At 39.2% G+C, this 461,373-nt stretch carries 419 protein-coding genes, 10 tRNA genes, 3 rRNA genes, 7 pseudogenes and 2 riboswitches (2 of these 441 running past the window's edge); of the genes and pseudogenes, 295 read left to right on the forward strand and 144 right to left on the reverse strand.

The window, feature by feature from the left end:
• Both QNH17_RS02555 and QNH17_RS02560 read left to right on the forward strand, forming a co-directional pair.
• A protein-coding gene (locus QNH17_RS02555; RefSeq protein WP_283877258.1) for an aldose epimerase family protein crosses the window boundary here: on the forward strand, nucleotides 1–868 show its 3' portion. It extends 191 nt beyond the left edge of the window; 868 of the gene's 1,059 nt are visible here — the last part of the coding sequence; the start codon falls outside the window, past its left edge; its stop codon occupies nucleotides 866–868.
• A 3-nt stretch (nucleotides 869–871) separates the two neighbouring features.
• Nucleotides 872–1,861 (forward strand): LacI family DNA-binding transcriptional regulator, encoded by a 990-nt coding sequence (locus tag QNH17_RS02560; protein ID WP_283877259.1) that lies wholly within the window; start codon nucleotides 872–874, stop codon nucleotides 1,859–1,861.
• Between the two features lie 85 nt (nucleotides 1,862–1,946).
• Here QNH17_RS02560 and QNH17_RS02565 read toward each other — a convergent pair whose 3' ends face one another.
• Together QNH17_RS02565 and QNH17_RS02570 are read right to left on the reverse strand one after the other, a co-directional pair.
• Nucleotides 1,947–3,230, reverse strand: a complete 1,284-nt coding sequence (locus tag QNH17_RS02565) for a prolyl oligopeptidase family serine peptidase (protein WP_481858607.1) — start codon at nucleotides 3,228–3,230, stop codon at nucleotides 1,947–1,949.
• Nucleotides 3,231–3,315: 85 nt separating this feature from the next.
• Nucleotides 3,316–5,670: a glycoside hydrolase family 3 C-terminal domain-containing protein gene (locus tag QNH17_RS02570; protein WP_283877261.1), complete on the reverse strand. Its 2,355-nt coding sequence runs from the start codon at nucleotides 5,668–5,670 to the stop codon at nucleotides 3,316–3,318.
• 391 nt (nucleotides 5,671–6,061) lie between these two features.
• Here QNH17_RS02570 and QNH17_RS02575 point away from each other — a divergent pair, with 391 nt between their 5' ends.
• The 21 genes from QNH17_RS02575 (at nucleotide 6,062) to QNH17_RS02675 (ending at nucleotide 38,310) form a co-directional block, all read left to right on the forward strand.
• Complete coding sequence (locus QNH17_RS02575; RefSeq protein WP_283877262.1) at nucleotides 6,062–8,458, forward strand: beta-glucosidase; 2,397 nt, start codon at nucleotides 6,062–6,064, stop codon at nucleotides 8,456–8,458.
• Nucleotides 8,459–8,629: 171 nt separating this feature from the next.
• Nucleotides 8,630–9,622, forward strand: coding sequence for a sugar-binding protein (locus QNH17_RS02580; RefSeq protein WP_283877263.1), 993 nt, complete (start codon nucleotides 8,630–8,632; stop codon nucleotides 9,620–9,622).
• Nucleotides 9,622–11,103 (forward strand): sensor histidine kinase, encoded by a 1,482-nt coding sequence (locus QNH17_RS02585; RefSeq protein ID WP_283879412.1) that lies wholly within the window; start codon nucleotides 9,622–9,624, stop codon nucleotides 11,101–11,103. Before QNH17_RS02580 ends, QNH17_RS02585 begins: the two co-directional genes overlap by 1 nt.
• Nucleotides 11,078–12,667, forward strand: a complete 1,590-nt coding sequence (locus tag QNH17_RS02590) for a response regulator (protein ID WP_283877264.1) — start codon at nucleotides 11,078–11,080, stop codon at nucleotides 12,665–12,667. Before QNH17_RS02585 ends, QNH17_RS02590 begins: the two co-directional genes overlap by 26 nt.
• Before the next feature lie 239 nt (nucleotides 12,668–12,906).
• Nucleotides 12,907–13,965: a galactose/glucose ABC transporter substrate-binding protein MglB gene (mglB, locus tag QNH17_RS02595; protein ID WP_283877265.1), complete on the forward strand. Its 1,059-nt coding sequence runs from the start codon at nucleotides 12,907–12,909 to the stop codon at nucleotides 13,963–13,965.
• 447 nt (nucleotides 13,966–14,412) lie between these two features.
• Nucleotides 14,413–15,918, forward strand: coding sequence for a galactose/methyl galactoside ABC transporter ATP-binding protein MglA (mglA, locus tag QNH17_RS02600; protein WP_283877266.1), 1,506 nt, complete (start codon nucleotides 14,413–14,415; stop codon nucleotides 15,916–15,918).
• A gap of 12 nt (nucleotides 15,919–15,930) precedes the next feature.
• Nucleotides 15,931–16,953: a galactose/methyl galactoside ABC transporter permease MglC gene (gene mglC, locus QNH17_RS02605; protein WP_283877267.1), complete on the forward strand. Its 1,023-nt coding sequence runs from the start codon at nucleotides 15,931–15,933 to the stop codon at nucleotides 16,951–16,953.
• Nucleotides 16,954–17,281: 328 nt separating this feature from the next.
• On the forward strand, nucleotides 17,282–18,517 hold the full coding sequence (locus tag QNH17_RS02610) for a Zn-dependent hydrolase (RefSeq protein WP_283877268.1): 1,236 nt from the start codon (nucleotides 17,282–17,284) through the stop codon (nucleotides 18,515–18,517).
• A 159-nt stretch (nucleotides 18,518–18,676) separates the two neighbouring features.
• Entirely contained in the window at nucleotides 18,677–20,140 is a 1,464-nt protein-coding gene (locus QNH17_RS02615) for a PstS family phosphate ABC transporter substrate-binding protein (protein WP_283877269.1), read from the forward strand.
• Between the two features lie 454 nt (nucleotides 20,141–20,594).
• Complete coding sequence (locus QNH17_RS02620; RefSeq protein WP_283877270.1) at nucleotides 20,595–22,028, forward strand: GntP family permease; 1,434 nt, start codon at nucleotides 20,595–20,597, stop codon at nucleotides 22,026–22,028.
• Nucleotides 22,029–22,085: 57 nt separating this feature from the next.
• Nucleotides 22,086–22,871 carry a 3-hydroxybutyrate dehydrogenase gene (locus QNH17_RS02625; RefSeq protein ID WP_283877271.1) on the forward strand — a complete coding sequence of 262 codons (786 nt, stop codon included), beginning with the start codon at nucleotides 22,086–22,088 and terminating at the stop codon, nucleotides 22,869–22,871.
• Nucleotides 22,872–22,997: 126 nt separating this feature from the next.
• Nucleotides 22,998–24,419, forward strand: coding sequence for a sigma-54 interaction domain-containing protein (locus QNH17_RS02630; RefSeq protein WP_283877272.1), 1,422 nt, complete (start codon nucleotides 22,998–23,000; stop codon nucleotides 24,417–24,419).
• Nucleotides 24,420–24,550: 131 nt separating this feature from the next.
• Nucleotides 24,551–26,167 carry an ATP-binding protein gene (locus tag QNH17_RS02635; protein WP_283877273.1) on the forward strand — a complete coding sequence of 539 codons (1,617 nt, stop codon included), beginning with the start codon at nucleotides 24,551–24,553 and terminating at the stop codon, nucleotides 26,165–26,167.
• A 198-nt stretch (nucleotides 26,168–26,365) separates the two neighbouring features.
• The gene (locus QNH17_RS02640; RefSeq protein WP_283877274.1) at nucleotides 26,366–28,114 is read left to right on the forward strand and encodes an ABC transporter ATP-binding protein; all 1,749 of its coding nucleotides are present in this window, start codon (nucleotides 26,366–26,368) and stop codon (nucleotides 28,112–28,114) included.
• Between the two features lie 23 nt (nucleotides 28,115–28,137).
• Nucleotides 28,138–28,812, forward strand: coding sequence for a response regulator transcription factor (locus QNH17_RS02645; RefSeq protein WP_283877275.1), 675 nt, complete (start codon nucleotides 28,138–28,140; stop codon nucleotides 28,810–28,812).
• Nucleotides 28,809–29,846, forward strand: a complete 1,038-nt coding sequence (locus tag QNH17_RS02650; RefSeq protein ID WP_283877276.1) for a sensor histidine kinase — start codon at nucleotides 28,809–28,811, stop codon at nucleotides 29,844–29,846. The genes QNH17_RS02645 and QNH17_RS02650 overlap by 4 nt, the downstream gene beginning before the upstream one ends.
• Nucleotides 29,847–29,996: 150 nt before the next feature.
• Complete coding sequence (locus QNH17_RS02655; RefSeq protein ID WP_283877277.1) at nucleotides 29,997–32,189, forward strand: alpha-galactosidase; 2,193 nt, start codon at nucleotides 29,997–29,999, stop codon at nucleotides 32,187–32,189.
• 141 nt (nucleotides 32,190–32,330) lie between these two features.
• Nucleotides 32,331–33,821, forward strand: a complete 1,491-nt coding sequence (gene glpK / locus QNH17_RS02660) for a glycerol kinase GlpK (RefSeq protein WP_283877278.1) — start codon at nucleotides 32,331–32,333, stop codon at nucleotides 33,819–33,821.
• Between the two features lie 104 nt (nucleotides 33,822–33,925).
• Nucleotides 33,926–35,614 carry a glycerol-3-phosphate dehydrogenase/oxidase gene (locus tag QNH17_RS02665; RefSeq protein ID WP_481858564.1) on the forward strand — a complete coding sequence of 563 codons (1,689 nt, stop codon included), beginning with the start codon at nucleotides 33,926–33,928 and terminating at the stop codon, nucleotides 35,612–35,614.
• Between the two features lie 233 nt (nucleotides 35,615–35,847).
• Nucleotides 35,848–37,230, forward strand: a complete 1,383-nt coding sequence (locus QNH17_RS02670; RefSeq protein ID WP_283877279.1) for an L-cystine transporter — start codon at nucleotides 35,848–35,850, stop codon at nucleotides 37,228–37,230.
• A 234-nt stretch (nucleotides 37,231–37,464) separates the two neighbouring features.
• On the forward strand, nucleotides 37,465–38,310 hold the full coding sequence (locus QNH17_RS02675; RefSeq protein WP_283877280.1) for a VOC family protein: 846 nt from the start codon (nucleotides 37,465–37,467) through the stop codon (nucleotides 38,308–38,310).
• Nucleotides 38,311–38,381: 71 nt separating this feature from the next.
• On the opposite strand, the gene QNH17_RS02680 is transcribed toward QNH17_RS02675, so the two are convergent.
• Together QNH17_RS02680 and QNH17_RS02685 are read right to left on the reverse strand one after the other, a co-directional pair.
• Nucleotides 38,382–38,540, reverse strand: a complete 159-nt coding sequence (locus QNH17_RS02680; protein ID WP_144555839.1) for a DUF3934 family protein — start codon at nucleotides 38,538–38,540, stop codon at nucleotides 38,382–38,384.
• A 101-nt stretch (nucleotides 38,541–38,641) separates the two neighbouring features.
• Nucleotides 38,642–38,875 carry a hypothetical protein gene (locus QNH17_RS02685; RefSeq protein WP_283877281.1) on the reverse strand — a complete coding sequence of 78 codons (234 nt, stop codon included), beginning with the start codon at nucleotides 38,873–38,875 and terminating at the stop codon, nucleotides 38,642–38,644.
• A 193-nt stretch (nucleotides 38,876–39,068) separates the two neighbouring features.
• On the opposite strand from QNH17_RS02685, the gene QNH17_RS02690 reads away from it, so the two are divergent.
• The 10 genes from QNH17_RS02690 (at nucleotide 39,069) to ebgA (ending at nucleotide 52,838) form a co-directional block, all read left to right on the forward strand.
• Nucleotides 39,069–39,602, forward strand: coding sequence for a DinB family protein (locus QNH17_RS02690; protein ID WP_283877282.1), 534 nt, complete (start codon nucleotides 39,069–39,071; stop codon nucleotides 39,600–39,602).
• Nucleotides 39,603–39,641: 39 nt separating this feature from the next.
• Nucleotides 39,642–40,397, forward strand: a complete 756-nt coding sequence (locus tag QNH17_RS02695; protein ID WP_283877283.1) for an NRDE family protein — start codon at nucleotides 39,642–39,644, stop codon at nucleotides 40,395–40,397.
• A gap of 402 nt (nucleotides 40,398–40,799) precedes the next feature.
• Complete coding sequence (locus QNH17_RS02700) at nucleotides 40,800–42,542, forward strand: sensor histidine kinase (RefSeq protein ID WP_283877284.1); 1,743 nt, start codon at nucleotides 40,800–40,802, stop codon at nucleotides 42,540–42,542.
• Nucleotides 42,539–43,333 carry a response regulator transcription factor gene (locus QNH17_RS02705; protein ID WP_481858565.1) on the forward strand — a complete coding sequence of 265 codons (795 nt, stop codon included), beginning with the start codon at nucleotides 42,539–42,541 and terminating at the stop codon, nucleotides 43,331–43,333. Before QNH17_RS02700 ends, QNH17_RS02705 begins: the two co-directional genes overlap by 4 nt.
• Nucleotides 43,334–43,478: 145 nt before the next feature.
• Nucleotides 43,479–44,732, forward strand: coding sequence for an ABC transporter substrate-binding protein (locus QNH17_RS02710; protein ID WP_283879415.1), 1,254 nt, complete (start codon nucleotides 43,479–43,481; stop codon nucleotides 44,730–44,732).
• 24 nt (nucleotides 44,733–44,756) lie between these two features.
• Nucleotides 44,757–45,704 (forward strand): carbohydrate ABC transporter permease, encoded by a 948-nt coding sequence (locus QNH17_RS02715; protein WP_481858566.1) that lies wholly within the window; start codon nucleotides 44,757–44,759, stop codon nucleotides 45,702–45,704.
• Nucleotides 45,705–45,740: 36 nt separating this feature from the next.
• Nucleotides 45,741–46,571: a carbohydrate ABC transporter permease gene (locus tag QNH17_RS02720; RefSeq protein ID WP_283877285.1), complete on the forward strand. Its 831-nt coding sequence runs from the start codon at nucleotides 45,741–45,743 to the stop codon at nucleotides 46,569–46,571.
• A 112-nt stretch (nucleotides 46,572–46,683) separates the two neighbouring features.
• Nucleotides 46,684–47,982, forward strand: a complete 1,299-nt coding sequence (locus QNH17_RS02725) for an MFS transporter (protein ID WP_283877286.1) — start codon at nucleotides 46,684–46,686, stop codon at nucleotides 47,980–47,982.
• A gap of 15 nt (nucleotides 47,983–47,997) precedes the next feature.
• Nucleotides 47,998–49,719 carry an amylo-alpha-1,6-glucosidase gene (locus QNH17_RS02730; RefSeq protein ID WP_283877287.1) on the forward strand — a complete coding sequence of 574 codons (1,722 nt, stop codon included), beginning with the start codon at nucleotides 47,998–48,000 and terminating at the stop codon, nucleotides 49,717–49,719.
• Nucleotides 49,720–49,784: 65 nt separating this feature from the next.
• On the forward strand, nucleotides 49,785–52,838 hold the full coding sequence (gene ebgA, locus QNH17_RS02735) for a beta-galactosidase subunit alpha (protein ID WP_283877288.1): 3,054 nt from the start codon (nucleotides 49,785–49,787) through the stop codon (nucleotides 52,836–52,838).
• Nucleotides 52,839–52,935: 97 nt separating this feature from the next.
• Here the strand turns inward: ebgA and QNH17_RS02740 are convergent, their stop codons facing one another.
• From QNH17_RS02740 to QNH17_RS02755, 4 genes are all read right to left on the reverse strand, one after another.
• Nucleotides 52,936–53,727: a metal-dependent hydrolase gene (locus tag QNH17_RS02740; RefSeq protein WP_283877289.1), complete on the reverse strand. Its 792-nt coding sequence runs from the start codon at nucleotides 53,725–53,727 to the stop codon at nucleotides 52,936–52,938.
• An 86-nt stretch (nucleotides 53,728–53,813) separates the two neighbouring features.
• The gene (locus tag QNH17_RS02745) at nucleotides 53,814–54,959 is read right to left on the reverse strand and encodes a glycosyltransferase family 4 protein (RefSeq protein ID WP_283877290.1); all 1,146 of its coding nucleotides are present in this window, start codon (nucleotides 54,957–54,959) and stop codon (nucleotides 53,814–53,816) included.
• Nucleotides 54,960–54,982: 23 nt separating this feature from the next.
• On the reverse strand, nucleotides 54,983–55,510 hold the full coding sequence (locus tag QNH17_RS02750) for a phosphatase PAP2 family protein (RefSeq protein ID WP_283877291.1): 528 nt from the start codon (nucleotides 55,508–55,510) through the stop codon (nucleotides 54,983–54,985).
• Nucleotides 55,511–55,528: 18 nt separating this feature from the next.
• Complete coding sequence (locus tag QNH17_RS02755) at nucleotides 55,529–55,789, reverse strand: hypothetical protein (RefSeq protein WP_283877292.1); 261 nt, start codon at nucleotides 55,787–55,789, stop codon at nucleotides 55,529–55,531.
• A 445-nt stretch (nucleotides 55,790–56,234) separates the two neighbouring features.
• On the opposite strand from QNH17_RS02755, the gene QNH17_RS02760 reads away from it, so the two are divergent.
• From QNH17_RS02760 to QNH17_RS02780, 5 genes are all read left to right on the forward strand, one after another.
• On the forward strand, nucleotides 56,235–57,410 hold the full coding sequence (locus QNH17_RS02760) for an ABC transporter substrate-binding protein (protein ID WP_283877293.1): 1,176 nt from the start codon (nucleotides 56,235–56,237) through the stop codon (nucleotides 57,408–57,410).
• A gap of 243 nt (nucleotides 57,411–57,653) precedes the next feature.
• The gene (locus tag QNH17_RS02765) at nucleotides 57,654–58,556 is read left to right on the forward strand and encodes an acyl-ACP desaturase (protein ID WP_283877294.1); all 903 of its coding nucleotides are present in this window, start codon (nucleotides 57,654–57,656) and stop codon (nucleotides 58,554–58,556) included.
• A 189-nt stretch (nucleotides 58,557–58,745) separates the two neighbouring features.
• A riboswitch (purine riboswitch) is annotated at nucleotides 58,746–58,846 on the forward strand.
• Between the two features lie 59 nt (nucleotides 58,847–58,905).
• Entirely contained in the window at nucleotides 58,906–59,904 is a 999-nt protein-coding gene (gene add / locus QNH17_RS02770; protein ID WP_283877295.1) for an adenosine deaminase, read from the forward strand.
• A gap of 159 nt (nucleotides 59,905–60,063) precedes the next feature.
• Nucleotides 60,064–60,738: a response regulator transcription factor gene (locus tag QNH17_RS02775; RefSeq protein ID WP_283877296.1), complete on the forward strand. Its 675-nt coding sequence runs from the start codon at nucleotides 60,064–60,066 to the stop codon at nucleotides 60,736–60,738.
• Entirely contained in the window at nucleotides 60,728–62,134 is a 1,407-nt protein-coding gene (locus QNH17_RS02780) for a sensor histidine kinase (RefSeq protein ID WP_283877297.1), read from the forward strand. The genes QNH17_RS02775 and QNH17_RS02780 overlap by 11 nt, the downstream gene beginning before the upstream one ends.
• Nucleotides 62,135–62,204: 70 nt before the next feature.
• Here QNH17_RS02780 and QNH17_RS02785 read toward each other — a convergent pair whose 3' ends face one another.
• Both QNH17_RS02785 and QNH17_RS02790 read right to left on the reverse strand, forming a co-directional pair.
• The gene (locus QNH17_RS02785; RefSeq protein WP_283877298.1) at nucleotides 62,205–63,017 is read right to left on the reverse strand and encodes a Cof-type HAD-IIB family hydrolase; all 813 of its coding nucleotides are present in this window, start codon (nucleotides 63,015–63,017) and stop codon (nucleotides 62,205–62,207) included.
• 195 nt (nucleotides 63,018–63,212) lie between these two features.
• Nucleotides 63,213–64,178 carry a LacI family DNA-binding transcriptional regulator gene (locus tag QNH17_RS02790; protein WP_283877299.1) on the reverse strand — a complete coding sequence of 322 codons (966 nt, stop codon included), beginning with the start codon at nucleotides 64,176–64,178 and terminating at the stop codon, nucleotides 63,213–63,215.
• Between the two features lie 515 nt (nucleotides 64,179–64,693).
• On the opposite strand from QNH17_RS02790, the gene QNH17_RS02795 reads away from it, so the two are divergent.
• From QNH17_RS02795 to QNH17_RS02855, 13 genes are all read left to right on the forward strand, one after another.
• Nucleotides 64,694–66,231, forward strand: a 16S ribosomal RNA gene (locus QNH17_RS02795).
• Between the two features lie 156 nt (nucleotides 66,232–66,387).
• Nucleotides 66,388–69,322: ribosomal RNA gene (locus QNH17_RS02800) — 23S ribosomal RNA — on the forward strand.
• A 57-nt stretch (nucleotides 69,323–69,379) separates the two neighbouring features.
• Nucleotides 69,380–69,496: ribosomal RNA gene (gene rrf, locus QNH17_RS02805) — 5S ribosomal RNA — on the forward strand.
• Together the 16S, 23S and 5S rRNA genes with 10 tRNA genes alongside form the textbook arrangement of a ribosomal RNA operon.
• A 39-nt stretch (nucleotides 69,497–69,535) precedes the next feature.
• Nucleotides 69,536–69,610 (forward strand) — tRNA-Glu (locus QNH17_RS02810).
• A gap of 39 nt (nucleotides 69,611–69,649) precedes the next feature.
• A tRNA-Val gene (locus QNH17_RS02815) sits at nucleotides 69,650–69,725 on the forward strand.
• 18 nt (nucleotides 69,726–69,743) lie between these two features.
• Nucleotides 69,744–69,820: transfer RNA gene (locus tag QNH17_RS02820), tRNA-Met, on the forward strand.
• A gap of 21 nt (nucleotides 69,821–69,841) precedes the next feature.
• Nucleotides 69,842–69,934: transfer RNA gene (locus QNH17_RS02825), tRNA-Ser, on the forward strand.
• A 21-nt stretch (nucleotides 69,935–69,955) separates the two neighbouring features.
• Nucleotides 69,956–70,029: transfer RNA gene (locus QNH17_RS02830), tRNA-Met, on the forward strand.
• 3 nt (nucleotides 70,030–70,032) lie between these two features.
• A tRNA-Asp gene (locus QNH17_RS02835) sits at nucleotides 70,033–70,109 on the forward strand.
• A 45-nt stretch (nucleotides 70,110–70,154) separates the two neighbouring features.
• A tRNA-His gene (locus QNH17_RS02840) sits at nucleotides 70,155–70,230 on the forward strand.
• 15 nt (nucleotides 70,231–70,245) lie between these two features.
• A tRNA-Gln gene (locus QNH17_RS02845) sits at nucleotides 70,246–70,320 on the forward strand.
• 20 nt (nucleotides 70,321–70,340) lie between these two features.
• Nucleotides 70,341–70,414, forward strand: a tRNA-Gly gene (locus tag QNH17_RS02850).
• 4 nt (nucleotides 70,415–70,418) lie between these two features.
• A tRNA-Ile gene (locus QNH17_RS02855) sits at nucleotides 70,419–70,492 on the forward strand.
• 56 nt (nucleotides 70,493–70,548) lie between these two features.
• Here QNH17_RS02855 and sleB read toward each other — a convergent pair.
• The 4 genes from sleB to QNH17_RS02875 form a co-directional block, all read right to left on the reverse strand.
• Nucleotides 70,549–71,268 (reverse strand): spore cortex-lytic enzyme, encoded by a 720-nt coding sequence (gene sleB / locus QNH17_RS02860; RefSeq protein WP_283877300.1) that lies wholly within the window; start codon nucleotides 71,266–71,268, stop codon nucleotides 70,549–70,551.
• A gap of 107 nt (nucleotides 71,269–71,375) precedes the next feature.
• Nucleotides 71,376–71,651 (reverse strand): M20/M25/M40 family metallo-hydrolase, encoded by a 276-nt coding sequence (locus QNH17_RS02865; RefSeq protein WP_349632560.1) that lies wholly within the window; start codon nucleotides 71,649–71,651, stop codon nucleotides 71,376–71,378.
• A gap of 71 nt (nucleotides 71,652–71,722) precedes the next feature.
• A complete protein-coding gene (locus QNH17_RS02870; protein WP_283877302.1) occupies nucleotides 71,723–72,838 on the reverse strand; it encodes a M20/M25/M40 family metallo-hydrolase in 1,116 nt (371 codons plus the stop codon).
• A gap of 129 nt (nucleotides 72,839–72,967) precedes the next feature.
• A complete protein-coding gene (locus tag QNH17_RS02875) occupies nucleotides 72,968–74,413 on the reverse strand; it encodes a DEAD/DEAH box helicase (protein WP_283877303.1) in 1,446 nt (481 codons plus the stop codon).
• Nucleotides 74,414–74,730: 317 nt separating this feature from the next.
• Between QNH17_RS02875 and desA the strand changes: the two genes are divergently transcribed.
• Both desA and QNH17_RS02885 read left to right on the forward strand, forming a co-directional pair.
• Nucleotides 74,731–75,765: a Delta(5) desaturase DesA gene (gene desA, locus QNH17_RS02880; RefSeq protein ID WP_283877304.1), complete on the forward strand. Its 1,035-nt coding sequence runs from the start codon at nucleotides 74,731–74,733 to the stop codon at nucleotides 75,763–75,765.
• A gap of 90 nt (nucleotides 75,766–75,855) precedes the next feature.
• On the forward strand, nucleotides 75,856–76,377 hold the full coding sequence (locus QNH17_RS02885) for a response regulator (protein ID WP_283877305.1): 522 nt from the start codon (nucleotides 75,856–75,858) through the stop codon (nucleotides 76,375–76,377).
• 53 nt (nucleotides 76,378–76,430) lie between these two features.
• Here the strand turns inward: QNH17_RS02885 and QNH17_RS02890 are convergent, their stop codons facing one another.
• The 6 genes from QNH17_RS02890 to QNH17_RS02915 form a co-directional block, all read right to left on the reverse strand.
• Nucleotides 76,431–78,104, reverse strand: a complete 1,674-nt coding sequence (locus QNH17_RS02890; RefSeq protein ID WP_283877306.1) for a ribonuclease J — start codon at nucleotides 78,102–78,104, stop codon at nucleotides 76,431–76,433.
• Between the two features lie 156 nt (nucleotides 78,105–78,260).
• Complete coding sequence (dapA, locus tag QNH17_RS02895; RefSeq protein ID WP_283877307.1) at nucleotides 78,261–79,148, reverse strand: 4-hydroxy-tetrahydrodipicolinate synthase; 888 nt, start codon at nucleotides 79,146–79,148, stop codon at nucleotides 78,261–78,263.
• Nucleotides 79,149–79,275: 127 nt separating this feature from the next.
• A riboswitch (Lysine riboswitch) is annotated at nucleotides 79,276–79,456 on the reverse strand.
• 95 nt (nucleotides 79,457–79,551) lie between these two features.
• On the reverse strand, nucleotides 79,552–79,737 hold the full coding sequence (locus tag QNH17_RS02900; protein WP_260871787.1) for a hypothetical protein: 186 nt from the start codon (nucleotides 79,735–79,737) through the stop codon (nucleotides 79,552–79,554).
• A 93-nt stretch (nucleotides 79,738–79,830) separates the two neighbouring features.
• Nucleotides 79,831–81,045, reverse strand: coding sequence for an MFS transporter (locus tag QNH17_RS02905; RefSeq protein ID WP_283877308.1), 1,215 nt, complete (start codon nucleotides 81,043–81,045; stop codon nucleotides 79,831–79,833).
• A gap of 13 nt (nucleotides 81,046–81,058) precedes the next feature.
• Nucleotides 81,059–81,478, reverse strand: coding sequence for a MarR family winged helix-turn-helix transcriptional regulator (locus QNH17_RS02910; protein WP_283879417.1), 420 nt, complete (start codon nucleotides 81,476–81,478; stop codon nucleotides 81,059–81,061).
• A 368-nt stretch (nucleotides 81,479–81,846) separates the two neighbouring features.
• Nucleotides 81,847–82,602: an SAM-dependent methyltransferase gene (locus QNH17_RS02915; RefSeq protein WP_283877309.1), complete on the reverse strand. Its 756-nt coding sequence runs from the start codon at nucleotides 82,600–82,602 to the stop codon at nucleotides 81,847–81,849.
• A 223-nt stretch (nucleotides 82,603–82,825) separates the two neighbouring features.
• On the opposite strand from QNH17_RS02915, the gene QNH17_RS02920 reads away from it, so the two are divergent.
• The 9 genes from QNH17_RS02920 to QNH17_RS02960 all read left to right on the forward strand — a co-directional run bounded on the left by QNH17_RS02920 (nucleotide 82,826) and on the right by QNH17_RS02960 (nucleotide 90,996).
• Nucleotides 82,826–83,791, forward strand: coding sequence for a quinone oxidoreductase family protein (locus QNH17_RS02920; protein ID WP_283877310.1), 966 nt, complete (start codon nucleotides 82,826–82,828; stop codon nucleotides 83,789–83,791).
• A gap of 211 nt (nucleotides 83,792–84,002) precedes the next feature.
• The gene (locus QNH17_RS02925) at nucleotides 84,003–84,770 is read left to right on the forward strand and encodes a sugar phosphate isomerase/epimerase family protein (RefSeq protein ID WP_283877311.1); all 768 of its coding nucleotides are present in this window, start codon (nucleotides 84,003–84,005) and stop codon (nucleotides 84,768–84,770) included.
• Nucleotides 84,758–85,717, forward strand: coding sequence for a sugar kinase (locus tag QNH17_RS02930; protein ID WP_283877312.1), 960 nt, complete (start codon nucleotides 84,758–84,760; stop codon nucleotides 85,715–85,717). The genes QNH17_RS02925 and QNH17_RS02930 overlap by 13 nt, the downstream gene beginning before the upstream one ends.
• Before the next feature lies 1 nt (nucleotide 85,718).
• Complete coding sequence (locus tag QNH17_RS02935) at nucleotides 85,719–87,002, forward strand: MFS transporter (protein ID WP_283877313.1); 1,284 nt, start codon at nucleotides 85,719–85,721, stop codon at nucleotides 87,000–87,002.
• 231 nt (nucleotides 87,003–87,233) lie between these two features.
• Complete coding sequence (locus tag QNH17_RS02940) at nucleotides 87,234–88,211, forward strand: LacI family DNA-binding transcriptional regulator (protein ID WP_283877314.1); 978 nt, start codon at nucleotides 87,234–87,236, stop codon at nucleotides 88,209–88,211.
• Between the two features lie 147 nt (nucleotides 88,212–88,358).
• Nucleotides 88,359–89,000: a 3-hexulose-6-phosphate synthase gene (gene hxlA, locus QNH17_RS02945; RefSeq protein ID WP_283877315.1), complete on the forward strand. Its 642-nt coding sequence runs from the start codon at nucleotides 88,359–88,361 to the stop codon at nucleotides 88,998–89,000.
• Nucleotides 88,994–89,542 carry a 6-phospho-3-hexuloisomerase gene (gene hxlB, locus QNH17_RS02950; RefSeq protein WP_283877316.1) on the forward strand — a complete coding sequence of 183 codons (549 nt, stop codon included), beginning with the start codon at nucleotides 88,994–88,996 and terminating at the stop codon, nucleotides 89,540–89,542. Before hxlA ends, hxlB begins: the two co-directional genes overlap by 7 nt.
• Before the next feature lie 149 nt (nucleotides 89,543–89,691).
• The gene (locus QNH17_RS02955; protein ID WP_283877317.1) at nucleotides 89,692–90,591 is read left to right on the forward strand and encodes a GNAT family N-acetyltransferase; all 900 of its coding nucleotides are present in this window, start codon (nucleotides 89,692–89,694) and stop codon (nucleotides 90,589–90,591) included.
• 66 nt (nucleotides 90,592–90,657) lie between these two features.
• Nucleotides 90,658–90,996, forward strand: coding sequence for a zinc ribbon domain-containing protein YjdM (locus QNH17_RS02960; RefSeq protein ID WP_283877318.1), 339 nt, complete (start codon nucleotides 90,658–90,660; stop codon nucleotides 90,994–90,996).
• 40 nt (nucleotides 90,997–91,036) lie between these two features.
• Here QNH17_RS02960 and ilvA read toward each other — a convergent pair whose 3' ends face one another.
• The 3 genes from ilvA to QNH17_RS02975 form a co-directional block, all read right to left on the reverse strand.
• Nucleotides 91,037–92,209: a threonine ammonia-lyase gene (gene ilvA, locus QNH17_RS02965; protein ID WP_283879418.1), complete on the reverse strand. Its 1,173-nt coding sequence runs from the start codon at nucleotides 92,207–92,209 to the stop codon at nucleotides 91,037–91,039.
• 181 nt (nucleotides 92,210–92,390) lie between these two features.
• The gene (locus QNH17_RS02970) at nucleotides 92,391–94,424 is read right to left on the reverse strand and encodes a Na+/H+ antiporter (RefSeq protein WP_283877319.1); all 2,034 of its coding nucleotides are present in this window, start codon (nucleotides 94,422–94,424) and stop codon (nucleotides 92,391–92,393) included.
• Between the two features lie 458 nt (nucleotides 94,425–94,882).
• Nucleotides 94,883–95,965 (reverse strand): branched-chain amino acid aminotransferase, encoded by a 1,083-nt coding sequence (locus QNH17_RS02975; protein WP_283877320.1) that lies wholly within the window; start codon nucleotides 95,963–95,965, stop codon nucleotides 94,883–94,885.
• Between the two features lie 746 nt (nucleotides 95,966–96,711).
• Here QNH17_RS02975 and QNH17_RS02980 point away from each other — a divergent pair.
• Entirely contained in the window at nucleotides 96,712–97,146 is a 435-nt protein-coding gene (locus QNH17_RS02980; protein WP_283877321.1) for an SRPBCC family protein, read from the forward strand.
• Between the two features lie 40 nt (nucleotides 97,147–97,186).
• Here QNH17_RS02980 and QNH17_RS02985 read toward each other — a convergent pair whose 3' ends face one another.
• Both QNH17_RS02985 and QNH17_RS02990 read right to left on the reverse strand, forming a co-directional pair.
• A complete protein-coding gene (locus QNH17_RS02985) occupies nucleotides 97,187–97,354 on the reverse strand; it encodes a hypothetical protein (protein ID WP_155928503.1) in 168 nt (55 codons plus the stop codon).
• A 75-nt stretch (nucleotides 97,355–97,429) separates the two neighbouring features.
• Complete coding sequence (locus QNH17_RS02990; RefSeq protein WP_283877322.1) at nucleotides 97,430–98,212, reverse strand: GNAT family N-acetyltransferase; 783 nt, start codon at nucleotides 98,210–98,212, stop codon at nucleotides 97,430–97,432.
• A 246-nt stretch (nucleotides 98,213–98,458) separates the two neighbouring features.
• On the opposite strand from QNH17_RS02990, the gene QNH17_RS02995 reads away from it, so the two are divergent.
• Together QNH17_RS02995 and QNH17_RS03000 are read left to right on the forward strand one after the other, a co-directional pair.
• On the forward strand, nucleotides 98,459–99,421 hold the full coding sequence (locus QNH17_RS02995) for an alpha/beta hydrolase (RefSeq protein ID WP_283877323.1): 963 nt from the start codon (nucleotides 98,459–98,461) through the stop codon (nucleotides 99,419–99,421).
• 298 nt (nucleotides 99,422–99,719) lie between these two features.
• Nucleotides 99,720–100,592, forward strand: coding sequence for an alpha/beta hydrolase (locus QNH17_RS03000; protein ID WP_283877324.1), 873 nt, complete (start codon nucleotides 99,720–99,722; stop codon nucleotides 100,590–100,592).
• A 71-nt stretch (nucleotides 100,593–100,663) separates the two neighbouring features.
• Here the strand turns inward: QNH17_RS03000 and QNH17_RS03005 are convergent, their stop codons facing one another.
• Nucleotides 100,664–102,373 carry a PucR family transcriptional regulator gene (locus QNH17_RS03005; RefSeq protein WP_283877325.1) on the reverse strand — a complete coding sequence of 570 codons (1,710 nt, stop codon included), beginning with the start codon at nucleotides 102,371–102,373 and terminating at the stop codon, nucleotides 100,664–100,666.
• 270 nt (nucleotides 102,374–102,643) lie between these two features.
• Between QNH17_RS03005 and QNH17_RS03010 the strand changes: the two genes are divergently transcribed.
• From QNH17_RS03010 to QNH17_RS03055, 10 genes are all read left to right on the forward strand, one after another.
• Complete coding sequence (locus QNH17_RS03010; RefSeq protein ID WP_283877326.1) at nucleotides 102,644–103,537, forward strand: oxamate carbamoyltransferase subunit AllH family protein; 894 nt, start codon at nucleotides 102,644–102,646, stop codon at nucleotides 103,535–103,537.
• Complete coding sequence (fdrA, locus tag QNH17_RS03015; RefSeq protein ID WP_283877327.1) at nucleotides 103,534–105,078, forward strand: acyl-CoA synthetase FdrA; 1,545 nt, start codon at nucleotides 103,534–103,536, stop codon at nucleotides 105,076–105,078. Before QNH17_RS03010 ends, fdrA begins: the two co-directional genes overlap by 4 nt.
• Nucleotides 105,079–105,081: 3 nt before the next feature.
• A complete protein-coding gene (locus QNH17_RS03020; RefSeq protein WP_283877328.1) occupies nucleotides 105,082–106,509 on the forward strand; it encodes a YlbE family protein in 1,428 nt (475 codons plus the stop codon).
• Between the two features lie 99 nt (nucleotides 106,510–106,608).
• Entirely contained in the window at nucleotides 106,609–107,799 is a 1,191-nt protein-coding gene (locus QNH17_RS03025; protein WP_283877329.1) for an ankyrin repeat domain-containing protein, read from the forward strand.
• Nucleotides 107,799–108,749 (forward strand): carbamate kinase, encoded by a 951-nt coding sequence (gene arcC, locus QNH17_RS03030; protein ID WP_283877330.1) that lies wholly within the window; start codon nucleotides 107,799–107,801, stop codon nucleotides 108,747–108,749. The genes QNH17_RS03025 and arcC overlap by 1 nt, the downstream gene beginning before the upstream one ends.
• Nucleotides 108,750–108,782: 33 nt before the next feature.
• Complete coding sequence (locus QNH17_RS03035) at nucleotides 108,783–110,234, forward strand: cytosine permease (RefSeq protein ID WP_283877331.1); 1,452 nt, start codon at nucleotides 108,783–108,785, stop codon at nucleotides 110,232–110,234.
• A gap of 81 nt (nucleotides 110,235–110,315) precedes the next feature.
• Complete coding sequence (locus tag QNH17_RS03040; protein ID WP_283879419.1) at nucleotides 110,316–110,768, forward strand: nucleoside deaminase; 453 nt, start codon at nucleotides 110,316–110,318, stop codon at nucleotides 110,766–110,768.
• 77 nt (nucleotides 110,769–110,845) lie between these two features.
• A complete protein-coding gene (locus QNH17_RS03045; RefSeq protein WP_283877332.1) occupies nucleotides 110,846–112,315 on the forward strand; it encodes an amidohydrolase family protein in 1,470 nt (489 codons plus the stop codon).
• Nucleotides 112,316–112,441: 126 nt separating this feature from the next.
• A complete protein-coding gene (locus QNH17_RS03050) occupies nucleotides 112,442–114,007 on the forward strand; it encodes a glutathione ABC transporter substrate-binding protein (RefSeq protein ID WP_283877333.1) in 1,566 nt (521 codons plus the stop codon).
• Between the two features lie 79 nt (nucleotides 114,008–114,086).
• Nucleotides 114,087–115,310, forward strand: a complete 1,224-nt coding sequence (locus QNH17_RS03055) for an amidohydrolase (protein ID WP_283877334.1) — start codon at nucleotides 114,087–114,089, stop codon at nucleotides 115,308–115,310.
• A 27-nt stretch (nucleotides 115,311–115,337) separates the two neighbouring features.
• Here QNH17_RS03055 and QNH17_RS03060 read toward each other — a convergent pair whose 3' ends face one another.
• The 8 genes from QNH17_RS03060 to QNH17_RS03095 form a co-directional block, all read right to left on the reverse strand.
• Entirely contained in the window at nucleotides 115,338–116,810 is a 1,473-nt protein-coding gene (locus QNH17_RS03060) for an NCS1 family nucleobase:cation symporter-1 (RefSeq protein WP_283877335.1), read from the reverse strand.
• Between the two features lie 23 nt (nucleotides 116,811–116,833).
• Entirely contained in the window at nucleotides 116,834–118,141 is a 1,308-nt protein-coding gene (locus tag QNH17_RS03065) for an SLC5/6 family protein (protein WP_283877336.1), read from the reverse strand.
• Complete coding sequence (locus QNH17_RS03070) at nucleotides 118,138–118,830, reverse strand: response regulator transcription factor (RefSeq protein ID WP_144554990.1); 693 nt, start codon at nucleotides 118,828–118,830, stop codon at nucleotides 118,138–118,140. The genes QNH17_RS03065 and QNH17_RS03070 overlap by 4 nt, the downstream gene beginning before the upstream one ends.
• An 11-nt stretch (nucleotides 118,831–118,841) precedes the next feature.
• Nucleotides 118,842–119,582 carry a sensor histidine kinase gene (locus QNH17_RS03075; RefSeq protein WP_283877337.1) on the reverse strand — a complete coding sequence of 247 codons (741 nt, stop codon included), beginning with the start codon at nucleotides 119,580–119,582 and terminating at the stop codon, nucleotides 118,842–118,844.
• 91 nt (nucleotides 119,583–119,673) lie between these two features.
• Entirely contained in the window at nucleotides 119,674–120,669 is a 996-nt protein-coding gene (locus QNH17_RS03080; protein ID WP_283877338.1) for an ABC transporter ATP-binding protein, read from the reverse strand.
• Nucleotides 120,669–121,691 (reverse strand): ABC transporter ATP-binding protein, encoded by a 1,023-nt coding sequence (locus QNH17_RS03085; RefSeq protein WP_283877339.1) that lies wholly within the window; start codon nucleotides 121,689–121,691, stop codon nucleotides 120,669–120,671. Before QNH17_RS03085 ends, QNH17_RS03080 begins: the two co-directional genes overlap by 1 nt.
• 13 nt (nucleotides 121,692–121,704) lie before the next feature.
• Nucleotides 121,705–122,625 (reverse strand): nickel ABC transporter permease, encoded by a 921-nt coding sequence (gene nikB, locus QNH17_RS03090; RefSeq protein WP_144554993.1) that lies wholly within the window; start codon nucleotides 122,623–122,625, stop codon nucleotides 121,705–121,707.
• A gap of 22 nt (nucleotides 122,626–122,647) precedes the next feature.
• Nucleotides 122,648–123,502 (reverse strand): ABC transporter permease, encoded by an 855-nt coding sequence (locus QNH17_RS03095; RefSeq protein ID WP_283879420.1) that lies wholly within the window; start codon nucleotides 123,500–123,502, stop codon nucleotides 122,648–122,650.
• 341 nt (nucleotides 123,503–123,843) lie between these two features.
• On the opposite strand from QNH17_RS03095, the gene QNH17_RS03100 reads away from it, so the two are divergent.
• The 3 genes from QNH17_RS03100 (at nucleotide 123,844) to QNH17_RS03110 (ending at nucleotide 127,988) form a co-directional block, all read left to right on the forward strand.
• On the forward strand, nucleotides 123,844–125,421 hold the full coding sequence (locus QNH17_RS03100) for a glutathione ABC transporter substrate-binding protein (protein ID WP_283877341.1): 1,578 nt from the start codon (nucleotides 123,844–123,846) through the stop codon (nucleotides 125,419–125,421).
• Between the two features lie 86 nt (nucleotides 125,422–125,507).
• The gene (locus QNH17_RS03105) at nucleotides 125,508–126,746 is read left to right on the forward strand and encodes an amidohydrolase family protein (protein WP_283877342.1); all 1,239 of its coding nucleotides are present in this window, start codon (nucleotides 125,508–125,510) and stop codon (nucleotides 126,744–126,746) included.
• Nucleotides 126,747–126,767: 21 nt separating this feature from the next.
• Nucleotides 126,768–127,988, forward strand: a complete 1,221-nt coding sequence (locus tag QNH17_RS03110; protein ID WP_283877343.1) for an amidohydrolase — start codon at nucleotides 126,768–126,770, stop codon at nucleotides 127,986–127,988.
• 193 nt (nucleotides 127,989–128,181) lie between these two features.
• On the opposite strand, the gene QNH17_RS03115 is transcribed toward QNH17_RS03110, so the two are convergent.
• The 3 genes from QNH17_RS03115 to rpiB all read right to left on the reverse strand — a co-directional run bounded on the left by QNH17_RS03115 (nucleotide 128,182) and on the right by rpiB (nucleotide 130,665).
• On the reverse strand, nucleotides 128,182–129,030 hold the full coding sequence (locus tag QNH17_RS03115; protein ID WP_283877344.1) for a DUF2935 domain-containing protein: 849 nt from the start codon (nucleotides 129,028–129,030) through the stop codon (nucleotides 128,182–128,184).
• Between the two features lie 150 nt (nucleotides 129,031–129,180).
• Nucleotides 129,181–130,143 carry a class II fructose-bisphosphatase gene (glpX, locus tag QNH17_RS03120; protein WP_283877345.1) on the reverse strand — a complete coding sequence of 321 codons (963 nt, stop codon included), beginning with the start codon at nucleotides 130,141–130,143 and terminating at the stop codon, nucleotides 129,181–129,183.
• A gap of 57 nt (nucleotides 130,144–130,200) precedes the next feature.
• Entirely contained in the window at nucleotides 130,201–130,665 is a 465-nt protein-coding gene (rpiB, locus tag QNH17_RS03125) for a ribose 5-phosphate isomerase B (protein ID WP_283877346.1), read from the reverse strand.
• Nucleotides 130,666–131,050: 385 nt separating this feature from the next.
• On the opposite strand from rpiB, the gene QNH17_RS03130 reads away from it, so the two are divergent.
• The 12 genes from QNH17_RS03130 to fabF all read left to right on the forward strand — a co-directional run bounded on the left by QNH17_RS03130 (nucleotide 131,051) and on the right by fabF (nucleotide 143,554).
• Nucleotides 131,051–131,878: a sugar phosphate isomerase/epimerase family protein gene (locus tag QNH17_RS03130; RefSeq protein WP_283877347.1), complete on the forward strand. Its 828-nt coding sequence runs from the start codon at nucleotides 131,051–131,053 to the stop codon at nucleotides 131,876–131,878.
• Nucleotides 131,878–132,783, forward strand: a complete 906-nt coding sequence (locus QNH17_RS03135) for a sugar phosphate isomerase/epimerase family protein (protein ID WP_283877348.1) — start codon at nucleotides 131,878–131,880, stop codon at nucleotides 132,781–132,783. The genes QNH17_RS03130 and QNH17_RS03135 overlap by 1 nt, the downstream gene beginning before the upstream one ends.
• 143 nt (nucleotides 132,784–132,926) lie before the next feature.
• Entirely contained in the window at nucleotides 132,927–134,246 is a 1,320-nt protein-coding gene (locus QNH17_RS03140) for an MFS transporter (RefSeq protein ID WP_283877349.1), read from the forward strand.
• 211 nt (nucleotides 134,247–134,457) lie between these two features.
• Complete coding sequence (locus QNH17_RS03145; RefSeq protein WP_283877350.1) at nucleotides 134,458–135,489, forward strand: dihydroxyacetone kinase subunit DhaK; 1,032 nt, start codon at nucleotides 134,458–134,460, stop codon at nucleotides 135,487–135,489.
• On the forward strand, nucleotides 135,479–136,147 hold the full coding sequence (dhaL, locus tag QNH17_RS03150; protein ID WP_283877351.1) for a dihydroxyacetone kinase subunit DhaL: 669 nt from the start codon (nucleotides 135,479–135,481) through the stop codon (nucleotides 136,145–136,147). The genes QNH17_RS03145 and dhaL overlap by 11 nt, the downstream gene beginning before the upstream one ends.
• 125 nt (nucleotides 136,148–136,272) lie before the next feature.
• Nucleotides 136,273–137,196: a dihydrodipicolinate synthase family protein gene (locus QNH17_RS03155; RefSeq protein WP_283877352.1), complete on the forward strand. Its 924-nt coding sequence runs from the start codon at nucleotides 136,273–136,275 to the stop codon at nucleotides 137,194–137,196.
• Nucleotides 137,197–137,271: 75 nt separating this feature from the next.
• Entirely contained in the window at nucleotides 137,272–138,084 is an 813-nt protein-coding gene (locus QNH17_RS03160) for a class I fructose-bisphosphate aldolase (protein WP_283877353.1), read from the forward strand.
• Nucleotides 138,085–138,171: 87 nt separating this feature from the next.
• Nucleotides 138,172–139,071, forward strand: coding sequence for a sugar phosphate isomerase/epimerase family protein (locus tag QNH17_RS03165; RefSeq protein ID WP_283877354.1), 900 nt, complete (start codon nucleotides 138,172–138,174; stop codon nucleotides 139,069–139,071).
• 36 nt (nucleotides 139,072–139,107) lie between these two features.
• The gene (locus QNH17_RS03170) at nucleotides 139,108–139,899 is read left to right on the forward strand and encodes a triose-phosphate isomerase (protein ID WP_283877355.1); all 792 of its coding nucleotides are present in this window, start codon (nucleotides 139,108–139,110) and stop codon (nucleotides 139,897–139,899) included.
• Nucleotides 139,900–140,220: 321 nt separating this feature from the next.
• Complete coding sequence (locus QNH17_RS03175) at nucleotides 140,221–141,006, forward strand: DeoR/GlpR family DNA-binding transcription regulator (protein WP_283877356.1); 786 nt, start codon at nucleotides 140,221–140,223, stop codon at nucleotides 141,004–141,006.
• Nucleotides 141,007–141,084: 78 nt separating this feature from the next.
• Nucleotides 141,085–141,468: a hypothetical protein gene (locus QNH17_RS03180; RefSeq protein WP_283877357.1), complete on the forward strand. Its 384-nt coding sequence runs from the start codon at nucleotides 141,085–141,087 to the stop codon at nucleotides 141,466–141,468.
• A gap of 844 nt (nucleotides 141,469–142,312) precedes the next feature.
• Entirely contained in the window at nucleotides 142,313–143,554 is a 1,242-nt protein-coding gene (gene fabF, locus QNH17_RS03190; RefSeq protein WP_283877359.1) for a beta-ketoacyl-ACP synthase II, read from the forward strand.
• A 53-nt stretch (nucleotides 143,555–143,607) separates the two neighbouring features.
• Here the strand turns inward: fabF and QNH17_RS03195 are convergent, their stop codons facing one another.
• The 4 genes from QNH17_RS03195 to rlmN all read right to left on the reverse strand — a co-directional run bounded on the left by QNH17_RS03195 (nucleotide 143,608) and on the right by rlmN (nucleotide 146,881).
• A complete protein-coding gene (locus tag QNH17_RS03195) occupies nucleotides 143,608–144,000 on the reverse strand; it encodes a DUF2207 domain-containing protein (RefSeq protein ID WP_283877360.1) in 393 nt (130 codons plus the stop codon).
• 150 nt (nucleotides 144,001–144,150) lie between these two features.
• Nucleotides 144,151–144,774: a nitroreductase family protein gene (locus QNH17_RS03200; RefSeq protein ID WP_283877361.1), complete on the reverse strand. Its 624-nt coding sequence runs from the start codon at nucleotides 144,772–144,774 to the stop codon at nucleotides 144,151–144,153.
• A 302-nt stretch (nucleotides 144,775–145,076) separates the two neighbouring features.
• Complete coding sequence (locus QNH17_RS03205; RefSeq protein ID WP_283877362.1) at nucleotides 145,077–145,451, reverse strand: hypothetical protein; 375 nt, start codon at nucleotides 145,449–145,451, stop codon at nucleotides 145,077–145,079.
• A 371-nt stretch (nucleotides 145,452–145,822) separates the two neighbouring features.
• Nucleotides 145,823–146,881 (reverse strand): dual-specificity RNA methyltransferase RlmN, encoded by a 1,059-nt coding sequence (rlmN, locus tag QNH17_RS03210; RefSeq protein ID WP_283877363.1) that lies wholly within the window; start codon nucleotides 146,879–146,881, stop codon nucleotides 145,823–145,825.
• 210 nt (nucleotides 146,882–147,091) lie between these two features.
• Between rlmN and QNH17_RS03215 the strand changes: the two genes are divergently transcribed.
• The 6 genes from QNH17_RS03215 (at nucleotide 147,092) to QNH17_RS03240 (ending at nucleotide 152,693) form a co-directional block, all read left to right on the forward strand.
• Nucleotides 147,092–147,520, forward strand: a complete 429-nt coding sequence (locus QNH17_RS03215; protein WP_283877364.1) for an ASCH domain-containing protein — start codon at nucleotides 147,092–147,094, stop codon at nucleotides 147,518–147,520.
• 193 nt (nucleotides 147,521–147,713) lie between these two features.
• On the forward strand, nucleotides 147,714–148,565 hold the full coding sequence (locus QNH17_RS03220) for a TIM barrel protein (RefSeq protein ID WP_283877365.1): 852 nt from the start codon (nucleotides 147,714–147,716) through the stop codon (nucleotides 148,563–148,565).
• A complete protein-coding gene (locus QNH17_RS03225; protein ID WP_283877366.1) occupies nucleotides 148,558–149,901 on the forward strand; it encodes an amino acid permease in 1,344 nt (447 codons plus the stop codon). The genes QNH17_RS03220 and QNH17_RS03225 overlap by 8 nt, the downstream gene beginning before the upstream one ends.
• A 123-nt stretch (nucleotides 149,902–150,024) precedes the next feature.
• Nucleotides 150,025–151,038: an SIS domain-containing protein gene (locus QNH17_RS03230; protein ID WP_283877367.1), complete on the forward strand. Its 1,014-nt coding sequence runs from the start codon at nucleotides 150,025–150,027 to the stop codon at nucleotides 151,036–151,038.
• A 76-nt stretch (nucleotides 151,039–151,114) separates the two neighbouring features.
• On the forward strand, nucleotides 151,115–151,897 hold the full coding sequence (gene frlD / locus QNH17_RS03235) for a fructoselysine 6-kinase (protein ID WP_283877368.1): 783 nt from the start codon (nucleotides 151,115–151,117) through the stop codon (nucleotides 151,895–151,897).
• Between the two features lie 67 nt (nucleotides 151,898–151,964).
• A complete protein-coding gene (locus QNH17_RS03240) occupies nucleotides 151,965–152,693 on the forward strand; it encodes a GntR family transcriptional regulator (RefSeq protein ID WP_283877369.1) in 729 nt (242 codons plus the stop codon).
• Between the two features lie 193 nt (nucleotides 152,694–152,886).
• On the opposite strand, the gene QNH17_RS03245 is transcribed toward QNH17_RS03240, so the two are convergent.
• Nucleotides 152,887–153,432, reverse strand: a complete 546-nt coding sequence (locus QNH17_RS03245) for a helix-turn-helix domain-containing protein (RefSeq protein WP_283877370.1) — start codon at nucleotides 153,430–153,432, stop codon at nucleotides 152,887–152,889.
• 159 nt (nucleotides 153,433–153,591) lie between these two features.
• Here QNH17_RS03245 and QNH17_RS03250 point away from each other — a divergent pair, with 159 nt between their 5' ends.
• Nucleotides 153,592–154,953, forward strand: coding sequence for a D-serine ammonia-lyase (locus QNH17_RS03250; RefSeq protein ID WP_283877371.1), 1,362 nt, complete (start codon nucleotides 153,592–153,594; stop codon nucleotides 154,951–154,953).
• 32 nt (nucleotides 154,954–154,985) lie between these two features.
• On the opposite strand, the gene QNH17_RS03255 is transcribed toward QNH17_RS03250, so the two are convergent.
• Nucleotides 154,986–155,834, reverse strand: coding sequence for a MerR family transcriptional regulator (locus QNH17_RS03255; protein ID WP_283877372.1), 849 nt, complete (start codon nucleotides 155,832–155,834; stop codon nucleotides 154,986–154,988).
• Nucleotides 155,835–155,962: 128 nt separating this feature from the next.
• Between QNH17_RS03255 and QNH17_RS03260 the strand changes: the two genes are divergently transcribed.
• The 5 genes from QNH17_RS03260 to QNH17_RS03280 all read left to right on the forward strand — a co-directional run bounded on the left by QNH17_RS03260 (nucleotide 155,963) and on the right by QNH17_RS03280 (nucleotide 162,343).
• On the forward strand, nucleotides 155,963–157,351 hold the full coding sequence (locus tag QNH17_RS03260; RefSeq protein ID WP_283877373.1) for an APC family permease: 1,389 nt from the start codon (nucleotides 155,963–155,965) through the stop codon (nucleotides 157,349–157,351).
• A gap of 29 nt (nucleotides 157,352–157,380) precedes the next feature.
• Nucleotides 157,381–158,856 (forward strand): aldehyde dehydrogenase family protein, encoded by a 1,476-nt coding sequence (locus QNH17_RS03265; RefSeq protein ID WP_283877374.1) that lies wholly within the window; start codon nucleotides 157,381–157,383, stop codon nucleotides 158,854–158,856.
• Between the two features lie 50 nt (nucleotides 158,857–158,906).
• Nucleotides 158,907–160,091: an iron-containing alcohol dehydrogenase gene (locus QNH17_RS03270; protein WP_283877375.1), complete on the forward strand. Its 1,185-nt coding sequence runs from the start codon at nucleotides 158,907–158,909 to the stop codon at nucleotides 160,089–160,091.
• A gap of 114 nt (nucleotides 160,092–160,205) precedes the next feature.
• Nucleotides 160,206–161,195 carry an agmatinase gene (gene speB, locus QNH17_RS03275; protein WP_283877376.1) on the forward strand — a complete coding sequence of 330 codons (990 nt, stop codon included), beginning with the start codon at nucleotides 160,206–160,208 and terminating at the stop codon, nucleotides 161,193–161,195.
• A 287-nt stretch (nucleotides 161,196–161,482) separates the two neighbouring features.
• Nucleotides 161,483–162,343, forward strand: coding sequence for an alpha/beta hydrolase (locus QNH17_RS03280; RefSeq protein ID WP_283877378.1), 861 nt, complete (start codon nucleotides 161,483–161,485; stop codon nucleotides 162,341–162,343).
• 231 nt (nucleotides 162,344–162,574) lie between these two features.
• Here QNH17_RS03280 and QNH17_RS03285 read toward each other — a convergent pair whose 3' ends face one another.
• Nucleotides 162,575–162,973, reverse strand: coding sequence for a VOC family protein (locus QNH17_RS03285; protein ID WP_283877379.1), 399 nt, complete (start codon nucleotides 162,971–162,973; stop codon nucleotides 162,575–162,577).
• Nucleotides 162,974–163,193: 220 nt separating this feature from the next.
• Here QNH17_RS03285 and bioB point away from each other — a divergent pair, with 220 nt between their 5' ends.
• Entirely contained in the window at nucleotides 163,194–164,192 is a 999-nt protein-coding gene (gene bioB, locus QNH17_RS03290; protein ID WP_283877380.1) for a biotin synthase BioB, read from the forward strand.
• A gap of 69 nt (nucleotides 164,193–164,261) precedes the next feature.
• Here bioB and QNH17_RS03295 read toward each other — a convergent pair whose 3' ends face one another.
• Nucleotides 164,262–165,095 (reverse strand): RMD1 family protein, encoded by an 834-nt coding sequence (locus tag QNH17_RS03295; protein ID WP_283877381.1) that lies wholly within the window; start codon nucleotides 165,093–165,095, stop codon nucleotides 164,262–164,264.
• A gap of 188 nt (nucleotides 165,096–165,283) precedes the next feature.
• Between QNH17_RS03295 and QNH17_RS03300 the strand changes: the two genes are divergently transcribed.
• The gene (locus QNH17_RS03300; RefSeq protein ID WP_283877382.1) at nucleotides 165,284–165,850 is read left to right on the forward strand and encodes an LOG family protein; all 567 of its coding nucleotides are present in this window, start codon (nucleotides 165,284–165,286) and stop codon (nucleotides 165,848–165,850) included.
• A 47-nt stretch (nucleotides 165,851–165,897) separates the two neighbouring features.
• Here QNH17_RS03300 and QNH17_RS03305 read toward each other — a convergent pair whose 3' ends face one another.
• The gene (locus QNH17_RS03305) at nucleotides 165,898–167,346 is read right to left on the reverse strand and encodes a L,D-transpeptidase family protein (protein WP_283877383.1); all 1,449 of its coding nucleotides are present in this window, start codon (nucleotides 167,344–167,346) and stop codon (nucleotides 165,898–165,900) included.
• Nucleotides 167,347–167,703: 357 nt separating this feature from the next.
• Between QNH17_RS03305 and QNH17_RS03310 the strand changes: the two genes are divergently transcribed.
• Both QNH17_RS03310 and QNH17_RS03315 read left to right on the forward strand, forming a co-directional pair.
• Nucleotides 167,704–167,904, forward strand: coding sequence for a hypothetical protein (locus QNH17_RS03310; RefSeq protein ID WP_283877384.1), 201 nt, complete (start codon nucleotides 167,704–167,706; stop codon nucleotides 167,902–167,904).
• A gap of 455 nt (nucleotides 167,905–168,359) precedes the next feature.
• A complete protein-coding gene (locus QNH17_RS03315; protein WP_283877385.1) occupies nucleotides 168,360–169,289 on the forward strand; it encodes a fumarylacetoacetate hydrolase family protein in 930 nt (309 codons plus the stop codon).
• A gap of 102 nt (nucleotides 169,290–169,391) precedes the next feature.
• Here QNH17_RS03315 and nspC read toward each other — a convergent pair whose 3' ends face one another.
• The 3 genes from nspC to QNH17_RS03330 all read right to left on the reverse strand — a co-directional run bounded on the left by nspC (nucleotide 169,392) and on the right by QNH17_RS03330 (nucleotide 173,589).
• Entirely contained in the window at nucleotides 169,392–170,519 is a 1,128-nt protein-coding gene (gene nspC, locus QNH17_RS03320) for a carboxynorspermidine decarboxylase (RefSeq protein ID WP_283877386.1), read from the reverse strand.
• A 1-nt stretch (nucleotide 170,520) separates the two neighbouring features.
• Entirely contained in the window at nucleotides 170,521–171,759 is a 1,239-nt protein-coding gene (locus QNH17_RS03325; RefSeq protein WP_283877387.1) for a saccharopine dehydrogenase family protein, read from the reverse strand.
• A 561-nt stretch (nucleotides 171,760–172,320) separates the two neighbouring features.
• Complete coding sequence (locus QNH17_RS03330) at nucleotides 172,321–173,589, reverse strand: MerR family transcriptional regulator (protein WP_283877388.1); 1,269 nt, start codon at nucleotides 173,587–173,589, stop codon at nucleotides 172,321–172,323.
• Between the two features lie 141 nt (nucleotides 173,590–173,730).
• On the opposite strand from QNH17_RS03330, the gene QNH17_RS03335 reads away from it, so the two are divergent.
• The 11 genes from QNH17_RS03335 (at nucleotide 173,731) to QNH17_RS03385 (ending at nucleotide 184,427) form a co-directional block, all read left to right on the forward strand.
• Nucleotides 173,731–175,419 carry an amidohydrolase gene (locus QNH17_RS03335; RefSeq protein ID WP_349632562.1) on the forward strand — a complete coding sequence of 563 codons (1,689 nt, stop codon included), beginning with the start codon at nucleotides 173,731–173,733 and terminating at the stop codon, nucleotides 175,417–175,419.
• A 64-nt stretch (nucleotides 175,420–175,483) separates the two neighbouring features.
• Nucleotides 175,484–176,818, forward strand: a complete 1,335-nt coding sequence (locus QNH17_RS03340; RefSeq protein WP_283877389.1) for an APC family permease — start codon at nucleotides 175,484–175,486, stop codon at nucleotides 176,816–176,818.
• A gap of 189 nt (nucleotides 176,819–177,007) precedes the next feature.
• Nucleotides 177,008–177,679, forward strand: coding sequence for a GntR family transcriptional regulator (locus QNH17_RS03345; RefSeq protein WP_283877390.1), 672 nt, complete (start codon nucleotides 177,008–177,010; stop codon nucleotides 177,677–177,679).
• 52 nt (nucleotides 177,680–177,731) lie between these two features.
• Nucleotides 177,732–178,184: a PNPOx family protein gene (locus QNH17_RS03350; protein ID WP_283877391.1), complete on the forward strand. Its 453-nt coding sequence runs from the start codon at nucleotides 177,732–177,734 to the stop codon at nucleotides 178,182–178,184.
• A gap of 23 nt (nucleotides 178,185–178,207) precedes the next feature.
• Nucleotides 178,208–179,674, forward strand: coding sequence for a 4-hydroxyphenylacetate 3-hydroxylase family protein (locus tag QNH17_RS03355; RefSeq protein WP_283877392.1), 1,467 nt, complete (start codon nucleotides 178,208–178,210; stop codon nucleotides 179,672–179,674).
• A 26-nt stretch (nucleotides 179,675–179,700) separates the two neighbouring features.
• Nucleotides 179,701–180,375, forward strand: coding sequence for a DUF2848 family protein (locus QNH17_RS03360; protein WP_283877393.1), 675 nt, complete (start codon nucleotides 179,701–179,703; stop codon nucleotides 180,373–180,375).
• A complete protein-coding gene (locus QNH17_RS03365; protein ID WP_283877394.1) occupies nucleotides 180,376–180,741 on the forward strand; it encodes a cupin domain-containing protein in 366 nt (121 codons plus the stop codon).
• Nucleotides 180,742–180,855: 114 nt separating this feature from the next.
• Complete coding sequence (locus QNH17_RS03370) at nucleotides 180,856–181,221, forward strand: cupin domain-containing protein (RefSeq protein ID WP_283877395.1); 366 nt, start codon at nucleotides 180,856–180,858, stop codon at nucleotides 181,219–181,221.
• Nucleotides 181,222–181,344: 123 nt separating this feature from the next.
• Nucleotides 181,345–182,178 (forward strand): cytidyltransferase, encoded by an 834-nt coding sequence (locus QNH17_RS03375; protein WP_283877396.1) that lies wholly within the window; start codon nucleotides 181,345–181,347, stop codon nucleotides 182,176–182,178.
• 38 nt (nucleotides 182,179–182,216) lie between these two features.
• Nucleotides 182,217–183,551, forward strand: a complete 1,335-nt coding sequence (locus QNH17_RS03380; RefSeq protein WP_283877397.1) for an MFS transporter — start codon at nucleotides 182,217–182,219, stop codon at nucleotides 183,549–183,551.
• Nucleotides 183,552–183,632: 81 nt separating this feature from the next.
• Complete coding sequence (locus tag QNH17_RS03385; protein ID WP_283877398.1) at nucleotides 183,633–184,427, forward strand: carbon-nitrogen hydrolase family protein; 795 nt, start codon at nucleotides 183,633–183,635, stop codon at nucleotides 184,425–184,427.
• A gap of 154 nt (nucleotides 184,428–184,581) precedes the next feature.
• Here the strand turns inward: QNH17_RS03385 and QNH17_RS03390 are convergent.
• Both QNH17_RS03390 and QNH17_RS03395 read right to left on the reverse strand, forming a co-directional pair.
• A protein-coding gene (locus QNH17_RS03390; protein ID WP_283876058.1) for an IS3 family transposase occupies nucleotides 184,582–185,960 on the reverse strand; the annotation gives its coding sequence in 2 pieces (ribosomal slippage) (nucleotides 184,582–185,486 and nucleotides 185,486–185,960; 1,380 coding nt in all).
• 81 nt (nucleotides 185,961–186,041) lie between these two features.
• Nucleotides 186,042–187,028, reverse strand: a complete 987-nt coding sequence (locus tag QNH17_RS03395) for a glycoside hydrolase family 43 protein (RefSeq protein ID WP_283877399.1) — start codon at nucleotides 187,026–187,028, stop codon at nucleotides 186,042–186,044.
• 379 nt (nucleotides 187,029–187,407) lie between these two features.
• Between QNH17_RS03395 and xylA the strand changes: the two genes are divergently transcribed.
• The 5 genes from xylA (at nucleotide 187,408) to QNH17_RS03420 (ending at nucleotide 192,726) form a co-directional block, all read left to right on the forward strand.
• A complete protein-coding gene (gene xylA / locus QNH17_RS03400; RefSeq protein ID WP_283877400.1) occupies nucleotides 187,408–188,739 on the forward strand; it encodes a xylose isomerase in 1,332 nt (443 codons plus the stop codon).
• Nucleotides 188,740–188,903: 164 nt separating this feature from the next.
• Complete coding sequence (gene xylB / locus QNH17_RS03405; protein WP_283877401.1) at nucleotides 188,904–190,403, forward strand: xylulokinase; 1,500 nt, start codon at nucleotides 188,904–188,906, stop codon at nucleotides 190,401–190,403.
• A gap of 46 nt (nucleotides 190,404–190,449) precedes the next feature.
• The gene (locus QNH17_RS03410; protein WP_283877402.1) at nucleotides 190,450–191,103 is read left to right on the forward strand and encodes an SGNH/GDSL hydrolase family protein; all 654 of its coding nucleotides are present in this window, start codon (nucleotides 190,450–190,452) and stop codon (nucleotides 191,101–191,103) included.
• Between the two features lie 19 nt (nucleotides 191,104–191,122).
• Nucleotides 191,123–192,106: an aldo/keto reductase gene (locus QNH17_RS03415; RefSeq protein WP_283877403.1), complete on the forward strand. Its 984-nt coding sequence runs from the start codon at nucleotides 191,123–191,125 to the stop codon at nucleotides 192,104–192,106.
• 17 nt (nucleotides 192,107–192,123) lie between these two features.
• Nucleotides 192,124–192,726 carry a polysaccharide deacetylase family protein gene (locus QNH17_RS03420; protein ID WP_283877404.1) on the forward strand — a complete coding sequence of 201 codons (603 nt, stop codon included), beginning with the start codon at nucleotides 192,124–192,126 and terminating at the stop codon, nucleotides 192,724–192,726.
• A gap of 68 nt (nucleotides 192,727–192,794) precedes the next feature.
• On the opposite strand, the gene QNH17_RS03425 is transcribed toward QNH17_RS03420, so the two are convergent.
• Nucleotides 192,795–193,409 (reverse strand): YesL family protein, encoded by a 615-nt coding sequence (locus tag QNH17_RS03425; RefSeq protein ID WP_283877405.1) that lies wholly within the window; start codon nucleotides 193,407–193,409, stop codon nucleotides 192,795–192,797.
• 175 nt (nucleotides 193,410–193,584) lie between these two features.
• Between QNH17_RS03425 and QNH17_RS03430 the strand changes: the two genes are divergently transcribed.
• The 5 genes from QNH17_RS03430 to QNH17_RS03450 all read left to right on the forward strand — a co-directional run bounded on the left by QNH17_RS03430 (nucleotide 193,585) and on the right by QNH17_RS03450 (nucleotide 199,613).
• Entirely contained in the window at nucleotides 193,585–195,363 is a 1,779-nt protein-coding gene (locus tag QNH17_RS03430) for a sensor histidine kinase (RefSeq protein ID WP_283877406.1), read from the forward strand.
• Nucleotides 195,329–196,117, forward strand: a complete 789-nt coding sequence (locus QNH17_RS03435; RefSeq protein ID WP_481858567.1) for a response regulator transcription factor — start codon at nucleotides 195,329–195,331, stop codon at nucleotides 196,115–196,117. Before QNH17_RS03430 ends, QNH17_RS03435 begins: the two co-directional genes overlap by 35 nt.
• Before the next feature lie 136 nt (nucleotides 196,118–196,253).
• Nucleotides 196,254–197,543 carry an extracellular solute-binding protein gene (locus QNH17_RS03440; protein WP_283879423.1) on the forward strand — a complete coding sequence of 430 codons (1,290 nt, stop codon included), beginning with the start codon at nucleotides 196,254–196,256 and terminating at the stop codon, nucleotides 197,541–197,543.
• A 283-nt stretch (nucleotides 197,544–197,826) separates the two neighbouring features.
• Nucleotides 197,827–198,702, forward strand: a complete 876-nt coding sequence (locus QNH17_RS03445; RefSeq protein WP_283877407.1) for a carbohydrate ABC transporter permease — start codon at nucleotides 197,827–197,829, stop codon at nucleotides 198,700–198,702.
• Nucleotides 198,703–198,719: 17 nt separating this feature from the next.
• The gene (locus tag QNH17_RS03450) at nucleotides 198,720–199,613 is read left to right on the forward strand and encodes a carbohydrate ABC transporter permease (protein WP_026564810.1); all 894 of its coding nucleotides are present in this window, start codon (nucleotides 198,720–198,722) and stop codon (nucleotides 199,611–199,613) included.
• 276 nt (nucleotides 199,614–199,889) lie between these two features.
• Here the strand turns inward: QNH17_RS03450 and QNH17_RS03455 are convergent, their stop codons facing one another.
• Nucleotides 199,890–201,059: an endo-1,4-beta-xylanase gene (locus tag QNH17_RS03455; RefSeq protein WP_283877408.1), complete on the reverse strand. Its 1,170-nt coding sequence runs from the start codon at nucleotides 201,057–201,059 to the stop codon at nucleotides 199,890–199,892.
• A 452-nt stretch (nucleotides 201,060–201,511) separates the two neighbouring features.
• Here QNH17_RS03455 and QNH17_RS03460 point away from each other — a divergent pair, with 452 nt between their 5' ends.
• The 10 genes from QNH17_RS03460 (at nucleotide 201,512) to sdaAA (ending at nucleotide 214,041) form a co-directional block, all read left to right on the forward strand.
• Entirely contained in the window at nucleotides 201,512–201,784 is a 273-nt protein-coding gene (locus QNH17_RS03460) for a hypothetical protein (RefSeq protein WP_283877409.1), read from the forward strand.
• A gap of 33 nt (nucleotides 201,785–201,817) precedes the next feature.
• A complete protein-coding gene (locus QNH17_RS03465; RefSeq protein ID WP_283877410.1) occupies nucleotides 201,818–204,442 on the forward strand; it encodes a winged helix-turn-helix domain-containing protein in 2,625 nt (874 codons plus the stop codon).
• A 149-nt stretch (nucleotides 204,443–204,591) separates the two neighbouring features.
• Nucleotides 204,592–205,824, forward strand: a complete 1,233-nt coding sequence (locus QNH17_RS03470) for an NAD(P)/FAD-dependent oxidoreductase (protein ID WP_283877411.1) — start codon at nucleotides 204,592–204,594, stop codon at nucleotides 205,822–205,824.
• Between the two features lie 267 nt (nucleotides 205,825–206,091).
• Nucleotides 206,092–206,532, forward strand: coding sequence for a YaiI/YqxD family protein (locus QNH17_RS03475; protein WP_283877412.1), 441 nt, complete (start codon nucleotides 206,092–206,094; stop codon nucleotides 206,530–206,532).
• Nucleotides 206,533–206,846: 314 nt separating this feature from the next.
• Nucleotides 206,847–208,031 carry a sulfite reductase subunit alpha gene (locus QNH17_RS03480; protein ID WP_283877413.1) on the forward strand — a complete coding sequence of 395 codons (1,185 nt, stop codon included), beginning with the start codon at nucleotides 206,847–206,849 and terminating at the stop codon, nucleotides 208,029–208,031.
• A 433-nt stretch (nucleotides 208,032–208,464) separates the two neighbouring features.
• Nucleotides 208,465–209,655, forward strand: coding sequence for a glycine C-acetyltransferase (locus tag QNH17_RS03485; RefSeq protein WP_283877414.1), 1,191 nt, complete (start codon nucleotides 208,465–208,467; stop codon nucleotides 209,653–209,655).
• Nucleotides 209,656–209,735: 80 nt separating this feature from the next.
• Nucleotides 209,736–210,716 (forward strand): L-threonine 3-dehydrogenase, encoded by a 981-nt coding sequence (locus QNH17_RS03490; RefSeq protein ID WP_283877415.1) that lies wholly within the window; start codon nucleotides 209,736–209,738, stop codon nucleotides 210,714–210,716.
• A 192-nt stretch (nucleotides 210,717–210,908) separates the two neighbouring features.
• Nucleotides 210,909–212,303, forward strand: coding sequence for an amino acid permease (locus tag QNH17_RS03495; RefSeq protein ID WP_283877416.1), 1,395 nt, complete (start codon nucleotides 210,909–210,911; stop codon nucleotides 212,301–212,303).
• A gap of 123 nt (nucleotides 212,304–212,426) precedes the next feature.
• Entirely contained in the window at nucleotides 212,427–213,086 is a 660-nt protein-coding gene (sdaAB, locus tag QNH17_RS03500) for an L-serine ammonia-lyase, iron-sulfur-dependent subunit beta (RefSeq protein ID WP_283877417.1), read from the forward strand.
• Nucleotides 213,087–213,141: 55 nt separating this feature from the next.
• Nucleotides 213,142–214,041 (forward strand): L-serine ammonia-lyase, iron-sulfur-dependent, subunit alpha, encoded by a 900-nt coding sequence (gene sdaAA / locus QNH17_RS03505; protein ID WP_283877418.1) that lies wholly within the window; start codon nucleotides 213,142–213,144, stop codon nucleotides 214,039–214,041.
• 47 nt (nucleotides 214,042–214,088) lie between these two features.
• On the opposite strand, the gene QNH17_RS03510 is transcribed toward sdaAA, so the two are convergent.
• Complete coding sequence (locus QNH17_RS03510; RefSeq protein ID WP_283877419.1) at nucleotides 214,089–215,159, reverse strand: sulfite oxidase; 1,071 nt, start codon at nucleotides 215,157–215,159, stop codon at nucleotides 214,089–214,091.
• Nucleotides 215,160–215,353: 194 nt separating this feature from the next.
• On the opposite strand from QNH17_RS03510, the gene QNH17_RS03515 reads away from it, so the two are divergent.
• From QNH17_RS03515 to QNH17_RS03525, 3 genes are all read left to right on the forward strand, one after another.
• A complete protein-coding gene (locus QNH17_RS03515; protein WP_283877420.1) occupies nucleotides 215,354–215,689 on the forward strand; it encodes a YciI family protein in 336 nt (111 codons plus the stop codon).
• A 251-nt stretch (nucleotides 215,690–215,940) separates the two neighbouring features.
• Complete coding sequence (locus QNH17_RS03520) at nucleotides 215,941–218,016, forward strand: sigma-70 family RNA polymerase sigma factor (protein WP_283877421.1); 2,076 nt, start codon at nucleotides 215,941–215,943, stop codon at nucleotides 218,014–218,016.
• 262 nt (nucleotides 218,017–218,278) lie between these two features.
• Nucleotides 218,279–218,827, forward strand: a complete 549-nt coding sequence (locus QNH17_RS03525) for a hypothetical protein (protein ID WP_283877422.1) — start codon at nucleotides 218,279–218,281, stop codon at nucleotides 218,825–218,827.
• 96 nt (nucleotides 218,828–218,923) lie between these two features.
• Here the strand turns inward: QNH17_RS03525 and QNH17_RS03530 are convergent, their stop codons facing one another.
• Nucleotides 218,924–219,820 (reverse strand): PhzF family phenazine biosynthesis protein, encoded by an 897-nt coding sequence (locus QNH17_RS03530; protein ID WP_283877423.1) that lies wholly within the window; start codon nucleotides 219,818–219,820, stop codon nucleotides 218,924–218,926.
• 155 nt (nucleotides 219,821–219,975) lie between these two features.
• On the opposite strand from QNH17_RS03530, the gene QNH17_RS03535 reads away from it, so the two are divergent.
• Nucleotides 219,976–220,848, forward strand: a complete 873-nt coding sequence (locus QNH17_RS03535; protein WP_283877424.1) for a LysR family transcriptional regulator — start codon at nucleotides 219,976–219,978, stop codon at nucleotides 220,846–220,848.
• Between the two features lie 101 nt (nucleotides 220,849–220,949).
• Here QNH17_RS03535 and QNH17_RS03540 read toward each other — a convergent pair whose 3' ends face one another.
• On the reverse strand, nucleotides 220,950–221,756 hold the full coding sequence (locus tag QNH17_RS03540; protein WP_283877425.1) for a C40 family peptidase: 807 nt from the start codon (nucleotides 221,754–221,756) through the stop codon (nucleotides 220,950–220,952).
• 140 nt (nucleotides 221,757–221,896) lie between these two features.
• Between QNH17_RS03540 and QNH17_RS03545 the strand changes: the two are divergent.
• A pseudogene (locus QNH17_RS03545) lies at nucleotides 221,897–222,208 on the forward strand (HAD-IC family P-type ATPase); the annotation flags it as partial.
• A gap of 319 nt (nucleotides 222,209–222,527) precedes the next feature.
• Here QNH17_RS03545 and QNH17_RS03550 read toward each other — a convergent pair.
• On the reverse strand, nucleotides 222,528–223,814 hold the full coding sequence (locus QNH17_RS03550; protein WP_283877426.1) for an NCS2 family permease: 1,287 nt from the start codon (nucleotides 223,812–223,814) through the stop codon (nucleotides 222,528–222,530).
• Nucleotides 223,815–223,933: 119 nt separating this feature from the next.
• Here QNH17_RS03550 and QNH17_RS03555 point away from each other — a divergent pair, with 119 nt between their 5' ends.
• A complete protein-coding gene (locus tag QNH17_RS03555) occupies nucleotides 223,934–224,812 on the forward strand; it encodes a LysR family transcriptional regulator (RefSeq protein WP_283877427.1) in 879 nt (292 codons plus the stop codon).
• Nucleotides 224,813–224,947: 135 nt separating this feature from the next.
• Here the strand turns inward: QNH17_RS03555 and QNH17_RS03560 are convergent, their stop codons facing one another.
• On the reverse strand, nucleotides 224,948–225,580 hold the full coding sequence (locus tag QNH17_RS03560; RefSeq protein ID WP_283877428.1) for a histidine phosphatase family protein: 633 nt from the start codon (nucleotides 225,578–225,580) through the stop codon (nucleotides 224,948–224,950).
• 154 nt (nucleotides 225,581–225,734) lie between these two features.
• Between QNH17_RS03560 and QNH17_RS03565 the strand changes: the two genes are divergently transcribed.
• A complete protein-coding gene (locus QNH17_RS03565) occupies nucleotides 225,735–226,304 on the forward strand; it encodes an MOSC domain-containing protein (protein ID WP_481858608.1) in 570 nt (189 codons plus the stop codon).
• Nucleotides 226,305–226,399: 95 nt separating this feature from the next.
• Here the strand turns inward: QNH17_RS03565 and QNH17_RS29930 are convergent, their stop codons facing one another.
• Both QNH17_RS29930 and QNH17_RS03570 read right to left on the reverse strand, forming a co-directional pair.
• Nucleotides 226,400–226,543, reverse strand: a complete 144-nt coding sequence (locus QNH17_RS29930; protein ID WP_481858568.1) for a Fur-regulated basic protein FbpA — start codon at nucleotides 226,541–226,543, stop codon at nucleotides 226,400–226,402.
• A gap of 42 nt (nucleotides 226,544–226,585) precedes the next feature.
• Entirely contained in the window at nucleotides 226,586–227,002 is a 417-nt protein-coding gene (locus QNH17_RS03570) for an IDEAL domain-containing protein (RefSeq protein WP_283877430.1), read from the reverse strand.
• Between the two features lie 537 nt (nucleotides 227,003–227,539).
• Here QNH17_RS03570 and QNH17_RS29935 point away from each other — a divergent pair.
• A pseudogene (locus QNH17_RS29935) lies at nucleotides 227,540–227,665 on the forward strand (AAA-type ATPase lid domain-containing protein); the annotation flags it as partial.
• Nucleotides 227,666–227,698: 33 nt separating this feature from the next.
• Entirely contained in the window at nucleotides 227,699–227,860 is a 162-nt protein-coding gene (locus QNH17_RS29940; RefSeq protein ID WP_481858569.1) for a helix-turn-helix domain-containing protein, read from the forward strand.
• Nucleotides 227,861–228,087: 227 nt separating this feature from the next.
• Here the strand turns inward: QNH17_RS29940 and QNH17_RS03575 are convergent, their stop codons facing one another.
• Complete coding sequence (locus tag QNH17_RS03575) at nucleotides 228,088–228,543, reverse strand: CBS domain-containing protein (protein WP_283877431.1); 456 nt, start codon at nucleotides 228,541–228,543, stop codon at nucleotides 228,088–228,090.
• A 44-nt stretch (nucleotides 228,544–228,587) separates the two neighbouring features.
• The gene (locus tag QNH17_RS03580) at nucleotides 228,588–229,208 is read right to left on the reverse strand and encodes a TetR/AcrR family transcriptional regulator (RefSeq protein WP_283877432.1); all 621 of its coding nucleotides are present in this window, start codon (nucleotides 229,206–229,208) and stop codon (nucleotides 228,588–228,590) included.
• Between the two features lie 270 nt (nucleotides 229,209–229,478).
• Here QNH17_RS03580 and QNH17_RS03585 point away from each other — a divergent pair, with 270 nt between their 5' ends.
• The 3 genes from QNH17_RS03585 to QNH17_RS03595 all read left to right on the forward strand — a co-directional run bounded on the left by QNH17_RS03585 (nucleotide 229,479) and on the right by QNH17_RS03595 (nucleotide 232,475).
• The gene (locus QNH17_RS03585) at nucleotides 229,479–230,132 is read left to right on the forward strand and encodes an HlyD family secretion protein (RefSeq protein WP_283877433.1); all 654 of its coding nucleotides are present in this window, start codon (nucleotides 229,479–229,481) and stop codon (nucleotides 230,130–230,132) included.
• A 308-nt stretch (nucleotides 230,133–230,440) separates the two neighbouring features.
• Nucleotides 230,441–231,997 (forward strand): DHA2 family efflux MFS transporter permease subunit, encoded by a 1,557-nt coding sequence (locus tag QNH17_RS03590; protein WP_481858609.1) that lies wholly within the window; start codon nucleotides 230,441–230,443, stop codon nucleotides 231,995–231,997.
• 79 nt (nucleotides 231,998–232,076) lie between these two features.
• Nucleotides 232,077–232,475 carry a DoxX family protein gene (locus tag QNH17_RS03595; protein ID WP_283877435.1) on the forward strand — a complete coding sequence of 133 codons (399 nt, stop codon included), beginning with the start codon at nucleotides 232,077–232,079 and terminating at the stop codon, nucleotides 232,473–232,475.
• 208 nt (nucleotides 232,476–232,683) lie between these two features.
• Here the strand turns inward: QNH17_RS03595 and QNH17_RS03600 are convergent, their stop codons facing one another.
• Nucleotides 232,684–233,181: an acyl-CoA thioesterase gene (locus QNH17_RS03600; RefSeq protein ID WP_283877436.1), complete on the reverse strand. Its 498-nt coding sequence runs from the start codon at nucleotides 233,179–233,181 to the stop codon at nucleotides 232,684–232,686.
• Between the two features lie 301 nt (nucleotides 233,182–233,482).
• Nucleotides 233,483–234,730: an NADP-dependent malic enzyme gene (ystJ, locus tag QNH17_RS03605; RefSeq protein ID WP_283877437.1), complete on the reverse strand. Its 1,248-nt coding sequence runs from the start codon at nucleotides 234,728–234,730 to the stop codon at nucleotides 233,483–233,485.
• Nucleotides 234,731–235,192: 462 nt separating this feature from the next.
• Here ystJ and QNH17_RS03610 point away from each other — a divergent pair, with 462 nt between their 5' ends.
• Entirely contained in the window at nucleotides 235,193–235,948 is a 756-nt protein-coding gene (locus QNH17_RS03610) for an IclR family transcriptional regulator (protein ID WP_283877438.1), read from the forward strand.
• A gap of 74 nt (nucleotides 235,949–236,022) precedes the next feature.
• Here QNH17_RS03610 and accC read toward each other — a convergent pair whose 3' ends face one another.
• Genes accC through pxpB form a run of 4 tightly spaced genes read right to left on the reverse strand, consistent with a single transcriptional unit; the run spans nucleotide 236,023 to nucleotide 239,591 of the window.
• Nucleotides 236,023–237,378 carry an acetyl-CoA carboxylase biotin carboxylase subunit gene (gene accC / locus QNH17_RS03615; protein ID WP_283877439.1) on the reverse strand — a complete coding sequence of 452 codons (1,356 nt, stop codon included), beginning with the start codon at nucleotides 237,376–237,378 and terminating at the stop codon, nucleotides 236,023–236,025.
• A gap of 1 nt (nucleotide 237,379) precedes the next feature.
• The gene (gene accB / locus QNH17_RS03620; RefSeq protein ID WP_283877440.1) at nucleotides 237,380–237,850 is read right to left on the reverse strand and encodes an acetyl-CoA carboxylase biotin carboxyl carrier protein; all 471 of its coding nucleotides are present in this window, start codon (nucleotides 237,848–237,850) and stop codon (nucleotides 237,380–237,382) included.
• 14 nt (nucleotides 237,851–237,864) lie between these two features.
• On the reverse strand, nucleotides 237,865–238,860 hold the full coding sequence (locus QNH17_RS03625; RefSeq protein ID WP_283877441.1) for a 5-oxoprolinase subunit C family protein: 996 nt from the start codon (nucleotides 238,858–238,860) through the stop codon (nucleotides 237,865–237,867).
• A complete protein-coding gene (pxpB, locus tag QNH17_RS03630; protein ID WP_283877442.1) occupies nucleotides 238,857–239,591 on the reverse strand; it encodes a 5-oxoprolinase subunit PxpB in 735 nt (244 codons plus the stop codon). The genes QNH17_RS03625 and pxpB overlap by 4 nt, the downstream gene beginning before the upstream one ends.
• A gap of 275 nt (nucleotides 239,592–239,866) precedes the next feature.
• Here pxpB and QNH17_RS03635 point away from each other — a divergent pair, with 275 nt between their 5' ends.
• The 9 genes and pseudogenes from QNH17_RS03635 (at nucleotide 239,867) to QNH17_RS03675 (ending at nucleotide 251,155) form a co-directional block, all read left to right on the forward strand.
• The gene (locus QNH17_RS03635) at nucleotides 239,867–240,637 is read left to right on the forward strand and encodes a LamB/YcsF family protein (protein WP_283877443.1); all 771 of its coding nucleotides are present in this window, start codon (nucleotides 239,867–239,869) and stop codon (nucleotides 240,635–240,637) included.
• A 1-nt stretch (nucleotide 240,638) separates the two neighbouring features.
• A complete protein-coding gene (locus QNH17_RS03640; RefSeq protein WP_481858570.1) occupies nucleotides 240,639–241,877 on the forward strand; it encodes an NRAMP family divalent metal transporter in 1,239 nt (412 codons plus the stop codon).
• A gap of 26 nt (nucleotides 241,878–241,903) precedes the next feature.
• A complete protein-coding gene (locus QNH17_RS03645) occupies nucleotides 241,904–242,695 on the forward strand; it encodes a putative hydro-lyase (protein ID WP_283877444.1) in 792 nt (263 codons plus the stop codon).
• Between the two features lie 161 nt (nucleotides 242,696–242,856).
• The gene (locus QNH17_RS03650; protein WP_283877445.1) at nucleotides 242,857–243,747 is read left to right on the forward strand and encodes a DMT family transporter; all 891 of its coding nucleotides are present in this window, start codon (nucleotides 242,857–242,859) and stop codon (nucleotides 243,745–243,747) included.
• A 193-nt stretch (nucleotides 243,748–243,940) separates the two neighbouring features.
• A pseudogene (locus QNH17_RS03655) lies at nucleotides 243,941–244,072 on the forward strand (arsenate reductase); the annotation flags it as partial.
• 197 nt (nucleotides 244,073–244,269) lie between these two features.
• Nucleotides 244,270–244,746: a VanZ family protein gene (locus tag QNH17_RS03660; RefSeq protein WP_283879425.1), complete on the forward strand. Its 477-nt coding sequence runs from the start codon at nucleotides 244,270–244,272 to the stop codon at nucleotides 244,744–244,746.
• 606 nt (nucleotides 244,747–245,352) lie between these two features.
• Nucleotides 245,353–246,969 carry a lactate permease LctP family transporter gene (locus tag QNH17_RS03665; protein ID WP_283877446.1) on the forward strand — a complete coding sequence of 539 codons (1,617 nt, stop codon included), beginning with the start codon at nucleotides 245,353–245,355 and terminating at the stop codon, nucleotides 246,967–246,969.
• Between the two features lie 30 nt (nucleotides 246,970–246,999).
• Nucleotides 247,000–247,947, forward strand: a complete 948-nt coding sequence (locus tag QNH17_RS03670) for an L-lactate dehydrogenase (RefSeq protein ID WP_283877447.1) — start codon at nucleotides 247,000–247,002, stop codon at nucleotides 247,945–247,947.
• A gap of 385 nt (nucleotides 247,948–248,332) precedes the next feature.
• The gene (locus tag QNH17_RS03675; RefSeq protein WP_283877448.1) at nucleotides 248,333–251,155 is read left to right on the forward strand and encodes a DEAD/DEAH box helicase; all 2,823 of its coding nucleotides are present in this window, start codon (nucleotides 248,333–248,335) and stop codon (nucleotides 251,153–251,155) included.
• A 19-nt stretch (nucleotides 251,156–251,174) separates the two neighbouring features.
• Here QNH17_RS03675 and QNH17_RS03680 read toward each other — a convergent pair whose 3' ends face one another.
• The 5 genes from QNH17_RS03680 to QNH17_RS03695 all read right to left on the reverse strand — a co-directional run bounded on the left by QNH17_RS03680 (nucleotide 251,175) and on the right by QNH17_RS03695 (nucleotide 253,760).
• Nucleotides 251,175–251,573, reverse strand: coding sequence for a (deoxy)nucleoside triphosphate pyrophosphohydrolase (locus tag QNH17_RS03680; protein WP_283877449.1), 399 nt, complete (start codon nucleotides 251,571–251,573; stop codon nucleotides 251,175–251,177).
• 291 nt (nucleotides 251,574–251,864) lie between these two features.
• The gene (locus QNH17_RS29850; protein ID WP_349632563.1) at nucleotides 251,865–252,209 is read right to left on the reverse strand and encodes a dienelactone hydrolase family protein; all 345 of its coding nucleotides are present in this window, start codon (nucleotides 252,207–252,209) and stop codon (nucleotides 251,865–251,867) included.
• Nucleotides 252,175–252,462, reverse strand: coding sequence for a dienelactone hydrolase family protein (locus QNH17_RS29855; protein WP_349632564.1), 288 nt, complete (start codon nucleotides 252,460–252,462; stop codon nucleotides 252,175–252,177). Before QNH17_RS29855 ends, QNH17_RS29850 begins: the two co-directional genes overlap by 35 nt.
• Nucleotides 252,463–252,494: 32 nt before the next feature.
• Complete coding sequence (locus tag QNH17_RS03690; RefSeq protein WP_283877450.1) at nucleotides 252,495–252,953, reverse strand: 2-thiouracil desulfurase family protein; 459 nt, start codon at nucleotides 252,951–252,953, stop codon at nucleotides 252,495–252,497.
• A gap of 198 nt (nucleotides 252,954–253,151) precedes the next feature.
• Nucleotides 253,152–253,760, reverse strand: coding sequence for a TetR/AcrR family transcriptional regulator (locus QNH17_RS03695; protein WP_283877451.1), 609 nt, complete (start codon nucleotides 253,758–253,760; stop codon nucleotides 253,152–253,154).
• A gap of 197 nt (nucleotides 253,761–253,957) precedes the next feature.
• Here QNH17_RS03695 and QNH17_RS03700 point away from each other — a divergent pair, with 197 nt between their 5' ends.
• From QNH17_RS03700 to QNH17_RS03710, 3 genes are all read left to right on the forward strand, one after another.
• Nucleotides 253,958–254,695, forward strand: coding sequence for an SDR family NAD(P)-dependent oxidoreductase (locus QNH17_RS03700; RefSeq protein ID WP_283877452.1), 738 nt, complete (start codon nucleotides 253,958–253,960; stop codon nucleotides 254,693–254,695).
• Between the two features lie 131 nt (nucleotides 254,696–254,826).
• On the forward strand, nucleotides 254,827–255,612 hold the full coding sequence (locus tag QNH17_RS03705; RefSeq protein WP_283877453.1) for an SDR family oxidoreductase: 786 nt from the start codon (nucleotides 254,827–254,829) through the stop codon (nucleotides 255,610–255,612).
• Between the two features lie 313 nt (nucleotides 255,613–255,925).
• Nucleotides 255,926–256,372 (forward strand): carboxymuconolactone decarboxylase family protein, encoded by a 447-nt coding sequence (locus tag QNH17_RS03710; protein ID WP_283877454.1) that lies wholly within the window; start codon nucleotides 255,926–255,928, stop codon nucleotides 256,370–256,372.
• A gap of 212 nt (nucleotides 256,373–256,584) precedes the next feature.
• On the opposite strand, the gene QNH17_RS03715 is transcribed toward QNH17_RS03710, so the two are convergent.
• The gene (locus tag QNH17_RS03715) at nucleotides 256,585–257,088 is read right to left on the reverse strand and encodes an RrF2 family transcriptional regulator (protein WP_283877455.1); all 504 of its coding nucleotides are present in this window, start codon (nucleotides 257,086–257,088) and stop codon (nucleotides 256,585–256,587) included.
• Between the two features lie 263 nt (nucleotides 257,089–257,351).
• On the opposite strand from QNH17_RS03715, the gene QNH17_RS03720 reads away from it, so the two are divergent.
• The 7 genes from QNH17_RS03720 to QNH17_RS03750 all read left to right on the forward strand — a co-directional run bounded on the left by QNH17_RS03720 (nucleotide 257,352) and on the right by QNH17_RS03750 (nucleotide 264,362).
• Nucleotides 257,352–258,584, forward strand: a complete 1,233-nt coding sequence (locus tag QNH17_RS03720) for an aminopeptidase (RefSeq protein WP_283877456.1) — start codon at nucleotides 257,352–257,354, stop codon at nucleotides 258,582–258,584.
• A 153-nt stretch (nucleotides 258,585–258,737) separates the two neighbouring features.
• Nucleotides 258,738–258,944 (forward strand): hypothetical protein, encoded by a 207-nt coding sequence (locus QNH17_RS03725; protein WP_283877457.1) that lies wholly within the window; start codon nucleotides 258,738–258,740, stop codon nucleotides 258,942–258,944.
• A gap of 24 nt (nucleotides 258,945–258,968) precedes the next feature.
• Complete coding sequence (locus QNH17_RS03730) at nucleotides 258,969–260,465, forward strand: RNA-guided endonuclease InsQ/TnpB family protein (RefSeq protein ID WP_283877459.1); 1,497 nt, start codon at nucleotides 258,969–258,971, stop codon at nucleotides 260,463–260,465.
• Between the two features lie 182 nt (nucleotides 260,466–260,647).
• Nucleotides 260,648–261,853 carry a DUF4179 domain-containing protein gene (locus QNH17_RS03735; protein WP_283877460.1) on the forward strand — a complete coding sequence of 402 codons (1,206 nt, stop codon included), beginning with the start codon at nucleotides 260,648–260,650 and terminating at the stop codon, nucleotides 261,851–261,853.
• Nucleotides 261,843–262,847, forward strand: coding sequence for a DUF3231 family protein (locus QNH17_RS03740; RefSeq protein WP_283877461.1), 1,005 nt, complete (start codon nucleotides 261,843–261,845; stop codon nucleotides 262,845–262,847). The genes QNH17_RS03735 and QNH17_RS03740 overlap by 11 nt, the downstream gene beginning before the upstream one ends.
• Nucleotides 262,848–262,913: 66 nt before the next feature.
• Complete coding sequence (locus QNH17_RS03745; RefSeq protein ID WP_283877462.1) at nucleotides 262,914–263,477, forward strand: CBO0543 family protein; 564 nt, start codon at nucleotides 262,914–262,916, stop codon at nucleotides 263,475–263,477.
• Between the two features lie 231 nt (nucleotides 263,478–263,708).
• Nucleotides 263,709–264,362 carry a TerC family protein gene (locus tag QNH17_RS03750; RefSeq protein ID WP_283879426.1) on the forward strand — a complete coding sequence of 218 codons (654 nt, stop codon included), beginning with the start codon at nucleotides 263,709–263,711 and terminating at the stop codon, nucleotides 264,360–264,362.
• An 81-nt stretch (nucleotides 264,363–264,443) separates the two neighbouring features.
• Here the strand turns inward: QNH17_RS03750 and QNH17_RS03755 are convergent, their stop codons facing one another.
• Complete coding sequence (locus QNH17_RS03755) at nucleotides 264,444–265,451, reverse strand: DUF3231 family protein (protein ID WP_283877463.1); 1,008 nt, start codon at nucleotides 265,449–265,451, stop codon at nucleotides 264,444–264,446.
• A 193-nt stretch (nucleotides 265,452–265,644) separates the two neighbouring features.
• Between QNH17_RS03755 and QNH17_RS03760 the strand changes: the two genes are divergently transcribed.
• The 4 genes from QNH17_RS03760 to QNH17_RS03775 all read left to right on the forward strand — a co-directional run bounded on the left by QNH17_RS03760 (nucleotide 265,645) and on the right by QNH17_RS03775 (nucleotide 269,581).
• Nucleotides 265,645–266,190 carry an RNA polymerase sigma factor gene (locus QNH17_RS03760; protein ID WP_283877464.1) on the forward strand — a complete coding sequence of 182 codons (546 nt, stop codon included), beginning with the start codon at nucleotides 265,645–265,647 and terminating at the stop codon, nucleotides 266,188–266,190.
• Nucleotides 266,168–267,331: a DL-endopeptidase inhibitor IseA family protein gene (locus QNH17_RS03765; RefSeq protein WP_283877466.1), complete on the forward strand. Its 1,164-nt coding sequence runs from the start codon at nucleotides 266,168–266,170 to the stop codon at nucleotides 267,329–267,331. The genes QNH17_RS03760 and QNH17_RS03765 overlap by 23 nt, the downstream gene beginning before the upstream one ends.
• A gap of 172 nt (nucleotides 267,332–267,503) precedes the next feature.
• Nucleotides 267,504–268,748, forward strand: a complete 1,245-nt coding sequence (locus QNH17_RS03770) for an eIF2A family protein (protein WP_283877467.1) — start codon at nucleotides 267,504–267,506, stop codon at nucleotides 268,746–268,748.
• Nucleotides 268,749–268,828: 80 nt separating this feature from the next.
• The gene (locus QNH17_RS03775; protein ID WP_283877468.1) at nucleotides 268,829–269,581 is read left to right on the forward strand and encodes a GntR family transcriptional regulator; all 753 of its coding nucleotides are present in this window, start codon (nucleotides 268,829–268,831) and stop codon (nucleotides 269,579–269,581) included.
• 61 nt (nucleotides 269,582–269,642) lie between these two features.
• Here QNH17_RS03775 and QNH17_RS03780 read toward each other — a convergent pair whose 3' ends face one another.
• The 3 genes from QNH17_RS03780 to ttdA are packed head-to-tail and all read right to left on the reverse strand — an operon-like array spanning nucleotide 269,643 to nucleotide 272,024.
• Complete coding sequence (locus QNH17_RS03780; RefSeq protein WP_283877469.1) at nucleotides 269,643–270,446, reverse strand: fumarylacetoacetate hydrolase family protein; 804 nt, start codon at nucleotides 270,444–270,446, stop codon at nucleotides 269,643–269,645.
• 58 nt (nucleotides 270,447–270,504) lie between these two features.
• A complete protein-coding gene (gene ttdB, locus QNH17_RS03785; RefSeq protein ID WP_283877470.1) occupies nucleotides 270,505–271,116 on the reverse strand; it encodes a L(+)-tartrate dehydratase subunit beta in 612 nt (203 codons plus the stop codon).
• Nucleotides 271,113–272,024, reverse strand: coding sequence for a L(+)-tartrate dehydratase subunit alpha (gene ttdA / locus QNH17_RS03790; protein ID WP_283877471.1), 912 nt, complete (start codon nucleotides 272,022–272,024; stop codon nucleotides 271,113–271,115). The genes ttdB and ttdA overlap by 4 nt, the downstream gene beginning before the upstream one ends.
• Nucleotides 272,025–272,540: 516 nt before the next feature.
• Here ttdA and QNH17_RS03795 point away from each other — a divergent pair.
• From QNH17_RS03795 to QNH17_RS03815, 5 genes are all read left to right on the forward strand, one after another.
• Nucleotides 272,541–273,875 (forward strand): MFS transporter, encoded by a 1,335-nt coding sequence (locus QNH17_RS03795; RefSeq protein ID WP_283879427.1) that lies wholly within the window; start codon nucleotides 272,541–272,543, stop codon nucleotides 273,873–273,875.
• Between the two features lie 830 nt (nucleotides 273,876–274,705).
• Nucleotides 274,706–276,208: a malate:quinone oxidoreductase gene (locus QNH17_RS03800; protein WP_283879428.1), complete on the forward strand. Its 1,503-nt coding sequence runs from the start codon at nucleotides 274,706–274,708 to the stop codon at nucleotides 276,206–276,208.
• 151 nt (nucleotides 276,209–276,359) lie between these two features.
• Nucleotides 276,360–276,896 (forward strand): sigma-70 family RNA polymerase sigma factor, encoded by a 537-nt coding sequence (locus tag QNH17_RS03805; RefSeq protein ID WP_283877472.1) that lies wholly within the window; start codon nucleotides 276,360–276,362, stop codon nucleotides 276,894–276,896.
• Nucleotides 276,896–277,303: a PadR family transcriptional regulator gene (locus tag QNH17_RS03810; protein ID WP_283877473.1), complete on the forward strand. Its 408-nt coding sequence runs from the start codon at nucleotides 276,896–276,898 to the stop codon at nucleotides 277,301–277,303. Before QNH17_RS03805 ends, QNH17_RS03810 begins: the two co-directional genes overlap by 1 nt.
• A 7-nt stretch (nucleotides 277,304–277,310) precedes the next feature.
• Complete coding sequence (locus QNH17_RS03815; protein ID WP_283877474.1) at nucleotides 277,311–278,582, forward strand: FtsW/RodA/SpoVE family cell cycle protein; 1,272 nt, start codon at nucleotides 277,311–277,313, stop codon at nucleotides 278,580–278,582.
• A 59-nt stretch (nucleotides 278,583–278,641) separates the two neighbouring features.
• Here QNH17_RS03815 and QNH17_RS03820 read toward each other — a convergent pair whose 3' ends face one another.
• From QNH17_RS03820 to QNH17_RS03830, 3 genes are all read right to left on the reverse strand, one after another.
• Nucleotides 278,642–279,079 (reverse strand): YfmQ family protein, encoded by a 438-nt coding sequence (locus QNH17_RS03820; RefSeq protein WP_283877475.1) that lies wholly within the window; start codon nucleotides 279,077–279,079, stop codon nucleotides 278,642–278,644.
• A 165-nt stretch (nucleotides 279,080–279,244) separates the two neighbouring features.
• Nucleotides 279,245–280,615, reverse strand: a complete 1,371-nt coding sequence (locus QNH17_RS03825) for an MATE family efflux transporter (protein WP_283877476.1) — start codon at nucleotides 280,613–280,615, stop codon at nucleotides 279,245–279,247.
• A gap of 151 nt (nucleotides 280,616–280,766) precedes the next feature.
• On the reverse strand, nucleotides 280,767–281,096 hold the full coding sequence (locus QNH17_RS03830; protein ID WP_283877477.1) for a hypothetical protein: 330 nt from the start codon (nucleotides 281,094–281,096) through the stop codon (nucleotides 280,767–280,769).
• Nucleotides 281,097–281,296: 200 nt separating this feature from the next.
• Here QNH17_RS03830 and QNH17_RS03835 point away from each other — a divergent pair, with 200 nt between their 5' ends.
• The 3 genes from QNH17_RS03835 (at nucleotide 281,297) to QNH17_RS29945 (ending at nucleotide 282,451) form a co-directional block, all read left to right on the forward strand.
• On the forward strand, nucleotides 281,297–281,452 hold the full coding sequence (locus QNH17_RS03835; protein ID WP_283877478.1) for a hypothetical protein: 156 nt from the start codon (nucleotides 281,297–281,299) through the stop codon (nucleotides 281,450–281,452).
• A 139-nt stretch (nucleotides 281,453–281,591) separates the two neighbouring features.
• A complete protein-coding gene (locus tag QNH17_RS03840) occupies nucleotides 281,592–282,032 on the forward strand; it encodes a cell wall hydrolase (RefSeq protein WP_283877479.1) in 441 nt (146 codons plus the stop codon).
• Nucleotides 282,033–282,322: 290 nt separating this feature from the next.
• Nucleotides 282,323–282,451, forward strand: a complete 129-nt coding sequence (locus tag QNH17_RS29945) for a YjcZ family sporulation protein (RefSeq protein WP_481858610.1) — start codon at nucleotides 282,323–282,325, stop codon at nucleotides 282,449–282,451.
• A 125-nt stretch (nucleotides 282,452–282,576) separates the two neighbouring features.
• Here QNH17_RS29945 and QNH17_RS03850 read toward each other — a convergent pair whose 3' ends face one another.
• Nucleotides 282,577–283,206 carry a hypothetical protein gene (locus QNH17_RS03850; protein WP_283877481.1) on the reverse strand — a complete coding sequence of 210 codons (630 nt, stop codon included), beginning with the start codon at nucleotides 283,204–283,206 and terminating at the stop codon, nucleotides 282,577–282,579.
• 219 nt (nucleotides 283,207–283,425) lie between these two features.
• Here QNH17_RS03850 and QNH17_RS03855 point away from each other — a divergent pair, with 219 nt between their 5' ends.
• Together QNH17_RS03855 and QNH17_RS03860 are read left to right on the forward strand one after the other, a co-directional pair.
• Entirely contained in the window at nucleotides 283,426–284,409 is a 984-nt protein-coding gene (locus QNH17_RS03855) for a glycine-rich domain-containing protein (protein ID WP_283877482.1), read from the forward strand.
• Between the two features lie 119 nt (nucleotides 284,410–284,528).
• On the forward strand, nucleotides 284,529–285,083 hold the full coding sequence (locus QNH17_RS03860) for a DUF4865 family protein (RefSeq protein ID WP_283877483.1): 555 nt from the start codon (nucleotides 284,529–284,531) through the stop codon (nucleotides 285,081–285,083).
• Here the strand turns inward: QNH17_RS03860 and QNH17_RS03865 are convergent.
• Nucleotides 285,080–285,367: a hypothetical protein gene (locus QNH17_RS03865; protein WP_283877484.1), complete on the reverse strand. Its 288-nt coding sequence runs from the start codon at nucleotides 285,365–285,367 to the stop codon at nucleotides 285,080–285,082. The two genes, QNH17_RS03860 and QNH17_RS03865, sit on opposite strands and share 4 nt — an antisense overlap.
• A 241-nt stretch (nucleotides 285,368–285,608) precedes the next feature.
• On the opposite strand from QNH17_RS03865, the gene QNH17_RS03870 reads away from it, so the two are divergent.
• The 3 genes from QNH17_RS03870 (at nucleotide 285,609) to QNH17_RS03880 (ending at nucleotide 288,253) form a co-directional block, all read left to right on the forward strand.
• Nucleotides 285,609–286,244 carry a hypothetical protein gene (locus tag QNH17_RS03870; RefSeq protein ID WP_283877485.1) on the forward strand — a complete coding sequence of 212 codons (636 nt, stop codon included), beginning with the start codon at nucleotides 285,609–285,611 and terminating at the stop codon, nucleotides 286,242–286,244.
• 512 nt (nucleotides 286,245–286,756) lie between these two features.
• Nucleotides 286,757–287,134 (forward strand): Gp49 family protein, encoded by a 378-nt coding sequence (locus tag QNH17_RS03875; protein ID WP_283877486.1) that lies wholly within the window; start codon nucleotides 286,757–286,759, stop codon nucleotides 287,132–287,134.
• A gap of 291 nt (nucleotides 287,135–287,425) precedes the next feature.
• Nucleotides 287,426–288,253 carry a DUF2935 domain-containing protein gene (locus tag QNH17_RS03880; protein ID WP_283877487.1) on the forward strand — a complete coding sequence of 276 codons (828 nt, stop codon included), beginning with the start codon at nucleotides 287,426–287,428 and terminating at the stop codon, nucleotides 288,251–288,253.
• Nucleotides 288,254–288,280: 27 nt separating this feature from the next.
• On the opposite strand, the gene QNH17_RS03885 is transcribed toward QNH17_RS03880, so the two are convergent.
• From QNH17_RS03885 to QNH17_RS03895, 3 genes are all read right to left on the reverse strand, one after another.
• Nucleotides 288,281–289,198, reverse strand: coding sequence for a DMT family transporter (locus tag QNH17_RS03885; protein WP_283877488.1), 918 nt, complete (start codon nucleotides 289,196–289,198; stop codon nucleotides 288,281–288,283).
• A 203-nt stretch (nucleotides 289,199–289,401) separates the two neighbouring features.
• Nucleotides 289,402–290,124, reverse strand: a complete 723-nt coding sequence (locus QNH17_RS03890; RefSeq protein WP_481858611.1) for a GTP cyclohydrolase II — start codon at nucleotides 290,122–290,124, stop codon at nucleotides 289,402–289,404.
• A gap of 62 nt (nucleotides 290,125–290,186) precedes the next feature.
• Complete coding sequence (locus tag QNH17_RS03895) at nucleotides 290,187–291,287, reverse strand: FAD-dependent monooxygenase (protein WP_283877490.1); 1,101 nt, start codon at nucleotides 291,285–291,287, stop codon at nucleotides 290,187–290,189.
• A 198-nt stretch (nucleotides 291,288–291,485) separates the two neighbouring features.
• Between QNH17_RS03895 and QNH17_RS03900 the strand changes: the two genes are divergently transcribed.
• Nucleotides 291,486–291,800, forward strand: a complete 315-nt coding sequence (locus tag QNH17_RS03900; RefSeq protein ID WP_283877491.1) for a winged helix-turn-helix transcriptional regulator — start codon at nucleotides 291,486–291,488, stop codon at nucleotides 291,798–291,800.
• A gap of 77 nt (nucleotides 291,801–291,877) precedes the next feature.
• Here the strand turns inward: QNH17_RS03900 and QNH17_RS03905 are convergent, their stop codons facing one another.
• Nucleotides 291,878–292,030, reverse strand: coding sequence for a hypothetical protein (locus QNH17_RS03905; protein WP_283877492.1), 153 nt, complete (start codon nucleotides 292,028–292,030; stop codon nucleotides 291,878–291,880).
• 178 nt (nucleotides 292,031–292,208) lie between these two features.
• On the opposite strand from QNH17_RS03905, the gene QNH17_RS03910 reads away from it, so the two are divergent.
• The 7 genes from QNH17_RS03910 (at nucleotide 292,209) to QNH17_RS03940 (ending at nucleotide 295,918) form a co-directional block, all read left to right on the forward strand.
• On the forward strand, nucleotides 292,209–292,331 hold the full coding sequence (locus tag QNH17_RS03910; RefSeq protein ID WP_257148591.1) for a hypothetical protein: 123 nt from the start codon (nucleotides 292,209–292,211) through the stop codon (nucleotides 292,329–292,331).
• Nucleotides 292,332–292,479: 148 nt separating this feature from the next.
• Nucleotides 292,480–292,905: a DMT family transporter gene (locus tag QNH17_RS03915; protein WP_283877493.1), complete on the forward strand. Its 426-nt coding sequence runs from the start codon at nucleotides 292,480–292,482 to the stop codon at nucleotides 292,903–292,905.
• Between the two features lie 39 nt (nucleotides 292,906–292,944).
• A complete protein-coding gene (locus tag QNH17_RS03920) occupies nucleotides 292,945–293,646 on the forward strand; it encodes a Crp/Fnr family transcriptional regulator (protein WP_283877494.1) in 702 nt (233 codons plus the stop codon).
• A gap of 27 nt (nucleotides 293,647–293,673) precedes the next feature.
• Nucleotides 293,674–294,186, forward strand: coding sequence for a DMT family transporter (locus tag QNH17_RS03925; protein WP_283877495.1), 513 nt, complete (start codon nucleotides 293,674–293,676; stop codon nucleotides 294,184–294,186).
• 69 nt (nucleotides 294,187–294,255) lie between these two features.
• Nucleotides 294,256–294,390 carry a DUF3658 domain-containing protein gene (locus tag QNH17_RS03930; protein WP_283877496.1) on the forward strand — a complete coding sequence of 45 codons (135 nt, stop codon included), beginning with the start codon at nucleotides 294,256–294,258 and terminating at the stop codon, nucleotides 294,388–294,390.
• A gap of 494 nt (nucleotides 294,391–294,884) precedes the next feature.
• Nucleotides 294,885–295,085, forward strand: a complete 201-nt coding sequence (gene fbpA, locus QNH17_RS03935) for a Fur-regulated basic protein FbpA (protein WP_283877497.1) — start codon at nucleotides 294,885–294,887, stop codon at nucleotides 295,083–295,085.
• Nucleotides 295,086–295,219: 134 nt separating this feature from the next.
• Nucleotides 295,220–295,918 carry a hypothetical protein gene (locus tag QNH17_RS03940; protein ID WP_283877498.1) on the forward strand — a complete coding sequence of 233 codons (699 nt, stop codon included), beginning with the start codon at nucleotides 295,220–295,222 and terminating at the stop codon, nucleotides 295,916–295,918.
• Nucleotides 295,919–295,962: 44 nt separating this feature from the next.
• Here QNH17_RS03940 and QNH17_RS03945 read toward each other — a convergent pair whose 3' ends face one another.
• Together QNH17_RS03945 and QNH17_RS03950 are read right to left on the reverse strand one after the other, a co-directional pair.
• Nucleotides 295,963–297,162 carry a CynX/NimT family MFS transporter gene (locus QNH17_RS03945; protein ID WP_283877499.1) on the reverse strand — a complete coding sequence of 400 codons (1,200 nt, stop codon included), beginning with the start codon at nucleotides 297,160–297,162 and terminating at the stop codon, nucleotides 295,963–295,965.
• 144 nt (nucleotides 297,163–297,306) lie between these two features.
• Nucleotides 297,307–298,209, reverse strand: a complete 903-nt coding sequence (locus tag QNH17_RS03950) for a DMT family transporter (protein WP_283877500.1) — start codon at nucleotides 298,207–298,209, stop codon at nucleotides 297,307–297,309.
• A gap of 277 nt (nucleotides 298,210–298,486) precedes the next feature.
• Here QNH17_RS03950 and QNH17_RS03955 point away from each other — a divergent pair, with 277 nt between their 5' ends.
• The 9 genes from QNH17_RS03955 (at nucleotide 298,487) to QNH17_RS03995 (ending at nucleotide 307,032) form a co-directional block, all read left to right on the forward strand.
• Complete coding sequence (locus QNH17_RS03955) at nucleotides 298,487–298,981, forward strand: protease inhibitor I9 family protein (RefSeq protein WP_283877501.1); 495 nt, start codon at nucleotides 298,487–298,489, stop codon at nucleotides 298,979–298,981.
• 94 nt (nucleotides 298,982–299,075) lie between these two features.
• On the forward strand, nucleotides 299,076–300,617 hold the full coding sequence (locus tag QNH17_RS03960) for a spore germination protein (RefSeq protein WP_283877502.1): 1,542 nt from the start codon (nucleotides 299,076–299,078) through the stop codon (nucleotides 300,615–300,617).
• A gap of 7 nt (nucleotides 300,618–300,624) precedes the next feature.
• Nucleotides 300,625–301,734 (forward strand): GerAB/ArcD/ProY family transporter, encoded by a 1,110-nt coding sequence (locus tag QNH17_RS03965; RefSeq protein ID WP_283877503.1) that lies wholly within the window; start codon nucleotides 300,625–300,627, stop codon nucleotides 301,732–301,734.
• Entirely contained in the window at nucleotides 301,709–302,956 is a 1,248-nt protein-coding gene (locus QNH17_RS03970; RefSeq protein ID WP_283877504.1) for a Ger(x)C family spore germination protein, read from the forward strand. Before QNH17_RS03965 ends, QNH17_RS03970 begins: the two co-directional genes overlap by 26 nt.
• Nucleotides 302,957–303,112 carry a hypothetical protein gene (locus QNH17_RS03975; protein ID WP_283877505.1) on the forward strand — a complete coding sequence of 52 codons (156 nt, stop codon included), beginning with the start codon at nucleotides 302,957–302,959 and terminating at the stop codon, nucleotides 303,110–303,112. It begins immediately after the preceding gene.
• Nucleotides 303,113–303,340: 228 nt separating this feature from the next.
• Nucleotides 303,341–304,495, forward strand: a complete 1,155-nt coding sequence (locus tag QNH17_RS03980) for an ROK family protein (RefSeq protein WP_481858612.1) — start codon at nucleotides 303,341–303,343, stop codon at nucleotides 304,493–304,495.
• A gap of 31 nt (nucleotides 304,496–304,526) precedes the next feature.
• Nucleotides 304,527–305,498, forward strand: a complete 972-nt coding sequence (locus QNH17_RS03985; protein ID WP_283877507.1) for a 2-hydroxyacid dehydrogenase — start codon at nucleotides 304,527–304,529, stop codon at nucleotides 305,496–305,498.
• A gap of 300 nt (nucleotides 305,499–305,798) precedes the next feature.
• Nucleotides 305,799–306,506 carry a CAP domain-containing protein gene (locus tag QNH17_RS03990; protein WP_283877508.1) on the forward strand — a complete coding sequence of 236 codons (708 nt, stop codon included), beginning with the start codon at nucleotides 305,799–305,801 and terminating at the stop codon, nucleotides 306,504–306,506.
• A gap of 148 nt (nucleotides 306,507–306,654) precedes the next feature.
• Nucleotides 306,655–307,032 carry a VOC family protein gene (locus QNH17_RS03995; RefSeq protein WP_283877509.1) on the forward strand — a complete coding sequence of 126 codons (378 nt, stop codon included), beginning with the start codon at nucleotides 306,655–306,657 and terminating at the stop codon, nucleotides 307,030–307,032.
• Between the two features lie 425 nt (nucleotides 307,033–307,457).
• Here QNH17_RS03995 and QNH17_RS04000 read toward each other — a convergent pair whose 3' ends face one another.
• Nucleotides 307,458–307,937 carry a GyrI-like domain-containing protein gene (locus QNH17_RS04000; protein WP_283877510.1) on the reverse strand — a complete coding sequence of 160 codons (480 nt, stop codon included), beginning with the start codon at nucleotides 307,935–307,937 and terminating at the stop codon, nucleotides 307,458–307,460.
• Between the two features lie 243 nt (nucleotides 307,938–308,180).
• Here QNH17_RS04000 and QNH17_RS04005 point away from each other — a divergent pair, with 243 nt between their 5' ends.
• Together QNH17_RS04005 and QNH17_RS04010 are read left to right on the forward strand one after the other, a co-directional pair.
• The gene (locus QNH17_RS04005) at nucleotides 308,181–308,426 is read left to right on the forward strand and encodes a hypothetical protein (protein WP_283877511.1); all 246 of its coding nucleotides are present in this window, start codon (nucleotides 308,181–308,183) and stop codon (nucleotides 308,424–308,426) included.
• Between the two features lie 4 nt (nucleotides 308,427–308,430).
• Nucleotides 308,431–308,763: a DUF2085 domain-containing protein gene (locus QNH17_RS04010; protein ID WP_283877512.1), complete on the forward strand. Its 333-nt coding sequence runs from the start codon at nucleotides 308,431–308,433 to the stop codon at nucleotides 308,761–308,763.
• A 56-nt stretch (nucleotides 308,764–308,819) separates the two neighbouring features.
• Here QNH17_RS04010 and QNH17_RS04015 read toward each other — a convergent pair.
• Nucleotides 308,820–309,835: pseudogene (locus tag QNH17_RS04015) on the reverse strand (S66 family peptidase).
• 93 nt (nucleotides 309,836–309,928) lie between these two features.
• Here QNH17_RS04015 and QNH17_RS04020 point away from each other — a divergent pair.
• Nucleotides 309,929–310,156, forward strand: a pseudogene (locus QNH17_RS04020) (carbohydrate kinase family protein); the annotation flags it as partial.
• Between the two features lie 68 nt (nucleotides 310,157–310,224).
• Here the strand turns inward: QNH17_RS04020 and QNH17_RS04025 are convergent.
• Nucleotides 310,225–310,989, reverse strand: coding sequence for an IclR family transcriptional regulator (locus QNH17_RS04025; protein ID WP_283877513.1), 765 nt, complete (start codon nucleotides 310,987–310,989; stop codon nucleotides 310,225–310,227).
• Between the two features lie 161 nt (nucleotides 310,990–311,150).
• Between QNH17_RS04025 and QNH17_RS04030 the strand changes: the two genes are divergently transcribed.
• The 3 genes from QNH17_RS04030 (at nucleotide 311,151) to QNH17_RS04040 (ending at nucleotide 316,056) form a co-directional block, all read left to right on the forward strand.
• On the forward strand, nucleotides 311,151–311,798 hold the full coding sequence (locus QNH17_RS04030) for a bifunctional 4-hydroxy-2-oxoglutarate aldolase/2-dehydro-3-deoxy-phosphogluconate aldolase (protein WP_283877514.1): 648 nt from the start codon (nucleotides 311,151–311,153) through the stop codon (nucleotides 311,796–311,798).
• 87 nt (nucleotides 311,799–311,885) lie between these two features.
• Nucleotides 311,886–312,728 (forward strand): aldo/keto reductase, encoded by an 843-nt coding sequence (locus QNH17_RS04035; protein ID WP_283877515.1) that lies wholly within the window; start codon nucleotides 311,886–311,888, stop codon nucleotides 312,726–312,728.
• A gap of 136 nt (nucleotides 312,729–312,864) precedes the next feature.
• Nucleotides 312,865–316,056, forward strand: coding sequence for a DEAD/DEAH box helicase (locus QNH17_RS04040; RefSeq protein WP_283877516.1), 3,192 nt, complete (start codon nucleotides 312,865–312,867; stop codon nucleotides 316,054–316,056).
• 37 nt (nucleotides 316,057–316,093) lie between these two features.
• Here QNH17_RS04040 and QNH17_RS04045 read toward each other — a convergent pair whose 3' ends face one another.
• Nucleotides 316,094–316,375 carry a YggT family protein gene (locus tag QNH17_RS04045; RefSeq protein ID WP_144554413.1) on the reverse strand — a complete coding sequence of 94 codons (282 nt, stop codon included), beginning with the start codon at nucleotides 316,373–316,375 and terminating at the stop codon, nucleotides 316,094–316,096.
• Between the two features lie 106 nt (nucleotides 316,376–316,481).
• Nucleotides 316,482–317,054, reverse strand: coding sequence for an HAD-IA family hydrolase (locus QNH17_RS04050; protein ID WP_283877517.1), 573 nt, complete (start codon nucleotides 317,052–317,054; stop codon nucleotides 316,482–316,484).
• Nucleotides 317,055–317,206: 152 nt separating this feature from the next.
• Between QNH17_RS04050 and QNH17_RS04055 the strand changes: the two genes are divergently transcribed.
• The gene (locus QNH17_RS04055) at nucleotides 317,207–317,395 is read left to right on the forward strand and encodes a hypothetical protein (protein ID WP_144554411.1); all 189 of its coding nucleotides are present in this window, start codon (nucleotides 317,207–317,209) and stop codon (nucleotides 317,393–317,395) included.
• 183 nt (nucleotides 317,396–317,578) lie between these two features.
• On the opposite strand, the gene QNH17_RS04060 is transcribed toward QNH17_RS04055, so the two are convergent.
• Nucleotides 317,579–318,388, reverse strand: a complete 810-nt coding sequence (locus QNH17_RS04060) for an alpha/beta fold hydrolase (protein WP_283877518.1) — start codon at nucleotides 318,386–318,388, stop codon at nucleotides 317,579–317,581.
• A gap of 367 nt (nucleotides 318,389–318,755) precedes the next feature.
• Between QNH17_RS04060 and QNH17_RS04065 the strand changes: the two genes are divergently transcribed.
• From QNH17_RS04065 to QNH17_RS04105, 9 genes are all read left to right on the forward strand, one after another.
• A complete protein-coding gene (locus QNH17_RS04065; protein WP_283877520.1) occupies nucleotides 318,756–320,003 on the forward strand; it encodes a cation:dicarboxylate symporter family transporter in 1,248 nt (415 codons plus the stop codon).
• Nucleotides 320,004–320,200: 197 nt separating this feature from the next.
• Entirely contained in the window at nucleotides 320,201–321,214 is a 1,014-nt protein-coding gene (locus QNH17_RS04070) for a glutathione S-transferase family protein (protein WP_283877521.1), read from the forward strand.
• Nucleotides 321,215–321,244: 30 nt separating this feature from the next.
• Nucleotides 321,245–321,748 (forward strand): GNAT family N-acetyltransferase, encoded by a 504-nt coding sequence (locus QNH17_RS04075; protein WP_283877522.1) that lies wholly within the window; start codon nucleotides 321,245–321,247, stop codon nucleotides 321,746–321,748.
• Between the two features lie 288 nt (nucleotides 321,749–322,036).
• Nucleotides 322,037–322,207: a YezD family protein gene (locus QNH17_RS04080; RefSeq protein ID WP_283877523.1), complete on the forward strand. Its 171-nt coding sequence runs from the start codon at nucleotides 322,037–322,039 to the stop codon at nucleotides 322,205–322,207.
• Nucleotides 322,208–322,593: 386 nt separating this feature from the next.
• Nucleotides 322,594–323,664 carry a sulfate ABC transporter substrate-binding protein gene (locus QNH17_RS04085; RefSeq protein WP_283877524.1) on the forward strand — a complete coding sequence of 357 codons (1,071 nt, stop codon included), beginning with the start codon at nucleotides 322,594–322,596 and terminating at the stop codon, nucleotides 323,662–323,664.
• Between the two features lie 83 nt (nucleotides 323,665–323,747).
• Nucleotides 323,748–324,581 carry a sulfate ABC transporter permease subunit CysT gene (gene cysT, locus QNH17_RS04090; RefSeq protein WP_283877525.1) on the forward strand — a complete coding sequence of 278 codons (834 nt, stop codon included), beginning with the start codon at nucleotides 323,748–323,750 and terminating at the stop codon, nucleotides 324,579–324,581.
• A gap of 70 nt (nucleotides 324,582–324,651) precedes the next feature.
• Nucleotides 324,652–325,539 (forward strand): sulfate ABC transporter permease subunit CysW, encoded by an 888-nt coding sequence (cysW, locus tag QNH17_RS04095; protein ID WP_283877526.1) that lies wholly within the window; start codon nucleotides 324,652–324,654, stop codon nucleotides 325,537–325,539.
• Nucleotide 325,540: 1 nt separating this feature from the next.
• Complete coding sequence (locus QNH17_RS04100; protein ID WP_283877527.1) at nucleotides 325,541–326,611, forward strand: sulfate/molybdate ABC transporter ATP-binding protein; 1,071 nt, start codon at nucleotides 325,541–325,543, stop codon at nucleotides 326,609–326,611.
• 76 nt (nucleotides 326,612–326,687) lie between these two features.
• The gene (locus tag QNH17_RS04105) at nucleotides 326,688–327,173 is read left to right on the forward strand and encodes an HIT family protein (protein ID WP_283877529.1); all 486 of its coding nucleotides are present in this window, start codon (nucleotides 326,688–326,690) and stop codon (nucleotides 327,171–327,173) included.
• A 21-nt stretch (nucleotides 327,174–327,194) separates the two neighbouring features.
• On the opposite strand, the gene QNH17_RS04110 is transcribed toward QNH17_RS04105, so the two are convergent.
• From QNH17_RS04110 to QNH17_RS04135, 6 genes are all read right to left on the reverse strand, one after another.
• A complete protein-coding gene (locus QNH17_RS04110; protein ID WP_283877530.1) occupies nucleotides 327,195–327,503 on the reverse strand; it encodes a hypothetical protein in 309 nt (102 codons plus the stop codon).
• Nucleotides 327,504–327,825: 322 nt separating this feature from the next.
• Nucleotides 327,826–329,229 carry a decarboxylating NADP(+)-dependent phosphogluconate dehydrogenase gene (gene gnd / locus QNH17_RS04115; RefSeq protein WP_283877531.1) on the reverse strand — a complete coding sequence of 468 codons (1,404 nt, stop codon included), beginning with the start codon at nucleotides 329,227–329,229 and terminating at the stop codon, nucleotides 327,826–327,828.
• A gap of 67 nt (nucleotides 329,230–329,296) precedes the next feature.
• The gene (locus QNH17_RS04120) at nucleotides 329,297–330,643 is read right to left on the reverse strand and encodes a GntP family permease (protein WP_283877532.1); all 1,347 of its coding nucleotides are present in this window, start codon (nucleotides 330,641–330,643) and stop codon (nucleotides 329,297–329,299) included.
• Between the two features lie 17 nt (nucleotides 330,644–330,660).
• Complete coding sequence (gene gntK, locus QNH17_RS04125) at nucleotides 330,661–332,205, reverse strand: gluconokinase (protein WP_283877533.1); 1,545 nt, start codon at nucleotides 332,203–332,205, stop codon at nucleotides 330,661–330,663.
• Nucleotides 332,205–332,921 carry a GntR family transcriptional regulator gene (locus QNH17_RS04130; protein WP_481858571.1) on the reverse strand — a complete coding sequence of 239 codons (717 nt, stop codon included), beginning with the start codon at nucleotides 332,919–332,921 and terminating at the stop codon, nucleotides 332,205–332,207. The genes gntK and QNH17_RS04130 overlap by 1 nt, the downstream gene beginning before the upstream one ends.
• A gap of 304 nt (nucleotides 332,922–333,225) precedes the next feature.
• Nucleotides 333,226–334,074, reverse strand: coding sequence for a hypothetical protein (locus QNH17_RS04135; RefSeq protein ID WP_283877535.1), 849 nt, complete (start codon nucleotides 334,072–334,074; stop codon nucleotides 333,226–333,228).
• A 135-nt stretch (nucleotides 334,075–334,209) separates the two neighbouring features.
• Between QNH17_RS04135 and QNH17_RS04140 the strand changes: the two genes are divergently transcribed.
• Nucleotides 334,210–334,878, forward strand: a complete 669-nt coding sequence (locus QNH17_RS04140) for a hypothetical protein (protein WP_283877536.1) — start codon at nucleotides 334,210–334,212, stop codon at nucleotides 334,876–334,878.
• 23 nt (nucleotides 334,879–334,901) lie between these two features.
• On the opposite strand, the gene QNH17_RS04145 is transcribed toward QNH17_RS04140, so the two are convergent.
• Complete coding sequence (locus QNH17_RS04145) at nucleotides 334,902–335,243, reverse strand: YqzG/YhdC family protein (RefSeq protein ID WP_283877537.1); 342 nt, start codon at nucleotides 335,241–335,243, stop codon at nucleotides 334,902–334,904.
• 156 nt (nucleotides 335,244–335,399) lie between these two features.
• Here QNH17_RS04145 and QNH17_RS04150 point away from each other — a divergent pair.
• Nucleotides 335,400–335,876, forward strand: a pseudogene (locus tag QNH17_RS04150) (GNAT family N-acetyltransferase); the annotation flags it as partial.
• Between the two features lie 9 nt (nucleotides 335,877–335,885).
• Entirely contained in the window at nucleotides 335,886–336,458 is a 573-nt protein-coding gene (locus QNH17_RS04155) for a GNAT family N-acetyltransferase (RefSeq protein ID WP_283879429.1), read from the forward strand.
• 98 nt (nucleotides 336,459–336,556) lie between these two features.
• On the opposite strand, the gene QNH17_RS04160 is transcribed toward QNH17_RS04155, so the two are convergent.
• Complete coding sequence (locus tag QNH17_RS04160; RefSeq protein ID WP_283877538.1) at nucleotides 336,557–336,784, reverse strand: hypothetical protein; 228 nt, start codon at nucleotides 336,782–336,784, stop codon at nucleotides 336,557–336,559.
• A gap of 157 nt (nucleotides 336,785–336,941) precedes the next feature.
• On the opposite strand from QNH17_RS04160, the gene QNH17_RS04165 reads away from it, so the two are divergent.
• Nucleotides 336,942–337,397 (forward strand): DUF2269 family protein, encoded by a 456-nt coding sequence (locus QNH17_RS04165; protein WP_283877539.1) that lies wholly within the window; start codon nucleotides 336,942–336,944, stop codon nucleotides 337,395–337,397.
• A 194-nt stretch (nucleotides 337,398–337,591) separates the two neighbouring features.
• Nucleotides 337,592–338,584 carry an alpha/beta fold hydrolase gene (locus QNH17_RS04170; protein ID WP_283877540.1) on the forward strand — a complete coding sequence of 331 codons (993 nt, stop codon included), beginning with the start codon at nucleotides 337,592–337,594 and terminating at the stop codon, nucleotides 338,582–338,584.
• A gap of 51 nt (nucleotides 338,585–338,635) precedes the next feature.
• On the opposite strand, the gene QNH17_RS04175 is transcribed toward QNH17_RS04170, so the two are convergent.
• The gene (locus QNH17_RS04175) at nucleotides 338,636–339,412 is read right to left on the reverse strand and encodes an alpha/beta hydrolase (RefSeq protein ID WP_283877541.1); all 777 of its coding nucleotides are present in this window, start codon (nucleotides 339,410–339,412) and stop codon (nucleotides 338,636–338,638) included.
• A gap of 513 nt (nucleotides 339,413–339,925) precedes the next feature.
• Between QNH17_RS04175 and QNH17_RS04180 the strand changes: the two genes are divergently transcribed.
• A complete protein-coding gene (locus tag QNH17_RS04180; RefSeq protein ID WP_283877542.1) occupies nucleotides 339,926–341,170 on the forward strand; it encodes an MFS transporter in 1,245 nt (414 codons plus the stop codon).
• Nucleotides 341,171–341,205: 35 nt separating this feature from the next.
• On the opposite strand, the gene QNH17_RS04185 is transcribed toward QNH17_RS04180, so the two are convergent.
• Nucleotides 341,206–342,723, reverse strand: coding sequence for an ATP-binding protein (locus QNH17_RS04185; RefSeq protein ID WP_283877543.1), 1,518 nt, complete (start codon nucleotides 342,721–342,723; stop codon nucleotides 341,206–341,208).
• Nucleotides 342,724–343,219: 496 nt separating this feature from the next.
• Between QNH17_RS04185 and QNH17_RS04190 the strand changes: the two genes are divergently transcribed.
• Together QNH17_RS04190 and QNH17_RS04195 are read left to right on the forward strand one after the other, a co-directional pair.
• Entirely contained in the window at nucleotides 343,220–344,851 is a 1,632-nt protein-coding gene (locus QNH17_RS04190) for a M4 family metallopeptidase (RefSeq protein WP_283877544.1), read from the forward strand.
• 632 nt (nucleotides 344,852–345,483) lie between these two features.
• The gene (locus tag QNH17_RS04195) at nucleotides 345,484–345,705 is read left to right on the forward strand and encodes a hypothetical protein (RefSeq protein ID WP_283877545.1); all 222 of its coding nucleotides are present in this window, start codon (nucleotides 345,484–345,486) and stop codon (nucleotides 345,703–345,705) included.
• Nucleotides 345,706–345,776: 71 nt separating this feature from the next.
• On the opposite strand, the gene QNH17_RS04200 is transcribed toward QNH17_RS04195, so the two are convergent.
• The 4 genes from QNH17_RS04200 to QNH17_RS04215 all read right to left on the reverse strand — a co-directional run bounded on the left by QNH17_RS04200 (nucleotide 345,777) and on the right by QNH17_RS04215 (nucleotide 347,712).
• Nucleotides 345,777–346,286 carry a DoxX family protein gene (locus QNH17_RS04200; protein ID WP_283877546.1) on the reverse strand — a complete coding sequence of 170 codons (510 nt, stop codon included), beginning with the start codon at nucleotides 346,284–346,286 and terminating at the stop codon, nucleotides 345,777–345,779.
• 234 nt (nucleotides 346,287–346,520) lie between these two features.
• Nucleotides 346,521–346,910, reverse strand: coding sequence for an SRPBCC domain-containing protein (locus QNH17_RS04205; protein WP_283877547.1), 390 nt, complete (start codon nucleotides 346,908–346,910; stop codon nucleotides 346,521–346,523).
• 36 nt (nucleotides 346,911–346,946) lie between these two features.
• Entirely contained in the window at nucleotides 346,947–347,402 is a 456-nt protein-coding gene (locus QNH17_RS04210; protein ID WP_283877548.1) for an SRPBCC family protein, read from the reverse strand.
• A complete protein-coding gene (locus tag QNH17_RS04215; RefSeq protein WP_035446444.1) occupies nucleotides 347,386–347,712 on the reverse strand; it encodes an ArsR/SmtB family transcription factor in 327 nt (108 codons plus the stop codon). The genes QNH17_RS04210 and QNH17_RS04215 overlap by 17 nt, the downstream gene beginning before the upstream one ends.
• 191 nt (nucleotides 347,713–347,903) lie before the next feature.
• Here QNH17_RS04215 and QNH17_RS04220 point away from each other — a divergent pair, with 191 nt between their 5' ends.
• From QNH17_RS04220 to QNH17_RS04230, 3 genes are all read left to right on the forward strand, one after another.
• A complete protein-coding gene (locus tag QNH17_RS04220) occupies nucleotides 347,904–348,611 on the forward strand; it encodes an MBL fold metallo-hydrolase (RefSeq protein WP_283877550.1) in 708 nt (235 codons plus the stop codon).
• A gap of 12 nt (nucleotides 348,612–348,623) precedes the next feature.
• Entirely contained in the window at nucleotides 348,624–349,196 is a 573-nt protein-coding gene (locus tag QNH17_RS04225) for a TetR/AcrR family transcriptional regulator (protein ID WP_283877551.1), read from the forward strand.
• A gap of 221 nt (nucleotides 349,197–349,417) precedes the next feature.
• On the forward strand, nucleotides 349,418–350,023 hold the full coding sequence (locus QNH17_RS04230; protein WP_283877552.1) for an exonuclease domain-containing protein: 606 nt from the start codon (nucleotides 349,418–349,420) through the stop codon (nucleotides 350,021–350,023).
• 103 nt (nucleotides 350,024–350,126) lie between these two features.
• Here the strand turns inward: QNH17_RS04230 and QNH17_RS04235 are convergent, their stop codons facing one another.
• The gene (locus QNH17_RS04235; RefSeq protein WP_283877553.1) at nucleotides 350,127–350,552 is read right to left on the reverse strand and encodes a VOC family protein; all 426 of its coding nucleotides are present in this window, start codon (nucleotides 350,550–350,552) and stop codon (nucleotides 350,127–350,129) included.
• Nucleotides 350,553–350,752: 200 nt separating this feature from the next.
• Complete coding sequence (locus QNH17_RS04240; protein ID WP_283877554.1) at nucleotides 350,753–351,277, reverse strand: DinB family protein; 525 nt, start codon at nucleotides 351,275–351,277, stop codon at nucleotides 350,753–350,755.
• A 172-nt stretch (nucleotides 351,278–351,449) separates the two neighbouring features.
• On the opposite strand from QNH17_RS04240, the gene QNH17_RS04245 reads away from it, so the two are divergent.
• The 8 genes from QNH17_RS04245 (at nucleotide 351,450) to QNH17_RS04280 (ending at nucleotide 356,574) form a co-directional block, all read left to right on the forward strand.
• Nucleotides 351,450–351,677 (forward strand): hypothetical protein, encoded by a 228-nt coding sequence (locus tag QNH17_RS04245; protein ID WP_283877555.1) that lies wholly within the window; start codon nucleotides 351,450–351,452, stop codon nucleotides 351,675–351,677.
• 104 nt (nucleotides 351,678–351,781) lie between these two features.
• Nucleotides 351,782–352,270, forward strand: coding sequence for a hypothetical protein (locus QNH17_RS04250; RefSeq protein ID WP_283877556.1), 489 nt, complete (start codon nucleotides 351,782–351,784; stop codon nucleotides 352,268–352,270).
• 164 nt (nucleotides 352,271–352,434) lie between these two features.
• Nucleotides 352,435–352,881 (forward strand): nucleotide exchange factor GrpE, encoded by a 447-nt coding sequence (gene grpE / locus QNH17_RS04255; RefSeq protein ID WP_283877557.1) that lies wholly within the window; start codon nucleotides 352,435–352,437, stop codon nucleotides 352,879–352,881.
• A gap of 94 nt (nucleotides 352,882–352,975) precedes the next feature.
• Nucleotides 352,976–354,169 (forward strand): tetratricopeptide repeat protein, encoded by a 1,194-nt coding sequence (locus QNH17_RS04260; protein ID WP_283877558.1) that lies wholly within the window; start codon nucleotides 352,976–352,978, stop codon nucleotides 354,167–354,169.
• Between the two features lie 165 nt (nucleotides 354,170–354,334).
• Nucleotides 354,335–355,168: a BglG family transcription antiterminator LicT gene (gene licT, locus QNH17_RS04265; protein ID WP_283877559.1), complete on the forward strand. Its 834-nt coding sequence runs from the start codon at nucleotides 354,335–354,337 to the stop codon at nucleotides 355,166–355,168.
• Between the two features lie 30 nt (nucleotides 355,169–355,198).
• On the forward strand, nucleotides 355,199–355,339 hold the full coding sequence (locus tag QNH17_RS04270) for a hypothetical protein (RefSeq protein WP_283877560.1): 141 nt from the start codon (nucleotides 355,199–355,201) through the stop codon (nucleotides 355,337–355,339).
• A 321-nt stretch (nucleotides 355,340–355,660) separates the two neighbouring features.
• Nucleotides 355,661–356,047 carry a VOC family protein gene (locus QNH17_RS04275; protein WP_283877561.1) on the forward strand — a complete coding sequence of 129 codons (387 nt, stop codon included), beginning with the start codon at nucleotides 355,661–355,663 and terminating at the stop codon, nucleotides 356,045–356,047.
• Nucleotides 356,048–356,181: 134 nt separating this feature from the next.
• A complete protein-coding gene (locus QNH17_RS04280; protein WP_283877562.1) occupies nucleotides 356,182–356,574 on the forward strand; it encodes a globin domain-containing protein in 393 nt (130 codons plus the stop codon).
• Between the two features lie 45 nt (nucleotides 356,575–356,619).
• Here QNH17_RS04280 and QNH17_RS04285 read toward each other — a convergent pair whose 3' ends face one another.
• From QNH17_RS04285 to QNH17_RS04295, 3 genes are all read right to left on the reverse strand, one after another.
• Nucleotides 356,620–357,915 (reverse strand): ABC transporter substrate-binding protein, encoded by a 1,296-nt coding sequence (locus tag QNH17_RS04285; RefSeq protein WP_283877563.1) that lies wholly within the window; start codon nucleotides 357,913–357,915, stop codon nucleotides 356,620–356,622.
• A gap of 90 nt (nucleotides 357,916–358,005) precedes the next feature.
• Nucleotides 358,006–358,833, reverse strand: coding sequence for a carbohydrate ABC transporter permease (locus QNH17_RS04290; RefSeq protein ID WP_026568432.1), 828 nt, complete (start codon nucleotides 358,831–358,833; stop codon nucleotides 358,006–358,008).
• On the reverse strand, nucleotides 358,833–359,801 hold the full coding sequence (locus QNH17_RS04295; protein ID WP_283877564.1) for a carbohydrate ABC transporter permease: 969 nt from the start codon (nucleotides 359,799–359,801) through the stop codon (nucleotides 358,833–358,835). The genes QNH17_RS04290 and QNH17_RS04295 overlap by 1 nt, the downstream gene beginning before the upstream one ends.
• Nucleotides 359,802–360,012: 211 nt before the next feature.
• Between QNH17_RS04295 and QNH17_RS04300 the strand changes: the two genes are divergently transcribed.
• From QNH17_RS04300 to QNH17_RS04375, 16 genes are all read left to right on the forward strand, one after another.
• A complete protein-coding gene (locus QNH17_RS04300) occupies nucleotides 360,013–361,833 on the forward strand; it encodes a sensor histidine kinase (RefSeq protein WP_283877565.1) in 1,821 nt (606 codons plus the stop codon).
• Nucleotides 361,830–363,419, forward strand: a complete 1,590-nt coding sequence (locus QNH17_RS04305) for a response regulator transcription factor (protein WP_283877566.1) — start codon at nucleotides 361,830–361,832, stop codon at nucleotides 363,417–363,419. Before QNH17_RS04300 ends, QNH17_RS04305 begins: the two co-directional genes overlap by 4 nt.
• Before the next feature lie 353 nt (nucleotides 363,420–363,772).
• Complete coding sequence (locus tag QNH17_RS04310; protein WP_283877567.1) at nucleotides 363,773–364,747, forward strand: LacI family DNA-binding transcriptional regulator; 975 nt, start codon at nucleotides 363,773–363,775, stop codon at nucleotides 364,745–364,747.
• A 295-nt stretch (nucleotides 364,748–365,042) separates the two neighbouring features.
• Entirely contained in the window at nucleotides 365,043–365,999 is a 957-nt protein-coding gene (locus QNH17_RS04315; RefSeq protein WP_283877568.1) for an ABC transporter permease, read from the forward strand.
• A gap of 17 nt (nucleotides 366,000–366,016) precedes the next feature.
• Nucleotides 366,017–366,931, forward strand: a complete 915-nt coding sequence (locus tag QNH17_RS04320; protein ID WP_283877569.1) for a carbohydrate ABC transporter permease — start codon at nucleotides 366,017–366,019, stop codon at nucleotides 366,929–366,931.
• A 137-nt stretch (nucleotides 366,932–367,068) separates the two neighbouring features.
• Nucleotides 367,069–368,664, forward strand: coding sequence for an ABC transporter substrate-binding protein (locus tag QNH17_RS04325; protein ID WP_481858613.1), 1,596 nt, complete (start codon nucleotides 367,069–367,071; stop codon nucleotides 368,662–368,664).
• 66 nt (nucleotides 368,665–368,730) lie between these two features.
• The gene (locus tag QNH17_RS04330; protein WP_283877571.1) at nucleotides 368,731–369,711 is read left to right on the forward strand and encodes a PfkB family carbohydrate kinase; all 981 of its coding nucleotides are present in this window, start codon (nucleotides 368,731–368,733) and stop codon (nucleotides 369,709–369,711) included.
• Between the two features lie 3 nt (nucleotides 369,712–369,714).
• Complete coding sequence (locus QNH17_RS04335) at nucleotides 369,715–371,211, forward strand: glycoside hydrolase family 32 protein (protein WP_283877572.1); 1,497 nt, start codon at nucleotides 369,715–369,717, stop codon at nucleotides 371,209–371,211.
• A gap of 33 nt (nucleotides 371,212–371,244) precedes the next feature.
• Nucleotides 371,245–371,853, forward strand: coding sequence for a YesL family protein (locus QNH17_RS04340; protein ID WP_283877573.1), 609 nt, complete (start codon nucleotides 371,245–371,247; stop codon nucleotides 371,851–371,853).
• A gap of 126 nt (nucleotides 371,854–371,979) precedes the next feature.
• Nucleotides 371,980–377,346, forward strand: coding sequence for a GH32 C-terminal domain-containing protein (locus QNH17_RS04345; protein WP_283877574.1), 5,367 nt, complete (start codon nucleotides 371,980–371,982; stop codon nucleotides 377,344–377,346).
• Between the two features lie 200 nt (nucleotides 377,347–377,546).
• Nucleotides 377,547–379,943 (forward strand): GH32 C-terminal domain-containing protein, encoded by a 2,397-nt coding sequence (locus QNH17_RS04350; protein WP_283877575.1) that lies wholly within the window; start codon nucleotides 377,547–377,549, stop codon nucleotides 379,941–379,943.
• A 334-nt stretch (nucleotides 379,944–380,277) separates the two neighbouring features.
• The gene (locus tag QNH17_RS04355; RefSeq protein WP_283877576.1) at nucleotides 380,278–381,609 is read left to right on the forward strand and encodes a glycoside hydrolase family 68 protein; all 1,332 of its coding nucleotides are present in this window, start codon (nucleotides 380,278–380,280) and stop codon (nucleotides 381,607–381,609) included.
• A 26-nt stretch (nucleotides 381,610–381,635) separates the two neighbouring features.
• Nucleotides 381,636–382,976: a glycoside hydrolase family 68 protein gene (locus QNH17_RS04360; protein ID WP_283877577.1), complete on the forward strand. Its 1,341-nt coding sequence runs from the start codon at nucleotides 381,636–381,638 to the stop codon at nucleotides 382,974–382,976.
• A gap of 169 nt (nucleotides 382,977–383,145) precedes the next feature.
• Entirely contained in the window at nucleotides 383,146–384,492 is a 1,347-nt protein-coding gene (locus QNH17_RS04365) for a glycoside hydrolase family 68 protein (RefSeq protein ID WP_283877578.1), read from the forward strand.
• A 133-nt stretch (nucleotides 384,493–384,625) separates the two neighbouring features.
• Nucleotides 384,626–386,026 (forward strand): sucrose-specific PTS transporter subunit IIBC, encoded by a 1,401-nt coding sequence (locus tag QNH17_RS04370; RefSeq protein ID WP_283877579.1) that lies wholly within the window; start codon nucleotides 384,626–384,628, stop codon nucleotides 386,024–386,026.
• A gap of 48 nt (nucleotides 386,027–386,074) precedes the next feature.
• Nucleotides 386,075–386,935 carry a PRD domain-containing protein gene (locus QNH17_RS04375; RefSeq protein ID WP_283877580.1) on the forward strand — a complete coding sequence of 287 codons (861 nt, stop codon included), beginning with the start codon at nucleotides 386,075–386,077 and terminating at the stop codon, nucleotides 386,933–386,935.
• A gap of 78 nt (nucleotides 386,936–387,013) precedes the next feature.
• Here QNH17_RS04375 and QNH17_RS04380 read toward each other — a convergent pair whose 3' ends face one another.
• Nucleotides 387,014–391,438 carry a pullulanase X25 domain-containing protein gene (locus tag QNH17_RS04380; protein WP_283877581.1) on the reverse strand — a complete coding sequence of 1,475 codons (4,425 nt, stop codon included), beginning with the start codon at nucleotides 391,436–391,438 and terminating at the stop codon, nucleotides 387,014–387,016.
• Nucleotides 391,439–391,813: 375 nt separating this feature from the next.
• On the opposite strand from QNH17_RS04380, the gene QNH17_RS04385 reads away from it, so the two are divergent.
• Entirely contained in the window at nucleotides 391,814–392,881 is a 1,068-nt protein-coding gene (locus QNH17_RS04385) for a LacI family DNA-binding transcriptional regulator (protein WP_283877582.1), read from the forward strand.
• Between the two features lie 61 nt (nucleotides 392,882–392,942).
• Here QNH17_RS04385 and QNH17_RS04390 read toward each other — a convergent pair whose 3' ends face one another.
• Nucleotides 392,943–393,719, reverse strand: coding sequence for an AraC family transcriptional regulator (locus QNH17_RS04390; RefSeq protein WP_283877583.1), 777 nt, complete (start codon nucleotides 393,717–393,719; stop codon nucleotides 392,943–392,945).
• Nucleotides 393,720–393,854: 135 nt separating this feature from the next.
• Between QNH17_RS04390 and QNH17_RS04395 the strand changes: the two genes are divergently transcribed.
• From QNH17_RS04395 to QNH17_RS04430, 8 genes are all read left to right on the forward strand, one after another.
• On the forward strand, nucleotides 393,855–394,934 hold the full coding sequence (locus tag QNH17_RS04395; protein ID WP_283877584.1) for a Gfo/Idh/MocA family protein: 1,080 nt from the start codon (nucleotides 393,855–393,857) through the stop codon (nucleotides 394,932–394,934).
• 159 nt (nucleotides 394,935–395,093) lie between these two features.
• On the forward strand, nucleotides 395,094–395,822 hold the full coding sequence (locus tag QNH17_RS04400) for a ThuA domain-containing protein (RefSeq protein WP_283877585.1): 729 nt from the start codon (nucleotides 395,094–395,096) through the stop codon (nucleotides 395,820–395,822).
• A complete protein-coding gene (locus QNH17_RS04405) occupies nucleotides 395,822–396,859 on the forward strand; it encodes a Gfo/Idh/MocA family protein (RefSeq protein WP_283877586.1) in 1,038 nt (345 codons plus the stop codon). Before QNH17_RS04400 ends, QNH17_RS04405 begins: the two co-directional genes overlap by 1 nt.
• A 111-nt stretch (nucleotides 396,860–396,970) precedes the next feature.
• Entirely contained in the window at nucleotides 396,971–397,939 is a 969-nt protein-coding gene (locus tag QNH17_RS04410; protein WP_283877587.1) for a sugar phosphate isomerase/epimerase family protein, read from the forward strand.
• Nucleotides 397,939–398,712: a sugar phosphate isomerase/epimerase family protein gene (locus QNH17_RS04415; RefSeq protein ID WP_283877588.1), complete on the forward strand. Its 774-nt coding sequence runs from the start codon at nucleotides 397,939–397,941 to the stop codon at nucleotides 398,710–398,712. The genes QNH17_RS04410 and QNH17_RS04415 overlap by 1 nt, the downstream gene beginning before the upstream one ends.
• Nucleotides 398,713–398,746: 34 nt before the next feature.
• Nucleotides 398,747–400,417, forward strand: a complete 1,671-nt coding sequence (locus QNH17_RS04420) for a glycoside hydrolase family 13 protein (protein WP_283877589.1) — start codon at nucleotides 398,747–398,749, stop codon at nucleotides 400,415–400,417.
• Between the two features lie 270 nt (nucleotides 400,418–400,687).
• A complete protein-coding gene (locus tag QNH17_RS04425; protein WP_283877590.1) occupies nucleotides 400,688–401,515 on the forward strand; it encodes a glycerophosphodiester phosphodiesterase in 828 nt (275 codons plus the stop codon).
• 233 nt (nucleotides 401,516–401,748) lie between these two features.
• Nucleotides 401,749–403,983 carry a sensor domain-containing protein gene (locus tag QNH17_RS04430; RefSeq protein ID WP_283877591.1) on the forward strand — a complete coding sequence of 745 codons (2,235 nt, stop codon included), beginning with the start codon at nucleotides 401,749–401,751 and terminating at the stop codon, nucleotides 403,981–403,983.
• 33 nt (nucleotides 403,984–404,016) lie between these two features.
• On the opposite strand, the gene QNH17_RS04435 is transcribed toward QNH17_RS04430, so the two are convergent.
• The 3 genes from QNH17_RS04435 to QNH17_RS04445 form a co-directional block, all read right to left on the reverse strand.
• Complete coding sequence (locus QNH17_RS04435) at nucleotides 404,017–404,406, reverse strand: YuzC family spore coat inner layer protein (RefSeq protein ID WP_283877592.1); 390 nt, start codon at nucleotides 404,404–404,406, stop codon at nucleotides 404,017–404,019.
• Between the two features lie 123 nt (nucleotides 404,407–404,529).
• A complete protein-coding gene (liaG, locus tag QNH17_RS04440) occupies nucleotides 404,530–405,399 on the reverse strand; it encodes a LiaG family protein (RefSeq protein WP_283877593.1) in 870 nt (289 codons plus the stop codon).
• Nucleotides 405,400–405,553: 154 nt separating this feature from the next.
• A complete protein-coding gene (locus tag QNH17_RS04445) occupies nucleotides 405,554–406,516 on the reverse strand; it encodes a DMT family transporter (RefSeq protein WP_481858572.1) in 963 nt (320 codons plus the stop codon).
• A gap of 229 nt (nucleotides 406,517–406,745) precedes the next feature.
• Between QNH17_RS04445 and QNH17_RS04450 the strand changes: the two genes are divergently transcribed.
• Nucleotides 406,746–407,714, forward strand: coding sequence for a bile acid:sodium symporter family protein (locus QNH17_RS04450; RefSeq protein ID WP_283877595.1), 969 nt, complete (start codon nucleotides 406,746–406,748; stop codon nucleotides 407,712–407,714).
• Between the two features lie 53 nt (nucleotides 407,715–407,767).
• Here QNH17_RS04450 and ade read toward each other — a convergent pair whose 3' ends face one another.
• Together ade and QNH17_RS04460 are read right to left on the reverse strand one after the other, a co-directional pair.
• Nucleotides 407,768–409,507: an adenine deaminase gene (gene ade / locus QNH17_RS04455; protein WP_283877596.1), complete on the reverse strand. Its 1,740-nt coding sequence runs from the start codon at nucleotides 409,505–409,507 to the stop codon at nucleotides 407,768–407,770.
• Between the two features lie 23 nt (nucleotides 409,508–409,530).
• A complete protein-coding gene (locus QNH17_RS04460) occupies nucleotides 409,531–410,001 on the reverse strand; it encodes a nucleoside deaminase (protein WP_283877597.1) in 471 nt (156 codons plus the stop codon).
• A 616-nt stretch (nucleotides 410,002–410,617) separates the two neighbouring features.
• Here QNH17_RS04460 and QNH17_RS04465 point away from each other — a divergent pair.
• The 19 genes and pseudogenes from QNH17_RS04465 (at nucleotide 410,618) to QNH17_RS04555 (ending at nucleotide 425,261) form a co-directional block, all read left to right on the forward strand.
• Entirely contained in the window at nucleotides 410,618–411,676 is a 1,059-nt protein-coding gene (locus QNH17_RS04465; protein ID WP_283877598.1) for an XdhC family protein, read from the forward strand.
• On the forward strand, nucleotides 411,666–412,313 hold the full coding sequence (locus QNH17_RS04470; RefSeq protein ID WP_283877599.1) for an NTP transferase domain-containing protein: 648 nt from the start codon (nucleotides 411,666–411,668) through the stop codon (nucleotides 412,311–412,313). Before QNH17_RS04465 ends, QNH17_RS04470 begins: the two co-directional genes overlap by 11 nt.
• Nucleotides 412,306–412,815, forward strand: coding sequence for a 2-oxo-4-hydroxy-4-carboxy-5-ureidoimidazoline decarboxylase (gene uraD / locus QNH17_RS04475; RefSeq protein ID WP_283877600.1), 510 nt, complete (start codon nucleotides 412,306–412,308; stop codon nucleotides 412,813–412,815). Before QNH17_RS04470 ends, uraD begins: the two co-directional genes overlap by 8 nt.
• Before the next feature lie 13 nt (nucleotides 412,816–412,828).
• A complete protein-coding gene (gene pucL, locus QNH17_RS04480) occupies nucleotides 412,829–413,782 on the forward strand; it encodes a factor-independent urate hydroxylase (RefSeq protein WP_283877601.1) in 954 nt (317 codons plus the stop codon).
• Nucleotides 413,779–414,138, forward strand: coding sequence for a hydroxyisourate hydrolase (gene uraH / locus QNH17_RS04485; RefSeq protein WP_283877602.1), 360 nt, complete (start codon nucleotides 413,779–413,781; stop codon nucleotides 414,136–414,138). Before pucL ends, uraH begins: the two co-directional genes overlap by 4 nt.
• Nucleotides 414,139–414,151: 13 nt before the next feature.
• Nucleotides 414,152–415,510, forward strand: coding sequence for an allantoinase AllB (gene allB / locus QNH17_RS04490; RefSeq protein WP_283877603.1), 1,359 nt, complete (start codon nucleotides 414,152–414,154; stop codon nucleotides 415,508–415,510).
• A 17-nt stretch (nucleotides 415,511–415,527) separates the two neighbouring features.
• Nucleotides 415,528–416,787 (forward strand): ArgE/DapE family deacylase, encoded by a 1,260-nt coding sequence (locus QNH17_RS04495; RefSeq protein WP_283877604.1) that lies wholly within the window; start codon nucleotides 415,528–415,530, stop codon nucleotides 416,785–416,787.
• Nucleotides 416,784–417,086 carry an urease subunit gamma gene (locus QNH17_RS04500; protein ID WP_283877605.1) on the forward strand — a complete coding sequence of 101 codons (303 nt, stop codon included), beginning with the start codon at nucleotides 416,784–416,786 and terminating at the stop codon, nucleotides 417,084–417,086. The genes QNH17_RS04495 and QNH17_RS04500 overlap by 4 nt, the downstream gene beginning before the upstream one ends.
• Before the next feature lie 208 nt (nucleotides 417,087–417,294).
• The gene (locus QNH17_RS04505; RefSeq protein ID WP_283877606.1) at nucleotides 417,295–417,624 is read left to right on the forward strand and encodes an urease subunit beta; all 330 of its coding nucleotides are present in this window, start codon (nucleotides 417,295–417,297) and stop codon (nucleotides 417,622–417,624) included.
• Nucleotides 417,621–419,333 (forward strand): urease subunit alpha, encoded by a 1,713-nt coding sequence (gene ureC, locus QNH17_RS04510; protein ID WP_283877607.1) that lies wholly within the window; start codon nucleotides 417,621–417,623, stop codon nucleotides 419,331–419,333. Before QNH17_RS04505 ends, ureC begins: the two co-directional genes overlap by 4 nt.
• Before the next feature lie 10 nt (nucleotides 419,334–419,343).
• Nucleotides 419,344–419,790 (forward strand): urease accessory protein UreE, encoded by a 447-nt coding sequence (ureE, locus tag QNH17_RS04515; protein WP_283877608.1) that lies wholly within the window; start codon nucleotides 419,344–419,346, stop codon nucleotides 419,788–419,790.
• Nucleotides 419,783–420,469, forward strand: coding sequence for an urease accessory protein UreF (locus QNH17_RS04520; protein ID WP_283877609.1), 687 nt, complete (start codon nucleotides 419,783–419,785; stop codon nucleotides 420,467–420,469). Before ureE ends, QNH17_RS04520 begins: the two co-directional genes overlap by 8 nt.
• Nucleotides 420,470–420,492: 23 nt before the next feature.
• The gene (gene ureG, locus QNH17_RS04525; RefSeq protein ID WP_283877610.1) at nucleotides 420,493–421,104 is read left to right on the forward strand and encodes an urease accessory protein UreG; all 612 of its coding nucleotides are present in this window, start codon (nucleotides 420,493–420,495) and stop codon (nucleotides 421,102–421,104) included.
• Entirely contained in the window at nucleotides 421,105–421,923 is an 819-nt protein-coding gene (locus QNH17_RS04530) for an urease accessory protein UreD (protein WP_283877611.1), read from the forward strand.
• A 110-nt stretch (nucleotides 421,924–422,033) separates the two neighbouring features.
• A complete protein-coding gene (locus tag QNH17_RS04535) occupies nucleotides 422,034–422,489 on the forward strand; it encodes an SRPBCC domain-containing protein (protein ID WP_283877612.1) in 456 nt (151 codons plus the stop codon).
• 91 nt (nucleotides 422,490–422,580) lie between these two features.
• On the forward strand, nucleotides 422,581–423,516 hold the full coding sequence (locus QNH17_RS04540) for a dipeptidase (protein WP_283877613.1): 936 nt from the start codon (nucleotides 422,581–422,583) through the stop codon (nucleotides 423,514–423,516).
• A pseudogene (locus QNH17_RS04545) lies at nucleotides 423,513–424,540 on the forward strand (P1 family peptidase). Before QNH17_RS04540 ends, QNH17_RS04545 begins: the two are co-directional and overlap by 4 nt.
• A gap of 5 nt (nucleotides 424,541–424,545) precedes the next feature.
• On the forward strand, nucleotides 424,546–424,776 hold the full coding sequence (locus QNH17_RS04550; protein ID WP_283877614.1) for an excisionase family DNA-binding protein: 231 nt from the start codon (nucleotides 424,546–424,548) through the stop codon (nucleotides 424,774–424,776).
• Nucleotides 424,777–424,889: 113 nt separating this feature from the next.
• A complete protein-coding gene (locus QNH17_RS04555) occupies nucleotides 424,890–425,261 on the forward strand; it encodes a DUF488 domain-containing protein (protein WP_283877615.1) in 372 nt (123 codons plus the stop codon).
• An 845-nt stretch (nucleotides 425,262–426,106) separates the two neighbouring features.
• Here the strand turns inward: QNH17_RS04555 and QNH17_RS04560 are convergent.
• Nucleotides 426,107–426,928 (reverse strand): YitT family protein, encoded by an 822-nt coding sequence (locus QNH17_RS04560; protein ID WP_283877616.1) that lies wholly within the window; start codon nucleotides 426,926–426,928, stop codon nucleotides 426,107–426,109.
• Nucleotides 426,929–427,050: 122 nt separating this feature from the next.
• The gene (gene trhA, locus QNH17_RS04565; RefSeq protein ID WP_283877617.1) at nucleotides 427,051–427,698 is read right to left on the reverse strand and encodes a PAQR family membrane homeostasis protein TrhA; all 648 of its coding nucleotides are present in this window, start codon (nucleotides 427,696–427,698) and stop codon (nucleotides 427,051–427,053) included.
• Between the two features lie 131 nt (nucleotides 427,699–427,829).
• Between trhA and QNH17_RS04570 the strand changes: the two genes are divergently transcribed.
• Entirely contained in the window at nucleotides 427,830–428,420 is a 591-nt protein-coding gene (locus QNH17_RS04570) for a DUF1836 domain-containing protein (RefSeq protein WP_283877619.1), read from the forward strand.
• Here the strand turns inward: QNH17_RS04570 and QNH17_RS04575 are convergent.
• A complete protein-coding gene (locus tag QNH17_RS04575) occupies nucleotides 428,411–429,979 on the reverse strand; it encodes a glycosyl hydrolase family 28-related protein (RefSeq protein ID WP_283877620.1) in 1,569 nt (522 codons plus the stop codon). The two genes, QNH17_RS04570 and QNH17_RS04575, sit on opposite strands and share 10 nt — an antisense overlap.
• Before the next feature lie 248 nt (nucleotides 429,980–430,227).
• On the opposite strand from QNH17_RS04575, the gene QNH17_RS04580 reads away from it, so the two are divergent.
• From QNH17_RS04580 to QNH17_RS04590, 3 genes are all read left to right on the forward strand, one after another.
• Entirely contained in the window at nucleotides 430,228–430,710 is a 483-nt protein-coding gene (locus QNH17_RS04580) for a CBO0543 family protein (RefSeq protein ID WP_283877621.1), read from the forward strand.
• 765 nt (nucleotides 430,711–431,475) lie between these two features.
• Nucleotides 431,476–431,919, forward strand: a complete 444-nt coding sequence (locus QNH17_RS04585) for a hypothetical protein (RefSeq protein WP_283877622.1) — start codon at nucleotides 431,476–431,478, stop codon at nucleotides 431,917–431,919.
• 169 nt (nucleotides 431,920–432,088) lie between these two features.
• Nucleotides 432,089–433,048 (forward strand): DUF3231 family protein, encoded by a 960-nt coding sequence (locus tag QNH17_RS04590; RefSeq protein WP_283877623.1) that lies wholly within the window; start codon nucleotides 432,089–432,091, stop codon nucleotides 433,046–433,048.
• Nucleotides 433,049–433,380: 332 nt separating this feature from the next.
• Here QNH17_RS04590 and QNH17_RS04595 read toward each other — a convergent pair whose 3' ends face one another.
• Together QNH17_RS04595 and QNH17_RS04600 are read right to left on the reverse strand one after the other, a co-directional pair.
• Nucleotides 433,381–433,656 carry a hypothetical protein gene (locus tag QNH17_RS04595; protein WP_283877624.1) on the reverse strand — a complete coding sequence of 92 codons (276 nt, stop codon included), beginning with the start codon at nucleotides 433,654–433,656 and terminating at the stop codon, nucleotides 433,381–433,383.
• A gap of 108 nt (nucleotides 433,657–433,764) precedes the next feature.
• A complete protein-coding gene (locus tag QNH17_RS04600) occupies nucleotides 433,765–434,355 on the reverse strand; it encodes a molybdopterin-dependent oxidoreductase (protein ID WP_283877625.1) in 591 nt (196 codons plus the stop codon).
• 520 nt (nucleotides 434,356–434,875) lie between these two features.
• On the opposite strand from QNH17_RS04600, the gene QNH17_RS04605 reads away from it, so the two are divergent.
• The 3 genes from QNH17_RS04605 to QNH17_RS04615 all read left to right on the forward strand — a co-directional run bounded on the left by QNH17_RS04605 (nucleotide 434,876) and on the right by QNH17_RS04615 (nucleotide 436,393).
• Nucleotides 434,876–435,346, forward strand: coding sequence for a hypothetical protein (locus tag QNH17_RS04605; RefSeq protein WP_283877626.1), 471 nt, complete (start codon nucleotides 434,876–434,878; stop codon nucleotides 435,344–435,346).
• A gap of 123 nt (nucleotides 435,347–435,469) precedes the next feature.
• Complete coding sequence (locus QNH17_RS04610; protein WP_283877627.1) at nucleotides 435,470–435,784, forward strand: DUF3892 domain-containing protein; 315 nt, start codon at nucleotides 435,470–435,472, stop codon at nucleotides 435,782–435,784.
• A gap of 33 nt (nucleotides 435,785–435,817) precedes the next feature.
• Nucleotides 435,818–436,393 carry a GNAT family N-acetyltransferase gene (locus QNH17_RS04615; RefSeq protein WP_283877628.1) on the forward strand — a complete coding sequence of 192 codons (576 nt, stop codon included), beginning with the start codon at nucleotides 435,818–435,820 and terminating at the stop codon, nucleotides 436,391–436,393.
• Between the two features lie 46 nt (nucleotides 436,394–436,439).
• On the opposite strand, the gene leuD is transcribed toward QNH17_RS04615, so the two are convergent.
• The 17 genes from leuD to QNH17_RS04700 all read right to left on the reverse strand — a co-directional run bounded on the left by leuD (nucleotide 436,440) and on the right by QNH17_RS04700 (nucleotide 453,931).
• Nucleotides 436,440–437,024 carry a 3-isopropylmalate dehydratase small subunit gene (leuD, locus tag QNH17_RS04620; RefSeq protein ID WP_283877629.1) on the reverse strand — a complete coding sequence of 195 codons (585 nt, stop codon included), beginning with the start codon at nucleotides 437,022–437,024 and terminating at the stop codon, nucleotides 436,440–436,442.
• A gap of 3 nt (nucleotides 437,025–437,027) precedes the next feature.
• Complete coding sequence (gene leuC / locus QNH17_RS04625) at nucleotides 437,028–438,449, reverse strand: 3-isopropylmalate dehydratase large subunit (protein ID WP_283877630.1); 1,422 nt, start codon at nucleotides 438,447–438,449, stop codon at nucleotides 437,028–437,030.
• A gap of 88 nt (nucleotides 438,450–438,537) precedes the next feature.
• Nucleotides 438,538–439,644, reverse strand: coding sequence for a 3-isopropylmalate dehydrogenase (leuB, locus tag QNH17_RS04630; protein ID WP_283877631.1), 1,107 nt, complete (start codon nucleotides 439,642–439,644; stop codon nucleotides 438,538–438,540).
• Between the two features lie 35 nt (nucleotides 439,645–439,679).
• A complete protein-coding gene (locus QNH17_RS04635; protein ID WP_283877632.1) occupies nucleotides 439,680–441,221 on the reverse strand; it encodes a 2-isopropylmalate synthase in 1,542 nt (513 codons plus the stop codon).
• The gene (gene ilvC, locus QNH17_RS04640) at nucleotides 441,208–442,242 is read right to left on the reverse strand and encodes a ketol-acid reductoisomerase (protein WP_283877633.1); all 1,035 of its coding nucleotides are present in this window, start codon (nucleotides 442,240–442,242) and stop codon (nucleotides 441,208–441,210) included. Before ilvC ends, QNH17_RS04635 begins: the two co-directional genes overlap by 14 nt.
• Before the next feature lie 26 nt (nucleotides 442,243–442,268).
• Nucleotides 442,269–442,790, reverse strand: coding sequence for an acetolactate synthase small subunit (gene ilvN, locus QNH17_RS04645; RefSeq protein WP_283877634.1), 522 nt, complete (start codon nucleotides 442,788–442,790; stop codon nucleotides 442,269–442,271).
• On the reverse strand, nucleotides 442,787–444,514 hold the full coding sequence (gene ilvB / locus QNH17_RS04650) for a biosynthetic-type acetolactate synthase large subunit (RefSeq protein WP_283877635.1): 1,728 nt from the start codon (nucleotides 444,512–444,514) through the stop codon (nucleotides 442,787–442,789). The genes ilvN and ilvB overlap by 4 nt, the downstream gene beginning before the upstream one ends.
• 480 nt (nucleotides 444,515–444,994) lie before the next feature.
• Entirely contained in the window at nucleotides 444,995–446,665 is a 1,671-nt protein-coding gene (gene ilvD / locus QNH17_RS04655) for a dihydroxy-acid dehydratase (protein ID WP_283877636.1), read from the reverse strand.
• 11 nt (nucleotides 446,666–446,676) lie between these two features.
• Nucleotides 446,677–447,585, reverse strand: coding sequence for a branched-chain-amino-acid transaminase (gene ilvE / locus QNH17_RS04660; RefSeq protein WP_026564531.1), 909 nt, complete (start codon nucleotides 447,583–447,585; stop codon nucleotides 446,677–446,679).
• 411 nt (nucleotides 447,586–447,996) lie between these two features.
• On the reverse strand, nucleotides 447,997–448,728 hold the full coding sequence (locus tag QNH17_RS04665) for an exonuclease domain-containing protein (RefSeq protein ID WP_283877637.1): 732 nt from the start codon (nucleotides 448,726–448,728) through the stop codon (nucleotides 447,997–447,999).
• Nucleotide 448,729: 1 nt separating this feature from the next.
• A complete protein-coding gene (locus QNH17_RS04670; protein WP_283877638.1) occupies nucleotides 448,730–449,686 on the reverse strand; it encodes a DUF294 nucleotidyltransferase-like domain-containing protein in 957 nt (318 codons plus the stop codon).
• Nucleotides 449,687–449,756: 70 nt separating this feature from the next.
• On the reverse strand, nucleotides 449,757–451,016 hold the full coding sequence (locus tag QNH17_RS04675; RefSeq protein ID WP_283877639.1) for an ammonium transporter: 1,260 nt from the start codon (nucleotides 451,014–451,016) through the stop codon (nucleotides 449,757–449,759).
• Between the two features lie 216 nt (nucleotides 451,017–451,232).
• The gene (locus QNH17_RS04680; RefSeq protein ID WP_144552670.1) at nucleotides 451,233–451,559 is read right to left on the reverse strand and encodes a MerR family transcriptional regulator; all 327 of its coding nucleotides are present in this window, start codon (nucleotides 451,557–451,559) and stop codon (nucleotides 451,233–451,235) included.
• A 129-nt stretch (nucleotides 451,560–451,688) separates the two neighbouring features.
• Nucleotides 451,689–451,868: a hypothetical protein gene (locus QNH17_RS04685; protein WP_283877640.1), complete on the reverse strand. Its 180-nt coding sequence runs from the start codon at nucleotides 451,866–451,868 to the stop codon at nucleotides 451,689–451,691.
• 27 nt (nucleotides 451,869–451,895) lie between these two features.
• Entirely contained in the window at nucleotides 451,896–452,033 is a 138-nt protein-coding gene (locus QNH17_RS04690; protein WP_166256179.1) for a hypothetical protein, read from the reverse strand.
• A 187-nt stretch (nucleotides 452,034–452,220) separates the two neighbouring features.
• Nucleotides 452,221–452,592, reverse strand: coding sequence for a hypothetical protein (locus tag QNH17_RS04695; protein ID WP_283877642.1), 372 nt, complete (start codon nucleotides 452,590–452,592; stop codon nucleotides 452,221–452,223).
• A gap of 346 nt (nucleotides 452,593–452,938) precedes the next feature.
• Complete coding sequence (locus QNH17_RS04700; protein WP_283877643.1) at nucleotides 452,939–453,931, reverse strand: NADPH:quinone oxidoreductase family protein; 993 nt, start codon at nucleotides 453,929–453,931, stop codon at nucleotides 452,939–452,941.
• Nucleotides 453,932–454,218: 287 nt separating this feature from the next.
• Between QNH17_RS04700 and QNH17_RS04705 the strand changes: the two genes are divergently transcribed.
• From QNH17_RS04705 to QNH17_RS04715, 3 genes are all read left to right on the forward strand, one after another.
• Complete coding sequence (locus QNH17_RS04705) at nucleotides 454,219–455,049, forward strand: basic amino acid ABC transporter substrate-binding protein (RefSeq protein WP_283877644.1); 831 nt, start codon at nucleotides 454,219–454,221, stop codon at nucleotides 455,047–455,049.
• Nucleotides 455,050–455,151: 102 nt separating this feature from the next.
• The gene (locus tag QNH17_RS04710) at nucleotides 455,152–455,808 is read left to right on the forward strand and encodes an amino acid ABC transporter permease (protein WP_283877645.1); all 657 of its coding nucleotides are present in this window, start codon (nucleotides 455,152–455,154) and stop codon (nucleotides 455,806–455,808) included.
• A complete protein-coding gene (locus QNH17_RS04715) occupies nucleotides 455,805–456,527 on the forward strand; it encodes an amino acid ABC transporter ATP-binding protein (RefSeq protein ID WP_283877646.1) in 723 nt (240 codons plus the stop codon). The genes QNH17_RS04710 and QNH17_RS04715 overlap by 4 nt, the downstream gene beginning before the upstream one ends.
• A 75-nt stretch (nucleotides 456,528–456,602) precedes the next feature.
• On the opposite strand, the gene QNH17_RS04720 is transcribed toward QNH17_RS04715, so the two are convergent.
• On the reverse strand, nucleotides 456,603–457,109 hold the full coding sequence (locus tag QNH17_RS04720) for a hypothetical protein (protein WP_283877647.1): 507 nt from the start codon (nucleotides 457,107–457,109) through the stop codon (nucleotides 456,603–456,605).
• A gap of 155 nt (nucleotides 457,110–457,264) precedes the next feature.
• Here QNH17_RS04720 and QNH17_RS04725 point away from each other — a divergent pair, with 155 nt between their 5' ends.
• Both QNH17_RS04725 and QNH17_RS04730 read left to right on the forward strand, forming a co-directional pair.
• Nucleotides 457,265–458,935, forward strand: a complete 1,671-nt coding sequence (locus QNH17_RS04725; protein ID WP_283877648.1) for an acyl-CoA dehydrogenase family protein — start codon at nucleotides 457,265–457,267, stop codon at nucleotides 458,933–458,935.
• A 238-nt stretch (nucleotides 458,936–459,173) separates the two neighbouring features.
• Nucleotides 459,174–461,373 carry the 5' portion of a dynamin family protein gene (locus tag QNH17_RS04730; protein WP_283877649.1) on the forward strand. Its footprint extends 554 nt past the window's final position, so only the first 2,200 of its 2,754 coding nucleotides appear in the window; it begins with the start codon at nucleotides 459,174–459,176; the stop codon falls past the right edge of the window.

Below are 461,373 nucleotides of genomic sequence, written 5' to 3' on the forward strand. Positions count from 1 at the left end.
AGAATGGTCACCGTATTTCGGAGCAGTTTGTGGACGGGTAGCTGGAAGAATTGGTGGTGCAAGTTTCGAATTGGACGGTAAAGAATATCAGCTTGCAGACAATAACTACCCCAATCATCTGCACGGAGGCAAGAAGGGTTTTAACTCTGTGATTTGGAAAACTGAAATCATTGAGGAAGAAAATGCTGTCGGGTTGAAGTTTTTTTATCATAGTCCAGACGGAGAAGAAGGCTATCCAGGTAATCTAGACACCACTGTTACGTACATTCTAAACAATAAAAATGAAATCGATATTAGTTATAAAAGCGAAACGGATCAAAAAACGTTAGTCAACTTAACCAATCACTCGTATTTTAACTTAAGCGGAAATATAAAAAGAGATTGTTCGGAGCACATTCTTAAATTAGATAGTGATCGATTTTTAGAGTTGAGAGACGATCTTATTCCTACTGGTAAGTTGATTGATTCTAAAAATACTCCCTTTGATTTCAAACATGGCAGAAGGTTGAGTTCTGGGCTGAATTCATCTTATCCTCAAAACGTGCTTGTCGGGAAGGGTTACGACCACCCACTTGTTTTTAGACAAGAGGGAGAAAATACGATGATCCTAAGCGATGAAGAAAGCGGCCGCTCGCTCCTTGTTACGACCGATCAGCCATGCGTCGTCCTTTATACAGGGAATTTTCTAGAAGGCCCTTATTCAATTTCAGGTGTCAGAGCGGAGAATTATTTGGGTGTTTGCCTGGAAACCCAAGGATTTCCTGATGCAATTCACCATCCAGAGTTTCCTTCTGTCGTTTTAAATCCAGAGGAAGAATATCATTCTAGAACAGTGTATCGTTTTTTTGCTAATACATTAGGAGACTGATTCATGGCTACCATCAAAGATATTGCACAAATAGCAGGGGTATCGATTGCAACGGTATCCCGTGTTTTAAATTATGACACTACTCTTTCTGTCAGTGATGAAACGAAGAAAAGAATATTCGAAGTGGCAGAGGAACTATCATATAAAAAGAAACCAGCTCGCAAGCAGGAATCGGGTAAGATTGCTCTTTTACAATGGTATACGGAAAAAGAAGAGCTGGAAGATTTATATTACATGTCCATCCGGCTGGGGGTTGAAAACCAATGCCGGCAGCATGGGATTCAGGTGGATAAATATTTTCAAGGCAACTATGAGGATCTGAAGGATGACGATATTCAAGGGCTGATTGCGATTGGGAAATTTAGCAGGAAGCAAGTGAATGATCTCATTAAGATTACCAAAAATATTGTCTTTGTTGATACCTCACCAGATGAAGATCGGTTTGATTCGATTGTTATTGATTTTGAACGAGCTACAAAAAAAGTGCTCGATCATTTTATTCAAAAGGGTCATGAGAGGATCGGGTATATCGGAGGCAGAGAAGTGTTTAAGGATAAAACCTCTATGATTGAAGACCCAAGAGAGGTGACATTCAAGCGCTTTTTAGCAGAAAAAGGACTGCCCAATGAAGAATATATGTATGTAGGTAACTTTACTGCTGATGATGGTCATGCTTTGATGAAGAAGGCGATTCATGAACAGGGGGATCAATTACCGACGGCTTTCTTTGCAGGTAATGATTCACTTGCGGTTGGCGCATTAAGGGCGTTGTTGGAGGAAGGGATTTCCGTTCCTGATCGTGTAAACATCATAGGTGTCAATGATATCAGCATCTCTAAATACGTCTACCCATCCTTAAGCACAGTTAAGGTATATACCGAAATCATGGGTGAAACTGCCGTTGACACACTTTTGGAGAGAATAGCAGGCAGAAAAACAGCCAAGAAAATATTCATTGCAACAGAACTGGTTATAAGGAACAGCAGCTTCTAACCTAAGAAAATAATTAAAACAGAGCGATTTGTCCACCTATGGTGGACAAATCGCTCTGTTGTCTTTTTGTGGTGCCTGACACCATTTACTTATTTAGCGACTGGGCTGCTAACCATTCCATGATGGTCGTTGTTTTTCCGTTGATCATGTCTGTTGGGGCGTTATTATATACATAAATCCAAGACCAGTGTCCGTTGTATTCATATGGAGTGCCGTCTGCTTTGGTATATAAACCGGATGTATCTACTACCTTATCAAATAATGATAAATGAACATTTTTTGAACCAGCATCGACTAAGCGTTTATACGTAGGTTCAACATATTGAGAAGTGATAACTACTGGATCGGCTTTAGCGGCAATGAACCACATTGGGAGATCCTTCATTTTCTGAATTTCTGCATCTGATATTAACGTGTCTTTTAATGCTTCACATGTTGGGAATGCAGCGGCAAAGTAATTGGTATAATCCCTCGCCATCAGCATGGTCATATACCCACCGTTAGAGTCACCGCCAATGTAAATTCGACTGGAATCAATGTCTTTGTGATTAGCTACATAATCCTTAATCAAGGACATTAAAGCATCTTCATATTTGGAGGTTCCATCCCCTCTTCCGGTATAACCGTCCATCCAAAAAGTAGGTGTTTGAGGGGCCAAAACATAGGCACCGTCAAAGTAGGATTGAATATCCTTTGAAGCAAAGTTGGCTGCTTTATTGGCAGAGATTGCAATGGTTGGGTCGGATCCGCCTTCACCGGCGCCGTGCAGCCAGATAATTAATGGGTTTTTATGATTGTCCTTTGCTGGGGAATAGTCCGCATAGGTTAAACTAACATTGTCATAGGTTCCTTTCCCCGTTGAAAAATCATCTACCAGTTCTCTTGTATCCCCTGCAAATTGATCAACGACTAACCCTGAAATTGTTCCTGCACTTGTTTCGATATCTTTTTGCTGTGTGATGGTATATTTCATATCAACCCAATCATTAAAACCAGTAGTCGCCCAATCATAGTTAAGCGGGGAACCTAGGGATACATCCGGGCCGATTTTCATTTCTAAGACGACATATTTCCCTGTTTGTACAGCAGGATTGCCGTCTTTATCTGCTACGTATGCTTTCGTAATGGTTCGGTTCCCTTCCTCTAGGAACGGTGTTTTTAACCGTTTATCGCTTCTGGCCACATGGACGTTGAAGGTATCTGTTGTAACAGAGTCTTTTGGTATTGGCTTCCCAACATTGACAATTACTTTCGTGGTTGCAGCTCCCCAATCTTCAATCTCTGTCACGGTTTGATAGGATGTTGGCTGTGTATTGATTTCCTTAGCAAAAACGTTTGTATTAAGAGATAAAGTCATGGCTGCAGCCATTGTGGCCAAGATGGCCCTTTTTTTCATTTTTTTAAGCATCTTTCATTACCTCCACAATGATATTATTAAGGATGTTCATATTACTCTACTGATTGTATTTTGATAGAGTTTCTAATTGCACATCAGGTCCATTGTCATTTACTACTTCGGCAATGATATCTTTGTCCACTTTAAAATTCAGCGTCCCTCTGATATCGGAAGATGACGCTCCAATCTTGAATTGATAGGTACCTTTTTCAACAATCCAAGAGGAAGTAGACTCATCAAATGAAGCAATATCCTTTGGATCAATAAAGAAGTTAAACGTCTCTTTTTGACCTGGCTTCAGTTCACGGGTTTTTCCGAATGCTTTCAGTTCAATCGCTGGTTTTTCTAACTTGCCGTCAGGTGCACTTACATATAGTTGTGGTGCCTCTTTTCCAGCCAATGAACCGGAGTTTGTCACTTTAAACTGGACTTTGATTTTATTAGATAAGTTGTCTTTATTTAATTTAAAATCGCTATAATCAAACGTTGTATAGGAGAGTCCATAACCAAACTCGTAAGCTGGTTTGACATTAAAGGTAGAATAGTAGCGGTATCCTACATAAATATCTTCCTTATAATTTACTAAGTTCGGATTGCCATCAGAGCTTGGGAAGTTTGCATAACTTGGCGAATCCACTAATTTAACTGGGAAGGTTGCCGGAAGTTTACCTGATGGATTCGCTTTGCCAGAAAGAACATCTGTAAGGGCATTTCCAGCTTCCATTCCTGGCTGCCAAGATAATAAAATGGAGTCTACAGAATCTCTCCAGCTTACAGTGTTAAACGGAGCACCTACGTTTAAGACTACTACTACCTTTTTATTAACGGCGTGATAGGCATCAGAAACTTTTTTGATTAGTTCTGATTCTTTTTCAGAAGGTTCAAACGTTGTTGAATTTCCATCTGCCCCTTCTCCAGATCCTCTAGCAATCACAATCACACCAATATCTGAATTCTGTGCCATATATGCGGCATCTTTAGCGGTAAGATTTTCATTGATTTCAGCTCCGCTGGCGTTTGTGTTAACAGGTATATAGCCTCCATTTTTCAGTCCTTCCGGAAGTTGAACTGTATGGGTTGGAGTAACATAGGCACTTCCTGTTCCCATTAAGAACATTTTTGAAGCGGCATTATCTGTTGTACAAGCAGAAGCAGGGGTGCCAAATCCACAGCTTGGCATGGTGTAGGAGTTGCCAACAATACCGACTTTCTTCACCGTACCACTAAACGGAAGCGCTTTGTTTTCATTTTTTAATAAAACCATTCCTTCCGGCGCAGCTTCTCTTGAAAGCTTTGCATTAGTTGCTGCAAGGTCAGCGCTTACACTTTGTTTCGCATCATCAACGGTGCTTAATTTTTTGAATGTAGGTGACTTAACGACTAAATTAAGAATATTCTCGATGGCCGTATCAAGTTTCTCCTCTTGAAGTGTACCGTCTAAGATGGCTGCTTTTACCGCCGCTTTACCAACAGCATTCAAGCTTGGCATCGACAAGTCATTTCCTCCATTTAACATCGCTATACCATTTTGTTTAGAGCCGCCCCAGTCAGTCATAACCATGCCGTTAAAGCCCCAATCACTTCTTAATACATCATTTAACAACCAAGAGTTATGAGCAGAGAATGGTCCATTAATAGAATTATAGGAACTCATCACTGTCCATGGGTTCGCTTCTTTTACTACCCGCTCAAAACCAGCTAAATAAATTTCTCTTAGGGCGCGTTCAGAAATAACCTCATTGACTGATTGTCTATTGGTTTCCTGATTATTTGCTGCATAGTGCTTCATACTTACGCCAACACCCTGGTCCTGAACTCCTTTTGTAAACTCAGCTGCCATTTCACCGCTTAAGAGTGGATCTTCTGAGTAGTATTCGAAGTTTCTTCCGCCTCTAGGATCTCTATGAATATTTAGTGCGGGTCCTAAAATAACATCCACACCATAATCAAGAGTTTCTTTTCCCATCGCACTAGAAACCTGGTACATTAACTCCTTATTAAAACTTGCAGATAACGCGGAGGGAATAGGGAAACCGGTTGTCGACTTATTTGCTGTGGATCCAAACCGGAGCCCCGCTGGACCATCAGCAAAAGTAAGCTTTGGAATACCAAGCCTTGGGATAGCAAACGTTCCGCCGGCTGCACCTGTTACTGACGCTCCAGCTCCTCCAATCAAATCGACCTTTTCGTCTAGCGTCATCGCCTGAATAACTGCCGGAATGGAAGCTTGGTCAACTAATATCGGTGTTTGTTCCTGTGCAGCACCAGTTTGTACACCACTATTGTCTATGGCAACAACTGAGCCATTAACTTGCGATTGTGTCTGTTCCGCTGCTTGCACGCCTGAAATACCTGATGACAATAGTATTAAACTAAACATGGATGAACTTAGAACTTTGTAATAACTCTTCATACCTAACCACTCCTTTAATATATGAAAACCCTTTCATTTGAGAAGTTAACATGTAAAATATCATTCGATAAGTTAGAAGAGATAGCATTAAATTGTGATTTACTAGATTAATTTGTCATAGACTGAATATTCAATAAATTTATTGAAAATCAAGGGTAATTCTACATATTTGTTAGACATTTTCCGACAGGACTATAGATATAGGCACATAAAACGCGAAAGAGGGCCGTTCCAAAGCCTTTTTTTGCTAAAACAAAATAGTGAAGATAATCGCAATATAATCCAGAAAATTATCAATAGTCAGAAAGTTTATTTAAGTTAAACTAGCAAATGTAAGCGTTTTAATTTTATTTAAAAAGTTAAAACTATTTTGAGGAGGAATTAGCATTATATGTTAAAAAAACTTAGGAAACAGAAAAAGTCAAAATTACTAGCCTTTACTCTTACATCTTCATTACTTCTTTCAGGACTCACCTATGACATTGCATCCGCTCAAAGTCAAAATCCAACATCCGTAAAGCAAGCTCAAACTTCTACTGAACAAACCTCAACGCCAAACTTAACAGACGCGGCATCGATTGATAGAGTGATTCAAGCTATGACCCTTGATGAAAAGTCTAAATTTGTTGTCGGGGTAGGAATGCCAGGATTTGGAAGGCCTGCGTTTGATGATGTAGTTGGGGCAGTAGGCGGTACATATGGAATTCCTCGGTTAGGAATCCCTGAACTGCGTTTTGCCGATGGTCCGGCAGGTCTTAGAATCAGACCGACAAGATCAGGGGAAACCCAAACCTATTATGCAACAGCATTTCCAATCGCAACATCGCTGGCATCCACTTGGGATACAGCAACAGTAGAAGCCATTGGTAAAGCTCAGGGAAATGAAGTAAAAGAATATGGTGTTGATATGTTATTAGCACCTGCACTGAATATCCATCGGAATCCATTAAATGGCCGTAACTTCGAATACTATTCAGAGGATCCATTAATTGCAGGAAAAATGGCTGCGGCGATGGTAAATGGGGTTCAATCCAACGGTGTTGGGGCAACGATCAAGCACTTCGCAGCCAATAACCAAGAAACGAATAGAATGAGCGTTGATACGGTAGTTTCAGAGCGGGCATTACGAGAAATTTATTTAAAAGGTTTTGAAATCGCTGTCAAGGAATCCAATCCATGGTCAGTTATGAGTTCCTATAACAAAATAAACGGAACATACGCATCCCAAAGTGCAGACCTTTTAACAACTGTTTTACGTAAGGACTGGGGCTATAAGGGCTTTGTAATGACTGACTGGTTTGGCGGGAATGATCCTGTTGAACAAATGAAAGCACAAAATGACATGATTATGCCGGGTGCGGCAAACCATTCAACTTTAATTAAAACGGCTGTTGAAAATGGAAGTTTAGACGAAAAGGTACTAGACCGAAATATCAAGAACATTCTGAATATCCTTATCCAAACACCTGAGTTTAAAAAGTACCAAAACACAGACAAGCCTGATTTAGCTGCGCACGCACAAACAGCTCGCAAAGCTGCCGCTGAAGGAATGGTTCTTTTAAAGAATGACAAGATGCCATTACCAATCAGCAAGGATCAAAAGATCGCGCTATTTGGTAATACTCAAATCGAAACCGTTAAAGGTGGAACAGGAAGTGGAGATGTGAATGCGGCTTACACCACTTCGATTGTAGATGGCTTAAAGAGTGTTGGATACCAGTTAAATCAAACTGAATTAGATAATTATAAAACATATATCGAAAATCTGCGCTCCCAAGACCAATATAAAATTAAACCAAGTCCATGGGGAGAAGATTTTGGTAAGTCAATCCCCGCTATTCCTGAGAAGCCTCTAGCAGATTCCGAAATTGGAGATGCCGCTACAAAATCCGATATTGGTGTCATTGTCATTGGCCGAAATTCTGGTGAAGGTGCAGACCGTAAGGATGTAAAAGGGGATTACCAATTAAGCGATGCGGAAAATGACATGATTTCGAAAGTATCGGCAGAATACCATAAGCAAGGAAAAAAAGTAGCGGTTATTTTAAATATTGGCGGACCGATTGAGGTAGCCAGCTGGCGGGATAAGGTAGATTCTATCTTACTAGCATGGCAGCCTGGTCAAGAAGCAGGTAATGCAGTTGCCGATGTGATTTCAGGTAAGGTCAATCCTTCCGGAAAACTGCCAACTACCTTCCCAGTCAAGTATAGCGATGTTGCATCGGCCAAAAGCTTCCCTGGTACACCTGCAGAGAACCCAACACAGGTAATCTATAACGAAGACATTTATGTCGGCTACCGCTACAATACGACGTTTAATGTGAAGCCTGCCTATGAATTTGGTTATGGATTGTCCTATACTGACTTCGATATTAGTCATGTAAATATTAGCGAGGGCAAGAAGTTTAAAGATACGCTAAAGGTATCAGCTATGGTAGAAAATACAGGTAAACTACCAGGCAGAGAGGTCGTTCAAGTCTATGTTTCCGCTCCGGATGGAAAGCTTGAAAAACCTGCTGTTGAGCTAAAGGCCTTTGGAAAAACAAAGGAACTTAAGCAAAATCAACGTCAGTTGCTTCAATTCGAACTTAATGCCAAAGACCTTGCCTCCTTCGATGAAGAGAAAAATGCATGGGTTCTTGAAAAAGGCACCTATACCGTAAAAGTTGGAGCATCCTCAGAAGATATTAAAGGAACAGCTACGTTTACGGTAGACCACGATATCATTGTTGAAAAGGTGAACGAGGGATTAGCACCTAAAGTTGACTTTGAACGACTTACCAAATAATTTTTAAATAAACAAAGATAAACAGCCTTCATTGAAAGTCAATGAAGGCTGTTTATCTTTTGGTATAAATGAGGTTTCTATAATTAAACCATTTTCATTTTTTGGAGATTGTCGAAAATTGGTAAGTTCCGTATAATATGCTTAACAATGCTTTGGGATTGGGGATGTTATATGAGCAAATTATCCATCGTTGCCTATACAGTCGGAAGTTTGTTTTTTCTTGTCAGTTGCTCATTTTCAATATTTTACGGATATAAGGTCGTTACCCACCATTTACCTAAAGAGGATAGTGCAGTAAAAAAGTATAACTACCATTTTGTTCTTGTTGCAGAGGAGTTAGATAACGAATATTGGAGGCTTGTTGATGAAGGGGCAAGGGCAGCTGCTAAAAAGTACGATGTGCTTTTGGAATATGCTGGACCAAAGCAAGCCAATCTGGAGGATCATTTAAAAACAATTGAAATGTCGGCGGCGGCAAAAGTGGATGGGATCATGACACAGGGATTGAGCGATGAACAATTTAGCCCCCTTATCAACAAGGTCGTAGCAAAGGGAATACCTGTCATTACCGTGGATACAGATGCGGCAAATAGCAGAAGGCAGGCTTATATTGGGACAGACAATTATTATTCAGGATTTTTGGCAGGAAAGGCCTTAATTAAAGATACAAAAGGAAAAGCAAATGTAGCGATAATTACCGGCAGCTTTACTAAGAATCACCAGATTCAAAGGGTAAAGGGCTTTAAGGATGCCGTTCAATTCGAAAAAGGGATTCATATTATTGCTGTGGAAGAGTCAGAGATTAGCAGGGTGATTGCTGCAGAAAAGGCTAACCAAATCATGCAGGGGCACCCTGAGGTGAATGCATTTTTTGGAACTAGCGCTCTGGACGGTATTGAAATAGCACAGGTGGTAGAAAAATATAAAAAGCAGAATCAAATATACATTATTGGATTCGATACACTTCCGGAAACCGTAAAATACATCCGGCAGGGAACCATTAAGGCAACGGTCGTTCAAGAGCCATATGAAATGGGATACGGTGCCGTGGAAATGATGATTAATATTATTGAGGGAAAAAGAGTAGATCCTATCATCCATACAAATACTCGAATTGCAAGACTAGAGGACCTTCCTGCCGTTGGAATGGGGGGAAGAAAGTGATGTTATTTCGAATCAGATCGAAGCTGCTTTTATATTTTATTGTGCTTGTTGTTCTATTATCTTCTGTCGGCTTCTTTTTTTATAACAGCAGTGAAAAATTAGTAACGGAATATGACGACAGCTTTGAACGCTTTCTGTTGTTGAATGATATCTCGCAAAGAACCAACTTAATGACGGAAAAGCTGCATGCTTATATTTTGGAAAAGCAGCCTTCCTATCTAAGAGATCATCAAAAAGAAAAGCTGAAGTTGATTAAGGATCAAAACAAACTATATGAAGTGATCCATACAAATGAAATTAATCTCACGAATTACAAAAATATGATCGATAGCTTTATAGACGAAAGTGATGCCACTTTAGGGGCTTTTAAAAAGGACGAGATTAACAAATATTCGAATCATTTTAATGAGGTTTTAAAGATTAATGGTTTTCTTCAGGAAAGCACTCTGGATTTGTTAAATAATAAACTGACAGATTATCAAAAATTTTATGGCCAGATGGAGCAGCAAAACCATTATTATAAATTGATGTCGATTTCGCTTTTTGCGGCTGCATTTTTCCTTAGCACCTTGTTAGCGCTATGGATTTCCGGCGGGATTACAAAGCCAATTAGTTTGCTCTCAAAAGCGGCAAAGGAAATTTCAAAAGGAAATCTATCAGGAGAAGATATAAAAATTACCACAAAGGACGAGTTAAAGCCACTAACGGAAACCTTTAACCAAATGCGCACGAATCTAAGGCAATTGGTAAAGGAAATCAAACAGAAATCGGAATTGGATAAGCTGTTAAAGGAATTGGAGCTGCGGAGTCTGCAAAATCAAATCAATCCACATTTTTTATTCAATACATTGAATACGGTTTCAAAACTGGCTTATTTAGAGGAAGCAGAACAAACGTCCAGATTGATTGAAGCTGTTGCGGCATTACTGCGGTACAATCTCGGAGATGTGAATAAGGCCTCAACTCTTCGTGATGAGGTGAGAATTGTCAGTGAGTATTTTTATATTCAAAAAACGAGATTTGGAGAGCGGATTCAATTTATTACAGATATCCAGGAAGACTGTCTGGATATTGAGATTCCGGTGTTAATTTTGCAGCCGCTTATTGAGAACGCCTTCATTCATGGGGTAGAGGAATATGAAGAAAATGCAGAAATCCGTCTGAATGTATACCGACACAAAGACCGAATTTACGTGGAGGTTATCGATAACGGGGAAGGGATGAGTGAAGCTACTAAAAAGAGATTTCTCGACTATGTGGAAGGAACAGCGGAAGAAGAGTCCTTTGTGCCTGAAAAATCAAAAGGACATTCCAATGGGATTGGAGTGAAAAACGTAATTAGAAGGCTTCAACTCTATTACCAGCGAAACGACGTTGTGGAAATTGAATCAGAATTAAAGAAAGGGACCAAATTTAGACTGACGATTCCTGGTATAGGTAAAGGGGGACAAGTGTTTGTTGAAAATACTTATAGTAGATGACGAAATACTGGAGAGAAAGGCATTAACGAAAATTATCAACAACTCTTCGGATACAGTCAAGGTCATAGGTGAGGCTCCCAATGGAAGAATAGCCATTGAAATGGCTAAAGAACATCACCCTGATATTATGTTTATGGACATAAAAATGCCTGGGGTTGATGGAGTCCAAGCAGTAAAAGCGATTAGAAAATTCGCCCCCGATATTCGGTTTATCATGGTTTCGGCCTTTAATACATTTGAGTATGCGAAAGAAGTCATGCAGCAGGGAGTCAAGGAGTACATCCTAAAGCCGAGCAGTAAAAAAGATATTCTTGAAAGCCTAGACCGTGTGTCGGAGGAAATCGTTGAAGAACGGAAGCGTAGAGAAGAGCACGAAAACTTGAAGGAAAATCTTAACCGCGCCGTTTCCATTGCCCAAAAGGAATGGGTATCATCGCTATTGGTAAACCAAGTACAGGACATCACGTTTGATGAGTGGGGACAATTATTGGGTGTTGAAATTACAAGCGGATATATGGAGCTGTTTTCCTTCCAGCCATTCCAAGAAAGCGAAATAACTGCAAACGAAAAAAAATCGTGGTATTTGTGGCTCAAGGAAACCGTTAAATCTTTGGTGAAAGAAAAAGAGGCTATTTTTGGGCCGATGACGGACAGCCAAGTTCCTGTTTTATTTCTATCCCAAAAAACAATAGAAAAAAGCCAGTTTAAATCCATCGTAAGGTCTAATATCGAACGGCTATTTGTGCTTTTTAATAAAGAATCCTTCAAAGGTCAATTGCGGATTGGAGTTGGCCGCCCGTACCATCATGCACATGAACTGAATCAATCCTACCATGAAGCAGTCATGGCGTTAGAACAACTGCTAAAAAGTCCAAATCAAAGGTACTTTTTTGCGGACAAACAAGAATCAACAGCAGCACGGCCAAATCAATCAGAGATACTTGAGGTTGAAAAAAAGCTCCTCGATGCCGTCCGGCAGGGAGATGTCAACCAAGTCCTGTTAACTTTTGATTCATTTGTGGTAATTCCTACGGAGAATAATGAATTGAATGCTCCATTGCTAAAAAAGTCATTTGATGAATTGTTTGTTCTGATTTCTAGAATGCTCCATGATTTAGGAATCAGCTATCAACAACTACCGTCTATTGACGAAACGGAAGAAGTAATGAAGATAGTAGACAAGGGAAAAGCCCATCTGTTGGCGGTAGTCCAGCATGTACAGGTCTGGCGTAACAATCATGCCAAAGGAATGCTGCATAAAGCAAAGGAATATATTGAAATTCACTATGCTGATTCCCTTACATTGGAACAGGTTGCTGAATATGTGGAACTTAGTGCTTTTTATTTCAGTAAATTATTTAAAGATCGGTTTGGTTTGACGTTTATCGATTATTTGACAGAGATAAGGATTTCAAAGGCCAAATTGGAAATGGCCGACCCCGGAAAAAGCTTAAAGGAAATCTGCTTTTCAATCGGTTATAAGGATCCGAATTATTTTAGCCGTGTTTTTAAAAAGCATACTGGTTTATCACCTACAGAATTTCGCAAGGCCTCTGTAAGTTAATAGTTTACTTTAAGACCAATCCGCAAAATGGATTGGTCTCATTTTTTTTACAAATATTTCAGTTTTATTGCAAACGTTTGCAAAATAATCTAGATAATCACAAATTAGTGCTAGTGTTTTGAACTATTGCAAAGTTTCGTCCGGTGCTAACATAAAGGTAAGGGCTTACATGGAGGCTAAGTTAAGCAGATTAGAAGCTTACCAGAGTCTTTACTAAATAGTAAAAGGAGAATGACAACATGTTTAAAAAGAAAAAAGGGTTAATTCTATCTTTGACAGTTGCGTCTAGTATTCTATTAGCAACAGGCTGCAGTGATTCAACTAGTGGTAAGGATTCTGGTTCCGGTAAGGATAGTCTTCCGGCAGTTGGTGCGACCATTTACAAATTTGATGACAACTTTATGTCTTATGTGCGCCGTTCAATGGAAACTTCAGCTAAAGATAACGTAAAGCTTATGTTGAACGACTCTCAAAACGACCAAGCAAAACAAATTGAACAAGTCGATACACTTATTGCCAAAGGAGCTAAGTCTCTTGCCATTAACCTTGTGGATCCAAAAGCGGCTCAAACAATTATCGACAAAGCGAAACCAAAAAATATTCCAGTTATCTTCTTTAACAAAGAGCCAGATGCCAGCGTATTAAAAGGCTACGATAAAGCTTACTATGTTGGAACTACATCTTCAGAATCAGGTGTTCTTCAGGGTCAACTTATTGCTAAAGCTTGGGAAGCTAACAAAGATAAATATGATAAAAACAAAGATGGTAAACTTCAATACGTATTATTAAAAGGTGAGCCAGGACATCCAGATGCAGAAGCACGTACAAAATTTGCAGTGGATACTGTAAAAGAAAAAGGTATCCAAGTAGAAGAATTAGCAATGGATACTGCGATGTGGGATGCAACAAAAGCGACAGAAAAAATGGATGCTTGGTTAGCTAAGTACAGCGATAAGATTGAATTTGTCATCGCTAATAATGATGGAATGGCACTAGGTGCGGTTGCTTCTCTTGAGAAAGCAGGCTACTTCTCTGGAGACAAGTTTATGCCAGTTGTAGGTGTAGACGCGATTCCAGAAGCACTTGAAATGATTGAAAAAGGCAAAATGGTTGGTACTGTCTTAAACGATGCTAAAAACCAAGGTAAAGCTACCATTGAACTTGCAGCAAATGCAGCAAAGGGTAAAGACGTATTAGACGGAACTGAATGGAAGCTTGATGATAATAAAGCTGTACGTGTTCCTTACATTGAGATTACAAAAGATAATATCCAAGTGGGTAAAGACGCTTATAAGTAGAAAAGTGGAAGCGCCTTGTCCAGGGGCGACAGGCATAAGACGAGCCGGCGAGGAGGTTGCTCTTTAACCTCCTTGACGGAATGGCTTATGACCCGAGCCCCTAGGCGCTGGAACTAGACAATAAGAAAAGTGGAAGCGCCTTGTCCAGGGGCGACAGACATAAGACGAGCCGGCGAGGAGGTTGCTCTTTAACCTCCTTGACGGAATGGCTTATGACCCGAGCCCCTAGGCGCTGGAACTAGACAATAAGAAAAGTGGAAGCGCCTTGTCCAGGGCTGCACAGCCCCTAGGCGCTCTTCGAACGAAGGAAAAGGGTGCGCTTTTCTTTCGTTCGGAGTAAGACTCCTTCGAAATTGGAGCTGGACACCGTATTTTTATAAAAGAATTCATATGAGGCACCAAAACTGTGTCTTATATCTTCAAATGGTTTAACAAGGAGGTTCGCTCATGTCAGAATCCAGAACTACCAATTTACTTGAAATGCTAAACATAACCAAACGATTCCCTGGGGTACTTGCTTTAAATAATGTGTCCCTTAAAGTAAAGCCCGGATCGGTACATGCCTTAATGGGCGAAAATGGTGCTGGAAAATCAACACTAATGAAATGCCTATTTGGGATTTATTCGATGGATGAGGGTAAAATCCTTTTTGATGGAAATGAGGTTTCCTTTGCCAATTCAAAACAGGCGCTTGAAAATGGAGTTTCGATGGTGCACCAAGAACTAAATCAGGTTCGTCAACAGAATGTCATGGATAATATCTGGCTCGGCCGTTATCCGAAAAAAGGTATTTTCATAGATGAAAAGAAAATGTATGAGGATACAGAAGCAATTTTCAAAAGTCTTGACATCAACATTGATCCACGCAGTAAGGTGAGTACGCTATCTGTTTCAGAAATGCAAATGGTTGAAATTGCCAAGGCAGTTTCTTATCATTCAAAAATTATCGTTATGGATGAACCAACCTCGTCACTTACTGAGACGGAAGTAAATCATCTTTTTAGAATCATTAAAAGACTGCAAAGTGAGAATGTGGCAATTATCTATATTTCTCACAAAATGGAGGAAATCTTGAAGATTTCTGATGAAGTAACCATCATGCGTGACGGTCAGTATATTGCGACCAAAAGCGCGAAGGACCTCACCACTGACGAAATCATCAAACTGATGGTTGGCCGTGACTTATCACAGCGCTTCCCTGCTAAGGCAAACAAGCCAGGGGATGTCATTTTGAAAGTCTCTGATCTGACGGCAGAAACACAACCTTCTTTTTCTAATGTAAGTTTTGAACTGAGAAAAGGAGAAATATTAGGGATTGCCGGCTTAGTTGGATCCAAACGGACAGAGGTTGTTGAAGCATTGTTTGGGATAAGGGCGATCACATCAGGAACGATTGAATTAAATGGCAAAGTGGTCAAAAATCATTCGCCGCAGCACGCCATTAAAAATGGCTTTGCCCTTGTAACCGAAGAAAGACGGTCGACAGGGATATTCCCTGACTTGAGTATCAGTTTTAACTCGATCATTTCAAACATGAAGCAATATAAGACTAAAAGCGGGTTCCTATCGGACCGCAAAGTTGCTGACGATACGCAATGGGTAATTGATTCGATGAAAGTAAAAACCCCATCACAAAAAACATCTATCGGCAGTCTTTCAGGTGGGAACCAGCAAAAGGTTATTATTGGACGCTGGCTGTTAACCAAACCGGAAATATTGTTGCTAGATGAACCGACACGCGGGATTGACGTTGGGGCAAAGTTCGAAATTTACCAGTTAATTAATGAGTTAGCTGCTGAAGGAAAAGGAATTATCATGATTTCTTCAGAAATGCCAGAGCTTCTGGGAGTTTCTGACCGAATTTTAGTAATGAGTAATGGTAAAGCAGCTGGGATCGTCGAAACGGCAACAACATCCCAAGAAGAAATCATGAGCTTAGCTGCTTTGTATTAGGAGGAGATGCAAATGAATAAATCAGCCGCACAAAAAGGCAGTATAACCAAGTTGCTCTTTGATAATGTAATATATGTATTTTTAATCTTACTAGTCATCGGAATCGTAATCGCTTCTCCTGACTTTCTATCAGTAACCAATCTTATCAATATCCTAAGTCAGTCCTCTTCCCGGATCATTATTGCCCTCGGGATGGCTGGAATTTTGATCACCGCTGGAACTGACTTATCCGCTGGACGGATGGTCGGGCTGGCAGCTGTTGTGTCCGCATCTATGCTGCAAGCTGGTGATTATGCCTATAAAATGTATCCGAACCTTCCAGAATTGCCGTTAATTGTCCCAATTTTGATTGCCATGATTGCAACGGGTTTAATTTCTACATTAAATGGTGTAATTGTAGCCAAGTTACACGTGCCACCGTTCATTGCCACTTTAGGTATGATGATTGGTGTATACGGAATCACTTCTATTTACTTTGACCGCCCGCCATATGGAGCGCAGCCAATCGGCGGATTAAGTGAAAAATTTACAACCTTTGCTCAACGCGGGATTCCAATTGGGTCCTATGAACTTCCCTATCTAGTTCTTTATGCGATAATAACAACTGCTGTTATCTGGGTTATTTGGAATAAAACACAATTAGGTAAAAATATGTATGCGATCGGGGGTAACCCTGAAGCAGCAAAGGTTTCTGGTGTTAACGTTGCAAGAAACCTGATCATTATCTATATGATTGCTGGTCTATTATATGGCTTCTCTGGTACGCTTGAAGCTGGACGTGTTGGTAGTGCGACAAACAATACAGGAAACATGTACGAACTAGATGCCATTGCAGCCTGCGTAGTCGGTGGTGTATCACTATCAGGTGGTATCGGATCTGTACCAGGCGTCGTAACCGGGGTATTAATATTCCAAATCATCAACTACGGCCTAGCCTTCCTTGGCGTAAGTCCATACATCCAATTCATCGTAAAAGGACTAATCATCGTCGTAGCAGTAGCCTTCGACATGCGTAAACACGCAAAGAAAAAATAAGATTGTTGTTGACATTGTTGAAGTCATTGTTGGTGTCAGGAACCGTTCGTGGACAGTTGTCCACGAGCGGTGCCTGACACCTTTTTTCATACAAACTATCAAACAATTTGTATGTGAGATTTTATGTTCTGTCTAATGACAGGGCTTGGCCGTGGTGTATAATGAATATATTGACTGAATATTTACATAAGTTTTTAAAGTAAGCTAAACTTGGGTCTAAGAGCTGCATAATGATCATATTCCGCAAATTTCCAGTTTAATCCTCCATGAGATTTATTAACGAATGAATCATGCACGTAATCTCACTTAGAAAAGGGAGTGTTTAATCATGCAAAGACAAAAGTTATTGATTAATGGGGAAAGACTGAAAACGACACTAGAACAATTTGCAAACTTTGGCCGGACAGAAAACAATGGGGTCACAAGGTTGTCTTTATCAAAAGAGGATATTCGAGTAAGGGACTATTTCCGTTCCTGCTGTGAGGAATTAGGTCTGACCGTCACGGTTGATGATATGGGCTGCATGTATGCAACACTAGCTGGAATTGAGAATAAACCGCCAATTCTCATTGGTTCCCATTTGGATTCGGTGAAAAAAGGCGGCCGATTTGATGGTGTTTTAGGAGTTGTAGCTGGCTTAGAAGTTGTTAGGACGTTGGTTGAGAATCAGATTAAACCACAAATCCCTATAACGATCGTTAATTTTACAAATGAAGAAGGAGCCCGGTTTGAACCATCCATGATGGCTTCAGGGGTGCTTTCTGGTAAATTTGATAAGGAAGTAATGCTGAAAAAGGTAGATTCAGAGGGAATTACCTTTGGTGAGGCTTTAAAGTCAAGTGGCTACGAGGGGGAAGTAGAGAATCGGATGAAAGAGGCTGCGGCCCTATTAGAGCTTCATATTGAACAAGGCCCGATCCTTGAAAAAGAGGCCCTCTCGATTGGTGTTGTAGAATGTGTCGTGGGAATGGCTTGCTATGAGATTGAAATAACAGGGGAATCTGATCATGCCGGCACCACCCCAATGAATATGAGAAAAGATGCCCTGTTTGCTGCAAATAACTTAATCAATGAAATCCGCAGGCGTTTAGGGGTATTAGATGAAGACTTAGTTTTCACGATTGGCAGGGTGAACGTGTACCCAAGCATCCATACGGTCATTCCAAATAAGGTTGTCTTTACCCTAGAAGCACGGCATAAGGACATGGAAATTGTCCGTACGGTTAAAAACTTTATCGAATCACTCCCGAATTTAACTTCACTTCATGAAGGATGTGAGGTAAAAACAACAAAATTATGGGAGCGGGACACAGTTTGGTTCGAACCAGAAATCTGTCAACTATTTGAAGAATCCGCACAGTCACTCGGGTATTCTAATCGAAGAATGGTTTCGGGTGCAGGACATGATGCTCAGTTCATTGCTAGCTTCGTACCTACTGCGATGTTGTTTGTTCCAAGTATTAATGGAAAGAGCCATTGTGAAGAAGAATTAACAACTTGGGAAGACTGCGAAAAGGGGATCAATGTTTTATTGGATACAGTTTTAACCATGCTTTCAAAATAAGTAATGACAAATCATAAATGGGTAGATTTTTTAGGAAGGCCTTTTCGCGATGCGAAAAGGTCTTTTTTCTATCTAGAAGTATATTGTAAAAAGTGAGATAAAAGTGTAAAATTACACTATATAATGTTGTCAGAAAAGGTAATTAAAAGGAGCGGGGACATGGGGAAAATAGGAAAGTTCATATTGCTGTATTTTGGAATCGTACCACTAGTTTTTAGCTTTTTCGCATTCGCGATTATGACGGAGTTTGATAATACTTTGCTTGCTGCACTACCTGGATTAATTGTTGCTGGGTGTTTGACTGGGTTCCTCGTAAGCAAGAAGCACTTGAAACAGGAATACATAAAGAACTATCTGCTCCTTGTTCTTGTGCCGCTTGCCTATACGGCGGTCCTTTGGGCCCTGTTTATGCTGATAAGCAAAGGGTTTTACGGTGCGGATGCTTGGTTGTTTTATAGTATTTTTCATTTGGCCTACGCGCCAAACTATTTTATTGCCATGCTTATGGGAGAAGGAAGATTATTTCTGGGGGCACCATTAGCATACGAGCTTTCCTTTATATTAGGAGCAGGGCTTGCCGTATTATGGGGGAGAAAGCTCCCAGCGTTCAATAAAAAGCAACTGCTGTCAGTGATAATGATATTTATGCTTGCAATCGGTACTGGTGCCGCTGTTCAATGGCATCGCAGTAAAACGGTCCTGCCATCCTACGGGTTTAAATATGGAGGAGGATATTCGAGTACAGACCTCTATCCATATGATGTGAATAATCCAGATAATATTTTGCCGAAGTTGAAAACTGCTTCAACCTTAACAATTAAAAACCCAAGTGAAATGCCTATTTTAGATGGAGCAGAAGCTGCGTTCCCGGTGTATTCCGCTTTTGCCAATGCAGCCTATGAAAATATTGAAAAGGTGGTTCAAGAATATGGGGAAGTCGTCACCTTTACTAATACCATTTATGCCTATGAGCGGCTTTTAACAGGTGATGTCGATATTTACTTTGGTGCAGAGCCATCAAAAGAACAGCAGCAAATGGCGAAAGAGGCAGGTAAAGAACTGGTCATGACCCCAATAGGGAAGGAAGCATTTGTCTTTTTCGTAAATCCAGATAATAAGATTGATAGCCTAGCTGTTTCAGAGATTAAAGGCATCTACTCTGGAAAAATTAAAAACTGGTCAAAGCTAGGCGGCAAGGATGAAAAAATTATTGCCTTCCAGCGTCCTAAAAATTCGGGGAGTCAAACGCTTCTGGAGAAAATCATGGGTGATACGCCTATCATGAAGCCTCTGAAGGAAGATGTACCTGAAGGGATGGGAGGGATTATCGAACAGGTAGCCGACTACCGAAACTATGACAATTCAATTGGCTTTTCGTTTCGGTTCTTTGCAACGGGAATGAAGGCAAATACAGACATCAAGCTGTTGGCGATTAATGGGATTGAACCAAGTCCGGAAAACATCGCTAGTGGAAAATACCCATTCACGGCCTCCCTATATGCAATCACAGTGAAGGACAACAAAAAAATACGAACAATCCAGCCATTCCTGGAATGGATGCAGGGACCACAGGGCCAAGTGCTAGTGGAAGAAGTTGGCTATATCAAGGCAGGTAAAGAGTAAGGTATCTATGAAGGCGACTAATGCCCGTTTGGGTAGAGAAATAGGTTGATTGGGAGTTACTGGTTCCCTTAGAGAGAAAAAAATTTTATAGCAAAGAGAGGACCGGACGATTTTGCCCGGTTTTTCTTTTTTATTTGAGGGTTTTACTAAATTCGGGAGTTTCCATAGGACAATAAATATAAATAATTCCGGGAATGCGGAAAAATCCGCATTCCCGGAATCTTAATCGCATATTTTTCCGGAACTACGGAATGAAAAATCGGTACAATGGTAGATTTTGATGAAATCGGTATTAATTTAGTATAATAACAGTGTGATAATACTGAAAATTTATACTCTTTAAAATTAATAAATAAAATTTGGCATGGAACTTGCAATTAATAAAGTAGACTTCAGTTTGCAAACGCTTACTAAGGGGAATGAAGTTCAATCTAAACTTATAAGGGGGATTTAAATGCAATTATTTATTATTCTTTTATCGCTTGGGCTATTAATGTTTGTTGCCTACCGAGGGTTTTCTGTTATCCTATTTGCTCCAATCTGTGCACTTTTAGCAGTATTACTTGTTGACCCGAGCCATGTTTTACCGTTCTTTTCCGGCGTCTTCATGGAAAAAATGGTCGGATTTATCAAATCGTACTTCCCTGTTTTCTTATTAGGAGCGATTTTTGGTAAAGTGGTTGAAATGTCAGGGATTGCAGAATCCATCGCGAAGACGATTGTCCGCTGGCTTGGTGCAAAACGTGCGATGCTCACCATCGTATTATTAGGTGCAATTTTAACATATAGCGGTGTAAGTTTATTTGTCGCTGTTTTTGCTATTTATCCGTTTGCTGCCCAAATGTTCAGGGAAGCGAATATTCCGAAGCGCTTAATCCCAGGGACGATTGCACTGGGTGCCTTCACATTCACTATGGATGCCCTGCCGGGGACACCGCAAATTCAGAACGTTATTCCAATTCAATTCTTTAAAACGAATATTTATGCCGCTCCAACTCTTGGAATTATTGGCGCTATTTTTGTCTTAGGCCTAGGGCTCTTATATCTTGAAACACGTAGGAAAAAGGCTGCAAAAGCAGGAGAAGGTTACTTTGGGTTTGGAACAGAGAATGCGGCGGCATTGGCTGAAGCCAATCAAAAGGATATGGCGGTTCCAGATTTAACATCTCAGCAATCTGTTTTAAAACAAGTTATGGCGTTTGTACCGCTCATCTTAGTAGGGGTTACCAATAAACTGTTCATCACGTACATTCCAAAATGGTATCCGAACGGTTTTGATTTTTCCGCAATTGGCCTAAAAGCGTATGTAGTAGATGTTCCGACTGTTGCTGCGATTTGGGCAATAGAAATGGCTCTAGTCGTTGGAATTATTACATCACTTGCTTTTGATTGGAAGCGAGTAAAGATAAACTTTAAAGAAGGATTAAACCTAAGTATTGCAGGAGCCTTGCTTGCTACCATGAACACAGGAGCAGAATACGGTTTTGGAGGAGTTATTGCTGCCCTTCCTGGATTTACAAAAATCAGTGATGGAATTTCCAGTACCTTTACAAATCCGCTCGTTAACGGTGCGGTTACAACTAGTTCCCTTGCAGGGATTACTGGATCGGCCTCAGGTGGCATGGGGATTGCGTTAGGCGCGATGGCTGATAAATACAATCAAGCAATTGCAGCTGCGAACATTCCGCCAGAAGTTATGCACCGTGTCGTTGCGATGGCATCGGGCGGTATGGATACACTTCCACATAACGGTGCTGTTATTACATTACTTGCTGTTACTGGATTAACACACAAGCAATCATACCGAGACATTTTCGCTGTTACGATCATTAAAACAGTGGCTGTCTTCTTCGTTATTGGTCTCTACACTTTATTTGGAATTATCTAATAGCGATCCACGTAAATATAAATTTATAGTTTTCTAGTTATTAAGGAGGATGCTCGGATGAGCAAGGCATTAGATGGAAAAACAGCATTTATTACCGGTTCTGCAAGTGGGATTGGATTAGAAATTGCAAAGACCTTTGCAGAGGAAGGTGCAAAAGTAGTCATCTCTGATTTAAATGCTAGTAAAAGTGAAGAAGTGGCTTCCAAACTAAGAGAGCAAGGATTTGAAGCACTAGCAGCCCCATGTGATGTAACCGATGAGGAGGCATTTAAAAATAGTCTTGAGTCTGCTTATCAAACTTTCGGAAGCATTGATATTTTAGTCAATAATGCAGGAATGCAATATGTTTCACCAATTGAAGAGTTTCCTACAGAAAAATTTGAATTACTGGTCAAAATCATGTTAACGGCTCCCTTTATCGGGATTAAAAATGTATTCCCAATCATGAAGAAACAAGGCTTTGGAAGGGTTATCAATATGGCTTCCATTAATGGTGTGATTGGGTTTGCTGGTAAGGCAGCCTACAATAGTGCCAAGCACGGTGTCATTGGTTTAACTAAGGTTGCTGCATTGGAAGGCGCAGCCAACGGAATCACGGTAAATGCTTTATGCCCTGGTTACGTCGATACACCGCTTGTCAGAAACCAATTAGGGGATTTGGCAAAAACAAGAAATGTCAGCCTAGATCGTGTCATTGAAGAAGTACTCTTCCCGCTAGTTCCACAAAGGAGGCTATTATCAGTATCAGAAATTGCTGATTATGCTGTCTTTCTAGCGAGCGATAAGGGTAGAGGCGTTACTGGCCAAGCGGTTATTCTAGATGGAGGCTACACGGCTCAATAATTGAAATAATGAATCCTATTCGATTGTTCGAATAGGATTTTCACTTTGATTGATACCTCCAATTCCGCAATCCTATGTCGTTATTTGATATAATGACAATGTCTAATGTGCAAAGGTGGGATAAGAATGTTCGAAGGGTTTGAGGGAATCCCTGTTAATTGGCATAAGCAAATTATTAATTTATTAGCAGAACGCATTGTTGTGGTGGATCACAAAGGTATTATTCTTTATATAAATGAAGCATATTGCGAATTTTTAGGAACAACCGTGAAAGATGCCCTCCACCGGCAAGTACAGGATGTCATTGAAAATTCACGTATGCATATCGTCGCCCAAACAGGACAAAAAGAGCTTGCTGCTCTTCATCCCATCAATGGAAGTGAAATGATTGCTAACCGTTTCCCTATAATTGAAGATGGGAAAATAGTCGGAGCGGTTGGAACAGTCATGTTTCGCACACCAGATGAATGGCAAATGTATAAAACAAAGATACAAGGACTAGTGGAAGAATTAAAATATTATAAAACAAAAGTTGAAAAAGAGTTGAAAAGTAAATACCATTTCAACCATTTAATTGGGAATAGCCCAGCTTTTGCAGCAACGAAAAAACTAGCAGAAAGAATTTCTGAAAGCAACTCATCCGTTTTATTAATTGGGGAATCAGGAACAGGCAAGGAATTATTTGCACATGCCATTCATAATAGCAGCATGCGTGCCTCCCTGCCTTTTGTTGCAATCAACTGTGCATCAATTCCAGAACATTTACTAGAATCGGAGCTGTTTGGTTATGAAGATGGTGCATTTACAGGGGCAAAGAAAGGCGGCAAGAAGGGTCAGTTCGAAATTGCTAATAATGGGACACTCTTTCTAGATGAAATTGGTGACATGCCACTCTCGATGCAAAGTAAGCTTTTAAGGGTATTGCAGGAAAAAGAGGTGCAGCGAGTTGGTGGTCAAAGGTCAATAGCTGTAGATGTCCGGATTATCGCTGCTACACACCGTGAATTAGAGGCGTTGGTGGAGGAAGGAAAATTTCGTCAGGATTTGTACTATCGTTTAAATGTGATCAAGATAGATATCCCCCCTCTAAGAGAACGAAAAGAGGATATTCCGCTTATTTCCCAAAATCTATTGAAAAAATTAGAGAAGAGATTTTATCGTAAAGGGATAGTGTTGTCTTCTTACGTAGAAGAAAGACTAATGCAGCATTCGTGGCCGGGAAACATCCGGGAACTCGAGAATGTATTGGAACGCTCCATCAATGTTTTAGATGGAAAAACGATTGAAGTTGCCCATCTGCCATTATATCTGCGAGACATAGAAATGGATAATAATTATGCTCCTGCAGACAATCCTTCGAATACTCAGATGGCTTTAAAACAGGAATTACAGATTTCTTCATTAAAAGAAATACTTGCGAAGGCGGAAAAGGAAGCAATCCTTAATGCTCTGCACATAACGAATGGCAATAAGCAGGAAGCTGCTAAAGTACTTAAAATTGGGAAAACCAGTTTTTATGAAAAGTGCAAATTATATGCTATTAAATAGTAATAAATACCCATTCGAAACACGATGTAATTTCCTTTTTGAAAAGGCTATCATTACTATGGTAATAGGCACGACTCTAGTTTATGATAAAAGGGAATATTTCGAAAACAGTTAGAGTGGGTGGAAGCACAATGATCCTGTTAGACTATATTTTTAATCTTGCAATTTTTTCACTACTGGTCAGTACACCTTTAGTCATCTCCTCATTCATTAAGCATAAACCATTTAAACTAGCCCGCCTCTGGACGTCTCTATATGCGGGGGTGGTTTCCGTGCTGCTTGTTATTCTGTCATTCCAGCAGCTAGGCTATTCTTACGATATCAGGTATGCGCCTGTTATTCTCATGTTTGCATACCTCGGGCCATCCGCAGGATTAATTACTGGACTGTTTTCACTATTCGCAAGACTGTGGACCAGCGGACAATGGGAACCAGTTCTTAGTGGCTGGGGATTATTGATGTTTGGTTTCTCGGTTATTTACTTTTATACTAAGCAATTTACGGTTATTAAAAAAATCAGCATATTTTTTGCTGCCTATATTTTGAATTACGGAATTACGGTCTTTACGTTTAAGATATTTATTGATAACCCTATCTTTCATTTACAATATTTATTATTTGTGATGTTAGGGGTGATCATTGGCGCATTACTCATTGAATCATATGAAAAGCTGCATAGATTAAATAATAGGTTAACAGATATGTATAAACTGGTAGAGGCAAGTGAATCAAAGTACCGTCTTATCGCTGAAAATACATCAGACCTTATCCTGGTTTTGAATGATGAACAATCAGCGATATACTTTTCTCCTTCACATGAGAGTGTTTTAGGGTATCAATGCTGTGAATTAGAAAAATTGGAAAAATACCAATTAATTCATAGGGATGAAGTAGATCTGTTTAAAAGTACAATAAAGTTGATGTTTGATAATAAAGAGATGCAATCCATTGAATTTCGAATGAGGCACAAAGATGGAAGATGGCTTGATTTTGAATCACGCTGTGTGCCTGTTTTGGGAGAAGATGGGACTGTTGAAAATATCGTCATTATAAGCAGAGATATTTCGGAACGTAAACAGGCAGAAGAAATTCTTCTTCGGTCGGAGAAGCTATCGATCGTTGGGGAGTTAGCGGCAGGGGTTGCCCATGAAATAAGAAATCCACTTACTACCATAAAAGGGTTCATGCAACTTTACAAAAGAGGGGATAGTTCGATTGATGATTTGCTCCTAAGTGAATTGAATCGTATTGAAACGATTACCAGCCAACTGCTTACTTTGGGAAAACCGCAAGCGCTTCAATTAGTCAGGACGAATATCCTCGAATTAATCGAAGATACCCTTGAACTTCTAGCGCCTGAAGCTTTGATGAGTAATGTCCAATTCAAAATGGATTTTGATGAAACATCCTACTATATTACCTGTGAGAAAAATCAATTAAAGCAGGTCTTCCTTAATATTTTAAAGAATGCGATGGAAGCAATGAAGGAAGGGGGAGAAATTCTCGTCCGCCTTCGCAAGGGAATAGATGGCGAATGTATTATTTCTATCCAGGACCAAGGGTGTGGGATCCCTGAAGAATTACTTCCTCGATTAGGTGAACCATTCTATACATTGAAAGAAAAAGGAACAGGACTTGGCCTAATGATTAGCCATAAAATCATTAAACAACACCAGGGCAGCATTACATTTAGCAGTAAACAAAAGGCAGGAACCAACGTTGAAATAAAACTCCCATCAGCAAGTTGAGAAAATTCATAAGGGTGTCAGGCACCACCCGTGGACAAATGTCCACAAGTGGTGCCTGACACCTTTTTATGTCGCCCCTGAGCAAGGCGCTTCCGTATTTCTTAGTTCATACTCAATTCATATATTCTTTGTATAATTTAGTTTGTTATAGTAAATGAAATTAGAAGTATGTGATCGATAGAGGGGATGTAAAGAAATATGTCAGATGTAAAGAACGAGAAGGGATGGCGCCAGTTTATTCGGTTGGTTCAGCAAACCAGACCTTCTAAATTGCTTTTGGGTATCGCTCTTTTATTAAGTGTAGGAACCACTTTGGTGGGGCTGTTTGTCCCATTGTTCACCAAAAATCTTATCAATGATTTTTCTCTTAGCTCGTTAAGCACAGGAAGAATCATTCTTCTTGTTTCCGCACTCATCATTCAAGCTGTTGCGAGCGGAATATCCATCTATATATTAAATCAAATCGGGCAATCGGTTGTGGCCGGGATTCGAGACCGTTTATGGAGGAAGCTGCTCGTCTTACCAATACCGTTCTATGATGAAAATCAAACAGGAGAAACGGTTAGCCGAATGACGAATGATACAGCTGTGGTAAAAGGATTAATTACCGACCATCTCGCCAACTTTCTATCAGGGACCATTTCCATCATTGGCTCGATAGTTGTCTTACTGCTATTGGATTGGAAAATGGCTTTGTTAATGTTTATTGCCCTGCCGATTGCAGCAGTCATTTTAATGACACTTGGTAGAAGGATGCATCAGGTGTCCAAAGGGATGCAAACTGAAACAGCACAGTTTACCTCCGTTATCCAGCAAGTATTATCCGAAATACGCCTAGTCAAAGCTTCGAATGCGGAAGAAATCGAATATAAGAATGGTAAAAATGGAATTACAAAGTTGTTTCGATATGGGTTGAAAGAGGCAAAAATTCAAGCACTAATTTCTCCGTTAATTGGTTTAGTAATCATGGTACTGCTAGTCGTCATTCTAGGATTTGGTGGAATGAGAGTATCTTCAGGTGCATTAATGGCAGGTGATTTAGTTGCTTTTATCATGTATCTTTTTCAAATCGTCATGCCGATGGGACAATTAGCCGCCTTCTTTACCCAATTTCAAAAGGCAGCCGGTGCGACCGAGCGAATTATCTCGATTATTGATATGAATGATGAACAAGATGATTCCAAGTGGGATGTCCAAAATATGAATCAACCTATAAAGGTGGAGAGGCTGCATTATTCATATACTAATGGGGAAACGGTACTAAATAATATCAGTTTTTCCGTAGAGGCAGGCAAGGTAACCGCAATAGTTGGTCCAAGTGGCAGCGGGAAAACGACACTGTTTTCATTATTGGAGAGGTATTATCTACCACAGCAAGGAACAATTCGCCTTGGGGAGGAGCCAATAAATGAATTCTCACTGCTTTCCTGGAGAAGCCAAATTGGCTATGTATCACAGGAAAGCCCGATTGTTGCAGGAACCATTCGCGATAATATTTGTTACGGAATGGATAAACCAGTGGACGAGGATGATTTAAGAAGGGTTGCGAAAATGGCCTATGCCGATCAATTTATTACTGAGCTCCCGAATGGATATGACACCGAAGTAGGCGAAAGAGGTATCAAATTGTCCGGTGGTCAACGGCAAAGAATTGCGATTGCTCGTGCCTTTCTTAGGGACCCGAAACTATTGATGTTAGATGAAGCAACCTCTAGTCTTGATAGCAAATCTGAGCAGGTAGTCCAACAGGCATTACAGAATTTAATGAAGGGACGAACCACACTCGTGATTGCGCATCGTTTGTCGACCGTCATTGACTCTGATCAAATTATCTTTTTGGATAAGGGAAAAATAACCGGCAGCGGCACGCATGAACAACTAGTCCAAACTCACTCCTTATATCGTGAATTTGCCGAACAGCAATTACGAATCAGTGAACCTGCTTAATATATAGAAAAGGATGAGGAGCGATGACAAAATTATTAATTGTCGACGATGACGCTAATATTCGCGAGCTTGTGCTTCTTTTTTTGAAAAAAGAGGGATTCGAACTGTACGAAGCATCAGATGGGATGAAGGCGTTAGAGTTGATGGAGAAAGTAAAAATCGATATCGCGATTATTGATATTATGATGCCTATTATGGATGGCTGGGAATTGTGCCGAGAGATTCGGGAGTTCGGTGATATGCCGATCTTAATGTTGACCGCCAAAGGGGAAACCTCCCAAAAGCTAAAAGGATTTGAACTTGGGGCCGATGATTACCTTGTGAAACCTTTTGATCCCGCTGAATTAACGGCCCGAGTCAAAGCCGTATTAAAGCGTTATAAAATAACAATCTCACAAACCATCACCATTAATGAATTTATGCTGAATCGAAAAACACATGAAATTTCTTTTAAAAATAAGGAAATTACCATTCCGTTGAAGGAATTCGAACTGTTGTTTAAACTAGCAAGCTACCCTGGAAAAACATTTTCAAGAGAGGTGCTGATTGAAGATATTTGGGGCTATGACTATGAAGGAGACGAACGAACGGTCGATGTGCATATTAAAAGGTTAAGAGAGCGTTTTTCAGAGGAGGAATATCCGTTTCGAATTCAGACGATTCGGGGATTAGGCTACCGTTTCGAGGTAAAACCATGAAGGCCAAACGTTTTTTTCAGCATTTATTTGGGATTGTTTTTTTTATTGTATTTGTTTCGCTGGGTTTTACGGCAGGTTATTTCATCGTCTCAAGAATCTATCACCTTTTCCATCTTCAGACATCCGATTATCTTCGTCATATGGCGGAGGTTGTCAGTAGTTTATTAACGATGGCGCTTGCTGGGTTTCTTATTAGTTTATTGACGAACTCTAGGCGTCACAATCTCTTTCATGAAGTACTTGATGCCTTAAGCAGGATTGCAAAAGGTGATTTTAATGTTTACCTGGATTTAAATGTTGGGAGAGAAAATCAATTTACCAAACTGATTGACCATATCAATCATATGGCTAAGCAGTTAAAACAGTTGGAAGATATGCGGCAGGAATTTATTTCGAATGTCTCTCATGAAATTCAGTCACCCTTGACATCAATAATGGGTTTTGCCCAAGCCCTCCAATACGATCAGCTGACAAATGAAGAGAGAAACCATTACCTCAGTATCATTGAAACGGAAAGTAGAAGGCTCTCGAAATTAAGTGATAATCTCTTGAAATTAACTTCGTTAGAATCCAAACACCATCCCTTTGATAGACATAGCTATCGATTAGACCAGCAAATACGGACGATTATTTTAGCGTGTGAGCCGCTTTGGCTGGAAAAGGACCTGGAATTGGATGTTTCTATGGAGAAGGTCTCCATCATCGCGGATGAAGATTTAATGAGCCAGGTTTGGACAAATCTTTTTCACAATAGTATTAAATTTACGCCGAATCAGGGAATGATTCGTGTTGAGCTCAAAAAGGTGGATGACAAAACAGTCGTGAAAATATCTGATACAGGGATTGGGATCTCGAAAAAAGACCAGATCCATGTGTTTGAACGATTCTACAAAGCAGATAAGGCAAGGGACCGGTCAAAAGGAGGCAGTGGGTTAGGGCTCTCCATCGTCAAAAAAATCATCGAATTGCACGAAGGAACCATCTTAGTTGAAAGCGAAGAAGGGAAGGGAACCACCTTCATAATTACACTATAATGGGTGTCAGGCACCGCTTGTGGACAAATGTCCATGAACGGTGCCTGACACCTTTTTTTCATAAATTGTTCTGTTAGGCATATGGCAAATCATATTTATTGTAAGATAAGTAATTTTGGCTATGCAGTGAATATGGAGGAGTGGGTGCCCGTGCCAATTGATTGGGATGAAAAGGATGGGATTTTTCATTTGTACAATAACAGGATTAGTTATTTAATTCAAATTGTCCATGGTAAATATCCCGCCCATTTGTATTGGGGCAAGAGGGTTAAGGCACTGCAGCCTGCTTCCATTCTGGCGTATAAACGCAGGTCTTTTTCGCCGACGACGGAGCCTTCTCTTTCACAATTTTCACTTGATACACTGCCACAGGAATATCCCGCTTTTGGGAATGGGGACTTTCGTTCGCCAGCCTATCAGATCCGTTCAGCGGACGGCACTACGGTAACCGAATTTGTCTACGATTCTCATGAAATTTTCCAAGGAAAACATCCACTTGAGGGATTGCCTGCTACGTATGTCGAGGATAAATCTGAAGCAGAAACATTAGTGCTAACACTGGTGGATTCCATGCTTGGGATCGGGATGAATCTTCATTATACAATTTACAGTGATTTTGATGTGATAACGAGGTCGGTCTCCTTTGAGCACCTTGGGACCCATGATGTGGAAATACATAAATGTATGAGTATGTCAGTGGACATTCATCAGTCAGATTGGGATTGGCTGCACCTTTATGGAACATGGGGGCGTGAGCGTCACATCGAAAGGCGGCCGCTTAACCACGGGATTCAAATGATTTCATCAGCTCGAGGTGCAAGCAGCCATCAACATAATCCGTTTGTTGCGCTCCTTTCAAAAGACACCAACGAAGAGTATGGAGATGTATATGGAATCAGTTTGGTCTACAGCGGGAATTTTCAAGCTTCCATCGAAGTGGATCCATTTCAAACTGCTAGACTAAGTATCGGTATAAACCCTTTTGATTTTACATGGGTGCTGAAGCCGGGGGAAACGTTTCAAACTCCGGAGGCTATAATGATTTATTCATCGGAAGGGCTTGGAGGAATGTCCAGGACTTTTCATAAAATACTGAGGGAAAGAGTTTGTCGTGGGGTATACCGAGACAAAACACGTCCAATTCTCATTAATAACTGGGAAGCCACCTACTTCAATTTTAATGAAAAAAAACTTTTCGACCTTGCGGATGCAGCAAAAGAATTAGGCATCCAACTGTTTGTTTTAGATGATGGCTGGTTTGGGGAGCGGGACAATGATAAAAGTTCGTTGGGTGATTGGTTTGTTTTTAAGAAAAAACTTCCCAATGGTTTAGATGGATTGGCTGATTATATCCAAAAAAAGGGGCTGCAATTTGGAATATGGGTCGAGCCGGAAATGGTTTCTCCTGACAGTGATTTGTACCGTAAACATCCCGATTGGTGTATCCATGTGCCGGGACGGAACCGGACACAGTCAAGAAATCAATTAATTCTTGATTTGAGCAGGGAAGACGTATGTAATTTTTTAATCGAAACGCTCACCCGAGTATTTAGCAGTGCTAAAATTTCCTATGTGAAATGGGATATGAATCGAAATATGACTGAGGCAGGTTCGGCTGCGCTGCCACCTAATAAGCAAAAAGAAACAGCACACCGTTATATGCTAGGTTTGTATCAAATCCTTGAAAAACTGACCAAACGATTTCCACAGATCTTATTTGAAAGCTGTTCCGGAGGAGGCGGTCGCTTTGATCCTGGCATGCTCTATTTTATGCCGCAAACCTGGACGAGTGATGATACAGATGCTGTTGAACGGCTTAAGATTCAATACGGAACAAGCCTCATTTATCCTGCGATTTCAATGGGGGCGCATGTATCAGATGTGCCGAATCATCAGGTAGGAAGAATTACACCGCTCTTAATGAGATGCCATGTAGCAATGGCTGCAAATTTGGGTTTTGAATTAAATATCGACAAACTGAGTAATGATGATAAGAAGGTTGTAATAGAGCAAATCAAACGATATCATCAAATCAAGGATATTGTCTGTTTTGGGGAATTATACAGGCTGTTAAGTCCGTTTGATGGAAGGGATTCAGCTTGGATGTATGTTTCACCGAACCAGGAAAGGGCTGCCGTTTTTTACTATAAAACATTGGCAACACCAAATCCACCGTTATTTCGTCTGAAGTTGCGCGGGCTTAGGCCATGTGAGATTTATAGAGTAAATAGGGGAGAACCGAAATATACGGGCGATGAGTTAATGAAAATTGGATTAACGCTGCCGCTGATAAATAAAGATTTTTCCTCGAGTATTTATCACATTGAAGCATTCGAAAAGTAATCAAATATAATAGATGTTCTACAGGTCTGGTATAATCGTAGTATTTGTAATCGCCTCCATAAGGGGCTGGAAGTCTTTTGAAAGGGCCTGCGTAGAAAAAAGGAATATTTTTAATGTAGTAGGATAGGAGAGAGTTCATATATGGAAAAATACATTTTATCCTTGGATCAAGGGACAACAAGTTCACGTGCGATTCTATTTAATAAAGAAGGAAAGATTGTTCATGTTGCTCAGCAGGAGTTTCAGCAGTACTTTCCACAACCGGGTTGGGTCGAGCATCATGCCAATGAAATTTGGGGTTCAGTCATAGCGGTAATGGCCTCTTGTTTGGCTGAGGCGAATGTAAAACCAGAACAAGTGGCTGGAATCGGTATTACTAACCAGCGGGAAACTGCAGTAGTCTGGGATAAAGAAACAGGGCAGCCAGTCTATCATGCGATAGTTTGGCAATCTCGCCAAACCGTTGAGATTTGTGAAGAATTGAAAGCAAAGGGCTATGATCAATTATTCAGGGATAAAACTGGCCTTTTAATTGATGCTTATTTCTCTGGAACAAAAGTAAAATGGATTCTTGATCATGTAGAAGGCGCAAGAGAAAAAGCGGAGCGTGGAGAGCTGCTATTTGGAACGATTGATACTTGGCTTATATGGAAACTATCCGGTGGAAAGGCCCATGTGACAGATTACTCCAATGCATCGAGAACATTGATGTACAATATTCATGACCTTAAATGGGATGAGGAGTTATTAGAAATTCTTTCAGTTCCTGCTTCAATGCTTCCGGAAGTCCGCCCATCTTCAGAAGTATACGCCAAAACAATTGATTCCTCTTTTTCTGGCGCTAATGTGCCAATTGCCGGCATTGCAGGAGACCAACAAGCGGCATTATTCGGTCAGGCCTGTTATGAAAAAGGAATGGCGAAAAATACGTATGGAACCGGATGCTTTATGCTAATGAATACAGGCGAACAAGCAGTAAAATCAGCGAACGGGCTGTTAACGACCATAGCTTGGGGTATTAACGGAAAAGTAGAATATGCATTAGAAGGAAGTATCTTTGTTGCCGGTTCTGCTATCCAATGGCTTCGTGATGGGTTACGGATGTTTAGAAGTGCTGAAGAGAGTGAGAAATTTGCTGCGAGTGTATCATCTACCGATGGTGTTTATGTAGTTCCAGCATTCGTGGGGTTAGGAACTCCTTATTGGGATAGTGATGTACGTGGTTCGGTCTTCGGCTTAACACGTGGAACAACGAAAGAACACTTTGTTCGCGCAACATTAGAATCGCTTGCATATCAAACAAAAGATGTATTAACGTCAATGGAAGCCGATTCAGGGATCTCACTAAAAGCTCTGCGTGTAGACGGCGGTGCTGTTGCCAATAACTTCTTAATGCAATTCCAAAGCGATATGTTAGATGTGCCAGTTGAACGCCCAGAAATAAGGGAAACAACCGCCTTAGGAGCCGCATATTTAGCAGGATTAGCAGTAGGGTATTGGGAAAGCCAAGAAGAAATTGCTGCTCAATGGCATATGGATGAATCATTCAAACCAAATATGGATGAAGAGGATCGGAACAATCTATATTCAGGCTGGAAAAAGGCTGTAAACGCAGCTAGGGCTTTTAAATGATGGATCTGAATGATATACTAAAGTTAAAATAATATTTCGAATTTTTCACCAAGGGATTAGCGAGACCACAACAAAGCATTGGATTATTAACCATTGTCTTTGTTATGGTCTCTTTTTTATTCCAATTGGAGGTAACCATAGTGGAAATATTAAAATTTTCGAGTTTGAATCGAAACAGAGTCTTAAAGGAAATGGCAAGAGAAGATTGGGATGTGCTTGTCATTGGTGGTGGAATTACAGGCGCTGGGATCGCATTAGATGCAGTAACAAGAGGACTGAAAACGTCTTTGGTAGAAATGCAGGATTTTGCAGCTGGGACATCTAGCCGTTCCACCAAACTTGTTCACGGAGGCCTCAGATATTTAAAACAATTCGAGGTGAAGATGGTGGCAGAAGTAGGGAAGGAACGAGCGATTGTTTATGAAAATGGCCCGCATGTAACGACACCCGAATGGATGCTCCTACCTATTCATAAAGGTGGAACGTTTGGAAAAGTCAGTACATCGATTGGATTACGGGTCTATGACTTTTTAGCAGGTGTTAAAAAAAGTGAACGCAGAAAAATGCTTTCCGCAAGTGAAACCATTCAAAAAGAGCCGCTCATTAAAAGAGAGGGATTAACTGGCGGCGGGTATTACGTTGAATATCGTACTGACGATGCCCGCTTAACTATTGAAGTCATCAAAGAAGCGGTTGCTCAAGGTGTCAAAGCCGTAAACTATTCAAAAGTAATGGAGTTACTTTACCAGGATGATAAGGTGATCGGTGCTAAGGTTGTGAATCTTTTAACTGGAACCGTTCATGAAATTTATGCGAAATATATCATTAACGCTACAGGCCCTTGGGTTGATTCGCTCCGAGATAAAGATCAGTCGGTAACTGGGAAAAAGCTGCGGCTGACCAAAGGGGTCCATTTGGTGATAGACCAATCGAGATTTCCCCTAAATCAGGCAGTTTATTTTGATACACCGGATGGCCGTATGGTTTTTGCCATTCCAAGGGATGGGAAAACATATGTGGGGACCACAGACACTATTTATAACAACGATCCGATTCATCCGAAAATGACAACAGATGATCGAGATTACATTATTAAAGCGATTCATTATATGTTTCCAACCGTAGATATTCGCACGGAGGATATTGAATCAAGCTGGGCAGGGGTAAGACCGCTGATTTATGAAGAAGGCAAGGGTCCCTCTGAAATTTCGCGAAAAGATGAAATATGGGTTTCGAATTCTGGGCTGATTACCATCGCAGGCGGGAAGCTGACCGGTTATAGAAAAATGGCGGAAACGGCGGTGAACTTGATCGCTAAACAGAGCGGCAATTTTCAAGCATGCCAGACCAAGTATTTACCGATATCCGGCGGTCATTTTGAGGGGGCTCGTAACTTTGCTTCATTTATTGAAAAAAATGAAAAAAATGCCGAGTTAAGAGGGTTTACAAAGGACCAATATCGCAATTTGGTTCATCGCTACGGTTCAAATATTGATCGAATTTTTGACATTGCGAAAACCTATGACCCAAATAACAAGTTTGGTTTGCCGCTTGAGGTGTTTGTTCAAATTGTTTATTCATTAGAGGATGAAATGACAGTAACACCAATAGACTTTTTTATCCGTCGGACGGGAGCTTTATTTTTTGATATTCAATGGGTAGTGGAGTGGGAAGAAGCGATTATTGATTTTATGGAAGATACACTTGGATGGACAATGGAGGAAAGGACTCGATTCAAGGAAGAATTAGAAACAGCATTAAAAGATGCGGTCAATTCATCCTCATCTGAATGAAAAAAAGTCCAAATCTAAGCGGTGATTTTCTAGCTGATAAAAAACTAATCAAACGTTTGATTAAATAAGTGACGGGCTTGGAATATAAGGAATAGTCATATCATATTATTTACCATATCAAACGTTTGATTGTTATTTTACGTGGCAGGTATATGGTGACGACCATAATTCCGACTTATTTCATTGGAATGTTTGGATTACAATTTTCCCGAATTTGAAGGAGGATGGATAGTATGAATTTCTTGCTGATCCTCGTCAACGTAGCTGTTCTGTTATTACTCATGTTTGGATTATTTACGATGCAAAAAAAGCATGTTTCTTTTTCCAAGCGTGTTTTTAGTGCGTTAGGTTTAGGTATTATCTTTGGTTTTCTCATTCATCTCATTTATGGCACGACACATGAAGTAACGACAGGTTCAATCGATTGGTTTAACATTGTCGGAAATGGCTATGTGAAACTATTACAAATGGTGGTCATGCCGCTGATATTTGTCTCCATTGTCGGAGCTTTTACAAAGTTAAAGTTAACGAAAAATATTGGGAAAATTAGTTTCCTTGTCATCGGCATCCTGCTTGCAACGACAGCTGTCTCTGCGGCGATTGGAATTGGCTCTGCATTGGGATTTGGCCTTGATGGTGTGCAGTTAACTGAAGGAGAAGCGGAAGCCGCTCGTAATGCCCAGTTAGAGGAACGAGTTACTGGGATAGAAAATATGACGCTCCCTCAACAAATTATTGAGTTAATCCCAAGTAATCCATTTCAGGATTTAACGGGAGCGCGCGCGACATCGACGATAGCGGTTGTTATATTTGCCGTGTTTATTGGAATTGCTTATCTTGGGGTAAAGCGCAAAGACCCAGATACAGGAGATTTTTTTGCTAAGATCATTGATACGTTCTATTCCGTTGTCATCAGGGTAGTCACTCTAATCTTACGTCTAACACCATATGGAATTCTTGCCATCATCACAAGAGTTACAGCAACAAGTGACTATGCGGCGATTGCGAAATTAGGTAAGTTTGTGATTGCCTCCTATGTGGCGCTCATTTTGGTGTTCATTGTCCATTTACTACTATTAGCCTTTGCCAAACTAAGTCCTGTAAATTATGTGAAAAAAGGGCTGCCAACCTTGACCTTTGCCTTCACGTCACGGACTAGTGCAGGAACCTTACCAATGACCATTAAAACGCAAACGAAAGACTTTGGTGTTTCAGAAGGGATTGCAAACTTTGCCGGGTCGTTTGGACTTACCATTGGTCAAAACGGATGTGCAGGTGTGTATCCTGCAATGTTAGCGGTGATGGTGGCCCCGGCGGCTGGGGTGGATCCAACGAGTATATCCTTTATCTTGACACTCATTCTTGTGGTGGCAATTAGTTCCTTTGGTGTAGCCGGTGTAGGCGGCGGTGCCACCTTTGCAGCGTTAATCGTTCTATCAGTTATGAATCTTCCAATTGCGATTGTTGGTTTGCTCATTTCAGTTGAGCCTCTTATTGACATGGGACGGACAGCTTTAAACGTTAGCGGAGCAATGACATCCGGTATATTAACCAGTAAAGTAACAGGTGAATTTGAAAACGAAGTCTATAAACAACCAGACATTGTAGAAGCATAAAAAACGGGAAACAATATTTTAGGGCTTTTTCGCATAGCGGAATTGCCTTTTTTTGTGGCATAAAAATAGGCTGGTCTTCATTTTGTTTTTAATTTAAAATACTTGAATTCGAGATAATAGTAAAGTACACTGTAATCATAGGTGATTGGAATCGAATGAATGGTATGTATCACAACCATACTAAAATTAAAGACAATTTTTTATATAACTAATTGACGAAAGGATGAGGAGAAAATGGATAAATTTCATCAAGCTCCAAATATATATGTCGGAGAGGTCAATATTAAGGTGAAGAATCTCGATTATTCACTTACCTTTTATCAAAATATCATGGGCTTTAAAGTATTGGAAAAATCAGAGCGTAAAGCGGTCTTAACGACCGATGGAAAAAAGCCATTATTAACAATAGAGCAGCCGAAGGATGTTGTGGCGAAATCAGGTCGTTCCTCCGGCTTGTATCACTTTGCCATTTTACTTCCATCACGAGCAGATCTATCGGTCTTTTTACGGCACATGGTCCAAACTGGATATCCGCTCGGTGCAGCAGATCACTATGTAAGTGAGGCGTTATACCTTAATGACCCAGACGGCAATGGGATTGAAGTGTACCGGGACCGCCCTTCTTCAGAATGGAAATGGAAAAACGGCTTAGTTGAAATGGCAACTGAAGAGCTTGATGGAAATGGGATTATCGCGGAGAGTGATGCGGAATGGAGCGGTTTACCAGCAGGGACGCTTATGGGGCATATTCACCTGCATGTCAGCAATTTGCAAAAAGCTGAAGAGTTCTATACAAAGGGACTTGGTTTTGAAGTAGTTAGTTACTATCCACAAGCGGCATTCCTATCGACAGGCAGATATCATCATCATATTGCCATCAATACTTGGCAGGGAGAAGGGGCTGCCACCCCACCAAAAAACAGTGTTGGTTTAAATTGGTACTCACTCGTTTTCCCTGATACGTCTGCAAGAGAGAAAGCCTTGAACCAACTAAAGCAGATAGGTGCTCCAATTACCAAGGAAGCCGATTACTTTGTAACAGAAGACCCTTCCGGAAATCAAATTCGGTTAATTTTATAAAACAGGATAGGGTGTCAGGCACCACCTGTGGACATTTGTCCACGAGCAGTGCCTGACACCCATTTTTGTTACTATTTTTCGTTTTTTTCGTCTGCGTCTTTAGCTCTTTTTACACCTTTGCTAACATACGGTTTGGCGCTTTTGGCTTTTTTGACTCCTGCCTGCCAACGAGTCCAGCCCTTTTTGCCGGTTCCTCGACCGGTCCCGCCTTTCCCCTTTGTACTACTCATTTAACCACTCCATTACTCATGTACGTACATCCAACCGTCGTTGGTTAGATTAACAAGTTTAACACAGTTCACCCGAGATTTCCCCTTGAAATATTTGTGTGCTAATGAGTGAAAAATCCCAAGGCATATTTAATACCTTCTTCAATATCATTTGTTTCATATCCTGCTAAGTCCTCATGGGTCACTTCCAGTTTAGTTCTTGCTAAGGAATAACCGCTATCTAGTTCGATATCAAGGAGTACTTCATACCCTAAGGCGGTTTGGGTTATATCAATAATGTCATATTCGCGAATCGCTGTCCCTGTTTCGTATTCTAATGGTTCTAATTCTGACATGAGAAACAACACCTCCAAATGAATTCGTTCATAGCTATTATCATTTCCAAAGTTACGGATGAAACATCGGAAATAGATGTTATTCTTTTTAGCAATTTCAGCCTATTAGAGGATTTACTCTAGGTTAAAAGGATTTACTAAGCTGATGGCGAATTAGAATAAGTGGTTTATTTTCCCATACGGAGGTAATAACATGGATTTGGATACATTATATATAATCGATCAAAAAGATAGTTTGGGGATGGAGTTCAGTAAATTGGTGTCGATGATGAATTATACAAGGTACACCACGATTGAAGCTGTAAAGGGACTAACAGTGGAAGAATTGGACTTCCTTTTTGATGAAGAGGCGAATTCAATCGGAATGCTGCTGGCTCATTTCGCTGCGGTCGAAAAGACGTATCAAGTTTTAACGTTTGAGAACCGGGATCTAAATGAGAAAGAGTTAAGCATCTTACTTCCTGCCCTAGATTTAGGAAATCTTGGGCGAGAAACCATTAAGGGCAATACAATTGATTATTACTTGGAGCAAATGGCTGAAGCACGGAATACAACCATCGAAATGTTTAAAACGTTTCCTGATGAATGGTTATATGAACAAACGCCGTTTTGGCACGAGCGTTATGCGAATAATTTCTTTAAATGGTTCCATGTGTTTGAAGATGAGCTGAGTCATAGAGGTCAGATTCGTCTGATCAAAAAAATGTTCAATAAACGTAAAGGTTGAAAAAGCCAGGGATAATTGATTAGAAGGCTGTGATTTCTGATGTGTTTAATACTTTTTGCTTATCAAGTCCATCCAATCTACAAGCTCATTGTGGCAGCAAACCGAGATGAATTCCTTGGGCGTCCTACATCCTCAGTCCATTACTGGGAAGACTGGCCTGACATCCTTGCCGGCAGGGATTTAGAAAAAATGGGTACCTGGATGGGGGTTACTACAACGGGACGGTTTGCAGCGTTGACCAATTATCGCGATCCGAAGGAAGTAACGGAAGGAAAGCGCTCACGGGGCGAATTGGTTGCCGATGCCTTGAAACACAAAGGAAATGTAGAGGATTATATGATAGATCTTGGAGAACGTAAGGATCTGTACCCAGGCTATAACTTATTGGCCGGTGATGGAAATGGACTATTTTATTTTTCAAATAAAGGGCAAGGACTGAAAAAAATTGTACCTGGGATTTATGGTGTCAGCAACCATTTATTAAATACTGAGTGGCCAAAGGTTCAAAAAGGTAAGGCTGGTATGTCCAAAATGATCAACGGGGATCAGGATGGGATGGTAGAACGCCTTTTCGGCATCCTTCAAGATACGGACCAAGCTCCAGACGAACTTCTTCCAAACACAGGCGTTTCATTAGAATGGGAAAGAAGGCTTTCACCACTGTTCATAAAAAGTGAGAACTACGGTACAAGGAGCTCCACCATCATGTTGATGTCGGACAAAGAAATTCACTACGTGGAACGAGTTTTCTCTATGGAAGGCATAAGTGAACAGAAATATAAGATTGAATTATAAAATTTTGTGAATCTAAATGAAGGGTCAAGGAAAGTTTTCTCTCCTTGACCCTTCATTTTTTATTTTCATAAGGCTGTGTTAAAGGTTAATGTTGTTTTTGGCACCCTGTTGATTGGAGTGGAAGGCACGAAGACTCCTGCGGGAGGACGGGGCAGGGGAGACCCCACAGGAGCGCAGCGACGAGGAGGCTCCCCGGACCGCCCGCGGAAAGCGAAGTGCCTGGAGCGGAAATCAACAGGCAAGTTTAACAGAGACTTTCATAAAAGTGGTCGTAACTACCAACTAAAAACACAGGAGATCTCTATAGAAATTATAACAACTCTGGTTTATGATAAGGGAGATTTATGAAAACGATTACCTGTAATAAAAGGATGAGAATGCAATTATGGGGAATGTGATATCATGCAAAGATTACAAGGTTTGAATATGACGCTCAAAGTTATTAAACATATATCCACAAAACTAAAAAATCAATTGTATGGCAGTTTTCGAACCAAGTTGATGCTATTTTTTATCGTAGTGGCACTGATTCCTCTTCTTTTATTCGGTTATCTCTCTTATCAAAAATCATCCACGATTGTAAATAAACAATTTAATGATTATGAAAACTTTGCTGTTTCACAGCTTGAAACGCAATTAGAAAATACCATTAATCAGATGTTTGTCGTTTCAAATGATATACATCAATATTTATCTGACCCTACCTTAATAGTCATTAAAGAGGAGATTCCACGGACCTATGAAGGATTCATAGAGAAAAAGAATTTTGAGAGATTCCTTGAAGCTCATAAAACTTTTAATACGAAAGGAATCTACTTAATAACAAGTTCTGGATATTATTATGGGGGAAACCGTCTCAATTCTCAAAAACTGTTTCAAATGCCATTTTGGAAGGAAGCAAACAAAATAAAACAAGGGGATCGCTGGATTGGATTTTATAAAGCTAATCATTATGATAGCAACAAAACACCAGAATCAATGATTGGTCTTGTATTGCCGATCCAGAGCCAATATGGAATTTTAAAGGGAAGTAAGCTGCTGATAGAGACGAATGCCGAGGAGCTTTTTTCATATATTACGTATCTTGAAAGAGATGTCCACGCCTTTATAACCATTTATAATGAGAAGAATAAGATCCTTTACCGAACAAAGGAAAATAGGGAGAGACTTTCCAGTGACGTTGTCAGGGTGAAAAATATTAATGCCTTTGGCTGGAAAATTGAAGTCCGAGTCCCTGAAAAATTATTTTACCAATCTTCGGATGTTATCTTTAACTATACTATGATGGGTATTTTCTTTTTAATTATCCTGGCAATCATTCTAGCGATGGTCTTTTCTGCACCGCTTGCAAAACGAATCAGAAAGTTAAAGGAGTCAATGGAACTAGTAAGTGTTGGTGAGCTGCATACTCAGATTCCTGTACAAGAAAACGATGAAATTGGGAAATTAACAATGAGTTTTAATCAGATGGTCCAACAAATTAAGGAATTAATTAATGAAATTGGAGAAACGGAACGGCTAAAAAGGAAAGCGGAATTAAGGGCATTTCATTATCAAATCAATCCCCATTTGTTGTTTAATACGCTAAACTCCATTCAGTGGAAGGCAAGGCTTAGTAACGCCAAGGAAGTTCAGCAAATGATTTACCATCTCACCGAAGTTCTTCATGAAAATCTCAATTTTTCTGATGAATTGATTCCGTTAAAAAAAGAGCTGGATACAATCAGACACTATTTGAAAGTGCAGGAAATCCGTTTTGGACATATGTTTGATTACCTAGAAAAGGTCAATCCGGAAAGCCTTGATTATTTGATACCTAGGTTGTCCTTACAGCCATTATTTGAAAATATTTTTTTTCATGCCTTTGAAGACGGACAAGGAAAAATTAAATTAACCATTGCAGATCATTCAGACTTCTTAGAGCTTTTCTTGAGTGATAACGGAAAAGGAATGAGTGAACAAACAGCACTAAACTTACTCAAAAACCATTCCACAAAGGACAAAGTACGGGGAATAGGTGTGTTTAATGTCGATCAGCGGCTTAAGCTTCATTTTGGAAGTGAATATGGCCTGATAATAGAATCAAGTCCAAAGGCTGGAACAACGATTAAAATACGTTGGCCAAAAAGGAGGATGTCCACGTGATCAAAGTCATAGTAGTTGATGATGAATATATCGTCCGAAAAGGGTTAATGGCCACGGTAAATTGGAAGAAATTCAATATGGAAGTGGTAGCGGATGCATCTAACGGTCAAAAGGGGTGGGAAATGTTCCTTGAACACTCTCCCGAGGTTGTCATTACTGATATTGTCATGCCAGAACAGAACGGCATTGAACTGGCCCGAAAAATTAAAAAAGCCGCACCAGCCACGAAGGTCCTGCTATTAAGCTGCCATCGGGATTTCGAATATGCCCAGGAAGGCATTAAGGTGGGGGCTTCTGGTTATATTTTAAAAACTGCTTTCCAAGATGATGAATTTGAAGAATACCTTAAACAATTCACTGATGAAATCCAAAAATCAGAAGAGAAAGAACAAGACACTAATGAACCGGAAGGCTTAACATATGGAATTGATGATAAATGGCCGGAACCAATTCAAAAAGCGGTTCTAATGATTACGAAGGACCTTTCAGAATCCTACTCATCGGTTGATGTGGCCCATGAAGTCGGCCTTAGTAGAAGCCATTTTAGCACACTTTTTAGTAAGTCCGTCGGAGAAAGTTTCCAAACATTTACGGAAAAGATAAAACTAAATACTGCCTGTGAATTGCTTGAAACCACTTCTCATACGTTACAGGAAATAGGGGAAAAGGTTGGGGTGTATGACGGTAAATATTTTAGTAAATGGTTTAAAAAATGTACGGGACATACACCATCTGATTATCGTCAAACAAAAAGGAGAATCCATTCGGACAAATTTACCCCTTTACGTTAAATATTACAGAAAATAAAAACATTATTACTAACAAGTTAAGATGAATTTCAGTGTGAGACCGCTTTCATTAGAAGTACAATGAAGGCGGTTAATTTTTTATCTAAAAAGGGGGAAATTCAGAGTGAGGAAAATTAGCTTTCTAGCCATGATTTTATTAGTAGTTAGTATCTTCTCCTTGGCCGCTTGTTCGAACAGCAGTTCAGGGGAAAAAACCTCTGGTGGTAATGGGGATGTGAAGGATGGAAAAGGATCTACTACACTTCGCTTTGCTACCTGGGACTCGGGTGAGGCTTTGAAAATTCAACAGGATATCGCCAAAAAATTTGAAGAAAAGAATCCTGGTGTAAAGGTTCAAGTAGAGGCCTATGGTGATGGCTTTGATCAGAAACTGGCTGCTTCCTTTGGGGCAAAGAATCCACCGGATATGATGTATATGTGGAATTTCCCAGCATATTACGAATCACTTGAGCCGCTTGATGCTTATATCGACGGTGATGCAGAAATGGATATGGATGATTTTTATCAAGGGTTATTTAATTATTCCAGCATGAACGGAAAAATTTATGGCATGCCTGCTGGTTTCACAACACGGGTTGTGTATTATAACAAAGATTTATTTGATGCAGCTAACGTCGCTTATCCAAAGGATGGCTGGTCATGGGACGATTTTAAAGAGATTTCTAAAAAATTGTCAGACCCGAGCAAAAAGCAATACGGTTTTGGGGTAGTACCAGAGCCAGACACGTATGATCTCCAAGGGTTGGTATGGAGCAATGGCGGCAGTTTCATCAGTAAAGACGGGAAAGAAGTTAAGGGCTATATGAACAGTCCTGAAACAATTGAATCAATTCAAATTTTAAGTGACCTTCTTAAGGATAAAAGCGCTGTTCTTGTTGGCGGAAAAAACCAACAAAGCGGTGATGATATTTTCAAGGCAGGAAAGATCGCCATGTGGGAAAGTGGTATTTGGCCTTTAGAAGGATTTAAAGAAGCCAAGATCAATTTTGGAACAGTTGAAGTTCCATCATTTGGGGACAAGCAAGCAAAAGGAGTTATTGCTTCCTCTGCAGTTTCGGTAGCAAAGGATTCTAAGCATAAAGATCTTGCTTACAAATTTGTGAAGTTTTATTCCTCACCTGAAGCAATTAAAATGCGTACGGCGGATTTACCCGTTCGAATCAGTGTGGTAAAGGAATTGAATATGGAGCAAGATCCATTAATAAGCCCCTTCTATAAAATGCTTGAACGATCTGATGATACACCAGCATTTCTTTTAAACAGCAATTGGAATGAAATCAACCGGAACCTTTCTGCAGCCGTAAATGCAGTTATGCTTGGACAGGATGCTGAGAAATTACTAAATAAAGCCGCAAAGGACTCTGAGAAATATATGAAGTAGTAAGACTAAATAAGTGGGGTGTTCATGATGAAATCTTTACCTGCCTCTCCAACACCCTATGTGGAAATAAACAAGAAAAAGAAAATAAAGTGGGACAAGATTGTCCCACTTCTTTTTATCTCCCCATGGGTAATTGGATTTCTTGCTTTTACGCTCGGACCATTAGTATATTCTCTTTTTATCAGCTTCTATGATTGGCCGGTTGTCGGTGAGGCGACATTTATCGGTCTAGATAACTATAAGACAATGTTTACGGACGATCCGCTTTTTTGGAAGTCATTAGGGGTGACGGTTAAATTCGCTGCGCTGTTTGTTCCTTTAAATATTATTGTAGCTCTAGTTTTAGCCATTTTATTGAATCAAAATGTAAAAGGTCACTCCTTTTTCCGAACCTTTTTCTACCTGCCATCCGTCATTTCGGGCGTTGCTCTTGCGATGATCTGGGCTTGGGTATTCAATGGTGAATACGGTATTCTTAATTACTTTCTTTCCTTGGTTGATATAACAGGTCCTAATTGGCTCAATGAGACGGGCTGGGCGCTTGTAGCGATGGTAATTGCCAGCCTTTGGGGTCAAGGTACGATGATGTTAATTTTCCTGGCAGGTTTAAAAGGTATTTCAAGAGAACTTTATGAAGCTGCATCTATCGATGGAGCTAATAAAATTACTCAGTTCTTCAAAATCACCTTGCCGCTCTTAACACCAACCATACTATTTAATGTCATCACAACGATAATAGCAGCTTTCCAGCAATTGACGTTAGCTCTGCTATTAACTGGCGGCGGACCGCTCAATTCAACCTATTTTTACGCAATGTATGTTTACGAAAATGCCTTTAAATATTTTAAAATGGGATACTCTTCCGCAAATGCATGGTTTATGTTTTTGATTGTTTTAGGGTTAACAATGCTAGTGTTTAAATCCTCGTCGGCCTGGGTTTACTACGAAGGAGAAGTTAAAAAGAAGAAATAGGATTGCAGCCAATTTATCAATTCGAGGGGTTTTATTATGAAAATAAAAAGAAGGGTTGAAAAAACCTTTATATACGCTCTTTTATTCTTTTTCTCGCTGTTATTCCTGGCGCCATTATTTTGGATGGTAACCACATCATTAAAATCACCTGAAGAGCTTTATCTGTTCCCGCCAAAGTGGATTCCCTCCAGTCTTCACTTTGAAAATTTTAAGGAAGCCTGGATATCCCAGCCCTTCACGCAATTTCTAACAAATTCACTCACGGTGACCATCTTGGCAACTCTGGGTCAAATAGTTTCGTCTTCACTGGTTGCCTATGGGTTTGCAAGATTTACTTTCAAAGGACGGGATTTCTTATTTATGGTTCTTCTAGCCACAATGATGATTCCGTGGGAAGTAACGATGATTCCTTTATACATGGAATTTAACTTCCTTGGCTGGATCAATACGCTAAAACCATTGATTGTTCCCGCCTGGTTCGGTGCTCCATTTTATATCTTTTTGATGCGCCAGTTTATTATGGGCATCCCCAAAGAGCTGGATGAAGCAGCGAGGATAGATGGTGCAAACTCGTTCCAAATTTTTTATAAAATTTATCTTCCGTTAATGAATCCGGTTTTAATTTTAGTTGGAGTGTTCAGCGTGTTGAACTGCTGGAATGATTACCTAGGGCCTCTCGTATTTCTAAATGACCAGAGTAAATATACTTTGACACTTGGACTTGCACAGTTCAAAGGAATGTTTGGTGTGGATATGGAGGGAATCATGGCGATAACCTTCCTAATCAGCATCCCGCCGCTCATTCTTTTCTTCGCTGCACAGCGTTACATTGTCGAGGATGTGTCTAAGTCAGGGGTAAAGGGATAACGAGTGAAAACAATGACTAATTAGAAGGGGTTATCCCTTCTGATTGGTTAGGTTTATCAATGGGATATGACTATCCTATAACTTTTGGTTATATGAAAGGTTGAAACACTCTATGATACAGTCGTTACGATTTCTTACATTGCCGTCTGGTGTGAAACGTTTTTTAGCCACAGAATCTCTATACGGGCTGAGCATTGGAATGTTTACCTTAATTTTGAATCTACATTTAATTGAAATGGGTATGACAGAAAAGCAAATAGGACTCATCACCTCAATGGGTATTTTAGTAATGGGAATCCTTGCAATACCTGTGAGTATCTTGGCTAAAAAAACAGGCCGGAAAAAGCTGCTGGTTACAGGGATTACAAGTATTGCCATTGGATGCAGCATTTTTGCTTTTGCAGAAGGCTTTGCATTCTTTTTTTGTGCCCAATTTGTAGTTTCTATGGGTCTAACGCTTGTGGAAACAACGGAAATTCAGTTGTTGTTCCATTATAGCCGCTCAAAAAGGGAAGAAACCCAGGCTTATAGCTTTTTATTCGCAGTGTTTACTGCTTTCTTGGGAGCGGGAACGCTGATTGGCGGCTTTTTGCCACAGTGGATTGAGCTTTCAGAGAGAGGCTACCAAAATACATTGTTAGCCACATCCGTATTGTTTCTATTATTAGCTTTTACAAGGGGAAGTTTGCTGCCAACTGAGCAACGAAGGAAAACAGCTGCGCGGGAAGATCAAGATCATCAGCGGATTAAAGGTCCTGAACCGAAAACTTTCGTTGAAACTAAAAGCAAGCGTACGAGAGAAGTAAAGCAAAAGTTATTATATTTTGCTGTTTTCGCACTAATTACTGGTGGTGCAGCATCCTGTCTACAGCCTTACTTGAATTTATTTATTAAGTTTCGTTTCGATTTCTCGAATGAGTCTGTTTCGATACTGCTGGCTCTAAATGGTCTGGCGCTGTTTATCGGTTCTGTTTTTTCACCAGCACTGATCGACCGTTTCGGGGTGAAAAAGACATTTCTTTATATTTACATGGTGAATATCATTCTTTGCCTTCTGTTATTTTTAAACATCAATTCTTATATCTTTTCCGCGTTTTTATTAGTAAGAGGCGGGGTATTTACGATGCTGACCAATCTGGCTGACAGTTTATCCATGTCATCATTTAAGGATGAAGAAAGGGATTTGTATGCAGGAATGAGAGCCGTATTTCGCAGCGTGGGTTCGTCGTTAGCCGCATTTCTTGTCGGGATCATCTTAGCTGGAAAAAACTATACCCTTCCCTTTATTTTAGCGGGTCTGCTTCTCCTTCTCGGTTATGCATATTTTACTTATTTAATCAGACCGAAATTCTTTGAAACGGATCAAGAGTTCCGGGTGAATACGAATGATCGGATAACAAATGAATGTTGAAAGTGAGTGGATCTAATGTTTGATATAAAAAAAATCCCTTTCAGCCGTTATGGTTCTTTTATAACCATTTCACCAAATCATCACGAGGACGGGGATAGTCCGCTGTACCTCCGCAATATCCGAAATGGAGACAATGAGTTTGGAGAGGTGTTCCGGATTGATATTACCTTTGAGGGAAGCCCCCTTCCTTATAATGCGGTACTCCTTCCGAGTATGCTCCGGCTCGAAAACACGGCAGGGTTTGCAGAATTTTGTATAACAGAATCCCGTGTTTTACAAATTAGAAGTCATGGAGTTGGCGTAAGGCTGACAGGTATTACTGGTGCTTATGATTATGCAGTTGCGGTAGAAGAGGATCGCTGGGAAGTTAACCATTCCCGTCAGGAAATGCGATACATGCTTACTTCGATAAAGGGACGCCTCGTTGTGGACGCACCTTTCATAGAGCAGCGTTGTGAAAAAATTATTGTCGATTTTCTTCCGAATTCAGACATGGAGGAAATGGAAGGTGTAATTGAGGAGTTTACGACCATTTACACGAACCGCTCCTATTCTGCTTTTACAAAAGGGCATAAAAATGTTGCAAAGGAATATGAGTCATGGTTAGAAAATACCCTTGAGATTCCGGATAAGTATGCAAAAGGAAAAGAGAAAGCCGCCTATATTACTTGGTCCTGTGTTGTTCCGTCTGAAGGAATGCTTACTAGGCCGGCGATGTATATGTCGAAGAACTGGATGACAAACATTTGGAGTTGGGATCACTGCTTTAATGCCCTTGCATTAGCAAAAAATAACCCCGAGCTCGCCTGGGACCAGTTTATGATCTTTTTTGATTTACAGGATGAATCAGGGATGCTGCCGGACTTCGTCAATAATAGGTCTGCGTTATGGAATTTTACCAAACCGCCCATCCACGGCTGGACTCTAAGGCGGATGTGGGAACAAAACGATTTTGTTATAGAGGAAAAGCTTCGGGAAGTCTATCAGCCGCTAGAGAAGTGGACGAAGTGGTGGCTGACGTTCCAAGACAGCGACCAAGACGGAATTCCGCAATATAATCATGGAAATGACAGTGGTTGGGATAACAGCACAATTTTTCACAAAGGAACACCAGTTGAAAGTCCCGACCTTTCTTCTTTCCTAGTAATTCAAATGGAGGTTCTGTCGGAGATTGCCTGTAAGCTGGGAAAATATGATGAGGCTAAACAATGGATGGATGAATCTCAAGCATTGTTAAGTAGAGTGATTGACCATTTTTGGGAAGGGCATAACTTTGTAGCAAAACGCTCAGGAACACATGAAGTCATCGAATCTAACAGTCTGGTCTTATATATCCCTATGATTCTCGGAAATAGGCTTCCGCCTGAAATCTTAAATAGACTGGTAGAAGATATAACGTCCAGAGGGTTTTTAACAGAATATGGACTAGCAACCGAGATGCCAGACAGTCCGTTCTACAGAAATGATGGATATTGGCGAGGGCCAATCTGGGCACCAACCACTTTGCTGCTCGTGGATGGGTTGCTTTCATCTGGCAAAAAGGAGGCAGCTCTCGAAGTGGCAGAGAAATTCTGTGCAATGGCAACAAAATCAGGTATGGCGGAAAACTTTGATGCACTAACTGGGACTGGACTTCGTGACCCAGCATTTACTTGGACATCGAGTGTATTCCTTATCCTTGGACAACTTCTCGCTGCAGAGAGCCGACGGGTGAAGATAAGTAAGGCTGGCTGCTAAATATTTAAACATTTTACGTTACCTCCGAATTGGAATAAAAACTCAAACGATTGAGGGGTTAAATGATGAAAAAATTTAAAAGATGGGAAAACATCTATACAGATGGTATAAACCGCTTGGATGCTCGTGCTCACTTTAACAGCTATCCTTCTCTTGGTGAGGCTGAAACGTGTGATGCGGTCAATAGCCACTACTATCAAAAACTTAATGGAATTTGGAAATTTACTTTTCTAGAAGCCCCTGAATATTGGCCAGATGGCTTTTATTACGAGGATTTAGATACGAAAGATTGGGATGAAATTGCTGTTCCTGGCAACTGGCAAATGCAAGGGTACGGGAAGATGCATTATTCTGATCTGTGGTACAATTTCCCGATTATTCCACCGCGTGTCCCTACAGAAAACCCAACAGGTATTTATCGACGAGAATTTGAGTTTAATCGGAATATAGAAGGAGAACAATTAATCCTTCGATTTAATGGTGTTGATTCTGCCTTCGAATTTTATATTAATGGAGAATTTGCAGGCTATAGTAAAGGTGCTCGAATACAATCAGAATTTGATATTACGAAATTGTGCAGACAGGGTACAAACAGTTTGACTGTCCGCGTGTTTCAGTGGTCAGATGGGACGTATTTAGAAGACCAAGATATGTGGTGGTTAAGCGGAATTTTTCGGGACGTTGAACTATATACTCGACCAGTAACAGGACTATATGACTTTACCGTTACCACGGAGTTTGATAAGGAGTGGAAGGACGCTGCCCTTACCGTTTCAGTTTCGCTGACACAACAGCGCAACCAAAATATTATTTATCAATTAATGGATCCAGATGGCAAGCAAGTTTTTATCGAGGAAAAAAGAGCTGACGAACCTTTTAGCATGGATATAGTGTCCCCCTTGAAATGGAGTGCGGAGCAGCCTAATTTATACCACCTCTATATGACTGTAAAGGAAGATAAAAATATTATTGAAGTCATTCATCAGCACGTAGGATTTCGTTCTATTGTCATGGAGGATGATACATTCCTTGTAAATGGCGTGGCAATTAAGTTCAAGGGTGTGAATCGTCATGACTATAACCCGAGAACAGGGAGGGTTGTCACTCGAGAAGAAATTGAGCGCGATATAAAGACAATGAAACAAAATAATATTAATGCTATTCGTACGGCTCATTATCCGAATGCGCATTATTTTTATGATCTTTGCGATCAATACGGGATGTATGTGATTGATGAGGCGGATTTAGAATGTCATGGTTTTGAATTGACAGGGAAGTATGATTGGATCAGTAATGATCCAGCATGGGAAACGGCGTATGTTTCAAGGCTGGAACGGATGATTGAACGTGATAAAAACCACCCGTGTATTATTATGTGGTCGCTTGGAAATGAATCAGCTTTTGGTGATAATTTCCGAGCAATGGCTAAGCGTGCCAAGGAAATGGACCCGACTCGCCTTGTTCATTATGAAGGAGATTCTAAAGCGGAGGTGACAGATGTATACAGCACGATGTATACATGGCTAGAACATAAGGAAAGACGGACGATGGATCAGGTGATTGAAAAGTCAAAAAAACCTCATATTCTCTGTGAATATGCCCATGCCATGGGAAATGGACCTGGAAACTTAAAAGAATACCAAGACTTATTTTATAAGTATGATAAACTCCAAGGCGGATTTGTTTGGGAGTGGTTTGATCATGGGATTGAAACGGTGGCAGAGGATGGTACGGTTTACTATCAGTACGGTGGTGATTTTGGTGATGACCCGACGAATGGAAACTTCTGTATCGATGGGTTAATCATGCCGGATGGTACACCGTCCCCAAGTCTATATGAGTATAAAAAAGTGATTGAACCAGTTCAAACAGAATGGATTGATACCGAGAAGGGCATTTTCCGGCTCATTAATCGATATGATTTTTTATCATTAGACCATTTGAATTTAACATGTTCGTTATTTGAAGATGACCGATTGATTGAAGCCTTTGATATAGAGCTTCCAAAGATGGCGGGACGGGAAACGGCAGAGATTCAGCTGACAGCTGGACAGGACATTGAAAAAGTAAGCGGAGCCAATTATTATTTGGTATTTTCATATAAATTAAATCAGGATACATCTTGGGCACGGAAAGGACATGAATTAGCGAACGCTTCCTTTGTGCTCTCGGCCAGGTCAAAATTACTTAAGGCGCATGGTGATGGCGAACTCCTGGTTAAAAAAGATGGAGCATTCCTAAACGTAAGTGGTAATGATTTTACCATTACCTTCGATTGTGTCAAAGGAACACTTAAACAAGTAACTCGGAATGGGAAAATACAGATTGAAAAAGGCCCGCAGTTTAACTTCTGGCGTGCACCGATTGACAATGATATGTACTTGCTTAATGATTATCGAGGAAAATATTTCATGCATCTCGGACATGAAATCGTTGAAAATATTCGCTTTGAGTTGAAAGATGGCGTATTTGTATGGTGTGCGGATGCACTGTATGGTACAACAAACAGTTCTTGGTATTATCAACTTAAGTATCAATACACGATCTATCCGGATGGTGACATTCTTTGCAGCATCGACGGAATGGCTTCTGGTATGAAAGATAATGCTCCAGAAATGGTGCCCCGCCTCGGTCTGCACCTGCAGTTAAATAATGATTTTGACCAAACACAATGGCGCGGAAGAGGTCCAGGGGAGAGTTATCCAGATTCAAAACAGGCGAATCCTCTTGGTGTCTACAGTAAAACGGTTGATGAGCTATTTACTAATTATGTGAAACCTCAAGAGAATGGCAATCGTTCCGACTGTGACTGGGTCAGCTTTACTGATGATGATGCGAATGGACTTATATTTATTGCGAGTGAAACCTTTAACTTTAGCGCATCACACTATGAAGTTAGCGATCTTGAAAAAGCCAAGCATACCGTCGATTTAAAGCCGAGGGACTATGTAGTTTTAAATATTGACTACAAACAAAACGGTCTTGGCAGCAATTCGTGCGGACAGGATCAACTAGAAAAATATCGTTGTAAGTTCGAGGACTTTACCCTAACATTCCGGATATCTTCCTTCAATGCTGAAAAAACCACCGCGGTAGAGCTTGGAAGACAACAATGCTAAGGTTTTTGTTTTAATGAAAGAATCGTTTTACAAAAATAAAGCACCCTCTCGAAGGGTGCCTTTCTCATGAGAATTCCTTATCCACTAAGACTTCTGATCAAAGGCTATGATCGAATTCTTTTTCTTCTCCATAAGCAAGTGTAATCACTGCTGTTTTTGAATAATCCTTTAATAATTCTTGTAACTCTTTATCTTTATCAACCATAAAGTCAACCACAGGAAAAGCTTTTAATAATCGAGTTAATGATTCAGGAGAAGCAGCTGTTTCATTTGTCGGAAAGGTATGACTAGGAATTACATATTTAACATTTAATAGTTTTTTAACAGCATAAGCGGCTTCTTTTGGCCCCATTGTAAAATGGCCCGATGAGGAGAGGATCGCAATGTCAGGATCATACACATCTTGAATCAATTTCATATCTGACATTAATGCCGTATCACCTGAGTGGTAAAGAGTATAATCATCTTTAAAATCAAAAATATAACCTGCCGACTCCCCAGCATAAACAGGAGAACCTTGGGTTTCACCGTAGGAAGAGGTATGTTTTGCTTGAACCATCGTTGCCGTTAACTCCTCAAAGGAGACCGAACCTCCTAGATTAATAGGAAGCACATTCTTCATTCCTTGCTGCAGAAGAATTAAGGCCAATTCATATTGTGCAACAATCATAATGTCAGGCTTATGTTCAACCAACTTGTTAAGACCGCTGGTATGATCAAAATGGCCGTGGGTTAGAAATACACAATCAATTGATTGATAGAAATCAGACGTGTTTAATTGCGGTGGAAAGCCAGGATTTAAATCAAAAAAGGGATCAATTAAATACTTTTTTCCTATCTTACTTTTTAAAACATACATGGCATGCCCGAGCCGTAATATTTTCAGCACAACCACCCCCGAAAACTTTTAAATAACACACCTTAATCAATCTTATTTTTTCATATGGGTAATAAGAACTTGGTATTGGAATATTCTCATGAGATGAATGCTTGTCTGTTTTGTTCATCGATAACGTTTCTGTAATGCCAAATAAGATCTTCAAAAATCCGATCCCATCTCTGTGTTAATGCATAATCCCTTCCGGCGCTTGCCATTTGTTCACGTAGTCCGTCATTAGATAATAGATGAATAATCGCATTACAAAACTCCTGAGTATTACCAGGTCTGCATAAATACCCCGTAACTCCTGATTTAATGATATTCTTAACACCCCCAGCGTTCGCACCTATAACAGGTGTTCCACTGGCAAGGGATTCTAGAACAACATTTCCAAAGGTTTCAGTAGGTGAGGGGAAAACGAATAGATCAGATGCTGAATAGACTTCGGCCAAACTTGTTCCATTTAAGAATCCTGTAAAGGTCATATTTACTGCTGCCTGTGCTTCTAATTCCTTTCGTAATGGACCGTCGCCGACTATTAACCAATGCAATTTCTCATTTATTTCAGCTGGGATTGATTTAGAAACAGTCATTAGTGTCTGTATATCCTTTTCAGGTGCTAATCTGCCTACATATGTTAGCAGATATCTTGCTTTTATAGAGTAAAGGTTTTGAACTGCATTTTTATCATAATGAGGGTGATAAAGTTGGCAATCTACGCCCCGTGGCCAAATTTCTAAATTTGAAAATCCATGGTGCTTTAATTGTAGGTGGGTTTCAAGTGAGGGAACGAAGAGTTTTCTACAGGTTTGATGAAACCAGTGCATGTAATTCCAATGAATCTTTGAAAGAAAATGAAGGTGATAATAGTGTAAATAATCTTCAAAATTGGTGTGATAGGAACCGACAAGCGGTATGTTTAATTTCTTTGCAAAATAAACACCACAAAGGCCGATATTAAATGGGGTTGCAACATGAATCAAATCGGGAGAGAAAGATTTTAATTCCGACCTAATATGAGGAAGGTTTGGAAAAGCTAAGCGACATTCAGGATATAAGAAAAAGGAGCGGCTTTTAAAAAGATGGACATTAGTGGAATGATATTCATCGGAATAAGAGTCAGGTGCAAAGATCTTAAAGGCAATGCCCCGATCCTCTAAAAAATTGGTTAATCGTTTAAGTGTCCTAGCCACCCCGTTGATATCTGGATGAAAGGTATCTGTGAAAATGGCAATTTTCATAATATCCCTCCTGATCGTAATCCTCATAACCACAATAAACAGAAGCAAAGGCTCCCCGTAAGTGAACCGAGTATCCCCCCAGCAATTACATCGGAAGGATAGTGAAGGCCTAAGTAAATTCTAGATATGCCTACACAAAGTCCTAATGGTATCAAGATAAAGGACAGGTAAGGTATGAATAATACATATGGAATGATAACGGAAAAAATTGCAGTGGTATGTCCCGATGGAAAAGAATGATCCTGTAATGGATTTTCCGGAAACTTTGTTTTTTCTATAATTAAATAGGGCCTTTTTCGGGGGAACAGCAACTTTACAAAATGTACTGGTATGTGACTTGCGGCTAAAGCAAGTGCACTGGCAAGGGCAATCAATTTAGTCTCCCTTTGCGAAAACATGATGAGAAGTACAGTGGTTCCAATCGTAAATCTTGCACCACCAAGATGTGTCAGGATGCGGAAAAATAGATTTAATAGTTTTTTATCAAAATGACGATTGACCTGTTGGAATATTCGACATTCGAAGCCATAAAACAATTGTAACACTCTCATAAATGCCATTCCCCTTTATCAATTATTCATTTCCAACAGATCATTTGGTTGTATATTAAACACCTTTACCTTTTGGTTTGGAGGTTTTCTTCTCTCGATATTTTGTTGGATAAGATTGCCGGTGCCGTCTAGAATCATCCTTGGTTTCCGAAATAATGTATCACATTCACTGATTCCCTTTGTATGTACACCTATACCTGTGACCATGTATCCTAGTTCAGCTAAACATGTACATTTAACAGGTCCTTTAAAACCTGCACAGGATACGAAAATCTCCATCCAATCCCTCCCAATAATTTGGTTTACTTAATTGTATATGGGAATGATAAGATTTTTTCTTAATTTAATGTTAAATGAATGTAAAGAAATTGTGATTGGTGGAGTCTTATTTAAATTAAATAATTTTTAGGTTAAAAAATGTTTTTGAGGAAATTAATGGGGGTTATTCTATTTCTTTTATAAAATAACTTCTACAAAAATTAAAAAGAGGAATTACCTAAGAATTTCATTAGATCCAACAATGGAAGCGTTACCATTTTTACTGATAAATCATAAGTTTCAGAAATATTTAAATAAATAGAATAATATACTAGACGAATGAGTAAAGTTGTACTACAATAATATTAATTAAATCACCTAGACAATCACATCGGTATTCATGTTAGAAAATCTAGCAATCTATGATGTGAGTTGTCAGAAAAAATAGAAAAAAGGGGTCCTTATTATGAAAAAGAATTGGGCAAAAATGTTTATGGCCTCCACCTTATTGGCAGGAGTTCTTGCAGGTTGTTCAGGAGCAAAAGAAAATTCAGGCAGTGAAAGTAAAACCATTAAAGTTGGTGTAAACTTAGAGTTATCCGGTGGAGTTGCTTCTTACGGGGAGTCACTTGAAAACGGTATTGATATTGCAGTTGATGAAATCAACAAAAAGGGTGGAGTAAAGGGCAAAAAGATAGAGCTTGTTAAAGTGGATAACAAGTCTGAAGCTGCTGAGGCTACCAATGGCGCGATTAAGTTAACCAGCCAAGACAAAGTAACAGCGATTATTGGTGCAGCAACAAGCGGTAACACCGTAGCGCAGGCACAAATTGCAAATGATACGAAAACAATCCTATTAACACCATCTGGGACAAGCCCGAACGTAACTGTAGCAGATAATGGAAAATTAAACGAATACGTTTTCCGTACATCATTTATTGATCCATTCCAAGGAATTGTAGCTGCTAATTTTGCAGCCAAGGAATTGAAGTTAAATAATGCAGCTATCTTTGCAGACAGTGCCAGCGATTATGCCAAAGGTTTAGCAGCGTCATTTAAAGAAACGTACGAAAAGGCAGGCGGCAAGGTTGTTGCTGAGGAAGCATATGTTGCAAAAGATACAGACTTCCGTGCTACTTTAACTCGTATTAAGGCAAAAAATCCACAATTCATCTTTATTCCTGGATACTATGAAGAAGTTGGATTAATTGTAAAACAAGCTCGTGAATTAGGAATCACTGTTCCGTTAATGGGTGCAGATGGCTGGGATTCACCGAAGTTAGTAGAGTTAGCTGGAGCTGAAGCGTTAAATAATACATTTATCACAAACCATTACACATCTGGAGATCCAGATGAAACAATCCAAAAGTTTGTAACGACTTATAAAGAAAAGTACAACGGAGAATCTCCTAATGCATTTAATGCACTTGGCTATGATACTGTCTATCTATTAGCAGATGCGATTGAACGTGCGGGTGGTACAGATACAGCTAAGATTAAAGAAGCATTAGAGAATACAAAAGATTTATCTAGGATTACTGGTAAGATTACGATCGATAAAGACCACAATCCAATTAAATCTGCGACTGTATTAGAATATAAAGACGGTAAACAAGTGTTTAACACAAAAGTAAATCCGTAAAATTGACAAAAGTGAAATGGAAGGACGATCCCTTCTATTTCACTTTTTTATTTATTGGTTTAATTCAGAATAGTTGTGATACAATTAACTTAGCAACAGGTACTAATATCAGATATAACTTTATCCGCGCCCAAACATTGGTAATTCGCGAATATTTAAATGGGTAGAAATGGGCCCATTTTTTTACGATTAAAGATCGTTTGTACGGTAAACTAATAATATTTACGACAACGGAGGATTTTGATGTTAACAAATGATTTGGACTTTAGATTGGAGCCTAAACTAATAGATTTATATGAAGAACATAAAAAGCGTTCTGAAAAAATAGATTGGGGTTATCATGATTTCTTACCATGGGATAAGGCAATGGATTTCAGGCGTGTTCCCTGGGATGAAAGCCAGGTTACACTGCCTGCATCGATTATTACTGCTGTTGAAACCGCCCTTTTAACCGAAGTAAACCTGCCATGGTTTACCTCGCATCTAGATCAAACATTTAAAGGTTCTTTAACGGTTATTAAAGATTTTGTCCATACTTGGACTGCGGAAGAAGACCAGCATTCAAACCTGCTTGAAACGTATTTATTAATTACACGTAATGTCGATCCGAAGAGGCTCCACCAATTACACAAACAAACGGTTGAGAATGGCTGGAATCCTGATTATCACACGCCTTTTGAAACCATGGTATATACATCATTACAAGAACTAGCAACCATGGTTTTCTATAATAACGTGGCCAAAGGAGCTGGTTCGCATGATAAAGATTTAGCTAGTTTGCTTCGCCGTCTTGCAAAGGATGAAACGCTGCATTATGCCTTTTATCGAGATGTGATTAAATTTCATCTCCAATTGGAACCTAATTACTGTTATCATTTAGGACATGTGATTAAAAACTTCCAAATGCCTGGTACAGTAATGCCTGATTTCGAAGATCGCATGGCCATTATTGCAAAAGAGGCAAACTATGGTCCATTGGAATATTTTGATCAAGTTCTAGATGTGATTGTTAATTATTGGGAGTTGGAAAAATTAAGACCGATTGCACCAGAAGCAGAAAAAGCTAGACTGGATATACTAAATTACCACGCCAGGTTGAAAAGAGTAAGAGATCGTTTTTATAAAAATGGCTCTGTTAAAAGCTAATGTTGATTTTGGCATTCTGTTAATCTTCGTTCCAGGCACGCCCGCGGAAAGCGAAGTGCCTGGAACGGAAATCAAAGACAAGTTAAACACAGCCATAAAAATAAATAAGTTAGTTCCGAATAAATATAGTTGGTTCAATTTATGCTTAAAGGGTTGACAATGAAAATAGAATTTATTATTCTTTAGCAATAGTAATTTAATAAAAACTTTCGTATAACTCCAATGATATGGTTTGGAGGTCTCTACCAGGAACCTATAAATTCCTGATTACGAAGAAGATACATGGATTTGTATTTTCTTCGTAATCAGGAATTTTTTTTTATATAAAAATTAGGAGGTAAATATTAAAATGAATTTTGCAACTTTACCTAAAATAGAACTTCATTGCCATTTGGATGGGAGTCTAAGACCGGAAACTATCATTGATATTGCAAAGAGAGAGGGGATTAGTTTGCCTTCGCTGGATAGGGACGAACTGCAAAGAGAGCTCATTGCGCCATTAGAATGCGAATCCCTTGATGAATACTTAGAGAAATTTTCTATACCTAATTTAGTTATGCAGTCAGAGGAAAATCTTAGAAGAATCACCTTTGAACTTTTTGAGGATGCGGCCCGCGAAAATGTGAAATACATGGAGGTAAGATTTGCTCCATTACTTCATACAGCAGGGGGATTAGACGTTGAAGAGATTATCCAAAGCGTTTTAATTGGAATGAAGGATGCCGAAAATCAATATGAAATAAAGGGAAACTTGATTCTTTCCTGCATGAGGACGATGCCTGCTTCCCGTGCTTTTGAGGTGGTAGAGAAGGGGAAGAAATTCCTTGGAGAAGGTGTAGTGGCCATTGATTTATGTGCATCGGAAGAGGAAGGATTTTCTGAAAAATTCGTAGAACCCATTGCATTGGCTAGAGAATATGGTTATCGAGTAACCATCCATGCAGGTGAAACGGGTGTAGGTAAAAACGTATTAGAGGCAGTTGAACTTTTGGGTGCGGAGAGAATTGGCCATGGCGTATTTATAAAGGACTATGAAGAGGCATATAACATCGTAAAGGAAAAGCAAATAGTGCTTGAAATGTGCCCAACAAGTAATGTGCAAACCAAAGCAGTGAACCAGTTTAGCGAACATCCTATATATCAATTTCATAAAGATGGAATTCAGGTCACGGTTAATACAGACAACCGGACAGTTTCAAATACAACGATGGCAAATGAATGTGACATCGTATTTAAAGAATTCAATATAAGTGAAGATGACTATAAGCAAATTTACCTAACTAGCGTAGAAGCAAGCTTTGCCAATGCCGAAACAAAGGAAATGCTGAAGAAATATATCTCTAGATGAAAAGTAGAATGATAGGTGTCAGGGACCATGTGAAGAATTCACATGGTCCCTGACACCTTTTTGTCTTTTCTTAAGCAAACCTTAAGATTGCGATGCTAGATTTGAGTTACTAGAGATGATTTTAATCCTTATAAAATCAGTCGCAAGGGAGATAAAAGGATGAAAGTTTTATTAGCGGAAGACGATTTGCGTCTCGGTGAATTAATTGAATATATGCTTAAAAAGAAAGGCGGCTACCAAGTCGAGTGGGTAACAAATGGAGAGGATGCTTACTATTATGCTACCACCGCCCACTATGATGTCATCATCATGGATTGGATGATGCCAAATGGGACAGGTGTGGAAGTTTGTGCAAGATTACGGAAACAAGGTTATTCTGGTGCGATTCTGATGCTGACTGCAAAAGATACCGTTGGGGATCGAATTGAGGGCCTGGATTCAGGTGCAGATGATTACCTCGTTAAACCGTTCGAAATTGACGAACTTTTAGCTCGGCTCCGGGCCCTTACCCGTCGTAACTATGCGCCGATTTTGGAGGAAGAAATTCAAATTCAAGGTTTGGTTCTGAATCGGTTGAGTCATAGTGTTAGTTTGGGTCAAGAGGAAATTCAACTAAGCCCTCGAGAATTTCAGTTGTTAGATTTAATGGTAAAAAATATGGGGCAAGTTCTGCCGCGTGAAGTAATTTTAGAGCGTATCTGGGGCTTTGATTCAGAGGTTGCACCTAAAACGATAGATGCAACCGTCAAATTAATCCGCAAAAAGCTCCAATCTTTCGGAAAACAAGATTTGCTTCAAAGTATTAGAGGGGTAGGGTACAAGTTTGGAAACTAAAATTGGATCCTTCATTCGTGCATTCATCAAACGGGGTGAAAAAGATATTTTTAGACACACGCAAGGCAGATTAACCCGCATGTATAGTGGATTGCTCATGCTTTTTCTACTCTTTTTTATCGCAATTGTTTATATTGTCCTTCATGTTATCATCTTAAACAACCAGGAACGTGAACTGCAATCATTGGTGAATCAGGAAGCGAGTTTCATCGAGAATTCATTACTAAAAAATGAACAGAGTGACTTGAAAGGAATCGATAACCAAGAAGTCGTGTTTGCAGGAGTAAATCAGTTCTTTTATTATCTCGTTAATTCTAACGGAGAAATAATAATGGGCAATGAATCAGATAAGCGGATGCGGCAAAATATACTCCGGCTCATCAATGGAAGAATCCAAAATGAAGGGGAGATTCGAAAGGAAATTGTGCATGCTGAAATGAATGCTAATGGAAGGGGAATGAAGGGGGAATTTCACCCGCGTGAGACTTCTCAAGATATCCAGCTCATGATTGCCAATCGGTCTATTTATAATAATGGTCAATTTATTGGGAAGTTATATGTTGGAAAAGACATATCCTTTGCATATCAGCTGTTCCGCTCACTATTGATGATACTTATAACAATAGGAATAGTATTTTTGGGGATAGCCATCTATATGAGTGTCGTCATGTCAAAAAGAGCGATGATTCCAATTAGCGGCGCGTTTACAAGGCAGCGTGAATTCGTGGCAGACGCTTCGCATGAATTACGGACACCATTAAGTGTCTTGCTTTCTTCGATTGATGCAGTGGAAATGACGATTGAACCTCAAAAGAGAGACATGGTGGAGAAAATTCTCATCAATATGAGACAAGAAGTGAAACGGATGACACATCTGGTGAGTGATTTATTGACACTAGCTCGGTCAGACTCAAATACCATTCAGCTTAGTTTAGAGACCTTTGACTTTCGTCCTCAAGCAGAAAGAGCGATTGACTCAGTTCGTCCGCTGGCTGCTGCTAAACAAATTTCTCTCCATTTGGATTCACCTGATTCGCTGATTGCAGTCGGCGATCCGGGGAGGCTATCACAGCTATTGTATATTCTTTTAGATAATGCAATAAAATACACAACAAACGGTGGGGAAGTTGGTCTTGCGCTGAAAATTGAAGGACAACAGTTATGTCTCTCCGTTCAAGATACGGGGATTGGAATAAGTGCAGAGGATAGTAAGCATATCTTTGAACGGTTTTACAGGTCTGATAAATCGCGTTCCCGGCAAATGGGTGGTCATGGCTTGGGACTTTCCATCGCCAAATGGATCGTTGACACACATAAAGGAACGATAAAAGTTACCAGTGAACTCGGAAAAGGGAGTACTTTCATCGTTTATATCCCACAGGTTTTTAAAGGATAGGTATATGTCAGATGGTGCCTGACACCGTCTGACATACACATTCTAAAAACCATCCTTCTTCAATCGTTAGTTATATCGCTTTATTTGCATATTCCGCGGCCGCGTCTTTTCCTAAAAGCCCAACTTGGATGAGGCCGTTTAGAATTCCGTGATTAGATGATGTCGTGGTAATAAGATCAGCTGCGGCCTTTGCTTCAGGAACCCCATTACCCATAGCGATTCCCGTTCCAATCATCGTTAACATCTCCAAATCATTCAAACCATCCCCAAACGCAAAACAGTTCTTGTTGCTGATATCTAAGTATTCAAGCAGTTTGCTAATACCAACCGCTTTTGAGGCGCCCTTTGGCAGAAAATCATAAGCAAAATCATGCCACTTGACGAAGTCTAAATCAGGAAAATGGTCGACGTATTGATATTTGTCCTCGTGGTTGCAGTAAAGATGTCCCTGAAAAATTGGCTGATGTTTATAGAATGCATCGTCAACTTTAGGATAAGGCATCATTAATGAGTCAAAACTAGATTCAATAAATGGGTGATTTTCTTGGCTGACTTTAAAATTATCGTGACTGCAGTAGGCCAGGGCATGCCCTTTTCTTGCTGTCAAAGTGGAAATCGACTGAAGCAGCTCGGGATTAATTGGATTGGCATAAATTTCTTGCCCTTCAAATACCACATATTGTCCGTTCATGGAAATAAAAGAACTAATATTCAATTCTTTTTGAATCCAATAAAACATTTTCGGCACACGACCAGTGGCAATTACTGTGTGTACTCCTTTTTCCTGAAGTAAACGAACAGCTTTCTTTGTGGAATCCGGAATCACTTTATCCTCGTTGAGCAATGTACCGTCGATATCAAAAAACACCATAGGTTGATTCATTTTTTATCCCTCCGTTAAATCACAACAGGTCGTTACGCTCAGGGAATTCTGATAACGCCGACCTGGTGTTGTGAGTTCTTGCAAAAACAGGATAGTTTATGAAACGCGTTTCAGGTCAAGTGGATTGAAAAAAATAATTTCTGTTTTATTAGGTACGGAAGGTGAAGACGGGAGAAAATAATCAATTCGTGAGACTCAAACGGTATTCCGTTCAATTAATGTTACGGGGATTTCATATTGAGCAATCTCCTCATTTTTGCTGATACCTTGTAAAAATAGTTTCCTGCCCATCTCCTCAAGTGGGATTTCAATCGTTGTAATACTCATCAATTTAGCGATAGGTTGATTGTTGAACCCAATAAGGGCAAGATTATCTGGTATCGTAACACCTAGATTTTGTGCACAGGTAACAATCCCCGCTGCAACATCATCGCTTGTCACCAGTAAGGCTGTTGGTGGATGAGGCATCTTTCTAATCTGCTCTACTACCTTTTCCCCATCTTCAAAGTGAAGACAATCTTTAAAAATATAGGAAGGGTTAAAGGGTAATCGATTGTTTTCTAAAAAATCCTTATATGCTAATTCTCTGTTTTTACTATTAGTACCTGATTGACGTCCGATGCAATAACCAATTTTTTTGTAACCCTTTTGAAATAGGTAATCTAATGCAAATAGGAAACTTTTATAGTGATCCACAAATGAGGAGGATACTTTTTTTCCTCTGGTATCTTCACATAAAATGATCGGTCCAAAAGGCAAATACGTTTCTATAGTTGTCCAATCGGATATTCTTGAGCAAATAATTAACGCATCAATCTGCTTTTGTTTTAACGTTTGTAATGCATCTAATTCTCGGCTTTCCAGGTAGTTGGTCTGAAATAACACCAAATTGTAATTGTGTTTTAACGCTTCATTTGCAATTCCTTTTATTAATAGGGCAAAGTAAGGGGTATCGATAAAAGGAACTACCACTCCTACAAGAAAGGTCTTTCCTGTACTTAAATGGACTGCATTAATATTTTGTCGGTAATTACTCTGTCTAATCGCCTCTGAAACGGCATTCCTTTTTTCGGCACTTACATACGGATGATTATTTAACACTCGAGAAACAGTGGTTACAGAAACACCTGCCATCTTGGCCAAATCTTTAATATTTGTCATTCCATTACCTTCCTAAGCGGTGCCTGACACTCCGTAAGCTGCAATGCAATTCCGCGTTTTACTGTTCAATTTATATAATTGTATATTATAACCGAATTTTACTATAGAAATAGTGCTTCATTATGGTTGCATTAATGACCGAATGATGGAATGGCTATCTTAAAAAATGATAATACTTATTTTTTATAGAATAATAGTTGACTTTAAAGATGGATGATAGTAATATAGTAAATCTGATGAGGGAATATCAAACGAAACTTAGATGTTTCTTGAAAAAATAATCCTTCACCAGTTGACAAAAGTGATTGTGGTTGATATGATAATAATCTCGTTTGTTCGGAAAATATTATTTCAAAATAGTATTTGACTTTCTGAAGATGAGATGATAAACTATAAACCTGTCACAAAATAGTTCTTTGAAAACTAAACAAAACAGAAGCGTCAACAAAATTTTTATTAGTGACACTTTCGGAAGAAAGTAAGCTAAGCCAACGTAATAAATGAGCTAATCAACTTTCTTGGAGAGTTTGATCCTGGCTCAGGACGAACGCTGGCGGCGTGCCTAATACATGCAAGTCGAGCGAGACTCTTCGGAGTCTAGCGGCGGACGGGTGAGTAACACGTGGGCAACCTGCCTGTAAGACTGGGATAACACCGGGAAACCGGTGCTAATACCGGATAATCCTTTTCCTCTCATGAGGAAAAGCTGAAAGTCGGTTTCGGCTGACACTTACAGATGGGCCCGCGGCGCATTAGCTAGTTGGTGAGGTAACGGCTCACCAAGGCGACGATGCGTAGCCGACCTGAGAGGGTGATCGGCCACACTGGGACTGAGACACGGCCCAGACTCCTACGGGAGGCAGCAGTAGGGAATCTTCCACAATGGACGAAAGTCTGATGGAGCAACGCCGCGTGAGCGATGAAGGCCTTCGGGTCGTAAAGCTCTGTTGTTAGGGAAGAACAAGTACCGGAGTAACTGCCGGTACCTTGACGGTACCTAACCAGAAAGCCACGGCTAACTACGTGCCAGCAGCCGCGGTAATACGTAGGTGGCAAGCGTTGTCCGGAATTATTGGGCGTAAAGCGCGCGCAGGCGGTCCTTTAAGTCTGATGTGAAAGCCCACGGCTCAACCGTGGAGGGTCATTGGAAACTGGGGGACTTGAGTGCAGAAGAGGAAAGCGGAATTCCACGTGTAGCGGTGAAATGCGTAGAGATGTGGAGGAACACCAGTGGCGAAGGCGGCTTTCTGGTCTGTAACTGACGCTGAGGCGCGAAAGCGTGGGGAGCAAACAGGATTAGATACCCTGGTAGTCCACGCCGTAAACGATGAGTGCTAAGTGTTAGAGGGTTTCCGCCCTTTAGTGCTGCAGCTAACGCATTAAGCACTCCGCCTGGGGAGTACGGCCGCAAGGCTGAAACTCAAAGGAATTGACGGGGGCCCGCACAAGCGGTGGAGCATGTGGTTTAATTCGAAGCAACGCGAAGAACCTTACCAGGTCTTGACATCCTCTGACACTCCTAGAGATAGGACTTTCCCCTTCGGGGGACAGAGTGACAGGTGGTGCATGGTTGTCGTCAGCTCGTGTCGTGAGATGTTGGGTTAAGTCCCGCAACGAGCGCAACCCTTGATCTTAGTTGCCAGCATTCAGTTGGGCACTCTAAGGTGACTGCCGGTGACAAACCGGAGGAAGGTGGGGATGACGTCAAATCATCATGCCCCTTATGACCTGGGCTACACACGTGCTACAATGGATGGTACAAAGGGCTGCAAGACCGCGAGGTTTAGCCAATCCCATAAAACCATTCTCAGTTCGGATTGCAGGCTGCAACTCGCCTGCATGAAGCCGGAATCGCTAGTAATCGCGGATCAGCATGCCGCGGTGAATACGTTCCCGGGCCTTGTACACACCGCCCGTCACACCACGAGAGTTTGTAACACCCGAAGTCGGTGGGGTAACCACAAGGAGCCAGCCGCCTAAGGTGGGACAGATGATTGGGGTGAAGTCGTAACAAGGTAGCCGTATCGGAAGGTGCGGCTGGATCACCTCCTTTCTAAGGATAAAATGAAGTACTTGATACTTCATTAAAGGACGTTTCTGTTTTTGTTTAGTTTTGAGAGAACTATCTCTCGAAACTTGTTCCTTGAAAACTAGATAATAATTGACAAGACATCATATAAACAAGTAAGTTCTTTTAATAATTAACTTCGGTTAAGTTAGAAAGGGCGCACGGTGAATGCCTTGGCACTAGGAGCCGATGAAGGACGGGACTAACACCGATATGCTTCGGGGAGCTGTAAGTAAGCTTTGATCCGGAGATTTCCGAATGGGGGAACCCACTGTTCGTAATGGAACAGTATCTTTACCTGAATACATAGGGTATAGAAGGCATACCCGGGGAACTGAAACATCTAAGTACCCGGAGGAAGAGAAAGCAAACGCGATTCCCTGAGTAGCGGCGAGCGAAACGGGACATAGCCCAAACCAAGAGGCTTGCCTCTTGGGGTTGTAGGACACTCAACATGGAGTTACAAAGGAACGGGGTAGATGAAGCGACCTGGAAAGGTCCGTCAGAGAAGGTAAAAACCCTGTAGTCGAAACTTCGTTCCCTCCTGAGTGGATCCTGAGTACGGCCGGACACGTGAAATCCGGTCGGAAGCAGGGAGGACCATCTCCCAAGGCTAAATACTCCCTAGTGACCGATAGTGAACCAGTACCGTGAGGGAAAGGTGAAAAGCACCCCGGAAGGGGAGTGAAATAGTTCCTGAAACCGTGTGCCTACAAGTAGTCAGAGCCCGTTCATGGGTGATGGCGTGCCTTTTGTAGAATGAACCGGCGAGTTACGATCCCATGCAAGGTTAAGTTGAAGAGACGGAGCCGCAGCGAAAGCGAGTCTGAATAGGGCGTATGAGTATGTGGTCGTAGACCCGAAACCAGGTGATCTACCCATGTCCAGGGTGAAGTCCAGGTAACACTGGATGGAGGCCCGAACCCACGCACGTTGAAAAGTGCGGGGATGAGGTGTGGGTAGCGGAGAAATTCCAATCGAACTTGGAGATAGCTGGTTCTCTCCGAAATAGCTTTAGGGCTAGCCTCACGTAGTAAGAGTCTTGGAGGTAGAGCACTGTTTGGACTAGGGGCCCTCATCGGGTTACCGAATTCAGACAAACTCCGAATGCCAAAGACTTATCCGTGGGAGTCAGACTGCGAGTGATAAGATCCGTAGTCAAAAGGGAAACAGCCCAGACCACCAGCTAAGGTCCCAAAGTATACGTTAAGTGGAAAAGGATGTGGAGTTGCTTAGACAACCAGGATGTTGGCTTAGAAGCAGCCACCATTTAAAGAGTGCGTAATAGCTCACTGGTCGAGTGACTCTGCGCCGAAAATGTACCGGGGCTAAACGTATCACCGAAGCTGTGGATTGACATCTTTGATGTCAGTGGTAGGAGAGCGTTCTAAGGGCGTTGAAGCTAGACCGTAAGGACTGGTGGAGCGCTTAGAAGTGAGAATGCCGGTATGAGTAGCGAAAGATGAGTGAGAATCTCATCCACCGAATGCCTAAGGTTTCCTGAGGAAGGCTCGTCCGCTCAGGGTTAGTCGGGACCTAAGCCGAGGCCGAAAGGCGTAGGCGATGGATAACAGGTTGATATTCCTGTACCACCTCTTTATCGTTTGAGCAATGGGGGGACGCAGGAGGATAGGGTAAGCGCGCTGTTGGATATGCGCGTCTAAGCAGTTAGGCTGAGAGGTAGGCAAATCCGCCTCTCGTGAAGGCTGAGCTGTGATAGCGAGGGAAATTTAGTACCGAAGTTCCTGATTCCACACTGCCAAGAAAAGCCTCTAGCGAGATAAAAGGTGCCCGTACCGCAAACCGACACAGGTAGGCGAGGAGAGAATCCTAAGGTGAGCGAGAGAACTCTCGTTAAGGAACTCGGCAAAATGACCCCGTAACTTCGGGAGAAGGGGTGCTTTTTGAGGTGAATAGCCTCGAAGAGCCGCAGTGAATAGGCCCAGGCGACTGTTTAGCAAAAACACAGGTCTCTGCGAAGCCGCAAGGCGAAGTATAGGGGCTGACGCCTGCCCGGTGCTGGAAGGTTAAGAGGAGGGGTTAGCGCAAGCGAAGCTCTGAATCGAAGCCCCAGTAAACGGCGGCCGTAACTATAACGGTCCTAAGGTAGCGAAATTCCTTGTCGGGTAAGTTCCGACCCGCACGAAAGGCGTAACGATCTGGGCACTGTCTCAACGAGAGACTCGGTGAAATTATAGTACCTGTGAAGATGCAGGTTACCCGCGACAGGACGGAAAGACCCCGTGGAGCTTTACTGTAGCCTGATATTGAATTTTGGTACAGCTTGTACAGGATAGGTAGGAGCCTGAGAAGCCGGAGCGCTAGCTTCGGTGGAGGCGTCGGTGGGATACTACCCTGGCTGTATTGAAATTCTAACCCGCACCCCTGATCGGGGTGGGAGACAGTGTCAGGTGGGCAGTTTGACTGGGGCGGTCGCCTCCTAAAAAGTAACGGAGGCGCCCAAAGGTTCCCTCAGAATGGTTGGAAATCATTCGCAGAGTGTAAAGGCACAAGGGAGCTTGACTGCGAGACCTACAAGTCGAGCAGGGACGAAAGTCGGGCTTAGTGATCCGGTGGTTCCGCATGGAAGGGCCATCGCTCAACGGATAAAAGCTACCCCGGGGATAACAGGCTTATCTCCCCCAAGAGTCCACATCGACGGGGAGGTTTGGCACCTCGATGTCGGCTCATCGCATCCTGGGGCTGTAGTCGGTCCCAAGGGTTGGGCTGTTCGCCCATTAAAGCGGTACGCGAGCTGGGTTCAGAACGTCGTGAGACAGTTCGGTCCCTATCCGTCGTGGGCGCAGGAAATTTGAGAGGAGCTGTCCTTAGTACGAGAGGACCGGGATGGACGCACCGCTGGTGTACCAGTTGTTCTGCCAAGAGCATCGCTGGGTAGCTATGTGCGGACGGGATAAGTGCTGAAAGCATCTAAGCATGAAGCCCCCCTCAAGATGAGATTTCCCATAGCGCAAGCTAGTAAGAACCCTGAAAGATGATCAGGTTGATAGGTCAGAGGTGGAAGCGTGGTAACATGTGGAGCTGACTGATACTAATCGTTCGAGGACTTAACCAAAACGAATATATGATGATTGTCAATTATCTAGTTTTGAGGGAATAAAACCTCATATAGTCTGGCAGCAATGGCGAGAAGGTCACACCCGTTCCCATACCGAACACGGAAGTTAAGCTTCTCAGCGCCGATGGTAGTTGGGACACGCGTCCCTGTGAGAGTAGGACGTTGCCAGGCTAGCCCTTTTGGGTTATTTTTTTCGTCAAGATTTAATCTGGCCCCTTGGTCAAGTGGTTAAGACACCTCCCTTTCACGGAGGTAACACGGGTTCGAATCCCGTAGGGGTCACCAATATTTTTTGTACAAGCGTAATACAACTTTCATTAATGTGGAGGATTAGCTCAGCTGGGAGAGCATCTGCCTTACAAGCAGAGGGTCGGCGGTTCGATCCCGTCATCCTCCACCATGATTATATTTGTTCTTTGGCGGTGTAGCTCAGCTGGCTAGAGCGTACGGTTCATACCCGTAAGGTCGGGGGTTCGATCCCCTCCGCCGCTACCAATTAATTATTTATTAATATCTGGAGGAATACCCAAGTTTGGCTGAAGGGATCGGTCTTGAAAACCGACAGGCGGGTCATACCGCGCGGGGGTTCGAATCCCTCTTCCTCCTCCATTATCTTTAATATATTATTGCCGCGGGGTGGAGCAGTCCGGTAGCTCGTCGGGCTCATAACCCGAAGGTCGCAGGTTCAAATCCTGTCCCCGCAATTTGGTCCGGTAGTTCAGTTGGTTAGAATGCCTGCCTGTCACGCAGGAGGTCGCGGGTTCGAGTCCCGTCCGGACCGCCATTTTTTTCTAGTAGGTTTCCTGCTATTGATATATAGATTATTTTGGCGATTGTGGCGAAGTGGTTAACGCACCTGATTGTGGTTCAGGCATTCGTGGGTTCGATTCCCATCAGTCGCCCCATTTACTTTATAGTATTGGGCTATAGCCAAGCGGTAAGGCATCGCACTTTGACTGCGACATGCGTTGGTTCAAATCCAGCTAGCCCAGCCATTTTTCTTTATTTTTAAACTGCGGGTGTAGTTTAGTGGTAAAACCTCAGCCTTCCAAGCTGATGTTGTGAGTTCGATTCTCATCACCCGCTCCAATATGGGCCTATAGCTCAGCTGGTTAGAGCGCACGCCTGATAAGCGTGAGGTCGATGGTTCGAGTCCATTTAGGCCCATCATAAAAAACGACTTAGAAGTTTCTTACAACTTCTAAGTCGTTTTTTTACATACACTATTTGCAAAAAATATGTTTCCCAATTCTTTTGATTTGTGGCCGACTCCATATCCAACCACTTGTCGCGGTATCAGGATTAAAATAATATATGGCTCCGCCACTAGGATCCCAGCCGTTGATTGCATCCATAACTGCTTTCTTCGCAGTAGCATTGGGTGTTAAATTAATCTGACCATCTGCCACTGCAGTAAAGGCTCCTGGTTGATAGATGACACCTGCAACTGTATCAGGAAACGATGAGTGGCTGACACGGTTCAAAATGACTGCTGCAACAGCGACTTGCCCTGTGTATTCCTCACCACGTGATTCCCCGTAAACAGCGTTTGACATCAATTGAATATCATTTTGTGAAAAACCGCCTGTTACATTAGCAGAATTGTTACCTGATGAATTAGTTTTTTCGTATTTTGTTGCTTTCACGATAGCTGCCTTTGTATTAGCGCCTACAACTCCATCCACAGGAAGACCAAATTGATCTTGAAAATTCCGTACGGCCCAATATGTATTCCAGCCAAATACACCATCTACATTACTTGTATAAAAGCCGTTATATTTGAGTCGTGACTGCAACTCAATAACATCTTCTCCTGTTGAACCCCTTTGGAGCACCTGACTAGTGAACGCTAATACGTCATTACTTTGTTCACTAGTGGTGATGAATACAACAAAAAGCACAATAAAAATCAGCCGTGTCTTTATGAAAGCTTTTTCTAGCAAAATATAGCCTCCTAAGAACAGTAATAACGTTATTTTCTTCAAAAATTATCCTTTTATGTAAGATGAATAAAAAAGAATACCGCCAGATTGCGGTATCCCTCCCATAACTATTGTTTATTTGACTCTCTAATTACTTCCGTATAAAACTTTATCGCATGAAGGTAGTTTTCGACACTGACATGTTCATTCGTCCCATGCATTCGATTGAGGTCCTCTGAAGTTATCTGTACAGGTAGGAACCGATAAGTATTACTAGAAATACGATCATATTGCCTTGCATCAGAGCCGGCAAACATTAAATAAGGGGCAATGACTGCTTTCCCGTATACATTCCTCGCAGCTTGTTGAATCGACTTAAATGGCCATCCCGTAATTGAAGACACCTTGGAGGCTTCATTACCTGTTACCGTCACGTTAATATCATCATCATCGATGGTGTCCTCAATGAATGTCTTTACTTACTTAAGGAATCACCAGGCATGAGCCGGAGGTTGATGAAAGCCGTCGCTGTTTCAGGTAAGGCATTATATTGCTCGCCAGCTTGAAAAATCGTGGGGGCAATCGTGGTACGAATTAATGCTGCAGATGCTGGCTGTCCAAGTAATATTTTTTCAATCACCGGCTCAAAAATGACTTTGTTGGCAAACACATATTTCATACCAAAACTCATTTCTGGTGCAACATATTCAAATAAATCTTCACCGGGACCTCTAAGGTCACCATGAAACTGAGTATCTTCAAGTTTCGCAATAGCACTTGATATCCGGCCAATATTGGTGTGATCCTTTGGCTGCGAGGAATGACCGCCACTGCCTTCAATCGTCAGTTTTGCCGTAGCTGATCCTTTCTCCGAAATACCAACGACACCAACTGGCTGGTCCACACCAGGAACCATGTTTTCGACAATCGCACCGCCTTCATCTAAAACATAGTCAAAGGTAATTCCTCTGTCTTTAAGTGTATCTACAATCGCGCTCGCCCCTTCATCACCGCCGATTTCTTCATCAAATCCAAACATGAAATACAGATCTCGCTTCGGCTGGAATCCTTCCATTAACAGAAAATCCACTGCTTGCAATATTCCAATCACGCCAATTTTGTCATCTAATGTCCCCCGACCCCAAATCTTTCCGTCCACAACCGCACCACTGAAAGGGTCTTGCTCCCAATTGGATTCCGTTCCAGATAAAACAGGAACCACATCATAATGACTTGTTAGACCGACAGGCATTTTGCCTGAGTCGCTGCCTTTCCATTTATATACAAGGGCATACTTATTTACTCTTTCAAATTTTAACTGTTCGTAAATGCGTGGGAAACTTTCATATAAAAAGGCAATAAATTTTTCAAATTCCTTAAAGTCAAATTTATTGCGATCTTGATAGGATATGGTTTTGTAAGTTATTGCTTTGGATAATTTCTCAACTGCAACATTCTCGTTAATTACTATGTCTGTTGGGTGGGGAGCCGGTTGTTTTGATTTTACTATCAGAGTGTTGAAAACGATTACAATTAGGAAAATAATAATGATACCGCCGATAATTTGTAGTGCAAGCTTTCGTTTTTTCATAAAAAATATCTCTACTTTTCCTGTTAATACCTTAATTGTACAATATTATCAGAATAGAAGGAACTTTATGTGATTATAAAAAGAAAAGAACGATTATCATGGATAATCGCTCGAAATAAAGTACTTCCTTTATTTAAGTGCTTTGCTAACTTTAAGTTTCTTTCCTTTAATGGTGGCATTCTCCATCGCCTGTAAGACGAGTGCGCCCTTGCCATTCAAAATATCAACATAGGTCATTTGATCCTGGATGGTGATAATGCCAATATCATCGGCTGTGACACCAGGAATTTTTGCGATTGTTCCAACAAAATCGACTGCGCGCATCTTCTTCTTTTTTCCGCCGTTGAAATGGAGTTTCATAATGCCTTGGTTAATACGGGCTGTTTTATTATTTCGCACAACGCGGCGGCCGCTGATTTTTTCATCAAAGGCTTCTTTTCCTTTTGCAACATCATCGGGTTTTGGAGCTTCCATCTTAGGTATCTCAAAGCCAATATAGCGCTCAATCGCCCGAACAAATTTCCCTTCATATGGTGTGGCCAAGGTAATCGCTTTGCCCTCATTTCCGGCACGACCCGTTCTTCCAGTGCGGTGGACATAGCTTTCTTTTTCCATAGGGACGTCATAGTTGATGACGAGGGTTACATTATCAATATCAATTCCGCGTGCGGCCACATCCGTGGCGATGAGGTAGCGGAAATTTCCCATTTTGAAGCCATCCATTACCGCAAACCGATCTTGTTGTTCTAATCCTCCATGAAGTCGTTCACATGAATAATTCGATTCTTCCAATTCCGAATATACGGTATCCACATGTTCTTTTGTCCGGCAAAAAATGAGACAGCTATCTGGATTTTCGACAACTGTTACATCTTTGAGCAGGGAAAGTTTGTCTTCTTCTTTGACCTCGATTAACAGATGTTCGATCGTATCCGTCGTGACCCCGGTTGATGCAATCTCGATATTAACAGGATTTTTCATATACTTATGGCAGAGGTTTTCAACATCCTCTGGTAAGGTAGCCGAAAAGACCATGGTGACTCGGTTGGAAGGAAGTTCTTTTATGATTGCTTCTACTTCGTCGATAAACCCCATATTAAGCATTTCATCTGCTTCATCGATAATAAGATACTTTATTTCATCAAGAATGAGGGTCTCTCTGTCAATATGGTCCATGACACGTCCGGGTGTTCCGACGACGACATGCGTTTTCTGCTGCAGTTCTTCTTTTTGCTTCGAAAAGGGTTCTTTCCCGTAAACGGCCATGGCCTTTATCCGTTTAAACCTGCCAATATTCGTTACATCCTCGCGCACTTGAACCGCAAGTTCTCTCGTTGGGGTAAGGATTAATGCTTGTGGCTTTCTTTCTTCCCAGTTAATCATGTTGCAAATAGGAATGGCAAAGGAGGCAGTTTTGCCGCTGCCCGTTTGCGATTTTACAACCAGATCTTGATTTTTCAAGGCCAAGGGAATGACCTCGTTTTGGACCTCGGTAGGAGTGTCATATTTTAAAATGGTCAGTGCTCTTGTGATTTCGTCACTTAAATGATAATCCGCAAAACTTACTTTACTCATGTATTAACCTCATTTATTAGTATTATCCGGCTTACCTTTAGGATTTCTCGCAAAGAAATATCATATGCATAAACTGAATACGCTTCATTATACTGGATATACACCATTCACCCAAAATAATTTTTAAAATTATTTCAAAAAAAGTGCCTGACACCAGAAGTGTTGGTATATCTGGTGTCAGGCACTAATTTGCTGAAAAATATTATTGTAATGTGACATTTGTCATATCCTGCACATGACACCTGCTACTAACATGGACAAATTCTTTTCTATATACTTTGAGATAACGACACAAAGAAGGAAGGGAATTCAAAAAAATGACCTTACAAAATACGAAAACTCTAAAAAAACAAGTAGCTCCCTTTGAAAAATCGACAACAAAAGAAAGTGTATGGCAGATCATTAACACGGTCGTACCATTTTTTGCATTATGGTACTTAGCCTATTTAAGCCTATCCGTTTCCTATTGGTTAGCATTGGTTCCGATTGTAATATCCGCAGGATTACTAACTAGGATTTTCATCATATTTCATGATTGTACCCATCATTCCTTTTTTAAAAGCCGCCGTGCCAACCGAATCGTTGGGACAGCGATGGGTGTATTAACCATCTTCCCATTTGATCAATGGGGACATGAGCATTCTGTTCATCATGCAACAAGTGGTAACTTGGATAAACGTGGAACTGGTGATATTTGGACACTTACAGTAGATGAATATTTAGCTGCACCACTTAGACTTCGTTTAGCTTATCGTTTTTATCGCAATCCATTGGTCATGCTTGGATTAGGCCCGATTTATGTTTTTCTTCTTAAAAATCGATTTAACCGTAAAGGCGCAAAACAGAAGGAACGTAACAACACGTATTTAACCAATGTTCTGATTGTTGCTCTGATTAGTATACTTTGTTGGGCAATCGGATGGCAGTCGTTTCTATTAGTACAGGGTTCGATTTTCATGATTTCAGGAGCGGCAGGTATTTGGTTGTTCTACGTACAGCACACTTTTGAAGATTCTTATTTTGAAGAAGATAAAGAATGGGAATATGTGAAAGCAGCAGTTGAAGGTAGTTCATTCTATAAACTTCCAAAAGTTTTGCAATGGTTGACTGGAAATATTGGTTTTCACCATGTCCATCATTTAAGCCCAAGAGTGCCTAACTATAAATTGGAAGAAGCACACAATAATACTCCACCTTTACAAAACGTACCAACCATTTCTCTTGCTACAAGCTTAAAGTCCCTACGATTCCGTTTATGGGATGAGGAACGAAAGAACTTTGTAAGCTTTAGGGAAGTCAAAGCTTTAGCAAAGAAAAAGTTTTCCGTCCAACAAGTGAAACCGGAAATTTAACAACTAAGATCCCATTATTACAGGCTTGCTCCCCTTCTATAAGGGGAGTTGTTATTTACATAACAGCTGCCAGATAAGGAGAGAACTGACATGATTCGAATAGTTATTGCAGAGGATCAGGAACTGCTGCTTGGAGCAATGGGTTCTCTCTTAAATTTGGAAGAGGACATGGAAGTGGTTGGTCAGGCAAGCAATGGGGAAGAGGCGCTTGCACTAGTGCATCAACTGCAGCCTGATGTTTGTATCATGGATATCGAGATGCCTGAAATGAGTGGGTTAGAGGCAGCAGAAGCTTTACGGTCATTTGGCTGCAAGGTGATTATCCTAACTACCTTTGCACGAAGTGGATATTATCGGCGTGCATTAGAGGCGGAGGTAAGTGGGTTTTTATTGAAGGATAGCCCTAGTGAAGAATTAGCCAATTCCATTCGCAGCATTAATAACGGAGATAAAATTTATAACGCGGAACTAATCGATGAAGACCTCATTGACCAAAAACAAGATATGGAAGTAATCCATCAACACCAACACCTCAAGGAAAAAACAAAAATTAACACAGTTAGAAACTACCTCACCACCATACTGGATAAAATAAAATTACCAACAGGGTAGAAAATAGGTGTCAGGCATCATGTGAAATTTTCACATGATGCCTGACACCCTTTTTATATTTCAATGATAATAGGCAGGATCATCGGTTTTCTTTTGGTTTGGGCGAATACATATTGTCCGACGCTTTTCTTGATGTTTTGTTTCATGACATTCCATTGGCGGATGTTTTCGCTTTGGAGGTCATTAATGGTTTTCTTAGCAAGGCGGTTAATCTCTTTGAGGAGCTGATCTGAGTCACGTGCATAGACAAACCCGCGGGTGATCGTGTCAGGTCCAGAAATGATCTTCCGGTCTCCTTTACTAATGGTAATCACAATTACGAGCATTCCATCTTCAGAAAGTTGTTTCCGGTCTCTGAGGACAATGTCCCCAATGTCGCCAACGCCCATCCCGTCTACATACGTATCTCCAGCTGGAATGGAGCGGGTCTGACGAGCAACGGACTTTTCGATATCAACCACATCGCCATTTTTAATAATAAATGTATTCCCTTGCTCTACGCCCACTGACTCCGCTAATAACCGGTGATGATGCAGCATTCGATATTCACCATGAATCGGAATAAAATAGGTTGGTTTCATTAAAGTTAGCATGAGCTTTAAATCTTCTTGATAACCGTGCCCAGAAACATGCATACCCGTTGAACTGCCTGAGCCATAGATCACTTTAGCACCTAGTTTAAATAAGTTGTCGATGATCCTTGACACATCTTTTTCATTGCCCGGTATTGGTGAGGCTGCTAAGATAACCGTATCTCCCGGATAAACGGAAACATCCCGGTAGTTTCCGCTGGCAAGGCGAGAAAGGGCCGCCATGGGTTCTCCCTGACTTCCGGTACATAGGATGACCACTTTTTCCGGAGCAAGTTGGTCAACATCCCTTGCTTCGATGAGCATTCCTTCGGGCATGGTTAAATATCCCCGCTCTATTGCAACAGAGACGACATTTACCATACTACGGCCAAGAAGCGCGATCTTTCGATTGGATTTTATGGCAGAGGCAACGACCTGCTGAACACGATTTACATTCGATGCAAAGGTAGATATGAAGATTTTCCCTTCCGCTTTCATGAAGGCTTCATCCATATTGTCCCCAATCATCTGCTCTGAAGGTGTTAGCCCTTTACGCTCCGCATTGGTACTTTCAGATATTAAAACTAAGACACCTTGCTCACCGATATCAGCCATTTTATGAATATCGGAATGTTGATTATTCACCGGTGTTAAATCAAATTTGAAGTCTCCGGTATGAACGACATTCCCCTCTGGAGTATGAAAAACAATACCAAGACAATCTGGGATACTGTGACTTACTCTAAAGAAGGAAACCGAAGTTTCCCCAAACTCAAGTTTGGAATTAGAATCAATTGTCACGAGCTTTGTGTTTCCATTCAATCGGTGCTCATCAATTTTTAATTCAATGAGACCCAATGTAAAGCGGGTAGCATAAATAGGGACATTCAATTTTCTTAAGATATACGGGATCCCGCCAATATGGTCCTCATGCCCATGAGTGACAATCAATGCGCGGATTTTCTCCTGATTTTCTTCTAAATAGGTAATATCAGGGATAATTAAATCAATTCCTAATAAACTCTCATCTGGAAACTTTCCACCACAGTCAATGATAAAAATATCGTCCGCGTATTGAACCACATACATGTTTTTACCGATTTCATTGATGCCGCCTAAAGCGAAAATGGATAATTGCTGATCATTGGTTTGCAAGTCAATATCCTCCCTATACTAAGTAAATATCAATAGTATGCCCTTTTGGTTAGACTTTATTGGAAGGGAAGATGAAAACTTTTTCTAGATAGTTACCTTCAAAAAAAGGCTGCCAACAGCACTGAATTCCCTGTGTGTTGACAGCCTACATGCAAATTAAATTAATGTTTTGACTTGGTTTCCAGGTAAAACGACTTGCAATGCCATTTCTTCCTCAGGACTCAAAGGAAGCAATGGCAATCGAAGTCCACCAACCTGCACCCCGCTCATGTTCAGGGCTGCTTTTACTGGTGCTGGATTAGGAGCCGTAAATAATGCCTTCATAAGAGGCAGAAGTTGGCGATGAGAGTGAGCCGCTTCTTGGACGCGGCCATTTTTAAAGTGATTAATCATTTCTTGCATTTCAGTGCCAATTACATGGGAAGCAACGGATACAACTCCAGCGCCGCCAATTGCTAAAACTGGCAATGTTAAGCTGTCATCCCCACTATAAAGGGTAAAATCGCTAGGAGTTTGGCTAATAATAGCAGCCATGGCATCCAAGTTGCCGCTTGCTTCTTTTACAGCGACAATATTCTCGATTTGTGAAAGGCGAACAATGGTCTCTGCCGATAGATTGACCGCACTTCGGCCAGGAATATTATAAAGCATAACCGGCAATGATGTAGATTCAGCAATTGCTTTGAAGTGTTGATACATACCTTCTTGGGAAGGTTTGTTATAATATGGAGCAACAAGCATAATCCCATCTACACCTGTTTCTTCAGCCTGCTTTGTTAAACTGATAGAAGCCCGCGTGTTATTTGAGCCAGTGCCAGCGATGACAGGAACTCTTCCTCTCGCTGCGACGACAACAGCTTTAAATAGAGCGATTTTTTCATCTGTCGTTAAGGTTGGAGATTCGCCTGTTGTACCAGCAACGACGAGCCCGTCCGTACCATTATCAATTAAATAATCTACTAATCTTCTTACTGCGTTAAAATCAACTTCGCCATTCTGATCGAATGGTGTAACCATCGCGGTTAAAACTTGGCCAAATTTCATCTTTTCTCACCCTTTTAATAAATTTTTATAAAATTTAGAGGTGGGCAAGGCCATTCAAAATTCAACGCAAAAAAGCAACAGCGAGGGTTCACTGTTGCAGTAGAAACAAAAATAACTAAGTTCCCGTGCGTAAGATAGCCCTCCATATAGTTTCCTATATGACAGTTCTGTATTTTTTCAATAGCAGAACCAGCTTCATGATAAATGAGAATCAATGAAACTTCGGCAAATTCCCCTTTTCACAACCATCGTTGGACCTCATTATCCTCCAGCTGCGTACTAATGGTCTTTGCGCCTCTATCCTCACTTCAAACGTATTGAAGTAAGAAAAATATATAATTGATAATAATATATCAGAATATTCCTTTTGTTTCAAGGGAAAAAGGAACTATATATGTCAAATCTATGCAGTTTCTAACCCCTGTTTTTCTTTTTCTACTTCTAATGCAGATACAATATACGCAAACCCGTTCATCACAAAATAAATAACATCCGATTGAATCTGTTCCTTTTCTCCTAAATAAGTATTTATGATCATACTGATGGAAAAGAAAACAACAAAGGATAATGCAATTTTATTAAAAATCATCAAATTTACCGACCCCTTTATTTAGGATTCTTATGTTAATCATATTTGCTTAAGACGGGTTTTATGTCTTCATCAAGAGGGTGGTGCTAGAATTCAATGGGTGCCAGGCGTTGGTTCCTTCATTATGGTTCTTCTTGGCAGTTCTTTCTTACCGTGAAGGAAGTAGTAAAGAACCATCGACGCAAGAACGACTGCACCTAGGATTACATACAAAGTACGATAGCCTGTTAGCGGAATAAAAAATCCTAGGATGTATGGACCGAACCCAAGACCGGCATCAAGAAAGATAAAGAAAGTGGAAGTTGCCAATCCCATCCGATGGGGAGGAGTTACTTTTACTGCTATTGCTTGGGTACTTGATTGCAAGTTACCAAAACCAAGGCCGATTAGTACGCCAGATGCTAATAATATAATATTAACGCTTGCGGTGCTAAGCAGAAACAAACCACCGGCAAAGGCAATAATACATGGATACATAATATAGTTTGCCCCTTTTACATCCATTATACGGCCGGTAAGGGGGCGCGATAACAATACGGCTATGGAATAAACTAAGAAAAAGAAACTTGCCGCACTTACTAGGTCAATTTCTATCGCATAAAAATTAATAAATGAAAGAACGCTGGAATAACAAAAAGCTACTACTAATGTAATAACTGCGATTGGAAGTGCCTTGGGTTCAATATAATTGGAAAGTTTAAATCCTTTTGTTTCAGTTGGTTGGGGCGATCCTTCCAATTGTGGCACATTTACAAAGAACGCTGTGATTAAGCTAATGACCCCTAAGGCAAGTGAGAAAATAAATATCATTTGAAAGTCTGTATGCTGGGTCATGTAAAGACCAATGAATGGACCTATTGCGGTAGCCAGTGTTGCGCTCATGCTGAAATAGCCAATTCCCTCTGCTTTTCGTGAAGCAGGGATAATCTGGGCCACAATCGTTCCCGTTGCTGTCCCGACCATTCCAGCTGCAATCCCATGAAGTAAGCGTGTTATAAGCAGGAAGGTAATCCCGAAATTTAGAAAATATAGAAGAAGTGTCAAAATAAAAAGGACGGCACCAATGATTAATGTTCTCCTTCGGCCAATAGACTCAATAAATCTGCCAATCAATAACCTGCCAATCAATGAACCAACAATAAAGATCCCTGTGACAAGACCTGCTTGACTTGTAGAAGCATGAAATTCGTCTACTGCATAAACACCAATGATGACAATTAATAAATAAAAGACTAAAGTGACGAAAAAATTGACCCCGGAAACAATCGTAAAATCCTTGGTCCAAAGTTTAGCTCTTGGTTGATTCACGTTAATTAACTCCTTACTTAATAATATGGTCTCGTATGATTCCCATAATCCGGATGGTCTCAAGCTGTTCCTGCTCTGAGATTCCATTTAAAATGTCATTTTCAAATTGATCAATCGTGACACGAACATCCGTATATACTTTTTTTCCTAGTTCTGTCAGCTGTATCCGCTTTTCACGTTTATCGTTGCTAGGAACCTGTTCGACATATCCTAGTTCTTCTAAGCGATTAATAGTCCGAGTAACTGTGGGCTTTTCTACATATAAATAATGAGAAAGTTCCACAAGTGTAGCAGGTCCATTATTGGATAAGCAGTGAAAAATAGACCATTGCGCTCTGTGTAGTTGGTGTTCAGCCAAATGGAAATTCAATTTATTTTCAAACGGCCGGTAAAGCATCAATAATTGGTGAAAGAATTTTTGTGAAGTCTTTATTTAAATCACCCCGAATAAAATAGATAGTTAGCTAGAGTAATAATTACCTTGGGTAACTATTATAGTGTACCAGATGTGGCTTTATTAGTCTAATCGGTGTTACCAATCAAACGTTTGATTAAAACGAGTTGAAGTCTTGGGATATATGGATTTATGAGGGGATAGTGTATTTTTGAAAAAACTAATCAAACGATTGAGTAAATGGGGGAGAGGCCTTGGTATTGAAGGCTTCTTCTGGTGTGAGAAATTTTTTTGAGGAAAAACTAATCAAACGTTTGATTAAAAAAGGTCGAAAAATACCTCTAAAAAACTAATCAAACGTTTGATTAAATAGGGTGGAAGCCTTGGTATATAAGGATTGTAAGGTACTATTTGTTATTCCTATACAAATACAAACCGAATCCCAACGTATCCCTGCCCCAGGTCAAATAAGTCCGACGCCAAGTTCGGATCCGCTCTAGCATGGCTTCACAATCGGGGTCATCTGGAGATTCAAGGCAATAATTCTCAACGGACATCGAATAAAGCCATTCGTATTCATCCCATTCATCATCATTGGCTACATAAGACCAAAGCGGGATTAACCCTAATTCTTCTCCAGCTTTAACAGTATCCGCATGGGTTTTACATTCCGACTCGTCAGCTCCTCCGAGCGCTTCTAAATATGCAGGGCTTGGAGTATGTTTCCAATATCCCTCGCCAATTAGAATGTAGCCATTTTTCTTAACTAGACGTTTTAATGTCTGTAGGGTGGGTTCAAGTCCGCCTAATGCGTGAGTTGAACCAATACAAATGCCAATATCATATCCAGCTTCTTTACATCTATCGACTGCCGAGGTTGCATCTTCCACTATAAACTCGATGCTGCCTTCAGGAATTCTGCCGTTTGCCTTTTGCTTTGCTTCTTCGATGGCCCCTTCATACAATTCGATAGCTGTAGCGGTTACTTGGTAATTTTCCACCAAGCGAATTAACAGTTCACACTTTCCTGCTCCAATATCAATCACTTTGTCAGAGGCTTTTGGAGAGACAATATCAAGCATTTTCATTATCTTTTTTTCGTTAATAGGATTACTAAAGGCATGATCGCGGTGGGCAATTGCTGAAAATTTATTTCTATCCATTATTAATATCTCCTTGTTTAAGTGGTCTGTATGAAGCGTATCTTACTCAGCTTTATGAAGCAAGTTAAACGTAATGGATTGAATCGTATCTAAAGTAAAGCTGAATAGAAGAGATAGGTCTTTCTTTATGAGGGCACTTTGCCAGTTAAGTGAGTTGCAATCTTTAACACAATTCTATTTAATAAAAGCGTAGTGCAAAATTAGTTTAAATGAGGTTATCAATATGAGAGCATTAGTTTTTAATACGTTTGGCGGGCCAGAGGTACTGAAGTATTCAGAAATCAACGAACCTGTTATCGGTCCGGATGAAGTACTCCTTAATATGAAAGCAATAGGCCTAAATTTTGCCGATATATATAGAAGAAAAGGAAACTACCATCTAGAGGGAGAGCCTCCCTATATCTTAGGATATGAAGGGGCAGGAATAGTCGCAAAGGTAGGAGCAAATGTCCAAGATATCCACATTGGCGACCGGGTTGCCTTTGCCGATGTCCCACATGCAAATGCAGAGTTCGTAGCCGTTCCTGTGGAAAAAGCGATTCCTCTGCCTGAAACAATCTCATTTGCGGAAGGGGCTTCCGTGCTGTTACAAGGATTAACGGCTCATTATTTAACAAAGGATAGTTATCCCGTGAAAAAGAATGATGTCGTACTGGTCCATGCAGCAGCAGGCGGGGTCGGGCAGCTTTTAATTCAAATTGGAAAATTACTAGGCGGAACAGTTATAGGTTTAACTTCATCCTTGGAAAAAGCGGAGGCGGCAGTAGAAGCGGGAGCGGATAAAGTGTTCTTGTACAAGGATGATTGGAAGAGGCAAATCCTCGATGCGACAAACGGTAAAGGTGTCGATGTGGTCTATGAATCAGTGGGTTCAACGCTGCAAGACAGTTTTGATGTCACTCGCATTGGCGGGACTGTAGTATTTTACGGAATGGCAGGAGGGGATCCAGCTTTAGTGGATCCAAGAATGTTAATGGATACATCCAAGACCTTGACGGGTGGTGACCTTTGGAATGTGCTTACCTCCCGAGAAGAACGAATTTCTCGTTCAACTGAGCTGTTCCAGTGGATGACGGAAGGAAAGGTTAAAGTATCCGATCCAACTACCTTCGCACTAAGCGATGGTCAAGAAGCACACCGTTATTTAGAAAGTCGGCAGAGCACAGGGAAAATATTATTAATACCATAATATCCATATAAACTTACGTGCCTCTACAATTGTGGGGGTATTTCTTTTGGAGTCATCTTTGGTGTCAGGCACCAAAATCAGGATAAAGAAAAAATTTAATTTTTTATTGCAAAAGCGCTTTCACTGGGTTTATAATATTTATAAATCGATTTACTAAATCGGTTTACTAAAAAGATTTATCCTAAGTATTTTTTAAAAAGGGGATTTTGTTATGAATAAAGTAATTGTCCCGATAAACGCATTTAATAGATTTGAAGTCTTGAAGAAGGGGCAAACTTCATTTATTAGGCTCATTGCAGATTCAGGTGCTTATGGAATTGAGATTCGACGCGAATTATTGTCGGACCAAGATCCACCACTAAATCAAATTAAACAAGTAATTGCACAATATCAATTATTCACTGTTTATTCAGCTCCGATTGAGTTATGGAAAGAGAATCACGAATTGAACAAGAAGGAATTAAATGAGATTTTTGAAGAAGGAAAAGAGCTAGGAGCTAAATGGATCAAGGTTTCTCTTGGGCATTTTCAAAAAGGCCAATCCAATCTTATTGAACTGAATACCTTTTTGGATCAGCATCAGGAAGTTCAATTGTTTGTTGAAAATGATCAAACGCTTCATGGCGGGAATATCAATCATTTATCATCCTTTTTTGAAAGCGCCTCCGAGCAGGGCACACCAGTTAAAATGACATTTGATGCCGGAAACTGGTATTATTCTGGCCAGGATGTGGACGTTGCCCTTAGCAAACTTGCACCATACGTCGAGTATCTTCATTTAAAACAAGTAGAAGATGATAAGGGAGAGTTCATCACGGTGCCATTACAAAAAGACGGAAGCCATAGTTGGGAAAAGGTCATGAATCGTTTTCCATCTGAAATGGTAAAAGCGCTTGAGTTTCCAATCGAACCGAAGGAGAGGACACGAGAGTTTATTCAGATGATAATGGAAGGGGAGGCTTTAACATGCAACAGTTAGATACAATTACTTTTGGAGAAGCCATGGCAATGTTTATAGCAAATCATCCTGGTTCCTTACACGAAGTCAGCCAATTTACCCGTGAACTTGCCGGGGCAGAAACGAATGTAGCCATCGGGCTTGCCAGACTTGGTTTACGCTCTGGATGGGCAAGTAAAGTCGGAAACGATGCGTTTGGAAAATTTGTCATCGAACGGATCAAAAATGAAAACGTTGACATCGAACATGTTTTAATCGACCGACATTATCCAACTGGATTTCAATTGAAATCGATGGTGTTAGAAGGCGATCCAGAGGTTCAATATTTTCGCAAAGGATCGGCAGCAAGCTATTTAAACTGCGATGATTTCAATGAAGAGTACTTTCAGCGTGCAAAGCATATGCATATGACGGGGATTCCATTAGCCCTTTCGGAAAGTGCAAGATCCTTTGCAAAACACGCTTTAACGTTTATGAAAAAGAATGGTAAAAAGGTTTCCTTTGACCCGAATTTAAGACCCACTCTTTGGGCATCACAAAAAGAAATGGTAAAGGAAATCAACGAAGTGGCGTTCCAAGCAGATTATGTATTACCGGGCATCGGTGAGGGTGAAATTTTAACAGGATTTAAGGAACCTCGTGATATCGCTTCCTTCTATTTAGAAAAGGGGGTAGAGCTGGTAGTCATTAAGCTTGGGGCTGAAGGAGCTTTTTATAAAACAGCAACAGAAGAAGGTACCGTTCGCGGTTTTCGTGTGGAAAAAGTGGTTGATACCGTTGGTGCCGGTGATGGTTTTGCCGTTGGGGTGATCAGTGGATTACTCGAAGGTCTCAACGTTCAGGATGCGGTTTTAAGAGGCAATGCGATTGGTGCGTTAGCGGTCCAATCACCTGGTGATAACGATGGCTATCCAACCAAAGCAGCGTTAGAAAAATATATAGAAAATCAATTAGAGGGAGTGAAATAACATGAAACAAACGATTGCGAAACAACGCTGGTTACGTCTTATTCCAATTGCTTTTATTACCTATAGTCTTGCTTACCTTGACCGTGCCAACTATGGATTCGGAGCTGCTTCAGGATTAGCGGAGGATCTTCACATTACTGCTGGTACTTCATCCTTACTTGGTTCTCTATTCTTTTTAGGATATTTCTTTTTCCAAGTACCAGGTGCTGCATTTGCCGAGAAAAAAAGTGCGAAGGTTTTAATCTTCTGGTCTTTGATTGCATGGGGGTTATTGGCTTCCTTTACAGGTATGATCACGAATATTAAATTGTTATTTGTGATTCGCTTTGCGCTTGGGGTAGTAGAAAGTGCCGTAATGCCTTCGATGTTAGTCCTTTTAAGTAACTGGTTCACGAAAGCAGAGCGATCCCGTGCGAATACGTTTTTGATTTTAGGAAACCCAGCAACCGTATTATGGATGTCAATTGTTTCTGGTTATTTAGTTAACTCTGTAGGCTGGAGATGGATGTTCATTGCTGAAGGGCTTCCGGCTGTTATTTGGGCATTCATTTGGTGGAAAATTGTCAACGACAAACCAAGAGAAGCAAAATGGTTAACCGAACAAGAAAAGAATGATTTTGAGAAACAATTAGCAAAAGAGCAAGAAGGAATTAAGCCGGTAAAAAATTACAGCGAAGCCTTTAAATCAAAACCAGTTATTTTGTTAAGCGCGCAATACTTTTTATGGAGCATTGGTGTATATGGATTTGTCATGTGGCTTCCATCGATTATTAAGGCCGCGCCAAATATGGATATCGTAAAAACAGGCTGGTTATCTTCAGTTCCTTATATTTTAGCCATTATTCTAATGTTAGTTGCTTCATATTTCTCTGATAAAACATTGAATCGAAACGCATTTGTTTGGCCGTTCCTATTGATTGGTGCAATCGCTTTCTATGCCTCTTATGCGATTGGAACAGAACATTTCTGGATTTCATTTGTCTTACTCGTGATTGCTGGCGGTGCCATGTATGCTCCATACGGTCCATTCTTTGCTATCATTCCTGAAATTCTGCCGCGTAATGTAGCTGGCGGTGCGATGGCTCTTATTAACAGTATGGGTGCGTTAGGCTCCTTTGTAGGTGCTTATATCGTTGGATATTTAAATGATGCTACAGGTGGATTCGGTACTTCTTATATCTTTATGGCAGGATCTCTATTCCTTTCCGCAATCTTAACGATCATGGCGGTAAAAGCGGCAAAAAAGGATAAAAGTAAGCCAGCAGATGTTAAAGTGAGCGCTTAATAAAGTGGAAGCAGCTTTGGAATCTTTCCAAGGCTGTTTCTAATTTATAAAGGTTCTTACGGACAAACCCCATCAAGAAAGTGGTGGAACTGTCCCCAACAAACACACTAAAATTTTTCATGGATGATGAGGTTCTCTTTTCTAAGAATACTCCGTTCGGCCCCAACTGGAAAGTTAGTAGATTTCCGGATAAAATGAAGTTAGTGACCAAGAGGAAAGAGGAAGATAGGCATGGAAAAAGTAACAATGGCCGACGTAGCAAAAGCAGCCGGTGTATCGAAAAGTACCGTTTCTCAATATTTAAATAAACGGTTTGAATATATGGGTGAGAAAACGAAACTTAAGATTGAAGAAGCGATTGAAGAGCTGGGCTACCAGCCAAATTTTATCGCAAGAAGCCTGAAACAAAAGCGGACCTCGATGGTGGGAATCATTGTCGCCAATATTACTCATTATTTTTCAACAGAAATCAGCCGTGCGATTGAGGATTTTTGTCATAAACATGATTTGCACGCCATCGTCTGTAATGCCGATGATGATCCCGAAAAGGAAAAGAAATATATTGAAATGTTAAGAGCGAAGCAGGTAGATGGTTTGATCATTTTTCCGACAGGGAAAAATAATGATCTATACAAACGGATGGTCAAACAGGGCTATCCCGTTGTTTTTGTTGATAGAAAAGTGGAGAATCTTGATGTGTTTTCCATCATTACCGATAATACGGATTCTACTTATAAGGCTGTACAGCATTTGATTGAAAAGGGGCACCAGAATATTGCTTTTGTGGTACAGCCGCTGACTGTTAGTACCCGTATCGATCGATTGGCAGGATATAAACTGGCAATAACGGATGCAAATATGGAGATTAATCCCGACTTTATTATTGAAGCAAGTATCCCCGAATTGAAAAGCAAAATTGAACAACTCTTTTCTTTAGATGTTAAGCCAACAGCAATCTTTGCTGCAAATGATCGTGTCTTACTGGCGGTTCTAGAATTTCTAAAGGAAAAAGGCATTAAGCTTGGAAAAGAACTTGAGTTGATCGTATTTGATAATATTCCATTCGCGCATTTGCTAGAGGCCCCGATTTCCTTCATCGTACAGCCTGCAAAGGATATGGGAAAAAAGGCAGCCAAACTATTATTCGAACAAATAAACAAAGAAAACATAAACCCTGAAGTGTTTGTCTTTCCAAGCAGAATGATGTAAAAAATCTATAGGCTTCTTTTGTTGGTGCCTGACACCATAACGGGGTTCAGGCACATATTGAAAAACGCTTACAAATGAAGTATAATCTTTTCATAAACCGATTTAGTAAATCGGTTTATCAACAAACCCATATAAAGGAGTTTGATTATGAATATACAACTGGCTTTGGATCGAATGGAAATTGCAGAAGCGATTGAATTAACGAAAAAAGTGGAGGATTCCATTGATTGGATTGAGGTTGGGACTTCGCTAATTAAAGAATTCGGTGTAACGAGTATTAAAGAGATAAAACAAGCCTTTCCTCATAAACAAATTGTTGCAGATATTAAAACAATAGATAATGCGCGCTATGAATTTGAACTTTGCTTTGAAGCGGGAGCAGATGTTGCGACCGTTATGGGAGTTTCTCCTATAGTAACCATTGATACATGTATGGAAGTAGCCAATCGATATCAAAAAAAGGTCATGATTGATCTGTTAAATACGTCCGATGAACAAAAACAAGCATTACGGAAATACAATGAAGCCATTTTTTGCGAGCACGTGAGCAAGGACCAACAAGAGGAATTAGGCAGTCAAAATCAAGGAACAAAGCCTAGTAATTTCTCAGCGTTTCAGGTAGCCGCAGCAGGCGGAATTAAGCTGGATTCGATCGAGAATCTCATCGGGTCACTGAATCCAGCGGTAGTCATTATCGGTTCAGCAATTACAAAAGCGGAAGATCCATCAGCGGCGGCACAACAATTTAAACAAATTATTTTACAAACAAAGGAGAAAATGCCATGTTAGTAATTCCTACTATTTTAAAAGAAGTAGAAACGGTCCTTAGCCAAGTGGAAGAGGCCCAGCTTCAAGAGTTAGCAGTTCAATTGCAAAAAGCAAAGCGGATTTTTGTCATCGGTGAAGGACGCTCCGGGTTAATGGCCAAATCATTTGCAATGCGCTTGATGCATTTGGGAGCAACGGTATTCGTTGTAGGGGAAACGATCACGCCATCTATTGCAGAAGGTGATCTTTTAGTGGCCATTTCGGGTTCCGGTACAACGAAAAATGTGGTTTGGACTGCTGAAAAAACGAACTCACTAGGCTGTTCTGTAATGGCTGTGACTACCAATCCTGAATCACTGTTAGCAGCAGCGGCAACACAGATTCTTCACGTACCAGCCGCCACAAAATATCGCCGCGAGAATGAGTTGAAAACAATCCAGCCGCTTGGTTCGTTATTCGACCAATGTGCTCATATTCTATTTGATACCTTATGTTTGCTTTACAGCAAACTCAATGAAGTAGACCACACACTAGCATTCGGCCGACATAGCAATTTAGAATAGAAAAAATGAATGGTGCCTGACACCAATTCGGTATTCACCGAATTGGTGTCAGGCACTCTTTTTTTACTAGAGCGTGAAAACAAGGAAACGAAGTGGTTTTCAAGAATATATAAGTTGAAAATGTATTTTTAATCGGGGGTTTTGTCTTAATGAGGGTAGAGGTTCTGAAACCAGACAGGGTTAATGGCTTTATTGAGTATTGCAGGAAACATCGGAATGAGGTGGATGATTCTTTTTTGTATGAAGAGGATCTAAAGGAATTTACGCCCAATGCCGAAAATCCGACGTATATTGTGTTGGATGAACAAGGTGAGATCATCGGGGCGGCTTCGCTGATTATTGATGAATACAATCGTCGTGGACAAAGGGCACGCTTTCGAATTTTTCATTCCGAAGTCGAGGAGCCCGACATTTATAAGGAACTGCTGCGTGGTCTTTTAAAGCATACAGAAGGATTAAGGAAGATTTACATTTTTATACCTTTGAATAATCAACGATTGATAAGCGTGATGACGCAGTTAGATTTTTCAGTAGAGAGGTACGCCTTTTTGCTGGTTAGAGAAAACAGCGATGTTCTTGAATGGAGCATACCGCAAGATTATCGTATTCAATCATTTCGCTCTGGGGTAGATGAAAAGATTTGGAGTGAAGTCCGCAATGCTGGGTTTGCAAAACTAAAGGGCAATGAAACACCGGTTACTCCAGAAATGGTGGCCAAAATGGCTGAAGGCAACGATTACCTAGAAGGCGGTATGAAAATTCTTTATCATCTCGAAACACCGGTTGGTATCGTAAGGGGGGCCGACGACGAATATGAAGGAGCTCCAATTATGAATATAGGCCCGCTTGCTATCATTCCTGAATATCAGGGACAAGGGTTAGGCAGACTTCTCCTAAGGGCTTCCCTTCAGTTTGCAAAGGAAAAGGGCTACCATAAAACCATTCTGTCGGTCAATGGAGAAAACGAGCGGGCCCAGGCTTTATATGTTAATGAAGGTTTTCGGCAAGTTGAGGGGGTAGCTTGCTACGAATATATTTTTCAGGCGTAAACAGATTATAGACTAGAAGCCATTGCATGTATTAGAATAACAGGGATGAATGGAGGTATAGTACAGATGTCTAATTTACCGAACTGCCCAAAATGTAATTCAGAATATACGTACGAGGATGGAAGTCTGTTTGTTTGCCCAGAATGTGCTCATGAATGGAATTTAGAATCCGTAGCAGAACAGGAAGAGCAAACAGTGGTGAAAGATTCTAATGGAAATGTTTTAACCGATGGAGACTCTATTACTGTCATCAAGGACTTAAAAGTAAAAGGGAGTTCTTCGGTTTTAAAAGCAGGTACAAAGGTTAAAAACATCCGCTTAGTGGATGGCGACCATAATATTGATTGCAAAATTGATGGTTTTGGAGCAATGAGTTTAAAGTCAGAATTTGTTAAAAAGTTGTAATGTGCAGGAATGAGAAGAGCTAGGCATATATGCTTAGCTCTTAACAATGTCCCATTTCTACATAATAGTTTTTCTCAGTCAGGGCTTTATGCAATAGCTCAATATGATCGTGGTTTTTAGTCTCAACCGAAATCTCAATTTGAGCATAGCCAGGATAAATATCCTTGCCGATTCGATGAAGATTAACGGATTGAACATTGGCATCTAAATCAGTAATCGAGCCTAAGACCCGTTGCAGTTCACCAGGTTTGTCTTTTAAAGTAATAATAAAATTAGCGTATCTTCCAGACTCAACCAAGCCCCGTTCAATAATTCTTGAGATAAAATTCATATCGACGTTCCCACCGCTTAACACAGCCACCACTTTTTTCTTCTTTATATTTATTTTTTCATAAAGTAAGGAAGCAAGTGAGACAGCACCCGAACCCTCTACTAACAGTTTATTTCTTTCCAATAGCATAAGCATGGTCCTTGCAATTTCCATTTCATCGACACAAAATACATCGTCCACGTATTTTTGGACCACTTCAAACGGTTTGAGGCCCGGTTTCTTCACTGCAATTCCATCCGCCATTGTAGGGGTTGAATCCACCATAACAGGCTTATGTTCAAACAGGGACTGTTTCATACTTGGGCAGGCAAGTGCTTGAATACCGTATACAGATATATTGGGATTTTTCTCCTTAATAGCCGTAGCGACACCAGCAATCAGCCCTCCGCCGCCAATAGGGCAAATAACAGCTTCTACTTCAGGGAGCTGATCAAGAATTTCTAATCCAACCGTTCCTTGCCCTGTCATAATTTCTTCATCATCAAAAGCGTGAATAAAAGTAGCACCCATTTGCTCTTTCAGTTCTAATGCATAAGCGAGAGCGTCATCAAATACTGCCCCTTCTAGGACAACTTCTGCCCCATATTGCTTTGTAGCCAGGATTTTACTAAGTGGTGCACCTTTTGGCATTACTATGGTACAAGGAACACCAAGCATTTGGCTCGAATAGGCCACACCTTGTGCGTGATTTCCCGCTGATGCAGCGACTACACCCTTTGCCAGTTCCTCCTTTGATAACGAATTAAGCTTATTGTACGAGCCCCTTACTTTAAAGGAGCCTGTCTTTTGGAGATTTTCCAGTTTTAAAAAGATTTCATTATGAGCGAGCTGACTAAATGTTTTCGAGTAATCAAGGGGAGTGGTATGAACAATTCCCTTCATTTTCTCACGTGCTACGATGATATCGTCAATGTTCAATGTATTTCCTCCTCCGTCCAAAAAAGTTCTTCTTTTTAGGATGTACTGGAGCAAATAAACTATGTCATGAAAAGACTAATTGTAGAAAGAGAGGCATAAGGTCTGTCCAGGCTTTCACTTCTCTATTCGTGTTTGCGGTGGAATACTAATGAGAATGGAGACTGCTTTCTTCCATCCAATAGGCTTCCCGAATATTGATCTGCTTGCGAATTTTCCGGATGATATCGGTGGTGATTTCTCCTTCTTCGTACAAATTCTGAATTTCATCTCTTTCAGCCTGGAATGCCTTTACACGCAATTCTCTTTGTAAATCTCTGTAATGAGCAGAGTCGGCACCCTTTTTTGCTAATTTAAATTTCGTAAGCATTTCGCTATATTCTCCGATAATCACTAAATACACATGCTCATTTTCAGGTGTCATCTGGTTATTTAAAGACTTAATGGCGGCTTTAGCCATATTCATTTTTAACTGAATCATTTTCTTCAATTGTGCCTGGCGGGTTTCAAGCTGTTGCTGGCTTTTCGGCATGATTAATTGAATCAGTTTTAATACACTTCTTTTAGCCAGTGTTCCGATAAATAATCTTCTAAAGCGCATCCGATTGGTCACAGCAAGCCTCATTCTCTGAATATGTTCCTCAGACAAATAATAAGTTTCTCGGTCTATTTTACCCTCTAATTTTAATGTTTCAATGTAGAGGGCTTCAGCGTCCAAAGCCTTCATCCGAATTTCAGTTTCGAGTATTTTTAGGTGCTCGGAGTTTTTATTATTTTCAGTAATCAGTTGATTTCGGATTTGATTGTATGAGGCAATTACCGAGACCGCTGCGCCACGATTCTCATCATTCATCAATTCACGAATCGAACGAATGGCTGAATCAATCGTCCGCAGCTTCGCCTCTCGCAACATTTCTTTCCGTTGTTCATTAGCGTTTACTTTTTCCGTTCTTGCAAGAATAGGCAAAAAGATACTGGCCGTTATGAGCGTAACTAGAATAACTCCAGCAGCTATAAAAATAATTAAAGAACGCTGAGGAAAGGGAGATCCGTCGGCTAGGACATATGGAATGGTGAATGCCCCTGCCAGGGTAACCGCTCCTCTGACTCCGGAAATAGTGAGAATGCCAATCGCTCTCATTGAGGGCATTTTGATTTCCTTTTTGAGCCACTCCCACTTCCAGGCCGCGCCGATCCATAAGAAGCGCAAGAAGAGAAGTGCAGTTGATATGATGAAAATATACTTACTCACTTCCCAATTATTAAACAGCGGGTCTTTGAAAATTTCACTAATAACACTTGGAATTTGCAGACCTAAAAGGACGAACACTAATCCGTTCAAAATATAGATAAGTACCGTCCACGTGTTTTGTGAAACCAATTGCAATTTCATCGCAGGGGATTGGTCACGTTCCCGGTAGATGGTATGTACAATACCTGCCGAAACGACAGATAAAATACCCGAGAGATGAACATGCTCCACAAGGTAAAAAATCACGAATGGGGTGAGAAGTTGGATCAACATGTGGATGGTCACATCCTCCATCCCCAGCCGGCGAATAAAGATTTTCAGTTGAATGATTAGTATCGAAAGAAGTGCACCGCCAGCCAGTCCGCCCATAGCAATTACGATGAAACTCCCGCTTGCCTGAGCCAATGAAAAAACACCTGTTACCGTCGCGGCAACCGCAAATTTAAATGCAACCAATCCAGAGGCATCGTTCATTAATCCCTCTCCTTCAAGGATATGCATGATCGTTTCCGGTATCTTCACCCGACTCGAAATGGCACTTACAGCAACGACATCGGTCGGAGAAAGAATCGCAGCCAAAGCAAAAGCGGCTGGCAGTGGAATCGACGGAATCAGCCAATAGATTAAATATCCTATTGCAAATACGGTAACAAACACAAGACCAAGAGCCAGCAATAGGATTGGTTTTCGTAATTTCCATAATGCGTGCCGTGAAACATTTTTACCATCATGAAAAAGCAGGGGAGCGATAAATAAAACAAAGAACAATTCCGGTTCCATCGGGATATGAATGCCTAACGGCAGCGAAGCAAGTAACACCCCGAGTGCAATTTGAACCAGCGGTACTGGGACGTATGGCAAAAAATGATGGATAAAACTAGATAATCCAATGACAGCAAGTAAAAAAAGTATAAGCAAAAAAAGTTCCATTGCAGGTCTCCTCTCTTAAGTATTTTGTGTAATTAAGATATTTTTCAACACATTCGAGAGGGGAATTTCACTTTTTCAAAAAAATAAGCGAACAGTGCAGGCTTCGCCACATTCGATTCAGGATTCGTATGGTGCCCGTGGAGAGGAGGGAATTGATTAACGGGTAATCATAGGAGCTGTATGGTGCCCGTGAGGAGTGGAAAATTAGTTCAGCGGTAATCATAGGAGCCGTATATTGCCCGTGGGGAGTGAAAAATGGTTTCAGCGGTAACCATAGGAGTTGTATGGTTCCCCTGAAGTCGGAAAAAATGGTTAAACGGTAACTAGTGAATGCGAATAGTACCCGTGAAGGGTGGAAAATCAGGTAAGCGGTAACTTGTGGAAACGAGTGTCACTGTGATGAGGTAAGATTTGCTAAACAAAAAAGAACCGGGCGGTTTGCCCGGCCAGTATCCTTTTTACACCTCTACCTGTTCAACCTTCACTGTCCAGTTAAACGGATCTTCTTTTTTCCCAGTTTGGATGCCGGTCACTTCATCATAAATACGCTGAGAGAGTTCACCGATTTGACGATCATTTATTGTAATTGCTTGGTCATTCCAAGTTAATTCGCCAACAGGGGAAATAACAGCAGCTGTTCCTGCACCAAACACTTCTTCAAGCTCGCCGCGTGCATGCGCTGCGAATACCTCTTCAATCGAGATCTTCTCTTCTCGTACAGGGATATTCCAGTATTTTAATAATTCAATCACGGAATCACGTGTTACCCCTGGTAAGATACTTCCATTTAATCGTGGTGTGACTACTTCACCATTAATTTTGAAGAAGATATTCATGCTGCCAACTTCTTCTACATACTTATTCTCCTTAGCATCAAGCCAGAGAATTTGGGCAAATCCATTTTCATCTGCTTTTTCCTGTGCTTTCAGACTGGCAGCATAGTTTCCAGCTGTTTTTACATGACCTACTCCGCCAATAACAGCCCGAACATAATGTTCTTCTACATAGATTCTAACAGGGCTTAACTGGTCTCCATAATAAGCTCCAGATGGAGAGAGAATCACAAGCAATTTATATTGTTTCGCAGGGCGGACGCCAAGATATGGTTCCGTTGAGAATATAAAAGGACGAATGTAGAGAGAAGTCCCTTCACCTTCAGGAACCCAATCTTTTTCAGTTAAAATTAATTGTTTAATCGCTTTTAATAGAAATTCCTCATCAATTTGCGGAATGCATAGTCTTTCGCATGATTCATTCAAACGTCTCATGTTTTTTTCTGGACGGAAAAGCTGGATGGCACCATCAGCCGTCTTATAGGCTTTCATTCCCTCAAAGATTGCTTGTCCATAGTGAAAAACCATCGCAGACGGTTCAAGCGTTAAGGGTTCATAAGGAGTAATTCTCGGATCATACCAGCCGACTTCATGTTGATAATCCATGACAAACATATAATCACTAAAATACTTTCCAAAACCAAGTGATGCAAAATCAGGCTTTTCCTTTAACACTTCTCTTTGAATAAATGCAATATCTTGTTTCATGGTTAACACCTCTTGTCGATTCTCTACTTTATCTTGTTGATTAGTAGGCTTGTGTACTATAGAAATTCTAAATTGAAAGTAACTTTATTATCTAACTATACCACTTAAGCAGTACCTACTGCTATTCTCTAGATTAAAAAAATCGAATAATTCTAAAAATAAAGAATCGATGTCTTTATGTTTTTAGGATAGTAACATAATTAACTAAAAAGATGAAGAAACTAAAAATTAATACCTAAACAGGTCAAAAGGATAATGGTTTATAACGATTTCCATAGTATTTACATATACATTTATGCTGATTCTTCCAAAGCGATTTCCGCTTTCCATAACCCTTCTTATGCTTCTTTTTAGCATGACATATGCTCAAGTCATTGATCATATATTAGCCGGAACAAAATTTGATTTATACGATATTATTGATGTAGAAAAATATGAATGGTTTGATTTTATTACTTGGTTTCTTTACCCGCCCTTTGGCTATGCCTTTGTTTATTTTTATGATAAATGGAGGTAAAAGGGATCAGGGTATTTTGGTACATAGTATCATGGTCATTCATTTCATTAGTAGTTGAGGTCCTTAGCTTTAAGCTACATGTATTCACGTACAAAGGATGGAAGTTTTCGTATTCCTTTCCGATTTATCTCGTGACTCTATGTATTTATTTGCTTGTCTTTCTTTATTTAAAAGACACTTTTGAAAAATTAAAGCGTACACCAATCAATTCAGATAGTGGAGGGTAACAATGGTAGATGTTTTTACAGAAATAATAATCGAGCGACCGGTGGGAGAAGTATCAAAATATGGGGCGAATCCTGACAACGCTCCGGAATGGTATGTAAATATCCAATCTGCCGAATGGCAAACAGAAAAACCATTGAGGTTGGGTACAAGAGTGGCGTTTAAAGCCCGTTTTCTTGGAAGGGAACTTGCCTATATCTATGAAATCACTGAATTTATACCAGAAAAAAAGCTAGTTATGAAAACTGCACAAGGGCCGTTTCCGATGGAGACCATCTATACTTGGGAATCTATCGAGGGAAATCGCACACGGATGACGTTAAGGAATAAAGGGAATCCAACCGGTTTTTCAAAAGTATTTGCACCGTTTATGGCTCCGATGATGAAACGAGCAAACATGAAAGATTTAAAAAATATTAAACAAATTCTTGAGTCCTAACAGTGCCGAAAAAAAACGCCACAAATGGGCGTCTAAAAAATCAAGATTGTTCATTGTTTTCAGCTGCATTAGTAAAAGCATTGGGGTCGACCGTGTTTGCACCATAATCTGGAACATTACTCGCATGCTCCTCGTGATACTGAGACCCGGCCCCTTGCTGATTAGGATTGGTTTTCCCTTTTTGCTGGTTGTTTTGTTGATTTGGCATATACTCACCCCCTAAATTTAAGAGTAGTATACCTTTTATGGATGGAATTATTCGTACTCCTCATTTATTCAAGAATCAGCGATGCATGGTCCACATTCCAATATCTTTAAAGCCCAACCGCTTATAAATTCGGCCAGCCTCAGGATTATCATAGAATAAGCAAAGCGTTTTCCCTTCATTTAAGACATCCTGAACGACCTTTTTCATAATAGAAGTGGCGAGACCTTTCCGGCGGTATTCCTTCCTCGTGCAGACACCGACAATCATTGCCGACATTGAATTTTCCGCTGCGGTTGAAACACAAGCGGTCATAACCCCATTGTCCTCTGTAAAATAGGTTCTTGATGTATTCGCCTCAATGGATTGTACCAATACGTCACGGGCATCATCTCTGACATAAAATTCTTCAATAGATTTGCGGAGTTCTAAAATTTGGTCAACATCCTCGATGCTAGCCTTTTTATATACGACATTATCAGGAGACAGGCATTCATCAGTACGGCATTCGGCAAAATAAGTCACTTGCTTTTTACCAAGCTGGAGGTCATCATATGCTTCAAATTTAGCAACAATTTCTGATTTTCCGGATAAGAGAATAGGCTGGCTGTATTCCTTAATAATCGATACAAAACCGCTCGGATCGAATTCTCCTTTTGCATAAGGTATAAAAGATTGATGGAACCTAAGAAGTACGGCTATAATTGTGTTCTGTTCATCAAATTCGGCCCAGAGTTCTTGGGACTCGGAAGAATAACCGAATGCCTCAATATCCCCGATAATAAATAGATTTATAGATGGTTCCTCACCTAAAAAAGCAAGAACCTGTTGATGGTCTTGGTCTGTAAGTTTTCTAATCACGGCAATTCCCCCCTTATTTTCAATAAGGTAACGAAATAATTGGAAAATTTCAAGTGTTTTATAGAATTCTAGTTCCTAAATTCTGACTCTTTCCATATTGTTGTGAAAACAAGGGGGGAGGGGCAAATATTATCCGCAAGTTTTAAATATCTGAATAACTGAAAGTCGTCCAAATAAGTATATCTTTTAACTAGTAAGCGTATACATTATGTTAGAGATTCTAAAAACTAGTAAAGGGGAATATCGATGAAAAATAGAATTGATCCTGAATTGAGAGAGACACTCGAATTATTTCCACCGCTTGATTTGGACAACCTGAAGGAATTTAGACAGTTTATGGCAGAGGCCGCAGAATCTATCGAAATACCAATAGATGAGCATGTTGCTATTTATGACCGGATGATTCCTGGTCCAGAGGCTAACCTTGAAGTCAGGGTACGAATTTATGAACCAAAGGAAAAAGATGAGAGGTTACCAGGTCTCTTGTGGATTCACGGTGGCGGATATGTCCTCGGAACGCCAGAGGATAATGATGTCTTGTGTCAGCAATTTGTCATTGATGCAAATTGTGTGGTGGTTTCGGTTGATTATCGTTTAGCTCCAGAGGATCCATATCCAGCAGGCTTGGAAGATTGCTATGCGGCCCTACAATGGATGTCTGAAAATGCGAATGAATTAGGCATTGATTCGTCCCGGATTGGAGCAGCAGGGGCTAGTGCAGGCGGAGGGCTAACTGCTGCCCTAGCGTTATTGGCTCGCGATCGAAAAGGCCCTAAATTATGTTTTCAAATGCCGTTGTATCCGATGATTGATGATCACAATAATACACCATCAAGTTTAGAAATAACCGGAAATATGATTTGGAACCATGATCTCAATGAAAAATGCTGGTCCATGTACCTCAATGGAGAAAATCGAACGGAAAATGTTTCGGCGTATGCCGCACCAGCGCGAGCAACCGACCTAACGGGGCTGCCTTATACCTATACTTGCGTAGGGCAACTAGATCCATTCCGTGATGAGACACTTACCTATGTAACAAAGCTTAGCCAGGCTGGCGTTGATGTGGAATTCCACCTTTATCCTGGATGTTATCACGGATTTGAAGGTCTTACTCCAAACGCCGCTATTAGCCAGCGTGCAGTAGCCGAATATGTAGGTGCTGTAAAGCATGTACTGCACCGTAAGATTACTGTGAAAAATGGGTAAAACTTAGTTCCACTAAAAGTAAACAAAAAAGGCGGACAGTACCACTGTCTGCCTTTTTTTCTGCCATTTTATTACTTTGTAGGAAACTCTAATAACCTAATTGTTTACCTAGACCAAAAATATAGGGTGTTTATTAGGCATGTTGTACAATTTATAATACGTGAAATATGTCGTAAATTTAGAGCAGGGATTATCTCAATTTAAGATAATGGCTTTTCGGTTGGATTTTATTGGACTAGATAATAATTTACAATTTAGCAATTCGATTTTACTTACAAGAAGGATGTGTAGTGTTCAAATGAAGAAAACAGTTATATATAAGAGTAATGATTGTTTTTCAATAAAGGCTGATTTCTATGGAAATAGCAAAGATCATGCACCAGTTATAGTTTATATTCATGGTGGTGGGCTTGTTTGGGGGACAAGAGAAGGAATAAGTGATGAGATGATAAAATTTTACAATGATAATGGATTTGCTTTGTTTTCTATCGACTATAGGCTAGCTCCTGAAACAAAATTACCGGGCATTCTGGATGATGTTCAAGATGCATTACGGTGGCTAAAATCAGAAGGACCAAATGAATTTTCCATTGATCCGGAAAGAATTGCTGTTGTTGGTAGTTCTGCAGGTGGTTTTTTGGCGCTTTGTACGGGTTCATTTACACATAAACCACGTGCAATTGTCTCTTTTTATGGCTATGGAGATATCACTGGTAAATGGGCAACAAATCCCAGCAGTTTTTATTTACAAAAGGACCATGTCACTAAAAATATTGCTAGAAGGCTTATCTCCGACCAAGTGATTACAGAGGCATCGATTGAACAGAGGTTTCTCTATTATGTGTATGCCCGACAACAAGGGATATGGATCCAAGAGATTACGGGGATAAATCCAAAAATACATAAGGATGCACTCTTAAAGTTTTGTCCAAAGCAAAATATTACTAGGGATTATTCACCAACTTTACTGTTACACGGGACAAAGGATGAGGATGTTCCATATGAACAATCGGTATTTATGAGAGGAGCACTGATAAAAGAAAGGGTTGAAACCAAGTTAATCACAATTCCAAATGGAGAGCATGTATTTGATAAGGATTTTGATAATCCGGTTGTCCAAGGTGCATTGAGACAAGTGATTGAATTCCTTCAATACCATTTATCGGAATAGGTCATATCGACTTCTTAATCTCCCAAAAATATAACGGGCCCCGTGGTTTATTGGGAACGGGGCCAGCTGATTTAAGAATTGATAGGAAGTTTTTTATTTAAGAGTCTAAATATTTTTAAAGCTAATTGTATTTGCAATAATTCCTCTGAGTTTTTTAAATCAGTATTTAAGATTTCCTTAATTTTCTCGATTCTGTAAATAAGCGTATTTCGGTGTAAAAACATCGCCTTTGCTGTTTCACTAATATTAAGGTTATTAATAAAATAGTTCTCTAGCGTAATGATATAACTTGTCCCATGTAAATGATCATGCTCATAGATTTTCCCAAGGCTTTTCTTGAAAAACTCTTCTAATTCTGAATCTTTGATATTACTATCCAAAAAGTGATAGATGGAATGATCCTCATAATGAGATACTCCCCCTCTTATATTAAATTTCTCCATAAGCCGAATAGATTCATTGGCTTCAGAAAAGCTCTTATGAAGGGAATGAATGGTTTCATACTGACGGCCAATTCCAACTAAGAAGGTTATGTTAGTTATTTCCGTTTCAAGTACATTATAAATTTTATTCCCGTATTGTTTTATCTCATTTACCGATAGAGAAGGTTTGTTGTCATTTTGTCCAATCATTATAATGATACGATTGTTTCTATGAAAGCATGTGACCTCAGCGTTTGAATAGTTCGAAAGATTATAGACTATGTCCACACATTTTCTGGATCTGTTCTCCAACCGAACCCTCCTTGCAACCATATCATCATAACTGTCATCTTCCTCTGATTCTAAATTAATGACTATACAATAGTAACTATAACTCGGATTTAATCCATGCATTTCACTAAAGGTTTGAATAGTTTCGACGGATGTTATTTTTCCAGTTAGTAAATCATCAAAGAAATCCTGTTTGATTTTTAATTTTACCTCCTCAATCTCCTTTGCCTTTATACGTTCTAGTGCCATTATAGTTGACGCCTGCTCTAAAATAATAAAGTCAAACTCCGTTAAATCTTGAACAGTCTGCCATACAACAATATATCCATAAATATTATTTGAAACTGCGATAGGGAGGATGCGGCATTTTATTTCCATTCTTTCTAAGTAATAAATGCGTTGAATACTTTTTTTCATTTCACTTATCTCTTTAGGAACAGACTGAATAAACTCCTTATTGAAAATAGGTCGATTTTTAACAAGATTGAAGCAGTATGAAAGAGGTACCTTATTATTTAGATGTTCTGTATAGTGAAGCAATTTCCAATCCGGGTCAACGAAAATAATTGGATTATTAATAGAACCCGATAACATGGAAGAAATCCTTTCAATCCCTCCGCCCTCCAGTGTAATCCGAAAAAATAAGTTATGCATGTCTAGGGTTTTTCTATTTAATAAATCATAACGGCCAGATGCTTTCTCATTAATAATAGAAATAACCTTTGATAAGGTATATTCAAAAGGCAGCTCAATCAGTGGAAAACCCAATTCGTTTGCATAATCGATCATTTTCTGTGGGAGCTTTTCGAAGTATCGTTTCATTTTAACAACGAGACCAGCGCAATTAATAGCTGAAAGCTCGTTAAGTATTCTAATTTGTAAATCCTCATTATCTTTAAAAATATAACCCGTTGATAAAAGGAGTTCATTAGGTGAAAGCCAGTCAAATGCCTCGGGATTTTCAATGATATTTACAATTGAAATTTCATTATCAATTCCTTTTTCCCCAGCAACTATCTTTAAGCCATCAATCGCTTGTATTTCAAATAAATCCTTAACGGTCAGCAAGGTTATCACTCCTTTGTCGAAAAATCGACATATATAATTGTATAACATGCACAAACGATTTCTACTTTTTTTGGTTTGCTTAAACGATGATGTTTTTATGCATTCTATCTAAAATAATCATGTAAGGTCATAACCTGTCAAACTAAAATAGCAGTAAAACAAATTTTTCCCTTTTAGGGAAATGAAAGAGTTGAGGCTAATTTTTATACTGTGCTTTACAAATATATCCTTTGAAAGGAGCTGCATGTACAGACGTTCCAGATCAATGTTGTGCCACAATCGAGGAGTGCGAAATCTGGTGAACTTGGGTTTATCGAAAGAATTAATAATTCGGGTTTAACTGGGTTTGTTCATAGCACATTTAAAAGGACTATTAATATCCATTGTCATGAAAATGGAGAATTATTTACGATTGCCAGCACCCAAATTGATAATGGACCGAATACGCTTGTGATTCATTCTCCCAGCCTGGAAGAATTCAATATCGATGTCAATGATGCAGTGTATGTAAAAAATAATGTATTGCACATTTCAAATAAGCTTGCCATATTTACGAATCAAGCTGATAAATGGTTTAGTATTTTACCAGAGTACCCAGCGAACACTGAAAACATCAATCGAAATTTAAAAAGAATGGTGGAATACATCGATATCCATGGGAAAGCTGGCGGAATGAAAGAGAAAGTAGTTGGCCAAAGTCCTTTTGAGGCTGAAATGTCAAAATTGCTCGAAGAACGAACCAAGTTATTATTAGAGGGATTATTAAATAATCGGATGACCAGTGCCTTGCATCATGCTGTTTCGTTAATTGGTCTTGGTCCAGGATTAACTCCCTCGGGGGATGACTACCTAGTTGGATTATTTATGATCATTAATTTGAGGAATAGCCCTTTCTATCTACATCAATCATTTTGTGAAGAAGTGTTGCAGAATGCAAAAAACTTAACAAATGAAATAAGCTATATGGCATTAAAAAAGGCATCAATTGGTCAAGTGAGAGAGTCTGTTATTCACTTAATCTATTCCATACTTTATGGAGAAGAAGAAGACTTATTTCTCACTTTAAATAAAGTTCTAACTATCGGCTCTTCATCAGGAACAGATTTAGCCTTAGGGCTTGTCTGCGGGTTGAAAGCCAATCTTAAAGCAGGAGGTCAATCATGACAGTAAAAGCAATTGTAAAAGCAAAAACCTATTTTGATTCTGTATCTTTGATGTCACTGTCAACAAAAGCGAACCAAATAGACGGCGTTGAACAGGCTATTATCGCAATGGGTACAGAAATGAATAAAGAAGTAATGAAAAATGTGGGATTAATGACATTCGAAGTAGAAGAGGCAAAATCAAGTGATTTAATCATTGTGGTTAATGCTGCAAATGATGAAATGTGTGAAAGCGCATTCATAGCTATTGAAGAATTAATGACAAAAAAGGAAACCTCCACTGAGAAAGGTGAAGTCAAATATTCAACAATCACATCCGCATCTCAAGGTATTCCTGAAGCTAATCTAGCAGTAATTGCTGTAAATGGAGCATATGCCACGAGAGAAGCTAGAAAAGCTCTTGAAAACAATCTCCATGTCATGCTATTTAGCGACAATGTAAGCATAGAAGATGAAATTGAGTTAAAGAAATTGGCCCATGAAAAAGGTTTATTAATGATGGGACCAGATTGCGGAACAGCAATAATTGGCAATGTTGCCTTGTGCTTTGCCAATGCTGTAAGAAAAGGGAACATTGGTATCGTTGGGGCATCAGGAACAGGAAGCCAAGAAGTAAGTGTACGTATTCATGAATTCGGCGGTGGAATCACACAGATGATTGGAACTGGCGGTAGAGATTTAAAAGAGGAAATTGGCGGAATCATGATGCTTGATGGTATCAAAGCACTTGAGAAGGATGAGACCACGAAAGTCATTGTTCTTGTATCAAAGCCACCTGCACCAAGTGTTGAAGAGAAAGTATTAGCGCAAATAAAACAATGCAAGAAACCAGTTGTTGTTTGGTTTGTTGGTGGAGATGAAGAGAAGGTCAAACAAGCTGGCGGACATTTTGCGAAAATGTCTAAAGAGGCTGCGCTTAAAGCGGTATTGTTGGCTGGTGCTGATGAAAGCAAAATTAATAAACGGGCACTAAACATACCACTTATTGAAGAGGTCCGCACCAAATTAACACCAGAACAAAAATATATCCGCGGGCTATTCAGCGGCGGTACCCTTTGCGACGAGGCCATGAATGCTGCAATCGAGAAGTTCGATAATGTCTATAGTAATATCCAAAGAGATCCTAACTATCGCTTGAAAGATAAAAATATTAGTCAAGAACACACATTTATTGATTTTGGTGATGATGAGTTCACACAAGGTAAGCCACATCCAATGATTGATCCGTCCACAAGAATTTCAAGATTTATCCAAGAAGCGAAAGATCCATCCGTTGGTGTAATCGTCATGGACTTTGTTTTAGGATATGGGGCACATGAAGACCCAGTTGGAGCAATGCTTCCTGCAATCATTGAGGCAAAGCAAAATGCGGAACAAGAGGGAAGGCATCTTGAAATTATCGGATACGTTCTTGGAACAGATTTGGATCCTCAAAACCTTGAAGAACAGGTAGAAAAGCTGTTAGCTGCAGGTGTGACACATGCCAGCAGCAGCCAAAATGCAGGCCTTTTGGCAAGAGAATTTGTTGTGAAGGGAGAATAAGCCATGAGTAAAATAAATGAGCTTTTTAATCAAAAACTTAATGTTATTAACGTGGGAATCGAGTCATTTAAGGATGATTTAGTAAAACAAAATACAGAAGTAACTCATCTAGAGTGGACCCCGCCAGGCAGAGGCAACCCTGAACTTATTGCAGCCCTTGATATGCTTGAGGATCCGTCTATTCTTGAAAAAATTGAAGCAGCAAATAGGGTAGCTGTTGAAAGAATTATTAACTCACAGCCAGTATTAGTTGGTTTTGAAAAAGCAATTGATTGTGTGCCAGGTATGACAAAATCAACGATTCTTCACGCAGGACCTCCAATAACTTGGGATAAAATGAATGGTCCGATGAGGGGGGCTGTTACTGGGGCAATTGTATTTGAAGGACTTGCAAAGGATTTAGAAGAAGCGGCAGAACTGGCTGCATCTGGTGAAATTACCTTCTCTCCATGTCATGAGCACAACTGTGTTGGCTCAATGGCTGGTGTAACATCTGCTTCGATGTATATGCACATTGTAGAGAATAAAACCTATGGGAATCTTGCTTACACAAACTTGAGTGAGCAGCTTTCAAAAATCCTTCGAATGGGTGCTAATGATCAAAGTGTGATTGACCGTTTAGTTTGGATGCGCGATGTTTTCGGTCCAATCCTAAGTGCAGCGATGAAGTTAAATTCGAATGGAATTGATTTGCGTTTAATGCTTGCTCAAGCCCTTCATATGGGTGACGAGTGTCATAACCGCAACGTTGCTGGAACAACGCTTTTAATCCAGGCGTTAACACCTTATATTATTCAAACAGATTTTACACTTGAACAAAAACGAGAAGTATTTGAGTTTGTTGCAAGCAGTGATTATTTCTCTGGTCCAACTTGGATGGCCCTTGCAAAATGTGCTCTTGATGCAGCACATGGCATTGAAAATAGTACGATTGTAACAACAATGGCACGTAATGGTACTGAATTCGGTATCCGTGTAAGTGGAATTCCGGGAAATACATGGTTTACAGGTCCGGCGCAAAAAGTAATTGGTCCAATGTTTGCCGGCTACAAGCCTGAAGATTCTGGATTGGATATTGGGGATAGCGCAATCACTGAAACTTATGGAATCGGTGGATTTGCGATGGCTACAGCCCCTGCTATTGTTGCTCTTGTAGGCGGAACAATCGATGACGCAATTGGCTACTCTAAAAAAATGAAAGAAATTACAACAACAGAAAATCCAAACGTAACGATTCCTTTGTTGAAATTCATGGGTATTCCGACTGGAATCGATGTTCGAAAGGTTGTTCAGACGGGAATCATGCCAATCATTAATACAGCAATAGCCCATAAGGAAGCTGGAATTGGAATGATTGGAGCAGGAATCACTAATCCTCCAGTTGAAGCGTTTGAAAAGGCATTACTTGCTCTAAGCGAAAACATTAAGTAATAGATTCTGGTCCTAATTCTGTTAGGACCAGAACCGATTTTAATCTTATTTAAATTGATAGACTTCATGTTGGGAACACAACAAAAGGAGAGAATGGCATTGGAAAATCATTCCTTACACAGTAAACTGATTGAAGCAAGTGAGCAGGGTAATCTAGCAACTGCAAAACAGCTTTTAGATGATGGTGCAGACGTATACTATAAAGATACCGCAGGTCGAACAGCGTTAATGGCAGCAACACAAAAAAATCAAATTGATGTAGTTAAATTATTACTTGAGGCCGGCAGTGATGTAAATACACGAGATATAACACAGCTAACTCCATTTATTTGTTCCGGTGCAAACGGATTTCATGAAATTTTAAGCTTAATGCTCCAGTATGGTGCGGATTTAAATAGTGTGAACCGTTTTGGAGGCACTGCATTGCTTCCATCTAGTGAGAAAGGCTATTTGAAAACCGTTCAAGTCTGTTTGGATGCTGGGGTTCCGGTAAATCATGTGAACAATTTAGGCTGGTCCGCTCTACTTGAGTCCGTGATTCTGGGTAATGGCGGTCGGTTATATTCCGATATCATTCAAGAACTAGTAAACGCCGGTGCAGATGTGTTTCTCCCTGATAGAGATGGGAAATCAGCATTAAAGCACGCAAAAGAAATGGGCCACGATAAGATTTTAGCCATCTTGAACAAGGAATTTGAAGAAAATAATGAATCTATTAAAAAGGCTAAACATTTTGCAAGAAGCGGTCATTATGAGGAAGCTATCTTGGAAATTGAAAAGGACCTTGAACATAATAGTCATAACCTTGATTTGATTTACTACAAAGGCTATTTCTTACAAGAATTAAAGAGATATGAGGAAGCACTTGAGGAATACAACAAAGCATTAGCTCTTGACCCAATGGATTTAGACTTCTATTTCTATACGGCCAATTGTTTAAGAGCAATGAGGAAACCGAAGGAAGCGCTTTCGGAGTATGATAAAGCTTGTGCATTAAACACTACAGAAACTTTTTATCGTTATCATAAATCCAATTACCTGAGAGAACTAGGCAGGCATGAGGACGCTGTTGTTGAAATGGACAAATTACTTGCACTAATGCCAAAACGCTATGATTTTTCTTTCCATAAGGCAAACAGTCTTAGGGCTCTAGGTAAACATCAGGAAGCAATTGAAGAAATTGAGAATGCGATTGCAAATGATCCGACTAACCCGTTATATCATTTGCATAAGGAACAATCTCTTGAATTGCTAGTGAAACAAGCAAACGAAAGCAAGGGGGAAATTTGATGGGAAAATTAGTAATAGTTGCAATTGGAGGAAACTCATTAGTCCGCGATAATGGCCGTGATACGGTTCAGGACCAATACGAAGCGGTGTGCGAAACCGCAGTAAATATTGCCGATATGGTTGCGGAAGGCTTCAGTGTAGTAGTCACCCACGGTAATGGTCCACAAGTAGGTTTTGGACTTAGACGGTCGGAAATTGCGAATGAAGTCACTGGTATGCCGGTAGTTCCACTAGTCAATTGTGGGGCAGATACGCAAGGCGGTATTGGCTATCAAATTCAACAGGCCTTAATCAATGAATTTGCCAAGAGGAGTATTAACAAAAAGGTCGCTACGGTTATTACACAGGTAGAAGTAAGTATTGATGACCCCAATTTTAAAAATCCGACAAAACCTGTAGGGGCATTTTTTACACTAGAGCAGGCTGAAGAAATGAAAAAAGAACATCCAGACTGGAGTTTCATAGAAGATTCAGGCCGCGGCTATCGAAGAGTGGTCCCTTCACCAAAACCAATTAACATTGTGGAAAAAGATGCGATTAAAACATTAATCGATGCTGGGTTTGTGGTTATCGCTGTTGGAGGCGGCGGGATTCCTGTAGTAAGGAACAATAACAATGCGTTTGAGGGAATTGACGCAGTCATTGATAAGGATTTTGCAACGAGTCTACTAGCAGAACAGGTTCAAGCGGAAACATTGATCATTACCACGGGTGTTTCGAGAGTTTGTATTAACTTTGGCAAGCCAAATCAAAAGGCACTTGAAAAGATTACATTTGAAGAAACCAAACAATATGTACTTGAAAACCACTTTCCTCCAGGAAGCATGCTTCCTAAAATTGAGGCTAGCTTAAGTTTTTTGGAAAAAAATGGTTCGAGGGTCATTATCACAAACCCAGAAAGCTTAAAAGAAGCAATCAATGAAGGCGCAGGAACTCATATTGTAAGGTAATGGATAAATTTAGCTAAGCAAGGAGATGTAAATATGGAAGAAGCTAAAATTGAAAAAGCCTATGATAAATATAAATCATATGGTTATTCAGATGATTTACTTCCAAAGAAGCCTAGCCAAAGAGATTGGGGCATATCAAACTATACGACACTATGGATGGGCGCCGTCCATAATATCATGTCTTATATGACAGTAGCAGGATTCTTTATTCTAGGATTAAATACAAAGCAAGTACTATTAGCCGTCATGCTTTCAGCAGTTATTGTATCAACATTTTATGTTTTAAACGGTTATTCAGCATCAAAGTATGGCCTCCCATTTGCAATGCTTCTTCGAGATACCTTTGGAGTAAAAGGAGCCATTATCCCTGCGTTATGTCGTGGTCTAATAGCCGGTTTGGTATTCTTTGGTACTACCACTGTCGTTGGGGCGGAATCTTTGAATGTTATTTTTGCGAGATTCATTCCGAATTATATGTCCTTAGGTGGAGATTTTAATATTTTTGGCTTAACTGTTCCTACCATGATTTCCTATGCCATTCTTTGGACGATTACCGTTCTATTGTTCTTAGGTGGAATGAATGTTTTGGGTAAGTTTGGAAACTGGTCTTCACCTGTTGTTTACGTATTTATCATTGGTGCGGCAGTTTGGGCAATCAACATGGCGGGTGGTTTTGGACCAATTTTATCGTATGTACCGAAAGATCCGTCCTCTAGCCCACTTGTTTTTATTGCCTGCGTAAGTGCGTTAGTATCTAACTGGGCCGGTCCAGTGGTTAACATGGCTGATTTTACTCATCGAGCTAAATCGCCAAGAGACGTTATTATTGGGTTACCACTAGGATTTATTTTCTCATATATTCTCTTTGCCATCACTTGTGTTGCTCTAATTGCTGGTACTGAAATTGCATTTGGTGAGCCTATTTTCAATATCGTTCATGCGCTTGATAAAATTGAAAATACATTTTCTGTAGTAGTATTAATATTAGCCCTAAACGTTGGTGCTACGGCGTTTGTTGTGTTTGCAAACCTATTGCCTTCAGGATTACAAATGACATCTCTATTTCCAAAAAGATTTACTGTAAAGTCAGCAGGTATCTTGACAGCGATTGTTGGAACCTTAATTTTACCATGGAAGCTTGTATCTAGCACAACAACATTGTTCTTCTTCTATAGCTTTATTGGATCTATCTTTGGACCAATCGCAGGGATTATGCTTTCCAGCTTCTATATTCATCGTAAGGGAAAGCTAAACCTTGATAATATTTATGTACCACAAGGCAGTAATGGGGAGTTTAAGAACGGCTATAATCCAATTGCAATGGGTGTTTTAGCAATGAGCTTCATTCTTCCAATGTCAGGTGCATTTCTTAAGAATGTTCCACTTTTAGCTAAAATGAATGATTTTGCATTCTTTAGTGGTTTGATTGTTTCGTTTATTCTATACACTATTTTTGGAAAGTATAGTAAACCGAATAACCAATAGTTTTTTTGTAGAAGCATAGTCAAAGTTTTTAAGGATATTTATTAAAATTTCTGTTCAATAAATAATAGGAGGAATTTAATGATGGATTATATGAAAATGGCTGCAGAGGCAACAATTAAAGGAATGAACAATAAAGTTGGAGGTCCATTTGGCGCAACAATTGTCCGTGGTGATGAAGTGATTGCTGCAGTAAGTAACACGATGATGAGAGATACAGATCCATCTGCACATGCAGAAATGGTTGCTATTCGAGAAGCTTGTAAGAAACTTGGAACCATGGATTTATCTGATTGTGTAATATACGCAACTTGTGAACCATGTCCAATGTGTGTCTCAGCCATCATTTGGACAGGAGTTAAAGAAGTTCATTATTGTAACACAAGAGATGATGCTCATGATCATGGTTTTTCTGATATGCACCTACGCAAATATTTAACAGGAGAAGATACAAGTGTGCTTAACATGATCAAAGTAGAAAAAAGAGAAGATTGTGATCATCTATTTGAGCATTTTCACAAACAAAATGAGAAGTAGGATTTCTGTCCTACACGTGAACACAAGAAAAGCAGTCAAATAAGCTTACTTCTGAATAATGAAAGGAGTTAATTGAATTGATAACTAAATTAAAAGGAAGGTACGTAATTGGTTACGATGGAGAAGACCACGTCTTAATTGAAAACGCAGAAGTCGTGTTTGAAAATGATAAGATCATCTTTGTTGGTAAAAATTTTCTTGGCGCTGTGGACAAGGTAATCGATATGGGAAACTCCGTCATTAGTCCAGGGTTTATCGATTTAAATGCATTAGGTGATATTGACCACGATATTTTACATTTAGAGGCAAGGACAAACAGACAGAATAACCTGCTTTGGTCTGAACAGTATATAAAAAACGGACACCATGAAGTCATGACAGCAAAAGAAGAGAATTTTAAATCTCTTTATGCCTACTCACAACTGATTCTCCATGGGGTTACTACTGCGATGCCAATTACCTCGGTACTTTATAAAGAATGGGCAGAAACGTATGAAGAGCTTGCTGCAGCAGCAAACCATGCTGGAAGTTTGGGATTAAGAATCTATCTTGGGCCAAGCTACCAATCTGGAATCAGGGTGGTAAAACCTGATGGGACGATCCATCTGTACTGGGATGAAGAAGCAGGAAAAGCTGGATTAAATGATGCTGTAAGGTTTATAGAAGAATTTGACGGAGCTTATGATGGATTAGTTAGGGGGATGCTGGCACCCGAACGAATTGAATGTCAAACGTCAGAAAGTTTGACACAAACAAAATACTATAGTGATAAATTAGGAGTGCCAATTAAACTTCATGCAGCACAAGGAGCCTATGAATATCATTCCATAGTTGAAAAGCACGGTGTAACTCCCATTCGCTATTTATATGACCTTGGTTTTTTAGGGTCAAAAACAGGAATTCCGCATGCTCACTTTATTGCTGGATATAGTGAAGCACATTCAGGTAAAGGTGATGATATAGCACTTCTGAAAGAAACGAATACAACGGTTATTCATTGTCCTTTAATAATTGGCAGGCATGCTTCGGCATTAGAATCATTTGCTAGATATAGACGGGCAGGTATCAATTTAGCACTTGGAACAGATACATTTCCGCCAGATATGTTTCAAAACATTCGAACAGGCAGCATGTTTTCCCGATTCATAGAAAAGGAAGTCGAGGGTTCCACGTACGCCGATTTCTTTCGGGCGGCCACACTTGGGGCAGCTGCGTTCCTTGGAAGGAATGACCTCGGCCGTTTAGCTGTTGGAGCGAAAGCGGATATTATTGCAATTGACTTAAATGGATATCATTTAGGAGTTCTCGATGATCCAATCCGAACAATAATTATGAGCGGAACAGGAAGAGACGTGAAACTATCCATAATAAACGGAAGGATTGTAATGAAGGACCAAAAAATACCTAATTTTGATTTAGAAGAAATAAAAACCAAGGGACAACAATATTTTAACAAAATGAGAAAAGGATATTTGGAAAGAGATTATCAGCAATTGACTGAAAGAGAATTATTTACTCCATCATTTAAAATAGTAGATTCTATCTAAAATGAACAAAAGTAGTAAAGATAATGAAAAATAAAGTAAATATTTTCGAAATTAAATTATCTGAATATTTTTTATAATTAGATAAACAGTTATAAAGATGTTAAAAATATTCAGGAGGTATATTACATGGTGAAAAAATGGGGGTTAGGTAGATTTGTTCTGATTATGTTTATGGTGTTTGTCATTACCGGCTGTTCGACAAGTAAGGATGTCAGCACAAAAGGCAATGGCAAAAACCCAGGATCTAAGGACGGGGGGACATTAGTGATTGCCCGATTGTCAGACGCAGAAAACTTAGACCAACAGTTTATGTCAACAATCAATGCTGCAAGTGTTACCCATCGCAAAATCTATGAGGGTTTAGTTGGTCGGGATCATAATGCTGAAATCCAGCCCTTGCTGGCGGAAAAATGGGAACAACTGGATGATACGACATGGGAGTTTAAATTACGAAAAGATGTTAAATTTCATGATGGGTCAGCTTTTAATGCTAATGCTGTAAAAGCTACATTTGATCGACTATTAGACCCGAAAGTGGCATCTCCTAGAGCTATTGTCTTTAAAATGGTAAAAGAAGTAAAGGTAATTGATGACTACACCGTTCAGTTTATTTTATCGGAGCCGTTTGCTCCATTACTCTCTATTTTGGCTAGTCATGAAGGTGGGATTATTAGTCCAAAAACTATCGAGAAATACGGGAAAAGCATTATTAAAGAACCAAATGGGACAGGTCCATTTGTTTTCAAATCATGGACACCTGGACAAGAAATTGTATTAACAAAAAACAATAGTTATTGGGGAGATAAGGTGAAGGTCGATAAAGTCGTATTTAAGGTTGTACCAGAGGAAACCACTAGAATCTCCATGCTAGAAACAGGTGAAGCCCAAATAGCTGAACCCCTGTCTGTACCAATGATGGATACTGTAAAGGCTTCACAAGCAATCGATGTTTACCGTAGTGAAGGATATGGAACAGAGTATATCGGCTTTAACGTTCAAAAGAAGCCATTTAATGATGAAAAGGTTCGAAAGGCCATAGCCCATGCTGTTGAAATAGATTCCATTATTAAAGGTGTCTACAATAATGTGGGGAAAAGGGCTAATTCCCTATTAGGCTCAAAGGTTTTCGGTTACCATCCAGATATGAAATCGTATAAATATAATTTAAATGAAGCAAAGAGATTACTAGCTGAAGCGGGTTACCCAAATGGTTTTGAAGTTACACTTAAAACGATGGACAGCAAAGAAAGAGTGAACATGGCAGAAGTACTACAATCACAGTTAAAAGGTATCGGTGTCAAATTAAAAATACAGGTGTTGGAGTATGGTACCTTTGTTGACCAAGTAAATAAGGGTGACTCTGAGATGTTCATCCTTAGCTGGAGAAATGCTACTGGTGATGCTGATTATAATCAATATAACCTTTTCCATACAAGCTCGCAGGGGGGAGCGGGAAATACCTTCTTTTACAGTAATAAAGAGGTTGACCAGATAATAGAAGCTGCACGCCGTGAAAAAGACCAAGAAAAACGAAAAGCATTATATGCACAGTCACAAGAAATAGAAATGAAAGAGGCAGTTTACATTCCTACTCGAGTGATTGAGAATTTAGCTGCTGTAGGAAAAAATGTAAAAGGTTTTTCTATTAGTCCATCAGGCTATTTAGAAATAAATGATGTGTCAATTCAATAAGCTACAGTATAAAAGAGGGATACCTATTTTTGGGTAACCCCTTTTACCATGGTGGTTAATAAGGAAAGGATGAATAGAAATGAATAGCAAGTATTGGTTAAAGAATGCACGTATGGAAACAGGGTACAAGGAAGAAAATGGAAGAGTTGTAGGAACGATGACTGAGGTATGTCATTTATTAATAGAGGATGGGAAAATTTCAAAAATAATTACTCCTTCTGAGCCCTTTGAATTTTTGTTACCTGTAATAGATGCAAAAGGCATGCTTTTGCTTCCTTCTTTCATCGAAAAGCATGTTCACCTTGATAAAACCTATATGGGTGATCAATGGCGGGCTAGTATCCCTGCTTCAGGTGTAATTGAACGATGTGAGATTGAAAAGAATATCCTGGCTTCTATCTCATCTAGCACACAAAAACGTGCGGAAGCCTTGCTTGAAGTATTACTATCATACGGATCCACCCATGTTAGAACGCATGTTGATATATATCCTGAGGTGAAATTGAAAAATTTAGAGGGAGTTCAGCACGCACTAGAATCTTATTCCAATAAACTGAGCGCTGAAATTGTTGCATTTGCCCAGCATGGCTTACTCCGTCCAGGGACAGTAGGGCTGATTAGGGAGGCTTTGAGAAATGGGGCAGGGATTGTCGGCGCTGTCGACCCAGCAACGGTCGACAATAATATTGAAGCATCTTTGGTACAATTAATGGATTTAGCAGTAGAAGGTAATGCCGATATCGATTTGCATTTACATGATCCTGGTCACTTAGGTACTTTCACAATGAAACGTCTTGCCTATTTAACGAAGCAAGCTGGCTGGGAAGGAAGAGTAGCAATCAGTCATGCTTTTGGACTTGGAGATGTATCAAGAGAAGAAGCCGTTGATATGGCAAATTTATTAAGGGATGCAGGGATTTCAATTGTGACGAGCCTCCCAATTGGCAGAAACATTCCTCCTGTAAGCCTGCTCTCAGAATGTGGTGTTAATGTGGCCATTGGAAATGATAATATTTTTGATTCGTGGTGGCCGACTGGTAATGGAGACGTTCTTGAAAGGCTTGGCCGACTAATTGAAAAATGTCGATGGACAGATGAAGTTTCTCTCTCTCAAGCATTAAAATATATTACTGGAGGTTTGACTCCTTTAGACAGAGATGGCAGACAGCAATGGCCCAAAGAAGGGGATGCAGCCAATATGATTTTAGTAGAAGCAAGTTGTTCGGCTGAAGTCGTTGCTAGACGTTCAAACCGGAAGGCCGTCTTTTATCAAGGTAACTTGGTTTGTGGTTCTATTAATTAGAAATACATTTTAAAGGGGATGAAAATATCATCCCCCTTTTGTCATATTTGCCAAATCCTTTTCTGTTCTATTGGAATGTAATCGTTTGCTCCAATAGATAAATAGTACATATAGGATGACTGAAACGATGATCCCTGTAAACCATGATATATTATAAATAGGTTCGAGGAAATCAATAAATCTACCAATTAAGCTAATACACCCAGCGAATAGAGTGGCACATAGTGCAGGCCAGTTAACTCCGTTTGAGAAACGGCTCATACTTTTGGAAAAATATAAATCTTGTATAATGATTTCTCTTTTTTTAATAAGAAAATAGTCAGCAAGAATCACACCTATTACAGGACTTAACATTCCACCGACCATATTTAAAAAAGTAAATATGGTAGTAGGACTCTCCATTAGCTTCCATGGCATAATTAGTAATCCACTAACGGTACCAATGAAGGCACCTGATTTAAAGTTTAATTTTTTCGGTAATAATGAGGCTAATTGATACCCTGATGGAATAATGTTACCTAAAATGTTTACGGATAAGGTCGTTAAACAAATGGTTAGTAGAGAAAGAACAGTGACAAATTTACTATCAAATCGATTAATTACTTCAAGTACATTCCAGATAGGAACTCCAAAAGCAATTTCAGACCCAATGACGATGGTAATGCTTGCAACAGCAAACAATAAATAAGTAATTACAAGCCCTGCAATTTGTCCGCATGATTGGCCTTTATTGGTGCGCGAATACCTAGTAACATCAGAAACGCTTAGTATTTGTGCCACCCATGTTGCTAATATCGCTGAAATACAGCTTAAGATAACCAAAATACTATTTCCTTCTACACCTTTCTCGCTGTAGTGTAAGATGGGGTTGATTCCACCTGCTAAATTTATTGCCCAAATAGACATTCCACCAAAAACGACAAATACCATTGGAGAGAGGAACTTAGTAAACTTTCCTAACGCCTCTACCCCTGCAAAAATAAAACAGACATGAATCAACCAAAAGAGGAGAAGGGATATAAGATTGGCCAAATTTAATCCTAAAAAACTCCAATCTGCACCTAACGTTGGATAAGGCGCCCAAAATTCTGCAATTAAAATAGTTACTGCAAGGCTTCCAGCATATGTTTGTAGACCAAACCACATAATTGCGGCGATGATCCCCCTTAATACCCCTGGAATAATTGCTCCTTTGTTACCAAAAATGATCCGGAGCAAGATGGAGAAAGGGATTCCATATTTCCCCCCTGCATGGCCATTCAATGCCATCATTCCTGAGAGTATGATAGATGAAATCATAATGATAAAAAATACCTGCCATATCGACAACCCTAACGCAAAGAAACCACCAATGGTTATATAAGATGGAACATTATGAACCGAACCCATCCAAATGGAGAAGTAATGGCTAAACTTCCATGTTCTAGCTTCCGGTTTCGTTGGTAATAAATCTGTATTTTCAGCGAATGAATCATCATAAATGACTTGGTTTTCTCCCATAGTGGCTTCCCTCCAATCTTCCATTAATCCTTGATCCTAGCGGATACTGTTTGGAAAATATAAACTAATAGACAAATAACTCCAGAAATAATGAAGCTAATCCAGACGATAGTTAAATTATTATTAAGCGGAATAAAAATATAGCTTCCCAAGGCACCAATCAACGAGGAAAAGGGAATGATTACTGGAATTGATTTGTTACTAAGAATAATAAATAATATCGGGACAATGAGGGCAGCGTAAATATTCCCAGAGAAAAACAATAATTGCAGCGGTGCAGGGTTAAAAATACTCACGATAATTAGTAAACAAACACAAATACTTCCTGAAAAAATATAAGTGAATTTAAATCTTTCACGGTCAGTTAAAGGGCGAAATAGTTCAATAATATTCTTTACAACCAAGGTAGTCGTAGCATGTAGTTCGGCACTGATTGCTGACGAAATCGTACTAAAGCAAAAAAGCACGAATAAAACAATGAGCATGGTTGATTGTATTTTATCTACAAGTTCAAATAGCAACGAATAGATATCTTTATAGCTTCTGCCAAACATAATAATCATTAGCAGGGAGGTTAGGGCAAGCGGAATTGTGGCCCAAATTACTCCTGCAAGAGTAAAAGTGATTCGAACCTTTTCTTTTTTGATGATAAATACTCGCTGCCATGTGGCTCGATCAATCAAAACCTGCCCAAAGCCAATCAAAATGGCCGTGAAAATAAACAAAATTGAATCTGTATTTTTATAGAATAAAATATAAGGATGAAATAGCTTGATTCCTTCATAAACAGGATGGACACCTTCCTGAATATAAAAATAGACAGGAATGATCAAAACAGCTCCGAAGATCAAAGAGACATTAACACCTGATAACTGATGGAGCCGCTGCATGCCGCCAACACCGCCTAGAAAAAAACAAAAGCCTAAAAACAATAACATTCCCATAAAAACCGGCATTGGGAATAGGATATGTATGAGGATTCCAGCACCCATTGCTTGGATAAACAGGGATTGCATGCTGGTAATGAGAAGTATAATAATGACATACCAATACCCACTTGGTGATAACCTTTTCCTCAGTACATCTCCAATCGTTTGCGCATCGGGGAATTTTTCTTTAATGATTTTTGCTAAAAATCCAAACAATATGAGGGCTAACGCTCCCATTAAAGAATAGCCTATTCCACCAGTTAATCCGTATTTAATTAAGGTTTCTGGAGAAGAAAGGATCGTATTTCCTGTTATCCACCTCGCTAATAGACTAACGACCCCAAAGCTTACCCCCAATTTAATCGTACCGCTTATATATAATTGATAAGAACTTCTATTCAACGGTAGGTCTCCTTTAAGCGATAGTCACTCGGTGATTGTCCAGTTATTTTCCGAAAGATTTGACTAAAGTAATGTTGGCTATTAAAACCACATCTTTCTGAGATCGTGCTTATACTTAAATCAGGATGATTAATTAACATTTTTTGAGCTTCCTTTAACCGATATTCATTTAAATATTCAGAGAAACCCATACCTACTTCTTCGTGGAATTTTCTGCTTAAATAGGCAGGGTTAATGTGTATCTTTGAAGCTAAATAATTTAATGTTAATTTTTCACTATATTCCTGATGTATAATTTGTAAAGCGTTTACGATTTGATCTGTATACCGTCCCAATCGCTCATACCTTCTTAATACGTTCAAAAGTTCTTCTTCAATGACAGGTTTGGTAATGTAATCAACCACACCAATTCTTATCGAAAGCTGAGCATATTCAAAATTTTGAAAAGCAGTAACCATGATAATATCCATTGAATAAGAGCGTGTGAGTTCCATCGCTAATTCCAAACCAGATTTACCCGGAAGCTGGATATCAAGAAATGCAAGAAAGATGTCATGTTTTTTGACTATTTGTATGGCTTGTGAAGCATCTAGAGCCTTAAAAAATTTCCAGTTTGGAAACTCTTTTTGAATTAAATATTCAAGCAGTTCCAATTCCAGTGGTTCATCATCTACTAAAAGGATATTCATTTCGATGCCCCCTATCCTAGTACAAGTGGGAAAACGGCTAGCACACTGGTACCTTCTTCTGAAGTTATTAATTTTACTGAAGTATGTTTTCCTTGAAAGAGCAGATCAAGCCTTTTTGCAATATTATCTAAACCCAGCCCATCTTTATGTGAATGGACTTCCTGTCCATCTAAGGCATTGTTCCATACAGTAACATAAACTTCCGTCTGGTTCTTTTCAATAATAATCTTTAAAAAAGCCTCACCTATATGCTTGTCAAATGAATGCTTAAAAGCGTTTTCAACAAGAGTTTGAATTAAAAAAGGGATGATAACTGCCTTTTCGACCGTTGAATCCATTGATATTTCATAATGAAGTCTGTCTCGGAACCTTATTTTTTGTATTTCCAAATAATAATTAATATAGGATAATTCCTCATTAATTGTTATTAAAGGTGTATTTGTTTTATATTTAAACTTAAGCAATCTTGAAAGAGATTCAATCGAGTGAATTAATTCTGTTTTTCTGTCTAATCTTGCGAGGCTTAATATGGAATTTAATGTATTAAAGAGGAAATGTGGTTGGATTTCCTGATTTAATTGATTATATAGGGCAGTTTGCAGTTCTTTTTCAAGAGCAATTTCCCTTGTTTGTTTTTCTAAAAGATCAATTCGTTTTTCAAATATAAATAAGAACAGCAAAGTAAATGCACCAATTAAAGGGGCTAAGACACATAACATAATGTAGATGGAGAAAGCTTCAATATTAAGCATTATACGAGATTCTCCTTTAGATGTAGAAAAAGGGAGTTTAAAAATACTCCCTATTTTATTATTATAAAGTTTTTTATTTCTAATATAACAGTTATTGCGAAAGTTGTTCTGCGAAATGGCAGCTGACAAAATGATTCTCAGCTAATTCTCTTAAGGCAGGTTCTTCGAATTTACACTTCTCCGTTGCAAACGGACAGCGAGTATGGAAACGACATCCGCTCGGAGGGTCAATGGGGGAAGGGACATCTCCTTTTAAGATGACACGTTCTCTTTTAAAGACTGGATTTGGTACAGGAATGGATGATAATAATGCCTTTGTATATGGATGAAGCGGTGAATCAAATAGATCCTTTTTGTCAGCAACTTCAACGACCTTACCTAAATACATAACCATTACTCGGTCAGAGATATGCCTAACTACACTTAAATCGTGTGAAATGAATAAAAAGGTAAGATGAAACTGATTTTGCAGTTTTTTTAATAGATTTAGGATTTGGGCTTGGATAGAAACATCCAAAGCAGAAACTGCTTCGTCACAAATAATTAATTTAGGATCGACTGCCAGTGCGCGGGCAATCCCAATTCGTTGACGCTGCCCACCACTAAATTCATGGGGATAGCGCTCAAGTGCTTCTTGTGGTAGACCGACATACCCCAATAACTCAATCATTCTTTCCAACCTTTTCGGTTTTTCAACGACATTTTGAATGGCCATTGCTTCATTTAATATATGCTTTACCGTTTGACGGGGGTTAAGTGAGGCAAAAGGATCTTGAAAAATTACTTGCAAGTCTCCTCTAAGCTTTCTCATCTCTTTATTATTGAGCTTTAAAATGTCTTTATCATCATAATATACAGTTCCATCTGTTGGTTCGTCGAGACGTAAAATCGCCCGTCCTGTTGTCGATTTCCCACAGCCAGATTCCCCAACTATGCTTAATGTTTCTCCTTCGTATAGGTGAAAAGAAATGTCATCAACTGCTTTTACATATGCCTTCGGTTTAAAAATGGAATCAGATTTAACAGGGAAATATTGTTTCAAATGGTCCACTTTTAATAATACTTTTTTCTTTGTAGCAGTCACCATTATTTAACAGCTCCCTCTTTTTCTTCATGTTTCGTCCATTCATCCGTGTACATCCAACAGCGTACTTTAACTCCATCATTTTGTTCCATTAATTCAGGCTTCTTCAAGTGGCACAAAGGTTTCTGATGTGGGCACCTTGAAGCAAAACGGCAGCCTGCCGGCAAATTATATGGACTTGGGACACTCCCTTCGATCGTTTGTAATTCTTCTTGGTCCTCATGGATCTTCGGTAAAGAATTTAACAGTCCTTGTGTATAAGGATGCCTTGGATTTGTAAAAATCTTTTCAGTTGGCGCATGTTCAATGATATTTCCGGCATACATAACGGCAACTTTATCACATGTTTCAGAAACAACTCCTAAATCATGCGTAATCATAATAACGCCCATACCTATCTTTTTTTGTAAATTTTTAATGAGCTCTAATATTTGAGCTTGAATGGTTACATCTAAGGCTGTTGTTGGTTCATCGGCAATTAATACTTCTGGAGTACAGGCAAGTGCCATCGCAATCATTACACGCTGGCGCATACCGCCGCTTAATTGAAATGGTTCTTGTTTTGCCCTTTTTTCAGGAGAAGGTATTCCCACAAGCTTAAGCATTTCAACTGCCTTATTCCAAGCGTCCTTTTTTCTCATGGATTGATGCAATCTTAATGCTTCAGCAATTTGTTCTCCAACAGGAATGACAGGATTTAATGATGTCATCGGCTCTTGGAAAATCATCGAGATTTCGTTTCCACGGATTTTCCTCATTTCGTCCTCTGAAAGTGTGACTAAATCTTTCCCTTTATAAAGAACCTGCCCACCGGCAATTTTCCCCGGAGGAGAGGGGATTAGTCGTAATATGGAAAGCGATGTCATACTTTTTCCACAGCCCGATTCACCGACGATCCCTAATGTTTCTCCCTTTCGAAGGGTAAAGTCAATCCCGTCAACAGCTTTACTAACGCCATGTTTTGTAAAGAAATGTGTTTTTAATCCCTTAACCTCTAAAATTGGACTATTTTTCTCATTCACCATTATTCACCACCCGTTAATTTAGTTCAATTCGTTTATTAAAGAACCGATAGAATACGTCTACAAATAAGTTCACAATCACAAAGATAAGTGAGGCTGCTAAAACTCCCCCTTGAACCACTGGTAAATCCCTCATTCGGATTGCATCAACAATCATTCGGCCAAGCCCGTTAATCGCAAAGATGGATTCAACTAATACAGTTCCGCCAAGTAAAGCACCAAACTGTAAACCAACAACCGTTATTACTGGAATTAAGGCATTCCTTAATGCGTGCTTATAAATAATGACATGTTCGCGCAGTCCTTTTGCTCGAGCTGTACGGATATAATCTTGCCTAATGACTTCAAGCATACTGGAACGAGTCATCCGTGCAACTATGGCTGCACCGCCTGCTCCTAATGTAAGAGCGGGGAGGATGACATGAAGGATACTATCCCATCCTGCTACCGGAAGAATTTGCAGTTTGACGGAGAAAAAATACATCATCATTAAACCAAACCAAAAGCTCGGTAAGGAAATTCCAAGTAGGGCAACTAACATAACACTTGTATCTGTCAGTGAATAAGGTTTAACCGCTGAAATAATTCCCGCAGCCATACCTAAAACGATAGTGATAAGGATACTAAAAAATGCTAACTCCATTGTGATCGGTAGTCTCACCATTATTTCATCGAGGACTGGTTGGCTATTCTTAAGTGAAGTGCCAAAGTCTCCTTGAAAAACATTCAAAAGGTAGTCAAAATATTGAACTAATAATGGCCGGTTTAACCCCAATTGCTCACGAATGGCATTAACTGTTTCTTTTGATGCTCCTTCACCTGCAAGCAAAACAGCAGGATCACCGGGAACTAGTTGCATGATAAAAAATACGACAAAAGTTACCCCAATTACGACGGGGATCGTTTGGATTAAACGGCGTAAAATAAACATCAACATTGTCTACTTACCTCCTTAAATTTTACTTTTTCATTCTAGGGTCAAAGGCATCGCGTAATCCATCACCAAAGATATTAAAACCCAAAACGAGGATTGAAATCGCTAAACCTGGGAAAATCGCAATGTACGGCGCAGAGAATAAGAAATCCCTTCCATTACTTAGCATCGTTCCCCATTCCGGAGAAGGAGGCTGCGCGCCAAGACCTAGGAACGATAAGCCAGCAGCTGATAAAATCGCCGTCGCAAGACGTAAGGTTCCTTGGACAATAATTGGAGAAAGAATATTTGGTAAAATATGTTTGGAAATAATGGTAAAATCATTTGCGCCAAGTGACCGAATGGCGTCAATATACTCGAGACGTTTCACTTCTAATGTAGAACCACGGACAATTCGAGCAAATAAAGGAACGGAAAAAGCTCCAACCGCAATCGTTACATTTATTAGACCAGGTCCTAGAGCACTAATGATGGCTAAAGCTAGTAAGATTCCAGGGAAAGCGAGCATGACGTCCATCATTCTCATAATGATCGAATCAACCCATTTTCCATAATAACCAGCAACTAGTCCAAAAAAGATTCCGAAGAATGCGCCAAAGGCTACAGCAGCAAAACCGACTCCCATCGAAAGTCTCGAGCCATACAGAATACGACTTAATATATCTCTCCCTTTATCATCGGTTCCCATCCAGTGATCACTCGAAGGAGGCAGTAATTTATCTTCTAATATAATTTTATATGGATCATAGGGGGCTAAGAGCGGTGCAAATAATCCGATTAAAATGTAAAAGAGGATAATAATTGCCCCGACCATTGCTGCTTTATTAACGATTAAAATAGAAAGGAAGTCTTTAAATTTAGATTGTTTCGGTAGATTCATTGTTTGTTTGATTACAACTGGTGTTTCTGTGTTTACTTCAACTGACATGTAAAACCCTCCTTATTTTAATTTTTGGAAAGATAAGGTGTAATTAACCGTTGCTGTGGACCCCCTTCTAAACCTTCAGACTTTTTAATGGGTTATGTACAAATTATCAAAATTAAGTGAAAAGTAAATATTTTTTAAATAATATGTCAAAATAGTTAAAATTTAAGTAAATATTCTGTAAAAATTTTTGTTGATTGTCTTTTATAATGCAGATATGCACCAGCGGAAGGATGGTGGATAACCGATTGAAAGGTCAGAATTTACAAAATAACATAATAGGGGAGCATGTAAAAATGGAGAGAAAAGCACGCAGTATTAATAAGAGTCTACTATTTATTCTAATCGGCTTAATGATGATATTTGCTCAAGCTTGTTCAACAAAATCAACTTCATCAAATGATTCAGCAAGCAAAAAAGAAGCAACCAAGCAAGGCGGCACATTAACTGTTGTAAGGCTTTCTGATGCTACAAAACTTGATCCAGCTTTTATTACGGATATTCCTTCAGCGAATATCGTTTATCAAAAAGTTTATCAGACACTAATTGCGCCAGATAAGGACTTCAAAATTCAGCCACAGCTAGCGAAAGAATGGAATGTCTTAAATGACACAACATGGGAATTTAAATTACAAGAAGGCATTAAATTCCATGATGGGGCACCATTCAATGCTGAAGCTGTTAAAACCACATTTGATCGTATATTAGATCCGAAAACGGAATCACCGCAACGCGAGAAGTTCTCAATGATTAAGGAAATAAAAGTTGTTGATGATTATACCGTTCAATTATTACTTGAGTATCCTTATGCTCCACTGCTTTCTATTTTGGCCAGCCAGGAAGGTAGTATTATTAGTCCAAAAGCACTTAAAGAAAACCCGGATTCTTTATCACAACATCCAGTTGGTACAGGTCCATTCGTGTTTGAATCATGGAAGACTGGACAAGAAATTTCATTGAAGAGAAATGAAAACTACTGGGGGAAGAAACCTAATATTGATAGAGTAGTATTCAAAGTTGTTCCTGAAGATGCAACCCGCCTAGCGATGATTGAAACAGGTGAGGCACATATTAATGACCAAGTTCCTGTAACTGAGATTGAGCGTATTGAAGCTTCCGATAAAATGGGACTCTATCGTACAGAAGGACTAGCTGTTGAATATCTTGGATTTAACACAAAGAAAAAACCGTTTGATGATGTTAGAGTCCGTAAGGCAATCAGCCACGGCATTGAAAGAGAAGCCATTATTAAAGGTGTTTATAATAACGTTGGAACTCTTGCCAATGTAGCGATGAGTCCAAAGGTGCTTGGATACAGTGATAAGGTTAAAGCCTATGATTATGATTTAAATGAAGCAAAGAAATTGTTAAAAGAAGCTGGCTATGAAAAAGGATTAAATGTCACTTTATTAACCAGTGACCGAAAAGAACGTATTAACATGGCTGAAGTGATGCAATCACAATTAAAAGGGATTGGAATAAATGTGAAAATCCAGGTGATGGAATATGGTGCGTACATTGACATGATTGAAAAAGGTGAGCACGATATGGCTATTGGTGGATGGGGAAATGCAACAGGCGACGGAGATTACAACCAGTATAACTTATTCCATTCAGCATCACAGGGAGCTGCAGGAAACCATTTCTACTATAGTAATCCAGATGTAGACAAAATGATTGAATCAGCGCGAAAGGAAACGGATGAGCAAAAACGATTAAAGCTATATGAAGAAGTAATGCAAAAAGAGATTGACGATGCCGTATATGTTCCAATTCGAAATTATGAACATTTGGCTGCCTATAGTAAAAATGTAAGTGGTTTTTGGTTAAATGCAGCCAACTATCTAATGATTGATGATGTGGTAATTAAATAAGGAACTTTATGAATACTGTTCAAGGGGGAAAAGTACTTTTGTTAAAAAGTACTTTTCCTAGTTCTATAACTTAGGAGGGAATAGGAATGACAATTTTTTGGTTAACGAATGTCCGCTTAGAAAAAGGTTTCATTTATGAAAATGATCGAATTGTCGCAACCGAGACAGAAATTTGCCACTTGAAAATTGAAGGGGATAAAATTTCTGAAATTACAAATGAAATTCCAAATACAATTGCTAATCAGCACGATGCTCATGGTCAGCTACTACTGCCATCCTTAAGAGATATGCATATTCATATCGATAAAACTTATTATGGTGGACCATGGAAAGCATGTACACCTATCACAAAAGGCATTTTTACTAGATTAGAAGAAGAAAAAGAATTGTTGCCCAAGCTCCTGCCGACAGCCCAGGAGCGCGCAGAGAAAATGATTGAATTATTGATTAAAAACGGCCACACCCATATTCGCACTCATTGTAATGTTGACCCCGTGATTGGACTTAAAAATCTTGAGGTAACCGTCAATGCCTTGAAAAAATATGAGGATGTTCTTACCTATGAGATTGTTGCTTTTCCACAGCATGGTTTATTGAAAAGTGACTCAGTTCAGCTCATTCGTGATGCGATGAAGAATGGCGCGACATTAGTTGGAGGTGTCGACCCTGCGACGGTGGATCGGAACATTGAAAAATCCTTAAACACTATTTTTGATATTGCGGTTGAAAACAATAAGGGTGTAGATATTCATTTACATGATCCCAATACATTAGGGGCATTTACATTTGAACGCATGGCTTATTACACGAAGGAATCTGGACTTAAAGGTAGAGCAACGATAAGCCATGGGATTGCATTAGGTGACCTGGATGGTGTGGAGCTTAATGAAATCACTGCAATTCTAAAAGATCAAGAAATGGATGTTACCACTACTGTTCCTATAAATCGGGCGACAATTCCGATACCAACTCTTGATAAATTAGGAATTCGAGTATCTGTTGGACATGACAGTATTACAGACCATTGGTCTCCCTTTGGAACTGGAAACACGATCCAAAAGCTCGGGGTTCTTGCTGAAAGATTCCGCCTGAGTGACGAATATTCTTTAACCACTGCTCTTAAGTACGGAACGGGCGGTGTAACACCACTGAATGAAAAAGGTGAGCGTGTCTGGCCAAAGGTTGGTGATGACGCAACGATGATGCTGGTAAAGGCAACTTGTTCAGCAGAGGCAGTCGCAAGAAGAGCAACGGTAGAAGCATTGTTTTTCAAAGGGAAAAAGGTTGAGAGTAAACTAGAAGACACAGACATAGTGCGTGTTTAAACTTATAAAGGAGGAGAAAGAATGACTACCTCATATTGGTTGACGAATGTTCGGTTAGAGACAGGCTATATACAGGATGAAAAAGGAGTTTATGAAACAAAGACAGAACTTTTCCATTTGAAAATCCAGGATGGGGAAATTGTTGAAAAACAACAGCAGAGTTTCAGCATTCCACCTGGTGAGAATACTGTTGACGGAAAATGTAGTTTGGCAATACCTGCTTTTAAAGAAATGCACAACCATTTGGATAAAACCTATCTTTCACTTGATTGGAAGTCTCCGATCCCTGCAAAAAACTTGAAGGACCGATTACGTATGGAGGCTATGGAGCTGGAGGAATTAGCGCCAACAACGAAACAGCGTGCTAGTGCCATGATTGACTTACTGCTTTCACATGGGTCTACACATATTCGGACACATGTAAATATTGACCCTTATATTGGTTTGAAAAATTTAGAAGGTGTAAAAACAGCGTTGGAGGATTACTCGGATAAGCTAACATACGAAATTGTTGCCTTCCCGCAGCATGGCTTATTAACAGAAAATGTTATTCCGCTCATGAAAGAGGCAATGAGATCAGGTGCCCAATTAGTTGGTGGGTTAGACCCAGCTGGAATTGATCGTAATATCGAAAAATCACTTTATGAGGTGATGAATTTAGCAACAGAATTTGATGCAGATATTGATATCCATTTACATGACAGAGGGAATGTTGGCTATTATACAGTAGATAAATTGGCAGAAATGGTAGATGCAGCGAAATGGCACAATCGCGTGGCTGTAAGCCATGCATTTAGTCTAGGAGAAGTGGCAGTCCCACAACAGGAAGAAATCGCAGCAAAAATGAGCAAGTTAGGAATGTCGATTATGTCTACGATTCCAATTACAAGTACTTTGCCGCCAATTGAGTTATTCGATCAAAATGGAGTTAATGTTTATTTAGGATGTGATGGTTTTTATGACTCTTGGGGGCCGTATGGTACAGGAGATGTTCTAGAAAAGGTAACTCGATATAGTGAATTGTACCGGAAAAGTGATGAACGTTCATTAGCTCAGACACTAAAGTATGCTACTGGGGGACCTACTCCATTAACGAAAGACGGTGAAGTAGCCTGGCCGCTGGTAGGTGATAAAGCAAATCTTGTTCTTGTAAATGCCTCATGTTCTGCTGAAGCCGTTGCTAGAACGACTGAGCGCAAAGCAGTTATTTTTAATGGAAAAGTTGTATTTGGAAAACTGTAAAACATTGTTTTTAAGAACTTAATAGCTTTTGAAGAGAAAAAAACAGTGCAATTCGCAAATGAATTCGCACTGTTTTTTATATAATATAAAATTTCAATTCATAAGATGAACTAAATGGGGCTAATAAAATGGCCAACTGATTCACTTCTATTCTATCCTCTGCTGGGACATAATTCCCTTATTCTTCAATCTTTTACTCTCTAGCTTGTGGGTTGCCTCTTGTAAGATGAGCATCAAACATATCAATTATTTCTAAGAACCTATCAGCTTCACGGAAAACATGGTCTGCTAATAGTGGGTGAATGATACTCTTTATTTTACATTGTTCAATTAAATCACGAGCCGTTTTCTTGAAGTCCCGAAGAGATGAAACCGACACACGATTTTGGTCAAGGAATTGATCTAACATAGGAACAGTTTGGGATTGTGGCTTCATAGAATCCAAGTCCCTTGCCTGATACAACAATTGATCAAAATCATTGCTGAAATTCCTGGCCACATCAATTAGCTTTCTCTCAGACGGATCGAGTAGGTGACCAATAAATTTGGCATGATCCGCCATGATTCTTAAGAAGAAGACATTTTCTTTAATAATGGCATCCGGAAGGGATTGTAATTTCCCTTCATTTAATTCAATTAAGCGTTTTCTAAAATAATTAGCTTCCCTACTTGTATGGTCAACTAATAGTGGGAAATTATTTGCTCCTGGCAATTTACATGTGAGAATTAATCCTAGTATTTTTCGTTTAAATACGTAAATATTGGCTGCCGCTTGTTGGACTTCTGAATTAAATCTTCTTATCTGTTCAGGATCTGTTTGATTGTTAAAGGAATGTGCTCTTTGTTCGATGTTTTCAAACAATCGGTAGAATTGATTGGCTTCCTGGATTAGTTGCGTGTCTTCTGCTCTAAAACCTAATCGAAGAAATAAAGAATGCTCTTTCATAATCCTGGCCCAAAAACGTATTTCATTTAATGATCGCTCAACAAATAATCTGGATGTAACACCTGTATCAGGATGTAAGCCTTCACCACTATGCATTACGACCCTCCTAATAAATATACTACTGTCGTACTATACTTATTAACTTATCCATGAAAAAATACCATCAAAAAATCAAGCAATAATTTTTCATGTATAAGCTGCCGGAGAAAGTCTCTACATAATTCTATTAAAGATAATTAATGCACATCAATAAAAAGCCGCATTGATATATTGGGAATTTTTCGTTTCTCCGCCAATAGTAACTAATGAATGGGTGAGCATCGTCCCATTATCCTTTCTCTTTACTCCGTTCAGCAGAACGCCATTGGTGATTCCTGTGGCAACGAAGAAACAGTCATCCGTTTTGACAATCTCATCTATGGTTAAGGGTTTTTCGGGATGTGAAATCCCCATATTCATACATCGATTCCATTCAGCCTCATCTTGTGGAAGAAGTTTCGCTTGGAAGTCACCCCCTAGGCATTTTAAGGCAGTGGCAGCAATTACTCCCTCTGGCGCACCACCCGTTCCTACTAATAGGTCAATATCAACTTCATCTATAGCTGTTCCAATGGCACCTGTAATATCGACATCCGAAAACAACTTCAAACGGGCACCGGCTGCAATTATCTCATTCATTAACTTCTCATGCCGCGGCCGGTCCTGAATCATGACGGTTAAATCCTTTACATCCTTTCCAAGTGCGTTCGCTACAGCTTTGATATTTTCTGTTAGCGGTAACTCGATATCGATACACCCTTTTGCTTGCGGACCGACAGCTATCTTTTTCATGTACATATCTGGGGCATGTAATAGACTTCCTCGCTTAGCAACAGCAATGACTGCAAGTGAATTCTCTTGCCCGTTTGACAGGAATGTTGTTCCCTCGATAGGATCGACAGCAATATCAACAAGTGGACCCATTCCCGTTCCGAGTTTTTCATTAATGTACAACATGGGGGCTTCATCCATTTCACCTTCACCGATGACAATAGTTCCTTGCATATCAATTAAGTTCATGTGATCTCGCATCGCACTTGTTCCTGCTCCATCTGCAACGATTTTATTCCTTTTACCGATCCAAGGATATGCAGCAATCGCTGCTTGTTGTGAGACTGCAAGGAAATCCATCACTAGCCCTATCGTAAGGGGGTGACTTTTTGTCTGCATCGTGTTTCTCCTCCTCTTATTAATAAGCTGTGAGTCCACAAGCTAAGTGAAGCTAGATTAACTGCATGAACCGTTAAGAAGGTATTCTTTTTCTTGATCCATGATTTGATCGATTTTTCTTGCGGAGTTACCACCTTGAAAGGTAACACTTAGGTAGGCTGAGACTACTTTTTTAGAGAGTTCTACACCTATAACTCTTGCCCCGATGGTCATAATTTGCGCGTTGTTGCTTAGCTGTGCGCGTTCTGCTGAATAAACATCATGGCATTGGGCAGAGCGGATCCCTGGAACTTTATTAGCTGCAATCGACATTCCGATCCCGGTTCCGCAAAAGAGAATACCGCGTTCTAGTTGGTTAGCTGTGATGTCAGTTGCTACCTTAAAGGCCACGCCAGGATAATCGACTTCATCTTCTGAATAACATCCATAATCGACAACCTCATGCCCTAAGCTAGTAATATATGACTTTATTTCTTCTTTCATTTGAAAAGCATTGTGATCTGCGCCAATTCCAATTTTCACAATTATCACTCCAATTTAATTTATTAGCCATATTTTTTCATTTATTTTCGTTTGTGTCAATATTTTTCTTATCAAATGAAAAATAATGAAAATAAACGATTGTGTGTATTTCTCGCTAAAACAATAACTAAATCGGTGTATTATATGAAGAAACTGAAACGAATAGGAGTATTGTTGAATTACCACTACATTTCTAGATTTTTTCTTTCGTTTATTTTCAAAGAGAGAATTTTTTTTGAAAACAATTGACAAAACAAAAACAAATGATAATATTCTAAATAGATAAACAACTTGTTTGCCTATTGCTCTTTGCAACATTTGCTGAGGAATGAAATTTTCCGCAGTGTATGAACTAGTTAATTATTATTTGAGGGGGAAATTGCAAATGACGATTAAGTTTGGATGTCACGGATCAACATGGGTACTTGATTATGATGAAAAAGTAGATTGCCTGGATCATATGATTGATACGGTGAAGAAAGCTGGGTTTAAGGGGATTGATGTTCAATATGCTTTATTGGGAAAATATAATGAAGCACCCGAAAAACTAAAAGAAAAACTTGATAGTTTGGAACTTGAATTAGCGGCAATTACCCTGCCATTCAGCTGGGAAAGTGATACAGAATCGGAAGAAGAGAAGCAACGGGCCGATTATTATATTAACTATTTAAAACACTTCCCGAATGCAAAATTAAATTTACCTGCACGAGTGGGTCCTAATCGCGACAATCTATTAAAACGTCAACGAGATATTATTAGCTGTGTTAATGCAGTAAGTAAGCGTGCGGTAGAAAATGGCGTCGTTGCTGTATTTCATCCACATTCTCCGGCAACTTCTTATTTTAGAACAGAAAGCGATTACAACCTTCTTTTTGAAGAATTAGATACAAGATATGTAGCATATACACCGGATGTGGGTCACATTGCAGCTGGAGGAATGGACCCAGTCGAGGTGGTTAAAAAGTATTTACCAATTATCAAACATGTTCATTTTAAGGATTGCTCGAAAAGTTTTGAGTGGAAAAAGATGGGGACCGGTGATATTGATTTTCCTGCCATTGTTCAATCATTAGTTGATTATGGCTATGATGGCTGGATTATGGTCGAAGAAGAAACAGAAGAAACGAAAACAAATGCTGATCAGTGTATCTACGATATTAGTAAATATGTAGATGAAAAATTGAAGCCCATTATTAATGGAGTAAGAATCTAATGAGTAAACAAATCATACCATCGCTGCTCGTCACGGAAGTGTTTTTCCCAGTAAAAGATGAAAAGGGTTTCGCGGCGGGTGTAGTAGAAAATTTAGGTTCTCAAGGCTTTTATCGTTCATTTGAAATCGGATATGGGTATGACCAAGAGGATCGAAAAAGAATTTTGCGAGCAAAGGAACAAAATAACTTATCAATCTTGCAGTGGTTGACCTTCTTAACTTATCAGACAGATCTAAATGTTTCCGCACTAGATACTAGTTTAAGAGAAAAAACCGTTAAACAAATTAAGGAAAGCTTATATTTGGCAGCAGAGTGTGGTGTTTCAACGGTTGCATTTGTCCCTGGCCCCGATCCAGGAGTTCAGTTCCGCAAGCAGGGACTTGAGGCTTTTTATGAAAGTCTCTGTGAAATCTGCGAGGAAGCGTCCACTTTTAATATGCATGTATCGATAGAAGCGATGGATCGCGAAGTGCATAAAAAACGAGTGTTAGGTCTCACAAGTGAAGCTGTTCCTATCATTTCGAAGGTGAAGGAAAAATACTCAAATGTGGGTCTCGTATTTGATACAGCACACGCCGCACTTAATGGTGAGGATATTTTTACATCATTAGAATTAGCAAAAACAATCATGGATCGCCTCCATTTTGCAAATGTCGTTTTAGATCCCGAAAGCCATTTATATGGTGATAATCATATGCTAATCGGTGAACCAGGCTTTCTCACGATTGAAAAGATGTCTCGCATTTTGCAAAAAGCCGATGAGCTTGGCATTCAGGCTGAAAAAGGCCTGCCTGTAGCCGTTGAGGTGCAAGGCAGAGACAAAAATGATTATTTTGCAAATGAGAGAACGATAAGAGTAGCATTGGAAAGTGCGATGAACCTAGTAAAGAAGCAATTAAACTAATTTGTTGCCTCTTGTAAGTATAACTTTTAGCATCACTATCCTTTTCTTCCTACATAAGATCGGGATAGATTTTTTAACCACCTTTGTAAGCGCTATCTAAGAGTCGTTGTTAACACTATTAAAAATGGTATAGGAGGAATAACATGAAAACAGAACAAGCGCTTCAGAATGATCTCCCGGTCAAGGCAGCGAAAACGAAAAAGAATTTCCGTTGGACTGTTGTAATTTGGCTATTAATCGGTGGAATCATTAACTACTTAGACCGTACCAATCTTTCAATTGCCGCACCAGCGATGATTGAAGAATTAGATTTAAATATGACTCATATCGGTTTATTAGGAACGATCTTTTCTTGGACATATGCGTGCATGCAGCTTCCTTCTGGCTGGTTAATTGATAAATTTGGTGCAAAGCGAATTTATTCGATTGCTGTTCTGTGGTGGAGTATTGCAACCGCTTTAACGGGTGCTTGTAACAAGATGCTGACCCTAGTTGGAGCAAGGTTCTTACTTGGAGTAGGGGAAGCGCCGTGTATGCCTTCTAATGCCAAGATAACTGCTCAATGGTTTCCTAAGAGTGAACGGGGATTAGCGACTGGGTTTTGGGATGCATCATCGAAAGTTGGCCCGGCCATTGCTCCACCAATTCTAGTCGCCATTCAAGTGGCATTTGGCTGGCGTGCACTATTCTTCATTACCGGTGCTATTGGTATTGTCTTTATCCTCTTATTTATGAAATTCTACAAAACACCTGATAAAAGTAAAATGCTTTCTAAAGAAGAATATGATTATATTAAGGCTGAAGGCGGCGCAAGCAACGATACCGTCGAATCAACCAATATTAAATGGAGAGAGCTATTTAAGTATAGAAGTGTTTGGGGAATGATTCTTGGCTTCTTCTGTACCATTTGGATTTGGAATATCTTCTTAACATTCTTGCCATTATATCTATTAAACACACAAAATATTTCTTTTAAAGAACTTGGTATTTATGCAGCGATTCCTTATCTTGGGGGGATAGTTGGTAACTTAGGCGGCGGTTACATTACTAAGGTGTTAGCGGATAAGGGAGTTTGTTCTCCGATTAATGCGAAACGTGGTCTGATTGCGGTCAGTGCACTTCTAGCTGCTGCATTTGTTATCCTCCTTCCATTTGTACATGGATTAGCCATCACGATTACTTTGATGACGTTGGCACTTTGTGTTGTTTCTGCAATTACTGGAAGCGCTTGGGCATTGTCTGGTGATGTAGCACCTCCTGCAATGGTTGGATCTGTGGGTGCCATCCAAAACTTTGGTGGATACTTCGGCGGAGCATTTGCACCATTAGTAACAGGTATCATTTTAGATGCAACAGGTTCTTATTCCTTAGCCTTTATTTCTGGTGGAATTATCGCGGGATTTGCAGCTTTCTTCTATTGGTTTGTAGTGAAAGAACCAATTAAACCAGCTAAAGCGGCATAAGGGTTAAAAATAGGAGGGCTGCTAATCGTAGCCCTCTTATTCTTTTAATGAGCTTGTGGGTTTTTGTCGAAAAAAAGGAGAAAATTTAGGCTATTTTAAATAAAATGAAAATTGACACAATAAAATAAGAGGGTTATGATTGTAAATGAAAATAAATAAAAGTAAACGAAAAAATAATAAGTATTGTTTTTAATAGAAAGGGGAGTTTAGTTTGAAGAAAATTATTAACCAACCCGAACGCGTAGTAGAAGAAACAATTGAGGGCTTTCTGGCTGCCTATAAAAGTACATATCAAAAGGTTGAAAATGTAAACGGAATCATTCGACGTAATCTTAAGGATAAAGTGGCGATTGTTACTGGTGGAGGCAGTGGCCACGAACCATTGTTTTTGGGGCTGATAGGGGAAGGACTAGCTGATGGGGTCACATTGGGGAATGTTTTTGCAGCTCCTCCTCCAACGAATGTATTTGAAGTAGCGAAAGCAGTTGATTCTGGCAAGGGAGTTCTATTTATATACGGAAACTATTCTGGTGATGTATTAAACTTCGGCATGGCAGAAGAACTACTAGAAATGGAAGATATCCAGACAAAAACAGTCCTCGTAACCGATGACGTAGCATCGGCTCCTGTTGAACGAAAAGGAGATCGCCGAGGGATTGCGGGAGATATTTTCGTGGTTAAGATTGCGGGGGCGGCCGCAGAAAAAGGACTGTCATTAGAAGAAGTCACACAAGTAACCCAGAAAGCGAATGATCATACATTCTCAATTGGTGTTGCCTTAGCTCCTGGATCGATTCCAGGTGCAGTAGAGCCGCCATACACACTTGGTGATAATGAAATTGAAGTTGGCATGGGCATCCATGGAGAGCCGGGAATGGAACGTACGAAAATGATGCCTGCTGATGAGTTAACAGATAAGTTAATGGCAACCTTGCTCACGGAAAGCAACCTTGAGGCTGGCGATGAAGTGGCTGTATTAGTAAATGGCCTTGGGTCAACAACATTAATGGAACTATTAATCATAAACCGCAGAGTGGCTCAAATTTTAGAAGAAAAAGAGATTAAAGCTTATGACATGGATGTTAATAGCTATTGTACAACACAAGAAATGGCTGGATTCTCGATCACATTACTGAAGTTAGATGATGAATTAAAAGATTTATATAATGCACCTGCAGATTCTCCGTATTACAAAAAAGGATTAACAGCTACAAGTATTGGAGGGAACGTTTATGCCAAATAGTGCCCAAGAAGTAAAGTTGAATGCTGAACAAGTAAAGGAAATGTTCTTGTATGTTGGTGAACAAGTCAGAGAGAACAAACCGTTTTTAACCAAAATTGATAGCGCTATCGGTGATGGAGATCACGGAATTGGCATGTCAGTTGGTTTTACAAAGGCAGAAGAAAATTTAACCAAAAAAGAATTTACAACCATCAATGACGTCTTTAAAACGATAGGTATGTCGATGATTGCAAATATGGGTGGAGCGTCTGGTGTTATTTTTGGAACTTTGTTTACTGGCGGTGTAAAAGGTCTTGAACCACAAGAGGAATTATCCCTGCCATTATTAGCACAAATTCTTGAAGGATCCGTAAAATCCATTAAAGAACGAGGGAAGGCTGAATTAGGAGATAAAACGATGATTGATGCACTGGAGCCTGCAGTGAATGGACTCAAACTAAGTGTGGAAGCAAATCGTAGTTTACTAGAAGGCCTTATCGTTGCTGAAAAACATGCAGCCGGTGGTGTAGAAAAGTCGAAGGAATATGTTGCGAAGTTTGGCAGGGCAAAATCGCTTGGCGAACGAGCGATCGGTCACCAAGATGCTGGGGCAACGACCGTCTGGATCATGTTGAAATCGATGAGAGAATGGGTAGAAAAAGCAGCCGTTCAACAATAAAGTTGGTTTTGATAAAAAGGCTGTGTTAAAGCGTATTGTTAATTTTGGCCCCCTATTGATTGGAGCGGAAATCAACAGGCATGGATAACAGAGCCAATAAAAAACTATCATCAGGAGGAATTGTTATGACAACTAAAAAATTTCAAGGGGTTATTCCACCGGTATCAATCATTGTTGATGAACAAGGCAGACTTGATAAAAAAGGAATGGCAACTGTTATTGATTTCTTAATTGAAGCAGGTGTGGATGGCTTGTTCTTTTTAGGAACAGGCGGCGAATTTTCACAAATGTTTTTGGAAGAACGCAAAGAAGTAGCTTCGTATACAACCGAATATGTGAACGGCAGGGTTCCGGTTTTAATTGGTACGGGAAGCACGAATACGCGAGAAGTCGTTCTGCTCAGTCAACACGCAGAATCAGTCGGAGCAGATGCGGTAGTGGTCATCAACCCTTACTATTGGAATTTGACTGAAGAAAATTTATTTGCTCATTATAGTGAAATTGCCAATTCTGTTCACTTACCGATTTTACTTTATAATTTCCCAACAATGAGCGGACAGGATTTAACTCCGGAGTTCGTCCTTAAATTGGTTGATGCACATGAGAATATCGTTGGAATAAAGGAAACGGTTGAAAGTGTTGCACATATTCGTGATATGATTTTAACAGTTAAAGGCAAGCACCCAGATTTTTCCGTGTTCTCCGGTTTTGACGATCATTTCTTACAAACCCTGACACTTGGCGGTGATGGTGCGATTAGTGCTTCTGTCAATTTCGCTCCGGAATTAGCGCTTGGAATATACAAGGGATTCAAGGAGAACCGTCTCGATGAAGCAGTTGCATACCACCAACGCATGGCCGTATTGCCGACTATGTACAAACTTGATTCACCGTTTGTAAGTGTGGTAAAAGAAGCTATGAAATTGAAGGGAATGGACATTTCCACAAACGTTCTAGCACCAGCACGGTCATTAAGTGCTGAAAAGATTGAGGAGCTAAAAAAGATTCTCGTTCAAGTTGACCTATTAGAAAGTGCACCAGTTAAATAATTTAAAAGAAAAGATCTCCACCGTGGGATCTTTTTTACAAGGTTTAGAGATGTAAAAAAGGAATGGGAGCCCGATATGTCCAAAACAAGAAGAATGTCGCGAATTTTTTCAAATGATGGTAAATCAATTACGCTGGCGTTGGATGGATACTATTTTTCTACCAAGACGGCAGGAATTGAACAAACGATTACCCTTTTGCCACAATTGATTGAGAATGGACTTGATGCTGTAATTGTTACATATGGAATGGCAAAAATGTACGCTGAGTCCTTTAAGAACGTGGGGTTGGTTGTCCGTGCTGACTTATCTACCAGCGTATTTGATGCACGTATCCCCCAGACTACAGACATTCTTTCGGTTGAAGATGCACTTAAGCTTGGCGCGGATAGTGTTATTTCGATGACTTTCCCTGGGGCAGATGGTGAAGCGGCCTCACACAAAATGGCCTGGGATCTTGCCAAAGCGGGAGATGACTGGAATGTTCCATATATGTGTGAGACGCTGCCGTATAGCTATCATGTGACAAGTCCTGAATCCAATCAAATCGAAACGATTGCCGCCGCAGCGCGGATCGGGACAGAGCTAGGAGCAGATATTATTAAGACTAGATTAACTGGAGATCCAGCTGATGTGAAAATCATTGAAGCTGCCAAACGTCCAGTTCTTGTGTTAGGAGGACCAAAAACGGATAACATCCTTGACTACTTCAATTATGTAAAACATTGCATGGAAGTTGGAGCAAAAGGCGTGGCTGTTGGTCGGAATATAACGCTAGATAAGAATCCAATTGGTGTCGTGGCGGGGTTAAATAAGATTATTCATCAAAATGGGACGGCAGAAGATGCTTACCAAAGCTATCAATCTAGCTTTGAGCTGCTACAGGCCTAAGACATAGGATAGCTAAATCATTTACTTGATGATGAGGCTTGATGAGAAAAATTATTTGATAACCTATCGGTAAAGGAGAAATGTGAAATGAGTACCCAGTTTATTCCATCCCTGCTAGTCCCTGAAATTTATTTTCCAATGCAACAAGAAAAAGATTTCACCATCAATTTGCTAGAAAAAATGGCTTCTGATGGTTTTTATCGTTCGTATGAAATAGCAGACGGGCAAGACCAACAAGAAAGAAAACGTATTTTGGCATTAAAAGAACAATATAACTTTCAATTAACACAATGGCTGACCTTTTTAATAGATAAAAACAAGCTGGATGTTTCCTCATTAGATTCACAATTACGCTCAGAATCCGTTCGTCAGATTAAAGAAAATATTTATTTTGCGGCAGAGTGTGGTGCAAGCAATATTGCCTTTGTTCCAGGTCTAGATCCAGGCCCAGAACGTCGACTTGAAGCGATGGGAGGGTTTTATGAAGCCTTATGTGATATTTGCGAGGAAGCCAGCAAATATCAAATGAACGTGTTGGTCGAACATTTGGATCGCTTTGCCCATAAAAAGCGTCTGATTGGCCCAATGACTGATACAGTTGAATTGCTGTCGAGTGTAGCTGAAAAGCACAGCAATATTGGCTTAGCCTTTGATACAGCGCATGCTGCCTTAAATAGGGAAGACATTTCGGAGGCATTAGAACTAGCCAAAGCGCAGATTCATCAGATTCATTTTTCTAATGCGGTAGTCGATCCGAACAATGAATTATATGGGGATTTCCATATGCCTATTGGGGAACCTGGCTTCTTAACCATTGAGAAAATAAGTGATATTTTACGAAAAGCTGACGAACTAAGTCTCCAATCCGAACGTGGGCTGCGTGTCGCTGTGGAAGTAAGAGGTAAAGATAAAGACAATTACCAAGAGAATGAAACAATCGTCCGGTCGATTTTAGAAAAAGCATTAAATTTAGTAGCAAGTAGATGATAAACTTACGAGAGAATCGACGAAGGAGGTTTCTGGATGAATAAGATTTGGATCGGGACCAATTGGAAGATGACAAAGACCATTGCAGAAGGAATCGACTTTACGAAAGGACTTAGACAGATTTCAAAAGCGATTACATCGAACCTCCAATTATTTATTATTCCTTCTCATACATCCCTTGTTCCCATTAAGGAGCTTACCGCTGATTCCGATATTTATTTAGGGGCCCAAAACATGCATTGGGAAGATAGTGGTGCTTATACAGGGGAGATTTCTCCGCGAATGCTAGCTGAAATTGGCATTGATATGATTGAACTTGGCCATTCGGAGCGCAGACAATATTTTAATGAAACGGATGCAGCGATTAATAAAAAAGTCCATGCAGCCCTAAACTATTCAATGAAGCCTCTGATTTGCATTGGAGAAAACATTGAGCAGAAGAAACAGCAGATTTCGAAAGAAACATTGGCTGCACAGCTAAAGGTTTGCTTGCAGGGAGTATCCAGGGAACAAGCAAAGGAAGTTCTGATCGCCTACGAACCTGTTTGGGCGATTGGTGAGCAAGGTATTCCTGCAGATGCTGGATACTTAGCAGAAATCCATGACTTTCTTCGACATACGTTAGAAGGGCTTTTTGCAGAAATAGGCGGCGATATTCCAATTTTGTACGGCGGTAGTGTGAATCATGATAATTTCCTTGAATATATCGATTTAGAAAATGTGAATGGACTCTTTATTGGCAGAGCTGCTTGGAACATCGACAGTTTCCAAGACATTTTAAAGCAACTTGAATTACATCTAGAAAGTGAAGCAAGCCGAGTCCTATGATTGAATCTCCTCTTTAGTAGAAAAGAGAAGCGAAGTCTTCTCTCTACTTCGGAGGGGACTTTTTTTTTCAATTTTATTGGTTATTTTGCTAAAAAAAATGAATCTCAATTTTTCCTTTATTTTCAAATCTAACGAATTGCCGCGGTAAAGCAAAACAAAACAAAATGAAGTGAAAATATATTTTAACAAAAAAGATATATATTTTAATTAGTTTAGTCATTAAACAGGACTTTTCAGCCATTTACCTATATAATATGAGTATTAATATTATTTCGGAAAACCGTTTAGTAAATTTTCGAAAATAAATGAAAGGGTGGAATTATGTTCGCAGATCAACGCAGAAATTTAATAATTGAATTACTGACAGAAAAAGGAGTCGTAACTGTAAATGATTTGACCAGTATGCTTAATATTTCTGCTGCCACCATACGATCTGATTTAAATCAAATGGAGAAACAAGGTCTACTTCTTCGTACACATGGCGGGGCTATGCTGAAAGCGGAAGAAACGAATAAAGAAACAGATCAACTTGAAAAAAACTATGAAATTCGTGAAAAGAAATTCCGCGCGGAAAAACAAAGAATCGGTAATAAAGCGCTTAATTATATACAAGAAGGGCAATGTATACTATTAGATGCAAGTACGACCTGTTTTGAGTTTGCAAAATATTTGAGTGAGACAAAAATGAGGTTAACAGTAGTTACAAGTGGAATTGCAACAGCGGCCATGCTGAAGGAAAACCCTTATTTAACCGTAATTATTATTGGTGGAATCGTTAGGAACACTTCTAATTCAGTCGAAGGTCTATTGGGGGAAGAGCTGTTACGAAAAATTAATATCGACCTTTTATTCACTTCTGCCTACGCTTTTAATATTCGTGATGGCCTCTCAGACTTTAGTTTATATGAAGTGGAATTAAAAAAAGTCATGGTTTCCGTTGCGAACAAAGTCATTGTATTACTAGATCATAGTAAAGTGGATAAAAGTTCCATTGCGACCTTTGCACGTCCAAATGAAATCGATATATTTATTACGGATAAGCCTGTTTCTGAAGAAATCAGCCATTTTTTCGCTGCTAATGGGATTGAACTAGAGATTGCGGAATAATGCGATAACGATAAAATGAAACCTAATGGGAATTTTTTCGTATAAATATAACAAAGACAATAAGGAGAGGTATGTGTAATGTTCCTAGAAGAACTAGAGCAAGAGGAGAAAATTGCATTTCTTGAATTGGCTGCAATGATTGCCAGAATTGATGGCAAATTATCTATATATGAAAATTCCTTAATAAAAAAATATCAAAGGGAGACGGGGCTGGAGGATTATCAGTTAAAAGGACTCTCGATAGAGGACATTTTAAAAGAATTTAAAAGTGAACGCTCCAAATATATCGTCTTAACTGAAATCTTTCAACTTATTTATTCTGATGGAGTTTTCCATGATCATGAAAGCGAATTTGTCCATATTATAAAGACACACTTCGGATTCGATTCAAGTGAATTTGGAACGTTCAAGGATTGGGTTGAAAAAATAAAAGAATTATCGGTAACAAAGAGAGAGTATTAGAACATCCTTATTTGAGTTCATGATCACATTAGATAAATAGACAATGGCCCCTGTCCTTATTGGACTAGGGGCCATTTATACTTTAATTGTTATTCCTCTTCTGTATAGGCTTCCGTGGTGGTATCCATGCACTCCCAGCATTCACTTCGATTCCTTTCATACTTGGATAATTCACTCCCACAAGAGATGCAAAAATCCATAAGAATTGATTCCCCTTTCAAGTGAATTTTATATATATGATTATTTATATTCCAACATAGCTTGTTAGAGAACCAATTACCTGCAAGCAAAACAAATCTCGTTTTGCCCAATTCCTATAGAAGATGATCTTATAGCTGCGATAAACAACTTTTACTAAAACTAGTCTAATCAGGTTTTTTATTTTTTCATATTAATATAGTAATCAATTTCTAGGAGGTGGAGATATTGACACGTAGAAAAAAGAGCCTGCCTCTCTGTATTTTCCCAAATTATCGATGGTGTGGGCCAGGATGCAGCGGGCCGGGAAGACCCATTAATGATGTAGATAACTGCTGCTACCATCATGATCGCTGTTTAGACCAAGGGAATTCCCCTTGTTATTGTGACAACCAATTCATGAAATGCCTCAGCACAAAAATGAATCCTCATACGCAAAAAGGTAGAAATGCACGATTGATGTATTGGTTCTTTAAACTGAAAACAGCCTTCACCTGTCCAAAATAGTTGTTATATTTCTAAAACATTTGCTGGCGTCCTAAGTATCTAAATCCGAAAATCGTCTGAAATCAATTTGTCCATCCCCTCTGAATTCGTTACACTATAGAGTGTAGGTAACTTATAAATGGGTGGGAGAGAGCATTAAATGAGTAAAAGAGTAGTGATTACAGGTATTGGAGCAGTCACTCCTTTGGGGAATGATGCTCATACAACATGGGAAAACATTAAAAGTGGTGTATCGGGGATTGGCCCAGCTACCATCTTTGATGTGGAAAAAGTTGATATTAAAATTGCAGCTGAGGTAAAAGGCTTTGCACCAGAAGAGTTCATGGATAAAAGAGAAGCAAGAAGGATGGGGCGTTATAGCCAATTCGCGGTGGCAGCAAGTCAAATGGCTGTAAACGATGCGGGGATCAAAATCGGAGAGGACATTCCTGCCGAACGAGTCGGTGTTTGGATTGGTTCAGGAATCGGCGGTTTAGGCGAGTTCGAAGAACAACATCGGAAATTCATTGAAAAAGGACAACGAAGGGTCAATCCATTTACGATTCCGATGTTCATCCCAGACATGGCAGCTGGACAAGTGTCGATTGCACTTGGTGCTAAAGGAATCAACAATTGTTCGGTCACTGCTTGTGCATCGGGTGCCAATTCCATCGGTGATGCATTCCGCGTCATTCAAAAAGGGGATGTGGAGATGATGATTGCGGGTGGAACAGAAGCGACGATTACCGAAATGACCGTAGCTGGATTTTCGAATATGACCGCTCTTTCTAAAAATCCTGATCCGAACACAGCAAGCCGGCCTTTTGATAAGAAGCGAGATGGTTTTGTAATCGGAGAAGGGGCTGGAATTGTGGTCCTCGAAGAACTAGAACACGCACTGGCCCGCGGCGCTAAGATTTATGGAGAATTGATTGGCTATGGCGCGACGGGTGATGCCCATCATATTACCACACCTGCACCAGATGGAGAAGGGGCTGGCAGGGCTATGAAATTAGCATTAGACGATGCGGATATTTCCCCTGAACAAGTCGACTATATCAATGCACATGGGACATCCACCAATTATAATGATTTGTATGAAACGTTAGCCATTAAAGAAGTTTTCAAAGAACACGCCTATCATTTATCGGTCAGTTCCACCAAATCAATGACCGGCCATTTATTGGGTGCGACAGGAGCTATTGAAGCTATCTTTTCTGTTTTAGCGATCAAGGAAGGAATTATTCCGCCAACCATTAACTATGAAACACCAGACGAACAACTGGATTTAGATTATGTTCCCAATGAGGCAAAGAAGAAGGATGTTCAAGTGGTTTTATCCAACTCATTAGGATTTGGCGGACATAATGCCACATTGATTTTTAAAAAGTTTACCGAGTAATGATAGCAAATAGCTAAAACGAAGGTGTCTAATATCATTTAGATACCTTTTTTCTATGGGTTTGGACTATTTCCGACAAAAAGTTCCATCATAAACTGTTTAGATACATTTTCACTTTGGTCGTAGATTTTGTATTGTGTGGAGCCTTCATTGGTTCCTATTGTTTCTACATCCAACTCTTTATTTTCCGGTATTACTTCCCAAGCTTTAAAATTTTGAATACCGTCTGATTTATTTGGATTAATTGTTCTTAAGATCCCTCTAGCTTGTCCAAAATTATAATTAAAAAATTCGGTTACATGCATATCTCCTTTATCATTTACTTTAATATCCATCGTCACATCTTTTATTTCATAAGATGGAGTTGAACTAGTTTCAGCTGATGCCACAGTAGGGATGATTAAAGCCATGAGGAAAGGGGCAGTGAATTTAAGCCAATTTTTCAACTTCTCTCCTCCTTTCAGGATTTGGAGAGTATAATCAAAAAACTGGTTTCATCAAGAATTCATTAATCCTTTTTTTGTTTTTTAAAGATTAAGTATTAAGTGAGGGATAAAAGAAAAGAGGGGGATGGATATTCATCCCCCTCAAAATATTTAATGATAGGTAACGACTTTTTCTAATTCAAATCGATGGCGAGAATAACCTTCTCTATCTGCAATTCCAATTGGTACCATCGCGGCAAATCTAACATGCTCTGGCAGTCCTAATAACTCTTTTACCTTTCCCTGGTCAAAACCAAGCATAGGTACACTTGAATATCCCATTCCTTGAGCGGCAATTAACAGAAACCCAAGGGCGATATTGCTTTGCGTAAGTCCCCATTGTGCTCTTTCTTCTTTCCCCATAGCATTAAAGAAGGAAGATAGGTATGAAATTTCTTCTTGTTTTCTTTCCGGTGTTAATCCTGGGTGTACAGTATCTGGTAAATTCGCCAGGGTATCTTCCATATCACTGGCAATAAGGATGACCGCAGGGGCTGAAGTTACTTGCGTTTGACCAAAAGCCGCTTCTTGAAGTTTTTCTTTAAGATTAAAGTCCGTCACAACATGAAATCTCCATGGCTGAAGATTCCAAGCACTTGCAGATAAGTGTGCAAGATTTAGTATTTCATTCAGGTCTTCCTGAGGAATTGGTTCTTGAACAAATTTACGAATACTGTAACGAGACTCGATTGCATCTTTAACAGAAAGAATTCGGTGTGCTGTTTGTAATGCCAAAATAACTTCCTCCCTCCAACAATCCTTCATAGGCATTCTGTTTCGTTGTTTATAAAAACAACTCTGAAAACCTACGGGTTTAGTTTTGCCGAACGAAAATTATTTATCCGATTTGCACAAAAAACACCTTATTTAACAGGTGTTCATTTTTTTGGAATAGTTCTTTTTCATAAACATAATAAATTTTGCCTCTAAACAAATTACAAAAGTGCCCTTATAGTTAAAGTGACCATCTTTCTCTAATTTGTATCTGTTCTTTCTTTTTAACACTTCACCGATATAGTCCATTACCAGAAGGGCACCTACAAAAGGAAGGAAACAATGACTTTTTCTTTATGGAAAATTTCCTTTTCGGAAACAGTAAAAAGTTTCTTGTCAATACGAACCGTAAACGTGCCATGTCGATTGAAATAACCATCCATTTCTTGATAATATCGTTTTTTCTTTTTAGATGCCTTTCCTAATAAGTCTTCTTCGAAAACTGCCCCCGCATTGTAGATAGGGAAGAAACAATCATGTATTTTAACTGGCTCTCCACTACCTTTTTCAATCTCAATGTCATTGCAGCTGCATTTTTTACCCCAAAATGAATAATAAAGATAACAACTTAATGAAAAAGCGGTTGTGACCGTGTAGAAAGTGCTAGCACAAAATATAAATATCAATAAATCATTCATGTCAAACCACTTTCCTATTAGTACATACCAACCAGAAATTTCTTTAAAACTAACCAAACGTTTGATTAGATAACCATGAGGCCATGCCAATAAAGGGTTTCAGCCTTTTATTGTGAATAAATTTTGTCGACACTATTATATTTTTTCATTATTAAAGTTAAAAACTAGTCGATATTAGGATTTCCTTCGGAAATTTATCCCGCTTCGACAGATTTCCCTAGCATTCCTTATTAACCAAACGTTTGATTAGTTTTAGCATAAACCCTTGTATCAACTGGATTTTTTCCCGGGAAATGGAGGGAAGAATGTCGAAATCCGCATCGACAAAAAAACCGGGTATCGCTACCCGGTCTTACCTACATTAACTATACTTAAGCATTTCTTATTTGTTTGCTTCGTAATTGTCCGCATGCTGCATCAATGTCTGTTCCGTGTTCTTGGCGGATTTTGCAATTAACCCCGCCCTTTTTCAACGTATCATAAAATGACAATACCGATTCCTGTTCACTTCGTTGATATTGACTATGCTCATCGACCGGGTTATATGGAATTAAGTTTACATAGACTTTCTGCCCGAGTGGACGGAGCAGGTCGACTAGCTGCTCAGCTTCTTGTTTACGGTCATTTACATCTCGCAACAAAATATATTCAATCGTAATTCGTCGGTTTGTTTTGTCTACGTAATACTCCATCGCCTTCATTAATTTTTCAATCGGAATGGCCCGGTTTATTTTCATAATACGGGTGCGAAGTTCATTATTTGGCGCATGTAATGACACTGCCAGGTTAACCTGCAATCCTTTATCCGTGAACTCAATCAGCTTGTCTGCAAGACCGCTGGTTGAGACGGTGATTCGTCTAGCCGCAATGGCAAGCCCTTTATCATCTTTGATTACTTTGATAAAGTCTAATAGGTTTTCAAAATTATCAAATGGTTCACCAATGCCCATCACGACCACATGACTGACCGTTTCTCCTTGGCCTTTTTTGTCCAAATGCAGCTGTACATTCATAATTTGCTCAACAATTTCCCCACTGGATAAATCGCGACTTTTCGCTAATAACCCACTCGCACAAAAGCTGCAGCCGATGTTACAGCCAACTTGTGTTGTCACACAAACGGAAAGGCCGTATTTCTGGCGCATTAAAACCGTTTCGATCAAATTGCCATCCTTCAGTTTAAACAAAAACTTAATCGTGCCATCAGCCGATTCTTGTTTAATGTGCTCCTGTAAGGTTTGGATCTCGAAGTTGTCTGCTAATAGATGAACACACTCTTCATTTACTTCCGTCATCTCCGAGAATGCAGTGACACGCTTCCGATAAAGGTACTCCCAAACTTTCTGTGCTCTCGACTTCTTCTGACCGTGATCTTCAAGCCAGGCCGCTAATTGATCGATCGTTAATCCGTATATGCTCTGTTTATTCATAAGTTCCTCCTCTTTTCGTAACGATAAAACGTACCAAAATTTATCTTTACCTACTATATAAATAGTGAATTGACTTTAAATCAGTTATTCACCATACATGTAATCTTAAAAACATTATCTATTATACCAAGAAAAGGCGCATAATAAAAAAATACCTATAATTGGTTGTTAAACAAGGTATTAACTTTATAAAAGTTGGAGGCTGTATGTATGAAGGTTCTATCAATGATTCAGCCATGGGCAAGCCTTTTTGTCCTGAGGGAGGCCAAGTTTGAAACAAGAACATGGAGAACAAAATATCGAGGACCGTTGGCAATTCACACGAGCAAAAAAATAGATAAGGCTGTTTGCAATCATATCGCCATCCAAAAGCTGCTTGGTAAGCATGGATACATAAAAGAGGACCTTCCGACTGGGAAGATTATCGCCGTCTGCCAACTTGTGAATTGTTTGAAAGTCATAGAGAACAACCAAACATGGGCAGTCCTTGAAGATGGAAGAATCGTTTCAGGCAATGACTATTTCTTAGGTGACTATCGTGTGGGAGGCTTCGCTTGGGAAGTTGAGGATATGAAGAAACTCGAGGAATACATTCCGGCGAAGGGCCACTTGGGTATTTGGGAATACAAAGACAAATAGGAATTTTTATTGCTAAATAGATTGTGCTAATTTACTCGGTTACAGGCGTGATTTACCAGAATCACGTCTTTTCATATTTTTAAAAGAATTTAACAAAAATTTTAAAAATTTGTATTGCAGCTTTTGTACTGTTTAATTATAATACAAGATATAACAAATAAAAGCGTTTTCATATAAAGGAGGTGAACTAATATTGAAAATTGCAGGAATGAATATCACCTTTAGACATTATCCTTTCCACTATTTCTTAGATTCAATGGAGAGCCTTGGTATTAAACATATTGAATTGTGGGCTGGTGAGCCGCATTTGTATGTTTATCGAAACGGATTTGAAACGATTAGAAATATCAACAAAGAAATCAAAGCTAGGAATATGAAAATTGTTTGCTATACTCCAGAACAATGTGTTTATCCCTATAATATTGCATCCTCAGATCCACATTGGCGGAGAGTAAGTATTGATTATTTTACCGAGAATATTTATGCAGCTTTAGCGCTCGACACCAATATGATGCTTATTACTTCTGGAATTGGTGACTTTTCTGTTCGTCAAGAAGAATCTTGGAACTATGCAAGCGATTCTATTTTTCAACTATCAAAAGTGGCTGAAAAGGAAGGTGTCACCCTTGCCTTAGAACCACTAACCAGATTTGAGTCTAATCTAGTCATTGACACACCAGGGCTTAAGAAAATGATAAAAGAAATCCAATCTTCCTCATTAAAAGGAATGATTGATACGGTGGCCATGCAATTAGCAGGTGAAACACCTGATGATTATTTCTCCATTCTTTCTGAATTAAGTCATTTCCATCTAATCGATGGAGACGGTCAATCGGATGCCCATTTAGCACTAGATGACGGGGTACTGAACTGGAAAGAATATTTAACCAGTCTTCAAAACCATCAATACGAAGGGGTATGTACCCTAGAGATAATGGGATCAAATTATTATCAAAACCCGCAAGATGCAATCATGAAATCTCTTAAGAAAATAAAGGAATTGGGAATCTTATCATCTGGATATGGAGGAACTCTTTATGAGTAATGGTGCACTTACACGAAAGCTAGGCTTCTGGTCTGCTCTGGCAATCGCTGTTGGAACGACGGTAGGGTCAGGTATTTTTGTTTCTTCTGGTGATGTGGCAAAAGCGGCAGGAAGTCCATCTATTTCAATTCTTGCCTGGATTATAGGCGGGGTTATTGCAATTCCACAAGTAATGGTATTAGCCGAGCTATCAACTGCATATCCCCAAAATGGAAGCGGTTACGTTTACTTAAATAAAGCAGGGTGGAGGCCGCTTGGCTTTCTCTATGGATGGGCTACTTTCTGGGCCTTAGATCCACCATCTATTTCGATTATGGCATTAGCGATTGTTTCTTACGTAGCAACCTTTTTGCCATTTTTCTCTGGGGTGCCTGGAAAATTATTAGGTATTGCAATCATTTTAATCATTACTTCCATTCATTATCGAAGTGTAAAAGAAGGCGGCCTTTTCCAAGTTATTATAACTGCTGTAAAAATCATTCCCTTCTTAATAGTCATAGTCTTAGGACTAATGTATATGAACCCTGGTAACTTTGCCTATACTCCAACAACTGGAACGGTCAAAACAAGTCTAATTGGCGGAGTGTCTGCTACAACTTGGGCATATACGGGGATGGCTGCAATTTGTTTTATGGCTGGGGAATTTAAAAATCCAGGTAAGGTGCTTCCGCGTGCACTAATAAGTTCTGTTTTCATTGTACTAGCCCTATACACGTTACTTGCCGTTTGTGTTATAGGTTTAATGCCTTTTGAAAAATTAATCAGCACAAATGCAGCTGTATCAGAAGCCGTAAAGTATATCCCAGGACTGTCTGATATTGCCTCCTCATTTGTAGCTGTTACGGCTATTATCGTTATTTTGGGGTCATTGAGTTCCTGCATTATGTTCCAGCCGCGATTAGAATATGCGATGGCAAAGGATGGCTTATTTTTCCAACGCTTTGCAAAAGTTCATCCGAAGTATGAAACGCCAAGTTTTTCAATTATTGTTCAAGTAACCTATGCCTGTATCCTCGTGATGTTTAGTAATTTAACAGCATTACTCGGGTATTTCACGCTTATCCAATTGGTTATTAATATACTAGATTTTGCGGCCGTCTATAAATGCCGGAAAAGAGATGATTATAAACCAGTATATCGAATGCCAGCGTGGAGATTAACAACGATTCTAGCTATTCTTGGTGCGTCATGGTTGGCATGGGGAACATTCACTTGGGCTCCATGGCAAGGAATGGCAGCCGCATTTATCGTCATTGCTACAGGACTTCCTGTTTACTTCTATTGGGAAAAGAAATATGGTTCGAAGATAGAGAAAGACAGTAACTCAGTCGCTTAAAAAAGAGACAGGGGAGTTAGAAACTCTTTAACTAACTTCCTTCCTTTTAAAAAATATAAAAATATAAAGCTTTATAAAATGGAATTGATTAGTTCTCGATTCCAATAAGAGGAGGAAACATGGATGTTGAAATTTGATGAAGAGTTATTTCTGAAACTGGTAGAAAAAGAGGGCCTTGAGTTTAGAGGTCAAATTGAAGACATGGTTGATGGAATCTCAAAAAGAGGATACAGTAATCTTTTCTTAATCGGTGCGGGTGGAACGATTGCGATGATGTATCCTTATGAATATATTTTAAAGTCAAACTCTACGATTGATGTTCATGCAGAGATTGCAGCTGAATTCATGGTAATGAACAATAAGCATTTTAGCAAAGACTCTGTGTGTATCTTTACATCTGTATCAGGCACAACCAAAGAAACAGTTGCAGCCGCAGAATTTTGTAAAGAAAGAGGAGCCACAACCATCGCTTTAGTTGCTGAGCCCAATACTCCTTTAACACAAATTGTCGACCACTGCATCACAACAGGTTCTGAAAAACATTCATTTGATACTTTCTTTATGCTGCTATACATGGTGGTCTTCCGTTTCATGTATAACAACAATGAATTTCCGCAATATGAGCAATTTACCAAGGAAGTTTCATTACTTCCAAGAGCCATTCTAAGTGCAGTGAAGGCTTTTGATAAAAAAGCAGAGGAATTCGCAATTAAACACAAAGATACGGATTACCACATGATGGTTGGTTCTGGTAACTTATGGGGTAACACTTATTCATACGCGATGTGTATCTTAGAAGAAATGCAATGGATTCATGCAAAATCGATTCATGCTGCAGAGTTTTTCCATGGAACCCTTGAACTTGTTGTCGAAGATACAAGTGTAATTTTATTAAAAGGTGAAGATGAAACTAGACCACTGATGGACCGTGTAGAGAGATTCGCTGAGCAGATTACTAAAGAACTCACGGTTATTGATACGAAAGACTTTGAAATGGAAGGTATTAGCGATGAATTCAGGAAGCACTTTGCAGTTAGTATTAACTGGTCTGTCCTAAGCCGGATTAGTGTTCACCTAGAACGTATAAGAAACCACTCCTTAGATCTTAGAAGATATTATCGAGTAATGGAATATTAAGACCAACAATGAGCACTACATCGTAGTGCTCGTTTCTTCCATTTCAGCATTAATGATCAGAAAGAAGGGGAAAAGGATGAGAATTGCAACAGTCGGAGATAACTGTATGGATGTTTATCAGGCAAGCGGGCAGGTCTACCCTGGAGGTAATCCTGTAAATGTAGCTGTTTATTTAAAGGAATTAGGTGCCGATTCTGCTTATATTGGCTGGGTTGGTTCCGATACATACGGTGATAGAATGATTCAGGCAATCAGAGAGAAAGGAGTAGATACGACGCATCTATCCCAGAAGGATGGAACAACAGCCGTTACATATGTTGAATTAATAGGCAATGATCGTAGCTTTGGGGAATACGATGAAGGAGTAACGGCTAACTTTACCTTAACAGAAGAAGAACTCGACTTTATTGCAACACATCAACTTGTCCATGCGGGGATATGGGGGCATGTTGAAGGGTATTATTCACTTTTTAAAGAGAAGGGGTTATCTACTTGCTTTGATTTCTCAGATCAATTAGATCATAGTTTAGTAAAAACCTTATCACCGTTTGTTGATTATGCATTCTTCTCATACAAGCAGGACGATGCATATATTCGTCAGTTTTTAAAGGAGGTCAACAGCGTCGGTTCTAAAATTGCTGTAGCAACCTTAGGTGAAAATGGATCGCTAGCCTATGATGGTGGACAATTTTATCAATATGGAGTCGTTGAAGCGGATGTAGTCGATACAATGGGAGCCGGAGATTCGTTCATTTCGGGTTTTATTTATGGAAGATTGAAAGGCCTCTCTATCAACGAATGTTTAAAGTTGGGCACAGAGACAGCATCCAAAACGATTAGATATTTCGGTGCATGGTGACTAGGACGGGCAATCAAGGTATAATAGACAGTATATAATTTATTGACGGATAAGGATGAAGTAAGCTATGAATTTAAATCCTTCAACCCCCCAGCCTCTCTATATGCAAATAAGGCAAATGTTGAAGAATGACATTCAGCACGGAAAATATAAACCGGATGAACAGATCCCTACAGAAGCAGAACTTTGTGAAATATATAATGTAAGTCGGATTACCATCCGGAAGGCAATTGAGGAATTAGTGAAAGAAGGAACCTTGACAAGGATTCCGCGCAGAGGCACCTTTGTTGCATCCAATAAGTTTCATAATGAATTGTTATCCGTAAGTGGATTCTCGGAGTTTAGTCATCAACTGGGCATGATTCCAAATTCTCGGATTTTAAGAAGTGAAGTTATCCCTGCAACTGAAGAAGTGGCAGGTCATCTCCTCATTGAAAAAGGAAGTCCCGTTCTTGAACTTGAGCGGCTCATGTATGTAAACGGCCGTCCACTTTTCTATGATATTGCACATTATTCGTTGATGCATTTTCCAGATTTAGAAAAGAAGATTGCAGGGGATGAATCCACCTATAAGATCCTTTTAGAGGATTACCAAACAGAAATAGTTAGTAACGACAAAATTATTGATGTGATTGGTGCGACAAAAGAGTATGCTAAGTTATTAGAATGTGATATTGGGGCTAATCTTTTTAGGATTTTAAAAATTGCTTTTGATGCAAACGATCAACCTGTCCACCTATCTACATTTATGTGTGAGACAAATAAAGTCAATTTGACCGTCCATCGGGCAAAATAGAGAGAGTACCCCAAAAAGGTTTAAGGGTTCCGTTTCCTATCTCAAAACTTGAAATTACAGTTCAAAATGCAACTTAAATTGCACCGTATTTTGTATTGTCTTTTGTAATAGAAAGAAATGACTCACTTCATTAGAAGTGGGTCATTTTTTTCTGCTTACTCAATTAACGCTACCCGTTTGTTAAATAAGAAAATTAAAAAATTGGTGGAGTCACCGAAAAAAGTATCGCAGCATGTTCATTAAAATTATTTTCCCATTTATGCTTCATTTGTGCTGGTATTTTTACACTATCACCAGATTCCAATATGTATTCTTCATCATCTAAAAACACTTTAATTTTCCCCTCTAATACATAAGCAACTTCTACTCCTTTATGCCCCAACTGTTTCTCAGATGAAGCCGTCTTAGGTGGGAAATTCATAATGGCTGTTGCCAGGTTTCCAGTAAAATCAGGTGAAACTAGCTCATAGGATAAGTTTTCAATGATCATTTTCTTTCGATGACTAGACCTAACAACTAAATCAGCCGTGTTTGTCTCTTCAATGAAAAAACTAAATGTAGGAACGTCGAGGGATTTCGCTAAAACTTTAAGAGTCTGAATAGAAGGGTTTGCTAAGCCACGTTCAATTTGACTCAACATTGAAGGCGTTATTTCAGTTAACTTTGCTAATTCTCTAATGCTTAAGTCTTTAGCTTTTCTATATTTTTCAACCTTCTTACCAATATCTATATTTTCCATTACTATGCACTCCTTGATAAATCGTTAACTTAAATTTAACGTTTTTAAATAATACTTAACAACCCAAAATATCTATGTTAAACTGCATTTAACAATTATTAAATTATATTTTACATTGTTTTGAAGACAATAATCAAGTCAATGAGGAGGACTATCAAAGTGAAAGAGATTGAATTCGGAGATCTACAAACATGGAAAGAAAACTATCCTTTACTAAACAAACTCATTTCGTTGAATGAAATATTGTGGTTAAATCCTAAAATTGAAAAGTTTAAAACAGGAATTAAAAAATCCCCCCTTACTCAAGACGATGTAAAGGATGCAGAGGAAAGATTGAAACGCTTTGCTCCATATATTGCCACAGTTTTCCCAGAAACAAAAAAGAAGAATGGGATAATAGAATCTCCATTGGTGAGAATTCCTTCCATGAAACAATCCTTAGAGCAGAATTATCGACAACCTATATTGGGTGAATTATTGCTTAAGTGTGATAGTCACCTTCCTATATCAGGGTCTATAAAAGCAAGGGGCGGGATTTATGAAGTTCTCAAACATGCCGAAGAATTAGCTCTTCAACATCAATTGTTGACGATTCAAGATGACTATTCCATTTTAGATAGTGATAGGTTTCGAACATTCTTCTCCCAATACTCAATCGCAGTAGGTTCGACTGGGAATTTAGGACTTAGTATAGGCATCATAAGTGCAAAGTTAGGTTTTAATGTGACCGTTCATATGTCGGCTGATGCAAAACAATGGAAAAAAGACCTACTTCGAAGCAAAAATGTTAATGTAATGGAATATGAATCGGATTATAGTAAAGCAGTAGAGGAAGGTCGACTCCAAGCAGATGGGGATCCTACATGTTATTTTGTAGATGATGAAAATTCTTATGACCTATTTTTAGGATACGCAGTAGCAGCATCTCGATTACAAAAACAATTAGAAGAGTTAGAGATAACAATTGATGAAAATCATCCTTTGTTTGTTTACCTTCCCTGTGGTGTAGGCGGTGGTCCTGGCGGAATAGCTTTTGGTTTGAAGTTATTTTATCAAGACCATGTTCACTGTTTCTTTGCGGAACCTAGCCACTCGCCATGTATGTTACTTGGTTTAATGACTGGACTTCATGATAAAATTTCTGTGCAAGATATTGGTATTGATAATGTAACAGACGCAGATGGACTTGCTGTAGGAAGACCATCTGGATTTGTAGGTAAAACTATAGAACCGTTTCTAAGTGGTAATTATACGGTTAGCGATGAACAGTTGTATAAGCTATTAAAGGAACTAGTTGATACAGAGGGGATTCATTTAGAACCTTCAGCACTAGCAGGCATGATAGGACCGATTAAATTATCTAAAGAAGGAACCGATTATTTACAGAAGCATCATTTAACGAAAAAAATGAGTAAAGGTACACATATTATTTGGGGGACTGGTGGAAATATGGTTCCTGAAGAAATGATGAAGCAATATTATCAAAAAGGATTGAATTTATCGTTAGAGAATCAAAGGTAATTCAACACAGGGGTTAGTTGATCCCTGTGTTTTTATTGGAAAATTTTTTTTATTTGAACGGGAACTTGAATTTCGAATGTAATCTCATTTGGTTTATCTGTGATTGTAATATCGACGTGCATAATTTGCAGCGCATCTCCGGTTATGTGATATCCGGTTTCATCAAGATATTCCAATATTTTACTCAAACTTTCGCTTCGATTCCATAATAATTCCCCGTTATAACGAATACACGCAAATAACCCAGCAGGAACCGTCATTTGACACTGTTTTGGTATTTTTTCTTTATTTTTTGCCACTACAAAAATAATGGATGGTTCTTCAAATCGTTTCGCTCTAAGATCCGCTTCCTGGATGATAATGCCTAGTCTATTACTAGCTAGAATTGGTGTCTTCTCGGTGAGCATATTCTCTAACCTTATAACACCATAACTGAGTTCCAAATTATTATTTATTTTTTCATTTAAGGTAATTAACTTCCTTCTCCCTATTTCGCGGAAAAACACCGACTGAAGTTCTTTTTCTTTCGCTACATGCTCCAAGTATCCAATTTTCCCTCGAATATTTTCCTCTAAGTCATGTAGCTCGTTCAGTTTTGACACAAGTTCCGTATGCTTGGTTTTCAGAATGTCCAAGGACTTATTAAAATTACGTTCATTAAAATAATCCTTTATTTCGTCTGTACTCATCCCAAGTTGCCGCAACTCTTTAATGGTCCCTAAAACTTCATATTGAAAAATAGAATAGTAGCGATACCCCGAATCGGGATCGACATATTGAGGTTTGAATAGGCCAATCCGATCATAGTGGCGTAGAGTCTCCGTTGTTACCCCTCTTAACCTCGCCATTTCACCAATGGTTAATTTTTCCTTTATCTTCAATGAAATCTCCCCCCTAAAAAATATAATACACCTCTTGACCTTTGTGTAACAACAAGGTTTACAATAAAAATACGAAATCTTCTAAATCATCTAAGAATTAAATTTATTAACACGGAGGGAGTTGAGTTATGAAACAGAAAGCGCTTGCAAGAACACTTACTTTGTCACAGGTTGTTTTTTTAGGGATTGCATGGAATAACCCCATGGTGTTTTTTAATACCTATGGAATTGCTGCCGTTACCTCAAGAGGTGTCATTACGACTGCATACATTATTGCTTTTCTAGCAATACTTTTTACAGCTCTCAGCTATGGAAAGATGGCGAAAGCCTACCCGATCTCAGGGTCAGCCTATTCCTTTACGCAAAAATCTATTAATTCTGAGGTTGGATTCATTGTAGGTTGGACGATTATGCTTGATTATATATTAACGCCTATGGTTACCTGCTTGATGTCCACTGTCTTTTTAAGTGCTGTATTTCCTGGAATCCCGCATTATGTGTGGGTAATTGTGTTGACTGCAAGCATCGTATCTCCAAGCATACTAGGTGTGGAGATCTCAGCAATAACGAGTAAAATTTTTGTTATTGCTCAAGTCATTTTTGTTTGCCTTTTCTGGATATTATCCTTCAAAAGTTTATCAGAAGGAGTAGGGACGGGTAGTCTTTTCTCCATTAAGCCATTGTTTGATGCAGATGTTTCCTTGTCCGTTATCTTAGCGGGAGCTACCATTCTTTGCTTTAGTTTTCTTGGTTTTGACTCACTCACCACTTTATCAGAGGAAACAATCAATCCCGAAAAAACGATCCCAAGAGCCATTATCATCATGCTATTATTTATCGGAGTTTTGTATATTGGCTCTTCTTACTTAGCACAATTGGTACATCCCGGCATTTCATTCAAACATGCTGATTCTGCAGCCCTTGAAATTGCAGTGCTGATCGGAGGAAATTTATTTAAGTCCATTTTTATTACAGCAGTGATTATTGGTAATTTTTCTTCAGGAATCGCTTCAATCACAAGCGCATCGCGAGTGTTATATGCGATGGGACGAGATTCCGTATTACCCAAAAATATATTTGGATACATCCATCCTAAATTTAAAACACCGTCACTTGGCATCATTGTGATTGGCGTAGTTTCTTTACTCGCAATTCCATTAACCCTGGAACAAGTTATTAAGTTTATCAATTTTGGAGCGTTAATTGCCTTTACATCTGTAAATCTTTCTGTTATCGCCCATTATTTTATCAGAAATCATAAGCGTTCTTTTCTGGATTGCATTCGGTACCTATTATTACCACTCATTGGCGCAGGGTTTACGATATGGTTATGGTCGCATTTAGAAAGGGATGCGTTGATTCTCGGGGGTATCTGGATGGCATGCGGCTTGATTTATCTTATCTATTTGACGAAATGGTTCCGCAAACCACTTCCTGAGTTTCATTTTGATAAAGAAACGATTCCACAAAATGTCCAAGACATGGATCGAGAGCTTATCCCTCAACAGGTAAGGTAAAAAAATAATATATTTGGAGGTTTGTAAAAATGCTGAAGTTGAAAATGTTTATTAATGGAGAATGGATGGATTCATTAAGAGGAGCTAAGAGTCATGTTGTGAATCCTGCTAACGGTAATATCATGGCTGAGGCTCCACAGGGAAGTAGAGAAGAAGCCCAAATGGCGATTAATGCAGCACGAACAGCTTTTGACTCTGGAATTTGGTCAGACTTACCGGCATCTGAACGTGCATCTTACTTATTTAAAATAGCGGATAAGATTGAAGAAAAGGCAGACGAGCTTAGCAAGCTTGAAACAGAGAATACGGGAAAACCTCTTAAAGAATCTGAGTTTGATATTGCTGATACCGTGAATTGCTTTCGATACTATGCCGGGTTAGTGACAAAGCCAAATGGTCAAACGTATTCTGTTGCCGATCCTGTTCAAGCCATGGTTATTCGTGAACCTGTCGGTGTATGCGGACTTATCGCTCCATGGAATTTTCCATTGTTGACGGGAGCTTGGAAAATAGCCCCTGCGCTTGCTGCGGGTAATACGCTTGTATTTAAACCAGCTGAAATCACTCCAGTCACCACTTACAAATTATTTGAGATCATGGAAGAAGTGGGGGTACCAGCTGGTGTTGCAAACTTAGTTTTGGGAGGTGGTTCAACAGTAGGAAATGAAATAGCGGAAAGCCAGAAGGTGGATCTGATTTCTTTTACAGGTAGTACAGCAACGGGTAGACGCATCATGAATTCAGCAACAGGAAATATTAAAAACATTTCACTCGAACTAGGTGGCAAGTCGCCAAATATTGTTTTCGCTGACGCAGATTTTGAGACAGCCATCGATTATGCTTTGAATGGAATTTTTACCAATGCCGGCCAAGTATGTAATGCAGGATCCCGTTTATTATTAGAAGAGAGCATTCATGATAAGTTCATTGCTAGATTGGTAGAAAGAGCGAAAAAGATTCAGGTAGGCCCTGGTAATAATTCGTCTACAGAGATGGGTCCGCTCGTAAGTGAAGACCATATGAAGAAGATCCTGGAATATATTCAAATTGGCTTAGACGAAGGGGCTGCATTGGCTTGCGGCGGCAATCGTATCACAAGCAACGGGCTTGAAAATGGTTATTTCTTTGAGCCAACAATATTTGTTGACACCAAACCTGACATGAGAATTGTTCAGGAAGAAATCTTTGGTCCGGTTCTTGTCGTGCAAAAGTTTAAAGATGAGGCGGAAGCAGTCCAGCTGGCAAATGATACTTCATACGGGCTTGCAGCAGGTGTTTTTTCACAAGATGGGGCCAAAGCTTTGAGGGTTATTAAAAAAGTAAGAGCCGGGATTACGTATGTTAATGCTTATAACCTCGCCTATAATGAAGCACCGTGGGGAGGTTACAAGCAGAGCGGGATTGGCCGCGGGTTAGGAACCTTTGGCTTGGATACGTTTACTGAGGTAAAACAAATCAATATTAATTTAGATGTTAAGCCAACTGAATGGTTTAGCAATAATTAAAAATATAAATTTAAATTCGGAATATTTAAAAAATAAAGGAGGAATTTATAATGTTATGGGATTTTCATTTTAATTTGCCTACTTCTATAGAGTTTGGGAATGGGAAAGTAAAGAATATTGGGAAAAGGGCTAAAGAATTTGGTGGAAATAAAGCCCTCATTATTACAGATAAAGGACTTGCACAAACAGGAATTTTGGAAAAAATCACACAGTCATTAGATCAAGAAGGTGTCAATTATATTGTTTATGATGAAATATCACCTAATCCAAAAGATGTAGATTGCGAGAGTGCTTATCAACAGTTTAAAAACGAGAATATCGATCTCTTAATTGGTCTTGGCGGCGGAAGCTCAATGGATACAGCTAAAGCAATTGGGACACTTTTTACACATGGAGGAGAGCTAAGAGAACGTTACGGCGTAAATTTACTAGAACGGGAAATCCCACCTCTAATTTGTATTCCGACAACTTCAGGTACCGGTAGTGAAGTTACAAGAGGTTCTGTCATTACGGATACCGTGACGAAACAGAAGGAGGCGATACTAGATTTGAAAATCGCTCCTAAACTGGCACTTGTTGATCCTGAATTGACGTTAACATTGCCTAAATCGATTACAGCAGCTACAGGAATGGATGCACTTACACATGCAATTGAAGCTTATACCTGCAAAGTTGCTCAACCACTTTCAGATGCTTTGGGACTATATGCTATTGAATTAATAGCTAAATACCTTCCATTAGCGGTAGAAAATGGTCATGATTTAGAGGCTAGGAAAAATTTGCTTTTGGGCAGTTTAGTTGCTGGTATCGCCTTTGATAACACGGATCTTGGGGCTGTACATGCGATGGCCGAACCACTTGGAGGACTCTATGATACTCCACATGGAGTGGCGAATTCAATTTTTCTTCCACATGTATTTGAATTTAATATTCCTTCAAATCCAGAAAAGCACGCCAAGGTAGCAATCAAGCTTGGGGCAAATCCTGAAGGAAAAACAGTTGAGGAAACGGCGTACGAAGGTGTTGTGCTGTTAAAAGAGCTGGCAAATAATATCGGGATTCCTAGCTTCCGAGATTTAGGTAATGTAAATCCCGAAGACTTCCCTTTTCTAGCAGAAGGAGCCTTTAAACATTTGTGTACTCAAGCGAATTCAAGAGATCTGACAAAAGAAGACTATCTGAACTTATTTCAAAAGACTTATGAGGTGAAAACCACAACTTTAATTGAAAATTAATTGTATAAAAGTATAGAAGCAATACTTTAAAATCTTGGTTAAGAACTGGCCCGCTGGCAGAAAACCTTGCATTAGCAAAAAGCGAGGCTGAAAATCTAGAAGGAGGCAGCATGAATGTCTAATCGTGATGAAAAACAGTTTTTAAATTTACCTTTTACAGGAATTTGTACTTTTGGAAAATACCCAATATGTGCGGACCTGAACCAGCTTGACGCAGATGTGGCGGTCATCGGGGTGCCAAATGACATGGGTACACAATGGAAATCAGGAGCAAGAATGGGCCCAAGAGGAATCCGTGAAGGATCTACATTATATAGTTTCGGTCTGGATGGTGCTTATGATATTGAAAACGATATTATGTACCTTGGACCTGAATGGAAAGTTGTCGACTGCGGTGATGTAGACATGGTACACGGGGATATTATGCAGTGCCATGAGAATACAGAAGAAGCAATCCGAAAAATTATTTCCAAAGGTGCAATGCCGGTTGTATTAGGCGGCGATCATTCCATCACAGCAGCAGTTGGAAAAGGACTAAAAGACATAGGTCCGTTTCATGTGATACAAATTGATGCCCATTTAGACTGGGCGGATCACCGCTCAGGGATGCGGTATGGTCACGGAAATTGTATTCGCCGCTTATCTGAGCTGGATCATGTTCAAAAGATATTTCAGTTTGGCATTCGCGGGATCAGCAGCAGCAAAAAAGAAGACGTCGAAGCAGCAAAAACATATGGCAGTGTGATCCTATCACCGCGTCAGATGAGAAAGATGGGACTAAAGGAAGTCCTGGAGCTAATTCCTGCAGGCGAAAAATATTATGTAACAATTGATATTGACGGAATCGATCCATCAATTGCGCCTGGAACAGGTACACCTTCTCCAGGCGGCTTCCTCTACGATGAGGTTAATGAATTGCTTGAAGGGGTTTCCAAAAGAGGAGAAGTCATCGGGTTTGATTTAGTAGAAGTTGCCCCGCCATATGATCCAACGGGCATGACCGGACAAGTAGGAGCCCGTATTGTACTAGACTTACTCAGCTATGTATTAAAGGAAAAGGGGAATAATAAATACGGAAAAGAAAAAGAAGAAATGCTTTCTTAACTGGGATTGGTTCCTACGGGAGAAATAAATGTTAATAAAAAGAGAGGTACGCAAAAAGCGTTCCTCTCCTTATTTATATAGACTATAGGCATTCGCCGAGTTAGATTGGGCAAGGTGTTCCGCAAAATCATCTGCATATCTTACTATGTATGCTTGTCCTTTGCACTGTTTCCTAACCTTTTTGAATATAATTGCTTTTACCTTGTTTTATACTAAAATGGATTTAATAAGTTTTCTATGTTCAAATCCATTTTTAAATAGTGTTTGCAACAGGAGGATTATCACAAATGATTACAGAAGGGACATTTAATGGTGCCGATGGAACAGAACTATTCTTTCGAGTAATCGAACCATTAACAGCTCCAAAAGCAGCAGTTATTTTAGTTCATGGACATGGCGACCATAGCGGAGGGTTGCAAAATCTTAGCACCAGTTTGGTTAATAATAAATATATGGTTTATGCCTTGGACTTGCGCGGTCATGGAAAAAGCTCCGGTAAAAGGGGATTTATCCAATCATGGGATGAATTTAGAGGAGATTTACATGAGTTTCGAAACCTCGTTGCGCTGGATCAGCCTGAACAGCCTTTGTATATTGTGGGGCATAGCCTTGGCGGCTTGATTACTCTTGAATATGCCTTGGATCATAGTGCCGGCATTTCAGGGATTATTGCTATATCGCCGGCCATATCATACGAAGTGAAACCGTTAGAGCAGTTAGGTATAACCATTATGGGTAAGGTTAAACCAGATTACAGTATCAATAAATCTCGGAGAATCTTTTTGATGAAGAAAAATACAGCAATGCGTGCTAAGTACTATTCTGACCGCTTGCGTCACAATATCGTTACACCAGGATTGGGAAGTGGATTGATTCAAGCGATTTCACGCCTAGAAAATCAGGCACAGTTGATTAAACTGCCGATATTATTGCAATACGGACTTGACGATAAAATTACACCACCAACAAAACTAAATCAATTTTTTCACCGAGTGGCCTCTAAGGATAAACAGCTTTATGAGTACCCTTTGGCCAAGCATCGTCCCTTTGATGAAGAGGGAAAAGAGAAGCTTTTAGGAGACTTGGTCGGATGGTTAGACGGTCAGATTGATAAAAAACAAAAGGTGCGTTATTGGGAGATTGTTTAAGGTACAGTAAGAGGAATTTTGCCTGAATAGAGAGAAAAGAGTTTGCATTTTCAATAGAATACGAAGAATTTCAAGAAAAAGCGGTGATATCCCCGCTTTTTTTTGCGTTTTGTCATCGGTTTGTCCCGTCAATGGGCTAATTTTTAAGGTTAATGGGCGAATATTGGCTTCCAATGAGCGAATTCTAGACTGTATCGAGCGAATCTAGTGTTTCAATGAGCGAATTGAATTTTATAAACTGTTGGTACCGCCAAATGCAATGCAGTAGTTATCAGGATCTACAATCGCAAATTCTTTCCAAGGTCCGGAATCAGAATCAATCCAAGGCTCGATAACAATTTTTGCTCCGTTCTCCTTAAATTCAGTATAAAGTTCATCAAGTGCAGCCCAATTTTCTACATAGCAGTAAATATCATAAGCCGACTGCTTAGCACCTTTTGCAGGTTTGTTGGGACATACATCTTCTGGCGAATTTGCTTGAAGTAACTTAACTCCAAGTCCGGTGAATCCATCGCGAATCGCCCACCAATCCGTTACTTCGCATTTGAGAACATTCCGATAAAAAGTCTTTGATCTTTCTAAATTTGAAACTAGCAAAACCTTTAATGAACTGTGAATTTGTTTAGACATTGGGGTACCTGCTTTCAAATAAATTTATATAATTACCGCTTCATAATTACATTATTTCATGATATTTACAATATATTTCCAAGTTTTATTGACAGAATAATATAATGGTTCTATTATTTTATTGTTAACCTTTATACAATTTAAGTTTACAATAAAAAAATGGTTGTTACTTTGGTAATTTATCAGATTATGTGGAAATTGTAAAAATGGAGGGATAAAGATGAATAAATGGATGGAGCTTGCAGACCGAGTGTTAGATGGGTTTGAAATTACAAATCAGGAGGCAATTTCAATCTTAGAATGTCCGGATGATGACGTACTTCTATTAATGCATGCAGCTTTTCAAATCAGAAAGCGATATTATGGAAAAAAGGTAAAACTTAATATGATTATGAATGCGAAATCTGGTCTCTGTCCCGAGAATTGTGGCTATTGCTCTCAATCATCTATTTCGACAGCACCGATTAATTCTTACAGAATGGTAGATAAGGATACTATACTTGAAGGCGCAAAACGTGCACATGATTTAAATATAGGGACGTACTGTATTGTGGCTAGTGGCAGAGGACCATCTAATAAAGATGTTGCACACGTAGTGGAGGCAGTTAAAGAAATAAAGGAAACATATGGATTGAAAGTTTGTGCCTGTCTTGGACTGTTAAAACCAGAGCAAGCGAAGCAGTTGAAAGAAGCAGGGGTCGATCGTTACAATCATAATATCAATACATCAGAGCGCAATCATTCAAACATCACAACATCACATACATACGATAATCGAGTAAATACAGTGGAAATGGTAAAAGAATCCGGAATGTCTCCATGTTCAGGTGTCATTGTAGGGATGAAGGAGACAAAGCAAGATGTAGTCGATATGGCAAACAGTTTAAAAGCTTTGGATGCGGATTCCATTCCAGTTAATTTCTTGCATGCGATTGATGGTACTCCTTTAGAAGGAGTAAAAGAACTAAACCCACTTTATTGTTTAAAGGTCTTGGCGTTATTTCGTTTTGTTAATCCAACAAAAGAAATTCGGATTTCAGGTGGACGGGAAGTAAACCTTCGTTCACTACAAGCATTGGGTTTATATGCGGCCAATTCCATCTTCGTCGGTGATTACTTAACAACTACTGGACAAGAAGAATCGGAAGATCACAAAATGTTACTTGATTTAGGATTTGAGGTTGAATCCGTAGAAGAAATGAAAGCGAGCTTAAATTAGAGGTTTATTCTAATACTAAATCTAAGTAAAGAGGCACCCAGGCCGAAGTCACTGGATGTCTCTCCTTTTTCATAACCATCCTCCAATCTCCAAAACCGTCAAGACAATTTCAATGACAATTAGAGTTACGATGATCCATTCCACGAATAATCCTCGAATTGAATGGCTGATGGTGGAAAAACCGTCCATGATATTATACAGAATCTCCGTTTTGCTTTTCAATATTCTATAACGATCATTCAATTCAAAAAACTCCACCATTCTATCGTAAAAATCGCTAGCTGCGCTGCTCGTCCAGGTAATATCAGGCTTATCCAAAATCATGATATAAGCAAGGGTATTGTATTCGTGACGGACGATTTTTGCCGTAGTTCGGGCCAGCTCCTTGTTGCCAATTCTCAGGTTACCTTTCTCCAGTCTGTCGATCATGGTTTCGAGTTTGTCATGGATTTTCCCAAGTTGCTCCTCCGTTTTTTCCAGCGCCACGGATTTTGCAATGACTGTTGAAATTAATTCAGGGTAAAAATCCTCATATTCAGGCACAACCACATATTCATCGGTTAATTCCAGATTCTCTGATTCACTAATATGGAGGCAGTAATCGTCGCTATACCTGTCCACTTGTCCGATGTCGAAATCCGGTTCAAAGGAATGGATGTATTGCAATAAGGTCTTGATCTCATTATCGTGGGAATGATTAATGAAGACAATGCTGCCAAAAGAAAAAATTAGCACCATTTGTGTATCGTCCACATCTTTATTGAGAATCGATTCTAGAATAGCTTCTCTTAGGACTAAAGGTTGTTCCCAGGTGAATTTTTTAGGAATTCCGCAATGGATCGCAATTTTGTTCAAGTCAATTTCATGAGTCACGGCAAATGCTTTAAAGGTAATTTCTTTCACTTTGATCACCTTTCCAGTGAATTGTCCTTTTTTCGATTGTATTCTAATCTTTACAAAAACATGCTTGGGCAATTCTGGGAGGTGGTATTTTAGGATTACTAAATTAGAGTCAGTAACGGATAATACTATTCTTGTACTAGTACGAATAAATTATATTTATAATTGATAAAAAGGAGGGAGGCAAATTCATGAAAAGATTAGCTGTTTTCTGCGGTTCAAGTCTCGGCGCTTCGAAGGCGTATAGAGAGGGCGCAATTCAATTAGGAAAAGAGTTAGCAAAACGAAACATTACATTAGTATACGGTGGCTCAAGTATAGGGTTGATGGGTGCAGTCGCAGATACTGTAATTAGCGAAGGCGGTCACGCAATTGGTGTTATACCGAGAGTTTTAGAAGAACGTGAAATATCCCATAAAGGATTAACAGAGTTAATTAAAGTGGAGACCATGCACGAGAGAAAAGCCAAAATGGCCGATTTGTCGGATGGATTTGTTGTTTTACCTGGCGGAACCGGAACGCTTGAAGAATTCTTCGAAATGTTCACCTGGGGGCAGATTGGTTTACATCAAAAGCCATGCGGCTTGCTTAATATTGAACATTATTATGATCCATTGCTCAGTCTGTTTGACCATATGATTGACCAAAAATTCTTGCAAGAAAAATTCCGTTCAATGGCGATTATTGAAGAAAAATCAGATGAATTACTAGATAAATTTATTAACTATCAACCACCAACCATAAAAACATACGAATAATAAAAAATCAGGAAATCATTCACGATTTCCTGATTTTATTTGGTTATTTAATAGATAACCACCGGTTCATATGTGCTGAGATTATTATATACGGTACTCATAGCACTAGGCGGTGTATTAACGCAGCCGTGCGATCCTGCATTTAAGTAGGCATTACTTGCCCAGTTTGACCGAAAGCCGGCATCATGGAATCCTTGTCCATCATTCGTAAAAGGTGCCCAATAATTAACTTTTACTTCATAACTCGGTTTTCCTCCAAGTTCTCTTCCCGTTAGTGTGGCAGGTGTTCGTTTATAGAGGATATACCACACTCCTTTGGATGTATCATTACCAGTGCTGTGTTTACCAGTCACGACATTCGTGGTGATGACTAATTTCCCCTTTTTGTAAATCCAGATACGCTGCTGTGCAATCGACACTTCTGCATATGTATCACCGATGCCATTGTTTGCTGTGGTTTCATAACCATAGCCTTCACCACTCCAGCCATGTCCGACCGTATTAGATGCAGAAATGGAGGCCGTTCCTTTCTCAAATGCTGACTTTACCAGTTTGGTTTCTTTGTCCACGTCTAATGCCCAGCCATAGCCTTGTCCTTTAACTGTAATGACTGAACCTGAGTGGGTCTTAAATTTAAAGTTTTTATCTAATGTAGATTGGGCTTCATTAATTTCTGCAATTTTCTCTTTAATATTGGTTTTGTCAATCTTAACCTTTAAATCCTTTGAAATAGAAGCATTTTTAATTAATTCACTGCCTTTTAAAGAATAAACTTTGTCCTGGACTTTATACTCAACAGTTTGTTGAAGAAGCTCTTGCAATTTTTTCTCTTCATTCTTTACAATCGTGCTGTCTTCTTTAATTGGCTGGATGTATACAGGGTTCAAATGGATTTCACTAGTATACCCATGCTTATCGAAGTCTTTTAATAGACTGGCTACATCATACTGCTCACCATTTATACTTTTTGAGATGCTAACCGTACCTTCTTCCAAAATTGCCTTTGCATCTTTAGGTGGAGTTAAACTCTTATTCATTGATAGGAGCTTATCTTCGACTTGTTTTTTCATTTCTTTGCTGCGATACTGATCGATGTTACTCGGCAATATTGAATATTCTTTCGCCTTTGAAGAAGGGAAAAGTGACCACTGGCTTTTTAATAACTTTTTAACGCCCGGCAGATCTTCCTCCGTAAATTCCATCTTCGTATCTTTTCCATCTAAAACTTGTTGTTGTCCGACATAGACCTTATTTGTTAAAACAGATGATTTTAATTTATTGAGTGCTTCATCAGCCGTTAGTCCTCCGACATTTGTGCCATTAATCTCAATATGTGCATTAAAGTAATTTGCCTGATAATAGCTCATTGCCGTAAATATGATCGCGATGATAACGATTATACCTGTTGTAATGAACTTCCAGTTCTTATACCATTTTGTTGATTTTGCCCGCCGTTGACCTATTTCTCCTGCTGATTCTTTTGCCACATTTTCCACTACGATTCCCCCCGCATACCAAACAACCTGCTATTGACGTCCTTCGACCTTTAGCTCTTGGTTTTCATCCAAACTACAATATATTATATTATACTTTTATTTTAATACTATTCTACTAGATTTTATAGTGTGAACTTTGTCACATTTTGTCTAAGGGTGAAATTTTATATGTAGTTAACATAAAGTCGGTAAATAAAACTAAAGAAGGAAAGAAGTTGATTATGTTCAACAATAAACAGCTTCTTTCACACAGGTGGCTCATCGACAGGAAGTAATGCAAATGGTTTTTATAAGGATGGGGACTATTCGGGAGGTACAAAAGTAGTCAACTTTAAAATGGAGGATTCCGTAACATGGATGAACGAATCCGGAATCATCACTCCTGCAAGCAATGGCCCTGGCGGTGGCGGCGGTCCTGGCGGAGGCCCAGACGGCGGCGGGGGCAACCGTGCTGATAAGTTCTCCAATCTCGATGAAGATACGAAAGCACAGGCGAGGATATTATGGAAAAAGAGCGGGCGGGAACCATTACGAGGGAAGAGGCCCAAGCTCAACTGAAAGAATTGGGTATTGATTTTTCAGCGGGTAAAGACCCGCAACAATAGTACAAACCTAAACAAATTTGGTCTGAAGGGCAGAGCAATGAATTGCTCTGTCCTTTAGTTTGTTATATATCAATGATGGTTCTTGGTATTTTTTTAGACATAGTCTATTAAACCTAGGATATGATAGGTAGAGTGATTATTCTGAAGATTAAAAATACAATTATTGCCTAGTGAAAACTTCCATGATATAGTAAATTAATAGAAAATACAAAATTTGGTTTATCATAATAAACCAAGTATATTTTTTAGATTAATTTATAAACCTAGTTTAATATAGTAAACCAGTTAAGTTGAAGGGTTTTGATGATATGGAGAAAAAGTATTGGGTTCCAGCTATTGAAGTGTTGATAATATATTAAATATTATTACCTATCATCCAGCGAAATATGGAAGGGAAATCAAATTAATATGAAACTAGTAAATTATAAAATTAATTCAAATGATGAAACGAAATTCGGTGTGAAAACAGATACAGGTATTGTTGACATTGCCAAGGCTTGGGAAGCCGCTAATGAATCTTATACAATTCCTCTTTCTTTAGAAGAGTGGTTACAAGTGGATGAGGACTCTAAAAAACTTTTTCAAGATTTCTTTCTTTCAAACAAGGAAATCAGCGCTTTCACCCTGCCAGAGGATCAGATTCAATATGGACCATGTGTACCAAAAAGTGCAAAAATCATTTGTGTGGGCCTAAATTATCGGAAGCATGCGGAAGAATCAAATATGGAACCGCCTAAAACGCCTGTACTTTTTAACAAGTATGGCAATTCACTAGCTGGTCACGGAGAGAATGTTGAGATTCCCTCAGATGCGAAGCAAGTTGATTTTGAAGCAGAACTTGGCATCGTAATTGGAAAAATAGCCAAAAATGTATCCAAGGAACGTGCACTGGATTATGTGGCAGGGTATTGCAATGCCAATGATTTATCCGCAAGAGACCTCCAATTCCGCACAAATCAATGGTTATTAGGAAAAGCACTTGATGGCTTCTGTCCGGTTGGACCGTATCTTGTGTCTGCAGATGAAGTCGGCGACCCAAATCAGTTGAAAATTGAAACGATTGTAAATGGTAAGGTAAGACAATCTTCCAATACAGCTGACATGATATTTTATTGCGATGAGATTATTAGTTATATTTCTAACTATATAACCCTAGAGCCAGGTGACCTGATTATCACTGGAACACCTGAAGGAGTCATACTTGGTCTACCCGAGCATGAACAGGATTGGCTGACAGCAGGAGATGAGGTAACCATTAGGATTGAGAAACTTGGTGAGCTAACAAACCAGATGACATTACCTTTGGTAAACGAAGAGCAAGAACAATCAACAATGTAATAGAGAATTCTTAAGGGAAAGCTGATGTGCTTGGATAATGTTGAGCATAATTAAAGGGAGAGGTGCATTACTTGCACTTCTCCCTTTTTTTCTACTATTCTATTAAGCTAGTCTCATTTTAAAATCTTGATAGCCAAATTGCTGCACAACTTGACAATCTCCATCTTTATCTTGAACAGCGATCGCAGGTAATGGCATCCCGTTAAACGTGGTGTTTTTGACCATCGTATAGATTGCCATATCACCGAAAACTAAACGATCACCGCTTTTTAATGGCTGATCAAAAGAATAATCTCCGATTACATCACCAGTCAGACAGGTTTGCCCGCCAAGACGATACGTATATGGCTTCTCGCCAGCTTCTCCTGAACCAAAAAGAGGAGGACGGTAAGGCATTTCCAAGACATCAGGCATATGGCAGGTGGCAGAAGTGTCAAGAATCGCAATCTCTAGTCCGTTTTGATGTAAATCAAGTACGGAGGTAATTAAGTAGCCTGCATTAAGAGCAATCGCTTCTCCTGGCTCAAGGTAAACTTCTAAACCGTATTTATCCTGCATTCTTTTAATGCACGCTTCTAGCCGCGGAATATCATAATCTTCTCTTGTGATATGATGGCCGCCGCCAAAGTTGATCCATTCCATTTGCGGAAGAAACTCACCAAACTTTTCTTCGACTGCATTAAGAGTCGTTTCTAAGTCATCAGAGTTTTGCTGACAAAGGGTGTGGAAATGCAGTCCTGAAACACCATCAAGTAAATCGGGACGAAAGTGTTCTTTAGTTACACCGAACCTTGAACCTGGTGAACAAGGGTCATAGATTTCATGTCCCACTTGAGTAGAACATTGCGGATTGATGCGCAAGCCAACTTTCCTGCCAGCTTGAAGTGCTTTATCTTTAAATTTCTCCAACTGGGAGAAAGAATTGAAAATAATATGATCACAAATAGAGATAATTTCATCGATTTCATCTGCGCGATAGGCAGGGGCAAAGACATGATTCTCTTTGCCCATTTCCTCGTAACCTAGTCGTGCTTCGTACAAACCGCTTGCGGTTGTACCACTTAGATATTCCCCAATAAGAGGGTAGAATTTGGTCATCGAAAATGCCTTTTGTGCTAAAACGATCTTAGCACCTGTGCGTTTCATGACACCGTTTAGGATTTTGAGATTTTTTTCCACAAGACCTTCATCAACGACATAACACGGTGTTGGTAATTCTTCAAACCGCATCTTAACGAACAAGCTCCAGCTCTTTTGCTTCTTCAGGCAATGCATCAACAAGCACAGGATTAAAGTCTTCTACCCATGGAAGTCCCCATTTGTTTAACTCTTCCATGAATGGATCTGGATCAAATTCTTCAATATTGAATACGCCTGGTTTATTCCATTTGCCAGTCATGATCATCGCTGCACCGATCATTGCAGGAACGCCTGTTGTATAAGAGATGGCTTGAGAGCCGACTTCTTTATAGCACTCTTGGTGGTCACAAACATTGTATACGTAATAGGTTTTATCTTTTCCGTCTTTTTTCCCTTTGAAGATACAGCCGATGTTTGTTTTCCCAACTGTACGTGGACCAAGGGAAGCTGGATCAGGTAATACAGCCTTCAAGAATTGAAGTGGAATAATTTGTTTTCCTTCGAATTCAATTGGTTCGATAGAAGTCATTCCTACATTTTCGAGGGCTTTTAAGTGTGTAATATAACTTTGGCCAAATGTCATGAAGAAACGGATACGCTTAATTCCTGGGATATTTTGGGCAAGAGATTCAAGCTCTTCATGGTAAAGCAAGTACATATCCTTTTGACCAACTTCAGCGAAGTTATATTCACGTTTGATTTCCATTGGCTCAGTTTCGACCCATTCACCATTTTCCCAGTATCTTCCGTTAGCAGAAACCTCACGGATATTGATTTCAGGATTAAAGTTTGTTGCAAACGGATAGCCATGGTCGCCGCCATTACAATCAAGAATATCGATATATTCGATTTCATCAAAATAATGCTTTAGGGCATAAGCAGAGAATACACCTGTTACACCTGGGTCAAAGCCGCTGCCTAAAAGAGCGGTAATTCCAGCTTTTTCAAACCGCTCGCGGTATTCCCACTGCCATTTATATTCAAATTTAGCCGTATCTTCTGGCTCATAGTTTGCTGTGTCCATATAGTGTGTTTTTGTTGCAAGACAAGCATCCATAATTGTTAAGTCTTGGTATGGTAAAGCTAGGTTCATTACGATATCTGGTTTTACTTCATTGATTAAGGCAATTAATTCCTCAACATTGTCAGCATCCACTTGTGCAGTCGTGATTTTGGTTTTACCACCATCTAGTTTTGCTTTTAATTCATCACATTTTGATTTTGTACGACTTGCGATGCAAATCTCTTCAAATACTTCACTGTTTTGTACACATTTATGAATTGCTACTGATGCCACGCCGCCGGCGCCAATAATAAGTGCTTTTCCCATTCTCTTAATCTCCTAACTGGTTAATTTTTTTAAAGCTGAGAGAAATTTAATTCCTCTAAAAGTTCACAACAAAAAAAGCAAGTGAATCATAACGCATAACCGCGCACAACACTTGCTTTAGATATAATCTACAATATTAAAAAAGCATACGAATACCGTAATAGAAATCATACTACCACGATAAAGGTCCTTAAAAATTCAGTAAGGAAGCTCTATAATATTCAAAATATATCTTAATAGGATCAGAGTCTATATAGCAAATAATTACTTTTACTACTCTTATTGACCGTTTCACAAGTTGTGTGCATATGCACTGGTTGTAAAGTAACCAACTTATAAAATTTGAGCTTTTAACTCAATCAATAAGGCAACTAAAGTTGCCATTCGGCATTTGACCCGGCTGTCCGTATGGCCTTAACTTCTTGAAGGAAGTGGTCAAAAATTATCTGCTTGGAAAGATCCAGACATATTGAATAATAGCTTTCCAATTTACGCACCTTCAATAATATCAGCAACTAATATAAATGGCAATAAAAAATTAAAAAAAATTGTCGGAAAATATTACCGCAGCTTTTGCCGCAGGGAAGAATAACATAAAGGTTTCATCCTATTTGCGATGTATCCTTCAAAAAATGCGGTTTCTTCTTTAACATGATGTTCGATATAGATCCCCGGTTGTTTTATCTCTCCAATTAAACAATTCCGTTCCAACTGAAATTGATAGTTGCTGATATTATCTTTAATAAAATCCTTTTCAAAGTTTTTAAGATATGCATTCGGATAGAGTTCCTTCATTTTACGAATAGATTTTGCACCATGTCTATAATAGGTAGAGCATCCAATGATAATTGCATCCTCTTTACAAATCTTTGTGAGCTTAGCAAGAGGAAAAATATTATTAAACAGTGCATAGTCGTTGAAGGAAATACTGTCAATAAGATAATCAACACTGTTATTTGCAAAAGGCAAATGAAGAGACGAGTTGACAATATAAAGGACTTTCAGTCCTGGATTGATTGAGTCGATTTTCGCCTTTAACTTCTTAATCATTTCTTCCTTGCTCCCGCAAAAAACGTAAAAGGCATTCTCCTGCAGCAGATGTAAATACTTTGGCAGAAATACAAAGGTATCGATGCAAGGTTCAAGGATCATCTTATTTGTCAGGTCAACATTTTTCAGATTTTGATAGGTGAAGAGACTGCATTTTTCAATCATGTTAACGAGTTCAGGGCTCAATTCTCCTACCGTTTTTTGTTCGTACAAGTACGCACTATTCTGAATGGAATTATCAAGGTTGGGTGCATACAATATGCCTTTATGAATTTCTGCATGATAGCCGCACGTACAATGTATGGAACCATCGATAATTGATTCGTTATGAATTAGAGCATTTTGAAACTGTAAAGGACCAGAACAAACAGGGCAACGTAAAAAGGGTAGAAATGAAATAGAAAAACCAACACTTGTTTTATTGGTTTCTTTTTGACGTAGTACTTCCGTTTTCTGATCAATTTTTTGAATCGTCGATTGAAGTTTGGAAATTTCATAGGAAATCCCCGCTTTTTTCCGTTCAAGCAGTTGCATGTAGAAATCTAAATCCTCATGATCACGCAGCAAGGTGATCCTTTTTAAATCTATGATTTCCCTGATTTCATTTAATGTAAACTCAAATGATTTTAATTCTGTAATGAGATTCATATCCTCTTCACATGTTTGATCAAATTCATAATATATCCCCGGCTTTAGCGGTATAAGCAATCCGAGATTCATATAGTAACGAACAGTATCAATAGATACATTGAATTTTTTAGCAAATGAACTAATTTTCATCTTTCACCTGTTTCCTGGAGTATACTCCATGCTTTTGGCAAATTTATTTAAAAATACTGATTGACCTTCACCCTAGACTACCTAATAGTATTTGTACATAAAGATTGAAATTTCGATCAATTCAGTCAATGAAGGAGGGATATGGTTGCACCTGCTTACATTTTAGCATTGGCGGCGATGGTATTTACAGCATTAAGTTATAGAAAGGAACAGCATATTATGGATGCAGATTTGATTCTAAAAGGAAATAAAGTATTTACCGGACTTGTTGATCATCCGGAAGAGGCAGCAATCGTTATTCAGGGTAATCAAATTATCGCTGTATGTTCAATCGAAGAGTGCAAGTCTTATGTAGGGAAAGAAACGAAGCAATATGATTTTCAAAATCAACTAATTCTCCCAGGTTTTCACGATGCACATCTACATGTGATGCTTGGCAGCCTTTTTAGCAGCTTTAGCGTTGATTTGTCGGAAGCGGCATCTGAGGATGAGACAGCGCAAATAGTGAAGGAATTCGCCGATAAAAGACCAAATGATGATTGGATTATTGGTAATGGATGGAATAGCGGCAATTGGGAGAGGAGAGAATTTCCCACCTGGTCCTCTATAGACCAGGTTGTCCCTGATCGTCCAGTTCTGCTTTTTCATGCCGAAGGACACTATGCTTGGGTAAACAGCCACGCTTTGGAAATTGCCGGGATCACCAGCCAAACAGAAAATCCCTCTTACGGAACGATTCTAAAAGATGAACAAGGTGAACCTACGGGAGTGTTAATTGAATCAGCGGTTTCGTTAGTAGCGGATATTGCGCTTGCATTTTCTAAAGAAAAACAATATGAACTGCTAAATGGATTTCTTCAGCATACTAAAAGCTTAGGAGTCACATCCGTAAACGATTTGTACGCCCAGCGTGCTCTTGAAAAGCTAGAATGTTTTGATACGTTCAGGGAATTCAATGAAACTGGCAGCCTAACCACACGCATTCATCTTTATCCTGCTTTGAATGGTGATTTGAGTTCGGTGAAGCAAATGCGTGATACGTTCAATTCCGAAAAATTAAGATTAGCTGGACTAAAACAATATGTCGACGGTGTTGTTACTGGATACACCGCTTATATGCTTGATCCCTACGTAGATAAACCAGAAACAAAGGGACATGTCGCCTTTCCGCCAGAAATCATTAAGTCTTGGGTGGTAAAAGCGGACCGAGAGGGTTTTCAAATTCGATTTCATGCGATTGGGGATGGAGCGGTTCGGTTGGGATTAGATGCATTTGAAGAGGCTCAAAAAATAAACGGAAAACGTGATTCCCGCCATGCTCTAGAGCACGTCGAAATCATTCATCCAAATGATCTTTCACGTTTTAAAGAGCTTGGTGTAATAGCATCAACGCAGCCTTCGCATCTTGCATTAATGCCAAGAACCAGTCATACATCTCGGGTGAAGGAGGAAAAATTCCCCTATCTCTATCCTTGTAAATCATTGCAGGATGCGGGAGCAGTCTTGGCTTTTGGAACGGACTTTCCGATCGCGCCGCTTGGACCTATGTTACAAATTTTCCATGCAGTCACAAGAGTCGATTACACCGGAAAAGATTCATGGAATAAGCAAGAACGGATTGGGATTGCCGAGGCATTGCGGGCTTATACAAAAGGGGCAGCTTATAGTGTCCATCGGGAGACTGAGTTAGGAACATTGGAGCCAGGCAAGCTTGCTGATATTGTGGTCCTTGACCGTGACCTCTTTGCAGTTCCGCTTGAGAATATACCTGAAACGACAGTGAAAATGACCATCATGGACGGTGAAATTATCTACACTGATTTTGAATAAAGACTTGCCGCTTGTTCAGGAGCGAAGACAACAGTATCAATAACTAAAGAAAGGGGTTAATTTTATGGATGAAAGTGTCAAACTGCAACGTTCACTTACATTACTGCCAGTTGTACTTTTTGGTTTTTCGTTTATGGCACCCGCTACAGTTTTTAGTACCTATGGTATTGCTGCTCAACTTTCGCACGGCATGGTTGCGGGGTCTTATGTTATTGCCTTGTGTGTCATGCTTTTTACAGCGTATAGCTATGGGCAAATGGCAAAAGAATTTCCTTATTCGGGATCAGCTTATACCTTTGCACAGAAATCTATCAATTCCTATTTCGGATTTTTGGTTGGTTGGTCAATATTATTAGACTACTTATTTATCCCTATGGTCAACTATTTGCTTTTTGGTATATTTTTCTCAGCGGCATTTCCAGCCATCCCTAGTTATGTGTGGATTCTATTAATGTTAATACTTGTAACGGGTGTTAATATTTTAGGCCTAAAATTGGCCAATGCAGTAAATGTTATTGCCACTGTCATCGTTATTTGTTTTATTTTAATTTTTTGCGTATTATCCATTAGGTCGATTCTGAATGGTGAAGGGACGGGATTGTTTTTTACAATTGCCCCTTTTTATAATCCTGATGAACATTTTTCATTTTTGTTAGCTGGCGCCTCATTACTTTGTTTTTCGTTCCTGGGATTTGATTCAGTAACGACATTCTCCGAAGAAATAGTCAATCCCAAAAAGAATATACCTAGAGCTGTTTTTATCATTACTCTAGTTGGTGGCCTGGTATTTATTGTCGTCTCCTATGTAGCTCAAAACGTTTGGCCTGACTACCAATCCTTTAAAGATCCAGATTCTGCTTCTTTCGAGATTATCAAATTAATAGGAGGCAGCTTCCTATCTGGGGCATTCCTTGTACTTTTTGGTGTTGGTGTTTTTGTTTCAGCTATGGCTTCGCAAGCAAGTGCGGCCCGGGTTTTATTCGCAATGGGTCGAGATGGCCAATTACCGAGGAGAGTGTTTGGGCATTTGAATGTAAAATTGAAAACACCTGTTAATAATATTTTAATCATTAGTCTATTTTCACTATTAGCATTGGTTTTAAGTCTAAGCTTGGTAGCTTCATTTATTAACTTCGGAGCCTTTCTTGCATTCACATGTGTAAATATATCTGTTATTGCACATTACTTTTTCCGAAGAAAAATGCGATCATTCAAGGGCACAGTATTAAACCTTGTTTTGCCATTAGTCGGTGCAGTATTAGATATTTGGCTGCTAGTAAACCTTGACACGCATTCGAAAACTCTAGGGGGGTTATGGCTGGTTGCTGGAATCGTATACTTAATTTTCCTTACTAAAGGCTTTAAAAAACAACCTCCAGAAATAAAAGTGTCAGCTTAGGAACAATACAATCCTACGCATAACGATTTGGTAACAGTCCTATTTACTGATAAATCTTAATATTATAAAATTTCCGAAAATTATTTGACATGAAACAGAAGAACAATGTATTATGTATACACAACAACTAATACAGAGTTTAAAAAACTCCCTGGTTTTTGTATAATGTAGAAAGGAGGGTGAATCAAAATGGAGAAGATTCAATTAAAACCAATTCAAAAGGAAACCACTACACAGGATAAGGTATATAACCAAATTAAAAAGGCTATTTTATTTGGTGGTTTTTCTCGTGATGAGATTATTACAGAGGTTCAAATGGCTGAAAAATTAAATACCTCAAGAACACCAGTAAGGGCAGCAATTCAGGATTTAGTAAAAGAAGGGCTGTTAGTCTGGATTCCAAGAAAGGGAGTGACTGTAAGGAAAATCACTCCAGAGGAAGAGGAAGAAATCTTTTTACTAAGAAGAAACATTGAGGTCCAAGTGGCGAAAAACGTTTTGAAAGTTATGAAATCACCTGAGGAGCTTACCATACTCAAAAAGATTGTCTCACAGCAGGAAGAAGCTTTAAAAAATGACGATGCAGTAAAGTTCATTGAACTTGATCATGCGTTTCATATTACGCTAACTCAAATTGCGAAATATTCGATCATGGAACAGGTTCTTCAAAACCTTCATAATTTAACCCAGCTAATGGGCCTTAAAGCGGTTAAAAAAGAAGGAAGAGCAACGAATGTAATCAAGGAGCACAATCAAATCATTCAGGCCTTGATAGAAAAAGATCCAAATCTGGTAGAACAGTATATCCTGGAACATTTAGATAATACGAAGGAAACGCTGCTTCATGTTGGTAATTCCTAATTTGGAGGCGACATGAAGCGATGTCCTCTGACAAAAGTGAGGTGGGTGTCCAATGAATAGTGTAGAAACGGTTTTAACAGAGGAAATGAAGGAAATGCTCCAAGGACAAACGATTGTATTTTGTAATGTGTATCATCCTCAAGTTGGTAAGGTACTTTCAAGTGCTTTGTCATGGGTGTTTGCCATCGATAACAATACAATCCGTTTTGCGGTAGATTCTAAGTCCAAAATACTTGATATTGTAAGAAATCATGGAGATGTAATCTTAAGTTTTTTTGCAAGTGAAAGCGTTTACTCTGTTTCAGGACCTTCAAGTCTAGTGGTTGAAAAGGCTGATAAAATGACGCTGAAAATGGCCATCATTGAAGTGGATGTAAAGGAAGTCCGTAATATCACATTTTATGGAGCACAGATTACCCAGGAACCGCGATTTATAAAAACATATAAAGAATCACTCATCAAGAAGCTCGACAATGAAGTAAAAGAAGCTGTGTTTAGTTATTAAAACTATTTTAAGGGGTGATTATTTTGGTCAGGACTGGAAAAGAATACTTAGAATCTATTCAGGATAATCGGTGTATTTATATCGATGGTAAGAAAGTAGAAAATGTCACAACCCATCCTGCTTTTAAAGGGATTTCAGGGTCCATTGCCAAGTTGTATGACATAGCCGCAGATCCTGTGAACAATATGACTTATCAAACAGAAGATGGGATGATTGCAAATAAAATTTATATGATGCCGAAGAGCCAAGAGGATTTGAGAGATCGGCGTGAAGCGATTACAAAGTGGTCTGAATCAACGTATGGATTTGTCGGTCGTTCGCCGGATCATGTTGCTTCTTATATGGCGGGTTTTGCTAGTTCGCCTGATGTATTTGAGCGGGGCCTTCCTAAGCTAAAAGATAATGCTTCAAAGTTTTATAAATTTGCGAGGGATAATGACTTGTATCTATCGTATGTGATTATTCCGCCACAAATTGACCGCAGCAAGGCATCCCATGAGTTAGATGAACAGTTTCTGGCAACAGGAGTATACAAGGAAAACGAGGATGGGATTATCATTCGAGGATCCCAGATGTTAGGGACATCTTCCGCTGTTTCCAATTATCTATTTGTAAGTTGTATTACACCATTACGACCAGGTGATGAAACCTATGCGGTTTCTTTTGTTGTCCCAATGGACGCACCAGGCTTAAAATTCTATGCCCGCCCTAGTTTTGCTGCGGATAAGCCTAGTGTTTATGACTATCCGTTATCGTCTCAATTTGATGAAAGTGATGCCCTCGTTGTTTTCGATGATGTGTTTATCCCTTGGGAGCATGTATTTGTATATAAAGATATTAAATTGGTACAGGCACAGTTCCATGACACTCCAGCCCATCGGATCGGTAATAACCAGGCACAGATAAGATATGTAACGAAATTGAAGTTTGTTATCGGTTTAGCACGGAAGATAGCGGCAGCGAATGGAATTGATAAAATTCCTAGTGTTCAAGAAAAACTGGGCGAATTGGCATCATTGGCTTCTACGGCGGAAGGGCTGCTTTTGGCATCCGAGTATGAATGTATTTATGATCATAACGGGAATGCGATTCCCAATCCACGATTCCTGTACGGGGCAATGGGATTGCAAAACTCCATTTATCCGCAAGTGATTCATATTTTTAGAGAATTGGTAGGCGGCGGAGTGCTGCAGGTTCCTTCTTCATATAAAGAATTAATCAATCCTGAAACGAAAAATGACATGGAACGATATATTCGCTCAAATACCATGGGAGCTGTTGAAAAAGTCCAATTGTTCAAACTGGCTTGGGATATTATCGGCAGTGAATTTGGTGGGCGTCATCAGCAGTATGAGATGTTTTATGCAGGTGCTCCTTTTGTGGCGAAAGGATATGCCTATCGAAATTATGGCTATGAGGAAGTTGTAGCATTAGCTGAAAAATGTTTAAACAGTTATAGCATTCCAAAAGAAAGCTTAGTAGAAAACTAATTTTTCCTCAAAAGGGGTCAGAATCGATGAACTTTCATGTAAATGGTAAAGAAATCAATTGGGAACCAAAAGATCTTTTAATCGCCGGCTATACCGCAAAAGATCAAAATTCTTTGCGGAATCATATTGAAGAATTAGAAAAAATAGGAGTAGCCGCGCCACCTGCAGTGCCGATGATTTATCAATTGTCTCCTGAACTTCTCTGTAATGAATCGGAAATAACCGCAGTAAGGAATGATTCAAGCGGGGAGGCTGAAATTGTCATCCTAAATATAGAAGGCGAATGGTACGTTGGACTTGGAAGTGACCATACGGACCGCGTTCTTGAGGCAGTTTCGATTCAAAAGTCGAAGCAGGTTTGTGCCAAGCCGGTATCTAAGGAATTATGGCCTCTCGGCAGCATTGAAGATCATTGGGATGAAATCGAGATGAAGAGCTGGTATGTTCTGAATGGGGAAGAATGCTTATATCAATCTGGTAAATTAGCGGAATTTCTAACCCCGAAAGAGCTTGTTCAAATTATCGAGGGACGGGGATATTCCATTTCGGAAGCCGCAATCCTTTGTGGGACGTTGCCTATTCTATCAAGTGAATTTTTGTATGGTGAAGAATTTAAGGCAGAAATATATGATGCTAGAACCAATAAAAGAATTTCCTTATCTTATCAAATAAAAATATTAAAAGACGCTGAGGTGGTTTAAATGGAAAAAGTAAAAGCAGTAAAACCGGAGTTGGAGTTTACAGATTATTCAAATTTTGAGGCAGAGGTTATTCCACAGGTTAAAGGCCTTTCGCAAAGAATCATTGCGCAAATCCCTGGCTCTATTGTGGCCACACGAATTCTTCAATTTGAGCCTGGTACAAATACTTCACCAATGGGCGTACAACTACATGACTTTTGGGAGGAATTGTATATTATTGAAGGATCCATTATTGATTTGGAATTAAATGAAGAATTTAAAGCAGGAGCTGTGGCATGCCGCCCGCCAGGAATGAAACACGGTCCATGGAAAACATCAGAAGGATGTAAAATTTTTGAAGTGCGTTATTACACTAAAGGTCAGTAACATCAGTTTAATTAGCTCCTCAGGTTTTTAAGGAGCTTCAGGAATTCTTTTACGCGTTTATGTATACACAACACAGTATAAATGAAAATATTAAAAGACGCTGAGGTGGTTTAAATGGAAAAAGTAAAAGCAGTAAAACCGGAGTTAGAGTTTACAGATTATTCAAATTTTGAGGCAGAGGATATTCCACAGGTTAAAGGCCTTTCGCAAAGAATCATTGCGCAAATCCCTGGCTCTAGTGTGGCCACACGAATTCTTCAATTTGAGCCTGATACAAATACTTCACCAATGGGCGTACAACTACATGACTTTTGGGAGGAATTGTATATTATTGAAGGATCCATTATTGATTTGGAATTAAATGAAGAATTTAAAGAAGGAGCAGTGGCATGTCGCCCGCCAGGAATGAAACACGGTCCATGGAAAACATCGGAAGGATGTAAAATTTTTGAAGTACGCTATTACACTAAAGGTCAGTAACAGCAGCTTAATTAGCTCCTCAGCTGTTTGAGGAGCTAAGGATTTTTTTTAATTATTTATGTATACACAATACAGTATTCATAATTATGAAAATTTTTATGACAACTAGGAGGTAGAAGCAGTGTGGAAATTTTACATGTTACCCACCCGCTGGATGGATTGCCTTTCCAAGAGCCAAGTGTGATGGCATTGGGGTTTTTCGATGGTGTTCATTTAGGACATCAATGTTTATTGCAAAAAGCAAGGGTCCTTGCCCGGCAAGCTCATCTTCCATTTACAGTAATGACATTTGACCCGCATCCTAGTGAAATTATCGAAAAAACAGATCGGAGATATTTGACCCCTCTGCCGGCCAAACTTGAAAGGTTAGCTTCCTTAGGGGCAGAAAAGGTTTATATAGTAAGATTTAATCCACTCTTTGCTTCCCTTCAGCCAAGTGAATTTATTCGCCAATATATAGTCGGCCTAAATGTAAAACATGTTGTGGTTGGATTTGATTACAGATTTGGCTGTAAAGCTGCGGGGGATGTTCAATCTTTGAAGAATTCCCCTCACACTTTTGATGTAACGGTCATCCCGAAAATGACAAATAAACATCAAAAAATAAGCTCTACCTTAATTAGAAAATTAATCAGCGACGGAGATGTTCACCTTGTCCCGCATTATTTAGGGAACCACTATGAAATAGGCGGGAGGATTACATTCCGCCAGCAAAAGAGGGTTTATTTCTGTATGGAAAATAAATATTTCTCCCCAAAGCCGGGTATTTATCAAGTTGAAATAACGAATGGATTAAAGAGATGCCTCGGACTTCTGAAGTGTTATGACTCGATTCCAAATTGGTTTGAGCTGATGGATGTGGATCTAAACGTGCTTGAAGGTGGAGAGCAGCGGAGGTTTACTGTCAAATTATTAAATCAGGCCATTGATATGGGTGGTGCCGCAGCACTAGCGTAATTTTAATATTACTAATGAAGTAATAGGAGGAATGCAAGTTGGAGGCAAAAGGAACATTTGTTAAAAACCCAAAAAAGATTCTATTCGCTAGTTTAATCGGAAGTACAATTGAGTTCTACGATTTTTTCCTTTATGGAACTGTGGCATCACTTGTGTTTAATCAATTATTTTTTCCGAATGATGATCCTTTTGTAAGTTTATTAATTGCCTATGCATCCTTTGGGGTAACATTTTTTATAAGACCAATTGGAGGTCTTATTTTCAGCCATATGGGAGACAAGTTTGGCAGGAAAAATACCCTTGTAATTTCCCTTTTATTAATGGGGATCTCAACTGTATGTATCGGATTATTGCCGACATATCAATCAATTGGTGTAATGGCACCTATTCTTCTTATTTTTTTACGGCTTGTCCAAGGGATTGCACTAGGAGGAGAGTGGGGAGGGGCTGTACTGCTTGCGGTTGAATCAGCACCTAAGGAACAAAGAGGATTCTACGGCAGCTTTCCTGCAATGGGAATTCCGTTTGGTATGCTGCTAGGAACATGTTCGATTTCTTTAATGAGTAAATTGCCAGAAGCGCAATTTCTAGGATGGGGCTGGAGAATTCCATTTATCCTTAGTGCCGTGTTAGTTGCTGTTGGAATCTGGATTCGAAGAGGACTTGGAGAAACGTCTGCATTTGAGGAAGAAAAGCAAAAAGGGAATGTGGTAAAAGTCCCTCTATTTGAGACTCTGCTCTATCATTGGAAGGCTGTTTTAATTTCTCTCGGTGCCAAGTGTGTTGAAGTTGGTCCATTCTATGTTTTCTCTACCTTTTTTATTGGTTACTCTACTGGGACCTTGGGTTTTTCAAGAACTACAGCATTAAATATTGTTACTGCAGCTACCATTGTTACCGTCATCTGTATTCCATTAATGGGAAAGCTCTCTGACAAAATTGGACGTAAACGTGTGTTTATGATGGGTGCCGCTAGTCTAGCTCTGTTTTCCTTTCCGTACTTCTATCTAATGTCCCTTAAATCTGTGTTTTTAACTTATGTCATTTCAATTATTGCATTAGGGATTCTATGGTCAGCCATTGCTAGTATTATTGGCACCATGTTTACAGAAATGTTCAGTACAAATGTGGGATATACGGGGATTACACTCGGCTATCAATCTGGTTCCGCTTTATTTGGAGGCACGGCCCCAATGATTGCAACTGTTTTATTAAGCGCCTACAAGAATTCTTGGGTACCGCTTGCTATTTTCATTGGAATTCTGTGTATTGCCTCCCTCGTCTCTGTGTCATTCATAAGGAATAATAAAATTGATTCCAAGACGCAGGCAGGGGGCATGTACCCTTTAAATCAGGCGAATGTGCAGGAATAATCTAAAAAGTATAAAAAGTTCGGTCAAAGCATGCCATAATAGATTAGAATAAATAAAACGTATTTTTAGGAGGTAACTGCTTTGAAAGTAGCCATTGCACAATTAACTACTAGTATTAATAAAACCTCTAATTTAGAAAAGGCCTTACAATATATTAAGAAGGCAAAAGAGAAGGGCGCAGATTTTGTTGTAATACCGGAATTTTATATGGTACTTGCAACTCCGAAGACTGGCGTATTGCCGGCTGATGCTGCGGAACCCTTGGACGGTCCATTTGTTTCTGCTCTTAAAGAGGCGGCCCGCGATAACGAGATCTATGTGGTTTGTGGAATGTATGAATCAAAAAATGATGATAAAGGGCGGGCCTATAATACAACTGTATTGATTGATCGTTCGGGGCAACTCTTGCATTCCTATCGAAAGACTCATTTATATGATGCTTTTAGCTATAAAGAGTCTGATACAATTATCCCTGGAGAGAATCAATATAGGGTAGTAGAAACCGAATTTGGAAAAATTGGTTTAATGGTTTGCTACGAACTGAGATTTCCTGAAATAGCAAGACAATTTGCGCTTCAGGAGGCGGATGTTCTGTTTGTTCCTGCAGGATGGATGGCAGGGCCTATGAAAGAGGATCATTGGCAGACGCTTATTCGCGCAAGAGCAATAGAAAATACGATGTTTGTTTGCGGAGCAGACCTAGTAGGACCAGAGTTTACCGGCCGAAGTATGATCGTTGACCCGATGGGGGTTGTTCTTGCAAGTGGAGGCGAAGAAGAAACGCTTATAATCGCGGAAATTGACCTAGAAAGAATCCAACGAGTAAGAGAAAAACTACCCAGCGTAAAACACAGAAAGCCGGAGTTCTACAAGTGATTGCACCACTCGGAATTTGTTTGATTTTAAAGCTCTAGTCCCTTTGACTAGGGCTTTTAGTACATTGGTAATGTGTATGGACCAGTATTTTAATCCTATGGTCTAAAAAAACTGACCCCAATTGAACTGACCCAAAAAAGTTAGACAAATACTTTTATGCAACTTTTAAGACTTGAGTTCGGAATTCTACTGGACTCAGGTCTTTTAATTTTGACTTCATTCTCTTGTGATTGTAATAGTAAATATAATCAGCTAATTCCCGTTCAAAATGCTCTAAACTATCAAATTCCTGTAGATAAAGGAGTTCGGACTTTAATAAGCCAAAGAAATTTTCCATGACTGCATTATCAAAACAATTTCCTTTCCGGGACATACTCTGTGTAATTTGATGTTGTTTCAATTTTTTTTGATATTTTCCCATTTGATAGTGCCAACCCTGATCTGAATGAAGAATGACCTTGTCTCCGGGCTTAAGACGTTCAATTGCTTGATTTAACATGTCTCCTACCAATGTATATACAGGACGATTCATGACGCTATAGGCAATGATCTCACCATTACACAAATCCAGGACAGGAGAGAGGTAGCGCTTCTCACCAAATAGGCGGAATTCTGTAACATCTGTTACCCATTTTTCATTCATATTCTCAGCAGTAAAATCTCGATTTAAGACATTCGGAGCTATTTTGCCTTCCTTACCTTTATAAGATTTATACTTCTTCATACGCACCATACATTTTATCCCCATATCATTCATTAAACTATTGATGGTTTTGGGATCATGGTGGAAACCTCTTTTTTCTAATTCTTTCGTGATTCGACGGTACCCATAACGACCTTTATGTTCATGGAAAATCTCTTTAATTGCATCCTTTATTTTTTCATATTTATCAGGCTGATTTAATCGTTTTTCCCAATAATAATACGTGCTGCGTTTCATGTCAGCGACTTCAACTAGATCCACAACCTCATACTTTTGCTTTAGATCAAAAATTACTTGCGCTTTGATTTTGTTTGTAATTTTTCCTGCATTTGAACTAAAGCATTCAACTTTTTTAAGTAGGCAATCTCCATTTCTAAACGTTCAACTTTTGATTGTAAAAACTCCAAAGATTCTTCGCTATGTATTGGTTTGTTGGCTTTTTGTTTCTGTGTTTCTGTTTTCACTGTTTCTTTTTTCATGGATGGACGCCCCTTTTTCTTTAATTTAAGGGCATCAATTCCATGTTCCTCGAACTGCCTGCTCCATTTTCGAATGGTAGAAGGATCAGCTATCTTAAAAATAGCAGCTGTTTCATTCGGTGACGTCCCGTAGTTATTCATATATTTTAGTACGTCTAGTTTAAACTCTGTTGAGAAACTTGTATAGGATTTTTGAAACGCTTCTACACCGTTTATCTCGTATTGCTTCACCCAAGTTTTTATGAGAGAAGAGTGTGCTCCAATGGAATCACCAATCTTTTGATAACTATCATTGCCATTCAAATAGCGCTGAGCAGCAGCTATTTTATCCTCCGAATTAAATTTAGCCATAAAAAACACCCCGTAAATGTTAGAATGGTGTCTAACATTTACGGGGCAGATCAAATGAATTAGAGCCAGTCTTTAGCATAATTATTTATTTCCATAAGGGTCAATCGTTTGAATCGTTCCATCCTCGTTATATTTTAATTCAGTGTATTTCACAGAACGCTTGTGATTCACACCATCTGATAACGAGCAATCATGATAGAATAGATACCATTTATCATTAAACTGGACAATCGAATGATGCGTGGTCCAGCCAATTACTGGTGTAAGAATCGTCCCTTTGAACACAAATGGACCTTGGGGATGTTCACTTACCGCATAAACAATTTTATGAGTGGTACCGGTAGAATAGGATAGATAGTAAAGACCATTGTATTTATGAACCCATGGTCCTTCAAAATATCTTCTGTCTTCATCACTTGCAAGAATCGGATTACCGTTTTCATCCACAATGGAAATTTCCTGTGGTTCACTTTTAAACTTCAGCATATCATCGCTTAATTCAGCTACTCGTGGTCCTAAAGCAGGTTCTGTAGCTGCTGGGCCTTCCGCATCTGGGGTAAATGTTCCTGTTTGCCATTTTTCCAATTGTCCTCCCCAAAGCCCGCCAAAATAAACATATGCTTTGTCATCTTCATCCACCAAGACAGCTGGATCAATGCTGAAGCTGCCTGGTATGTAATTTTCTTCTGGTGTAAAAGGTCCTGCCGGATTAGGGCTGGTTGCGACGCCAATTCTGAAAATACCATCTTTATCTCTTGCAGGGAAAAATAAATAATACGTGTTATTTTTGTAAGCCGCGTCTGGTGCCCAAAGCTGTTTACTTGCCCAAGGGATATCTTTTAAATGAAGAGCTTCTCCGTGGTCTAAACATGGTGCTTCCACATCATCCATGGATAATATGTGGTAATCTTCCATCTTATATTGGTCACCATTATCATTAGATGGTTCATCGTGATCAAGGTCATGAGAAGGATAAATATAAAGCTTGCCTTCAAAGACATGTGCGGAAGGATCTGCTGTGAAAATATGCGTAACTAAAGGTTCATTGGGCTTTGAATTTTTCATCATAATATCTCCTCATTAAAAAGTTTAGATACTTACAAATCCATTATAACCGAACGAAGGTACTTTGTATATCGGTTCAACTAAGTTTCGGTTAAAAATAATTAAATTAAGCGTAATATAAACCATTTTGCTATATAAGGCGAGGGTTGTTAAATGAAAACAATGTAAAGTTTTTATTTTTCATTAAATCAGATGCTAACCTGATATTTTTACAAGCTCTTTGATTTACTTTTAAAAAAATATTTATTCTTAGTTTATCTGGTAGACAAACTAAGTTAACGATGCTATACTTTGAGTATCAAAGGTTAAGAGATTTCAGAAACCTTTTGTAAGCATTTACATTGTTGTTCTGAATCCATAAAACTCTAGGAGGAATAATCCCATGGCTTATTTCGAAACAATTAATAAAATTCAATTTGAAGGTGCGGCATCCAAAAACCCGTTAGCATTTAAGTATTATAATCCAGAAGAAAAAATAAATGGCAAGACAATGGAAGAAATTCTTCGTTTCTCCGTTGCATATTGGCACACATTTACTGCAGACGGCACTGATCCATTTGGCGTAGGTACAGCGATCCGTCCGTGGGATCATCTTAAAGGATTAGATTTAGCGAAAGCCCGTGTGGAAGCTGCATTTGAACTTTTTGAAAAGTTAAATGTTCCTTTCTTTGCTTTCCATGATGTAGATATTGCTCCAGAGGGACGCACGTTACAAGAAACAAATGAGAACCAAGACGTAATTGTTGCGATGATTAAAGAATACATGAAAACTAGCAAGACAAAATTACTATGGAACACAGCAAACATGTTTACGAATCCTAGATATGTTCATGGTGCGGCCACTGCTCCAAATGCAGATGTGTTTGCTTACTCTGCGGCGAAAGTAAAAAAAGCGTTAGAAGTAGCAAAAGAGCTTGGTGCAGAAAACTATGTATTCTGGGGCGGCCGTGAAGGGTACGAAACACTTCTTAATACAGACATGAAGTTGGAGCAAGATAACCTAGCACGCTTCTTTCATATGGCAGTAGATTATTCGAAAGAAATCGGCCTAAACGTACCATTCCTAATTGAGCCAAAACCAAAAGAGCCTACCAAACATCAATATGATTTCGATGTGGCTACAGGTCTGGCTTTCTTGCAAAAATATGATTTAACCGACTACTTCAAGTTTAATATTGAAGCAAACCACGCTACTTTAGCTGGTCACACATTTGAGCATGAATTAAGAACTGCTCGTATTAACGGAATGCTTGGATCTGTTGATGCTAACCAAGGTGATACACTGCTTGGATGGGATACAGATGAATTCCCAACTGACTTATATACCAACACATTAGCCATGTACGAAATTCTGAAAAATGGCGGCTTAGGAAAAGGCGGCTTAAACTTCGATGCAAAAGTAAGAAGAGGTTCATTCGAAGCAGAAGACCTATTCCACGCACACATTGCTGGTATGGACGCATTTGCGATCGGCCTAAAAGTTGCTAACAAGTTAATCGAAGATAAAGTCCTTGATAGCTTTACCGAAGAGCGTTACAGCAGTTATACAAAAGGAATTGGCCTAGACATCGTAGAAGGAAAAACAAACTTCCGTGAACTTGAAGCCTATGCACTTCAATTAACTGAAATTAAAAACATCTCAGGCAGAACGGAGCGCCTAAAAGCTTTAATTAATCAATATTTACTAGAAACACTTTCAAGTGTAACTGTTTAACTACTACTAATATAATCATAGAAAATGTGCTGGCAGTATATTACTCCAGCACATTTTTATAAGAAGGCTGTGTGGAAGGTCATTATTGATTTTGGCACCCTGTTGATTGGAGCGGAAATCAACAGACCAAGTTTAACACAGCCAATAAGAAAAGGATGATACGGATGAAATACGTAATTGGTGTTGACCTTGGAACAAGTGCAGTAAAGATATTACTTGTCAATCAATATGGTAAAGTTTGTAAAGAAGTGTCCAAATCATATCCACTCATTATTGAAAAATCTGGCTATAGTGAACAAGACCCGGAAGAATGGGTGGAAAAGACATTAGCGGGTTTAGCGGAGCTCATGGAACAATTCGATGAAGACATAAACGATATCGAGGGTATCTCTTTTTCGGGGCAGATGCATGGCCTAGTTTTATTAGATGAAAACAACCAAGTACTTAGAAATGCGATTCTGTGGAATGACACAAGGACAAGTAAACAATGCCAGGAGATTTACAACGTTGTTGGCAGTCAGCGCTTATTAGAAGAAACGAAGAACCCTGCGCTTGAGGGCTTTACTTTACCTAAAATCCTCTGGGTAAAAGAAAACGAACCTGATGTTTTTGAACGGGCCAGCGTATTTTTGCTTCCAAAGGATTATTTGCGCTATCGGTTAACAGGAAATATCCACATGGATTACTCTGATGCTGCAGGGACGTTACTACTAAATGTAGCAAAGCGTGAATGGAGTCATGAAATAATAGAGGCTTTTGATATTTCAGCTGATTTCTGTCCCCCGCTGGTAGAATCACATGCATTTGTGGGTACTGTTCAAGCCGAATTTGCCCAAGAAACGGGATTGTCTGAAGCTGTAAAAGTGTTCGCGGGTGGAGCGGATAATGCCTGCGGTGCGATTGGTTCAGGGATTTTATCGGAAGGTAAAACCTTATGCAGTATCGGTACTTCTGGAGTTGTTCTTTCCTATGAAGATCGAAATAACCTTGATTTTGAAGGAAAGGTTCATTATTTTAATCATGGTGAAGAAAATACTTACTATACGATGGGAGTAACCCTCGCAGCCGGCTATAGTTTAAGCTGGTTTAAAGATACGTTTGCAAAAGAAGAAGCATTTGAACAGGTATTAGCAGGTGTGGATGAAGTACCGGCAGGAAGCAACGGATTATTATTTACGCCTTATCTTGTAGGGGAAAGAACGCCGCATGCGGATTCAACCATTCGCGGCAGTTTTATTGGGGTCGATGCTTCCCATGAGCGTAAGCATTTTGCCAGAGCAGTACTCGAAGGAATTACCTTTTCCTTACATGAATCGATTGAGATTTTTAGAAGCAGCGGTAAGACCATTGATTCCATTATCTCTATTGGCGGCGGAGCGAAGAACGACGCATGGCTGCAAATGCAGGCAGATATTTTTAACGCAAGAATTGAAAAGCTTACGAGTGAGCAAGGTCCTGGAATGGGTGCAGCCATGTTAGCTGCGTACGGCTGCGGTTGGTATCCATCCCTAAAAGAATGTGCACAGAAATTTATCCAAACTTCAAAAACCTATGATCCGATTCAGGAAAATGTGGAAGCATATAAAAAACTATTTGCAATTTATCAACAAGTTTATCCACAAACTAAGGAACTAAATGAGCAATTAAGAGAGTTTAGAAAGTAACGGAGAGGTGGCCTATGTCAGCTCTCTTTATGAAGGAGTTAAGGCCATGAAACTGGAACAAGGTCAAAAGCTTTTGTTTATTGGTGATTCGGTAACGGATTGTGAAAGAGCCAAACCTGAAGGAGAAGGATTGTTTGCTGCTCTGGGCAAGGGATATGTTTCCTTTGTTGATGGACTGCTCCAGGCCGTATATCCGGAGCTGGGAATTCGAGTGGTGAATAAGGGGATCAATGGTAACACCGTTCGTGATTTGAAGAATAGATGGCAGGAAGATGTCATCAATCAAAAGCCAGACTGGTTATCAATAATGATTGGAATTAACGATGTATGGCGTCAATACGATACCCCATTCATCAAGGAATGGCATGTTTATTTAGAAGAATACGAGGAAACACTTAGGAAACTTGTGATCGAGACAAAGCCATATGTCAAACAGGTTGTCCTTATGACACCTTTTTACTTGGAGAGTAATGAGCAGGATCAAATGCGCCGGTCCATGGATCAGTACAGTCAGGTTGTCAGGAAAATAGCTGAAGAAACCAATTGTTTAGTTGTTGATACACAAGCCGCTTTTAATATTGTTTTAAAAGACCTTTATTCTGCAGCCATTGCTTGGGATCGGGTCCATCCTTCAACTGCCGGGCATATGGTTTTGGCTCGGGAATTTTTAAAAGAAATTGAATTTGATTGGAATCGTTAAGTAGAAAGGAGTTATTAACATGAATTATCGTGAACTAGGTAATACAGGAATCATGATCAGTGAGGTTAGTTTTGGCACATGGGCAATCGGTGGTGCTTGGGGGAAAACAAATGACACAGAAGCACTGATATCTTTACAATATGCGATTGACCAAGGTGTTAATTTTTTTGATACGGCCGATGTATATGGGGACGGTCATAGTGAAGAGTTACTGGCCCAAGCCACAAAAGGCAGGGAAGACCAGATTTATGTCGCAACAAAGTTCTGCCGTCAGGGAGACATTTTTGATCCGAAAAATTATAGCTATGAAAAAGTTAGTGCCTATTGTGAAGACAGTCTTCGCCGTTTGAATAGAGAGGCGATTGATTTGTATCAAATTCATTGCCCGGCAACGGAGATTTTGCAGGATGGCAGTGTTTTTGAAGTAATGGATCGGTTGAAACAGGAAGGGAAAATCCGTCAATATGGAGTTAGTGTGGAAACCGTTGAAGAAGGTCTTATTTGTTTGGAGTATCCAAATGTGAAGAGCCTGCAAATCATCTTTAATATGTTCCGCCAAAAGCCATTAGAGAAATTAATCCCTGAGGCTTATCAAAAAGGGGTAGGACTTCTCGTAAGATTACCGCTGGCAAGCGGTCTGCTCACTGGTAAGTATACTGCCGAGCATAGATTTGAAGAGGATGACCACCGCCGATTTAATGAAAATGGAGAAGCTTTTAATGTAGGGGAAACCTTTGCGGGTCTTGGATTCCAGAAGGGTGTTGAATTGGCTGATCAATTAAAGTGGATTGGAGAAGGACGGAAATCGATGGCGAGCGGAGCACTACGCTGGATTTTGGACCAAAAAGAAATTACATGTATTATTCCTGGGTTTAAAAATGTTAAACAGGTGGAGGAAAATCTCTCAGCACTTGAGACAAAACCATTCTCAGAAGAAGAAAAGCAAGAGCTTCAACGATTCTATCAGGAAAAAGTAAAGGATTATATTAGAGGTCCGTATTGAGGGGGTGTTCAATAAATATGATTAACGAAGTTCCTACATCGCGTAAGGCAGTGGCGATTACGTTTGATGATGGTCCTAATCCCATCTACACACCTCAAGTATTAGAGATTTTTTCGGAGGCAGCTGGAAAAGCGACCTTCTTTATGATTGGTGAGCAAATGAAGAAAAATCCTGAGATGGTAAAACAAGTGGCTGCCCTGGGACATGAAATCGGGAATCATACGTTTACTCACCCGAAATTATCTCAACTAAGTAACATCGAATGTTTAGAAGAAATCGAACAAAATGAGGAATTAATAGAGGAGCTGACCGGACGAAAACCTGTTGTCTTTCGTCCTCCTTATCTCGATTATAATCAGGGAACGTTTTCATTACTCGAGCAGAAGGGATATCCGATGATTGGTGCACTTAATTTAGAGGCTAAGGACTGGGAACAGCCAGGGGTAAGTCATATCCTCGAAAAATCAAGAGACGGGATAAAAAATGGCAGTATATTAATTTTTCATGATGGCTATGGGGACCGTTCACAAACGATAGAAGCGGTACGAATGCTAGTTTCTGAGTTAACATCACAAGGCTATCAACTTGTTACGGTGAGTGAACTATTAAAATTAGCATAAAAAGAGGAAGCACATTAAGCGTTTGTGCTTCCTTTTGCTTCTCCAGTTTCACAAGTATTCTATAAGTGTTAAGCGGCTGCCTGCCCTTGTTTTTTTTCGATTTTTTGAAAGGCTACATAACAGGATGCCATGATGATTCCCGCCGTAATGCTCCCGCCAAAGATAAACCATAGTGCCGGTATAAACTTCATGACAAAAATCGCTGCGATAAACCCAATGATCATCATCATATTAGGAATCGGATTCACTAGCATGATGAAGAAAGCATTTTTAAACAACTGGATAAATTTCACTTCATAGTGAACGTATACGGGGATAATATACAAAACTGTAATGACAATCGTGAAAATAATTAAGTATAGAGGAATTTGAAAGCTTGTATTGATTTTAATATAGAACAGATCAATGTAAATAATAATCGCTAATATAGCGAGAACCAGTCCTAATCCATTACTTCTTAGGAACTCTTTTTTATAGGTATCCCAAAAGGTTTGAAACACAGGGATATCACTTTCACCCATGAGCCATTTCCTTATAACCGCAAACATTGCCACGGTGGATGGGCTAATTCCAAACAACACGAGTCCAAGGAGTGAGAAGCCAATCCATAATAAATTAACATAGGCAAACTTGGTGATCCACTCAGTCAGGGTATATAGACCACTCATCGACAGCTTATTCATAAAAACTCCCCTTCTTAATGGTGCTTAGTTTTATATAAATTATAGACGATTGAACCTATATTGAACATGACAAACTTTTAAAAAATTAGCAGATTTTTGATTTTTTAAAATAATATTACGGGATTCGACAAATTGCGGTATAGTAGTTTAAAAACGATTCTAGAAGGGCGATAATATGTTCTCGAGATTGCATAAATGGAACACGTTACGAAATCAAATACTCGTCGTATTTTTAGTCGTTATGCTGATTGTTTTAATGATTGTCGGCCTGTTAACTTTTAATAGAGTATCAACGTTGCTGAAAAATAATGCTGAAAAACAGATTCAACAGACAGCAGTCGAGGCAAATGGAAGATTAGAATCATTATATAAACAAATTAGCACGGCCTCGAAACTGGTCATGACGAATGATACGACTCAAAGAACCTTAACTAAGGCATATGGAGGAAACCCTATTTCTTTCACCGAGCGCCAGCAATTAAAAGGAATTGTAAATACCATACAAGCTAATACAGAGGGGATTTTTTCTTTTGAACTTTATACCAATACGATGGACCGTTTAATTCCACTAGATGATACGAATCTAGTCACTAGGATTGACGGGAAGTGGATCCAGCAGGCTGATAGCGCGAATGGACGACTGGTTTGGATTGGTGATGATCCGCATAACTCAGATAACATCCTCGCTCTAAGACGAGTGAATTTAATGGGGCGTGACTACGCAAATGGCGGATATCTGCTCATTAGTATCTATCGGAATTATCTGCAGTTCGTGGACCAAGACGAAACCAATATTGAAAACCAGTATTCGATATTATTAGATCAAAATTCAAAGCCGATTCTATCAAACTACCAAAAATCTCTTAAACCGATTATAAAAAATGAAGCTCCAACTCTTTCTCTGAATAATCAGGAGTATATGATGACAAAACAAACGTCTAATCAAACCGGGTGGACAATGGTCATCTTAACCCCTGTTAAGGCTCTAACAAAAGGAATTAGTGTATTACGTTCGGGAATAATTATATCTGGGATTATTGGCTTCATTATCTTTTTGATTAGTTCGCTCTTTTTATCGACTTTTATTACAAGGCCGATTACTAAATTAACGAAAACGATGCAGCAGGCAAGCGCAGGTTCATTAACGATGAACCCCAGCGTTACCACGGTCAATGAAATCAATGAATTAAATAGTACTTATAACCAACTGGTGAAAGAAACCAATCATCTGATTAAAATGGTGTATCAAAAGGAAATTACCAGAAGCCGGAGTGAATTAAAAGCATTACAAGCGCAAATTAATCCCCATTTTCTATTTAATACATTGGACGCACTAAAGTGGACGCTTGAGGACAAAGATGAGGAAGAGCTGGCAGAGTTTGTCGTAGCCATGTCTAACTTATTCCGTTATACGATAACCAAGCAAAACGATGGAGATTGGGTTTCTATAAAGGACGAAATCCAACATATTGAAGACTATATGGATATTATGAAGATGCGTTTCGGTGATCACTTAAAATGGAATTTATCCATGCCTGTTGAAACCGGGCACGTGAAAATTCCAAAATTGTTGATTCAGCCGTTAGTCGAAAATGCGGTTCTACATGGAGCAGGCAATACGATGAACCCATGTACGATATCGGTTACTATTCAACCAACGGCTGATCAAAATTATTTGAAAATACTTGTAGTGGATGACGGCCCAGGTATCAATCAGGAAAAATTAGAATCTATTAAACAGGCCATTCAATCAGGCGGGATTATCTCTAAAAGCGGCAACGGGATTGCGATTTCCAATGTTCACAAACGCTTGGAATTATACTATCCTGATCGTCTAAAAAGTGGACTTACCATTATGAGTGAAGTAAACATTGGAACAACGGTTTCATTTGCCATACCGGTAAAGAGGGAGGAAGACCATGTTGAATTCAAAGACAATTTTGATCGTGGATGATGAGCCAAGAACCCGCCAAGGACTAAAGAAAATATTAGATACTTGGGCAAATGGACAATATCAAATAAATACAGCTTCGAATGGAGAAGAAGCTATTGAACTGATGAAGCAACATAAAGTGCATATTCTCATCACAGACATCCACATGCCCGAAATAACGGGGTTACAATTATTAAAAATCGCGAAAGAACAAAATATATTCCCTGTCATCATTGTGATATCGGCATATTCAGAGTTTGAATATGCCCAGGAAGCTCTTCGTTTAGGGGTAATTAACTATTTACTAAAACCCATTAGTAAAAAAGCGTTAATAGAGGCCGTAGAGGAAGCAGTCCAAACGGTGGAGAAAAAAGAACGGGCCGGATTAATCGAGAAAGTGGTAGATACGAAACTTGTTGATGCCAATTCCCAAAATCCTTCCAACCGTGAACCGATTAGGGAAGCGATTGATTACATCAACAACCATTTAAAAAATGAGTTATCCCAAAAGGAAGTAGCCGATTATGTTCATTTAAATCCAAGTTATTTAAGTGTCCTCTTTAAGGAACATGTCAAATTAACTTTCAGTGAATACGTAACCCGACGGAGAATCCAGCGTGCGAAGGAATTATTGGTATCTACTAATCTTCCAATTAACGATATTGCAGAAGAATCCGGGTATAAAACGGCTAAATATTTTATTAAGATTTTTAGAGAACTAGAGGGAATGACACCAAGCGCATACCGAAAGGACAATAATGAAAAGGCTTTCTAAAAATAGTAGTATTTTTCCTAATCGTTGTGACCTATTTTTCAGAACTATCTGAATGTAGACTATAAATGTAAGTAAAATCTAGAAAAGGTCATAGGGGGGAATCACATTGTTAAGAAAGAAAACGGTTGCAATCTTTATGTCTGTAATCATGCTTGTCTCTCTAGTGCTTGCGGGTTGCTCTTCCTCAAGTTCATCAGAGGAAAGCAGTTCAGATGGTAAAAAAGTTATCAAATTCATGCATTTGTGGCCGGAAGGCAGCTCGAATGCTCAGTTCTCCATTGTAAAAGACATTATTAGTGAATATGAAAAAGATCATAATGTAAAAATTGAAACTGAAATTTTAAATCCAGATCAATATAGGGAAAAGCTTAAGGTCTTAGCGTCTTCTAATGAACTGCCTGATATTGGCATGACTTGGTCAGATGGATTTATTAAGCCTTATGTAGAAGGTAACATGTTAGCACCGCTGGATGACATCGTGGAGGGAGATGCAGATCTTAAAGATGCATTTATCCCAGGGGTAAAAGAATCATATGCAGTGGACGGAAAAACATATGGTCTTCCACTAGAATTAAATATTTCCTACGTGTTCTACAACAAAGAAATCTTCAAGAAATATAATCTTGAAGTTCCAAAGACTTTCTCAGAGTATAAAAATGTTGTTAAAACTTTAGCAGATAATGGCGTTGTTCCTGCGACAGTTGGTGCGAAAGACGGCTGGCCGGCATCTTTCTGGTTTATGTACCTAGCAGACCGGATTGGCGGGCCTACTATTCTAACAGATGTTATTAAAGGGAAAGCAAAAATGGATGATCCAGCTATTGTAAAAGCAGCTGAAGAGGTACAAAACCTTGTCGACATGGGTGGATTTGTTAAAGGCGCGAGCGCATTATCAAATGACGATGCAAAAGGTTACTTCATGAACGAACAAGCAGCGATGTTCTTAACGGCTACTTGGGAGTTACCAAACTACACAACAAGCCCAGATGTTAAACAAGAATTTAAAGATAAGATTGGCTATTTCAAGTTCCCAACTTATGAAGGCGGAAAAGGGACAAGCATCAACAGCTACGTAGGAGGCCCTGGTGTTGGTTTATTCGTAGCAAAAGATTCTAAAGTTCAAAAGGAAGCAAAAGATTTTGTTGGCTATCTTGTGAAGAGATGGGGAGAAAAATCTGTAACTGATGCGGGTGTTATCCCTGCGACTAAAGTAGACACATCTAAGCTGGATTTGGCTCCAATGTACATTGAAATCTTAAAGGATTTGGGTGAAGCATCGAACGTAACAACCTACTTTGATACTCAATCCAGCCCGGCAGTATCGGAATTACACCATGATTTAGTAACCGCTCTATTTGGAAAACAAGTGACGCCGAAAGAGTTTGTCAAACAGCACGCGGAAGAGCTTGCAAAAGAGCAAAAGTAAAATGACCTAATAGAAATTCATGTGTAGAGGGCATACAACTTATGCCCTCTATCATTTTAGCTTCTTTTCAAATGGCTGTGTTAAAGATTAATGTTAATTTTTGTACTCAGTTGATTGGAGTGGAAGGCACGAAGACTCCTGCGGGAGTACGGGGCAGGGGAGACCCCGCAGGCGCTAAAAGCGCCGAGGAGGCTCCCCGGCACGCCCGCGAACCGCTCGTGCCTGGAACGGAAATCAACAGACAAGTTTAACACAGCCTTTCAAATAAGAAAGGAGTATTCATATGAGAAGTGTAATGTCAAATAAATGGGTAATCAGTCTTTATGTACTTCCTGCCTTAATTCTTATTCTCTTATTAATCTATATCCCAATTGTCTTAACAGGGTATTATGGTTTGATGGACTGGAACGGCATCGGCAAGATGAAGTTCATCGGTTTAGAAAATTACATTGAATTAACAAAGGACACAAAGTTTTGGCAAAGTGCATGGCATTCTCTGTTACTCGGTCTTTTTTCAACTGTAAGCTTGGTTGGTTATTTAATTTTATCCTTGATTTTAGCAAGTAAAATCAAAGGTGCTAACTTTTTAAGAAAAATCTACTTAATCCCGATGTTATTATCTTCAGTAGCAATCGGACAGCTTTGGGCGAAGATTTTTGACCCAACGAACGGTATGCTTAACAGATTGCTAGTGTTGGTTGGCGTTGAAAATCCTCCGCTTTGGCTAGCGGATTCTAAAATAGTATTATTTGCCCTTTTCTTTCCAATCGTTTGGCAATATGCAGGTTTCTACATCATTATTTTCTATGCAGCGTTAAAAAATGTTCCTGAAGAACTGATCGAAGCGGCGAAAATAGATGGAGCAACGCCAATTCAAATTGCTTATAAAATTAAGGTTCCTCTTATTGCAGGCGTCATAAAAGTCATGGTCATCCTAGCCATTGTCGGTTCATTAAAATACTTTGACTTGATTTTCGTCTTAACCGGCGGCGGACCAAACGGTGCGAGTGAGGTTATGGCCTCTTACATGTATACAGAAGCATTCAGTAAATATAACTTCGGTTACGGAAGTGCGATTGGATTCGGATTATTGATCATCTGTCTTGTGGCAACATGGCTAATTCAAAAATTACTTAATACAAAAGATGTTGACTATTAAAAAGGGGAGTGAAAAGGATGAGTAAGGTTGCAGTTGAAATACAAAAAACGACCCTATCAGCTTCTTATAAAACCAGTAAATCACTAGGAAACAAAATTGGATTTGGAATCTTGTACTTCGTACTGGCAGTGATTGCGATTATTCAGGTTTATCCGCTGGTATGGCTGTTCCTGTTTTCCTTAAAGACTAATCAAGAGGTTTTTGGGATGTCACCTTTTGCACTTCCACAAGCTCCACAATGGGGCAACTATGCAAAGGCTTGGACAGCGGGTCACATCGATGTTTACTTCTTTAACAGTGTGCTGTATACAGTCGCAGCGGTTGTTCTTACTGTTATTCTTGCGAGCTTTGTAACGTTCGCAATCACAAGAATGGAATGGAAATTAAGTGGATTAGTTCTAGGTTTGTTTATGGCTGGATATATGATTCCGCTTCATTCAACCTTAATTCCATTATTTAATTTCTTTAAAACGGCCAATATGATTGATAATCCAATGTCCGTTATCCTATCGTATGTAGCATTTAACCTGCCGATTACGATTATGATTCTATCAGGATTCTACAGAACAATCCCAAGGGAGATTGAAGAAGCGGCGGTTGTGGATGGCTGCTCCATCCATCGGATCTTCTTCCAAATTACCCTGCCAATGACAGTACCTGTCCTTTCAACAACTGTCATTATCAACATGATCTATAACTGGAACGAATTCGTATTTGTTAATACATTCCTTAGTTCCGACAAATGGAAAACGATTACGGTTGGGGTAAACAACTTCGTAGGACAGTACTTGACTGACTGGGGTGCGATTGGTGCAACGCTGATGATTAGTATTATCCCAGTATTGATTGCGTACTTTATTTTAAGTGACCGCATTGTAGAGGGGATTGCGGCAGGGTCTGTTAAAGGGTAATAGTGAGAAAAAAGCTGACTTGGGTCAGCTTTTTTTGATTCTCTTGCAAATGAGGAAGACGTGATTGAAATAATCAAAGGGAGAATCGTGCCTGGTACCAGTCGATTTCAATGTAAGGAGGGAATGGATGCAATTAATCGTGCAGCTCCAGCCAAATTTAGCGGTAAGTGGTAACTATTAACCAATAAGGGCCGACTTGTTTCATTTTATTTCGATTGTCATAAAAAACCAGCTCCTTCTTTGCGAGGAGCTGGTTTTGGCTGTTTACCTATTTTCTTAGTCCATAATAGCCCAATAAGCAGGCTTAGTTTTATATTCTGGATCAAACACAAATGGAGCGTCTTTTCCTACACCATCATTGTATTGCTTTGCTCGGTCGTCTAGCCAAGTATGGTTATCCGCTATGCCCCAGAACGTTACGTTGCTGATTTTATCACCTAATTTTTCATATAACTGGAATAAAGCATCATATCTGGCTGCCTGAGCTTTTAATCTTTCACCTTCAGCCACAATAGCTTCATAAGTAGGGAAAGCGGGTCTTGGCGGCCAACCATATAGGCTGACATCTAGCTCAGTTATTTGGTTATCTAAACCGAGATCAGCAAACATGTTAATGGATTTTTCGATGTCCGCGTTAGATGGCCAGCCGATTTGGATGTGAGACTGATGACCAACACCGTCGATTGGAACACCTTGCTGTAATAAATCATTAACAAGGTTATATAAGTTCGTTCTTTTTGGTTCTACTTCTGTATTGTAATCATTAATATAAAGCTTGGCATCTTTTGCAGCATATCTTCTAGCAGTCTCAAAAGCTACCTTAATATATTCATCGCCAGTGATTTTGTACCAGGCCGATTCACGCAGACCTCGTTCATTTTGAGGAGCATCGTCAATAACCTCATTCACAACATCCCAAGATTTTATATCATTTTTATAACGCTTTACAATCGTTTTAATATGGGTTTCTAATCGTTTTAATAGAAGTTTTTTATTCTTTTCACGCTGCTTGGAGTCGGCCTCATCCACCATTGGATTGCCATTTTCATCAAGGAAGAACCAATCTGGTACCTGACTGTGCCAGACAAGGTTGTGGAAACGAAGTTCCATTCCATTTTCTTTCGCAAATTTCACTATTTTATCTGCCTCAGTAAAATTAAACTTACCTTCCTCGGGCTGAATATTAATCGGCTTCATGATATTTTCAGCTACAATGCTGTTAAAATGGCGTTTTAAAACTTCTGCGTCAGTGCTATTTAACTGATAGGGTTCGACGGCAGCACCAATGGCGAAAGAATCTTTGTATCTTTCAGCGATAGAGGGTACGGTTAATGCATGAGAAGACTGGTTACTTGTTACTCCAGCAGCTGCCCTAGACATTCCTGCAGGTAATAATAAAGCTAAAGCTAATCCAGTAATGAGGGGTTTACGCATAACTTTTAACATGTATTGATCTCCTTTATAAGTTATTAGTTGGGGTTGTTTGAAAGGGCTTTCTAAAAAATTCGAAACGAAACCTCCTTTTTGCTAGTTTAAAGCCAGGAGATACATTGGGGAGTCAGTATGTAAGGAAAATCTTCTAGGTGCAGTAGTCCTGTCCTAAATATAGTATAACTGATATAAACTTAGTTCGTCCATCGGATAAACTAAGTTTATTTGCAATTTTCTAAAAATAGTAAAAAGGTATTGGGTGAGAAGGTACTGTTTTGGCATGTCATAACCTTAAACATGAACATCGAAAACGGGAATCTCCACGGCTTCCCCAATGACGCCAGAAAATCCCCACCACGGATTTCACGCATGGAGTTCTAAAGAATACTATAGATTAATCTTGTTATTCACTCATATAATTAGTCATAATGACATAATTGTTTTTAGAATTTTATAGAGGAGGAATTATGAAACCTTATCTAATTATTAGTCAAATCTTATATGTACTTTCTTTGGTTCCCTGGTTTGTCATTTGGGGGTTGTCATTTATGAGCTTTGACGGCGGTGTGAATCTCGCTAATGGCTCTTTTGTTCTAGTGATCTCGCTATTTCCGTTTGCGGTTACCGCAGCTTCCATTCTTGCTTGGGTGTTCCGAGTGAAAAAGCCCCGATTTGCAATCATGATAAATTTAGTCCCGATGTTATGGATTATCGCTTTTTTAGGTTTCATGGTTTTGTAGTTCCATAGCACGGAAGAAAGAGAGGATAGTGAGTTGAGTACTAATTTATCGACACAAAATAATCCGGAAAACTTTCCGAACCGAAATTTTCTATTATCAACTAAATTTCACCTGCCCCATCCACCCAATCAACACATAATCCGAGACAGACTATACAATACATTAAATGGTACCCTGCAATGTAAACTTACAGTGGTTACGGCACCACCCGGATATGGGAAGTCCACAGTCGTAAGTGATTGGGTCCGAGATCAACAAATTAACGCTTGTTGGGTGTCACTTGATGAAGGTGACAACGATGTGCTTCGCTTTTGGGCGTATGTAATTGCCTCACTGGATAAAATCCATCCGGAAGTGGCGGGGATATATGAAACCCTGTTGCAGCCGTCGTTAATGTTCTCTTCCGAACAAATGATTATCAATCTGCTAAATAGGCTGATGGATATTCCGAAAGAGGTTGTCCTCATTTTTGATGACTATCATCATATTGAAAGCTTTGAAGTCCATCAATCCATATCGCTTCTTTTACACCATTTGCCAAGTCATATACATATCTGTTTAATAAGTCGGAATGAACCAGCATTTCAAATTGGCGCACTTCGAGCCAAGGGGCAAATAAATGAAATTAACAGCAATGATCTGAAATTTACGATGGAGGAACTATCAGCTTATTGGCTCCAACAAACGGGGGTATTCCCAAAACCGTCAGTCCTTCAGCTCCTAGCTGATTTTACAGAAGGTTGGATTGCCGGAATTCAGCTTGCTGTACTTTCAGAACGGTCAGGTCAAACGGATACCTTACATCAGTTTAATGGAAGCCACCGATATATTGTTGATTACCTAATGGAGGAAGTTTTTCAACATCTTTCCGATGATCTGAAATTATTCTTAATGAAAACTTCCATTCTTCATCGAATGAATAGTCATTTATGTGATATGGTCACAGATCATAATGACTCTAGCCAATTACTTAAGCAAATTGAGCAGTCAAATTTTTTCTTGATACCCTTAGATAGCCAGCAATATTGGTATCGTTATCATCATATCTTCGCGGACTTTTTAGCCACTCATTTGAAGAAGGAAATGCCAGATGCCTATAAATCTCTGCATCTAAAAGCTTGTCATTGGTTTATTCAGTCTGGTTCTATCGAGGAAGCGATTCCATATGCGATAACGGCTGAAAATTATGAACTAGCAGCCGAGTTAATTTTAAGTATTGTCTCACCTTTGTTAAGAAGAAGGGAAGTAACAACGCTGGAAAAGTGGTTAAACCAATTACCCAGCCCTATTATTGAACGTCCTGAGATTCTAATTGTCTTAACATGGACCGAAATGTTAGCAGGTAAATATGAAAATGTAAGTATTTTTCTTACAAAGGTAAAGGCTGCTTTTTCAAGGGAAAGTCATAGTGGGCCAATCCTCCGTCTAAAAGAAGAAGTGGTAGTGTTAGAAAATTTTAACGCCTTATTATTGGGGGATTATGAGGGAGCTATTAAGATTTTACGTCAATTAGCAGAACGGGACACTATGCCTGACATCAAGATATGGCTTGATTATGGAATTGAGCTAAATACAGGAGAACTGCCTTTCGTTCGCGGGTATTATGGGATGAATGGAAGAGGAAAACAGTCTTACCTGTTCCATCAGCTATACCACACATTTATTAAAAAGAATCAGTACCAGGAAACAGCATATGCTGCATATCAGCGTGCGGCTTTTAGTGAAATTCATTACGAACGAAATCAAGATGAGTTAGCGCTTGAATACGCGGAGACGGCAATCAGGCTCGCGAGGTCATTTAGGTTAATGGGAGCGTATGTACCTGCAGTGGTTATCAAATCAAAGATCGAGTGGGCGAGGGGAAAGTCGAGTAAATCCTTTGAGAGTCTTTTTCGAGCAAAAGAGTACCTAAATGACTTAAACCTTCAATTTAGTCACTGGGGTCAGCTTTTAACAGCACAGATCGTTCGATTTCAGCTTGCAAAGGGTGAGATGAAACTGGTTAATAAATGGGCGGAATCCTGCTGTTTTGAAGATCTAACAGAACTTACTCCTAACAGGGAATTCGAGCTACTGGTCTATCTCTTAATTTTAATTAACAATAGGCAACTAAAGGATGCAGAAATCTTTGCCCATATCCTCCTAAATCAAGCAGAACAAAATGGACGAATAATGACCAGTCTTGAATCTCACCTCTATTTAGCCGAGATCTACCGTGGGTTAGGAAAAGGCTTTGAAAGCATTTCCCACCTGAATCAAGCATTGAGACTTGGCGAAGGGCATGGTTACAAACGAATCTTTTCAGATATCGGTTTTAATCCAAAAGAATTGTTTCAACAATACCTTCTAGTGAAGACTAAACGTCACCAGATGGAACTATTCTCAGACGTTTCAGAGAACTATCTTACTTCAATCCTGCAACAGGTGGGGATAAACGATCCATCTAAAGAGTCTAGTAACCGAACCGGGGTTCACAGACTGACGGCTAGAGAAATGGAGGTTCTTCACTGGTTGTCCATGGGCTTATCCAATAAAGAAATTGCGGCAAAGCTCATAGTTACCGAAGGGACTGTAAAAATCCATCTCAATCGCATTTACAGCAAGCTTGGAGCAAAAGGAAGAGTCGAGGCCATTCGCAAAATGGAACATAAAAGTTGATAATCCGCACGTTTAGCATAATGAGATAGGATTTGCAAAGATTTGAATATATATAACCCCCGCTATAACCTTTGTTAGATTAACAGCTATCGATGATTTGATACCATGGGAATATCAACAGCAAAGGCTGTTATAGGAGGTTACTAAAAGTGCAGAATCTATATGATGTGATTATTGTCGGCGGCCGGTTGGCGGGGGCTGCAACAGCGTATGAACTGTCTAAGAAAGGCTATAAAATCCTGCTTCTGGAGCGGAGTCAATTTCCAAGTGATATCCTCTCTACCCATAACTTTTTTAACAATTCATTGCTTATGTTAAAAGAAATGGGAGTCCTAGGGAAGCTGCTGGCAACGGGAACACCAACCTACAATCGGGCGTTCATTCAATTCGATGAGGAAGTGATTGATGGAAGTTTTCCCGTGGTGGATGGAGAACCCAACTGTTTATGTATTCGCCGAACACACCTCGATCAAATCTTATTCGAACATGCGATTAAACAAGAGAATGTAACGGCCCTTCAAAAGTTTCGTGTAACCGATATTTTAATGGAGAATGGAACAGTTGCCGGAATTCAGGCCATTGATCCGAATGGAAGTACGGTTGAATTTAGAGCAAAACTGGTTATCGGCGCCGATGGCAGAAATTCTACGATTCGGAAAAAGGTAAATAGTGAGAAGTGGAAATCCGTTCCTACCGATTTTGCTTCTTATGTAGGCTATGTCAAAAACTTTATCCAAAAGGGAGAGCGATGTGCAGAATTTTATAAAGTAAAGGATAAATTAATCATCGCTTTTCCAACAAGCGATCAATTGCATGTGATTGGGATTATGTTCCCGCTTGAAGACAAGGAATGGATGGAACGGTTCAAAGTTAATCCTGAAGGTGCTTTTCGTGCGCTGGTCGATTTTGGTTTTGGTAATACTGATTTTCCAGAGCGATTGCAGGGAGCCGATTTTACAGGTAAGGTTAAAGGATTATTGGGCTATGACAATGATTGGTACAACGGAATGGGGCCGGGTTGGGCACTAGTTGGAGATGCCCTTTCCTTTAAGGACCCAGCTGTTGGTCAAGGAATGCATGATGGTCTATACGGTGCACGAATTCTTGCTGAAGTCCTCTGTCAGCACCAAGACTGGTCCATGAACTGGGAGAAGATGGCGGACCAATACAACCAAAGAATGAACGAAAAAATGCTTTCAAGGTTTGAAATGGCCTGCCAATTTACGAAGAATAGGCTTTTTACCGAGGAACAACATTTGGTCAATCGTTTAATCGGGATGAACCCAGACCTAACCCAAACCTTCCTAGGGTTATATAATTATGCCAATGAACCCAAGGATTTAGAAAGCAAGATTCAAAGTATGATTGAGAGTGGGCGTTAGAAGTCCTCAAGCTTGGGGGACACTGGGTAGAGCAATTAGCCAAGGTGTCGAACTTGCTCAGAAATGAAAATATAGCACTTGAAGGGATGTTGATAAAATAAGCGCTTTTGCTTATTTTATCAGCATCTTTTTTTTATCTGGCAAGAGGGAAGGTTTATTTTTAAATATATAAATTGTGCATCGTTCTACTGCGTACATAATTTGACAAAAGTGTCATTTACCAATAGTATCACAATTAATTCGAACTTCTTTATAGGAGAGATAAAGATGAAAATTTATGTGGATGCAGATGCTTGTCCGGTAAAGGATATTATTATTTCAGAAGGAGGGAAAGCAGGAATTCCTGTGATCCTTGTTACGAGTTTTTCGCACTATTCTAATGCGGAACAACCTTCAGGAGTGGAAATTATTTATGTCGATTCTGGAGCGGATGCTGCTGATTATCGGATTATGAAGTTAGCCGAATCAGGCGATATGATTGTTACGCAAGATTATGGACTTGCATCGCTGGGTTTACCAAAAGGATGTATCGTCCTTCACCATAAAGGGTTTAGGTATACCCATGAAAATATTGATCAATTATTACAAACACGATACTTAAGTGCAATGGCTCGAAAAGGCGGAAAGCGGACAAAGGGACCAAAGCCGTTTACAGCAGAAGATCGGGAGCAATTTAGAAGGCTTTTTAAACAAGCTATTTCTAGATAGAAATAATTAGATACTTCTTTTTAAATTTTAACCATATCTAATTACCTGATATAATTTTAAATGTGGCAAGTGAAATCTCTGGATTAAATATTTCCCTTATCATTGCTACTATCTCAAATATATCTATTTTATAGTATTGTAATTTTTTATATATTTGCTAACTTTATTTTATAAGCTTTGAAAAAAACTTTGACCCATTTAAACGTTGATTGGTAAATTCAATCGAAATTGGAAAGAAAATTGTGAAAAAATACACATCAGATTTTCCGAAATAAATGGTAAAATGTATATATCACTTTTGGAGGTTAAGAACCATGCAAAAAACATTGGATAACACGAAGACTGACCAAAAAGACAACCAGGTTCCAACAACATATTCACGAACAAATCCGTTTCAAGCAAAAATTCTTAAAAACATTAATATAAATGGTGCAGGCTCAAGTAAAGAAACAAGGCATGTTGAGTTATCACTAGAAGGATCAAGCCTTTCTTATGTGCCAGGCGATGCCCTTGGAATTATCCCTTCAAATGATCCAGAACTTGTGGCGTCCCTTCTTGACGAAATGCAATGGGATGAAGAAGCTCTTGTAACGATCAATAAGCAAGGTGAGACACTTCCGCTGAAGAAAGCGCTAACGAACTATTTTGAAATTACCCTGCTATCAAAAAAGGTTTTACAGCAGGCAGCAGCTTTCACAGAGAACGAAGAGCTACAAAAACTTCTCTTGGTTGAAAATGCAGCCCAGGTGAAAGAATATTGCTATGGACGTGATTTGCTTGATATGTTACGTGAGTTCGGTCCATGGAAAGCTTCTGCTCAGGAAATCGTTTCTATCTTAAGGAAAATGACGCCGCGCCTCTATTCGATTGCAAGCAGCATTGCAGCTAATCCGGATGAAGTTCATTTAACCATTGGTGCTGTCCGTTATACAGCTCATGGACGCGATCGTAAAGGGGTTTGCTCTGTACTTTGTGCTGAGCGTGTAAATGAAGGAGATACGCTTCCGGTCTTTATTCAAGCAAATAAACATTTTCATCTGCCAGAGTCTCATGATATTGATATTATTATGGTTGGACCAGGAACAGGAATTGCACCATTCCGTTCGTTTATACAGGAACGTGCAGTGAATAAAGGAACAGGCCGGTCATGGCTATTTTTTGGAGACCAGCATGAAGCGTCAGATTTCCTTTATCAAGATGAGTTGCAACAATATCAGCAAGATGGGGTACTGTCTAAATTAGATACGGCCTTCTCCCGAGACGGAGCTCAAAAAGTCTATGTTCAGCATAAAATGCAAGAACATAGTAAAGAACTATTTGAATGGCTGCAAAAAGGTGCTTATTTCTACGTGTGTGGAGATAAGGAATACATGGCGAAGGACGTCCATGAAACACTTATTAACGTAATTGCAAAAGAAGGTTCTATGAGCCGCGAAGAAGCAGAAGCCCATCTAAAAGATATGCAAAAGCAAGGACGTTATCAGCGTGATGTGTATTAAAAGGTAAGTGAATAGTAAAAAAACCTTTGTCCCGTGGTACAAAGGTTTTTTTACTATGTCAGAATTTAAGTGAACATGCTCTGCTAAAGACTTTCTAACAACCTAAAGAGAATTTAGGTCATTTGTCTGAATGATTAGTTTTTTGTAATAGTATTGACAGTTTTTCGACATAATTATAGAATAACATTGAAATATATGAATCTACTTTTTTAATACGTTGAGAGAAAGATCAACTGAACAGCTTATTACCACACTTCCAATTCCATAGCATCACGCGTTTAAAAGTAGGATTGAAAATTTTCGGGAGCAATTATTTATCGAGATATAACTGCTTTTTTTTTGGTAGTTATTTGAAATCGCTTTCAGATTAGTAGATCTTAGTAGGTGTTATGTGAATAATCCTGAGTGAGGTAATTTAAAAGGAGGAACTACTTTGGCAAATAAAGTTTTAAAGGATTTCTTAACACCCCAACTGAACGAGTTGCGAGAAAACGGCCTTTACAATGTCATTGATACTGTAGAAGGACCAAACGGCCCAATAATTAATATCAATGGCAAAGCATTAATCAATATGTCATCCAATAATTATCTTGGCCTTGCCAATAATGAAAGAATGAAGCAAAAAGCGCATGAGGCAATTGACGAGTATGGATTAGGAGCCGGTGCGGTCCGTACAATCAATGGTACATTGAAAATTCATAATGAATTGGAGAAAACAATTGCAAAGTTCAAGCATACCGAAGCGGCCATTGCCTTTCAATCCGGGTTCAATTGCAACATGGGTGCTATTTCAGCCTTGATGACAAAGAAGGATGCTATTCTCTCCGATGAATTGAACCATGCATCAATCATTGATGGATGCAGATTATCAGGTGCGAAAATTATCCGCGTTAAACACCAGGACATGGACGATTTGCGCCGAGTTGCGAAAGAAACGATTGAAAGCGGTCTTTACGAAAAAGTCATGTACATCACAGACGGAGTCTTCTCAATGGACGGTGATGTAGCGAAACTTCCAGAAATCGTTGAAATTGCTGAAGAGTTTGGGTTAATTACCTATGTAGATGATGCTCATGGTTCTGGGGTAATGGGTAATGGTGCTGGTACAGTCAAGCATTTTGGACTATCAGACCGCATTGATTTGCAGATTGGGACCCTTTCAAAAGCGATTGGTGTCGTAGGCGGGTATGTAGCAGGTACAGAACAGCTGATTGACTGGCTGAAAGTTCGTGCACGTCCATTCCTATTTTCAACCTCATTGACTCCGGGAGATGCGGCTGCATGTATCGAAGCGATCAATATCATGTCCGAATCGACAGAAAAGGTTGAAAAGCTTTGGGAAAACGGAAGATATCTAAAAGAAGGCTTAAAGAATCTTGGTTTTGATATTGGCCATTCCGAAACGCCAATTACCCCATGCATCATAGGGAAAGAAGATCTGACCCAATTATTTTCGCGCAGGTTGATGGAAGAAGGCGTTTATGCCAAATCAATCACTTTCCCAACCGTTCCTAGAGGTACAGGCAGGGTTAGGAATATGCCTACTGCTGCACACACCAAGGAAATGCTTGATGAGGTTCTAGCAGTCTATGAAAAAATAGGTAAGGAATTGTCTATTATCTAATTAATAATTTCACCAAGAATACTAGAGATTTTGCTTCAGCTTAATATTAGTAAAAGACACTTCAGGAGGTCCCGTTTATTATGAAAAAAATTCTTATTACTGGCTGTCTCGGCCAAATCGGTTCTGAATTGACACATCGTCTCAGAGTAATGTACGGAACAGAAAATGTTATTGCAACAGATATTCGTCATATTGAAGGCAATCCAGTCATCGAAGGTGGTATATTTGAAATCCTTGATGTGATGGATTACGAAGCAATGCTGGGCATTTGTAAAAAATATGAAGTTGACACCCTCATGCATCTTGCAGCCCTTTTGTCGGCAGTAGGAGAAGCAAAACCAAAATTTGCATGGGACCTGAATATGGGTGGCCTGATGAACGCCCTTGAAGTTTCCCGTGAGCTAAATCTAAAACTCTTTATACCGAGCTCCATCGCTGCTTTCGGACCAGGAACACCTGCAGATATGACACCACAGGATACGGTACAAAGGCCAACTACTATGTATGGCGTCACAAAGGTATCCGGAGAATTACTTTGCGACTACTATTTTACTAAATTTGGTGTAGACGTGCGCGGAGTAAGGTTCCCTGGACTGATTTCGTACAAGACTCTTCCAGGCGGGGGAACAACTGACTACGCAGTAGATATTTACTATGAAGCTCTTAAGAACAAGAAATATACATCTTTCATTGGGAAAGGAACCTATATGGATATGATGTATATGCCTGATGCAATCGAAGCAATTATTCAATTAATGGAGGCTGACCCTTCACGATTGAAGCATCGTAACGCATTTAACATCACGGCGATGAGCTTTGAGCCGGAACAAATTGCTGCATCCATTAAGAAATTCATTCCTGAATTCGAAATTTCATATAATGTTGACCCTGTACGCCAAGGCATCGCAGATTCATGGCCGAATAGCATTGATGCCTCTGCTGCACGTAAAGAATGGGATTTCAATCCACAATACGATTTGGATCGTATGACAAAAGATATGCTGGAAAATTTATCAGAGAAATTAGGCATCCCATTTAGGGAACTTGCATTAGCCTATTAGTTTCTGGAATAATCATCCGTCTACGAATCTATTATAATTCATCTTTATGAAAAAGACAATTGTATTTTTCAGGTGGACTACTTCCTGGGGTTTATGTTATCATAAGTTATACTACGATAACAAAATATGAACAAAGGGTTATATGAATCTTGCTTAATATTTGACAATAAGCAGTATAGGGGAGGAAACGAAATGGCAAACAAGGAATTGAATAGGGGCTTAAGTTCACGTCATATTCAAATGATTGCTTTAGGCGGTACGATTGGTGTAGGTCTATTTATGGGATCTTCCAGCACGATAGGATGGACGGGTCCATCCGTTATGCTCGCCTATGGAATTACAGGTATTTTTCTATATTTAATTATGCGCGCCATGGGCGAAATGCTCTATTTGGAACCAAGTACAGGTTCATTCGCAACATTTGGCTATAAGTATATCCATCCACTTGCTGGATATATGACTGCCTGGAGCAACTGGTTCCAGTGGGTAGTTGTCGGCATGGCGGAAGTTATTGCAATCGGCACATATATGAAGTATTGGTTTCCAGATCTTCCTGCATGGATTCCAGGACTTATCGCAATGGTTATCCTTGGGGCAGCAAACTTTATTTCCGTTAAATCATTTGGTGAATTCGAATTTTGGTTTGCATTGATTAAAGTAGTTACGATTGTATTGATGATTATTGCAGGTTTTGGCTTGATTTTCTTCGGCCTTGGCAACGGAGGAGAAGCTACCGGCCTATCAAACCTCTGGAAAAATGGCGGGTTCTTTACTGGAGGTCTTAAAGGATTCCTCTTTGCCCTATCACTAGTTGTTGGTGCGTATCAAGGTGTTGAACTTATCGGTATTACCGCTGGTGAAGCGAAAGATCCTCAAAAAACAATCAGGAATGCGATTCAAAGTACGATTTGGCGTATCCTCGTTTTCTATATTGGTGCAATTTTTGTTATAGTCACAGTTTATCCTTGGGATCAATTGCATGCTATCGGAAGCCCGTTCGTAGCGACTTTTGCAAAAATCGGTATTACAGCTGCAGCCGGAATCATTAACTTTGTTGTTATCACTGCTGCGATGTCCGGATGTAACAGTGGTATCTATAGTGCAGGGCGCATGCTTTATACTCTTGGTGTTAATGGACAAGCTCCAAAAGCGTTCGCGAAGGTTTCGAGTAACGGAGTTCCTTTATTCGGTACAATTGGCGTATTGATCGGACTTGGCGTTGGTGTTGTGTTAAGTTATATTGCACCAGAAAAACTGTTTGTGTACGTCTATGCTTCAAGTGTTCTACCAGGGATGGTTCCTTGGTTTGTCATTCTGATCAGTCAAATCAAGTTCAGAAAAGTTCATGCTGATAAAATGGCCAGCCATCCATTCAAAATGCCTTTTGCGCCTGTTACTAACTATGTGACAATTGCCTATCTGACAGCGGTGCTTGTTGGAATGTGGTTCAACGAAGACACTCGTGTTTCACTGATTGCAGGTATTGTGTTTTTAGCTATTGTGACCATCAGCTTTTATGCCTTCGGAATCAATAAGCGTGTACCTGCGGATCTTCAAGCAGATATGACAGATAAGAAAGCAGTTTAAACTTTAATAGCAGGATAGGGACAGTTTCTATAAATTGTCCCTATTTTTTCTTAAAGACGTGTTGCTAAGTAAGCAAATGGAATAACATGTAGAGAATCTTAATATAGAACTCAGGTGATAACAATGAAGTATCGATCAGCATTTGAAATTATTGGTCCGGTTATGATTGGGCCTTCCAGTTCACATACAGCTGGTGCCGTCCGCATTGGCCGCGTTGCCCGAACCCTGTTCGAGAGCCAGCCGAAAAAGGCTGTTCTCTCGCTTTATGGTTCCTTTGCAAAAACATATAAAGGACATGGAACAGACTTAGCCCTTGTAGCGGGCTTACTAGACTTTGATACGTTCGACGAGCGGATTCCTGATGCATTGGCGATAGCGGAACAATTGGGTATGGAGGTCATCTTTCAAGAGGAAAAGGCCGTTACAGAACATCCAAACACAGTAAAGATTAATCTTTTTGCGGACGATAAAGAGATGGAGATCATTGGAATCTCTATCGGTGGAGGATCTATTGAAATAACAGAAATCAACTCCTTCAAGCTAAAGTTATCGGGTGACCCCGCCATACTGGTCATGCATAATGACCGTTTTGGAGTAATCAGCTCGGTAACATCCATTTTTTCACAAAATAAAATAAACATTGGTCATATGGAAGTGGCCAGGAAAGATAAAGGCGACACGGCCATCATGGTCATTGAATCCGATGAAAAGATAAATGAACAGTTGGTAAACGATTTGCAAAAGCTTGACAACGTTATTAGTGTCATCCGTATGGTTGACTAATCGGTGTTTTCAGGGTTGAACACTAGATTAATAGAAGACAGCAGGGGGAAATGTTATGTTTCGTAATGTAGCTGAACTTGTTTCGCTGGCGGAACAACATCAGGTTAAAATAGCCGAAATCATGATTCGGCAGGAAGTAGAAGTTACAGGCCTTTCCCGTGAAGAAGTGCTTGCCAAAATGGACCAGAACCTGACCGTAATGGAACGGGCTATCGAACGGGGCTTAAATGGAGTAAAATCACGCACAGGACTCACAGGCGGAGATGCAGTTTTGCTGCAAAACTATATTAAGAGCGGAAAGTCTCTTACGGGTTCATTGCTTTTGGATGCGGTAAGCAAGGCGGTTGCCACGAATGAAGTCAATGCAGCGATGGGCATCATTTGTGCGACGCCAACTGCCGGTTCGGCGGGAGTTGTCCCGGGTACGTTATTTGCGGTAAAGGATAAACTCAATCCAACTAGACAGGAAATGATTGAATTTTTATTTACGGCAGCGGCGTTTGGATTTGTCGTAGCAAACAATGCATCCATTTCAGGTGCTGCAGGCGGTTGCCAGGCAGAGGTGGGTTCGGCTTCAGGTATGGCAGCAGCTGCAATCGTTGAAATGGCTGGTGGTACGCCTAAGCAATCAGCGGAAGCAATGGCCATCACCTTAAAAAATATGCTGGGTCTTGTTTGTGACCCGGTTGCTGGCCTCGTGGAAGTACCTTGTGTGAAACGGAATGCAATGGGTGCATCGAATGCTTTGACAGCAGCCGATATGGCTCTTGCCGGGATCACCAGCAGAATTCCATGTGACGAAGTCATTGGAGCCATGTATGCGATTGGACAGTCAATGCCTTCTGCGTTAAGGGAAACAGCCGAAGGTGGACTGGCGGCTACCCCGACCGGACGGAGGCTTGAAGCGGAAATCTTTGGCCAGCCTAAGGAAAAACTGATTGATTATTTAGCATAACTATTAAAAAGCTGCCGGTTACTACTGGCAGCTTTCTTGATTGGTTTCTATTCTATCTTTACCTTAATTTTATCTATTGCATTGTAACCATAGCCTTTTTTGTTCCAAAATGGTGATGTTGGCTGAATTCTATTTGTAGAATCTGTTGCTCTTGATAAAATCGTGTATTCTCCTTTCTCTACTATAGACCATTCATATGACCAAGAAACCCATTCATAACCACTGGAATTTTCATTTTCGATTTTCGCATTTAACCACGTTTTCCCATTATCAGTACTGACCTCTACCTTTGTTATAGACCCTTTCCCTGTCCAAGCGATACCTTTAATTAGGTGCTTACCAGTATTAAGAACATCCATATCTAACGGTTTTTGTATGGTAGAGTTAACATTTATATTTGTGACGGGCTTAGTATCTTTGTTACTCTCTTTATGTGGATAATATACATAGTCAATGGACTGAAATGGCCCTTTAAAATTTGAATCAGTAATGGTTATTTGCTTAATCCATTTAACCGAAGCCATACCATACCATTGTGGAACGATTAATCTTAATGGATAACCATGTTTAAATGGAATTGGTTGATTATTATATTCATAAGCAATAATGGTATCAGGATGTAGTGCCTTTTCCATAGGTAAACTCCTGGTGAAACTATAAATGGAATCTAAGTCGGTTCTTTTTCCGTAATCATACCCTTCCACGATCACTTCTTTTGCCCCTTCTCTAATTCCCGCTAGGTCAAGGAGGGTTCGCAGCGGAACTCCTTTCCAAACCCCTTGGCTAATGGCACCCTTTTCCCATTGTTCTCCAAATGCTTTAGGATCAAAAAAACTACGTTTGTTTCCTGCACATTCAAGGACTACTTTAACCGTTTTCGATGGAAGTTGCAGGAGATCTTGCATGGAGAACAGCTTTTGGGTTAAGACAAAGCCATTTATAGGAATCCAATAGTTGGAATAAGAAAGAGAAGGATAAGAAAAGTGGTTTTGTCTATAAAATAAATGATTATAAATGATATCAGTTTCTATAAACTGAATAGGTGTTTCCTGACTTTCAGGATGTAAACTGCGTGTCGTTAGATGAGGTTTTATATTTGGATATTGAGGATTGGGCATCTTTTCCCTCCTAACAAAAAAATTCAATATAAATAAATATGATGATCTTTTTCTATTTAGACCCTAATCTTGTCTGAATGCAGGCTAAGTGGCATATAAGGGGGTTCATTGTATTCGAAAGGGATTCATGGAATAATTATTATTGAGTGTCGTAACTAGGAATAAGAACTTTAATTTGATGGGGGTAAATGAGGATGTCGGACAATACAGCAAGTAAGGTTACAGCTAAAATGCACTTTATGCTAAAATCTACTCCACCGAGAACTACTTTTCATCAGGATATGACAATTGAAGAACGGGATATTATGTTAAAACATATTGACTATTGGACAGACAAACAAAATCAGGGGATTGCTCTGGTTTTCGGTCCTGTTTTAAATCCCTCGGCTCCGCATGGACTAGCCATAATTGAAGTTGAAAATGAAGCTCAAGTCCCAAAACTTATCAATGAAGACCCAGCTGTAATTGCTGGTATAATGGAAACTGAATTTTACCCGATGAAAGCAGTGCTGCCGAAACAACATGCTTGATCCGGTAGGCAGTGTTACTAAAAAAAGAAACTTGAATAAACAATAGTAAATGGCTCAGTATTGGACTGAGCCATTTACTTTATCAGTACAAATAATACAATATAGAGATGTTTGAATATTAAATATCATCCAAGAAAAGGAAATATAGACCAATTTTAATTCTATTATATTATAATTAAAAGTGATTAATAGAAATTCATGATGTAAATACCATTTGGTATAAAGCGAATGTTGAAGGGGGAAATTCATGCATGGTCCCAGCAAAAATAGATCCTGTTTCAATCATCACAATAAGCAAAAAAGGCGTGGAATCCCTCTTTGATTGGTTCGATCAGCATAAACAAACTTTCTATACACTTGGTTGGTCCTATCTTAGTAATCAGAAGCAAATGGAAGAGCTTTTTTACCGGTCCATTTTAAAAGTCCACAAGGAATTGCCTAGATTTAAAAGTGAAACATCATTCGAAACGTGGGTTACGTCCATTTTCATACATACCTGTCGAGAGATTTGTAATGAAAGAAGTGTACAAGTTCCAGAAGAAAGTGAACCACGTCAGGATATATTTAAAGCACTTGATCAATTGAAAGAATACGAGAAAGAAGCGATGGTCCTTACCTATGTAAAAGGACTCTCTCATGAGGAAGCGGCACATCTTCTCCAAGTTTCAGTAGAAAAGATGAAAGAGCTTTTGTTTTCCGGAATTCAGTCACTTAGAAAAGAAATGGTGTACGGATCACACTATAATGGCTGTAAGGAATATCATAAGGCTTACATTGATTATTTAGAAAGAACCCTTGATCGGTCGAAAAAGATTGATTTTGAGATACATATTTATCATTGTCAAGACTGTCAGGATGATTTAGCTGTCTTTCAGGATGTCATGTTAAACATGTTAAATCTTACTAAAGAGATAGAGAATTTCCATGTGCCAGCAGATCTCATGGGGAACGTCAAAGCTAGGCTGACAGAACAGGAGAAGCTCAGACAACAGAAGAACAAGAAACGTATAAGAATAGGCATTGTTTTGGCAAGTTTTTTCGCATTATTAATAGGGTTAGAAGTTTTTACAGGGACTTTTACCAGCCTTTACTATACATGGACAGAAAAAGATCAGGAATTGCGTCCCTTTCTGCAACAGGACCTTGGTGAAAGGCTGAACCTAGAGGCGGAAAGCGATGGGGTGAAAGTTAAGATCAGGAGTGCGATTGCTGATGATATTCAGACGCTTGTATTTTATGAAATCGAAGATACAAATGATGAAAATCAATATATGATGAATTATGATGATGGGGTTTTTGTGGAGAATGAGCTTGAAATCATGAATACTGAAGGCCATCCTAGGTATTATCCTCCTGACCTTAAGTCTAATGAAAATAATAAGGAAAAGAACGTGTTTCAAGGGAAGATTAGTCTGCTGCCACTCAAAACAGAAAATGGGACGATCAAACTGAAGATCACGAAGCTCCTGAAATTGATTCGTGATTCCTCTGACCAGAATGATATTAGCGCTAACGAGAACCTAGGATATGAAACAGGGGAGTGGAATTTTGAGATTCCTGTGACTAAACAGCCTTCCGTTGAATATGACTTGAATGAACAAACAGAAGTCGAGGGAGTCCCGGTTCGATTTGATAAATTAACGATTGCTCCAACAGCGACGATTCTGCAATATGGGATTAATAGTGAAAAGCCAGAGAAAATGATTGATGTTCTTAATTTTGAAAATCTGGAAGTGAATAATAAAAAAGTAAAACCTGATACATATGGCGGCTATTTTATGGATTCACAACAATACATGAATTGGACTACTTTTCAAACAAACTTTGACCCTCTTTTTGGAGAAAAGCCAAAAGAGATTAACGTTCAACTCGGATCAATTAATTTAACGTTTCAAGACCCAAAAACCATCGAACTGGACGCTACTAAGCAATATCCTCAAACATTTGAATATGCAGGCAGTACAATCTCTATCGACAAACTGGAGGTTGGACAACCCTCCATTATTGTCATAAGTGATCATGAAGTTAAGAATCGAGCGTATGAATCTCTTAACTTCAATATTGTGGGAGAGGATGAAAATGAGCCTGTTTCGATGGAGATGAATACGGAAGGAGTGCTTGTTGATAAAAACGGGATGGAATACGATACAGATAAAATGCTTGTCCCATTTGACGAAATCGAGAGGCCTCGCTATTTCATTACCGTTCAAAACATGAAGGTGGACGGTAACGGCTCTGGGGAGAAAGTGATTCCTAAAAGGCTGGAGATTTTTGGATATAGTGTGACGAAATATTTGGATGATGTTGTGAAGATTTCGTTGAAATAACTAAGCATAAAGAATTAATGCATACTATGAAGAACAGAGCTGTCATTTTGGCAGCTTTTTTGTTGTATTCAGATTAACCTATTTTTTTAATTAATTTATAATTAATAATTCATTAATATGTAAAATGCATTCATTTTTTGTGCTAAATTGTATTTAAATAAAATTGATGGTTATTTTAAGTTTAGGTTATAAAAGTTGTTTATTAATTTAAATAGTAGAAATGTAGGGAATACACTACTCTTTTTTATAGGAGGACAGCTCAATGAATACACGGGAAATCAAGGTCCAAAAACATGGGTGGGTTCCTAAAAAGGAACGAATGTGGGTAATCATGGCTGTTATTATCGCTGCTTTGATAGTGTTTTGGGAACTTAAGGGACTATTACAGCTTTCCTTAACCGCTCTGCACAGCAGGCAGTTCGAACATACATTTAAAGATTTTGGCTCCATTGCTAGAATTGCTTTATTTTTTGTACTTGCGTATTATGTGCTCCTTCGTGTGATTAGGCTTCGTATCCTGAAAGTTCAAGGAAAGGTAAAAAAATGGTTGTCCACTTTGTTGCGCTTTGCCCGAAAATGGCATACTCCAGCAGCGATTATCGCCATCGCTTTTATTATCGTGCATACGGTAGCTGTCTTTATGCACGGCTTTAAATTTGATTTTAATAATATAAGTGGATTGCTTTCCTTGCTAGTCCTTCTTCCAGTTCCTATATCGGGACTATTTCGATATCAGAGGATGGACCGGAAGTGGCATATGCGTTCTGGAGTTACTTTTGCAATTCTATTTTTAATTCATTCTTTTTTATAACCAACATGTCATAAAACAAACGGGTGCGATGCTTAAATAAGCATCGCATTTACTTTTGGGAATGACTTTAATTGGGTATTTGCGATAGAACTTTTATCAAATATTGATATTCCCTTCAATCGTTATAACCGCATTTCCAGCTACTTCAATGATTGGTGCATTATTTTCGGAATGAATGGTTATATATAATGTACCTGGTCTGCCAATTGCATGGCCTTGACCTATTTTAAGATGATGTGTTTGCTTATTTGAAAGAAATCCTTCTAAAAACAAATACCCAGCTAAAGCGCCATTTGCCGCACCAGTTACAGGATCCTCATTTATTCCGATACCAGGGGCGAAGTCCCTTGTATAAATATCAAACTCCCCATTAGAATCAAAGGTAAATAAATGAGTGGTTGAAATATTATGTTCCCGATTCATGCTGCCTAACTCTTTTAGGTGCGGCTCAGCTAAATCAATGGCTTTACGTGTTTTCACTGGAACAAGCAGATGCCAGTTACCAGTATTGCTAAGTTTAATGGGATATCTTTCATCCAAATCAGTTGTTTGGATACCGACAAGATGGGCAAGTGTGTCCTTATTGATTTCTATTTCGTGGACCTTTGGAGCGACCTGGGTCATTGAAACACTAATCAATTGATTGTTTTCTTTTATCCATTTTACCGGAATCAATCCTACGTTGGTTTCAAAAACAATCTGATCCGTTTTTTCTAACCAATTGTATTTGGTTCCAAGTAACCATGATAGGCCAATTGTTGCATGACCGCAAAAATTGATTTCCTCCAGCGGTGTAAAATATCGTACTTTAAAGTCTGCCTCAGGATGAGACGAAGGCAATAAAAAAACGGACTCTGGGAGGTTCAATTCATTGGCAATTTTTTGCATGTCTTCCTCACTTAAATTTTCCGTATCGGGAATGACCCCCGCAGGATTTCCACCAAACGATACATCCGTAAAAGCATCAATATGGTAAACCGGAAAAGGTTTCATGTTTCTCCTCCTTGAACTTTTGTACTTTAATCATATGCACTTCTTTTGTATAAGTAAAATGAATATTATGAATTGAATACATGAGGAAATCTTATGCAAATTTACCTCAAAAATAAATAAGTGACCCTATTTTAGGTAAACGGAGGAGGAAGCCCATGACTGTTTTTCAATATGAAGTATTTCTTAAGGTTGTAGACACAGGTAACTTTACTAAGGCAGGTGAAATTTTAGGACTCACGCAATCTGGTGTCAGCCATAATATATCTGCTTTGGAATCAGAATTGGGGATCATTCTATTAAATAGAGGAAGAAATGGTGTTTCTTTGACGGACGCAGGAAAACGGATGATTGGACATATGAGAAATATTGTTTCAGAGTCGGAACAGATTAAACAAAAGACGGCTGCAATTCTTGGGATAGAAATGGGTAAAGTCAAGATTGGAAGTTTTCCAAGTGCATCAGCTAAATTATTTCCTGGAATTATATCCCATTTTAAAAGCAGGTATGAAGGGATTGAACTGGAACTTTACGAGGGGAGCTACGACGAAATTACTGAATGGGTAGAAAATGGAGTGATTGATATTGGATTTGTTTCCTTGCCAGTTAAAAGATTAGAGACGATTCCTCTTTTAAAAGATAAATTAGTTGTGCTAGTACCTAGCGGTCACCCTTTCCATGATTATAAAACCTTAACCATAGAGCAGTTATCGAAGGAACCCTTTATCATGCCAAAGGCTGGCTGTGAAGTGTTGATAAAGGAAAGATTTCAATCCAATGGATTAAAACCCAATATTCAATTTGAGGTAGAAGATAATCAAACCATTATCTCTATGGTTCAAGAAGGACTTGGGCTAACAGTGGTTCCTCAATTAACATTACCAAACTGGTTAACACAAGTTTCTACTGTTAACCTTGTTCCTGAAACCTATCGTTCTATTGGATTAGCAGTAAAGTCTATTAAGGATTGTCTGCCTGCTGTAAAAGAATTTATTAATGCCTCGCAGAAATTGGTGAAAACAAATAGTTAAATAACCTTGCCAATATAACCGAAGAAAGAGTGCTTTTTTATAGGTCCGAGTTAGTTAGATAAATTAAAAAAGTCCTTATCGATACATAAGGACTTTTGAAACTAGAGTTGTCTTGCTCCAAGATAGCGAGATTTCCAGTAAGAGATATTCATATTGGAAATTTCAACTCCTCGGGAACCAGAATGAATGAACTTACCATTTCCTACGTAGATTCCCATATGTGAAGGACCTTTTTTATACGTTTCGTAATAGACAAAATCGCCAACGGATAAAGTAGACACAGGTTTCATCTTGTTCCAATATCCAGCAACAGTCTGACGAGATACGGATTTTTGTTTGTTGATCACATAGTAAATAAATCCACTGCAGTCAAATCCGCTTGGAGTAGTTCCTCCCCATTTGTAAGGGCTGCCAACCACGGTTTTAGCGTTTTGAATCAACTTGTTTTTATTAATGGTAGACACTGCAGGGTTATTTGCTGCGGGAGCTGGAGCAACAGGTGATGTTACAGGACTACTACTAATTTTTAATTTTTGACCTATTCGAATTAGATTCGATTTCAATCGATTCCCCGCTTTTAGTTGTGTCACAGTTGTCCTATACTTCTTTGCGATTGATGACAAGCTATCACCGGATTTTACCGTATATACTAATGAAGATCGACTGGTGCTAGTTTTAGTCACGGCCTTGCCTTTTTCAGGTATGTATATACTTTGACCTATTTTGATTCTATCACTTGATAATTTATTAGCTTTCTTAATCTCTGAAACTGATATTTTATATTGCTTTGAATACTTTGATAAAGTATCCCCACTTTTAACTTTGATTGTTGCAGCCATGGCTGAAGTACTATATAAGGAAGTCCCGAATACTGTAGCTGTAACTAATGCTATAATTTTCTTTTTCATTTTTATCCCCTTAGTAATCGTTTCTTTTACTAATTTTAGTTTACATATCACTTGAATAATTTGCTATAATTTGTCGAAATCGTAAAACGAATGTAATGACTTTGTAATAAATTGTAGTTTAATCAGATATTGATAGTTTGTTAAAAGAAACCACAAAATTAGTCATAAACCGCCTTAAAGGTATGGGAATAAAGGTAATCATAATTAACGGGGATAATCAGCAGACAGTAAAAGCAATAGCTGGACAAGTAGGTATAGAAAATGTAATTGCTGAGGTTCGTCAAGAAGGAAAGGCTGATGAAATTAAGAAATTGCAGGCAGAAGGGAAGAGGATTGCAATGGTTGGTTACGGTATCAACAATGCTCCAGCGCTTGCCCATAATACTCTAGGTATACCTGTCACTGCTTTTGAAACAAGTGAACCATACCACGAAATTCTTAAAACTTTCTAAAATTTTTCTAAAACATCCTTAAACATTATTCTGCCAAAGGAGGGTAATCGATGGGGAAAACTGTCGGTTAAATAGGAGCGGGAAACCAACTCCACAAGATCCATCAACCCAGGGTAATGGTCAAGGAAACGGTCAAGGCGCGAATAAAGGAAAACATGCTCCAAACACACCTAATCCAAATGAGAGGTAGTTGGTAATGTCGCAGGATGACCTTTATATGTAATGGTTAAAAAACTAACCAAACGTTTGATTAAATCGTTAGAGAGCTTGGTATATAAGGGCTTAACCGACTAATCAGACGTTTGATTAAAAAGTTTACTTAAAATACATATGGAATTATAAAATTGCTAATAAACAGAATGGCAATCAAATATAGCGCAGGGTGAACTTCCTTCCCTTTCCCCATTAAAAGCTTCATCAATGGGTATAGAATAAAGCCGATAGCCATGCCATCTGCAATGCTATACGTCAATGGAATCAGTACAATAATCAGAAGTGCTGGGAAACTCTCTGTTAAATCGTCCATAGAAATATGAACAATGTTCTGCAGCATTAGTACACCGATTAAGATGAGAATGGGTGACACCGCACTGGCGGGAACCATTTTAATCACTGGAATAAACAAAATCGAAACAAGAAACATAAACCCGGCAACAACGCTGGTTAAACCTGTTCTTCCACCAGCGGTAATCCCCGCTGCAGCTTCTACTGATGAAACGGTAGGACTCGTTCCAAAGATTCCAGCAGATAAAACCGAAACAGCAGTTGCCTGGAGTGATTTTTTACTGCTCTCAGGGCGGTTTAACATCTTGCTCTGTCCATGGATCAAGCCGATATTTTCAAACACAACCACCATTGCAAATGAAATAGAGGTTAGCCAGAATACGATATTACCTGCTTGTGCCCACGAAGCCTTCCCAAACACATCAAAGTATTCATTGAAAGAGGCCGTTGAAAAAGACCCCCCCTCAAAAGTGGCTCCTCCAAGCCAAATCGATATTAACGAGGTAATAATAATACTTAATAAAAGATTTCCTGGCACATTTTTAATAAATAAAAAAACCGTAATAATCAAACCAATAAATGTTGTAATGACTGAGGGACTGCTTAAATCCCCAATGGCAAGCAGGGTGTGCTCAGAATTAGTAATAATACCAGCATTGTCAAACCCAATTAAAATCAATAAAATTCCAATGCCAATCGTAATGGCTTCTTTTAAGGAATTAGGAATGGCGGATGTAATTACTTTTGCCATTGGTGTAAAGGCAATAGCAACAAAGATCAGCCCTGAAACAAAAGTCATCGCCAACGCTTCTTGCCATGTGAATCCCCCTGATTGAACGATGGTATAGGTAAACATCGCATTGAGCCCCATACCAGGAATGAGAAGAAGAGGGGAATTACTCCATAATCCTGCAAGTATACATCCAAAAAAACTAGTTAATATTGTCGCAATGATTCCCGCCTCTATCGGAATTCCAGCTACTGCCAAAATCGTTGCGTTGACAATAATAATGTAGACCGCGGTTATATATGAAATAAAACCTGCAGAAAATTCGCTTGTGATTGTCGTACCATGTTCATGTAATTTAAAAAATCGTTCCATATCAATCCCCTTTCTAACGACCGATGAAATCGATAGTTATCATATCATGGACTTGCACTATACGAAAAATATATAATTTATATAGAAACCATACATTTTTTATATAGTAGGAGAAATCAATGGACATTAAACAATTACGGTATTTTATAGCAATAGCTGAGGAAAAGAATATTACAGCGGCTGCTAATCGGCTGCATATGTCTCAACCTCCACTCAGCATACAGTTGAAACAATTGGAGGATGAGCTAGGTGTTAGATTAATCGAGCGAAAGGGTAAGAGTATGGAGTTAACTGATAAAGGAAATGTGCTCTATAATCGTGCTTTGCATCTTGTGAACAGTGTGGAAGAACTAAAAATTGAGTTACAGGAAACAGAAGAGGGAAAAAGGGGCGTTCTCTCTGTGGGGATCAATACCTTACCGGTTACGGGATTTCCAGAAATGCTCCAATCCTTCCACAAAAAATATCCCCTTGTTTCTATAAAAGTGGTTCAAAATGATTCTCTTTATTTAGCGGAAATGGTAAAAACGCGGGCTATTGAAATGGCATTTGTACGGCTTCCACTTGAACATCGTGGTTTGACTTATCATCATCTAATTAATGAGCCCTTTGTTTTCGTGAGCAAGAAGGAGGCAAATATACACTCTTTGGCAGAAATTTCTCATATGCCCCTAATTATTCCAAGTTCTGAGGGCCTAGGCATCTATAACACTATTCATGAGGCATTTTCTATACAAAAGCTTCCACTAATAAGTATTGCGGAATGCTCTGATATGCAAGTATTAATGGAGATGGTTAAGGGAGGGATGGGAGCAACAATCGTGCCAAAATCTGTTTTAGATATCTATGGAAACAAAAGTCTCTACTCAACACCGATTATGGATGCTAATTTAACCTCTTCTTTAGGAGTCATTTGGCTTGAACATCATTTTGTCTCAGCGCCTGTAAAAAATTTTTTTGAGCTGGTCAAGGAATCCTATAGGCTTTCAAAGCTTTAAGACATCTTTATCTTGGTTATCCTGACAAATATTAATCAACAAGTGAACAAGTTTGAAAATAGATTTGATATCTTTGGCAATCGATGATGATGAAAGTTAAAAAAAGTATCCCCTGGATTTATCCAGGGGGCGAAGTTATTTTAGATAGTATTTATCTCTAAAAGAAGTGTCAGCAATCTTGTCTACATAAAATTCACCATTCAAATATTTGAGTACAGAAACACTGCAATTATCATGGTGAATATACCTGCTCATTTTTGCTAATTGCATTAAGTAGTTGCCGATTGTTACCCCATGTGAGAATACGAGAACATTTCCACCGTCATTTTTATGCTTATGAATGATTTCATCGATAGCAGAGCTGGTTCGTGAAAAAAGCTGTAAGTAGGATTCTCCTTCTGGGGCTGACAGATTTAGATCCTTAAGACTAAACAAGGTCTCTAGTATATTTCCATATTGAGCTAGAATTTCTGTTTGTAATAGGGATTCCAAAACCCCAAAGTTCATTTCCTTTAGACGTGGATCAGTAATGATGGGGATATTCCGATGGCCAATGGCATACCTAGCCGTATCTACTACTCTCTGGCTTTCACTTGCGTATACTGCATTAAATTCTATATCAGATAAACCGATTCCTAAAGATTTAGCCTGTTCAATTCCTTTATCCGTAAGAGGTGAATCACAAAATCCCTGTAATCGCTTCTCTACATTAAAATGGGTCTCTCCATGCCGGACAAAATAAAGCTTCACTTCTTTTTCAAGGGACACGCGGAACCACCTTCTTTGTATTGGATTTAATTGATTGATAAAATGAATTTTACCACACCTTTCGAGTAGTTTGTAATTAATTACACCAGGCATTTCCAATCTAACCAGGTGGAAGGTATTATTTTAGGAAATGTTTGAACGGATAGGAGTTTTCATTTTGGAAAGAGGATGGGCAAAAATAAATGCAGTTTTAATTGCAGATGATTCAAAGACATTTGTAACTAGAAGAATACCAGAAGCAAATCTTGAATTCGGTGGGATTCGTGGAGACAGGCACTTTGGTGTAACCTGTAAGGCTGATTCAAGGCAGCCGATGTATCCAAGAGGAACAGAGATTCTAAACCGCCGCCAGATAACAATTGTGTCTGTGGAAGAATTAGTCAGGATTGCAGAAGAATTAGGTGTTGAATCTGTTCTGCCTGAATGGTTAGGTGCAAATCTCTTGCTAAAGGAATTTCCCGATTTGACGAAACTCACCATGGGTTCACGAATTCTATTTCCAAGTGGTGCTGGATTAATATGTATGGGGGAAAACCAGCCTTGCACCTTGCCTGGGGATGAAATCCAAAAGCATTATGAAGATCATGAAAAGTTATCCTTCCGGTTTGTACGTGCAGGTTATAAGCGGCGGGGGATTGTATGTGCAGTAGAAAGGCCTGGAATCATTCACGAAAATGATGAAGTGCAAATTTTGGTTAATGATTTTAAAAATCCAATGCAATAATTGGCTGGGAATGACAACGTACATAAATTCACAAATACTGGGCGAACATTGACAGGTGCTGTCCGCCTGGTATTTTATGGTTGAAGTTTTAATTCTCACAAATTTGTTTCCACATATTTGTAATATTCATGTCTTAATTCTTGTAATGTTAACTCATAAAACTGACGATCATCAGTTGATTTATAAATTTCCATGTTTAGTAACTGCTGGATGATTAACTGTTTTTCATTACCTCTCACTCTGGATTGCTCTCCTTCAGAAATGTGATTTATAGTACCTGATTATTGATAATAATGGTTCATGACTGAGTTATTTAAATAGTTCTTTAATTTCACCTTAAGGTCACTAGATTCTATTAATTTTTTTGTATGATTTAAAAATAACTCTTCATCCCTTTTTTCTAGTGCCAGATCTATTTGAAATTGCAAATAGTTTAAGTTCAATTCTAAGTCAAAGTCAGTTACAAGCTTTCCTTGGTAAAAATAATGGTCCAAATCTTCAAGGGCTATATAGAAATGTCCTTGGTTATTGATGGTAGCTAGAACATACCAACTATTATTAAAAGTAAAGCTTTGTTCATTAGGGACTTCAATTATATCCATTTTGTTAATAGTTAAGGTAGTTGCATGTATACTACCTGGAAAAAAACAGTCAGTTTGATGTGTAAACGTTTCTTTTGCGATGAAATACTGAATCATACTTATACCTCCCCGAAAAAAAGCGTAATGGAATGTTTTTGAGATTTTAATTGAATTTATTTATAGCTACACAAACGTATTTTCCCTTTATAAATTTGATTTAAACGTTAAATCTCTTAATTAAGTAATTAATCTCTACAACACCCAAGTTACAGCAAGGTCAGGTAGAATAATTATTGTCATAATCATTTTCTACGAGCTTTCTTTCATTGATATACCTACACCACATGCATAAAAAGGAGTGTAGTGGCCCTGGATATTATTTCATTACTTCTAAAAAAACAAAAAAGGAACGGAGAAAACCGTTCCCTTCTTGACCACATGCTGATTCCTGCTTAGGTATTTAATTACTTAGAGAATTTTAGTTTAATATCACCATCATAAGTACATTCCATATTTCAAACAAGCCATGGCGTATACAAGTAGCCATATGTATAAGCCAGATGCAGAGCTTACTTCTGTAGTTTCTGGTTCAGTTGAAGCGGGAGTTATTAATCAAGGTGTATCTATTACTAAAACTCATGCTTCGATCCAAACCTATTCACCTATTTAAAATCGTACCACTGGCCGGGAAATATTCGTGAACTGGAAAACTATATCGAACGAGCGCTCGTTCTGTCTGAGGGTGAGACGGTAGCAATTGACCATTTTCCTGATAAACTGACAGAACAAATTCTTCTTCAAAACGAAGAACAATTGACCACATTAGAAAATATAGAAAAGGAATCAATCAAAAAAGCTTTAGAAGTATTCGAAGGGAATATTTCAAGAACATCAAAATTGCTCGGGATAACTAGAAAGACATTATATAAAAAAATAAAAGATTATGACCTGCAGCAGTATGATAACCTTGGATAAGGTTACTGTGGCGACCAGGTTATTGTCGAAATGAACATTTTGTTTTTTCTAACGGAATGCTCTCCCTATCAATCTCCCATACTATTATGGGTGATGGATAATGCCATGTCAAAAAAGTGAAGATTTACCGCGATTAAATGATAAATTTAAAAATTACAGGCACAAGAAAGATTCCAGCGCATAAAAAAGGACTGCAGATTGTCTGCAGCCTTTCTCCATTTGATATGTTATAGAACTGTTCTAAAGGAATGCCTAATGACATCGCCTCGGCTAATAATTCCAACTAATACTCCGTTCCGCTCTACAGGTAGTTTTTTTATTTGTTTTTTTCCTAAAATTGAAGCGATAGTTTCTATGTCTTCGTTCCATGACACTTTGTAAACCTTTCTTTTGGTAATGCTCATTACATTTAATTCTAGCAGCATTCGGATTTTTTGCTCAAAATCTTCATGATCACCTCTGATAACGGAAACGAATTGGAGGGAATCAATGAATCGATATTGATGCTTGCCGATATACCGCATGATATCCCCATCGCTAATATAGCCCACAATTTCATTTCTTTCGTTGACTACTGGTAGTCCACTGATACGATTTTCAATGAATTTTTCGATTACATAACGAACTGTATCTGTTTCCTTTACTTTAATCACGGGGTTGATCATTATCTCATAAGCTTGCATTATTCTCCATCCTAAACACTAAGATTTGTTCATTTATCTCAAGTTTATTTAGGTTCCTTATAAAAACCTTTTTTTAGTAATTCAATCTCCAACAAAAAGGTTTTCATAACATCATTAATCTGTAGCTCCTTAGCGAAAGCATGGATCAGATTTTGAAACGATACAGCCATCATAATTTTGAAGATGTGGTAAATTTCTTCCTCATTCGTTACGTTTAAATTTCCGGGGTTTATATTGGAAATAATTTCAAAGAATCTGCTTTTTCTTTTTTCCTCATACATATTCTGGGTAAATGCTTTTTCGACTTTATAATTCATATTTAAAAAGGCATTTTTAAAATATTGCCGATTTTCTGGTTCTTCAAACATAATGAGAATGCCTTTAAACCAATCCACTATGGTTGCAAATAGATCTCCATTGTTCATTTTCATGATGGAAATCAGCCGCTCGAAATTCCGTTGGGAATGCTCATGCAGTAAAAAGTAGAATATATCTTCTAAACCGTCAAAATATTGATAAAAGCTCCCCCTGGGGATACCGGCATCCTTGATAATATTCGAAATCGACGCTTCATATAAAGGAACCCTCGAAAACTCCTTCTTAGCAGCATCTATTAATGATTTTTGTTTTTCTTTTGATAAATTAAAAAAGGTTTGCTTAGGCATCTATTAACTCCTTTTGTCATATGATAAGGTGTCATAAAATATTTATATTCATGATAATATACCTATATAAATGTGTCAATATCCATATGACGATATGTCATATTATTTATTGACGTATAAGAATTCACTCTTTATAATTTATTCCTGAAAGTGCTGCGCCCTATACATGGGCATAAGAAGGGAGAGTGTAATGGGCGGACAAAAAAATGAAATGGAGAACACGAAACCGCACTCTTTAAACTATTCATCCATTAAGGGAGGAAAAAAGGAATGAGCACTAAAAAATTGCTATTATTGAACATTATTATTCTGCTTATATTAGTGGGTGGTGGTGTTGGAGGATATGCCTACTATAATGGAGCAGTAAATTATTTATCGACGGAAAATGCCCAAATAGCAGGACAACAAGTAACGATTGCGGCTCCGGCCAATGGAAAATTGACCAATTGGAAAGTCAATCTTGGTGATCATTTTTCAAAGGATTCTAAAGTTGGAACCATTACAACAACGGATGCAGAAGGTAAACCTATAGACATGAAAGTGACGATGCCAACTGATGGAACGATTGTTCAAAGTAGTGGTGTCCAAAATTCATTTGTAGCTGCAGGAACACCATTAGCGAAAGAATATGATTTTAATAACCTTTGGGTTACAGCAAATATTGAGGAAACCAAAATTGATGAAGTGACAATCGGGCAGGATGTCGATATCTATGTGGATGCTTTTCAAAATAACACTTTAAAAGGAAAAGTCCAGCAAATCGGTTTAGCGACGGCTGGAACATTTTCTCTGTTACCAAGTTCGAATAATACAGGGAACTACACCAAAGTGACTCAAGTAATTCCGGTAAAAATTTCTATTGATGATAATAAAGGTGTAGCCATCGTTCCCGGTATGAACGTAACAGTACGGATTCATAAGTAGGTGATAACATGTTAATTTATATCACTGTTTATGTTATCTTAGGCCTTTTGCTGCTGCTTTTAATAAATTTTACTATCATCAATAAAAAGAAGTCGCGTAGAGCACAAACAGAAAAGATGAATGAAGAGGTAATAGATAAGGCTGCTTTCCATGAGACTAATGATGAGGAGATTAAGCAAAATATATCTCAGATTGAAATCAAGGACATAAAGGCTGAGGATATATCCTCGCAGGAAGTGTTGAAAGATTCCGCTAATATGGAAGCAGAATTGGAATATGCAGAGGAGGATATTCAGCCGAAAGAAAGCATGAAAGAGCAGAAAGAACCATCTGCTTCCGATGCCGAAAAAGAATCAGGAAACGGAAAAATTCTTGTGGCTTTAATGCTTGGTGCGTTTGTTGCCATACTTAATCAAACCTTACTGAATGTGGCCATTCCGCATATTATGAATGATTTGGGGATTTCAGCCAATACCGTCCAATGGCTCTCCACAGGATATATGTTAGTAAACGGAATTGCAATTCCTATAACGGCCTTTTTAATAGAGAAGTTTGGAACAAGAAAACTGTTCATTAGCGCCATTTTTTTATTTACATTGGGTTCGGTAGTTTGTTCTGTGTCAGCAAACTTTAGTATGCTCATGGTCGGAAGGATCATTCAGGCTTGCGGTGCAGGTATTATTATGCCCCTGTTGATGACGGTATTTTTTGCCTTATTCCCTCCGGAAAAACGCGGCAAGGCTATGGGGATTATGGGGATTGTCATGATATTTGCTCCTGCGATCGGTCCTACATTATCCGGGTGGCTCATTGGCCATTTTTCATGGCGGTTATTGTTCGATATTGTTATCCCAATCGGTGTACTTGATTTAATTCTTAGCTTCATGTGGATGAAGGACGTTACTAAAGTAACAAATCCTAAATTTGATTTCTCAGGATTTTTATTTTCAACCCTAGGTTTTGGGTTCTTGTTATACGGATTCAGTGAAGCTGGTAATGATGGCTGGTCCAGCAAAACAGTGGTTATCTCCTTAATCATAGGAATAATTTCTTTAATCTGTTTTGTTTGGCGCGAACTGACGGCAGAAAAGCCAATGCTTGATTTACGGGTCTTTAAATATGATATTTTCGCCTTAACAACGGTTATCAGTATGATTGTTAACATGGCTATGTTTGGCGCCATGATCTTACTTCCGATTTATTTGCAAAACATTCGAGGGTATACAGCATTACAATCAGGTCTGTTGATGCTTCCAGGTGCCATCGTGATGGGCATAATGTCCCCTATCTCAGGAGCCCTTTTTGATAAAATCGGGGCAAGATGGCTAGCCGTTACTGGATTAGCGATTACTGTACTTACCACATGGGGATTTACCAGTCTGAGTATGACAACCAGTTATGGTCATATTCTGTTTTTATACGTGATGCGGATGTTTGGAATGTCCTTTATCATGATGACTGTCATGACAGAAGGATTGAATCAGTTACCACGCCATCTTGGCGCTCATGGGACGGCTGCCTCCAATACAGCCAGACAAGTAGCAGGAAGTATAGGGACCGCCTTCCTAGTTACAGTCATGACGACAAGACAAGGGTTCCATTATAGTGGGTATGGGGATGCAATCTCAAGTTCAAATTCTTTTATTACCAGCAGTTTATCCCAGCTTGCTCAAGGTCTGTCATCTTTCACGAACCTGCCGGCTGCAACAGGAAAAGAGCTGTCAACTTATTTAATTTACGGCCAAACCATGCAGCAAGCTACGATTGAAGGGATTAATGATGCCTTTATTGTTGCAACCGGAATCGCATTTGTAGCATTAGTCCTATCGTTCTTTATCAAACGGTCCCGAGTAAATCAACAGTAAAAAGTAGTAAGTTAAATGGAATATTTAGTTGTCCGGCTTTAATAATGTTGGGCTATCGTCTTTGAAAGAAGGGGTAGGAATGATAAATTTAGGGCTCTTGATTATTCGATTGGCTGTGGGAATGACGTTCGTTGGGCATGGATGCCAAAAATTATTTGGCTGGTTTGGCGGTCCTGGGGTAGTCAAATTTGGTGAATATTTAGGGTCGATTGGAATCAAGACAGGCGGCAAGACATGGGCGATTTTAGCAGGATTTTTCGAATTGGCTGGTGGACTGCTGTTTTCAGCGGGACAGTTCACCTGGCTAGGTGCAATCCTTATCACAATCGTTATGATTGATGCCATCTTCACCGTCCATGGTAAGAATGGCTTTTGGCTGACTGAAGGCGGTTATGAATATAACTTTATTTTGATCGCTGTAGTCCTTGGAGTGGCGCTCATTGGACCAGGTGATTACGTTTTAATTTATAAGGCATAGTTCAAGGGGACGGTGCTGCTAGTTTTTTTGCGCAAATAATGGCCTTCATCACATGATGAAGGCCAATCCCTTTGTTCCTTCTCAGATTTTTCATAGAAATCGAACTTCATATTTATCCCCCTCGTTGACTGTGTCATGAGACTTATTCCAGATTCATGAGGTTCTATTTTTTTAAACGTTGCTATCTCCCTAAGTTAATAATCTATAATTAGTGTGTTAAGAATGCAGCTAATTCTTTACTCTTTTGTTTTCGAACTTTGCGCATTATGGCTCGGTCCGGTGCGGATTCATGTAATTTTTTCTCTTCTTCAGTTTCAGGAATAACCTGTGGAACATGTGCTGGACGTTTATGCTGATCAAGTGCAACAAACGTTAATAGCGCAGTAGCTGCAATTCTACGTTCACCACTTATTAAATCTTCAGCAATAATCTTTACAAAAACTTCCATGGATGATGTACCTGTCCAAGTCACATAAGATTCAAAACAGACAGAATCTGATGTATGAATGGGACATAAAAAGTCTACTGAATCGGTTGAGGCAGTTACACATTCTCTGCGACTATGACGAGCTGCGGAAATCGACGCTACCTGGTCCACATCACTCATTAATCGTCCGCCAAATAATGTATTGTGATTGTTTACATCATTTGGGAATACACGACTTGTTCGTATAACTCTGGACTCGTTACAAAATTTTGCTTCCATCAAATTCCCCCTACTTATCCAAACATTTAGTACTATATTGCAAACGCTCCGAGAAAATTCATCCTCTAATCTTTTCTTCATCTAATAATAAAGATTCTGGATTTCACTCTTAGACAGTAACGTTACTGTAAAAATTACTAAACCAACGAGTAACGGAATTATTGGGGCGGTGGAGGAAAAGAAGTTAAGCGGAAAAGATCAATCCACCCCATGTACTTTTAGCTTTGCCATTCCAACATGTCGTCCCAAGCCCCAACAAGTCCAAAAATAGTATATTTTCGTCAAATGTATTGTTTTGAATTTAAGCTAAGACAGGTTGTTGTTCTTCCTTTAATCCCAACAAACGCTCTTTGATTTCGTTTGTATTAACAAACGTTTGGGCAACTCCGGTTACCAATGCGGCATTAGCCACGGCTGCCGCTACATAAGCCGCCACTCTTGAATCAAAAGGGTCCGGAATTACATAATTAGGATGAAGTTCTTTATCTGTAATTAATTCGGCAATTGCATACACGGCGGCCAGTTTCATTTCTTCATTTATTTCTTTCGCTCTCACATCCAAAGCTCCACGGAAAATACCCGGAAATGCGAGTACATTATTGACTTGATTAGGAAAATCAGATCGCCCAGTCCCGACTACAAGTGCTCCTGCTTCCTTTGCCTCTTCCGGAAAAATTTCAGGCACCGGATTGGCCATGGCAAAAATAATTGAATTTTCATTCATAGTACTAACCATTTCTTTTGTTAGGGCACCTGCAGCTGATACCCCAATAAACACATCTGCTCCCACAAGTGCATCGCCTAATGTTCCTTTGATCTGCTGATTATTTGTTATGCGGGCCATTTCCTCTTTAAATGGATTCATTCCTTGTTGGCGGCCACTATAAATGATACCTTTTGTATCACATAAAATTACGTCCTTTACCCCCATATGAACCAATAGCTTTACAATGGCGACACCTGCTGCCCCCGAACCGTTTACCACAACACGAATTCCATCAATTCTTTTGTCAGCCAATTTCAGTGCGTTGATTAACCCGGCAACTGTTACAATTGCAGTGCCATGTTGGTCATCATGGAAAACGGGAATATCACACTCGTTCCGTAACCGGGACTCAATTTCAAAGCATTGAGGGGCTGAAATATCTTCCAAATTCACTCCGCCAAATGTAGGTGACAATAGTTTAACTACCTCGACAATTTTGTCCGGATCAGTTGTATCAAGACAAATCGGGAAGGCATCAACATCCGCAAATGACTTAAACAATAGGGCTTTCCCCTCCATAACGGGCATAGCAGCTTTCGGTCCGATATTTCCAAGCCCTAACACAGCTGTTCCGTCTGAGACAACGGCAACGAGGTTCCCTTTTACTGTGTAGTCATACACTTTGTTTTCATCTCTATAAATTTCAAGACAAGGCTCAGCAACACCCGGAGAATAAGCAAGGCTTAAATCCTTTGCATCGCGTAGGGCGACCTTTGAATGAACGGCAAGTTTTCCTCGATTTTCCTTGTGTATCTTTAGTGCTTCTTCATGTAAAATTGACATAAACTATTCTCTCCCATGTTTTATATTTTTCTAAAATTGTTGGAATAGAATTACTGGTGTATGGTTTATTTCAGTTTCCCCCATTACCACCATGATTGTATTTCTTCCAGTGTGTTGTGTTTTAATTTAAAGAATATAGATGCTTTACGGATAAGGATAATGCAATTATCAGAATAATTAAAATTGAAAAAAATTATACTTACAAATAAGAAATTTCAATATGGGAAAAAAAGGGATAAATCATCAGGTGAAATTGTTCAAGAATCTCATGAATATCGGGATTTATTAAATATGACCTAACAAAAAAATGGACAGGATATAAGTAACTATTTTTGTATAGAATCCACTAGGAGTATATTAAAGTTGAATGGAAGATAAGCTTATTGAATACATAGAAAGTTCATCGCTGGAGTAACATCGATTCGAAATGCGGAATGGTGAAGGGGAAGGAGACTACTATTAATGAACAACAAAAATAAAACAGTTGTCCGTTCGATGGATGTATTAAATCTATTTATAGAGCATACCGAACTATCCTTTCAAGAAATTATTAATCTATCGGGGATTCCGAAAACTTCAGTCTATCGAATGCTCAGGTCGTTAGAGGAAATGGAGTTCTTGGAAAAAGGAAGTGATTCGAAATACCGACTTGGACTCTTGTTTCTCAAATTTGGTCATCTGGTTTTGGGTAGGATTGATTTACGTAAGATTTCCTATCCGTTTATGAATGAATTGCATAATGATGTGAAGGAAGCAATTAACTTGATTGTTAGAGATGGAGACGAAGCGATCTATATTGAGAAAATTGACACAAAACAAAAGGTTCGTCTCTATACTGCGATAGGAAGGAAAAGCCCACTCTATGCTGGTGCTTGTCCACGTGCTGTCTTGTCTTTTTTACCTGATTCGGAAGTGCAGGCATACCTCGAATCAATTGAGCCCAAATCGTTTGCAACTGGTACCATTACGGACAAAGATAAAATTTATGAAACGATAAAGCAGGCGAGAATAGATGGATTTACAATCAGCCATTCTGAATTGGAAAACCATACATCTGCCATTGCAGCCCCGATATTTAATCACAGAGGAGAAGTTGTTGCGGGCATAAGTATCGCAGGTCTCGAAGCAAATTATCGGGGGGAGAACATTGAGAGTTATGCAAAGAAAGTAAAAAAAGTGGCTGAGGAAATTTCAATGCGTTTAGGCTATACGAAATAAAAAGAACGGGGCGGTCTCTGCATCAATGCTATTTGATGTAGAGACCGCCCCGTTCCTTCTAAATAACCTAAATTTTAAACTTTTGATGTTACAGTATATTTTTCAAGGAATTTCGTGTTGAAGTTGCCGCTTAAAAACACGTCGTTTTGCAGCAAGCCTTGGTGGAATGGAATGGTTGTATAAACCCCTTTTACCTCAAACTCTTCAAGTGCACGTTTCATTTTACGAATAGCTTCCTCTCTCGTTTTACCATGTACAATCAATTTTGCAATCATAGAATCATAGAAGGGCGGAATGGTGTACCCTGTATAAACAGCCGAGTCGATGCGGACACCAAATCCTCCAGGAAGGGTATACTCTGTTATTTTTCCAGGCGAAGGCATGAAGTCATTTAGGTAATTTTCGGCATTTATCCGGCACTCGATTGACCAGCCCGTAAGCATGATATCCTTCTGTTGAAGTTGTAACGGTAAACCAGCAGCAATGCGAATCTGTTCCTGAACCAAATCGACACCTGTGACCATCTCGGTAATTGGGTGCTCGACTTGGATACGGGTATTCATTTCCATGAAATAGAATGTGTCATTTGTATAATCGTAAATAAATTCAACCGTACCAGCCCCAACATAGTTGACTGCTTGGGCTGCTTGAATAGCTGCCAGCCCCATTTTCGCGCGCGTCTCGGATGAAACTGCGGGGGATGGAGTTTCTTCAATTAGCTTTTGCATTCTTCGTTGGATGGTGCAATCACGTTCGCCGAGATGAATGACGTTTCCAGCCATATCAGCCAAAATTTGAATTTCAACGTGACGAAAATCCTCTATAAATTTTTCTAAATAGACACCTGGATCACCAAAGGCAGTTGCAGCTTCCTGCTGTGTAATTTCAATTCCCTTTTTTAAGCTATCGGCATCACGTGCAACACGGATGCCTTTTCCACCGCCACCGGCTGTTGCCTTAATAATCACTGGAAATCCAATTGCTTCAGCAATCTGCAAGCCTTCCTCAAAATCCTTAATAATTCCGTCAGACCCTGGGACGATTAAAACACCGGCATCTTTCATCGTCTGCCGCGCAACGTCTTTAATACCCATCTTGCGAATGGATTCAGGTGATGGACCAATAAAGACGATGCCACATTCACCACATAATGCAGCAAATTCAGCATTTTCAGCAAGAAATCCGTAGCCTGGGTGGATGCCATCGACATTAGTCAACGTTGCAATCTTAATGATATTTTCGATGTTTAAATAACTGTCTCTAGAAGGTGCAGGTCCCACACAATAGGCTTCATCCGCTATTTTCAAATGGAGTGCATCCCGATCGGCTTCCGAAAAGACAGCAACCGTTTTGATGTTAAGCTCCTTACAAGCGCGGATAATTCGGACAGCAATCTCTCCTCGATTAGCGATTAATATTTTTGTAAGCATCTCATTCACTCACCTTCACGGTAAACAATGGCTGCCCATATTCAATAATTTGTCCGTCATTCACTAAAATTTCGATGATTTCCCCGTCGACATCAGCATGGACTTCATTTAATAGTTTCATAGCTTCTAAAATACATACAGTTTCGCTTTGGGAAACCATTGATCCCACTTGGACGAAAGGCTCAGCGTCTGGATTTGGACGCGCATAGAATGTTCCAATCATTGGTGATTTAATGACATGTAAGCTGCTATCGTCCTGGTCAGCGGTATTTACTGTAGGATTAGCAACTTCTAGAGGGAGATGTGGCAATGCCTTATCAGCAATCATATGCTGATTTTCAAAGTTTGCAGCCAAGTTTTCTACCCCTTGCTTTTGGTAAAAAAGCTTAAAATCTCCTTTTTCTAGTTTCATAATGTCAATAGAAGATTGTTCAATGATTTCCAAGAATCCTTTTAATTCGTCGATTTTCATCTGTTCATGTCCTCTCATTTATGAAATGCTTTAAAATGAATGCCCATCGATAATTTACGTAGCATCTGCTCTTGCTTTATTAATTCTAATTCTGCTTGTTCAAGCGAAACTTCCTTGAATTGGATGTTAGCGTTTGGCTGCATCTGTGCTAAACAAGGTAGATCAGTGGAAATGACTTGACCGATTTTTGGATATCCTCCTGTCGTTTGTCGATCAACCATTAAAATAATGGGTTGTCCGTTTGATGGGACTTGAATAGTACCGTATGTGACCCCTTCTGATAACAACTCAAATTTCTCTGATAGGCTGAGTGATTCGCCTTCTAACCGATAGCCCATCCGATCAGCTTGAGTTGTTAATCTATAGTGCTTTGAAAAAAACGCTTGTTGACTGGCCTTATCAAAACGCTCGAACTCAGCACCTTGTAAAACCCTAATCGTTTGTGTTTTATTGAATGTCATAAATTCTGTATAGTTGACAGACCATTTAAAATGAGTAGTCATTCTTTCTAGCTGATGAACGAATGCCCGACTGAGTGGATTGAAGTCTCCACATTCAAACACATCCCCTTTTTGTAATGCTCTGCCTTGAAACCCTCCAATAGCCGCACGAAGATAAGTGCTTTTACTTCCCATAACTTCTGGAACTACTATTCCGCCGGCGAATGCTACGTAGGCCCTGCACCCATTCATTGCGGATTTAAATTGTAAAATAGATCCTTTGCGAATCAAGACCGGCCGCCACATGGGTGCCTTTTCTCCGTCAATCGTAGGCTGCAGGTCTCCTCCAGTAATGGCAACTAACTCATCAGTTTCAAATTGGAGAGTTGTCCCAAAAAGCGTAATTTCAAGTGCTCCTTCGCCTTCGTCATTTCCGACAAGTAAATTTGCAACTCTAAGAGAAATAGAATCCATTGCTCCACTGACGATTACCCCAAATTTTTGTGAGCCGTATCTCCCTAAATCTTGAATCGTAGACAATAATCCAGGATGAAGCACTTTAATGCTCATTGTTTCATCTCCTTATAGGCAGCATACTCTTCAGGCGTTATCGGTACATAGCGGATTCTATCTCCAGACTGTAACATCGTTGGAGGTGAAAGTTCTGGAAGAAACAAATCAAGCGGAGTACGGCCGATAATTTGCCATCCCCCGGGTGTTTCCAGCGGGTAGATGCCTGTTTGTTTACCAGCAATTCCAACAGATCCCGGTGCAATGGCAAGACGGGGTGAATCCTTACGTGGTGTGGCAATTCTTTCATCCATTCCACCCATGAACGGAAACCCCGGTGCAAAGCCGATCATATAAACTAAGTAATCATTTGAAGAATGAATTTGAATTACCTGTTCAACAGAAAGTCCATGATAACTTGCTACATATTCCAAATCTGGACCAAACTCTCCTCCGTACAGGACTGGGATTGTTATCAGCCGTTGTTCGGGTGTTTCAGTAGTCCCTAATTTATCCAGTAACGCTAATATAAAAGCGCTGACTTTTTTGTAAGGACTTGATGCTTCTTTGTCTGTGCGGGACAAATAGACGGCAACGGGATTGTAATATATTGTCAAACTATTATAAGAAGGCACAGATTCTATCAATCCTGTAAACGGCTCTTTTTCTAATAAGTTGGTAAGATTTTTCACTTTTTCATGGATGGCCGGGCTGATTCCGTCGCCTAACTGAATGACTAGCGCAGAATCCCCTAAAGGCCTTATGTTCGTATTATTTTTCTGATGGGCCATAATAAACAGCTCCTCAAAGTTTCGAATTTCGGTACTTAAGTTCTGTTAAACGGATATTACAAATATTATAGTTTACATTCAAATTTAAAAGCAAGTCTAGAAATATAGAATATTATGATATTTACAATTTTCATATAATTTCGCAAACAATATATTCAACTAAAAATATTTATGCTAGAATGGGTTTAAGTTTCAAAACTAAAGTTCCGAAATGCGGAACGTATTAAAGCGCTTATTCTTAGTAGACGAGTGATCAATGAATGGAGGGGAGAAATATGTTTCAAGTGGATTTGAATTGTGATTTAGGGGAGAGTTTTGGCCGGTACAAGCTTGGGGAACAGGAAGAAATATTGAAATACGTTACATCTGCAAATATTGCCTGTGGTTTTCATGGTGGAGATCCAAGTGTGATGAGAGAAACGGTGAAGATGGCCATTTCCAATGGTGTTAAAATTGGAGCTCATCCTGGTTTGCCAGATTTAAACGGATTCGGGCGAAGAGAAATGGCGATTACTCCTCAAGAAGGATATGACATGGTTGTGTATCAAATTGGGGCATTGCAAGGGTTTTTAATGACGTTCAATGAAAAAATGCAGCATGTAAAACCCCATGGTGCTTTGTACAATATGGCGGCAAAGGATCCAAAACTTGCCGAAGCCATTGCACAAGCGGTTTATGATGTATCTCCCTCATTGATATTATTCGGCCTTGCCGGCAGTGAATTGACAAAGGCAGGAGAGAGGATCGGTTTACGAACGGCACATGAGGTATTTGCAGATCGCACGTATCAAGCTGACGGGTCTTTGACGTCGCGTTCACAGAAGGATGCGATGATTACCGATCAAGAACAATCGGTCGCGCAAATTGTGAAAATGGTGACAGAAGGAAAAGTAATATCTCAGCAAAAAACAGAAGTTTCGCTTCGTGCAGATACCATTTGTATTCATGGTGATGGAGCACACGCATTAGCCTTTGCAAAATATATTAACGAAACATTAGATAAGAAGAATATTACTGTAACTGCAATCTCTAACTTGGAGGTTTAATATGGAAAATCCTAAATTTGATGTTATACAAGAAAATGCCAAAGTGACAGGGAAAAAGAAGGTTAGTAGAAGTGTCTTACTCGGTGCCGCCTTTTTAATGGCAACGTCATCGATTGGGCCTGGATTTTTGACACAAACGACCGTATTTACACAACAATTGGCTGCAAGTTTTGCATTTGTTATTTTAATTTCATTATTACTAGATATCTTTTCGCAAATGAACATTTGGAGAATCATTGCCGTTTCAGGGTTGCGCGGGCAAGAGATTGCCAACAAAGTGTTCCCAGGACTCGGAGTTGTTTTGGCTATACTTATCGTAATTGGCGGTTTGGCATTTAATATAGGAAACGTAGCTGGCGCGGGGTTGGGTTTAAATGCCATGCTTGGTTGGGATCCAGTTACAGGTGCTGTGATTAGTGCGCTGTTAGCGATTTTTATTTTTGTCGTTAAAGAAGCAGGTAAGGCAATGGACAAATTCGCTCAAGCTGCAGGGGTAGTAATGATTCTGCTCATGCTGTACGTGGCATTCACGACAGCACCGCCGGTTGGAGAGGCGATTGTGAATACGGTTATGCCGGAAAAGATTAGCATGTTTGCGATCGTTACGCTGGTTGGAGGTACGGTAGGAGGATATATTACGTTTGCAGGCGGACACCGTCTATTAGACGCGGGTATCAAAGGTGTTGAAGCATTGCCAGCAGTGACGAAAAGCTCTGTTACAGGGATTCTCGTAACCGGTGTTATGCGGGTGGCATTATTCTTGGCTGTTCTTGGGGTTGTAACAAAAGGACTAGCGATTGATCCAGCGAATCCTCCAGCTTCTGTGTTCCAGCTGGCTGCAGGTGACCTCGGTTATCGTATGTTTGGTGTAATCATGTGGGCTGCGGCGGTAACATCTGTTGTAGGGGCGGCGTATACGTCAGTTTCCTTTATCCGCACATTCCATCCTGCCATTGAGAAACACCAAAATTGGGTCATTATCGCATTTATCGTTATTTCAACAGCTACGTTTGCCGTGGTTGGAAAACCAGTAACAATCTTGCTTATTGTTGGAGCGTTGAACGCGCTTATTTTGCCAATAGGTTTAGGTACATTATTAGTTGCCGCATATAAGAAAAGTATTGTTGGTGAGTATAAGCATCCGCTATGGTTAACGATTACGGGTGGTTTTGTTGTGGTGATCATGGGCTATTTAAGTGTAGTGACATTGATCGAACAATTACCATTGGTTTTTAAGTGAATTTAGCTAATTTGGGAGGTAGTTTTATGGGGAATTATGAAACCTTGGAGCCGCATGAAATAAGAGAGTTAATTCGGAAGCAAGAGATTACTGGACCGACGGCAGGAATGTCAAAAGGGAATACACAAGCGAACTTGGTTATCTTAAAAAAAGAGCATGCCTTTGACTTTTTGCTTTTTTGCCAGCGGAATCCGAAGCCATGTCCTTTATTAGACGTGACAGAGCCTGGCTCCTATGTTCCTGCTATGATTGCCAAAAGTGCAGATATCCGTAAAGACATTCCGAAATATCGTATTTACAGAGATGGTGTTTTTACAGAAGAAGTCGCTGATATTACTGAGTACTGGGAAGATGATATGGTTGGCTTCTTGTTGGGCTGCAGCTTTACATTTGAAACACCACTCCTTGAGGGCGGTATTCCAATCAGACATATCGAAGAAAACTGTAACGTTCCAATGTACAAAACGAATATTAAGTGCCAAAAAGCAGGCATGTTTGAGGGTCCGACAGTTGTTAGTATGCGGCCAATGACACCAGAGGATGCAATCCGTGCCGTTCAGATTACGTCACGTTTTCCAGCAGTCCACGGTGCACCAATCCATATCGGGGATCCTAGCCTAATTGGCATCAAGGATATTTCAAAACCTGATTTTGGAGATGCTGTACCATTTAAACAAGGGGAGATTCCGGTATTTTGGGCATGTGGTGTAACTCCTCAAGCGGTTGCGATGGAAAGTAAGCCCTCGATCATGATTACGCATGCACCAGGATGCATGTTCATCAGTGATATAAAAGATGAAGAATTGAGTGTGTTATAAACGTATTTGTAATTATAATTTTATAGTAAAATAGAAATGTAATTCAAATAGTAGATGTGCAAATTATCTTACTAAAGTGAGGCGATGCATTAGTGCATCGTCTCTTCGAACTTTGCAGTTACAATTGCGACATGCTTTATGTCGTTAAAAAGGGGATGTAGATGGTGTTTACAAAATCGACTGCTGCGCTTCTCGTCCTCATTTTAATCTGGGGCGCGAGCTGGCCAATCAATAAATTAGCGGTACCCTACTCACCGCCATTGCTTTATGCAGGACTGCGTGCACTTTTAGGAGGAATCCTGCTGACAGTTATTATTTGGAAGACAAGGAAAGCGATAAATTGGCGGAAAAATTGGCAGAAGTACTTTATAGCAGCTTTCTTTAATACGATCCTTTTTTTCGGGCTTCAGACGGCAGGATTGCTCTATTTACCGGGTGGATTATTTTCCGTTCTTGTCTATTTTCAACCAATTTTACTGGGCCTTTTCGCTTGGCTGTTACTTGGTGAATATTTATCGCCAGTCCAAATACTCGGTTTGCTGCTAGGGTTTGTTGGGATAGCGGTCGTTAGTATCGATGGTCTGACAGTCCATATATCACCAATCGGAGTTATGCTCGGGTTACTAACTGCTGTAAGTTGGGCGTTCGGAGTGATCTACGTCAAGAAAGTTAGCAGAGAAGTAGATTCGTTTTGGATGGTGGCGCTTCAATGTATCATTGGCGGCATTTTCCTCATAAGTATGGGATCAGTGTTCGAAAGTTGGTCTGCCATCGAATGGAATCGATATTACATATCTGGCCTCGGCTTCGGTGCCACCATTGGCATACCATTGGCATACATCCTTTACTACAGTCTTGTCAATGCTGGTAAGGCAAGCAAAGTTGGTTCATATACATTTCTCGTTCCGATTGTTGCTGTTCTTCTCGGTGTGATTTTCTTAGGAGAAACGGTGACCTATCCACTGATTATCGGGATGCTTCTAGTAGGAATAAGTATTCATTTTGTGAATTTCCGGTATAAGCCTAAATACAAAAGGATGGGTAAGAATTAAGGTTCGCGTGTATAAATGCCGGCTAGAAATATGAAGATAGTTGGCGACATCTTCTTGCTTCAATAATTCTGATAAATTATCAAGAATGAACAGCTTTGCTTGATATAAATGTTTTGGAGAACTATTCGAAAACATTTTTTCTTGACTTCGACTTCTCTGATTTGCTTCGGAAAACATAGATTTATAAGATAATAAACGAGTTCACTGGGGATTTGATGATCCTGCCAAAGCAGAAGGCACAGAAGAAGAGAGATGGGCATTTTTCCAACGTGTCAGTGATGAAATCGGAGATCGCATCAAGCGTTTTGCTGTAACGGGTGAGTAAGAAAGAATGTAATAGCCAAGAGTAAAAATACTCTTGGTTTAAATTTTGAAATCTATATAAGTAATTACTTATATTTCCTTTTTTATGGAGTGGGATTGACTGGGAATTCTGCTGTATTAATAGGACATAACTTTAAAAAATGGTAGAATAGGTTTTATATTAATCATTTAGGAGCAATCATCAACGTGCAAATTAGAATGGAAAAGACGGTATCGGTTAATCAGAGGATTAAAACCCTCTTGCCTTGGGTGTTGGTAATCCTCTGGATGTTTCTCATATTTAACATGTCTTCTCAACCAGCTACCAAGTCTAACTCTCTTAGTTTGGGAGTTACTGAGAAAGTGATCGAAACAGTGAACAAATTCAAGCCAGGGGCGGATTTGAACATTGAGACAGTCAATCACATCGTAAGAAAAAATGCTCATTTCTTTGCCTACTTGCTACTTGCTGTACTAACGCTTAACGCACTGCGGAGAGGTGAAAAGTTAGGTTGGAGGAAATCGATACTAGCTTTTGGAATTTGCGTCCTGTATGCTGCATCGGATGAAATTCATCAACTATTTGTTCCGGGCAGGGGACCGCAGGTTAAGGATGTATTCATCGATAGCTCGGGGGCTCTTTTGGGAATCGCGATTTTTATGGTAGTTAATAATATTTTGAATCGGAATTCATAGTTCTGTGTTTGTGGCTGCCAATCAAACTGAGAATTTAATAGAAAAACCAAGGGATTCCCTTGGTTTATTTTTGTATCTTATTAAGCTAAAGCTATTTACATTTTTTTTTAAAAGTCTACATTTTTTTGTTTTTCGTCATCTGTTCCCCAAAGTATTTCTTTATCCGATTGTTGCAGCTTCGGTATATGCTTTGAACAATGAATATTATATCCGTAAGGAAATGTATGTAGATTAAGCGAGGACCACTTCGACAAACAAAGACAGCAATCTATTATATGTCATTCCTTAAGAAGGCTTGAAAGTTTTGGCTATATCGTATCAATAAATGAATTAAATAACTTCCTCTTCCTAAAATTCACTTAAGGTGAAGAAGATAACATCTTCTAATAATTTAAAGTTCATAGTTTATTCATAAATTATGTGAAATACTTCACAAATATGATGTTATACTAACGTTGTTACCGTAACAATAGAAAAAACCAATTTTAATAGAAAAAAGAAAAACTTTTTTCGGTTTAATTGTGAAACAATTCACATAACGAATCATTTTTTTTTTAAAATTGGTAAGAATAAAAAGGATTTATTATTAACTGGGAGTTGAACAGCATGAATGTTTGGGAGCAATTATATAATCCATTGAGTAACATTTGGTTGTCAGCTATTATAGCTGCCATTCCTATAGTTTTTTTTATTGTAATGCTGACAGTTTTTAAATTAAAAGGCTATATTGCAGGACTCTACAGCATCATTGTAGCAGGAATTGTTGCAGTCTTCATTTATAAAATGCCTATTATATTAGTTTTGTTGTCTGCTGCATATGGAGCTTTAGCCGGTATATGGCCGGTAGCATCGATTGTGTTTGCTGCTATTTTCCTTTATAAAATAACCGTAAAAACAGGTAAATTCTCAATAATAGAAAATAGTATATCTTTTATTACAGCCGACCAAAGATTGCAAGTTCTTATAGTAGCCTTTTCATTCGGAGCATTTTTGGAGGGAGCTGCAGGATTTGGAGCACCTGTTGCGATAACAGCAGCCATTTTAGTAGGACTTGGATTTAGTCCTATATATGCAGCAAGTCTTTGTTTGATTGCAAACATTGCTGGTGGTGCATATGGAGCAATGGGTATTCCAGTAACTGTTCCCTCACTCCTTACAGGTTTAGATGGTCTTGTTGTTGGAAGATATACGGCATTGGTCATTCCCGTATTAAGTATTGTAGTTGCATTCTTACTAATATTTATCATTGATGGGTTGAAGGGGATTAGACAAACATTCCCGGCAATATTAGTAAGTGGTGTTTCATTTGGACTTACACAGGCAATAGTTCTAACTTTCTTAGGTGCTGAACTTGCAGACATCTTTGCTGCAATTGTGAGCTTAGTAGCACTAGCCCTATTTTTACAAGTGTGGAAACCGAAAGAGATTTTCCGTGTAAATAAAGAGAAGACGGTAGATAGGCAGGTTAAGTACTCTTTTGGAATGATTGCTTATGCTTGGATGCCATTTGTATTTTTAACCCTATGTGTTACTTTGTTTAATTTATCATTTTTCAAAAATTTATTTATACCTGGCGGCCCTTTAGAAAAGTTAGTCTTATTGCTGCCCATTCCAGGATTAAACAACACAGTCATCAAGCATGCACCAATCGTTCCGCAAGATACACCATATGCTGCAGTATTTAAATTAGATTTATTTTCATCTACTACAACAGCTATTGTCATAACGATCATTGTTGCAAGCATTCTTTTTCGCTGCAGCAGCAAACTGCTGAGAGATACTGCAAAAGAAACAGCAAAAGAGTTATTGTCACCAGTGCTAACGATTTGTAGTGTACTTGCATTTGCTTACATTTGTACTTACTCTGGTATGTCATCAACACTCGGTTTAGCATTTGCTTCAACAGGTGAAGTATTTCCATTATTCTCCCCAGTGCTAGGGTGGTTAGGAGTATTTTTAACAGGCAGTGTTGTAAACAGTGGATCCTTATTTGCGCCACTTCAATCTGTCACCGCTTCACAAATTGGCATAGCACCTGAAACAATGGTTGCTGTCAATGTTATGGGTGGGACAATGGCCAAAATGATTTCACCACAATCTATCGCTGTTGCAGCCGCAGCAGTTGGAATAGCAGGAAAAGAAAGTGAATTATTTAAAGTGACAATTAAATATAGCTTAGGTTTACTTGGTGTAATTGGAATAATTAGCTGGTTAATATTTTAAATTTTTTCATTCGAAGGGAGATTTATTATCATGAATAAGGAAAAAGTAAATCGCATTGTACTAGTTGGAACAGGTGCAGTAGGTTGCAGTTATGCGTATTCATTGATTAACCAGGGAGTTGCTGAGGAATTAGTCCTGATTGATGTAAATGAAGCAAAAGCTGAAGGAGAAGCGATGGATCTTAACCACGGAATGCCGTTTGCACCTTCACCAATAAACGTATGGAGCGGTTCTTATCAAGATTGTGAAAGTGCGGACTTAGTTGTCATCACTGCGGGGTTGGCACAAAAGCCAGGTGAAACCCGATTGGAATTAGTTGAAAAAAATACGAAAATATTTAAACAAATTGTTAAAAACATTATGGAAAGTGGATTTAATGGAATATTCTTAGTGGCAACAAATCCAGTGGACATCCTAACCTATGTAACTTGGAAAGAATCAGGACTACCAAAAGAGCGTGTAATCGGTTCTGGAACGGTATTAGACTCTGCACGTCTAAGGTTTGCACTAGGGAAGTATTTTAACGTAGATACAAGAAATGTACATGCAGCCATCATTGGTGAACATGGAGATACAGAACTCCCTGTCTGGAGCCATGCAATGATTGGGATTGAGAATCTCGATACTGTTTTGGAACGCAAGGGAGATTTAAAAAAAGAATGTTTAGAAGAAATGTTCGTAAGCGTCCGTGATGCAGCCTATCAGATCATTGAGCGAAAAGGAGCAACGTACTATGGAATAGGAATGTCGCTTGTTAGGATTACAAAAGCAATCTTTAATAATGAAAACAGCATCCTTACAGTATCTGCCTATATAAATGGAGAATATGGACAAAACGATGTGTATATTGGAGTACCAGCTGTAATTAACCGTGGCGGCATCCGAGAAGTAATCGAAATTGAGTTAAATGAAAAGGAAAAAGAACAATTTAACCATTCCGTTTCAGTGCTAAAAGAAACGATGAAGCCTGTAATTTAATGAATTGAAGTACAGCCACTTTTTATTAAGTTAAAGAAATACGATCACAGTATTACTAAAGGGGAAATTTATTTTAGAAATAACCTCATTTATCTATGTTACGGTGAACCGTACCATGAGTTAGATAATAAAATAATTAATATTTAGGTAAACACCACTACACCGTTCTATCTGCCATCATCACCCAAGCCATGTGGAGTGCGTAAACAAATATTAATAAAAATTTGCGGGTTACAGAAAATAACCATTATCATTATAAAAACAATTTATAAAAAGATCCTCTATTTTTAAGAAAAATAGAGGATCTTTTTATTTTCCCAATTATATTGTACAATTTTGGTATATCCAATAAATAACATATAAGAAATAAGCAGGGGAAGTTTAAATGGAAGCAACTGAAAAGAAACTTATCGTTAATTCAGATAAAGGCAATTTGTTAAGAGAATTAGTGAAGGCGATGAACGAGTGTGAGCGGTTTTATTTTAGTGTTGCGTTCATTAATTTTAGTGGGCTGCAGCTGCTGCTGGATCCGTTAAAGGAAGCAGAGAAAAAGGGAATTAAAGGTAAGATTATCACATCTACCTATCTAAACTTCACTGATGCTAAGGCTTTAGAGAAAATCAGAGAGTTTAATAACGTTGAGCTGAAAGTGTTTGTTACTGATAAAGAGATTGGTTTCCATACTAAGGCATACATATTTGAATACCGTGATAGCTATAAGGTCATTATCGGCTCATCTAATATTACACAAAGTGCTCTAAAAAGTAATATTGAATGGAATGTTGAGATCATTACGAAAGAAAATGGTCGATTTATTCAAGATGTCTTGAAGGAATACGATTATCTCTGGAATATGAGTGAGGATGCTGATCAGGACTTTATTAATCGATATGAAGAATTTTTGGCGAGCTTTAAGCAAACTCAAAGAACCCACCAAATGATTTATGAAAACAAACAATATATTGTTCCCAATAGAATGCAAAAGCGCGCAACAGAGAATTTAGAGAGACTTAGAAGCTTTGGCGAGAAAAAGGCCCTTGTCATTGCCGCAACCGGAACAGGTAAAACCTATATGTCGGCATTTGATGTAAAGAGTTTTAAACCTAGAAAACTCCTGTTCATCGTACATAGAGAAGAGATCTTGAAAAAAGCAAAAGATACTTTTGAAATGCTTCTTCCTAATGATGGCATCACCTTTGGATTACTTACAGGTAATCACAAACAGAAATATGTAGATTATATGTTTGCAACGATCCAAACAATCTCAAAATGCTATGAGGAATTTGAAAAAGATGAATTCGATTATTTAATCATTGATGAGGCCCATCATGCCACTAGTCCAACTTATCAATCTGTCTTAAACTATTTTGAGCCAAAGTTTACTTTAGGGATGACAGCAACTCCTGAACGCAGTGATGGTTATAATGTTTTTGATCTTTTTGATAATAATGTGGCTTTAGAGGTACGATTGCACGAAGCACTAGAGGATGAGTTGGTCATTCCGTTTCACTATTTTGGCATCACCGATATTGAAGGCATCGATTTAAGTGATGTGGATATTGATGATATCACCGAAATTACCAAGAGGTTGAAGGTCAATGAACGTGTTGATTTTATCATTGAGAAAATGGATTTCTATGGACATGATGGTGACAAAAGAAAAGGCCTAGGCTTTTGTGTCAGTATTGAACATGCACAGTATATGGCTAGTGAATTTAATAAGAGGGGCTATAAAAGTGTGTGTCTGTATGGTGCGGATTCACCTGAAACCCGTGAACGATATATTAATCGATTAGAGAATGACAATGATGAGTTAGAATTTATTTTTACAGTGGATATCTTTAATGAGGGTGTGGATATTCCTTCTGTTAATACTGTCCTAATGTTAAGACCGACAAACTCTCCCGTTGTCTTTATTCAACAGCTTGGTCGGGGATTACGAAAGCATGGTAATAAGGAATTCCTAACAGTCCTTGATTTTATCGGAAACCATAATAAAACATTTCTGATTGCATTGGCCTTGAATGGGAGTCGTTACTATGATAAAGAAAGTTTAAAAGTAGCAGTTGCAACTGGATTTGCCAATATTCCAGGGTGTACTCATATCCAAATGGACAAGATCTCAGAGGAAAGGATTTTGGCTCAGATTGATAAAGAAAACTTCAATTCAATGAAGTATTTGAAGGAAGAGTATTTCGAATTTAAGAAGCTTAATCAGGGGCGAATTCCTTATTTACTGTTGGATTATCTGAAATACGATGGAGCACCCGACCCTCTTAGATTTATAACGGGAAAAAATAATATATATATTTATTTACAATTTGTAGCTAAAGTAGAGAAGGATGAACATTTAAAAAGTCTGTTACTGGATGAGTCTTTTGAGGGGGTCCTGAAGGAATTATCAAGTAAGCTTCCGCTAAAGAGGATATATGAGTTTGCAATCGTTCGGTACTTGGTAGAGCACGAGGAAATTGACCTAGAAAAAGCTAAGTATCAAATTCTAAAGATGATCAATGATGTGGATGACGATAGTATTTTGCATGCTTTTGAGTGCTTGAATCAAAATTACTATGATAGTGTTCAGATTAAAAATAAGCCTAAGTTAATGCACTATAGCAATGGTAAACTAGTTAAGACACCTCTTTTTAAAGAAGTACTAGAAAATGAAGATTATCGGAAGTATATTGAGGATATCATCACCTATGGAATTTTTCGCTACGAAAAGGAATTCAAAGGTGAATATTACGGAGTTCCTCACTTTAAACTTTATGAACAATATCAAATGGTAGACGCGGCTTTACTATCGAATTATCGGAAAATCCATAGTTCTTTCAGGGGCTCCGGTTTACTGGCAAATGGGAACGAGTATTTCCTTTTCATTGACTTACATAAAGAAGAGGATGTAAAGGAAAGTATAAACTACAAGGATAAATTTATTAGCCCCTATGAGTTCCAATGGCAGTCGGTGAATAGTACTACCCAGCAGTCCGAACGAGGTAAGAATATTATCTTTAATAAGCGGCGCGGAGTAAATCTCCACTTATTTATTCGAAAATATAGAGAGATCGATGGAAAAACCGAACCGTATATTTATATTGGGAAAGGGAATTCTATTTCCTTCGAAGGAGATAAGCCAATTACTGTCATCATGGAATTAGAGAATGAAGTTCCTGCACCTTTATATACTGAGTTTACAAAAAAAGTATAGTCTTCTCATATCGAGAAGACTATTTTTCTTGGATTAATTGCTCAACTGCTGGAACATCCGCCGGTGCCCACTTTAGCGAATTTAAGTTTTCCCGTTTTAACCAGATTAACTTTGAATGCTCACTTGACGTCGGTGTTCCCTCAACTACTCTACATTTAATTGAGATCAAATTAATAATAAATGTATCGTATTCGTGGGTGTTGTCATTAAAGACCTCTTTGAATGTTTCAACCTTACAGTCTAGCTCTTCATCAATTTCTCTTTCAAGCGCTGAGAAAATGTCTTCATTTGCCTCCACTTTACCTCCAGGAAACTCCCACATATTTGGAATCGACATTTCTGGAGATCTTAGAGCGCACAGAATTTCTTGCTGTTCGTTTTCGATAATGGCAGCAACAACTTTTACAAGCTTTTTCAAGATAACCCTCCTATACATTTCACTAGCCAATATAATACCACTTTTGGTGGTTAGATGCTGCATTGGTTGATTTTTTTATAACTATTCTTTTCCAAAATTGACTCTAAACAAAATTCTCATTAACATAAAGTTAATACATTATAGGGGACTGATAGGATAAAAAAGGTTGGAATTGTTGGCGGTATTGGACCTGAAGCAACAGTAGATTATTACGTATATTTGTTACTGAAGTATTCTTGGCCGGATTATAAAAAAACGTAAGGCAAGTTAGTTTAGAACTACTCAAGTTAATCAATGATGTTTCTTTAAAAAGCTTAACATTTCTTTGAAGGCATTTTGGGAGGATTCATTATTAAATTTAGAAGAGTATGGGTCACTAAATCCGTGTTGTCCCTTAAATTTATGGATCTCGATATTTTTTTGAGCAAGATTTGAAATTAATTGATTCACATGAAAGGATGGTTCCTCCTCCGGAAAGAATAAAACCGTAGGGCATTGCGGCACTATCTGTTGGTAATTTCTAATTCTAGAACCATAATACGCCACGACCCCATCCAGACAGTCTTCCTCACTGCACAACCAAGAAACAGTTGCTCCAACGCTAAATCCAATCAAATATATTTTTTTCGTACTCATTTTTAACGTCTAACAATAGATTCTTTATTTTGCGTACAGCTTCAGAGAAACCTACATTTTTCATGAAATGTAGGTAGGCAATTTCCTCTTCAGAGTAATTAAAAGGTTGTTCTCCCTCTAATAGGTTCGGGCAAATCACATCAAAATCCTGTTTTGATAATAAATTACAAAAGTTCTCCATATGTTGATTAATGCCGTAGATTTCGTGTATGACAATAATCAGATGACTTGAATTCTTCAGTATTTGCAGCATCACATCCCCCTTGAAATCAGAAGCCTCCAAGTTTAAAGAAAGGTTTCCGCAAATTGTTCCTCAGAAATCACTTTAAATTCATTTCTTTTTAGTAATGCAGAAGTAACTCCCATTCCCTCTATCTTTTTACTAATAAATTTGCCGTTATAAATCATTGAACTGCCGCAGGACGGGCTGTTTTCCTTAAGAACCACAATAGTCGCATTTATTTCTTTCGCTTTTTCTAGAGCAGCATAGGGTCCGTTTAGGTAAAGCTGCGTAACATCTTTTCCTGTTTGATCCATTACTTTAGCCTTTCCATCCAGTACATCTTCTCCGTTGCCACCAATGATTTCAGCAGGCTCTCGTGGCGTTGAAAAGCCGCCAAGTAATTCTGGACAAATTGTAATAGCTTTATTTTTTTCTACTAGTTTCCTAATTTTATTATTTAAACTATGTGTTCCGTTATATCGCACTTCCAAACCTGCTAAACACGAACTCACCAATATCATTTACTAACCTCCTTCAAAATTGTAAAGGATTGCATTTAACGGTGTATCGATGCTAAAGACGGAGTGGCGGCGGCTTCTCCTATGTTGTTTAACGCGTATAAAATTTCTTGCCGTTCGTTTTCAATAATAGCGGCAACGACTTAGAGTTTTTTCAATGTAAACCTCCTTGCTGGATTTTCTTCGCCCTGGTGCAGATAGTTATTTGTTATGTCCAATATATTGAAATGAGTGAATATGAGTTTTCGTAAGATCAATGACTTCTTGGATAAAATCTGCTGGCGTTTCTTTGAAGCCATTTTGGATCCAAGTATGAAGGAGACCATAAAAGCCATAGGCTGTATAACGTTTAAAATAATCCATATTAACTGGGATATTGTTGATGGTTTCGAAAATAAATTGTTCTTTATAGATTTTTAAGATTGTTTGAGGGAACCGTGTATGCAATCCTGGTAGCGTGTCATCGTAGTTTATTAATGTAAAAAAACTTTGGTTTTTATAGATGTAAGAAACGATATTAAAAGATGGCGCATTTAGCTTAGCTGTATTAACCTTTTGACCAGGTACATAGGCTTTGCCAACTGAAGCCTCTAACCCTTGAAGCATGGAAACAAGTAAATCCTCAGCTAATTCAATTTTATCTGTGTAATGGATATAAAAGGTACTACGATTATAAGCGGCGTAATCGACAAGGTCTTTTACAGTAACGGAATGGTACCCATTCTCTTTTATGAGTTCAATCAATGCTTGTTTTAAATGCGCTTTTGTCCGATTTTGTCGTTGAGACGTCGTATTTTGTTCATTATTCATGAAAAAACCTTCCTCAATATAGACAGATTTAGCATAAGTGTCTAGTCAGTAGACACTTAATGATATCTTAATGCTTGTTAATTGTGAACAAAATAGTACAATTTAATTGTGAACAATAAAGCACAGATAATAGATATATGTATTATTTTTCTCTAGAATGTGCTAAAGAATTCTTGATACTACGAGGAGGATTTAGGATGGGAAAATTACAAGACAAAGTAGCTGTGATAACCGGTGGAGCATCTGGTATTGGGGCAGCAACAGCACGTTTATTTGTTTCAGAGGGAGCCAAAGTGGTTCTTGTTGATTTAAATGAGGAAAAAGGAAAAGCATTTGAGGCAGAACTGAAGGCGCTTAATGCCGAAGCTCTTTTTATAAAAGCAAATATTACGAGTGAAGAAGAAGTTGCAAATATCTTTAAACAAACCGTTGAAACGTTCGGCAAGGTGGATGTAGTCTTCAATAATGCGGGTATTGGCCGTGTTCATCCTTCACATGAATTAGAGTATTCAGAATGGCGCAACACTGTAAATGTTGACTTAGATGGCGTTTTCTTAGTAGCACGTGAATCCATCCGAGAAATGTTAAAAACAGGCGGCGGTACGATTGTTAATACGGCATCTATGTACGGTTGGGTTGGATCACCAGGTTCAGCAGCCTATAACGCGGCAAAAGGCGGCGTGATTAACTTAACTCGTTCCCTTGCACTTGAATATGCAGAACAAAATATTCGTATTAACTCATTATGCCCTGGTTTTATTGACACACCAATTATTCCGGAAGAAAGCAAGCAAGCTTTAGCTGCAGTCACACCGATGAAACGTCTTGGTAAAGCGGAAGAAATGGCAAAAGCAGTATTATTCATGGCATCTGATGATTCTTCATTCATGACTGGTAATAGTTTGATTGTGGATGGCGGGTATACAGCGCAATAATAAATCGTGGGAACTAAGTAGGAAAGATGACATTCCATCGGTATATATCTTTAATATGAGATATTTTAATTAAAAACAATTAAAAAATACGCTTTAGACCTTGAAACAAAAACTAAGGGAGGAAATTTCCAATGAGTAATCGTTTTGATGGAAAAGTTGTATTAATTACAGGTGCAGGTTCTGGTTTAGGACAAGCCTCAGCCTTACAAGTAGTAAAAGAAGGAGCGAAACTTTCACTTGTTGATTTAAACGCTGCTTCATTAGAAGAAACAAAAAGCAAAGTTTTAGAAGTGGCACCAAAAGCAGAAATGCTGCTAATCACTGCGAATGTGGCAGATGAACAAGCAGTTGAACACTATGTAAATGAAACGGTTGAGAAATTTGGAAAAATCGATAGTTTCTTCAACAACGCAGGGATCGAAGGAAAACAAAACCTAACAGAAGATTTTGGCATTGATGAATTTCAAAAAGTTGTTAGTGTCAATTTAAATGGTGTGTTTTATGGAATGAAACACGTTTTGAAAGTCATGAGAGAACAAGGTTTTGGCTCTATTGTTAATACTGCTTCCGTTGGAGGTATTCGCGGAGTAGGAAACCAATCAGGTTATGCAGCTAGTAAGCACGGTGTGGTAGGTTTAACTAGAAACTCTGGAATTGAATATGGTCAATACGGAATCAGTATCAAAGCCATTGCACCAGGCGCAATCATGACACCAATGGTCGAAGGTTCATTAAAACAAATGGATCCAGATAACTGGGAAGAGGTAGGAAAACAATTTGTTCAGCCAAACCCAATGAAACGTTTTGGTAAACCAGAAGAAGTGGGCTATTTGGTAGCATTCCTCCTATCTGATCAAGCCAACTTCATCAACGCAGCTGTTATTCCAATTGATGGTGGACAATCTTATAAATATTAAGATGTATGGAAAAAGTTCTTCTGTTTCAATTAATCTAACCGTCAACTCCTATTCCATATAAAACAAATGAGCACGGATACCGTCCCGTGCTCATTTTATACCTCGAAGAACCTTGTTGAATAAAGCAAGGTTCTTTTTTACCTGGCGGAAACTGTTAATAATAGATTAGCAGTAATACATATCTAGGCTTAGTTTTTAAAGTTCTATTCAAAGAACAACCATAATCCTGGTTTGACAAAAGCTAATTAGAGGTGTAGATTATAGATACAGTTAATCGCCGATTAACTATATCTATAATTGTGGGGGAATGGAAATGGAACTACGTATTAATTATTATGATATAGCACCTGAAGCACTTAATATAATGATGGAGATGGAGAAGTACACTAAAACTACTGGAATAGACCGTAAACTCCGTGAACTAATTAAAATTCGTGCTTCTCAAATTAATGGCTGTGCTTTTTGTATTAATATGCATACTGCTGATGCTCGAAAAATGGGTGAAACGGAACAGCGTTTGTACTGCGTTGGCGCATGGGAAGATTGTGACTTCTACACGGATGCTGAAAAAGCAGCATTAGAATTAACTGAACACGTGACGTTAGTACCAACGAAGCGAGTACCTGATGAGCTTTATAATCGAGTACGTGTTCATTTTAGTGAAAAGGACTATGTAGATCTTATTATTTTGATCAATCAAATTAATAGTTGGAATCGACTCTCGATTTCAATGGGAAATTTCGCAACTGCGGCAAAATAGAATTTTTATGTCTATACATTAATCGAGCGCTAACCTTGAAAAAGGATTAGCGCTTGATTTGTAATATAGGATTATCAAAAGATAAGAGAAATAGGTTTTAAGAGGGGAAATGAATCGGGATAGGATGTTTGTTTTCGGAGCATTTTTTTTGAAATTTATCGGTAATTGGGCAAAGACCCCCTTGCAGGATAGAGGGGTAAGGGGTGTCTTGATTAACTGTTGCTCTTCTCAAAATATGCACGTGTATCTTGACGTATTTGTTTCGATAAAACATGATCAAGCTCTTCATTCAGCCATGAAAGGGTCTTTTTACGTAAAAAATTGCGCATATTTTCTTCTGCCTCAAGCATGACTAGATTAATGGTGCAAGCGGAAGTTTCGGAGCAGCAGGTGGAGTTTTGGTTATCTCGAACTAGAAGGCCATTATCTTTTATGTTTTTGCATTGAAAAATGGGTTTTTTCCCTTCAATTGCTTCAATTACATCCCAAAAAGAAATTTCTTCTGGGGACCTTGATAATCTATAGCCGCCTTTAACGCCTGGTACTGAATTTACGATACCTGCCTTGGCTAATTTGGCAAAAATTTTTGAGAGATATGTCTCTGAAATGCCTTGAAAGGCAGATAGGTCCTTGATTCCTATGCTTGAATCTGGAGGAATATCAATTAAATAAACAAGGCAATGCAGGCCATATTCTACTCCAATACTATACTGCATGAAAACACCTGCTTCCTATTGAATAAAGAAATTAATATTAATATTAGGTATATTTAATTTTTTTGTCAAACTTGCTAATTTGTCTTCAATAAACAAGAGGGGCTATTTTCAATAGACACCTTGAATAAAAGATGAGTTAACTTTTTTGATTAAAGAAGAAACCAAATCCGTATTATTCCGTCTAAGAATTGAAGGTATTTATACATTTTAAAAGAACTTTATTATTTGTATTTGCAAGAAATTTAATACAAAGGGGAAATGATATGAGAACTTTTCAAGAAAAATTAGAGAAATACGCTGCTCTGGCAGTTGAAATCGGAGCAAATGTTCAAAAGGGGCAAATTTTATTTATTTCAGCTTCTATTGAAAGTTATGAGCTTGTAAAATTACTAACAAAAAGAGCCTATGAAATTGGTGCAAGCGAAGTCATTTATGAATGGAATGATGACGCTTTAACCCGAATGAAATATGAATCGGCATCCGATGAAGTTTTTACCGAGTTCCCGCCCTACCGTGTCATGCAGCGTGAAGAGCTAGCTGAAAAGAATGGTGCCTTTATCTTGATCGATTCAAGAAACCCCGATTTATTAAATGGAATTGACCCAGAGCGAATCGCGAATTTTAATAAAGCATCCGGTAAAGCCCTTACTAAGTTTCGAACCTATATGTTGAGTGATAAAATTGCATGGACGATTGTTGCCTATCCTAATCAGGCATGGGCCGATAAAGTGTTCCCGAATATTGATAAAACGGAACGAATCAATGCGCTTTGGGATGCTATTTTTTCTTCAACGAGAATCGACCATGAGGATACAATTGGTGAATGGAAAGAACATATAGCAGCTCTAGATAGTAAAGCTAATTATTTAAATGGACGAAAATACAAATCACTACATTACCGTTCCCCAGGCACTGATTTAACCGTGGAACTGCCAGAAAAACATAAATGGATGAGTGCAGGAAATCATAATGAAAAAGGGACACTTTTCATAGCGAATATGCCTACAGAAGAAGTGTTCACTTCTCCTAATAAATACGGGGTAAACGGCATCGTTACCAGTACAAAACCGTTAAGTTACTCAGGAAACCTTATAGAAAACTTTACCTTAACATTTAAAGAAGGTAGAATCGTAGATTTCACCTGTGAAAACGGGTATGACACACTTAAACAATTGATTGAAACAGATGATGGCAGCAGGTATCTTGGGGAAATCGCTCTGGTTCCGCATCAGTCGCCTATTTCAGAATCTAACACCATTTTTTATAACACGCTTTTCGACGAAAATGCGTCAAATCACTTAGCAATTGGCGAAGGATTTCCGTTTTGTTTAGAGGAAGGAAAAACGATGTCTAAAGATGAACTTGAGAAAATCGGTTTGAATGAAAGTATGACACACGTAGATTTTATGATTGGCTCTAGTGATATGGATATTGACGGTATGCTTCCAGACGGAAGGATCGAACCCATTTTCCGAAATGGGAACTGGGCATTTTAATTACATCGAAATAGGTGCCTGACTCCTGATGCGTTAAAGCTTTAACACGCTGAGGGTCAGGCACCACTTTTTTTGCCATAATAGAGAAAAAAATAAATTTTTTACCAATAAAAAACAAAAGTCGGTCGTCTACTATATGAAAGGAGGCCAAAGATGACTCAAACTAGTTTGCATCAATTAAAGACCTCGGTGGATCCCCGGGATGAATTTAAACAACCATCAAAAGGCAGCGGAAAACCCCTAGCTTTAGCTATGGGGATATTAGTTGTATTTTTAATCATAATTTTAAATAATATAAGTATTTTTACTATACATTCTATGAAATTCTCTGGTATGATAGAAATAAAAACAGAACACTAGTTCTGTTTTTGGGGGGTGAATAAAATGTATAGATCCTATAAAATACAAATTCAGCCGGAACATGAATTGTTTAACTACTGTGACTCACTCTGTTTTAAAGCGAAAAACTTGTACAATATCACAAACTACTATATTAGACAGGTTTATACCGCTATAAAAAAAGAAATAAGAAATGAAAATCAACTTCAAGTTTTAACAGATATTCAATACTATTTACCTCAAATGAATCAAATTCGTCTAAATAGTTTTGAGAAAGCCCGATCTATGCCTAAAAAAGTCGATAATAATGGTTTTGTTTTGGAGCCAAAACTAAAGTTATTTGAAATTCCCCACCGAGAGAAAGCCTTCCTTCCCTATAACTTTGTAGAAGCACTATTTAGAGTGATGAAGCAAACTGATTACATTTCTATGCCCTCGCAGTCCAATCAACAAACAATGAAAAAAGTATATGATGATTGGAAAAGTTTCTTCGAAGCCTCAAAGAGATATAAAACCAAGCCTACTAGTTTTTCAGGAAAACCAAAGATTCCTAAGTATAAACCAAAGAATGGACGAACGACCTGTTATTTAACTAATCAAATTACTAAAATTAAAAATGGAAAGGTGCTTTCACTACCAGGAACTCCTCTTACATTGAAACTGGGAAAAATAGCACATATTGATGGGAAACTACAACAAGTGCGGATTGTCCCGTCCTATGGTCGGTATGTCATTGAAGTTATTTTTAAAAGTGAACATGAAAAGGAGATCAAACGATCAGAAAAACAATTAAATGAGTGGGTATTTGAGCCGATACGAGTAATGGGGATTGATTTGGGAGTTGATAACCTGGCAACTATTATTGATAACACGGGGCTAAAGCCTCTGCTTATCAAGGGCAAATGGTTAAAATCGATAAATCAATACTATAACAAATTAAGAGCCAAATACATGAGTATTCTTCGAAATGGAAAAGGACCAAAGGAAGGGAAGTTTAACACAACGAGATTAATTTCATTAGACCGAAAAAGGAACAATCGAGTCATGGATTTTTTACATAAGGCCAGTGCAAAAGTAGTTGAGATCGCGAAAGAAAGAACCATAGATACAATCATCATTGGAAAAAATGAGGGTTGGAAGATGGAGGTTGATATGCAAAAGACTAGTAAACAAACCTTCATACAAATCCCATATACCACTTTCATAGGGATGATTCGATACAAAGCAGAACGCCATGGAATTCAAGTCATTGTTCGGGAAGAAAGCTATACCTCCAAGTCAAGTTTCTTGAATCATGACCCAATTCCGACTTACGGGGAAGAGAACCAAACTTATTTTAGCGGGTATAGAAGCAGTCGAGCTTTTTACAAAATCAAAGGCTCTAAGACTTTGATCCATGCGGATGTGAATGGAGCTTTGAATATTGTCCGTAAACACACCAAGGATGCTTTCGAAGGGATGGAGAGAAGACAATTCCTCCAATCCCCACGAAAAATAATCATCATGAAGAAAAGAAAGGCAAAGCTGAAGGCCTCGGCCTGATGTGGTAGCGGGACTTGTGGTAGCCCTCGTAAAGACAATGGGCTTAAAAGCTTATTCTTTCGAAACCCCTAGCTTTAGCTATGTGGATACTCATGGAGATGCCTTTAGGAACTGTTCTCTGGAAATACCGAATGGCCTTGAAAAAACTAAAAAAAGGTCTGGAGTAAGGAGGGGTTTTTTGGATGGAAAATAAAAAAATTATGAAGCATTTAAACAATGCTTTGGAAAAGCAGGTCCCGGATGGATGGGAAGAGTTGAATAAAAAAATCGACCAGTTAGGAGACAATCCTATGACCATAAGAGAGAAAAAATCTTTTTCAAGAAGGATATTACTTACAGCTGCAGCCTGTTTGATTGCGGCATCTTCCCTAACTTTTTCACCAGTAAGAGCGGCGATCCAAAACGTTTACGATAAAATTTTCTCTAGCGAGCATATCGATGATAGTGGATTAAAATCCGCCCTTACAAATGGAATGGGCCAAGAAATCAACAAGACCTATTATGATAAAGATCACGATATTACTGTTCATTTTAATAGTATCTTGATGGATGACAAGGAAGCCAAGCTTTTGGTTACCTACGAAAGCAAGAAAACTAATTTGAAAAACTATTACCTTGATATGTTTGAAGGCTTTACTTCCATGAACTTAGTGGTAGGCAAAGAAGTAAAGAAATTGAAAAATATCGGCTGGGGCAGCCGTTATTACGATAAGAAGGCGAACAAAGTGGCAGAAGCGCTCTCGTTCGAATCCATCAGCACGTTCCAAGGGGATGAAGTCCATTTAAAATTGAAAGACTTGACCATTCATGGGAAAAATGGAGCAAGCCGTGTAGAGACCGTTTGGCCACTTGATTTCAAGCTCTCGAAAGAAGCTGTTGGTGGTGGCGAAACTTTTGATGTGAGTAAAGAATTTACATTTGAAAATGAAACCTATCAAGTAAAGCGTGTGGAATTTTCGCCACTTGAAACAAGGGTGGTCGTCACTGGCACGGACATTAAACCACATTTCGAAAACGGTGTCGCCTACGATGTATTCAGCAAACTTCAACTGCAACTCTTAAATGCCAGAAAAATTGATAAAGAAAAAGGGTATACTGTCGATTACAACAAGTCAGGTGTATTCTTGAGTTCGGCCGGTAAAATGGCCGACCCAATCTTCAGCAAGGCGGAAGCAGACGGACCGCGTGATCAATACGTCCTTTACTTCGCTCCAGTCAAAGACCGCCAAAACTGCGTCCTTCAAGTGGGCGATTTAAAAATTAACTTAAGAAAAATGGGAAGCTGTCTCAAAGTTTTTGGGGACAGCTTTTTTAAAACTTTACCCCAATGCATATCTATTTCTATGTCAGTAAAAAATACGGAAGAGGTGAGAACAAATGGAAATTGATAATTTAAAACTTACATCTTCCGAAATAGGAACACTATGGGGGGAGTATGTAAACGGAACTATGGCAGAGATAGTAAATAAGTATATGATTTCTATTTTGGAAGACGAATCAATAAAAAAGGTTTTTGAAATTGCCATTGAGATATGGGAAAAGCAAAAGAAGCAGCTTGTTTCCTTCATTGAGAAAGATGGCTTTTCAGTTCCCATTGGATTTACTGAGTCCGACCTTAATAAAAGTGCAGAGAGATTGTTTTCTGACACATTCTGCTTAAACTATTTACATATTATGACTATACACGGTTTGTTGGGTCATACAACTGCTTTATCTGTTTCTGTCAGAAAAGACATACGGGAATTTTACAATTCATGTGATAATGATGCAAAAAGGATGTACGATTTAACGATTGAGCTATTGCTTAAAAAAGGAAAATTCCAAAGAGATCCCTATTTCTATCCTGCCGAGAGCCCTGAATTTATTTCTACCAATGATTTTACTGACGGATTCTTCGGAAAAGGGAGACTTTTATCTGCTACAGAAATAATCAGTATTTCTCTTAACATTAAAAAGAGCATTATGGCAAAAACTCTTTCAATTGGATTCAGTCAAGTCACTGAATCGGAAGAAATAAGAAAGTTTTTTGAGGAATTAGAAACAAAGGCGGATGAAAACATACAAGCCCTTTCAAAAATTCTGCACAAGGATAATTTGCCAGTTCCGATGTCGTGGGAATCAGAGGTTACAACCTCAAAAGACTCTCCTTTTTCAGATAGATTAATGTTGTATCATATGGGTTTCTTGGCTCAAACTGCACAAGTATATTATGGGACAGGTCTAGCAGGAGCCATGCGAACAGACTTAGCTGTCGTTTATGAAAAAACAATTCTAAAAACATTAGCAATGACAAAAAAATGGTTCAATATTATGGTGAAAAACAAGTGGTTAGAACAGCCGCCACTTGCTCCCAATAGGAAAGAACTTGCACAAGATAAATAAGATATCCTCCCCTCTTTTGAGAGGGGGATATTTTTAACAACTATGTATTAAGGAGATGTAATAAAAATGGCATTTGAGGAAGGACTCGCCCGATCAGAAAAAGCTTATAACCAGTTCACTGAGGTAAGTTCTTTATTTGCTAAAATAGTGAAAGAAGATTTTCTTTCAACATGGCAATGGTGGTTTGGACTGGCCCTATTTATTGTTCCATGGATTGTTTGGATTATATTTAGGAAAAAAGATAGTACAGGACGCCTTCTTTTAGCAGGCTTAATGACCATTATATTGTCACTTACAATAGATCTTTCTGCCTTATCTCTAGGGTTGTGGTCATACCCAATGGTGATCATTCCTCTAGCCCCCTTTCTATTTTTACCTTATCACTTTTCTTTAGCACCAGTTGGAGTCATGCTCGCTCTCCAAATAAAGCCAAAAATGAATAGCTTCTTAAAAGGAATTATGTTCGCTGCAATTGCTGCCTTTGGAGGAATGAATTTCTTTAATGCAATCGACTTTTATAACGATAAAAATTGGTCCACTTTATATGATTTTATTATTTTCTTAACTCTTTATTTTGTCGCTTATGCGGTTACAAGAATTGAGAGCTATACTAAATTAGATAAGGGATAAACTATACTTGTAACGACATAAAGGCGTTAATGAATTAAGGAGTCTTAAGTTTAAAAAGCATGATTAGCTTTTCTGCCTTATATCTAAATACTCCATTGTTGGAAGTAAATATTTTGCTTCTTTTTTCTTTCTTTTTAAATTTTCCCCATTTATACTTTGTGAAGTTCTATTTTTTATTGCAAATTAATATAATGACAAAGTTAAACTTGTCCAGAGGTGAATGATTTGGAGATGTTTGGATTGTCATTTGCGGTACTCTTGAAAGTTATATTAATCAATATTGTATTAAGCGGGGATAACGCAGTTGTGATTGCAATGGCGTCACGAAATGTTCCCAAGAAGCAGCAAAAGAAAGCAATCTTTTGGGGAACCTTTGGAGCGATTATTTTACGTTTATTTTTTGCGGTAGCCATTGTTTACCTGCTTAATGTACCTTTCGTAACCTTTATTGGAGGCCTTCTGCTAGTGTACATTGCCATTAAACTATTAATTGGTGAGGAGGAGGAACATCTGAAAGAGGGAGGTTCAAGTTTATTTTCCGCTGTCAAAACCATCATCATTGCAGATGCAGTCATGTCTCTTGATAATGTACTAGCTATTGCGGGGGCAGTGGAAGGAAATTTGGCCGGTATTGTGATCGGTGTGATTGTTAGTATTCCGATCGTTGTTTTTGGAAGCCAGTTAATACTAAAAGCAATGGATAAGTACCCGATTATCTCTTATGCTGGGGCAGGAATCTTATCTTGGACAGCAGGTGAGATGATCCTCGGGGAACCAAAATTTGAACCTTTTCTCACTCGTGATTTACATTTATTAATTCCTACGGCAATTACTATTTTTGTTATAGGATTTGGATTTTTAATTTCAAGGAAAAAAGTAATATAGAAGAGTAAGGGCGATGCTTGAATTTGCATCGCCCTTTCCTTGAATAAACATAATTACACCACTATTGTGAAAAAATTTTATTCATGAGTTATTAATGATTTGATTTCTGTCTTCTGCTTGTGGAGGTTCCTCAAACCATTGATGCTTGATCATAATTTCAATTCCTTCTTGACCATAAAAATAGATATCTTTGGCTAGGAGGGCTAATTTTAAGGAGATATCATTTCTTAAAGTAAAAAATGTACCAAAGCTATTTCCAACGATGCAAAATCCATTTAGAAAGGTGATACAATGCATCATTAGTTTATCTGAAAATGGGGCAATGGTTGACGTTGTTACCGTCCCCCCCGAATGGGCAGAGATCTGTATATCATTTTCCAAAAGAATTTCTTGGAATATTTTAATTTGTTTTTTTGCAAGTTCTTTTCCTTTTTCAAAATATTTTCTAACTTCTTTGTTCTGTGCGGATTGAGCAAATCCTGTTATAAGCTGCATTCCAATATTATTAGTCTCTATTCCATGATGAAGAATACCAATTTCAATGTCGTTTAAAGCTCGTTTAGAATTAAATGGGTGAAAACCGCTCATATAATCTTTACTTTTAATAAACTCTGTTGTTTTTGGCATTGTCACTTTTGGTGGAAGGGTTAAGATTCCTTTTTCCAGTAAATATAGTGTGGCTAACTTATAAATTTTGTGGGTAACAGTGGTAAGACCTTCATAAACCTGTATCACATCATCGTTATAGGCCATATTCATGTTAATGGTGTACATACCCATGCTTACTTCTTTTAATACTCGTATAAACATCACGTCAAATCCATTGTCAAATAACTTGGGGGCTTCTAAATTCACATCTTCTTTTCTAAAACCAATAGGAATAACGACCCCTTGGTGGGTAAATATTTTCTCAATTTCTATAACATAATAATTTAACTCCTGCCATAAGCCACCTAAGATATTTCTGGCTTCCTCGTCATCCGTTTTTTTCATGAAATATTCTAGAACTCTCATAATAAGAGTTTTTTCTTGGTATGTAAGCCAAAGGGTTCCTACCTCTGATGAGCTTATTGGATTTGTTAAAATCAAAAGGATCCCACCTTCAAATAATTTAAATAAATTATTCCCAAGTCAGTGGCTAATCATTCGATAATCGGTTACTTCAAACCAAAATAAGAAGTTTACATACAAAGCTTATATTTTAGATTCAAAAAAATGGGCATGGATTGAAACCTTTCTTTACTATCAAACGACTAATTGACAGAAAAAGGGGGAGAGCGAGTTGAGTGACCGGGAAGAGTACATAGATGTTCTTTATGAAAAGTATTTTGAGGATGTTTATCAATATTTACTATATTTTACTAACAGTAAGACAGAGGCAGAGGATCTAACACAGGACACCTTTATTAAGGTTATAAAACATTATGATAGTTTTCGCCAGCAATCATCGGTAAAAACGTGGATCATATCTATAGCCAAAAGAACAGCCATTGATCATTACAGAAAAAAGAAATTTATTTCGATTTTGGCATCGATTCTTACAGATATGAGGAAAAGCGAGGATTTTATTCCTGAAGCTGAAATGGATCAAAACGAGGATTGGGCAGTGCTGCAGAAGGCACTTCTAAGGTTAAAGCCAGAATACCGCAATGTGGTTATCCTTAGAGGATTAAAGGAGTATTCGGTAAAAGAAACGGCTGAGATTCTAGACTGGAAAGAATCAAAGGTTAAAGTGGATTATCATCGGGCCATTAAGCTTCTTAAAAAGTACTTAAACAAGTCTAACGAAGGAGTGGTGATTTTTAATGAACAAAAAAATGCACGATGAATTTTTACAGCCTTTACGAGATCGACCAGATTTAAATGCAGACCAGCGATTTAAGCAAGAGCTCAAGCAAAAGTTAAATTCTATGGCCACGAAGAATTCAAATGATAAAAGAACATGGCTCCCTAATCTTCTAACGGCAGTGCTACTATTCATTGGGATGTTTGCAGGTTACCAAGTTATTTTCAAGGGTGAAAGTACGATTGTACCTAGAAACGGAGAACAAGTTAAAAATAACGAAACCCCTGTTGTGCTGACTGAACAAATGGCGAAGGAAACGGTCAGTGAGGCTTTTACTCATGTTCTAGCTGTCTACAATGGCGGCGGGGAACAACCACACGAATTTCATTATAACGGCACGAAATATCGGTATATGGCTGATAATTTTAATACAAAAAAGAAGATTGTAGATTATCTAAAAGAAGAATATACAAATGAGTTGGCCAATCGAATTTTTGGCGTTTTAGATATTATTAAATATGAAGAAAAACTTGCTCAGCCGATAAAGGATAGCAGTACGAACTTATTATGGCATGATGCGCAAATTGCCTCACGTAAACAAATAAACGATACCACTTGGACGATGAAGTTTCAGGTTGCCGTTGATCATAAGGGTTCACCGGTGTACCGGTCCTATAATTTGGAATTCAAGTACGAAAACGGCTGGAAGCTGAACGGGGCACTGCCGTTTACTTCCCATTTAATGGCGGATGAACTAGCTGATCAGGGGGAAGGAAAGCAGTCGTCTGGTTATAAATTAACCGAGGAAGATTTGAACAATTATCAGGCCTTCGCAACGGATTTAAACGAAAATCGCTTAAAAGGCCTCGACCCAAGAGTTATTGCCTGGTTTTATGTGAATGCACAGGGGGAGCAAAGATATGATGTTGCCTATGCATTGTATACGGACCGAAATGGATATGTACAATGGACGAAGGAGGAGGAAGAGAAAATTCCTGCAAATGATCGTCCTTTACAGGAGCAATTAGCCGATACCTATACAGGTCTTCTTGAAGGGAAGTTTATCAAGACCGGCCCTTTCAAAGGGTATATAGAGTTTACAAATCCGGAAGGAAAGCAAGGCTTTCAGATGGTAAAGGATGAAGATGGTATATGGAATGTGGCCTTTATACCAATGCAATAAAAATATTGATTACCAATTGAAGGTGAGACTTAATCTTACCCTCCTAACATGCAGCAATGGTTAAATTCCACAAATGAGAAGATATCCGTCATTATCGGGACCTTTTCACCCTTGTTATTTATTGAGAATCTTCATTAAATACCAGGGCATCCTATACATAGGAGGGGTGTTCTTGGGATTTCGGATAGCATTATTTCTATTAATAATCAGTTTTAATTTATCGACGGTTGTCAGTGCAGGAGCTCCGCTCACTGCTGCATTTATTCGTGATCATCAGCTATGGATCAAAAAGGGAGATCAAGAAATACAAATCACTAAAAATCAATATGTGTATTCTCAGAAATGGTCATATGATGGCAGGTTTATTGGTTATATTGATGGAGATGAAAAAGGTGAAAAATCTAATCTATTTATTTATGATACGCAGGAAAAGGAAAGCTACCAGCCTTACGTAAGAGTCGTAACATCTGATTTTAAGTGGTCGCCGAACAAAAATCAGTTGGCCTACAATGACCAAGGTTTATTAAACGTTACGAAAACAAAGAATGGCCGCCCGCAGGGGTTTGAAAATGTTTCATTAGGGGTTAGCGGTTTTGAATGGTTTCCGAATGGGAAGGAATTTATCGTTGCCTCACAATCCAAATTGCGTCCTACTGGTTGGGGCCCCATCCCACTTTATCGGATTCCCATAGATGCCAATCTCGCGAAAGAAAAAATGAAGCATTTTTATACCATTCAAACAAAAGAACCTAACTTGTTTGCGATTGATGCTGATTATTTTAAGTGGAGTGCAGATGGGAAGTGGGTTAGTTTTTTAGCAACTCCTACGGCGTCTTGGTCGATGGATAGCAATACCTTATGCGTTTTATCATCAAAAGGAGAACACTTTCAAGCAGTAGGTAAAATGCTAGGATTCAAAGACTGGTTTAAGTGGGCTCCATCTGCCAATCAACTAGCCTATATTTCAGGAGAAGGAAGATTTTTTGTTGAAAACAAGAAAACCACTATTGCCGATATGCCAACCTACAAGCCGCAAAAGGAATATACCCCTAAAGGTTTTGTTGATCTTGATTTGGAATGGTTCTCACCGGACAAAGTGATTGTCGCTCGTGCAAAGGAGAACAAGGAGTGGAAGGAAGGACCTGTTCCAACCATGTTTACAACACTTTATGCGATCAATATTAAAACAGAGAAACAAAAACAAATCTCATTTCCAAAGAAGAATGAATTGGATGAAGTTCCTCAAGTTGTTGGTTCCTATCTTACTTGGGTTCGAAAAAAGGGTGATGTATCTAAAGGTGACGTCTGGGTGAAGGACGATTTACATGGCCAAGAACATATATGGCTTAAGAATGTTGATGGGGCTCCAGTTTTTTTACTCCGAATTGATGGTTTCGGGATGGAGGCGCCATGCTGAATGATTTATTGATTATTATTTTTCTGTTATGATTTCTTTGAATGTTATCATAATCAAATTTTGGGAAGTGTGTTTTAACTATGAATACGCCAGATGAACTTGCATTGGGTGATGTTAATTTGAAAGAATTGGACCATTCAGCCCTTTCTCAAAACATTCATTCATTTTTATATCGTTTAGATAATAATGGGGAATCACGCTTGCCGCAACGTGCGTATCTTGCAACCCGGCATGCCATACGACAACTTCAGCTCCCTCCAGGACAAACTATATTAGAGAGGGAAATGGTTGACATATTGGGTATGAGTAGAACTCCAGTTCGTGAAGCTCTCGTGCGTTTAGAGATGGAGGGATGGGTACAGCTTATACCGCGTCGTGGATTTGTTGTGGCACCGATTGTAGCGGACGATCTCCAACATATTTATGAAGTGGTAGAAGCACTTGATGGAATTGCTGGCAGCCTGGCTGCCAAGCGTGCTACGAGTGAAGAATTGGACAAACTTGATCATTTGATAGAAGAGCAGGAAAAAGCACTTGAAGACGAAGATCTTCTAGCATGGACTGACCTTGATGAACAATTTCATCAACTTATTGTGGATCTGGCCCAAAATCCCCGTCTTAGGGGAGTAATGGATAGTCAATCTGATCAACTTTATCGTGCCAGATTATTTACGATTAAGCTTCGGCCGAAACCAACACGTTCCATTATGGATCACAAGGCTATTGTGGCTGTTATGCGGGCAGCAGAACCAGATGCTGCACGATCCATGTTACAATCCCATCGGTTTAGAGCCCGAAGTGAAATATTACAAATTATCCGATCAATGCCTTAATTAATGAAAAAGGGCTACAGAGATTTTCAAGAAATCCACTGCAGCCCTTGTTTAGTAAATGCTATATTACATAATTACATAGTTTCCCGATATTTTCTACTTCCACAGAAACAACATCACCTGACTTCATCGGACAACTCCCAGAAGGGGAACCAGTAGCCAAAACATCACCTGGCTCCAGTGTCATAACCTGTGATATCCAACTGATAAGGTAAGGGATAGAAAGTGACATCTGATTCGTATTACCATCCTGTACGACTTTTCCGTTTAAGGTTGTAACTATTTGCAAATTAGTTGGATCTATCCCCGTCACGATACATGGACCTAAAGGACCAAAAGTGTCAAACCCCTTGCCGCGTGTAAACTGGGGATCCTTTTTTGTCAGATCTCTGGCTGTTACATCGTTAAAGATTGTACAGCCAAAAACATAATCCAATGCTTCTTCTTCATTTATATTTTTCCCACGCTTACCAATAACAAGTGCCACTTCTCCTTCCAATTCCACCTGCTTGGTTAAATCACTTGAAGGAAGAATGATTTCCCCTTGATCTGGAATCAAGGAAGATGCCGGCTTTAAAAACAAAAACGGTTCTTTGAGATTAGCCTTACCTCCAGTTTCTTTTGCATGTGCTGCATAGGTCCAGCCGAAATTAACAACTTTTGAGGGGGCTACAGGCTCTAGAATTTTCACATCACTATATTTAACTCTTACGCCGTCAAAATTTAGTTCGTTGTTTAGAACTTCAGTAAAATTACTAGACAATTGTAAAATTTCATTATCCTCAACAATTCCGTTATATACTTCACCGTTATCATTCTGATAGCGGACTATCGTTTGTGTTTTTTGCAGTACCTGCATAGCCATATCAAACCATCTCCATCTATAGATAAAATATCCCAAAGATATCATGTTATAGAAAAATTTACTTGATGAATCTTACCTGCTGGCTGATTAACTCAATTTGTTCGTCCTTCTTTTTATTGAACTCCACCTTATTTTCTTCAAAGATATTTTTTCCCTCTGCATCAATGGAAACAATCAGAGGACCGAACTCATTCACTTCACAGACCCAAAGAGATTCAGGCATTCCAAGATCTTTCCAGTGTACTTCTTTGATTTCTTCAACCTTTGTTGCCGCAAAAACGGCATTTCCGGCTGGAAAAACGAGGTGTAATGCTTTATGAGTCTTGCAGCCTTCTTCAGTGTTCCTCCCCATTCCACCTTTTCCAACAATGAGTTTAACACCTGTTTCTTCAATAAATTCCTTTTCAAACTTCTCCATTCTCATACTGGTTGTGGGGCCAATAGAGACAATCTCGTATTGTTCATTTCCGAGATCTCTAACAATCGGACCTGCATGGAAAATAGCTTTACCCCTAAGGTCGACAGGTAATGGAATTTTCTCTTCAATAAGCCTTCTATGGGCAACATCCCTGCAAGTAACAATCGTACCGGTTAGGTAGATAATGTCTCCAATTCGTATATCCTTAAGATCTTCATCTTTTATAGGTGTTGTTAAAACCTTTTTACTCATAGTGTTACCCCCTCGTGAGTACTAATTTCATAGTTTAAATTACTATCAAATGTGATCTTTCCTCTTCTATGTGACCAGCATCCGGTATTAACAGCAACTCCAATCGTAGATGGATGTCTTGCTGTATTCACAACATTTACACCCATGACGGATTTAGATCCCTTAAGTCCCTGAGGTCCAAGGCCAATCGCGTTAATTCCATCCTCAAGTAGTCTTTCCATCTTTGCAGCGTTTTCATTTTCATTTTGACTTCCAACAGGTCTCATCAGGGCTAATTTTGAATTTAATGCCGCTGTTTCAACAGAAGTACCGACGCCAACACCTACAAGAAGTGGAGGGCAGGCGTTAAGTCCATAACTTGTCATGCGATCAAGAACAAACTTTACAACGCCTTCATAGCCTTCACCGGGCATTAGAACTGTTGCCACTCCAGGAAGGGTACATCCTCCTCCTGCCATATAAGTGTAGATTTCCACTTTGTCACTGTCTTCTTCAATCTCCCAGAAGATACTTGGTGAACCGTTCCCGATATTCTTTCCTGTATTATACTCATCGAATGTTTCTACAGAATTGTGACGCAAAGGTGTTTCTTTGGTTGACTGAAAGACACTATTTCTTAGAATACTTTCCAATTGTCCAATCAAAGGGAAGTTCTCTCCACACTTTACAAAAAACTGAAGAACACCTGTATCCTGACATGAAGGTCTCTTTAACTCAAAGGCAAGCTTTTGGTTATCAAACATAGTTTTATAGATGATTTTTGCAAGAGGATTATCCTCCCCTTCGCTCAGCTCTTTCAGCTTATTCTCCACATCATCTGGAAGTTTGTAGCTGACAAGGGATATAAACTTTGACATCAGATTCGTCATCTTTTCTTTTTGCTGTACTTTTTCCATTATAGCGTTCATAATAACTCTCCTTTTTAGGGTTAGTTCGTAACCCAGTTAGTTAGGTGATTGTGTGACTGACTTTATGTGTTAATTATTGATTAATGTATACATTAAAGTCAATAGATTTTTAAAAAATAAGATTGATATTTTGGCATTACTGATTTAAAAACACTGTAATTTACTGTTTTTTAATTGTGTTCTTTTTGTGTCTACTGATATTTGGGCACATGGAACTAAAAATAAAATATTGACATTAATGTATACGTTAAGTGATAATTGGTGTAAGGGTTTTCACCTGGAATAATGAAACGAACATGAAATTGAAGGAGGTTATCGAATGTCTAGTAACCATTTTTCGTATAGCAACTATCCCATGAAACTGCTAGGGTGATAGTAGGAAAGAGTTTCTAATAGAACAAACTGATAAATTATCAAAATATTAATTAATGACTGAATATTGATTTGTGAAAATAGTGGCGTTCGCGACTAGATTGGAATTGATATAATTTAGGGGGGAATTTTGTGAGTGTTAATATGCAGGAATTGAAAGCGATTACTAAAAAAACCAATGTACGCTATTTGACTTTGGCTATATTATTTATCACGACCGCAGTTAACTATATTGACCGTTCGGCGCTAAGTGTTGCTGCCCCTGTAATGAACAAAGATCTGCAATTGGATGCGGTGTCATTGGGGATTGCCTTCTCTGCATTCAACTGGGCCTATGCCTTTCTGCAAATCCCGGGTGGGTGGTTATTGGATCGATTTGGAGCCCGTGTTGTGTATGGAGTTGGGCTGTTTGTCTGGTCATTATTTACTTTTTTTCAAGGATGGGTTAGCGGATTTCTCATGTTATTCATTTTAAGATTTGTCGTAGGGGTTGCAGAAGCTCCATCGTTTCCCGGCAATAGCAGATTGACTGCCATGTGGTTTCCTCAGAATGAGCGAGGCAGGGCAGTATCCGTGTATAATTCGGCTCAGTTTTTCGGAATTGCATTGTTTACACCTGTAATGGCTTGGCTTTTACAGAGTTACAGCTGGCATGTGGTTTTTTATGTTGCAGGGTTGGCAGGGATTTTGGTGTCGGTGTTTTGGTTTAAGCATATCCATGAGCCGAAAAAACACCCAAAAGCTAATCAGGCCGAAATTGACTATATCCTTGAAGGCGGCGGCTTGGCAAATGCAGGGGATAAACCGATCAAAATCAGGTGGGCCCATGTAAAACTGCTATTGACCAATCGACAAATGATCGGAATCTATATTGCGCAATTCTGCCTCAATACTATTCTTTGGTTCTTCTTAACCTGGTTCCCTACGTACCTTGTTCAAGAAAAACATATGTCCATGCTCAAGGTTGGATTTATGGCTTCGATCCCATATTTAGGGGCCTTTTTAGGGGGGATCGTTGGTGGGTATTTATCTGATTACTTGTTAAAACGTGGAAAGTCCCTTGGTGCAGCGCGTAAAACACCGATTATCATCGGATTTCTTTTTTCGAGTGTGGTTGTCTTGGCGAATTATACGTCTTCTGCTGCGCTTATCATGCTAATCATGTCAGTTTCTTTTTTCGCAAAAGGGATGGCTGGAGGAACCTGGGCGCTTATTGGTGATATGTCTCCAAAGGAACTCATTGGACTCAACGGTGGAATCTTTAATACATCAGGTAACTTGGCTGGTATCGTGATTCCGATCGTAGTTGGATATATTTTGAGTACAACACATTCCTTTAGTGCTGCCTTATTCTTTATTGGTGCAGTTTTGTTAATCGGAGCATTATCTTACATCTTTATCGTGAACAAAGTTGAACGGATCGAATTACCACCTGAGTTGCAAGAGGAAAAGCAACCTCTATTAAAAGTACAAGCATAAAAAGAATGGAACACTATTCTACTAACGAAAAAATCCCGATCTTCCTACTAAGGAAATCGGGTTTTTTCCTCTATATTTTTATTTTTTAGCTATTAACCAAACGTTAGTCTAAACTTTATTACAATTAAATTCTGAGGTTTTATTACATAATTATAGAAGTTTATGACATAATTCTGGGCACATATAACGTATTTTTCGAAACTTCCGACATTTACTGAAAAATAATTGGTAATCACCTCAAGCTGGAGAGATTTATGACCTATTTTAAGAGATATATGACATAATTCAGGACACATATGACGTATTTTTCGAAACTTACGACATTCACTGGAAAATAAATGGTAATAATCTCAAGCTGGAGAGATTTATGACCTATTTTAAGAGATATATGACATAATTCAGGACGCATATGACGTATTTTCCGAAACTTACAACATTTGCAGGATAATAATTGGAAATCCATAAATTCACTTGACTGCTGGGGGCTTATAGCGGTACAGGACCAGTGATAAAACCCTTTTTTATGATTAAGAAACTAACACCCTACGATATATAAAGTTAACGTATTCCTTTTCTTACTGTCCCCATAGCCTTAACTTAGGAAAAAATTCGATATAGAACCTTGTGGAAAGACTTCTCACTTTCCAATACCTTTTAAATAATTTAAAATTGTCATATAATAATAGTTGAAATAGTAATTTGAAAATAATTGTATACACAATGAAATGTTATTAATTTTGAAACAGAAAAGGTGTGTGATTGGGTCGCGCATTACCTTGGTGTAACACCTACATCTTTTCTGTAAATTTCAGGGGAAAAGGTTGGTTAAAATGAACTACGGAGAAACAAAAACAGACGTCATTTTAATTGGTGCCGGAATCATGAGTGCGACTATTGGGACACTCTTGAAAGAATTAGTACCAGAATGGGAAATTACTGTGTATGAGAAACTCGAAAACGCAGGCGAGGAAAGCTCTAACGAATGGAATAATGCAGGAACGGGTCATGCGGCACTTTGTGAACTTAATTACACAGTTGAAAAACCAGATGGATCTTTAGATATTAGTAAAGCGATAAAAATTAATGAACAGTTTCAGGTTTCCATGCAATTTTGGTCTTATTTAGTAAAAAGCAAGCTGATCGATAATCCACAGGACTTTATCAAACGCTTGCCGCATATGAGTTTAGTACAAGGGGAAGAAAATCTAGCTTTTTTAAAGAAACGATTTGAAGCGCTGTCAAAAAATCCTTTATTCCAGGGAATGGAATTCTCTGACGATCATGAAAAACTGATCGAATGGATTCCGCTGATCATGGAAGGCCGTACATTGAATGAACCGATAGCGGCAACCAAAATTGACTCTGGAACAGATGTCAACTTTGGGGCATTAACACGCATGTTGTTTGAACACTTAGAGAATAAAAATGTCCAGATAAACTATAATCATAGTGTTAACGGTATCAAACGTACTACCAACGGCCTATGGGAATTGAAAGTGCAGAATCAATTTAGCGGTACAGTCAAACGCCATACCGCAAAATTCGTCTTTATCGGAGGCGGTGGAGGAAGCCTGCATTTACTGCAAAAATCGGGTATTCCTGAAGGAAAACATGTCGGAGGATTCCCAGTAAGCGGGCTATTCATGGTATGTAACAATCCAGAAGTTGTAGAACAGCATCATGCAAAAGTATACGGCAAAGCTAAAGTTGGTGCTCCGCCAATGTCTGTTCCGCATCTTGACACAAGATTCATCGATAATAAAAAATCGCTGCTATTTGGACCATTTGCCGGTTTCACACCAAAGTTCTTAAAAACAGGTTCAAATATGGATTTAATCACTTCTGTCAAACCGAATAATGTTTTGACGATGTTGTCTGCAGGCGCAAAAGAGATGTCACTAACAAAATACTTGATTCAACAAGTGATGTTAACGAAAGAACAGCGTATGGAAGAGTTACGAGAGTTTATCCCGAATGCTAAAACTGAGGATTGGGATATAGTAGTAGCCGGCCAACGTGTACAAGTTATCAAAGATACGGAAGCAGGCGGAAAAGGAACACTGCAATTTGGTACAGAAGTGATTACTGCCGCTGATGGCTCGATCGCTGCGTTATTGGGTGCTTCTCCTGGCGCCTCCACTGCCGTTCATGTAATGCTTGAGGTAATCAAAAAATGCTTCCCTCAACATATCAAAGAGTGGGAAGCTAAAATCAAAGAAATGATACCTTCATATGGCAAGTCACTAATGGAAAACCCAGCGCTTTTGCATGAAATTCATACTTCAACAGAGCAGACACTTGGACTAAGTGAAAAAGAGCTTGTATTTAGTTAATTCTTAGGAAGCAGAAATCAGTTTATAGAAGTAGAAAAAACGCCGATGGGCGTTTTTTTTTTTAGATTACTGTTTCCTTTTCAAAAAATATTATTTTTAAAAACTTTATCCATGAGTGCATCGTCTATTATTTAAGGAAGGAGGAATAGACGTGGAAGAACTAACATTGGGAGTAGTAGAAACAGAAGATAAAGAATTACTTATTGATGAAATTATGACCAGGTATGGACAGGAAGTCCTCCAGCTGGTTTTTTCATATGTAAATAATCGTGCAATCGCAGAGGACTTAACGCAGGATATATTTGTTAAGTGTTATAAAGGACTTCATACATATAGCGGCAAATCGAAACTACGAACTTGGTTGTGGAAAATTGCTATCAATCATTGCAAAGATTTTCTGAAAAGCTGGTACAACAAGAATGTCGTCATTACAGAGGATGAACCGTTACATAACACGACGAAAAAGGAAATGATCGAACAGGCGGTCATTCAAAGACAAGAGGATGATCAATTGATTGCTGCAATCATGCTCCTTCCTATTAAATATCGGGAAGTCATCTATCTCTATTATTACGAGGAGTTGCCCATTAAAGAAATTGCTTTAGTAACAGATGTGGGAGCTAACACTGTAAAAACCAGGCTCAGACGAGCAAAGGAACTTCTGAAAGAACGATTGGAGGAAAAATGATGGAGGATCGTTTAAAGAACTTAAAAAAGGCCATGGATCAACGGATGTTTTCTCAATTGAACTTTACGGAGAAGCATCGTAGAAATATCCTTGGAAAAATTAATCAACCAGCCGAAAGTGATGAAGACATTCTGCTAGCGGTTATGCAGCTGCTTGTTCATGAAAAAACGGGTTTTGAATTAACGAAGCAGTTGCGGGGAAGAGGTATTAAAAAGTATGAAGACAATGAAGGATTTTTATACACTTTTTTACATCGACTAGAACAGTCAGGATGTATCCAATCAAACTGGACTGAAGCTGGAGCCAAGTATTATCAACTAACGGATAGAGGACGAAAAGTGCTGCGGAAAGCTGATAAAAGACAAATTAATAGCCAAGTAGTATGGAAAGAATTATTTGAGAGGTGAGGCATAAGTGAATAAAAAACAAGTCTTTTTAAGTGAAGTCATCGCTCAAATTAAATCGAAGGAAGCAAAGCAATATGTTACAGATGAATTGAATTATCACGTGAAGGAAGCGAAAAACGTCTGGATAAAGAAGGGGCTGAAAGAAACAGAGGCGGAGGAAAAAGCAGTCGAACAAATGGGGAGCCCAATTCAATTAGGGCAGCAGCTCAATAAACTCCATCGGCCCAAAGTAGATTGGATCCTGATGATTTTATTAGTGACCATTTTCGGGCTTGGATTTTTACCAATGTTTTCAATCCCTATAGGAGAATATTTGTTAGTGTCTAAAGTCATTATTACTTTAATCGGGAGTGCATCCGTTTTAGGGATCATGCTGATGGATTATCGGAAGTTAAAAAAGCAAGGGTGGTTATTTTATTCCATTGGGGTATTGATTCTTCTAGTGTTAAGACTATTTTCAAACACCACGATTAATGGACTTTCACTTCTTAGGGTTGGACCATTAACGATTGAAAGTATCATGTCGCTCCCATTCTTCTTCCTTGCCTGGGCTTCCTTATTTAATCTTGAGAGGTTGAAGGTCTGGCAGTTTAGTCTATTGTTCCTCCTGCCATTCTTTTTACTACTTACAGTACCTAGTATTTCTACTACCTACATTTACACCATCATGGTCTTTTCGATGCTTTGGTGGAGCCGGTTTAGTCGGAAAATTGTTCTATCAATCTGGGGATTATCCGTAAGTTTTTTCTTGTTCGTAAGCCTTATTTCATGGAAGTTTTTAGGGGTATATCAGAAAGATCGATTGTTGGCTTACTTAAACCCGGAAGAATATTCTGATGGACCAGGATTTATGATCTTACATGTAAAAGAATTTCTTTCAAAAGCAGGCTGGTTTGGTCACTCCATGAACAAAGAATTCATTCCCGAAGCCCACACCAATCTAGTTTTTGTTAGCTTTACCTATTACTACGGCTGGCTTTTAGCCATTGTGTTAGTGGTAATCCTTGGTCTATTTATCGCCAGAATGATGATCATCACAAGTAGGATAAAAGATCCGTACGGCAAACTTCTGCTAATCGGAGCCGTTTCTCTTTATACCGTCCAGCTAGCTACAAATATCGGAATGACATTAGGAGTTTTCCCATTAATTTCGATGTCCTTGCCATTTATCAGCTATGGACTAATGCCAACACTTCTAAATGCTATTTTAATTGGGATTGTCTTAAGTGTCTATCGCCGAAAGGATTTAACCAGAATAACGGAGCTATTAAAAAAGTAATAGAAATAAAAATGAACACTGGACCAGGCTCCGGTGTTCATTTTCATATTAGAGGTAAATTAGTATTGTACTTCCAAAGTGCTTTTTTGAAGAGGTTCAGAAGACAGACTATAAGCTATGACCTTCTTCTTGTACTGTTTGACTACATCAATGCGATCGTTGTAACTGAACACAAATAATCTAACATCTTTTTTACCACTTTTCGTATCAATAACCAATGGAGTATTGCTATTTTCGGGATGTAAAAATAATTCCTCAGTCCCTGGATAGATATAATGCTGCTTTAAATAGGTAGCTTCGTTAAAGTGCTGAATCACTTGAAGTTTCTCTCCACCTACCAAGCTTTTTCCGTTGATGGTTATAGTGACGTCTGTTTCATTAAGTTTTGAATGAATTTCAAATTTCCTTATAAGCCATTCCACCGGCCCAGTTGGAAGACAGGTCATTAATATTTTAATCGTACTTACGATAATTATCGAAACCACAGCCCAGGTCATTTTCATCATCTCCGTTAAAGATTAATAGGTTAATAATATCCCATCCGGATGAATTGTTAACCGTCCAATTCAACTAAAAATACACCATCCACTTTCTGTCCTTTTAGTACAAATAGAAAAAGGCTGCCATTTTAGCAGCCTTGCTAGTGAGAGTTATTAAGTAATTTAAGTCATATTTGATGATAAGTTTTGTTCGACCACTTTCTTCTTAACCCATGGTTTAGAAACCCAGCGCTTTAGGGCAAAAAATCCTCGGATACATTCATCTAATCCTTGGGCAAGCCAAATTCCTAATAGTCCTAAACCAAGTGTAATTCCGAAAAAGTAACTAAGGACGACGGCAATTCCCCACATAGAGATTATTCCGATGACAACAGGGAAGCGGACATCACCGACTGATTTTAAAGAACCCATCAGAACGATATTCATGGCTCTGCCTGGTTCAATGAACACAATCGCCCACAATACGGGAAGGGCGATAGCGATTATGTCAGCATCGGTTGTAAATATAGTTAATATTGGCTTGCCAATTAAAGCAACTGCAAGTGAAACGGATGCCGAAACAATCACGGCAATTTTTAAAGTCTTAAGGCCCCTTTTCAGGGCTCGATCATATTGTTTGGCTCCGATATAACGGGCAATCAACAATTGTGTCCCTTGGCCAATTGCAAATGTAAATAGGAAGCAAACCATGGATATATTTAAAATATACACCCGTGCTGCTAACGCTGCATCCCCTGTAAGTGCCACAAAGCTTGTAATCACCACTTGTGAAAATTGATAAGAGAGATTTTCTCCAGCAGAAGGGATCCCAATAGAAAGAAGTCCCTTAACATCCGTTTTATTAATTTTAAACAAATCTTTCATATGAAACTTTAAGGCTAGTTGTCTATAAACAAAGTAAAAAAGTGCGGCGATGATAAAAATCCGGGCAGCAAACATGGCATAGGCAACCCCGGCAACACCTGTTACAGGAAGGCCGAACCACCCTTTAATGGCAATAAAGGAACCGACCATACTAATTACATTCATAATAATCGTAACCACCATGGTTTCTTTTGTGTGTCCGTAGCTGCGCAAAACAGCACTTAATGCTAACGCAATAGCTTCTAGGAAAAGAGACAGCCCGATGATAGATAGGAAGGTATAAGCAAAATCGTAAACTTCCCCGCTCAGTCCGTAAAATTTTAAAAATACTCCGCCAGAAGCCACGACAACGATGGTCATCACAACACCAATCCAGAAGTTTACCCCAAAGGCGGACCTTGCAAGGCGTCGTGCCCGGTCTAATCGGTTTGCACCCAAATTTTGACCGATCAGGATGGTCGCTCCGATGGCAGTGACATTAAAGACTAAAATAAATATATTAATAATCTGATTGGCTACGCCGACTCCTGCCACTGCATTGTCTGAATATCCACTTAATATTAACGTAGCAACAATTCCCATACCCATATGAAGTGATATTTCGATGAAAAGAGGCCACGTGATGCTAAATAATGATTGGTCTTGGTACTTATTGTTTTCTACAGTCAATTTATTCTCCTTCTTTACTCACGGCATATAAAATCTATTCTAACTATATCTAATCTAATTTAAAATAAAAAAGATATTCCAAAAATTTGAATGGCCATAAAAAAAAACCGTATATAAAACGGTTTTTAGTCAGAAATATCTTGATAAATATTTAATTCTGCTTTTCTTTGATCTTTTCACGGATTTCTTCCAGTTCTTTTAATGACAGTTCACCCAGAGATTTTTTAATTTCTTCCTCAATCTGCTTTTTGTTGCTTTCTCGATATCGGTCCCACCATTCCCGCAGACCTTCTGTTTCGTCTAAAAGGAATTCGACATCAAGCTCTTCTAATTCATCGTCGGACAAATAATTCATTACAGCTCCTAACATGTAACTAAGTTTCTCAACTTCATCTTCATTTTTGTGGTCATTTTTCGATTCATCATTCTCTTCGGTGTCAGGCACCTCATTATTCATATTCGGTGAAGCTTTTCGTGGCATCGTTACCCTTCCTTACTATATTTTACTTTTACGATATAAATCTTAGTATTACCATTAAAAATTGGATTGATTAACTTTGGTGATCTTTTATTGGGATTCTCCTACTAATGACGCGGTTTTAATTTGTGAATATTTGTAAAATAAACTTAAGTTTGTAATATAATATTATTAATGAGTTAGTGAAGTAAGGAGGTATGATAATGATTTGGTTATATATTTTTACACCTGTTGTTATTTTGGGGGCGATAGCTGTTTATTTTGACAAAAAATCTGGAGCTGCTCCTTCTGATGATAGTAGATTTGCTGAGAAGTTAGAGGAATATCCACCGGAAAATAACAATATATTTGGACCTTAAACTGGAAGCCCCGGCTGAAAGGAAGCTTTGATGAAAGTTAAAAAAAGAATCCCCTGGATTTATCCAGGGGGCGAAGTCAATCTATAAACAATGACATCAATTTAAGCTATTTTTCATACTATATTTTGGGGGTGGAAAAATGCCAAGAGCAAATTATCGAAGTTCAGACGTTGACTTAATGGCAAGGATGATGAGAGCAGAAGCCGAGGGTGAAGGAACACAAGGCATGTTATATGTTGGAAATGTAATTGTGAATCGTCTTGTAGCAAATTGTTTAGACTTTAAAGGACTAAGGACAGTTCCGCAAGTTATTTATCAAGTGCAAGGTGGAAATTATTCTTTTGAAGCAGTTCAAAAAGGGAATGTATTTTATCAGAGATCAAGAACTTCTGAAAGAAGATTAGCAAAACAAAATTTGGATTATTGGAGAGACCACCCAGGGAAATATGCCCTTTGGTATTTTAATCCACATGCTCCATGCCCTCCAACATGGTACGGTCAACCTCAATCTGGACAATTTAAAGAACATTGTTTTTATGAACCAAAACCTGGAACATGTGATAGTGTGTATCAAGGATAAGCAGATTCTTTTCAGTGAACCCAGATTGTCGAGAAAGTTTTTTTCTCGGCAATTTTTAATTTTGTCTGAGTATGCCCAATTGATTATTCATTAAAGTTATGTGCATGCACAGATTGGCACTAGGCATGCCTATTTATAATATAGACGGGCTCGAATTTCCTCTCTAAGTGTAATATATAGGGTAATGCTCCCCATATATTCGAAAGGAAGTGTAAAAAATGACTAATGCCATACCGATGACTAATGCTTTACCGATTACTGCTGGGGCGAATGTTCTTCCTCAACCTCCATTGTCTTACTCCTATGCAGCACCTTGTTATACAGGTTGTTTTCCTGCAGGTGGGTGCAGTGAATTTATTCTCATAGTAGTATTGTTTATTTTGTTGATCATTGTTGGTGCAGCTTGTTTCTATTGTTAAAGGATGTATCTATTAAATCCTCCGCTATTTATTCCTCAACAACTGCCTCTAAAGGAAGTTCTTTGTGATAGTGATGCCGTTAACCTAAAATAGAAGGACAAAAGAACGCCAAGTTCGGCGTTCTATTATCTTTTAGTTTTCCGAAAAAAAGCTCCTACAATCACTACCACGGAAAGTGGGAGGATTAGCCAGAGCCAATTGAATGAGTTACTTTCTTCTTGGTAGTCTGTTTCAGATTCATAATTATCGTAAGAAGAAGCGGTTTCTATTTCTTCTGGCACTACTGTTTTAGTTGCAGCTTGATCTTCATCAAAACTTACAGTTTCAGTATATAAATCATCTTCAACTAGCTCATCATCTGGTACCTGTACATCCATCTCTTCTAATTCATCAAGCGTATAAACGTTACCTTCTTCATCTGCATAGGTAGGTTCAGCATCGGCTGTATCGTTTAACATTAACAAAATTGTTCCAAAAACAAGCGTCTTTGATAACACGCCACCAGAAAAATAACGTGTAGATTTTGGATATTTTGTCGTAAGGGAAGAATAAGATGAAGATTTCGTCGTAGTATTCGTTTTACTGCTGGAGCTCGGTTTAGGCGACGAAGTCCTCGGTGTAGACGTGGATGGTTTAGAGTAGCCAGTACTTGCCCCTCTAGTTCCGCCCATTCGTGTTTTTGCATCAGCATAGGCATTACTAAGTAATAAGCTCAAAACAAGGATGGATAGTACACTTACTGTCGCTTTTTTCATTTAAATTCCTCCGAAAAACGCCGTCTCAAAATATGGATCGGCTTATTTTAAGTGTTTGAGATAATAAGATAATATTAACATATTTTTCTTAATTGAATGCTGAAATAATATATAATGTAATCAGTGGTAAAACTTCGTGATATGAGTAGGGTCATTTTTTGAAAAGTATTGAGACCTTTACAAATTTTAACATGTAATTATCTTTTATGGGGGAAGATGGTGATTCATTTGGTTGGAGGAATTGTAGCTGCGGCTCTTTTGCTAGCAGGAGTGGTTACAGGTGTAGTGGTTCTAGCGGTAAAGGACAGACCTAAATTAACCAAAGAAAATATTCCAGAGTATATGGGGGTGCTTTCCAATGTCCCGGTGACACCATTACTTGAAAAATTAGATACCGCTTTAAATTTAGATTATGTTGAACAAATGAAATATCGTTTTCTTCAAGAGCATCCGAAGCGAACGGAAGATGAATTTGAATGGCGGTTCTTTGAATTAAAGCGTTATTTTTTGCTTGCAAATATGTTAAAGCAAACGCCTATGTTTAGTGAAGAAGTAGATGAAATTTGGCATACAATGTTGATGTTCACTCAAAAATATCAAACTTTTTCGGAGCAATTTACAGGGAAAATGCTCCATCACACACCAAACACAAGGCCAATGCCTGCACCACAGGAAAGAGCTTTTTTTGATTGGGTGTTTTCACAGTTGTTTACCATCACTCAATTTAGCTGGAAGACTTGGGGGGATTTTTTCAAATATCCAATAGATAAAAGGGTATTAGGCGAATTCAGGGAAGAAAGTCATGAATGGTTGATTAATAGGTACTTCAAAGTTAATGAAGATAATAAAGATACGATTGAATATCTTGTCAGGAACATGAAACAGCAAGTAAGTGATGCCGAAAAAATCTATCAAGCAGATGAAAAAGGTCGATTTACGAAGCAGCGGTCCTATGGTGAAATGACTAACCTTTCACTTGTAATGGTGTTTTTCTCCTATTTTTATTTTGAAGAATATTATAAGTATGCTAGCTTGTATACATATGCCCAAGCTGTGAAATACACGAGCGGGTGCTCCACAGCTATTTTTTGCGGGACTGCCTCAGATGGTTCTGGTCACGGGGACGGGGGGCATGGAGGCGGCCATGACGGTGGGACGAGCTGCTCAAGTTGTTCCAGTTGTAGCAGCGGATGTTCCTCTTAGGGTAATCTAATATTCATCTCGTATCAATAGAAAACGTAAAACCCCTAACTTTATAAGGATACTCATATTTCATAAGTTATACCTAATTTTCTATATTTTTCAAAAAGGAGAGGAAATTGATGATAGCAACCCAATACAAGATTACATTACCAAGTGATTATGATATGAACATCATTAAAGTGAGAGTAAGAAATAATGGACATAAAACAGACGGTTTTGATGATCTAAAATTTAAACTATATCTGATAACAGAAAAAGGGATCAATAACAATTTACAAAATAGCTACTGCCCATTATATCTTTGGAAAGGGAACGATGGGCTAAATAAGTTTTTATTTAATGGATACTATGACAATATCCTAAATTCTTTTGGGTGGCAGCGAGTAAATGTGGGAATTCCACTTATTGATACAACAACATCTAAAATCAATGAGAATAACTATCTATTTCAACTTACAAGAAAAATACAACCACAAGAAAGTCTAAACAACTTAAAAGATAAAATTGAAGAGGATATTCCTGCGATTGATAACTCAGAATATCTCGTAATCTATAATCCTGATAAATGGGAGTACGATGTATTTTACTTTTTAAGCGATGTAAGCAACTTAGAAGAAATGAGTGGAGTAATGTATACAATTCTACATATATCACATGACAATCTCCCAAACTAGAAGTAAAAAAGAACGCTAAATTCGGCGTTCTTTTTTCTTTTAGTTTTCCGAAAATAAGTTCCTACAATCAGTACGACGGCCAAAGAGAGGATAAGCCAGAGCCAATTGAATGAGTTACTTTCTTCTTCGTAGTATGTTTCAGTTTCATCGAAAGAAGATGCTGTTTCTATTTCTTCTGGCACTACCGTTTCAGTCTCCGTTGCTGTTTGATTTTCATCAAAACTAACAGTTTCAGAATATAAATCATCTTCTACTGGCTCACCTTCTGGTATTTGTACGTCCATTTCTTCTAAATCTGCAATTATATTAAATAACTTTTTTCAGATGTAAGTCGTATATGATATATGAAGGAGGGATAAACGAGAAAGAACTGACCTTGGAATTATTAGAAACTGAGGAAAAGGAAGTACTACTTCTTCAAATGCAGTCGTCCCTTGTATCTGCAGTTAGTTTGCCTAATTTTAAGGTAAAATAAGCTCACATATATTCTTTAATCATAGTATGTAAAAGAAAGTAGGTGAAAACATGACATTAGATTCTCAACGTATTATGGGTGGTTCCCCTGGCATGGGCATGGGCGGTTTCCCTGGCATGGGCATGGGTGGTTCCCCTGGCATGGGCATGGGCGGTTTCCCTGGCATGGGCATGGGCGGTTTCCCTGGCATGAGCATGGGCGGTTTCCCTGGCATGGGCATGGGTGGTTCCCCTGGCATGGGTATGAGCGGTTTCCCTGGCATGGGTATGGGTGGTTCCTCTTCTGGCATGGGTATGGGCGGTTTCCCTAGCATGGGCATGGGTGGTTCCCCTGGCATGGGTATGGGCGGTTTCCCTGGCATCGGTATGGGTGGTTCCTCTTCTGGCATGGGTATGGGCGGTTTCCCTAGCATGGGCATGGGGGGTTCCCCTGGCATGGGTATGGGCGGTTTCCCTGGCATGAGCATGGGCGGTTCCCCTGGCATGGGTATGATGGGTGGTTCCCCTGGCATGGGTATGATGGGTAGTTCCCCTGGTATGGGTATGATGGGCAGTTCCCCTGGTATGGGTATGATGGGCGGTTCCCCTGGTATGGGTATGATGGGCGGTTCCCCTGGTATGGGTATGATGGGCGGTTCCCCTGGCATGGGTATGATGGGTGGTTCCCCTGGTATGGGTGGTTTCTAGAACGGATTTACCGAAGTATTCTATAACATCGATCTATAAGACTTTAGTAATATTAAAATATTGATATCAATAAGAGGTTATCACTTTAATCCCCCTGTATTCTTGAAGCTTATTGGAAGCTTGCTAAGCAAACAGGTGCAGAGTGAAGATTCAACTGTCAATTCGGTGGCTTTTTCTTGGTTAGGTTCGTTTCGAATATATTATTATTGCCACCATAAGTAACATCCAGCATTTAGAAATACCTCCGAAGAAGCGTTTGAAAGTATTTCAGACGCTTCTTTACATTTTCAAAAATTATTTAAGAAATCGCCAATGATTTAGAGTAAAGATTGAGCTTACTCTACTTGCTATAAGTTCACTCAATCATTGAAAATTAAAATTTGATTAAATTTAAAGTACCCTTTATATTTTAGAAGGAATTTTTAAAAGAAAACGAAAATATATAAAATAATACAACTTCTGTTCAAGCTGAGTTTTGTCTATTAATAAATAATGTAAAGGGAGTGCGGGGAATGGTAAATATGTTCATAGATAGTATTTGTCCAAAATGCGGAGAGATCAATCAAGTGGATCATAAGGGGGAAAAAATTCTTATTGTAACTTGTAAGAACCACCATATGTATGACCATATCATCATCCCGTATTCTCGAACACACCCTATTAAGGATGAAAAACGTATAAAATTAGAAGAAATGCTCTTAGAGAAAAAGTTCCATCGAATGAGTGATAAATCAACCATATGTCTTCTCATTTTTAACAATGGGTATGAAATTGAAGGGCGTTCCACTGTTCGAGATGTTGCAGATTTTCGTACAGTGATTGGTAAGGATAAAGCCTATGAACAAGCTTTGAAGAAAGCAATGGTGGCGTTGGGTGCATTCCTAGTATAAAAGTGTAGTATAAGATTGGCAAAATCAATCGTTTGATTATCTATATTCAAAAAGAACTCTGATGACAATTCATTTGTTGTAAAGAGTTTTTTTTTTAATGAGATTTGGGTGTTTACAAGGAGTTTCAAAAAACATACTGCTATAAACAGCATTTTTAATTGCCAAATACAACCATGGTGTAAAATAATCCCTAAAGCTTATGAACTATTAATTTTCCATTATGAAAATATTCTTTCATAGACCTCTAACCCATATATATAGATATATATGGGTTAGAGGGGGGGAGAGCATATGCAAAGAATTGTGATTTCTTTATGGGATGAACAATTATTTTGGTTAGAAGTTTTACAAGATCATGCGTATTTTGTAAGAGACAATCTTTCTGTTAGCGAAACTGAATATGTTAACACCGCGCAGCAGTATATTAATGTATTTGGGGATTTGATTGCATCATTAAGCAACATTCCACGGTCGCTTAATTATACAGATGAAGCCATGATATATTTTTCCCAGAGGGCATGGCCCGTCGCAAAAGGATATTTTGAATTTGAAGGGAAACTACAGTCGCTTAGAATCGATAATAAGGTGAATTTAAATTTATCACCAACCTACCTGAACGGAACGTTAGCAGAAAATCAGGAATATCTGCGATTTTTAAGTTTGTTGGTGTATGGGAAGGAGCCTGTACCACTTCCATTATCAGATCTGATGGATTTATGGCTTGAGGACCAACTAGGTCATGCTGTTCTTTTTAAGAATATCATTGATCCTATTGAAATCATGGCCAGTACTCAAGCCGAGATGTATATCAACAAATATCAAGCATTTATCGTTCAAAATCATCACTTGCGGGGTTATTTGCGGTTCAAAGAGCCAGGGTTCGCCCGTCAAACTGAATTTGCTAATGAAGTGGGAAAAACAACCCTAGAAATGAGCCAATTTGTCTACAATATGGTGATTAAATATAAGGAAAATAAATTACTTAATAAAACTACCTTACGATTTTTGGAACATCATTTTCCAGAAACCTGTTATTTTATAAAAAAGCTAAGCTTCTACGCTCCCAATTTACAGGAAGCAGCAAGTAAATGTTCTTTAAAAAGACCATCCTATTACTAAAAAAGGGGCCATCATACGGCCCCTTTGCTATTCTTGTAACATCGATTTACTTTCCAATGAAGTTGACTTCATTTGAGTTTTAGGCCATTTAACGTTGGCGGCCACAATTCCGCCTAAAATGAGGACAACTCCAAACCATTGTGACAAGCTAACGTTCTCGGCTAGAACCATAGCAGACAAGATTACAGCAATCGGTAACTCAGAGGCTGTTAAGATGGTTCCAAGGCTTGGTCCCACATGCTTCATTCCTATAGAAAATAAAAGCGGTGGCAAAGCGACGCCAAGTAATCCTAGGAACAATCCATAAGGAGCTACTCCAATCATTACAGATAAATGAAGTAAATTTGTTGGCTGAAAAACCAATAACACCGTGATTAATCCACCAGTGGACATGAGAGCACTTTTCTGTACTGGCGGTGTATCCTCTCCCACAGAACTGCTGAGAAAGATAAAAGCGGTATATGAAATTGCAGAAAGCAGTCCCCATACTGTTCCTTTCAAGGACAGTTCTATGCCGCCATCAGTAATAATACCAGCAGCAAGAATGGAGCCAATAATTAGAATCCCAATCGAAGCCATTTTCCCCGTACTAGGTATTTTTTTATAAACTATCCATTCAATAAAAGTGCCAATCCATACAAATTGAAATAAAAAGATGATCGCAAGTGAAGCATCAAGGGTTTGCAGGGATTGATAATAAAATACGCCCGTTAACCCAACGGGAATTCCTGCTAAAAGTAATTTACCTATGTTCGGCAGCGTAAGTTTTTTCTTTTTCGAAAAAAGAGCGACGACCCAGATGAGCAACGTCCCAAGTATGAACTGGCTTCCTGTGACTTCTTTTACAGTAAACCCAGCTGAGTAAGCAAGCTTAACAAAGGTCGATAATACACCGTAACAGCATCCTCCTAAAAAAACAATCAATGCATAGTGCCAAGTTTTCATATTTTCTACCCCTTTTTGATTTTTTGATAAATGGTCCAGTTTCTAAACAACAAAAAAGCCACACAGTTCTCGGGTGAGAACTGTGTGGCGAAAATAGAGATATCTCTAGAAAAGTCCACAAACAAATGAATTTTGTTATTTGATTTGACTTTGTTACTTTAAAACAATTGTCATGAAATGTCAATAACTTTGTAATTTATATCCTACGCCATATGACCAGATTTTTTTACTTTTGTTTGTAAGTATTTTTCATTGTACTCGGAGATGTCCCCCCAAAGAGGAGTTCGTCCAGAGACAGGTGCACCAGCTGCTTTTAAGGCTTTAAGCTTTTTCGGATTGTTCGTGATGAGGGTGACAGGTTTGCTTCTTAGCGCTTTAAGCACTTCAATGGCATCCTCGTAATTCCGTGAATCATCTGGAAAACCAAGTCCTTCATTAGCCTCCACTGTATCGTAGCCATTTTCTTGTAGAATATAGGCCATTGCCTTGCTAAATAAGCCTATTCCTCGGCCTTCATGATTGGCTAAATAAAATAACGCTCCGGTTCCATGCTCGGCAATCATTTTCATCGATTGTTTCAGTTGAAAACCACAATCACAGCGCTTGCTTCCAAAAATATCTCCAGTATGACAAATCGAATGCATTCTGATTAGAGCATCCTCACCATATTCAAAATCCCCATAAACGAGGACGCTGGATTGTTGGTATTCAGCTAAATTCGCTGAACTTAATTGATCAATGACTTGCTGGAAATCTTCTGTTACATTTTCACTCTTCAGCCAGCTATACCACTTAAATTCAACCGTTTCCCCGTATAAATTGACCGGAAGCTTGATCGGTCCCACTAGGTAAATCGCTTCATCACCTTTTTTAACTAATTTTATTTTATCCTCTAAAAAAGAGAGAGTATTTGCTTTTAATTGAATTTGTTCCACTATGAATTCCCCCAATCCATATTTTCATAGATTTATTCCGACTCTAATGTCTGCTAAGAAAGGACAGGTACGGCAAAATTATCCCGATAGGTTTTCTCTTTCTCCCGTTGCTGCTGTTGCAGCTTTTCTGTATGATCCCGTCGTTCATGTTCGAATCTTTTTAATTGTGCCGCATTGAGGTTCTGTTTGTCGAGTGCTTCGCTCAGCACATCAGCTAATACATCTGCATCTAATAGGGCACAATTGATTCCAAATGCCCCAGTCGGACTCATCGTATGTGCGGCATCGCCCATGATCACCAATCCGTCCTTTACCCAGGTTGGAGAATATGAGCTTTGTACTTTTAATAAAATAAAATCGTCCCATGATTGAATCTGAGTACGAATGGTTTCAGTTAACTCTGGAAATGCCTCTATCACTTGTTTGATAAAAGGTTCACATGATTGCTTCTTTAATGATGGATATGAATCCTCTTCAATATTCCAGCCTATTTGGATGAAACCGCCTGCCTGAGTAAATAAAGCCAGTTGATTACCATTCACTAGAGCGTTTTTAATAGTTGGCTCCCAAGTGGCTGGACTTTGAATTTTCGCCCATAACAAATCGTACCCATGTGTTTTCTTTGTAAATGGCATCTCAGCCAATTTCCTTACTGTTGAGAACCTGCCATCAGCACCAACAACAAACTTGCTGTTTATCGTTACTTCTTGCTCGCCATTCAATGCTTTTAAACCAGTTACAGCCCCCGCGTCATTAAAGATTAACTCCGTCACCTTTGTCCCCATCATCAATTTGAATTTCTGATAAGGTTCAGATGCCTGAATTAATACGCTTAACAAATTCTTTTGCGGGACATGGATGCCGACATGGTGCTCCCCAGCACCAGGTGTAATGGCCTTTATTACCTTTCCGTCCTGCCAATATTCCACTCGTTCCATTAATAACAATCCAGCAGCTTCTACTTGGTCATAAAGACCATATTTTTTTAATACTTGTTCTCCGTTCTGATTGAGATGTTCCCCACGGAATTCTTTGTCAATCCCCTTGTGGCGTTCGAGTACAATCGTGGAAATTCCTTTTTTCGCAAGCAAATATCCTAGTAAAGCGCCGCCGGGACCTGCACCTACAATGCAAACATCTGCCTCAAGGTTCATGTTTGAAAACCACCTTATTCTATATGATGTATTGACGAACCATAATTGGTTAAAGTAGAATATTAATAGTTAATAATTATTCGTTAGTCAGTTACTTTATGTAAGTAATTATATTTTTAAAACACGATTGTGTCAAATAAATTTATTTTGCAAGGTAATTATGTTGTTAATTGCTATAGGCAAGGAGGGGGAAGGTCAATGGATGAGTCAGTCATTTGTCCTCGATTTGAAAAAGCGATGGGGATGTTAAGCCAGCGTTGGACAGGATTAGTTATTTATCAACTGTTATCAGGTCCAAAGCGCTTCTGCAGCTTAGAATCTTCTATGGGGATTAGCGGAAGAGTCCTTTCCGAGCGGCTCAAGGATTTAGAAGGTCAGGGGATTGTGAAACGAGATGTGTTTCCGGAAACGCCCGTCCGAATTGAGTATTCTCTTACAGAAAAGGGACTCGCTTTAAAACCAATCGTAAAGGAAATTGAAAAATGGTCACAAACCTGGCTGACAGTGGAGTAAATGATTATTCGGCAACCTTTGCCAAGGTTGCCTGTTTTTTTGCTGTAAAAAGAAGCAGCTAAGTCAGGCATCTCTTTCTATTCTTTTTGGTTTGTTGTTTTTGATTGTATTTTTGTTGCCTCCAAAGCCTCGGCAAATTCCTCTTTCATTGTGTCGAGATTTTCTTCAGTTTTAGTATCCCAAATACTATATTTGATTTTATTTGGTAAATCCTTGCCTTCATTTTGCATAAAACGCGATCACCTCCATTCCATATCGTCTCAATAAAAAGTGGAACTATACGGAAAGAGGCTAAGAAAAATCGTGCATCCAATCGCATAGCCCGCAAAAAAGTTAGCAAACTAAAATGGTGGGTGACGATTTATTAATTGGCATCCTGAATTAGGAAACGACAAGGGTGGTGAAGGTATGGCAAAAAATAAGAATAACCAATTGAAGAACAATAAAAATGCTCAACCAAATGATCAAGAATTTGCGGGAGAAAACGGACTTGAAAAGGTAGTAAGACAGGCCCAAAAAAAGCCAAAATAAGTTATGGACAGTTAAAGATCGTCATTTGGCGGTCTTTTTATATTAGGACTTTAACACAATTTTAATAATTGAGGACATATGTCCTATTCAAACAAGCTTAAGATACCTTTTAATATAGACAGAAATAAAAATTAGGGGAGTAGAGAGAATGAGGGGAATTATCTTTGCGTTTTTAGGCGGGGCATTTATTACCCTGCAAGGAATTGCTAATACACGTATTAGTCAAGATATAGGCACATGGCAAGCAGCAACCATTACCCAGTTTACGGGATTTGTAATGGCTTTTATAATCTTAATGTTCGTTCGGGACGCTAAATGGCAGGGCTTCAAACAAGTGAAACCATTATATCTGATGGGTGGCGCATTTGCAGCGATTGTTATCTTCAGTAATGTCAGATCAATTGAGGAAATCGGTGTAACCCTTAGTATATCGGCCATCCTGATTTCGCAATTAACATTAACTTTTATTATCGATAGTAGTGGATGGTTCGGCCTAGAAAAGCAGAAGATGAAACTGCCACAGTTTATTGGTATCGGGATGATGATAGCTGGTGTGGTCATCCTAAGGTCTTAACGTCACGCATGCTGCAGTTAAAAACAGAGGTGAAACCTAGTGAGGGAACAAAAGGATCAGGAGCAATTGCTCGCCTATATCCAAGCATACCAGTTAGATTCGATATTTCATGAACCATTGATTCCGCATTTGTCACTGTACAGCTTTGACCAAGGGGAACTGATCTGTTCCCAAGGGGAAACTTCAGAGTATTTGTACGTTCTTGTGAAGGGAAAGGTCAAAATCTATATTAGTTCGCCGGAAGGTAAAACACTCATTCTTTCTTTTAAGAAACCGATTGAAGTGATCGGGGATATTGAGTATGTCCGTGGAATTGATATCATCAACACGGTAGAGGCCGTTTCGTCAGTTTGGATGATTGGTATTCACTATCGCTGGTTGAAGCAATATGGAAGTGACCACGCGCCATTCCTGCAATTTTTATTGGATATTATCACGAAGAAGTTTCAGCTAAAAAACAATTCAATGACCTTTAATATTATGTATCCGGTCGAAGTCCGATTGGCTAGTTACCTATTGTCGGTTTCCTCTGATGAAGCTGACTCGCATGATAAAGACCAACTGAGTATCAGCATTAAGGATGCGGCCAATTTAATTGGCACGAGTTATCGCCATTTAAATCGAGTGATCACACAATTTTGTGAAGAAGGTCTGATTGAACGCCATCGAGGTGGTTCCATTTTAGTTAAGGATAGGAATGGATTGAAAGACCTCGCAGGCGATAATATTTACGAAAGTTAAAAAAATCAACACAAGGGAGAGAAACGGATGATTCTAGGACTATTATTTGCAATTATTGCCGGTTCCCTGGTAGCTTTGCAAAATATTTTCAATAGTAAGGTCAATGAACGGGCGGGGTCATGGCCCACAACAACATTAGTATTAGGGATGGGATTTCTTGCTTCATTGACATTCGGTCTTATCTTTGAGGGCGGACAGTTATTCCATTTGGAAAATATGAAGACGTGGTACTGGTTCAGCGGAATGATTGGCGTAGGAGTGGTTGTGTGTCTCGTTCAAGGAATGAAGAGACTCGGACCCACTTACGCCATCGCGATTGCGTTAACATCACAGTTGTTGATTGCCTTACTCGGGGACTCATTAGGCTGGCTAGGTCTGAATAAAGTTCCATTTACTCTCAATCAATTAATTGGAGTGGTGGTCATCGTCGGCGGGATTGTCGTGTTTAAATTTGGCGGCAGCGCTGAGGGCAAGAAAGTGTTTGCTTGGCCATTTGCGAAGGGGCATAAGGTGTCTGAATTTCAACAGAGAGAAAGCTAAAATGTGGAGAGAACTGTACTGGAAATTGCTCTTTTTAACATATAAATTCATACCGATTTAAAAAGCAGAATGACTAATCCTCATTCTGCTTTTTATGCTTATATTGAATACCGAATTCGGTACTTAATCTATAAAGGATTCCTTGAACTAAAAGGGATACCTCGATCAATGCGGCATTACCGGGTAAAATTAAGAGAAAAATAGATCCGAAATTAAAATTATGAATTTTCTAATAATTAATTGACAGGATCAATTTGATGATGTTAATATTACTATTAAGTAATCATATAAGTATTATCGGGATTGGAAATAATCAAACAAAATGCTTAAACTAGTTAATAAAATTATTTGTTGCCAGACAACTGGAGACACAACTTACTGTGTCTCCTTTTTGTGTATATAAAATTCATACACTTGTCGACTATTCCAATAGAGACTTCTCATACCCGTGAGAAGTCTCTTGTTTTATCCAATTTAAAGGAGCTGATCCTATTGTAAGACTTCTTTTTTCGTATAAAAATTGTTGATTTTGAATTCGCTCATTAATACACTTAATTCGCTCTTTTATGCTAATAATTCGCTCATTAAAGGGAAAAGTCGATAAAAATCCAAAATGTATTACACAAAATATGATTTCTCGTGGGTATTAATAAGTAACTCTTTCAAAAACAAACAAGCGGCTAAAGGGAGAGGATGGTATGGAGAATATCCTGCGGAATGCTGTAGAACAAAGAAGGAAAACATTAATAAATATATTACTTACCTTTAAAATATTTGAAAATGAGGAACAGCTTTCGAAGTTTTCTTTAACAGAATTAGAAAATGAATACAAACGATTAAAGTCGAATAGTCATCCTCATAGTGATACCGGGTCGATTCAATGGAAAAAGAAAATATGAAACTATGCGCACAGTGATTGTTACTGTGCGTTTACTATTCAGTCTTTTGTTATACATCAAGCGTTCTCTTGCTTCCATCATAAAAAGTGGTTAATCTTGAGATAAATACGAGGATGTTTTGTGGAGGCATTTTTATGAGGTTCCTTAAAGCAGTCATTTTGCGAGTTCTTACAATTATTGCGCTATTCCTATTATCGATTGGGATTTTTATATTACTATCATTTATTCAAGAAACCGTATATGTACCGAAAGATTATATTATTTGGATTTTTAAACGACCCTATTCCGGTTTAGTTATAGTTTATGAGATATATCTTATTTGTTTGTTTTTCTACGTGTTCTATAAAGATTTAAGGGATACCTGGAGAAACGTAAGGCTTTTTAAAAAGTATAGAAAACCAGTCCTTACTGCTTTTATTACTTTTAATATCATTTTACTATATACGATCACTTCCGCTGTCGCTGTAGTAACTAAGGATAAGGTTATCAATTTTTCGTTTTTTTCTCCACAGGGCAGGGAGTATAGCTACAACGATATCGTTAAGATTAATACTGGAGTTTATAGTAAGGGGCGACCTTCTCTATTTAAACAATCAAAAGGTGAATTCTTTTACATAATAGAACTAAATGACGGGACAAAGATTAATTTGACTGATGTGGGCGGGGTAAATAATGAAGAAGACGAACGGTTTGTCATAGAAAAGCTAGATAAACAACTAGTCAACATGGATATTCCGAAAGAATCTAGCATGAAAAACTTTGAATACACTAAGAAGGACTTAGCTAAGATATACACAGATAAAATACGTAACATATTGGAAAATACAAATTGATTTTTTTATATAAAAAGAGGAACAACGCCGCTCGTTGTTCCTCTTTAAACATATTGATCCCGTCCAGACATCATCCCGAACAGCATAACAACAAAAGAGATGATGATTAAAGTAATAAGTGGAATGGTCCACATATGGGTGAAATCATACAAAAATCCAATAAACAAGGGACCTACTGCTGCTAAGATATAACCCGTTGATTGTGCCATCCCAGATAAATCGGCAGCCTCGCCGGCACTCTTCGAGCGGAGCCCTATATAACTTAATGCCAGTGGAAAAGTTCCTCCCAAGGCAATCCCAATAAAAATTATACTCACAATTAAAATGGGATAGGAAGACCCCAGCAGTAATCCTCCATAACCAATGATAGAACACATGCTTAGCACAAAGGATATCCATATTTGTGAACGATAACGTCCTGCGATTACAGGTATAAAGAAACTAGCCGGTAATCCGACAATTTGGCTAAATGACAAGAGCCAGCCTGCTGTTTCCATACTCAATCCATGGCTATGTAAGATTTCAGGCAGCCAGGAAATCGTTACATAAAATAAAAAAGATTGAAAACCCATAAATATAGCGATCTGCCAGGCAAGAGGAGAGCGCCAGATATGGTTCGAGCTCGGGGTGACTCGTTTGATCTCTTTTTGATTACCTTGATTAAATTTAGAAAGGAATATCCACACCAAGATCGCTGCGACAGCTGGAATTCCCCACACGTTTAAGGCACCTTTCCAACCAAGGTTCATCCCTTCCGCTAACGGAACACTAACACCGGATGCTAAGGAGGCAACTAATCCCATGGATGTAGAATAAACACTTGTCATCAGCCCGAACTGGTCTGGGAATTTATCCTTTGCAATGGCTGGTAAAAGGACATTTCCAATCGCTATCCCTACCCCAATGAACAAAGTCCCTGTGAAAAGGAAAAACGCCATGGGAATAGAACGGATCAAAATGCCAATCAAAAGTGAGGACAAACCTGCTAATAAAGCCAGTTCATTTGTTATACGATTAGCAAGCTTCGGGACAATTGGTGACATGATGGCAAAAACAATTAAAGGCAAACTCATTAATAAGCCTGCGCTCCAATGGGCTAATCCCACATCTTTCTGAATCATTCCAACTAACGGTCCTAATGAGGTTATAGCAGGCCGCAAATTAAAGGCTATTAGTACAATCCCAATAATGAGCCAAATGATGTAAGTCGATTTCGAATAGGTATTTGATTTTAGTAACTCCACTAATTAAACCTCCACTGTAGAACAAACTTTCTAAAGTATATCACAAATAAAGTTGTGAGTTGCAAGGCGGGCTAGAAAGATTAGGTAATAATGGAGTCTGGCGGAAATAGAAGATTAATAGGATTAAAAAAGGTCAGCCTTCCATTACGGTGAAGTAGTGGGAGTCTGACCTTTTTTGGAGATTTTTAATTCTAGCTTTTCGCTTAAGAAAGTAGAACCTAAGACAAGGGCTCCGCCTATCATTTGAATTAGTGACATCCCTTCGTTTAGGAAGATCGCGGCAATGACGACGGCTGAAATCGGATCGATATAGCTGAGAACGGCAATCGTTTGCCCCTTCAGTTCTTGGAGAGAAGTAAAATATAAAAAATAAGCAAAACCAGTATGTAAAATCCCGAGAATAAAGATAAAAATAATCGAAGTTGAGCTTAAACCTCCGAAATCTAGATTACCTTGCCATAGTAAATAGGGAAACAGAACCAATGCTCCCGCCATTAATTGTACCAACGTAATCTCAAAACCTGACAAGTTTTTGATGAATTTATTCATTAAGACCACACTTGCATAAAAGGCTGCCGCTAAAAGGCCGTAGAAAATCCCTAACGTATTATTCTGTGATCCGCTTGTGCCGCCAGCACCAGGATTAACAATTAAAAACAAACCAATCATTGCTGTTGCGATGCAAATAACCTTTACGCTCGTCAATTTTTCTTTTAGAATCCAAGGTGCTAAGATCATCACAAAGATCGGTGCAAAGTAATAGCTAATCGTGGCATTGGATATCGTTGTATAACGATAGGATTCAAACAGAAAAATCCAATTCAAGCCAATCGCTGCCCCTGATAATAGTAGCAAAAGTGCATTTTCTTTTAACGCTTGATAAGATGGCTTATGTTTGACAAGGAAACTAGCTATTAACAAAAATAGACTCCCAATAACCCCTCGTAAGAAGGCAATTTCACTTGAAGATAGGTCAATCTTTTTTACAAAAACCCCGATGCTTCCAAAAATGAGCATCGTCAGAATAAGTCTCATTTTCCCCTTCATGTAGATCCCCCTCGTCCTTTATTGAATATTTCTTTTTGCTCAACTGCTGTTTTAGCAGGGGGCACTATCTTATTATGTTATAAACTGGAATTGCATAAAAATCAACAATTTATATCTACATCTTAAGCTCTTCTTGTAAAGAAAATGAAGAAGATGGGTAACGTAGAAGTGCCCAAAGCCCCCGACCTACGCTTTCCTCAATACCATGCGCCTATAAACCATCATAAAAGGTGAATACTAAATGCTATACTTTTGATTCAAAGGAGAGTCAATAATAATGAAGAAGTATTATAGTAGAGCCATTTTTGCAGTGGTTATCCTAGCTATAACTTGTGGTTGTAGTAAAAACAATCATCAAAAGGTTGAGCGAGAAGAGGTAAAAGAAACGATGAATCCTTCTGTCTATGTAGATCCTGCCATTGACCTCACTAGCAAACAAACCATCTCGATTATCATCGAATTCAAATCAAAACCAGCCAAAGTAGCAGTAATTGAAGCCGAAGCAAAGGGAATTCCTTTCACATTGGAGGAAGCAAAGAAACAGGTAGAAGATAGTCATTTAATGTTTCAAAAGGAACTGCACGAGATATTAGATAAGAATCAGATCCCCTATACCGTTCGGCACAAATATACGACAGCCTTAAACGGTGTGTCGATGGAACTACCCGCAAATGAAATCAAAAGGTTGGCAGAATCTTCGTCAGTCATTTCAAAAATATCACTCAATCGAAAAATCAAACTAGATCCTCCACCTAGTTTACCATTTGAATAACAACTGTGAAAATATAGGTGCGGTATTCTCACGATACATACATAAAGGCCTCCTAAAACTGGAAAACTATATAAAAACTAGGGGGTGGTTCGTTTTGAAGAAAAAAGTCTTAAAGCCGCTTTTTAAGAAGCTCAATGCAGAACCACAATTTAGCGAAGAATCCAATACACAGGATATTGAACTAAAAAAACAAGATATTAGCAGTAATTATGATCAAAATTTAGCAACATTTAAGTCCATATTCAGTATACCAAAGAATATCGATATCAAAGTACGTGAATTTATCATCGGTTCACTTGATCGCCGTGCTTTTATCATTTTTATAAGTACGATGGTCGACGCACAAAGCATTCAAGAAGGCATCATGGAAAAATTAATTGGTAACGATCAGCCGTCAGGTAAAATTCAAAATATCACTTCCTCCCCAAGTGAAAGGACAGCTACAAATATTGGGGAAATTACGGAATTTATTACAGGTGGAGTCACCGCACTCTTTGTGGATGGCGATACTCAATGCTACTTATTTGAAACGACGAAAATTACAGGCCGTTCCATTGAGAAATCCGATAATGAAGTGATTGTAAAAGGGGCAAAGGAAGCTTTTAACGAAAAGGTAATCGATAATATTGCCTTAATTCGTAAAAAGATAAGAAATGAAAATCTTATTGTTGAGGCAAAGGTTATTTCGAAACGATCCAGAAATGATGTATTTTTGGTTTATGAAAAAGACCTAGTAAATGATGAATTACTTCAAACGATTAAAGATAAGATAGCCTCAATCCAAACGGATAGGATTCTTGATCTAAGTATTTTAGAGCAATACCTAGAAGAACGACCAAGGTCATTATTTCCATCCATATTATATACAGAACGTCCTGACCGGGCGACATCCTTTATTGAAGAAGGTCACATCGTTTTATTAATGACAAATTCTCCAAGTTGTCTGGTACTGCCTGCTACCTTTTGGTCAATGTTTCATTCGCCGGAAGACCATTACCTACGCACACCCTATGGTAATTTCATCAGGTTTTTGCGATTTCAAGCTTTGTTTGTAGCCATGTTTGCTTCGCCCTTATATATTGCAATTACAAATTATCATGTAGGGATGATCCCGCCTGATTTGTTAATGGCCATTGCCGGGACAAGGGAACGTGTCCCTTTTCCATCGACCGTTGAAATCTTAATGATGGAAATCGCCTTTGAACTCATTCGAGAAGCGGGACTACGTGTGCCAACTCCTATTGGTCCAACGATTGGGATTGTCGGTGCACTGATTTTAGGCCAGGCTGCTGTTCAAGCGAATATTATTAGTCCGATTGTCATCATTGTTATTGCCTTAAGTGGCTTAAGCTCTTTTATTATCAGTGATGTGAGCATGAATTTTGCGATTCGCATCACACGCTTTTTGTTTATTTTTGTGGCAGCCTTTATGGGCATTTATGGCGCAGTAGCTTTATTTGTACCCGGACTCTTTTATTTAGTCTCATTAAAATCATTTGGCATTCCTTACTTTGCACCCATGACGCCGCATTTCATCTCTTCAAAAGACCTAATTATTCGTCATGTTCCCATGAAAGAAAGGTTTCGCCCAGGATATTTAAATCCAAAGGATACTGTCAAACAAAGAAAGGGATAAAAAACATATGAAGCAGCAACCTGGAAAAATTGGTATCCGTGAATATCTGTCCATCGCAATTTTAATGGTTGGTTCCAAAGTAACTGAAGACACACCAACGGCTCTGTTTCAAAAGGCCCAAAATGCAGCATGGATGATCCCGATTATAACGGCCGCATTCACTTTTATCCCGCTCTTTTTATTAATAAAGACCATGTCGTTGTACCAAAACAAAAATCTATTCTCTGTTATTCAAAAATTACTCGGAAAATATCTAGGATTTTTTGTCTGTCTTCTAATATTTATCATCAATGTATTTTCCATTTCGTTCGATTCAAGAACATATACAACGATCATTAGGACGTTTTATTTTAATAGGACACCGATTGTGATCATCTATGCCATCTTAATGGGTGTTTGTGCTTATGGTGCAAAAAAGGGAATTCAGCATATCGGATCGGTTGCCTATCTTATTATTTACTATGCAGTACTACTCTTGTATCTTGCGTTCGTATTATGTACTCAAGAAAGCAGTATTCAATCCCTTTTCCCCATTTGGGGTCCTGGAAAACTTGAACTATTGAAACAAAGCTCCCTAAATCTATCCCTTTTTTCTGAATTTTTTCTGTTTGCCTTAATAATACCGTCTATCGCATCATACAAAGATTTTCGAAAAGGTACGTGGATTGCCTTAGTTTACATCAGCATCCAATTAAGTGTGGGTATTATCATTTTCATCTGTTTGTTTGATGCATCCTTAAAAGGGATTGGTTATCCATTCCACACAGCGATTCGGTTTATTTCAATTGGAACTTTTTTTCCTAATATCGAAATCCTATTTTTCGTCATTTGGTTAATGGCGGCATTAATTCGTTTTACAGCATTTTTGTATATAAATGCACTTATGTTCGGTCAACTATTTAAAATTAAAAACTTTGAATTCCTCATTCCAGCATTGGCAACGATTTATTTATTGATTGGATCCATTCCGGAATCACCATATGATCTCAGTCTCCAACTGAAACCGATTTTAAGAAGTGTTATTGGTCCTACATTTTTGGTTGTTTCGATCACTTTATGGCTGGTTGCACTGCTAAAGGGAGAATTTAAACATGAAAAAAAAAGAGGCAGTATGTAGATTGTTATTGTTTTTCGTCATTGTTTGTTTATTAACAGGTTGTTGGGATCGTCAAGAAATTGAAGACAAAGCCTATGTGATCGGACTAGGACTAGATCGCTCTAAAGATGAAGGGAAAATCTTAGTCACCATGTTACTTGCCAATCCGGAAGTGGGCAGTATGCAAGGTGGTGGTGGGTCAACCGAAAAGCCTCGGGAAATTGTCTCGTTTGATGCCAATGATTTCATTGCGGCGAAAGCTACAGGCAATTCCGTCATCTCCCGGGATATTAGTTATGAACTATTAAAAATTATTGTTGTATCCGAGGAATATGCAAAAGACAAAGAGTTTATTAGGAAGTTTTACGACATCTTAAAGGATAAAGACATTCGCTTGGATTGTCATTTAGCCATATCTAAAGAAAAGGCAAGTGAATATTTTATTAATAATCAGCCGAAAATGGAAACAAGACCACATAAATACTTTCAATTCATGATTAATCACGGAATTGAAAATGGGTTCATCCCAGATTCCACCCTCTTTCGTTTTTTTACAACATTGGAAAGGGGGACAGATTTCTTTTTGGCGATGTACACAACAGCTGCTATGGAAAAAAATCCTCAAATAAAAAGTGAAGATGAATACATGGCAGGGCAATTGGATGCTACAGGCGAATTGGATGCTACACAGTTTATTGGGTCAGCTGTCTTTAGGAATGGCATGATGATTGATAAGCTAACCGGTCAAGAAACACGTAATATCAATATTCTAGATGATTCAACGAACATCCATGATATATTGGTTGATATACCTGATCCTTTTTCGGACGATCAGTTGCAGTTTGCAGCAAGAGTTATGAAAACAGAAAGTAATAAAGTGGAGATGGACTTAAAGGGTCAAAGGCCAAAGATTTTTATAACCATCCCTTTAAAGATAGAAATTATCTCAAACCCGTCAATGGTCAACTATACAGAGAAAAAAAATCAACAAATAGTAAAAAAACAAATAGCCGCTCATATAAAAACACTGAACGAAAAATTGTTAAAAAAAACTCAAACAAAATTTAAAGGTGTACCTTATCCATTATCCATGTATGCTCGCAAATACTTTGGGACGATCCAGGAATATAAAAAATTCAATTGGGGAAAATCATATCAGAAAGCGGACATTCATGTGAAAGTAGATGTTGAAATTGTTGATTATGGTAAAAGAATAAAAAAACCTCGAACGGTGGGGGCATAATTGAAAATATTTATTTACGTTAGTCTGTTTTTAATTATTGTTTATACCATGGGATTCGGCGTTTCCATGTGGAAGGAAAAACAAAAAATGGGTGCATTGGCCATATTTTTTCTTTCTCTTTGCTTGATTATCCTGCCTTTCTTCTCGATCCTTTAAAACTAATTTCAATCGCTAATACAATACCAAACACCGAGGGCTGGATATTCAGTCCTTTTTCACAAATAATTAGTTTGTTGTATGGATAAACTAATAAAATATAATGAATAAAGTGTTTTTAATAATAGAAGTGTAATTTTACTAATAATTAATTTATAATAGAAGTAAATGACCAGAATAATATAATGACTTAATTTATGCATTATACAAACGGGGTGTAAACTATTGATGATCGCGGATCAAATATTAGTGAAAAAAATGAACCAAAAGGTATTATTGAATGAAATTGTATCTAATTCCCCAATCTCGAGGGCGAGATTATCTGAAATAACAGGATTAAATAAGTCGACTGTATCTTCACAAGTAAATACTTTAATAGAAAAGAAGCTGATTTTTGAAATCGGACAAGGGCAATCCAGCGGCGGGAGAAAGCCTGTGATGCTTGTTTTTAATAAAAATGCCGGTTATTCAATTGGCATTGATATCGGCGTTGATTCAATCAATGGAATTCTAACAGATTTAAAGGGAAACATTGTCGTAGATCAATCCCATCAATTAGAGAAACCATCATTTGATCGAAACAAAGATGTTCTATTTTCCATGATTAAGGAACTTAGCAATCAAATCCCTGATTCTCCTTATGGTTTAATTGGCATCGGGATATGTGTTCCAGGCCTTGTCAGTACAGAGCAAAAGGTCATTTTTACTCCTAACTTCGACTGGAATTATCAAATTGACTTAAAAGCTGACATCGAAAAGGAATTTCAAGTACCCGTCTTTATTGAAAATGAGGCCAATGCTGGTGCCTATGGAGAAAAAGTCTTCGGGGCAGCTAAAAATTACGAAAACTTAATTTACGTGAGTGTCGGAACGGGAATCGGGATCGGCATTGTCATTAATCATGATATATATCGAGGGGTCAATGGGTTCGCTGGTGAAATGGGTCATTTAACCATCGACTATAATGGACTCAAATGCAGTTGCGGCAACAAAGGGTGCTGGGAATTATACGCCTCTGAAAAAGCATTACTCCACACTTTTCAGCAAAACAATCGTATCAATACCAGTCAGGAACTAATCCATCTGGCCAACCAAAATGATCCAGATGTATTAATGGCATTACAAAATTTCGGCTTTTACCTTGGAATTGGATTGACAAGCATCTTAAATACATTTAACCCACAAGCAGTTATTATCCGGAATGACATTGTTGAAGCTCTGCCTATGGTGATGAACTCAATTAGAAATTCTATATCATCGAGGAGTAATGACCAGTTTAGCAACACTCAGGAACTATTTCTCTCTTCCTTAGGAAAAAATGCTCCTGCCTTAGGGACGTCTTCAATTGTTATTGAACATTTCTTAGAAATGTTTACATCTTAAATCAGGTACATGCTGAAAGGTGGAGGTAGGTTTGAAAAAAACGATTTATATTACGAGAAAGCTACCCGGAGAAATTGTCGATAAACTTTCAAGTCAATTTCATGTAAAGATGTGGTCTGAAGAAAATGTTCCCGTTCCAAGAGATGTGTTATTAAAAGAAATTGAAGAGGTAGACGGGCTGATCTGTCTATTAACAGAAAAGATTGACGAAGAGGTCCTGAGTAAAGCGAAACAGTTACAGGTCATTAGTAATATTGCGGTTGGCTATAATAATATCGATATTCAAACGGCAACAGATAGGGGAATGATCGTAACTAACACACCTGGCGTATTAACCGAAACGACAGCGGATTTAACGTTTGCCCTTCTAATGGCAGCAGCTAGAAGAGTGGTTGAGGGATCGGATTATTTGCGCAGTGGGGAATGGGGCGCCTGGTCCCTTATGCAAATGACTGGACAGGATATTTATGGGGCCACCTTAGGAATTATTGGATTAGGCAGAATTGGCGAAGCCCTCGTTAAGCGGGCGCATGGGTTTGATATGAACGTTCTCTATCATAATCGGACACGGAAATTGGAAAAAGAAGAACAGCTAGGAATTCACTACAGAGAAATGAGGGACTTGTTACAGCAATCTGATTTTGTTTGCCTGCTGCTGCCGTACAGTCCTGAAGTTCACCACTTGATCGGTAAAGATGAATTGTCGCTCATGAAAAAAGATGCGATTCTGATCAATACCGCAAGAGGGGGCATTGTTGATGAAGAAGCATTATATCATTCATTGAAAGATGGAGAGATTTGGGGAGCCGGGCTGGATGTATTTGAACAAGAACCCGTATCATTGGATCACCCCTTATTGTCCCTGCCAAATGTGGTAACACTCCCGCACATTGGAAGTGCAAGTGTGAAAACAAGAATGAAGATGGCTCATTTAGCTTCCGATAATATGCTGAGTGTATTAACAGGAGGTGAAGCCCTTACCCCAGTTAATACTAAAAAGTAAAATACGATACTTTTCTGAAATATTTGTTAAGAAGGATGGTCTTCGCAAGAGGTGTCAATATTACTTCTCATTATAATTATTGGTAGTTTTTCTGTAATTTGGTAAAAGGTGCAAAAAGGACTGTTTTTTCTTGATAGTGAAAGAGACTTAGAGTATCAGGAGTTAGCTTGAAATAAAGTTTCTAATAGAATGGATCATACTTTCTGTTGTAAAATATTTCCTCAAATATGACAAAAATCATATGTTACGATGAATTTGCGGAAAAACGGCAAATTGTCGAAATAGGAGGAAGAATCAATAATGAAGAAAAAAGCAATTCTTACTGTTGCAGCTGCAGCGGCATTAATGATGTCAAATCCGGTCTTAAATAAAGCCCATGCGGCCACTAATAGCCCGTCGGTACAGGAAAAGGTCTATGTATACCAAGGGACAAATATGAATGAAATTAATAATGTCATTGAGAAATATCTTGCTAGTTTAGGATTTACTTTTTCACATAATACTATAAAGCAGCCAACTCAGTCTCAACCGGATCAAACGATCGCAACACAAGAGCCTGCTCAAACTGCGCCACAGCCTGTCCAGCATCAACCGGCACCTGTGACGAATACAGCCCAAAATACTAGTACCTTAAGTGCTTATGAGCAAAAAGTAGTTGATTTAACCAATCAAGAACGAGCTAAAAATGGCTTACCGGCCCTTGAAGTGGATGTAACACTTAGCAAAATGGCACATGAAAAATCACGTGATATGTCTGCAAATGGCTACTTTAGCCATACAAGCCCAACATACGGTTCACCTTTTGATATGATGAAGAAGTATGGGATTACCTATCGTTATGCAGGTGAAAATATTGCCATGGGACAGCGTACTCCTGAAGAAGTCGTCAAAGCTTGGATGAATAGTGAAGGACATCGTAAGAATATACTTAGCCCGAATTACAATTATATTGGGGTTGGTTATGTCTCGCAGGGGAACTATTGGACACAGGAATTTATTGGTAAATAGGAAGATGAGAGCTTGGGGATGAATGATCCTCAAGCTTTTTAGTATTAAACTATAAAAATCATATAGTGACAGGAATTAGTTGAATGAATCTTGAATTACTAAAGGGGTAAATTAAAAGGTATAGTATATAAATTTAAGGGGTGGAAAAATGAAAGTATTAGGATTTGGCGGCATCTTTTGGAGATCAAAAAATATAGAAACTTTAAAAAAATGGTATAACGACGTTCTAGGTATCCCTATGGACAATGATTGGAATATGACGATCATTACTCCTGGAGCAGAGAATAAAACAGCCTTTTCATTTTTTACAGAGGATAACGAATATTTTCCTCAAGAGCAATCTGTTATGTTGAATTTTCAAATTGACAATATGGCTGAGTGTCTTGAGCATCTTAACCAAAGCGGGGTTCCTCTTTTGAAGGAGCCGGAGCAAAGTGAATTTGGAACATTTATTTGGATTTCTGATCCTGATGGCAGATGGATTGAACTGTGGGAAAAACCCACTGACGTTCAGGAAAAGAGATAATAGGCACGAATGTTTTCTTCATGACAAACAAACGGAGCCATTTAAGAAATCGGTTATAATCTTGCTCAAGATCCGGAATTAAAGCAAAGGAAGATTAGCCCGTTAACTGCAAATCAGCTTCCTTTAATGAAAGGAAAATAAGTGAAAGTATCCTGTTTTACCCTCAAAGTTAAGGGAGCATCATTTTAATCTGGTGCTCTTTCCTCAGTATCGGCTCCGCCTACGCCAAATACCATGATAGCCACGCATGCTATCCCCTCTAAAATGTACTATAACGCTAGATTGTTAATAAAATATGAACTAGTTGTTAATCATCCATTAATTTATTGACTATTAACTAATCAAACGTCTGATTAAATCTCCAGAACCATTGATATAAATGGCTTTGAGAGCCTAACCAAACGTTTGATTAGAAAAAGTAACGATCATTTTAAAGGAATCCAAATTTCCGAGTAGTAATCATCACCCCAAGGATCACCAGCTGAATAGACTTCTAAATCTGGCGTCCTAGCGTGCTTGTAATGGTTGGAAGGGAACCATTCGGTGTATATTTGTTTCCACACTTTTTGAATAGCATCAGGCATTGCACCGTTCACTTCAAATACCGCCCACTTTGAAGCTGGTATCTCGAGATTCATTAAGCCTTCGGGAGTGGCACCAGTATGTTCCGTAGCAATCCAGTAATCCATTAAATGTGGCTGAGTGTCGCGTTTATCGGCGCATACTCCAAGGACCCCCTTAATTTCCCCGTTATTCAACTTGAATAATAAATCATTGGTTCCATCTTGATGAACATCAGTCCACATTTTGGGGATCTCTATTAAGTTTTCACCATTCTTACATGAAATCTCCCGCTTGATTCCAACTACTTGGAAACTTTCTCTTTCGATAATTTTGTACTTCATAGGTTCCGCTCCTTTCAATGGTGGGTATTTGATTATATGATTATCCATATTATAGCAATGAAACTTTTTGAATTCCTCTCAATTTCAAACCTCTAAATTAGAGAAAGATCTTTTGCTAAGGTAATTTGAAGGTAAGTTATTCTTCAAAGGCGAATAAAATGATAGAATTCTATACAGCTAAAAGGATGGTAACGAGTCAGGAAATACTTAGTAAAGTTACTTCTAATTAAGAAGGTGATGAGGATGTTTTTTCTATTCTTAACGGCAATGATTATATGTTTTGTCGTGGGTACCACTTTATTGGTAAAAGGAACGATAACTGTCGGTGCGATTGCCATAGGTGCAGGAATCGTATTATTGCTGTTTATTTTGATTTATTATGGGAAAAAGAAGCATAGAAAAAAGAAATATGATTGGACTCCAGATTGCGATTGTATCCCTGATTTTGATTGTGGCCCAGATTGCGACTGTGGGCCGGATTGTAATTAATCTAATGAGATTACTAGATATCGTTCCATGTCATCGGATGAAGTCTCGGAGTTTAACCATTAAGGGATATACTCTCCCTTTATGTGCAAGATGCACGGGAATCTTAGCAGGCTATTTACTTTTCCCACTTTTGTTGATAGCAGGATTACATTTCTCATTATTGATCGGGCTCTTTTTAAATGTTCCGATGGTTATTGATGGGTGGACTCAGAAAAGGAAGTATCGGATGAGTAATAATATCTTGAGGGTTACGACTGGTATTTTGAGTGGATTTGGGCAAAGCATCGTTATCGTAACCGGAAGTGATTTAATAATAGCCAGTTTATTAGGTGGATAAAATTATTAAATGGGGCTGCCATTATGGCAGCCCTTTTTGCCTTTATTTTCGGTAAATTATGTTCGGAAAATCTGTTTAACCACTCCATTACCTTCTGAGACCTCTACCTCCGCATATGCCCCATTAATGAAGGTGATTTGTGGTGGAAGGTGCCCACAATCAATATCATAAATAACGGGTATTTTTAGCTCATCAGCTAGGTCTTGATAAACATCTTCCACCGTATAGTTTTCAACGGGCTTATTGGCTTCACTCCGTCCAAACATTAGGCCTGAACAGTTTTCAAACCAACCAGCTAATTTCATTTGGACTAAGGATCTCCGCAAATCAGCAGTATTCATTTCACAATTCTCTAAATACCAAATAACAGGCTCTTCGTTTATATGTTTTTTCCTAAAAGCATCTACATCACCGAATGGTGTCCCGATAAGATGCCTAATAATGTCAACACACCCGCCGAGCAAGCGCCCTTCGATCTTAGCAGGTTGGTTTCCGACAACCTTCCAAACCGTCTGTTCGGTTAAATGAAAGACACAGGGGGATGGATTCGAATGCTGCCATTCCTTTTGATAATTTTCAGAGGAATTCTGAATAATAGCTTCTCCCGAGTTCGTTGCTAACACAGACTCCCACATGGCGGTCGTTTCATCCATTAATTCTCCTCTTAAATCTACGAGATTTGTCCCATGAGCGGTAGCGATACCTGTTTTTAAGGTAATCGCAAGCAAAAGAGCACTTACATCAGAATAGCCTAAAACCCACTTGTTATTAATCTTTTCATAGTCTATATGTTCGAGAATCTCGATTAATAATTCCCCGCCCCATGGTGGAATGATGATGTCAATATCACTGTTTTGCATCATTGCATTAAATTCAGCTGCACGGATTAAAGCTGGAGCTGATTTAGCCTTGTCTTGAGTCCAACTTGTTTCTCCACAGACCACCGTGAATCCTCTTTGTCCATCCGGCTGCATGCAAGTCTATAGACTTCATGTAATGGTCCGGGCACACCTGATGAGGGTGCAGTTACTCCAATGGCAGCTCCCTTTTTTAAATGCGGATAGGTAATCATAATAAAAATCCTCCAAAAATACTTTTACATGATTTTACCAAAAGTATTGGTAATATTCATCAAAATATTAATTCATTTTAAGGTGAGCAATTCTACACCGAGGGATTCCCAGTAAAGAAAGTTGTTGATACGGTAGGTGCTGGTGACGGATTTGCCGTTGGAGTGGTCAGCGGGATATTAGAAGGTTTACCATTGAAGGAAGCGGTAAAACGCGGAGCAGCCATCGGTGCGCTTGCAGTGATGGCTCCTGGAGATAACGACGGATTACCTAATCGAGCCAACTTAGAAACTTTTATTGAAGAATCATTGGAGAAGCGTTAATAGAAGAATTGGAAAAAGGTAAAGAGAATCCGTATTATCAGGTTTTCTTTACCTTTGAATTATCTTGTTTAAGAACCTGTATACCCAAGGTTTCTTGAAATGGCGATACTATACTGTTTCATTTTGTCTATTAATGTATCGTTGATCAGATCCATCGTTACTCGATTGTTAGGTCCAGAAATACTAAAACTGGCAACAATCTTGCCTTTATGGTCGTAAATAGGTGATGCAATACATCTTAATACTTCTTCATTCTCGGCATTGTCTAAGGCATAACCCTGGACTTTCACCGTTTCAATTTCTTTGATGAGTTCTTCTTTAGATGTAATCGTTGTAGGTGTTTTTGGAATAAAGGTAATATTTGAAACGATGTCTTCAAATTTGTCCGGACACATATCGGATAGTAGTATTTTCCCAACAGCTGTGCAGTACATTGGGGCTCTGCTTCCAATGCGCGAATACATCCGGATGGTTTGATTGCTTTCAATTTTATCAATGTAAATGACTTCGCCGCGGTCTTCAATGCATAAATGAACGGTTTCATTCACTTCTTGCACTAATTTTTCTAAAAATGGCTTTGCGATCGTGACAATGTTTGATTGATTTAAAAGGTTTCTAGAAAGAAAGAGGACTTGTAAGCCAAGTTTATATTTGTCGGTTTCTTCATCTTTCATAACATAATTCATATTTGATAGTGTAGATAATAATCGATGAAGGGTACCTTTTGTCAGTCCAACCTGCTCCGCTAGCCGCGTAATCTGGATGCCGTCGGGATATTCAGAAAGCTTGTTTAATATGGTAAGAGCTCTTTCAAGGGATTGAACATTAGACATGATTTCTACCTCTTTTAAATGTTTTTCAGTTCATATTTTTGGAACGCCGTTCTATTATATGATACGATAAGAGTATGATTTTGTAAATTTAAATAAGAATGATGAAAACTATTTGAAAATATTTTGTTGAAAAGAAAATAAGTAGAAAGAAAGTGACTGCGATGAAAAAAATCAATATTTTAACGAAAATTGCGGAATGTGGTGTGGTTGCGGTTGTCAGGGCAGACTCAAAAGAAGAGGCTGTTAACATTTCAGAAGCCTGTGTGGAAGGCGGTATTCAAGGGATTGAGGTTACTTTCACCGTCCAAGGCGCAGAAGAAGTGATTAAAGAATTAGCAACCCTTTATCAAAATAATAATAATGTAGTGATTGGCGCAGGAACTGTACTTGATGCAACCACCGCAAGAATTGCGATTTTGGCGGGGGCGCAGTTTGTAGTGAGTCCAGCCTTTGACCAGGAAACGGCAACTTTATGTAATTTGTATCAAGTACCTTATATGCCTGGCTGTATGACCCTCACCGAAATGAAACGTGCATTAGAAGCGGGTGTTGATATTGTGAAACTGTTCCCTGGCAGTGCCTTTGGTCCAGATTTTGTTAAAGCAGTAAAAGCGCCGCTTCCGCAAATAAATATTATGCCAACTGGTGGAGTCAGTTTAGACAATGTCGAACAGTGGATTAAGAATGGCTGCGTAGCCGTTGGAGTAGGCGGTAATTTATTGGCACCAGCTAAAACAGGGGAATTTAACAAGATTACTGAGTATGCAAAACAGTATATTGAGAAAGTTCAAGCCGCCAGAGGAAGATAAACTGTATCGCATTGAGCTGTTTTCTAGTATCGAAACCAAGAACCCATAGTCCTTGTTTCGGTCTTTAATAAAAAGGAGGAATAGATGATGCCAACAAGTTTAAAAGACACAACTACATTACATAATGGTGTAAAAATGCCATGGGTAGGGTTAGGTGTATTCAAAGTGACTGAAGGAGAAGAGGTAGTTCAATCCGTTAAAGCAGCTATTAAGAATGGATATATTAGTATTGATACCGCCGCTATCTATAAAAATGAAGAAGGCGTTGGTCAAGCCATTAAAGAATCAGGGGTGCCGCGTGAAGAATTATTTATCACTTCCAAGGTATGGAATTCTGATCAAGGATATGAATCAACGTTAGCAGCCTTTGAAACCAGTCTTAACAAGCTTGGGCTTGATTATTTGGATCTTTATTTAATCCATTGGCCTGGAAAAAATAAATATAAAGAAACATGGAAGGCGTTGGAAAAGCTCTATAAAGATGGCCGTGTCCGCGCCATTGGTGTAAGTAACTTCCTTGTTCATCATCTAGAAGATTTAATCAGTACCGCAGAGATTAAACCAATGGTAAACCAGGTAGAATTCCATCCACATTTAACCCAAAAGGAATTACTTGCTTACTGTAAAAAGGAAGGCATTCAAATGGAAGCGTGGTCGCCGTTAAAACAAGGGCAGCTTCTAAATGAACCAGTTCTTGAAGATCTTGCTCATAAATATAATAAATCTGTTGCTCAAGTGATCTTACGCTGGGATCTACAGCATGGTGTGGTGACCATTCCAAAATCAATCAAAGAACATCGCATTATCGAAAATGCAGATCTTTTTGATTTTGAATTATCTGCTGAAGATATGGACAAAATCGATGGATTAAATCAAGATAGCCGTGCGGGCTCTCACCCAGATACAATGAGTGTCGGCTTTGAAGAATAGATTTCAATGATCAAACGTCTGCCTTTAATTTAAAGGGCAGGCGTTTTTTCTATCATAAGAAAAAATATGACTTATGCTATAATGTTGTATACCTTTATGGACAGCAGATCTTAAACCTCAGGAAGGAGCAGGACACTTGAACGTAAGTTTAACTCATAAACGCATTAAGGAAATGTGTGGCACTGCCTCCTTCAAACGAGGAGATTATTTTTATCAAACGAATAAAGTAATTTTTCAGCAATACCTCCCACATCGTTGTCAAGCAACCGTGACAGGTGATGAAGATTTTCATGTGACCATCGAAACAGGTTCCAATGATGACCTGCGAACGGAATGCAGCTGCCCGAAGTTGGCCTCTTTTACGAAGGAATGTCAGCATATTGCAGCCGTTTTATTAGCTATTTACGAGCACCAACAGAAAGGAACGATCCCGAGAGTCGATTATTCAACTAATCAGGAACTCGCTGAAGGGTTATTGACTATTTTTACCGACCAGCCGATCCGATCAAGTGGTCATCAACTGCATTTTGAAAAAAGAACCGTGCTGGATATTGAGTTTACCTTGAAACCCGTTGATATGGGTAATGGAAGCCACTTATTCACGATCGAACTGACACTCGAATCCATCATAGTACAAAACATCCGTGCCTTTTTGGAACAGATTAAAGCCGGAAAGGCCTTCAAACTTTCTAATTCATTTACATTTGACCCAAGTCAGCACTGCTTCCAAAAAGAAAACAATAACGTACTCGAGCAACTCGTCCAAGTAGTCCGTGATGAAAAGGTTTATGTGGTGCCTGACACCAATAACACTACACAGCAGATGTTATCTATTCCATCTTCCACATGGGGACGTATGCTTACTCTCCTCCAAAAGATACCTAATGTGCTGGTGGAGTATGAGGGCCAAATCTATCAAGGCCTGCATGTGTTTGACGAAGGGCTGCCTTTACAGTTTGATTTTGCTGGAGCGGATCGAAACGGCTATCAGCTGAAAGTAAAAAACTTGCAGCGAATGATTTTCTTTGAAGCTTATCATTCTGTTCTCTTTGAAGGGAAAATGAAACAACTGGAAGAGCAGGATTTTAAACGACTTTTCGACCTGAAAAGGATGCTTGATGCCTCAGGAATGAGCCAAATACCGATTCCAGAAGAGCAAATTCAGTTCTTTTTGGAAAAAGTCGCGCCAGGCTTAAAAAGACTTGGCCAAGTTACGATAGCCGAAGCAATCACGAAGAAATGGATGACCACACCGCTAGTGGCCAAACTCTACTTGGATCGTGTGAAAAACCGCTTGCTTGCTGGGCTCGAATTTCAATACGAAAATACAATAATTAATCCATTGGAAAATAGAGATCTCCCGACGGACTCGTTAGTGATTCGTGATGTAGAGAAGGAAGAGGAAATCCTGCAGATTTTTGAAGAAAGTTCGTTCGCCAAGACGGACGGAGGATATTTTCTTCATAATGAAGAACTAGAATATGATTTTTTAACGTACATTGTTCCAAAATTGCAAAAGCTTGTCAGAATTTACGCAACAACGGCTGTTAGAAATCGTATTTCGAGAGAGAATTTTCGTCCACAGGTAAGGGTTAGGTTCAAAAGAGAACGTACCAATTGGCTTGAATTTAAATTTGAAATGGACGGTATTCCTGAAAGACAAATACGTGAAGTTTTGGCGGCTTTAGAGGAGAAAAGGAAATATTATCGCCTGCCGAACGGGTCGCTGCTCTCGCTTCAGACAAGAGAATTCGAAGAAATCCAGCGTTTTCTTTATTCACCACTAGCCAAAAATAAGGACATCGCTAATGGCTTAGATTTACCAATCGAGCAGAGTCTTCAACTCCTTGATACAGTTGAAATCAGTGATACGTTCAAACTAGAAGAATCCTTTCGGCAGTTTCTGGATCACCTTCACCATCCTGACAAGTTAGAGTTTGAGGTGCCAGTCAGTTTAGATCCTACTCTCAAAGCATATCAAAAAACTGGGTTTAAATGGATGAAAACTCTGGCTTACTATGGCTTCGGAGGAATTTTGGCAGATGATATGGGGCTAGGAAAAACAATTCAAAGTATCGCATATATCTTGTCAGTCCTGTCTGATATCCGAAAAACTAATCAGCCGGCCCTTGTTGTTTGTCCGTCATCATTGACCTATAACTGGCTGAGTGAATGCAGGAAATTCGCTCCCCAGTTAAAAGCAGTTGTTATTGATGGAACCAAACAAGAGCGGACCAAACTGCTGAAAGAACAGACAAATGTTGATGTCGTAATCATCTCCTATCCGTTATTGCGCCGTGAGATCACCTGGTTTGAGAAACAAATGTTTCATACCGTGTTTTTCGATGAGGCCCAAGCCTTTAAAAACCCATTGACGCAGACTGCCCGAGCCGTAAAAAAACTGCAGTCCCTGAATCGATTTGCGCTTACGGGTACACCAGTGGAAAATGCCTTAGAGGAGTTATGGTCCATTTTTCACGTTGTTTTTCCAGAACTGTTCCTCGGGCTAAAAGAATATAGCAAGCTTTCAAGAAAAACGATTGCGCGGAGAATCCGTCCTTTCTTACTGCGCAGGTTAAAGGAAGATGTCCTCGCTGAACTTCCTGAAAAAATGGAGTCTTTGGAATCGGTTGAACTGTTCCCTGAACAAAAGAAATTGTATGCTGCTTATTTGGCGAAATTAAGGCACGATACGTTGAAGCATCTCGACAAAGACACGATTCGCAAAAATCGGATCAGAATCTTAGCAGGATTGACGCGGCTGCGGCAGATTTGCTGTCATCCAAGTTTGTTTGTAGAAGGTTATCAAGGGAATTCGGCGAAATTTGAACAGCTCTTGCAGATTGTCGAAGAATCAAAGCTCTCTGGAAGACGGGTGTTAATTTTTTCTCAATTTACGAAGATGCTAGAACTTATCGGCAGGTCTTTAACCGCAAAAGGGCTGAACTACTTTTATCTGGATGGACAAACCCCTTCAGAAGAAAGAGTGGAAATTTGCGAGCGTTTTAATCGAGGTGAAAGGGATTTGTTTCTTATTTCCTTGAAAGCAGGCGGAACCGGTCTAAATTTAATGAGTGCGGATACTGTCATTTTATATGACACGTGGTGGAATCCAGCTGTAGAGGAACAAGCTGCTGACCGTGCCCATCGGATGGGTCAGAAAAATGTCGTCCAGGTCATCAAGCTGGTAGCCCGCGGAACGATCGAGGAAAAAATGAATGAACTACAAGATAAAAAGCGACACCTCATCGAAGAAATCATCGATTCTGATGAAAAAGCTATATCTACCCTTACGGAAGAGGATATAAGGGAGATATTGATGATATAGAAAAAGGAGCCGCAGCGCAGCTCCTTTTTTTGCCCTATTAGACACCAATGACATTCAGTGATTGGCGAAGACCTTCGATTGCAAATTGCCTGATAAATTGGAAGGCAAATAATGCGATAATTGGTGAAAAATCAATAGGACCAAGTGGTGGAATAAATCTTCTGAACAAACCTAAATAAGGTTCGACTAACTTGCCAATCCAGATCCCAAGCTTGGTTTCTTGAAACTTAGGAAACCAAGAACCAAAAATGGATATTAAAATTAACCAATAATAAGCCTCAAAAACATAATGTCCAATAAGTAAAATATTAGAGCCCAATATAATCTTCCGTTCTATCGTAGTTTTTTTATTTTGCCATTCATCGTACCTATATATACTTGTACGATTTAACTTCAATTAAGTTTCAAATTTTTTATAAAAAAAACTAAAGGCGGTTTAGAACTTCAGGGATAAAATCAGTGTAGTTATCAATATGGAAATCCGCTTCGATATTTTGATTTTGAAAGGCACATGTTTTAATATTTAATTTGCGAGCGGGAATTAAGTCTAAATCACGGTCACCAACAACTAAATCAATATGGTAACTTTTTAAAACATATTCATAGGAGGAACTGTGTGGTTTTCGTGTAAATCCTTGTTCTTCCACAGAAACAATGTCTTTAAAGTATTTACTTAACTGGTATTTTTCAAGTAGAAAAACAGTGGATTCCTTATCACGATGCGTCACAATAATATTGTTATCCACTGAAGATAAAGCTTCTGTTAAGTGTTCAAATGGCTTGCTTTCTGTTTTTGAATAATAGTTATGTAAAGTTTGATACTCAAGTCTCTGCTCCTCACCGATTCCATAATGTTTAAAAGCAGTTTTGGAATCAATTTTAAGCCATTTTAGAACTTCATCACGGTCTAAATCTTGTTTGCTTAAGCGGATGAATCCAGAGACAAGTGCTGGATAGGTATCAAAAAGAGTTCCGTCAAAATCCCATAATACGTTCATAATAATCCCTCGTTTCCGAAACGTTTTGATTTTTCTTTTAAGAGAGTACCATAACTTGAAAATAAAGAAAAATCATTAGGGCACTGGAGGAAGAATTTGTTATACTTTACAAAGGGAATGCACATGTTAATAGATAGAAATGAGGGATAATCATGCCATTTGATATTTCAACACTTGGATTACCATATTTTAGTCTAGAAGCAGCAGCTGTGGACAAAAGTCCAAGTGAATTAGTCATCAGTGACGAAAGTAAGGAAAACTATTACATAGTTTCTCGCGAAGTATACGAGAACGGCCCGCAGCAAGATGGGTATATCATTGTTGTAGAAGAAGGAGAGTAGAATTACTCTCCTTTTTTTTTTGAATAAATGCTTCGATTTCTGTTCTATGTTTTAGGTCATGCTAAGACATACTAACAAAGTACTCTCCGATGGTAGTATGCTCTATATAAGAAAGTATCATTGGTTGTGGCTAAGTAGTAATAAAACGCTTCCAACTTTTAAAGCGGGAAGCGTTTATATATACTATCCAATGAAATTAGCCAATTCCTGGGTAAATTTCTTCTGCTCTTCCCAGAACAACCCATGTCCACTATGCTCAAACCAAACCAGCTTAGAATTCTGTATGCCTTGATGAAGAAAGGAAGCCAGCGGCGGTTTGCAAATTTGATCATGGTTTCCATGAAGAATTAATGTAGGCACATGAATTCTTTTGAGATCAGCGAATAAGATTTCATCTCTTAAAGAGTTAAGTAAACCAGCCGTGGAATGACCTGCGGCTTCAAGTCCTAATTGAAAAAACCAATCTGAGAATGGCTTGGTGAGTGCCTGATGAAAGAACATATTCGTGAAGTCTGCGAGCATTTTTGGCCGATCGTTATAGATCTGCCCTAGCAGGGTATTAACATCCTTCGCCTCTAATCCAAAAGGAAAGCCAGGCCGCTTGATAAAACTAGGAGCCGCTGCACCGAAAAGGGCTAATTTCGAAACCCCATAGCCGCTATGACGCCCCATATATCTAATAACAATCGCTCCACCTACTGAATGGCCAGCGAGTGTGAAATGCTGTAAACGAAGCGCCTTAACAATTTGGCGAATATCATCTGCCATTCTGTCGTAAGAGTAGCCGTTCCATGGTTTATCTGATTTGCCAAATCCTCGAAGGTCTATCCCAATACATCGGTACCCCATAGAAGGAAGGACATTAAACTGATATTCAAATAATTTATGATTCGCAGGCCAGCCATGGACAAAGAGGATGGTCTTATGGCTCTTGGGATTAATATCTTCTACATAAATGTTGACTTTAGAAGCAACTTTTACATAATACCCCATTTTGACCCCTCCTTTACAAAAGTATGGAAAACCATCTACAACTAGGCTATTCATCAATAGCTAGGCTAATACGTAGTGAACCTTTTCGTACAGGTTGTAAATCTCCACTCTTCTTATACTTTTCAGATAGGAATTTTCCTGGCTATTTTGATTTTATTAGGCAAAAAGTCTTGGTGAATAAGGAATATTATTATTCTGATATTATAAATAGGAGTAATTTCCATATATAAAATTGTTGTTATATGAGGAAAATTTCTATAATATTAACTAAGTATAACTTTATAGATAAGATAATATTTCATTTTATAAGTCAAAGTTGATTCATCATAATAATCAACTTTTATTATATTGAAAAGGAGAAATGCAAATGAAGAAAATTAGTTTAGCATGGCAGATATTCATTGGGCTCATTCTCGGTATCATTGTTGGTGCGGTTTTTTATGGGAATCCACATGTGGCAAGTTACCTGCAGCCAATTGGCGATATATTTATTCGTTTAATTAAAATGATCGTTGTTCCCATTGTTATTTCCAGTTTAATCGTGGGTGTTGCTGGCGTTGGAGATATGAAGTCATTGGGAAAACTTGGTGGTAAAACTCTGCTTTATTTTGAAATTATCACTACGATTGCGATTATCTTAGGACTACTCTTTGCAAACGTATTTCAACCGGGTGCTGGCGTAGATAAATCGAAACTTGCGAAAACAGATATTAACAGCTATGTAAGCACAGCGGAACAAACAGAATCTCATTCAATGATTGATACTGTTGTAAACATTGTTCCTACAAATATCATCCAGTCTCTCGCAAACGGGGAAATGCTGCCAATCATTTTCTTCTCCGTTATGTTCGGACTTGGAGTTGCGGCAATTGGGGAGAAAGGGATTCCAATCATTAATTTCTTCAGAGGAACTGCCGATGCGATGTTCTATGTCACAAATCAAATCATGAAGTTAGCGCCATTCGGTGTGTTCGCATTAATTGGTGTTACTGTTTCAAAATTTGGTATTACGTCATTAATACCATTAGGAAAACTAGTCCTTGTTGTATACGGAGCCATGTTTTTCTTCATTTTAGTTGTCTTAGGTTTAACAGCAAAAATTGTCGGATTTAACATTATCCATCTCATTAAGTATTTAAAAGATGAATTAATTTTAGGGTACTCAACAGCAAGTTCGGAAGCAGTTCTTCCGAAAATCATGGAAAAAATGGAGAAACTTGGTTGTCCTAAGGCGATTACGTCCTTTGTCATTCCAACAGGATATTCCTTTAACCTTGATGGATCGACCCTTTATCAAGCGATTGCAGCGCTGTTTATTGCGCAGATGTATGGTATTCATATGAGTATTGGCCATCAAATCACATTAGTCCTTGTATTGATGTTAACCTCTAAAGGAATTGCCGGGGTACCAGGCGTATCATTTGTTGTTCTCCTTGCTACATTGGGAAGCGTAGGAATCCCAGTAGAAGGACTAGCATTTATTGCCGGGATTGACCGGATCCTTGATATGGCACGTACTTGTGTTAATATCGTCGGAAACTCTTTGGCTGCCATTGTTATTACCAAATGGGAAGGCCATAAGCTTAAACCTTATAAAGAACAAAAAGCAGCTTAATAGTGTAAAAAGGACATCTTCAACAACATGGAGATGTCCTTTTTCGTTTGAATTAGATCGCTTTATGAATATATATTCTGAATTTTAAATGTAGTCAGGTAATATCATTGACTTATAAAGAATAATCATACTAAAATTAATAAAACCGATAGAATTACTTAGAATTTATTACTTTATCAATAAGAGGGGATTCATTCATGTTACGAGATGATCAAAGAATAAATAAAAGTCCAAATGCTGTTAAAGAGATTACAGCAGATGGTTCGTTTAATCGTCAAAAAAATAGATTTACTACGCCCTTCGGTCAAAACGATGGGGAGCTGCCAGTTGAAGCCGGGCGGTACCGATTATTATGGTCTGCCGTTTGCCCATGGGCCCATCGGTCGGTTATTGTCCGAAGTGTTCTCGGGTTAGAAGAAGCAATCAGTTTAGGGACAGCTAGTCCTATGCGGCCGAAACTTCCCCATGTGGATTGGGAGTTTTCTTTAGATGAGGACGGCATTGACCCTGTATTAGGAATTAGATATATGAGTGAAATTTATTTAAAAACAGCTGCAGATTATACTGGCAGGCCGACGGTGCCGGTAATCATAGATGTTAAGGAACAAAAGGTCGTTAATAATGATTATTTTAAACTGACAAACTATCTCGAAACGGTCTGGGCTCCTTTTCATAAAGAGCAGGCACCTAATTTGTACCCGAAGCATTTACGTGCGGAGATTGATGCTCTTAACGATATCATTTTCCATGAGGTCAACAATGGCGTCTATAAATGCGGATTCGCCCAATCACAAGAGGCCTACGAACAAGCATATGACACTTTATTCGCAAGATTAGATGAGCTGGAAGAGCGTCTGTCGAAACAGCGGTTCTTATTTGGTGATTTTATTACGGATTCTGATGTTCGGCTGTATGCTACGTTGATCCGCTTCGATGCTGCCTATTATTCTGCATTCAAAGCCAATCGTAATCGGATTGTCGATTTTCCTAATTTATGGGGCTATCTAAGGGATCTTTATCAAACCCCTGGGTTCGGTGATACGACGGATTTTGATGCAATCAAACGGCATTATCATTTGTCGAACCATATCGCGAGCAATGATCAAAAGGGATATACTATTTTACCGAAGGGTCCTGATCTATCTGGTTTGACATCAGAACATCATCGACAAGCTTTAAGTAATAACGCCGAGAAATTTTTAATACACTGAGAGAAAAATTGATTAAAAGCAGGTGGAAAAATGATGATACGTGATGCGGTCGCAAATGAATTCCCATTTATTCGCGACCAAAGAGTTCACTCCTATGAAGAACATGCCCATAACATCCCACAAGAGCACTGGCAGGCTCTTAAACAAAGCATCTCGTCGGATGCAGATTTGCAGGAAAATGTGGAACGCATTGTTGCAGAGATTGATGGAAGTATCGTAGGCAGTGTTGCCTTATTTCCAGCCAAAACCGACGCGTATAAAGGATTAGTCGATGAGCTGGATTACCCTGAGATCCGGATGCTCGCAGTCACACCGCACGCTCGAGGAAAAGGAGTAGCAGGTGCTTTGATTTCAGAATGTATGAGGCGTGCAAAAGTACAGGGATTTCCAGCGATTGGCCTGCATACAGCAGATTTTATGAAGAGTGCGATGAGACTTTACGAACGAATGGGTTTTGAACGGTTACCCCAATACGACTTTGAACCTGCGAATGATGGTATTATCGTGAAAGCTTTTCGACTTACTTTTGAATAATGTAAAGGTTTTTTTAAAAAACCCACTTGACAGGTAGGAAAAGTCAGAATAAAATGTAAATAATTCAAATAAATTGTAAACATAAAATTAAGCTGATTGGAAAACCAAAGGCTTATACTCTTAGATAAAATAAAGGGGTATAGGCCTCTTTTGTTAGAAAGGTGACTGATCATGAATTTTCCAATTAGTAAGTGCAGTCCACATTGTTGTCTGTCATTGGATCGTTTTTTATTGGAATAAAACCAAGTATTCTTATGTGAAATTGGTAGATTAAGAGAGGATGATACGATGGCATACGTGGATCAATCAAAGGCAAATTATATTCTGTCGTTACTTAAAGGACTGGAGTATGGATCTGTGGTGATAACAGTTCATGATGGCAGCATTACCCAAATTGATAAAACAGAGAAAACTAGATTTGCCCAACAAAAAAAGTACGCCCCTAAAGAACAAAAGTAACCCCACTTATTATTGGGTTCATTTAAAAAAAACAGCCGATCAGTCCACTGAAGGCTACTTATTTTCTAAACTATCCGAAAGATGAGCATTTCTGACGGGTCCTTTCCTAAGGCCGTAATGCAGAGGCTCATTCTAACAGGAATGGTCTAGGGATAGGTAGTCTTTTTTGTTTGGCTGTGTTAGAGGTAAATGTTGATTTTAGCACTCTGTTGATTGGAGCGGAAGGCACGAAGACTCCTGCGGGAGTACGGGGCAGGGGAGACCCCGCAGGAGCAAAGCGACGAGGAGGCTCCCCGGCACGCCCGCGAACCGCTCGTGCCTGGAACGGAAATCAACAGACAAGTTTAACACAGCCTTTTGTTTTAAAAAAAAGGAGGAAATTACTAATGAAAATCGCTTACAAATTCACAACAGTACTTATTCTAATCGCTCTTATTTTGGCCGGATGCGGCACTCAGGCAAGCAACCAAAGTTCTGAGAAAAAGGATGGAGGAACCAAACAAGAAACTTCAAAAACAAAGGAACCTGTCCAATTATTAAATGTTTCATATGACCCAACCCGAGAGCTGTATGAAGAGTTTAACGGAGAATTCGCTAAGTATTGGGAAAAAGAAAAAGGGCAGAAAGTGACGATTCAACAATCACATGGTGGTTCCGGGAAACAAGGCCGCGCTGTTATTGATGGACTTGAGGCGGATGTAGTGACTTTAGCCTTGGCCTACGACATTGATGAAATTGCAAATATTGGCGGATTACTTTCAAAGGATTGGCAAAAGAACCTGAAGGACAACTCCACACCATATACGTCGACGATCGTGTTTCTAGTTAGAAAGGGAAATCCTAAGGGAATTAAGGATTGGGATGATTTAACGAAAAAAGGTACTTCCGTCATCACCCCGAATCCAAAGACGTCAGGTGGTGCCCGCTGGAATTACTTAGCTGCTTGGGCCTATGCAAAAGATAAATATAATGGTGATGAGACGAAAATTAAGAAATTTATGAGCCAACTATATAAAAATGTTGAGGTTTTAGATTCTGGTGCCCGCGGAGCAACTACCACGTTCGTGGAAAGAGGAATTGGTGATGTCTTAATTGCCTGGGAGAACGAAGCCTTCTTGACTCTTAATGAATTAGGAAAAGACAAATTTGAGATTGTCGTCCCATCCATAAGTATTCTTGCCGAACCACCTGTTGCTGTTGTGGATAAGAACGTTGAGAAAAAGGGAACAAAAGAGGTTGCTGAAGCCTATTTGAACTATCTATACAGTGATGTGGGACAGGAAATTATCGCGAAGAACTATTATCGTCCTCGCAATCAAACGATTCTTGATAAGTATGCAAATGTCTTTCCAAAAATTAACCTAGTGACCATTGACGATGATTTTGGGGGATGGAAAAAAGCACAAGAGACGCACTTTAATGATGGCGGAACGTTTGATCAGATTTACCAGCCATAACAGTAGTTCAGTGAGACGGGTGTCCTCCATCAAGGGTGATGGGGGGCGCCCTACATGTATATTATTTGGAAGGGGTCAACCTCATGGCTCGATTAGCAAGCTTAAAGATGAAAAGAAATAGTGTCCTGCCGGGATTCGGCCTTTCGTTAGGGTTTACGATGTTTTATATAAGCATCCTTGTCATTCTGCCATTATCGATGATTTTTATTAATTCAGTGACTGTTGAGTGGTCAAAAATTTGGGGAACCATTTCAGATCCGAGGGTGGTTGCCTCTTATAAATTGAGCTTTGGTGCAGCTTTTACAGCCGCGTTTATTAACGTTATTTTTGGCGTATTAATCGCATGGGTGCTTGTTCGTTATCCGTTTCCAGGCCGTCGAATTATCGATGGATTAGTTGATTTGCCCTTTGCCTTACCGACAGCGATTGCTGGGATTGCCTTAACGACATTGTATACAGAGAATGGCTGGGTTGGTCAGTTTTTAAGTTTTAAGGTGGCGTTTACTCCGCTCGGAATTACACTGGCATTAACCTTTATTGGGCTCCCCTTTGTGGTACGTACCGTCCAGCCCATCCTGCAAAGCTTAGATAAAGAAATAGAAGAAGCATCGGCAAGCTTAGGGGCAAACCGGGCGCAAACGTTTGTGAAAGTAATTTTTCCAGAATTACTGCCGGCTGCGTTAACAGGTTTCGCCCTTGCCTTTGCTCGTGCCCTTGGGGAATACGGTTCGGTGGTGTTTATTGCAGGGAATATGCCGATGCGGACAGAGATCACACCGCTTTTAATCATGACCAAACTAGAACAGTATGATTACGCCGGAGCCACCGCGATTGCGGCCGTGATGTTGATTTTCTCTTTCACGATTTTACTTATTATTAACGTCTTACAGTGGTGGACGAATCGGAAATTTATATAGTATTTTAATAGATTTTGAGGAAAATTGTTTGTTTTGCAAATAAATTAGGCAGGTCCAGAAGGAGGTCCTTATGGCAGGTAATGTTTCATTGCAGTATTCAACTGCACCGGTCCAAGTTGCGTCCAGCAACTCTGAGCCACGTCTTGTACGCTGGATACTCATCACACTTGCATTAGCATTCTTAAGTTTGTTTTTGGTATTGCCACTGGTTGCTATCTTTATAAAAGCCTTTGATAAAGGGGCAGCTGTTTTTCTAGAGGCCATTAGCAACCCAGACGCATTATCGGCTATTAAGCTAACATTGATTATTACCTTAATTACTGTTCCCCTAAATGCCATCTTTGGAGTGGCAGCCGCCTGGGCCGTTACTAAGTTCAATTTTAAGGGGAAAAGTCTACTGATTACGATTATTGATCTTCCATTTGCCATTTCCCCAGTGATTGCGGGATTGGTGTTTGTATTATTATTTAGTGCACATGGTTTATTTGGACAATGGTTAATTGATCATAATATCAAAATCATCTTTGCAGTACCAGGAATTGCGCTGGCCACGCTTTTGGTGACACTACCATTCGTCGCCAGGGAACTGATTCCATTAATGCAAACGCAAGGGACGGCCGATGAGGAAGCTTCTCTGACGCTGGGGGCGAGCGGCTGGAAAACATTCTTTTTGGTCACTTTGCCGAATATTAAATGGGGACTACTATATGGGGTTATTCTCTGCAGTGCACGAGCGATTGGGGAGTTTGGGGCCGTATCGGTTGTTTCTGGACATATCCGCGGCTTGACCAATACGATGCCGCTTCATATCGAAATTTTATACAATGAGTATCAATTTTCCGCTGCCTTTGCGGTGGCTTCCTTAATGTCATTGTTCGCCATCATCACGCTCATTGTAAAAAATGTCATTGAGTGGAAAGCCAGAAAGTCATTTGAATCTGAAGAAGGAGCGCACTAAGATGAGCATACAAATCCAAAATATCTCGAAATCATTTGGAAACTTCCAAGCCCTTGATCAAATTAATCTGGATATTCAAACGGGGGAACTCGTTGCCCTGCTAGGTCCGTCCGGCTCTGGAAAAACATCGCTGCTCAGAATTATCGCAGGATTAGAAGCCGCCAATGAAGGTGTGATTCTGTTTGGGGAAGAAGACATCACACATATCAGTACAAAGGAACGGAAAGTAGGATTTGTGTTTCAGCATTATGCGTTGTTTCGTCATATGACTGTTTTTGATAATGTGGCTTATGGGTTAAAAGTGCGGCCTAGAAAATTACGACCTTCCAAAAACGAAATAAAAGAAAAGGTCATGGAATTACTAAAACTAGTAAAACTAGAGGCCTTTGCTGATCGATATCCATCCAATTTGTCTGGGGGTCAACGGCAGCGGGTCGCATTAGCACGGGCATTAGCGGTTGAGCCTAAGGTGCTATTGTTAGATGAACCGTTTGGTGCCTTAGATGCCAAGGTCCGGAAAGATCTTCGCAGATGGTTAAGAAAACTTCATGATGATTACCAGATTACCAGTATTTTTGTGACCCATGACCAAGAGGAGGCGCTGGATGTTGCCGATCGTGTGGTCGTGATGAATGAAGGGAAAATTGAGCAAATCGGAACACCAGAAGAGGTATATGAAAATCCAAACAGTCCTTTTGTCTATCACTTTTTAGGAAACGTGAATTTGTTTAAAGGCCGTCTGCATAACGGGAAATTACGGCACGGGCATTTTGAAGTCGATGCCCCAGAATTTTCGGGAATAGAGAATACCGAGGCCGTTGGGTACGTCCGTCCACATGATATAAGTATTGAAAGAGAGGCAAGCCCAGATTCTGTATCTGCCAAGATTAATTATATTCATTTAGTCGGAGCTGCTGTCCAACTTGAATTGATTCGAAAGGATAATGGGGACTACCTGGAAGTGGAATTAAGAAAGGAGCAATATCGCAGCCTCCATCTAAAAACAGGAGAAGAAGTGTTTGTAAAACCTAAACAATTAAAAGTCTTTATCCCCCAAGATTATTCTATTTAATAGTATAGTATTATCGGTAAAAATCAGATAAGATTACTGTCAGTATTCGTATCTGATTTTTACAGGGGGAGTAGACTTGAGAAAAATTACTTTATCCAATGGAAATACAGTCGAGGTGGATTGTTTAAGCTGTGCTTTAATAAGTGGCTTAATCGAGCCTGATGGCGGGGTCGTTTATGAAACTGAATATTTTCATGCCCATCAAGACGTCGCCTATCTGATTAAGGGATTAATAATTGTAGCCTCCAAACGGCATATTACATGTCTTGATGAATTAACGGATGTCGAAAAGACGGATTACATAAATATTCTCTCTAAAATCAGAAAAGCCCAAAGAGAAGTCCTTGGGATAGAGCATGTGTATTATTTTTATAATGAAGATACTACCCATCATTTTCACATCTGGATGGTCCCGCGATATGAGTGGATGTACCAATTTGGCCGATCTGTTGAATCGGTGCGGCCAGTTTTGCTCCATGCTAGAAATGAAATGAATTATGAAGAAAATCTTCAAGAAGTGATGGAAGCTATTAAACAACTGAAGATCGAGCTAAATAAATAGTGAGGCAATCAAGCAGGAAGATTAGCTTCCTGCTTGATTGCCTTCTGCCTTAGCCGCATCAACCATTAGAATAATCGCTGAGATAATATGCATAATCATTCCTACAAACGGAATCCAGCCTATACAAGAAGTTATGATTCCAAGGACACTACCTGTAATGGACCCGCTGCCCTCTTTTTTGGTAATCACCAACGTAACAATATGTAATATTAACATAATTGCTAGAGGGGTCCATACAAGACTGAGAACGATCGTACCTCCAAGTACAGGAATTCCTAGTAATGCTTCAAGCCCACCTGAAACCCATTTCAGTATTCTCGATGTTGACATAAAATCCCTCCCATAATTAGTTGGTTTTTCTTTCCATAATCCTTTCGTTTCATTCTATTCACACTCTATCCAAAAATAGAACAAAGTCCTATACTCATTGCACGAGTATAGGACTTTTATGTTATGAGCTCTGGTAAACTTGGATGTTGATTTCCGCTCCAGGCACGAGCGGTTCGCGGGCGGTCCGGGGAGCCTCCTCGTCGCTGCGCACCTGCGGGGTCTCCCCTGCCCCGTCCTCCCGCAGGAGTCTTCGTGCCATCCGCTCCAATCAACAGGGTGTCAAAATCAACACTAGATTAATCACAGCCATAATTATAAAAACTTAGTTCCAGTCGGTGTGAAATACGCCTTCCATATCTGTTCGCTCATACGTATGGGCACCGAAATAATCCCTTTGAGCTTGTAAAAGGTTGGCATTTGAATGGCCTCTTCGATAGCTATCGAAATAAGAAAGGGAAGCACTTAAGCAAGGGAAGGAGATTCCTGAATTAATTCCCTCGCAGACAATTTTCCTTAAGCCTGATTGATACTCTTTTGCTTTTCCAGCGAAAAACGGATCGATTAATAAATTCTTCAGATTTGCTTGTGTCCGGTAGGCTTCACTTATTGCGTTTAAGAACTCAGCACGAATGATACACCCGCCTCGGAAAATAAGTGCAATTTCCTCCAATGGCAAGTTCCAGTCATAAAGGTTCGAAGTCATTTTATATTGTGTAAACCCTTGGGCATAGGCACATACTTTACCCATATATAAAGCTTGTCTAATTTGCTCAATCCACAAATCTTTATCTAGTATTGACTGATCCAATTCCGGTCCAGTTAAAATTTCTTCCGCCCTAACACGTTCTTCCTTTAATGAAGATACATAACGGGAGAATAATGACTCGGTAATGATGGATAAGGGAATCCCGTTATCAATTGCTTGCATACTTGTCCATTTACCTGTTCCTTTTTGCCCTACTTTATCAAGGATGATATCAATCAGCGGTAAGCCTGTTTTTTCATCTTTTTTCTTTAAAATTTCGGCAGTAATCTCAATTAGATAACTTTTCAGCTCACCCTGATTCCAAGTTTCAAAGATATCAGCAATTTCATTCACAGTTAATTGTAATCTCTCTCTTAAAAAGGTATAGGCTTCAGCGATCAATTGCATATCAGCATATTCAATTCCGTTATGAACCATTTTCACAAAATGCCCGGCACCTTTTGGGCCAATATATGTACAACATGGGATACCATCCACTTGGGCCGCTATTTTGGTGAGGATGGGCGCTACTTTGTCATATGCATCTTTCTCCCCGCCAGGCATAATTGAAGGACCATTTAAAGCGCCAACCTCTCCACCTGAAATTCCAATCCCTAAATACTCAATTTCTTTCGACTTCAAATCTTCGAATCTTCGAGCCGTATCATCATAATGGGAGTTTCCGCCGTCCATAATAATGTCACCTGGCTCAAGAAAAGGAACTAGGGATGAAATGACTGAATCAATCGCCGCTCCGGCAGTCACCATCAGGAAAATTTTCCTAGGGGTTTCCAAGGACTGAACAAAACTTTGTACGTCGTAATAAGGGGCGATCGATTGATTGTCAATTCTTTGTAAAAGCTTATCTGTTAGATCTCTTGTGTAATTATAGACAGCGACTCTTTCACCGTTGTTCGCCATATTTAAGGCAATATTGCTGCCCATTACGCCTAAACCAATAACTCCAATTGTATTGTTCATTTCACTTTCTTCTCCTTTTAACTGCCAATAGTGGGGGACATAAATCCCCCACTATTGGATATTCATCTTAAACAAATAAACTTAGTAATAGAATGAACCCTAATCCAGCTACGGAAATAATCGTCTCAAGTAATGTCCATGTTGCGAATGTTTCCTTCATGGTTAAACCAAAATACTCTTTAAACATCCAAAAACCGGCATCGTTAACGTGTGAGGCAATTAAACTACCCGCTCCAGTGGCTAGGACGACTAAGGCAAGGTTCACGTCTGATTGACCTAACATTGGAATAACTAACCCAGCAGTGGTTAAAGCAGCAACTGTAGCAGACCCTAAGGCAATACGTAAAATAGCTGCAATGATCCATGCGAGAATAATTGGTGATAATGAAGTTCCTTTGAATAACTCGGCTACATAGTCACCTACATGACCATTAATTAATACTTGTTTGAAGGCACCGCCGCCACCGATAATTAATAGCATCATCCCAATATGTGAGATGGCTGTTGAACAAGAATCCATCACTGATTTCATAGGAATATTTCTTGCTAATCCCATTGTATAAATAGCGAATAATAACGAGATCACCATGGCAGGGGATGCACCGCCAACAAAACGGATAATGGCAAGTAAAGTGTTATCTGCAAATCCCATTGTTTTTTGAAGCAAAGTAATAATTGTAGCGATGGACATTAGAATGACAGGAAGCATTGCAGTAAATACACTGATTCCAAATCCAGGTGTGTCTTCCATTTTGAATGTTTTTTGCTCACCTAAAGAGGCGATATCTCCAGTTCTTGTAAAGGATGCAGGAACCAATCTTTTTGCTATCTTTGTAAATAAAGGTCCAGCAATAAAGACAGTTGGAATGGAAATAATTAAACCGTAAAGTAATACTTCCCCAAGATTTGCACCATATTCACCTGCGATGGTTGTTGGTCCAGGATGTGGCGGTAAAAATCCGTGTGTTACAGATAAAGCTGCTGCCATTGGAATACCAAGATATAAAATAGAAACCTTTAGTTGTTTAGATATCGCAAATACGATTGGAATTAATAAAACTAGTCCTACTTCAAAAAATAAAGCGATTCCAATAATGAATGAAGATACTACTACAGCCCACTGAATGTTTTTTTCGCCAAATTTATTAACGAGAGTCATCGCAATACGCTGCGCGCCTCCTGAATCTGCAATTAATTTACCCAGCATTGCACCAAGTCCAAAGATTAGTGCTATATGTCCAAGTGTTCCACCTAACCCTGCTTCAATTGTTGCGATGATCTCATCTAATTTCATTCCAAGTCCAATGGCCACACCGAAAGAAACAATGATAAGTGATACAAAAGTGTTTAATTTAAAGCCCATGATTAAAATCAGTAATGCTATAATCCCTATTGCAACTATAACTAATGGCATGATAATTCCCCCAAAATTTATTTATTTTTATTAATTAATCCTCTTTGATAATTAGCGATCCGTGTATAATCTTCTTCTAAAACTCTCGATAAGTTTATAAAGATTGGCAGTAATTCTCTATACTCTCTAGCTGCATCTTCTTTAGGTGTATGTTTGTGTGTACTTCCAACCATTTCAGAAACAACATCAAACGAATCGATTTTTCCTGTAGCATATAGACCTAAGATACAAGCACCCAGACATGAACTTTCATAGCTTTCGGGCACAACTACCTCTAAGTCAAAGATATCGGACATCATTTGACGCCAAACCTCTGACCTCGCGAACCCTCCCGTTGCTTGGATTCGTGTCACAGGACCTTCCATGCATTCAATTAAAGCTAGAAATACCGTGTATAAATTGTAAATGACCCCTTCAAGGGCAGCACGAATCATATGCTCTTTCTTATGCGCCATCGTTAAGCCGAAAAATGACCCGCGAACGTCTGGATTCCATAATGGCGCCCGTTCACCCGCAAGGTAGGGATGGAATAACAATCCATCAGCGCCCGGTCTAACACCTTCTGCGATTTTTGTTAGTACTTCATATGGATCAATGCCTAGTCTTTTTGCGGTTTCTACCTCTGATGCGGCAAATTCATCCCGAATCCAGCGGAAAATCATCCCGCCATTGTTAACTGGCCCGCCAATAACCCAATGTTTTTCCGTTAATGCGTAGCAAAAAATTCGGCCTTTTTCGTCGGTTTGCGGTTCGTCAATAATGGTGCGAATCGCACCGCTTGTCCCAATAGTGACTGCAATCTCACCTTTTCGAATCGCATTTACCCCAAGATTGGAAAGGACACCATCACTGGCACCAATTACAAACGGAGTTTTGGGGTCAATCCCCATTTGGTTTGCTAATTCAGGATTACAGTTAGAGAAAATTTCTGTCGTTGGCACGAGTCTTGATAATTGCTCACTGGAAATCCCGGCGATTTTTAATGCTTCTTGGTCCCAATCAAGTTTTTTGAGATTCATCATACACATCGCTGAAGCAAGTGAGTAATCGACAACGTATTGATCAAAGAACTTTTTAAAGATATATTCCTTTATCCCGATATATTTTTTCGCTTTTTCAGCTATCTCTGGACGATCATTCACAATCCAAGTAATTTTACTTAATGGCGACATAGGGTGAATCGGCGTTCCTGTGCGTCTGTAGACCTCATGTCCATTTAATTCGTCTTTTATTTTATGAGTCCAAGCTTCACTGCGATTATCCGCCCATGTGATACATGGTGTCAGCGGTTGATCATTTTCATCCATAGCAATAAGACTATGCATGGCGCTGCTAAAAGAAATAAACGAAATTTCTTTTTGTGGATGATGTTTCATGATATTTGAAATCGCTTTTACTACTGCTGAAAAAATCTCTTCTGGGTCTTGTTCAGCTGTTGAAATGTCAGGTGTGTAAAGTGGGTAACCGATATTTTCTTGTTGGATGACTTCGCCTTTTTCACTAAATAAAACGGCTTTTGTGCTTGTCGTACCAATGTCTAACCCTAACATATAGCTTGTCATTATTCTTGCTCGACTCCTTTAGAAAGCATTTGTTGAGACCTCCAAAGGTCTTCTACTTTAACTTGTACGTCATCAAAGTTTTGATGTAATGATAGAATCATGAGGTCTCTATTTTTTGCTTCGATGGCATCAATGTATAGTTGATGATTATCGATAATCCGTGGAAAGTCATTATATTTTTCCTCGAACCGAGCCCGCATGGCTAAGAGGATGAAAGCTTCCATGACCGGTTTTGCATTATTCCAAATCATCATGATGTAGGAATGATTAATCGCTCGAATAATTGTTTCATGGAAGATGACATCTTGATAAGCAAACTCATCGGCATCATGATATTTGATGGCAATTTTCATCATCTCGAGTATTTTACTCAATTCCTTAACTAATGATGTATTGTCTAGTTTTACAAGACGTTCATATACAAACGTTTCAATCAGTAAGCGGACATCATAAATTTCCACTATTTCTTTAATGGTGAATCCGATTACAACTGCACCCATTCTTTCTAGACGAATTAAATTTTCAGAAGCCAGTGTTTTTAATGCTTCGCGGATAGGTGATCGACTCACATTAAAATCAGCGGCTAATTTATTTTCTGACAGGATGGTATCGCTTTCAATCAAACCAGAAATGATCTGCATCCTAAGTTCACATGCTACACGCTCACCAGCAGAAGCTTTTGAAAGCCATTTTGTGGGATACAATAATTCCTTCATCATTTCACCTTCTTAATATAATACGAGTATACTTGTATACAAGTATTATAAAATGAATTTGAAAAAATGCAAGCGCTTTTTTATATTTAATAATGATAGGATAGGAAGGTGAATTTGAATTCTTAAAGAATTTAAAAATAATTACAACTATGTCTATTAAATATAGGTATCATAAAGAAAGCACCAGGTATGAGGAATACATTAGCAAAGAGGGCGGAAGAGATGGAAACTCCTGATATAGAGAGTAGGGTATTTTGACCTAATGAATAGGATGAGAAAAGGCAGCCAAAAAGAGTATTCTTGGCTACCTTAAGTTTGACAGTTGAAACAATCTTTTATCAATAATTCCTGTTACCAGCAGGAGCATAATCGATAAAGTGACATAATAGGGCAGGTCCCACCAGACGAGACTACGAAGAATTCCAGCATTAATAAGCATTAGATTTACTACAAACATAAGCAAACCAGTGATAATATATTTTATCCAATTCCTTTTTAAGTTAAGTTTCGTCATAAGACAGTAATACAGACTAGAGCATAAATAGAAAATGACTCCAAAGGCAATCGAGTCACGGCCAGAATTTTCAAACCAGCCAGGTGAGTAAATTCGATTTGAGAAAAAAATAATGGGCAAAATATGTGCACTAGCAGAGATTGAGCCAGTTATCAAATAAAGAATCCAATAATGTTTGAATCCTTTGGAAGGATGCAAAATCCAATGATAATAAATCTTGGCCGTAGCAAAATAGAATGGAAGCCCCAGTCCTGTATAGGCTAATCTCCACCAATTATGGTAGTAGATATGAAGTTGTAAAAATAACCATTCGATGCCAACAAATAATCCTGAAAATAAGAGCATCCACATCCAATTTAAATGAAAAACAGCTATTAGGGTGGCAACGATTGGTAAAGCGAAGGCATTTGACACAAAAGCGCCCAAATTGTTGTCATAGAATTCATTACCCTTGATAAAATTCGGATTGTAATTATAGCTGGCTAAGAAATTATAGATGACAGTCTCAATCAGAAAAGCTCCACCAATCTTGGTTAATAACAAGTATAGTGATTGAGTGTTTCTTTTTTTGAATAGTATAAAAATAAATAAACTGATGCTTAAAACAAGTAAAGCATAATACCAATAAGAATTATGCATATTATTCACTCCGATTAACTGGATTGAATTAGTTTGTTCCTAAGAATAGAAATTATGCTAATCTTGCCCAAGTGTATAAACCACTATGGAACATATTTCGAGTGGTGTAAGAAGAAATCAATGAGGTGATGAGGAGTGTATCAATCTAAAGAAGGACAAGTGTTTAGAGATGAATTTTCATCCATTTCGTATACATGGATTTATAATGATAAACCGAATAAGAGTATTTGCATCATGCTTCCAGGCCTTGGATATACAACGCAGCGACCGCTTTTTCATTACGCAACCGGCATGTGTTTGAATAACAATATAGATATTCTGCATGTTAATTATCAGTTTGCTAAGAATAAACATTTTACATCGCTTAGCCAGGAAGATCAGGAACGTTGGATGTATGAAGACGTACAGGCTGTTGTCGAAGAAATCTTAACTGACACGAGCTATGAGCAATGTTTTCTCCTAAGTAAATCGATTGGAACAATCCCGATGGCTATGGAGTGGAAACACAAAAATTTTATTAGACATCCGTTTGGTATCTGGTTAACCCCGCTATTAAAAGAGGACCTTGTGTTCGAGACACTTTTGAAAACAGAGCTGCCTTCTTTATGTATTATTGGCGACAAGGATCATCATTATATTTATGAGAGAGTTGATTTATTGAATCATAATCAACTTGCCACCACTGTCATTATTCCGGGTGCTGAACATAGTTTAGAGATACAAGGTGACGTTTCAGCCAGTATAGATGCAATAAAAATAATCATGCAATCCGTTCAGGAATTTATCAGGATTCATAGAATTTGAACGCTTTCCTTTGTTGAAAAAGGTTATCTTGATGTTTCATGAAAAGTAATCTTGACGACCTTCTCCGTTTCCTTGTTAAATTCAATATTGACGAAAACCCCGAATTCTTTATTATTATCTTTTAACCAAAGCTTAAACTTTTCGGTGGAGGTTTGCGGTCCGCTTGTTCTTCCAATGTGAAGATAATCAATGATCTTGGCTTGCGGATACTTTTCATGGGTTTCCTTCAACGCCAATGTACCCCACTTTGCATATGGAGGAATCGGTTTCTGTTGCGCAGATACTCTATTTATGGCTGTCAGTGGGCTTATACTTCCGGAGAAGCAAAGGATAGAAATAAATAAACTAACTAGAAGTTTTTTCATGGGATTACCTTCTTTGTTTTTGCTCTTATCATTTCTTTTTAGATAATAACTTATGTAGAATTTAATTAAGCACTATTTGTTAAATTTTCAAAAGAAAAGTACTGAGCCAGGATGTGGTCGAGTTCTTGGTTTTTAATATTTTCGGAGGGGATTATTATGGAGATTAAATTACTGGCTGCTTCTGATGCAGAAAGCTATTGGGCGCTAAGGTTGGAAGCACTAAAGCAGAATCCGGAAGCGTTCTTAACGAGTTACGAAGATGCTTTAAAAAGAGAAAATCCGATTGACCAAGTTGTCCATAACTTTAATGCTGAAGGAAATTATACATTTGGTGCATTTGAACAGAAAAATCTAATTGGAGTTGTCACTTTATTACATGAGAATGCGGAAAAAATTAAGCATCGGGCCAATATTTTTGCGATGTATGTTACCCCTAAGAAGCAGCGTTTGGGTGTGGGGAAAGCATTAATGACTGAGGCCATTAATAAAGCCAAATCGATTCCAGCGATTGAAAAAATAAATTTATCCGTGATGGCAAGCAATGAAAAAGCAAAACAACTTTATCGTAAATTAGGTTTTCAAGTATATGGATTCGAGGAAAATGCATTCAAAGTTAATGGAATCGAATATAATGACGAACATATGGTATTGCATTTGAGAGCAGTAGAAGAAAAGTCTGTCTTTAAAGGTGATAAAATCTACATTAGACCGTTCTCTAAAGAAGATGCTGTACCCCTCCTTCAATTACATACAGATAATCGTTATTTTTTTGAAAAGTTTTCAATGGAGCGAAGTGAAGATTTCTATACACTCGAAACTCAACTGCAGCGAATTCAGGTTTTTCAAGATGATATCAGCCATGATCAAAGCTATATGTTTGGAATTTTTACAAGTGAGAGTAGATTAATTGGAATAATTAATCTTTTTCAAGTGCTAAGAGGCTCACTTCAAAGTGCGTTTATCGGTTATTTTTTAGATGAAAAGCAAAATGGGAAAGGCTATACGACAGAGGCGGTTAAATTGCTGGTGAAATATGCATTTACGGAATTGAAATTACACCGGATAGAGGCCGGCGTCATGCCACACAATATTGGCTCCATTCGGGTGCTAGAAAAATCCGGGTTTCATAAAGAAGGTTTAGCAGTGAAAAATGTGAAAATAAGTGGAAAATGGGAAGATCATCAAGTATTGGCGATCATAAACCCGAATGATTAGGAGGATATTTTTAACTTCAAAAATTGTGCACTCTAAGGTCATCAGATCTGTATTCTGATGGCCTTAAGTGTATGTTATATGTTTTGATTAACGAACAATCAAATACGGTTCTTCACATCTGCTCTTATTAATTCAATTATATTGTCGGGTAAGTTTGCAGGAAGTGAGTGGCCATTTTTAAAAGCCCAGGCATTCACTATTTCGAGGTCTCCTTTTTTAAAAGTAATACTATAATCTTGATTCTGATAAGTAAAATCAGCGGTTACTTCTTCTTGATCATATGCCTCTTCATCAACAATCATATTAGAAATTTCATAAGGTTTCACTTCGCAGGCTCCTTTTGTATCAATCTTCTATGTAAATAGGGTTAACTTTATAAATTTGTTTATTCAAAAGTATCCACAAAAACTACTATATTTCACTTTAATATATTAATTAAGAATATGATAAAATGGGGATGGAGTGAATGGAGGTTGGCAGCAATTGATTACTATCTATAAAATCCTTGTTTTCATACATATTTTTTCAGCCATCCTAGGGATGGGGCCAGGATTCATATTAACAACCGTGGTCAAATCTGGAAAAAACATGACTGAATTAAGACATTCATATAAGATTAGACATAAGTTGCATATTTTTGTCATGATTGGCGGCGCGCTTTTATTAATTACAGGGCTAAGTATGGGGTTCCTCAACCCAAGCCTATTCAAGATGGGATGGTATGTAACAAGTCTGATTCTCTTTTTGGCAGCCCTTGCCATTGGTCCGCTTGTCCTATCACCAAGGTCAAAACCCGTAAAGGCACTTTTAGAATCTCATAAAGGCGAAGAGATCCCGACGGAATATTGGCGTTTATCAAAAATACTCTTTCAATTTGAAAACCTTGAAAATATCATCTTTTTAATCATCATCTCCTTAATGATTCTGAAACCGTTCTAATTGGGTATTGGGTGTCAGGCACCATGTGAATTTTTCACATGTTGCCTGACACTTTTTTCTATTTTATCCATAAAAATAGCAGGAATTATAGTGGTGATTGGAGAATAGATATTGGGTGATTTTTCCTGATTATAGGTAGAAAGATGTGTATATGTTTTTCGGGTAATGATTATTTATGGATGGACGATGATGAAATGTTTGTTAATAAAACGCCAGCTATTCCACATGAATCAAACAGTATTTCTTCACTAGAAAAAATGAGCATTGGTGGTGTAGAGCAATGGGTTCTTCTTCGTGGTCATGATCACCGCAACCCTATTATTCTATGGGTTCATGGAGGCCCAGGAGGAGCGCAAATTGGTTTTATCCGCCAATTCTGTTCCGACCTTGAAAAAGACTTTCTTGTGGTTAATTATGACCAACGTGGGTCAGGTCTCTCATTTTCTAAGAATATACCAAAAGACTCCATGACAATTAATCGCATGGTGGATGATTTATTGGAAGTAGTGGAGAAATTGTGTTCACGCTTTAAACAAGATAAAGTTTATTTACTCGGACATTCATGGGGGACGATTCTTTCTTATTTGACCATTAATCGAAGGCCGGAACGATTCCATGGCTATATTGCGGTTTCACAAGTAGTTAATATGAAGGAAAATGAAAGAGTCTCTTATGAATATACTTTGAAAAAGGCAAAGGAAAGCAGAAATGAAAAGGCTTTTACGCAGCTAAAAAAACTAGGGGCACCACCATGGAAAAACTTGAATGCCGATCGAATCCACAATAAATGGTTGCAAGAATTTGGCGGAGGGCTTGTTCACACAGGTGACTTTGTCAATCCCATAATAAAGTCCATCCTCAAAGGTCCTGAATATCGACTGCTAGACTTGATTAGATGGATTAGAGGACAAATGTTTTCCATGAAAGTTTTTAAGGAAGAACTAACAAACCTAGATTTGCTCCAAGCCAACAAACACATTCAAGTGCCGATTGTGTTCTGTTGTGGCCGGCATGATTTCACCGCACCAAGTGAGATAGCTGAGACTTTTTACAACCAACTGCAGGCACCTTCGAAAAAGTGGGTGTGGTTTGAAGAGTCTGCCCATACCTTATTCATTGAGGAAAAGGAAGCCTTTGTTAAATTGGTGAAAGACACAGTGAATGAATGGAACACGATTAAGGTGTAACGAACAAGAAAGGTATGGCACACAATCTGCCGTACCCTTCTTCGAGTAGATTTATACATCTGAAAATAAGTAAGATAGTACGGCAGGAACTCTTTTTCTAAAGAATAGATAAGCATGTTCCGCATCCTCGATTAGCTCAAAGTGGAGGTCAGTTATTTTCCCGTTCAATACCTCATATACACGATTGGTAAGATCAAGAAAGACTTGATTCATTTCTTCATCCGCACCCACTTCTCTTGTGCCAAAGTCCATGTAAAACTTTTCTATCTTAGATAAGTCAGAGGTTCTCAATAGGTTTTCGATTTCCTCTTGATTTCGATAAAATCCAGGTGATAAAGCTGCGATTCTTTTAAAAATATGTGGATAACGGCAGGCAGCATAGGTGGAGATTAATCCACCTAATGATATACCAGCCATCGATGTATGATTTTCAATGGTTCGGTACTTCTTATCTATTAACGGTTTAAGCTCGTTCACAATAAAATCTATATATTCTTCACCTCGGCCGCCAGATGAGCTAGCGTAGCCAAGGATTTGTTTGCTTACCTCTCCATGCCTCCATGGACAGTATTCATTAACTCGTTCTTCCCCTTCAGGATTTAGATCAATCGCAACGACAATAATCTCAAGCCCACTCTTATCCAAGTAATCTTTCATTCCTAAAGATACTCCTTTAATGGCTCCTTCATCTTCAAAGACATTTTGCCCGTCATGCATATATAAGACTGGAAATCTTTTATTTTCCTCTCTGTAACTATTAGGCAGGTATACACGAATAATTCGTTCTTGCTTAAATGTGTTCATATAAACCGGGAATTTTTCTAGCATGATCTTCACCACTTTTCAGTAATTTCTATATTCATAATTTACCATAATTTTCATTAAATACGTTATAGTTTATTTAGAAACTGGATCAAAGATATTCGATTAAAAAGGAGTTGGTCAACATCCAATTATCAAGTTTTAAAGTCTAGAAGAGTTCTCAAGATGATATATTATTATATTTTTTATTATTACTATGAGTTTAGAATATTGTAAATTTACCCAAACTAATAAGAGGTTCATGTGATTTTCGTTGGTTTACACCATATGACAAACTTCGCTATTGATTCTTCAAATTGAATCGAGTAGTATGGAAACTACGATAAATGAAAGGGTGACCATCAAGCCAATGATTCACTAAACCTATTAAAAGAAAAAAATTCGGATTATTAAACGAACATATTTCTGGATAGGGTTAGTGCGGGCTTTTATAGACAAAAGGGAGTAAATGGTACTTGGTGTACTGTGCCCTTTTGCTGCTTAAGTACCTCCTGTCCAGATGGATAAGGAGGTTTTTTTATGGGAGAAACACAAACAAGTGTTACTATGGGGGACTTATTTAGAAATCGAGTCATACGCACCATTTTGCTCTCGACATTATTCCTACAAATCGGTATTTGGGTACGAAACTACTCCATTTTATTATTTGTAATTGAACAGACAAATGAAGACCCCGTTGCAGTTTCACTGATCTCTGTTGCAGAATTCGCGCCAATCTTTCTATTTTCCTTTATTGGAGGCACTTTTGCAGATAGATGGAAGCCGAGACGGACGATGATTTGGTGTGATTTCCTCAGTGCGGTGTCTATCTTTATTGTTTTGTTAACACTGGTATTTGGGGGCTGGAAGGTTATTTTCTTCGCAACACTCGTGTCATCGATCCTTTCACAGTTTTCACAGCCTTCTGGAATGAAACTTTTTAAGCTTCATGTAAAGGAAGAACTAATTCAAATGGGTATGTCGATGTACCAAACGGTGTTTGCTCTATTTATGATTTTAGGCCCGATTATCGGAACATTTGTGTATCAGCATTACGGTATAAATGCAGCGATTGCGATTATGGGGATTGCGTTCATGCTTTCGGCAGCAATTCTATTTATGCTTCCACCTGACCGGGAAATTGAGGAAGGCCCTGTGAAAACGACACTTATGGAAGAAATGAAGGCGGGATTCCGTTATGTTTGGAACAGCCGGTCGCTAACCTTGCTTGGCGGCTGTTTTGCGGCAGCAGGTTTAGGGCTGGGACTGACGCAGCCACTTTCTGTTTTCCTTATTACGGAAAGACTTGGTTTACCAAAAGAGGATTTGCAATGGTTGATGGCAGCTTTTGGAGCGGGGATGATTTTAGGTGGGGGCCTCACGATGGGGTTAGCCAAGAAGACACCTCCACAAATCTTGCTTGCCATTGGAATGAGCGCCTCGGCACTAGGATTTTTTGTGATGGGGCTATCAGAACAATTATGGCTGACATTGTCCGCGCAATTCATTAGCGGGTTGTTTATGCCTTGTATTCACATTGGAATTAATACAATGATATTGAAAAACACAGAAGAAGCTTTTATCGGGCGAGTCAATGGCATATTAAACCCTATGTTTATGGGGACAATGGTTATTACCATGACAGCGAGCGGTTGGCTGAAAAAAACCACTTCTTTGGTAACCATGTACGAATTATCGGCCCTTCTTTTTATCGTAGGAGTTATTATCCTCATTCCACTCTTCAAGAATTCCGTTAATCTTTTGAACAAGAGTGAGGAAGTATAATTTAGTAAAGCTGCCCTGTTTTGAGGGCAGCTTTTTTACTCGTATTTTTCGAATACTAATGGGAGTGTAATGATGACTTGTGTTCCTTCATTTTGAATGCTTTTGATAAAGATCTTCCCGCCATAGGAGTCGATAATCCGTTTGCAGACGGTTAATCCTAATCCAGATCCATCTTTTTTGAGCGTGAAAAATGGGTTAAATGCTTGGTTGATTTGATCTTGCTCCATTCCCACTCCGTTATCCGTAACGGTAATTAAACATTGTTCTGCCTGTTTCTCAAGAGCGATAGAAAGTTTTCCTCCAAAAGGCATGGCTTGCAAAGAGTTTTTTGTTAAATTAAGAATGACTTGTTTTAACTGATCTTTGACACAAGAAACGGGTAGACTTTCCTTAGAGTAATTAATGGATAACTCCACATTCATAAAATTAGCTTCAGAATGAATGATCGGCTCGATTTCAGTCAGAATGGTATTGACATTATCAGTTTTAAACGTATGAGCAGTGGGTTTCCCTAGTACAAGCAATTCACTAACAATGACATTGATCCGATCGATTTCTGTTTGAATTACTTTAAAATAGGATTGGGCCTTCTGATCGTGATATTCCTCGCTTAAAAGTTTTATTAAGCCTTTTATACCTGTTAATGGATTCCGTATTTCATGAGCTGTACTTGCCGCAAGCTTCCCGATTAATTCTAGTTTATGATGTTCCGTTTGAGCATTTTCCCTTTGCACTTTCTTTTTTAAAAGAAAGTATTGGGCCCATAAAAAAACGATATTGGAAATGGTTAGAAAAATCATCAAATATCTAACAAACGGTTTCCAAAAAGCTCGTCGATTTTCCGATTGGACAAAGACTGAAATTTTCCAAGGAACATTGGCTATTTTCATACTGGATTTTACTGAGTTCTTCTTAGGAAGGGAACCTGCTTTAAATAAAACCTTGTTTGAATCATCGGTGATAATGACCATTTCACCATTAACCAGGTTTTTAATGGCTGCTTCAATTTTATCTGTACGTAAACTGGCAACAAGCACCCCCTGAACTTTTCCATGTTCGACAATTGGAGTAGCAATTGTGATGATTTGCCTGCCCGTAACTCGGCCAATATGTATGTCCGAAAAACTTGTTTTCTCGGTCAGGATGGCATGTTGAAAATAAGGTTGATCGCTTACATTTACATTTGTAGAATTTGTATTGGTACTGATTAATAAGTCACCTTGGCCATTTGTCCAAAAGAAACCAGAAAGACGAGGATCTTTCCTTATTGTTTCTCTGAGTACTGCTTCCAGATTAGTTAGGTTGGTGTTTTGAAACTTAAGTGAGGTTGCGAGCATCTCTAATCTGCCAACCGTTTCGTTAAATAAATTTTCTATGTTCATTGTGTGGAAGGTGGCATATCGTGCAGCTTTATTTTTATTTTGTGCTTCCAAAATTTTTACTTTGTGTTGTGCTAACACCGAACTAACGGCTAAAGCTGGGATCAAAGTGAGAAGTAGATAAAGTAGAAATTTATTTTTTAGGATGGACGATAGAACGCGAAAGAAAACCAAGTGGAATCTACTCCTCATAATGTTGTATATCATTATTCTACTATGTTTTATAGTAAGGGAATATACATTTTGTTGTTTATTTTTGGTAATATCAGTTCCTTATTATTTTGTAACAAATTCTATATAAAAATTATTGGAAAAAAGTATTGTGTATATACTCTAAATGTTCTCAATTGGTGGTTTCTAATACCAAATGGATTATTATTGGCGAATTCATATTTGAAAAAAGTGACTTAAAGTAATCTTTTAGCACTATATAAAAAGTTACAAAAAATAAAATAAAGTTTAGTCCCCCGAAAAAATAAATAATAAAATTTTCCCAACGCCATTGAGAACCTAGCGTTGGGATTTTTAATAGAATGGGTTATCTTTCGTTAGTGCCTTCGCTGGTTCCTGACACCATGTCCCACACTTTTTCCCAATTATCCTAATAGATTTATCGTGTTATGATTATTTTGAAAATTCTAGACAAAGAGAAATTAGGAGGCGGTTGGCAATGAAAAAGAGAACATCCCTTGTATTAGCATTAGGATTAACAGTGGGGTCTGTGCTGCCGATTACGGCTGCGGCAAAAACTGTTCCGTATAATGTTACGGTTCAGAAAGATGCAGCGCAGTTTGGTCAGGATGCAAAGGTTTATTGGAAACAAGGACAAAAGGTACCATCCTTTGTTCATGGAAAGTTATCTACCAAAGCTTATAAAGATAAAGATGCCATTAAGCAATTTTTAAAGGAAAATAAAGAGCTTTATCAATTAGATACAGCTAAAGATTTAACTTTACTAGATGTTCAGACGGATGAACTTGGCAGCAAGCACTATAATTTTGTTCAATCGGTTCAGGGGATTCCAGTTGATGGAGCAAAGTTTAAGGTCCACACGGATAAAAATGGAATCGTTACGGCAGTGAATGGAGATGTGTACCCAGAAGCATCTTCCTATTTCCAAGGGGCACTGAAAGCGCAGCTATCGAAGGATGCTGCCCTTGATAAGTCTTGGAAATCTATTAAAGTAACGAAAGCGGAAACCTTAACTAATGCGGAAGCTGGACCTACTGGTAAAAAGGTAGAAGATACGGTTGAAAAGGCAGAATTAGTGGTTTATAAAAATGGCGATCAATTTAATCTGGCTTACAAAACAAATCTGCAATTTATTCAGCCATACCCTGCCAACTGGGTTGTCTATGTGGATGCCGTCAATGGAAATATCTTAAAATCCTATAATGCGGTGGCAGATGGAACAGGGGTAGGTGTCCTCGGGGATACGAAAACAATAAACACCTACTACTCAAGCGGAACTTACTATTTATATGATATTACCAAGCCGATGACGGGCGTCATTGAAACAAGAACGGCTAGAAACCTATCGTTCCTGCCAGGCAATTATTCAGTTGATCCAGATAATAATTTCAATTCGACAGCACAGAGAGCAGATGTCGACGCGCACTATTATGCCGGTGTCGTCTATGATTATTATAAAAATACATTTAATAGAAATAGTTTTGATAATAATGGGGCTACCTTGCGCTCTACTGTCCATTATGGAAGAAATTACAACAATGCGTTCTGGAACGGTTCACAAATGGTTTATGGAGATGGAGATGGAACAACTTTCCGCTCCTTGTCAGGTGCGCTTGATGTAGTTGCACATGAATTAACGCATGCTGTTACTGAAAGAACGGCAGGGCTAGAATACCAAAATCAATCGGGGGCCTTAAATGAGTCAATTTCTGATACATTTGGAGTATTCCTCGATAAAGGCGATTATTTAATGGGTGAAGATGTGTATACACCGAACAAATCTGGCGATGCTCTTCGCAGTCTTTCAAATCCAGAACTTTATGGACAGCCATCGACGATGAGCGGCTATGTGAATACTACTTCTGATAATGGTGGAGTTCACACAAATAGCGGAATTCCGAATAAAGCAGCTTATTTAACAATTTCAAGTTTAGGTACAGCGGTTGCTGAAAAAATCTACTATCGTGCTTTAACGGTTTATCTGACTCCAACAAGTAATTTTAGTGGTGCTCGTGCCGCTCTCCTTGCTGCAGCAGCTGACCTTTATGGATCAGGCAGCACACAATACAATGCCGTTAAATCTGCTTGGACACAAGTAGGAGTAAACTAAGAAATTAATAGGTCAGCCATCATAAAATCTGATGGCTGACCTTTTTATAGGCAAAAAAAAATAGATTGGTGTCAGGCACCAATCCAAAATGGGAAGTTTTAAGAAATGAGCTCTTCGAACCATTTCCTAATTAAGTTATCTTTATAATAGTTAAAACATGTGTAGAACTTAGGGAGAACTTGTGTGGAAGTTGTGAAGAAATCAGTTTAGGGCAAAAAAATAGATTGGTGTCAGCACCAATCAAAATAATGGGAAGTTTTAAGAAATGAGTTCTTCGAACCATTTCCGTATTAACTTGAGTTAATCATATGAAAAACTTATGTAGAATTTAGGTGGAACTTGTGTGGAAGTTGTGAAGATTTTAAATGCCTCAATGAAAGATATCAAATATTTATAAAAAATAAGCATTTTGTTGGTTATGTATAATAGTTTATCAACCATATTTTAATTATTAGAATAAGAATGATCCAATAATATATCCGCTAACCGCAGCCTTGTTGGTTGATAAAATTTTTTCTTACAGGGTGTTGCTACTCCCTTTTTTGCAATATAATAAAAGTAAGGTGTTCACAAAATTGTCAAAATCACATTTATCGAACTTACATAAATAATAAATTTCAGGGGGAAGACATATGATTAGGGCAGCTATTGCTGGTGTAGTGGGTTTTGTGCTTATTTTTATCGAATCGATGATTGTCATGAAGCTAAAAGGCCTTGAAACCATTGAGTTTGGTGGAATAGCCCCATTTATTAATGTCTGGGCTATGAACTTCTTTTTCGTCTTTGCTATCCTTACACAGGTAACCAATTGGTACGTGAACAAGGAAAGCTTGGAAGAGGATAATAGCTTTTAAGAATATCATATGAATAAAAAAGCTACACAATCTGGAACAATGTCCAAGATTGTGTAGCTTTTTTGTTCGGTTTAAACGTTGTGTTTTACGGCTTTATTTCCTTTAAATGCAGTTTTACGAATGAATGGGATTACCCAACGGTCAAGACCGATGCGGCCGGCATTATAACCAGCAAATAAGATAATTGCTCCGATGAAAAGGTCAGTCGGAATATGAGATACAGTTCCTGCTAAGAAGAAAGAGAAGTTCATCACAAGACCAAAGAACATTGCAGCAGTTGTTAAGCAGCCAAGAATAAGTCCAAGTCCAACTAAAAATTCGCCAATTGGAACGATCGTGTTAAAAATATCAACGTTTGGTAAGGCGAAGTGTTGTAAGAAATCAACATACCAGCCATAAACGACACTGCCATCGGGTCCTTTTACTGGATTAGCAATCGCCCCTTTTAAGAATCCAGATGCATCGAAACCACCAGCTAATTTGTGGTACCCAGCTGTTATCCAAGAATAACCGATATATAGGCGAAGGACTGTTAAAATTCCTGCGGCAACTTTGTTTTCTCTTAACCAATTTACTACCATGTGAAACACTCCTTGTTAAATAATTTTTTTATTTGTTTTCTACATTGTTACTATATCAAACTTATTTCGAAATTAGGGTAAAATGTTCAGTATTTCACATATTCGTAAAAAAGTTTTGAATAAATTTTGAACGAACGACCTTTTTTTCATGAGGGGAAAATCTAAGAAGATCATTATTAATATATAAAAAATGCTTGGAGAAGCTCCAAGCATTTTTCGTAGACAGGATACCGCTTATCCTAAATAATTTTCTAAAGGTTTCCAATAATTTTCTACCCATCCAGCCGCAAGATGTACTTCTTCATCTTCTGGAAAACCGATGTGATCGAAAACCACAAGGGTTTTAGAGTCTTGTTCTTTAAGCTCAAACTTAGCGATTGAGTATACCCCTTCAGGCCAGTTTGCTACACGCCAAGCTTGAACGATACGTACTCCTGGAACTAGTTCAATGTTTCTTCCAAGAATCATACCGCCAAAGCATGAGAAAGTCCCACCAGTTTCAGGGCTGATATCAACCGGAGCCCCTCCCGTAACTTCACTAAATTGCTTTGAATCTGTGAGTACTTCGTAAATCTGACCCGGGCTTGCATTGAAAACTACTTCCTGATGTATTGTTTTAGACATTTATTTCTCTCCTCATAAATAATGTTTTTATATAAATTAATGCATAGCTATAACGGACCAAGGGTCAACGCCTGGATCTCGTCCTTCGGCAAAATCTTTGATGCGAGGCATGTAATGGGACCAGCCTTGTTGATGAGAAGGAATTTCTTCCACAGGCAAGTCATAATGAGTTAATACTAGGTTCGTGCCATTTTCTTTCGGAGTCAGTTTGAATTCAACTTTACTTGAGCCAGGCGGCACGAGCTTGGATTTTTCCCAGCCCCAAGACATAACAATTTTTTCATAAGGTATAATTTCAACATATTCGCCCATGGCAATATCGCTGCCATTCACATCAATCCGATATTTACCGCCGATTTTAGGCTCAAGCAAGATCTGTCTTCCCATCCAGCGGACCATTTTTTCGGCATCCGTAAAGAATGAAAATAATATTTCTGGTCGGGCTTCAATGAAAATCTCTTTGGTGATTACGTCATTATTGGTCTGATTCATTATTGATTCTCCTTTCTTCCTCTTCTGCAGCTTCTTTCAAACGAAGTAAACTATCATCCCAAAAACGGTCAATATATTGCTTTAATTCTGAAAATCCGTCCCTTCTAATACCGTAGTACCGTTTTGTTCCGTCTCTCCGAACCACAACAAGGCCAGATTGTTCGAGAACTTTGAGATGCTGAGAGATTGCTGGAGCTGAGATGTCAAAATGTGAGGCAATCGCGCTGGAGGTAAGCTCTCCATCGCGAACAAGATATAAAATATCTCGTCGTCTAGGCTCTGCCAAAGCATGAAGGACTTTTTCAATCATGTTGTTATTTTAGCGTATACTTAATTAAGTGTCAACTTAATTAAGTAGTATCCATGTTAGTATTTTTTGGTACAGGAGACGAATATATGACTAAAAGCAGGAGATGAAATTTTTTCCAAAAATAGGCTTGATAAAACTAATGGTATTAGTTATTATAAAACTAATGATATTAGTTAAAGGGGATATGCCAGATGAGGATGATAAGAAATGGATATTTATATCAAGTCACATTCATGGCAAGTGTTTTTCCGGTCAATTGCTATTTGGTGGAGGAAGAGGATGGGTTAACATTAATCGATGCAGCACTTGGTTTTTGCACGAAGGGGATTATGCAAGCTGCGGAATCGATTGGAAAGCCAATTACCAAAATAGTGCTGACACATGCTCATGAAGACCATGTCGGAGCGCTGGATTCCTTAAAAGGCTTGATGCCAGAAGTGCCGGTGTATATTTCGATTCGCGACAACAGACTAATGAATGGTGATCGGTCACTTGATCGTCATGAGGCACAAACACCGATTAAAGGCGGAGTCCCCAAAAAATTAAAAACGCGAGCCAATATTTTATTGAAGGAAGGCGACTTGATTGGTTCGTTAACCTCGATCGAAACGCCAGGACATACACCCGGCTCGATGTCATTTTTAGATTTGCGCACAAAGGCGTTGATCGGTGGGGATGCCTTGCAGACACGAGGTGGAATGGCGGTAGCAGGGGAAATAGTGCCTTGGTTTCCATTCCCAGCCTTTGGTACTTGGAGTAAAGAAACAGCTATGAAGAGCGCACGGAAATTAGTGGGTTACCAACCAGAGTTACTAGCGGTTGGCCATGGAGAGATGGTGATGAATCCTGTGAAAGAAATGGAACGGGCCATCAAACATCTTGAACGAAAACTTAGATAGGGAGTTATGACAATGTCACCAAGACCAAAGATTGGTCTCGAATTATCTTATATTATTGAAGCAGCAGGAGAACTTGCTGACCAGCAGGGAGTCCAGGAAGTTACCTTAGCAAACCTGGCAAAAAAACTAGGAATCCGTCCGCCTTCTTTATATAACCATTTCGACGGACTTCCAGGATTACGTAAGAGATTGGCGATCTATGGAATCAATATGCTTTATGAAGCGATGGAAGATGCAGCAATTGGGGTGTCAGGCACCGATGCAGTCCTGGCAGTTAGTCAGGCTTATGTAGATTTCGCCCGAAGGCACCCAGGAATTTATGAGGCAACCTTACTTGCACCGGATCCGGAGGATGTGGATGTGCAGCAAGCGGGAGCGAAGGTCGTTGACCTTTCTGTCCGAATTTTGCAAACCTATCATTTAGAAGGGGACCGTGCTCTGCATGCCGTCAGGGGCTTGCGAAGTATTTTGCATGGATTTTCAGCCTTAGAGCAAAAAGGCGGTTTCAAGATGTCTTTGGATTTGAATGAAAGTCTAATGATTATTATCAAGGCATTTCTTGCGGGAATCAGCAAAGGGGATTAATGGGATAGGATGTTTCACAGTGCCCGTAGCCGTAGAAAAATATCTGCGATGGGCACTCTGAGAGGTTTACAATGCCGTAGCTGTACGAAAATATCTTTCATTGGCACTCGGGTGGACTATTCTCTATGAGTATTCACCTGAAGGTACATTTTGGAGATAGAGTCAAATGTTTTGCTTTGGTATAATGGGATAAAGTTTACTAATAAGGGATGATCATTAGGATGAGATCAGAAAAATTGGGTTTAGTATTAGATGTTGAAACAACCGGTTTAGGACCAACAAAAGATGAAGTAATCGAACTTGCCTTAAAGTTATTTTCTTATCGAGCCGACACTGGCGAGGTAATCGATATTATCGAAGAAGACTCCTTTTTACGTGAGCCGCTCTCTCGTACAGCAAGGAATAATTATGACTCAGCGTATCGAGTTCATGGAATCCCATATGATTTGGTTCAAGGGAAAAGCTTTTATGATGCAAAAATAAAAACATACTTCCATCGTGCCGATTCAGTGTTTGCTCATAATGCCTCCTTTGACCGAAGCTTCCTTTATCATATGTATCCTGAAGTCAACGATCTGAAATGGTATTGTACGATGAGAAATATCCCTTGGAAAAATTACGGCTTTCCAAATGGAAAATTACTGACCCTATTACAAGCACACAACATTACAGACTATCAAACACATAGAGCACTAGATGATATTACATACTTGTTGGAGCTGCTCAAGAAAACAAGCCCAAATGGAAACTATTATCTTCAAGAAGTGTTAGAAAAGTCCCCGATGAGAAAATATCAGCCAGCCGTTTCACGATCAAAAATGGGTTAAAAAACTAATCAAGCGCTTGATTAGTTTTTTTGTTAGATTGGCAAAAAAAAACCGGTCACATATTGGACCGGGTTAATCTATTTACTTCTTGTATGTACGATTTTTATTGTCTGCCCTCAGTGAAAATTTGAAAGGTTATACCAAATTTATCGATTACACTGCCATATGCCGGGCTGAAAAATGTTTCTTGTAGAGGCATGGTTACTTGACCGCCTTGTTGCAAGGCTTCAAAGAATTTATGTGCTTGGTCTGCGTCGTTCGTTGAAATACAGATGGTTACTTGATTACCGCTTTGATGTGGTTGGCCAGGGAAGGTGTCGGAAAACATTAGTTCTGTTTCGCCCACTTTAATTGTTGCATGACTTACACGGTCTTTCGCTTCAGCTGGTAGTGGAAAATCAGGGTTTTCTGGCATTTCTCCGAAAGATTGCGTAAAGAGAACTTGAGCATCTAGAGCTTTTTGGTAAAATTGGATTGCTTCTTTCGCATTTCCATCCATCACAAAATAGGGAATCAAACGTAATGTCATAATTAACCTCTCCTCAGTTAAAAAAGTATTTTTAGAGATCTTCAATCGGATATAAGCCGTAGTGGACATGCTGATCAGAGCGTCCCACTTCTTATTATTACCGATATTTCTATTATAAGACGGGGAACTTATGTTCGCAACAATAAAATAAGCAAAAATTGAGCCAGCAGGATAAATTTTCCTGCGGGCTCGATATTGTTCTATTTTAATAATGGCAGGTATCGATCACTAATAATATTCAAATGATGGAGAGCGTGACCTGCGATAATGTAGGCGATGGCACGGGTAGTGACTTCTGTGTTATTGGCAAAACCAATGTTTGCCCAAGCCTCTTCCGGCATATTTTGAATAAGAGTAAGGGTAGCTTTTCTAGTGGCGATAAAGTCTTCAAGTATATTTTTAATAGGTAATTTATGAATTTGTGACCCTTGAATATATTCATTTTCATCAAAACCCGCCAAAGCAGTCTGGTCCCCGCGTCCAACACGTAGAAGCCGATAGCTCATAATTCTTTCAGTATCTGCCATATGGCAAAGTACTTCTTTGATGCTCCATTTATTTTCAGCATAACGAAAGTGGCCAGCTTCTTCCGATAGTGACTCGAATAGATCGATTGTTTTTACCAAATGCTCTTTCAAAAGTGATAATAGATCACCATCAGGAACTAGATTTACATACGGTTTATAATATTCTGGGTACTCACTTACAAGTGGGCGTTGTAACATTTCAATTTCTCCCTCCTACTTCTTATAACAAAATTGAATTTTCGGAAATTATCACCACTAATTTTACCATAAATCGTAAATTTTGAGTTAAGTATAAATATGTGTACGGACAGTTCGTTAGCAGATTCATATGATAAATAGATAAGAAATATTGTAAAAAGGGGGAGAAATGATGGATTTTTTCTTGGTAGGAATCGTCTATTGGCTATTAATCGGAGCATCCGTGTTGCTTTTTGTTTGGGGTGTTTGGAATAAATCTTGGAAAGGGTTCTTATGGAGTGGAATCGCCCTTGCATTACCAACGATTTCTCTATATGTTGGCGGTGCGGAGGGGTGGTTTAGACTAGCTGGACTGCTGCCGCTTCTTTTGTTCGTACTTGCTTTTTATACAAAAAAATAGCATTTATATGAAATTCCAATTTAAAGAAAAAAATATTTTTATAAAATCATAAATAGTTTTTTCCAATTTTGTGCATTCTAAAAAGAAAAAGGAATGGCACATAGATGAGAAAAAATAAAATGATTTTACTCGTAATCATGATCCTGCCTTGGTTGTCGATGCCGTTCATGGGGAAACGAACAATCAAGCGTTTATTTCCAGGGGCTATATTTATGTTCATCTGGGTAGCTGTTGAAAGTATTCTCGCCAAAAAAAGAGTGTGGTGGCGGATTTATGAAAGGATTATTCCTAAAGTAATAGGCGAATTGCCATTCATGCTGGGTCCATTTTTTGTCGGTTCATTATGGATTTTAAAATGGACTTTTGGTAATTTTACTCGATATCTTTTTTTAAATTTAATTTTTGATACTCTTTTTGCTTATCCAGGGATGTTTATTTTAAAAAGGCTAGGAATTGCCTCACTTGTTAGACTTAGACCTTACCAAATGGTTATTTTATTTATGAGTAAATCAGTGATCATGTACGGGCTTCAGAGCTCTGCGGATAAATTGCGTAAAAAACCTAAATCACTATTTCAAAAATTATTCTCATAGGAGACACCATATGTGAAACAGTTCGTAAATGCTGTTTGCATATGGTGCTTTTTTTCGTTAATTTCGAGAAAAGTTAGTGGATGTCCATCATATATATCACAAAAGACCACTAAAAAAATAAAGCAGCCATTGAACATGACCATTAATTTGGAGGGATGCGAACGGTGACCAATGAGAGTACCTACATTCAAGCAATTAGAAAAAAGCTGCAAGAATTAAAGCCTATCACGAAATTGGATTTTGAGTCGGAAAAGAACAATATAGACCATCAACAGGAAGTGAATAAATTAATTCATTTGACGATTCAAGCCGTGGATGCAATGGATTTAATCTATCAATCAGCTTTAAAAATGAATCTTAAAGAATGGGGGGAGCAAATAGAAGTAATCATTAATGACTACCTCAAAATCCTAGATTCCAATGGTATTGAGGAAATTAAGTCATTAGGTGAATTTATGAATAGCGGCACCATGACTAGTATTGGCACGATTCCAGAAAGTTTTCAGGCCGAATTACAAAAATTTCAAGTATTTGGGGTTCACGAGCGCGGTTTCCGTCATAAAGACACAGGAAAACTAATCCGTGATGCAAAAGTCATAACAATATATTAATAACTTAAGGGGGAGCGTTAAAATGTCTTCAATTGTGTTCATTTCTAGAATGGTCAAAATAGACAAGTTATTTATTTGGTTTAGAGGCGATTAGATGGAGATACAATCATATAACCTAGCTATTCAGTACTTAAAAGCGGAGCAGTATGAAGAGGCTGCATTAATTCTTGAAAAGATGATAAAGGAGTATCCTTTATGTACCGATGTAAGCTGGGCACTTGGGTTACTTCATGTTCTTTCTGGGTTTCCTCAGCAAGCTCTAAAACAATGGAAAAACCTACAAACGGCAAATTACTTAACCACTAGGCAAATGCTGGAGGAGAAAGTTCCTCTTTATGATGAGCTATATTTGAACTACAATCAGGCCGTGCAATTAATCGGGGCTGGAGAATTTCATCTGGCGAAAAATATTTTTCACGATCTGCTAACTTTTCAAGTGGAACTTCCTTTACCGGTTGACTTTTACCATGGCTATTTATTGACCCAGATTGTTACTGGAGAAAAAAAAGATGTAGCTCAAGAAATAAATCACATGCCGCTTTATGTAAAAAACAGTTCCGTTATCCGCGAATTGGAACATTGGTTAGAAAATCATCAGTTACCGGAACCTGATAGTACTGACCAAAAATCTTTCAAAAAGGGCTGGTCCAAGCGTCTTATCTTAGGTTCAAGTTTGGTGGCTTCTTTATTGATGGGAGGGGTTGGGTTACGGGTTTTCAGTCAACAAAAAGAAATAAGTGAAGCGAAGCCTGTATTCCTGTATCATGAAAGTCCACCAAAAACAGAAATTTTTAAGAAGGTGACAGTTGGTTCAAAGGGACATAGCGAAGGGCAGGTTAAGCAACAGGATTCTATCAACGCCAATAGCAGGCTAGAATCTTCTACGAAAGCCAGTTTAAGCACTTATAGAGAAGGCTTAACAGCATTTAGAAATAGGGATTACAGGGCGGCAGCGGCACAAATGGAAAAGAGTTTATCACTAGAGCCAAATGAATATTTTTCAGATGATGCTATGTTCTTTTTAATTGAATCAAAGCAAAGATTGAATGAAAAGGGGAACATTCACTTCCTTTACGATCACTTTTTTTCTCAAACCAGCCCTCACTATGTTTATTCACCATATTTTGATGAGCTGTTACTTGGTAAAGCAAAGATATTAATTGATGATGGAAATACTAAAGATGCTCTGCCGTTTTTGGAAAAAATTTTGACCGATTATAGACAAGAGTGGACCGCAGTAGAAGCGACGTTAATGATGAATCAAATCAAAGCCGAAGATAAATCTTAAGGAACCGAAAAATATTGCATGCCCTTTCAAAAAGTGATAATATTTAAATTAACTTTTTAAATAATAGGATTGTTACTGTTAAATCAGGCAAAACCTAAAACTAATAATACCCATTATTAGTTTTAGGTTTTTTTTTTATAAAAACTTCCACAAAAGGTGATTTATATGAAAATCGCGAAGGTAATTAATAATAATGTTATCAGTGTTTTGGATGCGCAGAATAAAGAATTAGTAGTAATGGGCCGGGGGATTGCGTTTCAAAAGAGGCCCGGTGATGTTGTGGATGAAAGTAAGATCGAGAAGACGTTCAAATTGGACAATAAAGATGTTTCAGAAAAGTTTAAAACGTTGTTATACGATGTTCCATTAGAATACATGGATGTATCAGAAAGAATCATCTCTTATGCCAAAGAAAAACTGGGAAAGAAGTTAAATGACAGTATCTATGTATCATTGACCGATCATATTACTTTTGCCATTGAGAGAAACAAAAAGGGATTGCTTATCTCCAATGCTTTATTATGGGAAATCAAAAGAATATATAGTGACGAATTTGCGATTGGTTTGAAAGCGATTAAAAAGATCGAAGAAATGCTCGGGATTACTCTTCCTGAAGATGAAGCTGGTTTTATCGCCATGCATATTGTCAATGCGGAGCTTAACGAAGAAATGCCCAATGTCGTCAATATGACAAAATTAATTCAAGATATCTTAAATATTGTGAAATACCATTTCAGAATCGAAATTGATGAAGAATCGTTGAATTATTTCCGATTCCTTACCCATCTAAAGTTTTTTGCGCAACGCCTTTTTAGTGAAAAAAACTTGGAAAGTCCTGACGATTATCTTTATGATATGGTGAAAATAAAGTATCCAGATGCCTTTATATGTACAGAAAAAATAGCGGAATTTATTGAGAAGACCCATAATTATAAAATAACAAAGGAAGAAATGTCCTATCTTACTATTCATATTGAACGAGTTGTTAATCGGAACTAGCCAGAGATTTCTTTTATAGAAAGCGTTGCCATGAATTGGAAGGCGGAAAAGCAGGCAAAACCTGAGAGCTCGAATTCGGATATTTTGCGTACTACTGCTGCTCAGGATAAAGATGTGATTGTAACCAATGAGGACAACTATAAAGTAGAAAAACATCGACAACCATTTTGATTATCGGTGTTTTTTGTATGATTCCTTCTAATAAATTGTTGTTTCAAGTAATATCCGAACTGTTAAGAGCGTTAATACTCTTATTTTGCTAAAAGTTATACTTTAATAATTAAAAATTATGATTTATTTAACTTCATGTTACATCAATGGGCGAATTATTTAGTTCAATGAGCGAATCTTTAGTTCCAATGAGCGAATATTGGACTTTTTTGAGCGAATTTAGTATTTCAATGAGCGAATCTAGCAGGGCCGCACCAATTCTTAACATGATACAATTGGTGAATTGATAACTAATAGGTTTATAAAAGGAGATAGAAGAAAATGCTGCATCATTTAGAAATCTATGTTTCTAACCTTAGTAAAACTATTGAATTCTGGGATTGGTTTTTAACACAGTTAGGATACGAGCCCAACCAGAAATGGGAGTCTGGCATCAGCTGGAAACATGGAATAACCTATCTTGTTTTTGTACAAGCTGAAGAACGATTTTTGGATGTCCCGTACCATCGTTCACGAGTTGGTCTTAATCATTTAGCTTTCCATGCGGAATCAAGAAAACAAGTCGATCAAATATCAATGCAATTAAAAGAAAAAGGGGTCCACATACTTTATCAGGATAAACATCCATTTGCTGGCGGGGAAACTCATTATGCTGTTTTTTTCGAAGATCCAGATCGTATTAAAGTGGAATTAGTAGCTCCATTCTAGTAATTTTGATTCTGACTCTTTTTCATAAAGGTTGAAAACTTTTGTATTTCTTCAATTAAAGTGATATAAATCACAAAAAGCCATCCTATTTAATCTTATAATAATCAAAAACTGAAAGTGGATGGTGACGAAAAGTGGATTACAATTTTAAATCGATCTATGATGAAATTGGCGGGCAAGAAACAATAGATAAATTGGTCAATGCTTTTTATCCGCGTGTATATGCCGACCCAGAACTAAGACCATTGTTTGAAGGGGATATGGAAGAAATAAAGCGTAAGCAGCGGATGTTTTTGCCGCAGTTTTTAGGAGGTCCAGCCCTTTACAGTCAGGAATTTGGACCGCCAGCCATGAGACATCGGCATCTGCCATTTGAAGTAACGCCTAGAAGGGCAAAATGCTGGCTTCGCTGCATGAAAGAAGCATTTGAAGAAATAGGACTTGATCAACAACCTGCCGGGCCGTCGTTTTATGACCGGTTAACACAAGTAGCTGGAATTATGGTCAATAGCCCGGATCGTGAATAATCAAAAGGCTCTTCTCAAATTGAGAGGAGCCTTTTAAATGAAATACTATTTTTTTAACTTAGCCCAAGTAGCATCGAGTGCTTTTTCAGTTTCAGCTTTCGAATTTTTGCCGCCAACATAGGCTTGAAGTGAAGCACCGAATTCCTGACCTGCACCATCAGGATATTTCATGAACTGCCAAGAGTAAGTTTTGCCTTCTTGAGAGTACTTTTGAAGTTCTGCACCTAGAGGTCCAATATCTTCTGCTTTTGCTTCGATTGTTTTAAATGCTGGGATGTATTTGAATTCCTTAACTAATGCTGTTTTACCCTCTTCAGATGAAACCATCCAGTTTAAGAAATCTTTTGCCGCCTTTTTATCAGCTTCAGGTGCTTTGTTATGAACTACCCAGTTCGTTGGAACGTCAACCATTAATTTATCTGCTTGTGCCGCGTCATCAGTAAGTGCCAATGGAATGAAACCAACCTCCATGCCTGGATTTAATTTGTCCAGCATCGGCTGAATCCAGTTACCTTGCTGAATCATTGCAGTTTCGCCGTTAGCAAATTGTGTCACTTCTGTATTGTAATCTGTTGTCAGCGGATTTTTATTACCATATTTAATGGTTAAGTCTACCAGTTTGAAGTAGTCAGCAAAATATTTGTTGCCTTCAATTTTAGCAGTACCTTCGTTTAATCCTTTAATGAAGTTTTCGTCATCTGCTTGTTGGTATGCGAACGGAACGTTCAACCCATGGTTTGCTAGTACCCACCATTCAGCGTAGCCTACTGAGAAAGGAGTAATGCCAGCAGCTTTTAGTTTTTTCGATGCTGCTTCTAACTCCGAGTATGTTTTTGGTAGTTCTGTAATGCCAGCTTTCGCAAATAACTTTTTATTGTAAGCAAAACCATAGCCTTCCATATTAACAGGTTGACCATAAATTTTTCCATCGATTGTCATAGGCTTTAATGCATTTTCATAGGCATCTTTCACCCAAGGCTGGTCAGATAAATCTTCGAATTTATCTTTCCAAGTTTGAGCCTCTTGATAACCGCCATTCCCAAAGATATCAGGTGCTTTGTTGGAAGCAAACTTCGCCTTAAGTGCTGCAGCACCATCAGCGCCGCCGCCTACTGTTTCAATATTAAAGGTTACATCTGGATGTTCTTTTGTATATTGATCTGTTAACGCTTTCAATTGATCAGCGATTTCAACCTTTCCATTAAAAAGATCGACCACTACTTTACCGTCTTTACCATCGCTTTTTCTATCCCCTGAAGCACTGTCGCTAGAACATGCTGTTGCTAATAGAAGTGAAGCCGATAATACACCTGCAAGTAAAGAATACTTTTTGATCCCCATTAAATTTCCCTCCTGGTATATAAATCTATTTTATATTTGTCTCTGCTATCTGTCATGCAGATAGCAGAGGTTGTTCCCCATGTTGATATTTCACTTAATAGAACCACTGGTAATCCCTTTAATAATGTGTTTTTGCATCGCAAAGAAGAAGATTAACAACGGAATGATGCCCATAACCAATGCGGCTAGCGCTAGATCCCATTGCTTTGTATATTGTCCAAAGAATGAGAACGTTGCTAATGGAATTGTTTTTAATTCCGGGTCCTGAAGTACAAGTGATGGTAATAAGAAGTCATTCCAAATCCATAGGCTGTTTAAAATGACGATGGTAACTGTAATCGGTTTTAATAGTGGAAAAACAATTCTCCAAAATACGCCAAATCTTGTACAGCCATCGATAATTGCTGCCTCTTCAAGTTCGACTGGAATTCCTTTGATAAAACCGTGATATAAGAAAATTGTCATTCCAGATCCAAAACCTAAGTACATGATGACTAGACCCCAGACGCTGTTTAAAAGACCAAAGGTTCCAGCTGTTTTGATGAGCGGAATCATAATTGATTGAAACGGAATAATCATTGCTGCTACGAAGGTCATGAAAATAACATTGCTGATCTTCTTTTTTGTTCTAACCAGCATGTAGGCGGCCATGGAACAAAAGATAACTAGAACAACATTACTTGCTATTGTAACGATTAGAGAGTTTGTAAATACCTTTAAATAGTTCAGCTTTTCAAATGCGCTCACATAGTTTTGAAACTCCAGAACCTTCGGCAAGGCCGATGTGTTGGATAATATATCAGCGAACGGTTTCAAGGAGTTTGAGATCACATAATAAAAGGGAACTAAAAAGGCGAGACCAAGCACGATGGCAAGAATTTCAACCATAAATGTCTTTACTGTATACCTGATTCCCATTATGATTCAACCTCCTTCTTCTTCGAATACGTCACTTGAATGACCGAAATAGCTGCAACTACTAGGAAGAATATTAATGCTTTTGCTTCACCAATTCCGTAGCGGTTATTCACAAAGGCTTCAGTATAAATGTTGAGCGCTAACATTTCGGTTGACTTGAATGGACCTCCATTTGTCAATGAAAGGTTCGCATCAAAGACCTTAAATGATGATGCTGTTGTTAAAAATAAACAGATGGTGACCGCAGGTGCTACAAGTGGCATAGTGATGTGACGAAGAATCTGCCATCGATTTGCACCGTCAATTTTGGCCGCTTCAATTAATTCTTGAGGAACGTTTTGCAGGGCTGCGATATAGATGATCATAATGTAACCTGCACCTTGCCATACGCTGACAATGACAATTCCCCAGAAAGCGGTATTGGCATCGCCTAACCAAGCTAACTCGAAAAGAGGAATCTTGGTCAACTCTCCAATTGATGCAAAGCCTTTTACAAAAATAAACTGCCAGATAAATCCTAATAAAAGACCACCAATCAAATTAGGCATAAAGAAAACTGTTCGTAAAATATTTCTTGTCTTCAGCATTTGGGTAACAAGTAATGCTAATCCAAACCCAATCGCATTTGTAAGGATAATCGCAATTATCGTATATTTCGTAGTAAGTTTGAATGAATCCTGGAATTGCTTGTCTTCGGTGAAGATGTACTTAAAGTTGTCCAATCCCACCCATTTGACAGCACCTGTTATCCCATTCCAGTCTGTAAAGGCATAATAAATACCTGTGAAGAAAGGGATCAGAACAATGAGCGTGAATGCTAAGAGAACGGGACCGACAAATAGAGCATATAATCCTGCGTCTTTCAGTTTCTTATTTTTATTTAAGGAAACTGACTTTGAAGCTTTCGTATTTTTTTGAAGTTCTAATGATGAGGTTTTTACTTTTTCCAACTTACTATGGCTATTCATTACCTGCACCTCCATAACTTCATTTTAGAGAATAATGAAAATTATGAAACGGCTTACATTGACCAGTAGGGTGGAAAATATTGAACAGTCAAAACTATCGACAAGTCAATGTATGCCCTATCATTGGTTAAAGAATGTTGTTACAATGGAGGAAATTTTACTAATTGGAGGAAGGTTAGTTCTTGTTTTACCATTTAACTAACCGAATGATATGCAATGGGGAATTCGTAAAAAGCTTATTATATTTTTATTGCTAGTAACGGTGCTGCCTTTTGGCAGTTCAATCGCGATTACTTATTATCAAACCACGAAGTCACTTAATAATCGCTTTGTTTCGACCAACCATGACCTGATTGTAAAAGGGGAAGAAGAACTTACGGTTTATTTGGAAGATGTTGCTCAGATGTCTTCGGTACTTTACCGATATACCCCCTTTATGAATGTGATGAGGGATGGACTCTCACAGAACTTAGGGACGAATCAAGAAGAAGTTCGCCGAGCCCTGGCCTACTTATTTAATACACGTCCAGAAATTGAGCAAATGCATTTATATATTGATATCGGTAAAGATTCTTTTACAAATTATCATTCAAGAATTAGCGGGAGGGGAAAGTACATTAGTATTTTTTCGCACCCCTACTATTCAAGGTTAACAAGGTATGAAGGATTTTCACTCATCGAACCTCCACATGAAATCTATAGTTATAACAATATTTCTGTTATTCCGGACTCGGAAAAGAAAAAAGTGTTAAGTTTTCATAATATCCTTCGCGATGTTCCATCAGACAAGCTATTAGGTTTTTTGTCCATTGATATTAATCTTTCAAAAATAAGTGCGATTGCCGGCCGCTTATTTGCAAAGGATATGGAAGATTTGTTTATTATGGATGACAAAGGAGTCATTATATACTCCTCAAATGAATCTATGATCGGTAAGGAAAATAAAGAAAAGTGGTTTGAGCAGGTGAAGAAAGTATCTTCCACAACTAAAAGTATGGAATGGAAGGATAAACAATTCTCCGGTGTGATTGTCCATGATAAGTTTTCCGCTCCCTACAAGAATTGGTATATTGTTAAAAGAATTCCTTACAATGTACTTTATCAAAGTGCGAGAGAAACAGCTCTGATTAATATTTTGATTGGAATAGTTACGCTTGTTATCGTATTAATAGCCACCATGTTTGTTTCATTTAAGATAACTGCACCGATAAAGGTATTAATTGATAACATGAAAAAAGTAGAAAAAGGTGAATTTGAGGCAGATTTTGATTCGTTAGGAAACGATGAAATTGGCATGTTGGGAAGGCATTTCAAATTAATGATTTCAAAAATCAATGATTTAATTGAGAGAGAATATAAATTGGATATTGAAAATAAAGAATCCCAACTGCGAGTATTACGGTCGCAAATTAACCCGCATTTTTTATATAACGCTCTTCAATCGATTGGTACGCTGGCACTAAAATCTAAGGCGGTTCCTGTGTATTCCTTACTCACTTCCTTATCGAAGATCATGCGATACAGTATGAATATGAAGGAAGACATTGTTCCATTTATTTCAGAGGAAATGCATGTTAAATCCTATTTATTATTACAAAAACAACGGTTTGACGAGCAATTTGAATTCGAAGTGAATGTCTCAAAAGAAGTACAAGAAATACTTATCCCCAAAATGATTCTACAGCCAATTGTGGAAAATTGTTTTAAACATGGATTTGATCAGCGTTTAGAAAAAGCAACCATTCAAATTGAGGGGAAGCTGCTAGATACCGGAATGGTTTACATCTGTGTTAGGGATAATGGAGTAGGCGTAAATGAAGAAGAGCTAAATCGTATCAGGCAAGAATTATGTAATGGGGGATCTAAAGAAGAAAAACAAAGAGAAACCATTGGTTTAAAGAATATTTATGACCGTTTGCAGATTTATTACGCAAATCAAGCGCAAATGTGGATTGACAGTAATGAAGAAAGTGGATTTACGGTGACCGTTCAGTTTCCTATGGTTATCCAAAAAGAGGTGGAGCACACATGAGAGCATTAATTGTCGATGATGAAAAGCACGTTCGTGAAGGAATCAAGATATTAGGTGCTTGGGAACAAAATGGAATTGACGAAATTTATGAAGCAGGAAATGGTGAAGAAGCCATTCACCTCATTCAAAAGTATAATCCAGAGATTATTTTTTCAGATATGAAAATGCCAAAAATGGATGGCGTCCTGCTTTTAGAATGGATTAAAGAAAATCACTCGTCCAGTAAAACAATCGTTGTGACCGGTTATGATGATTACCATTATATGCGTAAAGCCATTCATTTCGGCAGTTCTGACTATCTCTTAAAGCCGATTGACCCCGAAATCTTAAATCAGACGTTGGAAACAGCCGTGGATGAATGGAAAAAAGAAGCATTAAACCGGGCTAAAATCGTAAGCAGCTCTCAATTAATCAATGAAATGAAACCTGTTTATCGGGACCGAAAGCTTACCAAATTGCTAAATAATGATCATCTGAAGGAAGATTTGTATAAGGATTTTGGGATTCCTCAGTCCTGCAATTATCAAACAGCACTTGTTCAGATGAACGGTAAGACCATTGAGGCTTTTCAAGGAGATCGTGATTTAGCCTATTTCACAATCTTGAACATCATTAATGAAATCATGAGGGAACATGAATGTGGTGTTGGTTTTCGTTACTTATCAAATAAAGGCGAAGTTGTCATTATTTTTTGGGACAAGTTTGAGCAAATAGTAGACCTTTTAATACAAATATATCAGACGATACAAAGCATGATGGATATTTCTTGTCCTATTGTTTTAGGAAAGCTAGTAACTAAGAGTTCTCATTTATTGGATTCCTATCTTCATGCCAAGCAGCTGTTGTTTACTAGTAATATTTTGGAAAATAGAGAGAATCGAGTCTTTGTGCAGGAGACCTTGCCAAGCCCTGCCTTAAAGAATCTTATGGACTACTCGGCTAATATCGAACTGGCCGTACAAGCTGGTGAAATTGGGGCTTTTGAAGAAGTGATCAATCAAATAGCAACGGATTTTACTGAAAACGATTATTTATCATTAAAACAGCTGTTCCATTTTGAAAATGAATATCTGGTGATCAGCAATAGATGGTTTAAGCAATATCATCTCCCTATTAAAACAGGAGAGGATATCCATAAACGAATTGATTTATTCTTCGATCAAAACGGTACCTTTCAGTTAGAAGAATACAAACAGAGGAAAAAACGTGAAATTACTATCTTCTTGAAGAGAGTAAAAAGAGGCACGGAACAGAAAAATAGTAACATCATTTATGAAATCGAAAAGTACTTGCAAGCAAACTTTGACCGGGATGTAAAGCTGCAAGAGATATCAGACCATTTTTATATGAGCAGAGAATATATCTCAAGAAAATTCAAACAAGAATTTAATGTGAATATCTCCGATTACATTGTTAGATTTCGAATGAAAAAGGCGAAATCGTTATTAAAAAACAGCCAGCTAAAAATCTATGAAATTGCCAATATGATCGGCTATCAAGACGACAAATATTTTCGAAAAGTATTTAAAAAGGTTGAGGGGATTACCCCAAATGAATATCGTGAATCCTCTATAAAACAGAAATAAGCAGAGCCGAAATCCGTATAGAAGTGATCTAAAGTAAAGACTCTGTTTTTTGGACGGAGTCTTTATTTATGTTGAGGGATCAATATCAGTTTAAACAAGGAGTTTGCCGGACTAGGATTGCATGGGAAATGCCCTGGAGCATGTAAAGCAAATTTCTGATGAGAGTGGAAGAGGTATAAAAAAATACACTCTATCTTAAAAAAGTAATCTGAAAATTAATTTATTTTTTCTATAAAAAAACATTGAAACGTTTCCAAAGGGGTGATATTATTGGTGTATGGAAACGATGAAACGTTTCCAAAGTGATAATATTATAAGTGAATGAAATCGCTTTATTACTGGAGGTAGTGGTAGTGCCAAGCATTAAAGATGTTGCAGAACTGGCAGGAGTTGGGGTTGGCACTGTTTCACGAGTCATAAACAATCATCCAACTGTAAAGCCTGAAACCCGGGAGAAAGTGAATGCAGCGATCAAACAATTAAATTATATTCCAAACGAAGTGGCAAGAAATTTTAAAATGCAAAAATCAACAATGGTTGCGCTGATGATTCCGAGTGTATGGCATCCATTTTTCTCAGAGCTCGCTTATTATATCGAAGATGAACTTGACCGAGAAGGGTATAAATTGATGCTTTGCAATAGTGGGGGCAGACCTGACAAAGAGCTTTATTATTTGGATATGCTCAATCAGAATAAAGTAGCAGGCATTATTGGAATCACTTACAATGACATCGAAGATAGTGTGAGTACTGATATTCCGATTATCAGCATTGACCGCCATTTTGGAAAAAAAATCACATGCGTAACCTCGGATAACTACACTGGCGGCCGCATTGCCGTAAGAGAGCTTGTGAAAGTGGGAACTAAAAAAGCCGCATATCTTGCAACCTATAGTGATGTTTATAGTGAGGTTGAACTTCGGAAAAAGGGATTTATCGATGAAGCAGAGGCTCAAGGTATCGAATATATCATCTACGAGGAGCTAGATGCTGTTTTTAATGATGAAAAATACTTCGAAAATTTCTTTAAAATAAAAGAGCATCAGGATGTGGACGGGATATTTGCCAATACCGATCTACTTGCCGCCAATTATATCGATAAAGCTAAACAATATGGCTTGCGGACTCCAGAGGATGTAAAAGTAATCGGATATGATGGAATTCAGGATAATAAGCTGTTTCATCCAATTCTATCAACGATCCGGCAGCCGGTTGAGGAAATGGCAAGAATGTCTGTAAAGCTTCTCTTAAGAAAGATTGAAGGTGAAGCACTGGAGCAAGAGATTTATCGAATCCCTGTCATGTACAGAGAGGGCGAAACAACTTAGCTATTATTTGCAATTTTTTTAACTCTTCGTTGGAAACGTTCAATTAAAAGCTGGAGGATAAGGGTTCATCGAATACCTCTCGTTACAGAGAGGGAGGAACCTTAGATATATAATTTTTTTAACTCTTTTTGGAAACGTTTCAATGAAGCGTTCAAGTAAGAGATTTATCGAATACCTATGATGTAAAGAAAGGAAGAAACGGTTTAGATAACACAAAATTTTTTAGCTATCGTTGGAAACGTTTCAATTGAAAAGTTAGACAAAAAAAAAACATTGTTGAAAGTGAGGCAAGAATATGGAAGTGGCAAGGAAGGCAAATCCGATTATCGATTCACCCATCCAAGTAAGAAAAGCATCAAAACTAAAAAAAATCTTGAGTAATTATCAGCTCTATTTATTTCTTTTACCCGCTTTAGTTTATTTTATTGTTTTCCATTATGTCCCGATGTATGGAATATTAATTGCTTTTAAAGATTTTGTTGCAACAAAAGGAATTATGGGAAGTCCGTGGGTTGGATTTAAACATTTTGAGCGATTTTTCGACTCCTATCAATTTTGGATCTTGATTAAAAATACTCTTGGTCTTAGCGTTATACAACTAATCGTTGGTTTTCCGCTTCCAATTTTTCTAGCTCTCATGATGAACCAAATTAGAAGTGATAAGTACAAACGTTTTGTTCAAACAGTTGTTTATGCGCCGCATTTTATATCAGTAGTTGTTTTAGCGGGTATGATTTATGTCTTCTTTTCAAACAATGGTCTAATTAATAACTTAATCCTGATCTTTGGCGGTGATCCGATTTCGTTTATGGCAAAACCTGATTGGTTTAAACCATTATATATTGCCTCAGGCGTTTGGCAAGAAACCGGATGGGCTGCGATTATATATCTAGCTGCGCTTGCAGGAGTCAGCCCTGAACTGCATGAGGCTGCGGTAATGGATGGAGCAAATAAGTGGCAGCGTATTTTTCATGTAGACATTCCGGCGATTATGCCAACGGCTGTTATTCTATTAATTCTAAACGTTGGTAACATTATGAATATTGGTTTTGAAAAGGCTTACCTGTTACAAACACCAATGAACCAGCCTGCAGCAGAGATTATCCCAACCTATGTTTATAAGATGGGGTTACAGCAGGCGCAATATAGTTTTGCTTCCGCAGTAGGATTGTTTAATTCAGTGATTAACTTAGTTTTATTAGTCTTAGTAAATAAGTTTGCAAAAAAATTATCCGGAACAGGATTATGGTAACGGGAGGTGCAGCATAAATGAGTATATTAGCTTTAAAGAATAAGAGAATGACAAGAAAATCGAAGGAAGATAAGGTCTTTGATATTATTAACTTTTTTCTGGTCGCGATCATCTTACTATTGGTAGTCTATCCATTGTACTTTATTATAATTGCCTCTATCAGTGACCCAAACATGATTTACGAAGGAAAGGTATGGCTATTGCCGAAAGAGCTGACTCTTGAAGGGTATCAGAGAATCTTTGGAGACAGCAAGATTTGGCTGGGCTATAAGAACTCCATCATCTATACGGTAGTTGGAACGATTGTCAATGTATCTTTTACCTTAATGGCTGCCTATGCCTTGTCTCGAAAAGATTTGTATGGAAGAAATGTCATCATGTTTTTATTCCTCATGACGATGTTTTTCTCAGGCGGTTTAATCCCTACATACCTGGTTGTTAAGAATCTGGGTTTGCTTAACACGATGTGGGCGCTTATTCTGCCGAAAGCAGTGGCTGTCTGGAACGTCATTGTCGCAAAAACATTTTTTGAATCCTCTATTCCGGGTGAGTTATTAGAAGCTGCCAGAATAGATGGATGTTCCGATGCAAAATTTTTCTGGAAAATTGTCCTGCCGCTTTCAAAACCAATTGTCGCTGTCATGGTGTTATTCTATGCCGTTGGACACTGGAACTCCTATTTTGATGCTTTGATCTATTTAAATAATGAAAACTTATATCCGCTGCAATTAATTTTACGAAACATTTTAATCCAAAATCAGGCATCCACGATGATGATCAGTGACCTGGACTCCTTGGCCGCAAAACAAAGAGTGTCCGAGCTAATCAAATACGGTGTAATTATCGTTGCTTCCATCCCGCTTTTAATCGTCTACCCATTTGTTCAGAAGTACTTTGTTAAAGGGGTTATGATTGGCGGAATTAAAGGTTAATAGAAATAAACTGCCATAAGGGAGGTGATGGCAGGCGTCACTGATAGAGTTTGCCATCCATTTAATTAATCTAATAGGGGGAATAAGAAATGTTGAAATCAATTAAGAAGAATGTTCGGAAAAATAAGAAAAAGAGCATGGCAATAGCATTGGTTTTAGGATTAAGTGCCTCATTAGCATTAACTGGCTGTTCAAACAGCGATTCCGCCAGTTCAGAGAAAAAAGCAAATACTACTGCCTTTCATAAGACTGGTTTACCGATTGTCGACAAACAAGTTACGTTAAATATTGTTTCGCCAAAAGCGGCTCTCGCACCTGACTATTCAAAAATGGTGATTTTTGACCGGCTTCAAAAAGCAACAAACGTAAAAATCAAATGGAACAATATTCCTGGTGATGGGTATCAAGAAAAGAAAAATTTAATGCTGGCAAGCGGCGATCTGCCAGATGCGTTCTACTCGTCAGGCTTTTCTGATCATGACCTTGTCCAATATGGCCAGAACGGCACGATTATACCGTTGGAGGATTTGATCGATAAATATGCCCCTAATTTAAAGAAACTTTTTGAAGAGAGACCAGAGTTGAAAAAGGTTGTAACAGCCCCTGATGGCCATATTTATTCCTTGCCGCGTGCAGAAGAAATGGATCTGATCGGCATGCCAAATATTATGTTCATCAATAAAGCTTGGTTAGATAAGCTTGGTCTGAAAATGCCGACTACATTAACAGAATACCATGATGTGTTAAAAACGTTTGTGGAAAAGGATGCGAACGGGAATGGCAAGAAAGACGAAATTGGGCTGTCTTTCTGGTACAACGGCTGGTGCGGCAATGAAGGAGATTTAATTGGTTTATTCGGGGTGCCGGATGCGCCATTTGAAGCCGATCACCGGATTGTTAGAGATGGAAAAGTACTTTATGCCGGGGTTCAACCAGAGTTTAAAGAAGCAATAAATTATTACAACGGGTGGGTAAAGGAAGGTTTGCTTGACCCTGAGGTTGTAACGCAAAAAACGGAGCAGCTGTTTGCAAAAGGGAAAACGCAGGATCCAACTCTTGGATCGTTTATATGGTGGGAAAATACGGAAGTAGTTGGACCGGATCGAGTAAAAGATTACGTGGTATTGCCGCCATTAAAAGGGAAGGATGGCAAAATTGTGATTGGGCGTTCCAACTATTCCGAGTACGGTAGAGATGCCTTTGTGATTACCTCCGCGAACAAAAACCCTGAGATAACGATGCGCTGGGTTGACCAATTGTATGAGCCAAAAATGTCGGCACAAATTAACTGGGGGCCAATTGGTGAAATTTACGAGGAAGATGCCAATGGCATGTTAGTCAATAAACAGCTCCCTGCTGGCGTAGCAATGGGTGAATTGCGTCAAAAGGTTGCTCCGGGCGGTCCGTTTGTCGTCTTAAAGGATCACTTCGGTAAAGTGGTAGACATGGAGCCAAGAGCAAAGGAAAGATTACAGATTCTTGATCAATATTATAGACCACATATGGTGAAAGAAAGCTATCCATCTATCTTCTTTAGCCCTGAAGAGCTTGAAGTGATAAACACGATTGAGCCGGAAATTAAAGCATTTGTTAAGCAAAAAGAAGCCCAATGGTTGATTGAGGGCGGGATTGAGAAAGAATGGGATGCCTATGTGAAACAATTAAATGATATGGGTCTTGATAAATTAATGAAAGTGTACCAAAAAGGATTAGACCGCTATAACAAACAATAATCCCTATATGTGGCCAGACATCATCTCCCGTCTGGCTTTTTCAAAAATAAGAATAGGATGATAGAAATGTTTGATGTCACTGCTTTAGGCGAAGTATTAATTGATTTTACACCCTCTGGCCATTCGGAAAAGGGCCATGTATTATTTGAAACAAACCCTGGCGGAGCGCCGGCCAATGTGCTTGTGGCACTTTCTAGATTAAATATGGAAACCGCGTTTATCGGAAAAGTGGGCCATGATCAATTTGGCCATCTGCTAAAGGGGGTTTTACAAACTCACAACATTGATACAAGCAATCTTGTATTCTCGGAAACTGTCAATACAACACTAGCCTTTGTCCATTTAGATGAAAAAGGGGATCGTTCCTTTAGTTTTTATCGGAATCCGGGTGCTGATATCATGCTGGAGAATGCTGAAATCAATGAAGATACAATCAAACAGTCCCGTATCTTTCATTTCGGTTCTTTATCTTTAACAAATGAACCGGCAGCTTCAGCGACTATAACCGCATTGGAATATGCCAAAAAGCATAAGGTAACGGTTTCCTATGATCCCAACTTGCGAATTCCTTTATGGCGGTCACTTAATGAAGCCAAGCGGCAGATTTTAAAGGGATTTGAATATGCAGATATTGTGAAAATTTCTGAGGAAGAATTGGAATTTTTAACGGGATACTGTGATGTAGTAAAAGGGACGGAAGTTTTACAGGAACAGTTTGATACAGCAGTTATTTTTGTAACACTAGGATCCGAAGGCTGTTTTTACCGAAGCAAAACCTTCTATGGCAGTAAAGAAGGATATCAAGTAAACGTTGTCGATACGACGGGAGCAGGAGATGCCTTCTTGGGTGGTGCACTATCTCAAATCCTTAAAATGAATAAACCTCTAGATCACTTAACTGAAGTAGACACTGAAGAAATCGTCACTTTTGCTAATGCAGTCGGTGCCCTAACGACAGAAGGAAAAGGTGGAATTCCTAGTATTCCAACTGCTGCTCAGGTTGAACGGTTTTTAAATAAAAGAATTCTTGAGAAAGGAAGAGTATAAGAAATGACCAACAACGTCTTAGAAAAACAACCATATTATACCGAAAAATACCGTCCACAGTATCACTTCACTCCAGAGCGACAATGGATGAATGACCCAAATGGGATGGTGTTTTATAACGGGGAATATCACTTATTCTATCAATATCATCCCAATGGAACAACATGGGGTCCCATGCATTGGGGACATGCGGTAAGTAAAGATCTTGTTCACTGGGAACACCTCCCGATTGGTTTGGCACCAGATGAGCATGGAACGATTTTCTCAGGTAGTGCAGTCGTAGATTGGAACGACACAAGCGGTTTCTTTGATGGGCAATCAGGGTTAGTGGCGATTTTCACTCATGCGGATACATACCCTGATTCGGACCGTCCACGACAAAGGCAGAGTCTTGCCTTTAGCAAAGACAATGGACGCACATGGATAAAATATGAGGGGAACCCTGTTCTGCAAGAAGAAAATATCATTGATTTTCGTGATCCAAAAGTGTTCTGGCATCGTGAAACTAATCAATGGGTCATGGTAATAGCCGCAGGTCAAACGGTTAGAATTTATACTTCCCAAAATTTAACTTCATGGGAGTTTGCCAGTGAATTTGGAGAAGGACATGGCTCACATCAGGGTGTCTGGGAGTGTCCCGACCTTTTTGAATTAACTGTTGATGGGGATTCCAATCAGAAAAAATGGGTGCTATTTGTCAGCATTGGCAATGATCCAAAATATGAAGAAGGGTCCAGAACGCAATATTTTATTGGCGAATTTGATGGTAAAACATTTTTCAATGATTACAAACCAGAAACGACCCTTTGGATTGATCACGGACGTGATAATTATGCGGGCGTTAGCTGGTCCGATGTTCCAGCTGAAGACGGAAGAAGAATTTATATTGGCTGGATGAGCAACTGGCAATATGCAAATGTTACTCCTACAAAAGAATGGCGAAGTGCGATGACGATTCCTAGAGTACTTGAGCTAAAGAAAACCGAAGAAGGGATTCGGCTTGTACAAAAACCAGTTCGAGAGTTACAAGGTATTCGTGATAAAAAAATATTAATTCAAAACGAAGTGGTTGTACCCGGTAAAAATATTTTAGAAAATGTTAATAGTAACACATTCGAAATCATTGCCGAGTTTGAAATTGGAACCGCAAAGGAATTTGGGTTCAAAGTTTGTAAGGGAGCCAATGAAGAAACAATTATTGGATTTGATGCAGAAAACCAAACATTATTTATAGATCGAACTAATTCAGGAGAGGCTGCTTTCCATGAGGCCTTCGCAGGAAAACATGAGTGCTATTTACTGCCAGAAAATAATAAGATCACTCTACATGTTTTTGTTGACCAGTCGTCTGTAGAATTATTTGGAAATAATGGAAAGGCCGTCATAACGGACTTAATCTTCCCAAATCAAGAAAATAAGCATTTGGAGCTTTATGTAAAACATGAAGAAATTAAGTTACACTCGTTAGAGCTTTATTCGTTAAAATCTACTTGGCGATAATGTAGTGAAAAGGTAATAGGGGGAATGAATTTAATGAATGGTTTAAACAACAGATTATTTAATACCTTGGATACAATGGTAGATTTATTTCTTTTAAATTTACTATGGGTCATTACTTCGCTCCCCTTAATAACCTTTTTTCCTGCAACAGCAGCCATGTTTGGCGTTGTCCGCAAACGCATTTTACAACAGGAAACAGAAAGTATTTTAAAAAGCTTTGTAAAAATTTTTAAAGGAAATTTCAAACAAAGCTTTATTATCTCGATTATTTGGTCGGTACTTGCCTGTTTCTTATATTTTGATTATATGCTTATAGATCCAAGCAGTTCTGTTGGTCACCTCGTTCTGTATATCATCTTAGTCATTGGCATTTTGTTGTTTAGTTCGATCTCCATTTATCTATTTCCGATTATGGTCCATTTTGAACTAAGCTTTAAGCACGTTATTCGAAATGCCTTTCTCTTTTCCCTTATGAACCCGGTCTTAACGATTCTTTTATTGATAATTGTTGGGGCGGGTACTGCTCTTTTCTACTTTTATCCAGCTACGATTTTCATCATAGGCAGTTTCGCAGCATATGCAGTTTATTACTTATGTCAATTATGGTTTAACCAGTTGCTAAACATGAAGGGAACAAACTGAAGATTAAAAATTATTCTAGGGTGCACTTAAACAATACATATTAGCACCCATTCTTATAAGTTGATTTGTAAGCGCCTTCTAATTGCTTGGATAGTAGTGATAAATAAATGTTGGAGGGGAACAGGGTTGAAGCAAAGATTAAAAAATCAAGGAATATTGGTAGTGGTCATTTTTTCTCTAATCATTTCAATGTTTATGCCCTCTGTTTCTAGTAAAGCCGAAACAGGTGAAACATCGATCTCGTCTGTTGATGGCGAAAATGAACCATATCGGTCCAAATTTCATTTTTCTCCGGAAAAAAACTGGATGAATGATCCCAACGGCATGGTGTATTACGATGGGGAGTATCATGTGTTTTATCAGCATAATCCTACTGAATCAAAGTGGGGACCGATGTATTGGGGACATGCGGTAAGTAAAGACTTGGTCAATTGGGAATACCTGCCGATCGGTCTTTATCCAGATGAAAAAGGTTTTATTTGGTCAGGGAGTGCAGTTGTGGATTGGAACAATACGACTGGATTCGGAAAAGACTCTATACCGCCGATGGTTGCTGTATTTACTCAGGAAAAAGGTGGTCATCAAGTTCAAAGTTTAGCTTACAGCAACGATAAGGGCCGTACTTGGACGAAGTATGATGGCAATCCAATTATCCCTATGCCAGAGGGGATTGATGTTTTCCGGGACCCAAAGGTATTTTGGCATGATGAAACAAAAAAGTGGATTATGGTAATTTCAGCTGGTGATCGTGTTTATTTTTATAACTCACCGGATCTGAAAAGTTGGACGAAAGTAAGTGAATTTGGCAACAATGACGGCTCACATAAGGGAACATGGGAATGCCCGGATTTATTTGCCCTTCCCGTTAATGGAGATCCAACTAAGAAGAAGTGGGTATTGGCTGTCAGCATCAGTGAAGGGGCACCTGCCGGCGGTTCGGGGATGCAGTATTTTATCGGTGATTTTGATGGGAAAACGTTCACCAATGCCAATGAACCGAGTAAAGTCCTCTGGGCCGATTATGGGGCTGATTTTTATGCAGCTGTTTCATGGAGTGATGTCCCTGATGGACGCCGTTTATGGCTCGGGTGGATGAATAATTGGAAATATGGGCAGGACATTCCAACATCCTCATTCAGAGGAACAATGTCTATTCCGCGTGAACTTGCCTTATCAACTGTTGAAGGTGAAGGGATTCGGCTTATCCAAAAACCTGCAGGTGAGTTCGAAAGCCTTAGGGGGAATCCACAAGATATCGAGAATAAAGTGATAACTCCGGGAGAAAATCTGCTTTCGAAGTTAACAGGAGATGCCTTTGAGATTACGGCTGAATTTGAATTAAATTCGACAACGGCCACTGAGTTTGGTTTGAAAGTTCGAAAAGGGGAAAGCGGGGAGACGAAGATTGGTTATGATATTGGCAGTAAAAAAATATTTGTTGACCGTTCCAATGCTGGTGAATCGGGTTTCAGCAGTCAATTTGCCGCAAAACATGAGGCTCCGTTAGCAGCCATTAATCAAACTGTTAAACTCCATCTGATTGTTGACCGGGCATCTGTTGAAGTATTTGGCAATGATGGTCAGGCAGTAATAACTGATCAAATCTTCCCCGATCCTAAAAATCAATCTCTAGAACTTTACACAACCGGCGGGGAAGTACAACTTAAATCATTAATGGTATATGATTTGAACCAGGCTTCTTTTGTTTCAAACATAGACAAAATCGCCGTTGATGGAGGCAGTCTGCAAAATGAGATTGAAAATCCAGATTTTGAGACTGGCAATCTATCAGGATGGACAGAAACAGGATCCGCATTTGATCATCCAGTATCCAATGTTACAAACTTCTGGGGTGGTCCTTTTCAGCAACAAGGAACCTACCATGTTTGGGGATTTGCCGGGGCAGCCAATGATGCAAATGCTGATTTTCGCACGGGTGTAATGAAATCTACTGTATTCAAACTTGGCGGGAATGGAATGATTGATTTCCTTGTTGGCGGGGGTCAGGATATAAATAAGCTATATGTTGCCTTAGTTCGGGCTTCAGATGGAAAAGAGCTTTTTAAAGCAACTGGATCCAATACAGAAGCCTATCGAAGAGTCAGTTGGGATGCATCAGAATATATCGGAGAGGCATTGTATATGAAAGTTGTTGACTATCATTCTGGCGGATTTGGGCACATCAATGTCGATGATTTTCATGTTTTTAATAATGACCCAGTGATGACAGACGATATTCAAAATCCGGATTTTGAGACAGGTGATTTAACAGGATGGACAGTCGTTGAAGGTGATGCCTTCAGTAATCGGGATGTTACAGACGATAAAGATTGGGGTTGGGGTGGTCCGTTTAATCACCATAACCAATACCATCTATGGGGTGCTAAAGATGGCGGAGACGGACAAACGGGAATTTTAAAATCAGCAAACTTTACCCTGGCAGGTAATGGAGAAATTAATTTCCTTATCGGCGGTGGTAATGACATAGACAAATTATATGTGGCCTTAGTCAGGGCCTCAGATGATAAAGAATTAATCAAAGCAACTAATACCAATTGGAAAGAAAGCGAAGCTTATACTCGGGTAAAGTGGGATGCAGCCAATAACTTGGGGGAAAAAGTCTACATCAAAGTGGTGGACCATGCGACAGGTGGATGGGGCCATATTAACGTAGATGACTTTCATGTGAAAAATACCGGCATCATAGCAAACTGGCCATTGGATGAAGGCAGTGGAACCAAAACAAAAGACATTGTTAGAGGAATGGCAGACCCTATTTCCTATGTGTTTACGAAAGCTTTATACAAGCCATCGACCGATCCTTTATGGAGAGATGGGATTCGTAACAAAGCTTTACTGTTCGACGGATATTCTACATGGATTACGAGGTCTTCTGATCAGGTTATAAAGCCAACAGATGCTCTCACAATTGAAGCATGGGTTGCACCAAGATCTTACGAATGGGGCGATCTCGGCCAATTATCAGCGATCGTCAATCAACACAATAAAACGGCAAGTGAAGGTTATATCCTTGGCTTGGGACGGCACGGGAAATGGTCGTTTCAGGCAAGTATTAACGGTGAGTGGAAGGAAGTTTGGGCTGCCGAAAACAAACCTCTTGAAAAAAATAAATGGTCGTATATTGTTGCCACCTTTGATAAGGCTGAACAAAAAATGAAGCTTTATTTAAATGGTGAATTGGTCGGGGAGACGGTCACACCAAAAGGGACTATCACACCATCTTCAAATGATTTATTAATCGGAAAACATAACAGTGCTGCTTTGGTTAATGGAGCTTTCACTGCCAATATGTTTAATGGAATGATGGACGAATTAAAAATGCATAACCTTTCGCTATCAGGGGAAAAAATTAAAGAAAATTATGATTCGTATTTAAGTAGTTTTGAGAATCATAAACTTCCAATACCTGATTTGGCACCAGATCGGAGCAGATATGATGGCGACCGGTACCGGCCGCAATATCATTTTATTGCACCAGAGCATTGGATGAACGAGCCTCATGCACCGATCTACTATAATGGGAAATATCATCTATTCTATCAAAATAATCCCCAAGGCCCATATTGGCATCAAATTCATTGGGGGCATTCTGTAAGTGAGGATATGGTTCATTGGAAGGATGAACCGATAGCTCTTGCACCTGATAGGAACTCCGTTGCGCCTGATGGTGTTTGGTCAGGCGGATCAACTGTTGATGCTAATGGGAATCCGGTGTTATTTTTTACAGCCGGGGATGATAAAAAGGTTCCAAATCAAATGACCGGTCTTGCAACGAGTAAAGATCCCGGGGACCCGGATTTGAAAGAATGGTCCATGTATGAGAAGCCAGTTACGGTTCAAGCGCCCAACCTGCCGGCAAAAGAAGGGGAGGTATGGTATGGGCAATTCCGTGATCCATATGTTTGGAAAGATGGAGATACATGGTACCAGCTCGTTGGTTCCGGTATTAAAGGTGCAGGGGGAACGGCACTTCTTTATACCTCCAAGAACCTGAAAGATTGGGAATACAAAAAGCCACTGATTGTCGGCAATTATAAGCAAAACCCGAAAACAGGCCAGGTTTGGGAGTTGCCAGTGTTCTTGCCATTAGGTAAAGATGCAAAAGGCGTTGAAAAATATGTCTTCTTTTTCAACCCATGGTTTGATGGGTACAGTCCACACAATGTCAAATATGTTTGGTATTGGATTGGAACATGGGATAAAGAAAAATTAGAGTTTGTTCCTGACCACGAGGAACCGAAACAATTTGATTATGGTGAACACTTTACAGGACCAAGCGGAATGGTTGACGAAAAGGGGCGTTCGATTCTCTTTAGTATTGCACAGGACCGCCGGACGGAGCAGCAGCATTACGATGCTGGCTGGGCTCATAATGCAGGGCTGCCGCTTGAGCTTTCATTAACTTCAGAAGGTGGATTAGGGATTAAACCAATTTCCGAATTAGATTCCTTAAGGAAAAAGGAACTTGTTTCAATCAAGAATGAAAATACAGATAAAGCCAATGAATTATTAACAAATGTTAAAGGTGATCTGTTGGAAATTCAACTGGAAATCAATCCAGCCTCTGCAAAACAAGTGGGGCTAAAAGCTAGAAAGTCAGCAAATGGCGAGGAAGAAACATTACTATTCTATGATGTTGAAAAACAATCACTAAACATTGATCGAAACAAATCCAGTCTGGATCCGGATATCCAAAAAGGAATACAGGGTGGAGAGCTTAAGATTGGGAAAGAAAATCTCAAGCTTCATATTTATCTGGACCGGTCAATGATTGAGGCTTATGCAAATGGTGAAAAAAGCATCACATCACGTGTATATCCAACCCTTTCCGATGCACTGGGCCTTGAGTTATGGAGTAGTGGCGGAAAGGCGAAAGTGGTATCGATGAAGGTATGGGAAATGGGTTCCGCATACGGGGAAACGGTTCCTGCCTATTGGCCTGAATCGAATGGCGGCGGAGATCCTATTTCAGAAAGTACAGAATTGCCAAACCATGATTTCCAAACCGGCGATTTAACCGGATGGACTGTTGTAGAAGGGAAAGCTTTTAGCAATGAACACGTTTCCAAGGCAAACGATTGGGGATGGGGCGGACCGTTTAACCAAGCCTCAGACCGAATCGACCCGGAACGACACCATTTATGGGGTTTTAATGGAGAAAAAGGCGGGGATTCATTGACAGGAGTGTTAAAATCGGAGAACTTTGTGTTAGGTGGAAACGGAAAAATCGATTTCCTAATTGGCGGCGGAGCTAATATCGACAGACTTTATCTAGCACTGGTAAGAGCTTCAGACGGCAAAGAGTTAATGAAGGAAACAGGTGGTAACTGGGAAGCCTATCGAAGAGTTAACTGGGATGCTTCGGATTATATTGGCGAAGAGTTATACATCAAAGTTGTAGACTATGAAACTGGCGGATGGGGACATATTAATATTGATGATGTAAATGTACCTGTGGCCATAAAAAGGTAAAATCTTACCTTGATAGATAGAATCAAATAACCTAGAATAATCATGTGAAATTCAATATTGCAGGATTGTGACTGGTTAGAAGGCAAGACCTAAAATGAGTGAAGGACAGAAGATACCTTTGTGTATATGTCCTTACCCATTTTAGGTCTTTTTTTGTTATTAAGGTTGAATACACTGTACCTAGATAAGGAGTTTTTAAGATGAAAAAGAAGAGGATTATATGGATGCGGCTGCTTGTTTTAGCAGTATGCTTCCTGACGATTACAGGAGCTTTAATCAAAAAACAGGTGAACACCAGATTAGAAACAACCAATATCAATCAAAAGAAGGATCAACCTTTAGACCTGGTGCTTAGTAATCGTGCTCTCCATCAGTGGGGATTTGATGAAGGGGATGGTAACGTCACTCGTGATCTTGCTCAATCTGTGTCGTCTGTTATTCATTATGCGTTAACAACAGATCCGGAATGGAAAACCGGCATTAGCGGTAAAGCATTATTATTTGATGGATATTCCAATTGGCTGGAAATTCCTTCGGGAAAGGTTCATAACCCAGCTGGGTCTTTTTCCATTGAAGCATGGGTTGCCCCGAGAGCCTATGAATGGGGCGACAATGGACAGCCCTCCGTGATTATCAATCAACAGGATAAAGGAAATAAACAGGGATTTATGCTCGGAATGGGACGGCATGGATATATCACGTTTCAGCTTGCTTTAAATGGGGAATGGCAGGAAATTTGGTCACCCGAAGGGAAAATTTTGCCGAAGGATCAGTGGTCTTACGTGGTTGCCCAATTTGATAAAGAAACAAATAAAATCTCACTCTATATAAACGGTGAACACATTCAAGAAAAGGATGTGCCTGCTAATAGTGAGTTTACACCGGCCACTCATCTGCCGCTGCTTGTTGGAAAACATAATCAGGCAGCCGCTGTGTCCGATATATTCCAGTCTAATATGTTTAATGGATTAATGGACAATGTTTCCCTATACAGTAAAACATTTAGTCATGAATCGATTAAACGGCACTATGAAAAAGTCCTTAACAGCTGGAACCATAAACTGCCGATACCGGATACGTCATTCGATCGGACGGTTTATAAAGGAGACCGCTACCGCCCGAATTATCATTTTACTGCTCCCCAGCATTGGATGAATGAACCGCATGCACCAATTTATTATAACGGGAAATATCATTTATTTTATCAGTTTAATCCGGCTGGTCCTTTCTGGCATCAGATTCATTGGGGACATGCCACAAGTACAGACATGATTCATTGGGAAGATCGCCCCATTGCGTTAAGTCCAACAGAGGGAACGGCAGCCAGGGATGGAGTGTGGTCCGGTAGTGCAACCTATGACAAAAATGGGGTGCCAGTGCTATTTTTCACAGCGGGGAACGACGAAATGAATCCGAATCAAATGACAGGTATGGCACGGCCAGAAGATGCAACTGATGTCAACTTAAATCATTGGAACATGAATCCAGCCCCTGTAACCGTACAAGCTGAAAATATCGAAACACCAAAAGGAAAGGTGATCTTTGGCCAATTTCGTGATCCATATGTATGGAAAGAGGGAGACAAATGGTACCAGCTTGTCGGCTCGGGGATAAACGAGGCAGGCGGGACCGCTTTACTCTATACCTCAGAAGACCTTGAACACTGGAAGTATGAAAAACCATTGATGATTGGGGATAAAGTGAAATACCCGCGTACGGGAGATGTATGGGAATTGCCATCTTTAGTACCGATTAAAAACAAGGAGACGGGTGAACAAAAATATGTTTTCATGATTAGTCCTTATTTTATGTCCCCCAGCCCTGATGCTGCCCACAATACGTTTTATTGGATTGGGACATGGGACCCAGGAAGGCTGGAATTTATTCCTGACCACGAGGAGCCTAAACTGTTTGATTATGGTGAACATTTTACCGGAGCACAAGGTTTTATAGATGGGCAAGGCCGCACCATTGTAACAAGCATTTTGCAAGACAGACGTTCGGAAAGGGAAAAATACCAATCAGGGTGGGCACATGGGGCCGGCCTGCCTCTTGAAATCTATTTAAATGATGAGCATGATCTTGGAATCCGTCCGATTGAAGAGGTTCAGTCACTTCGAAGCAAAGAACTGATATCCGTTGAAAATGTATCAATGGCGGAAGCCAATAAACAGCTTCGAAAAATCCAAAGCAATCAATTTGAAATCGAGTTGGAAATCGATGTTTCCAATACGAAAGCTACCGGGTTAAAACTATTAAAAGCCCCAAATGAACAGGAAGAAACGACTGTTTTTTATGATAAGGAACGGAAAACCATTCAGCTTGACCGTCAGCGGTCAAGTATAAATCCTGATATTGAAAAGGGGATTCAAGGAGGGGCACTAAACCTTCCAGACCATATCTTAAGGGCACACCTATTTGTTGATAAATCGATTGTGGAAGCATACTTCAATAATGAAAAAAGCATTTCTTCCCGTGTTTTTCCATCCTTGGACCAATCAAAAGGACTTGAAGTATTTGGAGTGGATGGAGAGCCGTTTGTCCGCTCGATGAAGGCATGGAGTATGAATACGGCACTCGAAGGAGAGAAAGATTAGCCCTGCTGTATTACTTGTTCTAATGAGTTTTGAATCAGCACATATGAAAATATAACTAGTAAATCCAGATGGAATTAAGAGTAAATTATCCTATTGTAGGAAATTGTCGAACAGAATATAATGTTCCCTGTAAACAAAATTATGCGGGATTGTGACTGGTAAAGCAGGCAAGACCTAAAGTGTATGAAGGGCGAAGTGTACCTTTTTTGGTAGACATCTCCTTGTACATTTTAGGTCTTTTTTTGTTCTCTTAAAGAAGATTTTAACTAGATTGACAAGTCGAAAAATTCTTAAAAGGCACAGTTAACCGCGGAAAATGGAGGAATATGGGGAAATGGAAAGAAAAAATCGAAAAAAATCGAAATTAAAAAAACTGGTATTGACAGCCGTTGTTGCTGCCAATTGCCTGGCGGTAACACCTGCATTTGCAGCGGAATTAAGTTCAGACTACACATCGATCTGGTCTCGTCAGCAAGCAGAAAAAGTAAGTCCTACTGATAAAACAACAGCGCCGAAAATTGATCTTGATTTTGATCTAGTAGCACCGGATCAATGGGTATGGGATACATGGCCGCTGCAAAACAGAGACGGTTCAATGGCGATTGTAAATGGCTACCGAGTGGCTTTTGCATTAGTCGCGCCGCGTTCATTAGGATGGGGTGAACGCCATACGGAAGCAAGAATTGGCATGTTCTACTCAAAAAACGGCAAGGATTGGACATATGCAGGAATCCCTTACGACTATAATAAAGCCCTTGGTCATATGCAATGGGCTGGTACAGCGATGCTTGATGACAATGGAAAAGTGCATTTATTCTATACAGCAACGGGTGAAAAGGATAATTGGGATAATAATGGATGGGATAAAAGAGCCGTACAGCGGATTGCCAAAACAACCTTTGATATTCATACCGATAAAAACGGAGTTCATCTGACCAATGAAGGAAAACATCAAGTTATTCTAGAAGCAGATGGAAAATATTACGAAACTCTTGCACAAGCAAATAGTCCAATCATTACGGCATTCCGTGATCCATTCTTCTTCCAGGATCCGAATACAGGCAAAGAATATATTATCTTTGAAGGACAAGCTGGAAGCGATAGGGACTTTCTCAAACCGGAAAATATCGGTGATGAAGAATACCGTAAAACCCATTCCGTTCCTCAAGGTGCCGAATTGTATAACGGTAATATCGGGATTGCCGAAGTACTTGATAAGGACGTAACCAAATTGAAGCTTCTCCCTCCTTTGCTTGAGTCGGTTGGAACCAATCATCAGATGGAACGTCCGCACGTTGTCGTAAATGGAGACGATTATTATCTATTTACAATCAGCCATACATTTACGTATGCTCCTGGCTTGACTGGTCCTGATGGTGTCTATGGATTTGTTGGCAAAGGACTGTTCGGCGTCCATAAACCAATGAACGAAAGTGGCCTTGTTATTGCGAATCCGAAGGAAAACCCTTATCAAGCTTATTCTTGGATGGTCCTTCCAGACCAACAGGTAATCAGTTTCATTAACGAGCCGAAGGATGAGAATGGAAATGTGAAATTTGGCGGTACATTCGCTCCTACTCTAAAATTGAAGCTGAATGGTGATAAATCTGAAGTTGTAAAAGAAGGTAAAGCCGGCGAAATAAAACCATTCGGGGCAAATCGATAATAATAACTGGAAGAGGAGAAAGCAGGATGACCATTATAAGTAAGAAAGCCGTATCTGCCATCGTGCTAGCAGCTAGTGTTGTTGCCTCAAGTTTTTCCGGACTTAATGTAAAAGCGGAAGAAGCGGGGCCAACGACAAATTGGACACGGGAACAGGTGTCAAAAATCAAACTGAATCAAGATAATACCTTGCCTTATACGGATATAAGCAAGCTGGATAAATTGGCACCAGGTTATCACATTTGGGACACATGGCCTCTGTTGGACCGCGATGGAAATATCGCTTCCGTAAAAGGCTGGAAAGTGATTTTTGCCCTATCTGCTCCAAGTAATGTGCTGCCTGGAAAGGTGCATGACATTGCAACCATCCGCTATTTTTACTCGAAAAATGGCAAGGATTGGACCCTTGGGGGGACACTTTTTCCAGAAGGAGCATCATTGGGTTCTCGTGAATGGGCTGGATCTGCCATGATGGATAATGGGAAAATTCACGCGTTCTATACAGCAACCGGGCATAGAGGTGAAGAGCGCTTGACATTTGAGCAACGCATTGCAGAGGCAACCGGAGATATAATTGCGGATAGCGATGGAGTTCATTTTGCAAATTGGGGTAAACACAAAATTATTTTAGAGCCGGATGGCAAATATTATCAGACAAAGGAACAAGCTCAGCAAGGTGAAGGCGGCGGCTACGCTTTCCGTGATCCGATGTGGTTTAAAGACCCGAAAACTGGAAAAGAATATATTTTATTTGAAGGAAATTCAGGCGGCACCGTGGGAAATCGCACATTTAAACAAGAGTTTGCCGGAAGTTCCGAATATACCAGCAAGAACCCTGTCCCAGCAGGAGCTGTTCATGCAAATGGGAACATTGGTATCGCCGAGGTAGTTGATGGTAATCCTTCCAATCTTAAAATGCTGCCGCCACTGTTGGAAGCAAATTATGTAAACGAAGAATTGGAACGACCGCATATTGTGGTAAAGGATAAAAAATATTATCTATTTACGGACAGCCATATCAATAAATATGCTGAGGGGCTGCAAGGACCTGAAGGGATGTACGGGTTTGTTTCCGATACCTTGATTGGCGGGTATAAGCCGCTGAATGAAAGTGGTTTGGTTTTAGCTAATCCTCCGGGAAATCCGTACCAAGCGTATTCATGGCTTGTCCTTCCTAATTTGAATGTCGTAGGTTTTGCTCATTTTGGCGATTTAGGCGACATGTCAATTGGTGATGTTGGGAATCAATCACCAGAATTCCAATTTAGCCATTTTGGAGGCACGTTGGCTCCTACGATACAGCTATCAATCAAAGGTGATGCAACAAAAATCGCAAAAGAGTTATCACCTGGCTGGATAAAACAATAAGGAAATGATTTGAACGGTTCCCGCGCTCCAATCGCTCGCTCACTAAGAGACCGTATAAGCGCTTGTGGAACCGGTTCCTGAGCTCTTATCGGTCTCTTAAAATTTATGGTTAATCAACAAAGTTTTTAACAAAGCCAAAAGTAAGAAGGTATTTGGGGGAACACTTTTCATGAAATGGAACAAAGTTAAAAAAAGCAAATCTATCATAGCAGCTATTATCGGACTTTTTATTATCTTCATACCCATTGTTGGTTCAACCGTTTCTGCCCAAGAAAATGCAGATACATTCAACTGGACCAGAGAAAATGTTAGCAATCTAACAATCAATGATAAAAATACAGCCCCGACATTTAATAAAGATGAGCTTGTTAAACTTTCATCAGACTATTATATTTGGGATGCATGGCCATTGCAGGATTTAAACGGTCATCCCGCTGTAGTAAATGGTTTTAAAATTATTTTCGCCCTATCGGTACAGAAGGATGTCCTTCCTGGAGAACGCCATGATCTAGCTCAAATTCACTATTTCTATTCAAATGACGGAAAGAGCTGGGAGTCTGGCGGCCCCGTTTTTAAAGCAGGAGAAGCATTGGGGTCCAGGCAATGGGCTGGCAGTTCCATCGTTAATAAAGATGGGAAATTGCAAATCTTTTACACAGCAACGGGGCAAAAAAATGAAGCCGGGCTAAGCTATGATCAGCGGCTGGCAACTGCAACGGCTGATGTTCGTACAACGAACACAGGTGTGTCCTTTAAGAATTGGTCCAAACATCAAATAATTCTTGAGGCCGATGGGAAATACTATCAAACAAAGGAACAAACAGGGAATGAAGAATCTTCCTATGCATTCCGCGATCCGTATTTTTTCCAGGATCCAAAAACTGGGGAGCAATATCTGTTATTTGAAGCAAACACTGCAGGAAAGCTTGCAGACCGTCCATATAATAATGAATTTATTGGTTCGGAGGAATTCCGTCAGAACCATGTAACCCCTGAAAGTTCAAAAGCTTTTAATGGAAGTATTGGTATTGCCAAAGCAACCAATAAGGATTTATCCAAATTTGAATTGCTGCCGCCTTTATTAGAAGCAAATTATGTGAATGACGAACTGGAGCGGCCAAGTGTAATAGTAAAAGGAAACAGCTACTATCTTTTTGCAAAAACACACACGGAGAAATTTGCATCCGGTCTTGACGCACCGGAAGGATTATATGGATTTACTTCAGACTCTCTTCTTGGAGGCTATCAACCGTTAAATGATAGTGGGCTTGTCATTGCAAATCCTACGGATAATCCGTATCAAGCGTATTCTTGGATGGTAATGCCAAATGGCACTGTCACAAGTTTTGTGAATTATGTTAATGTGGACGGTAAAGATATGGATGAGGTTGGCGAGCAATCATCGGAGTATCAAATGGAGCATTTCGGTGGAATGCTGGCACCGTCTTTAAAAATATCGATCACACGTGATGAAACCAAGGTTCTTCATGAAAAGCAGCAAGGGGTTTTTAAATAAGATACAGTTGTGGCGTTCAGTTTTCTGCTGAACGCCACTGTGCATTATGAAAACATTTGTCATTATTTACCTGAAAGGCAATCTACTTCATGATGTGAAACATACAATTCAATTCATAAATTCAAGGTGGAAGATGAACATTCAAGACGAGCGGAAAGAAGCAAATGATTTTGTGCAAGAATTAATACCGCTATTAGGCGGGAAAGAAAATATTATGAATATGACCCATTGCACGACTCGTTTGCGTTTTGAACTTTTAGATGAAAGCAAGGTTAATAAAGTTGGAATCGATAAACTGAACGGTGTATATGGAACCTTTTCCCGAATGGGACTTTTCCAAATTATTTTAGGTCCCGGGCTTGTCAATAAAGTTTACAGGGCCTTAATTGAAACAAAACTGACTCCTGTTAGCGGAATCTCTCCTGCAGAACCGCCAAAGGTGAGAATGAATCCTTTTATTGGATTTGCGAGGACCTTATCCAATATTTTTGTTCCGATTATTCCAGCTATTGTTGCCAGTGGTTTACTAATGGGACTGATCGGAATGATCAAGGTGTTTCAGTGGGCACCGCCTGAAAGCTCATTAATGCGAATGCTTGATATCTTTTCAAGTGCCGCCTTTATTATTTTGCCGATATTGATTGGTTTTAGTGCTGCCAAGGAATTTGGTGGCAATCCTATCCTGGGTGCAGTGATAGGCGGGATATTAACTCACCCTTCGCTATTAAATCCTGCCGAGCTTGGATATAAAGTACCGGAATATATCGAGGTCCTGGGAGTTGATATTCCTTTAATAGGGTATCAGGGAACAGTGATACCAATCTTACTTTCTGTCTTTTTTATGAGTAAGCTCGAAGTGCGCCTGAGGAAAATAATACCGAGTTCATTGGATTTGTTCTTAATCCCATTTCTATTGATTATTTCGATTGGTTTTATCTCACTTTTAATTATTGGCCCGATCTCATTATTCATCGGTGACATGATGACCAATACGTTTGAGCTTATTTATAAATCTGGGGGAGTTATAGCCGGATTTTTATTTGGCGGCTGTTATTCTCTCATTGTGGTAACGGGGCTGCATCATACTTTACATGCAGTTGAAATGGAATTGCTTGCAAATCCAAAGATAGGTGTTAACTTTTTGTTGCCAATCTGGTCCATGGCCAACATGGCCCAAGGAGGAGCGGGGTTAGCCGTATTTTTTAAAACAAAGAATGAGAGACTGAAAAAAATTGCTATCCCTTCAGCTTTCTCAGCATTTTTAGGCATTATTGAGCCGGTTATGTTTGGGATGAATATCAGATTGTTCCGACCATTTATAGGTGCAGCCATAGGCGGTGCTTTTGGAGGGGCGTATGTAGTTCTTACTCATGTAGTAGCAAACTCTTATGGCTTAACAGGAATTCCCATGATCGCTATTGTAGCCCCAATAGGGATTTCGAATTTAATGCATTACCTTATTGGTCTTGGAATCTCTGTCGTAGCCGCGTTCATAGCCACTTTCATTCTGTGGGTGAAGGAAGAAACCGAGTAGTCTTGATTTTTCAGTTAATGCAAGAGCAAAAGAGGGAAGGTGAAAGAAATGAGAATTAAAAAAATCCTAAATAATAGTGCGGTTGTAGTGAAAGACATCGACGGAGAAAAGATCGTGATGGGCGAAGGAATAGGATTCCAGAAACGAAAGAATGATCCTGTAAATCAAGCTAAAATTGATAAAGTGTTTGTTATGAGGGATGCAAATGAGCATAAAAAATTCGAAGAAATACTGCAATTATTGCCAGAGGAACATATACAACTAGCAGAAGAGATTATCTCTTATGCGGAAAGGGAATTGGGCGTTACGGTAAATGAACATATCCATGTCGCTTTTTCGGATCACCTATCGTTTGCCATTGAGCGATTAACAAATGGCATTGCCATTAAAAATGCCCTGCTGGAGCAAATTAAAATTCTTTATGTAAAGGAATTTCAAATCGGACTTTGGGCAAAGGAGTTAATAAAAGAGAAACTCGGAGTAGAAATTCCTGAAGATGAAGTAGGCAATATTGCGATGCATATTCATACGGCCAGGATGAATAGAGGAGATATGCAGGAAACGATAGACATTACTACAACGATTCAGGAAATTACGAGAATCATTGAAAGTTGTTTAAATATCAATATTGTGGAAGATACGATGTCCTATGAACGATTAATTACTCATTTGCGCTTTTCGCTCAAAAGCCTATTAGCAAATGGGACGAACCATGACTATGATGAAAAAATGGCTTCGATGATCAAGGAAAATTTTAAAGTGACATATGCCTGTGCACAAGAGGTTGGCCAATTTTTGGAAGGGAAATACCGGATAAAATATCCTGATGCAGAGTTAATGTATATTTCCATGCATATTCAAAGATTCTATAATCGAGCTTTATGCGGAAACAACAGATGTGAAAGCTGATGTCAATACCAAGTCGCTTTTCTTAACTTTCAGCAAAAAAGGTCTGCCATGATCCCGGCAGACCTTTTCGATGACCGCTTACTTGGTCTCGCTTATCGTTTTTGTTAGGACATCGATGACATAGTTCTTTGTATTCTTGCTGATGGAACCGCCGTCCCCTTTAAAGATGTTGGACTTGGTTGTATCATTTGGTTCAATGTGAACAGGTACTTGTGTCTGACCTGCTTGAAGGGTAAAGGATTGAGAGAAATTCATATCATTTCCGACTGTCACTTTTTCCCCATTGATAGTGAGGTCAGCTCCCTTAATTGCATTCCCCTTTATAGTCATAGTTGATCCATTGACATCGATTTGGCTGACTGCCAGCGGCATATCAATCCAGCGCAGAATGGTATCTTGTACAACCATTTTGTTGTTCCCTTGGTTGGTGACCACAATTTTCATATCGGTTCCTGGGGCACCATAGCCGTAGTTACTGATATCGTCATCCGAATGATCGGATGGCGTATGATCTGCTAACCCTTCATGATCCCAAGTATTATCCCTCGTATATTTATACGTAAGCTCAGTTCCTTCTTCAAGCTCCACTGTGTATTCCCAATCAGGCGTCACAGCGCCATTACGGCTCATAGTCCAGGCGCTAGTATTCCAACCATTCAAGCTGCCTGGTATATTGACCTGCGCTGCTAGAGCTGTATAATCCGGTGCATGGACCTTAAAGGTTACTTGTACCATAACAATTTCAGGGGTTACACTTACCTTGTTAGATTCTACGTGATTTCCAGCCTGGTCATAGACACGCACTTGATATTGGTAGGCAGTTCCATTTGCCACCTGATAATCACGGAAGGTGGCGGCGCTGCCGTCCAATGTTGAAAGAATTTGGCCGTCACGGTAAATGACCGTTTTAAAAGGCTGATCCGGCTGCGTGAGTTTCCAGTTCAAGTTGACCTGACCGGATTCCTTGATCGGAGTATCCAAAGTAACATTATTAGCAGGCGGGGTAGTGTCAGACGTGCTGTGTGAAAAGGTCACTTCACCAGTAATTGAGTAAACCCATGTATTCCCTAAATCCGGCGTAAAGGCCATTCGGTATTCATATGTTCCCGCCTCATACGCTGTAAAGCCTCCCTGAAACTCATTTGCTTGGTCTCCCTGAGCCTGGCCATTATACAAGGCTTGGTAAGATGTCCAATCGGTTTGGCCTTTCATTCTTACTTGAAGCTCAGCCGTAATTCCTTCTGCTGCACCAGTTTCAGTCGCACCTGCCAGGTAAAAAGCTGCTTTAACATTGGAGGCCTGTGCCAGATTCAATTCCCCGTTGTCTAAAGTTGTCAGTTCCTTAATACTAGCCTTTGAAGCATCGTAATGAGGCACAAGGCCGGATGAGGCAGCTGGTACAGATTCATTCCCACTTTCATTTACGGCCGTAACAGTAAAATAGTAGGTACGACCATTATTTAAATCGGAAATGTTCACAGATGTACCTGTTGTTTCCTTCACTTTTGTCCATAATCCACCTGAAACAGTAGATTGATAGACATTGTATTTTGTACCTGTTCCTGTCCAGCTTAAAGTAACCTCCTTAGAACCAGCTGTGCCGGTAACATCTTTAACAGGCTGTGGTTGTTTAACATCATTAACCGTTATTAACATTCTTCCGGACTCTTCTGGAACTGTTAATGACAGCTTGCCATCCTTCGTTGTAGTCACATATTTAGGGTCCAATTGGTCCACAAAACGAAGACCATTCGCGAGTAGCACTTTTGTATCGATATCAACCGTTTGTGTGGTTTTCCCTCGGTTAATAATGACAAGGCCAGATTTTGTTTCTTTTGTCCGGACATAGGCTAACACATCACCCTTTGCGTATAAATGGTGCAGATCGCCATGAGCGAATAGGTCAGCATTTTCATTACGGATTTGACCAATCTTTTGATAGTGTGCAATGAGGTCTTTGTTTTCGTTCCCCCACGGATATGTGCGTCGGTCATCTGGGTCTTTGGATCCTGTTTGACCCGCTTCATCTCCGTAATAAATGGTTGGTGCTCCAGGGTAACCCATTTGCAGGATAGAAGCCAGCTTCAATCGCTTCACACCTTCATCGTATTTGTAGTTCGGATCTTGTTCCGCTCTGAAATACGTATCCGTTCCATTGCCTAACAGGAAGATTGCCCGAGCTGTATCATGGGAACCCATCAGGTTCATGAGGGCATAAAAAGCTTCCTTTGGATAGTCCTCTTGTATAGCGAGAAGTGTGCTTTGTGCATTAGCGGCATTACCGTTCTTTAAGTAATCCAAAATGGCTCCGCGGAAACGATAGTTCATGACTGAGTCATATTGATCCCCTAAGAAGTACTTGGATGCATCATCCCAAATTTCACCTAGAATAAGTGGCTCTTCTTCTTTTTGAAGTGTTTTTCCGGCTCCTATCATAGTCTTGGACTTCATTTGCTTGCGGAATTCCTGCCAGAAGGAACTGTCCACTTCATTAGCTACATCCAGGCGCCAGCCAGATGAACCTCGATTAATCCAAGTTTTTCCTACTGAGTCCTTGTCATAAAAAATATAATTTGCCAATTCTGTGTTGTTAAGTTCACTTGGATGGTTAACCTTTGTGCCATTAACGGATTCGAATACAGGAAGACTGTCGTATCCCCACCAGCCTTCATACTTATAATGCTCACCCGTCGAAACACCGTTGACTTTTTCATTTGGAACTTTAACATTTTCAATATGGAACCAGTTTTCAAATCCGTATGGGCTAAAGGTTTGTCCTTCAGCCATGAGTTGCTGTTTGGCCTTATCCTTAGCTGCAGTTTCAGACAATTTTTCGTCATTCATTAAATCGTAAATACGAGACCAGTATTCATAGGCACCCACTGTTTTATATTTGTGGTAGCGGTCAAAATAGATGGAATCATCAGCCACATGATTAAATACCCCGTCCAAAATCAGGTGCATGTTCCGTTTAGACAATTCCTTGGCAAAATCCTCGAATTCTTTTTCCGAGCCAAACATCGGATCCACCTGTTTATAGTCTGTTGCATCATATTTATGGTTGGACGGTGCAAGTGCAATTGGGTTTAAATATAGGGTATTGACGCCAAGTGATTGAAGGTAATCAAGCTTTGCCTTAATACCAGCAATGTCGCCGCCAAAGAAGTCGTTTGTAAATTCTCCGTCCCCTGTGTAGGAGCCAGTGCCTTGTTCATATGGATTATCAGGCAAGGATGACCAGGAGTCGGGATGTTCTATTGGCTGGCTGCCTCGGGCTCCAATCTGATCCTTTACATGGTCATTTGCTTTGTTGCCGTTATAAAAACGATCAGGATAGATTTGATAAACAACAGCTTCCTTCATCCAATCCGGTGTTTGATAGCCCGGGTCGAAAACGGTCAATTGGAAGAGACCTGCATTTTTATCCTCCGCTTTACCGGTATGCCCATCCTGTGTGTCTCCTCCGTATTCCACTGTTGTATCCTGATCCCCGGCAATGAATTTATAGCCGTGAACTCCTTTGTCAGACGGTGTAAAGGTGGCTTCCCAGAACTCAATGGCACCTTTGTCCTTGGTGTCTGTCCAGCCTGCATTTTTCATTGAAAGCACCTTTGTTGTGCCTGTATTATAGTTTTTCACATACAGGCTGGCTCTTGTTAGGTCACCCTTTTTAGCCGATACCCGTAATGTGACGGGTTTCCCTGCAGGAATTGCCCCAAACGGCGTCCGGTATACTGGGTCCCATGAATCATGATAAAGAGCATTCTTATCTATCATGCCATCAAATCCAATTGGTTTATAATCTGAATAAACTTCTTTTGTTTGGTTGTTATAGAAAAATGTGATTGTCGTATCAGAGAGGACATTCAGCTTCTCATTTGAAGCAGGGTGGGATTCCGTCCAGTCCTTGCCCAATACAATCTTGTATTCGTAGCTGCCTCTAGGTACCTTTGCAGTAAAGGAATAGATGTTGTCAAAATGGGTGTCCTCCATTAACGCTGTTGAGTCTGCCGGACTCCAGGTAGACCCTGCCTTAATGGCAGGTTGAATGCTTCCAACTAAACGAGGCATCTTGTCTTCTGCCAAAAGTGTATAATGGGTACTATCAGCAATAGCATGGGTATTGTCATTGTAATAGAAGGTGACTTCTTTTTGTTCGGTCAGAGTTAGTTTAATGTTGTTTCCGCCAGGCGCGCCGCCGTCTCCGTAATTTTCATTCCAGCTTCCTCCAATGGCGATTTTGTACTCATATGCTCCTGCCGGCAGTGTGCCGGTAAAGCTATACAAACCATTTCCTTGGTAAGCCATTTGCGTTTTGGAAGAGGATGGATCCCAATCTCCTGAATTCCCTAAAACTGACTGCAGACTGCCAACAAGTACAACCTGCTTTGGTTCTGTTTCTGCCGCTTTGGCCGTTTGACTTGTCACAAGTCCAGAAAATAATTGAAGAATTAGTCCAACTACTGTAACAAGTGACAGAAGTGATTTCTGCTTTCTCTTCATAAAAAATCTCCTTTCCCGTACTCTATTAATCTAGGAAACCGTTTGCATGAAATTGCACAAAAAATCGTATGAAGATGCTAAGGAGGCTGTTGTATAGTGCAAACGTTTGCGCAATCGTTTTCAAAATTAATTATATCTATTTCTCAGCGCAATTCAATAGAAAATCAGAAATAAAATCTAAATTTTCTGATATATTGTTATTGAAATCGAGAGGTCCTTTATTTTTTAGCTGTATAACTGATTATAAAGCCGTTATAATAAAGAGTGGATTGTGCAACCGTTTTCGTAAATATTGGAGTATGCAAACTAATCGTTTCTATTATTTTAAAATTAGTAGTAAGAATCAATGAACTTCGAATGAGAGGGGAGAAGAAAATGGCTGTTACCATTAAGGATGTGGCAAAGCTTGCAGATGTTGCCCCATCAACTGTTTCAAGAGTAATTGCCAATAATTCGCGAATCAGTGAAGCGACAAAACGAAAAGTTAAAAAAGCAATGGAGCAGCTAGGGTATCATCCTAACCAAAATGCCAGAAGCCTTGCCATTCAATCTACCCAAACAATCGGGCTTGTCATGCCAAGCTCTGGTGATGTGGTGTTTCAGAATCCTTTTTTTTCAATGGTGTTACAGGGAATCAGTGAAAGTGCCCATAATAAAAAATATGCCATGCATATGACGACTGGAAAATCAGACGAGGAAATATTTGAAGCAGTCATCCACATGGTTCAGGGAAAACGAGTAGATGGGATGATTCTTCTTAATTCCAAGGTGGAGGATAAAGCCATTTCGTTTTTAAGAGAAAGGGATTTTCCTTTTGTTGTTATTGGAAAGCCTTCTAAAGATGCAGAAGAAATTACACATGTTGATAATGATAATGTTCGTGCAATGAGAGAGGCTACTGAATACTTAATTGACCATGGACATCGGAAAATAGCTTTTATTGGCGGAAGTCTAGAGCTAATGGTTACAGTTGACCGTTTGAATGGGTATAAGCAGGCTTTAAAAAAGGCAAACATTCCTATAAAAACTGAATATATCCTTCATGAAGAATTCCTTCGGGAAGGAGGTCAAGAAGCGGTGAGTGAATTAATGGCGCTTGAACAACGCCCCACTTCGCTCGCAGTGGTTGACGACTTAATGGCACTAGGTGTACTGAGCACATTAGATGAGCTGGGAATCAGGGTTCCGGAAGAAATCTCTGTCGTTAGCTTTAATAATGTCCTTTTATCAGAAATGTCAAAACCACCCTTAACTTCCATTGATATTAATATTTTTGAACTAGGATATCAAGCATCCAGGAGTTTAATTCAAAAAATTGAAAATAGAACAGAACCGACCAAGCGCATTATCATTCCACATAAATTGGTTGAACGTCAATCATGCAGTCACCAAATTCCTATAACAATAGATGAACAAAATGCAGATGGTAACGAGAATCTATAAAAGATTCCCGCTATACCGTCTGCTTTTAACTGATTCAATTACTATTTACTGTTCTTGAATTCTAGTATTCCAGACGCCTATACGCCCCAGGGGCCATGCCATATTTCTTATGAAATACCCTGTGAAAATAAGGATAGCTGCCGAAGCCGCAATCTTCAGCAATTTGTTCAAGTGTCATGGATGTGTATTTCATTCGCTCGACTGCAGCGGATAAACGAATTTCTAAGGCATATTCGATCATCGTTTTCCCGACACTGCTTTTAAAAAGATGAACGGAACGCGAAACGCTAAGACCAGCATGGCGTGCCACATCCTCCACTTTAAATGCTGTTAGGGCATGCTCTTCAATGTACCTCATCATCCGTGTGACGGTATACGGGTGGTTGAAGGTAGGAACCGTTTCGTTGACACCTCGTTCCAGATATAAACAGAGTGCTCGCAGCAAATAACCGGTGAGTTCTTCGTTTTGACTCGAGGATGGACGGCGTTTTTCGTTTATGATTTGACGCCATAAGGAGAGCAGTTTTTCATCAAGATCGATTCGGGAGACAGGCGGCTTAGCGGAACGGCTCCACCACTCGTCCACCCAAGCTCCTTCACAGACTATGTGATAGTCCCCGCTGTTTTGTCCCGCTTTAACCAGCAGTTCATAATGATCCCCTGGTTTAATGAGGAGAAGGTCTCCTTTCTCGTGTTCCATTTTTCTTCCCTTCACCACTACTTCACAGACACCTTCTGATTGCAGGCGAAAAAGATACGAAGGGTATCCGGATTTATGTTGGGCATGATATCCATTTGTGTGAAAGGAATAGCCGCAGAATAATATATTTGTCATCATATGCCCACCTTCAGAAAAAATAAAATAGCAAAATAGTCGATGTTTTAATTATATCATCTATGTTTATTTGTAGAGACAAAGTTTAAGATGGAATCAAATAAGTAATGAGTAATCTATTCTAGAAGGAGAAAGAAAATGACAAATAGAACCTATAATTTAGTTATTGTTGGCTATGGCGGTATGGGCAGCTATCACGTGAAATTACTCAAAGAAAATCAAGCGATAAACGTGTATGGAACTTTTGATATTTTGGAAGAAAGAAGTGCTGCATCCGAGGCGGATGGGTATAAAGCGTATGAAAGTTACGCTGCAGTTTTAGCTGATAAGGAAGTGGACCTCGTTCTGATTGCAACGCCAAACGATGTCCATAAAGAATTAGCTATTGCGGCTTTAAATGCAAACAAGCATGTCATTTGTGAAAAGCCCGTCACAATTTATAGTAAAGATTTTGAAGAAATTATCGAAGTTGCTGAAGAGACTAAGCGCAAATTTGTGGTCCATCAAAATCGCCGGTGGGATAAAGATTTCTTGACGATCAAAAAAATTTACGATGAAAATATCATCGGTGACATCTTTCATGTAGAATCACGTGTCCAAGGAGCTAATGGAATTCCGGGAGATTGGCGCCATCTGAAAGCACCCGGCGGGGGAATGCTGTTAGACTGGGGTGTTCATTTATTGGATCAGCTGCTCTTTATGGTAGATAGTAAGATTGCAAGTGTGTACGCCAATTTAAGTTTTGTTCTAGGGGATGAAGTGGATGATGGCTTTCAAACAATCATCACCTTTGAAAATGGCACTACAGCTTTAATTGAAGTCGGGACAACCAATTTTATCCAATTACCAAGATGGTATGTTAAAGGGACTGCCGGAACATCAGTAATAGAGAATTGGAGCATAGAAGGGAAGATAGTGACCCAAAACTTCGGTATAGCTATTGAGGCCCCAAAACCAATTCAGGCAGGGCAAGGGTTAACGAAAACTATGGCTCCGCCGTCAGAATCGGCTGTCAGTACCTCCGATTTACCAGAAGTGGAATCAACGATGGAAAGCTTTTACGATAATGTTATTTCCGTTATTGAAGGAAAAGCGGAACCTATTGTTAAAAATACGGAAGTGCTGCGTGTCTCAAAATTAATTGAAACGATATTCAAAGCAGCAGAAACCAATGAAGTCATAAAGGATTTTGATTTTTACAAAGCTGATCTTATGTAGAGACCTATGGGATGGTTTCATTTACCACTAAGGGGGAAAAACGCTGACCCTAGATGGAGTTCAATATTTTCCACCCTATCTGTCAATGTAAGCCGTTTCATTAATTCTATCTATCTCTAAAATTAACTATAAAGTAACCAATCAAAGGAGTCGTTCATCATGTTGAAAGTAACAGTATGGAATGAAAATCGTCATGAACAAAAAAATCCAGTGGTCAGGGATATTTATCCTACAGGTATCCATGGTACTATCGCCCAATTCCTTCAATCTGCAGGCATCGAAACAGGAACGGCTACTCTTGACGAACCGGAGCATGGCTTAACCGATGAGATATTAGCTAATACTGATGTCTTAGTGTGGTGGGGACACCTAGCCCATGGAGAAGTGAAAGATGAGATCGTTCAAAAAGTTCAACAGCGTGTTCTCGATGGAATGGGACTGATTGTTCTTCACTCAGGTCATTTTTCAAAAATATTTAAAACATTAATGGGTACCAGCTGTGATTTAAAGTGGCGGGAAGCGGATGAAAAAGAACGCCTTTGGGTTGTGAGCCCAAGCCATCCGATAACAGAAGGAATCTCTGAATATATTGAATTAGAAAAAGAAGAAATGTACGGGGAACATTTTGATATTCCCCAGCCGGATGAGCTAATTTTTACGAGCTGGTTTGAAGGCGGAGAAGTTTTCCGCAGCGGAATCACCTACAAACGTGGAAATGGAAAGGTATTTTATTTTAGACCGGGACATGAAACTTATCCGACTTACCATAACGAACAGATCCAACGCGTGATTATTAATGCTGTAAAATGGGCAGCGCCAGTTAAAAGGGAGCGTCCTGTTTATGGAAATGCGAAACCATTAGAAAAAATCCAAGGGGGACAAAAATAGTGGAAAAGTTAAGAGTTGGAGTTATCGGATGCGGCAGTATTGCTCAGCATCGCCATATCCCTGAATATTTAGCCAATCAAAATGTGGAGCTAGTTGCAGTTTGTGATATCAATGGAGACCGGGTGAAAGAAGTAGCAGAGCAATATGATGTCGCTGTCTATACAAACTATGAAGAATTATTAAGCAGCGGAACGGTCGATGCCGTTAGCGTGTGTACACCTAACTACCTTCATGCCCCAATCTCGATTGCTGCTTTAAATGCAGGGCTTCATGTTCTTTGTGAAAAACCAATGGCCACTTCAAAACAGGAAGCAGAAGCGATGATTGCTGCAGCCGAAGAAAGCGGAAAAAAATTAATGATTGCGCATAATCAGCGCTTCGTACCATCACACCAAAGAGCACGTCAGTTGATTGCAAGCGGTGAAATCGGCAAAATTTATAGTTTCCGCACTGCATTCGGACACGGCGGTCCTGAGGGATGGAGTGTAGATGGAAAAGAAAGCTGGTTTTTTGAAAAGGATAAAGCCTTCGTTGGCGCGATGGGGGACTTAGGAGTCCATAAGACCGACTTATTAAGGTATGTACTAGGCGAAGAAATTACCGAAGTTGGCTCCTTTGTTGAAACAAGTGCCAAAACTTTTGCGGATGTCGATGACAATGCTGTTTGTGTATTGAAAACAGAAAGCGGGATTATCGGAACACTTGCCGCCAGCTGGGCTTATGTCAGTAAAGAAGATAACTCGACGATCATTTATGGTGAAAAAGCGATTCTTCGTTTAGAGGACGATCCAACCAATTCACTTGTTGTTCAGTATGCCAACGGAGATGTAGTTAACTATCAGCTTGGAAAAATTCAGTCAAATGATGCGGGTGGACAAAGGACCACGCATGTGATCAATCACTTTGTGGATGCTGTTATTCAGAACCAAGAGACGCCTGTCCCTGGTGAGGAAGGTAAGAAATCATTAGAGGTGATCTTGGCAGCACTACAATCAAATGAAACGAAACAAATTGTTAAGGTTAGTGAGCTACGATAATTTTACATTAAATTTTAGAGGTGGTGGACCGTACATGGCCGCCATCTCTCTATTAATATCTACAAGGGTCTGTTGTATAAAAAAGAACAATTCTTGAGAGGGGAATTCATTATGAAACTAGGAGTTTTTACCGTATTATTTGCTGAAAAGTCATTCGAGGAAATGCTTGATACAGTCAAAGAAGCTGGACTGCATGCAGTTGAAATCGGAACGGGATGCTATCCTGGAAACAATCACTGTGATTTAGACACGTTATTAGAAAGTGAAGAGGCCCGGAAACAGTATATCCGAAAAGTAGAGGAACGCGGACTGATCATCAGCGCGTTCAGCTGTCACGGAAACCCGATTTCACCTGAAACAGAATTTGCTAAAAACTCGCACGAAACACTCATAAAAACAATTAAACTTGCTTCATTGCTGGAAGTCCAGGTTGTTAACTGCTTTTCTGGTACAGCAGGCGACCATGAGGGAGCTAAATACCCAAACTGGCCGGTTACGCCTTGGCCGAATGAATATGGCGATGTGTTAAAGTGGCAATGGGAAGAAAAACTGATTCCTTATTGGAAGGAAGTTGGCCAATTTGCCAAGGACCACAACGTAAAAATAGGGCTTGAACTTCACGGAGGATTTTTAGTTCACACCCCATATACACTCTTAAAGCTTCGTGAGGAAACCTGTGATGCCATTGGCGCTAATTTAGACCCAAGCCACTTATGGTGGCAGGGAATTGACCCGGTGGCGGCGATTAAAATTTTGGCAAAGGAAAATGCGATTCATCATTTTCATGCCAAAGACACATACATTGATCAGGAAAATGTGAATATGTATGGATTAACGGATATGCAGCCTTATGGTGAAGTGAAAACGAGGGCATGGTCTTTCCGTTCAGTTGGCTGTGGACATAGCCTAAAAGAATGGTCTGATATGATGAGTGCACTCCGTACCTATGGTTATGATTATGTGGTCAGCATTGAACATGAGGATCCAATTATGTCAATTAACGAAGGTTTCAATCGGGCAGTAACCAATTTGAAATCAGTCTTAATCGAAGAATCGGTTTCCCAAATGTGGTGGGTGTAATGCAGAAAAACATACCAGTTGCCGTTCAAATGTACACTTTACGTGAAGAAAGCGAAAAGGATTTTGTGGGCACACTGAAAAAAGTGGCAGAGCTGGGGTTTGATGGTGTGGAATTCGCTGGTTATGGTGGATTGTCAGCGCAGGAAGTTAAAACCTTATTAGATGATCTTGGTCTTCGGGCCGCGGCCAGCCATGTCCCGCTTGAGCAGTTGGAAAACAATTTGTCTCAAGTTATTGAAGAAATGAAAATATTAAATAGTAAATATGTGGTTTGCCCATACTTAATGCCAGATCGCCGCAGCGAACAGGATTATCAAGCGCTGATTTCAATATTAAATCAAGTGGGTGAAACATGCCAGCGTGAAGGAATTACCCTTTGTTACCATAATCATGATTTTGAACTTGCCCGCTTGTCTGATGGAAGAATGGCACTGGAAGCTATTTTTGATGATACAAACAACGACCATGTAAAAGCTGAATTTGATATCTATTGGTTGACAAAAGCAGGTGAAAAACCGATGGAATGGATCAATCGGTATAAAAATAGAACACCGCTCATTCACTTAAAAGACATGACAACCGATGCGGAACAATTTTTCGCGGAGCTTGGAACCGGTGGTGTTGATCTTGACGCAGTATTAACTACAGGTGAAGATGCCGGTGTTGAATGGTGGGTGGTCGAGCAGGATATGAGCCGTCGTACGCCGTTTGAAAGCATTGAAATCAGCATCAATTACTTAAAATCGAAGCTGCCCAATCTTTTGAACAAATAAGTGAAGATTTACTTGAAAGAACTGAGGTGCACAAGTGAACAAAAAATGGTGGAAAGAAAGTGTCGCTTATCAAGTTTATCCTCGCAGTTTTATGGATAGCAATGGGGACGGAATTGGTGATTTAAAAGGTGTTACGGCTAAATTAGACTACCTAAAAGAGTTAGGAATAGATGTGATTTGGCTTTCGCCCATGTACAAATCACCGAATGACGACAATGGCTATGATATTTCCGATTACCAAGATATTATGGATGAATTCGGGACGATGGCCGATTTTGATGAGCTGCTTGATGGGGTTCATCAGCGAGGGATGAAATTAATCCTGGATTTGGTTATCAATCATACGAGCGATGAACACCCTTGGTTTATTGAGTCACGTTCTTCTAAGGACAACCCGAAGCGTGATTGGTACATTTGGAGAGATGGAAAAGATGGAAAGGCACCGAACAATTGGGAGTCAATTTTCAGTGGGCCGGCTTGGAGATATGATAAAGAAACAGAACAGTATTTCATGCACATCTTCTCCGCACGTCAGCCTGATTTGAATTGGGAAAACCCTGAGGTAAGGGATGCTTTATACGATATGGTGAACTGGTGGCTGGAAAAAGGGATCGACGGCTTCCGTGTCGATGCCATCTCGCATATTAAAAAAGAACCAGGATTCCCTGACATGCCAAACCCTGACAACTTAGATTACGTGCCTTGTTTTCCTAAAATGATGAATGTAGATGGAATTGATGAGTTCCTCACAGAATTTTCGCAAAAAACCATAAAAAACTATGACATCATGACCGTTGGGGAAGCAAATGGTGTTGGACTAAATGAAGCTGATCAATGGGTAGGCGAAGAAAACGGCTATTTTAATATGATATTTCAATTCGAATTTTTAGATCTATGGGATAAGGATGCAGAAGGATCAATTGACGTTCGTAAGTTGAAAAAGGTCTTGACCAAATGGCAGACAGGTTTGGAAGGCAGAGGCTGGAATGCCCTATTTATCGAAAACCATGATCAGCCGCGACGGGTTTCTAGCTGGGGAAATGATATGGGGTATTGGAAAGAGAGTGCCAAAATGCTAGGAGCACTATATTTTCTAATGAAGGGTACCCCATTTATTTACCAAGGTCAGGAAATTGGGATGACAAATGTCCAATTCTCTTCCATTGATGATTACAACGATGTCGGAATGATAAACTACTATCATGTTGAATCGGCAAAAGGACGTTCACATGAAGAAATTATGAAAGTGATTTGGGAAAAGGGACGGGATAATGCGAGAACACCAATGCAATGGGATGCAACCAATAAAGGTGGATTTACAGCAGCGGAGCATTCTTGGCTTGGTGTCAATCCGAATTACACAGAGATTAACGTCGAGGCACAAGTAAATGACTCAGACTCGATCCTATCTTTTTATAAAAAATTAATACGCTTGAGAAAAGAGAATCCAGTGTTTGTTTATGGCACCTACGATTTGTTAGCACCGAATCATCCGAAGTTGTTTGTTTACACGCGCAGATTAGGAAATCAAAAAGCGATTGTAATTAACAATTTTAGTGAAAAATCGACCAGATTTCGTATCCCGGGAAGTTTATCTTTTTCTACTTCTGAACTTGTCCTTCATAATTATGACGGTGTGGATAAGAAGTTACGGAAAAAATTCACTCTTAAACCCTATGAAACAAGAATATATTTATTGAAGTAATGGATCAGGGGAAAAAGGCTGCATGCCTGCTCTGAATGAAAATCGTAGAGCGTATCTAAACTAGAATGGAGCAGGGCCGGTTTCCGGTTTCTGCTTTTTTAAATTTAACAAAAGGAAAAAGAACGACCTTTTTGTAAAATATGGAATGAGTAAGTGCCTATACTTTTTTACATTTTATTAATAATGTCTATATGAGAGTAACATAGTGACTTAACATTTTTCTCATACAATTTTCTATGTAGTACACATATAAAAGGGAGATGAGGAAAAATGAAAAAAACAATGTTATTGGGGACGGGCCTTGCTTTTACTTTATTATTTAGTCCGTTTCAGCAGGCTTTTGCTGCAGAAACAACTGGGGAGTTGCGTCAGGTGGAAACAGTTGCCCACCGCGGAGCATCTGGGTATGCGCCTGAGAACACGATTGCTGCTTTTGATAAAGGAGTAGACATGAAAGCAGATTATATTGAAATTGATGTTCAAAGAAGCAAGGATGGGAAACTGGTCATCATCCATGATACAAAGGTTGATAGAACAACAGATGGTACAGGGTATGTTAAAGACCTAACATTTGACCAGATCAGAAGCCTTGATGCAGGCAGCTGGAAAGGGGAACAATTTAAAGGGGAAAAGATTCCTACTTTCGATGAAATTCTTGACCGCTATCATGGGAAAATTGGTATTTTAATAGAATTGAAGGCACCTGAGCTTTATCCAGGAATTGAAGAAATGGTAGCTCAGGAATTAAAAGAACGAAACTTAGATAAACCGCAAAATGAAAAAATCATTATTCAATCATTTAATTTTGAATCCATGAAAAAAACAAATAGTCTATTGCCTAAAGTACCGATTGGTGTCCTTACATCGAATAGAGCGGACACATCTGAACAATCATTAAAGGAATTTGCTGCATACGCTGATTACTTTAATCCAAGTTACGGAATTGTAACAGAAGAATTAGTCAAGCAAGTACACGCAAACGGTATGAAGATTCAATCCTGGACTGTGCGCAGCCATGAAGCTGCAGAATTTCTCTTGAAAATGAATGTAGATGGAATTATAACTGATTATCCTGATTTTGTGGATCCAAGGAACTAGAAAACCAAAGTGAAAAGAGAGTCAAAAAGTGGGAACTTTTTTACTCTCTTTTTTGGTCTGCAAACTAATCGTTTATTTTTTGTCAGTTATTTCAGAAATAAAAATAATTGTAATCGTTTCCAATTTTGTGAACCTTTGATTGTTAAGTAAATAGTTTTTTGTTATTTTAAAGATACTACGATTTTTTTAGTATAAAAGCACTAAAATGCTAACATAAAAAGGGAGAAATCAACATGAGGACCCGAAAAATAAATAATGTACATAATTGGATGCTCATATTTTGTTTGATCGTCTTTACTGAGTTATTAGATTTGATCTTTACATTTCTTTTTCCATCCGTAAGTGTAATCAAGTATGTCTCTCTTTTCATACTTATAGGCATCCTTCCATTTATTATGAATACTCTAAAGGAAATTAGTAGGAAAGACGATGAACTCCGTTTAAATAAGCTAAAATTAAAAAATATTTTTGATACGTTAGATATCGCGATATGGTCCCATGATTTAACATCAGACTCTTTATTAATTACACCGGGGATTGAAAAACTGTATGGATACTCTTATATAGATTTCTATCAAGATCTTAATCTATGGAAAAAAGTAATCTATCCAGATGATTTAACTTTCTTAGAAGAGAGAGCGCAAAAATTAGCTATAGGAGAAACCGTCACGAGCGAATATCGGATTATTCGGCCGGATGGTGAAGTCCGTTGGATTCAGGATCGGGGATTTCCAACTCTTGATCGTAAGGGGAATTTTGTAGATTTCAATAGTGTCCTTATAGATATTACTGATCGCAAAGAAAGCGAAGATCGTTACCGTAGTTTAGTAGAAATGTCACCTGATATTATTGCGGTTGTCAGCCGGAAAAAAATAGAATATATGAATGAGGCAGGCTGGAAACTAGTTGGAGCGTCGAGTTCAGAAGCGGTCATTGGTGAATCTGTTATGAAATTTGCCTCCGCAAATATTATTAACTTGATTCGAGAACAATTCGAGCAACCAAAACAAGAAATGGTAAGGTTTGAATTCCAAGTAAATCGGCTGGATGGAGAGACTATTGACGTGGAGATGGCTGCAACCTCGATCATTTATGAAGGAAGATTCGCAGTACAAGTGGTTGGCAGGGATATTACGGAGCGGAAGAAAGCAGAGAAAACCATTCAATATATGGCTTTTTATGATTCGTTGACGGGATTACCCAACCGAAACCAATTTAGAAACCATCTAAACGAAGTCTTAACTAAGCAATCAGACAAGACCCAGGCTGTTTTATTTTTAGATTTGGATCGATTTAAGATCATAAATGATACCAAAGGGCATACAGTCGGTGATTTTATCCTCCAAAAAGTAGCTCATCGACTAGATGTCACTGTTCATACGGAAGGAATGGTCTCTAGGCAGGGTGGGGATGAGTTTATTATTTTACTAGAGGACACAGACAAAGAAAGGGCCGCTAATATTGCCCAGCAAATCCTCGCTGAGTTTTCCAAGTCGCTGGAAGTGAATGAACAAGAGTTTTTTGTGACACCTAGTATTGGGATTAGTCTTTACCCTGTGGATGGAGTGGATGTAGAAACCTTAATAAAAAATGCAGACACTGCTATGTATCAAGCGAAAGAACGGGGTAAAAATAATTTCCAATTCTATTCTGCCAATTTAAATGGGATCTCTATTCGAAAAATGGAGTTGGAAAATGGCTTAAGAAGAGCACTGGAACAGAATCAATTGATGCTGCATTATCAACCGCAAGTATGTTTGAAAACAGGGGCATTAGTTGGTATCGAAGCATTAATTCGCTGGCAGCATCCTCTACACGGTCTCATTCCGCCTTGTGAATTTATTCCGTTGGCAGAAGAAACAGGATTGATTGTTCCGATTGGAAAATGGGTTCTCCAAGAAGCTTGTAAGCAGCGAAAAGTTTGGAAACAGATGGGTTTTCATGATTTTCCTGTCGCTATTAATGTTTCCGTTCGCCAATTTGAAGATGACCATCTCATCGATTATATCTCAAGCTTATTAGATGAAACGGGTCTAGAGGGGCATCATTTAGAGTTAGAAATCACGGAGAGCATCATGCAAAATTTAGAAAACTCAACAATTATTTTAAATAAATTGAAGGACCTAGGCGTACTTATCTCTATTGACGATTTCGGAACAGGCTATTCCTCATTAAGTTATTTAAAACATTTGCCAATTGATAAAATTAAGATTGATAAAACATTTGTTGATGATATTATTTACCATGCGAATCAAGGAATCATGGTGAAAACGATTATCGATATGGGATTAAATTTAAACTTCGCTGTCATTGCAGAGGGAATCGAAACAGATGAACAGCTTCATTTTTTAAAGGAAAACGATTGTAAAATTGGTCAGGGCTATTTCTTTAGCAAACCAATACCAGTGGAGCAGATGGATAGATATCTTTTATCTAAAATTGAAAAAAGTAGTGGTATCCAATTGTGATGGGGATACCACTTTTTTTGATAAATAATTTATTTACTTCCCCCATTTCATCGACACTTTTAATGTACAGCAGCTCTCAGGATTGTTGGGGTGCGGAGAAGCGTAGAGCTCGAATTGGACACCAGATGGTGTAAATTGGGTTTCAACAGGTACTTTTAATCCAACGGAACTAATTAAATGGTCAACTTCCGCTTTTTTCCCCTGCTGGGCTGCACTCATCATTTTCCGAGCGAAGCCAACATCCCCTAAGCGATCTAACAAAATACTCCCTTGGTCCATTAATAGACGAAATGACTTGACTGAGCTCTCAAATATTTTTACATCAACGGGGGGATAACTCCTTGGATACGGTTGAAACAGAATTTGAGGCGGGTATGCAGACAATGGAGGATAGATTGGATATTGGTAAGGGTGGTAATACATGGTAACTCTCCTTCCATATTTAAAACGCAAGCCAGAATAAAATATGATATTTTTTGGATTAAGGTTCCTTTTATAAATAAATTAAAAAACGCATGGATGAGCACATCCACACGCTATTAAAAATTAACGGATTGTAATATCCCCGCTGGACACATCCAGGTCTATTTTGTACTTACCAGAGCCATGGATGCCTTCGATGCTTCTTTTCTTGATATTTTTTGATGTCAATGGCAGTTCACAAATGATATCTCCACTGGTAACATCTCCGTCTAATGTAAAATCCGCATTGTTAGGAAGGTCAAGTTTTACATCTCCAGAACTAACCTCAATATCAATCGAATCTGTCAGTTGATCTACTTGAAAATCAATTTCCCCAGAGGAAACATTTGCTTGAATGGCACCAGTATATTCCTTCACATCCAGGCTGCCAGAACTTACATCAAACGATCCAGTTTCTGTTTGTAGTGATTTAATATCGACATTTCCTGACGCTACATTTTGTTCAAAATTGTTGATCGTCATGTTTTTCAGGTCCATGTTGCCTGAACCAATATCAACTTTTAGTTCGTCTAGTTTTACCGGTTTGCTTTTGGATTGTCCTGAAAAATTAACATTCCCTGAACCCAAACTGATCCTTATTTTGCGGTGATAATCTTCTGGAATATAGATTATTAATTTCTTCTTTTTAGAGAAAGGAGACCAGTCGAGCCAACCAAATCCCTTATGTCTGACGGAAACCTCGATGGTGTCGCCGTGCTCTCTAACGGTTAGCTTATCTCTACCGTTGTAGATGGCTTTCACATCTTCCCGATCCTCTGGAATAATTGTGGTGCTGACACTAGAAATATCCACTTCAATAACATCAATACCCTTTGTCAATGCTGACTGTGTGGTTTTATTAGCTGTTTTACTAAACCAATCGAATGCAGAAACTTGATTGTAGAGAATATATAATCCTGTGATCACCAATAGCAGTAAGACAATCCTTTTCACTTTTCCCATCCCCTTTTTCTTACATCTTCTAGTTAAGGATAAGAAATCCTCTCGCTTTCCTCAATGAACCAGAGATTTATTTTTGTCTAAGACTTGGGGTGTATTGGGATTGAGTATCTGGGGGATAAAAAATGTGACCCAGGCCAGAGTCACATTAATGCAAGTCCTTCACTTTATTCAAATATAATCGTTTCTTTTTTTGCTTGGATTGAGATAGGAATTCTTCAAATGCACCAGACCCAAATAAAACACCTACAAGTATGAAGATGAAACCAAAGATTTGCGATGCAGTAATCTGCTCGTCGAGAAAAATTACGGCACCAATCAAGGAAAAGAACGGGTTGAAATTGATAAAAATAGCCGATTCAGCTACACCCACTTTACCGATGGCATTATTGTAAATCATATGACCTACAGCCGTGGCAATAATGGCGGAAGCAAAGAATATCATCCAAACGCTGACAGAACCATGGGAAATTTCTTTTAGCCCATTGGGTTCTGTAAAACAGCTAATGATAAATAATATGACAGAACCAATTACCAGCATATAACCTGTCATCAAGCGCGGATCCAACGTATCGGAACATTTTTTTATTAAACTAAAACTTAATGCTTGGGAAAATATTGCCAAGAACACATAAATATCTCCACTCGAGACGGAACTTACTCCATCATTTCCAAAAATCACAATAAACGTAACACCCATAAATCCCATCGTGATTCCCAACAATCGAATCAGCGTGATCCTAGTTCCTAATAAGAAAAAGGCAACAATCGTCGTGAGCAAGGGACCAAGTCCTAATATAAGTCCTCCGTTTGTTGCAGAAGTTTTTAATAACCCAAGTGACAGAAAGAAATGGTGGCATACCACGTTAAAAAAGCATGCAAAAAAAATATAGCGAAACTCTTTTTTTGAAGGCAGCCTTACTTTCTTTAAAAAACTAAGTATGATAAATACACAGATGCCCGCAGTGAATACCCTTAGTGCTGTAATGGTCTCCGGCATGAAGGTCGTAACAATAATCTTCGTTGCAATGACATTCAGCCCCCATGTGGCCATTACAAATATTAATAGCATGTATATCTGATATTTTTGCGCTTTTGCCAACTGCTTCACTTCTTTCTCATTTCAAATACAATGTAAATAGATTGCAATTATTATACATCTTTAGTAAATATTTTACATGTACATTTTTTCGTATTTCGAAAGATTTTTAGATTGCTTGATACAGGATAGAAGGAAAATGTGGTATTCTTTATAAGTAAAAAGTGACGTCTTTAAAAGGATGGACTTACTGGAAGGACATATGTAAGTTCGCTTCAAGACGAATAGGGAGATTCTCAACATGCTGCAAAAGATAAATAAACAACTAGAAAGAATTATGCCATTAATTACTCCGGTTGGTGTATTGACTGGAGTATTGTTCAGTATCTATCTAAAGGACTTTTCTTTCTTAATTCCATGGATTTTTGCATTTATGACCTTCGCAGGAAGTTTAAGTTCCAATTTTCATTCGTTAAAGGAAGTAATTGTTCATCCGTTTCCGATTTTTATCGCGATGTTAATCCTCCATATTCTTATGCCGATCTGGGCTTGGAGTGTTGGTCATGTCGTCTTTTCTGGTGATATATATACAATTACAGGACTTATCTTAGGAATGGTAATCCCGACAGGAGTCACAAGCTTCATGTGGGTGGCTATTTACAAAGGGAATATTCCTCTGGTCTTATCGATTATTTTAATCGATACCTTGCTTTCACCCATTATTGTTCCTTATTCGCTATCGTTATTTATGGGTGAAACCATTGAGATGGACTTTATCAATATTATGAAGGGGCTATTGGGAATGGTTGTTATTCCCTCGCTGATAGGTATGTATTTAAACCAAGTGACCAAGGGGAAAATTAAAGACCAATTGGGAACACGTCTTGCGCCCTTTTCAAAAATATGCCTCGGTTTTGTGGTCATGCTAAATGGGGCTGTTGTGGCACCATACTTAAAGAATATTAATCTTAAATTAGTTAGTATTACGTTGACAGTCTTTATGATCGCATTGACTGGCTACTTGTTTTCGTTTTTAATAGGGAAATTTTTTAAAGGTGGACGCGACAACGTTATATCGCTGACTTTCACTGGCGGCATGAGGAATATCAGTGCGGGTGCAGTAATCGCAGTTTCCTACTTTCCAGCGGCAGTAGCGGTGCCAGTAGTTGTCGGCATGCTATTTCAACAGGTCCTTGCTTCCTTAAATGGGCATTTTCTCAATAGGTATTATAATAGAAAAGTTGAAAATCAGGATTCGGTTGCTTTATAAAAGCAAATACACGAAAACATCCTCTCGGCCGAAATGGTGAGAGGATGTTTTTTTTACTCCACATCAAGACCGATATGTTTAAAGTTACTAACCTTGAATAACCCCTTATCTGTTAGTTTTAATTCTGGTATGACCGGAAGTGCTAAAAATGATAAGGTTAGAAACGGGTTAAAGTGATGATTTGCTCCTAGTTTTTGAAGAGCAAGATTGATTTCTTTAAGACCGGAATACACCTCTTGATATGGCCGATCGGACATTAAGCCTGCAATGGATAGTTCCAAGGAAGCAATGATTTCTCCATGGTTGACAACGACCAGACCGCCTTGCATCTCTTTGATCGCTTTTGCGGCAATTACCATATCATCATCTTTCGTTCCAGCAATAATTAGATTATGAGAATCATGGGCAATAGTTGTGGCGATGGCCCCTGATTTTAGCCCCAAACCTTTGACAATTCCTAAACCAATTTGATTTTTTAAGTGATGGCGTTCAATTACGGCCAGCTTTAGTTGGTCATTCGTGATGGAAGTTTGAAAGAACCCGGCATTATTCTTTTCAACTTTTTCAATTATATGACGGGTTACAAGACTATTGGGGATGATTTCAATGATATTTGCTTTGTTCGTTTTTAAAGGAATATGGAAATGTTCTACTGTTAGCTCATGGTAACGAACTGAATTTCTTAATCGCTCTGTTTCAACGAAAGTTTGGTTGTTTAAATCCATAGTAAGCTGGCCATTGTCGACAACGGCCCTCCCGTCTTTAAAAACGGTTCTAATATTAATTTTATTCATGTCATCAAACAGGAAGAAATCAGCTTTGTATCCGGGGGCAATCGCACCCTTATTTTCGAGTCCAAAGCATTCGGCTGCATTGATGGTTGCCATTTGAATGGCGGTAATCGTTGAGAGGCCTGAGGCGATAGCAAGTCTCACGTTGTGATCGATGCTGCCGTCATGAACAAGATCGTCTAAATGTTTATCATCAGTGACAAATAAGCATCTTCTGGCATTGCGTTCATTGACGATTGTTATCAATTGTTGCAAGTCCTTTGCCACTGTCCCTTCGCGAATCATTAAATACATTCCTCTTTGGAGACGTTCTTTTGCTTCCACGGCTGTTGTGCTTTCATGATCAGTTCGAATCCCTGCTGACATATAAACATTAATATCATTGGCTGATAAGCCAGCGGCATGGCCATCAATTTTTTTACCAGATTGTTTAGATGTTATAATCTTTTCGATCATGTCCTGTTCAGCATGAAAGACTGCCGGGAAATTCATGACTTCAGCTAGTCCTAATACACGTGGCTCGAGATAAAACGGTTTGAGGTCTTCGGCATATAGAGTAGCACCGGAATTTTCAAATTCAGTCGCAGGAACACAGGATGGAAGCATAAAGAAATAGTCAAACGGTAGATTTTCCGAGGAATCGAGCATGTATTGTATTCCATCCGTTCCTAATACGTTGGCAATTTCATGAGGGTCGGCAATAACCGTGGTCACCCCGTGCGGCAGAAGAACCTTCGCAAACTCCTTGGGTGTGACCATCGAGGATTCAATGTGCACATGACCATCGATAAAAGCAGGGGAAATATATAGCCCCTTCGCATCAATGACATTTTTCCCCTCATATTCACCGATCCCTGCAAAGTACCCATCCACAATTGCGATGTCACCTTCCATCAATTCACCAGTAAAGACATCAATTATTTTGCCATTTTTAATGACTGTATCTGCTAGCTCTCTTTTGGTGGATACAGAGATTCGTTTGATTATTTGTTTGCTTTCCATAGGACAACATCCTTTTTGTCAAATTAATATTCCACTTTATCTTTTGCATTCTCCCATGTTTTAAAAGGTAAGTCTCCATTTGTTGGAAAGATTTTTTTCATCGGTATTTTTCGATTTTCGACAGGAAGTGATAGCTGGTCATAAATAAATTGATCGTCAAAGCCGATCTTCGCTGCTTCTTGTTTGGTGCAGGCATAATAAACAGCCTTAGGGCGAGCCCAGTAAATGGCGCCGATACACATCGGACAAGGCTCACAGCTGGTATAAATTTCACAGTCGTTTAACTGAAAGTCGTTTAAATTTCGGCAGGCATCTCGAATCGCTTGTACCTCCGCATGGGCAGTAGGGTCGTTTGTCCCTGTCACTTGATTTCGGCCCACACCAACAATCTTTCCATCCTTGACGACGACCGCCCCAAATGGTCCCCCTTGATTCGTCAATACATTATTTAATGCTAGCTCAATCGCTTTTTCCATAAAGAGAGTATCCGTCATACCAGCACTCCATTCTATTTTTCAATTGGTTTATTTAGATTGATTCTTTCTTGTTGAATAACTGGCAGGTTGGGGGTAAGCTTTGTTGCCAGGAATTGAGGACAGTGAATGAACTTACCATACATTATTCAGTAAGATGCTCACAAATGCTCTATTGTTGAAAGGATTTCTGACATGATTTTTAAATAAAAGGCTGTGTTAAATGTTAATGTTGATTTTAGCACTCTGTTGATCTTCGTTACAGGCACGAAGACTCCTGCGGGAGTACGGGGCAGGAGAGACCCCGAAGGAGCAAAGCGACGAGGAGGCTCACCGGCACGCCCGCGGAAAGCGAAGTGCCTGGAACGGAAATCAACAGACAAGTTTAACACAGCCAAATAAAAAGAAAACAATCAAACCGCCAATTTTTTATGTAAGATTTTATGACATTAATGTAGATACTATTTCCTCTTTTGGATAGTATGGTGAAAAAAGATGACATGGACTTTGTTCATTATGTTCATCTATCTACATAAAACTACCTGGTCAGTAGAAAATTGAAAAAGAACATGGGTGTATTTTGGGAGGTCTATCAATATATATATAGTTAGAAACTAGGAAAGAATAGGGGGCCAAGATGGAAGGGATTCATGAAATCTTAAACGCCTTATTTTCTGATTCTTATCATGAAGGCGATTGTTTAGCTACCATCATTCATGTAGAAGGATCCGCCTATCGTAAAGAAGGTACATCCATGTTGTTACGAAGTGACGGGACAAAGGTTGGCATGTTAAGTGCAGGCTGTTTAGAAACAGACTTATCCTATCGAGCTCAAGAAGCAAGGGATGAAGGAAAAGTAAAAACTGTAATTTATGATATGCGGGAGGAGGACGATTTATCGTGGGGACATGGTGCAGGCTGCAACGGGGTCATCCGTGTGCTTCTTGAACCTGTCGATGCCTTTCTACGTGATCACCTTCAAAAGCTAAAGTTCCATTTGGACAATGGCCATCGAGTCACGATGATGAAAAAAATGACCGAGGAGTATTCGGTTTCTGACTATTTATTTTTCTCGGATGATCAACACTATTTTGGAAAATGGCATGGAAGGACATTAGATGAGGTTAAAGGTCTATTAAACGGAATTCATCAAAACTTTCCGAAAAGCGGGATCAAATATTTTGCGGAACTATCATCAAATGTTTATATTCATTCCTTTGAACCGAAGCCTCGATTAGTTGTTTTTGGTGCCGGCGCTGATGCCGTGCCATTGGTAAAAATCGCCTCACAGGCAGGATTTTCAGTGACTGTTTCCGATTGGCGTTCTGCCTTGTGTAATGTAGACCGCTTTCCAGATGCGGATGGATGGCTAGTTGGAAATCCTTATGAGACGATTCCACTTCTTCATTTAACCTGTTCTGATTCAGTCCTGATCCTTACGCACCAATTTCAAAAGGATCAGGAGATATTGAGTCATTTAAAGGGGAAGGAATTAATGTATTTAGGCGTCCTTGGTCCAAGAATAAGGACACAACGTCTTCTCGAGGGGCTGGCATTTCCTCAGGAAATTAACAGTCCTGCAGGTCTATCGATAGGAGCAGAGGGGCCCGAGGAGATTGCTATCAGTTTAGTTGCAGAACTAATACAACGGCAACGGAGTAAGAGGCAGCAAAAGGTGATTACCTTTGAACTATAACGCTGGGGTCATCGCAGTCTGTCTTGCCGCGGGTAAGAGTCAGCGGATGGGGATTAACAAACTGGCCCTCCCATGGGGGAAAAGATCAATTGGTCAGTCAGTCTTAGAAAAAGCAGTAAAATCTGAATTAAGTTTTACCATTGTGGTAACAAGGGAAGCGGATCATCTCCACTGGATTGAGCGCAGCCTTTTTCAAACTCCTCTCCAAGAAAAGTGGAAAGCTGTGATATGCCAAGACTCTGATCTAGGGCAGGCCCATTCCTTGCACACTGGATTACGGGAAGCAATGGAAATGGAGCCAAAAGGAATCATGATCCTTCTTGCTGATCAACCACTTCTGCCAGTAAAAATCATCAATGACTTAGTTTTTCGTTACATGAAGGGTCACCACCAAAATATCGATATCCCGTTTCTTGCGGCAAGTTTTCAGGGCATTCCGAGACCGCCAATTATTTTTTCAACTAAAGTAGTTCCTGACTTATTGAAACTTGAAGGGGATGAAGGGGCTCGCCAGCTTTTTAGAAAATCTCAATTAACTGGAAAACTAGTTGACTATGAAAACAGTTGGGACTTTTTTGATGTGGATACAAAAGAGGATTATGAAATTCTGAAGGGGGTGGGCACGAGTAGTGAATAACCAGCCGCGGCTTTCAATCGAGGACGTAAATCAAATGAACAAAGAAGAGTTTGTGAGTGCAGTAGGATGGGTGTTTGAGCACTCTCCATGGGTGGCAAGGGCAGCATGGGAAAGTCTGCCCTTAAATTCTCGTGAGGAACTCTTACAAAGAATGGTGACGGTTGTAAAAAATGCAGAGGAAGCTGTTCAATTGGCACTGCTTCGGGCCCATCCGGATCTCGGGACTAGATTAATCATTTCAGAGGTTTCACAAAAGGAGCAAGCAGGTGTTGGGCTTGATCGGTTAACTATGGATGAACATAAGGAGTTTATGTCACTAAATCAAAGGTATGTTGAACAATTTGGCTTTCCGTTTATCATGGCGGTGAAGGGCCAAAACAAGGGTACCATCCTTGCAGCAATGAAAGTGCGTGTTGCTAATGCCTATGAACAAGAATTCCTGACAGCCTTAAATGAAGTCTATAAAATTGTGGGGTTCCGCTTAACGGATCTTATTGAATAAAGGGGAGGATGCTATGCAAAGAACGATGCGTTATGGAAAAGCAGATGTTTGGGTTTATCGTACTTACGCAACCCCGCTCACAGCGGTCCGTCCAATTCCTGAATCAGCCTTTTCGGGTAGAAGCAATATTCTGTTTGGAATGAACGTGAAGGTGGCAGTAGAGGGCGATGCTTTCTTACCGTCTTTTAAAGATGGCGATAATTCATTAGTTGTCGCAACTGATTCAATGAAAAATTTTATTTTAAAACATGCTGGCGATTATAAAGGTTCCACCCAAGAAGGGTTCCTTGAGTTTGTCGGCCGTCGTTTCCTTGAAACGTATTCACATATGAGTGCAGTCGATATTTCAAGTGAACAAATCCCATTTGACGAACTTCCAGTACCGACGAAAGATAGTTTTGAACCGAGCCCATTAGTATTTCGCTATTCATTAAATGAGCAGTCTTTGGCTCAAGTGGAAGTGAAACGCTCTGGAGAAGAAATTATCACAACTGATCATCTCAGCAGTTTAAAGGGACTAAAGCTTTTAAAGGTACGAGGCAGTTCCTTTTATGGGTTTGTGCAAGATGAATATACAACACTTCCGGAATCCTTTGATCGACCGCTGTTTATCTTTTTGAATATTGGGTGGCGCTATAACGATTTTGAGGAAGCGAAGGGCAGGACAGCAAATGGGTATGTCGCCGCAGAGCAAGTAAGGGATATTGCTTATACGGTTTTTCATGAAGAAAATTCTCCCTCCATCCAAAATCTTATCTACCGCATTGGCCTTCGCGTATTAGAGCGTTTTCCACAGTTAGTTGAGGTTCGCTTTGAATCCAATAACCGGACGTGGGAAACCGTTTTAGACGAAATTCCAGCCTCACAAGATGGAAAGGTATTTACCGAACCGCGACCTCCTTACGGGTTTCAATGTTTTTCAATGACACGTGATGATTTAGAAAATCCAGGGGAATTACCGAAATGACAGGAAAGTTAACTACTCACGTTCTGGATTTAAGTATTGGTAAGCCAGCAAGTGGAGTGGTAGTGGAGTTATGGCAAGTTGATTCAGAAAACAGGTTTCAATTCATTTTAACATGCCGGACAAATGAGGATGGGCGAGTTAACCAATCACTTCTAGAAAAAACAAGCATGAAAATAGGAATCTATGAACTTCGTTTTCATGTGGGAGATTATTTCCGTAATCGTGGTACGTTACTCGGAGACCCTTCCTTCTTAGATTGTGTTCCTATTCGCTTTGGCATCTCTGAACCCGAATCCCACTATCATGTTCCATTGCTGATTTCACCTGGTGGGTATAGTACGTATCGAGGGAGTTAAGGAGGATCCTAACATGAAAGAACTATGGGTGAAGAATGGGCTTGTTTTTACCGAGGAAGGCTTTCGAGAGGTAAACATTCGAGTAATTGATGAGCAAATCGACTCCTTTGTAAAAAGTGAAGCAGAACCATTGAAAGAGGAAACAGATACAGTGATCGATGCAAGCGGCTGTCTCGTTGTTCCTGGCTTTATTGATGCCCATGTCCATTTCAATGACCCGGGAAGAACGGATTGGGAAGGTATTGAGACAGGCAGCCGTGCCGCAGCAATCGGCGGCACCACGACGATTTTTGATATGCCGCTGAATTGTGCCCCCTCCATCACTAATCTTAATAATTTACTAGATAAAAAGGATTACTTAGCTACTAGGTCATATGTTGATTATGCTCTGTGGGGGGGAATAACAGAGACGAACATCACTGACCGGAAAGAGCTCTCCCAAATGAGTACGGGGATTATTGCTTGGAAGGCATTTATGAGTGAGAGTGGAATTGAAGATTTCCCATTCGTATCTCCGAATGGATTGAAACAAGCCATGCAAGCAGCTTCGGAACATAAGAAGATTCTCGCCCTCCATGCAGAATGGAATGAGGAGATTCATAAGTTGTCAGCTTTTTATAAACAAAGGGTGGGAATGAATGAACGAAAGGCCTTTCTCGCCAGCAGACCCGTATCAGCAGAAGAAAAAGCTGTTAATTATGCACTAGAACTTGCTGCAAAATATGGAACTGCCCTTCATTTTGTGCATATTAGTTCAGCGAAAGTAATCGGATTGATCGAGCAAGCCAAAAAAAGCGGAGTAGACGTCACCGTTGAAACCTGTCCCCATTATTTAATCTTTGATGAAGAGGATTTTCTTAAAAGCGGTGCCATCCTCAAATGTGCGCCGCCATTAAGACCGCGCGAAGAAGTAGAGGGGCTATGGGACTGCCTTCAGAGAGGGTGGATTGATACCATTGGCTCCGATCATTCTCCATGCTTATATTCGATGAAAGCAACGGATTCCATCTGGGAAGCATGGGGAGGAATTCAGGGGGTTCAATTTACATGGCTTTCACTGCTTGATGAAGCCCTTAAACGGAGAATCAGCCTTAAAGAAATTTTACCATTAGGGACGTCGAATGTGGCAGAGAGGTTTGGAATCGCTGAACGGAAAGGAAGGGTTCGGCCTGGACTCGATGCGGACTTAGTGCTGATCCGTTTAGATGAATCAACGATTGTTGATAAACAGTCATTGGCCTTTAGAAATGCTTATTCACCCTATGAGGATAAGGAGTTTTTACTCAAAGTGAAGAAAACAATTTTACGAGGAAAAGTCATTTATGATGACCAATTAGGGGTGGGTAAAGGAAAGTTTGGTGTTTGTCTTTAGTGAAGAGGAGGAATTTGATGAATCAGGATAAGGAACGGTTAGTCCAATGGATTGAAGAGCACCAGGTAGAAATGATTGATTTTTTACAAAAAATCGTGCAAGTTCCTTCGGATAATCCTGCAGGCGACTGTTATCCAATTGCAGCCTTTTTATATCATCAGCTTCAGGAACTCGGATTTGAGGATGTTTCCCTATTAGATGTGGAGGAAGAGGAAGTCAAAGCGGCTGGAATGATCAGTCTGGCCAATGTCCTAAGCCGCACGAAGTTTGGAAATGGAGAGGGAACCAATATAGCCCTAAATGCACATGGTGATGTCGTGCCGCCAGGGTTAGGCTGGAGTGTTGACCCATATGGAGGGGAGATCATTAACGGTAGGATGTATGGCCGGGGTGTAGCTGTCTCCAAATCGGATATTGCTGCCTACTCATATGCTGTTCTAGCTTTGAAACAGGCAAAAATCAGTCAGCGGCTGCAAGGGGAAGTCAACCTTGCATTTACCTTTGATGAAGAGACAGGAGGCGAATTAGGACCGAAAAGACTGCTTGATCAAGGGGATATTAAACCAGATCAGGCGATTGCTGCTGGCTTTACCTATTCAGCGGTTAATGCTCACAATGGCTGTTTACATTTTGAAGTGAAAACAACAGGAAAATCTGCTCATGCGGCCTTACCGCATACTGGAATTGATGCGCTTGAGGCGACGACTGAGATTCTAAATCGTTTATATGAATACCGAAAGACTCTTGCTGCGAAAAAATCTACTGTGCCTGGAATTGATCATCCAACCTTAGTTGTCGGTCTCATTTCGGGAGGAATTAACACGAATGTTGTGCCTGATGAATGCACGATCAGAGTAGATCGAAGACTGATTCCTGGTGAAGATGGGGCACAAGCGGAGGCGGAATTTAGAAGTGTGGTGGAAGAAGCCGTAAAGACGGTCAAGGGAATAAAAATAGAGATTCGCAAAATTCTCCATGCAGAAAGTTTCGGACCTGTTCCGGAAGATTCCCCATTGATTTCAGCTCTGTCTTCGAATTGGCAGTCCATTATGAAGGGCAAGGGTGAATTAGCCATTAACGGCGTACCAATCTATGCAGATGCCCGTCATTTCTATGAAAAAGGGATCCCAACGATCATGTTTGGTGTTGGACCTAAAGTGTTAGAAGAGGCCAACGGGCACCGGGCTGATGAACACATTAGAATCGAAGATTTGATTGATGCTACGAAAATTATTGCATGTACACTTTATGATTTACTGGGGGGAGGCAGGCGATGAAATTAACTCAGCGGGAACAGGAAAAATTAATGATTGTTGTTGCAGCAGACCTGGCAAGGCGCCGTAAAGACCGAGGCCTAAAATTAAACTACCCTGAGGCGATTGCCCTGATCACCTACGAAATTATCGAAGGGGCAAGAGATGGGAAATCGGTGGCAGAACTGATGAGTGAGGGGGCCAAAATATTATCCAATGAAGATGTGATGGAAGGGATCGCGGAGATGATTCACGATATTCAGGTAGAGGCAACCTTTCCAGATGGAACCAAGCTTGTCACTGTACATGAACCAATTCGATAGATTTAGAGTGGGTTGGTTGGGACTTTAAGCTAATTTTAGAAGAAAAATAGGGGGATTTTACAAAATAGGGGGTTAATTTTACAAAAATCAAATTTATTTTACGGATGAGAAGTTCGATTTTACAAAAAATGAAGTTATTTTACGAAATAGAGAGTTGATTTTACAGTAAATGTAAAATAACTTCCAACTGGGGAGGGGAAGTAAAAAAATGATACCAGGAGAATATCGATTAAAACAAGAGCCGATTATTTGTAACGAGGGGAGAACGGCTGTTAGGGTCATGGTGCTCAATCAAGGTGACAGGCCGATTCAAGTCGGCTCCCATTTTCATTTTTATGAAGTAAATAGCGCACTAAAATTTGACCGAGACCAAGCATTTGGAAAGCATCTAAATATCCCTGCTGGCACTGCCGTCCGCTTTGAACCTGGCGATGCGAAGGAAATAGACCTCGTTCCCTTCGCCGGTAAGCGTGAAGTCTATGGACTAAATAATAAAACAGATGGCCCTCTGGACAAAGGGGGGAAGAAACAGTTATGAGCTTTCGAATGTCGAGAAAACAATATGCAGACATGTTTGGTCCTACAACAGGCGACGCCATCCGGCTTGCGGACACTGATTTATTTATCGAAATAGAAAAGGATTTTACTATTTATGGGGATGAAGTGAAATTTGGAGGTGGAAAAGTAATCCGTGACGGGATGGGGCAGCATCCGCTTGTGACACGAGCACAGGGAGCACTGGATACCGTCATTACCAACGCCATTATTTTGGATTATAGCGGGATCTATAAAGCCGATATTGGGATTCGAGATGGCAGAATCACTGGAATTGGAAAAAGTGGCAATCCTCTCTTAATGGAAGGTGTAGACCTCATCATTGGGGCGTCGACAGAAGTCATTGCCGGAGAAGGGATGATTGTAACAGCCGGCGGGATTGATGCCCATATCCATTTTATTAGTCCGCAGCAAATTGAAACAGCCCTGTCATCAGGGATTACAACCATGATTGGCGGTGGCACCGGTCCGGCAACGGGAACAAATGCAACCACTTGTACGCCGGGGGAATGGAATATTCACCGCATGTTGGAGGCTGCTGAAGAATTCCCTATAAATCTAGGATTCTTAGGAAAGGGTAATTCGTCTGCTGAGGAACCGTTAATTGAACAGATTAATGCCGGTGTGATTGGTCTTAAATTGCATGAAGATTGGGGGACGACTGCCTCTGCCATTGACCACTGCCTCAAGGTCGCGGACAAGTATGATATACAAGTTGCCATTCATACCGATACCTTAAATGAAGGCGGGTTTGTCGAGGATACTTTGTCAGCGATTAATGGCCGGGTCATCCATACGTACCATACGGAAGGTGCAGGCGGAGGTCATGCTCCTGATATTATTAAAGTCGCAAGTTTCCCGTATATCCTCCCGTCATCCACCAATCCAACACGACCCTACACCAAAAATACCTTAGATGAGCATTTAGATATGCTGATGGTTTGTCATCACTTGGACCCCGACGTGCCGGAGGATATTGCCTTTGCTGATTCGCGCATCAGAAAAGAAACGATTGCAGCGGAAGACATTCTCCACGATTTGGGCGTATTCAGCATGATTAGTTCTGATTCGCAGGCGATGGGCCGAGTAGGAGAAGTGATCACTCGTACCTGGCAAACAGCTGATAAAATGCGGAAGCAGCGCGGCAAGCTACCGGAAGACAAGGGGGCCTGCGACAACTTCCGTGCTAAGCGATACATTGCCAAATATACAATTAATCCAGCGATAACGCATGGGATTGCGGAGGAAGTGGGGTCGGTGGAGGTGGGGAAATTGGCAGATCTCGTCATTTGGGATCCGGCATTTTTTGGCGTTAAACCAGAGATCGTTATCAAAGGTGGAATGATTGCGCATAGTTTGATGGGAGATCCAAATGCCTCAATTCCCACTCCGCAGCCTGTTCTGTATCGGCCCATGTTTGCTTCCTTCGGTAAAGCCAAGTACACCACATCGGTTACTTTCATGTCAAAAGCAGCGATTGAACTTGGAGTTCCCGAAAAGCTGGGACTAAAAAAACAAATCAAGCCAGTACAAGGAATCAGACAGCTATCAAAAAAGGATATGAAGCTAAATGCTGAGATGCCATCCATTGAAGTCGATCCACAAACTTATGAGGTGATCGTGGATGGAGAACTAATGACCTGTGAACCAGCTGAGGTATTACCGATGGCACAGCGCTATTTCTTATTTTAGGAGTGAGAGAATGATTATTGAAAAAGTCATTGGCAATGTAGAAGAAATCTCAACTACTGGACGTCACATAGAAAGGGTATATCTAGCTAGTGATGACTTAGTGAAGCGAATTCAGCGGGTGACAACTGACCACGGAAAAGAGGTTGGGATCCGCTTAAAGGAACCAAAAGACTTGATTGATGGCGATATATTATTCATGGATGACAGAAATATGATTGTCATCAGTGTCACCAGCGACGACTTGATCGTGATTCAGCCGACAAGTTTAAAGCAAATGGGGGAAATTGCTCATCAATTGGGCAACCGCCACTTACCAGCGCAATTTGAAGGTGAGGTTATGCTTGTCCAATTTGATTATCTTGTTCAGGAACTGCTCGACCAATTGGGTGTTCCATACTCAAGAGAGAAGAGAAAGGTAAAAAGGGCTTTCCGCCATATCGGACACTCGCATGGATAATCAACTTTTAGCTTTACTGCAAATTGGCGATTCGAATTTTCCTTCAGGTGCTTTTTCCCATTCATTTGGATTGGAAACTTACATTCAGGAAGAAACCGTCTATAGTAAGGAAACCTTTTTTGAATGGCTCCGCATTTACTTGGAAAAACAATTGGCCTATACGGATGGACTTGCCTGCCGCATAACCTATGAAACCTTACTTAATAATGATACGGAAGAGCTCTGGATACTCGATCGAAAACTGTTCATACAGAATATCCCCAAAGAAACACGGGAAGCAAACCGACGGATTGGGGAACGATTGATTCGAATGGGGCATGATTTATATTCAATTCCATTATTAAAGGTGTACCTTAGTAAAATTCGTGCCAAGGAGGCGTTGGGCCACCCTGGAATTGCTTTTTCAATCATATGCCACTACTTAGGTATTGAGAAAAGACAGGGGATCTTGACTTTCCTTTATTCAAGTATGGTGACTCTTATTCAGAATGGTGTGCGCGGAATACCGCTTGGGCAGACAGCTGGTCAGCGTATCCTATTAGAACTGCAGCCTTTTTTACTGAAAATAACAGAAGAAATTGAACATATGGATGTGGATGATTTTGGAGTTGTTGCTCCTGGCCTTGAAATTGCACAAATGCGCCATGAAAGACTACATACCCGATTGTTTATGTCCTAATAACCATGAAAGAAGGGGAAACAATGGAACCAGTACGTATAGGAGTTGGAGGACCAGTTGGAGCAGGGAAGACGCTGCTTGTTGAGCGATTAACCAGGTACCTCCATGAGGAATATAAAATGGCGGTTGTAACCAATGACATCTACACAAAGGAAGATGCACAGTTTTTAATAAAAAACAGTGTGCTCCCGGGGGATCGAATTATTGGTGTAGAGACCGGCGGTTGCCCGCATACAGCAATTCGGGAAGATGCGTCGATGAACTTTGCTGCAATTGATGAGCTAAAGGAGAAACATCCGGACCTTGCGCTTATTTTTGTTGAAAGTGGAGGTGATAACCTAGCCGCCACCTTTAGTCCTGAACTTGTTGACCTTTCCATTTATATTATTGATGTAGCCCAAGGGGAAAAAATTCCTCGTAAAGGCGGACAAGGGATGATTAAATCTGATCTATTTATTATCAATAAGATTGATTTAGCACCGTATGTTGGCGCAAGTCTAGAGGTCATGGAGGCAGATACACAGGCAGCTCGAGGCAAGAAGCCTTATATTTTTACGAACTTAAAAGAGGATGTCGGTGTAAACGAAGTTATTCATTGGCTTAAGTCAAATGCACTGCTGGTTGGGTTAGGGTAGGTGGTAAACTGGACAGGATACTTAAGACTAACAGGTTCCAGGAAAGGGAAGAAAACAATTTTAAAAGATTCCTATTCTGAGGGTGCTTTTAAAATTACTAGACCTATTTACCTGACAACAAGCGGTGAGGCCTGTTTTTATATAATGAATCCTGGCGGGGGTTATGTGGACGGGGATTCATATAAAATTGATATTTGTCTGGAAGAAGACGCCAATGCCATTATCACGACGCAATCATCTACTAAAATATATAAGACGACAATCAAGCCTGCCATTCAAGAGCAGACGATCTATTTAAAAAGCGGCAGTGTTTTAGAATATATGCCCGATCCAGTTATCGCTTACCAGTATAGTTGTTATAAGCAACGTACTGTAGTTCGAATGGAGAGCGGGTCCTCCCTTATTTGTTCAGAAATATTTACTCCAGGCTGGGCGCCTGATGGCACATTATTTCAATATGGCTTACTGCAATCCAAAATGGAAGTATACCGAGATGAGAGATTAATATTATTTGATCATCTAAAACTTCAACCAGATGGGGATATCAAGGGGATTGGTTTTATGGAGGGGTTTACCCATTTTGGGACGATGATTGTTATTGATGATCGAGTAAACCAGCTTTTTTTAGAAGAACTCCATAACTATTTCGAATCGGTTTCTGAAGCACGAATTGGTCTCACTATGATCGCAGAGCCAGGGTTTGCCCTTAGGGTTCTTGCAAATACAACGCAGGAGATAGAAAAAATCCTCTCTTTTTGTCATGAATGCATTCGTAATAAATTGATGGAAAAGGAGGCCGTGTTTCTAAGAAAATATTAAAATTTGTTTAGGACTCGCCAGTCGGTGAGTTTTTTTCTCTTTATGGTCGATAATTTTGGGAGAGGGAATCGAAGAATTATAATGGAGATATCTTGCCCTAGGAGGTATATATGAAAAAACTATTTGTCGATAAAACGATTGTAATCAATGCTCCGGCGTCAAAGGTATGGGATGTGTTAACGGTTGAGGAGTACAATAACCATTGGGCAACGGAATTCTCGAGCGGCGGACCTCAGTTTCATCTCGACTCTACATGGGAATTAGGTAGTCCTGTCCTTTGGAAAGGGGAAGATGGGACAGTGATCGTCGAAGGTAATGTGACGGCTCTTGAGAAAAATAAACTCCTCCGCTTTACCGTATTTGATGTGCGCAGTGAGGAAAAGGCGCTTGTCACCGAAGAGGACGGAATCACCTTCCAATTATCCGAGGAAATGGGTATGACAAACTTACATATCTTACAAGGTGATTTTTCTGTGATGCCGGAAGGGAAAAAATACCGTGATTTAAGTGCGGATATTTGGGACAAGGTGCTGCCAAGTATTAAAAAGATGGCGGAATCAAACTAACTATTAAATTAAATTTTTTTCGGGCTAGGTATTTACCAACCTAGCCCCTTTTGTTGTGATAAAATTTTTAATAAAAAGGAGAGTATGCTGAATGAATATCATTGACCTACATTGTGATGCCCTGATGAAACTTCAAGAAGCGCAAGGGAAACTACGGTTTGCGGATGCGCCGGAATTACATACAAATAAAACACGATTACAGCAAGGCCAAATCAAAGTTCAATGCTTTGCGATATTTATTGAACCTGAAATCAAGGGTGATCAGAAATTTCAAGTAGCTCTCGAGCAAGTTGATTATTTTTACAAGGAAGTGCTGGGAAAAAATCCGGATATGGTCCATATCAAAGAATGGTCCGATTTTGACCGCTTAAAAATTGGCCAAATTGGCGCGATGTTAACACTTGAAGGCGTTGATGCGATTAGCAACGATTTAGCAAAGCTTCATATTCTTTATCAACTTGGGGTACGTTCCGTTGGTTTGACATGGAATCAAGCAAATCTCGCTGCAGATGGTGCCGGTGAACCGCGTGGGGCGGGGCTGACGTTGTTCGGGAAAGAGATTGTCGAGTTTAATAACGACCATCAAATCCTGACCGATGTTTCCCATTTGAGTGATAAGGGGATTTGGGAGGTCATTGAATTAGCCAAGTATCCGATTGCAAGTCACTCGAACGCTCGAGCACTTTGTAATCATTTGCGAAATTTAACAGATGAACAGGCACAGGCGATGTTTGCTAAGGGCGGCTTGATTCATGTTGTTTATCATCCGCCTTTTGTTAAGGAATCAGGTGAAGTAACGATTTCAGACCTTGTGAAACATATTGATCATTTTTGCTCATTGGGCGGCGTCAAACAAATCGGATTCGGCTCGGATTTTGATGGGATTTCTACTTTTATCACTAATTTAGAGGACACCTCGAAAAGCCAAAATCTTATCAACGAACTATTAAAATATTACTCTGAAGAGGTTGTCCGCGGCTTTGCTTATCAAAACTTTCTTGACCATCGGCCAGGGATTTTCCGATGAAGGTTAGAGCAAAAGGAATCATCGTTGGAAACCTGCCAACGGGAAGGAAAAACTGTATCACCGATGTGGCTGAAGTAATGGTAGGACATGTTACACTTGACTACCCGATTAATCAGTCAGTTGAGGAATATGCCTGTACAGGTGTAACGGCAATCCTTCCTCATAAAGGCAATTTATTTAAAGAAAAAGTAACCGCGGCCAGTTATGTTATTAACGGATTTGGAAAAACAACAGGTCTTGTCCAGTTGAATGAATTAGGTGTGCTTGAATCGCCCATCATGTTAACAAATACCTTCGCGGTCCCAGCTGTCACACAGGGAGTGCTGGAATACATGCTTGAAGGGATCAGGAAATTGGTGACACGACAGGAACCATTAATGTAGTCGTTGGGGAATGTAATGACAGCTATTTAAATTCAATCCGTTTATTTCCTGTAAAACCTGAGCATGCCATTGAAGCCATCAAGAAAGCATCGGAAGAACAGGCAGTCGAAGGGGCGGTTGGAGCAGGAAAAGGCATGGTTTGCTTTGGTTATAAAGGCGGGATTGGCTCGTCCTCCCGAATCGTTGAAGAGTACACGGTCGGATGCTTAGTTCTTAGCAATTTTGGAAAAAAGGCAGAATTACAAGCATTTCGCTATTCACAGGCGGGAGGCTTGTCTGAGACATCCGATGGTTCGATTATCATTGTTTTGGCCACCGATGCCCCGTTAAGTGACCGGCAATTGCAGCGCTTGGCGAAACGCTGCGGGATTGGACTGGGCCGAACCGGCAGTCATTTTAGTCATGGCAGCGGTGATATTGTCATTGCTTTTTCCACGGCCCATAAAATGGTACACTTTTCGGACGCGAAGATTGAAACTCGCTGCCAGCTTCGCGAGGACCATCCGATTATGAACCAGCTATTTACGTCCGCAGCAGAAGCTGCCGAGGAAGCCATTTTAAATTCCTTAGCACAAGCGGAAACAACAAAGGGAAGAGCCGGAAGGGGTGTCCATCAAATTGAATTTCATAAAGAGGAGTAATCAAATTGTACCTTACTATAAAAGAGACGGCAGAATATTTATCAATGCCTGAGGCAACCGTTAAAAGCCTTATTCAGCAAAAGAAAATCCGCGCCCTATTTGATGGGGAAGCATACCTGATCTACAAAGAACAATTCAATACCCACCTAAAACAAATGGAAAAATACAAACAACTAATCGAAGAAATCCTAAACGAACCCATCCCAGAAAGCATTGACGTGAAGGACGAGGACTAATATTGGTGGTTTAATATTGGTGCCTGACACCATTCGTGAACAAAACTATGAATTTGTCTATATGGGGTGGACGCTTGGATCATATGGTGCCTGACACTATTTGGAGGTGAAGTATGGATAATATTTTTATGAAAAGGGTCTATGAGCCTTTTGAGGAAGTGGATGGATTTAGGATTTTGATTGATCGGCTCTGGCCGAGGGGGATTTCTAAGGATGCGGCAAAGCTGTCGTATTGGTTTAAAGATTTAGCTCCGAGCAATGAGTTGCGGAAATGGTTTTGTCACAAACCTGAACTTTTTGAAGAATTCCGGAACAGATACCTTGAGGAACTTCGTTCAGATGAACAAAAACGGGAATATATCCGGCAAATCTTTGAAATGACAGCACAGGGCACAGTCACGCTCCTATATGGAGCAAAGGACCCGGTCTATAATCACGCTCGGGTATTGATGGAGGAACTTAATAGATTAGTTGGGGTGGATTGATTAAATTTTAAAGGAAATTCGGTGGGATGATGTCCGAAGAGGCAGTAAAAACGGGATAGCGGTAATCATAGGAAGCGACTAATGCCCGACGAGGTCCAAAAAAAGGTCCAACGGGAACTAGAGGAAGCGACTAATGCCCGAGAAGGCTAAAAAAACGCTTCAACGGGAACTAGTGGAAGCGACTAATGCCCGAGAAGGCTAAAAAAACGCTTCAACGGGAACTAGAGGAAGCGACTAATGCCCAACGAGGTCTAAAAAACGGATTAACGGGAACTAGAGGAAGCGACTAATGCCCGACGAGGTCCAAAAAACGGATCAACGGGAACTAGAGGAAGGGACTAATGCCCAACGAGGTCCAAAAAACGGATTAACGGTAACTAGAGGAAGCGACTAATGCCCAACGAGGTCCAAAAAACGAATTAACGGGAACTAGAGGAAGGGACTAATGCCCGACGAGGTCCAAAAAACAGATCAACGGGAACTAGAGGAAGGGACTAATGCCCAACGAGGTCCAAAAAACGGATTAACGGTAACTAGAGGAAGCGACTAATGCCCAACGAGGTCCAAAAAACGCTTCAACGGGAACTAGAGGAAGCGACTAATGCCCAACGAGGTCCAAAAAAAGCTTCAACGGGAACTAGAGGAAGGGACTAATGCCCGACGAGGTCCAAAAAACGCTTCAACGGGAACTAGAGGAAGCGACTAATGCCCGACGAGGTCCAAAAAACGGTCCAACGGGAACTAGTGGATGCAATTAATGCCCGCGAAGGTAAAAATCGGTTCAGGTAACCTGGTTAATACGATTTATGCCCTTATCCAAAATCCATGGGCATCATCCCACCCCATCAATCCCTCCGAAAACGCCCCATTACTTCCATTGTTTGCATGATATTGACAAACGCCTTCGCATCCACCTGTCTAATCGTATGTTTGGTTTCATTTAATTCGAATTTGGTAATCACCGTGGTTAACACCTTTTTGGGCTTATGAGTGTAAGCCCCTTCTGCATCCGTTACCGTTACACCCCGAGCATGCAAATGAATTAGTGCATCCGTCAGCTCTTCATATTTATCAGTAACAATCGTTAACGTTAATTTATTTTGATTGGTATAAACCATATCAACGGCCCGGCCCGACACATAAATAGCGATAATCGTATACAGTGTGATACCCCATCCAAAAATCAATCCGGAAATCCCCACGACCAAAAGGTTCATGCAAATATTTAAAAAGCCCACCTGCAAGTTCTTTTTTTTCGCAAGAGTAAGACTAACAATATCCGTTCCTCCCGTAGAGCCTCCAATCCGAATGATCAGCCCAACGGCTATTCCATAAAGTGCCCCCCCAATAATGCAAGAAAGAAGAATATCATTGCTAATAGGATGAATCGGAATAAATTTCATACTCATTGATAACACAAAGACAGCATACCCTGTCAGCAAAATGAACTTTTTGCCTAAGTATTTTAATCCTAAGAAAAATAAAGGAATATTGATCAGCAAGATAATCCATCCAGTATTGATATTTAAAAAATGGTGAATAAAAAAAGCGATGCCTGTCACACCACCTGAGGTCAGTTGATGGGGAATAAGAAAAGTGTTAAAGGCAAATCCAAAAAGAATCGAGCAAAGTCCAATGACAATCAATTGAAAAATTAATCGTACCAACTTAGAACACCTCTATCTTAGTATGGTGCATTATTAGTTTTATATTGTCCTAACCATTAAAGTTTATTTCAAAAACAAAAAACGCCATCCATCGAGGGCGTTTTAAAAGTTTTAACATTATATTAAATGACGTATAGAAATACGGTTAAAAAGTGTGCCAGACTTCCTAGCAAAATGAAAATATGAAAAATTTCATGGAAGCCCATGTATTTTGATTGCAAGAATTTAGGTTTTGCACCGTAGATCACTCCGCCAATAGTATAAAAAATTCCACCGAGAATGAGCAAAAATAAACCATTGGGGTTTAAGCTTCCCGTAAGCGGTGAGAATACAAACACAATCATCCAGCCCATCGCTAAATACAAAGCGGTAGAAATCCAGCGCGGGCAATTAAACCAGACCATTTTAAAAACAACCCCGCTTATTGCAATACCCGCAATAATGGAAAATAGAATCGCACCTATTTTTCCGTCCAAGCTAATAAAACAAAAAGGAGTATACGTACCAGCAATTAAAATGAAAATCATTGAATGATCGAGCCGGCGTAAAAAGGCAATGACTTTATCGCGGGCAATTACCATGTGATAAGTGGCTGATGCTGAGTAAAGCAGAATCATACTAACGCCGAAAATAATGACCGCAGTAATCGCAGTCGGTGAACTGGTTGTCGCAGAAGCTTTAATAACCATCGCAAGGAGCCCGGCAAAGGCTAATATTGCACCCGCTAAATGAGTCAGTCCATTAATAGGTTCGCGAATGTAATTGTTCATTTGTAATGCCTCCTATTACAACATGTAGTTTTAATAACTACTTATAATAATACTCATATATTAACACCTAGTCAATGGATATCTGTTTAGGTATAATAAAAAATATTAAGCAAATGAACGGGGTTTTTAAATTGAAAAATATCAATCAAATTATTGAACAGCTCGGCCTAGAAGCAAGTTTAACCCTAGAGGAAATACCAAAGATCGATTTATATATGGATCAGGTAATCCAATTATTTGAAAATAAATTCTTGGAAACAAAGCGGAATGAAGACGACAAGGTCCTCACCAAAACGATGATCAACAATTACGCGAAAGGAAAACTCATTTTTCCAATCCATAATAAGAAATATTCAAAGGAGCATCTCATCCTGATGAGTCTGATATACCAACTAAAAGGGGCACTTTCGATCAATGATATTAAAGCTACCCTTGCGGGGATCAATCAAAAAATTATCAATGAAGAGATAGAACTCGATTCTTTTTATACCGGCTATCTGAATTTAACCCGCCAAAATGTTGAAGATTTTAAAGGAGACATTGAGGAAAGGGTAATGGAGGTTAAAAAAGAAATATCTGAGGTTGATCAAGGAAATTCACAGGATCTTGAGCAGGTATTAATGATCTCTTCACTCGTTCATATGAGTAATTTATATCGTAAGGTAGCCGAAAAACTGGTCGATGAAATGACTATTGAAAAAGAAGAAAAGCGTCACAAATAGTTGTGGACGCTTTTTGTATTTTCAATTGTAACATCTTCGATTCCTGATCCGACGTTGATCACTTTTGGTGCAGAATTTTTGCTCATTACATTACAAATTTGTATAGAATCGGCGTGATTCTCTCCGCCGAAAACTTTAATATCGGTCCCTGCTTTTTTAAAATCCTTGAACGATATATTCTTTAATATGACGTTCCTGGCCCGGTACTGAACAGCAATAACTGGGTGGCCTTTGTAGTCATAATTGGGATCACCGATTAAAGTAAACTGATTAATCACGACATTTTGATAAGCGGAGACTACCATTCCGCGCGGTGTTGAGTCCTTATATAACTCAGTAAATACTGGCGCGATCGCTATAAGATTCGTAGCACAAATATTGTAGGCTGTTTGCGATTTTGCCTCTGTACTTTTGTGGTGTCCAATATGGCGAAAATTAAATGAGCGGTTATCATTGACGGAAATATGCCCGATAATATGGACATTGGAAGCCGCTGAAGAATTTTCGTGTGCTTTAATTTCTACCCCGCCAAAGCATCTAGACGAAGAATTATTAACTAACACTACATTTCTGGAACCATCATCGACTTCAATCCCGTTGGAGTTGGAAAATCCCTTCTTGTGGGCCCGGCCACTCGGATCACACATGTGGCAGCGTGAGATGTAGATATAATCACTGTGATGAGTGGTGATACCATCATCGCCGAAGCCATAGCCGTTTAAGTTATCCAGCCAGACATACTTGCTTCCGCCGCGGGCGCGAAAACCGTCTCCCGCATAATTGTACAAAGTCGATGAAATATCGAAGCAATGAAGGCCTGGATTCATCGCCTCAACGTCCTTAACCCAGCCATAGGTAACATTTGCATATGTTAAACAGCTTGAGTGGTTCCCCCAAGTACTTGTTTTAGCCACATTGCCAAGCCTTTCCACATTCCAGTCTAAACATAGTGCCCCAACAAAAAGATGGGTGTTACCTTTCCAATGGTTTGCGTTTGTTACCAGCCGAGTGCCTTTTTTTGCTGAATCATGCAGTTTAATGGTCGTTATGCCTTTTCCTGCCCCGACAAGCATAGTAAAGGAGGGGAGTTGGATTCCCTTTGTGATAAAGACGCCAGCCGGTACCATTACCTTAACTTTTCCGTTGCCAATCGCTTTTTTAAATGCAAGGGTGTTATCCGTTTTACCATCGCCAACTGCCCCATAATCCACTACATTGACTACTTTCTCCACATTATTTTCTAAATGAATGAATTCATTGTCCAACAGATCTTTCCAATCTGGTACAACGTCTCCAGCCTTATCTATTTTAACCTTTCCACGTGAATCGGAAGGTGTATAGGTGGATAAAAAGCGATAAAAGCCTGCTGCCATTTTTTGCGCAAGAGTTCCTATAGAATGATTTCCATTCTTTCCACGATGAGAGGTTTTACTCACTCGGATTTGATTAAAAAGTTGTTCGGTTTCTTGAATAGCCTTTGTTAAATCAAATTGGTTGTTAATTTCGGCAAGGATTGCGGCGTTCCTTCTTGGATCATGGTTTTTCTCTAAATAAAGCAATCATTTCACACCCCAAAAGGACATTATGTGGTTCTCTTGCCATTTGAATTTCCCAAATGGATGTAAATTGGTTTTACAAACAGAGGAGCACTATACATTAACATCGTTAATCCTTCTTGAATCAACGCTTAGCTTAATATCCCTTACTGTTTTATTTCATATTATCTTCGTATTATAAATTTACCTTAAACAAAAATTGAATTAATCAATTCTATAAGTAAAAACTATTTATTAAAGGAGGATAATTAATGAAATATAAAGCAGAGAAAACTATTGAAATTTCATCCTGGATAATTGTGTCATTATTATTAATAAAATTTACACCAAAAAATAAAATTCGTGAAACACTAGTTGTATTTTTATTTAAACAAGCACTAACATGGATTTTTGGATTACTAGTGGTAGAAAAAAACTTAATTTCCTATCCATATCGCTTATTTTTCAAAAAAGCAAATAAAGCTTCTTTTTCATTTGAATACTTTATATATCCTGGACTGTGCGCTTTATTTAGTTTGTACTATCCAAAAAATAAATCTAACCTTTTAAAAACCCTGCATTGCTTTATTAGTACTTCTGTAATAGTCATCTTTGAAATAGTTGCAGTGAAATATACAAAATTAATTAAATATAAAAAATGGACTTGGTATTGGAGTTTTATAACAATTTGGATAACTGATTACTTAACACAAGCTTTTCACAACTGGTTTTTTAAAACTAAATTTCATGAATAAAAAGGGGCAGTTAGACTTCCCCTTGTATTTAGTTAAATGCAATATATCAGTCAAGTGCTATAAAAGATAGGACTGGATTTTTAACTCTTTTTGTCCACTCCGCGTTACTTTACTAAAAAAAGCTGTCAGAGTTGGCAGCCCTAATTATTTAGCTTACCCTTTAATTTATCTAATTTCTTTATATTACAGTTAAAATTGGGAATAACAATACATCATAAATGATGTTAGTTTTAAAAATTCTAGGAAAAGGACGAACCGGGTATGCAACCCTTTTTTAGCAACAATATAAGTATCAATTAGGGTTGCTAAAAATATTTCACTATTTTTGAGGGAGTTAGGTTACGAAAAAATTTTAAAGCATTAAAGCTAATATACAGCCCAATATAATTAAAATAGTTATATCAATATCAAATACTCCTAAATTAGTCAGGTATTGTGTGAGGCATACACGGATGACCAGACCGGTATTCTCACAAGCGATGGGGACAGGAACTGCATCTATAATGAGGAAAAACAGTTGATAGAAGCACGTCTTTTTATTGGATAACTCTGTTTATTAATATTTAGAAATGTGATGCCATCACTGTACTTTTCATCACATTTTTTATGTTAAGCAGGACATTCTAAGGTTACGTTGGTGTAATATTAAATTTTATTTCCACACTAAAAAACTAATTAAGTTTTTAATGAATAATAATTAGTGTGAGTCTTTTTTACAATTGAGATAATCACATTATACGAAACTTGGTAAGGAGCTTGAATTAGGTGGCTAACTCAAAAGAAGTATTACTATGGAGTATTGCTCTTCCTGGCTTTGGTCAATTTTTAAATGGCAAACTAATAAAAGGTATTGTTTTTGTATTTTTAGAATTCTTTATAAATGTAAATGCCAATTTTAATGTTGTTATAATTTCTAGTTTTCATGGAGAAATCGAAAAAGCCATTGCTCAAACTGATTACTTATGGATAATGTTTTACCCTTGTTTATACTTTTTTGCCATGTGGGATGCTTATAAAGATGCTGGTGGAGGAAATAGAAAATATTCTTATTTACCATTCGTTTTTTGTGCTTTCTTTGTAACAGTGGGGTGTATATATTCATCAACTTTCAAGATATTCGGATTTTTAATTGGTCCAATATGGTTACCAATTTTGTGCGTGATACCAGGAATTTGGATAGGCCTTTTACTAATGAAAATCATTAAATAAGCTATTGAAGTATTCTTTTAGCAGAAACTCTAATTAAATTATATAAATTACAATAATTAATAAAGTTTGAGATTGAGACTAAATGTATTAATTAGAAATATACCGTGAATAATTACCAATATTTTTGTCATTCTAATAAGAGAAAATAAATAATGAAGGAGCCTTTTGTATGAACGTAAATGAGTTCGGCTTTCTTTGGTATCTACAATCAAGTTCGAATATGGTTAATATTTTTTTAAAAAATCTTATTGACACTGCTGAGGATAAAGATTTGAGAAGTGTCTTAGATGAAATCAATTCATTATCTACATTTCAAGAAAAAGAGGCTACAAAGTTATTAAATGACAGCGGTTATAATGAAACGCCATTTTTCAGTGAAGTTGATTTATATAACTCCTCAGTAAAGCTTTTTACCGATCAATTAATTATTGAAATTCTTAAGCATATTACCGGAAATGGGATGCGGATTCTCGCTTCTCAATATGCAGAACTAGCGGATATAAATGTAAAGAAATTCTTTAGTGAACTCCTCACTAAAATGATTCAAATTGATGAATCTCTTTTAGTTTTATTAAAAGAAAAGAACTTGTTACAAAACAGTCCATTTTTATACATGAAAGCACATGAAAGAGAGGGTAAACTGTTTAAGGTTATATCTACTCAATTGAGGCCACTTAATGCGGTAGAATTAGCACATATGTCCAGTGCACTTCAATGCAATAATGTTGGTGTTGCTCTATGCACTGTTTTTGCTGATTTGGTAAAAGATAAAGAGTCAAAGGAATTAATTAATGATGGCAAGAAATTAGCATTTCATCAAGCTGCTACTTTATCCGATATTTTCAGGGAAAACGGAGTTAGTACTACAACTGGACTAGAGAGCTTCGTTCATAGGGTCCATGAATCACCATTTTCAGATAAGTTAACAACGAATCTAATAATGTTTTTAAATCCTATTGGAATAATAAATTTACAAAACGCTGCTGTATCTAGTTATAAGAAGAATCATGTCAAAATACTAAGTGAATTAATTGAACAAGTCCAAAGTTTTTCAGAAAAAGGGTTTAAACTATTGGTTAAAAAAGGTTGGTTTAATGAACCACCAGTAACTAGTAGGTCAATTAAATAATTATAAAACAGAGGAATTTTGTGGAAAAATCAACCGATTCTATAGAGCAAAATTATAAATTTTTCCAAGATAAACATACACATTGTAAGGATATAGAATTTAGAATTTAAACCCTCGAAATATTAAAGGGAAGCAACTTATTTTTATGTATTGTGAAAATATGTATTAGAAAATGTGTTTCCCACAGCATTAGTATTATTGCCATTATAACGATTTAAAAATGAATGAAACTTTATTCCTATATCTAAACAAAAAGAACAAGCCTAGAAGCCTGTTCTTTTTGCCTAAAAAATGTATTTTTCAATTAATAATGGTGTTAATTGCAGTATCTATTATTCATTTATATCTAATCCAGATAAATTTAAAGAAAGTTCATCTAATACTAAAAATACACAACCAAAAACGGTTCTGTAATCGATATAGTCCCCTTTAACTTCAACATTTATCTCAATAATATTCCTTTTATTATGTATGTATTTTTCTTCAAATTGATTAAAATTAATACTTGTAACAGATACACTAATTTCCTCTAAGGATTTTTTTAGCTCTCTTTCAAATACTGAATTATTAAAGTTTTCCCTGAAGAAAATACGGATAGTAAATTTCATTTCAAATCCTCCTTCTACTTAGGATTTGCTAAATCTTCCTTACTTAACCTTTTTTCGAATAACTAAGTTTATGTATTTCTTACCCACCTTTTTGTTTCGTAGCATGTGTTAACGGTACCGCTCTTCTTTAAATGGATTTGCTGTCATCGAATAGCCAAGCTCTTCCCAAAAACCAGCCTTGTCTACTTTCATAAACTCAATCCCAGAAACCCACTTTGAGCCTTTCCATAGATAAAATATTTCTGGTGGAATAAACCTTAGTGGATAACCATGTTTTTGATCAATATCATGCCAATCATGATTTTTATCCTTCCAACGGTATACAAACAAAGAATCGTCCCCTAATAAAGGCTCTAGCGGTAGGTTTGCAGAATAACCAAATCTGTCCCCATTGTAGTAACCGTAAATTTTAATATATTTTACACCTTCATTAATTTCAACAAATTTCAATAACTCTCTAAGTGCAATTCCTTCAAAAGTGGTATCAAATTTAGACCAGGTGGTAACACAATGCATGTTAACACTTGATATGGTCTTCGGAAGCTCCATGATTTCTTTATAGGATAAGGACTTTTCTTCCTTTACCTCACCAAAAAGTCTGAAATTCCATGTGGTTTCATTAAACTCGGGAACATCCCCTTTGTGCAGTATTGGCCATTTTTCTGTTTCGAATTGGCCAGGTGGAAGCTGCTTCTTCATCTTACACCATCCCTTTTTCATCTTAAACGTTAATTAAATCACAGTGCTTTGTATAGTATGCTTCAAAATAATGAAAGCATACTGTAGTCAGTACAGTCGCATAACTTTACAAATGTTGGAATCATCAAACAGTTTCCTCAGAAGTTTAAATTCTGAAGAGTTAAGTAATGAGCATATTAACAGGTATAAAGAATTTTCTTAAGTGCCAAGGTATTGGTCCTTTTTTTCATATAAACAGTTTTTCGAAGTTCTGATTTTTTGTGAACAGAAAGAATGTGGATAGGGATATAGAATGCAATAAATGCACTTACTGCAATGGTCCTTCTTCAAATTCAAGCTGGAGTTAAAATAAGCCCTGCAGTTGTTGCGCTAGTTATTATACTAAATATCATTGTCGTCTATCTCCTAGTATTAATTTTGAAAAATGTAAAAGAGGTGTCAGGCATCGCAACCCATGTAAGTCTTAATTGACTTGCTTATTCATATAATTGAGAAAATGTAGTTGAGGGGGATTGACGGGATGGGGAGGAAAGGGTATATTCTTGTGGCTTTTTTACTACTCTTAGTTTTTTTTTCTGCATTTCAACCGAGAGAAGTTACTCCATACAATCACTATTATAGATGGTATACAGAAGAAATTGCCTTACCCATTGATCAGGCATTAAAAGATTCAAATGATACCTCTACCATTAAACAATATCATCAAACAAGAAAGGCATTCTTCCAGGCATATGAAATCGCAAGTGACTATCCATTACCAGATAAGAATTTAGATAAAACCCATCAACATTTAATAAGTTATTTGGAATGGCGTATAAAATATGTGGAAGGTTTTATTCAATATCTACAGACTAAAAGCAGAGATACCAAGGCATTAGTTAATAATTATAATGATGAAGGCAATATCCATTATTCGTTATTTATTAGTAATTTTGATGAGTATGCAAAAAATCATAATCAAACCTTCTTAACGCCTAATGTTTTATATTGAAAAACCGTGCCTTTCTAGGGTAGGAAAGCTCAATTGTTCAGTTTAAGAAATTTTGAAACTTTCCTAAGCAAGGATAATTTATTTAAAAAGAAAAATACTAACAAATGTTCGGAGGTGGAAGCAATGGAACAAAAAGATTATGAAAAAATTTATGAAGAGTACAAGCAAGATAGTCAGCAGCAGGCTCAAATTGAAGCAGGGAACAGTAACCCTGATGGTAAAGAAGAATTCGTGTCCGTTAGGAAAAACGCTGATGGCGATATTATTGCTTTTAAAACAAGCACGGGACGCGAGTTAGACTATATTTCGGCTTTGAATGATGCAAAAGCTGGAAAAATCGCTCATGTCGATGTCTTTCACAAATATGGTCGAGACATTATCCGTAGTGAACCAGATGGTATCAAAGAAAATAATCTTGATCAATTACCTGAGTTTTAATGAAATCTAAGTAGCACATGAAGGAGCGTTTCCATGCATTGGTATGAAAAGTTGAATCAGTATTTTCCTGTTGAGGAAATGAAATCAAGGGCTCACATGGAAACCTTACTGAAAGAACGTTCAAACATCTATCATAAAGATGAGGGGCCAAATCATGTTTTGATGTATGTGGAATTAGACAATTTTGTGTTTATTGATTATCTATTTGTTTCAAAAAATGCACGTGGCCAGGGACTTGGCCATAAACTTTTAGAAAAGTTAAAGCAAAAAGGAAAACCCATTATCCTGGAAGTAGAACCAGTCAACTATGAAGATAGCGATTCCGAAAAACGGCTGCATTTTTATAAACGTGAAAAATTTGAGCACGCCGTTTCTATCGGATATGAAAGAAAATCATTAGCGACAAACGAGGTTAATAAGATGGAAATCCTCTACTGGGCTCCTAATGAAGAATCAGAAGAAATGATTTTTGAATCCATGAGAAAAACATATGATATGATTCACACCTATAAAGATCATTATTTTTACGGTGAATCATACGAACCGGTTGATGAGGTCTTGACCTTTAACGAAGAATCTGAGAATAGAAATATTTTAAACGAGCTGTGACAACCAATAAAAAATGAGCCTGGGATTCCAGGCTCATTTTTTATGTTTATTTACGCGCAAGTTCATATTGCTGAATTTTATCCTCGTAGGTTAAAGTAACACCAATCTCATCCCAGCCATTTAGCAGCATGACTTTAGGGTATGGAGCAATATCGAAAGAAGCTTTGAAACCTTCGTTATCATAGACCACCTGATTTTCAAGGTCGACGGTTAATTGATAATTTTCAGATTCAGCCTTTCTAATCATGTACTGAACTTGTTCATTACTAGCCTGAATTGGGAGAATCCCATTTTTTACACAATTGTTTTTAAAAATGTCTGCAAAACTTGGGGCAATGACGATTTTAAAGCCAAAATCTTGAACCGCCCACGGAGCATGCTCACGTGAAGATCCGCAGCCAAAGTTTTCACCGGCAACGATAATTGAAGCGTCTTTATATTTCGGATCGTTTAATGAGAAATCTGGTCGAAGATTCCCTTCATCATCAAAACGCCAATGATAAAAAAGGAATTGGCCAAAACCACTGCGTTCAATCCGCTTTAAAAATTGCTTCGGGATAATTTGGTCTGTATCAATGTTAGAACGGTTTAATGGATAAACAAGGCCTTGATGAATTTTTAATGGTTCCATAGTCTATCTTACCTCCTGTGCAGCAGCAAATTGTCGGACATCTACGAAGTGACCTGCAATAGCGGCAGCGGCTGCCATTTCAGGGCTGACAAGATGGGTTCTGGCACCGTTCCCCTGGCGGCCTTCAAAATTTCGGTTAGAAGTGGAGGCGCAGCGTTCCCCTGATGGAACAATATCATCGTTCATTGCTAGGCACATACTACAGCCGGCTTCACGCCACTCAAATCCAGCTTCTGTAAAGACCTTATCCAAACCTTCTTTTTCCGCGGCTAATTTGACACTAAACGAACCAGGAACAACGATGGCAGTTACGGAAGGGTTAACCTTCTTGCCACGGATAACCTCAGCTGCACTTCGTAGGTCGCTTAAGCGAGAATTCGTACAAGAACCGATAAAAACATGATCAATTTTTACATTGGAAATTGGCTGTCCAGCTTCAAGGCCCATGTATTCAAGCGCACGCTGGATCTCGTCCTTTTCACTAGGTTTCTCAGTTTCTTCTGGATTTGGAACATTTGCCGTAATCGGAATACACATTCCTGGATTTGTTCCCCAGGTTACTTGTGGTTCAACTTCGGCTGCTTCAATCTCAACAACCAAGTCATAGGCTGCCCCTTCATCAGAAGCTAGAGTCTTCCATTCAGCAACAGCTTGTTCAAATGCTTCTCCTTGAGGTACATGACGTCTGCCCCGTAAGTATTCAAAAGTCGTTTCATCTGGTGTAATGAGACCAGCTCTAGCACCTGCTTCAATCGACATGTTACAAACTGTCATTCGTTCCTCCATCGATAGAGAACGGATGGCTTCACCTGTGTACTCCATCACATAACCTGTTCCAAATTGGACACCGAATTTACCGATGATGGCAAGAATTAAGTCTTTAGCGGTAACACCAGTACCTAGTTTTCCGTTGACCTTGACATTTAAGGTTTTTGGCGGTGCCTGCCAAAGGGTTTGGGTTGCAAGAACATGCTCAACCTCGCTTGTACCAATCCCAAAAGCGAGCGCACCAAATGCTCCGTGTGTAGAGGTATGACTATCACCGCACACAATGGTTTTGCCAGGCTGAGTAAGTCCAAGTTCAGGTCCGATTACATGGACAATCCCGTTATCTGGGTGATGAATATCAGCAAGTGGAACCCCGAAATCCTGACAATTTTGTTGTAAGGTATCAATTTGATTTTTTGAAACAGGGTCATTGATTACAAGACGTTGGCGGGTTGGAACATTATGGTCCATCGTCGCAAAGGTAAGGTCCGGGCGGCGTACTTTACGACCATTCATTCGTAAACCCTCAAATGCCTGAGGAGAGGTTACTTCGTGAACAAGGTGTAGATCGATATATAATAAATCGGGCTTTCCGTCTTCTTGATGTACTACATGCTTTTCCCAAATCTTTTGGATAATATTTTTTGGTGTTTGCATAGCGTCCTTCCTCACGTAAATGAATTTTAATACTTTGGATAAATTTAGGGGTAAACCGCAAAACAGACGGTTTACCCACCAATTTTATTTAAAAATAACAGCTGGCGATGCATTTCGAAGCATTTTGTGATTTGATATAATCTGCAATCCGTTTCGTCATTTCTGCTGTTCCCACAAGACGTCCATCTGGAACTTGAAGGTCACCTGTATGGAAGCCGGCATCTAAAACCGATTGAACAGCATCTTCAATCACTTTAGCCTCGTCATTTAATTGAAAAGAGTATCTTAGCATCATTGCTGCTGATAATATCATCGCAACGGGATTGGCAACACCTTTACCAGCGATGTCAGGAGCGGAGCCGTGAACAGGTTCATATAGGCCGACACCATTTTCATTTAAGCTGGCGGAAGGGAGCATCCCAAGTGATCCCGTAATAACTGAAGCCTCATCACTTAGGATGTCGCCGAATAGATTCTCGGTAACGATGACATCAAACTGGCTTGGGTTCGTGATTAGTTTCATAGCGGCAGCATCAACTAATACATGTTCCACAGCTACATCTGGGTACTGAGCTTTTTTCTCTTCAACTATTTCGCGCCATAGTTTGCTAGACTCCAGTACATTTGCTTTATCCACCGAAGTAAGATGACCGCGCCTTTTCTGAGCTGCTTGAAAACCTTTATCGACAATTCTTTCAATCTCTTGACGGGAATAGACAAGCGTGTCTACAACGGAGTTTCCGTTATCACGACGTTCACTTGGTGTTCCGAAATAAAGGCCGCCAGTTAATTCACGTACGATAAGGAGGTCGCTTCCAGATACTACTTCTTCCTTTAAAGGTGAGGCATGAAGAAGGTTTTTAAATCCTTTAATCGGCCTTAAGTTTGCATATAAATCAAGTGCCTTACGGATTCCTAGCAGGCCTCGTTCAGGGCGTAAATGGGAGGGATTGTTATCCCATTTTGGTCCGCCAACAGCACCAAGCAATACCGCATCGGCTTGTTTACAAGCATCAACGGTTGTTTCCGGAAGGGGAGTGCCGTAAAGGTCTATGGCTGCTCCTCCGATTTCATGGGTTTCAAAGCTAAAAGTATGATTGTATTCTTCAGCAATTGCATTTAACACATCTTTTGCTGAGTTAATAACTTCCTTGCCAATGCCATCACCGGGAAGTAAGACAATACGTTTTTTCATTAGAAGCAACCTCCTCATTTATTGTTTGTGCTCTATTAGACTACCGTTTCTTTTACAGCTGTATTTTGGTTGAAAAATACACGATTAACAGCGTTTAAGAATGACTTTGCAGAAGCTTCCAGTACGTCTTGTGCGGAACCGCGTCCAGTTACAGGAGTACCGTTCACGGTCATTTTGACATGAACCTCAGCAAGTGCATCCCGTCCCTGACCAATCGAACTTAATCTAAAATCAGTAAGATGGATTTCTTCTTTAATTAGTGCTTCCAAAGTGTTCATTAAAGCTTCAACACTACCCGAACCTGTACGGGCCGTCTCGACTCGAATACCTTCTGGAGTGGTTAATGCCACCGTCGCTGTCGGCAAGTTGGCTGAGCCGTAATGGACTTGGAAGGCAACTAGTTCATATTTTTTGATATCAACAGCTGTTGTTTGAATATCAGTTAAAATTGCAAAAAGATCCTCATCTGTTACTTCTTTTTTACGATCGGTTAACTGTTTAAAAGCAGTAAAGGCTTCAATCAATTTTTCATCCGGTAATTCAAAGCCCATCTGCTCAATTTTATCTTTGAAGGCATGACGGCCGGAATGTTTGCCTAGAACTAAATCATTTGATTTGACCCCAACTAATTCAGGGGTAATAATCTCATAGGTTAATGTATTTTTTAAGACGCCATCCTGATGGATTCCTGATTCATGAGCGAAAGCATTCTTTCCAACCACGGCCTTATTAGGTGGAACAATCATACCTGTAAAGCGGCTAACAAGGTCACTTGTGCGTTTAATTTCTTTTAATACTAAATTCGTAGTATAAGGATACTTATCTTTGCGAATGTTTAAGGCAACTGCAATTTCCTCTAAAGAGGCATTTCCTGCACGTTCTCCAATTCCATTAATCGTACCTTCAACTTGAGTTACACCGTTTTCGATCGCTGCTAACGAATTCGCAACCGCCATTCCTAAATCATCATGACAATGACAAGATAATGCGGCTTTATGAATATTTGGGACGTTCTCCCGGATATAGCGGAACATGCGTCCATATTCTTCCGGTGTGGTGTAACCGACTGTATCAGGAAGATTAATGACTGTCGCACCGGCATCAATGACCTTCGTAATAATTTGAACAAGGAAATCCAGGTCAGAGCGGGATGCATCTTCCGCTGACCATTCAATATGCGGGAAGTTCCGTTTTGCATAAGACACCATGTCAACCGCAATTTGTGTAACTTCCTCAGGTGTTTTCATCAATTTATACTGCATATGGATAGGGGAGGTGGCAAGGAATACATGCAACCTTGGTTCTGCTGCATCTTTTAACGCATCCCACGCAATGTCAATGTCTGATTTCGTCGCTCTTGCCAGGCCTGTGACTGATACGTTTTTAATATTTCGGGCGATTGCTCTTACTGCTTCAAAATCGCCTTGGGAGGAAGCCGGAAAGCCGGCCTCCATAATATCAACCCCAAACCGTTCAAGTTGTCTTGCGATTTCCAATTTTTCCAGCTGGTTTAAATTCACACCTGGGGACTGTTCGCCATCGCGTAATGTCGTATCGAAGATGTTAACGTGAACCATTTACCACCACTTCCTTCTTTGCATTTACTGGTTTGTTTTTAATAAACGGCATTAATGCACGAAGCTCACGGCCTACTTGTTCAATTTGGTGATTGTTTTCAGCACGATTAATCGCGTTGAATTGTGGGCGGTTTGTTTGATTCTCTAAGATCCAGCCCTGAGCAAATTTACCAGTTTGGATGTCTTTTAATACTTCTTTCATGCGTGCTTTTGTATCTTCGTTAACTACACGTGGTCCAGAAACGAAATCTCCCCATTGAGCAGTGTCGGAGATAGAATAACGCATGTTCTCTAAGCCACCTTCGTATAAAAGGTCAACGATTAATTTCAATTCATGTAAACACTCGAAATAGGCAACTTCAGGCTGATATCCAGCTTCTACTAGTGTTTCGAAGCCCGCTTTGATTAGGGCAGTAGTACCGCCGCAAAGAACTGCTTGTTCTCCGAATAAATCTGTTTCTGTTTCTTCTTGGAAAGTAGTTTCCAATACTCCGGCACGAGCAGAGCCAATTCCTTTTGCATATGCAAGAGCAACATCACGTGCTTGACCAGTGTAGTCTTGATAAACCGCATATAGAGCAGGAACTCCAGCACCTTCTGTAAAAGTACGGCGAACTAGATGTCCTGGACCTTTAGGAGCTACTAGGAATACGTCAACATCAGCAGGAGGAACGATTTGGCTGAAGTGAACGTTAAAACCATGTGCAAATACTAAAGCATTTCCAGCTTCAAGATTAGGTTTGATACTTTCTTCGTAAACTTTTGGCTGCATTTCATCTGGAAGAAGAACCATTACTACCTCTGCAGCTGCAGTTGCTTCTGCAACAGTGCGAACGTCTAATCCATCTTCAACAGCTTTATCCCATGATTTTCCTCCGCGTAAACCAACTACTACATCAAAGCCGCTTTCTTTTAAGTTAAGAGCATGAGCATGACCTTGAGAGCCATATCCGATTACTGCGATTTTCTTTCCTTGTAAAACCTCTTCTTGAATATCTCCGTTATATAGTACCTTTACCATTATTAATCATCCTTTCAAATATATTGTTATTTTAATAGTGAGTATGTTGCTAGATCGTTTACTTGCGGCTGGTGCCCACGCTGGAGGGCAGTTAGGCCAGTTCTTGCAATTTCCTTAATGCCATAAGGCCGAAGCATTTCGATCAAGGCATCGATTTTATCAGGACGTCCTGTAATTTGAACGGCGAGACTGTCTTTACTTACATCAATAATTAGGGCACGGAACGGATCAATAATCCCGTGGATTTCACTTCGCAATTGGCTGCTTGAGGCAACTTTAATTAGAGCCAGTTCGCGTGCGACAATTGCTTTATCCGTAATATCGGAAACTTTCAAAACATCAATTTGCTTATTTAACTGTTTCGTCACCTGTTCAAGGCGCTGTTCGTCTTCAACCTCGACCACTAGAGTCATTTTTGAAATTCCTTCGGTTTCAGATGGACCAACTGAAATACTTTCAATATTGAACTGGCGTCTTTGTAAGAGGCCGGTGACACGGTTTAGGACTCCGCTTCGGTCTTGAACTGTTGCTGTGATGATCCGTTTCATGGTTTCACCCCTATCATTTCATGAATTCCTTTACCAGGGGCAATCATTGGGAATACTTTTTCTTGCTGAAGTACACGGCAATCAACTAATACTGGGCCATTATGAGCAAATACCTCCGGCAACACGGTGATCAGTTCCTCCTGATTGTTAACCCGATAGCCCTTAATTGAATAACTGTCGGCAAGTTTTACAAAATCAGGTTGTGTATGAAGAATCGATTCCGAAATACGGTTTCCGTGTAAAAGTTCCTGCCATTGACGAACCATTCCTAATGCGCCGTTGTTGACAATAATGATTTTTACAGGAAGATTTCGTTCATAAATGATCGATAATTCCTGAAGTGTCATCTGAAAACCGCCATCCCCAACAATCGCTACAACTGTACTATCTGGCTCGGCAATTTGTGCGCCAATCGCAGCAGGGAACCCAAAGCCCATTGTTCCAAGTCCACCTGATGTAATCCAGCGGTGCGGCTGTTTAAAGGTGTAATACTGTGCTGCCCACATTTGGTGCTGACCAACATCTGTTGCCACGATAGCGTCACCGTTCGTAACTTTATGGACTGCTTCAATAACCCATTGAGGACACATTCCGTTTGGATCATGTTTATACCATAGCGGATATTCCTGTTTGTCTTGGTTCAGTTTTTGCAGCCATTCCCCAGCTTTTGGTGACTCAATTTCGTGATTGAGCAGTTCGCTAAGTGCCTCTTTCGTATCAGAAACGATTGGAAGTTGTGTTGGAACATTTTTTCCAATTTCGGCTGGATCGATGTCAATATGGGCAACCTTCGCAAATGGAGCAAAATGTTTAAGATTGCCTGTTAATCTGTCATCAAAGCGTGCTCCAAAATTGATAAGCAAATCACATTCGTAAATGGCCATGTTTGCTGCATATGTTCCGTGCATACCACCCATTCCCAACGAAAGGGGATGATCTGCTGGAAAAGTACCAAGCCCAAGTAAAGTAGTGACCACCGGGATCTGATGTTTTTCTGCAAAAGCAGTGAGCTCAGCTGATGCTTTTCCATGGAGAACACCTGCGCCTGAAAGAATTACCGGCTTGAAAGCCTTCGAAATCGAATCAGCAAGTTTCTTTATTTGAAATGGATTTGGCTTTGTTGTTGGCTGATATCCAGGTAAATTAATGCTCGCTTCTTCGGGTTCTTCCGTTAAAAATCCTGCGGAAATATCTTTAGGAACATCTACTAAGACTGGTCCTGGCCGTCCGGTAGAAGCGATATGAAATGCTTCCTTCACGATGCGTGGTAGGTCTTCGATAGATTGTACTTGAAAGTTATGTTTGGTGATTGGTGTTGTGATTGCCATAACATCCGCTTCTTGAAAGGCGTCTGTTCCGATGACACTTCTTGCAACCTGACCTGTGAATATTACAAGTGGCAGGGAATCCATCATCGCATCAGTTATTCCTGTCACTAGGTTGGTAGCCCCAGGTCCTGATGTGGCAAGAACGACTCCAGGTTTACCGGTAACTCGGGCATACCCTTCAGCTGCATGGATCATTCCTTGTTCATGCCGGAAGAGAACATGCTTGATGGTACCCTGGGCGCGGTAAATGGCATCATAGATTGGAAGAACGGCCCCCCCGGGATATCCAAACAGCGTTTCCACACCTTCTTTTTTTAGTAAGTCGATGAGAAGGTCTGCACCGGTTCTCGGCTCTGTAGTTGTTTGGACCTCAAGCTTTTTTGCTTCTACTTTCACGTCATAATCCCTCCTTAGGGTTGTGAATATTTTAAAGATTCAGCTAGCACATAGTAAAAAAGGCCCTATTCTCCCAGAATAGACTGCAGTCAAGAACATCAAAAGCAGAATAATCGGGGAGAAAAGGCCTTCCATTTTCTCGGTACCACCCGTTTTTACAGCATTCTTACGAATACTGCCTTATGAAGCGACATCTAAAATATGAGGAACGCTTCTTTTGGTAACAGGTGTTCAAGAATGGACACCCGATTAAGCCTACTTAAGTCATGACTGTTCGGCTTAACACTCAGGGATGATGTCAGAATAAGTTGTATTACTGGGCTTCCAGCAACCCCAGCTCTCTGAAAATACGAATTCTTATTCCTTTATTCCCGTCATCGATTTTTGGATATTTTTTTGTCAAATGTTTTTCATTTAACCCTTTAGCACCTTAACTTCTTGAAGAAGGGGAGGGGTACTAAACAATTCCCATTGGTATTTCTAGATTTTCATAATCCCACCAGTATTGGCAGAAGTAACGAGTGCTGCATATCTTGCAAGATAACCTGTTTTAATTTTTGGCTCTGGTTTCACCCATGCCTTTTGTCGATCGGCTAAAACTTCATCATCAACTAGAAGTTCAATGGAGCGTGCTTCTAGATCGATTAGGATTTTGTCACCATTTTCAACAAGAGAAATTGGTCCGCCTTCGGCTGCTTCTGGTGAAATATGACCAATGGAAATTCCGCGGCTAGCTCCAGAAAAGCGACCATCGGTAATCAAGGCAACTTCCTTACCTAACCCACGTCCCATAATTGCGGAAGTAGGAGCAAGCATTTCAGGCATTCCTGGTCCGCCTTTTGGACCTTCATAACGGATAACAACAACGTGTCCTGCTTGGACCGTACCATTATTGATATTTTCTTGTGCCTCATCCTGGGAATCAAAAACGATTGCTTCACCCAAGAATGTTTTAATAGAAGGATCTACAGCACCAACCTTGATTACACTGCCATTTGGAGCAATGTTGCCATAAAGGATGGATAATCCGCCAACTGGGCTATATGGATTGTCTTTGGTCCGGATGACCGTTTCATTCGTGATTGTTGCTTCCTTCACATTTTCTGAAAGAGTTTTACCAGTAATGGTAATACAGTTGTCATGCAAGGCGCCTTCCACTTTATAAAGTTCATTAATAATTGCACTAACACCGCCTGCACGATGAATGTCATCCATTGAATAATCGGATGCTGGCATTATTTTTGCCAGATAAGGAACTCTTTCAGCGATTTTGTTAATTTCACGTAAATCGTAATCAATTCCGGCTTCATGAGCGATTGCCAATGTATGAAGCACAGTATTTGTTGAACCACCCATGGCCATATCTAGGGCAAAGGCATTATCAATTGCCTCTCTAGTAATAATGTCACGCGGGCGGATATCTTTTTTCACTAGTTCTACTAAATACCTAGCGGCTTGACGAATTAGTTCATGTCTTTCTTCTGAAGTTGCAACAATTGTTCCATTTCCAGGAACAGTCATTCCTAATACTTCCATTAGACAGTTCATCGAATTAGCTGTAAACATCCCAGAACATGATCCGCAAGTAGGGCAGGCATTTGTTTCAATGTCTAGCAACTGCTGTTGACTGATGGTTCCGTTATGGTAAGCCCCAACACCTTCAAAAACAGAAGTGAGGGAAAGGTTTTTACCAGTCGATGGTGAAACGCCCGCTTCCATCGGCCCGCCTGAAACAAAGACAGAAGGAACATTGGTTCTTGCTGCTGCCATTAACATACCTGGTGTAATTTTGTCACAGTTGGGAATGTAGAACACACCATCGAACCAATGTGCATTAATTACAGTTTCGGCACTATCGGCGATCAATTCGCGGCTTGGGAGGGAATAGCGCATCCCAATATGTCCCATCGCAATCCCATCATCAACACCGATTGTATTAAACTCAAAAGGAATACCGCCTGCTTCACGAATAGCCTCTTTTACAATCTCACCGAAATGATTAAGGTGTTTGTGTCCTGGGATAATTTCAATGAACGAGTTACAAACGCCGATAAACGGTTTTTCAAGATCACTCGTTTTGACCCCGGTTGCATATAATAGGCTGCGGTGGGGTGCCCGATCAATTCCCTTTTTAATCATATCGCTACGCATGTTTTTAGCTCCTAACTAACGATTGCATGGTTTGCACCTTCTGGGTAACAAGCCACACCGTCTGTTGTTACTATTTTCCTGAATTCTTCTAATAAATCTTTCGTAACTTCACCTGGTTTACCATCATTTATCTTACGTTTATCTACTTCAATAACAGCAATAACCTCTACAGCTGTCCCAGTTAAGAACACTTCATCAGCTACATATACATCGTGTCTTGTGAACGGAGATTCTCTAACCTCATAACCCTTGGCCTTTGCGACATCAAGGATGGCGTTCCGGGTGATACCCTCTAACGCTCCCAAATATACAGGCGGGGTATAGATGGCACCATTTTTCACAATAAAGATATTATCAGCGGAGCCTTCGGTAACATAACCTTGGTCATTCAGCATTAATGCTTCCTCTACCCCAGCTTGATTAGCCTCTAATTTGACAAGAATATTATTTAAGTAGTTCAACGATTTAACCTGTGGGCTTAGAACATCTGGGCGATTTCTTCGACTCGCAACAGATGCAATTTTAATCCCGCGTTCGTAGAACTCTTTAGGATACATTCTTAATTCTTCAGCAATGATAATGACACTTGGCCTGGAGCAGGATGAAGGGTCTAAGCCGAGATTCCCTTTACCACGAGAAACAACGACACGAATATAGGCGCTCTCTAGCTGATTTTTTCTGATTGTATCGACGATTAATTGCGTCATTTCCTCCTGAGTGTAAGGAATATTCAGCATAATGGATTGTGCTGATTCAAATAGTCTCTTTAGGTGTGCATCGAGTCGGAAGACGTTACCGCTATAAACACGTATGCCTTCAAATACTCCATCACCATATAAAAAACCATGATCGAAAACTGAAACTACAGCATCTTCTTTCTTGACGAATTCACCGTCAAGGAAAATCCATTGACTCCCCAACTTGACCACTCCTCTTTTATGATAGACCGCTTTAAATGACTAAAAAAATTTTTAAAAAGAAATTACCATACCCTTCTCCAAATGATGGGGAGCGATGGCACTTAATGAATTGAATGATTATTTTCGATAATCATACAACCAATCGAAAACATGGTCAACACAAAAATCTGACAATTCAAATAAATCAAAAATATTGTTAGCGTTTACATTATTGTTGTGATAAGGAAAACAGCGAAAAAAAGTTTTTTAAAATTTTTTTATTTTTAGGTTATTTTGTCTGTGCTAGGGATTGTAACGGGGCAGATAATCAGGGGTAAGTAAGTTAGAGGTGTTGCAAAGTCGAAATGATTTCGCGCATTAAAATTTTAAATAGTTACAAAAAAACACTAGTTTGAAATAGTGTTTTTGATCTTAAAGCTTTGCAAGATGTTCATACACTTCCTGTAAATTACTATACCCCTTTATTTGGGCTTGTTGTAAATAGCTCCCCCAAATTTGCGCGGTCATCATGGCATCGCCAAGTGCGTGGTGACGATCTTTTATGTCAATCCCACATTGATTACATACATCTTCAAGAGGTAATGATTTCATGGAGGTGTCGGAAAGTCGTATTAAGAAGGATGTATCGATGATTCGATGTTCAAATCGTGTCTTTAGGATGTCCCATGTCATTTTCTGCATAAAGGACTTTTCATGGTTGGAGTGGTGCGCGACAAGAATATGACTTTGTGAATAGTTTAAAAATTGGAGTAAGACATCTCTGGCACTGGGAGCATCACGTAATTGCCTCTCCTGAATGTTCGTTAATGTTACAATTTCATCAGATAAAGGAAGGTCTGATTTTATGAGCGAATAAAAAGTATCATGATTCCTTATATGAGGACCGACCATTTTCACTGCTCCAATTGAAAGGACATAATCCCCCTTTTCTGGATAGAACCCCGTCGTTTCTAAATCAAATACGACTACTTCTAATTCACTAAGCGGGGTGTCTAAATTGTTTTTTCCTTTCATTTCTTTTTGCAGCTGTCGGATGAAGGAAAGATGTTGAGGATTAACTTGTCCCTGAATCCCTGCATAAATATTGGAACTAACCCTGCCGGAAATTTGCCTTAAGTACTGAGCTAAATCATTTATTTTCATTTTATCCCTCCTTTTCGATAAGTTTTCCTGCGAATTGGTAAAGTGCCACGCCGTTTCTAATGATCTCTTTCATCTCATTCTTTTGCTCTTTTGTTAGTTTTTCAACAGGTAGATAGTGCCCCGATTCATAATCTAGTTGGCTGGCAAATTGAAGACGATAGGTTAACAGTTTTAAAAACATGGTTTTATAAAGGTGCTTGTCATGAATTTGTAGTTGGTCAAGCCTTGAGAGGGTGGAGGTTTCCAGGACATGATTTCTTATTGCCAAAAGTCGGACAGCATTGATGTAAGGAAATAGAGCTGTCTCCTTTATATTCAAAGATCCTGCATGTTCCCCGTGCGTCTCCACTAAAAGCTGACCTAATACCCCAATTCCTTTTTTAAAATGATGAGTATTTTTATAAATTCTTGCAAGAATTTGTTCCTTTTGAACCGTTTGATAAGCAAATGTTTTCAGTTGATTCATGAATTGATGCTGGCCATAAAAAGAGCGGCCATCGATAAAAATTAATAGGTAGCGCAACGATTCCCATGAAGATTCGGAAGTCCAGTTCAAAATTTGTTTCTCCCATTCGGTTTGTGATTTGCACCAGAATGGATTGCCTGACATTACGCCGCCATCGCAATAAGGATACCCAACTTGATAAAGACCTTTTGAAACTTCCTTTCCTAATGACAAAAAATAAGCCTTTGCTTCTGGAGACGAATCAAGGTAAATGATACCGTGGTCTTGGTCACTCCAGACCGATTGTTCAAAGCGGCCGGCACTTCCCATGACAAATAAAGAGAAGGGAGAGGGAAGAGGTCCATACCGTATTTGAATTTCCTTCATTGAGATTTCCATAACCTTTTTGATTATGATGTCGTGGAGTTGGTTCAATTGAAAGTGATCTTTGGACGCTTCTTTCATGTGGGTATTTCTGTATTCAGCAATCGCAGAATAGGTATCTTGCTTCATTTTTGTTCACCTCCACTTAAAAAATCTAGAAAGGTGCAAGCCAGAAAGGACTTGCACTTTTCATAAATATTTAAAAAGCTTTTGTTTGTTCTGCCTTTACTAGTTCTGGATAACCATAGCTTCCATGCTCACTCATATCTAATCCAATAATCTCTTCTTCCTCTGTAACACGCAAGCCGTTCATAAACTTTTTCATAAGGGCAAGGAGGATGAAAGAGACAATAAAGGCAAATGCAGCACATGTGAAAACTCCAAGTGCTTGAACACCGAGTTGGTGAAGGCCGCCCCCGTAAAACAATCCTGGCTTACCGACTGTGGCTAATTCTTTAGTGGCGAAGAATCCAGTCGATAATGTTCCCCAGACACCAGCTGTACCATGTACTGATAAGGCTGCGATGGGATCATCAATGCCTCGGTTTTCAAAGAAGCGAATGCTGTAAAAAACAAGAATGCCTGCGATAAAGCCAATTAAGACCGCGGCCCATGTATCTACAAATGCACAAGAAGCAGTAATGGCAACTAAACCTGCTAAGGCTCCGTTTAACATCATTGGAACATCAGCTTTGCCAAGAACCATCCAAGAGACAATCATCGCAGCTACTGTCCCGGCTGCTGCGGCTAAGTTAGTATTAACAGCAACAAATCCAAAGAAAGCTTTATCAACAGTTAATGTACTACCTGCATTAAAACCAAACCAGCCAACCCATAATAGCAAAACGCTTAAAGCAGTAAATACTTGGTTATGACCGGCAAGATTATTGGCCGAGCCATCTTTGTTGAATTTCCCGATACGTGGTTTTAATAGAATCGTAGCAGCAAGAGCTGCCATGGCACCAGTTAAGTGAACAACAGTAGAACCAGCGAAATCTTGTTTCCCGTGCTCGGCTAACCAGCCGCCGCCCCAAATCCAGTGAGCGATTGGTGGATAGACAATGACTGAGAAAAGTAAAGCAAATACAAGGTAGGCACCTAATTTAGCTCGTTCTGCAAAGCCGCCGAACGCAATCGTTAATGAAATACCGGCAAACGCTAATTGGAATAAAAAGAAAACAGCACCAGACAGCGGCAATCCATCGATATCATAGCCTGAATAAAAGAAATCAGAGAATCCGATCAGCGGATTTCCTTTTCCAAAAATTAATCCATATCCAACTGCCCAAAATACGATGGAACCTATTCCGAAGGTTAGGATCGTTTTGCCTGCAATATGACCTGCATTTTTCATTCGGGTTGAACCTGTTTCTAAAAGGATAAAACCTCCAATCATTAAGATGACAAGTACTGCTCCCACCATTACCCATAGGCTATTCATTAAGAATGTAGTATCCATTTTTTCTCCCCCTTTGAAATGATGTTAATATTCTTAACATTTGGTATGTTAGTATTCTTACATGATTTTAGATTGGTTTCTATAAGTTTGGGAGATTATCTAACATGGATTTTGCAAAATGGGTATTTATCTTAACTTATAGACTGAATGATGTGCAGTGGAGGATGAAAAATCCCATTCCTTTATTGAAGGAATGGGATTATACTGGGCAGCTCCTTATTTTTTTCGTAAACCAAATTGAGCATTTAATTGCCCTTGGATCATCTGCCTGCGAATCTGTTCTTCGTTGTGTTTCTTTTGTTCACGCAGCATTTCCTTCCTGATATCATGTGTTTGAATGCCATCTTCAATTTTATTAGCAATCTCCATCAGCAATTCCACGTCTGAAAAGGAAAACTTACGGCTTCCCCCCGCAGACCTTTCCGGAAAAATTAATTTTCGTTCCTCATAGTAACGGATTTGCCGTTCGGATAGACCTGTGAGATCCCTGACGATGCCTATTGTGATTACCTTTTTATCTTTATAAGAGATTTCTTTTCCCATTTTTGTCGCTCACCACACCCTATTGTTTACAGATAGTTAGTATTCTTTTTCATAATATTATAATATGTTAGATTACCTTACATGGGACTAGATTATCATACTATTTTGCTTGTTTGTCAAAATAAGTATTTATGGAGTCATTTTTTTTGAGTCGGCTGAGGAGAATGTTTTATCGTATAATCTTTCCAGTTCTGAGAAGGTAAGGGAGTGTAGTTCTTGATGTGTAAAATCAGTCGTACCTGATTCTAACAACTTTCTTAGATAAAACCGTCTAAGGCGTTCGAGTCCTTTCCTTAAGCGTGTTGTCAACTTTTCTTCCCCCTTTTCAAATGGAAATTAATAATTTTGTAGTCTCCTTAAAAGTTCGTTCGCTTGGGAGCCCATTGTTTTCATGAGTTCTTCATACAACTCATCCCTTAATTTATCTAATTGAAGGATTCTTTCAGCGAGTTTAATATCATTTCTTCGATACATTTGAAATCTTCCTTTCTCTTGTGGTTTATATAAAAAAGTTAACTGAATTTTCGCTCCTTGTCAGTGGATTTGTAAGATATCCTAACAGAATTTTAATATCATCCTTCGAATTGGTAAAAAACCTTACCAATTTTTAATTCATTATGTAAAAGAACCGGACATCTGTCCGGTTCTTCGAAAGTTTTTCTTAATATTCTCCATCAAATGGAGTGAATGGGAAGTTGAATCTTCTTTCAACAGCACGAAGACGTTGATTTACTCTTTGAAGTCTGCGGTCGAGCTGTGCTACTTGACGTTGTAGTTGATTGATCTCTCTTTCCTGCCGCTCATTTTGCCGCTCCAATTGATTCAGTCTCCGCTCAACTTGTTGTGGCTGTCTTGCCGGGTCATATTGTTCTGGTAGATAGGGATTAAATGGTTCTGGTTGTTCATAGTAATTTACTTGTTCTGGTTGACCATAGTAATTCATTGATTCGGGTTGAACATATGCATTATATTCCATCGGCATTTGAGGCGTTTGAGGAATTTGAGGCATTTGATAAAGACCATACGGATTCATTTAGGCATCTCTCCTTATGTTGTAAATACCCTATAGATTATGTGGGTGAATATAAGGAGTAACGGCGAATGCCCATAGACATCCTCTGTCTTTATGCCTAGATAGTACTTAAAAATGGCTACGTTAAACTTGTCTGTTGATTTCCGTTCCAGGCGCTTCGCTTTCCGCGGGCGTTGCGGGGAGCCTCCTCGGCGCTTTTAGCTCCTGCGGGGTCTCCCCTGCCCCGTACTCCCGCAGGAGTCTTCGCGCCTTCCACTTCAATCAACAGGATGCCAAAATCAGCATTAACCTTTAACGCACCTATAAAATAAAAACGAGATGAAAAAGTCATCTCGAAAACAAATTTTTATATTTTTACGATGATTCTGCCCCGTGCTTCACCTTTGAGTATCGAAGATAAATAAATGGGTAATTCGTCTAGTGATACTTCCTTATTCATCACTTTTAATAAATGCTCTGGTTTAAAGTCAGCGGCCATGCGCTTCCATAAAGCTATTCTTGTTTCCATTGGGCAATACACGGAATCAATACCAAGCAAATTAACCCCTCTAAGAATAAATGGGAATACTGTGGCGGGAACATCGCCGCCACCGGTAAGTCCGCTGACTGCCACTGAACCATTGTATGTAATTTTACTAAGGATCGAGGCGAGTGTTTTGCCGCCAACGGGATCCACTGCTGCTGCCCAAAGCTGCTTATCTAAAGCTCTGATTTTCTGACCTGTTACGTCTTCACGGGAAAGGATATCGCTTGCTCCAAGTTCAATAAGGAAGTCATGTTCGGATTGTTTGCCTGTACTCGCGACCACATGATAGCCTCTGTGGGCAAGAATCGCTACTGCGATACTGCCAACCCCGCCGGTAGCCCCCGTTACAAGGACCTTGCCGTTATTAGGAGTTAACCCGTTTTCTTCTAAGCGTTGAACGGATAATGCGGCTGTGAATCCCGCTGTACCGTAAACCATTGCTTCCTTTAATGATAGTCCCTCTGGCAATGGGACTACCCAATCAGCAGGGATCTGAGCATATTCACTATAGCCGCCATAATGAGAGACACCAATCTCATAACTTGTAGCAATTACTTCATCGCCTTCTTTAAAGCGAGAATCGTTCGAACGTGCGACAACTCCGGAAAGATCAATACCAGGAATAAATGGGTAGGATCTGACAATTTTTCCATCAGGTGTACTCGCTAATCCGTCCTTGTAGTTCACACTCGAATAGCTGACCTTGATAAGGACGTCACCTGGAGGAAGGTCTTTCAACGATATTTCCTTTACGTTTACAGTAAAGTCGCTTTCAGTCTTGTCTACTACTAATGCTTTAAATGATTCGTTCATTATTTTTGCCCCCAATACTTCTCAATTCATTAAATATAATATAAACACCTTCAACTATTCAATGACAGGGAGGTGACAGTTGCAATGGTAGATAGCTCTGGACTAGTTAATGTTTATAAAAGTATTATCCTACGATGTTAAATACTTTAGTTAATTACAGTATTAATATAGTAAATTATTTAAAATATTGAATATAGAATTAAAACAGGTTATAATCATTTATATTCGAAATATTATCAAAATTTTAAAAAAATACTTTTTAGAAAAAACATTGGAGGTCTGGAAAAATGAAGAAATTTAAATTAGTTTCAACTTTTTTTATGGTCGCACTTCTTTTAGTTCTGTCAGCTTGTGGTACTAGTAAAAGTACAAGTACAGGTACAAAAGCAGGAGGAGACACTGAAAAGAAAACACTGCGTGTGGTAACAGATGCTGCCTATGCACCGTTTGAATATCAGGATAAGGGAGAAGTTGTCGGTTTTGATATCGATTTTATCAATGCAGTGGCAAAAGAAGCAGGCTATAAAGTGAAAGTTGAACATGTCGGCTGGGATCCAATTTTTGTTGAATTAGATAAAAAAATTGCTGACATTGGTATTTCTGCCATCACGATTAACGATGAAAGAAAACAATCCTATGATTTTTCAGTGCCATACTTTTTATCAACCAACAAAATCCTTGTTCCAAAAGATAGTGACATTAAGAGCGCAGCTGATCTAAAAAATAATAAAACGATTGCCGTTCAGAATGCGACAACAGGACAAGAAGCTGTTGAAGGCCTATTAGGCAAGAATAGTGATAAAATCAAAAAGTTTGAAAATAATAATCTAGCAATCTTGGAGTTGAAAAGCGGCGGAGCTGATGCTGTAGTTGCTGATAACACAGTTATCGAGGAATATGCAAAAAACAATCCTAAAGATAATTTTGTTGTTATTGAAGACTCAGCTGCTTTTGCAAAAGAATTTTACGGACTAATGTTTCCAAAGGGAAGCAAGATTAAAGCAGATTTTGATAAGGCTGTAAAAGCAGTAATTGATAACGGAACCTATACAGAAGTATACAAGAAGTGGTTTAAAGTAGAACCAGATACACAAATCTTAAAAGATCAACAGCAGTAAACAGCGCTGAATGAATTGCGTAACTCTTAACCAAGAAGTTACGCAATTTTTGCTAGTTAGACTTGAATAATTAGCTTTTTGTTTAATAGGGGGATTTATTGTATGGATTTTCGTTGGGATATTTTAGTTGAATACGCTCCATTTTTCCTAAAAGGAACGCTTCTAACTATCGGGCTTTCTATCGCAAGTATTTTAATTGGTACCATTCTTGGCTTATTCATCGGATTAGGAAAAATAATGAAAAATAAGCTCCTCGCTTGGCCATTTACTATTTACATTACTTTTTTTCGAGGGACACCCTTACTTGTTCAGATATTATTAATCCATTTTGCCGTTGTACCACTTTTTCTTGATGAAACCAGTCCCGTTTTAGCCGCCATTCTTACTCTATCGTTAAACGCAGCGGCCTATATCGCTGAGATATTTCGAGCAGGTATTCAATCGATTGATCGCGGCCAAATGGAGGCTGCACGGTCATTAGGGATGAATCATATACAAGCCATGCGCTTTGTTGTCCTGCCGCAAGCATTCAAACGAATGATTCCGCCCCTTGGAAACGAGTTCATCGTCCTAATAAAAGAGTCATCGTTAGCGGCTCTTATTGCTGCCCCTGAACTTATGTATTGGGGACGAGCCATGCAAGGACAGTATTTCCGTGTGTGGGAACCGTATCTTGCCGCGGCAGTTATTTATCTCGTGTTAACACTTTCTTTAAGCTTCCTGCTTACTCGTCTTGAAAGGAGGTTGGCTACTGAATGATCCAGGTAAAGAATTTGAAAAAATCCTTTGGGCAAAATGAGGTCCTAAAAGACATTAACGTTACAGTTAAAAATAAAGAGGTAGTCGTGGTCATTGGTCCATCAGGTTCCGGGAAATCGACGTTTCTCCGCTGCATTAATATGCTCGAAACCATTACAGGGGGACATGTCTATATTGAAGGTGTCGACCTGACTGACAAGAATACCGATATTAATAAGGTACGGGCAGAGGTGGGGATGGTTTTTCAGCAATTCAATTTATTCCCGCATAAAACCGTGATTGAAAATATTATGCTTGCACCAATGAAAGTGAGAAATACTCCTAAGGAAAAGGCCAGAGCTAAGGGGTTAGAGCTTTTACGAAAAGTTGGTTTAGAGGATAAGGCGGAAGCCTATCCTGATTCCTTATCCGGCGGACAAAAGCAGCGTGTTGCAATTGCAAGGGCACTTGCAATGGAGCCGAAAATCATGCTCTTTGATGAACCAACGTCCGCACTAGATCCTGAAATGGTCGGTGAGGTTTTGGAGGTTATGAAGGACCTCGCTAAAGAAGGAATGACCATGGTGGTCGTGACTCATGAAATGGGTTTTGCTAAAGAAGTGGGTGACCGTGTTATTTTTATGGACGGTGGTTTGGTGGTTGAAGAAAATATACCAAGCGAATTATTTAATCGTCCACAAGAAGAACGAACCAAAGCATTTTTAAGTAAGGTTTTATAATTAAAAGGGAGGCCAAAAGCCTCCCTTTCGTATGTTCTATTTCCCTTGATTCCATCTCTAAAAACCTCGAAATTCTTATTCCAAATCAAAAACTTCGACAATTAGGTCTGCTTTTTTTCGGTTTTGACATAGTTTAAATAATTTTTCCAAAAATATATCTACTTCAAGTGCCGAGGTGGGCAGTTTGATATGGATGGTAGTTGAACCAAACATTTGCTTAAAATAGGCTTTTCTTTGATCGTTTTTTCCATCTCGTTTAAAGGGCTTATATGTCCAAACAATATGAGGAAAACCGTCTATTTCTTGAATTTGTCGGATCTCTGCGCAAGTCGTGGAACGGTCATGTGCATAAATGACTAAGTAATAGTTGTCATTTCGGTGCCAATCAATGAATACAAAGTAATAGCCAGTATCAGTATCTGACCTAGTAATCTCAAATGCAGCGAGGGTAGGTTTGCCATTTGTCCATTGATGAAACTTCTGCAAACGTCCACCCGAAGTTTCAAGTTTTTTTGTCTCAAAGACCGCTGAAGATGCGTTCTCGATAAAGTTAGCTAAAAAGATAGCTTGTTCCTTTTCCAAAGATGATTTCCCCTTTATGTATTTGAACCAATTATACGTTGAAAATGTATAAAAAAGAAAGTGTGTTCAAAATTACATTGAATTCATTTTTAACAAGCAAGGAACGTGTTATACTTAATTTATTGACTATTCTGAAAATATGGAGGTATTCCAGAATGAATTTTTATAAAGAAGATTTATCGTTTCAATCCTTGCTTAAAGAGTTACTCGATCCATCTTTTTTCGAGTTTGCCGACAAAGAACTGACTGCTTTTGGTGAAAAATGCGCCACGGTTATTGACTCGCGGGCAAAGTTTACGGACAGGGAAGGACAGCCGCGCTTAATTAAATATGATGCTTATGGTGAAGATATTTCTAAAGTATGGGTGAATGAAGGTTATCGTAGAACGGTAGAAGATACCTATAATACCGGAATTGTCGGCTATGTTCATAAAGAAATCCCCGGGCTTGGGGAGAAGGGGAATTATATTTACTCCTATGCCCAAGGTTATCTGCTTTCACAAACAGAACCCGGGTTTTACTGTCCAGTCACATTGTCGATGGCCACTGCTTATTTACTTAACCAGTATGCTTCAGAAGAAATGAAGGAACGATTTTTGCCGCATGTCCTCTCAACAGGAGAAGTTCCGCTTTATGAGGGGGCGACATTCCTAACAGAGCGGCAAGGGGGCTCAGATGTCGGAGCGAATGAGACGAGTGCTGTGGAACACGGAGAACATTTCAAGCTTTATGGTGAAAAGTACTTTGCCTCCAATGCCGGTATGTGCGGAGTGGCGATGGTCTTAGCACGGAAGGAAGGCGCTCCATCTGGGACGAAAGGGCTGACTTTATTTGCCGTACCATGGAGGAATCAGGATGGCACGCTAAATGGAATCCGGATTCGCCGCTTAAAAGATAAGCTTGGAGTCAGGGCTGTCCCTTCGGCTGAAGTGGAATTCGATGGTGCTGATGCATTTGTGGTTGGAGATCCTTCGAAGGGTTTCTACTATATGATGGAAGCTCTTAATCTCTCAAGAGTATGCAATGCTGTAGCCTCACTAGGAATTATGAGAAGGGCCTATCATGAAGCAAAGGAATATGCCTTAAGAAGGGATGCATTCGGCAGTAAACTAGCTAACTATCCAATGGTTAAGGATACACTGACACGGCTTGCTGTAAAGTTGGAAATTGAGACACGTACCGTTTTTACGTATCTTCCATTGTTTGAACGGGTTATGAATAATGATGCGAGTCAGAAGGAGACGATTCTTAATCGTTTGTACATTGCTCTTTTGAAAAAAGAAACAGCAGAACAAGCGATTCACTTTACGCATGAAGCCATCGAAATGCATGGTGGCAATGGTTATATCGAAGATTTTGTGACTCCGAGATTGTTACGGGATGCCCAAGTTCTGACTGTCTGGGAAGGAACGGCTAATATTCTCGGCTTAGAGGTCCTTCGCTTAATGGAGAAGTTTAAAGCAGAGGAACTATTTATCGAAGAAATGAGTGAACGCTTACACAGTGTTGGCCATTTGCCATCTGAATGGACTTATTTAGTAGAAAATAAGTTAATTCAGTTACAGAACTTATCGAAATCATTGAGGTTGGCATCGGCAGACCAAAAGACTTTTCATTCGAAAAAGGCTGCCGAACTTATGGTGAAAATTTTTGAAAGTATTGTGGCGCTTGAGCAGGCTGCCAGCGGGGACACGCGTGCCATCAAGGTAATGGAGATCTTTTTAGAAGAAACATGGAAATCATCTTTTTTGTTCAATGAAGAAATGAGGACAGTGAATTATTTTTCTGAGATTGTCTTGAATGAAAAAACTGTGGCTGTTAGATAAGAAAGGTCTTTAGTAAGCTTGCCATTTCCGGGCAGGCTTATTATAAGTTCTGAAAAATATGTAATAAGTTCTACTTTGTCTCCAAAATGAAATATAACTGACATCCTTTTAATAAATTGCTCTGGTAGAATCGTAATAATTGAGACTTAAAATCGGATAATCCGTCGAATAGTATAGAGAATAATTATGGCTCTTTTCCATATGAATGACAGAGAGTGTTGTAATTGGAGGGACAGAAATGACATTAGAGACGCAATTAAAACTTAAAACGTATTATAAAATGTTCATCAATGAACATGAGAATATTCATCCGATTGAGGTCCTTGGTGAACTGTTTCAAGAGGAAGCATGTAAGGATCTGCCGAATCTATCATCAATTCGGTTTGCTCAGGGAGAAGTGTATTTCCATCATAAAGATTATGAAGCAGCCATTTTTAAATGGGAAAATATTATTAATGAACTAGAGCCATGGGCGAAGAAAAACACAGCTGATGCATATTATCAGTTAGGCATGTTATCAACAGCAGAAGATCTCTATTGTGCGATTACAAGTGATAATCTCACCTTAACTACCGAAGTTGCCTTACAGTTATTTTCATTGTATATCGAGCGAGGAAAGCTTGACCTGGCATTATCAGTAATCAAAAAAACCATTGATGCAAACCCAGATTATCCAAACGTGACGGAAATTGCTCGCACGTTTTTTGAAGAGCAGCAAGATTGGAATAATGCTATAGAGCTTGCTGTAAACGAAGCCATCCGAACGGGTTCGTTGGAATGGTTTGATATGATCATTTCGTATGTGGAAAAGGGTGTAACTCGAAATCATGCGCCGAGTTATTTTTCCCATGCTGTCCATTTTTTGTTTAGCCTAGATCAACGAAAATTCGAACAGCTTATTTCCACTCTTTGGGATAGCTATAACAATGAAGAAATCTATTTTACTTGGATCAGGGAAATGAATCATTTGTTATTAAGCCTTGACATTCATCGAGATGACAACTTGGCTGAGCTCTCAGGACTCCATAAAGAAGCATTTTTTAGCTTTATCGATGGCAGGTATTTCATAAAAAATCTCCAAGATTTTATTCCAAACTTTCTTACGAATTGGCTGCGTCTTGCTGACACTAAGAATGTCGTCCTTTCTGCGGCAGCTGTTCTTTCTTGGAATGAACTGTTTCCAGCGAGTTTAAGTATGTCAATCGTTAATGAAGCTGAGAAACTAATTAGTATAACGGAAACGGATATGGATGAACTTGAAGAATGCCTGACACTCTTTGATGCCATTACGAATTGGGCTCAAACCAATGATATGGGTGAGAATAATCGTGTAAAATGGATTGTTCAGCAATTAGTGAATTTTGACACACAACATTTGCTTATTACCGGGTTAAGCGGCAGTGGAAAATCGACGTTTGTTAATACAATTATGGGTGAAGACCTGCAGGATAGCCCGACTTCTTCACTGGTTATGTTTAAAGACTCCGAAGATGAAGAAATCACGGAAATTACAGATCGAGAGATTTCTAGTTTATCCGGCTTTTCTGATTTCCAAGAACGAATGGACCGCCGCCGTAACGCGTTGGAATCTATCATTGAATTTAAGCGTCCAAATGCCTTTTTGCATGAAAATAAGGTCGCACTTTTAGATACTCCTGGATTAAAAGGAAACTATAATGATTCTTATGAAGTGTTAAAGAATCTGCAATTGGCTGATACGGTCCTCTTCGTACTTGATGCGAATGCACCGTTTACAGATAAAGAACGGTCTGTGCTTGCAAAAATTCAAGAGTTAGCACCTGACATTCCTGTGCATTTTCTGCTCAGTAAGATGGACACGATTGCCAATGAGCAGGAGGCAATCAGTGTATATGATGAAACAAGGGCAAGAATTCAATCGTATATACCGGATGCATCCGTGTTTGCCTTTTCATCTCAATATGAGAATCGCCAGCAGTTAAAAGACTTACAAGAGTTTATCCGCTCCATTAAAAATACAAGAAATATGGAAGATAAACGTTTGGCAAAGCTATTGTTCTATATTCGCACAACGATTGCCAGCCTGATGCAAAAACGGGTGGATGTTGAAAATCAATTGATCGAATCAGTCCGTTGGAATGAAGAAATGCTCCAGAAATTAACGGGCGCAATCAATCAACTGAAGGATACAGAAAATCAAAAAACAAAAGCTGTTGTACAATCTTACCGTTCCATCAAAAATACGGTTGCAAAAGATATTTCAGAGACGGTTCCAAAAATGCTTCAAGAGTGTTCCACTTTTATAAAAGAAGACAGTAATTTTAGCAAGGTTCATATAGAGCTTAATGAAATGATGAACAAAAAACTAGAAGAGTACTTAGACCAGACGGTGCTTCCTAAATATTACCGCTTATTACAAGAATGGATTGATGGGTGCAAAGAGGAGTTTGTGCAAAGTC

Origin of the sequence: Neobacillus sp. SuZ13 (assembly GCF_030123365.1) — a bacterium.
GTDB lineage: Bacteria > Bacillota > Bacilli > Bacillales > Cytobacillaceae > Neobacillus.

What these genes read in the sequence shown, in the direction of transcription:
- QNH17_RS02560 (WP_283877259.1), top strand. Translation starts at nt 872, where the DNA reads ATGGCTACCATCAAAGATATTGCACAAATAGCAGGGGTATCGATTGCA.
- QNH17_RS02565 (WP_481858607.1), bottom strand. Translation starts at nt 3,230, where the DNA reads ATGGCTGCAGCCATGACTTTATCTCTTAATACAAACGTTTTTGCTAAG.
- QNH17_RS02570 (WP_283877261.1), bottom strand. Translation starts at nt 5,670, where the DNA reads ATGAAGAGTTATTACAAAGTTCTAAGTTCATCCATGTTTAGTTTAATA.
- QNH17_RS02575 (WP_283877262.1), top strand. Translation starts at nt 6,062, where the DNA reads ATGTTAAAAAAACTTAGGAAACAGAAAAAGTCAAAATTACTAGCCTTT.
- QNH17_RS02580 (WP_283877263.1), top strand. Translation starts at nt 8,630, where the DNA reads ATGAGCAAATTATCCATCGTTGCCTATACAGTCGGAAGTTTGTTTTTT.
- QNH17_RS02585 (WP_283879412.1), top strand. Translation starts at nt 9,622, where the DNA reads ATGTTATTTCGAATCAGATCGAAGCTGCTTTTATATTTTATTGTGCTT.
- mglB (WP_283877265.1), top strand. Translation starts at nt 12,907, where the DNA reads ATGTTTAAAAAGAAAAAAGGGTTAATTCTATCTTTGACAGTTGCGTCT.
- mglA (WP_283877266.1), top strand. Translation starts at nt 14,413, where the DNA reads ATGTCAGAATCCAGAACTACCAATTTACTTGAAATGCTAAACATAACC.
- mglC (WP_283877267.1), top strand. Translation starts at nt 15,931, where the DNA reads ATGAATAAATCAGCCGCACAAAAAGGCAGTATAACCAAGTTGCTCTTT.
- QNH17_RS02610 (WP_283877268.1), top strand. Translation starts at nt 17,282, where the DNA reads ATGCAAAGACAAAAGTTATTGATTAATGGGGAAAGACTGAAAACGACA.
- QNH17_RS02615 (WP_283877269.1), top strand. Translation starts at nt 18,677, where the DNA reads ATGGGGAAAATAGGAAAGTTCATATTGCTGTATTTTGGAATCGTACCA.
- QNH17_RS02620 (WP_283877270.1), top strand. Translation starts at nt 20,595, where the DNA reads ATGCAATTATTTATTATTCTTTTATCGCTTGGGCTATTAATGTTTGTT.
- QNH17_RS02625 (WP_283877271.1), top strand. Translation starts at nt 22,086, where the DNA reads ATGAGCAAGGCATTAGATGGAAAAACAGCATTTATTACCGGTTCTGCA.
- QNH17_RS02630 (WP_283877272.1), top strand. Translation starts at nt 22,998, where the DNA reads ATGTTCGAAGGGTTTGAGGGAATCCCTGTTAATTGGCATAAGCAAATT.
- QNH17_RS02635 (WP_283877273.1), top strand. Translation starts at nt 24,551, where the DNA reads ATGATCCTGTTAGACTATATTTTTAATCTTGCAATTTTTTCACTACTG.
- QNH17_RS02640 (WP_283877274.1), top strand. Translation starts at nt 26,366, where the DNA reads ATGTCAGATGTAAAGAACGAGAAGGGATGGCGCCAGTTTATTCGGTTG.
- QNH17_RS02645 (WP_283877275.1), top strand. Translation starts at nt 28,138, where the DNA reads ATGACAAAATTATTAATTGTCGACGATGACGCTAATATTCGCGAGCTT.
- QNH17_RS02650 (WP_283877276.1), top strand. Translation starts at nt 28,809, where the DNA reads ATGAAGGCCAAACGTTTTTTTCAGCATTTATTTGGGATTGTTTTTTTT.
- glpK (WP_283877278.1), top strand. Translation starts at nt 32,331, where the DNA reads ATGGAAAAATACATTTTATCCTTGGATCAAGGGACAACAAGTTCACGT.
- QNH17_RS02665 (WP_481858564.1), top strand. Translation starts at nt 33,926, where the DNA reads ATGGTCTCTTTTTTATTCCAATTGGAGGTAACCATAGTGGAAATATTA.
- QNH17_RS02670 (WP_283877279.1), top strand. Translation starts at nt 35,848, where the DNA reads ATGAATTTCTTGCTGATCCTCGTCAACGTAGCTGTTCTGTTATTACTC.
- QNH17_RS02675 (WP_283877280.1), top strand. Translation starts at nt 37,465, where the DNA reads ATGGATAAATTTCATCAAGCTCCAAATATATATGTCGGAGAGGTCAAT.
- QNH17_RS02680 (WP_144555839.1), bottom strand. Translation starts at nt 38,540, where the DNA reads ATGAGTAGTACAAAGGGGAAAGGCGGGACCGGTCGAGGAACCGGCAAA.
- QNH17_RS02685 (WP_283877281.1), bottom strand. Translation starts at nt 38,875, where the DNA reads ATGTCAGAATTAGAACCATTAGAATACGAAACAGGGACAGCGATTCGC.
- QNH17_RS02690 (WP_283877282.1), top strand. Translation starts at nt 39,069, where the DNA reads ATGGATTTGGATACATTATATATAATCGATCAAAAAGATAGTTTGGGG.
- QNH17_RS02695 (WP_283877283.1), top strand. Translation starts at nt 39,642, where the DNA reads ATGTGTTTAATACTTTTTGCTTATCAAGTCCATCCAATCTACAAGCTC.
- QNH17_RS02700 (WP_283877284.1), top strand. Translation starts at nt 40,800, where the DNA reads ATGCAAAGATTACAAGGTTTGAATATGACGCTCAAAGTTATTAAACAT.
- QNH17_RS02710 (WP_283879415.1), top strand. Translation starts at nt 43,479, where the DNA reads ATGATTTTATTAGTAGTTAGTATCTTCTCCTTGGCCGCTTGTTCGAAC.
- QNH17_RS02715 (WP_481858566.1), top strand. Translation starts at nt 44,757, where the DNA reads ATGATGAAATCTTTACCTGCCTCTCCAACACCCTATGTGGAAATAAAC.
- QNH17_RS02720 (WP_283877285.1), top strand. Translation starts at nt 45,741, where the DNA reads ATGAAAATAAAAAGAAGGGTTGAAAAAACCTTTATATACGCTCTTTTA.
- QNH17_RS02725 (WP_283877286.1), top strand. Translation starts at nt 46,684, where the DNA reads ATGATACAGTCGTTACGATTTCTTACATTGCCGTCTGGTGTGAAACGT.
- QNH17_RS02730 (WP_283877287.1), top strand. Translation starts at nt 47,998, where the DNA reads ATGTTTGATATAAAAAAAATCCCTTTCAGCCGTTATGGTTCTTTTATA.
- ebgA (WP_283877288.1), top strand. Translation starts at nt 49,785, where the DNA reads ATGAAAAAATTTAAAAGATGGGAAAACATCTATACAGATGGTATAAAC.
- QNH17_RS02745 (WP_283877290.1), bottom strand. Translation starts at nt 54,959, where the DNA reads ATGAAAATTGCCATTTTCACAGATACCTTTCATCCAGATATCAACGGG.
- QNH17_RS02750 (WP_283877291.1), bottom strand. Translation starts at nt 55,510, where the DNA reads ATGAGAGTGTTACAATTGTTTTATGGCTTCGAATGTCGAATATTCCAA.
- QNH17_RS02755 (WP_283877292.1), bottom strand. Translation starts at nt 55,789, where the DNA reads ATGGAGATTTTCGTATCCTGTGCAGGTTTTAAAGGACCTGTTAAATGT.
- QNH17_RS02760 (WP_283877293.1), top strand. Translation starts at nt 56,235, where the DNA reads ATGAAAAAGAATTGGGCAAAAATGTTTATGGCCTCCACCTTATTGGCA.
- QNH17_RS02765 (WP_283877294.1), top strand. Translation starts at nt 57,654, where the DNA reads ATGTTAACAAATGATTTGGACTTTAGATTGGAGCCTAAACTAATAGAT.
- add (WP_283877295.1), top strand. Translation starts at nt 58,906, where the DNA reads ATGAATTTTGCAACTTTACCTAAAATAGAACTTCATTGCCATTTGGAT.
- QNH17_RS02775 (WP_283877296.1), top strand. Translation starts at nt 60,064, where the DNA reads ATGAAAGTTTTATTAGCGGAAGACGATTTGCGTCTCGGTGAATTAATT.
- QNH17_RS02785 (WP_283877298.1), bottom strand. Translation starts at nt 63,017, where the DNA reads ATGAATCAACCTATGGTGTTTTTTGATATCGACGGTACATTGCTCAAC.
- QNH17_RS02790 (WP_283877299.1), bottom strand. Translation starts at nt 64,178, where the DNA reads ATGACAAATATTAAAGATTTGGCCAAGATGGCAGGTGTTTCTGTAACC.
- QNH17_RS02870 (WP_283877302.1), bottom strand. Translation starts at nt 72,838, where the DNA reads ATGAAAAAACGAAAGCTTGCACTACAAATTATCGGCGGTATCATTATT.
- QNH17_RS02875 (WP_283877303.1), bottom strand. Translation starts at nt 74,413, where the DNA reads ATGAGTAAAGTAAGTTTTGCGGATTATCATTTAAGTGACGAAATCACA.
- desA (WP_283877304.1), top strand. Translation starts at nt 74,731, where the DNA reads ATGACCTTACAAAATACGAAAACTCTAAAAAAACAAGTAGCTCCCTTT.
- QNH17_RS02885 (WP_283877305.1), top strand. Translation starts at nt 75,856, where the DNA reads ATGATTCGAATAGTTATTGCAGAGGATCAGGAACTGCTGCTTGGAGCA.
- dapA (WP_283877307.1), bottom strand. Translation starts at nt 79,148, where the DNA reads ATGAAATTTGGCCAAGTTTTAACCGCGATGGTTACACCATTCGATCAG.
- QNH17_RS02900 (WP_260871787.1), bottom strand. Translation starts at nt 79,737, where the DNA reads ATGATTTTTAATAAAATTGCATTATCCTTTGTTGTTTTCTTTTCCATC.
- QNH17_RS02915 (WP_283877309.1), bottom strand. Translation starts at nt 82,602, where the DNA reads ATGGATAGAAATAAATTTTCAGCAATTGCCCACCGCGATCATGCCTTT.
- QNH17_RS02920 (WP_283877310.1), top strand. Translation starts at nt 82,826, where the DNA reads ATGAGAGCATTAGTTTTTAATACGTTTGGCGGGCCAGAGGTACTGAAG.
- QNH17_RS02925 (WP_283877311.1), top strand. Translation starts at nt 84,003, where the DNA reads ATGAATAAAGTAATTGTCCCGATAAACGCATTTAATAGATTTGAAGTC.
- QNH17_RS02930 (WP_283877312.1), top strand. Translation starts at nt 84,758, where the DNA reads ATGCAACAGTTAGATACAATTACTTTTGGAGAAGCCATGGCAATGTTT.
- QNH17_RS02935 (WP_283877313.1), top strand. Translation starts at nt 85,719, where the DNA reads ATGAAACAAACGATTGCGAAACAACGCTGGTTACGTCTTATTCCAATT.
- QNH17_RS02940 (WP_283877314.1), top strand. Translation starts at nt 87,234, where the DNA reads ATGGAAAAAGTAACAATGGCCGACGTAGCAAAAGCAGCCGGTGTATCG.
- hxlA (WP_283877315.1), top strand. Translation starts at nt 88,359, where the DNA reads ATGAATATACAACTGGCTTTGGATCGAATGGAAATTGCAGAAGCGATT.
- hxlB (WP_283877316.1), top strand. Translation starts at nt 88,994, where the DNA reads ATGTTAGTAATTCCTACTATTTTAAAAGAAGTAGAAACGGTCCTTAGC.
- QNH17_RS02955 (WP_283877317.1), top strand. Translation starts at nt 89,692, where the DNA reads ATGAGGGTAGAGGTTCTGAAACCAGACAGGGTTAATGGCTTTATTGAG.
- QNH17_RS02960 (WP_283877318.1), top strand. Translation starts at nt 90,658, where the DNA reads ATGTCTAATTTACCGAACTGCCCAAAATGTAATTCAGAATATACGTAC.
- ilvA (WP_283879418.1), bottom strand. Translation starts at nt 92,209, where the DNA reads ATGAAGGGAATTGTTCATACCACTCCCCTTGATTACTCGAAAACATTT.
- QNH17_RS02970 (WP_283877319.1), bottom strand. Translation starts at nt 94,424, where the DNA reads ATGGAACTTTTTTTGCTTATACTTTTTTTACTTGCTGTCATTGGATTA.
- QNH17_RS02975 (WP_283877320.1), bottom strand. Translation starts at nt 95,965, where the DNA reads ATGAAACAAGATATTGCATTTATTCAAAGAGAAGTGTTAAAGGAAAAG.
- QNH17_RS02980 (WP_283877321.1), top strand. Translation starts at nt 96,712, where the DNA reads ATGGTAGATGTTTTTACAGAAATAATAATCGAGCGACCGGTGGGAGAA.
- QNH17_RS02985 (WP_155928503.1), bottom strand. Translation starts at nt 97,354, where the DNA reads ATGCCAAATCAACAAAACAACCAGCAAAAAGGGAAAACCAATCCTAAT.
- QNH17_RS02995 (WP_283877323.1), top strand. Translation starts at nt 98,459, where the DNA reads ATGAAAAATAGAATTGATCCTGAATTGAGAGAGACACTCGAATTATTT.
- QNH17_RS03000 (WP_283877324.1), top strand. Translation starts at nt 99,720, where the DNA reads ATGAAGAAAACAGTTATATATAAGAGTAATGATTGTTTTTCAATAAAG.
- fdrA (WP_283877327.1), top strand. Translation starts at nt 103,534, where the DNA reads ATGACAGTAAAAGCAATTGTAAAAGCAAAAACCTATTTTGATTCTGTA.
- QNH17_RS03020 (WP_283877328.1), top strand. Translation starts at nt 105,082, where the DNA reads ATGAGTAAAATAAATGAGCTTTTTAATCAAAAACTTAATGTTATTAAC.
- arcC (WP_283877330.1), top strand. Translation starts at nt 107,799, where the DNA reads ATGGGAAAATTAGTAATAGTTGCAATTGGAGGAAACTCATTAGTCCGC.
- QNH17_RS03035 (WP_283877331.1), top strand. Translation starts at nt 108,783, where the DNA reads ATGGAAGAAGCTAAAATTGAAAAAGCCTATGATAAATATAAATCATAT.
- QNH17_RS03040 (WP_283879419.1), top strand. Translation starts at nt 110,316, where the DNA reads ATGGATTATATGAAAATGGCTGCAGAGGCAACAATTAAAGGAATGAAC.
- QNH17_RS03050 (WP_283877333.1), top strand. Translation starts at nt 112,442, where the DNA reads ATGGTGAAAAAATGGGGGTTAGGTAGATTTGTTCTGATTATGTTTATG.
- QNH17_RS03055 (WP_283877334.1), top strand. Translation starts at nt 114,087, where the DNA reads ATGAATAGCAAGTATTGGTTAAAGAATGCACGTATGGAAACAGGGTAC.
- QNH17_RS03060 (WP_283877335.1), bottom strand. Translation starts at nt 116,810, where the DNA reads ATGGGAGAAAACCAAGTCATTTATGATGATTCATTCGCTGAAAATACA.
- QNH17_RS03070 (WP_144554990.1), bottom strand. Translation starts at nt 118,830, where the DNA reads ATGAATATCCTTTTAGTAGATGATGAACCACTGGAATTGGAACTGCTT.
- QNH17_RS03075 (WP_283877337.1), bottom strand. Translation starts at nt 119,582, where the DNA reads ATGCTTAATATTGAAGCTTTCTCCATCTACATTATGTTATGTGTCTTA.
- QNH17_RS03080 (WP_283877338.1), bottom strand. Translation starts at nt 120,669, where the DNA reads ATGGTGACTGCTACAAAGAAAAAAGTATTATTAAAAGTGGACCATTTG.
- QNH17_RS03085 (WP_283877339.1), bottom strand. Translation starts at nt 121,691, where the DNA reads ATGGTGAATGAGAAAAATAGTCCAATTTTAGAGGTTAAGGGATTAAAA.
- nikB (WP_144554993.1), bottom strand. Translation starts at nt 122,625, where the DNA reads ATGTTGATGTTTATTTTACGCCGTTTAATCCAAACGATCCCCGTCGTA.
- QNH17_RS03095 (WP_283879420.1), bottom strand. Translation starts at nt 123,502, where the DNA reads ATGAATCTACCGAAACAATCTAAATTTAAAGACTTCCTTTCTATTTTA.
- QNH17_RS03100 (WP_283877341.1), top strand. Translation starts at nt 123,844, where the DNA reads ATGGAGAGAAAAGCACGCAGTATTAATAAGAGTCTACTATTTATTCTA.
- QNH17_RS03105 (WP_283877342.1), top strand. Translation starts at nt 125,508, where the DNA reads ATGACAATTTTTTGGTTAACGAATGTCCGCTTAGAAAAAGGTTTCATT.
- QNH17_RS03110 (WP_283877343.1), top strand. Translation starts at nt 126,768, where the DNA reads ATGACTACCTCATATTGGTTGACGAATGTTCGGTTAGAGACAGGCTAT.
- QNH17_RS03115 (WP_283877344.1), bottom strand. Translation starts at nt 129,030, where the DNA reads ATGCATAGTGGTGAAGGCTTACATCCTGATACAGGTGTTACATCCAGA.
- glpX (WP_283877345.1), bottom strand. Translation starts at nt 130,143, where the DNA reads ATGCAGACAAAAAGTCACCCCCTTACGATAGGGCTAGTGATGGATTTC.
- QNH17_RS03130 (WP_283877347.1), top strand. Translation starts at nt 131,051, where the DNA reads ATGACGATTAAGTTTGGATGTCACGGATCAACATGGGTACTTGATTAT.
- QNH17_RS03135 (WP_283877348.1), top strand. Translation starts at nt 131,878, where the DNA reads ATGAGTAAACAAATCATACCATCGCTGCTCGTCACGGAAGTGTTTTTC.
- QNH17_RS03140 (WP_283877349.1), top strand. Translation starts at nt 132,927, where the DNA reads ATGAAAACAGAACAAGCGCTTCAGAATGATCTCCCGGTCAAGGCAGCG.
- dhaL (WP_283877351.1), top strand. Translation starts at nt 135,479, where the DNA reads ATGCCAAATAGTGCCCAAGAAGTAAAGTTGAATGCTGAACAAGTAAAG.
- QNH17_RS03155 (WP_283877352.1), top strand. Translation starts at nt 136,273, where the DNA reads ATGACAACTAAAAAATTTCAAGGGGTTATTCCACCGGTATCAATCATT.
- QNH17_RS03160 (WP_283877353.1), top strand. Translation starts at nt 137,272, where the DNA reads ATGTCCAAAACAAGAAGAATGTCGCGAATTTTTTCAAATGATGGTAAA.
- QNH17_RS03165 (WP_283877354.1), top strand. Translation starts at nt 138,172, where the DNA reads ATGAGTACCCAGTTTATTCCATCCCTGCTAGTCCCTGAAATTTATTTT.
- QNH17_RS03170 (WP_283877355.1), top strand. Translation starts at nt 139,108, where the DNA reads ATGAATAAGATTTGGATCGGGACCAATTGGAAGATGACAAAGACCATT.
- QNH17_RS03175 (WP_283877356.1), top strand. Translation starts at nt 140,221, where the DNA reads ATGTTCGCAGATCAACGCAGAAATTTAATAATTGAATTACTGACAGAA.
- QNH17_RS03180 (WP_283877357.1), top strand. Translation starts at nt 141,085, where the DNA reads ATGTTCCTAGAAGAACTAGAGCAAGAGGAGAAAATTGCATTTCTTGAA.
- fabF (WP_283877359.1), top strand. Translation starts at nt 142,313, where the DNA reads ATGAGTAAAAGAGTAGTGATTACAGGTATTGGAGCAGTCACTCCTTTG.
- QNH17_RS03205 (WP_283877362.1), bottom strand. Translation starts at nt 145,451, where the DNA reads ATGAATGATTTATTGATATTTATATTTTGTGCTAGCACTTTCTACACG.
- rlmN (WP_283877363.1), bottom strand. Translation starts at nt 146,881, where the DNA reads ATGAATAAACAGAGCATATACGGATTAACGATCGATCAATTAGCGGCC.
- QNH17_RS03215 (WP_283877364.1), top strand. Translation starts at nt 147,092, where the DNA reads ATGAAGGTTCTATCAATGATTCAGCCATGGGCAAGCCTTTTTGTCCTG.
- QNH17_RS03225 (WP_283877366.1), top strand. Translation starts at nt 148,558, where the DNA reads ATGAGTAATGGTGCACTTACACGAAAGCTAGGCTTCTGGTCTGCTCTG.
- QNH17_RS03230 (WP_283877367.1), top strand. Translation starts at nt 150,025, where the DNA reads ATGTTGAAATTTGATGAAGAGTTATTTCTGAAACTGGTAGAAAAAGAG.
- frlD (WP_283877368.1), top strand. Translation starts at nt 151,115, where the DNA reads ATGAGAATTGCAACAGTCGGAGATAACTGTATGGATGTTTATCAGGCA.
- QNH17_RS03240 (WP_283877369.1), top strand. Translation starts at nt 151,965, where the DNA reads ATGAATTTAAATCCTTCAACCCCCCAGCCTCTCTATATGCAAATAAGG.
- QNH17_RS03245 (WP_283877370.1), bottom strand. Translation starts at nt 153,432, where the DNA reads ATGGAAAATATAGATATTGGTAAGAAGGTTGAAAAATATAGAAAAGCT.
- QNH17_RS03260 (WP_283877373.1), top strand. Translation starts at nt 155,963, where the DNA reads ATGAAACAGAAAGCGCTTGCAAGAACACTTACTTTGTCACAGGTTGTT.
- QNH17_RS03265 (WP_283877374.1), top strand. Translation starts at nt 157,381, where the DNA reads ATGCTGAAGTTGAAAATGTTTATTAATGGAGAATGGATGGATTCATTA.
- QNH17_RS03270 (WP_283877375.1), top strand. Translation starts at nt 158,907, where the DNA reads ATGTTATGGGATTTTCATTTTAATTTGCCTACTTCTATAGAGTTTGGG.
- speB (WP_283877376.1), top strand. Translation starts at nt 160,206, where the DNA reads ATGTCTAATCGTGATGAAAAACAGTTTTTAAATTTACCTTTTACAGGA.
- QNH17_RS03280 (WP_283877378.1), top strand. Translation starts at nt 161,483, where the DNA reads ATGATTACAGAAGGGACATTTAATGGTGCCGATGGAACAGAACTATTC.
- QNH17_RS03285 (WP_283877379.1), bottom strand. Translation starts at nt 162,973, where the DNA reads ATGTCTAAACAAATTCACAGTTCATTAAAGGTTTTGCTAGTTTCAAAT.
- bioB (WP_283877380.1), top strand. Translation starts at nt 163,194, where the DNA reads ATGAATAAATGGATGGAGCTTGCAGACCGAGTGTTAGATGGGTTTGAA.
- QNH17_RS03300 (WP_283877382.1), top strand. Translation starts at nt 165,284, where the DNA reads ATGAAAAGATTAGCTGTTTTCTGCGGTTCAAGTCTCGGCGCTTCGAAG.
- QNH17_RS03310 (WP_283877384.1), top strand. Translation starts at nt 167,704, where the DNA reads ATGAACGAATCCGGAATCATCACTCCTGCAAGCAATGGCCCTGGCGGT.
- QNH17_RS03315 (WP_283877385.1), top strand. Translation starts at nt 168,360, where the DNA reads ATGAAACTAGTAAATTATAAAATTAATTCAAATGATGAAACGAAATTC.
- nspC (WP_283877386.1), bottom strand. Translation starts at nt 170,519, where the DNA reads ATGCGGTTTGAAGAATTACCAACACCGTGTTATGTCGTTGATGAAGGT.
- QNH17_RS03325 (WP_283877387.1), bottom strand. Translation starts at nt 171,759, where the DNA reads ATGGGAAAAGCACTTATTATTGGCGCCGGCGGCGTGGCATCAGTAGCA.
- QNH17_RS03330 (WP_283877388.1), bottom strand. Translation starts at nt 173,589, where the DNA reads ATGAAAATTAGTTCATTTGCTAAAAAATTCAATGTATCTATTGATACT.
- QNH17_RS03335 (WP_349632562.1), top strand. Translation starts at nt 173,731, where the DNA reads ATGGTTGCACCTGCTTACATTTTAGCATTGGCGGCGATGGTATTTACA.
- QNH17_RS03340 (WP_283877389.1), top strand. Translation starts at nt 175,484, where the DNA reads ATGGATGAAAGTGTCAAACTGCAACGTTCACTTACATTACTGCCAGTT.
- QNH17_RS03345 (WP_283877390.1), top strand. Translation starts at nt 177,008, where the DNA reads ATGGAGAAGATTCAATTAAAACCAATTCAAAAGGAAACCACTACACAG.
- QNH17_RS03350 (WP_283877391.1), top strand. Translation starts at nt 177,732, where the DNA reads ATGAATAGTGTAGAAACGGTTTTAACAGAGGAAATGAAGGAAATGCTC.
- QNH17_RS03360 (WP_283877393.1), top strand. Translation starts at nt 179,701, where the DNA reads ATGAACTTTCATGTAAATGGTAAAGAAATCAATTGGGAACCAAAAGAT.
- QNH17_RS03365 (WP_283877394.1), top strand. Translation starts at nt 180,376, where the DNA reads ATGGAAAAAGTAAAAGCAGTAAAACCGGAGTTGGAGTTTACAGATTAT.
- QNH17_RS03370 (WP_283877395.1), top strand. Translation starts at nt 180,856, where the DNA reads ATGGAAAAAGTAAAAGCAGTAAAACCGGAGTTAGAGTTTACAGATTAT.
- QNH17_RS03395 (WP_283877399.1), bottom strand. Translation starts at nt 187,028, where the DNA reads ATGATGAAAAATTCAAAGCCCAATGAACCTTTAGTTACGCATATTTTC.
- xylA (WP_283877400.1), top strand. Translation starts at nt 187,408, where the DNA reads ATGGCTTATTTCGAAACAATTAATAAAATTCAATTTGAAGGTGCGGCA.
- xylB (WP_283877401.1), top strand. Translation starts at nt 188,904, where the DNA reads ATGAAATACGTAATTGGTGTTGACCTTGGAACAAGTGCAGTAAAGATA.
- QNH17_RS03410 (WP_283877402.1), top strand. Translation starts at nt 190,450, where the DNA reads ATGAAACTGGAACAAGGTCAAAAGCTTTTGTTTATTGGTGATTCGGTA.
- QNH17_RS03415 (WP_283877403.1), top strand. Translation starts at nt 191,123, where the DNA reads ATGAATTATCGTGAACTAGGTAATACAGGAATCATGATCAGTGAGGTT.
- QNH17_RS03420 (WP_283877404.1), top strand. Translation starts at nt 192,124, where the DNA reads ATGATTAACGAAGTTCCTACATCGCGTAAGGCAGTGGCGATTACGTTT.
- QNH17_RS03425 (WP_283877405.1), bottom strand. Translation starts at nt 193,409, where the DNA reads ATGAATAAGCTGTCGATGAGTGGTCTATATACCCTGACTGAGTGGATC.
- QNH17_RS03430 (WP_283877406.1), top strand. Translation starts at nt 193,585, where the DNA reads ATGTTCTCGAGATTGCATAAATGGAACACGTTACGAAATCAAATACTC.
- QNH17_RS03435 (WP_481858567.1), top strand. Translation starts at nt 195,329, where the DNA reads ATGTTGAATTCAAAGACAATTTTGATCGTGGATGATGAGCCAAGAACC.
- QNH17_RS03440 (WP_283879423.1), top strand. Translation starts at nt 196,254, where the DNA reads ATGTCTGTAATCATGCTTGTCTCTCTAGTGCTTGCGGGTTGCTCTTCC.
- QNH17_RS03445 (WP_283877407.1), top strand. Translation starts at nt 197,827, where the DNA reads ATGAGAAGTGTAATGTCAAATAAATGGGTAATCAGTCTTTATGTACTT.
- QNH17_RS03450 (WP_026564810.1), top strand. Translation starts at nt 198,720, where the DNA reads ATGAGTAAGGTTGCAGTTGAAATACAAAAAACGACCCTATCAGCTTCT.
- QNH17_RS03455 (WP_283877408.1), bottom strand. Translation starts at nt 201,059, where the DNA reads ATGTTAAAAGTTATGCGTAAACCCCTCATTACTGGATTAGCTTTAGCT.
- QNH17_RS03460 (WP_283877409.1), top strand. Translation starts at nt 201,512, where the DNA reads ATGAAACCTTATCTAATTATTAGTCAAATCTTATATGTACTTTCTTTG.
- QNH17_RS03475 (WP_283877412.1), top strand. Translation starts at nt 206,092, where the DNA reads ATGAAAATTTATGTGGATGCAGATGCTTGTCCGGTAAAGGATATTATT.
- QNH17_RS03480 (WP_283877413.1), top strand. Translation starts at nt 206,847, where the DNA reads ATGCAAAAAACATTGGATAACACGAAGACTGACCAAAAAGACAACCAG.
- QNH17_RS03490 (WP_283877415.1), top strand. Translation starts at nt 209,736, where the DNA reads ATGAAAAAAATTCTTATTACTGGCTGTCTCGGCCAAATCGGTTCTGAA.
- QNH17_RS03495 (WP_283877416.1), top strand. Translation starts at nt 210,909, where the DNA reads ATGGCAAACAAGGAATTGAATAGGGGCTTAAGTTCACGTCATATTCAA.
- sdaAB (WP_283877417.1), top strand. Translation starts at nt 212,427, where the DNA reads ATGAAGTATCGATCAGCATTTGAAATTATTGGTCCGGTTATGATTGGG.
- sdaAA (WP_283877418.1), top strand. Translation starts at nt 213,142, where the DNA reads ATGTTTCGTAATGTAGCTGAACTTGTTTCGCTGGCGGAACAACATCAG.
- QNH17_RS03510 (WP_283877419.1), bottom strand. Translation starts at nt 215,159, where the DNA reads ATGCCCAATCCTCAATATCCAAATATAAAACCTCATCTAACGACACGC.
- QNH17_RS03515 (WP_283877420.1), top strand. Translation starts at nt 215,354, where the DNA reads ATGTCGGACAATACAGCAAGTAAGGTTACAGCTAAAATGCACTTTATG.
- QNH17_RS03520 (WP_283877421.1), top strand. Translation starts at nt 215,941, where the DNA reads ATGGTCCCAGCAAAAATAGATCCTGTTTCAATCATCACAATAAGCAAA.
- QNH17_RS03525 (WP_283877422.1), top strand. Translation starts at nt 218,279, where the DNA reads ATGAATACACGGGAAATCAAGGTCCAAAAACATGGGTGGGTTCCTAAA.
- QNH17_RS03530 (WP_283877423.1), bottom strand. Translation starts at nt 219,820, where the DNA reads ATGAAACCTTTTCCGGTTTACCATATTGATGCTTTTACGGATGTATCG.
- QNH17_RS03535 (WP_283877424.1), top strand. Translation starts at nt 219,976, where the DNA reads ATGACTGTTTTTCAATATGAAGTATTTCTTAAGGTTGTAGACACAGGT.
- QNH17_RS03540 (WP_283877425.1), bottom strand. Translation starts at nt 221,756, where the DNA reads ATGAAAAAGAAAATTATAGCATTAGTTACAGCTACAGTATTCGGGACT.
- QNH17_RS03550 (WP_283877426.1), bottom strand. Translation starts at nt 223,814, where the DNA reads ATGGAACGATTTTTTAAATTACATGAACATGGTACGACAATCACAAGC.
- QNH17_RS03555 (WP_283877427.1), top strand. Translation starts at nt 223,934, where the DNA reads ATGGACATTAAACAATTACGGTATTTTATAGCAATAGCTGAGGAAAAG.
- QNH17_RS03570 (WP_283877430.1), bottom strand. Translation starts at nt 227,002, where the DNA reads ATGATTCAGTATTTCATCGCAAAAGAAACGTTTACACATCAAACTGAC.
- QNH17_RS03575 (WP_283877431.1), bottom strand. Translation starts at nt 228,543, where the DNA reads ATGCAAGCTTATGAGATAATGATCAACCCCGTGATTAAAGTAAAGGAA.
- QNH17_RS03580 (WP_283877432.1), bottom strand. Translation starts at nt 229,208, where the DNA reads ATGCCTAAGCAAACCTTTTTTAATTTATCAAAAGAAAAACAAAAATCA.
- QNH17_RS03585 (WP_283877433.1), top strand. Translation starts at nt 229,479, where the DNA reads ATGAGCACTAAAAAATTGCTATTATTGAACATTATTATTCTGCTTATA.
- QNH17_RS03590 (WP_481858609.1), top strand. Translation starts at nt 230,441, where the DNA reads ATGAAAGAGCAGAAAGAACCATCTGCTTCCGATGCCGAAAAAGAATCA.
- QNH17_RS03595 (WP_283877435.1), top strand. Translation starts at nt 232,077, where the DNA reads ATGATAAATTTAGGGCTCTTGATTATTCGATTGGCTGTGGGAATGACG.
- QNH17_RS03600 (WP_283877436.1), bottom strand. Translation starts at nt 233,181, where the DNA reads ATGGAAGCAAAATTTTGTAACGAGTCCAGAGTTATACGAACAAGTCGT.
- ystJ (WP_283877437.1), bottom strand. Translation starts at nt 234,730, where the DNA reads ATGTCAATTTTACATGAAGAAGCACTAAAGATACACAAGGAAAATCGA.
- QNH17_RS03610 (WP_283877438.1), top strand. Translation starts at nt 235,193, where the DNA reads ATGAACAACAAAAATAAAACAGTTGTCCGTTCGATGGATGTATTAAAT.
- accC (WP_283877439.1), bottom strand. Translation starts at nt 237,378, where the DNA reads ATGCTTACAAAAATATTAATCGCTAATCGAGGAGAGATTGCTGTCCGA.
- accB (WP_283877440.1), bottom strand. Translation starts at nt 237,850, where the DNA reads ATGAAAATCGACGAATTAAAAGGATTCTTGGAAATCATTGAACAATCT.
- QNH17_RS03625 (WP_283877441.1), bottom strand. Translation starts at nt 238,860, where the DNA reads ATGAGCATTAAAGTGCTTCATCCTGGATTATTGTCTACGATTCAAGAT.
- pxpB (WP_283877442.1), bottom strand. Translation starts at nt 239,591, where the DNA reads ATGGCCCATCAGAAAAATAATACGAACATAAGGCCTTTAGGGGATTCT.
- QNH17_RS03635 (WP_283877443.1), top strand. Translation starts at nt 239,867, where the DNA reads ATGTTTCAAGTGGATTTGAATTGTGATTTAGGGGAGAGTTTTGGCCGG.
- QNH17_RS03640 (WP_481858570.1), top strand. Translation starts at nt 240,639, where the DNA reads ATGGAAAATCCTAAATTTGATGTTATACAAGAAAATGCCAAAGTGACA.
- QNH17_RS03645 (WP_283877444.1), top strand. Translation starts at nt 241,904, where the DNA reads ATGGGGAATTATGAAACCTTGGAGCCGCATGAAATAAGAGAGTTAATT.
- QNH17_RS03650 (WP_283877445.1), top strand. Translation starts at nt 242,857, where the DNA reads ATGGTGTTTACAAAATCGACTGCTGCGCTTCTCGTCCTCATTTTAATC.
- QNH17_RS03660 (WP_283879425.1), top strand. Translation starts at nt 244,270, where the DNA reads ATGGAAAAGACGGTATCGGTTAATCAGAGGATTAAAACCCTCTTGCCT.
- QNH17_RS03665 (WP_283877446.1), top strand. Translation starts at nt 245,353, where the DNA reads ATGAATGTTTGGGAGCAATTATATAATCCATTGAGTAACATTTGGTTG.
- QNH17_RS03670 (WP_283877447.1), top strand. Translation starts at nt 247,000, where the DNA reads ATGAATAAGGAAAAAGTAAATCGCATTGTACTAGTTGGAACAGGTGCA.
- QNH17_RS03675 (WP_283877448.1), top strand. Translation starts at nt 248,333, where the DNA reads ATGGAAGCAACTGAAAAGAAACTTATCGTTAATTCAGATAAAGGCAAT.
- QNH17_RS29850 (WP_349632563.1), bottom strand. Translation starts at nt 252,209, where the DNA reads ATGAGTACGAAAAAAATATATTTGATTGGATTTAGCGTTGGAGCAACT.
- QNH17_RS29855 (WP_349632564.1), bottom strand. Translation starts at nt 252,462, where the DNA reads ATGCTGCAAATACTGAAGAATTCAAGTCATCTGATTATTGTCATACAC.
- QNH17_RS03690 (WP_283877450.1), bottom strand. Translation starts at nt 252,953, where the DNA reads ATGATATTGGTGAGTTCGTGTTTAGCAGGTTTGGAAGTGCGATATAAC.
- QNH17_RS03695 (WP_283877451.1), bottom strand. Translation starts at nt 253,760, where the DNA reads ATGAATAATGAACAAAATACGACGTCTCAACGACAAAATCGGACAAAA.
- QNH17_RS03700 (WP_283877452.1), top strand. Translation starts at nt 253,958, where the DNA reads ATGGGAAAATTACAAGACAAAGTAGCTGTGATAACCGGTGGAGCATCT.
- QNH17_RS03705 (WP_283877453.1), top strand. Translation starts at nt 254,827, where the DNA reads ATGAGTAATCGTTTTGATGGAAAAGTTGTATTAATTACAGGTGCAGGT.
- QNH17_RS03710 (WP_283877454.1), top strand. Translation starts at nt 255,926, where the DNA reads ATGGAACTACGTATTAATTATTATGATATAGCACCTGAAGCACTTAAT.
- QNH17_RS03715 (WP_283877455.1), bottom strand. Translation starts at nt 257,088, where the DNA reads ATGCAGTATAGTATTGGAGTAGAATATGGCCTGCATTGCCTTGTTTAT.
- QNH17_RS03720 (WP_283877456.1), top strand. Translation starts at nt 257,352, where the DNA reads ATGAGAACTTTTCAAGAAAAATTAGAGAAATACGCTGCTCTGGCAGTT.
- QNH17_RS03725 (WP_283877457.1), top strand. Translation starts at nt 258,738, where the DNA reads ATGACTCAAACTAGTTTGCATCAATTAAAGACCTCGGTGGATCCCCGG.
- QNH17_RS03730 (WP_283877459.1), top strand. Translation starts at nt 258,969, where the DNA reads ATGTATAGATCCTATAAAATACAAATTCAGCCGGAACATGAATTGTTT.
- QNH17_RS03735 (WP_283877460.1), top strand. Translation starts at nt 260,648, where the DNA reads ATGGAAAATAAAAAAATTATGAAGCATTTAAACAATGCTTTGGAAAAG.
- QNH17_RS03740 (WP_283877461.1), top strand. Translation starts at nt 261,843, where the DNA reads ATGGAAATTGATAATTTAAAACTTACATCTTCCGAAATAGGAACACTA.
- QNH17_RS03745 (WP_283877462.1), top strand. Translation starts at nt 262,914, where the DNA reads ATGGCATTTGAGGAAGGACTCGCCCGATCAGAAAAAGCTTATAACCAG.
- QNH17_RS03750 (WP_283879426.1), top strand. Translation starts at nt 263,709, where the DNA reads ATGTTTGGATTGTCATTTGCGGTACTCTTGAAAGTTATATTAATCAAT.
- QNH17_RS03765 (WP_283877466.1), top strand. Translation starts at nt 266,168, where the DNA reads ATGAACAAAAAAATGCACGATGAATTTTTACAGCCTTTACGAGATCGA.
- QNH17_RS03775 (WP_283877468.1), top strand. Translation starts at nt 268,829, where the DNA reads ATGAATACGCCAGATGAACTTGCATTGGGTGATGTTAATTTGAAAGAA.
- QNH17_RS03780 (WP_283877469.1), bottom strand. Translation starts at nt 270,446, where the DNA reads ATGGCTATGCAGGTACTGCAAAAAACACAAACGATAGTCCGCTATCAG.
- ttdB (WP_283877470.1), bottom strand. Translation starts at nt 271,116, where the DNA reads ATGAGTAAAAAGGTTTTAACAACACCTATAAAAGATGAAGATCTTAAG.
- ttdA (WP_283877471.1), bottom strand. Translation starts at nt 272,024, where the DNA reads ATGAACGCTATAATGGAAAAAGTACAGCAAAAAGAAAAGATGACGAAT.
- QNH17_RS03795 (WP_283879427.1), top strand. Translation starts at nt 272,541, where the DNA reads ATGCAGGAATTGAAAGCGATTACTAAAAAAACCAATGTACGCTATTTG.
- QNH17_RS03800 (WP_283879428.1), top strand. Translation starts at nt 274,706, where the DNA reads ATGAACTACGGAGAAACAAAAACAGACGTCATTTTAATTGGTGCCGGA.
- QNH17_RS03810 (WP_283877473.1), top strand. Translation starts at nt 276,896, where the DNA reads ATGGAGGATCGTTTAAAGAACTTAAAAAAGGCCATGGATCAACGGATG.
- QNH17_RS03820 (WP_283877475.1), bottom strand. Translation starts at nt 279,079, where the DNA reads ATGACCTGGGCTGTGGTTTCGATAATTATCGTAAGTACGATTAAAATA.
- QNH17_RS03830 (WP_283877477.1), bottom strand. Translation starts at nt 281,096, where the DNA reads ATGCCACGAAAAGCTTCACCGAATATGAATAATGAGGTGCCTGACACC.
- QNH17_RS03835 (WP_283877478.1), top strand. Translation starts at nt 281,297, where the DNA reads ATGATTTGGTTATATATTTTTACACCTGTTGTTATTTTGGGGGCGATA.
- QNH17_RS03840 (WP_283877479.1), top strand. Translation starts at nt 281,592, where the DNA reads ATGCCAAGAGCAAATTATCGAAGTTCAGACGTTGACTTAATGGCAAGG.
- QNH17_RS03850 (WP_283877481.1), bottom strand. Translation starts at nt 283,206, where the DNA reads ATGAAAAAAGCGACAGTAAGTGTACTATCCATCCTTGTTTTGAGCTTA.
- QNH17_RS03860 (WP_283877483.1), top strand. Translation starts at nt 284,529, where the DNA reads ATGATAGCAACCCAATACAAGATTACATTACCAAGTGATTATGATATG.
- QNH17_RS03865 (WP_283877484.1), bottom strand. Translation starts at nt 285,367, where the DNA reads ATGGACGTACAAATACCAGAAGGTGAGCCAGTAGAAGATGATTTATAT.
- QNH17_RS03870 (WP_283877485.1), top strand. Translation starts at nt 285,609, where the DNA reads ATGACATTAGATTCTCAACGTATTATGGGTGGTTCCCCTGGCATGGGC.
- QNH17_RS03875 (WP_283877486.1), top strand. Translation starts at nt 286,757, where the DNA reads ATGGTAAATATGTTCATAGATAGTATTTGTCCAAAATGCGGAGAGATC.
- QNH17_RS03880 (WP_283877487.1), top strand. Translation starts at nt 287,426, where the DNA reads ATGCAAAGAATTGTGATTTCTTTATGGGATGAACAATTATTTTGGTTA.
- QNH17_RS03885 (WP_283877488.1), bottom strand. Translation starts at nt 289,198, where the DNA reads ATGAAAACTTGGCACTATGCATTGATTGTTTTTTTAGGAGGATGCTGT.
- QNH17_RS03895 (WP_283877490.1), bottom strand. Translation starts at nt 291,287, where the DNA reads ATGAACCTTGAGGCAGATGTTTGCATTGTAGGTGCAGGTCCCGGCGGC.
- QNH17_RS03900 (WP_283877491.1), top strand. Translation starts at nt 291,486, where the DNA reads ATGGATGAGTCAGTCATTTGTCCTCGATTTGAAAAAGCGATGGGGATG.
- QNH17_RS03905 (WP_283877492.1), bottom strand. Translation starts at nt 292,030, where the DNA reads ATGCAAAATGAAGGCAAGGATTTACCAAATAAAATCAAATATAGTATT.
- QNH17_RS03910 (WP_257148591.1), top strand. Translation starts at nt 292,209, where the DNA reads ATGGCAAAAAATAAGAATAACCAATTGAAGAACAATAAAAATGCTCAA.
- QNH17_RS03915 (WP_283877493.1), top strand. Translation starts at nt 292,480, where the DNA reads ATGAGGGGAATTATCTTTGCGTTTTTAGGCGGGGCATTTATTACCCTG.
- QNH17_RS03925 (WP_283877495.1), top strand. Translation starts at nt 293,674, where the DNA reads ATGATTCTAGGACTATTATTTGCAATTATTGCCGGTTCCCTGGTAGCT.
- QNH17_RS03930 (WP_283877496.1), top strand. Translation starts at nt 294,256, where the DNA reads ATGACTAATCCTCATTCTGCTTTTTATGCTTATATTGAATACCGAATT.
- fbpA (WP_283877497.1), top strand. Translation starts at nt 294,885, where the DNA reads ATGGAGAATATCCTGCGGAATGCTGTAGAACAAAGAAGGAAAACATTA.
- QNH17_RS03940 (WP_283877498.1), top strand. Translation starts at nt 295,220, where the DNA reads ATGAGGTTCCTTAAAGCAGTCATTTTGCGAGTTCTTACAATTATTGCG.
- QNH17_RS03950 (WP_283877500.1), bottom strand. Translation starts at nt 298,209, where the DNA reads ATGAAGGGGAAAATGAGACTTATTCTGACGATGCTCATTTTTGGAAGC.
- QNH17_RS03955 (WP_283877501.1), top strand. Translation starts at nt 298,487, where the DNA reads ATGAAGAAGTATTATAGTAGAGCCATTTTTGCAGTGGTTATCCTAGCT.
- QNH17_RS03965 (WP_283877503.1), top strand. Translation starts at nt 300,625, where the DNA reads ATGAAGCAGCAACCTGGAAAAATTGGTATCCGTGAATATCTGTCCATC.
- QNH17_RS03970 (WP_283877504.1), top strand. Translation starts at nt 301,709, where the DNA reads ATGAAAAAAAAAGAGGCAGTATGTAGATTGTTATTGTTTTTCGTCATT.
- QNH17_RS03980 (WP_481858612.1), top strand. Translation starts at nt 303,341, where the DNA reads ATGATCGCGGATCAAATATTAGTGAAAAAAATGAACCAAAAGGTATTA.
- QNH17_RS03990 (WP_283877508.1), top strand. Translation starts at nt 305,799, where the DNA reads ATGAAGAAAAAAGCAATTCTTACTGTTGCAGCTGCAGCGGCATTAATG.
- QNH17_RS03995 (WP_283877509.1), top strand. Translation starts at nt 306,655, where the DNA reads ATGAAAGTATTAGGATTTGGCGGCATCTTTTGGAGATCAAAAAATATA.
- QNH17_RS04000 (WP_283877510.1), bottom strand. Translation starts at nt 307,937, where the DNA reads ATGAAGTACAAAATTATCGAAAGAGAAAGTTTCCAAGTAGTTGGAATC.
- QNH17_RS04005 (WP_283877511.1), top strand. Translation starts at nt 308,181, where the DNA reads ATGTTTTTTCTATTCTTAACGGCAATGATTATATGTTTTGTCGTGGGT.
- QNH17_RS04010 (WP_283877512.1), top strand. Translation starts at nt 308,431, where the DNA reads ATGAGATTACTAGATATCGTTCCATGTCATCGGATGAAGTCTCGGAGT.
- QNH17_RS04025 (WP_283877513.1), bottom strand. Translation starts at nt 310,989, where the DNA reads ATGTCTAATGTTCAATCCCTTGAAAGAGCTCTTACCATATTAAACAAG.
- QNH17_RS04030 (WP_283877514.1), top strand. Translation starts at nt 311,151, where the DNA reads ATGAAAAAAATCAATATTTTAACGAAAATTGCGGAATGTGGTGTGGTT.
- QNH17_RS04035 (WP_283877515.1), top strand. Translation starts at nt 311,886, where the DNA reads ATGCCAACAAGTTTAAAAGACACAACTACATTACATAATGGTGTAAAA.
- QNH17_RS04050 (WP_283877517.1), bottom strand. Translation starts at nt 317,054, where the DNA reads ATGAACGTATTATGGGATTTTGACGGAACTCTTTTTGATACCTATCCA.
- QNH17_RS04055 (WP_144554411.1), top strand. Translation starts at nt 317,207, where the DNA reads ATGCCATTTGATATTTCAACACTTGGATTACCATATTTTAGTCTAGAA.
- QNH17_RS04060 (WP_283877518.1), bottom strand. Translation starts at nt 318,388, where the DNA reads ATGGGGTATTATGTAAAAGTTGCTTCTAAAGTCAACATTTATGTAGAA.
- QNH17_RS04065 (WP_283877520.1), top strand. Translation starts at nt 318,756, where the DNA reads ATGAAGAAAATTAGTTTAGCATGGCAGATATTCATTGGGCTCATTCTC.
- QNH17_RS04070 (WP_283877521.1), top strand. Translation starts at nt 320,201, where the DNA reads ATGTTACGAGATGATCAAAGAATAAATAAAAGTCCAAATGCTGTTAAA.
- QNH17_RS04075 (WP_283877522.1), top strand. Translation starts at nt 321,245, where the DNA reads ATGATGATACGTGATGCGGTCGCAAATGAATTCCCATTTATTCGCGAC.
- QNH17_RS04080 (WP_283877523.1), top strand. Translation starts at nt 322,037, where the DNA reads ATGGCATACGTGGATCAATCAAAGGCAAATTATATTCTGTCGTTACTT.
- QNH17_RS04085 (WP_283877524.1), top strand. Translation starts at nt 322,594, where the DNA reads ATGAAAATCGCTTACAAATTCACAACAGTACTTATTCTAATCGCTCTT.
- cysT (WP_283877525.1), top strand. Translation starts at nt 323,748, where the DNA reads ATGGCTCGATTAGCAAGCTTAAAGATGAAAAGAAATAGTGTCCTGCCG.
- cysW (WP_283877526.1), top strand. Translation starts at nt 324,652, where the DNA reads ATGGCAGGTAATGTTTCATTGCAGTATTCAACTGCACCGGTCCAAGTT.
- QNH17_RS04100 (WP_283877527.1), top strand. Translation starts at nt 325,541, where the DNA reads ATGAGCATACAAATCCAAAATATCTCGAAATCATTTGGAAACTTCCAA.
- QNH17_RS04110 (WP_283877530.1), bottom strand. Translation starts at nt 327,503, where the DNA reads ATGTCAACATCGAGAATACTGAAATGGGTTTCAGGTGGGCTTGAAGCA.
- gnd (WP_283877531.1), bottom strand. Translation starts at nt 329,229, where the DNA reads ATGAACAATACAATTGGAGTTATTGGTTTAGGCGTAATGGGCAGCAAT.
- QNH17_RS04120 (WP_283877532.1), bottom strand. Translation starts at nt 330,643, where the DNA reads ATGCCATTAGTTATAGTTGCAATAGGGATTATAGCATTACTGATTTTA.
- gntK (WP_283877533.1), bottom strand. Translation starts at nt 332,205, where the DNA reads ATGACAAGCTATATGTTAGGGTTAGACATTGGTACGACAAGCACAAAA.
- QNH17_RS04130 (WP_481858571.1), bottom strand. Translation starts at nt 332,921, where the DNA reads ATGAAGGAATTATTGTATCCCACAAAATGGCTTTCAAAAGCTTCTGCT.
- QNH17_RS04135 (WP_283877535.1), bottom strand. Translation starts at nt 334,074, where the DNA reads ATGCATAATTCTTATTGGTATTATGCTTTACTTGTTTTAAGCATCAGT.
- QNH17_RS04145 (WP_283877537.1), bottom strand. Translation starts at nt 335,243, where the DNA reads ATGAAAAAACTTCTAGTTAGTTTATTTATTTCTATCCTTTGCTTCTCC.
- QNH17_RS04155 (WP_283879429.1), top strand. Translation starts at nt 335,886, where the DNA reads ATGGTATTGCATTTGAGAGCAGTAGAAGAAAAGTCTGTCTTTAAAGGT.
- QNH17_RS04170 (WP_283877540.1), top strand. Translation starts at nt 337,592, where the DNA reads ATGTTTGTTAATAAAACGCCAGCTATTCCACATGAATCAAACAGTATT.
- QNH17_RS04175 (WP_283877541.1), bottom strand. Translation starts at nt 339,412, where the DNA reads ATGCTAGAAAAATTCCCGGTTTATATGAACACATTTAAGCAAGAACGA.
- QNH17_RS04180 (WP_283877542.1), top strand. Translation starts at nt 339,926, where the DNA reads ATGGGAGAAACACAAACAAGTGTTACTATGGGGGACTTATTTAGAAAT.
- QNH17_RS04190 (WP_283877544.1), top strand. Translation starts at nt 343,220, where the DNA reads ATGAAAAAGAGAACATCCCTTGTATTAGCATTAGGATTAACAGTGGGG.
- QNH17_RS04195 (WP_283877545.1), top strand. Translation starts at nt 345,484, where the DNA reads ATGATTAGGGCAGCTATTGCTGGTGTAGTGGGTTTTGTGCTTATTTTT.
- QNH17_RS04200 (WP_283877546.1), bottom strand. Translation starts at nt 346,286, where the DNA reads ATGGTAGTAAATTGGTTAAGAGAAAACAAAGTTGCCGCAGGAATTTTA.
- QNH17_RS04205 (WP_283877547.1), bottom strand. Translation starts at nt 346,910, where the DNA reads ATGTCTAAAACAATACATCAGGAAGTAGTTTTCAATGCAAGCCCGGGT.
- QNH17_RS04210 (WP_283877548.1), bottom strand. Translation starts at nt 347,402, where the DNA reads ATGAATCAGACCAATAATGACGTAATCACCAAAGAGATTTTCATTGAA.
- QNH17_RS04215 (WP_035446444.1), bottom strand. Translation starts at nt 347,712, where the DNA reads ATGATTGAAAAAGTCCTTCATGCTTTGGCAGAGCCTAGACGACGAGAT.
- QNH17_RS04220 (WP_283877550.1), top strand. Translation starts at nt 347,904, where the DNA reads ATGAGGATGATAAGAAATGGATATTTATATCAAGTCACATTCATGGCA.
- QNH17_RS04225 (WP_283877551.1), top strand. Translation starts at nt 348,624, where the DNA reads ATGTCACCAAGACCAAAGATTGGTCTCGAATTATCTTATATTATTGAA.
- QNH17_RS04230 (WP_283877552.1), top strand. Translation starts at nt 349,418, where the DNA reads ATGAGATCAGAAAAATTGGGTTTAGTATTAGATGTTGAAACAACCGGT.
- QNH17_RS04235 (WP_283877553.1), bottom strand. Translation starts at nt 350,552, where the DNA reads ATGACATTACGTTTGATTCCCTATTTTGTGATGGATGGAAATGCGAAA.
- QNH17_RS04240 (WP_283877554.1), bottom strand. Translation starts at nt 351,277, where the DNA reads ATGTTACAACGCCCACTTGTAAGTGAGTACCCAGAATATTATAAACCG.
- QNH17_RS04245 (WP_283877555.1), top strand. Translation starts at nt 351,450, where the DNA reads ATGGATTTTTTCTTGGTAGGAATCGTCTATTGGCTATTAATCGGAGCA.
- QNH17_RS04250 (WP_283877556.1), top strand. Translation starts at nt 351,782, where the DNA reads ATGAGAAAAAATAAAATGATTTTACTCGTAATCATGATCCTGCCTTGG.
- QNH17_RS04260 (WP_283877558.1), top strand. Translation starts at nt 352,976, where the DNA reads ATGGAGATACAATCATATAACCTAGCTATTCAGTACTTAAAAGCGGAG.
- licT (WP_283877559.1), top strand. Translation starts at nt 354,335, where the DNA reads ATGAAAATCGCGAAGGTAATTAATAATAATGTTATCAGTGTTTTGGAT.
- QNH17_RS04270 (WP_283877560.1), top strand. Translation starts at nt 355,199, where the DNA reads ATGAATTGGAAGGCGGAAAAGCAGGCAAAACCTGAGAGCTCGAATTCG.
- QNH17_RS04275 (WP_283877561.1), top strand. Translation starts at nt 355,661, where the DNA reads ATGCTGCATCATTTAGAAATCTATGTTTCTAACCTTAGTAAAACTATT.
- QNH17_RS04285 (WP_283877563.1), bottom strand. Translation starts at nt 357,915, where the DNA reads ATGGGGATCAAAAAGTATTCTTTACTTGCAGGTGTATTATCGGCTTCA.
- QNH17_RS04290 (WP_026568432.1), bottom strand. Translation starts at nt 358,833, where the DNA reads ATGGGAATCAGGTATACAGTAAAGACATTTATGGTTGAAATTCTTGCC.
- QNH17_RS04295 (WP_283877564.1), bottom strand. Translation starts at nt 359,801, where the DNA reads ATGAATAGCCATAGTAAGTTGGAAAAAGTAAAAACCTCATCATTAGAA.
- QNH17_RS04300 (WP_283877565.1), top strand. Translation starts at nt 360,013, where the DNA reads ATGCAATGGGGAATTCGTAAAAAGCTTATTATATTTTTATTGCTAGTA.
- QNH17_RS04305 (WP_283877566.1), top strand. Translation starts at nt 361,830, where the DNA reads ATGAGAGCATTAATTGTCGATGATGAAAAGCACGTTCGTGAAGGAATC.
- QNH17_RS04315 (WP_283877568.1), top strand. Translation starts at nt 365,043, where the DNA reads ATGGAAGTGGCAAGGAAGGCAAATCCGATTATCGATTCACCCATCCAA.
- QNH17_RS04320 (WP_283877569.1), top strand. Translation starts at nt 366,017, where the DNA reads ATGAGTATATTAGCTTTAAAGAATAAGAGAATGACAAGAAAATCGAAG.
- QNH17_RS04325 (WP_481858613.1), top strand. Translation starts at nt 367,069, where the DNA reads ATGGCAATAGCATTGGTTTTAGGATTAAGTGCCTCATTAGCATTAACT.
- QNH17_RS04330 (WP_283877571.1), top strand. Translation starts at nt 368,731, where the DNA reads ATGTTTGATGTCACTGCTTTAGGCGAAGTATTAATTGATTTTACACCC.
- QNH17_RS04335 (WP_283877572.1), top strand. Translation starts at nt 369,715, where the DNA reads ATGACCAACAACGTCTTAGAAAAACAACCATATTATACCGAAAAATAC.
- QNH17_RS04340 (WP_283877573.1), top strand. Translation starts at nt 371,245, where the DNA reads ATGAATGGTTTAAACAACAGATTATTTAATACCTTGGATACAATGGTA.
- QNH17_RS04350 (WP_283877575.1), top strand. Translation starts at nt 377,547, where the DNA reads ATGAAAAAGAAGAGGATTATATGGATGCGGCTGCTTGTTTTAGCAGTA.
- QNH17_RS04355 (WP_283877576.1), top strand. Translation starts at nt 380,278, where the DNA reads ATGGAAAGAAAAAATCGAAAAAAATCGAAATTAAAAAAACTGGTATTG.
- QNH17_RS04360 (WP_283877577.1), top strand. Translation starts at nt 381,636, where the DNA reads ATGACCATTATAAGTAAGAAAGCCGTATCTGCCATCGTGCTAGCAGCT.
- QNH17_RS04365 (WP_283877578.1), top strand. Translation starts at nt 383,146, where the DNA reads ATGAAATGGAACAAAGTTAAAAAAAGCAAATCTATCATAGCAGCTATT.
- QNH17_RS04370 (WP_283877579.1), top strand. Translation starts at nt 384,626, where the DNA reads ATGAACATTCAAGACGAGCGGAAAGAAGCAAATGATTTTGTGCAAGAA.
- QNH17_RS04375 (WP_283877580.1), top strand. Translation starts at nt 386,075, where the DNA reads ATGAGAATTAAAAAAATCCTAAATAATAGTGCGGTTGTAGTGAAAGAC.
- QNH17_RS04380 (WP_283877581.1), bottom strand. Translation starts at nt 391,438, where the DNA reads ATGAAGAGAAAGCAGAAATCACTTCTGTCACTTGTTACAGTAGTTGGA.
- QNH17_RS04385 (WP_283877582.1), top strand. Translation starts at nt 391,814, where the DNA reads ATGGCTGTTACCATTAAGGATGTGGCAAAGCTTGCAGATGTTGCCCCA.
- QNH17_RS04390 (WP_283877583.1), bottom strand. Translation starts at nt 393,719, where the DNA reads ATGATGACAAATATATTATTCTGCGGCTATTCCTTTCACACAAATGGA.
- QNH17_RS04395 (WP_283877584.1), top strand. Translation starts at nt 393,855, where the DNA reads ATGACAAATAGAACCTATAATTTAGTTATTGTTGGCTATGGCGGTATG.
- QNH17_RS04400 (WP_283877585.1), top strand. Translation starts at nt 395,094, where the DNA reads ATGTTGAAAGTAACAGTATGGAATGAAAATCGTCATGAACAAAAAAAT.
- QNH17_RS04410 (WP_283877587.1), top strand. Translation starts at nt 396,971, where the DNA reads ATGAAACTAGGAGTTTTTACCGTATTATTTGCTGAAAAGTCATTCGAG.
- QNH17_RS04415 (WP_283877588.1), top strand. Translation starts at nt 397,939, where the DNA reads ATGCAGAAAAACATACCAGTTGCCGTTCAAATGTACACTTTACGTGAA.
- QNH17_RS04425 (WP_283877590.1), top strand. Translation starts at nt 400,688, where the DNA reads ATGAAAAAAACAATGTTATTGGGGACGGGCCTTGCTTTTACTTTATTA.
- QNH17_RS04430 (WP_283877591.1), top strand. Translation starts at nt 401,749, where the DNA reads ATGAGGACCCGAAAAATAAATAATGTACATAATTGGATGCTCATATTT.
- QNH17_RS04435 (WP_283877592.1), bottom strand. Translation starts at nt 404,406, where the DNA reads ATGTATTACCACCCTTACCAATATCCAATCTATCCTCCATTGTCTGCA.
- QNH17_RS04450 (WP_283877595.1), top strand. Translation starts at nt 406,746, where the DNA reads ATGCTGCAAAAGATAAATAAACAACTAGAAAGAATTATGCCATTAATT.
- ade (WP_283877596.1), bottom strand. Translation starts at nt 409,507, where the DNA reads ATGGAAAGCAAACAAATAATCAAACGAATCTCTGTATCCACCAAAAGA.
- QNH17_RS04460 (WP_283877597.1), bottom strand. Translation starts at nt 410,001, where the DNA reads ATGACGGATACTCTCTTTATGGAAAAAGCGATTGAGCTAGCATTAAAT.
- QNH17_RS04465 (WP_283877598.1), top strand. Translation starts at nt 410,618, where the DNA reads ATGGAAGGGATTCATGAAATCTTAAACGCCTTATTTTCTGATTCTTAT.
- pucL (WP_283877601.1), top strand. Translation starts at nt 412,829, where the DNA reads ATGCAAAGAACGATGCGTTATGGAAAAGCAGATGTTTGGGTTTATCGT.
- uraH (WP_283877602.1), top strand. Translation starts at nt 413,779, where the DNA reads ATGACAGGAAAGTTAACTACTCACGTTCTGGATTTAAGTATTGGTAAG.
- allB (WP_283877603.1), top strand. Translation starts at nt 414,152, where the DNA reads ATGAAAGAACTATGGGTGAAGAATGGGCTTGTTTTTACCGAGGAAGGC.
- QNH17_RS04495 (WP_283877604.1), top strand. Translation starts at nt 415,528, where the DNA reads ATGAATCAGGATAAGGAACGGTTAGTCCAATGGATTGAAGAGCACCAG.
- QNH17_RS04500 (WP_283877605.1), top strand. Translation starts at nt 416,784, where the DNA reads ATGAAATTAACTCAGCGGGAACAGGAAAAATTAATGATTGTTGTTGCA.
- QNH17_RS04505 (WP_283877606.1), top strand. Translation starts at nt 417,295, where the DNA reads ATGATACCAGGAGAATATCGATTAAAACAAGAGCCGATTATTTGTAAC.
- ureC (WP_283877607.1), top strand. Translation starts at nt 417,621, where the DNA reads ATGAGCTTTCGAATGTCGAGAAAACAATATGCAGACATGTTTGGTCCT.
- ureE (WP_283877608.1), top strand. Translation starts at nt 419,344, where the DNA reads ATGATTATTGAAAAAGTCATTGGCAATGTAGAAGAAATCTCAACTACT.
- QNH17_RS04520 (WP_283877609.1), top strand. Translation starts at nt 419,783, where the DNA reads ATGGATAATCAACTTTTAGCTTTACTGCAAATTGGCGATTCGAATTTT.
- ureG (WP_283877610.1), top strand. Translation starts at nt 420,493, where the DNA reads ATGGAACCAGTACGTATAGGAGTTGGAGGACCAGTTGGAGCAGGGAAG.
- QNH17_RS04535 (WP_283877612.1), top strand. Translation starts at nt 422,034, where the DNA reads ATGAAAAAACTATTTGTCGATAAAACGATTGTAATCAATGCTCCGGCG.
- QNH17_RS04540 (WP_283877613.1), top strand. Translation starts at nt 422,581, where the DNA reads ATGAATATCATTGACCTACATTGTGATGCCCTGATGAAACTTCAAGAA.
- QNH17_RS04555 (WP_283877615.1), top strand. Translation starts at nt 424,890, where the DNA reads ATGGATAATATTTTTATGAAAAGGGTCTATGAGCCTTTTGAGGAAGTG.
- trhA (WP_283877617.1), bottom strand. Translation starts at nt 427,698, where the DNA reads ATGAACAATTACATTCGCGAACCTATTAATGGACTGACTCATTTAGCG.
- QNH17_RS04580 (WP_283877621.1), top strand. Translation starts at nt 430,228, where the DNA reads ATGAAATATAAAGCAGAGAAAACTATTGAAATTTCATCCTGGATAATT.
- QNH17_RS04590 (WP_283877623.1), top strand. Translation starts at nt 432,089, where the DNA reads ATGAACGTAAATGAGTTCGGCTTTCTTTGGTATCTACAATCAAGTTCG.
- QNH17_RS04595 (WP_283877624.1), bottom strand. Translation starts at nt 433,656, where the DNA reads ATGAAATTTACTATCCGTATTTTCTTCAGGGAAAACTTTAATAATTCA.
- QNH17_RS04600 (WP_283877625.1), bottom strand. Translation starts at nt 434,355, where the DNA reads ATGAAGAAGCAGCTTCCACCTGGCCAATTCGAAACAGAAAAATGGCCA.
- QNH17_RS04605 (WP_283877626.1), top strand. Translation starts at nt 434,876, where the DNA reads ATGGGGAGGAAAGGGTATATTCTTGTGGCTTTTTTACTACTCTTAGTT.
- QNH17_RS04610 (WP_283877627.1), top strand. Translation starts at nt 435,470, where the DNA reads ATGGAACAAAAAGATTATGAAAAAATTTATGAAGAGTACAAGCAAGAT.
- QNH17_RS04615 (WP_283877628.1), top strand. Translation starts at nt 435,818, where the DNA reads ATGCATTGGTATGAAAAGTTGAATCAGTATTTTCCTGTTGAGGAAATG.
- leuD (WP_283877629.1), bottom strand. Translation starts at nt 437,024, where the DNA reads ATGGAACCATTAAAAATTCATCAAGGCCTTGTTTATCCATTAAACCGT.
- leuC (WP_283877630.1), bottom strand. Translation starts at nt 438,449, where the DNA reads ATGCAAACACCAAAAAATATTATCCAAAAGATTTGGGAAAAGCATGTA.
- leuB (WP_283877631.1), bottom strand. Translation starts at nt 439,644, where the DNA reads ATGAAAAAACGTATTGTCTTACTTCCCGGTGATGGCATTGGCAAGGAA.
- QNH17_RS04635 (WP_283877632.1), bottom strand. Translation starts at nt 441,221, where the DNA reads ATGGTTCACGTTAACATCTTCGATACGACATTACGCGATGGCGAACAG.
- ilvC (WP_283877633.1), bottom strand. Translation starts at nt 442,242, where the DNA reads ATGGTAAAGGTACTATATAACGGAGATATTCAAGAAGAGGTTTTACAA.
- ilvN (WP_283877634.1), bottom strand. Translation starts at nt 442,790, where the DNA reads ATGAAACGGATCATCACAGCAACAGTTCAAGACCGAAGCGGAGTCCTA.
- ilvD (WP_283877636.1), bottom strand. Translation starts at nt 446,665, where the DNA reads ATGCGTAGCGATATGATTAAAAAGGGAATTGATCGGGCACCCCACCGC.
- QNH17_RS04665 (WP_283877637.1), bottom strand. Translation starts at nt 448,728, where the DNA reads ATGAAAATAAATGATTTAGCTCAGTACTTAAGGCAAATTTCCGGCAGG.
- QNH17_RS04670 (WP_283877638.1), bottom strand. Translation starts at nt 449,686, where the DNA reads ATGAAGCAAGATACCTATTCTGCGATTGCTGAATACAGAAATACCCAC.
- QNH17_RS04675 (WP_283877639.1), bottom strand. Translation starts at nt 451,016, where the DNA reads ATGGATACTACATTCTTAATGAATAGCCTATGGGTAATGGTGGGAGCA.
- QNH17_RS04680 (WP_144552670.1), bottom strand. Translation starts at nt 451,559, where the DNA reads ATGGGAAAAGAAATCTCTTATAAAGATAAAAAGGTAATCACAATAGGC.
- QNH17_RS04690 (WP_166256179.1), bottom strand. Translation starts at nt 452,033, where the DNA reads ATGTATCGAAGAAATGATATTAAACTCGCTGAAAGAATCCTTCAATTA.
- QNH17_RS04695 (WP_283877642.1), bottom strand. Translation starts at nt 452,592, where the DNA reads ATGAATCCGTATGGTCTTTATCAAATGCCTCAAATTCCTCAAACGCCT.
- QNH17_RS04700 (WP_283877643.1), bottom strand. Translation starts at nt 453,931, where the DNA reads ATGAACGAATCATTTAAAGCATTAGTAGTAGACAAGACTGAAAGCGAC.
- QNH17_RS04705 (WP_283877644.1), top strand. Translation starts at nt 454,219, where the DNA reads ATGAAGAAATTTAAATTAGTTTCAACTTTTTTTATGGTCGCACTTCTT.
- QNH17_RS04710 (WP_283877645.1), top strand. Translation starts at nt 455,152, where the DNA reads ATGGATTTTCGTTGGGATATTTTAGTTGAATACGCTCCATTTTTCCTA.
- QNH17_RS04715 (WP_283877646.1), top strand. Translation starts at nt 455,805, where the DNA reads ATGATCCAGGTAAAGAATTTGAAAAAATCCTTTGGGCAAAATGAGGTC.
- QNH17_RS04725 (WP_283877648.1), top strand. Translation starts at nt 457,265, where the DNA reads ATGAATTTTTATAAAGAAGATTTATCGTTTCAATCCTTGCTTAAAGAG.